We start from the raw sequence: 461,373 nt of genomic DNA, 5'->3' as shown, positions 1-461,373 counted from the left end.
CCTTCGAGATGGCCCTTGGACAGGACGAGCTGCCCGAGCTGGCGATGTCTGTCCCGCTCGGCGCCAGCCGGCTGACCCGCGACTGGCTCCCGGAGGACCCGCCCTCGGCCAAGAGCATCAAGGAACTGCGCCGCTACATCCGCTCCACGCTGAAGCCTGCGGTGCGCAAGTTCGAGAAGCTGGGCCGGCCCAACCTCGTCGCGGGCACCTCCAAGACCTTCCGGTCCCTCGCCAGGATCGCCGGGGCCGCCCCGAGCGCCGCCGGACCCTACGTCAAGCGCGAGCTTCTGGCCCTCGACCTGGGGCTCTGGGCACAGCGCATCTCGGCCATGGAGGTCGAAGACAGGCTTCACCTCCCCGGCGTCTCGGAGGCCCGCGCACAGCAGGTCCTGGCCGGCGCCCTGGTCGCGGAGGCGGCCCTGGAAATGTTCGAGTTCGCCAGCATGGAAATCTGCCCGTGGGCGCTTCGCGAGGGACTCATCCTGCGCCGCCTGGACCAGCTCGTGTTCGAGGGACCCCTGGATCCCGCACCGCATGTGACGCAGCGTCCGCCGGCCGAGCTCCAGGCGCCGGAAAAAGCCTCCTGAGCCCTTGCCCGGAGCGAACCCGCCCCCGTGTCGATCTGCAGGGCCACCGTTCGTGTAGTTGCTGAGAAGCCGGCACGCCGCCGGCTGAATCGAGAAACTGAATCGACAAACTGATCCGACAAACTGATCCGACAAGGAGGCACGAAATGTCGCAGTACCTGCTCAGCATTTACCAGCCGGACGGCCCCGCCCCGGGACCGGAGGTCCTCGAACCGATCATGCGCGACCTCGCGGCCCTCAACAGTGAGATGCAGGCGGCCGGGGCGTGGGTGTTCGCCGCCGGACTTCACCCGGCAGAGTCCGCCACGGTCCTCCGGCCACGCGGCGGCGAAATCCTCATCACCGACGGGCCGTTCACCGAAGGCAAAGAGCACCTTGGCGGCTTCACCGTCATCGAGGCCGATGACCTGGACGCTGCCCTCGGCTGGGCGCGGAAGCTGGCCGGCGCCACCACGCTCCCCGTCGAAGTGCGTCCCTTCCAGCACTAGCCGGCGGGCGGAGGGGGAGCGGCCATGGGAGACAACGCGAGCTCTGGTGCCGGCGCCAGTTCCCGTGCCCGTGACGCTGCCCGTGCCCGTGCCCGTGCCCGTGCCGGTGACAGTGCCGCTGCCGCCGGCGCCACCGAGGCGGACATCGCTCGGGTGTACCGGCACGAGTACGGCCGCGCGGTAGCCGTCCTGGCGCGCATCTTCGGGAATATCGATATAGCCGAGGACGCCGTCCAGGACGCGTTTGCGGCGGCGGTCCAGCACTGGCCCTCGGCAGGCGTCCCGCCCAGCCCGGCCGGCTGGATCATCACCACCGCACGCCGCCGGGCCATCGACCGGCTGAGGAGGGAGGCCTCCCGCGAGGACAAACATGCGCAGGCGGCCCTGCTGGCGGCGGCGCGGTCCGGAAGCGGACCCGCGCCCGCCGTGGAGGAGCAGTTCATGGCAGAACAGTCAGGAGTCTACGACGTGGACGATGACACTCTGCGGCTGATCTTCACGTGCTGCCATCCCGCCCTCGCCAGATCCGCCCAGGTGGCGCTCACGCTGCGGCTACTGGGCGGATTGACGACGGCGGAGATCGCCCGGGCCTTCCTGGTGCCGGAGGCGACCATGGCACAGCGGCTGGTGCGGGCCAAGGCGAAAATCCGGGATGCGAAGATCCCGTACCGCGTCCCGCAGGGGGCCGAACTGCCCGAACGGCTGGATTCGGTGCTGTCGGTCCTCTATCTCATCTTCAATGAAGGCTACAATCAGGGCCCCGCGGACGGTCCGGCGCGTGCGGGGCTTTGCGCGGAAGCCATCCGGCTTGGCAGGCTGCTGGCATCTCTGATGCCGGATGAGCCGGAGGCAACGGGACTGCTGGCACTGATGCTGCTCATCGAGTCCCGGCGCGCCGCGCGCTTCACCCCCGACGGCGGCCTGGTGCTGCTGGCGGGACAGGACCGCGAGCGCTGGGACACCGCCCAGGCCGCCGAAGGCCAGGAACTGGTCCGGCGGTGCCTGCGCCGGAACCGTCCCGGGCCGTATCAGCTTCAGGCGGCGATCAACGCCGTCCACAGTGATGCCGCGACGGCGGGGGACACCGACTGGGCGCAGATCCTGCAGCTGTACGACCAGCTCGTGGCCGTCGCGCCCGGACCGGTGGTGGCGCTGAACCGCGCCGTCGCCCTTGCCGAACTGGACGGGCCCGCTGCCGCGTTGGCGGCGGTTGAAGAACTGGGACTGGGGAACTACTACCTCTTCCACGCCGTCCGTGCCGACTTCCTGGTGCGCCTGAGCCGCTTTCCGGAGGCCGCCGAAGCTTACCGCCGGGCCTTGGAGCTTGCCGGCAGCACTACGGAACGCCGGTTCCTGGAAGGGAGGCTCCGGAATCTAGGCGCCGGGGAGGCGGCGGACGGTGGGCGGCCGGACCCGCTGGGATCCTAGGACAGGGCGGTTAAACGAGTAACGCCGGGCGGTTGGAGCAGGACTTGGGGGAACTCTGCTGCAAACGCCCGGCGTACCGCCGGCTCCGGCGGAACCGGCTATCATCACTCGCACCTGTTGAGGCACTTTCCAAAGTAGTGGCCGTTTATGGGCGTCCGGCGGGATTTTCCTGTGCGTTGGCTGGCAATCAGGCGGCGTGCTGCGCCGGGTGGTGAAGGCGCCCGGCTCCGCCAGCTCACGGTCCGTGGCCCAGAGTCCGCCAGCTCAGGGTCTCCGCCGGACAGCCCCCGGCACGTCCGGCATCTGCACACGTTTTGACTCATAACCCTTGTCTAAACCTTGTCCGGGATCATGGGAAGTGAACTTAAACGGCAAAGGCACCGATGGTCTGTCGCGCGAAAAATGGGAAAACCCGCTACAGACCACCGGTGCCGCGCAGGCATCCGCATGCCTGCTGCATCACTCGCACCCTCAATGAGGTAGTTACTACGTTAGGGGTCAAAGTTGTGCACTGACTGCGGTAAAGATGTGAACTGGCTGGGAATCGCACCGGACTGCCATGATGGGGAGATGAGCAACCGAATCGCATTCCTGGGCTGTGGGTCAATGAACGAGGCCATTCTGGGCGGCCTGATCGACGGCGGGGTCGACCCGGCCGATATCGTCGCCACAGTCCGCCGGGCTGAACGCGCTGCCGAGCTGGCCGAGCGGCATCACGGGATCACGGCCATCGCCGGTGAAGAAGAGCCGGAGAACAACAAGCAGGCCGTCACCGGCTCCGGCGTCGTGATCCTCGGCGTCAAGCCCGTGGGCATCGCGGACCTGGCACGGGAAATCAGCGACTCCCTCTCGCCGGACACGATCGTTATCAGCGTTGCGGCCGCAGTATCCCTGCAGCAGCTGGAGGCGGCCCTCCCCGCCGGACAGCCGGTCATCCGCACGATGCCGAACACCCCGGCGAAGCTGGGCCGCGGCGTCGTCTCCGTCTCCGCCGGCACCAGCTGCTCGGCCGAGCAGCTCCAGCACGCGAAGGATATCCTCGCCGCGGCCGGCACGGTGGTGGAGATTCCGGAAGACCAAGTGGATGCCCTCTCGGCGGTCAGCGGGTCGGGTCCGGCCTACGCTTTCTATCTGGCCGAGGCCATGGCGGCGGCAGGGGTGGAGCTGGGCCTGGATCCGGAGCTGTCGCTGCTGCTGGCCCGCGAGACCGTCGCCGGCGCGGGCTTCATGCTGGCCGAGCCCGGCGCGGATCCCACGGCGCTGCGCAAGGCTGTCACGAGCCCGAACGGTACCACGGAACGGGCCATCGCCACCTTTGACGAGCGGGGCCTGCCGGCGATCATCGCCGACGGCGTCCGGGCGGCCGCCGTCCGCGCCGCGGAAATCACCCGGCAGCTCGCCTGAGCCTGCCCGGAGGCGGCGCCGGACGTCCCGTTGGTGACAGCGTCGCCGTCGGCGGCCCCTGCGGTGACTTAGGGGCGTGCGGCGAACCGCTCCAGCAGGTCCACGTGGCCTGAAACAATGAGCATGTCCCGTGAGGAAACCTTGGTTTCCGGCCGCGCGTAGGTGAAGTCCTCGCCCGGGGATTTCACGCCAACAATCGTGACGCCGTACTTCGAGCGGACCTTGGATTCGTCGAGGGTGAATCCCACGGTCTCGCGCGGCGGGTACATCTTGACGATCGCGAAGTCGTCGTCGAACTCGATGAAGTCCAGCATGCGGCCGGAGACCAGGTGCGCGGCGCGGACACCGGCGTCGGCCTCAGGGTAGATGACGTGGTTGGCGCCGATCCGGGTCAGGATCTTGCCGTGCGAGGGTGTGATGGCCTTGACCCAGAGGTGCTCGATCCCGAGGTCCACGAGGTTCACGGTGATCAGCACCGAGGATTCGATCGAGGTGCCCACCCCAACCACCGCGGAACTGAATTCCTGGGCGCCGAGCTGGCGGAGCGCGTCGATGTTGGTCGCGTCAGCTTCCACGACGTGTGTCAGGACGCTCGCCCACTTCTGCACGAGGTTGCGGTCGCGCTCAATGGCCAGAACCTCCCTGCCCTGCTTGACCAGCTGCTCTGCGGTGGATGCGCCAAAACGGCCCAGCCCGATCACCAGCACGGGGGCGTTGTGGGCGGGGCGGTTGACGGCGCCTGAGGAACTAGCCAATGATCGGTCTCTCTTCCGGATAGTGGTACAGCTGGCTGCGCTGGCGCAGGGCCAGGCCGGCGGCAAGGGTGACCGTCCCGACGCGCCCGGCAAACATGAGCACGGCGAGGACGTACACCCCCGACGGCGGTAATTCGGCACTGAGGTTGGTGCTCAGGCCCACCGTGGCGAAGGCGGAAATGGTCTCAAACAGGACCCGGTCCAGGGAAGCCCCGCTGATGTGCAGGAGCAGCAGGGCCGAGACCGAGACGAGGGTGGCACCGGCGACGATCACCGAAATGGCCACCCGCATGGTGCCCTCCGGGATGGTGCGGCCGTAGATCTTCACGTCGGCGTCGCCGCGGGCCTCGGCGGCGATGGCCAGGAACATCACGGCGATGGTGGTCACCTTGATGCCGCCGGCCGTGGATGCCGAGCCGCCGCCGGCGAACATGAGGGCGTCGGAGAGCAGCATGGTGGTGGATTCCATGTGGTTCTGTTCGACAAGGTTGAAGCCGCCGGACCGCAGCATGACGGAGGCAAACAGCGAATGCGTGATCTTGTCGCCGAGGTCCATGCCCCCGATGGTGCGCACATTGTCCCACTCCAGGAACCCCCAGAGGAGCGTCCCGGCGGCGAGGAGGATCAACGACACCTGGATGGTCAGCTTGGTGTGCAGGTTCCATTTCTTCCAGCGCAGGCCGTTCTGGTGCAGCACCATGACGACGGGGAAGCCAAGGCTGCCCAGGAAGACGCCGAGCATGAGCGGGACGAGGATCCAGAGGTCGGTTTCGTACGGGACGATCCCGTCGGAATGGGGTGTGAAACCGGCATTGTTGAAGGAGGAAATGGCGTAGAACACGCCGTGCCAGACGGCCTGCGGGAAACTCTCTCCGAGGACCAGGAAACGGGGGATCAGGGCCAGGGCCAGGGCGCCCTCGATCACGACGGACGTCACGATCACGATCCGGAGCAGCGTACCGACCTCGCCCAGCCGGCCGGCGTTGTTCATGGCTTCCTGGGCGATCAGCTTGCCGCGGACTCCGAGCTTCTTGCTGACCATGAGCGCCAGCAGCGATGCGAGGGTCAGGGTGCCCAGGCCGCCCACGAAAATGCCGACCAGGATCACGAGCTGGCCGAAGAAGGACCAGTGCACGGCTGTGGAGACCACGGTCAGGCCCGTGACGCAGACGGCGGAGACCGCGGTGAAGAGGGCCTCATGAAGAGGGGTGACTTGCCCTGTCGCGGAGGACACAGGCAGGGAGAGCAACGTGGTGAAGACCAGGATGACGACGCCGAACGCCGAGAGCGCCAGGCGGGCCGGCGAGCTGTTCGCGATGCTGTCAATGAAGTCGCGCAGGCGTGTGAAGATCCACAGGCCGTCCCGCTCCGGCATACCTGGTTGCCAGCTGGCCGGGCTCGTGGACCTCGACTGGCTTTGCGTCATGTTTTTCCTCGGTTGAAACTGCTTCCCCCAGTAGTAAACCACTAAACACCGCGTAATGGCCGGGGGAGCACCGGTGCACGCGCGGGAAGCCGGGACCTGCTCAGGTAGCCTGTGATTGATGACATTCCTGCCCGGACTCGCTCAGACCGCGCTGCCAACGACGGTGGTGTGGGATCCCGCCATGACCGCCTACAACTTTGGCCACAGCCACCCCATGGCGCCCGAGCGTATGGAGCTCACGGCGAGGCTCGCCGGCAGCCTGGGCCTCCTGGATCTGGATCACGTCACGGTAGCCGCCCCTGACGTCGCCGCCGACGAGGAACTGTGCGCGGTCCACAGCCCGGACTTTGTGGCCGCCGTGCGGCGCGTCTCCGAAAACCCGGGCACGCCCGATGAAGCCAGGGGTCTGGGAACCGAGGATGACCCCGCCTTCGCCGGCATGCACGAGGCCAGCGCCCGGCTGGCCGGCGGCTCACTGCTGGCGGCCGCCGCCGTCCTGGACGGCAGCGCGGTGCGGGCCGTGAACTTCGGCGGCGGGATGCACCATGCCTCGAGGGACCGGGCCAGCGGTTTTTGCATCTACAACGACGCCGCCCTGGCCATCCAGCGCCTGCTCGACGGCGGTGTCCGGCGCGTGGCGTACGTCGACGTCGACGCGCACCACGGTGACGGGACGCAGAGCATCTTCTGGGACGACCCGCGCGTCCTGACGATTTCGCTGCACGAGTCCGGGCTGACCCTCTTCCCGGGCACTGGATTTGCCAATGAAATCGGCGGCCCGAACGCGCAGGGCAGCGCCGTGAACGTCGCCCTGCCGGCCGGCACCGCCGACGCCGGCTGGCTGCGGGCCTTCCACGCCGTCGTGCCGCAGCTCGTTGGCGCGTTCGAACCGGAAGTCATCGTGAGCCAGCACGGATGCGACTCGCACCGGCTTGACCCGCTGACCCATCTGAACATCAGTGTGGACGGCCAGCGCGAGGCCGCCACGGCCATCGGCAACCTCGCCGTGCGCTACTGCGACAACCGGTGGATTTCCACGGGGGGCGGCGGATACAACGTGGTCAGCGTGGTGCCCCGCGCCTGGAGCCACCTCATAGCCATTGCCGCCGGCCGCCCGGTTCCTCTGCGCACCCCGGTTCCCGAGGACTGGCGCAGCTACGTCAAAGACAAATACGGGGCCAAGTTCGGTGTGGAACCGCCCGAGGTGATGGGCGACGACGTCGACCTCTGGTGGCGGTCGTGGGAAGTGGGTTTCGACCCCAATGACGCGGTGGACCGCACCATCATGGCCACCCGCAAAGAGGTGTTCCCCCTTCACGGGCTGGACCCCTGGTTCGACTAGCTCCCGGCCGGGAATGAGGCCACGTAGCAGGGCCGTAATTTGTGGATGCCATCTGGCGTATATGTCGCTAGTGTGGAGGGCATGGTGACAGACGACGTATTTGCCGTCATTGCTGAGGCAACCAGGCGCGACATCCTGGTGGCCCTCCGCAAGGGGGATAAGGCAGTGGGGGAACTGGTCCAGGAACTTGAGGCAAGCCAGCCCACCATTTCCAAACACCTCAAAGTCCTTCGCGAAGCGGACCTGGTGAGCATGCGCGCCCAGGGCCAGAAGCGCTACTACGCGCTCAACCCGAAGCCCCTCGCCGGGATCGCCAACTGGCTGCAGGCGTTCGACGTCCTCCCTGCCGCGGCAGCGGACGCGGCGCCCGCCCGCGTCGCCGCACCCAGCCTCGCCGCACCCAGCCTCGCCGAACCCAGCCTCGCCGAACCCAGCCTCGCCGAACCCAGCCTCGTCGAATCCAGCCCAGCCGCCGCCCGGGACAGCCTGGCGGCCACGCAGCCCGTGGCAGGGCAGTCCGGCACGGGCCTGGCCGCGGCGCAACCCGCCCCGCTGTCCGCGGCCGCATTGGCGGGCCGTCCTGCCGGCAGTCCGCTGAGTCCCGCCGTCGTCATCCCGGTCGGAACGGCGGGCGAGGACAAGATGCCCCAGCAGATCGGGCGGACCGTGGGCCGCGCCGCCACCAGGGCCGCGGATCTGCTCGCCAACCTGCCGAAATTCGGCCGCAAAAAATAACCCAACTGACTCGCAGCAGGGGCCGTTCTGAGCGCTCAGAACGGCCCCTGCTGCGAGTCAGTTGGGCGGGCGGGCCGCCGGGCGGGCGGCTACTGCCGGAGGATCCGCACGTGGTCGGGGGTGAGATCCGCGAGCTTGCTGACGCCCAGCAGAGCCATGGTGCGCTGCATGTCTTTTTCCAGGATTTGGAGGGCGCGGTCGACGCCGGGCTGGCCGCCGGCCATGAGCCCGTATAGGTAGGCGCGGCCGATCAGCGTGAAGTCGGCGCCGAGGGCGAGGGCGGCGATGATATCCGCGCCGCTCATGATGCCGGTGTCCAGGATGATCGCCGCGTCGCTGCGGTCCGCCTTCAACGCGGCGGAGACCTCGGGGAGCAAGTGGAACGGAATCGGTGCCCGGTCCAGTTGGCGGCCGCCATGGTTGGAGAGCACGATTCCGTCGGCGCCGTGGTCCACCACCTTGCGGGCATCCTCGACCGTCTGGATGCCCTTGACCACGAGCTTGCCCTGCCAGACTTCACGGAGCCAGTCGAGGTCCTCGAAGGTCAGAGTGGGGTCGAACATGGAGTTGATGAGATCCGCGACCGTGCCCGTGTAGCGGGAGAGCGAGGCGAAGGTCAGGGGTTCGTGGGTGAGGAAGTTGAACCACCAGGCGGGCCGGTAGGACGCGTCCAGGACGGTCTTGAGTGTCAGGGCCGGCGGGATGGTCATGCCGTTGCGGACATCGCGGAGCCGGGCGCCGGCGACGGCGGTGTCCACGGTGACCATGAGGGTTTCGTTGCCGGCCGCGGCGGCGCGTTGGATCAGTTCCAGGGACCGGTCCCGGTCCGTCCACAAGTAGAGCTGGAACCAGTTGCGGCCCCCGGGGGCGGCGGCGGCCACGTCTTCGATGGACGCCGTGCCCATGGTGGAGAGGGTGTACGGAATGCCGGCGGCTTCGGCGGCCCGGGAGCCGGCGTATTCGCCCTCGGACTGCATCATCCGGGTGAATCCCGTGGGCGCGATGCCCACCGGCAGCCGTGACGGGCCGCCCAGAATGTCGGTGCTCAGGTCGATGCTGGAGACGTCCCGCAGGATCCCGGGCCGGAACTCAATGTCCAGGAAGGCCTGGCGGGCGCGGCTGAGAGTGATTTCGGCCTCCGCCGCGCCGTCGGTGTAGTCGAACGGCGCCCGGGGCGTACGGCGCTTGGCCATGTCGCGCAGATCCCAGATGGTGCTGGCACGGCGAAGCCTGGCGGCCCGGCTGAACTCAGGCTTCTTGAACTGCATCAGGGGCGCGAGGTCCGCGTACCTGGGCACCCGGCGCTTCAGCGCGGCCGGAAGCCCTCCGGCCGCGGGTGTATTTGGCCCCGATGCCAATGCGGATGCCGGCGCCGATGCCGTGGTGCCTGGCGCCCGGACGTCCGGCGCAGTCGAGCGGGGCGTTGTGGGAGCCTCTGGGTTGTCGGGCGGGAAAGTCTGCGTCATGGCTTCCTCCAAAGCGGTCGGATGCTCGTGCTGTGGTCCCTCACACTCTAGGGGGTGCCGGCACGCACCGAGAGCGCACTTCGCGGCAGTGCCAGCGCGGAACACTGCCGCGAAGTGCAGTCTCGACGGTGCAGGTCAGCGGCGTGGGAAGGCGGCGGGGTTGCGCAATGTTACGCACGGCGTTTGCCCCGCCCCGGCTCCGGGGCTATGGTCTTGGCTATGACTAACCGTTGGTATGCGTATTTTTCGTTGGCTCTGGAGGGGCCCGCGTCTAACTGACACGCATCCAACTTTCCTTCAGAGCCAACAGGGCAGAGATCATTCTCTGCCCTTCGCCATTTCTCCGGCGGGTTCTGATCAGGGCCCGCTCCGCATCCGGAACAGGACCCGAACATGAGCATCGAAGCAGTCGCCGACAACCAGCAGTCCACCTCGAACCTGCGCGTCAGCGAGTTCACCCCGCTGCCTACTCCGCAGGATCTTATGGCGGAGCTGCCGCTGGAGTCCCGCATGGCCGAGGTGGTGGCACGCAGCCGCGACGAGGTCCGCGCCATCATGGACGGCGTGGACGACCGGCTCCTCGTGATCGTCGGCCCCTGTTCCATTCACGATCCCAAGGCCGGACTCGAATACGCCCGCCGGCTGGTGAGCCAGGCCGAGAAGCACCGCGAAGACCTGCTGATCGTCATGCGCACCTACTTCGAGAAGCCGCGCACCACGGTGGGCTGGAAGGGCCTGATCAACGACCCCCGGCTGGATGGCAGCCACGACATCGCCGCGGGGCTCCGCGCGGCCCGGGCTTTCCTTCGGCAGGTCACTGCGCTCGGCCTGCCCACCGCCACCGAGTTCCTCGAACCCATCAGCCCCCAGTACGTCGCGGACCTCGTCGCTTGGGGCGCGATCGGCGCCCGCACCACGGAGAGCCAGATCCACCGCCAGCTGGCCTCCGGGCTGTCGATGCCGATCGGCTTCAAGAACGGCACCGACGGCGACCTCCAAGTGGCGCTCGACGCCTGCAGCGCCGCCGCGGCCGCCCAAGCGTTCCTGGGGATCGACGACGACGGCAGGGCCGCGCTCGTGGCCACCGCCGGCAACCCGGACACCCACGTCATCCTCCGCGGCGGACGCAAGGGACCCAACTACTCCGCTGCCGACGTTGAAGCAGCCTCCGCCAAGCTCGCCGCGAAGCAGCTGAATCCCCGCCTGATCGTCGACGCCAGCCACGCCAACAGCGGCAAGAGCCACCACCGGCAGGCCGAGGTCGCCCTCGAAATCGGCGCCCAGCTGGAAAACGCCGGAGCCGCTGCCGGGGCGATCGCCGGCGTCATGCTGGAGAGCTTCCTCGTGGGTGGGGCCCAGAACCTTGATGTCAACACCGACGTCAGCGCCGCAGGCACAGGCAAGACTCCCGACGCCGGAAGGGACGAATTGGTCTACGGCCAGAGCGTCACGGATGCCTGCATGGACTGGGATGTCACGGCGTCGGTACTCGGCCAGCTGGCCGCCTCCGCCCGCACCCGCCGGACCCGCGCCTGAGGCCAGAGCCCGGTGCGCCGTCACGGAGCATCGACACAGGGCATCGACGCAGTGCATCGACACAGTGCCCAACAGGCTGCATCGACACAGTGCGTCGACAACTGCATCGGCGCCGTGGGCCGGCTTCGGAGGGTTTCGGGATTCCCGCGAAACGTGCGGGGGGATTCCCGCGAAGTCTTTCACATTGGCACCATGAGCAACTAGAGTTGCTATCACATGGTTGTTTGATGGCTCAGCATCGGCACACCGCCATGTCATCAGGTGGGGCTGCCGTTCGCTTGAGCAAAGGAATAGGGAAATGTCTACGGAGGCCAACTTCTCCAAGGCCCGTTTTTTGACCGTGGCCGAAGTCGCGGAACTCATGCGGGTATCAAAAATGACTGTGTATCGTCTTGTACATTCGGGGGAGATGCCGGCCGTCCGCTTCGGCCGCTCCTACCGGGTGCCGGAAAACGCCGTCGAACAGTACCTCAAGGGTGCCGTCGTCGACCGAAGTGACGGCCAAGCCGGGACTGGCTGACCAGTCCGCACCGACTTTCACAGAGTCAACCGACTGCTTTGGGTCCCGCATGTGGCCCGCGGTCATGGGGTGCCCCGCAGAAGCGGTACCCTGTTAAGGAACGTTTTACGTCATTGTAAGAACCTGTCCGTTGTTTCAGTCTGCTGCTTAGCCCGCGGACCCTTCCCAACAGGCAGGTACTGCATCTAGCCGGTAAGGAACTTTCGTGGGTTCAGTTATTAAGAAGCGTCGCAAGCGTATGGCCAAGAAGAAGCACCGCAAGCTGCTTCGCAAGACGCGCCACCAGCGTCGCAATAAGAAGTAGCAATACTTCGCACTGCATGAAATGCCCGTTGCCTTCCAGGCGGCGGGCATTTTTCTTGCCCTCAAACGGCGGGTAGGTTTCGCACCGAAGGCGGCAGCGTCGGACTTCGCGACGGGTTCGGGCGCGGGCTACGGGTGCGGGCGCGGGCTACGGGTGCGGATGCGGGCGCCCCGGATCCGCGCCGTGCGCGTCCGCATCCGCCGCGGAAAGGTTGCGGGGCTTAGCGGCTGGGGCCGCGGAAGCGGGAGAACCCCCGCCAGAGGCCGTAGATGACCCCTCCGACCGTGGCGGCCTTGAATCCCAACGTGGCGGCGCGCCGGCCCGAGCGGAAGTCGTAGACGGGCCAGTTGTGCTCGCGGGCGTAGCGGCGCAGCTTGCCGTCGGGGTTTATGGCGACCGGGTGGCCGACCATGCTCAGCAGCGGGATGTCGTTGTGGGAATCGCTGTAAGCCCAGCAGCGCTTGAGGTCCAGCCCCTGCTCCTCCGCGATTCCCCGGACCGCGACTGCCTTGGCCGGTCCATGGAGGATATCTCCCACGAGCTGTCCCGTGTATGAGCCGTCAAGAATCTCGCCCACCGTGCCCAGCGCTCCGGTCAGGCGCAGCCGGGTGGCAATGACGGTGGCCACCTCGATCGGAGTCGCCGTGACGAGCCATACTTTGCGCCCGACCCGGAGGTGCTGTTCGGCCAGGGCCTTGGTCCCCGGCCAGATCCGCGACTCAATCATCTCGTCGTAGACTTCTTCGCCCAGGGCTTCGATATCCTTCCGCGTGATGCCGGCGGCCAGCCGCAGGGCCGAATCGCGGACGGCATGGACATCGTCCATGTTTTCGCCGCGCAGTATGAACATGAGCTGCTTCCAGGCGAAACCGGCGGCCTGCGGCAGGGTGAACGCGCCGCGCTGGTGCAGCTTGCGCGCCACATGGAAGAGGCTTGCGCCCTTCATGAGGGTGTTGTCGACGTCGAAAAATGCGGCCTCGCCGTGCTGCGTCGATGCAGCAGGCTCGCTGGCGACAGCGACGTATTTCTCCTCGGGCATGCCACGAGTCTAGTCAATGGCCGGCTCCTGACCGCCCGTCGGGCGCGCGACGCGGCGGCAAGACTGCGCTGTGGCCGCGCTGTGGCCGCTTGCGGACCGTGCAGCGCGTCGACGCCGCAGCGGCCGCCGGGCTACGGTGGATGCATGGCCAAGCCCCCGTCGTTCCCCGATGTAGTACTCATCACCAAAGCTGACTGTCACCTGTGCGCGGAGGCGCGCGCCGCCGTCGGTCGCGTCACTGCCGCGCTCGGAATCGGATGGAGCGAGCACTCGGTGGATGACGACGCCGATCTGCGCGAACGCTTCGCCGAGGAGATTCCGGTAGTGCTGGTGGACGGTGTCCAGCGGGATTTCTGGAAGATCGACGAGGCACGCCTGACCCGGACCCTGCAGCGGATACTCGGCCAGCCGTCCTGACGGCCGGCTGCTTTGTTGCGTGATGCGCGGGGGCTCTAGAGTGGGAAGCACAACGCGACGCAATGGAGCAGATAGTGACTTCGCTGGATTCATCTCCCGGGGCTGTTCCCGGAGACGCAGGGACTGCCGCCAAGCAGATTCCGCCCGCGGCCGTGGCCCGGCTGACCATCTATCTGCGCGCCCTGACCACACTGCTGGCTGACGGGGTGGACAGGGTCTCGTCCGAGTCGCTGGCCGAGGCCTCCGGGGTCAGTTCCTCGACGCTGCGCAAGGACCTTTCCTACGTCGGCTCCTACGGAACCCGCGGGGTGGGCTACGAGGTCCAGTACCTGAACCGGCACATTGCCGCCGCGCTCGGGCTCACGCATGACTGGAAGGTCGCGATTGTCGGTGCGGGCAACCTGGGCAAGGCGTTGGCCCGGTACGGCGGCTTTGAATCGCGGGGCTTTGACATTGTGGCGATATTCGACGCCGACCAGATGGTGGTGGGCAGCGAAGTAGGCTGGCTGCGCGTCAGCGATTCCGCCGACCTTGAACCAGTGCTGCAGCGGACGGGCGCCAACATGGTAGTTCTGGCCTTGCCCGCCGCGGTCGCCCAGGATGTTTGCGACCGGGTGATTGCCGCCGGTGTGCGGAGCATCCTCAGCTTCGCGCCGGTGATGCTGCAGGTCCCCCCGGGGGTCAACCTCCGCAAAGTCGACATGGCAACTGAACTTCAGATCCTGGCTTACCACGCACAGCGGGCGCAGGATCCGGAGGACGCCGACTAGGATCGGCAAGGCCTCCGGCTCCCGCGCCCGCTGCACGGTTCCTTGCTGGGTGGTTCTGTGTGCCGCTACTTCCCGTAGGGGCCCCCGGGCTGTCCGTAGGGGTTGGCAAAGGGCTGCCGCTTCTGGAAATAGGGCGATGCTGCGGGCAAGTACAGCAACACGATGGCCGCAATGCCGAGCAGGGCCGCCAGGGTGGCGAGGCTGAGCGGGAAGAGGTTGAAGATCGACAGGGCGGCGAACACGGTGCCCAGAATGCGAGCCCAGTTCTTACCCTTGCGGACATTCAACGCGACAAGGGCGTAGAGTCCTGCGCTGATCACGGCGAACACCACGATCGTTCCGATCAGGAAACCCTTGATGGACTCGAAATCGACCTTCGTTCCGCTCGTGGCCATCTGCTGCTCGAACAGATCCCGGACGGCGGGGGAGTCCAGGGTTCCCAGCGACACCAGCATGGAGATGACCCACACGGCACCGGCCGCCACGATCAGCCAGAACGAGGTATTAACAAGCTGGGGCGCCGCGGTGGGAGGCAGCGGCTGCGGCTGTTCGGACGGGTACGCGCCATAGGGGGACTGGCCGTACTGCGGGGCGTTCTGGCCGTAGGCCGGGGGCATCTGCTGGCCGTACTGCGGGGTTTGCGGGGCGTTCTGGCCGTAGGCCGGGGGTGTCTGCTGGCCGTACTGCGGGGTTTGCGGGGCGTTCTGGCCGTAGGCCGGGGGTGTCTGCTGGCCGTACTGCGGGGTTTGCGGGGCGTTCTGGCCGTAGGCCGGGGGTGTCTGCTGGCCGTACTGCGGGGTTTGCGGGGCGTTCTGGCCGTAGGCCGGGGGTGTCTGCTGGCCAAACTGCGGGGTCTGGGGAGTTTGCGGGGTCTGCGGGGCGTTCTGGCCGTAGGCCGGAGTGGATTCGCCCGGCTCGGAGCCGTTGGAAGGTGAAGGCTGGACTGGAGGGTTGCTCATGAAGCGGTCCTTTGCATGTCAATCACTGAATCGGCCACCGGGACCAGCGATCCTGCCCTGCCCCCAGCATGGTTTAGCTCCACCGTACCGCGGGGCGGCCGCCGCGCGGATCATTCCGGAGAGGTATTCTCGGCCCTCTTTCGAACTGCTGTTTTGATCCACATTTCTGGTCCACCTGCCTAGCGGCTGCTCACCTGACCGAACAGCTTCGCGATTGGTGCGAGCACGAGCGGACGGGCGGCGTACCACCCGGCCGCGGTGACGGCGATTGCGGCCGCGAAGAGCCAGAACCCGACCCAGTTCACCGCATCGGTGCCGCCGAACATATGGTTCAAGTTGCGCAGCGCACCGGTCGAGAACACCAGGAACACGTGAATGAGAATGAACAGCACGAAAAACAGCATCGTCGGGAAGTGAATCGCGCGCGCGGCCTCCACCGGGTAGATCCTGTTCAGCGTCTTCGCGTTCTTCGGCCAGAACTCGCTCATGCGCACACCGGTGATCGCCGCGAGCGGGGCCGCGATGAACACCACGAGGAAGTACATGAGCTGCTGCAGGCTGTTGTAGTTCACCCAGCCGGTCTCCACGGGCCAGTCGAGGGTCATGTACTGCAGGAGCGCGGAGAGCGCGTTCGGGAACACGTCCCAGCTGGACGGTACGATCCGCATCCAGCGGCCGGAGGCAAACAGCAGCACCACAAAGATGACTCCGTTGGCCAGCCACAAGATGTCGAGCGACTGGTGCAGCCACAGGTTGATGCTGATTTTCTTGCCACCGCGCTTGGGCGTCCAGAATGCCGGCGGCTTCTGCTGAGTGCGCACCTGATAGCCGGAGCGAATGATGAGCACCATCAGGAAGAAGTTCAGGAAGTGCGCCCATTGCGCCCACCACGGGAAGCCGGGCTCGGCGGTCTCAGGCAGGCCATATTCGCCGGGGTACCTCTTGAGGAACTCCGGCACTCCCGGCAGCGTCGTCACACCGCGCGCGGCCAGCACAAGAATCGCTGCGGCGGCCACGGCGCCGACGGCAAGGAGCACGGCGAGCTTGATCCACTGACCCACGGTGCGCGAACCGTAGAGCCTTGCTTCGGCCTTTAGCCTCACGGGCTTTTCGGCGGCTACGGGCCGGGCCGCCGGTGCCGGGGCGGCCACGACGGCGGGTGCACTTGCGGCCGCCGTCGGCTCCGCCTCGGTCTCCGCCACGCTGGCAGCCGGGGCATGGGACTCGGCGATGGGTTCGGGAGCCGCCGGCCCCGCAGGGACGGCAGTAACCGCCGGAGCAGCAGCGATCGCAGGGGCGGCAGCGACCGGGGCGGCAGCGACTGGGGCGGCAGCGACTGGGGCGGCAGCGACTGGGGCGGCCGCGACCGCCGGCGCAGGCCCGGCTGGCGGCCACGGTTCACCGCCGGGGACGCGGGGAAGCCCGCGACGAAGCGAGGTGGTTCGTGTGGCCGGGATTCCGGGGGCCGTTGAAGGAGCAGCTGCAGGCAACGCCGCTGTCGGCACCTCACGCGCAGCGGGTACTGCTTTCTCGGCAGCAGAAGCCGCGGCAGCATCTGAGGCCGGTGGGGGCGTGGCGCCTGCGGCGGGAGCCCGGGACGGAACCGCCGCTGATACCGAAACCTCGCCCGCCGGCGGCCAAGGCTCGCCGCCCGGCACGCGCGGCAGCCCGCGACGAAGCTGCCGCGCCACCGCGCCGCCTGCGTTCACTGCGCTCACTGCGGGTACTGCGTTCACTACGGGTACCGGAGCGGACAACGCCGAACCCGGCGCCGTTTCTCTGGCAACACCCGCGGAAGAGGGCATGGCGGCCGCCGGCCTGGCGGTGACCAACCCCGCCCCGGGAACAGCCGGTGACTGCGCTGCCGTTCCTGCCGGGACAACGCGTGCGGGCGCCTGGCCCGCTGCAGGCCAGGGGTCACCGCCTTCGACGCGCGGCAGGCCCCGCCGAATTGACCGAGACAGAGGTGCCATCACTTCTGCTTCCGAGCCTCAAGTGCGCTAATCAGCTGGGGTACAACCTTGAAGAGATCGCCGACCACGCCATAGTCGGCGATCTCGAAGATCGGCGCGTCGCCGTCCTTGTTGATGGCGACGATCGTCTTCGCGGTCTGCATCCCGGCCCTGTGCTGGATCGCGCCGGAAATGCCCAGCGCGATGTACAACTGTGACGACACGGAAACGCCGGTCTGGCCGACCTGATGCGCCTGCGGGACGTAGCCTGCATCCACCGCGGCACGCGAAGCACCAACGGCAGCCCCGAGAGTGTCGGCGAGCTGTCCCACGAGGGCGAACTGTTCTTCCGACCCGAGGCCGCGACCACCCGCGACGACCTTCGCGGCGCCACGCAGCTCCGGCCGCGAGGTAGCGGCAACTTCCTCGTCGAACGAGTCGATCCGCGCGGCCGGCTTCCCGGAGCGCGGCACGGCCAAGGTCTCCGACGCCGGCGGCTGGGGCGTAGCACGCGCGTCGATGGAGCCCTGGCGAACCGTGATCACGGGAGCCCCGAACGTGGACGTTGACGTCACATTGTAGGCGCCGCCGTAGACGGAGTGGTGTGCCACGACGCCCTCGTCATCACGCGACACGCCGATCGCATCGGCAGAAACCGCCGCACGCGTACGGGCGGCGTAACGGCCGGCAAGGTCGCGCCCATTCAGGGAATGCGAAATCAGGATCGCGTCTGGCTGTACCTGTTCGACGGCGGCGGCAAGCGCGTCGACGCCCGGCACTCCAAGCGCGGAAGGATCCGGAGTCTCTGCGATCAGTACGTGTGCGGCACCAAGAATCGCGGCCTCCGCGGCGGCGGTGCTTCCGGCGCCGGGCGAGGCGAGGACCAATGCAATGGGCGTGCCAACCGCGGCGGCAGCGCCGAACAGTCCGGGTGCAGCCTTTTCGAGTTCGCCGGAAGCCCGGGTTTCCACGACGACGAGGATCGCGTCACGAGGGAATTCAGTCATGTCGTTACGCCTTACGCCAGTCGGTTTTCGATGAGGAAGTCAGCGAGTTTCTCGCCGGCGTCACCCTCGTCAATGATCTTTACGCCCGCCGCGCGCGGGGGCTTCTCTGCAACGGTCAGCATGATCGAACGCGCCGCGTCCGGGTTGTCGGCCGTGATCCCGAGGTCTGCGAGGGTAAGCGTCTCAAGGGGCTTCTTCTTCGCGGCCATGATTCCTTTGAAGTTCGGGAAGCGCGGCCCGGGAAGCGCCTCGGTGATGGATATCACCGCGGGCAGGTTCGCTGATACCTTCTGCACGCCGGAGTCGACGGGCCTGGAGCCGGATACCGCGCCGTCGCTGATCTCTACGGAGCTGAGGCCGGTGGCATGCGGCACGTCAAGCAATTCTGCAAGCATCGCGGGAATCATTCCGCCGGATCCGTCGGTGGAGACGTTGCCGGTGATCACAAGGTCAAACCCGACGCGACCGATCGCCGCTGCGAGGGTTTCGGCGGTAAGTCCCAGATCCGCACCCCGGAGCGCCTCGTCAGAGATGTGAGTGGCGCTCCCCGCGCCCATCGCCAGCCCCTTGCGTATCGTTGCCGTCGCACTCTCGGGAGCGAGGGAGAGAACGGCGACCTCAGTGCCCTCGTGTGCGTCGGCGTACGTCAGGGCCAGCTCCAAGGCCCGCTCACCGATCTCATCAATGACTGTCTCGCTGGCTTCTCGATCGGCGAGGCCTGTCTCCAGGTTCAGTTTTCGGTCCCCGTAGGTGTCGGGGACCTCCTTTACTAGGACGATAATCTTCATCGATGGCTCTTCCTGTGGCGGGCTTGTCTCCATAGTGAAGACATGTCGGATCTCCATCGAGTCTACGAAAGTGGGGACCTTCCCGGCGGACAGTGCCCGTGTCGTGCAGTGAAGTACCCGATCACACTCCCTCGAACGCGTCGAAAGAGAGCTCGTCCGGTTCAGCGCTGCCAGACGGGATCCTCGCCCGGAACCCGGATCCGGGCCCGGAACCCGGATCCGGGCCCGGAACCCGGAGTTGGGGCAGGCTTTGGACATTCCGTGCGGACGGTTGGGAGAACTGACAGCGGGACTGGCGGCCGGGAGGCCCATGCGCTGCAGCTATCAGGCGGGCTTCCCGCGGACCGGCAGCCCTAGATCCGCCCCCGTTGAGCGGCAAACCAGGCCTGGGAGTTCGGCAACCACATGAGCACAGTTGCCACCAGGCTGATGATGAAGCCCGGCACGCTGCCGCCACCCCGGCCCTCGACAACGCCGGCACTGATGAGTGCCAGCAGCAAGGAGAGACCGGCAAGAATCGTGAGGGCCAAGCGGGCCCATTCCCGGCCTTCCTTCATCTTCATGGCCAGGATGATCTGGGCGGTGGCCAGGGCGAACGCCACAAGTACCAGAAGAAGCACCAGGAGCCCGATCGCCGGCGCGAAAGCGATGAGGACGAAGGATCCGAACAGACCGATGATTCCGCCGAGAAGGCCCAGGAATCCGCCGATGACCCAGATCCAATAAGAGATCTTCAGCTCGGTCGGCATTGCTGTGACCTTGAACATGCCGGAGAGGCCGCCCGCGGGCAGTGCGTCGCTGAAGTTCCTGGGCCGATCCGTAGGCATTGCGAAGCGGCTTCCGCCGGCGGGTGCGGACTGCCCCGGGTATCCGGGCGTCTGGTACCCGGGGGGAGGGGCCTGATAGCCCGGCTGCCCCTGGTACTCCGGCGGCGGCTGGTAGCCGGGCGGGGGTGCCTGATACCCCGGAGGGGACGCCGGGGTGGCCGGGGGCTGGTCCGGGCCGGCGGGCGGGACGTTGTCCGAGGGCGGGGGCTGGGCGCCCGGCTGCTGCGGCGGTACCTCATTTGGGTTGCTCATGGCTCTCACTGTAGACCGCCGTTTCCCCGTTATCTAGGGAACTTTGGGCCCTTCGCGGGGCGCGTCCAAGGGCCCGCCCCGGGGCCCTCCCGGGGGCCCGCCCGGCGACGCTTCGGCGTGCCGCGGCGCGTGAAGTCTCGGTGAAAACACCGGCCACGAAACAACAGCGCCCCGCTTCATCACGAGGACGAAGCGGGGCGCTGGAACCGGCTGTCCGGCGTCGTGCGGCCCGGCACGGTTGGTGCGGCCCGGCACAGTCCGGGCCCGGACGATACCGACCGGACCCGGACCGTACTAACTACTGGCTACGCTGCGGGAGCGATGAATGCCAGTTCCAGGTTGATGGCAACCTTGTCGCTGACCAGCACGCCGCCGGCCTCGAGGACTGCGTTCCAGGTCAGGCCGAAGTCCTTGCGGCTGATGGTGGTTTCGGCGGTGAGGCCGGCGCGGGTGTTGCCGAAGGGATCAACGGCCACGCCGTTGAATTCGGTCTCGAGGGCCACCGGGCGGGTGATGCCCTTGATGGTGAGGTCGCCCTGGAGTTCGTAGGCGTCGCCCTTGGGGACGATGGCGTTGGAGACGAAGGAGATCTCGGGGAACTTTTCGACGTCGAAGAAGTCTTCGCCGCGGACGTGGCCGTCGCGGTTGGCATCGCCGGAGTCGAAGCTTGCGGTCTTGATCGAGGCGCTGACCTTGGAGTCGGCGACGTTCTCGGCGAGATCCAGGGTGGCAGCGGCATCGGTGAACTGGCCGCGGACCTTGCTGATGCCCGCGTGGCGGACGGTGAAGCCGATCTCGCTGTGCGACGGGTCGAGGGTCCAGATGCCGGTGGTGACGGTTGCGGGAAGTGCCATGGTGATTCTCCTTGAGTCGGGTGGGTACTGCGGCGGTTCGTCTGATCGTTAGTTGAAGCCTCATTGGTTGAAATCTCAACTAACTCTTCACCCAGTATAAACATGCATTTGCATCTTTTATTCCAACTCCCGGGAACATTTTTCAAAACTCTTGAGTTCTACTTCCTGTAGAAGATTTCAGATCGACCGGCATCTTTGAGAAACTGGTAGACATGCCCCAAGCCACTGTTCATTTGCTCCGCCACGGCGAGGTCCACAATCCCGATGGTGTCCTGTACGGCAGGCTGCCGGAATTCCACCTCTCCGAACTCGGCCGGGAGATGGCCCGCACGCTGGCAGCCCACTTCAGCGAGCGTTCCGAACAAGGGGCCCGGATCGTCCACCTCGCCGCGTCCCCGCTGACGCGCGCGCAGGAGACGGCACAGCCGATCGCCGATGCCCTGGGCCTCGAGATCGCCACGGACGCCCGCATCATTGAGGCCGCCAACTACTTCGAGGGCCTCCACGTCTCCAAGGCGGAGCTGCTCCGGCCCAAGCACTGGACCCGGCTGTACAACCCGTTCCGGCCCTCCTGGGGCGAGCCGTACAAGGACCAGGCCGCGCGGGTCATCGCGGCGGTCCAGGACGCGCGCGTCCGGGCCCTGGAGCTCGGCGGCGACGGGGCCGAGGCCATCCTGGTCAGCCACCAGCTGCCTATCTGGGCCACACGGCTCAGCGCCGAAGGCCGGCCGCTGTGGCATGACCCGCGCAAACGCGAGTGCACGCTGACGTCCCTGACGTCCCTGGTGTTCGACGACGCCGGCGGCCTCGTGCGGGTCGACTACACCGAGCCGGCCGCCGCCCTACTGCCCGGTGCCGCCAGCACCCCGGGAGCCTGACCATGGGACAGAACCGCCGCGCGGAGACTCCGCTGTCCCGCCGCCGCGTCCTGACGGCCGGCGGCGCCGCCCTGGCCGCCGTGTTCGGGCTGTCCGGCTGCGCCCAGGACGATGCCCTTGCCAAGCAGGCCAAGGCCGGGGACAACAAGAACTACGTGGCCGGCGACGGATCCGTCACCGAGTTCGCCGTCGCGGACCGCAAGAGTCCCGTGGAGCTCAAGGGGACGCTGTTCGACGGCACCGCGGTCACCTCGGCGGACTTCCCCGGCAAGGTCACCGTGCTGAACTTCTGGTTCGCCGCCTGCGCGCCCTGCCGGGTCGAGGCGCCCTCCCTCGAGGCGCTCAACCAGGAGTTCAAGAGCCAGGGCGTGCAGTTTTTCGGCGTGAACCTGCGCGACGAGAAGGCCACGGCCGACGCGTTCGACAAGACCTTCAAGTTGACCTATCCGAGCTTCAACGACAAAGACGGCGCCGTGCTGCTGGCAGTCTCCGGCCTCGTGCCGCCCGGTGCCGTGCCCACCACCCTCGTGCTCGACAAGCAGGGCCGCGTCGCGTCGCGGGTGCTCGGCGAGATCCAGCAGGGCACCCTGAAGTCCCTCATCGCCGCCGCCGTGGCCGAGTAGCGCGGTCCGCCCCGTGAACAGCCCCTTTGCCGAAGCCATCCTGAACGGGTCGCTCCTGCTGGCCATTCCCGTCGCGCTCCTGGCCGGCTTCGTCTCCTTCCTCTCGCCCTGCGTCCTTCCGCTCGTGCCCGGATACCTCGGCTACGTCACCGGCCTGACCGGCGTGGACCTGCAGAAGCAGCGGCGCGGCCGGATGCTGGCCGGGATAGGGCTCTTCGTCCTCGGGTTCTCGGTGATCTTCGTGCTCCTCGGCGGGGCGTTCGGGCAGCTGGGCAGCCTCATCACCGGCTCGCAGAACAAGTGGATCACCCAGCTGCTGGGCGTCCTGGTGATCATCATGGGCGTCGTGTTCATGGGCGGCTTCGGCTGGCTCCAGCGCGACGCCAAGATCCACGCCAAACCTCCGGCAGGACTGTGGGGGGCGCCCTTGCTGGGCATCACTTTCGGGCTGGGCTGGGCCCCGTGCATCGGCCCCACCTACTCCGCGGTCCAGCTGCTCAGCCTCTCGGGCGGATCGTCGGCGGCCAAGGGCGCGTTTTTGGCGTTCGTGTATAGCCTTGGGCTGGGGATCCCGTTCCTGGTGATCGCCCTGGCCGTGCGCCGCGGCATCGGCGTGATGTCCTTCTTCCGCCAGCACCGGCTCGCCATCCAGCGCACCGGCGGCGGCATCCTGATCCTGCTCGGCATCCTGATGGCCAGCGGCGTGTGGGGAACCTGGGTCTCCGGGTTGCAGTACTGGTTCCAAACCGATGTGAAATTGCCGATCTGATGAGCGAGCGCGTGAACGTAAAGAAGAAATCCCCGAAGCCTGACGTCGTCCTGCCGTCGCTGGGTCCGCTGGGCATGCTCCGCTGGGCGTGGACGCAGCTGACCAGCATGCGCACGGCCCTGTTCCTGCTCCTGCTGCTGGCCGTCGCCGCCGTGCCCGGTTCGCTGTTCCCGCAGCGCCCCGCCAACCCGGCCATTGTCACGCAGTACATCAAGGACCATCCGGACTACGGGAAGATCCTGGACTCGCTGCAGCTCTACGATGTCTACTCCTCGGCGTGGTTTTCCGCGATCTACATCCTGCTGTTCGTCTCGCTGATCGGCTGCGTGATCCCGCGCGCCATCGCGCACTACAAGGCGATGCGCTCCCAGCCCCCGCGCACGCCCGCCCGCCTGTCCCGGCTCCCGGAATACGGCACCCTGGTGATTCCGGCCGACGCCGGGATCCCGGCGTCGGAGGCCATCACCAACGCCGCGGAGCTGCTGAAGAAGCGCGGCTACCGCGTCGATGTCCGGGACCGCGACGGCGCGCGGCCCTCCCTGGGGGCCGAGCGCGGCTTCCTGAAGGAAGTCGGCAACCTGGTCTTCCACACCGCGCTGATCGGGGTGCTGGTCTCGGTGGCGGCCGGCGGCCTCTACGGCTACAGCGGGCAGCGGATCCTGGTGGAGGGCGACACCTTCGTCAACACCCTCGTCGGCTACGACCAGTTCACGCCCGGCACCAACTTCCAGAGCAGCCAGCTCCAGCCGTATTCGGTCCAGCTGGACAAGTTCAACATCACCTTCGACCGTGAATCGAAGGGCAAGTTCGGACAGCCCATCGACTTCAAGGCCGAAGTGACCACGAAGGAGAACCCGGACGCACCCGCCAAGAAGGAAGTGCTCAAGGTCAACGACCCCCTCAGCCTAGGCGGCACCAGCGTGTACCTCACGGGCAACGGCTACGCTCCTGTGGTCACCGTCCGCGACGGCGCCGGCAACATCGCCATGCAGGGTCCCGTGGTCGCCAAACTCCAGGGCGAGAACTACTACTCCTCCGTGGTCATCAAGGTCCCGGACGCCAAGCCGGAACAGCTCGCCTTCGCCGGGTTCTTCCTGCCGACGGCCTTCATCACCGACAAGGGCGTGTCCTTCAGCGGCGACCCCGAGCTCATCAACCCGCAGCTGACCCTGAACTCCTACTTCGGTGATCTCGGTCTGGACGCCGGCTCCCCGCAGAACGTCTTCGAACTCGACGTCAAGAAACTGACGCCGCTCAACGCCAGGAACCTGGACACCAAGGGCATCGTCCTGGCGCCCGGCGGAAGCTACACCCTGCCGAACGGTAAGGGCTCCATCAGCTTCGACGGCGTGAAGCGCTACATCGGCGTGGACATCCACCACAACCCCGGCCAGCTTTACGCCCTGATCTTCGCGCTCCTGGCCGTCGCCGGGCTGGTCACCTCGCTCTACGTGAACCGCCGCCGCGTCTGGGTCCGCACGGGCACCCATGAGGACGGCCGCACCATGGTGGAGTACGGTCTCCTGGCCCGCGGCGAGGACCATCGCCTGGCCGGGGAGGCCGCGGCCATCCGCCAACTCCTGTCCGGCGAATGGCTGTTGGACGAGGACGCCGCATCCGGTTCCCAGCCCGCTCCCAGCAGGACAGCGGATAATGACCGGGCGGATAGCGCCGGCACTGCAACAGGCAGCACGGCAGACGGCGCGCACGCCACCCCTGAACAACCCGAAGAAGACTTCATCCAGTCAACAGCCGGCTCCTCCAAGTCGAAGAAGGATCAGTAATGTTGTTCTCGATCAACGAAACCATGGGCCAGTACAGCGAGCTCTTCATGCTGCTGGCGGCCGGCACGTACACGGTGGCCTTCATCGCCTTCGCCTGGGACCTGGCCAAGAGCAGCAAGGTGCTGCGCGCGGTGGACCTCAAAGCCGCGGAACTCTCCGGACAGACGGCCGAGGCCGCCCGCGTGCCCGTCGGCGTCGGTGCCGGGACCGCCGGAGACGACGTTGACCGCACCGATTCGGACGTAAGCGGACCCGCGGGACGCGCCGAGCGTCCGACGTCGGCCACCGGCCGGGGTGCCGCGGCCGGCGCGGGCCAGACCGCCGACGGCAGCATGCGCTACGGCGGCGAGCGGCGTGCCCCGGCCCGGGTCGCCGTCGCGCTGACCGTCCTGGGCGCGGCCATCCATGCGGCTGGCGTGATCACGCGCGCGCTCGGCGCGGGCCGGGTTCCGTGGGGCAACATGTACGAGTTCCTCACCACCGGCGCGTTCGTTGCCGTGGCTGTCTTCCTGCTCGTGCTGATCCGCCGCGACCTGCGCTTCCTGGGCACGTTCGTGATCGGCCTGGCCATCATCATGCTGGTTGCGGCCTCCATCGCCTTCTGGACGCCCGTGGGCCACCTTGTGCCTGCGCTGCAGAGCTATTGGCTGATCATCCACGTTTCCATCGCCGTGATGTCCTCAGCCCTGTTCACCCTGACGTTCGCCATGTCCGCGCTGCAGCTCGTGCAGTCGCACCGGCAGAAGACCATCGCCGCCGGCGGTGCCGACAAGCTCGGGTTCATGCGTCTGGTCCCGAACGCCTTGAGCCTGGAGAACCTGTCCTACCGCATCAACGCCATCGCGTTCGTTGGCTGGACCTTCACGCTCATGTTCGGCGCCATCTGGGCGGAGAAGGCCTGGGGCCGGTTCTGGGGCTGGGACACCAAGGAAGTCTGGACCTTCGTGATCTGGGTGGTCTACGCCGGATACCTGCACGCCCGGGCCACCCGCGGCTGGACCGGAACCCGCGCTGCCTGGCTGTCGATCGTCGGCTACCTGTGTGTGGTCTTCAACTTCACGATCGTGAACCAGTTCTTCAACGGGCTGCACTCGTACTCGGGGCTGTAAACCGCACCCCCAGTCCACGTCTTGCCACGAATGGCCGCCAAGCTACCCCGTTTGGCGGCCATTCGTGTCAGATGAGAGCTCTGTGGTGCGGTGTGTGCGGCTGGGGTACCAAGTTCTGGCGTGGCGGCCATTCGTGGCACGTGGGCGCTCTGTGGTGGGCTGAGGCGCTGTGGCGCGGCCGGGTCACCACGTTCTGGCGTGGCGGCACCGGGTTGCCCCGGCCTCGGCCGCCCTCCTGGGCGGGTTCTTTTCGGGACTTCGCGGGCCCGCACTTCATCGGTTCGCCACAGATGGCCGCTACGCCGCCGCCCTTAGCGGCCATTCGTGTCAGATGAGTCCGGTGTGGCGCGAGCACGGTGACGTCGTCCCGGCTCCGGAACCGAGCCGGGGGACCAGCCGCGCTCCGTCAGTGCCGCACGTACGCGGGTAACCGCAGGCGGCTCCATCCCCGGGGCGACGGGGGTCAGGTGCCATTGGGTCAATACGACGACGCGCCACCCGGCATCCCTGGCATTTTCATCCCGGAAGATGTCGCTGCGACGCTGGGCAGGACTGGCGTGATGGCCGCCGTCGTACTGAATCGCGATCTTTTCTTGCTCGTAGGAGAGGTCCGGGTCCTGGATCCAACAGCCGGCCTCGTCGAACATGGGGACGTTGATTCCGGGTTCGGGCAGCCCATGTCGAATCAGAAGCAGCCGGAGTTCGGTCTCTTTGGGGGAGTCCGTGTCGGCGCGTATCAGGGAACGGGCACGCATAGCGTGGCGGTAGCCCGCCCGGCCATGCTTCCCGTCGAGGAATGCGTCCAGCCTGTCGAGCGTGGTCAGGGGATTTCTCCGCCGCAACAGGAAGTCGCCGGCAATCACCAATTCATCGAGGCTCAGTATGCCGGCGAGATCGAACCACGTCCGCAGCGGCGAAGTACAGCTCACCCGGGCACCGGACACGATCTCCTCCGGTTCGAGTGACTGCTGATGGCCCACCACATGCTTATGCCGCACGGCCCGCCGGCCCGGCCGACTCGTCAGATGGATGACAGTCAGGTTCTCCAAGGCCCGAGGCAGGGGGAGGCCCCACAGCACTGCCGCGGACAGATGGCTCACGACTGCGCCCGTCACCGCAGTCAGGGCATGCGCGCGTTCCAGCAAACTATCCGGGGTGAGGGCGGTGACGCGCACTCCGTGACAGGGGCTGAGAAGATCCCGGGCCCGGGTCCGTCGTCGGCTCAGTCCGGCGGTGCGGGCTTCGGCCACGGTGAAGGGCTGGTTTCGAAGGTGCGGGGGTAGCTGACTGGGCTCGTGCACATGAGCATTCTGCGCCCGCACCGAGCCGGCTCGGAGGTTATCCACAGAGCGGGCGGGGTGTGGGGGAGGAGCGGGCGGTGTGAGCGGCAGGCGCGGAGCGGATGAGTGGCGGCGATCTGCCGGAGATGGCCGCTGTGAGGCGGGGATTCCGGCCATCTGCGGCGAATGGCCGCAGTTAGGATGGCCCGGGCAGCAATGCTGCTATTTAACTTCGTCGGTCCCCTGTGTTCCCGCGTCGCCGGGCTCATGGGCATCGCCGGCGCTTCCGGTGCCGCTGGCTTCCGCGGTGCCGGCGTCGAGCTTGTTCTGCTTGGCGTCGTACTCGGCCTTAAGCTTCTTGAGCCTGTCCTCCTCGGCCTGGTTGCGGCGGCGAATTTCAAGGTTGCGCAGGAATTCGGGGTCGTCGTCGGGCGCTATCGGGTGGCTGTAGACGACCGGAGCGACGTCCGTGGCGCGGGGGCGCCCAATGAGGAACCACAGGATGGCGCCGACCACGGGGAGGAGGACCTGCACGAAGATCCAGGCGGTCTTGGAGATGCCCCTGGTCAGCCGTGCGTCAGTGCGGATGAGGTCGACCAGCCCGTAGACAAATACGGCCAGTATGACGATCGGAACCACTACTCGGAGCATATCTTCAGTCTAGCCGTCAGGCGGCCCGACGGCGCCGGTCACCGGGGCCCGGTACGGGCCGGCGGCACTGCAGCCCCGCCCCGGCCGCGGGGAGTATTGCTGCCGAAGCCTGGCAGCCGTTCTGGCGGCTAAACTTGAGGGGTGGCTTTCCTCAAATACACCCTAATTCGGCTGGCGCTGTTTGCGCCCCTGTTCGTGCTTTTCCTCTACCTGCAGCTGGGGGTGCTCCTGGCCGCGCTGTGCGCCGGGATGATGGCGTTCGCCATCAGTTTCCTGTTCTTCCAGAAGCAGCGCGACGAGGCCACGGCAACGCTCCACCACCGGTTCTCGGGCAAGGCCAAGCCGCTGCGCAGCGCAGGCGAGGTGGCTGATGCCGAGGCCGAGGACCGTCTCGTGGACGCGAACCCGGAGATTGCCGTCCGCGCCGACAACCGCCCCAAAGACTCCTAACCCCCGCGCACTCCCGGCAGCCCCGGGCCGGAACCCTCGGGCCGGCAGCCTCGGGCCGGAACCCGGGCGTGCCACGGGACCGCAGGCTTTGATGCGGGGCAAGCCTGGCCGGCCTGTGCCACGGCACCCCGCGGCCCCGTTTTGGAAGGCGTGCTCCGGCGCCCCGGCACCGCCCGAAGCCCCGGCACCGCCCGAAGCCCCCGCGCCCCGGGCCTAGAAGCCGTGGCTCAGGACGAGTCCGAGTGAAAACAGCGCGGCGAAGCCGAGGTTGATGAGCCCGGTCTGCTTCAGGACCGGGATGAGGCTCTTGCGGCGACGCCCGGAAATCATGAGCCAGGACGGCATGAGGCTGGCGGGGATCAGCAGCAGCACGATCAGCATCCAGGGCCGGGCGGGGGCCAGGACGATGACCAGCAGGATCGCGACGGCCAGCATCAGCACGTAGCTTTCGCGGGCGTGCTTGTCCCCGAGCCGCACGGCCAGGGTCTTCTTCCCGGACTTCCTGTCGGTCGGGATGTCACGCACATTGTTGGCCATGAGCAGGGCGCACGCGATCAGCCCCGTGCCGATCGCCCCGATGATGGCGGCAAGGCTGAGCTGGCCCGCCTGGGTGTAGGTGGTGCCGAGCGTAGCCACGAGACCGAAGAACACGAACACGAAGACGTCGCCCAAGCCGAGGTAGCCGTACGGGTTCTTGCCTCCCGTGTAGCCCCAGGCGGCGAGCACGCAGCCGACGCCGACCAGGATCAGCCACCATGCCTGGGTGATGATCACCAGGATCAGGCCGAACAGCATCGCCAGCCCGAACGCCGCGAACGCGGCCCGTTTGACGTGCTCCGGGCTGGCCGCGCCCGAGCCCACCAGCCGGAGGGGGCCCACCCGGTCCTCATCCGTTCCGCGGATGCCGTCCGAGTAGTCGTTGGCGTAGTTGACCCCGATCTGCAGGAGCAGGGCGACCAGGGCGGCCAGCACGGCGTTCAGCAGGATGAACGAATCCATCTCGTACGCGGCTGCGCTGCCGATCAGCACCGGCGCAATCGCGGCGGGCAGGGTGCGCGGTCGGGCGCCTTGGATCCATTGTGCGGCTGTAGCCACGGTCAGTACCTCGTTGATTGGTTGAATACTCGTTGGTTTGTTGAATAGCCAGTCGGCCGGAAGCCAGGGGCAGCTTGTCTATTTTCCCTGATGCAGCGCGTCCAGCAGGACCGTCATGCCCACGCGGTCCGGTTTGCCGTTGGGCAGCATGAGCAGTTCCGCGGCGGCCAGGACCGTTTTCGGGGCCAGCGCACCCAGCGCCGGTCCCCAGGTCTCGTTCCGGCGGCCGGTGAACGCCGCCATCCCGTCGGGCGTGCTGTCGGCCACCGCCACATACGCGGCGAGGGCCTGGCCCCACTCGGCGGAGGGCACTCCGGCCACAAAAGCCGCCCGCACGCCGTCGAGCTTCTCCAACTCAGCCTGCACATGCGCGGCCGAAACCTTGACGCCGCCGGTGATGACGACGTCGTCGGCCCGGCCGAGCACGGTGAGCCGGCCGTCGGCGTCCAGTTCGCCGAGGTCGTTGGTCCGGTACCAGCGGACGCCGTCCTCGTCGGTGAAGGTCTCCGCCGAGAGCTCGGGGGCCCCCAGATACCCGGCGGCGATGGTTGGGCCGCCCAGCAGGATGCGGCCGTCGTCCGTGACGCGGACCAGGACATCTTCAAGCGGGAACCCGTCATACACGCAGCCGCCGCAGGTCTCGGCCGAGCCGTAGGTGGTCACCACGTTCACCCCGGCGTCCCGGGCGGCCGCGAGCAGCGCCGCGGGCACGGGGCCGCCGCCGAGCAGGATGGCGTTGAAACGCCGCAGCACAGCGAGCGTCTCGGCCGAGGGCGTGTCCAGCAGCCGCTGCAGCTGGGTGGGCACCAGCGAGGTGAAGCGGATCTTGTCCGTGAGCTCCAACGCCGCGGCCGTGAAGGCCTCCGGAGTGAAGCCGCCGGTCATGTCCATGACCCACGGGCGGGTGCCCGCGAAGAGCGAGCGGACCAGCACCTGCACGCCGGCAACGTACTGCACGGGCAGGGCCAGCAGCCACTGGCCCTCGCCCTTGAGCGCAAACGCGGTGGCCACTGACGAGGCCGCCAGGGCATCAACGGTGAGGACGGTGGCCTTCGGCGCGCCGGTGGACCCGGAGGTCCGCACCACGACCGCCGCGTCCTCAATGCCGGGCGTTGCGGGGAACGACAGCACCGGCGAGCCGTCCGGCCCGGCGGAAAGTTCGACGGCGGGTCCCTCGCCGTGGAGGGCAGCAGCCAGCGCCTTGAGCGCGGGTTCGATGTTCATGGCTCCGGAAGTCACAGCGCGCCTTAGAAGTAGTGCGGAAATTTGGACCAGTCGGGGTCGCGCTTTTCGAGGAAGGCTTCCTTGCCCTCCACGGCCTCGTCGGTCATGTACGCCAGGCGGGTCGCTTCGCCAGCGAAGACCTGCTGGCCGGCCAGGCCGTCGTCGGCCAGGTTGAACGCGAATTTGAGCATGCGGATGGCCTGCGGCGACTGCCGGGCGATGTCGGCGGCGTATTCCAGGGCGACGTCCTCGAGCCGCTCGTGGTCCACGGCCTCGTTCACCGCGCCCATCCGGACCATGTCCTCGGCGGAATATTCGCGGGCCAGGAAGAAGATTTCCCGGGCGGACTTCTGGCCGATCTGGCGGGCCAGCAGCGCGGAACCGTACCCGGCGTCGAAGCTTCCCACGGTGGCGTCGGTCTGCTTGAACTTTCCGTGCTGCCGGGAGGCGATGGTGAGGTCCGAGACCACGTGGAGGGAGTGCCCGCCGCCGGCGGCCCAGCCGTTGACGACGGCGATCACCACCTTGGGCATGGTGCGCATGAGCCGCTGGACTTCCAGGATGTGCAGCCGGCCGGCCCGGGCGGGGTCGATGGTCTCCTGCGTCTCGCCGTCGGCGTACCGGTACCCGTCCCTGCCGCGGATCCGCTGGTCCCCGCCCGAGCAGAACGAGTGGCCGCCGTCCTTGGGGGAGGGGCCGTTGCCGGTGAGCAGGACCGTGGCCACATCCGGGGTCATCCTCGCGTGGTCCATGGCTCGGTAGAGCTCGTCCACGGTGCCGGGCCGGAAGGCGTTGCGGACCTCGGGCCGGTTGAAGGCGATGCGCACCGTGGGCAGGTCCCGGACCACTTCTCCGTCGGCGGAGCGCTCCACCTGCCGGTGGTAGGTCATGTCCTGGAAGTCGTCGAAACCGGACACGGTGCGCCACCGGGTGGGGTCAAAGACGTCGGATACCTTGGCGGGGATTTCGTTGCTCACAGTCCGAGTCTAGTAATCGGCTCAGCTGATGCAGAACTCGTTGCCTTCCGGGTCCGCCATGGTGTGCCATTCGTGCGGTCCCTGGTTGGCGGTCCAGAGGAACGTTGCGCCGCGCGCTTCGAGGGCCTGGCGCATCTCGTCCTTGTCCGCGCCGGCGAGCCTCACGTCCCAATGGATCCGGTTCTTGACGGTCTTTTGTTCCGGGACCGTCTGGAAGAGAATGCGGCGGGCCGGCGATGCGGCGTCGAGTTCCTCGGGCGGGCGGATGGCGGCCCCGGCGCCCCACACGAGCCTGCCGTGATGGACCAGGGTGTCCGCCTCGGTGGCGAAGCCCTGCTCGATCATGGAACGGATGAATCCCTCATCCTGCGGCTCCACGGCCCAGTCCAGCGTCTCGGCCCACCAGTCGGCGAGCTCATGGGGGTTCCTGCAGTCCACGGCGATTTGGATGTTCAGTGTCATGGAAAGAACCTACGACGCCGGGGCCCGCGCCGGAAGGTGCCCGGGCCGCGAAAGTTCCCACCGTCTCCAAGCAACGCGGGGTCAGATACGGCCCATGTTGGCCCCCGGAATGGGCCGGATGTGACCCCGCGTTGCTTTGGCTAGCCTTGGACCTGCTGCAGCTGTTCGAGGACCTCCGGCGGAATCGCGTAGATGAAGACGACTGCCAGCAGGTTCTTGGAAGCGTGGACGAAGTAGGAGAACATCACGTTGTTCCCGGTCCAGACATATACGAACACCAGGACGGCGCCCATGGCGAGGTAGGGCATCAGCACCTGCAGGGTCATTTGCTCCTGGCCCACGATGTGCAGGGCCGCGAACAGGACCACCGACAGGGCGCAGCAGATCCAGATGTTGATCCGGCGGCTCAGTTTGCCGATCAGCAGGTGGCGGAAAATGTATTCCTCGACGAACGGGCCCACGATCACCAGCAGGGGAACCATGAGCCAGACCGGGACCTGCTGCATAAGCGCCTGGAGGCCGGCCTGGTTGGCGGAGGTCTGCACCGGTCCGCTGACGGCCACGAGGGCCGCAGTGAGGATGAGCATCGCCACGACGGCCAGCGGCACCATAAGTGCGGTGAACCAGGGCCTCGTGGCAAGGACGCGGAGATCCCGGCCGGCAACGCGCCGCGCGGCGGCCAGGGCCAGGACGCCGATGGTCGCATAGAAGATCAGGTTGACGGCGTAGGACGCCACGGCAGGGTTCGGCGAGATCTGCAGCATCAGGGGCACCAGCAGATCGCCGGCCACGGCAAAGAATGCGGCCACCGCCACGTAAAGCCCGGCGGTGATGAAATCGAGCCGGGAGAACCGGTAAAGCTCCGGTTGCGGCGCGGGTGGAGTGCGGAGAGCTGTGCCCATGTCCCCAGCCTAGCGCCGAGGAGGAGTGGGGCATTCAAGTACAAGAGGCGGCAGTCGCCCCAGTGCCTCGGCAAGAGTCGACGGTGCCATACTTGAGGACGCAGGCTGCCGCGGGCTGGCCGGGCACTTTATTGCGAGGACTCCTTGAGCGAACATCTGCGCCTGACGGGCGTATCCCATGGTTACGGGGACCGCCAGCTCTTTGCCGGCGTCGAAATGGCCATCACGGCCGGTGAACATGTGGCGATCGTCGGCGAAAACGGCGCGGGCAAATCCACGCTGCTCCGGATCCTGGCCGGCCTCGAGACCCCGGACGAGGGCACCGCCGTCAGCCAGGGCCGCGTGGGCTACCTTGCCCAGACCCACGGCCTGCCCGATCAGTTCACCGTCAGCAACGCGATCGACGCGGCGCTGGAGTCGCTCCGCGCCCTGGAGGCCGAGCTGGACCGGCTGGAGGACGGGCTTGCCGACGCGGAAGCGGACGAACTGGAGCGCTACGGAAACCTGCAGACGCAGTATCAGCTCAGGGAGGGCTACGCCGCGGAATCCCGGGTGGAGGCCGCGCTGGACAGGCTTGGCCTGGGCGGGCTGGACCGGATGCGGAGCCTGGGTTCACTCTCCGGCGGGGAACAGGAACGCGTGGCACTGGCCTGCGTGCTGGCCGATCCCGCGGACATCCTTCTCTTGGATGAACCCACCAACCACCTGGACGCCAGCGGCACGGCCTGGCTGGAGGCGCGGCTGGCGGCTCATCGCGGAACCGTGGTGGTGGTCTCCCACGACCGCGTGCTCTTGCGCAAAGTAGCCTCAACCGTGATTGAGGTGGATGCCGAACGCCGGACGGTCAACCGGTATGGCAACGGCTATGAAGGCTACCTGCGGGAGAAGGCTGCCGAACGCCAGCGCTGGGCGCAGCAGTACCACGGGTGGCTGGATGCGATGGCTGCCGAACGGCTCCAGGCGGACACGGTCGCGGGGAGGATGGGATATGCCCGCCAACGCGACGCCGACAAGATGGGGTTCGACTTCAAGGCCGGCACGTGGCAAAAGGCGGCTTCCAGCAAGGTCCGCAATGCCCAGGAGCGTCTCCGCAGGCTGGAGGCAAACCCCGTCGACCGCCCTCCCGTGCCCCTGAAGCTGGCGACGGATCTGCGGGCGGACGAGGCGGCGGGCCCCGCTCTTGAAGCGAAGGGGGTGGCCGTACCCGGCCGCCTGGAGTCCACGGATTTCCGGGTGGAAGCGGGTCAGAAAATCCTCATTACGGGCCCCAACGGAGCCGGCAAGTCCACGCTGCTCTCCGTCCTCGCGGGGACCCTCGAACCGGCCAAAGGCACGGTGGCCAGGCACGGCCGGATCGGCTACCTGCAGCAGGAACTGGAACTCCCGCGGCGCCCGGCATTGCGGCTCCTGCCCGCTTTCGCCGCGGGCCTGGGCGGCAACATCGATGAGCACGCCGAGGCACTGCTGCGCCTGGGGCTCTTCCGGACCAGCGAGTTCCACGTCCCGGTGGGCAGCCTTTCCGCAGGGCAACAGCGCAGGCTGGCGCTGGCCCGGCTCCTGCTGGGCGGGTTCGGGACGATGATCGTGGATGAGCCCACCAACCATCTCGCGCCCGTCCTGGTGGAACAGCTGGAGGCGGCCCTTTCCGGCTTCGTGGGCACGCTGGTCATGGTCAGCCACGACCGTGCCCTTGGGGCGTGGTTCAACACGTGCGCCGGGCACGGTGCCGGGGCCGGGAACTGGCGCCGGTACGCCATGCGGGACGGTGCCGTGGCCCAGCAGAACGACGTACCGGGATTTCCGGACTCCAAATAGAACATTATTCGGCCATTTCCCGAATCATGCGCCATTAATTAGGAATACTGCCCCTTCGGTGTTGCCCGCGTCACGGTCCGGCCCGGAATTCTAGTACGATGGATGAGCCGCGCGAAGCTTTGACTTTGTGAGGTTCGGTACACGCTGCCGCCCCGCCGGGGCAAAAACGCATGTTGTGTAGCCGAATCCCGGTCCCGTCCCGGCCCTAATCCGACCTGCAAGGAACTGTTGTGCCACCAAGTACTTCCACCGAACTTCAGAGCGCGCCGGCGCAACCCGCCGTCGACTCGACTCTCAGCGCCGAGGGCTACAAGAAGACCCTGAGCGGCCGCCACGTGACCATGATCTCGATGGGCGGCGCGATCGGCGTCGGCCTGTTCATGGGTGCCGGCGGGCGCCTGGCCTCCACCGGCCCGGCGCTGATCTTCTCCTACGCGATTGCCGGCGTGATCGCCTACCTGCTGATGCGGGCACTGGGCGAGCTCATCATGTACCGCCAGACCTCGGGCTCCTTCGTCAGCTACGCCGGCGAAATGTTCGGCCGGAAGGGCGCCTTCATCTCCGGCTGGATGTACTTCATCAACTGGGGCATGACCGGAATCGCGGAACTGATCGCGATCGGCCTGTACTTCCAGTTCTTCTTCCCCAACGTGCCGGTGGAAGCCTCTGCGATTGCCGCCCTCGCGCTGCTGGTGGCCGTAAACCTGTTCAGCGTCAAGGCGTTCGGCGAGTTTGAATTCTGGGCTTCCTGCCTCAAGGTCGGCGCCATCCTGATCTTCCTGGCCGTCGGCACCTTCATGGTGGTCACCAACGCCAAGGTGGGCGGGGGCCACGCCTCCGTGGCCAACCTCTTTGCCGACGACGGCGGGATGTTCCCCAAGGGCGCCCTCGTCATGGTTCTCGTCCTCAACGCCGTGATCTTCGCGTACAACGGCATCGAACTCGTCGGCATCACCGCCGGCGAAATGGAAAACGCCAAGCGCGAAGTGCCCAAGGCGATCCGCGCCGTCGTGCTGCGCATAGTGGTGTTCTACGTCGGCTCCGTGCTCCTGCTCGCCATGCTGCTGCCCTCGGACCAGTACAAGGCCGGCGTCTCCCCGTTCGTCACCGTCTTCGGCCAGATGGGCCTCGGCTGGGTGGGCGACGTCATGAACATGATCGTCATCACCGCCGCGCTGTCCTCCTGCAACTCGGGCCTGTACTCGATCGGCCGGGTGTTCCGCACCATGGCCAACAACGGACATGCCCCGCAGTGGCTCACCAAAATGTCCAAGCGCCACGTGCCCTACGCGGCCATCCTCGCCATCGCCGCGTTCTACCTCGTGGGCATCCTCCTGAACATCTGGCTCGGCGGCTCGCACGCCTTCGACCTCGCGCTGAACACCGCCTCGATCGGCGTGATCTTCACGTGGGGTGCCATCTTCGCCAGCCAGATCGCCCTGCGCCACCAAAAGGGCCGCGTCTCCAGCCTCCCGATGCCGGGCTCGCCCTGGACCAGCTGGGCCGGTCTCGCCGCGCTGCTGGCGATCACCGTGCTGATCGGCTTCGACACCATGACCAGCAAGACCGGCGAGGTCTTCCACCTGGGCCTGTGGACCCTGGCCACCGTTCCGTTCTTCGCCCTGCTGCTGTGGCTGGGCTGGCAGAAGGTCAAGAACAACGGCCCCAAGAGCGAGCTCTTCAGCTAGGACCGCCGGACCGGACGCGCACCGCATCCAACTGCACCGCGTTCAACTGCACCGCATCCAACTGCACCGCGTTCAACTGCACCGCATGACGACGGCGGCAGTCACCTCCAGGAGGTGGCTGCCGCCGTCGACGTTTAACGCTGCGTCTCGCCTTGCGTCAGTAGCTGGCGGGGCTGCCGCCAGACTCAACCGCCGGGTCAGCCGCCGGGGCCGGCGGGATGTATGCGGCGGCGAGTGCCTCGGAGCCGCGGGCAAGCAGCGCCACGTCGGCGCCCACCAGCACGAAGGCGGCGCCCGCGGCCAGGTAGGCGCGGGCCGTCGCCGGGTTGAAGGCGTTCACGCCGGCGGGTTTGCCGGCCGCTGTGGCGGCGGCGAGGCAGTGTTCGACGGCGGCGCGGACCCGGGGGTGTTCCTGCTGGCCCAGCAGCCCCAGGGAGGCGGCGAGGTCGGAGGGGCCCAGGAAGATCGCGTCCACGCCGTCCACGGCGAGGATCTCCTCCACCGCGGCCACCGCGGCTTCGGATTCGATCTGCACGGTGACACTCACGGTTTCGGTGGCGCGGGCGAGGTAGTCGGGAATCCGGTTCCAGCGCGCGGCCCGCGCCAGGGCGGACCCGACCCCGCGGACGCCCTGCGGCGGGTAGCGGGTGGCGGCCACGGCGGCCTGGGCCTCGGCGGCGGAGTTCACCATGGGGATCAGCAGGTTCTGCACGCCCAGGTCCAGGTACTGCTTGATGAGCACGGTGTCGTTGACCGGCGGCCGGACCACCGGGTGGACCGGGTAGCCGCGGACGGCCTGCAGCTGGGCCAGGATGGATTCCAGGCCGTTGGGGCTGTGTTCGGCGTCGATCAGGAGCCAGTCCAGGCCGGAGCCGGCGCAGAGTTCGGCCACGAGGGGGCTTCCGGAGCAGACCCACATCCCGGCCAAAGGGCGGCCGGCAGCGCCCGTCTGGTTGCGCAGGGCATCCCGGAACGTGGCGTCGGGTTCTACTCGAAGCGGCATGTCACGACTCCCAAGGGTCCGTAATCGGCGTGGACGGTGTCGCCCTGGTACACCCAGAGGGGCCGGGTGAAGGAGCCGGCGAGGATGATGTCGCCGGCCTTCATCCCGTCCCCATGGGCGGCGATCTTGTTGGCCAGCCAGTGCACCCCGTTGGCCGGGTGGTCCAGGACCCCCGCCGCGACGCCGGTCTCCTCCACGGTCTGGTTCTTGTAGAGGATCGCGGAGACCCAGCGGAGGTCGACGGCGTCGGGCTTGACCGGGTTGCCGCCGATCACCATGGCGCCCATCGCGGCGTTGTCGGCGATGGTGTCCACGATGGTCCGGCCCTCCATTTCGATCCTGGAGTCCAGGATCTCCAAGGCCGGGACCACGTAGTCGGTGGCGTTCAGGACATCGAAGATGGTGCAGCCGGGCCCGGCGAGGTCCTTCTTCAGCACGAACGCCAGTTCCACCTCCACCCGCGGGTGGGTGTAGCGGTCCCACTGCACCGAGCAGCCGGTCTCCAGCACCATGTCATCGAAGATCGCGCCGTAGTCCGGCTCGGTGATGCCGGTGGCGGCCTGCATGGCCTTGGACGTGAGGCCGATCTTGCGGCCCACCAGCTTCCGGCCGGCGGCCTCGTTGCGGCGCCGCCACAGCTGCTGGACCGCGTAGGAGTCCTCGACCGTCATCTCCGGGTAGCGGGCCGTCAGCCGGGGGACCGGTGTCCTGGACCGCCCGGCTTCCAGCAGTTCGTCGGCGATGGCCTCAATGGTCTTGGCATCCAGCACGCTAGACCTGCGCCCCGAGCTTGAAGCCGCGTTCTTCGCCGGGTTCGCGGGTGTAGGCGAAGCCGTCCGCTCCGATGGTGACGGCCATTTCTGAGACGTCGGTGCGTTCGATGACAGGCTGCGGGTTGCCGTCGAGGTCCAGGACGAGGGAGGCCTCGGTGTACCAGGACGGGACCACGGGGTTGCCCCACCAGTCGCGGCGCTGGTTGTCATGCACGTCCCAGGTGATGGTGGGGTTGTCCGGATCGCCGGTGTAGTAGTCCTGGGTGTAGATCTCCACGCGGTGGCCGTCCGGGTCCAGGATGTAGAGGTAGAACGCGTTGGAGACACCGTGCCGTCCGGGGCCGCGTTCGATCCGGTCGCTGATGCGCAGGGCACCCATCTTGTCGCAGATCTGGATGATGTTGTGCTTCTCGTGAGTGGCGAACGCGACGTGGTGCATGCGCGGCCCGTCGCCGCCGGTCAGTGCGGTGTCGTGCACGGTCTGCTTGCGGTGCATCCACGCCGCGTAGGTGACGCCGTCGGAGTCCTTGATGTCCTCCGAGACGCGGAAGCCCAGGTCCTCGAGGTATTTGCGGCCGCGCGGGACGTCGGGGGTGACCTGGTTGAAGTGGTCCAGGCGGACGAGCTCCCCGGCGGAGTAGAGGTCGTAGCGCTGGGTGAGGCGCTCGACGTGTTCGGTCTCGTAGAAGAACTCGTAGGGGAAGCCCAACGGGTCCTCGACGCGGACGGAGTCGCCGATGCCCTTGGTGAAGCCGTCCTTGCGGCGTTCGGTGCGGCAGCCCAGTTCCTTGTAGTACGCCTCGGCGGCGTCCACTTCGGCGGGGGACTTCACCCGGTAGGCAAAGACTGCGACGGCGGCGATGGGTCCCTTGCGGAGCACCAGGTTGTGGTGGATGAACTCCTCCAGGGAGCGGAGGTAGATGACATTCTCGTCCTCCTCGGTGACGTGCAGGCCCAGGAGGTCAACGTAGAACTCCCTGGACTTGGCGAGGTCGGTGACGACGATTTCCATGTAGGCGCAGCGGACGATGTCCGGAGCCGGGACGGAAGGGGTGGGGACGAAGTTGGTCATGGTCTTCTCTCTTCTTTGAAAGGGGGTCTGGTTAATGTTCGACGGCGGTGGCTGGCTCGGGTGCCGGACGCCACCCAACTGACTCGCAGTAAGTGCCGTTTTGGAGCCTCATAACGGCCGCAAGTGCGAGTCAGTTGGGCTACGCGCCGAACTTGGGCGTGTGGACGGTGCCGAGGGTGATGTGGACGGCCTGCTGGTCGGTGTAGAAGTCGATGGAGCGGTAGCCGCCCTCGTGGCCCAGGCCGGAGGCTTTGACGCCGCCGAACGGGGTGCGCAGGTCGCGGACGTTGTGGCTGTTGAGCCAGACCATGCCGGCCTCGACGTTCTGGGAGAAGTTGTGTGCCCGGGTGAGGTTCTGGGTCCAGATGTACGCCGCGAGGCCGTATTTGGTGTTGTTCGCCAGGGCGAGGGCTTCGTCGTCGGTGTCGAAGGGGGTGATGGCAACGACGGGGCCGAAGATCTCCTCCTGGAAGATCCGCGCGTCGGGGGCCACGTCGGCGAACACGGTCGGGGCGATGTAGTTGCCCTCGGGCAGGTGATCCGGGCGGCCGCCGCCGGCGAGCAGCCGGCCTTCGGACTTGCCGATCTCGACGTAGGAGGCCACCTTGGCGTAGTGCTCCGGGTGGACCAGGGCGCCGACCTCGGTCTTCGGATCGTGCGGGTCACCGACCACGATGTTCTTCGCCCGGGCGGCGTACTTGTCGCAGAACTCTTCATACACGGCGCGCTCCACGAGGATGCGGGAGCCAGCCGTGCAGCGTTCGCCGTTGAGGGAGAAGACGCCGAACAGGGCGGAGTCGATTGCGGCGTCGAGGTCGGCGTCGGCGAACACGACGCACGGGGACTTGCCGCCGAGCTCCATGGACAGGCCCTTGAGGTTGGCCGCGGCGTTGCGGAAGATCGTCTGGCCCGTGGTGGTTTCGCCGGTGAAGGAGATCAGCGGTACGTCCGGGTGCTTGACGAGGGCGTCGCCGGCTTCCTCGCCGAGGCCGTTGACGAGGTTGAACACGCCGTCCGGGAGCCCGGCGTCCTTGAAGATCTGCGCCCACAGCGAGGCCGAGAGCGGGGTGAACTCGGCCGGCTTGAGGACCACGGTGTTGCCGGTGGCCAGGGCCGGGGCGAGCTTCCAGGACTCGAGCATGAACGGGGTGTTCCACGGCGTGATGAGGCCGGCGACGCCGATCGGCTTGCGGTTGACGTAGTTGATCTGGGCGCCGGGGACCTTCATGGCGTCGTCGAACTGGGCGACGATCAGGTCCGCGAAGAAGCGGAAGTTCTCGGCCGCGCGCAGCGCCTGGCCCTTGGCCTGGGTGATCGGCAGGCCGGTGTCGAAGGTCTCGAGCTCGGCGAGCCGTGCCTCCTGGGCCTCGACGGCGTCGGCGATCCGGTTCAGGACGCGGGCCCGCTCGCGGGGCTTCATCCTCGGCCACGGGCCGTTGACAAACGCTTCACGGGCGGCGGCGACGGCGAGGTCGATGTCCTCCTTCTGCCCGGCGGCGGCGGTGGCGTAGTTGGTGTTGGACACCGGGTCCAGGACGTCGAAGGTCTTCCCGCCCACGGAGTCGACGAATTCGCCGTTGATGTAGTGCTGGATGTGGGTGGGAAGGTCCTGCGGAACGTAGTGCGTGGTGGTAACAGGAGCAGTGAACGTCATTGTTGTCTTCCTAACTAACTGATAATGCAACGCGGGGTCACTTACGGCCCATGAATGGGGCCTTAATGGGCGCTAAGTGACCCCGCGTTGGTTTGGGCGAGGTACGCGTCCAGGGTGGCGGAGCGATGGAGTCGGGCGGCTTTTTCGATCTCGTCCGGGCTGGAGCCGGTTTCGATGAGCCGCAGCAGCGCCTCGTGCTCGTCGACGGAGTCGTGGGCGCGTCCCGGGACGAAGCGGAACGTCGAGGACCGCAGGGATGCGAGCCGGTTCCAGCCGCGGTGGACGAGGTCCAGAATGTGCGGGTTGGGGCAGTGCTCGAACAGGACGCTGTGGAAGTCCTGGTTCAGCCGGGTGAACCGGACGGGATCGAAGTGTTCCAGACACTCCCGCATTTCGGCGTTCACCGCCCGGGCGCGGGCCACATCCGCCTCCCCGATCAGCGGAGCCGAGAGGGCCGTGGCGGCGCCCTCGACGATGCTGAGGGTCTGCATCGTGTAGAGGTATTCGGTGGGGTCGATCCCGGCGACGGTGGCGCCGACGTTCCGCTCGAACGTGACCAGGCCTTCGGCTTCGAGCCGGCGGATGGCTTCGCGGACCGGGACCACGCTGACGCCCAGGTCCTCGGCGATCTTGGCCAGCACCAGCCGGTAGCCGGGGGAGTAGGTCCCGTCGACGATCCGGGATTTGACGGCCGCGTAGGCCTGCTCGGACTTGCTCGCTGTCTGAGTGCCTGCGGCCGCGGCCGTCTCAGTCATTGGCTTTGCCTGCTTCCCATTCCTCGTAGCGGGTCCGCCATGCGGCGTTGAGCGGGTAGAGCCCGTCCACGCTGTGGCCCTGCTGCACCATTTCGGCGATGAAGGTTTCCTCGCGTTCCTGGGCGATGGAGTCGTCGGCGAGCTCGTCGGCGAGGGCCGGCGGAATCACCAGGATGCCGTCGGCGTCGGCCACGATAATGTCCCCGGGCTGGACGGTGGTGCCGCCGCAGGCGATGGTGATGTCGGTGTCCCACGGGATGTGCCGGCGGCCCAGGACGGCGGGGTGCGGGTTGGCGTAGTAGGTGGGCATGTCCATCGCGGCGACGGCGGAGAAGTCGCGCACGCCGCCGTCGGTGATGATGGCCGCGGCGCCGCGGACCTGGGCTCGGAGTGCCAGGATGTCGCCGATGGTGCCGGTGCCCTTTTCGCCGCGGGCTTCCATGACCAGGATCTCGCCCTCGTTCACGGAATCGATGGCCTTCTTCTGGGCGTTGAAGCCGCCGCCGTGGGTCTTGAAGAGGTCCTCGCGGTTGGGCACGTAGCGCAGGGTCCGGGCCAGTCCCACGATCCGCTTGTCCGGCCGGGTGGAGGTCAGGCCGTCGATGCTGACGTTGTTCAGGCCGCGCTTGCGCAGCTGGGAGGACAGGGTGGCGGTGCAGACGCTTTCGAGCTTCGCCTTCAGTTCCGGGGACAGGACCGGAGCCGGCGCCTCCGGTGCGAGAGCAGCAAGGCCGGCGGCTTCGCGGGAGCCGTACGCTTCCTCCCGCTGGAGATCATCGGTCTTGGGCCGGGCGCCGAAGTCCGCGAACGGCGTCGTGCCTTCCTCGATCCGGGTGGCCAGACGGCCGGTGGTGAGGCCGGAGGCGGCGGCGCCCGCCGTCGTCGTGCTGACTTCAACCTCGACGACGTCGCCCGGCCTGGCGACCGAGGCCCCGGCGGGGGTGCCGGTGAGAATGATGTCGCCCTCTTCGAGGGTGAGCAGCTGGGAGAGGTCGGCGACGAGCCGGGCGAAGGGGAAGAGGAGGTCTTCGGTGGTGTCGTCCTGGACGAGCTCGCCGTTGTGCCACGTGCGGATCCGCAGGCTGGCCGGGTCCACGGTGTCCGCGGCGATCAGGCCCGGGCCCACGGGCGTGAAGCCATCGCCGCCCTTGGAACGGAGGTTGGAGCCCTTGTCCGCGTAGCGGAGGTCGTACACGCCGAGGTCGTTGCTGGCCGTAACCCACTCGACATGGCTCCAGGCGTCCTCGATGCCTACGCGGCGGGCGGGCTTGCCGATGATCAACGCGATTTCGCCCTCGTAGCCGAGGAGTTCGCAGCCGGCCGGGCGTTCCACCACGGAAGGGGCTTGTGCCGAACCGACTGCCAGGGAGGAAGAGGGCTTCAGGAAGTAGGAGGGCTGTTCCGGCGTCCGGCCGCGCTGGGCGGCCCGGCTGGGGTAGTTGATGTGCACCGCGATGACCTTGCGGGCCGCGGCCAGGATGCGGTCGGTGACCAGTTCCAAGAGTTACTCCTCATCGAGTACGAAATCGTATACGAAAACTATCACCCCGGAGAGGCGTGCCGTCAACCCCTCTGCTCCAGTGTTTTAGGGGGCCCTTGTAACCCACGCCATATCTGCCGTACAGTGTTGGATCAACGTTCGAGTTCGATTATAGAACTATGAATTCTAATATCGAACACCTTAGCGACGGCGACAGTCCGCCACACAACGAAGTGAGGAAAGCCCGTGCAGTTCCACCATCACGGTTACGTATCCGGTGACCCGCGAGTCCAGCCGGCCGCCGGCACCGGCATCGACCGCCCCGCCCAGCTTCCCGACGAGGTCGATGTGCTCATTGTGGGCACCGGGCCCGCGGGCGTAGTCACCGCCGCGCAGCTGTCCCAGTTCCCGGGCGTCACGACCCGGATCGTGGAGCGCCGTGGCGGGCGGCTTGCCATCGGCCAGGCTGACGGCATCCAGGCCCGGAGCGTCGAGACCTTCCAGGCCTTCGGCTTCGCGGAGCGGATCATCGCCGAGGCCTACCGCATCACCGAGATGGCCTTCTGGAAGCCGGACCCCGCCGACCCCGGCCGGATTGTCCGCGCCGCCCGTGCCGTGGACGACACGACGGGAATCAGTGAGTTCCCGCACCTGATCGTCAACCAGGCCCGCGTGCTGGATTACTTCGGCGAGTTCATGGCGAACTCACCCGCCCGCATGACCCCGGACTATGGCTACGAGTTCCGCAGCCTCGAGGTCACCGGTGAAGGGGAGTACCCGGTCACCGTGACGCTCGTCCGCACCGCAGGACCCGACGAGGGCCAGGAGCGCATTGTCCGGGCGAAGTACGTCGTCGGTGCGGACGGCGCACGGAGCAAGGTGCGGGACTCGATCGGCTGCACGCTCGCCGGTGACCAGGCCAACCACGCGTGGGGCGTCATGGACGTGCTCGCCTCCACGGACTTCCCCGACATCCGGCTCAAGTGCGCCATCCAGTCCCATGACGGCGGCAGCATCCTGCTGATCCCGCGTGAAGGCGGGCATCTCTTCCGCATGTACGTGGACCTCGGCGAGGTCGCGGCGGATGACAACGGGGCCGTCCGCAAGACCACCATCGAGCAGATCATCGCCAAGGCCAACGCGATCATCCACCCCTACACGCTCGAGGTGCGCAACGTGGCCTGGCACAGCGTGTACGAGGTCGGCCACCGCCTCACCGACCGGTTCGACGACGTCCTGCCGGAGGAGCTCGGCACCCGCACGCCGCGCGTGTTCATCACCGGCGACGCCTGCCACACGCACAGCGCCAAGGCCGGCCAGGGCATGAACGTCTCCATGCAGGACGGCTTCAACATCGGCTGGAAGCTCGGGCACGTGCTGGAGGGCCGCAGCCCCGAGAGCCTGCTGGCCACCTATTCGGCCGAGCGGCAGGTTGTCGCGAAGAACCTGATCGACTTCGACAAGGTGTGGTCCACGCTCATGGCGAAGAAGCCCGAGGAGTTCGAGAACCCCTCGGAGCTCGAGGACTTCTACGTGCGCACCGCCGAATTCCCCGCCGGCTTCATGACCGAGTACTCGCCGTCGATGATCGTCGCCGAGGCCACACATCAGAACCTGGCCACCGGCTTCCCCGTGGGCAAGCGCTTCAAGTCCGCCCCGGCTGTGCGGGTCTGCGACACCAACCCGCTCCAGCTCGGCCACCAGGCCACGGCGGACGGCCGCTGGCGCATCTACGTCTTCGCCGACCCAGCCGTTGCTGGAGCCCCGTCGCCGACCACGGACTTGGCCGCGTGGCTTGCCAACGCGCCGGACTCGCCGCTCGCCGCCACACCGGAGGGCGCTGACGGCGACGCCTGGTTCGACGTGAAGGTCATCTACCAGCAGGACCACACGGGCATCGATATCGGCGCGGTGCCGGCGGTGTTCAAACCGGAGGTCGGCCCGTTCAAACTCACGTACCTGGAGAAGGTCTACGGCACCGATCCCGAGGCGGACATCTTCGAGCTCCGCGGCCTGGACCGCGGCGGCGTCGTCGTGGTGGTGCGCCCGGACCAGTACGTGGCCAACGTCCTGCCGCTGACGGCGACGGCGGAACTCGCCGCGTTCTTCGCACCTCTCCTGCAGGCAGGACAGCCCCAGTCGGTGTGACCGCGCTGTCTGAGACGTCCCCTGCGTTCACCGCGCCGGGGAGTTCCAGAACCACACGGGCTAACCGCCGGCATACGGGTACCCGTCCGATGACGCACTGACGCACTGACGCTCCCGCCCAGTTGCTGCTGGCCTCACCTCTACGCACCCGCGAAAGTCCGGGGGTGCCTAGAGGTGAGGCGGAGTCCGGCATCGAGTCGCCGGGATGGAGCGTCCGCACACACGCGGGGAGCGGGGGCGAACCCGGACATCCCGTTCACACTCCGGCCTGGTTCCGCTACGGAAAACCTTCCGCGACAAGGCAACGGCCTGGCGCTACGCGTAAACCGGCGCGTCGGGTAGATTGCGCGTCGTCGATCCGGGTCCGTAGCGAAATTGCGCTCCGGCCTGGTTCCGCTGCGGAAAACCTTCCGCGACAAGGCAACGGCCTGGCGCTGCGCGTATACCGGCGCGTCGGGTAAATTGCGCGTCGCCGATCCGGATCCGTAGCGAATTGCTGCGGACGCTCAGCCGGGGACTGCTTGCCCGGTCCGGTATTCGGCGGCGGCATAGACCCCCAGGATGCGCACTTCGATGGTGAAGAAGTTCAGCTCCTCAAGGGCCAGCCTGACGGGCAGGTCCTCGGGGTGGCCTTCGACGTCGGCCATGAACATGGTGGCAGCAAACTCGTTGCCCACCATGTAGCTCTCCAGCCTTGTCATGTTCACGCCATTCGTGGCAAACCCGCCCAGCGCCTTGAAGAGTGCGGAGGGGACATTCCGGACTCGGAACAGGAAGCTGGTCATGACCGCTCCCGGCAACGCCTCCCGGGACGGCAGGTCCTTTTCCGGCGCCAGGACCACGAACCGGGTGGTGTTGGACGGGTCATCCTCCACTCGCGACGCCAGAACCTCCAAGCCGTAGATCCGGGCCGCGAGCGGGGGAGCGAGGGAGAGCTTGGCTGGATCGTTCCACTCCCGCACCTCACGGGCGGAACCCGCGGTATCCCCGGCAATAACAGGCTTCAGGCCTGCACTGCGGATCAACTTGCGGCACTGACCCAGGGCGTGGATGTGGCTGTGGACCTCGGTGGCCCCCTCGATGGTGCTGCCGGGGATGCCCATCAGGTCGAAATGGATCGGAAGGAAGTACTCGCCCACTATCTGCAGACGGGATTGGGGCAGCAGGACGTGGATGTCAGCCACCCGGCCGGCGATCGAGTTCTCGATAGGAATCATCGCCAGGGCGGCCTCGCCGCTGGAGACCAGCTCCAAAGCGTCCTCGAAGCTGGCGCAGGGGACACTTTCCAGCTCGGGAAACATCTGCGAGCAGGCAATATTGGAATTGGCGCCGGGCTCACCCTGATATGCAATCTTCTGGACCATGGTTGGCATGGTGTCATGCCGGGAGCCCACGTACCCAACCGGCTCGCTTTTGGCGTCCCATTCGGGGATTCCGCGAAGGCACGCGCCCGCCGCGCCCGTCAGATGGGGGTGAGCGCCCGGCGCGCCCGCCGGGCTGGCGCTCAGGCCTTCAGGTGTTTGGCGAAGTGGTCCTCGATCCGCTGCCATGCCTCCGGCGCGGACTGCGGATCCGGCTTGATGCCCATGACGCGGAACAGCGGGCGCAGGGGCCTCGGGCCGGTTTCCACATCGTTGAGGAAGGCATGCCCGGCGTTCGGGAACTCCTTGATGTCGTTTTCCACGCCCATCCGGTCCAGCACGGCCGATAGCTTTGCCGCCTCATCAGGCAGGCTGCGGTCCTTGCCGCCGAAGTTGGCCACGATGGGGCAGGCGCCGGCCAGTGCCTCCTCGGGGTTTTTCGGGCGCCGGCCGTAATTGACGGCCGCCGCATCAAAGTCGTCGTTGGCCAGGAGCAGGGCGAAGCCGCCGCCCATGCAGAAGCCGATCACACCGATCTTGCCCGTGGTCCGGCCGGATTCCTGCAGCCAGTCCCGTGCTGTCGCGAGATCGGTGAAGGCCCGGCCCTCGCCGGCCGCCAATGCACGCATGGTGGCCACGAGGCACCGGCGGGCGCCGCCGTCGCTGAACAGGTCAACGGCCAGCGTCAGGTAGCCGGCCGCCGCCAGACGGTCGGCGTGGCGGACGGTGATGTCGTTCAGGCCGAACACTTCGTGGATCATCAGGACGGCCGGAAAGGGCCCTTCACCTTCCGGTGTTGCCAGGTAGCCGCGCAAAACGGGCGAACCGCCGGCCGCCGCGCTGGCCTCGCTCAGGTCGACGTTGCTGAGGTCCCGGCTGGCGGGCTTGCCCTGGTGTGCCGCTGTCCGTGCCATGCTGTCTCCTCCGTCGGCTGGTGGGAGCCATTCTTGCAGGGAAATCCCGGCGCCACGGAGAAAAATTCCCGGCGCCGCGGGCCGGGCACAAAAAAGCGGCGCCGGACATCCCCCAAAGGAAAGTCCGGCGCCGCCTTTCAAGAAGGACTAGTCCTTCTTGAAAGCGTCCTTGACGTTTTCGCCGACCTTCTTCGCGTCGGCCACAACCTGGTCGCGCTGGCCCTCGGCCCGCAGCTGGTCGTTGTCAGTGGCATTTCCGGCAGCTTCCTTGGCCTTGCCGCCAAGGTGCTCCGCTTCGTTCTGAATCTTGTCTCCGATACCCATGGTGCAGGCCACCTTTCGTTTCCGGTAGAAAATCAACGTTCACTCAGAATAACACAAAGCATGCTTACTATTTCAAGGGGCCGAGCAGATTGGCCGGGGACCAGCAGGTTGGCCGGCCCGCGACGGGATGAACTTTTCCCGGCAGACGGGCCCGCGGGCTAGGCTCGAGGGCATGGACCACAAGACCACTCTCACGCAGCACATCAATGCTCCGGCGGACTCGGTCTGGGCGGTGGTGTCGGACATTCCCGGATCCGCCGCGACCTTGTCCGGTGTTGATTCGATCCAGATGCTCACCGACGGACCTTACGACGTGGGCACCCGCTGGAAGGAAACCCGCACCCTGATGGGGCGCTCGGAAACGGTGGAAATGTGGGTTTCCCAGTGCACGGCACCGTCACCGGGCCGGACCGGCAGCACCACTGTGAAAGCCCTCCAGGGCGGCGCCGACTACACCTCACGGTTCGCCCTGGCAGAGCGCGACGGCGGCACCGACCTCACGCTGACCTTCGCCGCCGAGCTCACCAGCCCCACCCGGCTCAGCAGGGTCATGCTCGCTGTCCTCGGCCCGCTCGGGATGCGCATCACCCGGAAGGCCCTGTCGAAAGACCTGGCGGAAATCGCGGCCAAAGCCGAGTCCCTCTGATGGTCCGGCACGCCGCGGCGGCCAAAGCCTCCAAGGTCACCGCCCCGCGCCTCGTGCCGGTTCGGCCGGGAGAGCTGCGGGACGACCCCGCCCCGGACCTCCATAGCGGCGAACGGTACGACGGCGTCCGGTACAGCCGCGCGGCGGCTGACGGTCTGGAGCTCAACGGCACGGTCTTCGCCGAATGCGAATTTACGGGCGTGTCCTTCAACGAGACCCAACTGCGCGGCGCCACCTTCCGCGACTGCATCCTCACCGACGTCTACGCCCCGGTGTTCACTGCCGCCCGGGCCAGCCTGCGCGATGTGGAGATCGGCAACCCGCGCTGGGGATCGGCTGAGCTCTACGAGAGCGGCTGGCAGTCGGTGCGGATCGACGGTGGCAAGCTCGATTATGTGAACCTGCGCGGAGCCAAGCTCACCGACGTCCAGATCAGCGACTGCATCATCAGCGAGCTGGATCTGGGCTCCTGCACGGCCACGCGGGTCGCCTTGAAGAACTGCACGATCGGGACCCTGGACTTCACCGGCGCCAAGCTCAAGGACTTCGACCTCCGAGGCGCGGACTTCCGCACGATCAGCGGCCTGGGCAGCCTGACCGGCCTTGTGGTTGACGACTACCAGCTCACCTTGCTGGCACCGTTGCTCGCGGCCCATCTGGGCATCGTCGTCGCGTAATCCGGCGGCATCCGGTTGACCCGCCTGCCCCGCCGTGTAATCTTTATAGAACGAACGGTCGGTAAATTACTCTTCTGCCGGCCCCGCTTTCTTGGTGAAGGATGTTCTCATGGTCGAGGCTTTTCTTGTTGGCGGTGCCCGCACCCCGGTCGGCCGCTACGGCGGCGCCCTCTCCGCAGTCCGCCCCGATGATCTGGCCGCACTGGTGGTCCGCGAGGCCGTGGTCCGCGCCGGCGTCGACCCGGACAGCATCGACGAGGTGATCCTCGGCAACGCCAACGGCGCCGGCGAGGAGAACCGCAACGTGGCCCGGATGGCCACGCTCCTGGCCGGGCTTCCCCTCCACATTCCCGGCATCACCGTGAACCGGCTCTGCGCCTCGGGCCTGAGCGCCATCATCATGGCCAGTCAGATGATCAAGTCCGGCGCCGCCGACATCGTGATCGCCGGCGGCGTCGAATCCATGAGCCGGGCACCGTGGGTCCAGGAGAAGCCGCGGACGGCCTTCGCCAAGCCGGGTGAAATCTTCGACACCTCCATCGGCTGGCGCTTCGTCAACCCGCAGTTCACCAAGGGCGAGCTCGCCCGCGACGGCAAGATGACCTACTCCATGCCGGAGACGGCGGAGGAAGTGGGGCGCGTTGACGGGATCTCGCGGGAGGACGCCGACGCCTTCGCCGTCCGCTCCCACGAACGCGCCCTCGCCGCCATCGCCGCCGGACGCTTCGCCGAGGAAATCGTCCCCGTGACCGTCGCAACCCGCAAGGGCGAGACCGTCGTGGACACGGATGAAGGCCCCCGCGCCGGTACCACCATGGATGTCCTCGCCGGGCTGCGGCCGGTGATCAAGGGCGGTTCGATCGTCACCGCCGGCAACTCCTCCACCCTCAACGACGGCGCCTCCGCCATCATCGTGGCCTCTGAGGCCGCGATCCAGAAGCTTGGCCTCACCCCGCGCGCACGGATCATCGACGGCGCCTCGGCCGGCTGTGAGCCCGAAATCATGGGCATCGGCCCGGTTCCGGCCACCCAGAAGGTCCTCAAACGCAGTGGCCTCAGCGTCGGTGACCTCGGCGCCGTCGAACTCAACGAAGCATTCGCCACCCAGTCCCTGGCCAGCATGCGCCGGCTCGGCCTGGACCCGGAGATCGTCAACCGCGACGGCGGTGCGATCTCCCTGGGCCACCCGCTGGGCTCGTCCGGTTCGCGGATCGCCATCACGCTGCTGGGCCGGATGGAACGCGAGGACGCCAGGATCGGCCTCGCCACCATGTGCATCGGCGTCGGCCAGGGCACGGCCATGCTGCTGGAGCGCGTCTAGTGGCGGCCCCGGCATTCGACCCGGCCGGCTTCGGCACGCTCCTGGTCGACGAGCGCGAGGACCGTGTGGTGGTGGTGCTCAACCGCCCCGAGGTCCGCAACGCGATCGACCAGCAGATGGTCGACGAACTCCACGCCGTGTGCGCGCATCTTGAGCAGCACCCCAAGGTCCTGATCATCGCCGGCGCGGACGGGGTGTTCGCCTCCGGCGCGGACATCGGGCAGCTGCGCGAACGCCGCCGCGATGACGCCCTGCAGGGGATCAATTCCACGATCTTCGTCCGGATCGCCAAGCTGCCGATGCCCGTTATCGCGGCACTGGACGGCTTCTGCCTCGGCGGCGGCGCCGAACTGGCCTACGCCGCCGACTTCCGGATCGGCACCCCGTCGGTCCGGATCGGCAACCCCGAAGCCGGGCTCGGCATCCTGGCCGCGGCCGGTGCCAGCTGGCGCCTCAAAGAGCTCGTCGGGGAGCCCGTCGCCAAGGAAATGCTGCTCGCCGGCGCCGTGCTGCGCGCCGAACGCGCCCTCGCCGTCAACCTCATCACCGAAATCCACGAACCGTCCGAGCTGATGACCGCGGCCCACAAGCTCGCCGACCGGATCGCCACCCAGGACCCGCTCGCCGTCCGGATCACCAAATCCGTGTTCCACGCCCCGGCCGAGGCGCACCCCCTCATCGACCAGCTGGCACAGGGGATCCTCTTCGAATCCCAGGCCAAATTCGACCGCATGCAGGCGTTCCTGGATAAGAAGGCCGAAAAGAAGGCCGAAAAGAACGCCGCCAAGAAATCTGACCAGAACCCCGCCAAAGAGTCCGAAGAGAAGAAATAGACATGGGCAACTCCGCACTCCCCGCCAACCCTCCCGCAGATAACCTCCCCGGCAGCAACCTTCCCGAGTTCGTCGGGGTTCTCGGCGGCGGCCGCATGGGCGCCGGCATCGCCCATGCCTTCCTGATCAAGGGCGCCAACGTCCTGGTCGTGGAGCGCGACGACGCCTCGGCCGAGGCCGCCCGCGAGCGGGTCGAGTCCGCCGCCGCCAAGAGCATCGAACGCGGCGCCCTGGACGGCAACCTGGACGAGATGGTCTCCCGGCTCACCGTCACGGTGGACTACGACGACTTCGCCGGCCGCCAGCTGGTGGTGGAGGCCGTTCCGGAGGACTGGGACCTGAAGGTCACCGCGCTGCGCGGCATCGAGGAACGGCTCGACGACGACGCCTACCTCGCCTCCAACACGTCATCGCTGTCCGTCAACGGGCTGGCCCGCGAGCTGAAGCGGCCGCAGAACTTCCTGGGCCTGCACTTCTTCAACCCCGTGCCCGCGTCGACGCTGATCGAAGTGGTCCTCGGCGAGCAGACCTCCGATGCCCTGGCCCGGGCCGCCCGCGGGTGGGTCCAGGCCCTGGGCAAGACCGCCGTCGTGGTCAACGACGCCCCCGGCTTCGCCTCCTCCAGGCTGGGCGTCGCGATCGCCCTCGAAGCGATGCGCATGGTCGAAGAGGGTGTGGCCACCGCCGAGGACATCGACAACGCCATGGTCCTGGGCTACAAACACCCCACCGGCCCGCTGCGGACCACGGACATCGTGGGCCTCGACGTGCGCCTCGGCATCGCCGAATACCTGCAGTCCACGCTGGGCGAGCGCTTCGCCCCGCCGCAGATCCTCCGCGACAAGGTGGCCCGCGGCGAACTGGGCCGCAAGACCGGCAAAGGATTCTTCGACTGGAACGGCTAACCCCGGACCTGACCGGACCTGACCGGCCAGGCAGGCGGCGGGGGCTAACCCCGGACCGGACCGGTCAGGCAGTCGGCGGGGCTAAACCCCGGGCCGGCTGACCCCGGGGCGATGGCTACTTCGAAGCCATCGAGTCGAGAGTCCTCTTCATGCCGTCCATGGCCGGAGCCGCCAGTGACTGGAATGCGGGCTTCACGAACGGTTCGGCGAACTTGAGCCATCCTTTGAGCTGGAATTCGGCCGTATACCGGACTTCGGATCCAGATCCCGAGGGCTTCACATCGATGGTGTCCACGGAGATGACCGTCTTGTTCTCGCCGCGCAGCTTGATAATGGTTCCTGCCAGCTCCACGACCTCGTAGACCAGCGTCTGCCGCTTGCCGCGGAAGTCCGCTTCGGCGTGATAGCGGTGCCCCACCGCCACGGGGCCTTCGGTGAGCTTCTTGACCACCGGCGTCCCGGGGTCCCACTCCGGCGTGTGCTCGAAAGCTGAGAGGTACCCGAAGGCCTTGCCGGCCTCCAGGCTGGAACGGACCGTGCCGGTGACTGTGATCATGGGCCCAGCCTACCCAGAAGGCCCGACGTCGGGACCGGCCCAGGCCCGGCCCCGGCCCGGACGGTCCGGCACGGCCCGGCCGGGCACGCCGCCGGATCCCCCTAGGATGGTCCCGTGAACCCCATTCATCCCACCACGCTTACCGGCAAATACGTCGTCCTGGAACCGCTCAGCCAGGCCCACCATGACGGCCTCGTTGATGCTGTGCGCGACGGCGAACTGTGGAAGCTCTGGTACACCGGGGTCCCCGCCCCAGAGGCGATGGCCGCGGAGATTGACCGCAGGCTCGCCCTCCAGGAGCAGGGTTCCATGCTGCCGTTCGCCACGCGGCTGATCGATCCGGCCACCGGCGCCCCGGGCGCGGTCATCGGCATGACCACCTACATGAACATCGACGCCGATACGCCGCGCGTCGAGATCGGATCCACCTGGAACGCCGCCTCCACCCACGGCAGCGGGACCAACCCGGACTCCAAGCTCCTGCTGCTGCGGCACGCGTTCGAGGTGCTCGGGTGCCCGGCGGTCGAATTCCGGACGCACTGGCTCAACCACCAGTCCCGCGACGCCATCGCCAGGCTGGGCGCCAAGCAGGACGGCGTCCTGCGCAGCCACTCCCGCAGCAGTGACGGTGCCCTGCGGGACACGGTGGTCTTCTCGATCCTCGAACACGAGTGGCCCATGGTCCGCAACGGCCTCGAGGCCCGGCTGGCGAAGCGGCGCTACGGCGCCGAATAGACGTCGGCGTCCCTCAGCGCCGTGTAGTACGCCCAGTAGCCCTTGGCATTCGGGTGGAAGCTATCGGGGCTGCCGGTGGCGCCGTTAATCCACGGGCTTTCCGAATTGATGCCGTGGCCGGCGAATGCGGTCCGGACGTCGACGTACTGCGCCCCAGCCGCCCCCGCGGCGATGCTCTCGTTCAGTCGGTCAGCCAGGGCCGTGGCCTGGTAGATGAAGGGGGTCATCGGATCGGTCGGATCGAGGTTGAACGGGTCGAAGAGGTACGGGTAGCCGGTCACCACAATCTTGGCGTTCGGCGCGGCCGCATGCACGCTCTGGATCATCGCGGCCACATCACGGGCCAACTGTCCGCTGACGAGCAGGGCAGTCGCGGTAGCGCTGGCTCGGGCGCACGCCGCAGCACGGGCGGGATCGGCGGAGCCGCAATTGGTGACGATATCCCCAAACCCGAGGTTGTTGCCGCCGGCAGTAATGGTCACGAGCTGTGTGGTTTTGTTCAACTGGAGCAACTGGGCGGCAACGACATCCTGCGTCGTGTTGCCGCTGCAGGCCGCGTTGGTGACCAGCTTGATGGCCTTGGTATCAGCCGCGAGTTCGGAGTAGCTGTTTTCGCTGCGGTAACAAGTGTCGTTCTTGTAGGGCCCGGCGCCCTGTCCGGCGGCGTAGGAGTCGCCGAGCGCGATGTACTTGGTCTTGTCCACGGCCTGCGCCGGGGCCGCCGCCAAACCGACCGCCATGGCCAGGGTGGCGAGACCGGCCGCCAGGACCGTTCGCCGGCGTCGAAGTTTCAGAGTTCCCATAGCGTTCCCCTCAGTAGCACGCAGGTTTCAGGGCCCCGTGCCTCGGAAGGGTGTGAGTCCTGGCGGCAGGTGAGCTGAAAAGCCCGGCAACTGCCGGGTTCACAGCCACCCTATGCGGCAGCCCTAGTCAGCCACCATGCCAATAGTCCCGTTGTGGATATCTTTCGTGAATCCTGCCGTGGATCGGCGCCGGTGCGTGTGCTTAGCTTTCAGGATGAGGATTCCTGCCGCGCCCGGAAGCTACGCCAGGGGGATGGCCGCGCCGGGCGCCATGGCGTGGGATGGGGCGGTCAACGCCTGGCACGTCGCCGGCAGCGTGTTCCGGATGGGACGCCGTGAGTGGCTCACCGAGGCCGGCTGGCGGCAGGTGTACGACGGCGGGATCCGGACCGTCGTCGATCTCCGCAACGAAGCGGAAATCCGGCGCCGGGAGACCGATCCGCCGGTGACAGAAGCAGCGCTGGCGGGATTCGACGTCGTGCTGGCCCCCACCGAAGACCCCGCCAACAGCGAATTCCGCGAACTCTGTGTGCCATACCTGAACGACCCCGCCTCCTATGCCGACAACGCCAGATTGTTCCCGCACCTGCTGGCGGGCGTCTTCAAAGCAGTGGCGGCCGCGGACGGCGGGGTGATCATTCACTGTTCCGCCGGGCGGGACCGGAGCGGCATGATCGCCGCCATGCTGCAGGACCTCGCCGGGGACAGCGACGAGGCCATTGTGCGCGCCTACCAGTGCTCCATGCGGGGCATCAACGAGCATCTCCGGGTATCGGGGGTCCCGCATCCACATGAGCGGTATCTGCCCGAGGAAGTTCTGGCTCCGCTGCTCGAAACGCGGTCGGAAAGCCTCCTGCGGTTCGTGCGCCACGTGAAGACCGGCGATTTCTTACGCCACAATGGCATAACGGACCGGGAGTTGACTGCCATTCTGGCCAAATTGGGGCGCTAGAGTAACCGGGTGAAGACTCCGAGGTATCAGCTGACAGTGCGGGCGGTGGCGGCTGCCGCCCTCGCGCTTGCGGGATCGTTCTACGCCGTTCCTGCCCTCGCCGAAGCCGGGGGAACGGAACCCGCGCCGGCAGTGTCGCCGTCGGCTACGCCACCAGCTTCGCCAATCGCAACAGCTTCGCCAACGGCAACCGGCAGCCCGGCAGCACCTCCGGCAGCGGCCGGCCCGGTGGCGCCGGTTGACACGACCACGACGGCGCCGGCGGCAGGCGCGACGGCAGCGGCCCCGCTCATCAGCGATGCCGGCCTCGCCGAGGCCGTGCAGCGGGACCTTGGGATGACCCTGGCGGAATTCAACGCCGCGGGAGCGCTGGCACGGCGGGCCGCCGACGCCGTCCCCTCCCTGCGCACCCTCCCCGGCTACGTGGGGATCAGCCTCGGCGGCGGCAAGATTTCGGTCGAGGGCAACGGCCCGGAGCTCCGGGCCCGGGTGGACCAACTGAACCAGGCCGGCCCGGCCGACTTCGTGCTGGCCGCCCCTGCGGCCGTTCCCGCAGCCGCCGGCCCCGCCGCGGTGCCCTCGGCCGCGGAGCTCCTGGCCTCCAGCACCCAGCAGCTGTTCGAGGCTTACGTCCGAGAGGTCGGCGCGGCCGGGCTGCAGGCCGTTACTTACACCGGCGGCCACTTCGTCATCCGCACCGGCGGCACCACCACCGCGCAATCTCTCCCAGCCTCTGTCCCGGCGTCCGTCCCGGCCTCCGCCGGCGCCCCCGTCTCCGGCCCGTCGCCCGCCACCGCGCCGGGCGCCAAGCCGAAGATGTCCGCGGCGGAGTTCGTCGCCCGCTACGCCAACGTCGCGCTGGAAGAGGGGGCGCGGATTTCCACGGAGGAGGACGTCTTTGGCGGCCAGGGGTACATCATTGACGGCCGCACCGTGTGTTCGGCCGGATTCGGCGCCTTCGGCCCCGCCGGCGAGCCCCTCGTCCTGACGGCCGGACACTGTGCCGACGACGGCGCCGCCAAGCAGGCGGAGCTCGAAGATCCGACCCGGGCGCCGGCAGCCGGCGGGGCCGGTTCGGGCCCGGCCGCCGGAATCCTGGGCACCTTCGGGTTCAGCCAGTTCGGCGGCCCGGGCAACTCCAAAGTGGCGGCGGACGGTACCAACGTCGGCACGGACATCGCCGTCCTGCAGGGCATCAGGAGCGGCCTGGACCTCCAGCCCGCCGTCACCCGGTGGGACAACCCCGCCGATCCGGGTCCCACGTCCGTGAAGATCGTCGGCACGGTGGCACCGTTCCAGGGCCAGCCCGTGTGCCGCTCCGGCCGGAGCCTCGGGTGGTCCTGCGGCACCGTGGACTCCGTGGGAACGTGGGTCATCGCCGGGCCGAACTCCCTGCCCCCGGACTACGACAACGATCTCCGGGCGCTGACCGGCTTCGACTCCACCACGGTGAAGTCCCGGCCGGGGGACTCCGGCGGGCCGTGGATCAGCGGAAACTTCGCGGTCGGCATGCACACCGGGGCGGAAAGCGAGGGCGGCGTACAGACGCGAGCCATCGCGACCACGCTCGAGGACGCCACAGGCCGGGTCCCCGGCGGTGTCCAGCTGCAGCTGTTCCTGACCAAGCCGACGCTCACGGCGGACGCCGGCGGAACTGTTACCGCCGGGGCGCCGATTAAGGGGCATGTGGGTGCCGGTTCGGCGTCCGTCGTGGCACCGAATTCCAAGGTCCGCATTACTGTTGTGGACGCGGCATCAGGCCGGAAATCCGGCGAGCCGCTGGAAGTGCCCGTGGACTCGTCGGGAAATTGGCAGTTCCCCGCACCGGCGTCGGCCGGGCAGTTCAAGTTCTCGGCGGAGACCGTGAACGGCTTCAGCCGTTCCGGGGCCGTCTCCCTGTCCGTGGACGTGTCACGTCTCGCGGCTCCGGCCATCACCTCACCGGCGGACAGCCAGGCGGGCGGCACAGCGCTGACCGCCATTGACGCGATCGAGGGCACCGGGGAGGCCGGCCGCACGGTGCGGCTTTCCGGCGACTTCACCGGGACCGGGCTGGTCGACGCCGACGGCCGTTGGAGCATCAAGGTGGCCGATCAGCCGGTCTTCGGAAAGGTGTCGGTCACGGCGGTGCTCACGGCCCCCGGCGAGGCGGACAGCCCCCCGGCCACCGGCAGTTACACCGTGATTCCACCAGCCCCGGCCGTATCGAGCATCCGGGACGGCAAACACCTGCCCCAGGACGCCCTGCCCTCGGCCATCTCCGGCACCGGTGTGGACGGAGCCAAGGTGAGCGTGTCCGTGGACGGCGTGGCCGTGGGATCCGCGCAGGCCGGCTCCGCCGACGCAGGGTCCGGGACGGCAGGGTCCAGAGCCGCAGGGGCCAGGGCGGCTGGAGCCAGTGCGGCTCTTGACGCGCGGTGGAGTGTTCCCTTCCCCGCGGGCCTGGCCGCCGGAGCCCACACGCTGACGGTCACACAGGCCGTTGATGCTGTCGCTTCGGGTCCGGCCGACGTGGCGTTCACGGTCGACCCCGCGTCCGTTTCGGCCGGTACCCCCGACGAGACGCCGGCCGCCCAGCAGCCGGCTGCCCAGAAACCGGGTACGCCCGCTCAGCCGGCTGTCCAGCAGCCCGCCGCCCCGCCGGCGGACCCGGCGCAGGTTACCGTCGCGCCGTCGGGAAGTGCAGACCAGCTGGCCAGCACCGGTGCCGGCGGGCTGCTGCCCGCCGCCGGTCTTGGTGCCGGGGCCCTGCTGCTCGGTGCGGCGTTCGTGGCGTTCGGCCGGCGTCGGGCGGTTCGTTAGCCGGCGGACTCCAGACCCGGTCTCGCCGGAAAGCTCCGGTCTCGCCGGAAAGCTCCGGGCTTGCCTGGAAGCTGCGGGGCCGCCGGAAGCTGCGGGGGTCGCCGTACGGCTACGGCGACCCCCGCATGGTTGGGGCGATCCCGCGGGTGCGGGTCAGGATAGCGGGCCGCGGCTACTGGAAGTCGGCCAGCCAGAGATCCGGGCCGAACACCTCGTATTGAATGTCCTTGGCCGGCACGCCACCGGCAATCAGGGCGCTCCGGACCGATTTCAGGAACGGCAGGGGACCGCAGAGGTAGTACTCGGCGTCGTCCGGGAGATCCACCTGGCTGACATCCATGAAACCGGTGAACACGGATCCGGCTGCATCTCCGGCCCCGGCCGGGGTCAGGAACCACGTCTTCAAGGTCCCGTCGGCCAGTTTCGCGAGATCCTCGGTGACCTGCGCGCGGAGCGGGAATGATGCCTCGCTGTCATCGGCGTGCAGGAGCACCACCTGGCGCTGGGAACCGGACTGCACCAGGTGGGAGAGCATCCCGGCCATCGGAGTGATGCCGATTCCGGCGCTGGCCATGACCAGGGGTCGGTCCGTGTACTCGAGCACGACGTCGCCGAACGGTGCCGAGAGCACCACCTCATCGCCCACCTGGACATTGTTGTGGAGCAGGGTGGACATCTCGCCGTCGGGAGTCTCGAGTCCATGGACGCGTTTGACCGCGAACTGCCGGTGGTGGCCGTCGTCGGCCTTGGTCAGGCTGTACTGGCGGGGCTGCTGCACGCCGTCGGGCATGGTCATCTTGATGGTCACGTACTGCCCCGGCAGGGACGGCTTGACGTCGCGCTCGTCGGTACGTTCGACGACGAAGGAGACGACGTCGTCCGTCTCCTGGATCCGCCGCACCACCCTCCACGTCCGCCAGATGGTCTCGGGGGAGAGGTGCACGGCGTTGTACAGCCCGCGCTCCTTGTTGATGAGCAGGTTCGCCATCAGCCAGTAGACCTCGTCCCAGGCGGCGGCGACCTCCGGAGTGACGGCATCCCCGAGCACGTCCACGATCGCCCACATGAGGTGGTCGTGGACAATCTGGTACTGGTCCGGGCTGAGCCCCAGCGAGACGTGTTTGTGGGCCACCCGGGAGAGCAGATGGTCCGGCACCTGATCCGGATGCTCCACGAGCATGCCGGCGAATGCCGCGATGGATCCGGCGAGCGCCTGCTGTTGGCGGCCGTCCGCCTGGTTCCCCCGGTTGAAGAGGCCGTCCAGGAGATCCGGCCGTGCCTCGAACATGTGCATGTAGAAGCGCTTGGCGATCTCCTCGATGTGCTCGCCGACCACGGGCAGCGTTGCCTGGATAACGGGAAGTGAAGTGTCTGAGAGCATGGTGGACCCCTTCCGGTGCGACCGGTATTACCCGGCGGTGCCGGGCGACTCAGCATTTCCACGCTAACAGCCGGGGCGGCAGGCCTTCCGGGCCGATCGGCCCTACATCGGCGGGGGAGACCGGTGCAGGGAGCCCGGGGCCACGGACCCGGCGGTCAGGCCTTGCGGTCCAGCAGCAGGTTGGTGATCCGCAGCGTGCAGAGCCGCTGGCCGGTCTCGTTGGTGATCAGCACCTCGTGGGTGGTCAGCGTGCCGCCCAGGTGGATGGGGGTTGCCGTGATGGTGATGGTCCCCTCCCGGGCCGACTTGTGATGCGTGGCCGAGACGTCCACGCCCACCGCCGTCTTGCCCAGGGTGCTGGCGTGGATGACGGCGGCCCAGGAGCCCACGGCCTCGCCCACGGCCAGCGAGGCGCCGCCATGCAGCAGCCCGAACGACTGCCGGTTGCCCTCCACCGGCATGGTCGCGACCACCCGGTCCACGGACTCCTCGACGATCTTCACGCCCATCTTCTCGTCGAGTTCCCCGAGGGTGATCTTCCACAACTCGGTGCTGCCGGTCTCGGGCGTCATAGTGTCTCCTTTGTTGCCGGCCGGCGGCGGGTCCGGACGGTCGGTGCCGCCGCGGCTAGTGTGCGGCAGGCCTCATTCATGTACTCTAGATCATATTACCGAACGGACGGTCAGTAATGTTCCGGCCGTGTTGATCTTGCTCCCCGTTGGAAGGACCCGTCAACGATGACCGCCACAGCCGCACCCGCAGTAGACACTGTAGAGATCGTTCCCAGCTTTATCCGGGGTTCCTGGTGGACTCCTGACGCCGCCTCCGCCGCGGGCGCCGCGCCCGTCCTGGACGCCAGCACCGGCGAGCTCCTGGCCAAGGTGAGCACCGAGGGGCTCGACCTCGCCGCCGTCGTGGACTACGGCCGCACCACCGGCCAGGCGGAACTGGGCAAGCTGACCTTCCACCAGCGCGCCCTCAAACTCAAGGAACTCGCGCAGTACCTCAACGGCCGCCGCGAGGAGTTCTACGAACTCTCGGCGCAGACCGGCGCCACCAAGATCGACTCCATGATCGACATCGACGGCGGAATCGGCGTGCTGTTCACGTTCGGGTCCAAGGGCCGGCGGGAACTCCCCAACGCCCAGGTGGTGGTGGACGGTCCCATGGAGGTCCTGTCCCGGGACGGCTCGTTCGCCGGCGAGCACATCTACACCCGCATCCCCGGCGTCGCCGTGCAGATCAACGCCTTCAACTTCCCCGTGTGGGGCATGCTGGAAAAGCTCGCCCCGGCCTTCATCGCCGGCGTCCCCACCATCGTCAAACCGGCCACGCCCACGGGCTACGTGGCGGCTGCCGTGGTCAAGGCGATCGACGAATCCGGCATCCTGCCCAAGGGCTCCCTGCAGCTCATTTCCGGCTCCGTCCGCACCCTGCTGGACCACCTGGACTACCGCGACCTCGTGGCCTTCACGGGTTCGGCCTCGACCGCCAACACGCTGAAGTCCCACGTCAACGTGGTCAAGGGCGGCGTCCGCTTCACCTCCGAGACCGACTCCCTCAACGCCGCAATCCTCGGCCCGGATGCGGTCAAGGGCACCCCGGAATTCGACGCCTTCATCAAGTCCCTCGTCACCGAGATGACCGCCAAGGCGGGCCAGAAGTGCACCTCGATCCGCCGCGCAATCGTCCCGCAGGACCTGGTGTCCGACGTCGTCGCCGCCGTGGGGGACCGCATCAAGGAGCGCGTCGTGCTGGGTGACCCCCGCGCGGAGGGTGTCACGATGGGCGCCCTGGCCTCCCTCGAGCAGCTCGCCGACGTGCGCGCCGCCGTCCAGTCCATGCTCGACGCCGGCGGCGAGCTTGCCTACGGCACGCTCGATGCGCCGAAGGTCACCAGTGCAGACGGAAGCGTCGGCGTCGTCGACGGCGGCGCCTTCATGTCCCCGGTCCTGCTGAGCTGGGCCGACCCGGAGGCCGAGGAGGTCCATTCGCTTGAGGCTTTCGGCCCGGTGTCGTCGGTGATCGGCTACACGGACCTGGCCGACGCCGTCCGCCTCGCCGCCCGCGGCGGCGGTTCGCTGGTCGCATCGGTCTGCACCAACGATCCCGCCGTGGCGCAGCAGCTGGTCACCGGGATCGCGGCCCACCACGGCCGCGTGCTCATGCTCAACCGCGAGGACGCCCGCAGCTCCACCGGTCACGGTTCCCCCGTCCCGCACCTGGTCCACGGCGGACCGGGCCGCGCCGGCGGCGGCGAAGAGCTGGGCGGCATCCGCTCGGTGATGCACCACATGCAGCGCACCGCCATCCAGGGTTCGCCCAACATGCTGACCGCCGTCACCGGGGTCTGGCACACCGGGGCGGACCGCAACTTCACGCTGGAGACCGAGGGCCAGCACCCGTTCCGGAAATCCCTGGCCACGCTGCACATTGGCGATGCCATCCGCTCGGAGCTGCGTGAGGTTTCGCTGGAGGAAATCACCAAGTTCGCGAACTCCACCGGTGACACCTTCTACGCCCACACCAACCAGGAGGCCGCCGCGGCCAACCCGTTCTTCCCGGGCATCGTGGCGCACGGCTACCTGCTCCTGGCCTGGGGCGCCGGCCTGTTCGTGGAGCCCGCGCCGGGCCCTGTCCTGGCCAACTACGGCCTGGAGAACCTGCGCTTCATCACCCCCGTGGCCGCCGGCGACTCCATCCGGGTCACGCTGACGGCCAAGAAGATCACCCCGCGCGAAACCGACGAATACGGCGAGGTGGCCTGGGACGCCGTCCTGACCAACCAGAACGACGAAATCGTGGCCACCTACGACGTCCTGACCCTCGTCGAGAAGTAGCCCGGCGCTTCCTCAGGCCGTGCGGCTCCGCTGCCGGCGCTCCTCATCCCGCGGGGAGCGCCGGCAGCCGGCTGCTGGCAGCCAGCTGCCGGAAGCCAAGGCGCGTCCGGCGTCCGCGGCGGAACTTGCAGGTTCTTTCCGGCCCGCTCCGGCGTAAAATCTTGCTCGTAGGAGGTGGCGAAATGTCCCTAGTACTCAGTAAAGCCACAACAGTCCTGCCAGTCGATGATGCAGAGCGTGCCCGGCATTTCTACGAGGACACTCTTGGACTCCCGCACCGTGGCGTGGCAGACGACGGAAGTGAATTGTTCGGCTCAGAAGGCGGCCCGATGCTGCAGCTGATGCCTGTCAAGGACGGAAAGCATTCAGAGCACACCGCCTTGAGTTTTGAAGTCAACGAGATCGAACGCACGGTTCACGAGATGGAAGCCAAGGGCATCACGTTCCAGGACTACGATCTCCCGGATCTCAAGACCGAGAACCATATTTGTACGACGGATTCCGAGAAGTGCGCCTGGTTCATGGACTCCGAGCACAATATTCTCTGCGTGCACGAGAACATCACCACGGTAGCCGACTACCAGCTCTGAGGTTCGATCATGCCCTGAAATGGGACCGACGGAATCGAGGCGGGTAGATGGACGGCGCTCCGGCTCAGCGGGGCGCCTTTTCTGTGCCCGGTTAGCGATCTCGCGGCGCCGCAGGCTGCCGCGTGATCCCTGTCCTGTGTTCCCCTGTCCTGTGTTCCCCTTCCGGTGTCCCCTAACCTGCGCCAATCAGGTGTAGCTTGAGTTCTGAGTTCTGAGTTCTGAGTTCTGAGTTCAGAGTTCAGAGTTCAGAGTTCAGAGTTCAGAGTTCAGGCCGGCCGATGCGAGGTGCCCGACATGACGGATTCCCGGCCTTGGCCCGGGCCGGCGCCCAAAGCCCGGATCCGCCGCGTCGCCTGGTTCCCCACCACCCGAAGCGGCAAGGCGGCGCTGACGCTGGCGTATGTCACCGTCTTGTCTCCCGCCTGGGTCTTCCTGCTCCTGGGGCAGGGCATCTACATGGCAGGCGCGTCCGATGACGTGGTGATAGCCCTGCTGGTGGGCACGGTCGTGGCGCTCTGGAGTTCCCTGCTCTGGGCGAAGGAACACTCCATCCTCGTCGCGGCGTTCACCGTGGTCCTGTCGGCCGCGCTGATGTACTTCCTTTGGTGGGTCACGACCGCCCCGGGGTCGGCGGCCTGATGACGGAGTCGTCGAAGCCGCGCGGCCGCAGCATCGCCTGGCTGCCGCGTACCAAAATCGGCAAGGTGGCCCTGGGCCTGGACCTGGCCATGGTGTGCTTCCCGGCCTGGGTCCTTCCGACCTGGTTTCTCGTCACGTTCCTGGCGGGTGCCGGCGGCATGTTCGAGTCGCCCCGGGCGGTGGCCGCGAACAGCATCTTCCAAGCACTCGTGGTCGCCGGCACCCTGGTAGTCAACCTGACCGCGCTGCTCCGGGCCAAGGATTATTCGATGCTGCTCGGTCTGGCCGTGCTCGCCCTGTCGGCAGTGCTGCTGTACATGGGCTGGTTCGTGGCCGAGAAGGGTATTCCCGGCAGTGCCGGGGCACTTTGAGGCTGACGGGTCGCGTCAGGCCTGGCTAGGGACGTGGAGGCCGTGGAAGGCCATGGTGATGACGTCGTCCGCCAGCTTCTCCGGGGACAGCGAGCCGCCGGGCTTGTACCACTCGACGATCGAGTTGATGGTGCCGAACAGCAGCCGGGTGACGGTGCGCGGGTCGATGTCCTGGCGCAGCGAGCCTTCGTCGCGGGCGGCCGAGATGAGCGCCGCCACCTTGTGGTCGAACGTGCGCCGGCGTTCCAGCGCGTCCCGCTCGATTTCAGTGTTGCCGCGCAGGCGCAGCAGCAGCGTGACGAACGGCAGCCGTTCCACCAGCACCGAGATGGTTTCACGGACCACGAATTCCAGCCGGGCCTCGGCGGACCCGGACTGCGCCCCGGGCCGGTCCAGGATGGCCTCGAGGCCGCCGAGGGCGTGGTCCAGCGCGAGTTTGAGGAGATCGCCTTTGGACGGCACGTGGTGGTAAATCGCGGACTTGGAGATGCCCAGGTTCTCGGCGAGGATGCCCATGGACGTGGCGTCGTAGCCGTGGCGGTTGAAGACGTCGACGGCGATCAGCAGCACCGACTGCTGGTCATAGCCGGGCCGGCCGCGCTTGGTGTTTGTCTCTGAGGTGGGCATACTCGCTAGTTTCTCATGAACGGTCGGTCAGCCCGGCCAGCGTGGCCTCGAAGGACACGCCGGCCGGGCTGACCGGGTGGCTGATCAAGCGGGGCGGGTCAGCCCTTGGGGCGCATGTCGTAGATCCGCCGCAGCTTGCCGTTGGACCGCTCCAGCGAGCCGGGCTCGACGACGTCGACAGTGCAGGAGGAGCCGACGTGGATCTTGATCTGCTGCTGCAGGACCTTGGCCGCCGCAGCACCGCTCTCGATCGTGACGGTGTCGCGGCGTTCAATTTTGACGGTCATCTGGTCCATCCGGTGGCCCTCCGGCCGCGTGAGTTCCAGCTGGAAGTGCGGGCTCAGCTCCGGGATGCGCAGGGCGATTTCCTCGATCTGCGACGGGAACAGGTTCACGCCGCGCAGGATGATCATGTCGTCGCTGCGGCCGGTGATGCGGCCCATGCGGCGGTGCGCCGGGCGCGCGGTGCCCGGCAGCAGCCGGGTGAGGTCCTTGGTGCGGTACCGGATGATCGGCAGGGCTTCCTTGGTGAGCGAGGTGAAGACCAGCTCGCCCGGTTCGCCGTCGGCCAGGACCACGGAGGGGTCGAAGGCGTCGATGATCTCGGGCCGGAAGTGGTCCTCCCAGATGTGGCTGCCGTCCTGCGTCTCCACGGCTTCGCCGGCGACGCCCGGGCCCATGACCTCGGAGAGGCCGTAGATGTCGCAGGCCTTGAGGTTCATGGTCACCTCGAGCTCGTGCCGCATTTCCTCGGTCCACGGCTCGGCGCCCAGGACCGCGTACTTCAGCGAGGTGGAGGCCGGGTCGATGCCCTGCTTGATCATGGCGTCGGCAATGGTCAGCAGGTAGGTGGGGGTGGCCAGGATGGCATCGGGCTTGAAGTCCTGGATGAGCGTGATCTGGCGTTCGGTCTGGCCGCCGGAGATCGGGATGACGGTGCAGCCGAGGGCCTCGGCGCCGGCGTGGGCGCCCATGCCGCCGGTGAACAGGCCGTAGCCGTAGGCGTTGTGCACTTTCATGCCCGGCCGGACACCGGAGGCGCGCAGCGAGCGGGCCACGAGCTTGGCCCAGTCGGCGAGGTCCTTCTTGGTGTAGCCCACCACGGTGGCCCGGCCCGTGGTGCCGGAGCTGGCGTGGATGCGGGCCACCTCGTGCTGCGGCACGGCGAACATGCCGAAGGGGTACTCCAGGCGGAGGTCTTCCTTGGTGGTGAAGGGGAACTTGCCGAGGTCCGAGAGTTCGCGGAGGTCCGTGGGGTGGACGCCGGCCTCGTCGAACTTGCGCTTGTACAGGGGAACGCGGTCGTAGGCGTACGCCACGGTGTGCTGCAGGCGGCTCAGCTGCAGTGCCTCGAGCTCGTCGCGGGAGATGGTTTCTTCGCGGTCCAGGACAGCATCACTGGTGGCGGCGACGGTTTCTTGGGTCATCTGGGGTTCCCTGTTTCTATTTCTTGGAGATGGTGCGGCTGCGGCCGCGGAACTCGGCGACGAGTTCCCATGTAGGGGCATCGGTGGCGATATCGGAGGGGAGTTCGCCCGGGATCGTGGCGGCGGGCGCCGAGCCGGCGCGGGCCGGCTGCGGGCCTGTGCCGGGATCAGCGGCGTAGATCTGGACGTCGTAGAGGCCGCTGCGCCCGGTGCTGGCGCGGCGGTTGGCGACGGCGGTCAGCACCTGGCCGCGGAAGGCCGGCTTGAGGAAGTTGATGTCGACGCCGGAGGCCACGGTGATGGTGCCTGTGTCGAGCCCGGCTTCGCCCGGTTTCGGGTGGGCCGGGTTGCATGCCAGCGCGAAGGCTGTGTCGCCGAAGGCGAAGATCATTCCGCCGTGGGCCATGCCGAATCCATTGAGCATTTCCTGCCGGAGCGTCATGCGGATCGTGGCATGTCCGTCGTCCAGTGCCACCACTTCGATGCCCATCCACTCCGAGGCATAGTCGTCTTTGAGGATGGGGTGGGTGTCACCGGAAATCGTCACTTCAGCCATGCGTCGTTGCCTCCAGCTTTATTTACCGAATGTTCATTAGGTAATCCCATTTGGGTGCCTTCTGTCAAGAGCCGGCGACCGCGTGAGGCGCCTGCTGCGCCGGCACCGCGGACACATTGCAGGACCAGTCCTGTGCGCAGCCCCGGGTGCCGCATGGAGAAACCGCGGCAACAAGTGAAAGTATGGAGGGACGGAGCACCACCACGACACGACCTAAGGGCGGATCATGGCCAAGGGGATATACGTCAGCGCGACCACACCGGGATCCGGAAAGTCGCTCATCGCACTGGGGCTGGCTGACACGCTGCACCGGCATGCGGACCGCATCGGCTTCTTCAAGCCGGTGGTTCACGGCAACGACGTCGCGGCGGACCCGATGGTGGCACTGATGAAGGCCCGGTTCGATCTTGATGACCAGCGCTGCCGCGGCGGCCTGACGTTTGCCGAGGTCCGCGGGCTGCTGGCCGAGGGGAAGAGGGCCGAGATCGACGCCCGCTGCGTGGAGATCTTCGCCGAGATGTCGCGCCACTGCGATGTGGTGATTGTGGAGGGGACGGACCTCACCGGCCAGGATGCCGCCGTCGAGTTCGACCTCAACGCACGCCTGGCAAACAACCTCGCCGCCTCGATCGTGGCCGTGGTGGGCGCGAAGGGGCGCTCTGTCGCGGAGGCCGCCGACGCCGTCGAGGTCGCCCGGAAGGAACTCCTCGCCGAACGCTGCACGCTCCTGGCCATCATGGTGAACCGGGCCGACCCGGAGGACCTGGACGGCATTGCCGCGGCCGTGCGCCCCGGCGCCTCGGGCCGGCCCGTGTACGTCCTGCCGGAGCTGGACTCGATCGCCCGGCCCACCACCGGCGAGGTCGCCTCCGCCCTTGGCCTGGGCCAGGTGGCCGGGCTGCCGGACCTGGAACGCGACGTGCATTCGGTCAAGGTGGCCGCCATGAACGTCGCCAACTTCCTGCATGTGCTCGACGACGGCGCCCTGGTGATCGTTCCCGGTGACCGGGCGGATGTGCTGGTCGCCTGCCTGGCGTCGTCGTTCTCGCCCGAGTTCCCGGTCCCGTCCGCGCTGATCCTGACCGGCGGCCTGGCGCCCGATCCCACCATCTACTCGCTGCTGGCGCAGGCCCCGTTCCCCATCTTCGCCGCCCCGGATGACACCTACGTGACCGCCAAACGGGTCTCCGAGGTGCGCAGCGAGATCTGGTCCGGGCACCGCCGCAAGGTGGCCTCCGCCCTGGGCCTGTGGGCCAAGCGGGTGGACGAGGCCGAGCTGCTGGAGCGGCTGCACCTGCCGCGGCCGGAACGGATGACGCCGCTGCGGTTCCTGCACGACCTCATTGAGCGGGCCCGGCAGCAGCGCCGGCACATTGTCCTGCCGGAGGGGAACGACGTGCGGATCCTGCGTGCCGCCGAGATCCTGCACCGCCGGGACGTCTGCGACCTCACCATCCTGGGCAACGAGTCCGATGTCCGGGAGCTGGCCTCCACCCAGGGCATCGACCTCTCGGGCATGAGCATCGTGGACCCCGCGACGTCGGAGCTGCGCCAGCGGTTTGCGGAGAAGTATGCCGAGCTGCGGGCGCACAAGGGCGTGGACCTCGCCCGCGCCCTGGAAGTCATGCTGGACGGCAGCTACTTCGGCACCATGATGGTGCAGCTGGGCGTGGTGGACGGCATGGTTTCCGGTGCCGCGCACACCACCGCCCACACCATCCGTCCCGCGCTGGAGTTCGTCAAGACGCGCGACGGCGTGAAGATCGTCTCCTCGGTGTTCCTGATGCTGATGCCGGACCGGGTGCTGGTCTACGGCGATTGCGCGGTCAATCCGGACCCGAACGCGGAGCAGCTGGCGGACATCGCGCTGGCCTCGGCCGAGACCGCGGCCCAGTTCGGCGTGGAGCCGCGCGTGGCTATGCTGTCCTACTCCACCGGCGGATCCGGCACCGGCGAGGCCGTGGACAAAGTCCGGCAGGCCACCGAAGTCGTGAAGGCCCGCCGCCCGGACCTCGCCGTCGAAGGCCCAATCCAGTACGACGCCGCCGTGGATGCCGCGATCGCGCAGTCCAAGATGCCCGGCTCGTCCGTCGCCGGGCAGGCCACCGTGTTCATCTTCCCGGACCTCAACACCGGCAACAACACCTACAAGGCGGTGCAGCAGTCCTCGGGGGCGGTCGCCGTCGGGCCCGTCCTGCAGGGGCTCCGCAAGCCGGTCAACGACCTCTCCCGCGGCTGCACCGTGGAGGACATCGTGAACACCGTAGCCATCACCGCCGTGCAGGCGCAGTCCGCGCCGGCACCCGAAAAGGCACCCGAACAGCCCGTCGAAGCCAAGGCCTAGGAGGCCCTCCATGCTCGTGCTCGTCATCAACTCCGGCTCGTCCTCACTCAAGTACCAGGTGCGGGACGTGGCTTCCCACAGCGTGCTCACCGAAGGCCTGGTCGAGAAGATCGGGATGGGGACCGGGGGTGAGGGGGACGGCCAGATCGAGGGCCCGCGCGACCACGCCGAGGCCCTGGAACTGGTGGACGCGGCCATCCACGCGGCCCTGGGGGACCGGGCGCTCGACGCCGTCGGCCACCGCGTGGTGCACGGCGGGGAGCGCTTCGCCGAGCCGGTGCTGGTCAACAACGAGATCACCCGGGCCATCGAACGGCTGAACCCGCTCGCGCCGCTGCACAACCCCGCCAACGTCCTTGGCATCCGCGCGATCTCGAAGAAGTGGCCGGAGCTGCCGCAGGTGGCCGTGTTCGACACCGCCTTCCACCGCACCATGCCCGAGCACGCCTGGCGCTACGCGGTGCCGGACGAGCTCTACACCAACCACGGGATCCGCCGCTACGGGTTCCACGGCACCTCGCACGAATACGTGGCGCACCGCGCGGCGGCGCTGCTGGATGTTCCGGTGGAGGAGTTCGACGCCGTGATCGCCCACCTGGGGAACGGCGCCTCCGTCACGGCGATCCGCGGCGGCCAGTCCATCGACACGTCCATGGGGTTCACGCCCCTCGAGGGCCTGGTCATGGGCACCCGCTCCGGCGACCTCGATCCGTCCATCCTCGTCTTCCTGGGCCGGGCCGGCTGGTCGCCCGAGGACCTGGATGCGATGCTGAACCGGCAGTCCGGGCTCAAGGGCCTGACCGGGAACAATGACATGCGCTCGGTGGTGGAGGCCGCGGAAGCCGGGGACGCCAGGGCGGCCATGGCCCTGGCGGTCGCGTCCTACCGGCTCGCGAAGTACATCGGCGGGTACCACGTGGCCGTCGGCGGCGCGAAGGCCCTCGTGTTCACGGCCGGGATCGGCGAGAACTCGCACCAGTTCCGGAACCTCGTGGCGCAGCGGCTCGGCGCCCTGGGCGTGGAGCTCGACGCCGGGCTGAACCGGGAGCGGTCCAAGGAACCCCGCGTCATTTCCGTCCCGACGTCGGCCCTGCCCGTCCTGGTGGTCCCCACCGACGAGGAGCGGGCGATCGCGGAGGCGACGGCCGCCGTCGTCGCCCGGGCATCGGTCGCCCCCTAACCGACCCAACTAGCTAGCAGCAGGGGCCGTTTTGAGCCCTCAAAACGGCCCCTGCTGCGAGTCAGTTGGGTGAGGGGTAGCGTTGGGGGAATGACTGACCCCAAACCCCTGCCTCCGCTGCCCATCCGCACCGAACGGCTGGTGCTGCGGCGCTTCGAGGCCTCCGACCTCGAAGCCTTCCACGCCTACCACTCGCTGCCCGAAACCGCCCGGTTCCTGCCGCGCGAGGCCAAGAGCTACACCCAGTCGATGGAGACCGTGGGACGGTACGCCAACTTCGAGTTCGAGAAGGAGGGCGACTGGGTGGCCCTGGCCATCGAGGGCCAGGACTCGCCCGGACTGCTCGGCGAGGTGGTGCTGAAATGGCTGGAGGGGTGCGGGCAGGCCGAGGTCGGCTGGAGCCTCGCGCCGGAGGCCCGGGGCAAGGGGTTCGCGGCGGAGGCTGCCGCCGCGATGCTGAAGCTTGGCTTCGAGGACCTGGGCTTCCACCGGATCGACGCCAAGCTTGATGCCCTGAACACTGCCTCGGCGGCGCTCTGCGAACGGCTCGGCATGCGCCTGGAATCACGGCAGGTGGACAAATGGCACTACAAGGGCGAATGGGCCACGGAGGTGGTGTACGCCATCCTCGCGGACGAATGGAAGGCCCGCTAGCCGGAGTGCCGCGGCTGAGGGCGCCGGGAAGCACCGATCTGACGGAAGCACCGATCTGACTGAATTTGGATCTGACCGAAGCGCCGATCTGACGCAAATGGCCGGAATGAAGCCCTCATTCCGGCCATTTGCGTCAGACCGGGCGCCGTTCGGGTCCGCGCCTACGGCGCCGGCGGGGTGGTCTCCGCCGGAACTGGCGTGGCCGTGCCTGCGGCGGGAGCTGTGGAACCGGCCGTCGCCGATGCCGCGGGCTGCGTCGGTTCCTGCGCTGCCGGCGCCGTGGAACCTGAACCCGAGCCCGGAGCGGTCGACGCCGTACCACCGGTCGGCGCGGGGCCGCCGGCCGGCGCCGTGGTTCCGGCAGTGGCTTCCGGGGACGGGGTGGCCCCTGAACTAGCGCCAGATGTGGCCCCAGGCGTTGCCCCCGGCGAACTCCCCGGCGTGGCGGCCGTGCCGGAGGACCCGGCCGGGGTGGCGCTGGGATCGGCCTTGATGAGGTTCATGATCTGTTCCTTGTACGCGCTGAGCCGGCCCTGGATCTCCGAGAGCGGCTGGTCCCGCAGGTCCTTGCCGTAGGCGGCGATCTCCTGCCACAGCGCGTTGAGCCTGGCGGTGCCGTCGCGGCTCAGGGGCCCGTCGAGCGTGAGCACCAGTTGGCTCGCCAGGGCGTAGGTCAGGCAGCGGACGCAGTTGTAGTTGGCGGATGCCGAGAGGTTTTCCGGGACGATCACGTCGGTCTGGCCCACGATCAGGACCACCTGGAAGCCCACGGCCACGGCGGCGCAGTCCGCGCAGCTGGCGAAGGCGTAGGCCTCGTTCTTGGTGTCCACGGAGTCGCCGTCGTCGGCCCAGACCAGGGCGAAGGCGACGTCGTAGACCACCGAACCGTCCGTGGTGGTGACCGCGAGGGACTGGTTGCCGTCGTCCTCCGGCGCAGCCGGCTTGTCGAACGGGAAAACCCAGGAAGGAGCAGTCGGCGCCGCCGCGGCAGAACCTGCGCCGGCCTGCCGGGGCACCAGGACCATGCTCAGCTGCGGATCGTCGCGGGTGGGCTTCCGGGCGCCTTCCGGCCACAGGGCCACGGTCCGTCCCGACTGGCCCTCGGCCATCCGGCCCGTGCTCGAGGCCGGGAAGACGGCCGTGGTGGTGTCGGCCAGCGTGCCGCGCTCGTAGGGCTGGACAGGGCGGTAGGTGTCGGCGCGTGGCCACCAGGCCCAGGCGAGACCGGCGGCCACGGCCGTGATGGCAACGATGGCCGTGGCGCGCTGTACGGCCTTGCCGCGGGTCTTCCGCCACAGCCCGGTGACCAGCTGACGGGCCAGGCGCTGCAGAATGTAGCCGATGCCCAGCACCGGCAGTGCCAGGCAGGCGAGTGCGATCACCCGCACGGCGGCGTCGGCAAAGTCTCCGGTGGAGAGGCTGTGCGAGAGCATCGCCTGCTGCTTCAGGCCGTTGTCCCAGGCGGTGCCCAGGACGCGGGGCAGGGTGAACACCATGGTGGCCATGCTGAAGACCAGCAGGGGAACCGTGACCAGCACCCAGACGGTGACCACGGCCCGCGCCCACGGCTTCAGGAGCCGGGCTTCGGGGTCGGCCGGACGCCACGGCACCAGGGCCATCAGGGTGGGCTTGATGCGCTGGAACAGGTCCGGGACGCCGGTGGCGTCGGCCAGGATGTGATAGCCGTCAAAACGGACCATCGGCATCAGCTGCCGGACCATCTGCAGGATCTGGGTGACCACCACCAGCAGCAGGGCATCGAAGCCCGTGGCCCACCAGATGCCCATGATGGCGACGGCCACGATGGCGTTGAAGTACAGTCCGCCCAGATCGGTGCGGAGGCGCCCGCCCCGGCCGAGCCGGTAGGAATCGGTGACGTCCGTGTAGAAGGCGGGCCACATCAGGTACAGGCCCGTGCCCATGGCGCCCGGCGTCGCCCCGCCGCGGCGCGCGCCGGCGGCGTGGCCGAACTCATGGAAACCGGCCGACAGCACTGTCACCACCAGGATCAGGAGCACCAGGCCGGGGTTGGCGAATGCCTCGTGCGTGGCCGATGCCAGTCCCTTGACCATCAGCACCCACCAGCACGTGCCGAGGAACGCAACGGTCACGGCCGCCACGATCAGGGGATTGAACAGCCTGGCGAACGGCGCCGTGAGCTTCCGGGTGCGGTCCGGATCGGTCACCGAGTACCGGAAGCGCATGCCCAGCAGCGGATCCGCCTTCTTCACCTCGGGCTCGGAGCCGTCCGCCAGCCGGAGCAGCCCGAGGGGAAGGAGCTGCGAGGTGATCAGCGTGCGGACGTTGTCGGCACTGACCAGCCGCCCGAAACCGGTGCTGGCGTGCCGCGCGATTTCCTCCGGGCCCCGGCGGCCGTCGATCGCCTCGAGCACGAGGTAGAGCAGGCGGGTGAGCTGGATGGTCTGGCCGTCGGCGCGGCGCACCAGGGACGGGGCTTCCTTGTAGCCGGAGCCCTTGGCCTCGCCGATCAGCTGGACGCCCGCGGCCCGCACCGGAACCGGCTGCTCGCTGACCGCCACGGACGACGCCGGACCACCAGTAACGCCGGCAGGGCCGGCGGCCGCGGCGGTACCGGAAGCGCCGCGGGCCGAAGCGGCGGCAGAATCCCCGCCGCCGGCGGGCAGGACCGAAGGACCGTCCTGTCCGGACGGCCCTCCGTGCACAGTGCTCATCTAGGTGCTACTGCTTCAGGTCGGACTGCTGGTCGGCCGAAGCCGTGGCGTCGCCATGGATGTCCTGGTTGATGATGGCGTCCTGCTGTGCGACGGCGAACGCGTTGCTGTCGATGGAGCCGATATTGGCGCCGACTGCCGCATCGATCGGTGCGGCCACGTTGGCGTTGGCGGCCACCGCACCGTTGATCGGGGCCGCGATCCCCGCATTGGCGTCCAGGTTCACGTCGACGTTGAGCAGGTTCCCGCTGAGGGCGCCCGCGCCGCCGGCAGCTCCGGCGATATCGGTCGGCAGCGCGCCGCCCAGGTCGGGGGCCGTGCCGTCCGGCAGGCTGCCGGTGGCATCCGCAGGAACAGCACCCGCATCCACGGCGCCGCCAAGGTCGGTCGCGGCCGGATCCGTTGCGGCCGGATCCGTTGCGGCCGGATCCGCGGCGGCGGGTTCGGAGGCCGCGGTCCCGGCGTCGGCGCCCTGGTCGATGACGCTGTCCTGGGTGGAGTCTGCCGTGGCGTCGCCCGTGACGCCCTGGTTGATGATCGTTCCCTGGTCAGCGAGGGCCTGCGACTCGGACCCGACTGAGAGCACGTTGGCCGACGCACCGGCGTCGATCGGGGCGGCCACGTTGGCATTGGCAGCGACGCCAAGATCGATCGGCGCCGCGGCGCTGATGCCGAGGTTCAGGTCCGCGTTCAGGTCCAGGACGGAGGCCACTTCCTTGTCCGGAAGGGCCGTGCCGCCCTGCGCCATCAGCTCATCATCAGTCAACGGGGTCATTCCCTGCTCAACGCTCATAACAAACTCCATCTCCGGCACCCTGTGCCCGGTCAAGCCCTGCGACGCCCCGCCCCCAGCGGCCGGGTTCCACGTCGAAGTGCCCATCATGCCAGTAAATAGTAAGCATGATGACCAATTTCTGAAGATCTTGAAAAGAATCCGCATGCGAAAATGACGGCATGACCCACGATCTGCAACAAATCGACCCTCCGGAACCACAAGCAGCCCTGGACCCCGCCTTCGAAGCCGCCTATCAGGCCGCCCAAAAGAGCCTCAGCGAAGGCGGCATCCCCATCGGCGCGGCGCTCGCCCGTGACGGCGTGGTCATCGCGAGCGGACACAACGTCAGAGTCCAAAATGGCGATCCCATCGCGCACGGCGAAATGTCCGCACTCCGCGCGGCCGGCCGGCAGAGGAGCTACCGTGACACCACGCTGTACACCACCCTCGCCCCGCGTGCGATGTGCACCGGAACCATCATCCAGTTCAAAATCCCCCGTGTGGTGGTGGGTGAAGCGCGCACGTTCGACGGCGAATTCGAGCTTCTGCGCTCACGTGGCGTTGAGGTTTTGGTGCTGGATGATCAGCGTTGCGTGGACATGATGCGTGCCTTCCAGAACGACAACCCGGACCTCTGGGCGGAGGACATTGCCGAGTAGGCCGGGACGAGCAGTCGACGTCACCACGGACGTCGCGGGTTTGCCGCCCACAGCAACATGGCGCTGGGAGTCATCGCCGCAGCCCATCGCGCGGGGGTCACCGTGGCCCGGGAACCCGCTTCTCCCGGGACAGCCCGATCCCCAAGACGATGAGGACCGTCACCGCCAGCAGGGGCGCTATGTACGTGCCAGGGTAGATCCCAAAGCCCATGGCCACGATGAAAGACGCCATGAGCGCGTACAGGGTCCAGCCGAGCAGCAAGAAGGGCGCCGCGCGGAGCCGTTGGCCCTGCTTGACCAGGAGCAAGATAGCCGAGGCGAGCGTGCCGATCGCCGGAAGTAGGAATAGCAACGGAGCGAAGCCACCCACCTTTGAGACGCCGACGAGGAACTGTAAGAAGAGCCAGACTCCCAACACAATCGCCACAATGCCCGAGGCAAGCCGGTAAGCGGAGGACCCGGGCTCCGTGGGTGCAACAGGAACCCACTGACCAGCGGGCGGGAACTGCTGCGCAGGCGGATAGGGAATGTACTGCCTTTGCTGGTGGTTCGGCTGCTGAACGTACGCCGGCGGAGCATAGGGCGCCGGCTGCTGAGCGTACCCTGACGGAGCGTAGGGCGGCTGCTGAGCGTACCCTGGCGGAGCATAGGGCGCCGGCTGCCCATAGTCCGCCGGAGGCTGCTCCGGGCTCTGCAGGGCCGGCTGGACCGGCGGTATGTTCTCAGTCAATGGTGCCCCCCATAGTTGTGGTTCAAGTCGCCCACAGAGTACACCCGGCTCTCGTCGGGATCAGGCCACGGGATCAGGCCACTTACGGCGCGCCCCGACGCGCCCGACGCGCCGTGGGGCTCGCCTTACTTCAGCCCGGCTCCCGGCAGCAGTTCGGTGGCGCCGAGGGAATCGGCCACGAACGCGTAGTCCCAGGCCCGTTCGCGCCACTGCACGTACCGGCCCGAGGCGCCGCCGTGGCCGCCCTCCATCTCGATCTTCATGACGATCGGCTCGCTGCCGGTGTTCACCTCGCGCAGCCGCTGCACCCATTTGGCGGGCTCCACGTACAGTACCCGCGTGTCATTGAACGAGGTAACCGCGGCGATCTTCGGGTACGCCACGGCGCGGACGTTCTCGTACGGCGTGTAGGACTTCATGTAGGCGTAGACGTCCGGGTCCGTGATCGGGTTGCCCCATTCCTCCCACTCCAGGGCCGAGAGCGGCAGTTCGGGGTCCAGGATGGTGGTCAGCGCGTCCACGAACGGGACGGCCGCAACAATCGCCGCGTACTTTTCCGGGGCGAGGTTGGCGACGGCGCCCATGAGCAGCCCGCCCGCGGAGCCCCCCATCGCCGCGATCCGGGCCGGGTCCACCCAGCCGGATCCGGCAAGCCAGTCCGTGGCCGCGATGAAATCGGTGAAGGTGTTCTTCTTGTGCAGCTTCTTGCCGTCGTCGTACCAGTGCCGGCCCAGCTCGCCGCCGCCGCGGATGTGCGCGATCACGAACACGACGCCCCGGTCCAGCAGGGACAGCCGGGGGATCCCGAAGCCCGGGTCCATGCTCATCTCGTAGGAGCCGTAGCCGTACACCAGGCCGGCCGCCGTCGAATCCTGCCGGACCGAGGCGTGGCGGAGGACGGAGAGCGGAATCCTGGTCCCGTCGGAGGCCACCGCCCACTCGCGGGTGGCTACATAGTCCGACGCCGTGTAGCCGCCCAGCACCGGGCTTTCCTTGCGCAGCAGGAGTTCACCGGCCGGAAGCTCCGGGGTGGGGAGGACGAAGTCGTAGACCCGGGACGGGGTGAAGTAGGAGGTGTAGCCCATCCGGATCACGGGGGCCTCGTAGTCCGAGCCCGCGACGCCGGCCGTGTACAGCTCCTCGTCGAAGGCCGGTTCCACCGCGGCGCCCTGCTCGGGGGTGCCCAGGCCGGCCAGGGGCAGGACCTGGACGCGTTCAATAGTGTCCTTGCGGACGGAGACCACCGCGTGGGTGGACGTCACCCCGGCGCCGTTGACGCGCACCTCGTCGGAGTGTTCGACGACGGTGCTCCAGTGCTGCTCGGCGAGCGGCTTGCCGAGCTCGGCCGGGTCCACGAGGGAGACCATGGAGTTGATGGCGTCCTTGTTGTGGGTCAGCAGGATCCGTTCCACGCCCTGGCCGGAGGCGTCCGGCAGCAGGAACGGTTCGGCCTCGTACAAGATGCGCTCGTCGCGCGAGATCACGGTGCGGAGACCGGCGTCGGGGTCATCAAAGCGCAGCAGGCGCGTTTCACTGAACTCGGAGCAGCCGATGCTCAGCACCAGGTGGCGCCGGTCCGCGGAGAGCTCGAAGCCGAGCCACATGGCGACGTCGTCCTCCTGGTAGATGACCCGGTCCTCGCCGACAGGCGTGCCGAGCACGTGGGACTTCACCTGGTAGGGCCGCCAGGAATCGTCCACCACGGTGTAGAAGATCCGGCTGCCGTCGGGGGAGAAGGAGATGCCGTAGAAGACGTTCTCGATCACGTCCGGCAGCAGCGCGCCGGTGCGGAGGTCCTTGATGCGCAGCGTGAAGCGCTCGTCGCCGGCGTTGTCCACGGCGTAAGCGTAGAGGGTGCCGTCGATGGTCGTGGCCGCGCCGCCCACGGCGAAGAACGGCTTGCCCTCCGCCTCGAGGTTGCCGTCGAGGAGGACTTCCTCGCCGGGGATGCTGACGCCGGCCTCGACGGCGGGGGGAGTCCAGTCCGCGACGCGGTCCCCGGTGTCCTGGCCCCGGACGCGGCAGTGGATCCCGTATTCCTTGCCCTCGACCGAGCGGGTGTAGTACCACCAGCCGTCCTTGCGGTTGGGGACCGAGAGGTCTGTTTCCTGGGTGCGGCCCTTGATTTCCTGGAAGATGGCCTCGCGCAGCGGCTCCTGGTGCGCGGTCACGGCCTCCTGGTAGGCGTTTTCGGCCTTGAGCAGGTCCACCACCTCCGCGGATTCCTTGTTCCGCAGCCATTCGTAGTTGTCCTCGAACGTGTCGCCGTGGTGTGTGCGGAGGGCAGGGATCTTCTTGGCGACGGGAGGCTGCGGGGACGGCTGCACGGGAGTCTGGGTCATGGAACCCAATCTACCGAAGAGCGGCGCCTCAATTGCCGTTCTGCAGCTTGTTGGCCGCCACGTATGCGGCGAGCGTTCCCGAGCCCAGCGCGGCGGAGACAGCGGCGGTCGCGGCAGGGTCCTGCCGGACAATGGACTGGCCGTCCCGGCTGAACCCGGTGCCGGCGGTCGGCAGCGTGAAGAAAACAGCCTGTCCGGGGGCCGTGTGGCGGAGGCTGAAGGCGAGGTCCTCGAGCGACTTCTGGCTGGAGCTTGCGTCCACGGTCACGTGCGGCAGCACCGTCGTGATGAGTTTCCGCACGGTCTCGAGGTCCGCCAGCCGTCCCTCGGCGGCCAGCTTGGCCATCAGGGCCTTCAAGAACGTCTGCTGGTTCCGGACCCGCTGGTAGTCGCCGTCGGCGAAGGCATGGCGCTCGCGGACAAAGGCCAGGGCCTGCAGCCCGTTGAGCCGGTTGACGCCCGCCGGAAAATACACCTTGTCATCGGCGGTGCTCGTGAAGGACTGCTTGACGTTGACGTCGACACCGCCCAGCGCGTCCGTCATGGCCGCGAACCCCTGGAAATCAACCATCACGGTGTGGTCGATGTGCGTACCGAGCAGCGCCTCCACCGTCTGCGTCATCAGGGGCAGTCCGCCCAGCTCAAGTCCGGCGTTCACTTTCGCGGCCCCGTGGCCGGGGATGTCCACCCACAGGTCGCGCATGATCGAGATGCCGTAGACGCTCTGCCGGTCCGCCGGGATGTGGATCAGCACGAGGGTGTCCCCGCGCTGGTCGGAGGCGCTGCCGGCGGCCGCTGCGGCCCGTTCGTTGACCCGGCTGTCGCTCCCGATCAGCAGGATGTTAAGCGCGACGGCGGGTGGTTCCGGCGTCGGGGTCGGGCTGGGTGTGGGGGCGGGCGGCGTCGAGGGCGCGGCGGCCGGGGCGGCAGCCGGTGAGGCGCTTCCCGCCGGCGCGGGGGCCGCGGCCCGGGGCCGGGTGAGGACGAACGCGACGGCCGAGACGGCGATCGTGAGGACGAGCAAGGCGCCCACAAGCAGGAAGATCCGACGGCGGCGGCCCGCCTCGGGCGGCGGGGCAGGGGGACCGGACGCCGCGGAAGCCGCGGCTGCTGGCTCCGGAGCGTTCCCCATGACCGGACGCTACCACCGCCGGCCGCCGCGGACTATGGGTCCAAGGACCTCCCCGGCCGCCTCATGCGCCGCGGGTCAGTTCCCGTTCTCCAGCTTGTTCGCCGCGACGTACTCGCCCATGGTGCCCTTGGCCATCGCCCCCGAGATGTCCTGGATGGCGTTCGGGTCGGCGAGCACGATCGACTGGCCGTCCGCGGACGTGCCGGTGCCGCCGGTCGGCAGCGTGAACATGACCGTGTTCTGTGCCCGGATGTCCCTGAGTTCGAGCGCCAGCCCGGCCACGGCTCCCGAATCCAGGGACTTGTCCACGGTGACGAACGGCGAGACGGCGCCCACCATGCTGTTGACTGTGAACGGGTTGCTCAGCGTCTGGCCGGCGGTGGATTTCTTGATGATGGCCCGCAGGAACTCCTGCTGGTTGCGCACCCGCTGGTAGTCGCCGTCCGCGTAGGCGTGGCGTTCGCGCACGAAGGCCAGGGCTTGGGTGCCGTTGAAGGTGTGCTGGCCCGGGGCGAAGGACTGGCCCGGCAGTGCGGTGGACGTGAACGGCAGCTTGATGTTCACGGTCACCCCGCCCAGCGCGTCCGTGAGGCCCTTGAAGCCCTCGAAGTCGATCATTGCCACGTGATCGATGCGCTGCTGGAAAACTGACTCGACGGTCTGCACCATCAGGGGTGTGCCGCCAAGGGCCAGTGCCGAGTTGATCTTCGCCTCGCCGTGCCCGGGGATGTCCACCCAGAGGTCGCGCATGATTGACATGGTGTAGATGTTCTTGCGGTCCGCCGGGATGTGCATGAGCATCAGCGTGTCCGCGCGCTGGTCCGCGGGCGTGCCGGCGGTGTCAGACTCGGCGGCGCCACGGCTGTCGCTGCCCATCACCAGGATGTTGATCGAGTTGTCCGTCTTCTTCGGGCGCGTGGACTCGTCCGGGAAGGCCTGGTCAAGCTTGCTGCTGCCGGAGTCGAAGGTGTGGGCGAGGTTGAAAAGGTAACCGCCGGCCACGACGGCGACGAGCGCCAGCACGGCGGCGACGGCGATCAGCACCTTGCGGCCGCGGCGTTTCTTCACGGGCCGCCGTCGCTCGCTGAAGTCTTCCCTGCCGGCGTCGTTTGAGCTGTCGAAGGGGTGTGTCATGTGTTCCTCTGCGTCGGCCGGGCACCGTGCCCGGAGTCGATCTGGGCCAATGCCAGGTGCCGGGCGGGCGCCGTGGCGGCCTCCAATACAGTACACCGGGCCCGGCAATCAACACTTGCCGGCCAATAAAGCGGCAGATAACGCGAGGTTTCCCGGATATGAAGCGAAGTGTTGCCTACGTCACACTCCCTGCCTAGGCTGAGGTCGGTCGCAGCGTCGCGGCCAACCCGGTCGCAGCGTCGCGGCCAAGCGGTACATGCACGAACAGGGGAATCGTTTTGAACCACAAACTCCGGGTTCTTGTCAGGCTTGACCTCGATTGCGGTCAGGCGGAAGTAGCGGCCCAGGGCCATGTGACGGCCCAGAGCCTCCAGGCCCTGTATGTGGTGGTCAAACGGGCGAACCACCTGAAAGAAGGACTCCGCCTGGTGCTGGACGTCAGCCACGCCCGCGTCGAGCCGGCGGCCCTTGAGCAGCTGCGGGAGTGCTCAGCCTCCCACCACCTGCCGGCAGCCATTGATCCGCAGCAGGCCGAATGCCAGCTCAGCATCGTCGCGCCGGCGGAAGATGCACCCGCTCCCCGTCTCCGGAGGCTGGTGGCGGCCTAGATTCAGGTACCGGCCTGACTCAGCCGTGCTGGCGGGCGAACCGCAGGATGGCGAGGATGGCCGGGGCCAGCTCGTCCTCCATCTGCTCGTAGAACTCCGGCCCGCGCCGGTAGGGATCCACAACGTCGTTGTCGGAGGCGTCCGGGGCCAGCGCCAGGTGGCGCACTGACGCCGCACGGCCGGGGAGTTCCCGCCAGAAGGCCGGAATGTCGCTGGCGGGGGACGGAGTGGGCGACTTCACAGGGGACGTGACAGCCGGCGGCGCGGTGGCGTCCGCTTCGCGCTGCTCAAGGATCTTCAGCATCCGGGCAAACTCCCGGATAGTAAAGGTCCGCTTCAGCAACGAGGCATCCATCTGCATCACTTCGCCGCGGTGTTTGGCGGTCATCGCCAACACCAGATCGGACTCCCTGAGGATCTTTGGCGTCAGTTGACGGGCCGCAAAGCCGTCCGGCGTTCCGCCGTAGGTCTTGATGATGTCGGCCGAGAGTGGCTGGATCGGATCGCCCACCATGGCCCGCGTGCCGGCGCTCCGCACCTCAAAGGCGCCAGATTGCACCTGGTCCAGGCCTGCCTGCAGCAGGCGCTCAGCCACCGGCGACCGGCAGATGTTGCCGGTGCAGACCGTGAGGATCCGGACGGGGCGGGGCGTATCCAAGGTTTTCCCAACTTCCATTAGCGAGACTCGTGCCAGCGGCGTGGCTTCCGAGTCTATCCGCGCAGGGCCCCGTCAAATCTCCGGGCGGAGATAGGGCCGGATTCTGTCGTTCTTGAAAATAAAGCATCTTGATATTGAAGATTCATGCTTTTCTGCGTACAGTCGTCCAAAGATGCCGAAACGCTCGGCAGGAGCTGGCCCGACTGGGTTCTCCGCCGCACAAGAACTTGGGGTAAAAGATGTCGGAGACAAAGAGCCTGGCCGCACCTAAAGCGAGTTTCGACCGCCGTTCCGTCGTGAAGGGCGCTGCGTGGAGCGTGCCTGTTATTGCGGCAGCTATCGCAGCGCCGGCCGCGTCGGCGTCGGAGAAGGGCGCGACGGTAGTTTTTGCATCGGTCCCTGCGGCAGGGTCCACTTCGTTCGTGCGCGTCGGCCAAGAACAGAGCCCCGGGCAGACCAGGCACGGAGCAGCCGCACCAAAGTTCACGATTGCGAACCCCACCCCGGGCGGCATTTCGGGCGACATAACTGGTCTTATAACCATCACGCCCGATACTCCGGCTGCAACAAAAGCCCCGGGAGTGGGATTCACGTCGCTTACGGAGTCGACAACGTTGTATTCCGGTAGTTTTTCGGGAACGACTTACTCGGGCTCTTTCACCCAAACCGGTGGTCTCAAGAGCGGCGGTTCTATCGAATTTTCCCTTGGCGGTTTTCGCTACAGCTACACCGGAAACGGAACCGCCGCCGGCGGCAAATACACCATTGCCGTCGCGGTTACCTTCCCAGGCGGGCGCAAGGTGATAGCGACATCACCGATTACCTTCACCTAATAGCACTCGCACTCGCCTCCAAAACGATGGCTCGGGTGGCACTCCAGCAGTGATCTAATGGCCAGAAGTAAGAGGCCGCGGAGTTCGTAGGGAGTGCCATTTTGGAACAAGTTTGGTGGCGTGTGCGTGTGCGGTTGATGGCGGAGAGCAAGAACGTCCGAAAGCTTTCCGGGATTGGTGAAACTAGTTGAAGGTCTCGAGCGAGTTGGCCATCGATGTTTTGGGCACAACCTTCGCCGTCCACTGGGGTGGGGCCGTCACCCCCGATCAGCAACAAGCTATGTCAAAGGCCTGGAGCCGATGTCTCAGCGATGTGACGGGCCCAATCACACCGAGGAGTCAGCCCCGCACATCAGGGTTGCCTTTCTTAGCCTCCATCTACTTCGATTCGAAGCTCCCAGGCGATGGCGTGCGGCACCTTGGCTCGGACACCTTTGAGGACCTGGCGGAAGCCGTGACCTCGGAGGTGACTATCGCGGCCATTTTGGAACGCGCCGGCGAGCTGACAATGCTCCACGCTTGTGGCGTCGCGGATCCCGAAGGCGCCGTCATTGCATTGGTGGCGAAATCCGGCACGGGCAAAACAACCGCCTCATCGCAGCTCGCCCGGACCTTCGGCTATATAACGGACGAGACCGTCGCTATCCGGGCTGATGGAAGCGTTGTCCCGTACCCCAAGCCCTTGTCCGTTAAGCAGGCCTTGGCCGCTGCCGCCAAACTGCAGGTGGGCCCGGATGAGTTGGGCCTGCAGGTCGCGCCGGACCAGCTCCGCATTGCGGCCATCGCTTTGCTCGACAGGGTTGCCGGCGGGGACTATCGGGTGCCCGTCATCGATCCGGTCCCTCTGGCGGATGCAGTGCTTGCGCTGATACCGGACACGTCCTCCCAAGCGGCCGTGTTCCAGCCGCTTCAGTCCCTCTGCAAGCTAATTGACAGCGTGGGCGGAGTGTTCCGCGTCAGCTACTCCGAAGCGGCCGACCTGGCGGACGGCTTGGCGCCGCTTTTCTTGACGAAACCCGGTAACCCGCAGGAAGTCACTAGAGAATGGTCACCGGCGCTGATCCAACCGGAAGCAGAGCTAGCGGCGGATCAGGCCGATGAGCAACCACCAGAGCCAATCCCCGCAGGTTGGCTGCGACGGGCCGAACCCGTCGACGCGGTAGAGATCGGCGAGGACTTGCTTGTGCTGACGGATTCCGAAGTCATTAGGCTCAGCGGCATCGGACCCGTCATCTGGAAGTCCGCCCGCAGGCCGGTCTCAATGCAAACTTTGGCGGGCCACCTCGAGGCCGAACATGGGCTGCCTGGGGGCTATGAGGCCCTGCTAAATGCGGCTGTTGACGGGCTCGTGGACCGCGGAATATTCCTGCGCGGTTAACGCAGTTAATATGCACACCAACGCGGTCACCGTACCGTAAAGTAACTTTTCGTGTGGGTCGTTGGGACCAGGCACGGGGGAGAGGACCAACGCGTGACTGGTTTTGATACGGCCGAGAACAACGGGCAGACACCGGCAGGCCTTGCCCTGGAGGACTACCTGCGCATTGCCCGGGCCCGCTGGAAGGGCATACTGGCCTTCACACTGGCCCTGACCGTACTCGCCTTCTGCTGGACCCTCTTGCAGCCGAAGATTTACGCCGCACAGTCCACTGGGATTGTGGTGGCAGGCGGTTCAGGCGACCTTAGCCTTTCGCTCATGAGCGAGAACCTGGCCCAGACCAAGGCCGCCAAGTATGAGTCCGTGGCCAAGTCCCGGCTCGTGGCCGAGCGCGTCGTCACCTCGCTTGGCCTCGCAACCTCGCCGGACGCCCTGCTGGGGTCCGTCTCCGTGACCGTGCCGAAGGAAAGCGCCCAGCTTGCCGTCACTGCCACGTCCACTGACCCCGCAATGGCCCAGCGGGTAGCAGATGCCTGGGTCAAGGGCCTGGCCGAGCAAGTTAAGGAACTGGAAAGCATCCAAGCGGTGGAAGGCTCCACCGTCGTCCCCGTACCGGTCATCCGGGTGGTTCCGCTGGGCGAGGCCGTCCTGCCGACAGCCCCGACATCCCCTAACGTAAAGCTGGCTCTCGGCATCGGAGCCCTGGCCGGTCTGGCTCTCGGACTTCTCTACGCGATGCTTCGCCACCGTCTGGACCGCAGGCTCCGCAGCGCCACGGCGATCGAACGCCGGTTCGGCGTGCCGGTGCTGGGCACGCTCCCGGTGGATCACCGCTTGGACGGGAAAAGCACAGTGCTGGACGACGGGTTTAGCCCGGTCGCATCGGGCGAAGGCTCGCATGCCATCACTGAAGCGCTGCGGGAACTCCGGACGAATCTGCAGTATGTCGACGTCGACAATCCCCCGCGGATTATTGTCGTGACGAGTTCAGTTCCGGCCGAGGGCAAATCAACGGTGACGGCCAACCTGGCGGTCACCATGGCCGCCGCCGGCGAGAACGTTGTGGTCGTCGACGGCGACCTGCGCCGCCCCACGCTGGTCGATGTCTTCAACCTGATCCCCGGAGTCGGTGTCACCGACGTCCTGAGCGGCCATGCCGAGCTGGAGGACGTGCTGCAGGAATGGAGCGCGATGCCAAACCTGCGTGTACTCGGATCCGGCCGGATCCCGCCGAACCCCAGTGAGCTGTTGGGCTCGCAGGCCATGAAGACGTTGCTCAAGACGCTCGCCCAGGACGCCATTGTGCTCGTTGACGCCCCGCCGTTGCTCCCCGTGACGGACGCCGCCGTCCTCAGCCGCATCGCCGACGGAGCAATCGTTGTTGTCAGGTCCGGCAAAACCACCGATGAGGAGCTTGGCAAGTCGCTCGGCAACCTCGGGCGCGTGAACGCCAACGTCTTCGGCACCATTCTCAACCGCGTGCCCGTGACCGGCGCGGACTCGTACAGGTACTACACCTCGTATCAGTCCGCCGAGCCGGTGGCGGCGCGATAGACGCCAACTGGCACTAAAGAGATCCCCTTGGAGCACCCGCTCCGAGGGGATTTCTTCTTCCTGGGAGGGTCAGCCCACGCCGCCGGCGCGCTCCAGCGGCCAGAATCTCGCCGCCACTTGCCCGACAACGGCTGAGGACTTGATCGTCCTCATGCAGTCGCCCGCCACAACAGTCAGGGTCCGGCAGTTGATGGCGGAATCATTCGAGACCGAACGGTGGTCCCCCAGCACCACGAGCTCTCCCTTGGGGACGGAAAACGCGGGAAAACACCGGAGCGACCGGGGGCTGGTCTGGCAGTCAATGCTGCCTGGCTCAAACGGCAGATCTTCAAAGATGTAGGGCTCATCGAGGGGTTGGCCGTCGATGAGCAGTTTGCCATCCTGTCCGCAGCAGCTGATGGTTTGGCCGCCGGTGGCAACTACCCGCTTCACCAGGAATTGCTCGTTGGAGGGCCCGATCCCTGTCACGTCTCCGAAGGACCGGGCCAGCCCGGCGATGCCGCCGCCGCGTGCCACCGCCGATTCGGCCTGCCAGCTGTCCGGCCGGGTGAACACCACGATGTCGCCGGTGTGCGGTTCTGAGCCGGCGTAGGCAATCCGGTTGACCAGGATTCTGTCTCCGTCGCCCGCAGACCCCTGGAGCGTCGGCTCCATTGATCCGGACGGTATCCGGTAGGCCTTCATCAGGAACCCTTGCACCAGGGCGACGGCCACCAGGGCAATCAGCATGTTCAGGGCCATGGAGGCCCAGAGGGGGAGCTTCTTGCCGGCAGCGATCTTCACGAGTTCAAGCTATCACCGGCGATCTTTCGGTGTAGACGACGGGGATACAGGTTCTACGAGCAATCCGACGGTTGGCTGTCTCGTCTCGGCAGGGATCTCAGCACCACGTCCAAGTTGCTGCCTTTCGTGGACTGGGCGACGGTCTGCTCCACCGGCTGCGCTTCGTCGGAAGTCACATCCAGCCCGGCCTTGGTTGCCCTTTTCCCGTTAGTGGCCCGGTGGGCCGGCTCACGGTTCTGGTGTGTTGAACGTGCGTCGTGCTCTTCGGCGATCGTTGAGATCAGGATGGCACTGTTGTCCGCGACTTGCTGCCCTGCCTGTACCGGGGCGATCGCCGCTGCGTAGCTGGCCGCCCCCAAGAGGATGGAGCTGATGGCCAGGAGTGACGCACCACGCTTATGAGCATTCATTGTGACCTATCCCGAATCCGGAGGCCGGCCCCTCCAGGATGTGGCCCCGTGGAGAGAGACGCTTTCACTTCGAAAGCTACGCCTACTCTTCGGCAACAAATAGCCCTCATTACACACTGTCAGGGAACTCACAGCTTTTGCAGGTGGAAGGCCGTAAAAACCCAGCACCGATACGCAGTCCTCCGGAACCCTACGCGGGTCAATTTCCGGAGTTAAGCGTCGGCCGCTAGGTATTTAAACGGAGGCGTATAGGTATTTCTTTTCCGGTGTGCGTAGATGAAGTAAGTAGATGAATTCGCGTCACTGCGTTACGCATGTGAAGTCCTGTTGCGCGAGTCCCCTCCTGATGTGAAATCAGAAACAAAGGCGAATTTTCAAGCCAAAATCACCTATTCCGGACGAAGTCAGCATGTTACCGTTCGCGCATGATATTGGGTGGCCTGGCCGCGGCCCTCGCGGCGGTACTCGTAGTGACGAGTAATGCACTTGGCCCCGTCGAAGTTCGGAGCCAACTTCCAGTTGCGCTGGCACCCACCGTGTTGGCCGCCAACACTCTTGTCTGCAACAAGGACCGCGGGGTTCCCGGTGACTCTAGCGGGTCGCCCACGTACCGTTATTTCTCCACCACCCAGGTCGGCACCACATGGGCGGGCCAGCCGGTGGGGCAGGACATCCTGGTCGACGGAAGCAGGCAGTACGTGGGCTACTACGACGGCCACCGCAGGCTCATTATCAAGAGTCGGGTGGGCACCGGCGGCTGGACCACCAAGGTTCTAGATACCAGCGTTGACTGGGACAGCCACAAATACATCACCATGGAGCTGGACATCAATGGAAATCTGCATGTGGCCGGCAATATGCACGACTCAAGCCTGAACTACTACATGACCTCCACACCCGGGAATATCGCCACCCTCGCCCGGGTTCCCACGCTGGCTAATTCAACGCTCGAATCCAGGGTCACCTATCCCCAATTCCTGAAAAGTGCCTCGGGGGAGTTATATTTCAAATTCAGGTACGGCCGCAGTGGTAATGGCAGTGAATACATCTACCGCTTCATCGCGCCGAGCAGAAAGTGGCAGGTTGTCGCCTCCAGGGGCATATTGGATGGGCAGGGAAATAGCAGCGCCTATTCCACTTCTCCGATCCCCGGGCCTGACGGCTATTTCCACATGGCATGGATGTGGCGAGATACAACGGACGTATCCACCAACCATTCGCTTTCATATGCGAAGACCAAGGATTTCATCCACTGGCAGAATGTCCAGGGAGCAAACTTGACCATGCCCATGACAAAACAGAGCCCCGCCACGGTCGACCCCGCAACCGTGGGTTCGGGTTTGGTCAACGGAATCGTGGGCATTGGCTTTGACAGCGCCAACCGGCCCATCATCAGCTACACGCGCTACGACGCCGCGAGAGGGAACCAACTCTTCCTCGCCCGGGGCGACGCCTCAGGGACCTGGTATCGAACGCGGATCACCCGCTGGAACGGCGTATTTCCTGTCCAGGGCACGGGCAGCCTGCGCTTCCCCTTCTCCGTCGGGGCCGTCAAGAGAGCAGCAAACGGCACTCTCCAGCTCAACTACACCTGCAACAGCAATACGCGCACTATAGTCCTGGATGAAAAGTCACTCGGCGTAAAGTCGGACGCCCCGACTCCGTCACCGCTCGTTGGCTCACCGGTCCTCCCTGTGCTGAGAGACGATCCCCAGCTGGTGACCAACAAAACCACGACAAAGTCCGGCAAGAGCGTCTACATCCTGCAGTGGCGCTCGATGCCCGTGAACGGTGACAAGCCCCGGGCAGTGATCCCGCCATCTGAGCCGCTCCTCATCCTGGAGTACAGGGCTCCATAGCTGCCCCCTTCACGCCTGGGCTCCACCCTGGCCACCTTTGCGGTCAGAACCGCTTGACGCGTCTGCGCCCTTCCCCATATCCTGAACGAACGGTCGGTAATTATTTATCGGAAATTCATAGGAGCAACCATGGCATCGCAGACCCTGCAGTCAGTGCCCGCCGAGCCATCGCCGGCACGGCATGAACAGAGCCTCGAGGACGCGGCCCGGCGCGACGCCGAGGGCCAGGCCTATTTCGACAAGGTCATGGCGGAAGATTCCCGGATCGAGCCGCGCGACTGGATGCCCCCGGCGTACCGCAAGACCCTCCTGCGCCAGATCTCGCAGCATGCGCACTCGGAAATCATCGGCATGCAGCCCGAAGCCAACTGGATCTCCCGCGCCCCGAGCCTGAAGCGCAAGGCCATCCTCATGGCCAAGGTCCAGGACGAGGCCGGCCACGGACTCTACCTCTACTCTGCCGCCGAGACTCTCGGCCAGCCGCGTGACCAGATGATGCAGGACCTGATGGACGGCAAGGCCAAATATTCCTCCATCTTCAACTACCCCGCCCGGACCTGGGCGGACATGGGGGCCATCGGCTGGATGGTCGACGGCGCCGCTATCGCCAACCAGGTGCCGCTGTGCCGCGCGTCCTTCGGCCCCTACGGCCGCGCGATGGTCCGCGTCTGCAAGGAAGAATCCTTCCACCAGCGCCAGGGCTTCGAGATCCTGCTGGAACTCTCGCACGGCACCCCCGAGCAGAAGCAGATGGCCCAGGACGCGGTGAACCGCTGGTACGCCCCGGCCCTGATGATGTTCGGGCCGCCGGATGACGATTCGCCCAACTCCAAGCAGTCCATGGCCTGGAACATCAAGCGCTTCAGCAATGACGAGCTCCGCAACCGGTTCGTCGGCATGATGATGGAGCAGGTCAAGGTCCTGGGACTGACGCTGCCGGACAAGGACATCCGTTTCAACGAGGAAACCAAGAAATGGGAGCACGGGCCGCTGGACTGGGATGAATTCCACGAAGTCCTGGCCGGCCGCGGCCCCTGCAACGCCCAGCGCCTGGAACGGCGCCGCGAGGCACACCAGAACGGCGCCTGGGTGCGCGAAGCCGCCGCAGCCTATGCCGACAAGCAGCGCCGCAAGCAAGCAGAGAAGGAATCCGCAGCATGACAACCCCCGAACCCCACGCAGGCAACGTCTGGCCGATCTGGGAAGTATTCGTCCGCTCCAGCCGCGGCCTGTCCCACGTCCACGCAGGATCCCTGCACGCCCCGGACGCGGCCATGGCCCTGCGGAACGCCCGCGACCTCTACACCCGCCGGAACGAGGGCGTGTCCATCTGGGTGGTCCCGGCGGACGCCATCGCGTCCAGCGACCCCGATTCCAAAGGGTCCTTCTTTGAATCCCCGCAGGGCAAGGACTACCGGCACGCCACGTACTACACCAAGAGTGAGGGCGTGAAGCACCTGTGAGCACAACACCTGAAACAGATCTGCACGAAGGCGGCCACGGCGATATCTCCGTTGGCGTGTCCGGTGCCGGAGCCAGCGGCGACGGTACCGCCAGCGCCACTCGCATCACACCAGGCAACGCCCTCCGCCCCGAAGACATCGCGCTGGCCGTCAGCCGCGGCACCGCCAAGCCGAGCGAGGACGTCGCCGAGTTCGCCCTGCGGCTGGGCGACGACGCCCTGATCCTGGCCCAGCGCCTTGGCCACTGGATCTCCCGCGCACCCGAACTCGAAGAGGACATCGCCCTGGGCAACATCGCCCTGGACGAGCTCGGCCACGCCCGGTCCTTCCTCAGCTACGCCGGCGGCGCTCTCGGAGAGGACGGCACAGCCCGCAGCGAGGACGATCTCGCCTACTTCCGCCGCGAACACGAGTTCCGCTCGGTGGAGCTCTTCGAACAGCCCAACGGGGACTTCGCCGTCACCATCGCCCGGCAGTTCGTGGTCAGCCACTACCAGTTCGAGCTCTACCGCCGGCTGACGTCCTCCACCGACGCCACCCTCGCCGGCATCGCCGCCAAGGCAGCCAAGGAAGTGGACTACCACCGGGACCACAGCACCCAGTGGGTCCTGCGCCTGGCCCAGGGCACGGACGAGTCCCGCCAGCGCATGATCCACGCGTTCAAGGTCATCTGGCCCTACGTGGACGAGCTGTTCCGCGACGACGAACTCACCGGGCGCCTCAACGACGCCGGCGTGGCGCCGCAGCCCTCGAGCCTGCGCGCGGACTTCGACCGGCTCACCGGCGAGGTCCTGGCCGAGGCGGAGCTCGACGTCCCCGATGTGCAGCCCGCACCCGGCGGAGGCCGGCGGGGCCTGCACTCCGAACACCTCGGCTACATCCTCGCCGAAATGCAGGTGCTCGCCCGCGAGTACCCCGGGGCCAGCTGGTAAGCATCATGGAAATGTTTGTGTCCGATCCGGAAACCGCGGAGCGCCGCAAGGTCGCCCAGGGCAACACCGCCCAGGAGAAAGCCTGGGCGGTGGCCGCCACGGTCTGCGACCCCGAAATCCCGGTCCTCACCATTGCCGATCTCGGCATCTTGCGCGACGTCCAGCTCTACGACGACGGCGGGATGGTTCCGGCCGTCCAGGTCACCATCACCCCGACCTACTCCGGCTGCCCCGCCATGGACGCCATCCGGGACGACATCACTGCGGCCTTCCACCGCGCGGGGTACCCGAGCGTCCGGGTGGAACTCGTCCTCTCCCCGGCCTGGACCACGGACTGGATGAGCGAGGACGGCAAGGCCAAGCTGGAGAAGTACGGGATCGCCCCGCCGTCCGGCCACTCGGCGGCCCTCCGCCACGCCGGCCCGGTCCGGCTCTCGCTCGCCGTCAAATGTCCCCAGTGCTCATCGCTGAACACCAAAGAACTCACCCGCTTCGGTTCCACGTCCTGCAAGGCCCTCTATGTGTGCCAGGACTGCAAGGAACCGTTCGACTACTTCAAAGTTTTGTAAGGAACAGGTGCCTCCATGACTGTTGTCCGCCAGACCGCCGCGGAGTCGGCCGCAGCCACCGGCCGCCGTCGGGCGTCCTTCCACCCACTGACGGTGGACGAGGTCCGCCGGCTCACCGACGACGCCATCGAGGTGACCTTCGCTGTCCCGGCCGAGCTCGCCGGCCAGTTCGACTACCTGCCGGGCCAGTACGTCGCCCTGCGCACCACCCTGCCCGATGCCGACGGCCAGCCGCACGAGATCCGGCGCAGCTACTCGATCTGCGCCGAACCGCGCAGCTTCGAGGATGGCAGCAGCGAAATCCGCGTGGCCATCAAGAAGGACCTCGGCGGCATCTTCTCCACGTGGGCCAACGCCGAACTCAAGGCCGGCGACGTCCTGGACGTCATGAGCCCCATGGGCGCCTTCGTCTCCAAGCACGGCCGCGACGGCAAGCCCGTGGAACAGAACGTCATGAACTCGATGAACCATCCGGAAGAGCTGGCGGGGGAGCCCGGCTCGTTCGTGGCCATCGCCGCCGGATCCGGCATCACTCCCGTGATCGCCATCGCCCGCACCCTGCTGGCGGCCCACCCCGAAACCCGCTTCGACCTCATCTACGCCAACAAGGCCGCCATGGACGTGATGTTCCTCGAAGAACTCGCGGACCTGAAGGACAAGTACCCGGCCCGGCTGGCACTGCACCACGTGCTCTCCCGTGAGCAGCGGATCGCGCCGCTGCTCAGCGGCAGGATCGACGCCGAGAAGCTCCAGGCGCTGCTGGGTACCGCCATCCACGCGGACGACGTCGACGAATGGTTCCTCTGCGGCCCGTTCGAACTCGTCCAGCTCTGCCGGGACACCCTCGCCGCGCGCGGCGTCGCCCCCGAGCACGTCCGCTTTGAACTGTTCACCTCCGGCAAGCCCGACCGGCCCGAGGGCAACATCGGCCGGCCCGTCATTGCCGACGAGTCGCAGGACACGTACAAGATCACGTTCAAGCTGGACGGCCTGCAGGGCGAAGTGGCGAGCCCCACCCACGCCCGGGAATCCATTCTCAACGCCGCCCTCCGGGTCCGGCCCGATGTGCCGTTCGCCTGCGCCGGCGGCGTCTGCGGCACCTGCCGGGCCAAGGTGGTCACCGGCAGTGTCACCATGGACGAGAACTACGCCCTGGAGCAGGACGAGCTGGACAAAGGCTACGTTCTGACCTGCCAGTCCCACCCCACCACCCCGGAAGTCACGGTCGACTTCGACGTCTAGGTTTTTCGACGTCTAGGCCGTTTCCGATCCAAGGAGCCCCATGATTTCCCTTTCCATCGCGGACGGCGTTGCCGAAGTAGTGCTCGACGCCCCGCATAAGTTGAACTCGCTCGACGAACAGGCGCTGGCGGATCTGTCCAAGGCGTACGATCGTGCCGCTGACGCCGCCGCACGCGGCGAGGTGCGGGCACTGCTGCTCCGCGGCGAAGGACGCGCCTTCTGCGCCGGCCGCGACATTGCCGGCGTGACCCCGGAGAGCGACGACGCGCAGGCCTACCTGGGCGGCCTAGTGCAGCCGCTGCTGAAGAAGATGAGCGCCTTCCCGGCGCCCACGTTCGCCGCGGCCCAAGGCGCCTGCCTCGGCGTGGGGCTCGGCCTGCTGCTGGCCACTGATGTGGTCTACGTGGCGGAGAATGCCAAGTTCGGCTCACCGTTCGCCAAGCTCGGTGCCACCCTCGATTCCGGCGGCCACTGGTATTTCACCGAGCGCCTTGGCATGCACCGGACTCTGGACCTGATCTATACCGCCGAGCTCATGAGCGGCGCCGATGCCGTGGCCCAGGGCCTGTTTAGCCGGGCCATGCCTGCCGCGGAACTGCTGGAGAACACCCGGTCCATCGTCGCCGCCGTAGCCACCGGCGCCACGGGTGCCTTCAACGCCAGCAAGGAGCTCGTGGCGCACATCCGGGACCAGCGCCTAGGGCTGTGGGAGGCCATGGAAGAGGAGAACGCCGAGCAGGCGCGGCTGTGCAAGAGCGAGGACTACGCCGAGGGGTTCCGTGCTTTTCAGGAAAAGCGCGCCCCGGTGTTCAAAGGTCAATAAGCTTTACACGCCGGTCACGATTGCCACTTTGCTCCATTGATTTGTATGGTTCAGCTATGACTTTGGGGAAACCAATAAGAAAAGCCGTCATTCCTGCTGCCGGACTGGGGACACGATTCCTGCCCGCCACCAAGGCAATGCCGAAAGAAATGCTGCCGGTGGTTGACCAGCCGGCCATCCAGTATGTAGTGGAAGAGGCCGTCAACGCAGGTCTTACGGACTTGCTGATGATCACAGGGCGCAACAAGCGGGCGCTGGAGGACCACTTTGACCGCGCTCCGGCCCTGGAGCGGACGCTGGAGCTCAAGGGCGATCTGAGCCGCTTGGAGGCAATACAGCACGCGTCCAACCTGGGCCCCTTGCACTATGTCCGCCAAGGCGACCCCAAGGGCCTGGGCCATGCCGTCCTGTGCGCCCGCCAGCACGTGGGAGACGAGCCCTTCGCCGTCCTGCTGGGTGATGACCTGATCGACGACCGCGACGAGCTTCTCAGCACCATGATCGAGGTCCAGGCCAGAACCGGCGGCTCGGTAGTCGCCCTGATCGAGGTGGATCCGTCCCAGATCAGCGCCTACGGCTGTGCCGATATTTCCGCCGTGGAAGGCGAGGACTACTTCCGCGTGAACCGCCTCGTGGAAAAGCCTGCGGTGGCAGACGCCCCCTCCAACCTCGCCGTGATCGGGCGGTACGTTCTTCACCCCGAAATCTTCGACGTCCTGGAGGAAACGGAACCGGGCCGCGGCGGGGAGATCCAGCTGACGGATGCCCTCCAGACCCTGGCCGTCTCCGACTGCGAGGGCGGCGGCGTCTACGGCGTGGTTTTCCGCGGGCGCCGGTATGACACCGGGGACAAGCTCAGCTACCTGAAGGCGGTCATTTCCATCGCCTCAGAGCGGGTGGAATTCGGCGAGGAGCTCAAGTCCTGGCTGAAGGAATTCGTGAACTAAACCGCAATCTAAGCTCGAGACTCCGGCAGGCCCGGCGCTGACAGGCGCCGGGCCTGTTGGTCATTTACGGATCTGATTGTGGCGGCTGCCATCAGGGTGCCTGCCACGCAGCCTGCGGTGTTGGTAATAATATCCAGCGGGCTGGCGAATCGGCTGCTGAGGAACAATAGCTGACCGAGTTCCATGCAGGCGGACGCCAGCATCCCCAGGGCCGCGTTTTGCCACCATTTCCTATTCGGGAAAGCCAAGGTGGCCGCGATGCCCACGGGAATAAAGAGCACGACGTTTGCGGTGGCTTCTACAAACGCGTAGTTGATCCAGCGAGGAATTCCGTGCGAATGGAGCCAAAGCAGGGTCCGGGCAATTTCGCCTTGGACGGGCCGGTCCACGGGACTGGGCCAAAAACCGATAAGCGCCAGCAGGATAAATGCTCCGCCCAGGACACCTTGCCAGACCCGGGGCCGTTCCAGCGTCCTCAAACCAGCCCTAGGAGGTCTTCAGGACGGCCAAGGCCGCTGTTCCGAAGGCGGCAGCCGCCAGGAGCACTAAAAGGATGTAGGGGAGTGCCCGCGGCGTTGGCAACGGCACGGAAAAGTGCGGCTGCCGTCGCCGTGTTCTTGTGCGCCAATGTCTCCCCATAGCCGAAGTCTCTACCACAGCACATCCTAACCACAGTTCATCAGGAAACAGGGTCCGCGCCGCTCCGTGCAACAATGCAAAGGGTGGGGGTCTCCGGAATACCGGAGACCCCCACCCTTCGTGCTTGTCATTTACTGCTTAGACTGCGACGTCGGCCTTGGCGCGGCGGCGAACCACCACAACAGAGGTGATGCCGGCTGCCAGTGCGCCTCCGCCAACCAATGACCAGATCATGAGGTTGGAGTCAGCGCCGGTGTTGGCCAGTCCGCTCGTGGAAGCGGAGGTGGAGGTCGAGGTGGTCGTGGAGGCGGGCGCTACTGCGGCGCCTGCCACGGTGACGCTCGAGGTGGCGGTAATGCCAGACTCCAAACCGGTCGCGGTGATCGTGTAGACGCCCGGCTCGCTGATGCTGAGCGGGAGGGCGAAGGCGCCACTGGCGTCTGCACGGGCGGAGAGCTGCTGCGGTGCCAGCGGCAGGATGATCTTGCCGGTAACGCTCATGCCGCGGCCGTTGACGCTTGCGCCCGTCGATGCAGGCTTGGTCCCGGGTGTGACCTTGATGATGAGCCCCTCGCCGGCTTTAAAGCCCTTGCCGCGGAAAACGAAATCCGCGCCCGGGCCAACAACGCCGTCAGAAACGGCGGCGTTTGCGGGCGGTGCCGGGTAGTGATCGGCTGCCACGGCCGGAAATGCGCCGATGAGCGCGATGGAGCCCGCGAGTGTGATTGTTGCAAGTGTTTTTTTCATGTGTCCCCCTGAGACCGTAAATTCCTGTGTCACGCGATTGTGGAGACTTCCGGCCCCCCGAGCGGCCGCGGATTGAAATCTCATTTGATAAGCCCATGCAGAGACTAGCATCTAAAACGAGTGCCACCAAAGTGAATCAAGTCGCTTTACATACTGTTAACGCGGTGTCTACTTGCCGGGAACGCATTCAGCCGGCTTCGTGGGTATGACAACATCTTTGACGGCTTGAACGCTGGGTGTGACAACTACGTTAGGTTCCGTGTGCTGGACGATTTTGCCGAAGGCCAGCTCTACCGTGCTGCTCTGGCCCGGGGCCAGGGCGACGGTGACGGTTCCCACGGGCCTATCGGCGTGGCGGTGGGCGGCGAAGTCGGTCTTTGTGCCGTCCACTGTGGCTGTTTCCACGTTGGCCTGGACAGGACCATAGGCAATCACATTGGTCTGGACTGTCCCGGCCGGCACGCCGAAGATACCTCCGGCGGTGACGTAGGCCGGCAGCGACGTCGCAGCGTCTAAGGGTGCCGTGTTGGTGCTCGTGATGCGGACCTTGACCTGCCCGTAGCCGTCACTGGTGCATTCCTTCACGAGCTGTACGGTCCGCTTGACGTAGTAGTCCATTTTGGCCCCGGTGCCATCGTTGAAGTAGACACCGAACTGCGCGGGTGTGACGCTCTTGCCTGTGATTGATCCGCTGAGTGGATAGTTCGCGATGATGTTCTGTTCCGTAGCCGCGGCGGACCAAACGAGGACTCGGCTCTCCGCCGCTCCTCGCGTGATGCCTCTGATCAGGCCTTTGGCTTCACCCTTGCCGCTGGACATCGCTCCGAAGATTTCCTTGGCAACGCCCGCAAAGTAGGCATCCTGATCTGTTGGCGACGCAATTTTGGCATAGACATCGGACAGCAGAGTTGGGACCACGTTCTTGCCATTCAGCTCTGTAGGCAATCTATCTTTTGCGCGGGACAGGAGCTCCGGGCTGGTGATCTTGACCGGCCCGGTCGCGTCGAGGATATAGCCCAGCGCTACCGGGTCCAGGGAGAGTACGCCGTCCACGTGCTGTCCGGTCTTCCTTTCCCACATGGCCTGCGCGGTGGCTGCGGCGGTGGGGAAGTCAGGGGTCAGGTTGACGTCTTGCATGTACTTGCCGAGTCGTTCGGAATAGATCTGTTGTTGTTCCTCATCCACGGGCAACACTGGTGACATGATGCCGACATCTCCAGCACTGCTTTGTCTACCAAGTGTCAGCTTGCCTTTGTCCAGCGTCAGTATTGCTAGTGCCCCGGGAATGCCGCCTGAGGCGCGAGCCTCTGAATTGTTCTGGATCATGAGCAAGTAGTCCCGCTTCCCATCAGCCCCCAACATTCCAGGGACGATTTGGGCTGCATTCGCGGATGCATCCAGCGCACCCGTCACTGTTTGGAGTTGCTCCCTGGCGCGCGCCAAAGGCTCAGCCACCTGAGGCCACAGATTTCTGGCGTCGATTCCGTCCAGCCGCTCGGCCGATGCCCGCACGGCGTGCGCAGCGGACGAAACGCTAGGGGAAGCCGCTCGCAGGGGTTCCAGGTTCGTCCCCGTGGGGCTGGGGAGGAGGCTGTCCCAGTCGAGGGAATCGAAAACCTGCACTAAAGGGGCAACGCCCAAAGCGGCAACGTCGTCTGCTGATCGAGCCACTTCTGCGACGGCGCTGAAATTTGTACCGATCCAGGGAAGCGACGCCGCTAAGGTCCACAGCGGATCTTCCGCAGCATTGCGGGCGGCGGCCGCATGGGACCGTAGGCTATCCGACGTTTCTTGGGCCTCCTGTGGTCTGCCTCCCGCGATATCGTCTTTAAGTGCGGGGATGAGTTGTGCGGCGGCCTCAAGTTGATCCTTGATGATAGTGGCTCGTGTACCCAACCAAGTCACGACACCAACCAACAGTGCCGCAGTGATGACTAGGCAGGCGCCAGAAATGACGTAACGGCGACGGCGACGGCGGCGCGCTGGATGCGCAGGTGAATCAACCCGATGGCGCTGCTCACCTTCCTCCGGTTCCTTGAAGTTGGGTTCAGTCATGAAGCAGGGTGTCCTTCCCCGACGGGGCATAGGGATAAGACCCGCGAGGGGCCAGTGGTCAAAATGCCGATTTTCTAGTACGCGCCCGTGCTGCGGAAAACAGCCCTAGCGGTTTTCAGGATGATGAGTAGGTCGCCTGCCAGGGACCAGTTTTCGACGTAATAGAGATCAAGGCGCACTGAGTCTTGCCACGACAGATTCGACCGGCCGCTGACCTGCCAGAGGCCGGTCAGGCCGGGCTTCACCAATAGCCTTCGACGGACGTCCTTCTCATAGGCTGCAACTTCGCTCGGGAGAGGCGGACGCGGGCCCACGAGGCTCATAGAACCCGCAAGGATATTGAAGAGTTGAGGCAGCTCGTCGAGGCTGAATTTTCTAAGGAATCTTCCGACCGGGGTGATCCGAGGGTCGCTCTTCATTTTGAAAAGAACGCCGTTGCCCTCGTTTTTATGTTGAAGTTCTACAAGGCGCTGCTCAGCGTCAATAACCATGGACCGGAACTTCAGCATGCCGAAGTGCGCTCCTTGAATCCCGACCCGTTGCTGCTTGAACAGTACCGGTCCAGGATCGGTGAGCTTGAGCAATAGTGCAACGACAATCATGACGGGCGATGAGAGGACTATTAGGATCGCCGAGACAACGATGTCGAAAAGCCTCTTGGCCACACGCTGCCCGCCGTCAAGGGCTGGTGTTGTGACGTGAATGAGAGGAAGGCCGGCCACTTGCTGGGTGTGAATACGCGGACCTGCGATGTCAGTCAGCGCAGGGGCCATAATGAGTCCAACGTTTCGTGCAGCCAGTTCCCACCCTAGGTGCCGGAGAGTCTTTGGGCTCAACTGAACGCCTGCCGAAACTGCGACCGCATCAGCCTTGCACCGGTCTATGGCGTTCAAAATCGCTTTGGCATCTACTTCGTGACCAAGGACAGGTAGCCCGGATTCGGGTTCAATCGATAGCTTCTCATGCGCTCCGGGTGTGTACGCGGCAATCGGAAGATATCCTGCGTGCTTAGCGGCTACGAGGCTCGACGCTAAGTGAGCTACGGCGCTCGGACCGCCCAGGAGCATCAGCCGCGACATGCTCGAACCGCCTTGCCGGTTCACGCTTAGATGTTGTCTGAGCAGCCACCGTCCCAAGATAAGTCCCAGCAGACCGACCGGCAGTGCAACCCCTACATAGCCACGTGCAGTTTCGACCTGGAAGACGTATGAGAATATCGCCACCAAGCCAAAGAGCCAGAGCGAAGCCGCGGCCACTCGCTTGTACTCATCGGGCCCCGAACCCAAAATCCTGCTGTTCCTGCTGTTCCATGCTTCCAACATGAGCCACCAAGCAACGCACAATCCTACTGAAAACCAGAAGTAATTTGGCTCGGCACCTGAGACAACGAAGCTGGGTTCTACTCCGAATCTGATCACGTATGCGCCAGCTACGGACCATATGACCACGAATCCATCCACAAAGCGCAGTGTTCGTGCCGTCTTTACCCGCCAATCCACCAACGCCCCCCCAAAAAAATCCATATCGCCAGCCGCGAGATGCCAGACGACAGGTTACAGCCGGACAAGCCTGTCGCTGTAATTTGCTGCTCCACAGTCTCGCAACGTGCAAGTGTCGGCTAGCTTCCAATTGATACGGCAAGGAGCGGCGCTCCAGAGAAAGTTCCGGAACAGGGAGTGTGTCCCCGGGCAATCCTTACCTCGACCGGAACAAGGTGCCTATACGGGGATACTCCGCTCTTGTTAATGGTCACGACTAGTGCGTCGCGCATGATATCGTCAGGTGCGGCACTGTACATGGGCCTTCGAATAGTGTCAAAAATGGGGGGTTGCGTGCGTCGATCAGTTGCGATTATTGGGACACGGGGATATCCCAGCTATTACGGCGGGTTCGAAACTGCCGTGAGGAAGTTGGCTCCCTATCTTGCAGATTCCGGATGGGACGTCACTGTCTATGGGCGTCCCGGAGCCACGAAAGTGGACGACGCCTCGAAGGATCCCCGGATTCAGACGCCTACAACCATCGGCATTGACTCAAAATCCCTTAGTACGCTCACTTTCGGTCTCTCCGCGGTCATTAACGTTGTCCGAACAAAGCCAGACGTTGTTCTCGTAATGAACGTCGCTAATGGGTTCTGGCTTCCTCTGCTCAAGCTGCGGGGCATCCCCTCTCTTGTTAATGTTGACGGTATCGAGTGGGAACGAGCGAAGTGGGGCCGGCTTGCCAAGGCTCTTTTCAGGAATGGGGCACGTGCCACTGCGCGCTGGGGGTCACGAATGATCTACGATGCGCATGCCATTGCTGCAAGGTGGAAGAGCGAGTTTGACCTGGACGGATACGTGATCCCCTACGGCGGCGACAACCCGGGATCCTTGGAGCCCGTTGAGGGCCTCAAATCCCGCTCTTACGTGCTCCTAGTCGCGAGATTCGTACCTGAAAATTCGATTAGGGAGTTTATCAACGCGGTGGGACTCCTGCGCAAGACCATTCCTGTTGTCATTGTAGGGTCGTCTGGCCACGGTGGCGAGCTCGACGAGGCTGTCCAAGAACTGTCGCAAAACCACTCGAACGTCCGGTGGCTGGGCCATGTGGACAACCACCAGCACCTCCTAGCTTTGTGGCAGCATGCCGGAGCCTACTTCCACGGTCACAGCGTCGGCGGAACGAACCCGGCTCTAGTGCAAGCCATGGCTTGTGGCGCTCCAACTGTTGCCAGAGACACGGTTTATAACCGTGAAGTTCTTCAAGCGGCCGGCATTTTTGTGCAGACCTCACCGCAGCACATCGCAGATACTTTGCACGGTCTGCTCGACGACCCTGTTAGGCAGTCCTGGCTCTCTATCGCGGCAGTGAACCGAGCAGAGGAAGAATACACTTGGGATGCCATTTGCTCGGCCTACGAGAGCGCTCTGCAAGACGTATGCGATGGGGATACCAGCAAAACGGTACTTCCTCGGAAACCCCAACCTTCGATGGCAGCAAAGTGAGAATTTTCCGTGAATCAAACCATCCTTCTCGACCAGTACTCTCTTTCGGAACCAGGTTCTGACCGAGGACTTGGCAGATATGCTGCCATGATGGCGGTCGGAATTACGGAGTTATCAGATGTGGCCGTCGAGAGGCTCATCCGAACCCCCTATGCGCTTAAGGCCCCAGACGCATTCCTTATCCAACGAGATATTTGGAGGTTGCGGCTGGACAGGGGCGTTCCATATCACTCAACTTCGGTCTATCACCTGCCGATAGTCAAAGACCGTCCTTGGATTTGCTCGATTCAGGATGTGATCCCTCTTGATTTAGATGATTATAAGAAACTTGGCATAAAATCCAGAATGTTATTCGCTAACGCAAGGCGTTCCGACATGATTTTGGCTAATTCAAAATATACAAAAAGCCGCATCGCTTCTAGGCTTGGCATTTCCCCAAATCGCATTAAGATCTGCTCACTTCCTATTTCAAAGTCGTTCACTGCTGATGCCTCTGGTGAATCACTGTCCTTCGTAACCCGCCTGTTGAGTGAAGCCGGAATTGACTCTGCACGTCCGTTCGTCGTTGCCCTGGCTGATCTGCGAACTCCGGATCCGCGGAAGCGCTACCACTGGATCGACGAAATCGCAGAGAGCCTAGCCGCGCGCAACGTACCCATGCTTGTGACTGGAAGAGGCATTTCCCAGGAGGACTTTCCAAATAGTGTTGTGGTGCCTCCGCTAACAGATATAGAGCTCTCGGCCTTATATTCGTTGGCCGTCGCAATGTACTACCCAACCGCATACGAGGGTCAGGGGCTGCCGCCCCAAGAGGCCATGGCCTCTGGATGCCCGGTGATCGCGTATAGGAATACCTCTGTCGAGGAGGTTGTAGAGTCCTCCGAGTTCCTTCTGGATGACCCTTTGCCCTGGGAGCTTCAAGTGCTTGCGGATCCCCTGCCGTCAGCCGCTCGGAATGAGGTCGTGTCGAAGATATTGATGTGGACTGACTCACCGGAAGACCTCCTGCTGGCGCGCAGACTTGCTGTGAAGTTGGCGGGAAAATATTCCTGGGAGTCTTTCTCCAGTAGTCTGGAAAATTTTTATGAAAGCTATTTCAAGGGTCGTGCGTTATGAGGATTGTACTCAACGACTTTATAGGTGTTAGGGGCCGGAGCGGCTCCAGCAGAGGTGCAGCATTGATCGCTGCCGCCATTTCTGCAGAAGGCGCATTAGTCGACACTATACGCCCACGAGGTGAACCTAGAACGAAAGTCCTTCGGCTGCTGAACATGATTTTATGGGACTTTGTTCGTATTCCATTTAGATCTAGTCGCTTAAATGCTGATATCGTAATTCATGCAACGAATACAGGTATCTCGTTTGGTAAGGCGAAGTCCGTCGTAGTGTTGCACGATACAATGGTTTTGGACCATCCGCGGATGTTCAATCGCTATTTTGTGATGTATGCCACGGTCTGCATGTGGGCTTCAGTCCGAAAATCTTGGCTGGTTGTTACCCCGTCAGAGCACAGCGAACGACGCATAAAGAGCCGATGGCCAAAAGCGCAAGTGCGTGTAGTTCCCTGGCCCTCCTATTCGGAGGAGGGAATAGCACAGTCAGTGGAGGGACTTCCTTCGAGTCCACTGAGTCAGACGGTACTCGTGGTTTCTTCTGTAGATCAACATAAGCGACTTCCGCTGGCTGTCGAGGCTGTACGTGCTGCCAGAGTTCAATCGGGCAAGGACCTGAAGCTCGTGTTTGTTACTCGGCCAGGCAATGATGATGCCCAGTTTAGGGCGAGTGTCGCTTCCTCGGACCCCGAACGACAGTGGATAAGTCTTCACTCCGGAGTCGAAGATGAGGCGTTGACCCTCCTATACAGACAGGCCCTTTGCGTTCTGGTTTCTTCAGTTGATGAAGGATTTTGCTTGCCCGCGCTGGAGGCGAGCGCGAACGGTGTGCCAGTCGTGCATACAAATAGAGGCGCCCTTCCTGAGGTTATACCCCGGAGTCACCTACCCAGCTCGGACTTAGCTGATGATGGCGACCTGCTCAGCAAACAAATCATCGAACTACTCGATGATGAGACTTGGCGAAAGTATCGTGATGCAGATCGCTTGCATTCAGCCAAATTTAGTAAAAGCAATTTTACCGAGAAGTGGGCATCTGTTTTGCGCGAGTCGGAGAAGAATTGAATATCACAATAGTCCATGGAAGCAATGACACTTATGGTGCGAGTCGTGTGCTGATCCATGAGATCAAGTGCCTGATTTCACTTGGACATTCGGTCCACCTTCTTGTTCCATCCTCAGGTCCGTTGAATGATGAAGTTGCCGGTCTAGGTTCTGAGGTACAAATAAGCGTGCATCCCAAGTTGCTCGTCTTGCGGCGCTCGAACTTGACTCATATACTGCGATCACCAAGGCTCCCGCATGCTATGCGGACTGCAGATGTCGTAGTCCTGTGGACCCTAGCCGTTTCTGCCTATGTTCCCTTGCTTCGTTTGACCCGCCGGAAATTTTACGTGGCTGTTCACGAGTTACTCGAAGATCGTCGAGCCAGACTGTTCTTTGCGATGTTGTTGGTTGGGTCGTTCCCTTTGACTACATGCAGTAAGGCCACATCAGCGTGGCTACGTTCGTTGGGAGTGAGGGAGTCTCGAATCTCTGTCACGTATCCGGTGATTAACATTCCGGCTCAACGTAATCATAGAGATACGGTTCTGGCAGTCAGCGAAAACGCCAGACAAACATTTACTGTTGCAGTTTTTGGAAGGGTCAATGGCCATAAAGGCCACCTCGAAGTTGTAGAGGCCTTCGGCCAACCGTCAATGTCCGACCCGGACTGGCGCCTAGTACTTGCCGGCGCACCGTTCCCGGGCCAGGAGTCGGCATTAGATGATGTCCTTCAACTCGCATCAATGGATTCACGAATCTCATATTTGGGAGAGCTTCGTTCAATGGAGGAACTCGGTGACGCTGTAGATTTAACGGCAGTATTTCCGACGAAGCCGGAGCCGTTTGGTTTGGTACCTATAGAGGCGTGGTCGTTCGGTATTCGCAGCGTAGGATATGGCGACGGCGGCGCCGCAGAAGTGCTTCCGATGGTGGGTGGGACCGCGATTGAACGCGGAGCTGCCCCGGCCGCGGCGATCGCTTCTGCGTTGGTGGTGGAAAGGCGGACTTGGGAGCTAAAGCCAGACCTTCCTCCGGTGGATGAAGTTGCATCCAAATTGTCTTTCGAGAATCGAGTTAACAGCCTTAGCGGTGTCTTAGCCGCCTTGCGTTCAGGGGCTGCTAGTGACTAAAGGTAGCTGTCATAGGGACTCGAGTTCGGGAGCAAATTGTTTTTGCTGTCACGATCGCCTGGGTGAGATATTAGTTGATTTGTCATGACTGATATAACTAACATTTTTGTACTTCTTCTCGTGGCCATGGCAGCCGTCTATTTCATATCTTCGAATCGCCGCATGGCATTGTTGATAATTATTGCCGCGTTCGTCACACGACCTACATTCGAAATTTCCGGTTTGACCGTCAGGCTTGAAATGATTGTGGGTGCCATGACGCTACTGCGACTCATCCACGACGGGCTTGGGAGGAAATCCCAGAGATTTTCGAGTGGTGTTCGATGGTCGTTGAGCTTCACGCTGGCTTGGATCGCCTTCGCTGTGGTGACATCTCTCAACGTGCCGCCATATCCTCAGCGGTCTATGACAGTGCTTATCTGGTGCTTTCTCAACATAACAACTGCAGTTTGGATAGCTCGGACGCCAAGTTCCTGGTATTGGATTCTGCGTTGGGGAAGTTCAGCGGCGTTATGTTGTTCTGTTCTCGCCATTGTGTTCTGGCTTGGGTCAACCTCACAGATTTTCAATTTCGGTGTTCAGGTCGATCCAACTTATGGGGGATATGCGGCCTATGTATTCTCTCTGGAGGCTAACATTCTTGCGGGATTGCTCAGCCTGTGGGCTCTGGTCGCGGTTTCGAACCCCATGGGTGCAGTCCCGCAGTGGATCAGATTGACATTAGCCTTTTCCGCACCAATGGCCATCCTAACTACTCATACGCGAGCGGCGCTCGTTGCATACCTGGTGGGCCTAGTGGCTTGCTTGATACTGAAACCTGCGGCACGAAGGGTGGCGGTGGCGTCAATTGGGGTTGGTGGTCTGGGGGCGTTGCTGTTGCTTCTTGGCGGGGGTGACTCGGGCTTCAGCAAGTTCATGGGAGTCTTCGACATCGACGAAGGAACGGGGGGACTACGCAACCGGGTCGGCAACGTGGCCATTGCAGAATGGTGGTCGTCGCCAGAACGAATGATTGGTCTGGGATGGAACAGCTTCGGTCAGAGACATATTGATGAGACGCAAGCTGCACTCTCACTTCCCGGATACATCGGGAATCTTCCGATTCAGATTCTGTATGATTCCGGTATTGTTGGTGGATGTCTTGTCGTTTTGTCTGTGTTAGCGATTGCGGTGGCGTTGTGGCGAGTGCGGAGATTCGATGGATTGGCGGTCTTTCTGCTGCCGTATATTCTCTTCTCTATTGCGACCATGGTTTTGTGGCTTCTTGAAACATGGATATTTGTAGGCTTGGCGTGGGGGTTGTGCGCAAAGTACGGAGCTATTCAGGGATCTAGGTTGAGCCAGGGTGGCTTTGGAACCGCTCCGGAACCAGAGACGAAAATCGAATATGCGACGTAAGTTCGTCCGTGACGGGGCCCTTCTTTTCTCCGGTGAAATCGTTTCAAAACTGCTGGCTTTTTCGGTTTCTTTTGTTCTGGCGCGACAGATTGGCCTAGAAGCCTTGGCTCTCCTCGCGCTTGCCCAGTCAATAGTTGCGTATGCAACTGTGGTAGGCGACGCAGGACTTGGGACCGACGCAGTTCGAAGAATCTCTAACGGGGAATCGGCCGAAGCTGTAGTGACTCAGACGGCGCGCGTTCAAGTAATGTTTGCGCTGCTGGCCAGTTTGGTGGTTGTGCCCATCGCCGTTTCTCAGACCGACTCAAGCGTGGCGATCGGGGTTTCGTTAGTGCCGATTTTTTTTGCGGCATCGGCGACTTACGTTCTCTCTGGCCGGCTCGATGCAAAGAATCTCGCAGTGTCACGTGTGCTCGGCAATGTCGTTGTTTGCGTGGCTGGCATGACATCTGTCTTTTTGGGTTATCCCATAGGTGTGATTGCATTTTCTTACAGTGCGGGTGCCATGGCCTCGATGCTGTACGTAAACTACATTGCCGGGGTACGAATCAAAGACTTTATAGGCCCCTTGCCGTGGCGAGCACTCAAGGCCACGAAGTCTAAGTACCTGGCCCTCGCGTCGTACACGCTGATTGTCCACGCTTATTCGTCTGCCTTGATTATTATGGCCCAGAACTTTGGTGGCGGCTCGCATCTTGTTGAGGTCGCTTTGTCGACGCGTGTGCTATTGCTCCTGTTCATCCCAGCCCAACTTCTGGGCTCTCTTCTTCTGCCTCGTTTTTCCCGCGGGACCGTTTCAATGAAGATTATGGCGGCATGCATTGCTGCGGCCCTGATTTTCGGTGCATTGATGTCAACTGCCGTACATCTCACTGCGCGTTGGTTCGTACCTCTCATGTTTGGCCCTGACTCGCAAGGTAGCGTCGCGTCCATTGAGCAAATTTCACTCCAACTTCCTCTATTTCTCGCAAGTACTGTTCTAATCGCATATTTCCTTGCGGCGGCCCGCTACGGGCTGCTGGCTCGCCTTTACTTTCTCGCTCTCCTGGTTCAGATTGCGATTGGCTATCTTTTGCGCGATTCTGAGGCCGCAGTCTTCGTTCTGAGTGTTGTATTTAGTGAGTGGATATTCGTTATGTCGTTGTTAGTGGCGCTTCTCATGTCCGGGTCAAGTCCCCGGCCAATTAAGGAAACGGTGAAGATCAGGCGCGCCTCGATTCTTGCGGGAGACCCAAGCCGGACCTAAACGGCGTGCTTGCCGAGGCGCAGACCGATGGAGACATTCGCGGTCTCGTGGTTTGCGATCACCTTTGCTGGCTCTTCGTGGTTGATGGGGAATTGAGTTCGTGTCGTTGAAGACAAGGGGGCCCGTGGCCCTGTTGGGATGAGTGTGTCTAAGCATTCAACCTGGAACAGGACCACGAGCCTTGATCGAGCCTACCGGGGTCGCAGCCGACGCTGCCACCATCCTTTTCAACCTGCCCGACTACCACGTCATTTCCACCACCATCACTGCCGGCCGCCGGCAGGTCATCGTTGAAACCGACCAGCCGCCGGGCTGCCCAAGCTGCGGTGTGATCGCGTCCCGGCGGAAAGAGCGCCGGCTTCAACGGCTCCGCGATGTTCCCGTTGCCGGGCCGGTGGAGGTGCTCTGGTCCAAGTACCGCTGGTACTGCGAAGAAGTGGCGTGTGACCGGCTGTCGTTCTTTGAATCCACGCCGCAGGTGCCGCGCCGTGCCCGTTCGACGGGCCGGCTGCGGGACCAGCTCGTGGACGCGGTCATTCGCTCTGGCAGGGCTGTGTCCGAGACGGCTGCCGGTTTCGCCGTGTCCTGGTGGTTGGTTCGTGCGGCGGTGACCGAGGCCTGCTTGCTCAGGCTGCCCGATGTGGACAAGCTCAGTCCGCGGATGCTGGGCATTGATGAGCACCGGTTCCGGTCCGTGCGCTACTTCCAGGACCCGGGAACGAAGGCGTGGACACGGTTCGAGCCGTGGATGACAACCATCGTGGACCTGGACACCGGTCAGGTCCTGGGCGTGGTCGACGGCCGCGATCACAAGGGTGTCGGGGACTGGCTGTTCGCCCGCCCGCTGGAATGGCGGCTGGCCGTGCAGGTCGTCGCGATCGACCCCTCGGCGGCGTTCCGTAAAGCGTTGCGGATGTGGCTGCCGCGCACGGCAGTCGCGGTTGATCATTTCCACCTGATCTCGTTGGCCAACCAGGCCATGACCGAGACTCGGCAGAACCTCTCCCAACAGGTCAAGGGCCGCCGCGGCCGGGCCATCGACAAGGCCTGGGCGCACCGCATGCTCCTGCTGCGAGGCGGCGACAACCTCAGTTGCAGGGCCGCCCTCCGACTCGAGGAAGTGTTCACCCTGGACGATCCCACCGGCACCTTGGAGGCCGTCTGGAAAGTCAAGGAACAGCTCAGGGCACTGGTCCGCACCGGTTCCCTGGAAGACGCCGCGGTGGCCAAGAAGGTGCTCGAGGAGCTGGTCAAGGCAGCCGGACGGCCGGAAACCAACAGGCTCTACCGCACCGTCTGGCGGTGGTGGAAGGAGATCGAAGTCCTCATCGTCACCGGCGCCACCACCGGCAAGGTCGAAGCCAACAACACCGGAATCAAGCACATCAAACGCACCGCCCGCGGCTACCGCAACGCAGGGAACTACAAATCGATTATTCTCATGAGAAGTGCCGTCCGGACGGCGGCATGACACTCATCCGGGAATCAATTTCCCCATGAACCTTGAAGAGCCCCTTTGCTCCGCCCAATCGCGGTCAACTGGTGGCGGATTCAACTGCGAACGCGGGATCTTCCGGCTGCGGGGACCGGGGCGAAGGGGCTCTTCAAGATGGGGAATTGATCCGTGTCGTAGACAAAGACGGGGCCCGTGGCCCTGCTGGGATGAGTGTGTCTAAGCATTCAACCTGGAACAGGACCACGAGCCTTGACTGAGCCTACCGGGGCGGCGTCCGACGCTGCCACCAGCATCTTCAATCTGCCCGAGTACCGTGTCATTTCCGCGACTGTTCTGGACGACGGCCGGCGCCGGGTCATTGTCGAAACGGATCAGCCGCCGGGCTGCCCCAGTTGCGGTGTCGTGGCGACGCGGCGGAAGGAACGACGCTTCCAGCTGAGTATTTGAAGGTTTGGAAGCCACTCGATATTGCCTTTCGGGGCCAGTGATATTGCCGGTGGGGGCCAGCGGCCGGGGTTGTGGGGGGCCACCGGCCCCCACCGACGTTTTCTTAGTGCTTCATGGTGGCGTGTTGGCGCATGTTGTGGTTGCCAGTATCGACCCAGATGGTGTTGTGCACGATGCGGTCCATGATCGCATCGGCGTGGACCCCGGAGCCGAGCCGCTGGTGCCAGTCTTTCTTGGCGTACTGGGTGCAGAACACGGTTGATGCTGTGTCGTACCGGCGTTCCAGCAGTTCCAGCAGCATGCTGCGCATGCCCTCGTCGGGGTGGTCGAGAAGCCATTCGTCGATCACGAGCAGGGTGAAGGCCGCGTACTTGTTCAGGAATTTGGTTTGTCCCTGTGGCTTGTCCTTCGCCAGCGCCCAGGCTTCCTCAAGGTCGGGCATGCGGACGTAGTGGGCCCGGATCCGGTGCTGGCAAGCCTGCTTGGCCAGGGCGCACCCCAGGTAGGACTTCCCGGATCCGGTGAATCCCTGAAACACGACGTTCTGCTGCCGTTCTATGAACGAACAGGTGCCGAGTTGGGCGATCACGTTCCGGTCCAGGCCACGCTCGTCCACGAGGTCGAGCCGGCGCAGGTCCGCGCCCGGGTAGCGTAGCCCGGCGCGCCGGATCAGTCCCTCGATCTTGGCGTGGTTGAACCCGGAGTGGGCCTCGTCCACGACCAGCCGGAGCCGTTCCTCGAAGGCCATGCCGAGTACGAGCGTCTCGTCCTGGGCCTCGAGCGCCTCCAGCATCGGGGCGGCACCCATCTCGCGGAGCTTGCGTTTGGTTTCGATATCGATCCCGCTCACTTGGCACCACCTGCGTAGTATTCGGCGCCGCGCACGTATCCGCCGTGTTCGACCGGTTCATCCCGTGGTGGCCTGAGCCCGGCGGCCTTGTCCTGCTCGGTGGCCAGGATCGGCTGCAGATGCGCATACCGCGGGGACCGCACCCGGCCTGCCAACGCAAGCCGGCAGGCTGCCTCGACCCGTTCGGCCGAGTAGCGCCGGGAGAGCCGCAAGACGGAAAGTGCCGCGTCCAGGCCCTGCTCGTCTACCGGGACGGACTCGAAGATCCGGTTGACCACGGTCACCGCTGCCGGGCCGATCCGTCCGGCCCACTCCCGCACCCGAGGTGCATCCCACTGCCGGTATCTCTCGCCGGCGGGCAGGTCGGCATCGTTGGTGCGGTACTCGTTGGCCGCGCCCTCGGGCAGCAGCAGGTGGCTGGTCAGCCGTTCGGTGCCCCGGTAGGCCTGAATCACCCGATCGGTGATTCGCAGGTCCACCGTGGTGCCGATATTGGCAAAGGGCACCGAGTAGTAGTTTCTCTCCCAGACCACGTGCCCGTTCCGGCCCACCCGGCGCCCGTAGACCCACCTGCTGATCTCGTAAGCCGCCGCCGGCAACCCCGTCAGCAGCGGCTGCTCCTCGGCTGCGAACACGCTGGCCCTGGACCCGGGCCGCTTCTGGAACGGCTCCGCATTGTAGGCCGCCACCCGCACGATGATGGCGGCCCTGAGTTCCGGCAACGAGGTGAACTGCCGCTGGCGCAGCCCGGCGATGATCCAGGTAGCGACGTGCGCGACCGTGTTTTCCACGCTCGCCTTATCCTTCGGTGCTCTGACACGTCCGGGCAGCACCGCCGCCGAATAGTACGCCGCCATCTCGCGGTAAGCGTCATTGAGCACGACCTCGCCCTCGCGGGGATGCTTGATGACACCGGTCTTCAGATTGTCCGGCACGATCCGCGGCACCTAGCCCGTGAAGGCCTCGAACATCGCCACGTGGGCCCGCAACCAGGTGTCCTGCTTCATGTCCAAGGCAGGTTCAACGAACGCGTACCGGCTGAAAGGCAGGCATGCCACGAACAGATACACGGTCCTGGCCTTGCCCGTGACCGGATCGGCCAACTGCATCGTCGGCCCTGACCAGTCGACTTCCACCGTCTGCCCGGCTTTGTGCCCGACGCGGGATGCCGCCCCCGTTACCAACACATGCCGCTGGTAGGTCCTGCAGAACCGGTCATAACCCATCACCGGCTCACCGGCGGCGGCGCATGAATCGGCGTACTCGCCATGGAGCAGCTTCAGCGTCACCCCGACCCGGGCCATCTCCCGGTGGACCTGGTCCCAGTCCGGCTGCGCGAACACGCTTTGATGCTCACCGCGGCCCGGGAACAACCGGGCATACACCTCGCGGTCCGAGCTGTCGGCGATATCGTCCCAAACCACACCGGCCGCATCGGCAGCCTCCAGCACCGCCGTGATGCTCTTCCGCGACATTCCCTGCGATGCCGCGATCGCCCGCCCGGACAGGCCCTCGGCGCGCAACTGCAACACGAGCTTCGCTCTGATCTTCCGTACCATTGATGATTACTCCTTCCGCCGTGCGCCCTATACACACGACGGAAGGAGCCTAAACTTGGTGGCCCCCAAGCACGCCACTACCGGCACCCAAGACCGCCAATGCGCGCTCTGCCCACCGGCCCCCAAACACACGACAGATGGACCCCAAAAGCGCAAATATTCATCCAGCGGATCCGGGACATCCCCGTGGCCGGCCCGTTGGGGGTCCTCTGGTCCAAGTACCGCTGGTACTGCGAGGAACCCAAGTGTGCCCGGCTCTCGTTCTTTGGATTCACTGCCCAGGTCCCGCGCCGTGCCCGATCCACCTCCCGGCTTCGGGGCCAGGTTGTTGATGCGGTCATCCGGTCCGGGCGGGCCGTGTCCGAGACGGCGGCGGCGTTCGCGGTGTCGTGGTGGATGGTTCGCGCCGCGCTGACCGAGGCATGCCTTCTGACTCTGCCGGACGTGGACGAGCTCAGGCCGCGGATGCTGGGGATCGACGAGCACAGGTTCCGGTCCGTGCGTTATTTCCGGGACCCTGACTCGGCATCGTGGATCCGGCATGAGCCGTGGATGACCACCACCGTGGATCTGGACACCGGGCAGGTCCTGGGCGTAGTCGATGGCCAGGACCACAGGGGCGTCGGTGACTGGCTCTTCGCCGGCCCGCTGGCCTGGCGGCTGGGAGTGCAGGTCGTGGCGATCGACCCCTCGGCGGCGTTCCGGAAAGCGTTGAGGATGTGGCTTCCAAGCACCGCTGTCTCGGTCGATCATTTCCATCTGGTCTCCCTGGGGAACCAGGCCATGACTGAGGCCCGCCAGAACCTGTCCCAGCAGGTCAAGGGCCGTCGCGGCCGCGGCGTGGACAAGGCTTGGGCCCACCGCATGCTGCTCCTGCGGGCCGGCGACACGCTCTCGGACGAGGCAGCGCACCGGCTGGATGAGGTCTTCGCCGCCGACTGACGCGACCGGCAAGCTGCAGGCTGTATGGAAGGTCAAAGAGCAACTCAGGCTTCTGCTGCGCATCAATTCCTTGGCCGACGCGCCAGCGGCGAAAGAGGACCTCAAGGTGCTCGTGGACGCCGCAGGTCGGCCGGAGACCAACAAGCTTTACCGGCCCTGCGGCATCGCCGCCGACCCCGCCGGAGCCCGCAGAAAACGAACCAGCTATCCACCCAGACCCCCAACCACGACAAACACCGACACCTCAGGTGTCAACGAAGCCCTGAGACATCAACCGTCCACGAAGTCATGAGACATGACAGCGTTTGATTGCGGTAGGAACTGCCGTGCACTTGAAAGTGATGACGTCGTTCGGTGATCCGTCCACCTGCGCCTACACCGAACGGAGCACGATAGGAGGAATAGCGGCCCTTCGAAATCCGCCGCTGACTCATGCGCGGCATCGCCAGATATTCCTTCCGCCCCGACACTCACGGTTTGGTCCGCCACCTGAGGGAGGAAAAGGAATGGGAATGCTTCAGGCTGCTACCGCCGATGAGTGCCGGGAAAGACGCTCGGGGCCCGTGTCGAGCTAGGCTCTTCAAGGGCATCACTTTGCCACACGCCGACGTCTAGAGATGCATCCCCTTCACGAAGGTGCGACGAACCGCTCGGTTTGAATGGTTTGTCGGAGCTGTGATAGGCATATTCGTACGCGTCGGAGGCCTTGGCCGGTAGCCGGTTCAATACGGCGCCGAGAACAGTAGCCTTGACTAAATCCAGCGCACTCAATGCCTTCTCAATGTCGTTTTTCTTGACCTTCTGCGCTCCAACCACAAGCACAACTCCTCCGACGTGTTGGGCCAAAACGGCGGCGTCCGTAACAGGTAGGAGTGGCGGTGCATCAATAATAATTGTATCGAATGAGGTTTCCAGACGCTGCAGGAGTCGATCCATCTGATCTGACCCCAGTAGCTCGCTCGGGTTGGCAGGTATTTGACCAGAGGCAAGAACGTACAGTTGGTCAGTGCCCCAAGGCTGGAGAACATCCATTACATCGGTCTGTCCGACCAGGGCAGTTGTGAGTCCCGCATTTCGTTCCAAGCCAAGGTATTCACTAACCATTGGTCTGCGCAGATCAGCGTCAATCAAGCAGACCGTCTCGCCGGCCTGAGCTAAGGAAAGAGCAAGATTGGTTGCAGTCGTGCTTTTGCCCTCGCCAGGCAATGACGACGTTACCAAAACAGTTTTTGCCTTACCGGAAATATTAGCGAACTGAAGGTTTGTACGAAGTTGCCGAAATGACTCCGCTCGAGGACTTTGGGCGAGAGTTTGCGTCAGGAGCGGTTTCTTCATTGCGTCCTGATCGAATGCTATTGTGCCCAAAATGGGAGCATCTGAAGTCTTACGGAAGTCTTCCTCCCCGCGAATACGGTGATCGAGGGCAGTTCTCAGCACGGCGATGCTCAAGCCAACGACCAGGCCGGCAAAGAGCCCCAAGATGAGATTCAAGCGCGTGTTGGGCGCCGAAGGTACGGACGGAGCAGTGGCGGGGGTAATAACCGAGAGGCTTACCGGAGTGGTTCCACCTGCCCTGGGCCGTTCCAGCGAGTCAAGACCACGGATAAGGCTATTGGCCACTGCCTGTGCGATAGCCGCAGCCTGCACGGGCGATGCATCGTCAACTTCGATATCGATCAAAACCGTGTTCGGGTCGGATTTTGCCCTGATGCGAGGTGCCAGTTCCCCAGGGGTTTCAGTTAGGCCCAGGGCATCGATAGCGGGCTGCAAAATCACGGGGGTGGTCACGGTCTTGACATAAGACTGAACGCGCGCCTGGCTAAATGTGTTGCCTTGTTGGAGTTCGGTTACGGTGCCTGAACTCTGGATCGCAACGAAAAGCTGAGTGGCAGAGGTGTAGGTTGGCTTCACCAAGATGGAGGCCGCTCCTGCAGCCATGAGACCGGCTAGGACTGATGCAATCAGGAGAACCCAGTTGCGACGCAGAATGCGTAGATAGTCGTGCAAATCCAAACCGGGGTCCCCCTGTGTGATAGCTGGCGTATGCCGATTGGCACGCAACCCGAACTGCAATATTCGTGCGCTAGTGGCAATTATAACGTGACATCTAAGCCTGCTGCAGACGGTCCGTCTGTCGGGGCAGTTGGAGCGATGCTCATCGGAGTCGCCCTGAGTCGACGACTATGTTCTCGTCCCTTCGGAAACGGCATGTGACATCTTAGTCGCAGGCATTTGCCCTGGAAATTCTTCGTGCACGCCCGCGCGTAACTAAATCCTCAAACCCCAAGCACGCCAGCGGTTTCTGAATCCTCAAGCACCAGACACGCTAGAGCGTATCCACGTCTTCAAACACCAGGAATGTCTGGGTGTCCAGGACCCCGGGCATGGACTGCAGTTGGTCAAAGATCACCCGGCGCAGGTCAATGTTGTCCACCGCGCGCACCAGCAGGATGACGTCGAAGTCCCCGCCCACCAGCGCAATATGGTGCACCTCGGGGATGGCGCGCAGGAGTTCGCGGAGTTCGCGCCAGGAATGCTGGCGCACTTTTAGCGTCACATAGGCCGAGGACTTGAGGCCGGCCTTGATCGGATCCACCAGCGCGGTGAACTTGGTCAGGACGCCTTCTCCGGTCAGCCGGGCAATCCGCGTGTACGCGTGCGCGCGCGAAATGTGGACGTTCTCCGCTACCTGCGTCACGGACATCCGGCCGTCCCGGGTCAGCTCCGCAATGATGTTCCGGTCCACATCGTCCAGCGGCATCGCCGCCTGGTCCGGCTCAAGCTCTGCCATTCGTCTACAACTCCCGCCGGTAATCCAGCTCACACTTACGATTCGTCTTCCAGATTAGGCCAAATTCGTTGACTTCTCCATGATTTCCGACGGGGCTGGATACGAAACATCGGCTGACCGCATACTGGGAAAGATAAGTGGCTACAGAAGGACGGACCAATGACGATCTCCGCAGACCACGCTGCGCACCAGCCCGCTCCAGCGGAGCCGGGACCGGCGGATGCCGGACCGAAGGACGCAGCCAGCGAGGCCGTGCGCAAGTTCGGCATCACGGTGGAGGACTACATGCTCCCCGCCCGCCACCAGATCCAGATGGTCGGGCCCGACGGCACGCTGAACCCCCACACAGAGCAGGGCACTCAGCCCGGGCACGAATACAGCCTGCCCAGCGACGCCGAACTCCTGGCCGCCTACGAGCAGCTCGTCATCGGCCGCCGCGTCAACGACCAGAACTCAGCACTCGTCCGGCAGGGCCGCATGGCCGTCTACCCCTCCAGCCACGGCCAGGAGGCCTGTCAGGTCGCCGCGGCCCTGTGCCTCGCCGGGGGCGACTGGATGTTCCCCACCTACCGCGACTCCGTGGCCGTGATGGCCCGCGGCGTCGACCCCGTCCAGACCATGACCCTGTTCCGCGGCGACTGGCACGGCGGCTACGACCCCGCCAAACACAAGGTCGGCATCCAGTGCACCCCGCTGACCACCCAGCTGCTGCACGGCGTCGGCGTGGCCCACGCCGCCAAGCTACGCGGCGAGGACACCGTGGTCCTGGCCATGTGCGGCGACGGCGCCACCAGCGAAGGCGACTTCCACGAGGCCCTGAACTTCGCCGCCGTCTTCCACCTGCCCGTGGTCTTCTTCGTCCAGAACAACCAGTACGCCATCTCCGTGCCGCTCGCGCACCAGTCCGTCGCGCCGTCGCTCGCCCACAAAGCCGTCGGCTACGGCATGGCCGGCGAACGCGTGGACGGCAACGACGTCGTCGCCCTGCTCGCCGTCCTGGGCCGTGCCGTCAAGCTCGCCCGGGAAGGCTCGGGCCCGCTGCTCGTGGAGGCCCACACCTACCGGATGCAGGCGCACACCAACGCCGATGACGCCACCCGCTACCGGCAGGACAGCGAAGTCGTCGAATGGGTGGCCAAGGACCCGCTGAGCCGGATGAAGACCTACCTGACGGACCGCGGCATCCTCGACGACGATCGTGCATCCAGGATCGCCGACAAGGCGGAAGCGGTTGCCACGCAGCTGCGCGAAGGCCTCAGCGAAGAGGTCCCGGTGGAGCCGCAGGACCTCTTCAAGTACGTGTTCTCCACGCCCACCCCGCAGCTGAAGGAACAGTCCGCCATGCTCGCCGACGAACTCGCCCGTGACGCCGCATCCACTTCAGCCGCATCCACCGCAAGGGAGGCCGGGAAATGAGCCCCACCGTCACCACGTCCTCCGAGGCCAACGGCAACGTCAGCGCCGCCACCGCCCGCGCGGCCGCCGGGGCTGCAGTTGAGGCCGAAAGGACCGGCCCGCAGAGCATCACGCTGGCCAAGGCCCTGAACACGGCCATGGCCGATGCCATGCACGCGGACGAGTCCGTCCTGGTCTTTGGCGAGGACGTCGGCATGCTCGGCGGCGTCTTCCGCATCACGGACGGCCTGACCAAGACCTTCGGGCAGAGCCGCTGCTTCGACACCCCGCTGGCCGAATCCGGCATTGTGGGCATGGCCGTGGGCATGGCGATGAACGGCATGCGCCCTGTCATCGAGATGCAGTTCGACGCCTTCGCCTACCCGGCCTTCGAACAGATCGTCAGCCACGTCGCCAAGATGCACAACCGCACCAAGGGTGCCGTGAAGCTGCCCATGGTCATCAGGGTCCCGTACGCCGGCGGCATCGGGGGAGTGGAGCACCACTGCGACTCCTCCGAGGCCTACTACGCCCACACCGCCGGACTGAAGGTCTTCACCCCGGCCACCGTGGCCGACGGCTACCGGATGCTCCGCGAAGCCATCGACTCCGACGACCCCGTCATGTTCATGGAGCCCAAGAAGCTGTACTGGTCCAAGGACCAGGTGGACCTGGACGCGCTGCGCGCCGAGCACGCCGCGAACACCGAACGGGGCACTTCCTCCGAGGGCCGCGCCGCCGTCGCCCGCCCCGGCACCGACGCCACCCTGATCGCCTACGGGCCGTCCGTCCCGACGGCACTCGCCGCCGCTGCTGCCGCCGCCGAGGAAGGCCGCTCGCTGGAGGTGATCGACGTCCGATCGATCGTGCCGTTTGACGACGAAACCGTCTGCGCCTCGGTCCGGAAAACCGGCCGCGCCGTGGTCATCGCCGAGGCCCACGGCTTCGCCTCGGTGGCTTCGGAAATCGTGGCCCGGGTCCAGGAACGCTGCTTCCACCACCTGGCCGCGCCGATCCGCCGCGTCACCGGCTTCGACGTGCCGTACCCGGCACCGAAACTCGAGCACTACTACCTGCCCGGCGTGGACCGCATCCTCGACGCCGTTGACGACCTCCAGTGGGAAGACTGACCATGAGCGAACCGCAAGTATTCCTCCTCCCGGACCTCGGCGAAGGCCTCACCGAGGCGGAACTCGTCAACTGGCTCGTCGCCGTGGGTGACGAGATCCGCGTGGACCAGCCGATCGCCGAGGTCGAGACCGCCAAGTCCATGGTGGAGGTGCCCTCTCCGTACGCCGGCACCGTGGCCGTGCTGCACGGCGAGCCCGGCCAGACCCTCGACGTCGGCAAGCCGCTGATCTCGGTGACTCCTATCGGTGCCTCCGGGGCCGCGCTCACCGCCGCCCCGGAGGCCGCACCTGCCGACACTCCGGCGGCTGAGCCGGCCGGGACGGAGGACGCCGCGGCCGAGGTGTACCGCGAGGAGGAGAAAGCCGGGTCCGGGAATGTCCTCATTGGGTACGGAACCCCCGGCGGGCACGGGGTTGCCCGGCGGACCCGGGCACCTAGGGGGACTGCCTCGGTAGCTGCTCCGGTGGCCCGGGTGTCGGAGGCCGAGAAGGCATCCGATGACCTGTTGCTCCTGCGCACCCGGGTTCCCGGGAAGCTGGGGGCCGTTATTTCTCCGCTGGTCCGCCGGATGGCGCGCGATCATGGGGTCGATTTGGGGGGACTCCAGGGGTCGGGGGCCAGCGGGCTCATCATGCGGCGGGACGTCGAGGCCGCCATCAACCCGGCCCCTGCGGTGGCGTCCCCGGTAGCAGAGCCTGCCGACCTGCCGGTTCCGGCGGTGCCGGCGGTCCCCGCCATGGCATCCGGGGCTGCCGATGCCCGCACCGGGCTCGGCATTACCGGCCGCACCGCCGTGCGGGGCGTGCGGAAGGCCGTCGCGGCGAACATGACGCGCAGCCGCTCCGAGATCCCCGAAGCCACGGTGTGGGTGGATGTGGACGCCACGGCGCTCGTGGAGATGCGTGCGGCGTTGAAGAAGTCGGACCCGCACAACACGCCGGGCCTGCTGGCGTTCATCGCCCGGTTCGTCACTGCCGGGCTGAAGAAGTACCCCGAGCTCAACACCAGGATCGTCACCACCGAGGACACCACCGGTGGAGCCAGCCAGGAGATCGTGGCGTTCGACGGCGTCAACCTCGGTTTCGCGGCACAGACCGACCGCGGACTGATGGTGCCCTCGGTGCGCAACGCGGACAAGCTCAGCGCCCGCGAACTGGACAGCGAGATCCGCCGGCTCACCGCGGTCGTCCGCGAGGGCAAGGCGACCCCGGCGGACCTGGGCAGCGGCACGTTCACGCTGAACAACTACGGCGTGTTCGGGGTGGACGGCTCCGCCGCGATTATCAACCACCCCGAGGTCGGCATCCTGGGCGTCGGGCGGATCATCGACAAGCCCTGGGTGGTCAACGGGGAGCTCGCGGTCCGCAAGGTCACCGAACTCACGCTCACCTTCGACCACCGGGTCTGCGACGGCGGCACGGCCGGCGGCTTCCTCCGCTACGTCGCCGATGCGATCGAGAATCCGGGGTCGGTGCTGGCGGATTTGTAGCCGCTTTCGGTTAGTGGTGCGACTCCGGCACTTGTCTGATCCGCTGGATTGCTCCCGGAGCCGCCGGACGAGAGGTTGGCGCTGGGCCTGCGTATCGGCGTGCCACGTGCCTGGTCTTTAGTCCCCGAGGCTGGACCACGGGGCCGCAGGCGCCGGGTAGTTTGTTCTGGACGGGCTTCTTGATTTGAATGCGGCCGCAATTTTTTGCGCCCCGCTTTTTTCAAAATCAGCATCCAGGGATATGGTCGCGAATCCGAGTAATTCTCCCTGTTGTGCCACTTTGGGGTCATAAGCCAGGCCTATTACCTGACGGGAGTTGCGAACGCCTAGCAGGCATGCGTGTAGTCGCATAGCAAGCACGGACTTGGACTCGCTGATAACCGCCTCCACCTGACTGGGTGAGCAATCATAGAAAGTGCTCACTGTCGCGGCCAGTCGCGAGTTGAGCTGGTCAAGCAATGTTGAGTCGTCATCGCCAGGGTTTGAGCTCATGGACACGAGCGCTATCTTGGCTTCCGGACCATAGCAGCCATTGATCATCTGCGCGACAGACTCCACAACGGTGGCGTCAATGGGACCTTCGTACCCCTCCACGGGTCGGCGTGGAGAGTGCCAGTTCCGTAGGTTCACGGTCAGGTCATACTCCTGGGCGGCTCTTGGCTGAAGGTCAACACCCCATAGAACAGGGTCATTCACGATATCTATCTGCCGGCTCACTCCGCAGTCTAGGAGCCGGTCCTTTGATGCTTGATCGCGAACGTATACTCTGTGTGCCCCTTGAGCGGCCGCAAGGTATGAGGCCTTCGATGACTCTAGTTGTATCGGCCCTACACCGATGCCTGCGAACGCGTAGGGGGTTCGAAACAGCCGGCAGGCAAGGGCTGCACGCGTGAATGGCCGGTAGAACAGTTTAGCCCTATCGTCCAGAAGGCCACCACCGCCGATTAGGACATAACCTGCCCGGGCAATGTTCCAAAGGAGCCTTAGTTTTGATGGCAGACTCCCGTCCATCGTGAGATGCCGGCTCCCCTCGAGGTTCGGCCGCGGACCCCCGACGATCTGCGTCCGGCAACCTTCCGTTTGCATCCACTTTTTGAGTGAAGAGGCAATCAGGTCGTCCCCTACGTTGCTCCAGCCTGCGCCGCCGATAATTAGTACAGTTTTCGGTTGACCTAAATTACCCATATCGGCACTATAAATGCCGGCTTGTTGTTTGTCTTGTCAAGCAACTGCATGCTATAGCCAAAATTCGGCCGCGCGACGTTGACATGTTACCTCGACGTTACGATGGGACTTTCTTCGATAGTGAAGTTCAATCGAAGGGACCTGAATGCAGTCCGGCGGCCCCGAAGTGCTGGGTTTGGCCCGGACACGGACAGCCTGTCAGACAACGACGAATGCACGTTCGAAGACAGGTCCACCACTCCCCAAGCAGACCCGCTTTAGTGATCCCACTGGTGATAACCCCAAGGATTATGGGATTGCCGGGAACGAAGTCGGTGCCGGGCCTCATACGACTATGGGTACGCCGGCTGCTGCCAGTTGCGCTTCGGTTACGACGGCGGCCTGAACTGTAAAGCTAGTTTCGGTGCGGACGCACCCTGAACCCGTGCAGGCGCCGAGCGAAATGACAAACCCACAGCGCAGTGCCGGCTTCCAGCTTCCGGCCAGCTCCGCGGGTAGAATCGAGGCTTGTACAGCGCACCAACAACGCCGGAAAAGCGTCGGAAATACGGAGAGATTCAATGTCACGATGGCTCGAAGTCGGTCCGGACAACTACGTACTGACAACTCAAGATTCTCTGCTCAACACGGGCCTGGTGGTCGGCAGTGAGCGCGCCATGGTGATCGACACCGGTGGCGGCCCCCGGCAGGGACGTGAGATCCTGGCCGCAGTTCGTGAAAAGACCCAGCTGCCCCTCGTAGTGGTCAACACGCACGCCCACTACGACCATTTCTTCGGCAATGCGGTCTTCGCCGGCGCCGGCGTCACGGAGTTCTGGGCGCACGAGAACTGCGCCGCGGAAATAGAGGAGAATGGCGACGAGCAGCGCCGGTTCGTGGCTCCGGCGGAGCCGGAGATGGCCGCCGGAGAGGGCGCTGACGTCGAGCTGGTGGTTCCCAACGCGATCGTGAAAGACCAGCCGGTCCTCGTGGACCTTGGCGGACAGACCGCCACCTTGTTCTATCTGGGCCGGGGACACACCGACGGCGACCTCCTGGTCGGCACGGCCAGCACGCTCTTCGCTGGCGACCTCGTGGAACAGGGCTCCCACCCGTCCTTCGAGGATTCCTTCCCGGAGGACTGGGCCGACGCACTCCGCCACCTGTCCGCGCTGCGGCACCGCTACGAGTTCCTGATTCCCGGCCACGGCGAGCCGTGCAGCGACCAGTTCGTCAAGACCATGGCCAACACCATGACCACCGCGGTCCGCCAGGCCATTCAGGCCACCCGTGAAACCCCGGACGATGCAACGAAAGCCATCCCGATCCTGCCGTACGGGCCTGAGCAGTCGCGCTGGTTCATCAAGCGCCTCCAGGACACGCGCGCCCACCGCTGAGGCTGGCGGCCTCCGGGCGCGCCGGGTGGACAACGCTTGTAACTCGTGAGTAACCTCGTGGGGACCCGCAACCCGGGTCTAAGCCCGCTAGCGCTCAGCTCGCCCGGAGGATGGGGATCCTAAGGCTCGCGTCAATGATGCCGCTGCTTCCAGGAGGTCTCACCAATGACTCTGCCCGGCTATTTCTTTGCCCTATGCATTCTGTTGGGAAGCCTCGGGTTTCTTTCGGCCGTGTTCTACGTGCTGCTTCGCCTCAGGCGCCCCAGGCGCGGGCCCATCCTAGTCCCTATCCCTCAGCGCCGGGAGTCATGACAGTGCCGTACGTGGACATCAACCCCCATCGCAGGCGGCCCCGGTGGTGGTCCTACGTGGGCTTGGCGCTCCTAACGGTCGCCACCGGCTGTGTGGTTCTGTTGGCCCTAACCGACTTGTAGCGTCGGACGCGGTCGGTTGCCGTCAGCAAACCCGGCCTTGCCCTCCCCGCTGGTCCGGCGCAGACCACCTCTGCGCCTAGACTTGCTATTTGGACCAATTCAAACAAGCAACGCAGCGGCCTGCGCTGTGATCCCTGGGGGGAACAAACATGTCCGAACCGGTGGACACCAAAACTGCCAACGATACGGTGGACGTAGAGCAGCCGGATCTCCGGCGCCGGCGTGACCGCCGTGCCGACGGCTCCGATGCCTGGACGGGAACCATGCCCATCATCACGCCCAACGAAGCAGACGGCCAATCTGTACGTACCGCTCCGAGCAGCTCATGGGCAGAAGCGGCCGCCGCGGCGGATGCGCCCGCTGCACCCACGCGCGCACCCTCCGGCGGAGCGCCGGGTGCATTGCCCGACGCTCCCGGCGCAGCGCCTTCGGTGCCCGCGCAGCCGCCCCGCTCCACACGTTCGGCCGGCCGGGCGGCCGCCTTGGCCGACGCCCCGGTGCCGGACTTCATCAGTTCCCCGGGCCTCTTTGTCCGCGAGCAGAAGCCCCGGCCGGTGGGCGGTTTCCGCGGCGCCCTCTACAAGCTGACCGGCGGCGGGCTGAACCTTGGCCCGAGCGCCCGGCAGCGCGAAGAGGACGAGCTGGCCCGGCGCATCTCCCGCCAGCTCCAGGGCAGCTACAACACCGCCGTGCTGAGCCTCAAGGGCGGCATCGGCAAGACCTCCACCACGGTGGGCGTCGGGCTCACCCTGGCCGAGTTCCGCGGCGATCCGCCGTGCGCGATTGACGCCAACCCCGATTCGGGCGACCTCGTGGAGCGCGCTCTCGGTGAGGGGATCTACCAGCAGCAGAGCCCTCGGACCATTACAGACTTGCTCAAGAACATCGAGTCCGTCGACTCCCTCACCGCACTGGCCCGCTACATGCATCATGCCGGCAGGCTCCACCTCATTGCCGGCGAACAGGACCCCGAGGTGTCGGATTCGCTGACGGCCGAGGAATACCTGCGGATCCGCAGGCTTATCTCCGCCTACTATTCGGTGGCGCTGATCGACTGCGGCACGGGCGTGACGCACAACGCCATGAGCGGCATCCTGCAGTCGGCGGACAACCTGATCATCGCGGCCGGCTACGCCGTCAGCGGCGCCAAACGGGCCCGCAGCACCCTGCACTGGCTGGCCAGCCATGGCTACGAGGACCTGGCCCGGAACGCGATCGTGGTCATCACGGACAAGGACGAAGTGTCCTCCCGGGTGGACAAGGACGCAATCGAGGAACACCTGTCCGGCATCTGCCGCCAGCTGATCGCGGTCCCGCACGACCGCGGCGTGGCCGACGGCGACCTCGTCACCTTGGACGTGCTCCGCCCCGAAACGCGACGCGCCTACCGCGAGATAGCGGCTGCAATTGTGGACGGGTACCAGTAGAGGCTTCACGCCATCCTCTAGAGCTGTGGAAAAGCACTGCGATTCCCCGTGTGGGGGTCTCCCGTGAGTGCAGTAGGGCATGGGCGCAAAACAGGAAGCTGGCAAGTGCTGCGTGATCCTAGAGATAGGTATCTACTACTCTGGTGTTCAGGTATAGCTGCTTCGTAGGCTCAAGCATGACGAATCTGATGTACATCAGCCCCTGGCGTCGCCCGCGGCCCGAACGTCGGACTGCAGATATTGTGCAGGATGCGGCTTGGACCAGCTTGTCCATCGCCGCCGGAATCATCTTGCTTCCTGCAATCGGCCTTAGTGCTCTGGGCCGCACCATATCTCCAAGACGTTCGAAGGAAGACGCTGGCGAGTGTCCAGGATGTCTTGGATGCTGCCCATAGTGATTCCACTCGCAGCGATGTAGTTGGCCATTCGATCGCTGGAAGTAGCTAGGCTTCCTCGGATCCGCACGCTCGTGGATGGCCACGCGCAGAACGCCGTCGTGCGGGGCGACCTGCAATTCGCCCACGGCCTCGTCGTCGCGGCAGGATCTGCGGTCAGCTGAATTTCTAGCGCACGAGCTCGGCTTAGCCGGCGGCGAGCTGCTCGCATTGCCCCCGTTCTGTGCGGAGAGTCGCCAAGCCAACCGGGAGATGCTGGTCGCAAAGCTCTGAATGGCTGTGCACAGGGGATCCCTACCGCAGGCGTGAAGCTCTGATCTTCCGTGCTGCCGTCGGCAGGCCAACGAGTCCGCGGCGCCATCGCGAAAGGTGGGCTCTGAGGAGGCCGGCGACGGATTCATCCAGGTAGAGGTTATCGTGGCGTAAGCTCTGCCGCGATGGGAAAATCGCGCGGGCCAGCACACGCGGCTTGGCTCGCCAGGGACCTTCCATGAGCTCGACCAGATAGGCAGTCCCCGTGCCTTGTACGGAAGTACGGTAGCGCCACTCCTCGCTGACAGCCCCCGGCAGCATCGGGAGATTTGCCATGCCCAGATCATCGAGGAGCGGCTTCAGCGCTGCTGTCGCTCGGAGCTCCGCGCTGAGATCCACGAGGTCACGGTGAACAGTGGCGCCGATGCGCTGGAGCAGCCCTAAGTACTCATCTACATGGCGTGGATCACCCATGTTCCGGAGGCTGTGCAAAGCCTGAATGATTACGGCTGCAGGAATGGAAGGAACGGGCACGCTCCTGGTTGCCATGAGCAGGTATTGCCGGTCGCGCCAGAGTGCGTCGAAGGCGCTGCGGGGCGGGGCCTCCATCCCGGGAAACCGATCGTGTATGTCGATGTCGCAGTTCCACTGCGGATGGTAGAGGGTTTTGGAGTGCTGGTACTCGCGAACGACTGACACGCCGGACGGCCTTTCGAGCCAGCCTCTTCCGCCCAGGAGTTGAACCACTCTGTCCAGGTCCTCCGGGGGGACCAGGACGTCCACGTCCGCGGAGACGTGAGGCCCGCGGAGTCCCATCATGGTGGCCGCCGGACCCTTGATGAACAGCGCCTGGAGACCGGCTGACGCCGCGACGTGGTCCACCAGGGCGGTGGCCAGGAGGACGGCTTCGTCTTGGTGCAGGGTCTCTGCGCCGACCATCAGCTAACACCGTCCTCGCGCGGAGACGCAGTGATCATGCCGCTGCTGCTCAGGGAACGGATCAGTCGGATCACGTCCTCCTCGATCGCCCCGGCCTCGGTGTCGTATTCGCCGGCAAGGCGCTGGATGAGCTCTGTTTCGGTCCGGACCCCGTCCAGGCCGTTCCACACGGCGGCAGCTGGACCGACCAGGATGACCGGGACCTGTTGTTCCAGGTGCAGGACGGCGACGCGGCCGCCGTCGCCGCTGTGGACGCAGGCGACGTCGGCACTGACGCGCCACACCTGTTCCGTCATGAGACCTCCACCGACACTAGTCAGGGCTTCAAGCATCACGCGGGGCCCTCGCCAGGCTTCATGGTACCGCGGCTGCCAGGTTGTTTCGCGCCGGTGACCGCCTTAGATTTAGGCATGACCAACAGCGCGGGGAACGAAGCCGCCCTGCACCTGCAGGACCTCCTGATGGGAACCGAAAACGTTGAGGACTTCCTTGGCCGCCTCGCTGAATTCTCCGCAGCTACGCTCAGCCACGCCGCCGGCGCGGAGATCGAATGCGGCGTGACGCTGCAGCGCCGCAAGAAGACCATGACGGTGGCGGGGAGCAGCCCCCGGGCCGTCATTCTGGACCGCATCGAGCAAAGCCTCGGCGACGGGCCGTGCATCGCGGCGCTGCGGACCAAGTCCGTTGTCCTGCTGGCCGACGTTGACGCCGATCCGCGCTGGCCGGCCTACCAGCTGCAACTCGCGGCGCAGGGCTGCCGCAGCACCCTCGGCGTGCCCCTGGAAATCGGCGAGGACGCGATTGCCGCACTGAACTTCTTCGGCTCGGACACCGGGATCTTCACCGAGGACATCATCACCGAGGCCTCCGGCTTCGCCGACCTCGCCGGCCGCTCGCTGCGCCTGGCCGTCCGGATCGGCACCGCGCAGTCCCGGGCCGAAGACCTGCAGGCCGCCATGGAGCACCGCACCTCCATCGACCTTGCCTGCGGAGTCATCATGGCGCAGAACCGCTGCTCCCAGGACGAGGCCATGGCCATTCTCACCCGGGTCTCCAGCAACCGGAACCAGAAGCTCCGCGACGTCGCGGCCGGTGTCCTGAAGAGCCTCACCGGCGGGGAAGTCCGCACGCACTTCGATGCCTGAGCTCCCGGCCGCCGGATCGGTTTCTTCATCAAACAAGTAGTCCGGTGGGGCGAAGACAAGTACTCTCCACCCTGTCCCGGCGCCTTCCCAATCTCGCAGGCTTAGTCCGTGGGTGAGATGCCCGCGCAGCCGGGAACGGCTTGACGCTGAGTTTGGGGAGATCAGATGAGCACCAGCAACGACCTTTATGCACTTGAGGACCTGCGGTACCACTCAAAGCGGCGTGCTTGGCGATTGGCGCAGCTTTCCGGGCTGGCTGTCCTCGCTGCCGTAACGTTCACGGTTGTCTACCTCGCTTTAGCCCGTCAATTCTAGGGCCGACAACTTGGGTTATCCGGCTCCAGGGAGCTGTAGGACCCGAGCGTTGCGTTGACCACGCACTTCGGCGCCTGAACGGCCCTGCCCGGGGGCCGTCCTAGGATGAAGGGGATGACCACCACACAGACCGCACCCTTCAGCCTGAGCAGCATCGCCGTCCCCGCCTTCGGCCCGGCCCTGCTGTTTAGCATCGGCGAGGGCGCCATCCTGCCCGTGGTGGCACTGTCCGCCCGCGACCTCGGCGCCTCCGTGGCCGTCGCCGCGCTGGTGGTCACCCTGATCGGACTTGGCTCCTGGTTCTTTAACCTGCCCGCCTCGCTCATCACACTGAAGTTCGGCGAACGCTGGGCCATCGTCGGGGCAGCGGCGGCCAGCGCCGCCGCCCTCGCCGCCGCGGCACTGGCACCGCTGGTGCCCGAGGGCCTCTGGCTGCTCGCGGCGGCCATGGTCGTCGTCGGGATGGCCGCGAGTGTCTTCAGCCTGGCCCGGCAGAAGTACCTGACCGAGGCCGTGCCGGTGATCCTCCGGGCACGGGCCCTGTCCACGCTCGGCGGCGTCAACCGGATCGGCATCTTCATCGGCCCCTTCATCGGCGCCGCCGTCATGCAGTTCGCCGGCATCACTGGCGCTTACTGGGTGGGCGTCGTGGCCATGGCAGCTGCCGCCGTGCTGTCGGTGACCATCCCGGACCTCGTGGCCGCGCCGGCGGCGGACGACGGCGGCCCCGTCCGGCAGGCGACGCTGCGCAGCGTGGCCGTGTCCCACGCGGGCGTCTTCCTGACGGTCGGCATGGGTGTGCTGCTGCTCAGCGCGCTGCGCGCGTCCCGGCAGGTGGTGATCCCGCTCTGGGCCGAGCACCTCGGGATGGACGCGACGCAGGCGTCCCTGATCTACGGGCTGTCCGGCGCCATCGACATGCTCGTGTTTTATCCGGCCGGCAAGCTCATGGACCGCAAGGGCCGGCAATGGGTGGCCATTCCCTCGACCCTCATCATGGGCACGGCCATGCTGCTGATCCCGCTCAGCAGCGGCTTCGCGGGCCTGCTGCTCGCCGCGCTCCTGATCGGGTTCGGCAACGGCATCAGCTCGGGCCTGAACATGACGCTGGGGGCCGATTTCTCACCCAACAACGGCCGCGGCCAGTTCCTGGGCATCTGGCGGTTCATGGCCGACGCCGGGGCCACCGGCGGCCCGGTGCTGCTCTCCGGCGTCACCGCCGTCGCCTCGCTCGGGGCAGGCGTGGCTGCCACCGGCGTGATTGGCTTCGCCGCCGCCGCGGTCTTCGCCGTCACCATTCCCCGGCTCAAGCACCGCCGGAACTACTGAGCGCTGGCGGACCCGGCGGCGATACGCAGGTAGCCACAAAACAAGTAGCGGCTACTCGGGCGAAGACTAAGTGTGCTTAGTAGGGTCGGGCCAGTGCGCCGGTGCATTCAGGCCGGCCCTACGTGGGGCGGCAGGAATGCCGCCGTCAGGGTCCGCCCGTGATTATTGCAGCGCATGGTCTCCGCCGGATGGGTGATGCGTTCAGACGCAAAGGTTTGAGGAGATGCTCATGTTTGGAAAACCGTCCCGCTGGTTCGTGCCCCTGGCTGCAACGGCAGCCGTACTTCTAGCGGCTTCGCCCGCGGGTGCAGCCGACCCCGACCCGAATAAGATTGTCATACCTGCCGCGGACTCGTGCGTCACCTTTGACCTTGGTCTCACGTCCAATGGAGGCACGATCAGGGAAATCAACTTCGACAACGGCAACCTCTACAAGGTTGGCACCGGGGTCGTGCTCACCTGGTCCAATGAAACCACCGGGAAGTCGTACACCGTGAAGACTTCCGGCTCCGTGAGCAGGTACGTCAAGAACCCGGACGGAACCTACACGTTCACCGCCACCGGCCACAACGGATTTATCTACTTCCACACGGATGCCGGAGGGCCCGGGGCCTACCAGTACACCGGACGGCTGGTTCTCCAGGTTGACTCACCCACGGGCAATAACGTGATCTCCGTGGACGCCAGCGCAGGAAAAGCCGTGGATCTCTGCGCCCTGCTCAAGTAGCCACCACCGACCCCGACAGCCCGGGCGCCCTGGGTGGCTCCCGGGCTGTCGGGTGCCCGGCTGCCTTTCCGCTGCCCCGGCCTCGTCCGCAGCCAGCGGCACCAGTCAGCGGCATCATTCAGCGGAGGGGTGCGCGCCGCCGTCGGGCTGCATGCCCGAACAGCCAGATGCCGGCCACGGTGGCGAGGTAGCCGGCGACCACGATCAGTGCGGTCCCGGCCCAGAAGTACGTGGTGGTGCTGCCGTCCTGTCCGGCGCCGGAAGCGGTCTGCAGCAGCGAGTACCCGGCCAGCGCGGCGGAGGCGAGCCCCGCCAGGACCGGCAGCGCGAGCCACAGCCGTGCCGCCGCCCAGTGCTCCCCGAAACCGTCCCAGACGTTCCAGCGCGGGCCGGTGCGGATAATCAGCCAGCCGGCAGGGAGCATGAACGCCCCCACCACGAGGAACGCCGCGACGACGTCGGCCGGACGGTGCCACTGGTTGATGAGGGTGGACACCCCGGTGGCGACGGCGAAGCTGCCGCCCAGGAATCCGGCCAGCGGCCGCCAGCGCGGCGAGACCATAAGGAACACGGCGGCCGCGGCCGAGGCGGCCATGGTGGTGTGGCCGGACGGCAGCGAGTTCAGCTCCAGCGTCTCCACCCCGCGGTACGGCCGGACGGGCACGAGGTCCTTGAGGATCTGGGTGGCCACGTTGGCGCCCACGCAGGCCGCCAGGGCAATCCCGGCCGCGGCCCAGCGCCGCCGCAGGATGGTGACAAAGAGCACCACCACGGTGGAGATCACCACGGACAGGGCGGGCAGCCAGTCGAGGAGCTTCGTCGCGGCCTTGCCGGCCGTGCCGCTCATTGCCACGGCCTCGACGAGCGCCGATTCGTCGATGAACTGTCCCGTGGTGGTGCGGACAAAGACGAAATACGTGGCGGCGAGTGCGGCCAGGCAGGCCAGCGTGGCTAACAGGAAGACCGGGCCCGTCCCCTTGCCGGGGGTCCCGTCCGGGCCTGCCGGGGCAGGGCTGCCCCCCGCCTCCGTGTACCCCAAAGACGGGCTGTTGCTGGTGCGTTCCTGGCGAAAACTCATCGCTAACAGGCTCCCACAGAACTCTGCGAGCCGCCTGAAGGCCGGCTGCACGGCGGGCTAAACGGGTGCGGCCGGGTGCGGCCGGCGTGCGCGGCGGTGCCGGTGCGCCGGACCCGGTATGGGAGGATATTCCGGTGACTTCCCGCGACCCCGCCCAGCTCCGCCGCCCGCGCGGCCGCTGGTCCGTGGCACTGGCCGCGGCGGTCCTGCCGCTGGTGATCGGCATGTCCGCGTGTTCCGCCCCTTCCCCGACCGTGTCCTCCGGGCCGGCGAGCGAGGCCCCGGCTGCGGCTGCGGGTTCCCCCTCCGCGGCGCCGGCCGGGACATCGCCGTCCGCGACTGCGGCTCCTTCCGGCGTTCCCCATGCCGTGGAAGCGGCCCTGCAGACCCTGCTGGCGTCCTCGCCGAAGCCGAGCCGCGAGCAAGTCCGCGCGAGCCTTTCCGCGGCGGGGTTCGCCCCGGCCGCAGTGGAGGTCTCCGCCTCCCGCACACCCACCGGACTGGACGCCGACGCCGTGGAAGTCGGCGTGCTGAGCGGCACCGACTGCGTCATGGCGCAGATCCGGTCCGGGACCGTGGAATCGTCAGTCCTGCCGGTTCTTCCGAACGGGCGATGCTTCATCGGCAGCGTCCAGCGGTAGTCACCAGGAGTGCCATGACGAACGTACTGAACCGCCGCGCCACGGTTGCGCGGGAAACTCACCGCACCCGCCGGCGTCGAACCCTGCTGGCTGTCCAAGTGGCGGGCGAACTGCTGATCACTCTCGGCGTGATTGCCGTGCTCTTCGTCGCCTGGCAATTGTGGTGGACCAACGTCGAAGCCGACGCGGCCCAGGGGGCTGCCGTGAAGCAGTTCGTGCAGCAGCACCAGGCACCCGCAGCGACTGCCCCGGCCGCGCCGGCACCCGGGTCCGGCGGCGGATCCGCCGCGGGAGCCGCCGGGGGAGCCGGCGCCGTGCCGGTGGGCAAGGCGCCGGGCCACGGACAGGCGATCGGGGTCATCTACGTTCCCCGGTTCGGCGCCGACTACAGCCGGCCGATCATCGAGGGCACCAGCCAGGACGTCCTGGACACGCTCGGCCTGGGCCGCTACTCGGGGACGGCCATGCCCGGGGCCGTGGGGAACTTCGCGGTCGCCGGCCACCGCCAGACGCACGGCGCGGTGCTCGACAACATCCACACCCTGGTGCCGGGGGACAAGATCTATGTCCAGACCGCCGACGGGTTCTACATCTACGTCTTCCGGAACCAGGAGATCGTCCTGCCGGACCGGTTGGATGTCCTGGCGCGGGTGCCGACCCAACCCGGCGCAGAGCCGCAGCAACGGATCCTGACCATGACAAGCTGCAACCCGCGTTTCGGCGCCCAGGAGCGCATCATCGCGTACTCCGTTTTCGATTCATGGCAGCCGCTCAGCGCCGGGCCGCCGGCGCCGATCGCGAAGCAGATCGCCGCACTGCAGGGGAAGGGCTAGACCATGTACCTTTGGCTTTTCCGGCAACTGCCCGGGCCCCTGTGGCTGAAGATCCTCCTGTCCCTGGCGATCCTCGCGGGGGTCCTGGTTGTCTTGGACCAGTTTCTGTTTCCCTGGCTGGCCGACGTGACGCACCTGACCGACGCCACAGTCGGGCAGAACTGAGCGAGGCATGAACACGCTTCCACCGCCGCCGGCCGGGTCTTCACCGCAGCCGGCAGGGTCTCGTCCGGAGGAACCCCAGCTCCGCGCGGAACCCCGGTTCCCCGCGCTGGAGGAACTCCTCGCCGGCGCCCGCGTGGTGAGCCTGCCGATGCGGGTGAAGTTCCGCGGAATCCTCCAGCGCGAGGCCCTGCTGCTGGACGGCCCGCTGGGCTGGGGCGAGTTCTGCCCCTTCCCGGAGTACGGCGACCAGGAAGCATCCCGCTGGCTCGCCGCCGCGATCGAGGCCGGCTGGCAGGGCTTTCCCGAGCCGCTGCGGACCAGCATCCCGGTCAACGCCACGGTCCCCGCCGTCGCCGCGGACCGGGTCCCGGAGATCCTGGCCCGCTTCGGCCGGGTGGACGCCGTCAAAATCAAGGTGGCCGAGCCCGGACAGAGCCTCGACGACGACGCCGCCCGGGTGGCCGCGGTCCGCGAGGCACTCCCGGACGCCGCAATCCGGGTGGACGCGAACGGCGGCTGGGACGTCCCGGCCGCCGTCGGGGCACTGACCCGGCTCGCCGCCGTCGGGCTGGAATACGCCGAACAGCCCGTGCCGGACATTGCCGGGCTCGCCGAGGTCCGCCGCCGGCTGCGGGCCGCCGGGGTTCCGGTGCTGATCGCCGCGGACGAAAGCGTGCGCAAGGAGGACGATCCCCTCAAGGTGGCCCGCGCCGGCGCGGCGGACCTGATCGTCGTGAAGGTGGCACCGCTCGGGGGAGTGCGGCGGGCCCTGGACATCGTGGCGCAAGCCGGGCTTCCCGCCGTCGTCAGCTCGGCCCTGGACACCTCCGTGGGAATCCGGGCAGGACTGGCGCTCGCCGCCGCCCTGCCCGAACTGCCGTATGCCTGCGGGCTGGGGACCGTGTCCCTGCTCGCCGCCGACGTCACCCGGGACCCGCTGGTGCCCGACGACGGCACCATCCGGGTCCGCGAGGTCGCCGCCGATCCGGGGCTGCTGGCCGAATACGCGGCCGCCCCGGAGCGCCGCGACTGGTGGCTGGACCGCCTGCGCCGGGTCCACGCGGTGCTGTCGGCCAGCCGGTGACGGACATGGATGAGAGTAAAGTGAATGCGGACGCGGCGAAGTAGCCGCCGAACATAGCTTTGGAGCGGAAGATTCGTGATGACCACCTCGGTACCCCGGCAAGTTGACGCGCCGGCCACGGCACGGCCTGCGGAGGGCCAGACGGTGGCCCAGAAGGACGGGCTGCTCCGGATCGTGCAGGGCCTGCGCCGGGTGGACACGGGCACCTATGCTCTCCGCATCCGGCTGGCCGAGAAGCTGGGGATCGGGACGATCGACATCAACGCGATGGCCTTCGTGGGCGAGGTGGACGGCCTCACGCCCAAGGACCTCGGCAAGGCACTGAACATCACCACCGGCTCGGTCACCGCCATGGTGGACCGGCTGGAATCCAAGGGCTTCATGGTGCGCAAGCCCAACCCCACGGACCGGCGCAGCGTGCTCCTGCACCTGAGCCCGGAGGGGACCGACGCGATGCAGTGGGCCAACGACCACTTCGCCGCAGCCGCCGCGGCCCTCCTCCAGAAGTCCTCCGAGGACAGCATTGCCCAGATCGCCGAATTCCTGGAAGGCATCGGCCAGCGGCTGATGGCTGCCGCCAGCGACCCGGACGAGGCGGAGAGCTAGGCTCGGCTGCCCGGGGAGTCCGGCCGGGGGATTACGGCCGGGGGGTTACGGCGGGGAGTCTGGTTGCGGGAGTTCGGCCGCGGGAGTTCACCGGAACTTCATGTGAGAGTCGGCTCCGCGTAGCCGGAGGGTGGAACGGTGGGCAGGCCCGCATTCCACCCCATGGAAGGTCTCTCCATGTCTGTTTCTTCCGGACGCAAATTTTCCCTGCTCCCCATGCTCGGCCACACCAAAGGCAAGAGAAGCCCCGTCACCTGCGCGCTGAAGTGCGACAACGCCTGCTCGGGCGAGGTCTGCAACACCAGCACCAACAGCTACTTCCGTGACATCGCCTCCGCCACGATGTCCCGCCGCGCCGCCCTGGGCTTCGGCGCCGCCGGCGCGCTCGCCGTCGTTCTTGGCAACGCGGTGACCTCTGCCGGCACGGCAGTGGCCGACGGCGGCCCGGGCCTCGCCGCCGCCGCGAAGGACGGCTTCGGGGCCTCGAAGCTGAAGTTCAGCGCCATCGCTCCAGTGGGCGCCGCCGTCGACGCCCTGACGGTCCCCGCCGGGTTCACCTGGCAGCCGGTCATCCGCTGGGGCGACCCGCTCTTCAACGACTCCCCGGCGTTCGACGTCGACCGGCAGAGCGCCACGGCCCAGGCCCGCCAGTTCGGCTACAACAACGACTACACGGACATCTTGCCGATCGAGGGGTCCAAGGACCGCCGCGCCGTGCTCTTCACCAACCACGAATACACCAACGAGAGCATCATGCTGCCGGCCGGGTTCGACGCCGCCGAGACCCGCGCGATCGGCCGGGCCGCCCACGGGCTCAGCGTGGTCGAGCTGGAGCGGGCGAACAAGAACAAGCCCTGGAGCTACGTCCGGGGCGCCGGGCTGAACCGCCGCTTCCTGACCGACACCACCTACGAGCTCGACGGCCCCGCCGCCGGGTCCGCCCTCCTGAAGACCGCCGCCGATCCCTCCGGCCGGGCCGTCAAGGGCACCCTGGGCAACTGCTCCGGCGGCACCACCCCGTGGGGCACCATCCTCTCCGGCGAGGAGAATTTCAACGGCTACTTCGCCGCGCCCGGGACCTCCGACGCTGACAAACGCTACGGCCTGACAAGCAAGCCCACCGCGCGGCAGTGGGAACTGGACGACCCGCGCTTCGACACCCGCAACCCCGGCTACGAGAACGAGGCCAACCGCTTCGGCTGGATCGTGGAGGTCGACCCGTTCGATCCCACCTCCACGCCCCGCAAGCACTCCGCGATGGGCCGCTTCAAGCACGAGGGCGCCAACGTGATCGTCGCGAAGTCCGGCCACGTGGTGGCCTACATGGGCGACGACGAGCGCTTCGACTACCTGTACAAGTTCGTCTCGGCCGGCAAATACGTGGAGGGCGACCGCAAGCACAACCTGGGGCTGCTCTCCGAGGGCGACCTCTACGTCGCCAGGTTCACCGGCAACTCCCCGGCGGCCGGGTTCGACGGCTCGGGCGCTGTCCCGGCCGACGGTGCCTTCGATGGTTCCGGCGAATGGCTGCCGCTCGTGGTGGGCGGCGCGTCCAAGGTGCCCGGGATGTCCGTGGAAGAGGTGCTGGTCCACACCCGCCTGGCCGCCGACAAGGTGGGCCCCACCAAGATGGACCGCTGCGAGGACGTCCAGCCCAGCCTGCACACCGGCAAGGTCTATGTTGTCTGCACCAACAACGCGGACCGCGGCAAGCCCGGCAAGGAAGGGGCCACCGAGGTCAACCCCCGCACCCTCAACCGCGACGGCCACATCGTCGAAATCACCGAGACCGGGGATCAGACGTCCACCACGTTCGGCTGGAACCTCCTGATGGTCTGCGGTGATCCGGCCAAGAACTCCGCCGCCTACTTCGCCGGGTTCCCGGCCAGCCAGGTCTCGCCCATCTCCTGCCCGGACAACGTGGCGTTCGACTCGGTGGGCAACCTGTGGATCTCCACCGACGGCGCGCCCTCGAGCATCGGCTACGCCGACGGGCTCTTCAAGGTGACCCTGGACGGCGCCGAGCGCGGCAGGGTGGAGCAGTTCCTCGCCGTCCCGCGCGACGCCGAGACCTGCGGCCCGGTCATCCACGACGACGAACGGACCGTCTTCGTGGCCGTGCAGCACCCGGGGGAGGAAGGCACGTTCGCCGAGCAGCACTCCTACTTCCCGGACTACGTCGCCGCCGGAGCGACGCCGAAGCCCGGCCAGGCGCGCGCCCCGCGCCCGTCCGTGGTCCAGGTGTTCCGCACCGACGCCTAGCCCCTCCCGCCTAGCCCCTCCCGCCTCCGCCAAAGCAACGCGGGGTCACTTCGCGCCCATGTTGGGCCCCGACATGGGCGCGATCTGACCCCGCGTTGCTTTGGAAGGCGTTGCTCCGGGCGGCGGGCGGGCATCGGGGCAGGGCCCGAACTGATAATTTGGGACTGTGAATAATCCGGCCGAATTGGTTGTCCCCAAAGTCCAGGCTGCAATTGCCACCGCGTTCGGCGAAGAGTTCCGGCAGGCGGACCCGGTGGTCAGGCCCTCCCAGTTCGCCGACATCCAGATCAACGCCGCCATGGCCCTGGCCAAGAAGGCCGGGCTGCCGCCGCGGGAGGCCGCCGCGAAGATCGTCGAGGCCCTGGACCTGGACGGCATCTGCACCGGCGTGGAAATCTCCGGGCCCGGCTTCATCAACCTGAGCTTCGACGGCACGTGGATCGAGGAACTGCTCAACGCGGAGTCGGCCCAGGCGGCGTCCCCGGCCACGGCGGTCACGCCAGCCGCAAAGCCGCAGCGCGTCGTCGTCGACTATTCCTCCCCGAACGTCGCCAAGGAAATGCACGTCGGCCACCTGCGCACCACGGTGGTGGGGGACAGCCTCGTCAAGGTGCTCGAGGCCCTCGGCGACACCGTGATCCGGCAGAACCACATCGGCGACTGGGGCACTCCCTTCGGCATGCTGATCGAACACTGGCTGGAGATCGGCGAGGACTCCCCGGAAGCCGCGCTGCTGGTCGATGACCCCAGCGCCTTCTACCAGGCCGCCCGGGCCAAGTTCGATTCCTCCGCCACCGACGCGGACGGCTTCGCCACCCGGGCCCGGCTCCGCGTCGTGGCCCTGCAGGGCGGCGACGAGGAGACGTTCGCCGTCTGGCAGCGGCTGGTTGCCCAGTCCAAGCGCTACTTCAATGCCATCTACTCCATGCTGGGCATCAGCCTCACCGACGACCACATCGCTGGCGAAAGCTCCTACGACGCGCATCTGGCACAGCTGTGCCAGGAACTGGAAGAACGCGGCCTCGCCCGGATCAGCGACGGCGCCCTGTGCACCTTCCCCGAGGGCTTTTCGGGCCGCGACGGGCAGCCGCTGCCGCTGATCATCCGCAAGTCCGACGGCGGCTACGGCTACGGCACCACGGACCTCGCCACCATCCGCTACCGGGTCCGCGAGCTCGAGGCCAACCGGGTCCTCTACGTTGTGGGCGCCCCGCAGAACGTCCACCTGCGGATGGTCATGGCCACCGCCCGGGACGCCGGCTGGCTTCCTGACACGGTGGAGGCCGTGCACGTGCAGATCGGCAACGTGCTCGGTGAGGACGGGAAGATCCTCAAATCCCGGTCGGGCGCCCCGGTGAAGCTCATGGCCCTGCTCGAGGAGGCCGTGGACCGCGCCCGCGCCGTCATCGACGCGAGCCGGCCCGAGCTCAGCGACGAGGAACGCGCCGTGACCGCCCGCCAGGTGGGCATCGGCGCCGTCAAGTACGCTGACCTCTCCACCGGCCACGACACCGAGTACGTCTTCGACTTCGACCGCATGCTCGCCCTCAGCGGCAACACAGGGCCCTACGTGCAGTACGCCGCCGCCAGGATCCGCTCCATCCTGCGCAAGGCCGGAGTGCTGGAACTGTTCACCGACGGCGGTTCGCTCGACGGCGGTTCGCCGGATGGCGGTTCGGCCGCCTCCGCCGGTACAACGGCCGCCGGAACTGCCGGAACCCCGACGGCTGCCGGGCCCGCGACGGCGATTGCCGTCGTCGAACCGGCGGAACGCGCGCTGGCCCTGCACCTGCTGGAGTTCGACACCACACTGAACAAGGTGCGGGATTCGCTCGAACCGCACCGGCTCTGCGGCTACCTCTTCGAGCTCGCCCAGCTGTTCACGACCTTCTACGACCAGTGCCCGGTGCTCAAGGCCGAGGAATCCGTCCGGGATTCGCGGCTGGCCCTGTGCGCGCTGGTCCTGCGCCGACTGTCCGGCGGCCTGGAGCTCCTGGGCATCGAGACGCCGGAGAACATGTGAGCCCGGCGGATTCCGCTAACGGGTCGTCGACTGGCGGCAGCCTGTTGGCGGTGGAGGCGGCGCGCATCGCCGTCGACACGTTGCTCGACGCCGGGGTGCGCCACGTGGTGGTGTCCCCGGGGTCGCGCTCCGCGCCCATGGCCTACGCCCTGGCCGAGGCCGAAGCGGCCGGCCGGGTGGAGCTGCTGGTCCGGATCGACGAGCGCTCGGCGGGCTTCACGGCCCTCGGCCTGGCCCTGTCCACCGGTGCCCCGGCCGCCGTCCTCACCACGTCCGGGACCGCCGTCGGAAACCTTTTGCCGGCCGTGATGGAGGCCAACCACGCCGCGGTGCCGCTCGTGGTCCTCTCCGCCGACCGGCCGGAGGAACTCCGCGGAACCGGCGCCAACCAGACCACCGTGCAGCTGGACCTGTTCGGCGAGCACGTCCGCTTCGCCGTCGACGTGCCGGCCGGCAGCGATCCGCGGCGCGCGGTGGAAACCGCCCTCAGCGCCGCCACCGGAGCCTTCGAGGACTCGCCTCCGGGGCCTGTCCAGCTCAACCTGGCCTTCCGCGACCCGCTGGTCCCGGCCGCGGGCGACAGCCTGCCCGCCGCCGGACGCGGCATTTACCGGGCCGCGCGGAACCCCCTCGCGCTGGACTTCCCGGCCGCATCGGCGGCACTGCCGGAGCGGCGCACCGTGGTCCTGGCGGGGCACGACGCCGGGCCGGTCGCCGAGGCATTCGCCCGCGCTCACGGCCTGCCGCTGCTGGCCGAACCGTCGTCGAACGCCCGGTTCGGGCCCAACGCCGTGGGACCTTACCGGCTGCTCATTGAGCACTTCGGCGCGGACTCGGCCCAGCCGATCGAGCGGGCGGTCCTGTTCGGCCGGGCCACACTGTCCCGCCCCGTGAGCGAGCTGCTGGCCCGGGCCGACGTCCCCTCCGCCCTGTACCAGCCCGTCCCGGTGGCCTGGTACGAACCCGGCCGCCGCACCGAACTGCCGCTGGAGACGCTGACAGACCTGGCGGAGTTCGCCGGCCGCGGATCCGCCGCGTGGCTCGATGCCTGGTTGCTGGCCGGCGCCGCCGCGCAGCACGCCGTGGACCTGGTCCTCGCCGCGTCGCCTGCCGCAACCGGCCCGTCCGTCGGCGCCGCGGTCTGGAAGCACGCCCGCGGACAGCTGGTGCTCGGCTCCTCGAACGGGATCCGCGACGTCGATCTCGCCGGGGCGCCGCCGTCAGAACCGCACGCGACCATGTTCGCCAACCGGGGCCTCGCCGGGATCGACGGCACCACGTCCACCGCCACGGGCATCGCGCTCGGCGGACGGCAGGAAACCACGGTCCTGATGGGCGACGTCACGTTCCTGCACGACGCCGGCGGCCTCCTGCTCGGCGCCGGGGAGGCCGAGCCCGAGCTGCGGATCGTGGTGCTCAACGACGCCGGCGGTGCCATCTTCGGGCTCCTGGAGCACGGCGCGGTGGCCACGGCGGGACGCTACGGCAACGCCGTCGAACGCCTCTTCGCCACCCCGCAGCGGGTGGACCTCGCCGCGCTGGCCGCGGCCTACGGCGTGGCGCACCACCGGGTGGGCACGACGGCGGAACTCGCCGAGGCGCTGGCCCGCCCCTTGGAGGGCCGCAGCATCATCGAAGTCAGCACGGACCGGCACCGGCTCGGGGAACTGCACCGCGCCATCCGGGCCGCGGTGGCCACGGCCGTGCAAGGCCTCCCGCAGACGTACTGGCCACGGCCCTCGAAGACGTAGCCCCGGTTTCCATCGGGCACGACGCGCTCCCCACCCGGCGCCGCGCAAATTACCCACCGACGCCCGAATACCCGCGCCTCAGGTAATTCGCGCGTCGCCGAGCGGATCCCGCGTCGCCGGACGGATCCCGTGTCGCCGAACCGATCCCGCGTCGCGGTGGCCACGGCTCTCGCAGACGTAGCCCCGGATTCCGCCGGGCACGACGCGCTCCGTGCCCGGCGCTGCGCAAATTACCCACCGACGCCCGAATACCCGCACGTCAGGTAATTCGCGCGTCGCCGAACGGATCCCGCGTCGCCGGACGGACCCCGCGTCGCCGGACGGACCCCGCGTCGCCGGAGGGGCTGAGCGTCGCCGTGGCCACGTCTCTCGAATAAGTAGCTCTGGTTTCCGCCGGGCACGACGCGCTCCCTGCTCGGCGCTGCGCAAATTGCCCACCGACGCCCGAATACCCGCACGTCAGGTAATCCGCGCGTCGCCAAACGGATCCCGCATCGCCGAACGGAATGCGCGTCGCGGTGGCCACGGCTCTCGCAGACGTAGCCCGGCTTCCGCCGGGCACGACGCGCTCCGTGCCCCGCGATGCGCAAATTGCCCACCGACGCCCGAATACCGGCACGTCAGGTAATTCGCGCGTCGCCGGAAGAGCTGCGCGTCGAGGAAGGGAGTGTGCGTCGCCAACGGATCCCGCGCCGCAGGAGGGGCTGCGCGTCGGGTTTTCCACATCCGGGCGGCCTGGCATGGTGCCGCTGCTCCCTTGCTGGGATCTTCGTTCCATGAGCGACTTACCGAGACTGATCCTGGCCCGCGAGCACGTCCAGCAGGGGCTCACACCGAACGAGCTCGCCAAACGCTGCCGGTCAGGGGCGCTCGTGCGCGTGCGTCAAGGCGTCTACGTCGACGGGTCGGCGTGGCGGGCGCTGCAGCCTTGGGAACAATACCGGCTCCGGGTTAGCGCCGCGGCGGAGTCGTTCACGGCACCGACAGTCTTTGCCAGGCACTCCGCCGCGTCCGTGTGGGGCGTGCCAACGATTGGGCTGCGTCATCCGGTCCATGCGTTGACGCTTCAGAACGGTGGCGGACGCTCGCGTGCGGGAGTGCGGCGGCACTACGCAGCCCCGGACGGTCTGAAGGTGTTCCGGCGCGATGGCCTGCTGGTCACGGGGAGAGTCCGCACGGTGCTGGATCTTGCTGCTTTCACACCGTTTGCCGAAGCTATTGTTCCGTTGGATCATGTGCTCAGGCCGGACGCAGCGCTTGGGTTGCCCCCGCTCTCGAAGGAAAAGCTGCTGGCGGGGGTGGACGGCAATTACACGGCTGCGGCCGCGCGGCGGATCAGGACTGCCGTGGAGTTCGCGGATCCGCGGTCGGGGTCCCCGGGGGAGTCTTACGGCCGCGGGCTCATGTGCGTGGCCGGATTCCAGCCGCCGGAACTTCAGCACGAAGTCCGGGACGACGCCGGTCTCGCGGGCTACACCGACTACTACTGGGACACCGTGCGGCTGGTGGGCGAGTTCGACGGCGAAGAGAAGTATGTGAAGTCCGAATATCTCCGGGGCAGGACCGCGTCGCAGGTGGTCGTGGACGAGAAGGAGCGGGAAAACCGGATCCGGGCCACGGGGCTCCGGGTACTGCGGTGGGTCTGGGCGGACCTCATGGAGCCCGGCCGGCTGGAACGGAAGCTGGCAGCGTTCGGTGTGCCCCGCCGTCGGGCCCGTTCCGCAGCGTGGCCCTGACAGGAAATCTGTCCCACGACGCGCAAATGCCCTGCCGCTACCCGAATACGGGAGCGACAGTGCATTTGCGCATCGGCAGGAAACCTGAGCGTCGGCAGGATACTCCCGCGTCGACCTACAGCACGCGGCTCAGGAACTCCTTGGTGCGCGGGTGCTGCGGGTTGGCGAGGACTTCGCGCGGGTCGCCCGATTCCACCACGACGCCGCCGTCCATGAACGTCAGGCGGTCACCGACTTCGCGGGCGAAGCCGATCTCGTGGGTCACCACGATCATGGTCATGCCGGACTTGGCGAGGTCCTTCATCACGTTCAGGACGTCGCCCACGAGCTCAGGGTCCAGCGCGGAGGTGGGCTCATCGAAAAGCATGAGCTCAGGGTCCATGGCCAGGGCCCGGGCAATAGCAACACGCTGCTGCTGCCCGCCGGAGAGCTGGGAGGGGTAGTGGCCGGCACGGTCACCGAGCCCCACCCGGTCCAGCAGCTCCAGGGCACGCTTCCGGGCCACTGCCTTGGACTGGCCCTTGACCTGGACCGGGGCTTCCATGATGTTCTGCAGCGCCGTCTTGTGCGGGAACAGGTTGAAGCGCTGGAACACCATGCCGATCTCGCGGCGCTGGGCGGCGATTTCCTTGGCCTTCAGGTCATGGAGCCGGCCCTTGACCTCGCGGTAGCCGATCAGCTGGCCGCCCACGGAAATGCGTCCGGCGCTGATGGTCTCGAGCAGGTTCACGCAGCGGAGCATGGTGGACTTGCCGGAACCGGACGGGCCGATCACCACCGACACCTCGCCCTGGTTGACGTTCAGGTCGATGCCGCGCAGCACGTGGTGCTGGCCGTAGTACTTGTGAAGGCCCTCGATCTTTACCAACGGGTTCTCAGTGATGACCGTCATTTCGCCTCCTCCTCGGGGAAGTCCATCTTGAGGGCCGGCTCGGCGTCGGCACTGGGCGCCACCGCCGCGGCAGCCTTGGCGGCAGCGGGGTTGATCGTTGCGGGAGCGCGGTTGTCCACGCCCTTGCCGTAGTAGGCCTCGATGAAGTGCTGGCCCACCATCAGCAGGCTCGTGATGATGAGGTACCAGATGGCCGCCACGATCAGCAGGGGAACCGGCAGGTATGTCCGGTTCGCCAGGGCGTTGGTGGCAAAGGTCAGGTCCAGGGTGAACGGCACGGCCAGGACCAGCGAGGTCGTCTTGAGCATGCCGATGGTTTCGTTCCCGGTGGGCGGCACGATCACTCGCATCGCCTGCGGCAGGATGATCCGCCACATGATCTTGGTCTTGCCCATGCCCAGGGCCTCGGCGGCTTCCATCTGGCCACGGTCCACGGACTTGAGCCCGGCCCGGAAGATTTCCGCCAGGTAGGCGGACTCGTTGAGGCCAAGGCCCAGGATCGCGGCCACAGTGGCCGTGACGACCGTGCTGGTGTCCACGGAAAACATCTCCGGGCCGAACGGTACGCCGGCGCTGATTTTGGGGTAGAGGACCGCGATCAGGCCCCAGAAGATCAACTGGGTGTAGACCGGGGTGCCGCGGAAGAACCAGACCCAGGTCCAGCTGGACCACCGGAATACAGGGTTCTCCGACTGCCGCATGAAGGCCAGGAGGATGGCCAGAATGATGGCCAGGACCATGGAGGCAACCGTCAGGACCAAGGTCCAGGCGACACCCTGGACCACCTTGACGTCCAGGATGTAGGCGCCCACGACGTCCCAGCGGAAGTTGGGGTTCGTGAACAGGCTCTGCAGGAAGATGGCCAAGGCGCCGACAATGATCACGGCGCTGATCCAGCGGCCGGGGTGCCGTACCGGTACTGCTTTATTCAGTACCGGAGCGGCGTGGTTGTCCTGATGGCTGTCCATCTGTGCACCTGATTTTTGATTGGTTGCTGGGATACTCATTAGCCGACAGCCGGGTTGACCTCGGACTTGGTGATGGCGCCGTCGCCGTTACCCCAGCCCTCAAGGATCTTCTTGTACGAACCGTCTTCCATCAGCTTGGTGACGGTCTTCTGGATGACATCTGCCAGGGCGGTGTCGGACTTGGCAACGGCGATGCCCTGCGGTGCGGAGTCATAGACGTCGCCGAGCTTCTCAAGCTGGCCGTTGGTCTGGGTCAGCGCGTAGCCGATGATGGGGGAGTCGGCCGCCATCGCATCGATGCTGCCGTTGACCAGGCGGGTGGTGATGTCCGTCTGGGTCTTGAGCGTCACGATGTTGATGGGCTGCTTGCCCGCGTCGACGCACTTCTTGTTGCGGCCCGAGAGGTCCGGATCTTCCTGGACGGTGCCGGTCTGGACGCCAATGGACTTGCCGCAGAGGTCATCCAGGGAGACCTTCTTCGGGTTGCCCTTCTGCACGGCCCAAGCGGTGCCTGCGTTGAAGTAGCTGACCATGTTCACCGCGGAGAGCCGCTCCGGGTTGATGGTGAAGGAGGAGATCCCGAGGTCGTACTTCGGGCCGAGGGCCGGGAGGATGCCGGTGAATTCGGACGTCTGGACCTGGACCTTCAGGCCGAGTGCGGCGCCGATCGCCTTGGCGATGTCAACGTCGTAGCCCACGGGGGTCTGGCCGTCGGTGCCGAGGAATTCCGCGGGGGCGTAGGAGGTGTCCGAGCCCACGGTCAGGGTGCCCTTTGACTTGATCGCCTCAGGCACCATGGCCGCCAGGGCGTCGTCCTTCTTGACCGTGCTGGGGTCAAAGCTGGCGTTGGCGCTGCCGGACGGCGACGCTGCCCCCTGACCGCCGGTTTCGGATGCGTTGGTGCAGGCCGAAAGGGCCAGGGCGCCGACGGCCAGGACGGCTGCCGTCTTAAGCATGGAATTGCTCAGGAGCGAACGGGGAATCTGCATTTTCTTACCTTTTGTTGCCGGAGGGATGGTAACGAGGCCGGTTATAGTGTAGCGCCGAACATGAGATGTGCGTCACAGAAAACTTTGTTTCACTATTGGATAACTAAACCAGACCCAAAAGCAATATCTCCAGCGCGCGACTTGTCTGTAATCCCGGAATCCACCCGATTTGCCGGCTCCGCCAGCACCGCGGAACCCCCGCCAGCACCACACGCACCGCCTGCCACGGCACAGCGGCATCCCCCGGCACCCACGCCACGGCGGCATCCCACGGCACCCGGCACCCCACGGCACCCGTCGCCGGCGCCGCACGCTAGCTGCTGATGCCCAGGGACTCCAGCATCGGGCGGAACTTGGCCCAGGTCTCGGCGAGCTCGGTCTCGGGCACGGAACCGTCCACTACGCCGCAGCCCGCGTACAGCCGGACCGTATTCGGGGACTCGATGACGGCGCCGCGCAGCGCGATGCCCCACTCGCCGTTGCCGGCCGCGTCGAGCCAGCCGACCGGGCCGGCATAGGGCCCGCGGTCCAGGTGCTCGAGCTTGCGGATGAGTGCGCCGGCCACGGTGGTGGGCGTGCCGCAGACCGCGGCGGTCGGATGCAGCGCGTTGATCAGGGCCAGGCACGTGGGGACGTGGCCTTCCACTTCGGCCAGTTCGGCTTTGACGTCCGAGGCCAGGTGCCAGACATTGGGCAGTTCGAGGATGAACGGTTCGCTGTGCGCGTTCATGGCCTCGGAAAACGGGGCCAGCTGCGTGGTGAGGGACTGGATCGCGATGTCGTGTTCGTGCCGCTGCTTCTCGGAGCCGGCCAGCACGCGCTCGGCGAACTCCATCGGGGAGCCGTCCATGCCGTCGGCGTCGCGGCGGTCCAGGGTGCCGGCCAGGACGCGGGCCTGCGCGGTGCGGCCCTCCACTTGGATCAGCATCTCCGGCGTGGCGCCCACCAGCCCGTCCACGCCGTACGTCCAGCATTCGCGGTACCGTGCGGACAATTCGCGCAGCACCTGAGCGGCATTGACGCCGGTCGGGACGGTGGCCACGACGTCGCGCGCCAGCACCAGCTTCTCCAGGGCCCCGGTCCGGATCTCCCGGACCCCGGCGGCGACGGCGGCCATCCAGTCTTCCTCGCTCAGCGAGCCGGTGTGCAGCGTAGCCCCCACGGCCAGCGGCGAAGGGCGTACGACGGCGCCTCCCGCCCGGGCGGCGCCCGGCACCGGGTCGTCCCCCACAAAGCCGGCCCCCACAAAGCCGGCCCCCGACGTCGGACCGCCCGCCATAGCGCGGCCGGCACCGGCACTGTCACCGGCGCGGCCGGCACCGGCACTGTCACCGGCGCGGCCGGCACCCAGCCAGCGGTCCAGAGCGGCGCGGGCGCCCGCCTCGGTGAGGTCGCCGTCGTCGAGCGTGAGCTGGGTCAGCCAGGCCTGGCCGTCACGGAGGCCCACGACGATTTCGGGGACCAGCAGGCGGGACTCGTGGGCGGACGCTTTGGAGAAGGCGAAGGAGCCGAAGGCCACCGGGCCGGTGCCGGGGCAGTCCACCGCGTCCTCGATGTCCGCCTCCAAGACCAGGTGGCGCCACCAGATGTCCGCTTCCAGGAACCGTTCGGGGCCGGTGGCGGTGAACCGGGCGATCTCACCGAAGCCCACAAGACCGGCCTCGCGGCGGGTCCAGCAGAGGACATCGTCCCGGACCAGAAACGACGGCAGGCCCCCGGGGAAAGTTTCGGCATCGAGGGGGACTGTCAAGGTGCGGAACGTGCTCGTCATGATGGCATAACACTAGCCCGTGATCGCCTCCGCCGTGGATATAGGCGGATATACAAGGGCCGGCAGGGGCTCCACGCCGCGGGACCGGCCGTTGCCGCAGGTGAAAGCGGCGCCCGTTCGTGGGGGAGCCGATCATTTGAGACAATGTCATGGTGAACCGAGCATCCTTGGATAAGCGTCCGGACGAAGTAGCCACGATGTTTGACGACGTCGCCCCCAAATACGACGTCGTCAACGATGTCCTGTCGATGGGGCAGACGCGCCGTTGGCGCAAGGTAGTGGTGGAGGCCGTGGGTGTCTCGGCGGGCCAGCGCGTGCTGGACCTCGCCGCCGGCACGGGCACGTCCAGCGAGCCGTACGCAGACGCCGGCATCAACGTCATCGCCTGCGACTTCTCCCTTGGCATGCTCAAAGTCGGCAAGCGCCGCCGCCCGGACATCGACTTCATCGCCGGGGACGCCACCCGCCTGCCGTTCGCGGACAACACCTTTGACGCGAGCACCATCTCCTTCGGCCTGCGCAACGTCAACGAGCCCAAGAAGGCCCTGGCCGAGATGCTGCGGGTCACCAAGCCCGGCGGCAAGTTGGTCATCGCGGAGTTCTCCCAGCCCGTGGTGCCGCTCTGGCGCACCATGTACACCGAATACCTCATGCGCGCCCTGCCGGCCATCGCCGTGAAGGTCTCGTCCAACCCGGACGCCTACGTCTACCTCGCCGAGTCCATCCGCGCCTGGCCGGACCAGGACCACCTGGCCGCATGGCTGCAGGAGGCCGGCTGGGAATCCGTAACCTACCGCAACCTCAGCGGCGGCATCGTCGCCGTGCACCGCGCCCAGAAGCCGGCTGACCCCGCAACGGGAGCCGCGGGAGCTGCGGCTCTGGCGAACCACACCGGACCCGTGGCCAAGCTGCGCCGCAACATCACCCGGCCCGGGCGTTAGCCGATCGCGTCGTGAATGTACTGATCGTCGGAGCAGGCCCGGCCGGATCCACCGCCGCCTACTACCTCGCCAAGGCCGGCATTGACGTCACGGTCCTGGAGAAAACCAGCTTTCCCCGCGAAAAGGTCTGCGGCGACGGGCTCACGCCCCGCGCCGTCCGGGAGATCCAGAAGCTGGGACTTCCGCATCCCGAAACCGAGGGCTGGCGGCGGAACAAGGGCCTGCGCCTGATCGCCGGCGGCCGCACGATCGAACTGCCCTGGCCCGAGGTCGCCGACTTCCCGCAGTACGGGCTGATCCGGACCCGCCTCGGCTTCGACGAGCAGCTGGCCCGGCACGCCCAGTCCGCGGGCGCCGTCGTGCTGGAACGCCACAGCGTCACCGAAGCCCTGCGCGCCGGGGACGGCCGCGTCACGGGCGTCCGCGCCGCACTGCTCGATGACGCCGGGCGGAAGACGGGCGAAACGCGCGACTTCACCGCCGACGTCGTGCTCGCCGCGGACGGCAACTCGACGCGCACCGCCGTCTCGCTGGGCATCGGCAAGCGTGACGACCGCCCGCTCGGCGTGGCCGTGCGGACCTACTTCACCTCGCCCCGGCACGAGGACGACTGGATGGAAGGCTGGCTCGAGCTTCCCGGCCGTGACGGCAAGCTCCTGCCCGGCTACGGCTGGGTGTTCGGCGTCGGCGACGGCACCTCCAACGTGGGCCTGGGCATCCTGAACTCCTCCAAGGATTTCGGCAAGCTGGACTACAAACAGGTGCTGCGCGAATGGACCGCCGGCATGCCCGCCGAGTGGGGTTTCACCCCGGAGAACCAGGTGGGGGAGATCCGCGGCGCCGCGCTGCCCATGGGCTTCAACCGCACGCCGCACTACTCCCCGGGCCTGCTCCTGCTCGGCGACGCCGGCGGCATGGTGTCCCCGTTCAACGGCGAAGGCATCTCCTACGCCATGGAGTCCGCCCGCTTCGCGGCCGAATTCATTGCCGACGCCGCCGCCAGGTCCGCCTCGGCCGGCTGGACCGCGGACGACGCCGATGCGCACCTTGCGCGGTACGCCGGCTACGTGCAGGAGCAGTGGGGGTCACACTTCACGCTGGGCCGGGCGTTCGCCGCCCTGATCGGCAAGCCGGCCGTGATGAAACTGGCCCTCCGGACGGGCATGCCCATCCCCGTGCTCATGCGGTTTGTGGTGCGGATGCTGGCCAATCTCACCGATCCTGCCGCCAAGGGCTTCGAGGACCGGGTCATCCGGGTCCTGGAATCCCTGGTCCCCGCCACCTCCAACCAGGCCACGCCCACCACGGACAGTGTTCCGCACTCCGGCGCCAACTCCGCGGTTTCCGCAACAAAAAGTTAGGGTTAACCCGTGACCAACTCTGCAGACCAAAGCTGGACGCACGCCGGGCACGGCCTGCCGAGCTCTGAACCCAGCCTCAACACCACTGCCATCGCCACCGGCCTCCAACTGCCGGCAGGCTTCGCGGCCATTGCCGGCGACCCCGAACTGGGCCCCGCGATCACCACCAACCTCGCGCGGGTCGAGAAGAAGCTGCGCGAAGCCATTGCCAACTCCGATCCGCTGGCTGACGCAACGTCGCGTCACCTCGTGGAAGCCGGCGGCAAGCGCATCCGCCCTCTCCTGACCCTCCTGTGCGCCCACCTCGGCGACGCGTCCCTGCCCGCGGTGGTGCAGGCCGCCGTCGTCGTCGAACTGACGCACCTTGCCACCCTGTACCACGACGACGTCATGGACTCCGCGCCGTTCCGCCGCGGTGCGCCCACGGCCCACGAGGTCTGGGGCAACTCCGTCGCCGTGCTGACCGGCGACCTCATCTTTGCGCGCGCCTCCATCCTGGTCTCCGAACTCGGGTCCCGCGCGCTGGGCATCCAGGCGCGGACCTTTGAGCGGCTCTGCCTGGGCCAGCTGCACGAGACCGTGGGCCCCCGGCCGGACGAAGACCCCCTGGCGCACTACCTGTCCGTCATCGCGGACAAGACGGGCTCGCTCGTGGCGGCCTCCGGCCAGCTCGGTGCCATCTTCTCCGGCGCCGACGAGGCCTACGAGTCCCTTCTGGTCGAATACGGCGAGAAGGTGGGCGTCGCCTTCCAGCTCGCCGACGACGTCATCGACGTCACCGGGATCAAGATCAAGTCCGGCAAGTCCCCGGGAACCGACCTGCGAGAAGGCGTCCCCACCCTGCCCGTGCTGCTGCTGCGCAACGCCGCCCGCGACGGCGACCAGTCCGCCGTCGAACTGCTGAAGCTGATCGACGGCGACCTCAGCTCGGACGAGGCCCTGGCCGCCGCCGTGGCCGGCCTCCGGGAACACCCCGTCACCGCGGAGTCCTGGGTGGTGGCGCGCGCGTGGGCCGACGAGGCCATCGCCGCCCTTGCCCCGCTGCCCGAAGGCGTCGTCAAGGCCTCGCTGACCAGCTTCGCCCACGCCGTAGTGGACCGCAGCAGCTAACACTGGTCCCCGCCGTCGCAGGTCCCCGGCCTGCGCTGCTGGGTGCTGCCGCCAGGGTGCTTCCGGATTGCTGATTCTTAAACGGAATGGCCCCGGTTCCTCACAACGTCCGAGTCTTCCGTTGTGCCGAACCGGGGCCATTTCTCCGTTCGCATCAGATCCACCGGAGGCATTTGGTGAACCCAAGAAAGAGACTATGACAGTTTTGTCATGCTGTCTAGCGTTTTTGTAAATTGACTGTCACGGGTTTTCGCTGATGCCGTTTTTTACTCGGACCCTTGGAGGAGTCTCCCCAACTTTTGACCCGGCGGCCACGGAAACGGGCGGGCCACGCCGTGCGGATGCTCCAAAGCCGGGGAGAACCGGCGCCGGAAGTTTCCACATAGGCGCAAACGTAGCTGTCGGAGGGTCCGCTTCGGGACTGTGCTGGGTTCATGGACGTCAACAGTTACCTGCAGTACGCAGGCTCCGTGGCCCGGACCGGAACTCTGCTGCAGGCGGGCTTCTCTGAGCGGAGTATCAGGAACGCGGTCACGGCAGGTGACGTAGTGCGGCTGCGCCACGGAATCGTGGCACTGCCGGGCGCCGGGCCTGATCTGGTTGCCGCGGTGTTGGCCAACGGCCTGTTGTGCTGCGCCTCGGCGGCCCCGCACCACGGGCTGTGGCGGCTCCACCCGCCCGAGCGGCTGCATCTGCTGTGCCGGCACGGCGCGGCCGCCGGTGCAGTAATCCACCGCGGCAGCGTGGTGCCGCCGGAGTTCCCCCGTCCCGTAGCAGGACTCACCGATACCCTGCTTCATGCCCTGCGATGCTTGCCGCCGGTGGAGGCCGCCGTCATGGTGGAGAGTGCCCTGTTGCAGGGACGCACCACACTGGACTACCTCAGGCAGAGGTTGCCCGGTAACCGGAACGGGGCCGCCCGCGCAGTCCTGGAGCTTGTGGACGGCACGGCGGACTCGGCGATTGAAGTCGTTGCCAGGCTCCTCTTCAGGAGCCAGGGAATCTACACCCGGACCCAGGTGGCACTGCCGGGGATCGGCATCGTGGACTTCCTCCTCGAGGGATTCCTGATCGTGGAGATCGACGGGAGCAGCCATCTTGAGCGCGCGCAGGTCAAGAAGGACCGGGGGCGGAACAACGCGAGCACCCTGACGGGCTACGCCGTCCTCCGGTACGGGTATGCCGACGTCGTCTACAACCCGCAGAAGGTCCTTGACGAGGTGTGGCAGGTGCTGCGCGGCCGCGTCATCCGCTGAGTTTCCCCAGGTATGAACGCCCGACGCCGCAGCACGACGGCGTTTCGGCCCGACACTCCGGTGAAGGCCGCCAAACCCGGGGAGAATCGGCGGGCGGGAGGATCGGCGGGCGGGGCGGGCGGCGAGTGGCAGGAGGTGGCGGCAGGGGAGCCGCCGGCGGCCTAGTCGTCGTCCTCGTCGTTGAAGGCCCACTCGAACATGTCGAAGACGAATTCCGAGAAGGTCCCCTCTTCGCTCTTCCACTGGCCGCGGGCGTTGTTGCGGCGGTACACGATCGGATCCGGGACGCTGAGGTCGCCCACGCGGAAGCCCCAGGTGAACTGCTCTTCCTCGTCCTCGAGGAACATCAGGAAGCCCTCATCATCGACTTCGAGCTCTTCGGGGTCCCAGAAGTAGTGGTAGGCCTCCATGAGGTCCTCGCAGCCGCCGATGGCCAGGTAGAACTCGCGCAGCACCAGCGGGATCTCGAACTGGTGTTCGGCGAGGGCGGCGTCGAGCTCCTCGGCCGGGAGGCCATCTTCTTCCTGCCATTCGTCTTCGAGATACTTCGGGACAAGCGCGCGGAATTTCTCGAGGAACATGTCAGTCATGGTCTTATCCTAGCCAATCCCTAGCTGTCGTTTTCCGCTGTGCCCACGCCAAGCCGGTGCCAGCCGCGGACCGCCAGCGGAACGTACCAGTGCCGCCGCCAGGCCGTGACCCGGAAAGCGAAGACAAGGGCCGCGACGGCGCAGGCAGTCACCGCGGTGAAGGTCCCCGTGAGGGACAGGATCACGGTGGACGCCGCCCCGGCGAATGCCGGAAGCGCGTACAGATCCCCGGGGTCGAAGAGCTGCGGCACCTCATTGGCGGTGATGTCCCGCAGCAGGCCGCCGCCCACCGCCGTCGTGACACCCAGCAGGACGGCGGCCACGGGATTCATCCCGGCGGCCAGGGCCTTGAGCGTGCCGGTGATGCAGAACAGGGCCAGCCCGCCGGCGTCGAACAGGATCAGCAGCGAGGTGAAGCGCTGGACACTGGAGAACAGGAAATACACCAGCACCGTGGCAAGCAGCGGCGGCGCCAGGTAGGCCGGGTTGGTGAAGGCCGCGGGCGGGCCCGCGTTGATGATGATGTCGCGAATGACGCCGCCGCCCAGGCTCACCACCGAGGCCAGGAGCAGCGAGCCGATGATGTCGAACTGCTTCCGCGCCGCGAGCAGCGAGCCGGAGACCGCAAAGAAGAACACGCCGGCGAGGTCGAGCCAGACCAGGACAATGCTGAAGGAGAAGGTCACGAAGCGTCCCGGTCGATAACAAGGGGGCGGATAGGGCGGCTCCAAGGTTACGCTAACGGCTATGAATAGCCCCATCCTGATCGCCTGCGCCCACGGCACGTCCAGCCCGCTCGGAGCCGCGGAGGTCCACGCGCTCCGGGACGGCATCGCCGCGCTCCGTCCCGGACTGGACGTCCGCGAGGCCTACGTCGACGTGCAGGATCCGGACCTGCCGGCCGTCGTGGCGGGCCTCCCGGCGGGGGAGACCGCCGTCGTGGTTCCGCTGCTGCTCAGCGTCGGCTACCACGTCAAGGTGGACATCGCCCGGGCCGTCAAGAGCAGGCCGGACACCCTGGCCGCCGAGCCGCTGGGGCCGGATCCGCGGCTCGCTGCGCTGCTGGACCAGCGCCTGCGCGAGGCCGGCGTGACGGACAACGACGCCGTAATCCTCGCCGCCGCCGGGTCCTCGGACCCCAGCGCCTCGGGCAACGTCGAGGAACTTGCCGGACAGCTCCGTGCCCTGCGGTCCAACCGGATCGTGGCCGCCTACGGCGCCTCCGCCAAGCCCTCGGTTCCCGACGCCGTCGCGATGCTCCGCGAGGAGGCCGCCGGCGGTGCCGGCGCGGGGGAGTCGGCCGGCGCGGTGTACCTCGGCGGACGCGTGGTCATCGCCTCCTACCTCCTGGCGCCCGGCTTCTTCCACGACCAGCTGGCCAAAGCCGGCGCGGACCTCGTGACGGCTCCGCTGCTGCCCTCGCCGGTCCTCGCCGAGATCGCCCTGGAACGCTACGACGCCGCGCTCGCCGCAGCCCCAAAGACCAGGGGCTGACGGTCCGGCCGATGCACAGGCGCGCCGCTTCTTCAAGACCTTGCGGCGGTTCGTGACGAAATGTTGCCCTAGGTGACTCAACGTTTCTGACCCTTTGTGACGGCATTACGGCCACCCCTACAGTCGATGCATGACTGATACAGCTCTAGCCGGAGCGTCCACGGACGAGGCTGCCGCCGGCCGCACCAAGCGCCCCTCCCGCCCCGCCGCGAAGCCGCACGGGCAGTGGAAGGTGGACGGCACCGCGCCACTGAACGCCAACGAAACGTGGAAGCAGGAAGACAACGGCCTCAACGTGCGCGAGCGTATCGAGTCCGTTTACGCCAAGCACGGCTTCGATTCGATCGACGGCACGGACCTGCACGGCCGCTTCCGCTGGTGGGGCCTCTACACCCAGCGCAAACCCGGGATCGACGGCGGCAAGACGGCCACGCTTGAGCCGCACGAACTCGAAGACAAATACTTCATGCTCCGTGTCAGGATCGACGGCGGTGCGCTCACCACCGAGCAGCTGCGCGTCATCGGCCAGATCTCCGTGGACTTCGCCCGCGACTCGGCCGACCTCACGGACCGGCAGAACATCCAGCTGCACTGGATCCGGGTGGAAGACATGCCCGAGATCTGGCGCCGGCTCGAGGGCGTGGGGCTGTCCACCACGGAAGCCTGCGGCGACGTCCCCCGCGTGATCCTGGGCTCCCCGGTGGCGGGCATCGCCAAGGACGAGATCATCGATCCCACGCCCCTGATCCAGGAGCTCGCCGAACGCTTCATCGGCGACCCCGAGCTCGCGAACCTGCCGCGCAAATTCAAGACCGCCATCACCGGCCACCCCAGCCAGGACGTGGTGCACGAGATCAACGACGTCGCCCTGGTGGGCCTGGTCCACCCCGAACTCGGCATCGGCTACGACCTCTGGGTGGGCGGCGCGCTCTCCACCAACCCGATGCTGGGCAAGCGCCTCGGCGCCTTCGTCCGGCCGGACCAGGCCGCCGACGTGTGGCTCGGCGTCACCAGCATCTTCCGCGACTACGGCTACCGGCGCATGCGGACCAAGGCGCGCCTGAAGTTCCTGCTGGCCGACTGGGGTCCCGAAAAGTTCCGCCAGGTCCTCGAGGACGAATACCTCGGCTACAAGCTCAGCGACGGCCCCGCCGCGCCCAAGCCCTCCACGCCCGGCGACCACATCGGCGTGCACGAACAGAAGGACGGCAAGTTCTTCATCGGCGCCACCCCGCTGGCCGGACGCCTCTCCGGCGGCCAGCTCGTCAAGCTCGCGGACACCCTCGAAGCCCGCGGCTCACACCGCCTGCGCACCACCCCGCACCAGAAGCTCGTGGTCCTCGACGTGCCCAAGGACCAGGTGGAGGCGCTCGTGGCCGAGCTCGACGCCCTGGGCCTGTCCGCCCGGCCGTCCGTGTTCCGCCGCGGCACCATCGCCTGCACCGGCATCGAGTTCTGCAAGCTCGCCATCGTGGAAACGAAGGTCACGGCGGCGACGGCGGTTGCCGAGCTGGAGCGCCGCCTGGCCGACCTCGCCGAGAGCAAGCAGCTGCCCCAGGCGCTGTCCCTGCACATCAACGGCTGCCCCAACTCCTGCGCCCGGATCCAGACGGCGGACATCGGCCTCAAGGGCATGATGCTCCCCACGCCCGACGGCGACCCCACCCCGGGTTTCCAGGTCCACCTCGGCGGCGGGCTGGCGTCCAACAACCGCGAGGAGGCCGGCCTCGGCCGCACCGTCCGCGGCCTGAAGGTCACGGCCGGCGAGCTGCCCGACTACGTCGAGCGCGTGGTCCGGAAGTTCGTCGCGGACCGCTCCGAAGGCCAGAGCTTTGCCGAGTGGGCATTCGCCGCGGACGAAGGTGATCTCCAGTGACCGCAGCACTCCGCACCCACGAGGAGCTCAAGGCCCTCGCCGAGGCCGGCGCCGCCGAACTCGGCTGGGACGCCCCGGCCCGCGATGTCATCGCCTGGGTGGTCCGCAATTTCGAGCTTCCCGCGGTCGCCGTCGCCTGCTCCATGGCCGACGCCGTCCTGCCGGCCCTCGTCGCGGACCAGCTCCCCGGCGTCGACGTCCTGTTCCTGGAAACCGGGTACCACTTCCCGGAGACGTACGCGACGCGCGACGAGGTCGCGGCCAACCTCCGCGTCAACGTCGTCGACGTCCTGCCGGAGAACACCGTGGAGCAGCAGGACCGGCTCCTGGGCAAGGACCTCTTCGCCCGCGACGCCGCCCAGTGCTGTGCCCTGCGCAAGGTGGCGCCCCTGCGCCGCACCCTCGCCGGCTACGAGCTCTGGTTCACCGGGGTCCGCCGCGACGAGGCTCCCACCCGCACCAACACGCCGCTGATCACCTGGGACGAGGCCAACGGCCTGGTCAAGGTCAACCCGGTGGCCGCCTGGACCTTCGACCAGCTGGTGCAGTACTCCGACGACAACCTCCTGCCCGTCAACCCGCTGCTTTCACAGGGCTACCCGTCCATTGGCTGCCAGCCCTGCACCCGCAAGGTGGCGCCCGGCGATGATCCCCGCGCCGGCCGCTGGGCAGGTACCGACAAGACAGAATGCGGACTACACGTATGAGCACTTTCCTGACTGAGGAGCCCACACAGGTGACCGACGCTCCCGTTTCCACACGCCTTTCCAGCCTGGACACCCTTGAGTCCGAGGCCATCCACATCATCCGCGAGGTGGTTGCCGAGTTCGAGAAGCCCGCGCTGCTGTTCTCCGGCGGCAAGGACTCCGTGGTGATGCTGCACCTGGCCACGAAGGCGTTCTGGCCCGGCAAGGTTCCCTTCCCGGTGCTGCACGTGGACACCGGCCACAACTTTCCCGAGGTCATCGACTTCCGTGACCGCACCGTGGAACGGCTGGGCCTCAAGCTCGTCGTCGGCTCCGTCCAGGAGTTCATCGACTCCGGCGAGCTGGCCGAGCGCGCGGACGGCACCCGCAACCCGCTGCAGACCGTCCCGCTGCTGGATGCGATCCAGCGCAACAAGTTCGACGCCGTGTTCGGCGGCGGCCGCCGGGACGAGGACAAGGCCCGGGCCAAGGAACGGATCCTGAGCCTGCGCGACGAGTTCGGCCAGTGGGACCCCCGCAACCAGCGCCCGGAGCTGTGGAACCTGTACAACGGCCGGCACACCGTGGGCCAGCACGTCCGGGCCTTTCCGATCAGCAACTGGACCGAACTGGACGTCTGGCGCTACATCGAGCGCGAGAACATCGAGCTGCCGGGCCTGTACTACGCCCACGAGCGCGAGGTCTTCGCCCGTGACGGCATGTGGCGCGCCGTGGGCGAGGTTTCCCAGCCGCGCGACACCGAGGAAGTCATCACCAAGACGGTCCGGTACCGGACCGTCGGCGACATGTCCTGCACCGGCGCCGTGGAATCGGCCGCCGCCACCGTGCGCGACGTCGTCATTGAGGTTGCCGCCTCCACCATCACCGAACGTGGCGCCACCCGGGCCGATGACCGCATCTCCGAGGCCGCCATGGAAGACCGCAAGAAGGACGGCTATTTCTAATGAGCACCGACATCGACACCGCCCGCGCGGCGGCCCTTCTTGACGAGGCCCCCCTCGCGCACGCTTCGCTGTTCCGCTTCGCCACCGCCGGCTCCGTCGACGACGGCAAGTCCACCCTGGTGGGCCGGCTCCTGCACGACTCGAAGGCGATCCTCGCCGACCAGCTCGATGCCGTCGCCCGCACCTCCGCGGACCGCGGCTTCGGCGGCTCCGGGGCCACAGGCACGCAAGCGATCGACCTCGCCCTGCTGACCGACGGCCTGCGTGCCGAGCGCGAGCAGGGCATCACCATCGACGTCGCCTACCGCTACTTCGCCACGGACCGCCGCAGCTTCATCCTCGCGGACTGCCCCGGGCACGTGCAGTACACCAAGAACACGGTGACCGGCGCGTCCACCGCGGACGCCGTCGTCGTGCTCATCGACGCCCGCAAGGGTGTCCTGGAGCAGACCCGCCGGCACCTGTCCGTGCTGCAGCTGCTGCGCGTGGCGCACGTGATCGTCGCCGTGAACAAGATCGACCTCGTGGACTTCAGCGAGGACGTGTTCCGCGAGATCGAGGCGGACGTGCAGCAGGTCGGCCGCGAGCTGGGCCTCGGCCGTGACGACTCAAATACAGGCGTGATCACGGATCTTTTCGTCATCCCGGTGTCCGCGCTCGACGGCGACAACGTCGTGGACCGCTCGGACCGCACCCCCTGGTACGACGGTCCGGCGCTGCTGGAGGTCCTGGAGACCCTGCCGGCCGCCGACGAACTCGAAAGCCACCTGGAAAGCTTCCGCTTCCCGGTCCAGCTGGTCGTCCGGCCGCAGGGCGCACTGGCTCCCGACGCCGTCGCCGGCGGCCTGGACCCCGAGGCGTACCGCGACTACCGCGCCTATGCAGGCCAGATCACCGAGGGCTCCGTGAAGGTGGGGGACCAGGTCAGCGTCCTGACGCCGGGCCAGGCCCCGCGCACCACCACCGTCACCGGAATCGACTTCGCCGGCCTCGAGCTCGCCGAGGCGGCCGCCCCGCAGTCCGTGGCGCTGCGCCTGGCCGACGAGTTCGACGTCGCCCGCGGTGACACGATCGCGGCCGCCGGAACCGTGCGCGAATCCTCGGCCGACGTCTACGCCGCGCTGTGCTGGCTCTCGCCCAAGCCGCTCCGCGAGGGCGCCAAGGTGCTGGTCAAGCACGGCACCCGCACGGTCCAGGCCCTGGTCCGGAACGTGACGGGCAAGCTGGACCTCGCCAGCTTCCGGCTGGAGCCCACTACGACGCTGGAACTGAACGACATCGGGCATGCGCAGCTCCGGCTTGCCGCCCCGCTTCCGCTGGAGAACTACCTGCACCACCGCCGCACCGGCGCGTTCCTGGTGATCGACCCGCTCGACGGCAACACCCTCGCGGCCGGACTGGTCAACGACCACCCGGGCGACCACGAGGACGAGCGCTACTCGATCTAGGCGCTTCCAGTACTACGTCTCCACGGGCGCAGCCTGTTTCCCGGCCCGCAGCCATATGCCGCGGGTCCGGAAACAGGCTGCCGTCTTTTGGGTCCGAATATGACGCTGCATGAACTCGCGTGACCCCCGGTTTCCGGGCCGTTGAACCGCGTTTATGACACTCCCTATGGTGAATGAATGAAGACAACGGAACGGATCCACGGCTCCCCCCGCAGGAACCGCCAGGGGCGATGTCGCCGGCGCTGACCATCTCGCCCGGCAATTCCGCACGCACCCCAGAACAGGACTTCACCCCATGTCACGCACCCCCGAGAACCCCACACCCGGCTCGCAGCCGGGAAGCCAGCCCGGCAGCCAGCCCGGCACCACCCGGATCGTTGCCGGCGAGACCGGCAAGCCCAAGCGCAAGCGCACCCTGGAGATCGCCCTGGCCGCCGGGCTGGTGCTCCTGATCGGGGCCGGTGCCGCGGTGGCGTCCTCGCTGTCCCGCAGCCCGGAGGCGGCGCCGGTGGTGGCCGCCGCGGACACCGGTCCGGCCGCCGAGCTGCGGCTGGGTTACTTCGGGAACATCACGCACGGCGCGGCCCTGGTCGGTGTCAGCCGGGGGCTGATCGCGAAGGAGCTGGGCCAGACGAAGCTGAGCACGCAGGTCTTCAACGCCGGCCCGGCCGCGATCGAGGCCCTCAACGCCGGCGCGATCGACGCGACCTACATCGGCCCGAACCCGGCGATCAACTCCTACGTCAAGAGCAACGGCCAGTCCGTCAGCATCATCGCCGGCGCCGCGGCCGGCGGGGCGCAGCTGGTGGTCCGGCCGGGCATCAACACGGCCGCGGATCTGAAGGGCACGACGCTGGCCTCCCCGCAGCTGGGCGGGACCCAGGACGTGGCCCTGCGGGCCTGGCTCGGCAATCAGGGGTTCAAGACCTCCACCGACGGCGGCGGCGACGTCGCGATCAACCCCACCGAGAACGCCCAGACCCTGAAACTGTTCCAGGACGGCAAGCTCGACGGGGCGTGGCTGCCGGAGCCCTGGGCCTCGCGGCTGGTCCTGCAGGCCGGGGCGAAGGTCCTGGTCGATGAGAAGGACCTGTGGGACGGTTCACTGTCTGGCAAGCCCGGCGAGTTCCCCACGACGGTCCTGATCGTGAACAAGAAGTTCGCGGCCGAGCACCCGGCCACCGTGCAGGCGCTGCTGAAGGGCCACGCCGAATCCGTGGACTGGCTCAACACGGCCCCGGCCGGGGAGAAGGCCACGGTCCTCAACGGCGCGCTGAAGGCAGCGTCCGGCTCGGCGCTGCCGGCGGACGTGATCGACCGGTCCCTGAAGAACATTGTCTTCACGATCGACCCGCTCGCCGGGACGTACAAGAAGCTGCTGCAGGACGGCGTCGACGCCGGCACCACCAAGCAGGCCGACATCAACGGCATCTTCGACCTCACGGCCCTCAACAGCGTTCTCGGCGAGACCGCGGCCGGGCAGAAGATCTCCGCCCAGGGCCTCGGCAAGGACTAGCTCCTTGGCCTCCAGCCATTAGCCACAACAGTTCCGCCACAGCAGTTCCGCCACAACAGTAAGGACCTGACCATGCCAGTCGTACTGGAAAACCTGGGCAAGCGCTTCGGCAGCGGCGCCCCGGTGCTGGACGACGTCAACGCCACCATCGAGCAGGGTGAGTTCGTTGCCCTGCTCGGTGCGTCCGGCTGCGGCAAGTCCACTCTGCTGAACATCATGGCGGGACTGGAGGCCCCGACGTCGGGCGCCCTGGAGGTGCCCAGCGACGGCGCCGCCTTCATGTTCCAGGACGCGGCATTGTTCCCCTGGCTGACGGCCCGGGAGAATATCGAGCTGGCCCTGAAGCTGCGCGGCGTCGGGAAAGCGGACCGCCGCATCAGGGCGGGGGAGCTGCTGGACCTGGTGCACCTGGGCGGAGCGGGGGACAAACGGCCCCACGAACTCTCCGGCGGGATGCGCCAGCGCGTGTCCCTGGCCCGTTCCCTGGCCCAGGACCGGCAGCTGCTGCTGATGGATGAGCCGTTCGCTGCCCTGGATGCGATCACGCGCGACCTCCTCCATGACGAGCTTGAGCGCATCTGGAAAGAAACCGGCCGCACCATCGTGTTTGTCACCCACAACGTCCGCGAGGCCGTCCGGCTGGGCCAGCGCGTGCTGCTGCTCTCCTCCCGGCCCGGCCGCGTGGTTCAGGAATGGAACGTCACCGAAGAACACCGCACCGACGCCGGCCTGGCCGGCCAGCTCACCGGCGTCATCACCGCCCGGCTACGCGAGGAGATCCGCCGCCATGCCAAGTAACCAACTCCCCGTAGCCGTAGCCGAAGCCGTAGCGGAAGCCCCGGCCGAGGCCCGCGCCGAGACCCCGGCCGAGACCCCGGCCGAGACCCGCAAAGTGCACGCCGCCCTGACCCGGTCCTCCAGCGGCAAGGAAGACCTGCGCGAACTCGAAGCGGGCCTCGATTCCCTCCAGTCCGACGCCGTCCGCAAGGCCCGCATCGACTGGAGCCGGATCCTGCTGCCGGTGGCCGCGCTGGCCGTGCTGGTCATCCTCTGGCAGTTGTATGTGTCCCTGGGCTTCAAGCGGCGCGACATCGTGCCCGGCCCGCTGGATGTCCTCGGTCAGATCGGAACCCTGTGGGGCGAGGGCAAGCTGCAGGAGGCCGTCTGGACCTCGCTGCAGCGCGGCGTCGTCGGCTTCCTGATCAGCGTGGTCATCGCGACTCCGGTGGGGCTCCTGCTGGCACAGGTGGCACCGCTGCGGCGCGCCTTCGGACCGCTGATCTCCGGGCTGCAGGTGCTGCCGTCCGTGGCCTGGGTGCCCGCGGCCATCCTCTGGTTCGGCCTCACCGACGCCACGGTGTATTTCGTGGTGTTCATGGGCGCCATCCCCTCGATCATCAACGGCCTGATCTCCGGCGTGGACCAGATTCCGCCGCAGTACCGCAGCGTCGGCAAGGTCCTGGGCGCGTCCCGGCTCCAGCTTGCCCTGCAGATCATCCTGCCGGCGGCCCTGCCCGGATACCTCGGCGGCCTCAAGCAGGGATGGGCGTTCTCCTGGCGCTCACTGATGGCCGCGGAAATCATCGCCGTCGGCGGCACGATCGGCTTCGGCCTGGGCTCCATGCTGGACCAGGGCCGCGTCCTGTCCGACATGACCATCGTGATGTCCGCGATCCTGCTGATCCTCGCCGTCGGCATCCTGATCGAACTGCTCGTCTTCGCCCCGATCGAAAAGCGGCTCCTTCGCCGCCGGGGCCTCCTCGCCGGCAGCACCCGCTAACCGCCGCCCCCCCAAGCAACGCCCCTCCAAGCAACGCGGGGTCACTTACGGCCCATAATCCTCGGGCAAAGTCAATCAGTGGTAGCAACGCGGGGGGTTAGGCTGCGTGCAGCAGCTGGTTCAGCCGGTTGGCTGGGGTTTCCAGGTTCAGGGTGGGCCGGGGCCGGCGGTTGAGTTTCGCGGCGACCTGCCGGAGGTCCTCCGGGGTGTGAACGGAGAGGTCCGTGCCTTTCTCGAACCAGAACCGCAGGAGCCGGTTGGTGTTCTCGTTGGTCCCGCGCTGCCAGGGCGAGTGCGGGTCGCAGAAGTAGAGCGTGGTGTCCAGGGCGGTTTGGATCCGGGCGTACTCGGCCAGTTCCGTGCCGCGGTCCCAGGTGATTGAGCGGCGCAGGTGTTCCGGGAGGCTGGCCATCTCCCGGATCATCGCGGCAGCGACGGTGTCGGCGGTATGGTCCCCGGGAAGGTGGAGGAGGATCGTGAACCGGGTCGAGCGTTCCACCAGGGTGCCGATCGCGGTCCCGTCGGAGCCGATGATGAGATCACCTTCCCAGTGGCCCGGGACGGCCCGGTCCTGGACCTCGGCCGGGCGCTCACTGATCTTGAACGCTTCCTTGTAGGGGCTGTTCTTGGTCCGGTCCGCGGCGTGGGGAACCCGTTGCTTCCGCTTCAAGCTGAGCTTCTCGGCCAGATCTGCCCGCAGACTTCCGCGGGATTGGACGTATAACGCCTGGTAGATCGTTTCGTGGCTCACCTGCATAGTCTGATCGTCGGGGAAGTAGAAGGCCAACATCGCCGAGATCAGTTTCGGGCTCCACCCGTCATCCATCCACACCCCGATCAGCCGGCAGAGCGTCTCGTCCCCGGCCAGCTTCAGCGGTTTGGGCCGGCGCCGGCCCTGATGGGCCTTCGTGTGGGCGACCGAGGCGTAATACACCCCGTCCGCGCTGGTGTTCCGGTTCACTTCCCGCCAGACCACCGACTTGTCCCGGCCAATGGCCTCGCCAATTGCGGCGTAGCTGAGCCCGCTGCGCCGGCCCATCTGGATCATCCCCCGCTCAGCCAGATTCAACGCCCGGCCCCCCGGACCTTCCACCGTCGGTGCCGGATCCGCAAGACCGCCGACCGCCCCCATGTTCACAGCCATCATCTGGCCAGACTGCGCCCACCACCGCCTTCCGGTCCCATGCATGACCCCGACACGCCGGGCCGCGGCGACTATCGACATCCCACCGCACACCATGTCAACGAAGTCGGTGCGGGTATTCGGAGGAAACAACTTGACCATAAAACGCTCCATCGATCAGAGCGTTGCTACGACCATATGACTTTGCCTCGGGTCTATGGGCCGTAAGTGACCCCGCGTTGCTTTTGCTGCGGCTTCTTGTCCGGGCACGGGCACAGGCCTACACTCGCGGCTATAGGCCGGTCTGCGGCCCGTTCCAAGACTGATTCCAAGACTGAATCAGGAATGAATCCAAGGAGATAGCTGTGGCAGCAAAATTTGGCGTGCTGGCCCTGGTCGAGGCCAAGCCGGGGAAGGAGCAGGACGTCTGGGACTTCCTCAACGGCGGCCGCGAGATCGTGCTCAACGAGCCCGGTACGCGGACCTGGTACGCCTTCCGGGTCAGTGAGAACACGTTCGGCATCTTCGACACTTTCGATACCGAGGGGGACCGGCAGGCCCACCTCAACGGCGCCATCCCCGCCGCCCTCGGCGAACACGGTCCGGCCATGCTCGCCAAGGACCCGGACATCAAGCTGATCGAACTCATCGCAGTGAAATAGCCGCGAAATCGCGGTGAAATAACGGTCACATAGCTGTGAGATAAGGCCGCCAGCGGGCGTCGCGGCCCCGCGGCGGCAATTGCCACTATGTGACGCGGCGTTACCTTGCGTGAACTGGTGTTTCCGCACCGTTGTTCCGCCATGTGACGCCGCCCTATCGTCGATGCATGGCAATACAGGACATTTACCCCACGGCGCTGCGCCTCCTCGGCCGCCCCGTGCTGGTGGTCGGCGGCGGGCCCGTGGCCGCGCGGCGCGCCAAGGGACTGCTCGACGCCGGAGCCCGCGTCACCGTTGTGGCCCCCGTAGCCTGCCAGGCGCTGGCCGACCTCGCCGACGGCGGCCTCCTGACCTGGGAGTCCCGCCCGTACCGGGCGTCCGACGTCGGCGCCGTCTGGTTCGTCCAGACCGCCACCGGCGATGCTGCCGTGGACGCTCAGGTTGCCGCCGACGCCGAGGCGCAGCGCATCTGGTGCGTCAACGCCTCCGACCACGAATCCTCCGCCGCCTGGACCCCCGCCGTCGCGGTCGTCGACGACATCAAGATTGCCGTCAACGCCGGGGGAGACCCGCGCCGCGCCATGGCCCTGCGCGACGCCGTCGCCACCGCACTGGAAACCGGCGACCTGCCGCTGCGCCGGCACCGTGTCTCCGGCGCAGGTCAGGCCGCCGGCTCCGTGGCCCTCGTGGGCGGCGGACCCGGCGATACCGGACTCATCACCGTCCGCGGCCGCCGGCTCCTGGGCCAGGCCGACGTCGTGGTCGCGGACCGGCTCGGCCCGCGCGAGCTCCTGGCCGAACTCGCCCCCGACGTCCGCGTGATCGAGGTCGGCAAGACCCCCGGCCACCACCCGGTCCCGCAGTCCGAGATCAACCGGGTCCTGGTCGATGAGGCATTGCAGGGCCACCGCGTGGTCCGGCTCAAGGGCGGGGACCCGTACGTCCTGGGCCGGGGCGGCGAGGAAGCCGAGTTCTGCCGGCAGCACGGCGTGGACGTTGAAGTCGTCCCCGGCGTCACGTCCGCGATTTCCGTGCCCGCCGCTGCCGGCATCCCCGTGACACACCGCGGGCTCGCCAAGGGCTTCAGCGTGGTCACCGGCCACGAGGAGCTCTCCGAGGTCCCGGCCCGCGCTGACCACACCGTGATCCTGCTCATGGGCGTGGGCCAGCTCCGCGAATCCGCGGCCTCCCTGGCCCGCGCCGGTTTGCCAGCAGGCACGCCGGTTGGCATCGTAGAGAACGGATACCTGCCCGACCAGCGGGTGACCATCGGGACGCTCGGGACCATCGCGGACCAGGCCGAGGCCGCCGGCGTCGCGAACCCGGCCGTGATCGTGATTGGCGACGTCGTCCGCGTCAGCCCGTTCGCGCCGTCGCACTTCAAGACCGCGGACTTCAGCACCACCACACCGAACGCTCCCCGCTCCAGCAAGACCCGCGTACTGACCCCGTAGCCCCACCCAACTAGCTCGCAGCAGGGGCCGTTATGAGCCCTCATAACGACCTTTGCTGCGAGTCAGTTGGGCCGTGACAGAAAAAGGAACACAGCCGTGTCAACTAGCACCACCGTAGGAACCGCCGCCCGCCCGCTGCGCGTCGCCGTCGTCGGCTCCGGCCCCGCCGGCGTCTACGCCGCGGACATCCTGACCAAGAGCGAGGCCGTCAAGAGCGGCGAACTCACCGTCAGCATCGACCTCTTCGACCGCTACCCGGCACCCTACGGCCTGATCCGCTACGGCGTGGCCCCCGACCACCCCCGCATCAAGGGCATTGTCAACGCCCTGCACAAGGTCCTGGACCGCGGCGACATCCGCTTCTTCGGCAACGTGGACTACGGCACGGACCTGTCCATCGAGGACCTCCGCACCCACTACGACGCCGTCATCTTCGCCACCGGCGCCATCAAGGACGCGGACCTGAACATCCCCGGCATCGAGCTCGAGGGCTCCTACGGCGGCGCCGACTTCGTCTCCTGGTACGACGGCCATCCGGATGTGTCCCGCGACTGGCCGCTGGAGGCCAAGGAGATCGCCGTGATCGGCAACGGCAACGTGGCCTTGGACGTGGCCCGCATGCTCTCCAAGCACGCCGACGACCTCCTGGTTTCCGAGATCCCGGACAACGTCTACGCCGGGCTCAAGTCCTCGCCCGTCACCGACGTCCACGTGTTCGGCCGCCGCGGCCCCGCCCAGGTCAAGTTCACGCCGCTGGAGCTGCGCGAACTCTCCCATTCCAAGGACGTCGACATCATCCTCTACGCCGAGGACTTCGAGTTCGACGCCGAATCCGACCGGCAGATCCAGAGCAACAACCAGACCAAGACCATGGTGGGCACGCTCACCAACTGGATCGCCGAACAGCCCGAGGACCTCTCCGAGCTCAAGGCCTCCCGCCGGCTGCACCTGCACTTCCTGCACAGCCCGGTGGAGGTGTACGACGGCGCCGAGACCCCGGGCCGCGTCGCCGGGATCAAGTTCGAGCGCACCGAACTGGACGGCACCGGCAACGCCCGCGGCACCGGCGAGTTTGTCGACTACCCGGTCCAGGCCGTCTACCGCGCCATCGGCTACTTCGGCTCCGCCCTCCCCGAGGTCGAGTTCGATCACAGCAAGGGCGTTGTACCGAACGACGGCGGACGCGTCCTGGATGCCTCCGGCACCCACGTGCCGGGGATCTACGCGACCGGCTGGATCAAGCGCGGACCCGTGGGACTGATCGGCCACACCAAGGGCGACGCCCTCGAAACCGTGACCTACCTGCTCGAGGACCGCGGCAACCTGCCGCTGGCCGCGGCGCCCGCCCCGGAAAAAATCGTCGAACTCCTGGAGAACCGCGGCATCCAGTACACGAGCTGGGAAGGCTGGCTGGCACTCGACGCCCACGAGCGCGGCCTCGGCGAGACGGCCACGGCGGCCGGCGCATCGCACGGCGTCGAGGTCACCCGAGAGCGCATCAAGGTGGTCCCGCGCGAGGAGATGGTCGAGATCTCCCGCGGCGGAGTGGCCGCGGAGGTCTAACGCACCCACAGAGCAACGCGGGGTCACTCCGCGCCCATCCCCGGCGGGATTATGGGCGCGAAGTGACCCCGCGTTGCTTGGAAGCGTGGAAACCCTGGCGGTAGTCAGTAGGCTTACCGTCATGGAAGAGCACGTTTCGCCCGGGGCCGGCCAATGAGGCTCCGGCACAGCAACGCGTCCGGCCGCGGGTACCGCAGGGTCCCCGCCGGAACCGGTTTCAGCTACAAGGACCTGGACGGGTCCACGCTGCCGCCCGGTCCCGTGCGCGACCGGCTGGAGCACATCGGCATTCCGCCGGCCTGGACGGACGTCTGGATCGCCCCGTACGACAACGGGCACATCCAGGCCACCGGGTTGGACGCCGTGGGCCGCCGGCAGTACATCTACCACCCCAGCTGGCGCGAGAAGAAGGACCGGCTCAAGTTCGACCGGGCCCTCCAGCTTGCCGAAACGCTCCCCGCCGCACGCCGGCTGGTGACCCTGGACCTGCGCTCCGACGGATTCAGCCGGGAGCGCGTGCTGGCGGCCGCGTTCCGGATGCTGGACAGCGGCTCGCTCCGGGTCGGCTCGGAGCGGTACACCAACGAGAACGGCAGCCACGGCCTGGCCACCTTGCTGTGCGCCCACGTCCGCGTACGCCGGGACGAGCTCAGGCTCAGCTTCCCGGCCAAGAGCGGCAAGACCTGGGAATCACGGATCGACGACGGCGACCTCGCCGCCGTGGTGCGCCAGCTCAAGCGGCGCGGCGGCAACGCCCGGCTGCTGGCGTACAAGGAAGGCGGCCGCTGGCATCCGGTGTCCAGCCCGGACATCAACGCATACGTCAAGGAGCGCACGGGGGAGGACTTCACCGCCAAGGACTTCCGCACCCTGCGGGGAACCGTGGCGGCGGCCGTCAGCCTGGCCCGGAGCGGGCCGCAGTCCAAGGTGGCCGCCCGCAAACGGGCGGTGAGCCGGGCCATGGTCGACGCGGCCGCGGTGCTCGGCAATACGCCGTCGATTGCCCGCAAGAGCTACGTGGACCCCCGGCTGCTGGACCATTTCGCCGCCGGCGAGACGATCGATCCCAAACGACTGGATTCCGCCGAATCCGAGGTCCGGGCCCTGCTGTACCAGGAAGGTGCCGTGGTCCCCCTGCCGGCCAAGGCCCTGCCCGCCAAGGCCAAGGACCTGCCCGCTTAGGCCGCTGCGCAGCTGCCTGTCAGAACTGCCCGTTGATGAACCCGATGATGATCGCCGTCCACCAGCACACCTGCGAGATCCCCAGGCAGGACATCATGTGTACCCGCTGGCCGAGGGTCAGGTCCGTGAACGAGGAATCGGACGGCAGCCGGGCCAGCCGCCGCATGAGCGGGATAAGCAGGATGCCGTTCAGGCTGAGCACCAGCACGGCGGCGAGCTTGACGTCTGTCATCGGGTTGGTCAGGTGCGGGTTCAGGAACACGCCGGTGGCCAGCATGCCGGCCAGACCGCCCCAGATCAGCGGGGTGGCCGCCCCGTCGAGCCGGATGATTTCACTCAGTTCGCGTCTGCCGATAAGCCACAGGAAGCCGTGCCAGTCCACCAGGATGATGGCGCCGAAGGCCACCACGAGGAACAGCACGTGCAGCACGACGGCGATGCTGTGGGCAAACGTGTCGACATGCACCGCGGTGGACAACGTAACCGACAACAGCCACGCTACGGCGGCCGCTGCGCACAGGGCTACCACGAGGCGCCGGGTGGACCGCTCGGATTCACGGTGCCGTCTGATCGTGCGCCTGCTGACGGGGATGTAACTCATGACATACCTCTGCGAGACCTGCCACCGGTGGCCGTCCCAGCACGGCCCGAGGACTAGCTCCACGATAGCCCCGGGGGTGGCCTCCAACAAGGAAACCGCACCCGCGACGTTCGGCTACATCCGTCCAAAACGGGCGCGCACCAGGGCGAATCCGCCGTAGGCGATGAAGCCCGCCCCGATCGCCAGGAGCAGGTACGGGCCGAACGGGTGCTCCCGGAGCGCCTTGAGGCTGCCGTCCAGGCCGGTGGAAGAATTGGGGTCGTTAGTCGCCGCGGCGGTCACGAACAGCAGTCCCGTAAGAATCAGCGCCAGCCCTTTCGCGACGTGGCCGGCGACCCCGAGCGCGCTGAGCAGCTTGCCCCGGCGGGTCCCTTCGAAGCGGGGCAGTTCCTCCTTGAACTTCTTCCCGAGGCCCTTGACGATGAAGTACACGCCGATCCCGATGATTGTCAGGCCGAGCCCGATCAGGGCCGGTATGCCGAAGGGGCCGTGCACGACCGCGGCGCTGAAGTCCCGCGTTGAGTCTCCTGAGTCACCGGGTTGGCCGAGTGCGAAGCCGGCGAAACTCAGCCCTACGCTTCCGTAGGCAATAGCGAGGAAACCGGATGAGACGAGTTTGCCCATCCGGTCGCCGCGCGGAAGGTGCCGGGCCCGCAGGGTCGCTTCGCTCAGCTGCCAGAGCGAGAGCCCCGCGCAGGCGAGACAGCCCGCCCACATCACGGCCGGGCCCCAGGGGTTGGCGGCAAGCTGTCCGATGGCGCCGGTGGGTTCGGCCTGGCCGGGGGCGCCCAGGACCAGGGCGACGGCGATGGCCCCGATGACCACGTGCAGCAGCGCCATCACGGCGAAACCCGAACGTGCGACGACGTCGAGCACGCTGCTGTCTGACGCCGCCTCGGCGGCGTCGGCGGCGCCGCCGATGGCGGCTTCCAATCCGGACTCTTGTTCTGCCATGACGGTGCTTCTGAACCTCATTTGCTCCGGCGGGTCGGTGTCGTGCCCGGTGTTGAGCCCAGGGTTGCGCCCACGGGCCCGATTCTACGCGGCACGAAGCGGGAACCGCGGGGGCTATCACGTTGGTGCTAAGTATGCTTACCATAGCCGAGGCGTTGCAGCCCGTGGACGTCCCGTTGCTGGCAGCCTCGGGGCCTCCGCGGTTTCGGCTTCGAAGACAGACGAGAAGACAGACGATAGGAAGCTCACCATGGCAGGAAATCTTGTTGCCCGATCCATTCATGACCTGACGGCGGCCGCCTGGTTCGGCGGTTCGCTGATGGGTGCCATCGGGCTCAACGGAGCTGCGGCGGAAGCCAAGGACCCAGCGGAACGTACCCGGCTGTCAAGCCTGGGCTGGAAGAAGTGGGCGCCCTACCAGGCGGCCGCGTTCGGCGGGCATCTCCTCTCCGGACTGGCCATCATGTGGGAGAACAAGGGCCGGATGGCCAAGCAGGACGGCGTCACGCGCCTTAGCGCCTACAAGTCCGTCGTCACCCTCGCCGGCGTGGCCGTGACCCTGTACGCCGGCTTGCAGGGTGCAAAGGTGGAAAGGCTGGCCGCAGAGGGAGCCAAGGGCGCCACCGAGCCTAAGCCGGAAGCCTCAGAGGAGCTGAGGGCCGCGCAGCAGCAGTTGAAGATCCTGCAGTGGGCCATTCCCGTGTTTGCCGGCTGGGTGATTGTCCTCGGCGCCAAGCACGGCGAAATGCAGCGCCCGATGAACGTCCTGAAGGGCCTCGTCCGCTAGATCTTGGACGCGGGCACCGCCACGAAAAGCCCCAACCCCTGAGGGCCGGAACGTGGCGTTCCGGCCCTCAGCAGTTGCGGATGCGCTGACGCAGCCCCTCACTGACGCGGCAACGGCTCACGCGGCGGCTGGCACCGCGGCCTTGGCCTGTTCCTTCGGGTGCCGGGCCCGCAGGATCAGCTTGAACAGCTCGCCAAGGAGCAGCAGCACCACGGCCGGCACGAGGCAGTTCACCCACTGCGCACCGGTGAGCGGAACGGTCCCGAACAGGTCCTGGAGGACCCGGATCTGGGTGATCAGCATCGAGCCCACGAAGGCCCACGCGAACGCCCAGAGCAGCTTCGGGTTGGACACCGTGGAGGGCCCGAACGCGCTCTCCTCGGGGAACCGCAGGTTGAGCGCGACGGCGATGTTCATGAGCCCCAGGCCAACAATGGCCATGCTCTGGCCGATTTCCAGTGAGCCGTAGGTGGTCTTGCCGATCTGCACGAGAACCAGCGTCGCGGCCGCCATGAAGAGCCCGACGACGAGCAGTCGCACCATCATCGACCGGACGATGATCGGCTGATTGAAGGGCCGCGGCTTGCGGTCCATGATGCCCGGCGTCGCGAGGTCCAGGCCCATCACGGCGCCGATGGGGGCGACGATCGCCATGTGGATCCACAGCACCTGCGCCGGGCTGAGCAGCGCCGTCCCGGCGATCGCGAACGCCGATGACCCGATGAAGGCCAGGATGAACATGAACAGGTTGGCGACCTGGATCCGGATGAACTTCTGCAGGTTGTCATAGACCAGCCGGCCCTGCTCGACGGCGGTGACGATTGTGGCGAAGTTGTCGTCGGCCAGGATCATCTTGGCCGCTCCCTTGGCGACATCGGTGCCCGTGATGCCCATGGCGATCCCGATGTCCGCCGCGGCGATGGCGGGCGCGTCATTGACGCCGTCGCCGGTCATCGCGACGACGTGGCCCTTTCGCTTGAGGACCTGGACCAGCCTGACCTTGTGCTCGGGGGCCACCCGGGCAATCACGCCGATCCCGTCCACCTGGCTGTCGGCCTCGGAGTCGCTCATGGCGGCGAACTCTGCACCGGTGACCGCGCGGCCCCTGATGCCCAGTTCCTCGGCGATCGCCGCCGCGGTGACGGCATGGTCGCCGGTGATCATCCGGACCCGGATGCCGGCGTGCTTGGCCTTGGCGATGGCGGCCACCGCCTCAGCGCGCGGCGGGTCCACCTCGCCGATCAGCGCAGAAATCTCCAGGTCCTGCATCAGCGCCATCAGGTCGCCCGACGGCTGGAACGTTGCCGGGTCGAACTCGCGCTGTGCCAGGGCCAGCACCCGCCTGCCCTGGCTGGCGATGCGATCGTTCGCGGCCAGCACTTTCGCCCGCGATTCGTCGGTGAGGGGCTCGGCGCGGCCGCCCGGCATCCGCCCGGTCGAGGACCGGTTGAGGACGACGTCGGGCGCCCCCTTCACGTAGGCCCGGATGACAGGCCTGCCGTCGGCGCCAGGCATCCGGTGGAAGGTGGCCATGAACTTGTAGTCGGAGTCAAAGGGGACGGACGCCACCCGCGGGTGGTTCCTGCGGAATTCCGTGACGTCCACGCCGCCCTTCTGCGCGAGCACGTACAACGCGGCCTCGGTGGGGTCGCCGATGACTTCGCCGTCCTGGATGTCCGAGTCGTTGCACAGCGCGCACGGGAACATCACGTAGTCCAGGTCGTGTTCGGCGTCGCCGGTGGTCCGTTGGACCTGGCCATCGAAGCTGTAGCCCTCACCGCTGACGGTGTAGTGGTGCTGCACGGTCACGATTTCCCGCACCGTCATCTGGTTCAGGGTCAGGGTCCCGGTTTTGTCCGAGTTGATGGCCGACGTGGAGCCCAGCGTCTCAACCGCAGGCAGGACCTTCATGATGGCGTTCTTCTTGGCCATGTTCACCGAGCCGACGGACAGGATCGTGGTGACGACGGCGGGCAGCGCATCCGGGATGGAGCCCACGGCCAGTGCCACGCCGATTCCGAAGAGCACCGCGAAGGACTCGCCTTGGGCCAGGCCCATCACCACGATCGCGACGAACGCGAAGAGGGCCGCAATGATGATGAAGATGGTGAGCCGGTCCACCTGCTTCGTGAGGGGGGTCTTCTCCTCCTTTTGTCCGGACAGCATGTTGGCGATGTGGCCGACCTCTGACCCCATGCCGGTGGTGGTCACAAGGATCTCGCCGTGGCCCCGGGTTACGTTGGTGTTCATGAACGCCATGTTCACGCGGTCGCCGATGCCGACGTCGTGCCGGTGGATGGCAGCGGTGTCTTTCTCGACGGCAACGCTCTCGCCGGTCAGGGCCCCCTCCTCGATCTGGAGGGTTGCCGCCTGGATCACCCGGCCGTCGGCGGGGACGCGGTCACCGGCGTCGACCACCACGATATCGCCTGGCACAATCTGCTCGGCGGGGACTTCCGCCATGACGCCGTCGCGGCGCACCTTGGCCATCGCTTTCATCATCTTGCCCAGGGACGCGGCGGCCTCTTCGGCCTTGCCCTCCTGGTGGTATCCCAGCCACGCGTTGAACAGTGTCAGCAGGGCGAGCCCGATTGCGGTCCCGTATTCCTCGATCAGCAGGCTGACCAAGGCGGCGACCACGAGCACGATTTGCATGTAGTCCCGGTAGTGCTTGAAGAACCGTTTCCAGACCGGCTCCTGCTTCGCCGCGGCCAGGGCGTTCGGCCCGTACTCCTGCAGCCGCTGCTGCGCCTCGGCCGCGCTCAAGCCGCTGGCCGGGTCCACCCTGAGTTCGGCTGCAACCTCCGCCGGTGCCAGGGCGTACCACGTCGCGTCCGCTTCGGTCGCGGCCAGCCCTGCCGCCGCTCCGGGATTGTCGTTCATGACTTCCTCCTCATCGCCGTGGCGCCGCTCAGAACGGGGTCGGGATGCGCCGGACCGCCAGGGTCGGCTCGCGGTAGTCGCCGGCCTTCTGGCGCTTCGGGAGCTCGACGTCGAGCCCCGGGAACGGCTCGTAGGGCACCTGGCTGAGCAGGTGGCTGATGATGTTGAGCCGGCCGCGCTTCTTGACGTCGTTGTTCACGACATACCAGGGCGCCCAGGCGGTGTCGGTGGCCTCGAACATGGCGTCCCGGGCCCGGGAATAGTCGTACCAGCGGCTGTAGGACTTGAGGTCCATCGGCGACAACTTCCACGTCTTGCGGGGATCTTCCCGCCGGCTCTCCAGACGCCGGGTCTGCTCGTCCGGGCTGACCTCCAGCCAGTACTTGAGCAGGATCATTCCGGAGTCGACCATGGCCTTCTCAACCAGCGGAGTCATATTGAGGAATCTCTCGGTCTGCTCCGGGGTGCAGAAGCCCATCACGCGTTCCACGCCCGCACGGTTGTACCAGCTGCGGTCGAAGATGACGACCTCACCGGCCGCCGGGAAGTGCGACATGTAGCGCTGGAGGTACATCTGGGACTTCTCCCGCTCCGTCGGCGTGGGGAGCGCCACCACCCGGAACACCCGGGGGCTCACCCGCTCGACAATGCGCTTGATGGTGCCGCCCTTGCCGGCCGTGTCGCGGCCCTCGAACACGATGCAGATCTTCGCTCCGGTGGACTTCACCCATTCCTGCAGCGCGACGAGTTCGCCTTGCAGGACGGCCATCTCCGCCTCGTATTCCTTGCGGGGCATCTTTGTCTTGGATTGCTCACCCTGACCGTCGGCGCTCTTGTTCTTTTTCTTCTTCTTGCCCACCATCGACCTCCTCGCGGCGTACTTGCCGGGGCAATCACAGCACTGAGACACCCGACGAGACTGACATTCGATGAGACCGGCACTTCCGTCCCGGGACTGGGGCTGAAGTGCAGGTGCCCCCATCGCGGGCACCCTCGTACAGCGTCTACCACTCATAGTCTTGACCGGGGCCGGAACCCGGTCTACGGCACTAAGACCCTAATGGGGCGCAGTGCCGGCCCGGGGCGAGCGCCGGGCACGCCAAAGAGCCGGCCCCTGCTGCTGGGCGCAGGGGCCGGCCGTCTGAACCGGCCGGGGTGCGGCCGACGATGGCAATCCGCACGGCTGCCGCGGGCCTGGCCGCGAGGCCGGAGCGCGAAGGGCGGATGCCACTGAGACAGAGCATCATCCGGCCACCTTGGAAAAACCCTAGGAGGTTACTCCCGGAGCCACTCCGCGCAGGAGTTCAGGTTCCGGGTGACGCTTTCGACGGCGGCCGCCTCGTCGCGCGCGGCGATCGCCGCCACCAGTTCGTCGTGGCCCTCCAGCGGCAGTCCGTTGAAACCTCCACGCCGCTGCTGCCGGAGCAGGTCGTTGTGGAAGACGACGCCGAAACTGACATACAGCTCGTGCAGCAGCGGGTTGGCGGACGCCTGCGCCACCCGCACATGGAAGTCCCAGTCCGCGCGGGCCCACGCGGGGTAGTCCTCGGCCAGCCACGCGACGCGGCGTGCGGTGAGCAGTTCGCGGAGGGCGGCGACGTCGTCGGCCGTTGCGTGACGGGCGGCGAGCCGGGCAGCCTGGGTGTCCAGCCCGACGCGGACCTCGAGGATGTGCTCCTGGGAATGGTCCTCGTACATCCGCTGCGTGGCCCCGGCGATCTCGCTGATGGCCCGCACGTACGTGCCGTCCCCGCGGCGGACCTCGAGCATGCCGCTGTGGGCGAGTGCCTTGACCGCCTCGCGCAGGGTGCCGCGGGACACGCCGAACGCGGCCATGAGCTCCGGCTCGGCCGGAATGCGCTGCTGCAGCGGCCACTCGCCCGAGTGGATCAGCGCCCGCAGCTTGGCCGTGATTTCCTCCGCCAGCGGCGGGCGGTGCGAAGCGGTGAGTGTCATCGCCGGGCTCCTTCTGAGGGCCGCGCAGTGGCGCGGGGTGCGGCGGGGCGCTGTTCTGTGTGGCGGGGTTCGGCGGGGCGCGGTTCCGTGGGCTTGGCCGTCAGGAGATGGCCTACGACGATCTGGCCCAGGGCCACGGCCAGCAGGAGCGCCAAGGGCAGCGTCCAGGAGTTGGTGGCGCTGTGCAGCAGGCCCATCCCGAACGGCCCGAGGGTTGCCAGCAGGTACCCGGCGGACTGGGCCACGGTGGACAGCGCGGTGGTCTCGGCCGTGGTGCGGCCGCTGCGGCTGATCATCACCATGACCAGCGGGAAGATCCCGAGCCCGAAGCCCAGCAGCACGGCGGTCAGTGGAGCCCAGGACGTCGGCACGACCAGCATCGCGAGGACGCCGAGGGCCATGGTCACGGTGGCCAGATAGAACGCGGTCCGCAGCATCCGGGGGCGTGAGCCGATGGCGACCAGCACCATGCCGGCCGGGACGGAGACGAGCTGCATGAGCCCGAACATCAGCCCGCTGTCGGACGCGGAGAGCCCTGTCGTGGCCAGCATGTAGGGGAACCAGCTGAGGACGGCGTAGGCCAGGAGCGCCTGCACCGTGAAGCCCAAGGTGATCATCGCGCCGGTGCGGGTCCGCAGCAGGGGCCACGGGGAAACCCGGGCGGCCTTGCCGGCGGCCGCGTTGCGGTGGGCGTGCACCGCGATCGGGAGGAAGCCGAGGCAGGCGGACAGGGCCAGGATGCCGATGGAGCCGACGCCCGCGGACGGCGAGCCAAGCGCCTGTGCCACGGGAACGATCAGCACGGCGGTGACCGTGGCGCCGGTGGTCATGGTCAACGTGTAGATGGCGGTCATGAGGGACGTGCGGTCCGCGAAGTGGACCCTGATGAAAGAGGGCATGGCCACATTGCAGATGGCCAGCCCGGACATCCCGGCCACGGTTCCCGCGAGCAGCATTCCGGTGGAGGGAATGCCCCGGAGCAGCAGCCCCGCGGCGAGCATCACGAGGGAGAGCAGGATGGCTTTTTCCAGTCCCAGCTGCCGGGTCAGCCACGACGTGGCCGCTCCGGCCACGGCGAAACACAGCGTGGGGATCGAGGGGAGCAGGGCCGCGATCAGCGGCCCGTACCCCAGGACAGCCTGCAGGTCGTGGAAGAGCGCGGCGGATCCGGTGATGCCGGCGCGCAGGTTCAGCCCGATCAGCACAAGCGCCACGACGCCGGCCACCACTACGCCGCGCGGGCGGCCGGTGCCGGGTGGAGCTGTCTGGGGAAGGGCGGAAACCGCCGTGCTGCTAGCCATACGTACCATGTCTAAAGGTTAGACGTTTGATGTTTGAGTCTCAGCCTTTAGTGGCGAATATCTCCGAAAGAGACAACCTCCGGAATGCAACCTCCGTAAGCAACCCCCTGAAAGCAACGCGGGGTCACTTCGCGCCCATGCCGGGGCCTCGGATGGGCGCGAAGTGACCCCGCGTTGCTTGGGGGTGTGGTGTCAGTGCGGGTGCCGGGCGTTGAGCCGCTGCACCGCCAGTGCGAGCCAAAGCTGCACCCGGTCCGGTGTCTGGGCCGGGTCGTACCCGGTGAGTTCGGTGATCTGAGCCAGCCGGTAGCGGACGGTGTTGCGGTGCAGGGTGAGTTCCTCGGCAACGGCGGCCACCGAGCCGTTGTTGCTGAGGTAGCTCTCCAGGGTGGTCATGAGTTCGGCGCCGTGCGCGGCGTCGAAGGTCCGCAGGGGGTTGAGCGATTCGTTGGCCATGTCCGCCAGCGGGACGTCCTCGCTGGCCAGCAGCAGCGAGGTCAGGCTCAGCCGCTCGGGCTCGTTGACCGGCAGGCCGTGGCTGGCCGCGTCTCGGGCCTCGAAGTAGCTCCAGCGCAGGCCGTTCGGCTTGGTGTAGGCCCCGCCGATGCCGATGGTGGCGTGGATCCCGGCCTCGGCCAGGTGGTCGCTGAGGCTGCGGGCACGGGCGCTGGCGCCGCTGCCGTCGTCGGGCATCACCACCACCAGGTCCTTCCCGACGACGGCGCTGACCGCCGCCTCCAGCGGCTGCGGCAGGGAGGAACTGACGAGCTGTTTGTGGTGGGCCGCCGATTCGGCGAGCAGGACCACATTCTTGCGGGTGCTGTTGATGCCGACGCCGGCGAGGCGCCGGGTGGCTTCGGACGTCTCGAGCGTCCCGTGGATGACGTCCTCGAGGACCTGGCCGGCCAGCGCCCGCTGGGCCTGGCGCTGCTTGACCATGTTGTTGAGTTCGACGCTGATGAGGTTCTGGGCGTAGCCCACGATGCCCGAGTCTTCGAACGGCTGCTTGACCCACAGCGTGCAGGCATCGCGGCGGCCGGTGGGGATGGGGTAGGAGGCCCAGCCCTCGGCCCTGGGGGCAGGATGGCTGGGCGCGCTGTTGTACAGCTGTGCCGTGAACTGGGTGAGGACGATCTCGGTGCGCAGCATCGACCCCAGGTGTTTGAGGAGTTCGGCGAGGCCGCCGCCGGTCAGGAGCGCCCTGGCCAGGATCTGGTGCCCGGCGATGAGCCGCTCGAGCTTGACCAGGTGGTCTGCAGACTGGGCATCGGCCACCAGCTTGCCGATCGCGATGAACGGGGTCTCATAGGGAACCTCCACCACCGGCAGTCCCCAGCGGTTGGCCTCGGCGATCAGGGCCGGCGGCACGGCGTCGTGCGTCAGGCCGACGCCGAAGCCGATGCCCACTGCGCCCGCCCGCTGGACCTGGCGCACGAAGCGGCGCTGCTCGGCCGCGCTCTTGAGCCGCATGCCCGTGGTGAGGATCAGTTCGCCGCCGTTGAGGAACCGCTGCGGATCCTCCTGTTCGGTGACGGCCACCCAGACAATGTCCTGATGCCAGGTGGTTTCGGCGAGACCGGCCTTGGCGAGACGGAGGGAGGGAACCCCCAGCAGGGCGGCGAGTGAAATGGCCATGGATAAAGGATAGCCGCGCGCTGGTCAAGCGCACTAAAGCATTGCGGGCATGGTGTGCAGGTGCCTATTCCCTGGCTTGCCCCGCTGGCATAGGCTCGTGACCAGTCACACATCCGTCCTTGGCAGTAAGAAAGAGGTTGTACACCGTGGTTCAAACCTTGCAGAACTTCATCAACGGCGAGTTTGTCACCCCCGCCGGCACCGGGTTGCTGCCCATTGTGAACCCCACCAATGGTGATGTGGTGGCACAGGCGCCGATCTCTGTGCAGGCCGACGTCGACGCTGCCATGACGGCTGCCAAGAACGCCTTCAAGACCTGGAAGCACACCACGCCCGGGCAGCGCCAGCTCATGCTGCTCAAGCTCGCGGACGCCGTCGAGGCCAACAGCGACGAGCTCGTGGAGGCCCAGCACCGCAACACCGGCCAGGTCCGCTCTCTGATCGCCTCCGAGGAAGTCGCCGCAGGCGCCGACCAGCTGCGCTTCTTCGCCGGGGCCGCCCGCATCATGGAAGGCAAGTCCGCCGGCGAGTACTTCGAGGGCCACACCTCCTACGTGCGGCGGGAACCGATCGGCGTCGTCGCGCAGGTCGCCCCCTGGAACTACCCGTTCCTCATGGCCATCTGGAAGATCGGGCCCGCCCTGGCCGCCGGCAACACCGTGGTCCTCAAGCCCTCGGACACCACGCCGGAATCCACCCTGGTGCTGGCCCGCCTTGCCGGCGAGATCTTCCCGGCCGGCGTGCTGAACGTCGTCCTCGGCACCGGCGAGACCGGCGCCATGATGGTGGAGCACAAGGTCCCCGGCCTGGTCTCCATCACCGGGTCCGTCCGCGCCGGCATCGCCGTTGCCTCGGGCGCCGCCAAGGGACTCAAGCGCGCCCACCTGGAACTCGGCGGCAAGGCCCCCGCGGTGGTGTTCGCCGACGCCGACATCAAGAAGAGCGCCGCGGCCATCGCCGAGTTCGCCTTCTTCAACGCCGGCCAGGACTGCACCGCGATCGCCCGCGTGCTGGTGCAGGACTCCGCCTACGACGACCTCGTGGCGGCCCTCGTGGAGCACACCAAGACGCTCCGCACGGGCTCCCAGAACGACGAAGACAACTACTTCGGCCCGCTGAACAACGTCAACCACTTCAACACGGTCAAGTCCCTGGTGGAGTCCCTGCCGGAGAACTGCCGGATCGAAACCGGCGGACACCAGGCCGGGGACAAGGGGTTCTTCTTCGAGCCCACCATCGTCACCGGAGCCAAGCAGAGCGATGACATCGTGCAGAAGGAAGCCTTCGGCCCGGTCATCACGGTGCAGAAGTTCAGCAGTGAGGAAGAGGCCGTGGACATGGCGAACGACGTCGACTACGCGCTCGCCTCCAGCGTCTGGACCTCCAACCACGGGACCGCGATGCGCCTGAGCCGCGACCTGGACTTCGGCGCGGTCTGGATCAACACCCACATTCTTCTGACCGCCGAAATGCCGCACGGAGGCTTCAAGCAGTCCGGCTACGGCAAGGACCTGTCCATGTACGGCGTGGAGGACTACACCCGCATCAAGCACGTCATGAGTGCGCTCGATGCATAACGCAGTTGCATAACGCAGTTGCATAACGCAGTTGCATAACGCACATCGCAGCCGCACCACTGAACCTGACGCATAACTCGCGCGCTTCACCCGCACGCTTAGAAAGGCTTTCCCATGACCACCACCGCGCATGACATCACCTACCGGCTCGAGCAGAAACGCCGCGTCCAGGCCGACTTCCCGGGCCCCAAGTCCGTCGCCCTGACCGAGCGCCGCAAGGCGGTCGTCGCCGCCGGCGTCGCGTCCAGCGTTCCGGTGTTCGTGGCCGACGCCGACGGCGGCATCATCCACGACGTCGACGGCAACTCCTTCATCGACCTCGGCTCCGGCATCGCCGTGACGAGCGTCGGCGCCTCAGACCCCGCCGTCGTCGGCGCCGTGAAGGAAGCCGTGGAGCACTTCACCCACACATGCTTCATGGTCACACCCTACGAGGGCTATGTGGCCGTCGCCGAGCAGCTGAACCGCCTCACCCCGGGTGACCACGAGAAGCGCACCGTGCTCTTCAACTCCGGCGCCGAGGCGGTCGAAAACGCCATCAAGGTGGCCCGTCTCGCGACCGGCCGGGACGCCGTCGTCGCGTTCGACCACGCCTACCACGGCCGCACCAACCTGACCATGGCGCTGACCGCCAAGGCCATGCCGTACAAGACCAACTTCGGCCCGTTCGCGCCCGAGGTCTACCGCATGCCGATGAGCTACCCGTTCCGCGAGGAAAACCCGGACATCACCGGTGCCGAGGCCGCCAAGCGCGCCATCACCATGATCGAGAAGCAGATCGGCGGCGAGCAGGTTGCCGCGATCATCATCGAACCCATCCAGGGCGAGGGCGGCTTCATCGTCCCGGCCGAGGGCTTCCTGCCGGCACTGGCCGCGTGGGCCAAGGACAAGGGCATCGTCTTCATCGCCGATGAGGTCCAGTCCGGCTTCTGCCGCACCGGAGAATGGTTCGCCGTGAACCACGAAGGCGTCGTCCCGGACATCATCACGATGGCCAAGGGCATCGCCGGCGGCATGCCGCTCTCCGCAATCACCGGCCGCGCCGACCTCCTCGACGCCGTCCACCCGGGCGGCCTCGGCGGCACCTACGGCGGCAACCCGGTGGCCTGCGCCGCCGCGCTCGCCTCGATCGGCTCGATGGAGCAGTACGGCCTCAACGCCCGTGCCCGCCACATCGAGGAGGTCGCGCTGGGCAAGCTGCGCGAACTCGCCGCTGAAGAGTCCGTGATCGGTGACGTCCGCGGCCGCGGCGCCATGCTGGCGATCGAACTCGTCCAGGCCGGCTCCAAAGAGCCGAACCCGGAGCTGACCAAGGCCGTCGCCGCAGCCTGCCTCAAGGAGGGTGTCATCATCCTCACCTGCGGCACCTACGGCAACGTCATCCGGCTGCTGCCACCGCTGGTGATCAGCGATGAGCTGCTGCTGGACGGCCTCGCGGTCCTGGCCGCGGCCATCAAGGCCAACGCCTAGCCTCGAACCCCACGAGCTGCCGGGAAGGCGATCCCTTCCCGGAGACCGGCCTTGCCCGCACAGCGGGAGAGCCAACGGAAGAGCCGCGGACACATCGTCCGCGGCTCTTCCGCCGTTTCCGGTCCGAAATGCAACGGCCTCAGCCCGCCCGGCGGGCTGCCGGGCGGGCTCCAAGGCCCGCCTGCAAGCCCGCCCGCCTGCAAGCCCGCGCGGCTCGAAGCCCGCGCGGCTCGAAGCCCGCCCGGCTCCAAGGCCGCCGGCTGCGGCGCGCCTGCTGGTCTAATGCTGCGGCCGTCTACTTCCAGGCCGTCGCGTCCAGCTGGATCGCCACCACATACAGGTGCTGGCCCTGCTCGATCTTCTCCACCTCGTAGACGCGCACCTTCGTCTCCGGGACCGGGCTCATCGGGCGGCCCACACCAATCCCATAACTCAGCACGCCCTCGAAGTCCCCGGCCGGCGCGTAGCTCGTGAGCGCCTTGTAGCCGACCGCCGGCGCGGGGGCGCTCGTCACGGTGCTGGCCTTGCCGTCCGCGGTGTGCGCCTGGGCGCCGCGGAACGTCACCTCAAGAATGGTTCCCGTGCCCGGCATCTCAATGGGCAGGCCACTGCCGTCCGCGACGAGTTCGGGGACCACCTCGACGTCGTAGCTGGGGAATCCGCCGTTGAACCGGAAACTCAGCTGGTCATAGGGAGGCGTGTCGGCGGGGTGCTGCCCGGCGCCGATGGCGTACAGCGTCGGCAGGGGAGCCGCCGGCGGCGGTGCGATCGGCACCGGGTTCTGGTGGTCCGTGTGGAGGGGTGTTGTCGGCCCGGGCACCGACCAGTCGTGGGTGATCGTGGAGGAGATCACCTTGTCGCCGGGTTGCGGCGGTGCCGTCTCGTCAGCATCGCCGGTCGCTGACGGCGACGGGCTCGCCGTCGCGGTGGCGCTGGCGGACGGGGACTGCGACGGCGGCTGGCTGCTGGCGGAGGGCTGCGGGGCGGGCGGCGTGCAGGCGGTCAGGGCCAGCAGGAGCGCCAGCGCCCCCACCCCGGCATTGCGCACCCTGGCATTTTGCGGTCCTGTCCAGCGGTGGCAGCCGGCATTCATGATGGTCTCCCCTCGACTATCCCAGCCTAGGCCCGGAAGATTGTGCTGCTCAGGGCCATAAGTCACCACCGTTTCTTGGTCCTGCTGGACTAGAGTCGTTCCTACCACTGCAGGAACGCAGCCCGGCCGACGTCGCCCGGAACCCCCGGGGCGCAGCTGGCGTCTGCCACAGACCCACGAGGGGTTCATACATGCGATACGTAGTCGGCTACACACCCACCGAACGCGGCGCGGACGCCGTTGCCCTTGCGTCGGCCATGGCCCGTGCACAGGGAGCGCATCTCGACCTTGTCTATGTGGTGGACCGGCGCACGCCCTATGTGGCGAACCCGGAAGGAACCCGGGCCAGCGCCGAGGAACAGCACATCCTCACAGCGGAACGCCAGGGCATGGCCTTAGTCCCGGAGGGCCTGGAAGCCCACTTTCACGTTCGCCAGGCGGACTCGTTCGCGGCCGGCCTCATCGACGCGGCACTCGAATACCGGGCCGGCCTGATCGTGGTCGGCGCCGCCAGCACCGGCCTCTTCAAGCGGCACACCGTGGGCAGCGTCGCCAACGCGCTCCTGCACGCAGCCCCGGTTCCGGTAGCACTGGCACCGCGCGGCTACCGCCGGACCGAAGCCATCACGCGCCTGACCCTGGCCGTGGGGCAGCGGCCGGGCGCCGAGGCGGCGATCGACGTCGCGATCGAATCCGCCGAACGCCGCGGCGTGCCGCTTCGGCTGGTCTCGCTCGTGGAACTGGACGCCGAGGGCGACGGCGGGGAGAACGTCAATGCCGCCCACATCCATGCGAACACGGTCCTCGCCGCCGCCGCGCACCGCCTGCCGGAGGGCCACCACGTCAGCGTGGAGGTCGCCCACGGACGCACGATCGAGGAAGCGATCGATGACCTGGAATGGGACGACGGCGAAGTCATGATCGTGGGGTCATCCCGCCTGGCGGAGAAGTACAAGCTGTTCATCGGCAGCACCGCCAACAAGGTGCTGCGGGCACTGCCGGTTCCCATGGTGGTGGTCCCTCGCGATTACCAGAGGGTGGATAGCTTCCCGGAGGTCTGACCCCCTGCGGCCGGACTTCCGGAGGCCCGCTCCCCGGAGGCCTGCTCCCCGGAAGTCCGAGTCCCGGAAGTCCGGGGCCGCGGGGCCAGGACCGCCCAGTACGCCGGAATGGTGCCGGGCGGTCCGTCAGGTTCCATCGGCACGGTCTTCAGGACGGTGGGGCCCTCCGCGAGGAGGGTCCACCGCGGCGCTGGGAACGCTCGGACGCGTTGCCCGGGGCCGAAATGGCCGGGTTTGGGCAGGGCGGAAATCGCCTGGCGGAGCGGCCCCGGGATCTTTTCGCCCGTGGCTCCCAGGCCCCGAAGATAGCTCAGCGCGCTGCCCGGGACGTTCGTCTCCACAAGGTAGACCCGGCCCCTGGCGCCGACGAGCGCTTCGATCGAGCGTGCCAGGCGCGCTTGACGCCGCCGGCTCAGGACGTGAAAAACGCCGCGGACATAGACGTTGACGTCGCCGAGTTCGCGCGCGAGCCCTGCCGCGGCGGACGGCTGAGTGGCGTCCAGGCTCCGGAAGCTGAGGCCCGGAATGTCCGGGCGGGCGGACTGCGCCGCGGCCACGGCCTCGGGTGAGACATCAACGCCCAGCACCGTGGGGAAGATTTCGGTGAGCCTGTGTGAGATGGCGCCGTTCCCGCAGCCGAGATCAACCACCGGGAGACTGGTGTCCATCAGACCCGCCATTCGCTGCTGGTGGTGCCGGATCTCCTCGTCCCCGGCGCCCTCGGCGGCATCCCAGATGATCGGTTCCCTGAGCGATCCTTGCGATACTCCGCGCCAAAAGGCATCCCAGCGCCGGTCCGGGCGCCGGGGCCGGTGCAGGGACAGTGCCGCGACCCGCGCTGTCAGCCGGATCGTGTCCACCGCCCGGTCGGCCCGGCCGGCGGCAGTGTTGCGCGTGTCTGCCTTGGTCGTGTCTGTGTTGGTCGTGTCTGCCTTGATCGTGCCTGCCTTGTTCATGTCTGTGTTGTGCGTGCCCGCGGGATCGGGTCCGGTCATGCCACCGCGCCGTCCTTGTGCGCCAGGAGGTCCGTCATGTCCGCGACAGGCAGCGGCCTGCTGAAGAAGTACCCCTGGCCGAATTCGCAGTTCAGCTGCCGCAGCCTCTCCGCTTGTTCCCGGTCCTCGATGCCCTCGGCGACGGCGCCCAGTCCGGCCGAATGGATCAGCTGCAGGATGGCCGCGACGAAGGTTTCCTGCTGCCGGTCCGTGGTCAGTCCGTCCAGCAGGGACTTGTCGATCTTTGCCTGCGCGGCCGGAAGGGTGCGCAGGTAGCTGATGGACGAATAGCCCGTGCCGAAGTCGTCGATCTCGATCCGGACGCCAAGGTCATTGAGCGACTGCATGGTGGCTGCCACCTCCGGGCCGCCGCGCATGATCGCGGTTTCGGTGATTTCTATTGAGACATGGCAGGGTTCGACGCCGTGCCGGGCCAGCAGTCCTTCGACATAGGGCGCCAGATCGACGTGGTGCAGGTCTGCCGGTGAGAGATTGATGTGGGTGCTGAAGTCCGACGGAAGTCCGGGGTCGGACTTCCAGAGGCCGGTCTGCGCGATGGCCTTCCCAAGCACCCAGTGGCCGATCTGGACCGTGAGTCCGGCCTCGTCTGCGGCGTCGAGGAACGTATCGGGTGCCAGCAGGCCCAGGCTGGGGTGGCGCCAGCGGATCAGGGCCTCGGCGCCGGCAATCGTGCCGTTGCGCAGATCCATGATGGGCTGGTATTCCAGTTCGAGCTCATCCGTGGCCAGGGCGGTCCTGAGCTCCGCCACCAGGTGGACGCGCTGCTTGGCGGCCTGGTGCATGGCGGCGGAAAACACCAGGAGAGTGTCCCGGCCGCGTTTCTTGGCCTCGTGCATGGCGATGTCGGCGTCGCGGATGAGTTCCTCGCTGCGCAGTCCGGGTTCCCCCAGCCGGACACCAGTTCCGGCCGTGAGTCCGACGGCGACGCCGCCGGCAACGATTCTGTCCTTCAACGATTCGCCGAGCCGGGACGCGATCTGCAGCACCGCGTCCGGTTCCTGGTCCACGACGAGCACAGCGAACTCATCGCCGCTCAGGCGGGCGATCAGGTGGCCGGGCCCGGCCGCCGCGACCAGCCGCAGGGCCGCCTCCCGCAGGACGGCGTCCCCCGCTGCATGGCCGAGGCTGTCATTGATGAGCCGGAAGGAATCGAGGTCCAGCAGGATGAGCGCGGGCTGGCGGCCCGAAGCCCCGGCCACGGCTTCGGCCACTTTTTCCTGCAGCAGCGAGCGGCTGGCCAGCCCGGTCAGTTCGTCGGTGTTGATGACGCGCCGGAGCTCGGCTTTGGCCGCTTCCAGGAGGGCGGTCCGCTCGGCGACCCGGACCTCCAGGTCCTCGTACATGCTTTGGAGCTCTTCGGCGAGCAGGTTGATGCCGGTCGTGACGGCGTCGATGCCGTCCCGTGCCGGTGAAACCTGCAGGCGGTTCGAGAGATCGCCCGAGGACAATACGACGATGCCGTCTACGAGTTCCTCGAGGCGGCGGTTGTCGTCAGGCCCTGTCATGGCCCTGTGAGGCCAGCCAGCGGAGCGCCTCGGCGTTGTTCGTGAAAAAGCGCGTCGGAACCGGCGCCGCGTTGACGCCCAGGAAGAAGTTGGCCAGAACACGGTCCACGGCGGACGAGCCGAGGAGGGCGATTGCCGAGGCGTCGCAGCGCTTGGCAAAGACGGCCCGCGCGGCCCGGCTGACGGACTCCGTGGTGGCCATGTCAATCAGGAGCGGGGTGGGCCGGCCCCCGCACACTTCATTGACGCGGTCCATGGCGTGCTGGGCGTTGGGGGCATCAATCACGACGCCCCGGGCCCATTCGAGGCGCAGGATGCCGTTGCTGTCGAAGCCCAGGGATGAGATATCCCGCCCGCCCGAAGTTTCAAGATCCTTTTCTGGCACCAGCAATCCTCAATTCCGCGCCAACGTGTCCATTCATAATGACACTAACGCACGGCGGCCCTGGTGAGGAGACGATGAGGCCGACGGGGCAACAGGGGTTAGGCGGCCGCGCGGGCCCGTTTCCGGGTCACGGAGTTCTTTCGGGCAGTAAGCAGCATGTCCATGGTCAACACCAGCAGCGCCAGCCAGACGACGCCGAAACCGATCCAGCGGTCCGGGGTCATCGCTTCCTTGAATACGACGAGGGCCACAATGAACTGCAGGACGGGCGCGAAGTATTGCAGCAGTCCGATCGTTGTCATCGGCAGCCGGCGGGCGGAGGCCCCGAAGAACAGCAACGGCACGGCGGTGATGACACCCGAGGCCGCCAGCAGCCAGAAGTGACCGGGACCGTTGGAGGCCAGGCTTGCCGTCCCGCTGACCGCGAGGACCACCATGGTGGCCGCAGCCAGCGGCGCCAGCACGATCGTTTCCACAGTCAGGCTGGTGATCGCGTCCGCCCGCGGGCCGACACGCTTCTTGACGAAGCCGTACAGGCCGAAGCTCAGCGCCAGCGTCAGCGCGATCCAGGGCAGTTTGCCGTAGGAGACCGTGAGCACGCCTACAGCAATGAAACCGATGCCGACGGCGGCCCACTGCAGCGGCCGCAGCTTCTCCTTGAGGACGAAGACCCCCAGGAGCACGGAGACCAGCGGGTTGATGAAGTAGCCCAGGGAGGCCTCGACGGCCTGGCCGGTGGTCACACCGTAGGTGTAGGTCAGCCAGTTCACCGCGATCAGGGCCGCTGCGATGGACAGCGGGCCGATCACCGTGCGGTTCCGGAACGCGGCGGCCAGCACCCGCCAGGACCGCGTGATGCTGATCAGCAGGACGCAAAACAGGAGGGACCAGACCACCCGGTTCGCCACGATTTCGACCGCTCCGGCCGGATGCAGAACGAAGAAGTACAGGGGCAGCAGCCCCCACAGACCGTAGGCGCCGATCCCGAACAGGATCCCCGCCGTCGTCTCCTTATCTACCGGTGCCGGGCCTGCTGCACGTGCCGGGGCAGGCGGGGCGCTCGGCGGGGCGGGGGAGAAGGATCCTTCGGGTATAGGCACAAGACCAATAACACCACCTGCGCGCCGCCTATTCCTACCCACCGGACCGCGAGCGTGCCGGCGACATTTAGAATAGGGGCCTGTGCGCTGCATTGCTGGCGCTGTCCCGAAGACTCAGAAGGGCTCCCGGTGTCCAACTCGGCCGAATCCACATCCACTCGTCCCCTCCGTGTCGCGATTGTCGGCGCCGGTCCGGCCGGCGTCTACGCCGCGGACATCCTGACGAAGTCCAATGAGGTCAAAGACGGCGACTTCGAGGTCAGCATCGATCTCTTCGAGGCATACCCGGCCCCCTACGGCCTGATCCGCTACGGTGTGGCCCCCGACCATCCGCGGATCAAGGGCATCGTCAACGCCCTGCACAAGGTCCTGGACCGCGGCGACATCCGGTTCCTGGGCAACGTCACCTATGGCCGGGACCTGACGCTGCACGACTTCCGGGCCTTCTACGACGCCGTCATCTTCTCCACCGGAGCCATCAAGGACGCGGACCTGGACATTCCCGGGATCGGCCTCGAGGGTTCCTTCGGCGGGGCGGACTTCGTCTCCTGGTACGACGGCCACCCGGACGTGCCGCGGGACTGGCCCCTGGAGGCCAAGGAGATCGCGGTGATCGGCAACGGCAACGTGGCCCTCGACGTCGCCCGCATGCTGGTCAAGCACGCCGATGAACTCCTGGTCACCGAAATCCCGGACAACGTCTACCGGGCACTGAAGGACTCGCCCGTCACCGACGTCCACGTGTTCGGCCGCCGCGGCCCGGCCCAAGTGAAGTTCACGCCGCTGGAGCTGCGCGAACTCAGCCACGCAAAGGACGTGGACATCGTCCTGTACCCCGAAGACTTCGAGTTCGACGAGGCCTCGGACGAGGCCATCCGGAGCAACAACCAGATCCGGACCATGGTCAACACCCTGACGAACTGGCTCGTCGAGGAGCACGCCGAGGCCGAGGAGCCGTCCTCGCGCCGTCTGCACCTGCACTTCCTGCACAGTCCCGTCGAGATTTACGACGACGCCGCCAATCCCGGCAAGGTCGCTGGCATCAAGTTCGAACGCATGCAGCTGGACGGCACCGGAAACGTCAAGGGCACCGGGGAGTTCCTCGACTACCCGGTCCAGGCCGTCTACCGGGCGATCGGCTACCACGGCTCGCCGCTGGACGAGCTGGAATACGACGCCCGCCGCGGCGTTGTCCCCAACGAAGGCGGCCGGGTCCTCGACGCCGAGGGGAACCCGGTCCCGGGCATCTACGCCACGGGCTGGATCAAGCGCGGGCCCGTCGGGCTGATCGGCCACACCAAGGGCGACGCGCTGGAGACCATCGGCTTTCTGCTGGAGGACCGGCTGACCCTGCCGCCGGCGCAGAACCCGGACCCGCAGGCCATCATCGACCTGCTTCAGGAGCGGGGCATCCAGTACACCACCTGGGAAGGGTGGATCAAGCTTGATGCCCACGAGCTCGCCCTCGGCGCCGAGTGGTCCGCGGCCGAGTCCGCCAACGGGATCGAGCGGGAGCGCATCAAGGTTGTGCCGCGCGAGGACATGATCGAGATTTCCCGCGGCTAGGCGTGCGCGCTGCACAGATTTTTCCGCGCTGCTTTTTCTGCGCTGCGCAAAAAGCCTGACGCGCAGGGTATTCCGGTCGCGGCAGGGCATTTGCGCGTCGGGGAGGTGTATGCGTGCCCTGTCCTGGTGCGCCGCCCGGACGTAGAATTTTCACGCACAAGGACTGTCGCGGCGGGCTCCAGCGCGCTTGAATCCCGTGCTCTGCCTCCCGCCCCGGGATTCCTGTGCTGTACCTCCCGTCAGTGTTCCCCGCTCTCCACTTCGCCTAGTAGTTCCCGTCAGTGATTCCCGCTCTTCAGTTCCCGTCAGTGATTCCCCTCCGGGGAGGTAGCCGTGGACGAACAACTCCGCTGGATGGATGCCACCGGGCAGGCCGATCTGGTCCGCTCCGGCCAGGTCAGCGCCGCCGAACTCCTTGCTGAGGCGCGGGACCGCATCAGGGAACTCAACCCCGCTGTGAATGCCGTGATCGCCGAGCTGGACGGTTCCTCCGGGGAAAATGGCTCCGAGAACGGTTCCTCCGGGGAAAGTGGCTCCTCGGAAGGCGGCTCCCAGGGCGCCCGTTCCCCGGCGGGCGTCCCCGGGAAAGAAACCGAACCCGGCGGGCGTCCATTTCCCGGCGTGCCGTTCCTCGTCAAGGACCTCGCCCTGGAGATCGCCGGGACGCCGTTCTCCGAAGGCTCGCGCTGGCTGACCGGGAACGTCTCGCGCCACGACCAGGAACTCGCACGGCGCTTCCGCCGGGCCGGGCTGGCCATGATCGGCAAGACCAACACCTGTGAGTTCGGCCTGAGCCCGCACTGCGAACCGCTGCTGCACGGGGCCACGCGCAACCCGTGGGACCTGTCCCTGTCCACGAGCGGGTCGAGCGGCGGGTCGGCGGCCGCCGTGGCAGCCGGGATCGTCCCCATGGCCCACGGCAATGATCTCGGCGGATCGCTGCGCTATCCGGCCGCGTGGTGCGGACTGTTCGGCCTCAAGCCGACCCGGGGGAGGGTGCCGCTGGGCCCGGAATACGGCGACGTCGTCGGCGGCCTCGCAGCCGAATTTGCCCTGACCCGCACGGTCCGCGACGCCGCGGCGCTGCTGGACGCCGTCGCCGGTCCGGCCTCCGGGGACCCGTACTGGGCTCCGCCGCGGCTGCGGCCGTACGTGGCCGAAACCGGGACGCCACCGGGACGGCTGCGGATCGCGGCCACGGCCACCCCCAATAGCGGCCAGACGGTCCATCCCGATTACCTGCAGGCCTTCGACGCCGCCGTGGAGCTGCTGGGCAGCCTGGGCCACGACGTCGAAGAGGGCCGCCCGGAGCCGCTGGACCGGGCAGGACACCGAGCCATCCGGGCCGTGTACGCCGCCGCGGCCGCCTGGATCGAGGGGTACTGGACGCGGCGGCTGGGCCGTGGGCCGGAGCCGGGCGAGCTGGAGCCGTACACCGAGGTCCTGTTCGGGCGCGGGCGGAAGATCAGCGCCGGAGACTACCTGCAGGGCATCGAGGAGCTGCAACGGTTCAGCCGCCGGGTCGCCGGCTTCTTCCAGACGTACGATCTCTGGCTGACGCCGACCGTCGGATGGCCGCCGCTGCCGCTAGGCACGCTGACCGCGACGCCGGAGGACCCCCTCCGCGGGGAGCGGGAGGCCGGGCGCTTCCTCATGTTCGACGGCGAGTACGCCAACATCACGGGCAACCCGGTCATGTCCGTGCCACTGGGCACCGATTCCGCCGGTCTTCCCGTCGGGATGTCCTTCCTCGCCGGGTTCGGCGCCGAAGGGACCCTCTTCCGGCTCGCTGCCCAGCTGGAGCAGGCCAGGCCCTGGGCCGGACGGCGTCCTGCGCTCGCCGTGACATGAACCCGTGACATGAACCCCAGACATGAGCCCGCGACACGAACCCGTGCCGTGAATCTGTGCCCTAAAGACCAGCCGTGAGCCGGCGCCGTGAGCCCGCTCCGCAGCAACCAAACACCGCAATCCACGTGAAGGAGACAGACGATGTATCTGGGAATGTACAGCTTCCGCGGGGACCCGGCAGAGCTTCTCGCCGGCCACGACCGCATGCTGGCCCTCTTGCCCGCGGGCCAGCTGGAACTGCATCTGTGCGTGCAGACCGAGGACGGCATCGCCGTCCTGGACACGTGCCCGAGCCGGGAGGTCTTTGACCGGTTCAGCGGCGGCCGGGAATTCCAGGGCCTGCTTGCGGCGGCCGGCCTGCCCCGCCCCGAGATCCGGCATCTGGGCGAGATCAAGAGCTACGTCGTGCCGCCGGGAGTCACCGCCTGAGGCGGCCGAGGCTGTACGGGCCGGCGCGTTTCCAAACGCCCCGGACGGAACTAGACTGGGCCGGACGAGGCGGCCTCCGGCACGCCGTCGAGCCCGTCCGGTGGGAGTTCAATGAGGAATCTGGTCCATCCGGCAGCACTGCTACCGCCGGCCGGCGGGGTCACCGCAGCGCTGCGCCAGCAGCATGCCAGCGCCGGTCACGAGGAACTGGACTCGCGGGGGCTCGTTTTCCCCGAGAACCTGCAATTGCCCGGACTCAGCAGCCTGATCCGGGAGTCGTGGCGTCGGTCGGCGGAACTGCACGCCAACCCGGACAATCCCGAGGCGCCGCTTGCCCTGGACCGCGACGAGCTCGAAGAGTATCGCCGCCAGCATCCGCTGGCCGCCATTATGCCCGTGATCCACAAGCTCCTAGTCCTGCCGAGCCATGACAGCGGGATGCTCGTGGCCGTGGGTGACGAGGTCGGCAGGCTGCTCTGGGTGGAGGGCGACGCCGTCCTGCAGCGCCGGGCCGAAGGCATGATGTTCGTCCCGGGCGCCGACTGGTCCGAGGCGACTGTGGGCACCAGCGCCCCGGGCACCGCGCTGGCCCTCGGCCGGGGCATCCAGATCTCCGGTGCGGAACATTACAAGCGCTCGGTGCATCCGTGGAGCTGCACGGCCGTGCCATTCCACGATCCGGACTCCGGCGCCCTGCTGGGGGTCGTGGACATCACCGGCACCGAGTCGGCCGTCGCCCCGCACACGCTGTCGCTCGTTGAAGCGACCGTTGCCGCGGCCCAGGCGCATCTGCGGGTGGAGCGGCTGCAACTGGCCGCCGCCCGCCAGTCCCCGCCGTCCCGGCGCCGGAGCTCGGCCTCAGCCGGAACGGCCGGGGCACCGGCCGCCAACAGCCTGTACCGCAACAGCCTCCAGCTCCTCGGCCGCGACCAGGCCCTGCTCAGCATCGACGGCCGCACCGTGGCCCTGTCCGCCCGGCACAGCGAGATCCTGGCCCTGCTCAGCACCCACCCGGAAGGGCTGAATGCCGAGGAGCTCTGCGCCCTCCTGTACCCCGGGGAGGCATCCACCATGACGCTGCGCGCGGAGATGGTCCGCCTGCGCAAGGTCCTTCAGCAGCTCAATCCCGGTGCCGTTCCGGAGTCCCGCCCGTACCGCCTGCCGCTGGACCTGGTTCCGGACTCCGGACAGGTGCTCAAATGCCTGCAGCGCGGCGCACACCGGATAGCGCTGGAAATCTACCGCGGCGCCGTGCTGCCGCGCTCCGAGGCGCCCGGCATCGTCGAGCTGCGGGCCAGGGTCTCCGCCCTGATGCGCGAGGCCCTGCTGACCGACGGCAGCGCCGAATCGCTGCTGAAGTACGCGGAGCTGCCCGAGGCAAAGGACGACGTCGACGTCCGCACCGCGGCGCTGAAGCTGCTGGCGCCCCGCTCGCCCAGGCGGGCCGCCGTCGTCGCCGATCTGGAACGGCTGGACAGGGAACTGAGCGCCTGAGCCGTTGCAACGCGCCGGGACATCCGCATGGTGACCCGGCTCACACGGTTGCAACCTGACTGCAACCTTTGCGCCCCTAGGCTGAGTGCAACGGGGGCCGGAAGCGCCTTGCTGCCCCCATCTTGCACAGCAAAGGAGCTAGCAATGACTGTTTACGCCCAGCCCGGTACCGAGGGCTCGAAGGTCACCTTCAAGGACCGCTACGAAAACTGGATCGGCGGCGAGTGGGTTGCCCCGGTCAAGGGCCAGTACTTCGAGAACATCACCCCGGTGACCGGCAAGGCCTTCTGCGAGGTGGCCCGCGGCACCGCCGAGGACATTGAGCTGGCGCTGGACGCCGCGCACAAGATCGCACCGTCCTGGGGCAAGACCTCCGTGGCCGAGCGCGCCGCGATCCTGAACAAGATTGCCGACCGGATCGACGCGAACACCGAGATGCTCGCCGTCGCCGAATCCTGGGACAACGGCAAGCCGATCCGCGAAACGCTCAATGCCGACATTCCGCTCGCCGCCGACCACTTCCGCTACTTCGCCTCCGCCGTCCGCGCTCAGGAGGGCCGGCTGTCCCAGCTCGACGACGACACCACCGCCTACCACTACCACGAGCCCCTCGGCGTCGTCGGCCAGATCATTCCCTGGAACTTCCCGATCCTCATGGCCGTCTGGAAGCTCGCCCCGGCCCTCGCCGCCGGCAACGCCGTCGTGCTCAAGCCCGCCGAGCAGACGCCGTCCTCGATCCTGGTGCTGATGGAACTGATCAGCGACCTCCTGCCGGCCGGCGTCATCAACGTGGTCAACGGCTTCGGCGTCGAGGCCGGCAAGCCGCTGGCCTCCAGCCCGCGGATCCGCAAGATCGCCTTCACCGGCGAGACCACCACGGGCCGGCTGATCAGCCAGTACGCCTCCCAGAACCTGATCCCGGTCACCCTGGAACTCGGCGGCAAGAGCCCCAACATCTTCTTCAACGACGTCGCCGAGACCAACGACGCCTTCTACGACAAGGCCCTCGAAGGCTTCACGCTCTTCGCCTTCAACCAGGGCGAGGTCTGCACCTGCCCGTCCCGCGCCCTGGTCCAGGAAGGCATCTACGACTCCTTCATGGCCGACGCGCTGGCCCGCACGCAGAAGATCATCCAGGGCAACCCGCTGGATACCGAGACGCAGCTCGGCGCCCAGGCCTCCAACGACCAGCTCGAAAAGATCCTGTCCTACATCGACATCGGAAAGCAGGAAGGCGCCAAGGCCCTCACCGGCGGCGCCCGGGCCGAGCTCTCCGGGGACCTGGCCGGCGGCTACTACGTCCAGCCCACCATCTTCGAGGGCCACAACAAGATGCGGATCTTCCAGGAGGAGATCTTCGGCCCCGTGGTGTCCGTGACGCGCTTCAGCGACTACAACGACGCCATGGGGATCGCCAACGACACCCTCTACGGCCTGGGCGCCGGCGTCTGGTCCCGCAACGGCAACGTCGCCTACCGCGCCGGCCGCGAGATCCAGGCCGGCCGCGTGTGGGTCAACAACTACCACGCCTACCCGGCAGGGGCCGCGTTCGGCGGGTACAAGTCCTCCGGCATCGGACGTGAGAACCACTCGATGATGCTCGACCACTACCAGCAGACCAAGAACCTCCTGGTCAGCTACAACGAGAACAAGCTCGGCTTCTTCTAGGCCGCATTGACCCGGGCGGGGCGGATCGGCAGTGATCCGCCCCGCCCGCACCACGACTGGCCACACCCCAGCCATGCAGCACCTCCAGCCACCCCACGGAGCACACCAAACCCTCACTACGTCCAACCACCACGCCCAAAAACAACGCAAGGATTTCGCCAATGACGACGAGAATGCAAGCAGCTGTAGTAACTGAATTCGGCAAGGACCTCCAGATCCAAGACCTGCCCATTCCCGCCCCAGGCCGCGGCGAGGCGCTGGTCAAGGTCATCACCACAGGCGTCTGCCACACCGATCTCCACGCGGCGGAAGGCGACTGGCCGGTCAAGCCGTCGCCGCCGTTCGTGCCCGGACACGAAGGAGTGGGTGAAGTGGTTGCCCTCGGCGAGGGCGTCACAGACCTGGCGGTCGGCGACCTGGTGGGCAACGCCTGGCTCTGGTCCGCGTGCGGCGACTGCCAGTTCTGCCGGACCGGATGGGAAACCCTCTGTGAAGCCCAGAAAAACGCCGGCTACAGTGTGGACGGTTCCTTCGGCGAGTACATGCTCGTGGACAGCCGCTTTGCTGCCCGCATCCCCGCCGGCTCAGACCCGGTGGAAGTCGCGCCCATTCTCTGCGCCGGCGTCACCGTCTATAAGGGCCTGAAGATGACCGAGGCCAAGCCGGGCCAGTGGGTCACCATCTCCGGAATCGGCGGACTCGGCCATATCGCAGTCCAGTACGCCGTGGCGATGGGGCTGCGGGTCGCGGCGGTGGACATCGCCGACGACAAGCTTGCCCTGGCCAAGAAGCACGGCGCGGAGCTGACGGTCAATGCCTTGCACGAGGATCCCGCCGAAGTCATCCAGCGCGAAACCGGAGGATGCCATGGAGTCCTGGTCACGGCAGTGCACCCGTCAGCGTTCGGCCAGGCCATCGGGATGGCGCGGCGCGGCGGAACGATCGTGTTCAACGGGCTGCCGCCGGGCGATTTTCCGGCGCCGATTTTCGAGATTGTGCTCAAGGGGCTGACCGTCCGGGGCTCGATTGTTGGCACCCGGCAGGACCTGGAGGAAGCCCTGGACTTCTACGCCCAAGGCAAGATCCACCCCACGGTTTCCACCCGGGAACTCTCCGAGGTCAATGCCGTTCTTGACGAGATGAAGCACGCCAAGATCGACGGCAGAGTGGTGCTGACCTTCTGATGCCACACACCAGGCTCGACGCCGCCGTCACCCTCGACGGCGAAGACTTCTCCCGGGTGGCGCTCACCCCCGAGGCCGCCGACCTGCTCCGCAAGCTGTGGACACAGCACGGCCCCCTGATGTTTCACCAGTCGGGCGGCTGCTGTGACGGGTCTTCGCCGATGTGCTACCCGGCGGGGGAGTTCCTGACCGGCGACTCGGATGTCCTGTTGGGCCTGTTCGACATCTCCGACGGGCTGCAGCCGCAGCCGCTGGAATTCTGGATGTCCCGGGAGCAGTTCAACTACTGGAGCCACACCCACCTGACGGTCGACGTCGTTCCCGGCCGGGGCAGCGGTTTCTCGGTGGAAGCGCCGGAAGGCAAGCGGTTCCTGATCCGCTCGACCCTCATGGAAAACTGGCCCGTTTGAGCCGGACCAGGGGAGCGGTGACCTAACGGGGATACATGTGGGCCGTGCCGGCAACACCGGCACGGCCCACATTTCCGTCTCACGATGCGAGACAAATCTGGCCGTCCAGTGGATGGACACTACGATAGATAGGTCTGTTTCCAACTAGCTATCGAGATTGCGGACTTTCCTATGAACCTTTTCCGGACCAAATCCATCGAGCAGTCCATGTCCGACGCCGATGAACCCGGACGCAAGTTGAAGCGCTCGCTCAGCACGTGGGACCTCATGATCATGGGCGTCGCCGTTGCAGTCGGCGCCGGGATCTTCTCGGTCGGCGCGAAGGCCGCGGCGAATTTCGCCGGTCCGGCCGTGACGATCTCCTTCGCGATCGCCGCCGTCACGTGCGCGCTCGCCATCATGTGCTACGCCGAATTTGCCACGGCCATCCCGGTGGCAGGTTCCGCCTACGTTTTCACGTACGCGACCATGGGGGAGGTCCTCGCGTGGATCATCGGCTGGAACCTGATCCTCGAACTCTTCACGGCCGGCGCCGTGATCGCCAAGTACTGGGGCATCTACCTCAGCAAGGTCTTTGCGCTCATGGGCGTGGACATTCCGCCGTCGATCTCCCTGGGCGGCATTGACCTCTACTGGGGCGCGTTCCTGATTGTCGCCGTCTTCACCGTGCTGCTGGTCCTCGGGACCAAGCTCTCCGCCCGCGTCGGCAACATCTTCACGCTCATCAAGATCGCCGTGGTGCTCTTCGTGATCGTGGTCGGCTTCACCTATGTGAAGTTCGAAAACTACGCCCCGTTCGTCCCGGCGTCCGAGCCCACCGGAGGCACCGGAACCGCGGACGTCCTCAAGCAGTCCTTCTTCGGCTTCCTGACCGGTGCGGCCCCGGCCCAGTACGGCACCCTCGGCATCTTCGCCGGCGCCGCCCTGGTCTTCTTCGCCTTCATCGGCTTCGACGTCGTTGCGACCTCGGCCGAAGAGGTCAAGAACCCGCAGAGGACGCTGCCCCGCGGCATCTTCGGCGGCCTCGCAATCGTCACCGTGCTCTACATCCTGGTATCCCTGGCCCTGACCGGCATGGTGTCCTACACGCAGCTGGCCGAGGCCAAGAACCCGACGCTCACCACCGCGTTCGAAGCCGTGGGCAACACCGACGCGGCCAAGATCATCGCCTTCGGCTCCCTCGTGGGCCTCACCACCGTCATCATGGTGCTCCTCATGGGCCTGTCCCGCGTGGTCCTTGCCATGAGCCGCGACGGCCTGCTGCCGCGGTCCCTGTCCAAGACCAGCACCATCCGTGCGACGCCGGTCCGCCTCCAGATCATCTGCGGCGCCGCAGTGGCCCTCGTCGCCGGGCTGACCAACGTGGACCTGCTGGAGGAAATGATCAACATCGGGACCCTGTCCGCCTTCGTCATGGTGAGCCTCGGCATCCTGGTGCTGCGCAAGAAGCGCCCCGACCTGAAGCCGGCCTTCCGCGTCCCGTTCGGCAAGGTCCTCCCCATTGTTTCGGCAGTGCTGTGCCTTTACCTCATGACGAATCTGGCCGTGGAAACCTGGATCTTCTTCGCCATCTGGCTTGTCATCGGTCTCGCGATCTACTTTGCCTACGGCCAGCGCCACTCCCGCCTGAACGAAAAGTTCGCGGCCGCCCGCGCCTCGGTAAACGGACCCGCCGAGGAGAACACCGTGATCAGCGGGGAACCGGTTGCGGCTGCCGCGGCCCGCTCCGCCCCCGCGCAAGACTAGGACCCCAGCACCCCCGCCTCACGCCAACGACCCGCGCCTACCTCCAACGCGGGGTCACTTACAGCCCATTACGCCCCCGGCGACGGGCCGTACGTGACCCCGCGTTGTCTTAGGCCGGACGATCAGGGTCATAGCGGATCAGGGTCATAGCGGATCAGAGTAAGGGGCCGGCGGTCACGCGGGCTGGCTGGGCTCCCTAAGATGGAGACATGGCCCGCCCAGCAAGACCGGAACGCAAATCAGAGCTGTTGTCGGCGATTCTCGACTACCTGATGGACAAGACCCTGGCGGAGCTGACGTTTCGGGGCCTCGCCGACGGGCTGGGCGTCAGCAGCTACGTTCTGGTGTACCACTTCGGCCACCGCGAGCAGCTGATCAACGAGATCATCCGCGGCATCGAGTCCCGGCTGGACAGCATCCGCGCCACCGACGTCAGGGACATTGACCGGGAGGCGTGGCGGGCCTTCCTCCTGGAGTCCTGGCAGTGGACCATGGCGCAGCGCAACCGGCACCTGGCCCGGCTGGAATTTGAGGCCACGGCGCAGGACGTGGTCGCGGCGGCACCGCGCGGCACCGCCCAGGAGCACTTCCGGATGCTGCACGAGAAGTCCCGGGACTGGCTCATCATCCAGGGGATCCTGCCGGAGTTCGCCGACACCGACGCCCGGCTGTTCACCGCCGCGTTCTACGGGCTGCAGTTCGACTTCGTCGTCAACAACCAGCCCGAGGACGCCACCAAGGCCTTCGAACTGATGATGCTGGTCTTCTTCAACAACCTCGACAGGCGCCTCGCCACCGACGGCCAGCACATCTGAGCTGAATGTCAGGGAGCCGCGTAGCGCCCGACCCACTCCACGAGGGGACGCAGCTCCTCCCAGCGCCGTGCGACTTCCTCGACCGCCCCGGGTCCGGCGAGCCAGCCGGGCTGGCCGACGTTGACCCCGGCGGTGAGGGATTTGTGCTTGAGCAGGTCTGCCCGCGGATGATCCTTGTCGAAGCCCCGCGGCACGGTCTTCAGGCTTTCGCCATTCACCGCGAACCCAGACGCCTCGACCTTGCGCACGATCTCCTGCAAGGCCTCCCCGCTGGCGGGATCGTCCACGGCGCCGCGGAAACGCGCCAGCTGGGCCGGGGTGTAGATGTGGCAGCCGCCGCCGATGAGCAGGCCGTCGGCGCTGAGCTGGACATAGAAACCCACCCCTTCAGCCGGCGCCGCGAAGGCGCCCTGTGCTGTCTTGTAGGGGGACTTGTCGGGGGAGAAGCGGACATCCCTGTTGGGGCGGAAGAGTTTCGCCGGGCCGAAGCGCGGCTCCAGCTCGGCCAGCAGCTGGGTCAATGGCCCCCTCACGGCGGCGTCGTAGACCTGCTTGTGCTCCAGCCACCAGTCCCGGTTGTTGTTCTGTTCAAGATCGGAGTAGAACCGGAAGGCGTCATCCGGAATGCCTGCGAATGCGGTCATTCCTTGATCCTAGGGACCTGCGGCCCGTCATGGCGAGGGCCAAGCGCGCCCATGTGGATAACGGCAAAACGCCCCGCCGCGGAGATCCGTGGCGGGGCGTTGCACCGGGACGATTAGACCTTGTTGGCGGCCTCGGCGTCGGACTCGACCTGGCCTGCACCCAGGTTGGCGCGCAGCTTGGCGCCGAACTCGGCGTCGACGTTGGTCCAGTACGCGATGGCGCGTTCCTTGATGTCGGCGCTCTTGACACCGCTGACGGCGCCGGTGACGGTCTCGAGCAGGCGGGCCTTCTCGCCGTCGTTGAACACCTCGCGGTACAGCGTGCCGGCCTGGCCGAAGTCGCCGTCTTCGGCGTGCAGGGAGTGCGCGGAGAGCGTGAGCTCGCCGTCGTTCTCCCAGCCGCCGCCTGCAACGGACGGCTCCACGGCAGCGGGGCCGCCGACGGAGTTCGGTGCGTAGACCGGAACGGACGGGGCGTTGAAGTGGAAACGTCCCGCGCCGTCCTGGCTGTAGTTGTTGACCTGGTTCTTGGGGGCGTTCACCGGGATCTGGGCGTGGTTGGTGCCGACGCGGTAGCGGTGTGCGTCCGCGTAGGAGAAGATGCGGGCCTGCAGCATCTTGTCCGGGGACGCGGCGATGCCCGGCACGAAGTTCGACGGCGCGAAGGTGGCCTGCTCGATCTGCGCGAAGTAGTTCTCCGGGTTCTTGTTCAGCTCCATGGTGCCGACCTTGATCAGCGGGTAGTCCGCGTGCGGCCAGACCTTGGTGAGGTCGAACGGGTTGAAGCGGTACGTCTTGGCGTCCTCGTACGGCATGACCTGGACGTGCAGGTCCCAGGACGGGAAGTTGCCGGCGGCAATGTTTTCCTGCAGGTCGCGGATGTAGAAGTCGCCGTCGGCGCCGGCCAGGGCCTCGGCCTCGTCGCCGGTCATGGACTTCACGCCCTGGTTGGACTTGAAGTGGTACTTGACCCAGAAGCGCTCGCCCTCGGCGTTGATCCACTGGTAGGTGTGCGAGCCGTAGCCCTGCATTTCACGCCAGGAGGCCGGCAGGCCGCGGTCGCCCATGAGCCACGTGACCTGGTGGGCCGACTCGGGGGAGAGGGTCCAGAAGTCCCACTGCATGTCGGCGTCGCGCAGGTGGGTGCCCGGGAGGCGCTTCTGCGAGTGGATGAAGTCCGGGAACTTAATGCCGTCGCGGATGAAGAACACCGGCGTGTTGTTGCCGACGAGGTCGTAGTTGCCCTCGGTGGTGTAGAACTTCACGGCGAAGCCGCGGGGATCGCGCCAGGTGTCGGGGGAGCCCGCCTCACCGGCAACGGAGGAGAAACGGATGAGCATGTCCGTCTCCACACCCGGCTGCAGGAAAGCTGCCTTGGTGTACTTCGAGACGTCCTCGGAGGTCTTGAAGGTACCGAACGCGCCGCCGCCCTTGGCGTGGACAACGCGCTCCGGGACACGCTCGCGGTTGAACTGCGCGAGCTTTTCGATCAGGTAGTGATCGGTCAGGATGATCGCGCCGTCGGCACCGACGGACTTGGAGTGCGCGTCGGACGTGACGGGAGCGCCGGACTGCGTCGTGGACACGGCGGGCACAGAGATGTTCTCGGTCATTATTCTCCTTTGGTTGGGTTGGTTAGTTTCGTTCGGAGGGAAGTTGTTGGGTGCGCTGGCAGTCCTGGCAGATGCCCTGGTACAGCACGTCCGCGATCTGGATGGTCATCGGTTTCGCGTTCGCGTCCCAGTGCGGGGTCAGGCAGGGCGCGTGGCCCACGGCGCATTCGACATCCTCCACCCGCCCGCAGCTGATGCAGACGGCGTGGTGGTGGTTGTCACCCACCCGGGTCTCGTACAGCGCGGGGGAGTGCGGGGGCTCGAATCGGCGCAGCATGTGCAGATCAGTGAGGTCGCCCAGGACCACATAGACCGACTGTGCGGTCAGGTCCGGCAGTTCCTGCCGGGCCGCGGCAAGGATCGCCTCTGCCGGCGAATGCGGGTGATGTTCGACGGCGGCCAGCACGGCGAGGCGCTGTTTGGTCACCCGGCGGCCGTGGGCACGCAGGGCGGCCGCCCATGCGTCGTGGGTGCCCGCGGAATCCGTCATGGCCTCATTCAACCACTTATTATGACTGCCTCACAATAAGGCAGGGCTAACAATGTCAGTCCGCGTCACAGGGCACCTCCTGGCCGCCGCTAGAGTTGCCCGGTGGGGAAATTTCTGGCGGACATCACGCCGTTGCGTGAAAGTCCGGCCTTCCGCCGTCTGTGGCTCGGGTCTGCCGTCTCCGCACTGGGCAGCCAGCTGACCCTTGTGGCCGTCAGCCTGGAGATCTACCGGCTGACCCAGGACAGCCTCTACGTGGGCCTGCTGAGCATCTTCGCCCTTGTGCCGCTGGTGTTCGGCGGCCTCCTGGGCGGCTCGATCGCCGATGCCCACGACCGCCGCACAGTCGCCCTCCTGGCCTCGACCGTCCTCTGGCTGACCACCGCCGCGCTGGCCCTGCAGGCGTGGCTGGAGCTGGGCAACGTGTGGCTGCTTTACGCGCTCGTGGCGGTGCAGAGCGGCGCCCAGGCCATCAACCAGCCGGCCCGTAGCGCGATCATCCCCGTCCTGGTGCGCAAGGAGCTGCTGCCGGCCGCCAATGCCCTGAGCATGATGGTTTTCGGCCTGACCATGACCGCCGGCCCGCTGCTGGCCGGCGTGCTCGTTGCGTTGATCGGTTTCGGCTGGACCTACACGATCGACGTCGTCACCTTTGCGTTTGCGTTCTGGGCGCTCCTGAAGCTGCCGCCCATGCCGCCCGCGAAGCACGCCAGGCCGGCCGGGCTGCGCTCCGTCGCCGAAGGTTTCCGCTTCCTTGGCACCCGGCCCAACCTCCGCATGACGTTCGTGATCGACCTCGTGGCCATGATCTTTGCCCAGCCCCGGGCGCTCCTGCCTGCCATCGGCGCACTCATGATCGGCGGCGGCGAGGCGACGGTCGGCATCCTGCTGGCCTCCATGGCCGTGGGGGCTTTCCTGGCCGGCCTGTTCTCCGGACCGCTCGGCGGCGTCCGCCGGCAAGGCGCCGCCGTCGTGTGGTCCGTGATGGGCTGGGGTGCCTCGGTCGCGGCGTTCGGCCTGGTGGTTGTCCTGGCCGGTCATACCGGAAGCGGCGGCGTGACGGTGTGGCTGCTGCCCGCCGCCCTGTGCTGCGCCCTGGCCGGCATCGCCGATTCCGTCAGCGCCGTCTTCCGGACCACCATCCTGCAGGCCTCCACGCCGGACCACCTGCGCGGGCGGCTGCAGGGCGTGTTCGTGGTGGTCGTGGCAGGCGGACCCCGGATCGGGGACATGTTGGCAGGCGGCGCGACTAAACTCTTGAACGAGGGGTGGGTCCTGCTGCTCGGCGGCGTGCTGTGCATCGCCGTGGCCTGGACGGTGGCCCGCCTGCAGTCGGGAACCCCTCCGTCGGCAGGTCGGGTGCGCAGCGGCTTCCTGCGGTACGACGCGCGGAACCCGGTACCGTAGCGGTTCGTTTTCCTTGGTAGGTCATCGAAGTACAGGATCGAAATACAGGGCACCAGGAGGACCAGTGCACCAGCATCACAACGGACTAAAGACCGCGGCGCTGTTCGGAGTCCTGTGGGCGGTGCTGCTCGGCTTAGGGGCGTTCATCGCCGCCGGGACCCGCAGCGCCGCGCCGATCTGGATCATGGCCCTGATCGGCGTCGGCACCACGGCTTACGGGTACTGGAACAGCGACAAGCTCGCGATCCGTGCCATGCAGGCGTACCCCGTCACGGAGGCCGAGGCGCCCCAGCTCTACCAGATCGTCCGGGAACTCTCCGGCCGGGCCAACCAGCCGATGCCGCGCATCTACGTCTCGCCCACCATGGCGCCAAACGCCTTCGCCACCGGCCGGAACCCCCGGACGGCGGCCGTGTGCTGCACGGAGGGCATCCTGCGGATGCTGGACGCCCGGGAACTGCGCGGCGTCCTGGGCCATGAACTGATGCACGTCTACAACCGGGACATCCTGACGGCGTCGGTGGCAGCCGCCGTCGCCGGCGTCATCACCTCGGTGGCACAGATGATGCTGCTGTTTGGCGGCGGGGACCGCCGCAACGCCAACCCGTTCGCCGCGATCGCGATGGCGCTGCTGGCCCCGTTCGCCGCGTCCCTGATCCAGATGGCCATCTCCCGCACCCGGGAGTACGACGCCGACGAGGACGGATCCGCGCTCACCGGCGATCCGCTGGCGCTCGCCTCCGCCCTGCGCAAGATCGAGCAGGGCGTGCAGCTCGCGCCGCTGCCGCAGGACCAGCGGCTGGTCAACGCGTCCCACATGATGATCGCCAACCCGTTCAAGGGCGGAGGCGTGGCCAAGATGTTCTCCACCCACCCGCCGATGGCCGAGCGGATCGGCCGGCTGGAGCGGATGGCCGGCCGCCCGCTCGGCTAGTCCGCCCACGGCAGGTCTGGCGGCAGGGCTGGCGACTCACTGCAGGTCCGGCTGCAGGTCCGGCGACGCGCGAAGTGTCCCGTGACGCGCGAACAATCCCGCGACGCGCGAAGTGTCCCGTGACGCGCGAACAATCCCGCGACGCGCGAAGTGCCCCGCGACGCGCGAAAGGGCCGGCGACACCCGAATACAGGTGTCGCCGGCCCTTGCGCGCGTCATGAGGCGCCGTGCGCGTCGTGAGGCGGCCGCTAGCTAGCTGCGGAAGTTCACAAACTGCAGGTCGGCCTCGTCGAAGTTCTTCAGCAGGGCCATGGTCTCCTGGAGGTCGTCGCGGGACTTGGACGTCACCCGGAGCTCGTCGCCCTGGATCTGCGACTTGACCGACTTGGGGGCCTCGTCCCGGATCAGCTTGTTGATCTTCTTGGCGAGGTCCTGGGCGATGCCCTCCTTGATGGAGGCCTCGAGCCGGAATTCCTTGCCGGAGGCGTAGGGCTCGCCCGTGTCGAGGGACTTCAGCGAGATGCCGCGGCGGATCAGCTTTGACTGCAGCACGTCGAGCACTGCGAGGACCCGCTCCTCGGAGTTGGCCTTCATGAGGATCTTCTCGCCGCTGAAATCAACCTCGGCGCCGACGCCCTTGAAGTCGTAGCGCTGGGCAATTTCCTTCTGCGCCTGGTTCAGCGCGTTGGCGACCTCCTGCTTGTCTACCTTGCTGACGACGTCGAACGTGGATTCGCCTGCCATGACTGTCCTCCTGATGGTTGCCGGGTGCCTGGTGTGAGGCCGGGATGTCTGCATTCCAGCCTAATACGGATGCCCCCGATCTGGAGGCCGCCCGGGCAGAGGACGTTTCACAGTCAGCTCATAGCTCAATCACGGCGGGAACGAAGCCGGGCTCGAAAGAGTTGCAAGGGTTGGAACCGCTGCTGAAAGGCAAGAACATGCACCACAAAGCCGTCCGCTACGTCACCCGCACCACCGCCGCCGCTGCCAGCACCCTGGCCGCGACGGCGACTTCCGTTGCCGCCGCCGCGCTGGCGGCCTCCATCATCCTCAGTCCGGCTGCAGAGGCGTCGGCCCGCTTGGACGGCGTCCACGCCGATCTGGCCCGCGCGGTGCAGCTCAACCAGGTCACGCCGGAGCAGGCGGCACGTTTCGAGGCCCGACTGGCCGGCCGCATTCTTGGCGACGCCTGAATTTCCGCGGATTTTGGCCCTTTCCTGGTCCTTTTTTGATCTGCTGAAGCGCCGATTCGATTCTTCGGCAGAAGTTCTGTAAAGTTGTCTTGCCCGCGGGTGCTGGAAGCGAAACGAACTGGAAACAGGCGTTCCGGGACTTGAAACCGCGAGTGATCTTCTTTTGAAGTTCGGCAGATTACCCGAGCGGCCAAAGGGGGCTGACTGTAAATCAGCTGGCAACGCCTACGGGGGTTCGAATCCCTCATCTGCCACCCTTGGAAAAGCCTCCGGAACCGATAGGTTCCGGAGGCTTTTCCTTTGTCTGGGATCTTTCGCTGAGGTTTTTCGGGTTACAGGACAGTTTTTCGCTCCAGTTTCTGGCCCGTGGTCTATCACCGGGGTCCATCGCCGGGGCTTTGGCTGTGCCGCTGCTCAGTCGTTCGGCGGATTCGGAATGGTCACTATGGTGCCGGCGGGCGGAATCCATTCGCTGCCGGTCAAAAGGTTGAGGTTGGCGATCCGCAGTGCATGGAGCGGTACGCCGTAGCGGCTCGCGATGCCAGCCGGGGTGTCTCCGGCGCTTGCCCTGTACAGGAACTGTCCGTGCCCGTCCTGCCCGGTCACGCTGCCACCGGCTCCGAGTTGTGGCACGTCCACCCCCCTGAGATCGATAACCTGCCCCGCGGCAACGGACGCCGATTCGTTAAAGCTCTTGAGGATCTCGGGAGTCATCTGGAAGTGGGCGGCGATGCCCTCCCAGGTGTCGCCGTCGACAGCCGTGTACCGCATCGGCCGGAGGAACCCGTTCGTTGCCGTCGTCCCCAGCAGGCCCTCCGCGGCAACGTGAGATTGTTCGGGGGCTAGCGCCGGGGATGGCGGCGAGGGTGCTGCAGGAGTTGCGGCTGCCGGGCGCCCCGCCGTCGTCCCGGCGGAGGGGTCCGCGCCGGAAGCGCATGCCCACAAAAGGAAACCGAGTGCCGCGGCAAGAAGTGCGGCACGAACAGCGGTGGCGGCCAGAAGGCGCTTTGCGCCGGAACCGTGACTCACGTTGGGTGTCCTGTCATCCGGGACCTCCCCCCGAGGCCCGCTGGCGCCGATTATTCCATACGTTTGAGTTAATCCTTTTTCCGCCGGACCCGCCTCGCCGGGTTCGGTATAGTGCCGGTCATGGACGACAAGGCGATTTTGCACAATTACCTGAGAACCCGGCGGACCAGCCTCCTGGCGAAACTCGAAGGCCTCAGCGAGTACGACGCGCGCCGGCCCCTCACGCCGACCGGAACCAACCTGCTGGGCCTCGTCAAGCATGTGGCCAGCGTCGAACTCGGCTACTTCGGCGAGGTTTTTGGCCGGCCGAGCGAGCTGGCGCTGCCGTGGTTTGCCGAAGACGCCGAGCCGGATGCCGACCTCTGGGCAGCGCCCGGAGAGACGCGGGAGCAGATCGTGGAACTGCACCGGCTCTCCGCCCTGCACAGCGACGCCACGATCGATGAACTCAGCCTCGACGCGCCCGGCGTCGTGCCGTGGTGGCCGGACGAGCGGAGGAACGTGACCCTGCATCAGATCCTCGTGCACATGTGCGTGGAAACAGCCCATCACCTGGGACACGCGGACATCCTGCGCGAACTCATCGACGGCAGGGCGGGCCAGCGCCCGGAGGATCCGAACCTCTCGCTGCGCACACAAGAAGGATGGGCCGTTCACCGGGCCCGCATCGAGGCCGCCGCCGTCGCCGCCGGAGCACCGGCTGACGGCCGCTAGGAGCCCGACGACGACCCGGAAAGGCGGAATGATCCTTCCGTCCGGGAGATCCCGCCGACTAACATGGCGGCATGAGTCGGTTGCGTCAGAGCGGTCTGCTGGTTGTTGGCATCCTGGTTGCCGGCATGGCGCTAGCGGCACTCACGGGGTGCTCCGGTCCGGCCCTGAAATCGTTCGCCGGAAGTTGGGGGCAGACCGCTAAAGGCCAGCCCAACCTCACGATCACCGACGACGGCTCCTTCCAGGGAACGGACGGCTGCAATCGTTTGACAGGCAAGGGATCGATTTCGGGCGACTCCTTCGACTTCGGCCCGATCGCATCCACCCTGATGGCCTGCAGTGACGTCGACACGTGGCTATCGCAGGCGCAAACCGCCAAAGTGGACGGGACTGTGCTTGTCGTCTACGGCAACAGCGGTCACAAGATCGGAACCCTGGCCAAGCAGTGACCTGGCCGGCTTCGCGCTCTGTTGGCGTTCGTGTTCCGGCAACATTGCATTGTTCTGCGAGATTGTTCTGTGAGATTTTTCTGCGAGCAAAAATCTCAGTTTTAGGGCCGGAGTCACCGTAGGGTTGTCGGGTTCGCCGTTGACGCACCGGAGCATCATTGGGGACATCGTGGGCCCGGCGGCGGCCACCAGCCGCCGTTTTGACCCCCTGCAGGTGACGGACAGCGCCGGCTGCCCTGCCGGCGTCGCCCGCATGGAACGGATGATCACGGCACTGGCGGCACTGGCGGCACTGGCGGCACTGGACGGCTAACCGGCCGCGGGGTCCGAATTTTCTGCCGGGTCCGGACCGGCCGACAACCCCGCCAGCAGCCGGTCCGTGGCGGAATCCGGCAGGCCAGCGAAATACCGGTCCAGGATGTTGCGGAACACGGGCTCGTCCGGGGCGGCGCGCAGGAACAGCGTCATGGACGAGTGCAGTTTCCGTGCGTCGATGCCGCCAAAGATGTGCTCCGCGGACCGCCCTTCCACGGACGCCACCGCCGCAGCGGCCTCCGCCAGACGGGGGCCAAGGACGTCGTGCCGGTAGTAGGCGCGCGCCTCGTCCAGCGAGGAGATGGCATACCTGCGGGCGGTTTCGCTGCGGCCCAACCCCGCGAGCTGGGGGAACACGAACCACATCCAGTGACTTCGCTTCATGCCCGACCGCAGCTCCGCCAGGGCGTGCCCGTAAGTTCCGCCGGCGTTCTGGGCGGTCACGAACCGTTCAAGGTCGTAAGCGTCTTCCATGCTCGCTAGGCTACGTCGCCGCGGTGCGCCGCGACAGGCCGCGCCGCGACAGGCCGCGCCGCGACAGGCCGCGCCGCGACAGGCCGCGCCGCGACAGGCCGCGCCGCGACAGGCCGCGCCGCGACAGGCCGCGCCGCGACAGGCCGCGCCGCGACAGGCCGCGCCGCGACAGACCGCCCGCAGGCCGCCAGAAACCGCCTCGTGCGGCGGCCCGACAGGCCGCAAGGCCGCCTGCAGGCGAACGGGTCCTTCGGCCTGAGCTGGATTGTCGGTCCCCGGCGTATCGTGTCCTCCATGGCGAGCGTCTTGGAGATGGCCGGGGTTGTGAAGCGTTTCGGGCCGGTGGTTGCCCTGAACGGGTTGGACTTTTCCGTTGAAGCGGGCGAGGTCCATGGCTTCCTGGGCCCGAACGGTTCAGGAAAATCGACAACCATCCGCCTGCTGCTGGGGATGCTGCGCGCCAACGCTGGCTCCATCCGGGTCCTGGGCCTTGACCCGTGGCAGGACGTCGCGAGCCTCCACCGGCGCCTGGCCTACGTCCCCGGGGATGTGGCGTTGTGGCCCAACCTGACGGGAGGTGAGGTCATCGATCTCCTCGGCCGGCTTCAGGGCGGCCAGGACCCGGCCCGCCGGGACCGGCTCCTGGAGCTGTTCGACCTCGACCCGACGAAGAAATCCCGGGCCTACTCCAAGGGCAACCGGCAGAAGGTGGCCCTGATCGCCGCGCTGGCCACCGACGCCGAACTGTTCCTGCTGGACGAACCCACGTCCGGCCTGGACCCTCTCATGGAGGACGCCTTCCGCGGCTGTGTCCGGGACCTGCGGAACCAGGGCCGCACGGTACTGCTCAGCAGCCATATCCTCAGCGAGGCCGAGGCACTCTCGGACCGCGTCAGCATCATCCGGGAGGGCCGGGTGGTCGAGACCGGGCGGCTTGAGGAACTCAGGCACCTGACCCGGACCTCCGTCACTGCCGACGTCGCCGCGGTACCGGCGGGTTTGGAGACCCTGCCGGGCGTCCACGACGTCGTCGTCACGGACCACCGCATCAGCGCCCAGGTGGAACCGTCCGGTCTGGCCCCGCTCATGCGGGTCCTGACGGATGCGGGACTCCTCGCGCTGACCAGCCAGCCCCCCACCCTCGAGGACCTCTTCCTGCGCCACTACGGCGCGGCGGTGCCGGTGGCAGCGGCCGGGGCGGGCAGCAGGAGCCCCGGCGATGCGTGAGGCATTGGCGGGGACCGGAGACCTGGTCCGGCTGGGACTGCGGCGCGACCGCTGGCTGCTCCCGGCGTGGATCGCCGGCTTCGCCGCAACAACCTATTCAACCGCCGCGGCCGGCGCCGAGCTCTACCCCGATGTCGCGAGCAGGGTCGAGGCCGCGACGGCCCTGAACGCCACCGCCTCGCTCGTGGCCCTGTTCGGCCGGGTCTATGACCCCACGTCCCTCGGCGCGCTGTCCCTGATCAAGTACACGGCGTTCATGGCGGCCATCCTGGCCGTGCTCATGGTGTTCATCACCGTCCGGCACACCCGCAGCGACGAAGAGTCCGGGCGGCTCGAGCTCCTCGGCGGCGGCCGGCTGGGGCGTGACGCTCCGCTCGCCGCCGCCCTCACCATCAGCTTCGGATCGAGTCTTGTCCTCGGGCTGGTCACGGCGGTGTCCTTGGCCGCGGGCGGACTTCCGGCCGCGGGCTCGCTCGCGTTCGGACTCGGCTGGGCCGCCACCGGCATGGCGTTCAGCGCCGTGGCAGGGGTCACCGCCCAGCTGACAGCCAGCGCGCGGGCCGCCACGGGAACGAGCGTCGGCGTGGTCGCCGTGACCTACGCGCTGCGGGCGGTGGGGGACCTCGCCGAACCGGGTCCGTCCGCCCTGTCCTGGCTTTCCCCGATCGGCTGGAACCAGCAGATCCGGGCTTTTGCCGGCGACCAGTGGTGGGTGCTCGCCCTGCCGCTGGCGCTTTGCGCCGCGCTGGTGCCCGTCGCGCTCGCCCTCCGTGCGCGCAGAGACCTCGGCTCCGGCCTGCGCGAGGAGCGGCCCGGCCCGGCCCGCGGCTCGCTCCGGGGCGTCTGGGACCTCGCGGTGCGGCTGCAGCTCCGGCTCCTCGCGGCGTGGGCAGTGGCCTTCGTGGTGTTCGGTGTGGTGATCGGATCGCTGGCCGGCAACGTCACGGACTTGTTGAGTTCGCCCAACGCCCAGGACCTGATCAGGATGCTGGGCGGAACCCAGGCCATGACAGACGCCTTCATTGCCGCGGAGATCAGCATCATGGGACTGCTGGCCTCGGCCTACGGCCTGTCCGCGGCCAGCCGGCTCCGCGACGAGGAGACGGACGGGCATGTGGAGGCGCTGCTGGGCACGGCCACCACCCGGCCGCGGTGGGCGAGCAGCCACTTCATGCTGGCGCTGTCCGGCGTCGCCGTGCTCATGCTGCTGGCCGGATTGTCGGTCGGAGCCGGCGCGGCCGCGGTGCTGGCTGACGGAAACCAGTTCTGGCGCGTCACCGTGGCCGCCGCGGCCCAGATCCCCGCGGCCTGGGTCATGACAGCGGCGGTACTGGCCGTGTTCGGCTGGGCGCCGCGGCTCACCGGGGCTGTCTGGGCCCTGCTGCTGCTGTTCGTCGCCCTGGGCGAGTTCGGCGTGCTGTGGAACGCCCCGGAGTGGCTGATGGAGCTCTCCCCGTTCCGGCATAGCCCGCTGCTTCCCCTGGATGCCGACGCCGGCGGGCCCCTGCTGGGCCTCACGGTGGCTGCCGCGGCACTCGCTGCATTGGGCTACACCGGCTGGCGCCGCCGGGATCTGGCCACATGAGCGCAGCGGACGCGCCCCTGCTCCCACCCCTATTCCCCGCACGGGGGCGGCGGTAATATCAATTTCGAGAGTCCTCGGCGCTCCTCCGCTATGGCGGGACGCCACTCTCGGGCCGAGTCGGAGGGCGGATGGGCGACGCATACGGGCTGTTCACCAAGACGACACTGGTGGAAATCGGGCTCCTGCTGGCGACATTTGTCCTCTGCTCGCTGATTGGCGCCGAGCGGCAGGTCCGGCAGAAGGTTGCGGGGTACCGCACCCACGTCCTGGTCGGCCTCGGGTCGTGCACCTTCACCCTGATCTCCGCCTACGGCTTCGCCGCCGTCCAGACCGGGGGAACCATGGACCCGGCCCGCATCGCGGCCCAAATCGTCAGCGGCATCGGCTTCCTCGGTGCCGGTGTGATTTTCAAGGGGCGGAACGTTGTCCGGGGCCTCACCACAGCCGCGAGCATCTGGGTCTCGGCCGCCGTCGGCATGGCGTGCGGGGCCGGAATGCTTTCCCTGGCGCTCTCGCTGACCGCCTTCCACCTCGTCACCTTGTATGTGGTCTCTCCCGCGGTCCGGAAAATACCCACGCCGGACAGCAACCGGGTCCTGCATCTGGGCTACGCCGACAACCAGGGCGTGCTGAGGCAGGTACTGGAGATTGCCACCAACATGGGGTTCAGCTCCTCGATCCTGAGCACCAACAAGTCCGGCGATGAACAAAAGCCGATCGTCCTCATGGACATCCGCTTCCACGGGCACCTTCCGCTGCGGGAACTCGTCCCGTACCTGCTGGAAGTGCCCGGCGTGAAGAGTGTCACCGTCCACGGCGCCGACCCGAACGAAGACGACGACGACGCCGGCGCCTGAGAACCCGTGCGCTGATTGAACCCGTCCAGAATGACCGTTAGAGTCGCCGGATGACCGGGAACAGCATCGCTTTGACGGGTACCGCGCGCGTGCGGGTGCTGCACAGGTCCGACGCCGGCCCCCTCGCCGAGGCCTATCTGCGGAACCGCGAGCACCTAGCGCCCTGGGAGCCGCTGCGGTCCGAGGACTTCTTCACCGCCGAAGCGCAGGCCGCCAGCATCGAATCCAAGCTTGGACTGTTCATCGCGGGATCGGACGTGCCGTGGGTTCTCGTCGACGGCTCCCGCATCATCGGTGTGCTGAACCTCAGCGGCATTGTCCGGGGGCCGTTCCTCAGCGCCCACCTCGGCTACTGGGTGGACAAGGACATGACCGGGCGCGGGATCGGCTCGGCCGCGCTGGAGTTCGCCGTGGACGCCGCCCGGTCCGAACTCGGGCTCCACCGGCTGCAGGCCGCCACCCTCCCGCACAACGCCGCGTCACAGCGGATCCTGAAACGGGCAGGCTTCGAGGAGATCGGGTTGGCCGCCCAGTACCTCCGGATCGCCGGTTCCTGGCAGGACCATATCCTGTTCCAGCGGATCCTGTGCTGATGGCTGATCCTCTGATGGCGGCCGATCCGGCCAATCCGGCCGCGCCGGCGTCATTCGGTGCCCTGCACCATGTTGAACTCTGGGTGCCGGACCTGCAACGGGCCAGGGACCAGTGGGGCTGGCTCCTGGGCCGGCTGGGTTACGAGCCGTACCAAGACTGGGCCCACGGGTGCAGCTGGCGTCGCGGGCCCACCTATATCGTCGTCGAGAAGTCCCCGGCCCTGAGCGGAACCGTGCACCGCCGCACCGCTCCGGGGCTGAACCATCTCGCCTTCAGTGCCGGGACCCGGGAGCAGGTGGACGCCATGGCGGCCGAGAGCCTCCACCACGGCTGGGCGGAACTGTTTCCGGAGACCTACCCGCACGCTGGCGGTCCCGGCCATTTCGCCGCCTACCTCGTGAACTCGGACGGCTACGAGGTGGAGCTGATCGCCAGGGACTGACGGCCGCGGCCCGGCGGATCCGTTCCGCCGCCCGCGGCCTCCGGCGCCCGGGATGTGGAGGCCTACGAGGTGGTTGCCGGGGGCGCCTTTTCAGCCTTGAGTTCCTCGCCGTGGGCGATGATCGCGTAGATGATGAGGACGTCGACGGCGATGACGATCACGGACCACCATGGCTGCGACGGAATGAGCATCAGTTGAACCACCGCACTGAGGCCCGCAAGGATGACCGCAACGATCCGAGCCCAGGCTGCACCGGAGAAGAGCGCGACGGCGGTGAGGATCAGGCCCGCACCGATTGCGACATTCCACCAGCCCCACCCCTTCGCATCGAAGAGGTACAGCGCGCCCGGCGTCGCCAAATAGTAACTGTCGGGCCCGGTCAGCGCGACGAGGCCCTGGAGGCCGCTGAAGACGCCGTTGATAATCAGAATGACCCCCGCAAAGCGAGCCCAGCCGGTCCAGCCGGTCGCAGCGACAGGGTGATGGGCAGTACTCATAATTCCGACCGCTTTCCGTTGAATGCTCTGCCGTCGGCCTAGTGGTCGGCGCAGTCGTGGATGAAGGTAGTACCGATTCCGATTATGTTCCTCGCGGTTCGGGCCGGTCAATCGCTACATGAACTTTTGAGCCGCCGCCACGGCCGGCACCGACGCGCCGGGCCCATTGCGATTGCCCCGGATCCGGGTACGTTGAAGCCATGACCATCATCCTTGTCGGCGGCGGCCCGGACACGGTGACCACTCCCGTCGTCGTCGACCGGTTTGTCCGGGAGCTCCGGAGCCGGGCTCCCGACAGGACTCCCCGCGTCGCCGTGGTGCTCTTTGACCACCAGGGCAGCTCGGAATACTTCCTGCCCGCCTATCTGGAACCGCTGGAATCCCGCATCGTCTGCGAGGTGGTCCCGGTCCTGCTCCGTTTCAACGAGGACGCGGATCCTGCCGAGTTCGACGACGTTGACGGGATCGTCGTCGGCGGCGGCCCGACGCCGGGCTACCTGGACGGCCTGCTGGCGTCCGCGGAGGTCATCCGCCGCGCGGTCTCTGACGGTGTGCCGTACATGGGGTTCTCGGCCGGGGCGATGGTGGCCCCGGCGCGGGCGATCGTGGGCGGCTACCGTATCCGGGGAGCCGAGGTCTGCCCCGCGGACTGTTCGGAGGGCCTTGAGGAAGTGGAGATCCGCGACGGGCTGGGCCTGGTGCCCTTCGCCGTCGACGTCCATTCCGCGCAGGCCGGAACGCTCGGCCGGGCTGTTGGGGCGGTGGCGAAAGGCCTCGTGGACCACGCGGCCGCCGTGGATGAGGGCACCGCCCTGGTCCTGCGCCACGCTGACCTGCAGGAACTCGAGGTGATCGGCTCCGGGAACTGCTGGACCATTCGCGGCGCCGGCCCCAAGGCAACCGTCTCTGTTCTGTCCGCGCGCCGGTAGCCGGCGGCCCTCCGGGCGCACGGCAACCGGCCCCGTTCGGGTTGGCCTGCTTACCCTGGGCGTCTGATCCTTGGCAGCAGTGTTACTGGCGGGTAACATAGCGGCATGCACCTCCTGCTCCGCACCCTGTTGCTGCTGATCACCTCCTCGCGCCGGCCGCCCCTGAGCATCTGGGACAGCTCCTCGCTGCCGCTGCGGGTCCTGCCCACCGACATCGACATCGCCATGCACGTCAACAACGGCATGTACTTCTCGCTCATGGACCTTGGACGCTTCGACCTCATGGCCCGCAGCGGAACCTGGCAAAAGATGCGCCGCCGGGGCTGGACCCCGGTGGCGGCAGGGGAAACCATCGCCTTCCGCCGTTCGCTGCAGCTCTGGCAGCAGTACACCATCGAATCCAGGATCATCGGCCTCGACGCGAAGGCCATCTACTTCGAGCAGCGGATGGTGGTGGACGGCGAGGTCTACGCGCGCGCCTACATCGCCACCCGGCTGGTCAGCAAGGGCAGGCCCGTCAGCCAGGAGGAGATCATCGGCGAATTCGGTGCCCCGCCGGCGGATCTGGAACTGCCCGAGTGGATCCACGAATGGCGCGAAACCAACTCCCTGCCCGGTGCCAGGCGTCCGGCCCCGCACGCCTGGAGCTGAGCGGTACCCCGCCTGCCCGGATGTGCCAACAGCGAAATGCCGGGGACAATCCCCGCCTGCTCCCGTACCGTTGACTCATGGCTACCGTAGACATCACAGGTGAACAGTTCGCATCGACCGTCGAGGACAACGACATCGTCCTTGTCGATTTCTGGGCAGAATGGTGCGGCCCGTGCAAGCAGTTTGGCCCCACGTACTCGGCAATCTCCGAGAAGCACCCGGACGTTGTCTTCTCCAAGGTGGACACCGAGGCCGAGCAGCAGCTCGCGGCCGAGGCCGGCATCACCTCGATCCCCACGCTGATGGCCTTCCGCGAAAAGGTCCTGGTGTTCTCGCAGCCCGGCGCCCTGAACGCCCAGCAGCTGGAGCAGGTGGTCGACGCCGTCAAGGCCCTGGACATGGAAGAAGTCCACGCCCATGTGGCCCGCTCCCAGGCCGAGGCTGCCGCCGCGGCGGCCAAGCAGGACGGGACCCAGATCCCGGAAGCCTAATCCTCCACAGCCTTAAACCAGCGCGGGGTCACTTCGCGCCCATCCCTGAGGGGAATATGGGCGCGAAGTGACCCCGCGTTGCTGTTGGAGGGGAGGTGTCAGAGCTTTTCGATCCTGACCGGTTCGGCCAGCAGCGCGCTGAGGGATTCGTTCAGGTCCTGGACCGCCGTGCCCTTGGAGTGCTTGTCCAGATCCTCCTGGCTGGCCCACCGCTCCGTCAGCACGAGCTTGTCCTCGCTGGCCTCGGTGAGCTCATAGCGGATACAGCCGGGCTCGTTGACCACCTCGTCAATCGCGATGTCCAGGGCGAGCTTCACGCGGAAGAATTCGCCGTCGTTGGGGATGAAGGTGGCCAGCAGGTCAATGGGTGCGCTCATGCCAATTACCCTACCGGGCGTCTGCGCCGGCGTCGGAAGATGACCTGAAATTTCCTAGGACTTCCAAGCTTTGCTCTTCTTTTGCCTCCGCTCAGTTGGTAGCGTCACATCATGCTTGCTTACACAGGCGGGGACACTGACGTCCCGCTGCTCGAGGAAACCATTGGTGCGAACTTCGAACGGATCGCGGCGCGGTTCCCGTACCACGATGCCCTGATCGAGGCAGCAGCGGTGCCCGGCGAGGAGGCCCGGCGGTGGAGCTATACCAAGCTGAACGACGACGTCGACCGCCTGGCGCGTGCGCTCCTCGCCTTGGGCGTCGCAAAGGGCGAACGGATCGGCATCTGGAGCCCCAACTGCGCCGAGTGGACCATCCTGCAGTACGCCACCGCGAAGGCCGGGGCGATCCTGGTCAATGTCAACCCCGCCTACCGCAGCCACGAGCTCGAATTCGTGGTGAAGCAGAACGGCATGCGCATGCTGGTCACCGCGCCCTCGGACAGGAACAGCGACTACACCGGCATGGCGCGGCAGGCGCTGGCGGCATGCCCGGAGCTGCGCGAACTTGTCTTCCTCCCGGCTGCCGGCGCGGACGGGCTCATTGCCGGCGACCCCGAGAGCGACGCGGAGCGCACGTACGCCGAACTGCTCAAGCGGGCCGACGACGTCGGGCACTCGGCGCTGCAGGCGCGCATGGCGGCGCTGGATCCGCATGATCCCGTCAACCTGCAGTACACCTCGGGCACCACGGGGTTCCCGAAGGGCGCCACGCTGACGCACCACAACATCCTCAACAACGGCTACTCGATCGGCGAGCAGCTGGGCTACACCGAGCACGACCGCGTGGTCATTCCGGTGCCGTTCTATCACTGCTTCGGCATGGTGATCGGCAACCTGGCGGCCCTCAGCCACGGCGCGGCCACCATCATCCCCGGCCGGTCGTTCTCGCCGGCCGCGGCCCTGGAAGCCGTGCAGGACTTCGCCGGAACCTCCCTCTACGGGGTGCCGACGATGTTCATCGCCGAGCTCGCCCTGCCGGAGTTCGCCTCTTATGACCTCTCGACGCTGCGCACCGGGGTCATGGCCGGATCGCTGTGCCCGATCGAGGTGATGAACCGGGTCATCACCGAAATGAACATGAAAGACGTCGCCATTTGCTACGGCATGACGGAGACCTCGCCGGTGTCCACGATGACCCGCAGCGTGGACACCATGGCCCAGCGGACCGAGACCGTCGGCCGGACGATGCCCAACCTGGAGAGCAGGATCGTGGACCCGGCCACGGGGGAGGTGCTGGAGCGCGGCGGAATCGGCGAACTTTGCACGCGCGGCTACGCCGTGATGCACGGGTACTGGAACCAGCCGGACAAGACCGCCGAGGCGATCGACGCCGACGGGTGGATGCACACCGGAGACCTCGCCCGGATGGACGGGGACGGCTACATCGTGATCGAGGGCCGGATCAAGGACATGGTGATCCGCGGCGGCGAGAACGTCTATCCGCGGGAAATCGAGGAATTCCTTTACACTCACCCGGACATCCAGGACGTGCAGGTGATCGGCGTCCCCGACGCCAAGTACGGCGAGGAGCTGATGGCCTGCGTCATCCTGAAACCCGGAGCCCCGCCGCTGGATGCCCCCGGCCTCGCCGAATTCTGCCGCGGCAAGCTGGCGCACTACAAGATTCCGCGCTACGTGGACGTCCGGGAGAGCTTCCCGATGACTGTCTCCGGCAAGATCCGCAAGGTCGACATGCGCCGCGAGGCAGCGGCCCGCCTGGGCCTCCAGGCCGACGCCTAACAGCAACGCGGGGTCACTTCCGGCCCATCCCGCCGCCCCGGACGGGCCGAAAGTGACCCCGCGTTGCCCCGATGCCGGTGGGCCTGTGGATAACTTCAGCGCCGGGGACGATCCGCGGCCACAATGGTGCCCATGGTCCGCATCGTGCCGCTGCCCGGAAGCCTCGTCCAGACACCGTTCACCGTCTATGAGTCACGCGCGCTGGGTGTCCCGCCCAAACGTCTGCGCGCGCATGATTTGTCCGACGGCGGCCGACTCATCTACCTGCCCGCCGGGCGGCACCTTGAGATCGCCGAACGGGCACGGGTCCTCGCCGCTGCCACCCCGGGCGCCTGGGTGTCGCACGAAACCGCGGCCGTGCTGACCGGTCTCGGCCTGCCGCCGTGGCTGGGCGACTGCACCAGCATCCACCTCAGCAAGCCGCATCAACTGCCCAGGGTCCGCCGGGCCGGGGTCACGGGCCACCGTGTGCGGAGCAACCCCGGCGAGCTGACCGACGTCGACGGTATCCCTGTGACGGCACCGCCGCGGACCTGGCTGGATCTGGCTGCGGCGCTGCCGCTGGACTACGTCATTGCCCTGGGCGACCAGCTCATCCGGCAGCCCCGGCCCGGCCTCGAACTGCGGTCGGATCCCTACGCCTACAGGGATGGCCTGCGGCTGCTGATCCGCCAGCATCCCAACATGAAGGGTGTCGAGAAGGCCAGGCTCGCCCTGGAGGAGATGCGGGTGGGGGCGGACTCCTTCCCGGAAACCTTCCTGCGGCTGGCGCTGCGGGAGGCGCGCCTGCCCGAGCCGGAGCTGCAAATGCGGCTCGATCCCGGTGACCGGCGCTCGCCGGCCGCCGACCTGGGGTACCGGAGATTCCGGATCGCCGTGCAGTACGACGGCGCCCCTCACCTCACCCGGGAACAGCAGTCCCGGGACAACCGGCGGGACGAAGCGTTCCGCGGCGCCGGGTGGGCCTATTTCAAAGTCAACGCCGACGACCTCGCCGAGGGCTTCGAGGGCGTCATCGCGCGGGTCAAGAGGGCCCGGCTCCGCCCCTGAGCAAACTCCGTCCCGCCCACACCAACACGGGGTCAGATCGCGCCCATCAAGGGGCCCGGGATGGGCCGAAAGTGACCCCGCGTTGCATTAGGGGTCAGTGGGCTCGGTGGTCTTGGATGGTCATCCGCGGGCCAAAGGTGGGCTTGCGGAACCCGCTGAGGCCGATCATCCGGACCACGCGCTGCCGGTGCCCCGCCCAGGGGGCCAGCAGCCGGAGCATGCCGGCGTCGTCCGTGCGGCGGCCGGTCAGGGCCGCGCCCACGTAGGCCGCAAGATGATAGTCGCCCACCGCGATCGAGTCCGGACAGCCGTGCGTGCGCTGCACCACCTCGGCCGCCGTCCACACTCCGATGCCCGGTATGGACTGCAGCTTCACCGCCGCCTCCGCGGCGGGCAGGGCGGCGAGCCGTTCGAGCGCCGCGGCTGAGCGCAGCGCCCGCATGACGGTTGCCGAGCGCTGCGGACCCACCCCGGCCTTGTGCCATTCCCAGGACGGAATGTGCAGCCACTGTTCGGCCGTGGGCTGGAGCATGAGGTTGGCCGGAGCCACCGTCCCCGCGCCCGGCGCGGTCGTCCCGAAACGGTACATCAGGTAGCGGTAGCCGCGGCGGGCCTCGATCACGGTGACCTTCTGCTCCAGGATGGTCGGCACGAGCGAGTCGATGATCCGGCCGGTGGCAGGCAGCCGCACCGTGAGGTTCCGCCGCCGCGCCTCGATCACCATCCGGGGCAGCGTGGCATGGAACGCGGGCTCATCGAATGCCGTCCAGTCGTCATCGCGGCCCAGGAGGCGGGGGACCGAGCCCGCAGCGGCCTCGGCCCCGGGACCCCAGGCCTGCGCGTCGACGGCCGGATCCGCCCGGGGACCCGCGGTTGCCAGGCGCAAAGTGGCCGGTCCGTCCGGCGTCGTGAACGCGAGCCAGACGGCGTCCGGGGCGGTGCGGAAGGACGGGTCGCCGTGGCCGCGCAGGAGCGTGCCGAGGGTTTGCATCAGGTCGAACGGGCCGCCCGGGTGCCACCGCAGTGAGGCGTCCGCCGCGGCGGCAAGGCCTGCGGGGACGTCTGCAAGGGTCATTCGAACATGTTCCCATGCCGGGCTGACAGCAGCCTTACCGCCGGGTCCGCCGGGACCGCCGGGACCGCCGGGCTGAGCCCTACGGCCCTAAACCTGCGCGGCCCCCGGGGCTAGAATCCGGCTGTGGCGCCGGTCCCCCTGCGCCTGCCGTTGGCCCGGGCCCCGGGGCCGCCAGGAGCACATCATGGCCGGTGGAGTGGTGCATTTCGAGATTCCCGCGGACGACGAGGACCGGGCACGGGAGTTCTACAGTTCCGTCTTCGGCTGGGGGTTCCAGGTCATGCCGGAGATGGAATACAGCCTGGCCATGACGACGCCGATGGACGAGCACGGGCGGCCCGCCGTCACCGGATCCATCAACGGCGGACTGTTCCGGCGCGGGGAGCTCACGGCCCCGGTGGTCACGATCGACGTCGACGACATCGACGCCGCCCTTGAGCAGATCGCCGCCGGGGGCGGTTCCGTGGTCCGCGCGAAAATGGAGGTCCCCGGCATGGGCTGGAACGCCTACTTCAAGGACAGCGAGGGCAACGTGGTGGGACTGTGGCAGAACGCGGTGCCGGAGGGCGGCGCCGCCGCCGCGAACCCGGGAAACGACATCGGCGCCTGAGGCCCCGCAGCCCGGCAGCCCGCCCGGCGCAGCCCGTCAGCCCCGCAGCCCGGCGCAGCCGCCGGCCCACCGCGGATGCCCTAGCGGATCAGTGCATCCCCGTGGTGAGCCACAGCGCCACGACCGCCAGCGGGACGGTCAGGACGACGGCGACGGCGCCGGCCAGGGCGAAGCCGCCCCAGCGGATGTCCACGTTGAGCGTGCGGAGCCGCTCGTGCCACAGCAGCGTGGCGAGTGAAGCCCACGGGGTCACCAGCGGGCCAAGATTCACGCCGATCAGCAGGGCGGCCAGCCGGGCGGGCGAGCCGCCGACCGGTTCCAGGGCCAGGTAGGCGGGCAGGTTGTTGACGGCGTTGGCGGCCACGGTGCCGAGCCCGGCGAGCTGCAGGAGCGCCGGCAGGGTGTCGCCCGTGCCGGCGATCCCGGACAGGAACCGGGTCAGCCCGTTGGCGTGCAGGGCCTCCACCACCATGAACAGGCCGGACGTGAGCATGAGCGGCCGCCACGGAATCATGGACCAGCGCAGGACGGACCGGCGCCGCCAGAGGAACAGCACGAGCAGGACGGCGGCTGCCGCGATCGCCGGGATCTGCACCGGAACCCCGGACACCAGCGCCGGCAGCAGGACCGCCATGACGCCGGACGCCGTGTACAGCAGCACCCGGTCCCGGACCTTGTGGACCGGCTGCGGCCCGTACTTGCCGCGCAGGTCCTTCCGGAACGCCAGCCACAGCAGCACCAGCGGCACCAGGATGCCGACCAGGGCCGGTGCCCACACCAGCGAGGCGAAGCCGGCAGGACTGAGTTTGAGCCGGTCCTGCGCCAGCAGGTTGGTCAGGTTGGAGACCGGCAGGAGCAGCGAGGCTGTGTTCGCCAGCCACACGGTGGTCAGCGCGAACGGCAGCGGCGGAATGCGGGCGTGAATGGCCAGCAGCACGACGACGGGAGTCACCAGCACCGCCGTCGTATCCAGCGACAGGAACACCGTAGAAACGGTGGCGAGGGCGATGACGAGGAACCACAGCAGGAGGACCCGGCCGCGGCCCAGGGCGGCCAGCCGCTCGGTGACCACCCGGAACAGCCCGGCCTCATCCACTAACTCGGTGACCAGGGACATCGCGACGACGAACGCCAGCACCGGCACTGTCCGGGCCGCGAGCTCCTGGAAGGCGGGGACCGGCAGCAGCCCGGTCGCCAGCGCCGCGCACCCGGCCAGGAGCATGCCCGCGGGCAGCGCATAGCTCTTGAACTTCTTCAGCCGGGCGATCCTCTTCACGGGCTAATCGTCGCACCTCAGAGCGCCGGAGCCGTGCCGACGTGCCTGCCGGGCCGACGTGCCTGCCGCGCCGACGTGCCTGCCGCGCCGGAGACGGTAACTTGGTACCTATGAAGTACGCCCAGTCCGTTCTGGACCTCATCGGCCACACGCCGCTCGTCAAACTCAACCACGTGACCGACGGCATCGCAGCCACCGTCCTGGTGAAACTCGAATACCTGAACCCCGGCGGTTCGATCAAAGACCGCATCGCGGCCAAGATGATCGAGGAGGCCGAACGAACGGGCAAGCTCCTGCCCGGCGGCACGATCGTGGAGCCGACCTCGGGCAACACCGGCGTTGGCCTGGCGCTGGTGGCGCAGCAGAAGGGCTACCGGTGCATCTTCGTCGTGCCGGACAAGGTCGGCGAAGACAAGCGGGCCGTGCTCCAGGCGTACGGCGCGGAAGTGGTGGTCACGCCCACCGCCGTCCCGCCGGACAGCCCGCAAAGCTACTACGGCGTCTCGGACCGGCTCGTCACCGAAATCCCGGGTGCCTACAAGCCGGACCAGTTCTCCAACCCGGCCGCACCGGCGAGCCATTATGAATCCACCGGCCCGGAGATCTGGAACGACACCGACGGCCGGATCACGCACTGCGTGATCGGCGCCGGCACGGGCGGCACGATCACCGGCACCGGCCGGTACCTCAAGGAGGTTTCCGCCGGACGGTCTGAGGCCGACGGCGGCGTCGTCAAGATCATCGGCGCCGATCCGGCCGGCTCGGTGTACTCCGGCGGGACCGGCCGCCCGTACTTCGTCGAGGGCGTCGGCGAGGACATGTGGCCGGCCAACTACGACAAATCAGTCCCGGACGATGTCATTGCCGTCAGCGACGCCGATTCCTTCGCCATGACCCGCCGGCTGGCCCGCGAGGAAGGCCTGCTGGTGGGCGGATCCTCGGGCATGGCTGTCGTCGCCGCGCTGCAGGTCGCGAAGGACCTGCCGGCCGACGCCGTCGTCGTCGTCATCCTGCCGGACTCCGGCCGCGGCTACCTGGCGAAGATCTTCAACGACCAGTGGATGCGCTCCTACGGCTTCCTGGCCAGCGGGGACGAAGCGTCCGTGGGCGAGGTCCTCAAGGCCAAGACCGGTGAACTCCCGGACCTCGTCCACATCCACCCGAACGAGAGCGTCCGCGATGTCATCAACATCATGAACGAGTTCGGCGTCTCGCACATCCCCGTCCTGTCCCAGGAACCGCCAGTGGTGATGGGCGAGGTGCTCGGCGCCGTGGACGAGCGCACCCTCACGGCCAAGCTCTTCCGGGGCGAGGCCAAGCTCTCGGACAAGATCTCCGAACACATGGAGGCCCGGCTGCCCGTGATCGGCTCGCTCGAATCGATCCAGACGGCCCGCGAACTCCTCTCCGACGCCGACACCCTCATGGTGACGTTTGTCGGCGCTCCGGTGGGGATCCTGACCCGCCACGACCTCCTCGCGTACCTCAGCAACTGACCAGTTCAAGGAGTCCCATGTCTCTGCCAGAAAGCTCTTCCTCGAAAACCCCGGGCTTCAACACCCGCGCCGTCCACGCCGGCCAGGCCTTTGAGCCCCGCACCGGCGCGGTGGTGCCGCCCGTGCACTTCTCGTCGACGTATGCCCAGGACGGCATCGGCGGGCTGCGCGCCGGCTACGAGTACGGCCGGGGCACCAACCCCACCCGCGACGCGCTGCAGGAGCAGTTGGCCGCGCTGGAGGGCGGGACCGCCGCATTCTCCTTCGGCTCGGGCCTGGCCGCCGAGGACTCCATGATCCGCGCCCTCACCCGCCCCGGCGACCACATTGTGCTCGGCAACGACGCGTACGGCGGAACGTACCGGCTCATCAGCCGGGTCCTGGGGGAGTGGGGCATCGGCAACACCCCGGTGGACATGTCCGATCTCGACGCCGTCGCCGCCGCCGTGGCTGCCGGCGGCACAGCCGGCAGTACCGTCGCCGGCGGCGGCAAGACCCGCCTGGTGTGGGTGGAGACGCCGTCGAACCCGATGATGAAGATCACCGACATCGAGGCCCTCGCCAAGGTGGCGCACGACGCCGGCGCCCTCCTTGTCGTCGACAACACCTTCGCCTCGCCGTACCTGCAGAACCCGCTCGCCCTCGGCGCCGACGTGGTGGTGCACTCCACCACCAAGTACATCGGCGGCCACTCCGACGTCGTCGGCGGCGCGATCGTGGTCAACGACCCGGAGCTGGCCGAGAAGATCGGCTTCGTCCAGTTCGCCGTCGGCGCCGTGTCCGGGCCGATGGACGCCTTCCTCACCACCCGCGGCCTGAAAACCCTCGGCGTGCGCATGGACCGGCACAGCGACAACGCCCAGGCCGTGGCCGAATGGCTGCTGGAGCGCCCCGAGGTGGAGGCCGTGCTCTACCCGGGCCTGCCGTCCCACCCGGGCCACGAGCTGGCCAAAAAGCAGATGAAGAAGTTCGGCGGCATGATCTCCGTGCAGTTCAAGGGCGGCGAGGCCGCGGCACGCAAGGTGGCCGAATCGACCTCGGTGTTTACCCTGGCCGAGTCGCTGGGCGGGATCGAATCGCTCATGAACTACCCCTCCGAAATGACCCATGCCTCGGTCAAGGGCACCGAACTGGCCGTGCCGGTCAACCTGATCCGGCTCTCGTGCGGCATCGAGGACGTCGAGGACCTCATCGCCGACCTCGACGCCGCGCTCTCCGCCCTGGACAGCTAAAGTCCGCCAACCCTAGCTTTCTCTAAGAGAGTCAGCTAGGGTTGGCGGCATGGCACTCCGATCCGACTGGTCCCAGCGGACCTGCAGCATGGCCCGCGGCCTCGATATCCTCGGCGACCCGTGGAGCATGCTCGTCCTGCGCGAAGTCTTCTTCGGCAACGGCCGCTTCGATGCCATGAAACAGCGGCTCGGGGCGGCCGATTCCGTGCTCACCAAGCGGCTGGCCGGGCTCGTGGAGGCCGGGCTTCTCGCCCGGCGGCCCTACGACGACGGCGGCCGCACCCGCCAGGAGTACGTTCTCACCGCCAAGGGCGAGGACGCCCTGCCGGTGCTCAACGCCGTCGTGATCTGGGCCGAAAAGCACCTCCCGGCGCCTTCCGAACAGGCGCACATGTTCGTCATCCACAAGGGCTGCGGGGCGAGGACCTCCTCCGCGGACACCTGCACGGCCTGCGGGGAACGGCTGACGGCCGCGAACACGAGCTGGCACAGCCTGACCCGCACCGCGGAGCCCGTGCCCCTGGCCTCGGCCGGCACGCAGGCCCCTGTCCCGACCCGCTCCCAGAACGGAACCGCCGCATGAGCGCCCCCGAAACCACCATGACCCCCGCACCGGTCCGCCGCCGGATCCACCCGGCGTGGACCGTGGCCGCCGTGGCATTCCTTGCGCTGGTCGGCGCCGCCGGGTTCCGGGCCGCGCCGGGCGTGCTGATGGTCCCGCTGCAGAATGAGTTCGGCTGGTCCACCACCGTCCTCTCGGCCGCGGTCAGCATCAACCTCGTGCTCTTCGGACTCACGGCACCGTTCGCGGCGGCCCTGATGGAACGCTTCGGCATCCGCGCCGTCACGGCCGTGGCCCTGGTGCTGATCGGCGCCGGCAGCGCCCTGACGGTGTTCGTGACCCAGTCCTGGCAGATCCTGCTGACCTGGGGGCTGCTGATCGGGCTCGGCACCGGGGCCATGGCGCTGGTCTTCGCCGCCACCATCGCCAACACCTGGTTCGCCAAGAGCCGCGGCCTGGTGATCGGCATCCTCACCGCCGGCAGTGCGGCCGGGCAGCTCGTGTTCCTGCCCTTCATCGCGCTCCTGGCCCAGGACCCGGGCTGGCGGCAGGCCTCGCTCCTCATTGGTGCCGGCGCGCTGGCCGTGGTGCCGCTTGTGCTGAAGTTCCTGAAGAACTCACCGGCCGAGATCGGCGTGCTGCCTTACGGGGCGACTCCGGCCGACGACGGCGGGACGGCCGGGTCCGTTGCTGCGTCCGATGCTGCCGCGCCCGCAGCCGACAGGACAGGTCCTGGCGGTCCGCCTGCCCCTGGCGCCCTTGCCGCCGGGGCTCCCGCCGCTGGGCCCGCGGCCGCCGAGCCGAGCCGCAACGCCGCCGTCCGCGCCCTGCAGGTCCTCAAACGGGCCAGCAAGGTGCGCACCTTCTGGGCCCTCGTGGCCGGCTTCGCGATCTGCGGCGCCACCACCAACGGGCTGATCGGCACCCACTTCATCCCCTCCGCCCACGACCACGGCATGCCGGAGACCACAGCGGCGGGCCTGCTCGCCGTCGTCGGCCTCTTCGACATCGTCGGCACCATCGCTTCCGGCTGGCTCACGGACCGGTTCAACCCGCGGATCCTGCTCGCCGTGTACTACCAGTTCCGCGGGATCGGGCTGCTGGTCCTGCCGCTGCTGCTCAGCGCCACGGTCCAGCCCAGCATGATCGTGTTCGTGGTGATCTACGGCCTGGACTGGGTGGCCACGGTGCCGCCGACCGCCGCGATCTGCCGCCAGGTGTTCGGCGCCGACGGGAGCGTCGTGTTCGGCTGGGTGTTCGCGGCCCACCAGCTCGGCGCGGCCGCCGCGGCCCTGGCGGCCGGAGCGGTCCGTGACGCCACCGGCCAGTACACCTACGCCTGGTTTGCTGCCGCCGCCATGTGCACAATCGCAGCCGTCATCAGCGCCACCATCCGCAAGGACGCCCGGAAGGCGGACACGGTCCCGGTTCCGGCGTAGCTGTTCTGTAGACTGACCCGACAGCGAGGGCGCGATTCCGCCGCCCGGACGGAACCGACCAAACGGCCAGCGTCTACACCAGCAGCCCGATTGGGGTATTCATGTCAGTGCTCGATTCCGACGACAGCCCGGCCCAGCCGAGCCCCAAGCAGGCCGCCCCGAAACTGGCCGCCCCGAAATCAGCCGCGCGATCCCAAACCGCGCAACCGCCGGTCCTGCAGTTGCTCCGTTTCTCCGTCATCCTGGCCGTTGCCGCCGTGGGCTACGTCATCTGGGTGTCGCTCGGCGTCTGGGCCAAGCATGGCCTGGACTTCAGCGTCTACTGGTACGGCGGCAAGATCCTCAACGACGCCGGCGCCGCGCCGTCGGCCCTGTACGCGGGCAACGTGGACTGGGCCGGCGGGCCGAAGCTGATGTTCACGTACCCGCCGTTCGCCGCCCTCATCTTCGGCCTTCTCGCCCGGCTGCCCCAGACGGCGGCGTTGACCCTGTTCAACGCCGCCGGGGCCGTCGTGGCGGTCCTGACCGCGGTCCGCGCGGTCCGGTACTGGAACGCCAAGACCTCATGGCGGGCCGCTTTCCGGTCTCCGGGCAACTGCTGGGCCGCCGCAGCCCTGGTCCTGGCGGTGCTCAACCTCGGTCCGTGGCGCGAGACCCTGGCGTTCGGCCAGATCAACATCCTTCTGATGGGGCTGATCGCCGCGGACCTGCTGGCCCGCAACCCGCGCTGGACCCGCGGCGTCCCCGGCACCGGCTTCCTGGTGGGCGTCGCCGCCGGCATCAAGCTGACGCCCCTCGTATTCGGGCTCTACTTCCTGGTCCGCAAGGACTGGCGCGGACTGCTCAATATGGCGGCCGGGTTCACGGCCACCGTGGTGCTCGGCTGGCTGCTGCGTCCCGTGGAATCCCTGCAGTTCTGGCTCCAGATGCTGCCGGACACATCCCGGATGGGCGGAGCGGGCTACGTGGACAACCTCTCGCTCAAGGGCGCGCTGCTGCACTTCGGCGTCCCGGAGGCGCACGTCACCGTCCCGTGGCTGGTGCTGAGCCTGGCGGTGGTGGCCCTGGGCGCCGCAGTCATCAAGACCGCCAGCGACCAGGGCGCCCGGGTGGTCGCCGTGTCGGCGACGGCGCTGACCATGCTCTTGATCAGCCCGGTCTCCTGGTCCCACCACTGGGTGTGGGTCGCTGCCGTCTTCCCGGCGTTCGCCTGGACCCTGCGGGAAACCCCGCACCGCTACGCCGGGCTGCGCTGGACCATGGGCGGCGTACTGGGCATCTCGATCCTGGTGTTCCTGTTCTCCCCGAAAACCATTGGCACGGCCCTGGGCGCGGAAAACCTCGACATCCAGACGCCCGGGCTGTGGATCATGGCCTCCAGCGCCGGGGTCTTCTGCGCGGTGGCCCTCCTGGTGTGCTGGCTCGTGGCCCTGCGGCGGGAGTCGCTCGCGCCGGGGCTTGACCTTGCTGCCGTGCCAGCCGCCGACCGGGACGTCAGGGCCTCCTCGGTCTCCTCGTAGCCGGGCGCTGACCAGCGGTCACACCGCCTTCAACCTGTCCTACGGAGCGTCAAAGGATGGCCGGATCCGGCTAGTCGGCGGTCAGCAGCTTGAGGGCGGTTGCCAGTTCCGTGGCGGCGCCTTGGAGGAGGCCGGCCGTGTCGCGTGCCCGGGCGTTGCGTCCGGACTGGAGGTCGGCATCAATGAGGTCGGCCATGAGCTGGAGCTGGCAGGCACCGGCCTTGGACGCGGACCAGGAGAGGCTTTGAGCGGCAAGGCGCGCGTCTTCCCAGTCCCCGGCCGTCAAGGCCCGGTGAATCTTTTCGACCCGGTGGGGAAGCATGAGCTGGAATGAAGTGACGAAGTCGTGGAACCTCCAGGACTGGGGGGTTCCTGCGCTCTCTTGCAGTCGGCTGCGGTCCAGAACGCGTGCCGTCGCGATGCGGGCACGGTACCTGCGGGGTCCCTGGCCAGCCCCGGACATATCCTGATCGATCACGCCCGCGCTGGCCGTGTCCTGACGTGCCGGAAAGAACCGGAGCGTCCACGCGGCCGACTTGGCATTGAGACCCATGATGTCCCCCCCTAATCCGGCATCCTGTTCCGATCCGTCGGACAGACAGAGCGCCCTCGTCCGGTCCGCTGGCACCACTCTACGAATGCGCCCCCGGGAGAACACGAGTGCCGGCTACCCGAAAACGTGGCAGTCACCACTCGTATCACTGGCCTAATACGTATCGCGCGATCGGGAGCGCCTTCGCTGGCCCGCGGGCTTAGCCTCGATCCACCGGTCGGGTTTGTTGGGCGGGGTCGCCCTGATCTTGGTCCGGGTTTCGGCCGGGGGCGTGACTGAGTTGCCGGCCTTGCTGCCGGTGGTGTTCCGTGGTCCTGGTTGCGCCGGATTGGCTGGGTGGTCAGATGGCGGCGGCCCGTGGCGGCCCGCAGGCCGCTTCGAAGAGCTGTGACCATCCGGTTTCCCAGGGCCAGTGCGCGGGCAGGTGCAGGACGATTTTCCGTGCCGAGGTCGAGATCCGGGCCGGGATGGTGATGAGTTTTCGGCGGATTGTGCCGCTGCGTGCTTTGCCCAGGTCGGTGCCGGCGAGGGTGCCGATGGCGCGCGAGAGGTTGAAAGCGATGCTCGCCAGGACTAGCCAGGCTGCGTTGGCGGTGAACTTTCCCGAGGGCAGGTGCGCGAGGGCGCTGTCTTTGAGGTCCGCGTTGACCTGCTCGATGACGGCGTGTTGGCGGTGGGTTTTATCTGCCGTGACCGTGTCCAGTTCGCTGGTGGTGAAGAAGGCGTGGAAGCGGTGGGTGTCGAACAGGGTCTGTTGCCCCGTGCCTGCTTCGGCATTCAGTTCAGGGATCCGCCGCACGACCAGGCGCCCGTGGACGCGTTCGGCTTTCTTCCGGCCCACGAAGGCGGTGAAGGCAGTCTCGGCGACTTCTGCCGAGGAAATCCAGGCCCCGGTGGTTTCATCGCGGACCGCGTCGGTGTACTGGATGGTGGTCCAGGCATCCTCATCAATGGTGGCGATGGCGCGTTTGACGGCCGGGTCCATCCGGGCGGTAATGGACACTTTCGCGCCGGCGCGGTGCGCGGCCGTGACGACCGGGTGGCCATAGAACGCGCTGTCGGCGCGCAGCAGCACCAGCCCGGTGGCCCCCCTGCCGCGCAGCCGTTTCACGGTAGCCAGGACGTCACCGATGAACTTCCCTGCCCCGCGCGGGGACCCGGCGCTTCCCTTGCGCAGCCGGGCGCCGATGATGACCGGCGCCGCGGTCGCGGTCGAGAGGATCCCGATCAGCGCGTTCAATCCCCGGACCCCGGAGTAGCCGTATCCGGAGCCCTGTTTCCGGTAGCCGTGGACTTCCTTGATGGTGTCGTCGATATCGACCAAGGCGTAATCATCGATACCGGAGGCGATCGGGGCCACCGCGGCGACATTGACCAGCCACCGGGCCGCGAGGGCATCGAGCTGGCGGACATGGCCGAAGGTGAACGCCCGCAGGAACGATCCCAAGGTCGACGGGGCATACGCGCCGGCGAAGAGTTTCTTCATCCCACCGTGACGCAGCAAGGCCATGTCATCGATGGAATCGGCGCCGGCGACCATGCCCGCGACCAGCGCGGTGACTTTCAGGCCCGCGTTGGCGCCGAAGTACCCGGGCAGCGTCAGCCACTGATCAGCGAGTTCGCCGAGGCAGGTTTTCACCGCCAGTGCCATCGCCGGGACCAGCCCCGAGGCCGACACGAGATTGGAATCATCGAACGTGGCTGACACGTGCGTGGATCTATGGAAAAGTTGCATCTACGAGATGCCTCTCGGACTGGCCAAACGGAGTTCTAGACAAACCCCATTTTTCCCGATCCGGCAGGCATTCTCCGTTTAAAACGCCGCAACAACATCAACCCGACCGGTGGATCGAGGCTTAGCGGAAGGCGGGGAGACCCGTGATGTGCTGGCCCAATATCAGGGTGTGGACCTCGTCGGTGCCCTCGTAGGTGCGGACGGATTCCAGGTTGGCGGCGTGCCGCAGCGGGGAATGGTCCAGCGTGATGCCGTTGCCGCCCAGGATGGTGCGGGCCTCCCGGGCTATGCTGAGCGCCTCCCGGACGTTGTTCAACTTGCCGAGTGAGATCTGCTCCGGCCGCAGTGTGCCGGCGTCCTTGAGCCGGCCCAGGTGCAGGGCCAGCAAGGTGCCCTTTTGGATTTCCAGGAGCATGTTCACCAGCTTCTCCTGCGTCAGCTGGTATCCGGCCAGCGGCTTGCCGAACTGCAGGCGCTCCTGGGCGTAGGCCAGGGCCGCCTCGTAGGAATCCCGGGCGGCCCCCATCGCACCCCACGCGATCCCGTACCGGGCCTCATTGAGGCAGGAGAACGGTCCCCGCAGCCCCCGAGCCCCCGGCAGCAGCGCCTCCGGGCCCAGCCGGACGGCTTCGAACGTGATGTCGCACTGGATCGAGGCGCGCATCGAGAGCTTCTGCCCGATCGGCGTCGCGGTGACCCCCGGCGTGCCGGCGGGGACCAGGAAACCGCGCACGCCGTCGTCGGTCATGGCCCACACCACCAGCACGCCCGCCACGGACGCGAGCCCGATCCAGCGCTTGGCGCCGTCCAGGACCCAGCCGGCATCCCCGCCCGTACCGTCGCGGCGGGCAAAGGTCGTCATCGACGCAGGGTCGGAACCGGCCGTGGGCTCGGTCAGGGCAAAGGCGCCGATCACCTCTCCGGCGGCCATCCGGGGGAGCCACTCCTGCTTCTGGTCCTCGGAGCCCCACTTGTGGATGGCCGTCATGGCGAGGGAACCCTGCACGGAGACGAACGTGCGGATGCCGGAATCGCCGGCCTCGAGCTCCATCGCCGCGAGGCCGTATTCGACGGCGGAGCGGCCCGGGCAGCCGTAGCCCTGAAGATGCATGCCCAGCACGCCGAGTTCGCCCAGCTCCGGGGCGAGGTCCAGGGGGAACACGGCCTCGTCGTACCAGCCGGCGATGCCCGGCCGGATGCGCTGGTCCGTGAAATCGCGGACGCGCTCGCGCACGGCCAGCTCCTCCGGGCTCAGCAGCGAATCGATCGCCAGGACATCGGAAACATCGGAAAAGTTGGCCTCATTGCTCATGCCAGCATCCTACGGCGGCCCCCGGCGTCGGTGCCCGCGCCCGGCCGGGCGCCCGCGCTGAGTCCGGTGCCCGGCCCGGGCCTACACTGGTGCCATGGAAACCGCATCTGTGCTTGCCGTCTGCCGGGTCCACCAGCTGCTCGAGGACCCGGGCAGCGTCGGCGTCACGGCGATCGACAAGCGTCCCGTGGCCGGCCCGGTGCGGGTCCACCGGCTGGGCCTGCACGGTGACATCCAGGCCAGCAGGATCCACCACGGCGGCGAGGACCAGGCCCTCTATGCGTATTCGCAGGACGACGCCGACTACTGGGCCGAGGAACTCGGGCGGGAGATGCCGCCGGGCATCTTCGGCGAAAACCTGCGGATCGCCGGCCTCAACGCGTCCAGCGCCGTGATCGGCGAACGCTGGAAGATCGGGTTGGACGTCGAAGTGGAAGTCACTTCCCCCCGCGTCCCCTGCGCCACGTTCCAGCGGCGGATGGGGGAACCGCACTGGGTGAAGAGGTTCACCGATGAGGGAAGGGTGGGCACCTACCTCCGGGTGGTCCGGACCGGCAGCATCGAAGCCGGGAACCACCTCCACCGGATCTTTGTCCCCGCCCACGGGGTGACCATCGCCAAGTGGTTCACCGATCCCACCCTCGAGGACATGGAGGCCCTGCGCGACGCTGACGCCGACGGCGAGATCAGGCTCCAGCCCGAGTACCACGAGGGATTCGAGAAGCTGCAGCGCCGGCTCGGGGTCTAGACACACTGCGCCGGTGTGCGCAAGCTCACCGGCCGCCGTCGGCCCCTCAACTACCACTGTTCTGATTCATGCCTTACACTTGAAATATCCCCCACTCCGGAAATCCCTTATTCCTGCCCAATTCTTGAGGCAGGACTGGCAAGTGTTGGGGCCCGCAACTGTGATGCGGGCATTTTCATAGGGAGAGCCGGCAAAAGAAAACGCTGTACAGACTGCTGGGATAGCAGCCAAGAGATGCAGCGGGAAGTCCTGCCACGGGATTGCGAAAGCGCCGGACTTCTGTGACCCGCCGGTCAACCGTACGCCCGGCAATTCGTGTCACGCGTACTGCGGCTCCGCTCACCTCGGGTTGTGCCGCTTGGCCCCTATGGATGAGGAAATTTCACCTATGCCCGAAAATCAGAACAACTCCGTCGACACCGAACTCGCCACCGAGAACAGCCAGAGCGACGTCGAGATTTCTGAAACGGCTGCCCCCGCAGCCGGCTCCGCCCCGGAATTCACCGAGGCTCCTGCGAACTTCCAGGCTCCGGCCGCCGAAGCCGCCCCGCAGGCTGACACCCAGACTGTGACCGACACCCAGACCGCTTCCGCCCCGTCCAAGGACGAGGACACCGAGGAAGAGGGCGTCAAGTTCGTCGACCTGGGCATCGACGGCCGTGTCCTGGCGGCCCTGCAGGACGTCGGCTACGAGAAGCCGTCCCCGATCCAGGCAGCAACCATCCCGTTGCTGCTCGAAGGCCGCGACGTCGTGGGCCTGGCCCAGACCGGTACCGGTAAGACTGCAGCATTCGCAGTACCGGCGCTGTCCCGCCTGGCCGAGCTCCACGACCTCAACGGTCCGTCCCGCAAGACCCAGGCCCTGGTGCTGGCTCCTACCCGTGAGCTCGCCCTCCAGGTCGCCGAGGCTTTCACCTCCTACGCAAAGCACATCGATGACTTCACCGTCCTCCCGGTGTACGGCGGCTCCGCCTACGGCCCCCAGCTCGCCGGTCTTCGCCGCGGCGCCCAGGTTGTTGTCGGTACCCCCGGCCGTGTCATCGACCACATCGCCAAGGGCTCCCTCGACCTGTCCGAACTCCAGTACCTCGTGCTGGATGAGGCCGACGAGATGCTCCGCATGGGCTTCGCCGAAGACGTGGAGCAGATCTTCCAGCAGACCCCCGCGGGCCGCCAGGTTGCGCTGTTCTCCGCCACGATGCCGAGCCAGATCCGCCGGCTGTCCAAGCAGTACCTGAACAACCCGGCCGAGGTCCAGGTCAAGTCCAAGACCACCACCGGCGCCAACACCCGCCAGCGGTACCTGCAGGTCATGGGCCCGCACAAGCTCGACGCGCTGACCCGCATCCTCGAGGTCGAACCGTTCGAAGGCGTCATCGCGTTCGTGCGGACCAAGATGGCCACCGAGGACCTCGCCGACAAGCTGCGCTCCCGCGGCTTCCAGGCTGCCGCCATCAACGGCGACATCCCGCAGCAGCAGCGTGAGCGCACCGTCGAGGCCCTGCGCGACGGCAAGATCGACATCCTTGTCGCCACCGACGTCGCCGCCCGCGGCCTCGACGTCGAGCGTGTCAGCCACGTGGTCAACTACGACATCCCGCACGACACCGAGTCCTACGTCCACCGCATCGGCCGCACCGGCCGCGCAGGCCGTTCCGGCGACGCGATCCTGTTCATGACCCCGCGTGAGAAGTACCTGCTGCGTTCCATCGAGAAGGCCACGCGCCAGCCGGTGGAGCAGATGCACCTGCCCACCGCCGAGACCGTCAACACGCTGCGCCTGGGCAAGTTCGCCGAGCGCATCACCGAGACGCTCGAGTCCGAGGACGTCGCCGCATTCCGCGACCTCATCGCCTCCTACGAGGAAGAGCACAACGTTCCGGCCGCCGAGATCGCTGCCGCACTGGCCGTCATGGCCCAGGGCGGACAGCCGCTCCTGGTCAAGGAGCTGCCGGCAGCGCCCGAGTTCCAGAAGCGCGAGCGCTCCAAGGACGGCTTCGGCTCCCGCGGCCCGACCCGCACCCTGACCGAGGGCAACGCCACCTACCGGATCGCCGTCGGACGCCGCCAGCGCGTCATGCCGGGTTCCATCGTCGGCGCCATTGCCAACGAAGGCGGCATCTCCTCGGCCCAGATCGGCGGCATCGACATCCGTTCGGACCACTCCCTCGTAGAGCTCCCTGCGGACCTGAGCCCGGATCAGCTGAAGGCTCTGTCTCGCACCCGGATCGGCGGCGAGCTGATCCACCTCGAGCTCGACAACGGCCGCAAGCCGGCCAGCGAGCGCGGCGCCTACCAGGGCAACCGTGGCGGCGACCGAGGCGGGGACCGCGGCGGCTACTCCGGTGGCAGCGGCAACTTCAAGGGCAACGGCGGCTTCAAGCGCGAATTCCGTAAGGGCGACGGCGAGCGGTCCTCCGCTGACCGTGGCGGCCGCTCCTTCAGCGAGCGTTCCGAACAGCGCAGCTTCGGCGCCGACACCCGCAAGCCCCGCACCGAAGGCGGCTTCAAACCCCGCAGCAAGTGGTAACCACTAGCACCATCTGAGAGAACGGGCCGGCTCCCTGAGCCGGCCCGTTCTGCTTTAAGCATTCCGCTCCCGTGTTCGCTTCGTCACACCCTCCGCGGGCGGCCGGCCGCGGGAGCCATTTTGGTTCCCTGGACCGTGCTGGAAGCCCGGATTTGCACGGTTTTCGGCCGGTCCGACGCCGTTCGGCCGCCGATTTGTTGGTGGGCGAATCTTCCGGTAGAGTATTTACTCGTTGCCCCCCTAGCTCAGTGGTAGAGCGCGTTCTTGGTAAGAACGAGGTCACCGGATCGATTCCGGTGGGGGGCTCTGAATGAGGGCCTGTGTCAAGGCGGTTTTTGACCGGCTTAGCGCAGGTTTTCCTCATTTATGGCGGTGTAGCTCAGTTGGTTAGAGCGCACGACTCATAATCGTGAGGTCGGGAGATCGAGCCTCCCCACCGCTACAGGCAAGACCCCCGGAATCCGCGAGAGTCCGGGGGTCTTTCTGTGTTGTCCTATGGGTGGGTTCCGAGAGTCATCGCTTAGATTCCCCGGTACGGCCTCGCTTTCCTTGAAACGTGGCTACCAAATGGCTACTCGTGGTGTCAGTTCCGTTCCCCACGGTGATTGAGTGGGCCCTGAAAAGCGCTGCGTGGCCTCCTCCGTCTGCCGCGGCTACCAGGGCATACCGACTCAAGCGCACTCGGGCTATGGCCTCAGACGGGCCACAGCGCCGCCAGGGAGAGGCTCCCGGCGCGCCGGTATCAGGGCCTTCCGGGCTTCGGGGCCCAAGCCGCGCGTGGGAGCGCAGGCCGTCCCAGCATTGAGCCTCCGCTGGGTGGGGGCAAGGATTTCTACTGCCTTGTTCTTGCCTGGGTGTCCTTCTTGCGGAAAGTGCCGGCGATGGAGGAGAGTTTGCCCGAGTATTGGATGGATCCGTAGCGGAAGAGGTAGACGGCGAGTCGGAGGATGAGGAATCCGATGATGAAGAGTTCGGCGATGACGATGGTTGCCTCCACGGGGGGAGAGGGTGCCGAAGCCGTTACTGCGACGTTGCGGGGTCCACTCACCAGGTTCTTGACAACGCAACGTGAAACTCAGCATCAGCGGATCCATCCTCGACTCAACCGCCCCGATCGGCCGGCTCCTGTTCATCGTCCTGGCCATGGTCGCTGACTTCGAATCTGACCCCAACCGCGCCCGCGAAGGCGTGCAGATCGCCAGGGCCAAAGGCAGGCTCCGAGGCAAGCCACCCAAGCTCAACAGAAGCCAGAATGCCCCTCGGCGCATGACGTGAACTAGATGCAGGAGCTATCCGCATGAGCAACAGACGTCTCGATGCGCAAGCGAAAACAGCCGTCTACTGACGGCCATTCACTTGTGTTCGGTCAAGGCCTCTGGTCACCCGATTGGTCCAATGCTACGGTGATCCCGGTCTTGGCCCCTGGTTCTTGGATTCCCAACGAATGGAGTGTCAGGTTATGACTATTAACGAGACGTCCGGGAGCGCTTCCGCGCCTGCAGTAAACGTCACTAACACCGGAGGAGGACCCGCACTTTGGGCTTCGAGCGCCCAAGGGAGAGCTGTCGTTGGGATCTCCCAGGAAGGTGTACCGATATGGGGCCAGACAGCTAAGGGGCGCGCCGTGGTCGGAGTGGTTAAAGGCGGCGGTGGAACCGGTGTCTGGGGGGAGGCCGAGAACGGCGCTGGGATAGTCGGTAAGGACAATGCTGGCGGTGATGGCGTGGTGGGAGAAGGCCGGCGTGGTGTGGTCGGCAAGAGTCCGACCTTCCAAGGTGTGTACGGCTGGAGCGAGCAGAACGCCGGAGTGGTGGGTGAGAGCCAGACCTTCCACGCGCTCTACGGAGTCAGCCACGGGCCGAACAATGCTGGGGTATTTGCCTACAACGACGGCGGAGGATTCGCGGCAATGTTTGACGGGCTGGTTGCCGTCGACGGCAACCTCAGGGTCTCGGGGGATGTCTACCTCAAGAATGGGGATTGCGCGGAGGACTTCGAAGTGGTTCAACCTGACTTGGCCGAGCCCGGCACTGTTCTGGTGGTCGTCACCGACACCACGCTGACGGCCAGCGCGATTCCCTACGATCGCCGAGTAGCCGGAGTTGTCTCTGGTGCGGGCACATACCGGCCAGGGATCATCTTGGACCGGTCTCAACCATCGGAATCTCGTCGACCGATCGCACTTATGGGAAAAGTATTCTGCAAGGTCGACGCCACGGAGCACCCCATTGAAGTGGGTGACTTGTTGACAACGTCATCAACAGCAGGGCACGCGATGAAGGCCACCGACCCGGCCCGGGCATTTGGCGCGGTCATCGGCAAGGCCCTGGGCGCGTTCCCGTCGGGTCGAGGGTTGATCCCGATCCTCGTTGCACTTCAGTAGGAGGCGTAGGCAATGGTGCTTACAACAACCGGCCTCACAGGCGGCGGGGTGACCCCCCACTACAGGTTCCAATACGAGGATTCCTTGCGGAGTACCGCCACTAATCCGACGGGTCTTGAACCGGCCCGCATGAACGCGGTGATCGCCGTAGCAGAAGCCGACTATGACCAACTAAGCGGCTGGTTCGGCAATATCGCGCTGGACGTCGACGTGCCTATCACTGTCAGTGTCACGCCAAATGACGGAGGCGCGGGGTGGGGATTTTCCGGGAAAAGCAGCATTGCGGTCACGGTGAACCCGGCGACCGGAGACTCCACACTGGTCCGCTACTTACTAATCAGCGAGATGAGCGAACAGTTAATGCGGGCACAAGGTTTTGGCTGGTTCGGGGACAATACCGAGGGAAGCCAGGGTGAGGGCTTGTCGCGTTTCCTCGCCGCGGAGTTCCTCGCGCGGAACAGTCTCGGCGGCACGCCGGCAGGTTTCCCGATCAGCGACTTATGGCTTGCCAGCGACCGAGCCGATAATGTCAACATCATAGTCAAGGGCGATAGCAAACCGACCGCGGCCAGCGGCTGTTCGATATTGTTCATCTACTACCTCTATAGTCAGCTGGGCTTCACGATCGAGGAAATCATCCGCGCCGGGGGCGACAATCTCCAAAAGGTCTACAGCAAGCTGACCAACGACGACGTCAATCCGTTCCCGGATTTCAAGCAGGTCCTCGACGATGCTTTTCCGCCAGCCAAATTCACCGCTATAGGCGGCAGCAACCCCGATAACCCATTTCCGCTGCCATCACCCAGACTGTTGAGCATGAGCCGTAACATCGCCACGTTTCCCAACCCAGACGCATACACCGCAAAACAGGTGCTATCGATGAACGGCAAGCACTCCCTGCGACCTGCCTTGAACACCCGGCGACGATCTTCCCTAGCCTGAGCATGACTGGCCAGTGTAAATGGCCCAGTCGCCGCAGATCCGACGCTACCCGTTGATGTTCCGGCAGTTCGCCCAGGTCGTCCTGCCTCTGACACCGCACCGTCGGTAACGCTGCAGTAACGGGGACCGCGGAGACTGGTCGCGACCGCTCATAGGAAGGGTCGTCCACGCCGCGTGGGGAAGTAAGAGGTTGGAAGTTGAATGCCAATCCGAAGGGTTCCGCCGGCCTGATCGTTCTGCTAGGGCATTGCAGGCCTCACAGCAGTCCTTGTCGCACAGATGTGCCCGGACTCTAGCTATTCGTCCTTTGATCGGAAACAGCTATGGAAATCGACAATCCTTTCGCCGGGTCTTGGAGCTACAGAAGTTTTCGAAATGATCCGGACCTGTCCAAGGAGTTCGGTGCCCTCCGGTTCGGTGCCGGGACCCTGGACCTGACGGCGCCGGAATTCGGCCGCCTGTCGGGCACCCTCGGCGGCGAGGGGTGGAGACTGAACCTCACGGGAGGTTACAGCTACGGCAACCCTTTCGCCCTGCGATTCCAAGGCTCCGGGGAGATCGGCAGCGAGCTGTGGGTCTATGACTACGTGGGATATCTGGCACCCATCTGGCCTCACGGTGTCGACCAGCGTCCTGCCATTGCGGGATCGGTCATCCGGACCGTTCCCCATTCCGGCGGTCAGGCTGCGGCCGGATATGTTGCATCGTTCATTGCCGTCAAACAATCCTGAGCCACAAGGAAAACCGCCATGTTTGTCCGAAAGAACGTCCGCTCCCTCACCGCGCCGGAGCAGCTTGCCTTCGTCACGGCCCTGCTGGAACTGAAGGCCAAGGGTAAGTACGACAAGTTTGTGCACTGGCACCACCAAGTCATGCAGCCTGCGGTCCTGCCCTTCGAACCACGCGACGGCAACTACCGCAATGGTGCGCACCGGGGTCCAGCCTTCCTGCCCTGGCACCGCGAATTCCTGTACCAGCTGGAAACCGAATTGCGCGCCATCGATTCCTCCGTGTCTATCCCGTACTGGAACTGGACGGAAGACACCTCCGACCCGGCAGCTTCCCCTGTGTGGTCGGAAGACTTCATGGGGGGCAACGGTGTTGAAGCCGACGAATGGCGCGTGGCCAGCGGACCCTTTGCCCACGGGAACGGCCGCTGGCCGGTCCCCGATTACGGCGCGGAGGGCCTCCCCGGCCCGGGGCTGAAACGCAGCTTCGGACAGTTCATTGACAGCATCCCGACACCAGCGGACCTGCAGTTGGCACTCGGAGAAGTCTTCTACGACACCCCGCCTTACAGCGCCAGTCCGTTCACCATCGGGTTCCGCAACCGGCTGGAGGGCTTCGTCACCCGACGCGGCGACAGCAGGGTGAGCACTACCGGCTCACAGTTGCACAACCGGGTCCATGTCTGGGTGGGTGGAAACATGCTGCTGATGACCTCCCCTGAGGACCCGGTGTTTTTCCTCCACCACTGTTTCATTGACAAGGTCTGGGCCGACTGGCAGGAACTGCAGCAGACGGCCAATCCCGATGGCGCCCCCCACTATGCGCCGCTGCGGGATGGGCCCCCGGGCCATAACATCGACGACGGCGTTCGGCCCGGTGCTCACACCATCCGCGAAGTTCTGGACATCTCCGCATTGGGGTACAGCTACGAGCAGCCGCCGGACGCCCCGGATGCATCAGCAATGGCGAGGACCCTCAGGCCGGTCATCAGCCCGTTCTGGGTGGACTGATCCCGTACACGCAGTCACGGATATCGGCGGCACGGCGGCGTGATTCATGTCCTTCAAGGTCACGAATATCGCGAGCCAAAAGAGCGAGAGCGGCTCGTATCATGTTCGATGCTGCCGCTTGCCGGGGTTCCGGCCCGCTCCACCGGACAAGATCGATTGACAACTTGCCAAGCGCAGTCGTGCTAGCAAACGTGGGATGAACTTAGGCGCTACCGCGGCCCGGACGGGCGTGCAGGCCGCCGCTGCCAGGGCTGCCAAGGCCTAGGACACCACGGCGATACGGTCTCCCGCATTCTCGGGCGGAAGTGCCGGCGGCCTGGGCGTGGAGACCGCAACATCGTTTAGCCCTGACTGACAATCGCAGCGACAAGGCCTGCAACAGAACGCCCCTTCCTGCCGACCGCGGACGCAGGCGGGTAGCACAGGGGCCGTACCGGCATGACACCCACCCAGTAACGCTGTGGTAACGGTGCCGGTGCTTACTGAAGATGGCAACTTTATCTCGTCATACGGCAATGTCACGTGAAAGGCAACACTCCCATGCGGGTCACCCTCAATCCATGGCACTTCGACGGCAGCCTCCATGGCTGCGACTACGCCTGTCCGGTGCCGTTGTCGCCCCAGGCCATGGCGGAACTGTACGCCCGCTATCAAGAGCTTCTGCAATCGCGCCGCCTCCCTCGAAGCATGACGTTCGAGCAGTACTACTGGGTCTGGCGTTCTGGACGGCGGGGAGAGAATTTCGTTGGCCTTGATGACGGTTCCCTGACCGAAGGACCCAGCGGCGACAAGCAACTGATCGCGAGGCCGGACAAACAATTGAAGGGAACGATACGTACCCTCGTGCTCCTGGTCGATTTCCCCGACCTGGAACATGATCCGAATCACGGCGGGGGATACTACGACACGATGCTCTTCAGCAACGAACTCTTCCCCACCGGCAGTATGCGCGATTTCTACCGAATGGTGAGCGGCTTCGACGCCGATTCCGGCTCCGGGATCGATGTAGAGGGGGAGGTTCATGGCTGGTTCCGCCTGCCGCGTCCGCTGAGCTTCTACGCGAGTGGTAACTCTGGCATGAGCGAGAGTTTTCCGCGCAATGCCCAAGGCATGGCCCGAGATGCCGTGCAGGCGGCAATTGCTGGGGGCGTCGAGTTTGATCCCGCTCTTGATGCTCTCGACGAGGATACGGTCACCGCCCTTTTCATTGTCCATGCCGGCCGCGGAGCCGAGCAGACCCGGTCCCGGGACGATCTGTGGAGCTTGAAATGGATCGTGCCCGGAGGCATCAAGGTTAATGAGGGCTTGTCTGTCCGGACCTTCCTCACCGTACCGGAGGACTGTATGGTTGGGGTCTGCGCCCATGAGTGGGGCCATCTCGCTGCGCGCTGGGCGGACTACTACGACACGGGGCGGCTACAGGCCACCCAGTCCAACGGCCTTGGCGACTACTGCCTGATGGCGTCCGGTTCGTGGGGAAACGGCGGACTGACGCCGGCTTTCCCCAATGGCATGCTCCGCATGTTTCACGGATGGATTACGCCCCAGATGGTCACCAAGACCACAAAGAACATCGTGATGGAGCCGGCTGCCGAGGGCGGCGGAATGCTGTTCATACAGAACAAAAAGCGGATGACTGAAACACAGTACATCGCCGTCGAATACCGGCGTCGGCACGGCCAGGACTCATTCCTGCCAGACGAAGGAATCGCCGTCTATGTCGTTGATGAGGCGATCGACAATGTCAATGACGAACAAGCCCTCGCCATCGAACTCATCCAGGCTGACAACCGGCGCGATCTCGCGAAGATCTTCGGCCAAGGAAACAGGGGGGACGCCAACGATCTCTATCCCCTCGCAGACAACAAGACGATCGGCAGGACGACGACCCCTGCACTCAACCTGCCGGACGGTACCTGGTCCGGCGTCACCATCAATATTTCCGGCACGCCCGGTGCCCCCGAGATGAAGGTGGACGTCACGGTCGCTTAGGTGAATCCCCTTGCTTGCTCCATCTGGTGCGTACACCAGCAGAAGTGATCAGCAACGGTCGTGCTGGTGCATGGCCCCCAATCCGTATCCTGTGCGGCTCGAGGAAGGCGGCGGTGATGAACATGGCGGAGTTTCGGGTTTCGACGTTCAACTTGGAGAATTTTGACGAGACAGGCCCGGGGGGGCGGCCGTCGCTGGCCGAGCGGATCGCGCTGATGCGGCCGCAGATCGTCCGGCTTCGCACGGATCTTGCCTTTTTTCAGGAGGTGAACGGCCAGGAGCGTCCAGGCCAGCCCAGGGCCGTGCTGGCACTGGAAGAGCTGCTGGCCGGTACGAACTTGGACGGGGCCAACCTCGTGAGCACGCGGGGACCGGACGGTGCCGTGTTCGACGAGCGGAATCTGGTGGTCGCCACCCATGTGCCGGTGCTGGCCGTCGAGCAGCTGAGTAACGATCTCGTTGCAAGGCTCCAATACCGGCGTCTGACGGCGCTCCCTCCGGATGCCGCCGCGGTGGAGATTGGAGTGGAACGGCCCATCCTGTATGTGCAGCTGGATCTGGGTAATGGGCGGCTGCTGCACGCGGTCAACGTGCACCTGAAGTCCAAGATTCCCACCGATATCCCTGGGCAGAAGATCGACAGCTTCACCTGGCGAACGGCGGATGCCTGGGCCGAGGGAAGCTTCATCTCGTCCATGAAGCGCATGTCCCAGGCACTGGAAGTGCGCAGGCTGGTCGAGAGGATCCTCGGGGCCGACCCGGACGCGCGCATCATCGTGGCCGGAGACTTCAACGCCGCGCCCGAGGAGGTGCCGGTCAAGACCATCCGCGGCGATGTCGAGGATACCGGCAACCCGGACCTGGTCGGAAGGATCTTGGTGCCGATCGAGCACACGGTCCCCGAGCCGGGCCGGTACACCCTCTTCCACCAAGGCCGCGGCCAGATGCTTGACCACATGCTCGTGACCCGCAACCTGCTGGCAGACTACCGCGGCTCGGAGATCCACAACGAGGTCCTCCACGACGAGTCCGCGGCATTCGCTGTCGACCGCAAATACCCCGAATCCGACCACGCCCCCGTCGTCGCAACTTTCGGTCTTCAATAGTTGGCAATTCCGAGGAGCACGCTGTGGCACCTTCTGTACCCATCTCCGGCCCATACCGCCAAATCGTCTTGCACGATGGTACGACGGCTCCGTTCTACGTCGTTCCCTTTGACCAGGATGGACGGTGCACCGGACCAGTTACCCTTGGCGAACTGCTGAAGAATCTCAGGAAAGCTGAGTTAGAGCCCGACACCCACTACAGCGACATCTTTCTCTTCTCGCACGGCTGGAACACACCCTGGCCACGCGCAGTGGAAGCGTACGAAACCTTCATCAAGGGTTTCGCCAGCCTCCACGCAGACCTTCCGGACCCTCCCGGCAGGACATACCGTCCCCTGCTAGTAGGCGTTTTCTGGCCGAGCGCCGTGCTCGTTGATCCAGATGAATCCCCGCCCAAGATCGCAGGCGACGGTGCCGGGGTAGCACCTGAATCGGATGAGTTAGTAGGAGTAGAGGAAGCCACCAAAACAGAAATCGCTCGTCAGTTACGGCCTGAGGCGCGGGCCAGGTTCTACGAAATGGCGCAAAAACCTGGCCTCAGTGGAACGGAAGCCCAGGAATTTTCCTCGTTTCTGGCACCTTTATGGTTCGAGGACGGGACCAAGGACGATTTGAACCTTGATGCCGGCCGGATAACGGAGACTGAGCTGATGTCGATATGGAAGAACCTGCCCAACTCCGATCGGGATGAGGGGGACCAATTCGGCTTCGCCCGGGGAGGGTTTGGCTTCGGCTCAACAGGCGGTGCCTCCAGCGGCGGCAATGGGGAACCCTCGGGTATGCTGCCTCCCATCCCGGATCCCCAGGCTGCTGGGCTGATTGAATTCCTGAACCCCCGCGAGCTGATCCGCACGACGTCGGTGTGGATGATGAAAGACCGCGCGGGTCGCGTCGGTGCCGACGGTGTTCACGGGCTGCTGTCCGATATCCTTGCCAAGACATCCGCGCGGGTACACCTGATCGGCCACTCCTTTGGTGGCAAGCTGGTGCTCTCCGCGCTATGTGCCGGAGAGCTTCCCCGGGCCGTCGAGTCGGTCCTGCTTCTGCAGCCAGCCATAAGCTATCTGTGCTTTTCACCGGAAGTACCTGGGACAGGCCGTCCGGGCGGGTATTTCCGGGCACTCTCCGTTGACCGCTGCAGGCAACCCATTCTGTCGACCTTTAGCGCCCGGGATTTTCCGTTGACGAAGATTTTCCATCTCGCGGTTCGCCGTGCCTCGGATCTAGGGGACATTGAGATCGCGGCGGGCCCCCCCGGTCGGTATGCCGCCCTTGGAGGCTACGGACCCGCTCCCGGAGCAGGAGTCGTGGTAGTTCCGGCCAAGGACACAGGGGAACTGTATGACCTCAACGGGAATTCCCGCGTCATCGGAGTGGAAAGTTCCCGTGTCATCGGAGGCCATTCGGACGTCAGCAACAAATGGACTTGGTGGATGTTGCTGAATCAGGTCAGGGCGGAAGTCTAAAATGGCTGCTTTACTTCGAGTGGAAAACAATCTCGTGGTTTTACGGATTCGGTTGGATCGCTCGGCAACCGATTTCTACGGCAGCACACGGGGGGCAACGCCGTCGGCCGTCTTCGAACTACAAGATGGAGGGGGAGATGCGGTCCCACTGGCCGAGATACCGGTTTCAGAACTGGGGCTCGAAGGCAGACTCAGGGGGGATGAACATCCGTCCCGTTTTCATATTCCGGAGTCTGTTGGTGCACGGATAAGGGAACTGGTTCCCCCGGGCAGGGTGCTCTGGCTGGAACTCCCCGCACCTGCCGGCCTGCTGCGGTTGCTCCCATGGGAAGCAATGCTGGGACGTATTTTTGGGGGACCCGTCCTTAGATTGCCCTACTGCCTGCTTCGGCCGGAGGGATCGGGATCCTCTCTTGAGGTTGCCGTTGTTGCCAGCTCCCCGCGGGCAAAGTTTCGAGTCGATACTGCGGACACGCTCCAGCGGTATCTGGACGCTGTCCGGGCGGCCGTCCCGGCTCCTTTGCGGGTCCATGTCTTTGCGGACGCGGAAAAATACGAAGAGCTGCTGGAGGTTTTCAGTGGCATGGCCGGCATCGTCGTTCACAATCCGCAGGAAGCTGAACAGTTTGAGCCTGCTGCCAGGAGCCCCAGGCTATCCGGGGAATCAAATCTCCGCAGTCCTTGGTTACGCTGGGTCCAAGCCGCGCTGGGCGGCCAGGCGCTGGATGCCGTTCAATTCATCTGCCACGGATACTACTCGGGCGATAGGGGCGCGCTGGCCTTAGCGTCCTCACCCCTGCTCAACGCAGATCGGGAATGGAGCCGGTTTGTAGCGGCCCCCGAGCTGAACACTTTTCTCACGGTCACGGGTGCCTGGACTGCTTGTTTTACCGGTCCTTTCCATGACTACGCGCCGATGGGACGCCGTGAACTAGCCGACAGCCTGGCGCAGACCAAGCCGCTGGCCGTACTGTCCCACGATCTGGAGTCCGACCCGGGGTTCCACGAACTCGCCTCAGCCTACGGGCTGATACTCGGCGGTGCGCCACGCCCGGTTCGCCGCATGGAATCAGTGAGCCTATGGCTCCATCCACAATTCATTCCTGACGATTTCTACCAGAGCATGGAAGGTTCCCTCCTGGACCCCTCGGGACGCACGACTGTTGTTGGACCCGCCACGAAGATGTCTCTGAATTCGGCCGCCACCCCGGCGTGGGTTGCCGCCGGCGCCAGAGCGCTTGAACAGATTCAAGGCGAGCTTCTGGCTACCTTGAAAGGAGCTGGCGGCCGGGACGCTGATGCCGAATCCTCGCGGCAGATCGAGCACGCGCTTGAGGCTGCAGCGGACATCCTCGAACGCCATGTGGTCGCCTCACAAACCGGTGGAACACCCGGGACTCCGCCGGAGGTGCAGTAATGAATTCCGTGACAATCCGGGCAGCCATTCACCAGCTGCCTGGCGGTGGTACCCAAACGGTTATTTCGTTGGAGGACCCGCCGATTGGCAACGGGCAGTCCTGCACTTTCATCAGCAGCACTGCCGATGACCTCGTTACGGGGTTACTCAACGATGGCCAGGACGTCATCCTTCAGATCGGAACCAAGGTCTACGCTGACTTGTCGTTGTCGCATCCGGACGTCGCTGCCGCACTCCAGAATGCCGCCGCAGCGGTCAACGGATATTGTCCACTCCTGGTGGAGCTACCTTCCGTCGGCGGAGAACCGGAGAAGATCCCGTGGGAAACGGTGTGCGGTCCAAACGGCACCTTTCTTGCCCTCGATTCCAGGTGGTCGGTGGCGCGAGTCGTCAGAGCCAGTTCCCCGTCAAAGGGTGATCGTGTTTTTCACCCCCCGTTGCGCTTAGTGCTCTTGCTGTCCTGCTTCGGAATACCCGCGGCTGACGAGTGGAACCGCTTCGCCGCTACCTTGGACGCCTCGACGGTGGAGACCAAGGTTCTGGTCTTTGCCGGCGAACCCGGGCTTGAGCAGAAAATTGCCGATGAGCATAGGCCCAACGTCGAGGTCAGGGGACTGCCCGGGAATGCTGGATTTGACGAGCTGCGACAAAAAATACGCGAATTCCGGCCTGACATCCTGCACTTCTACTGCCACGGGCTCTCTCCCGACGCTGACACGCCGCATCTGGAGCTGGCCACACCCACGGACTGGCTCGCCGGCCGGCTGTTCTCCCCGCTACTGCTGGAGGCTGAGCAGATTTCCATGCTCGGGGACGCTGCCAGCCCGCCGTGGCTCGTTGTGCTCAACTGCTGCGAGGCCGCAGCGACCAGAGGGAATCTGCAATCTCTGGCCCGCGACCTGGTTGCCCGCGGCGGGTACCCAGCCGTCGTCGGCATGCGCGAACCGATAGTTCCGGAGGACGCCATCTGCTTCAGCGGCCAGTTCTATAAGGAACTGCTGACCGCGCTTGTGGGTCTGCCGCCGCAGACAACGGCAGTCATTGACTGGCCGCGACTGCTGGTGGAACCCCGACGACAGCTGATCGATGTCAACCGCCACAACGAGACGTTCCGGTCTGCGGCCAACAATCTGCATCAGTGGACGGTACCTGTTCTGTATGTGCAGAGTGAGGTATTCAAGCTCATCGTCCCCGGCCCCGCGCCCGCAGCGCCACTGCAGAACATTGGATGGGACCTCACAGTGCTCAGGTACTTGCTCGCAAATCCGGGATTCGAGGCCCCGCCAAGCTTCCTCAATGAACTGGACGAAGCGATTAAGATACTTGAGCCAGGAGGGGACAACTAATGAGCGTTTCCTTCGCAGAATTCACCGGCACCGATTTTCCCCTCGTACTGGCTGCCAATGCTTGGGACGGCACCAATGCCGGCCACGGCGGCATTGGCGCGTCGGGCCGGGGTTGGGCACTCGGCGGGGAAATCACCGGTGGGAAGCGCTACATGCGCCCGGAGCAGGCCGATCCCCGGGATTACCGCCATCCCGACGTCGGGTGGGGCCTGATTCTGCCCGATGACCCGCACATCGCGGTGGAAGCGCGGGGTCGGGCCGATGACGCACCCGAACCGATCCGTGCGCTCGTGGCTGCCCGCCCCCATGCCAAAGTCCTGCGGTGGGAGCCATCGTTGGGTCCCATGGCACTCGCCGACTATGCCAACGGCGGACATATTCCGATTTCCGGAGCACCAGCTGGAACCGCTGCGGGGGCCCTGCCACGTTATCTGTTGCTCTACGGCGGGCCGGATACACTTCCCTGGAACCTCCAGTTCGCCCTAAATGTCGGAAATTTTGTTGGGCGGCTGCACCTGACCGGGCAGGCACTGGAAAACTATGTTTCCGCCCTGCTCAACGACTGGGGCGATTCAACCGTGCGGTATGACCAGCCCGTTGTGTGGGCCCCGGACTTCGGCGGCGACGATATGACTGCCCTGATGCGGTCGTCCATCGCTTCACCCATAGTCGAAAAACTCAAAGCAGATGGGGAGATCACCCGGGTCTCCTTTCTCTCCGGAACAGCGGGCGCCGACGAATTGGCAACAGCAGCGGCACTTTCTAAGACGCTTGCGGCCAATGTTCCCGCTCTGGTGGTCACCACCAGTCACGGGATGACAGGCCCGGCCGGTGACCTTTATGCCGTACGCCGAAATCTAGGCCTGCTCGTGGATCAGTCGCGAGACCTGGTATGTCCGGAGGACCTCTTGGCCAAATGGAATCCCGATGGCGCTATTTGGTATGCCCATGCGTGCTGTTCGGCCGGAAGCAACAGTCCAAGTGCCTACGCTGAACTTTTCGACGCCGGCTCCCACCTGGCAGGACTGCTCCAAACCGTGGCTGGCGTGGGTCCGACAGTGGCCCCGTTACCGACAGCCCTCTTGAGCGCGGGGCGTCCGCTGCGGGCGTTTATCGGGCACGTCGAACCGACCTTTGACTGGACTCTCCGGTTTCCCTGGACCCGACAGTACTTGACCTCATCCATTCATACGGCGCTCTACAACGGGCTCTGCGCCGGCGAGCCCGTTGGCTATGCCTTGAGGAGCATCTGGTCGCAGGTCGGCGAACTGGCCGCCGCACTGCCCGAGGCTCTCAAACTATTCAACCGCAGCCGGGAGACCAGATCTCAAGGTCTGTCCGCTGCTCTCTACTGCCAACTCGCTTCACGGGACCGCGGAGACACGGTAGTGCTTGGAGACCCCACCGTGTCGCTGAGGCTACCGGCTTGAGCGCAAACAGCGTCACAGCCACCGGCCGATTCCTTGGGGCCAAAGTTTGCCTTTGCGGATTCTTAGCACCGTAAACGATTTCACTATCATCGGGTCTACTCATGCAAGGGCTAGTGTCACTGATCGAGTGGAGCGGGCACCAAGTCCGTCCCGTAGAGAGTTTTCGGCCTGGAAGCTGCAAATTCACCTGGTCGATTCCCTAGCGCCGTCTTTTTCGTGGACGTATACACAAATCCACTGTGGGTCTTATGGAACGCAGTTCGGATCCGAAGAGTAATCGCCAGACCATTGACTTCTATAAGGCCGAGCGAAGCTGACGGATGACAGGCAAGGCCAAGTCACTGCTGCGACTGCCCTTGAGGTCGCAGGGCCCTACATCTTCGTGCCGTTACTGATCCCCGTCGCTCCGATTGGATTGCCCCTGCTAATAGGGGACTCAGAACTACGCATCCGTCGCGACCACAGTTGCTCTGGACATCTTCACCCTCATCGCTTCCGCAACCATTGGCTGCTTCAAAGTGCCGGCTCTGGTGCTGCGCGGGGCAGTCCCGAAGGCCGCACTTGGTCGGCGCCCGATCTCAGTGAACGGTCCACTAATGAGCGACCATGGGAGACATTGTTCATTCAGGATTCAGTCCTCCTGTAGACATAACGCGACCACCCGCTGCGGTGTCCGCATGGAGGAACGCGACCTGATAGCTCTGGCCGGGTGCATCGGCGACCAATTGTGGCGGCGTGACGGAAAGGTGCTTATCCTGCGCCGTGCTGCGTGCGCCGAGCAGTCAATTCCGAGGCCCGGGCGCCGGAGCATGATGGAGTTCGGGTGGAGGCGCCGGACTCCTCGGACTCCTCAGATTCCGTGGACATATCAGGGGCTTCGCACTTGATCCAGTTCGAAGGTTCCAACGTTGGGGCGCTTCCGGGCCGGAGGTGAGCGCGCTGCCCAACGACCCAGCATTTTCTTCCTCGTGCCTTGGTCCGTTGACCATCCCTGCCGCCGAAGCGCGGGATCAAAGCCTGCCCTAGGTATTCCATACCATTGCTTCGGCACGGGCCCGTCACCTCCGGCCTTCACCTCCTTGGCTCGGGGCTACCGCGGATACACGCAAACCAATCGGTCATTGTGGATGTCGATCAGCTCGGGAGAGATGTCCCGGCCGTGAGTACGCTCGAATGCCGTGGCATATACGCAGTTGCCTGCCAGGAAGCTCCCTTACCCACTCAGCATTGCTCATTTGCGGCTCGGGTTGACACGAGCCTTTTTGGGCCGAACATGTCCCTGCTTTTCTGCATCATTTCGAGAAAGCACGATACGTGCAACCAAGGCGCTCATGAGCGAATCACGTGCAAGGAGGGCCACGAACTTTCCTCCTGCCGTGAGGGCAAAGAAACGGCGTGAGCTTGAGGCCAACACTCGCGCCCAGTCGCCGTCATCGGCGTGAAGGTCAACGAAGTCAGTGACAAGTACCGGCTCATAAAGCTCACGCAACCGCTGGATATTCACATAGACGGGCTCGGCCGGATTCGCCAACGCTTGCTTGTTGAGCTCTTCTTGTAAGAACAGTTCCATGGCAAAGGCTGGATCTGGCACGTCGTCAGCAAGATACGGCAGGGAGAAGACGGTCTTGTCCCAAGGCAGAACCACCTGCGGGACTTGCCCCTGCAACCGACCTATGGGTTCACCGATCTGCCATTGCATGGTACTGGCAAGTGCTCGTGCATATGCTTCCTTCAATCCAGGGCTTGCAGCTAGGTGCATGTCAAGCAATTGGGAGGGTGCTGCCCAGCCAAGGAATACATGGTCTCGACCGTTCGACTCGCCAATGAAGGCGAGGGCAAGGGGGCGGTCCCGCCGGGCCGCACCGGCGATCAAGATGAAGAGTCGGGTCTCCCACCACGTGCTGCCTCGACGGAGATCTACCACTGTCACCTCGCTCTCGTGCGCTGTCCGGAGAGCACGTAATACGCTGCGCAGCGACGTCTGCGCCATCGCGTCACCTTCTGCCACTCCCAGGTTCTCGGTTAACGTCGTCGTGCGCATTGAGGTCGCGGCGTCTTGCGATGCGCTGGCGAAGGAAAGTCTGAGGCTTGCCAACTCGACGCTTCCGCCTTCTGCTGCGAGTCTCTGGGTGATCAAAAGGATAAGAGGCAAAATGCTGAACACTGCAAGGGCGAGCAGTACGGAGCCCTCATTCTGTGCACTGGGCATTCCGGTCAACGCACGCATAATGGCCAGCCCACTGAAGAGTGCAAGGAGGAGAATCGGAACGAGAAGGATGGCGATTTTATCGTTCCAGGGCCAAAACCTGTCCGAAGATTGTTGACTCGGGGCGCCCTCTCGATTTCCTGTTCTCGCCGGGTCGCTCGTTCCCTGATCACTCACGTTCTTACTCCAATCGTGGACACCAGGGACTCAGATGGGCTGAATCTTCTTGCTCTTGAATACGACGATGAAGGACGACCATTATTCTTACGGCATCGAGATGCATCGTAATCAGTGATCGTTACTGCGGTGTTACCGGGATCAAGCCATGTTGGTGCGGTCCTCACACCGGAAAACTCGACGCAAGGGCGGCAGCAGAGAAGGCAAAGCTCCTGGCACGCATCTGAATTGGACCTTCGGCCCCGTGTAGATGGTTGAGTAGCCGCCGAAGACGCGAATGGCGGACACATTCTTCGTCCCAAAATGCGCAGGCGATGAGATTGAAGGGAATCTCGCAATAGGTTTGGGGTCGCTCTGCCGGGAGACCTCCATCGCCGCAAACAGCCCTCGCCGACAAGACAACGCCGTGATGATGCCATCGGCTGAAGCCGCAGTGGCCATTCCTTAGGCTTCAGAGGAGGAAAGGCCTAACGGCAGAGGAAGTGAACTGCTCGCCGAAGCAGGCACCGACGGCGGCCGACTACGGGCAGCGTCTGCCAGCAAGTTGGCAGGTGCGCCCGAGCTGGTGTTCGGCTTGGCCGAGGAGTTCCTGCACGAACAGTAGCCCCCGTGGCGCCGCTATGGACAACCGACCATCAACCGGTGGCGCCCGACCAGCCGAACACCTCCTCCTGCGGGAATCAACCCGCGCATATCTCTAATGGTTAGTAGCCGACCCGAGGCTGGCTGGCAGACTGGCTGCCATTCCTGCCGGGTGTGACTCAGCGCATATCTGACCTGTTCGCTTTGCAGTGTCTTGAGACTGACCCGTCCGCCCGGCTGGAGCGGCACCAGTCTGGCCCACTGCGATGGCTTGATAGAAGGTTGTCCGTCCCCGCCGTGACCGGCCGGCCGTGACTCGTTAGAGATTTGCCTCGAAGTGACTCTTCCCCGGACCGGCGCCGTGATGGCCCCTACCGAAAGGAGACGCCACAGTGACCATCGTGGCAGAGAAGTACACGCACGTCATCGGGGTGGACACCCACTCGAGAACCCACACCTACGCCATTTTGGCCTCGGCAACCGGTCAGGTCATCGACACCTCGACCTTCCCGGCCAGTCAGGCCGGCATTTCCCGCGCCATCAGCTGGATGCAGCGCCGAACAACCGGGGAAGTACTGGTTTCGGTTGAAGGCACCGGCTCCTACGGGGCAGGCCTGACCCGCGCCCTCCGCGCCGCCGGCCTTCCCGTGTGTGAGGCCAGACCGCCGAAGCGGCAAGACCGTGGCGCCATCGGCAAGTCCGATGCGATCGACGCCCGCGCGGCGGCCCGGGCCGTGCTCGGAACCGACACCGCAGCCCTGATCCAGCCGCGGGCAGAAGGGGCACGGGACGCCCTGCGGGTCCTGTTGGCCGCCCGGCGGTCCATGGACGGTCAGCGCACCGCCGACCGTCATGCCCTGACCGCACTGGCCCGCACCACGGACCTGGGCATCGATGCCCGCAAGCCCATCACGGACCGACAACTCCACACGATCGCGGCCTGGCGTGACCGCCCAACAGACGGCATCAGCACAAAGGTTGCCCGATCCGAGGCCAGACGCCTCGCTACCGCGGTACTCCGGCACACCAGCGCGCTGGAGACCAACCGGGCTGACCTGGCGCAGCTCGTGGATCGGATGGCCCCCGGCCTCCAGGATCTCCGGGGTCTTGGACCGGTCACCGGCGCGATCATCCTGACCGCATACTCCCACCCTGGCCGCATCCGTTCCGAGGCCGCCTTTGCCGCCCTCGCCGGTGTGAGCCCAATACCGGCATCCTCCGGCAACACCACCAGACATCGTCTCAACCGGCACGGCGACAGGCAACTGAACCAGGCCCTGGACATCATCGCCCGCACCCGCATGGCCTCCGATGCCGCCACCCGCGCTTATCTTGACCGACGCACCCAGGAAGGCAAAACACGCCGGGAAATCCGCCGCTGCCTCAAGCGGATCATCGCACGGCAGATCTACCGCAAACTCACCACACTCATGGCTTGACACCACCCATAGAAGGGTCAGCATGACAGCGCTCCCTCGTCGAACACGACGCGACAGCCACCTGGGACGACGCCGAAGAACGGATATGAAAAGAGCGGTCCAGGACTAACCAGCCCTGGACCGATCACCGTTGCCCTCTTGACAAGATACGCCTACATGTCAGCGGCTCCGGCCGTTCGGCAGCCTCAACGAGGATCTAGAGTTCCTCTTCCCCGCGGATGCGACGGCGAGGGAATTGGTGCGCAGCAGCCCCCTCGGTTATGCCTTACCCGTCCCCGCCGTCTACAGCGTATCGGTCACGTTCTCGGGCATCGAGGGCCATCCAACCGCAGAGGCCCTTGTCCTGCTGCGACAGGTTCTGGCGGCCTCAGTCACCGCCTGATTGGCCGGGGGGACCAGACGAAGGCGATCGACCGCGACGTCTGTGCCCTGAACGCGTCCGTGGGGGTCGACTGCCGCGACCACCATCATTGCCACCAGTCGGGGAAGGTTTGAGAGCAAGCAACGGCCCGGCCGCGGCGTCGTGGACGAGGCCACATCCGGCTCGCTAACGACTATCCAAGCCTTTAGTAACGTCGTGGTAACGCGCTCGGGGGTTCACTACTTACACAAAACCAGGAGCCCAAACCTACACCGCACGGCCAAGAGGCAGAATGAAAATCTCCGGCAGGTCGAAGTTCGGTTTCTGGACTTGGCTAGTCGGGTCCCAGGGTGCGGTCAGTGCGCCCGGCGGCGCCTATTTCGGCGTGCAAGTCGGTTGAATGGAGGCCAGTGCCCAAAAGGACGCCGATGTTGCCCGGCAGCCTGTCGATCAGGAACGAAAGCTGTCGATCAGGAACGAAAGCGCCCGGGTTAGACCGAGCGGCACAAAACAGCAGCGCTGCAAAACTGTTGCCGCGCTTATTTATCCGCAGTCCAGGGACCAGGGGCGACGGGCAGTCTCAACGCGGCGCTTGCGCAGCCCGGATACCCCAGGAGTCGATCAAGCGTTCATGGGGAAAGGTGAGCGAGACGTCCGATTGAAGTACCGGCGACCTCACGGTAGGGCGCCGACGTAGACGAGAACTGGAGCGTTCAGAGCTGTGTCTTTCACCAGGAAGCCCTATACGATGAGTGCAATCCCTCCGACAGTGATATCAGCAGTCTCCGAGGCGAGGTCATGAGTTGCTGGCCACCCTGCTCCTCAGTGTGGTGCGAGTGTGTTGACGACCAATGCCAGCCTTCCCCCACCTCATTCAACGCCGTCCGGATCACAACGGCAGATGGCCGTTACCTACAGGCATACAACGGAGGGGGCACCTATCTGGCCCCCGTGGCTACAAACACTCCAGGCCCCTGGGAGACGTTTCTCTTCGAGCCACCCACGGTTTGGCCGCTGTCGAGTGGTTCACCAATCGCATTGAGGCACGTGACTGACAACTGGGGGCCCAGCCCAGACTTGGTTCGGGTCGAACACGGCGTGTATCGCCTCCCGCGCAAGGGCAAAAAGGACCCGCACCTGGTCAGGTACCAGATTGGCGGTGAAGGCGAGCATGTCCTTGTGCACCCGGGCTTTAGCGCCGGATACCCCGCTTATCCGGGAGATGACCCGAATGAGCGCGTCTTCACTCTCACCAAGATCGAAGGCGGAATCGCGGCGCCAGACGGATCTCCGATTACAAATGGGGACGAGGTCACCTTCAGTTTTTTCTCGGAGAACCCAAATGAGCCTGTACGTGCATGGCGTCTGCTCGACGACGTAAGTCCCGCACACGTCGATGGGGACGGCGTCCCGGGTGGGCCGCTGGCACCTTCCGTGTTCTTGGTGGAGTTCAACGAGGTTCGCGAAGGAGCAGGCTGGAGACCTTCCCAGAGGCCCTGTCGCAGCTGCGCGGGTGTCGTCGCCCACGTATCCCGCCGCACTGACGGCCGGGGCATAGCAGGTGCTCAGGTGAAGGCGCTGCCTCCCGCGGAGCCATTCGCCGGGACGACACCGCCGGCGCCACTGGGCGGTGCACCTGACGGGCACGTAAAGCTGAGCGCATTTATCGACGGCGCACAACGAACATGCGTTCCATCGGGGGAAATCCGCCTCCAGGCAACAGCCGACCGATACCAGACTTCCACCGTGCCCGCCCAGGTCCCCGATCACGGCGAGATCACTGTGGCCATCCCGATGGACTGCACGCTTGTCGCCGGCAAGGTTATCGACGAGGCGGGCAGTGCGGTGCCTGGTGTCTGGGTGTTCCTCTCCGGCCAAGACGGGATGCTGCTCCGTGACGAGAACGGCAACCCATATCAGACCAAGACAGACCTAAACGGGAAGTTCACCTTCGCTTGCGTCACCCATGGATTTGTGAAGGTGACCACAGCCGCCGACGCCACTGCATTCCAGACGAGGACTATCGGCCCTCAAGGCTGGACTGATGTTGTGCTTGTGACACAGTCGACCGCGGGAAATGTCACAGTTGTGGTGACTGACCGGGCAACAAGTGCACCGGTCGGAGGCGCACAAGTGATCCTTACCACGCCAGGTGGTGCCAACCAAGTCGGCACGACCGACGTGAACGGCCGGGTTACCTTCACGGGTGTACGGCCCGCCGGACTCGGCCAGATCCTTGTCACCGCACCCGGCTACCTGCCGGCATCGGTGCCGGTGAACGTGCCCGCCACCGGGTCACGCACTGTGTCGGTTCCACTGGATCCGGATGTAGCAGTCCAGTTTCCCGCTGCCTTCGTCTTTCAGCTGGATTGGGGCATCACACCGAAGGATCTGGACTTGCATTGCTCCGGGCCTGACCAGACGGGTGGTCCGCGGTTCCACTGTTTCTTCGGATCGCGGACGCCAGTTCCCTACGTGGCGCTGGACACCGACGATACCAACGGGACCGGTCCTGAGCGGATCACTATCAGCAAGGTGGCGGGTTCATACGTGCCCGGGGAGTACCACGTGTGGGTGCACTGCTTCTCGACGCCGCCACCAGGATTCCTTGACTCCGGAGCGTCCGTGACCCTAGTTAGCCTTGACGGCATGAATCTCCCAACGCAACGGGGGCGCTGGGCGGTGGTCAATGCTCAGGGACCGGAAAACCGACTGTGGATCGTCGTCCAGATCACAATCGATGCCCAAGGTGCTCTCACGGCCACGAATGTGCTCATGACGTACCTCGCAGGCACTTCCAACGACGTGTTGTAAGGAGCGCATTCGCATGGACTCACCGCAAACCCCCGAGGCCCAGCTGGAGTCGCTTGCGCCTCACGTCGCCCAGCATGAGTCAGAACTCGAACAGCTGAAGGCCCAACTCGACGCACTTGCTAGAAGCCTGAATCCGGACAGGGCTGTCCATTCGGACGAACCCGTTCAGAAGGAACCGCCGGATGAGGCGTCGTTACGTGCTGAGCAAGAGCGCCTCGAGCGGAGTCTAAGCATCCATCAGAGGCTGATCGAGTTAGGTCGCGACCATCGGGTCGGAGTGGTTCTGTCAGAGGTTGCCGCTGACCGGGAGCTAGCGCGCTCTGCGGCCACAGACCCGTTCCGCTTTGCCGCTGCGCGCGGCATTGATCTGCCGGAGAAAATGCGTCTGGACTTGCTGGTTAACGAACAGAGCATGTTCCTTCAAATCACGCACTTTGACGAAGACGCCCCGTTCATTCTCATCTGGACGCCCGATGGATTCCAACCGCCAGAGGAGTCGCCGAACCCTACTGCAGTCCCTGCCCACGATCAGCAGACACGAGGCCGCCGACAGGCTTGAACAGAAACAGCGACCGGCTGGCCTTTCAAGGGAAAGGAACACACCAATGGACGTACCGACGCACCTGCTTCCCCCGAACCGTAAGTTTGACGGCTCGGACGCCAATTCTGATCGTCCTCGTAGGGGAAGCATCGGTGAACAGTTCATAAGGCTGTCTTCAGACGTGTACGCTGACCGCGTTTCACGGCATTCAGGCGCCGACAGACCGAATGCCCGAGTCATCAGTAGTAGTTTTTGCAGGCAGACAAGATTCGTTCCCGATCGGAGTGGTCTCAGTGACTGGGTCGGCGTAGGGGCGATGTTTCTCAGCCATGGCATTCAGATCTTCGAACGGCAGAACAACCTAGCCATGTCTGCTGATGACATCAGTGACCTTCAACGAACTACGCTGGCCGCTCTGATCCGCCGCAACACCAGGGTGCAGGACATACAGGACGACGTGATGTTCGCGGTTGAATCAGAATTTCTCATGCGTTCCGACTTGATACCTTCCAGGCCGAGCGAGCTAGAGTTGCCGGCCGTTCCATTCAGTTAAGAAGTGAGTACGGCCGCCGGAGTTGGATCGATTTCCTTCCGTGGAACCGGGCCGGCGGCCCAGGTAAAGGAATGAGGGCTCGCCAATGGCAACGACCCAGGCTGCGACACCGTGGGCAGTCCTCCTCTGCAAGTTCGCCGACAACAATGATGAGCCATTTCCACTCATCTACTATCGGAACCTGTTCACGAGTGCAGGCGTAGGGCTCTCCAACGTCGTTGACTTCTTTCGGGTCTACTCTCACGGAAACATCGACATCGGTGGCTCGCAGATATTCGGCTGGTTCACGCTTCCCGAAACCAAAGCGGAAGCCTATGCGAAAGGTCGAGGTCAAATCGTTGACGACGCCAGGCTTGCTGCCGCAGCCAACGGGGTGGACTTGTCTGCGTTCTGGGGCGTGCTGGTTTGCACGAATGTACCTTTCGAAACGTTCGGTGTGCAGAACGGGCGTGCGGCTGTTGCCGACAGCCTCGGGACAGCTCCGCGGATTCTTGCTCAGGAGGTCGGTCATGGGTATGGGCTCGATCACTCCATGGCCGACGGTGTAGCGGCTGAATACCAGGATCGATGGGACGTGATGAGTGCGTTGAATGCCGCTTGGGCCGGCAACCCGACATTCGCGCAAGTCGGACCCGGTCTCAATGCGGCGAATATGGCTGCACGCGGCTGGCTTGATCCGGAGCGAGTTTGGGTCCGAACTGGCTGGTTCGACGAGCAAGTGACGTTGCGCCCGCACCACCGCCGCGACCTACCAGGCTTCTTGGTCGCCCGCGTGGGCCCGTACTACGTTGAACTTCGTATAAACGAGGATTGGGATGCCGGAATCGGCTCACCCGTCGTCCTCGTGCATCGCCTCGACGCTAACAGATCGTGGCTCATGGCCAGCGCCAGCGGGCAGCGATTCTTTCCTCCAGGAGCCGTGTTCGAGCGCACCGATGAACTGGCCAACGGAATGCCCAAGGCTCACGCAGAGGTTGTCAACATCGACCGGGCGTCGCGACAGGCTACTCTTCGCCTCTCCTACCAGCCGACCATCCGTCCGCTGCACGCGTTCGTCCTGCCCTACCCCGTGAAGCTGGGGCAACCCACAAAGGTCGTTGTTAAGGCCACTGACGGCCTCACCAGTGCTCCAGTACAGGGCGAAGTACGGCTGCATAGCTACGACGTCAACGGGCAGGCCGTGGACGTCACACCTTTCCCCACGGACACGCCAACGATAGTGACCCTTCGGGCAAAGCGGATATTCGATCCAGAAACGAAGAAATGGACCGATTTTGAGGACCCAACCGGTGAAGTCACCGCCGTCGGCTACTCTGACACGGTACTCGATCTTGGATATTAGATGGCAAGTGGGTATCCGGTCAGCTCAGGTGCAGGGGTCCTATCCCGGATCGTGGGCAGTGATTTGGCGGGTTGCACCGGCCATGTCCGGGGTCAGCGTGTCGGGACGGAAGCTCACATATAGACCGACTTACTCCATGAGACCGGCGTTGTCGTCCGCTACATTGCCGGTTCACGATCCGTTCCCCGGCGTCGCTGATGCTGGCGCCCTCCATGGAGTCACCGGAGACCCGCACGACGTAGGTGCTGGTGACGTCCTTGATCACGTGCTCGTTCAAGTCGATGCGGCCATCAAAGTAGTCGACGGACAACCGCTTAACGAATCGGCATTCGGTTCTGGCCTCTTCGAGCGGGTGAGGTTGCCTGGTGTGGAGCCAAGCCGCTTCCTCGCCCTCTTGCCAGCATCTGCCAAGGTGGGCAACATTGGACTCGTCACTCGTTTTGGTCCGGCTGCTATCGCGAAGAATGGCGCCAGGCACTTTCGTCGGCTGACTTTTAGAGCCCGGACCGGCGCCGTATCCCGCGATGGCAGTTTAGGACGATGACATGGGGCCCCTTCTCGCTCAAACGACAGCTTTTAGTCTTGACAATATGGGGCGTTACCTCTGCAATACGCTCCAGGAGGCTCTGGACAGCACCGTCCCGACGGTGGCCGGTAAGCGCCGGGATTTCGACGTTGTGGTGATAGGAGGCGGCTCGTTTGGATCGGTCGTTGCAAACGGCTTATTCATGCGCGACCCTATGCGCAGCCGACGCATCCTGGTGTTGGAGCAGGGGCCGTTCGTCTTGCCTGAGCACGTGCAAAACCTGCCTTTCATGGGCGGCGAGCCTGGTATGCGGGTGCCATGGGTTGTGAGGCCGAACTCTGACCTGGGGTATGCAGGCCTGCTTTATGCACTAGGGGGCCGCTCTCTGGCGTGGGGCGGGTGGTCGCCTGAATTTCTCCAGGATGAGCCGCCCGGTGCGGATGAGCAGGTGGTACCGGGTGGAAACGAGGAGATGAGCGGCTGGCCGCCTGGCGTGATCTCGGAGCTTCAAGACCCCTACTTCTACGACGCCGGGGACCAGATTGGGGTCAACTCAACGAATGACTTCGTCTATGGTCCGTTGCACCAGGCACTTCGACAGATGTTGTTTGACGGGATTGTCGCCGGTTCGGGCGCTGGCCTCCCATTTGCATCGCTCCCGCTGTCGGCTCTGCGGAACCATCCTGTGGTACGCGCATTTCGTCGCAGGAATGGTCGGGCCCCGACCGCGGCCGAACTGGGGGAATTCCTTTCCCTCGAGCTGAACGGTGGAGTGCCTGCACCCTCGAGAGCGGATCTTCTCAACATGCTCAAGCTGGAAGCACCGTTGGCCGTCCAATCGGTGGCGGACCCCGGTCTATTTCCGGTCAACAAATTCAGCGCCATGCCGCTCCTTGTACAGGCTTCACGTTCGGCCGCTGCGGAGTCCGATGGCGTCGGAACTGACGCTGACGCCCGCAAACGCTTGATGGTGGTACCCAAATGTCAGGTGCTGGAACTGGTCACGGAAACCCAGCAGGACAACTGGGTGCGCGTCACCGGCGTTCGGGTCATGGACGATGCTGGCAACGAGCGAGTCGTACCGCTGGCACCGCCGATGCCGGACGGCCGGCAGAGCGCCGTCGTGCTTGCTCTGGGCACCATCGAAACCACCCGGGTAGCCCTGACGACATTCAAGTCGTCGCTGGCCGGACGGGCGGCCGGACGCATGGGCAAGAACCTGATTGCCCACCTCCGATCAAACCTCAATATCCGAATTCCGCGCGCCTCCATCGCTGCCGCGCTTCCTGCCCTGGGTCCGGCTGCGTTACGAGCACTGCAGGTCTCGGCGTTGTTCATTAAGGGCAGAGTGGCCAGCGGCAGTGTAGACCGATACTTCCACCTGCAGATCACGGCCTCGGGACTCGGACGATTTGGCAACAATTCCGAGGCTGAGCTGTTCAAGAAAGTTCCCAGCCTGGAGCAGCTAAGAGCCTTACAGCAGGCTGACGACAGTACGGTGGTGATTACCCTTCGCGGGATCGGCGAAATGACGCCGCAGAACCCGGACAGCTTTGTTGCACTTGCAACGTCGCCGGCGGATGCAGAATACGGACGGCCCAAAGCATTTGTTGACATTGGGGACTCGCGCCAGCCCGCGGGTGGCAGCCCAGCGACACAATTGGACCGCGACATTTGGGAGGCGATGGATTCGTTCACAGACGACGTGGCACTGATCTTCGCCAACGGTCAGCCGTTTGAAATCATTGTGGCCGCTGGCGCCCAGACCATCCCCGTCCCCGCTGGCGCCACCGCCGCGGACCTCGCCACACTCCACCCGTATGGAAACCGCCGCGACCGGCTCGGCACGACCCACCACGAAGCGGGCACCCTCTGGATGAATGACGACCCCGGACAAGGTGTAACCAACGGCTTCGGCCGAGTCCATGACACGACGAACTGCTATGTGGCGGGCCCTGCCCTCTTCCCGCGAAGCGGTTCCCCAAACCCCATGTTGACCGGCACGGCGCTGTCCCGCCGGACGGTAACGCTTTTGGCGGACCAGGTACTTCCCCGCCCGCAAGCGTTCACCCTTGCCGCACCTTGGCGGGTGCTATTCGACGGAACGGCACGCTCCTTCAACACGGACTGGACCAGAACTAGTCCCGATGCGAGCAACGGATTCGCACTCATCGATGGAGAAATCGTGACCTACGGAGACAGGGACTTTGGACTTCTCTACTACTCGCGCGAGGCTTTCGATGACTTCACCCTGCGAGTCCAGTTCCGCATAGCAGATCCGTCCAGCCACAACAGCGGCATCTTCGTGCGGTTTCAGGACCCGACGGTGAAGCCAACTCAGACCATCGCTCAACGCATCCAAGACGCCGGCGACGGGAAGCAGTTCGCCCAGAATCGCGCGTGGGGCGCCGTGCACTCGGGCTTCGAAATCCAGATTGATGATCTCGCCAAAGGCGATCCCCGCCGGGACTTCTACGGCCTCGTGCCTGAACCCAACGGACTGCGCAAAAACCGGACGGGCGCGATTTACAAGATCCCGGCCGGCGACTCTATTCCAAGCGGCGGATTCGACGCAGCTCTGCAGGCCTACCAGCCTGGGCCAAACCTGGTTCCGGGACGGTGGTACGAGTACGAGATTGATGTCCGCGGCGACAACTACACGGTTGATCTCACGGATCTTGAGTCAGGAGCTAAAACACGGACAACCACCTTCAAGAACACGGATCCGGCCCGAGGCATCTCGTCGATGGGCGGCCGACCAGCGGGCTATATCGGGCTGCAGTCCTACAGCGGGGCAGCTGTTGCATTCCGCCACATCGCCGTCAAACCTTGAATCGTCTTCAGGGCGGGCGAAAGCCCGATCTGTGCCTTTGCAGATAGTTCAATACCTCACCAAAAATTAGGAGGGGATTACGATTCCTGATCCAAACGGGCTGCGGCTTGCGTACGCCACTTCTCAGCAGTTCTCCCCTGGCGGAGGAATTCACGTGTCCTACACCTACGCGATAGCCAAAGTGGCCAATCTTGGATACGACAAAAAAGTTCTCCTGCATTACCGCGAGGGCTTTGGTCCATGGAAGCAACATCAGCTGTCGTGGATTGAATGGCACGGGGACCACGACATCTTCACAACAGGGACGCCGAACACATCACCCCCCAGTGCCGATGAATTCGCACTCTCGTACACGGTGAACGGCACCACCTACTGGGACAGCCAGTACGGGCAAAATTACAAAACCGGTGCCCTCAACACGATTACGGGGGGTCACATCGCCCTCTTCGGTGCCACGACAAGGTTTGCGGGTCTAGCAGCCAACCAGCGAGACGTAACGGGTGACATCTACGTCGACAACCTATCCCCCTACAAAGACGTAGGCATCCGAATGTCGACCGACGGCGGAACCGCGTGGCAGGACGTGCCCGCCCACTACGTAGGCACCTCCATTGAGCAGGCCTACAACAACCTGGGGATAGTCGAAAAATGGCAGTTCATAACGCCCGACTTCACAGGACTTCAGCCTGTGAGATTCGCTGCTTACTATCGGGACCACAGCTCGGGGAACACCTACTGGGACAACAACTTCGGCAACGACTATGTGCTGAGCCCCCAACCGAACTCGAGAATTCGATGACGACGCGAGTCCTCCTGCGCTGAGCCGTATGCGTTGTTCCGTCAGCCGGCACATGCATTCAGCCAGATTATGGACGATTTCATCAACCACGCTGCAACCGTCAAAAACAGCCACATTGCGGCCTTGGCTGGAAACCACCCAGCCTCTAACTGCGTCAGGGCTCGCCTGCCTACAGCGGGCACAACCTTCCCAATCACCGCCGGGAGGGCGGTGCCAGGGTACTCCCGACCTGCCATCCGGGAACGCCGTCGTCCAAGAACTTGGTCTTCACGGGATCGAGTTTCGTCGCGAGCTGTGGCGAGGCGGTGGTACCAGCGGGCTTCGTCCTCGGCGCCCCTGCGGAGTTCGCCGTCGTTACTCGGCGTTCGGCGCGAAGTCCAAAGGGCGTAGTGCCTGCGATTCGCGGTCGTCCATGAAGCGCCCCCCGTATCGCGGCCAGCCCCGATGGGATCTTCACCGACGGTCAACTACCGAACCGCCGCAACCTACTGGTTGGGGCAGTCATTCGACAGGTCGGGCTCGATCTTGAGCTTCAGTCGCAGGTCGGCGTTCCTCCACTCCTCCTCAATACTCAAATTAGGGCCAGCGAACGATTTGGTCATTCCTCCCAAGACCGGCTCCCACGGGTCATAGCTGTTGTCGCCGCCGCCCAACAAGGACGAGTAGCCTTGGTCTAACCACCCCCACAACGTTGCCACGAGCGTATCGTCACGATTGATGCAGACATCTAATGAGCGGGTCGTTTTCCGACCCGTTACGACGTGTGTCCGTACAGACTGGCGAAAGTCCCCCGTGTAGGCCACGAACACTAGGTTGGTGGGATCAAAAATGGGACTATTAGGGCTTCCCCGCGCCGACTCGACTTCAATAGTCAGGCTTAGGTCAATGTCCCGTTTGTGTTCGGGAGCACATGGTGTGCCGGCGGGGTGGGGGGTCGTATTCGGGGCCACCCAGAGGGCCATAGGGATGCTTACAGCGTTGTATGCTCTTCGATCGCGAGTCATGTGGAGTAGGCGGCACCACTCATGTTCCGTTTGCGCGACGGCGGAATCGAACGCCGGTTTCCAACCGAATCTTGTATCGACGTCATGTTGCAGACAGTTATCGAAGATCGGGGTGCGAAGAATAAGGGAATGACATTCTCTACCGCCGTGTCGTATGCAGACGCTCTCCTTATCAATGCACGTGGTACCAAGAACATCGGAACCGAAGGATCCTCGGCCGGCAGGGGGACACTGGCCGTCACCATTAGTAAAAGGCGCCGCGCTGGAGGTCATTAGTCCTCTTTGCCGATCAGCATAGAACGGCCACACGTTCGGCACGGCAGATTTCGGATTCCCGGATGGGCCTCTGGGCAATTCGATAACACCCCAGGGGTTGCCCTGGACCGTCACGATATCGCTGTTGACGGGGTCGGCCGGAATCAGCTTTTCGTATGCGCCGAGCAGGCGCCAGTTTCCGAGGCCCGAGTCAAGCAAGCGCTGCGGGTACGTGGTGCCGAAGCCCAATCCGACAGGCCTGGGATCCACCCAAGGAGAGTGGGGGTAGAAGTCCTGAACTGGATGTAGCAGCTGTCCCCAACGCCCTGCCGCAGCGAGACCGTCGGTCAGAGCGATTGAGGTTGGAGGCGAGATAGCGCCTACGACCTGATCATATTGGCTCCGAATATAATTCGTGCTTCTCGTGAATAGGCAGTTCGTGAAGTGAAGTTCGGGGCGGCCGCCGGCATCGATGTCCTGAGCCCTATTCGCATTTTTGATGTGGGAACGCACTCCTGGCGACAGGAAATGCAACGCTCTATCGGTAATTGTGTTATGTCCTTGGCCACCGCAATGGACACTGATAGCGACGGTGATTTCTAGGCAGAACGCGCGGGCAGGAGAAGCGGAGCCGACTGCCAACCACGGTGCCAATAGCAGAGCCGCAACAAACGAAGCCAAGTAGCGTCGTGGCATGTATCGCGCTCCTAACCGCAATGGCAGCAAGTGCCTGCACAGGGGCCCAGAGTATTGGTCTAGCCCCGGGCATCGGGGGATGTCAATGGCCAATAGTTAGTAGAGATGGGCCGCCAGCAGGAACGCCTGCTAGTGGTCACGAAGTTATGAACTTGTATGTGCAAAAGGCTGCTCACTGGTATCCGCGGCGTGTAGCTGCAGATGATCTACGGCGCGTCCCAGCTGACCAAGTGTTCCGATCACCGCAGGCGAGGGCGGCCGCGTGTTCTCCCCACCTCCCATCCGGAAACCGCATCGTCAAGAAGCTTGACCTTCACAGGATCGCGTTCGCCGCGGCGACGTGTATACCGCTGCGTGTGGATCCACACGCCAAGGGTGTGTTCATGCTCTGAGTCGCAGTCCTTGTGGCGGGGCCAGTCGTTGCCTTCTTTCCGGTAGGCCGCGAGCTGGGGCGAGGCAGGGGCGCCAGCGGGCTTCGTCCTCGGATTCCCTGCGGTTTTGGGTCCACCCGGGCAAGACATTCGCTGTAGGTCGGGTCCAGGATCCCCTCGGCCGCTTCGCGCCGCCGCCGGGAGAGCCACCGCGCCCTCGACACCGGGATCATTCCTGCTGCAGTTCCGGTTCGGCCACGTCTGCCAACTCGCCGGTGTCGCGTCCCGCGTCCTGGCGAATCTTGCCTCCCGGACGCCGCTGCTGTCGGCTCGGGACAGGGAGTGTATGTTCCTGGATGGACGACACCATCATCGAGGTCCACGGATATCGCAGGGACGCAGACGGCCATGCGTCAGCGCACCGCCTCGACCAGCACGCCGCTCGTCACGGTCACCTCTCGGAACCCGTTGCGCCTGAGCGCGGCCCCCAGCGTCTCTGCGGCGTCCGAGGCGCCCTGAAAGCTGATCGTCAGGCGAGCACCCGGACGCAGCACCCGCGCAGCACCCGGGGCGACACGGTTCCAGTCGATGACGTCGTGCGGAGGAAGGCGGTAGCCGACGATCCCGTCCGCGCTACTCGCCGGGAACAGCTCGCCGATCCGCTCCCCCTGTGCCTGCACCAGGTTCGGGATGCCCACCCGTTCCGTCCCGGGCACCTGGGGGTTCAGGTTGATCGCACCGGCAGGCTCGTGCGGCGCGCCTGCGCCACCGATGTTGATCACTGCCGGCCGCCCCGCAGCCTGCGCCTCCCGGACGAACGCCCGCGCCCGGGCGCTCAGCGCCCGGGCCTCCGCACCCGCCCGCCAGACCTGGAACCCGGCCGCACCGAGCGTCAAGAGCGCGAGGCCGAACGCGATGGTGTCGTTCTCCGTCGTCATACGCGCGAACTCGGCGCTCCCGGGCCGGACCAGGGCGGTGCCCGGCTCGACGGCGGACCCCTCGGCCGCGGCCACCACTCCGGCCTCACGGTGGCTCAGGTATGCCTGCAGACCCGCGGCCGCCGTCGCGCCGCCGAGCAGGAGCAGGAGCGACGCGCCGCTCGTGAACGGCGCGAACAGCAACGCCAGGTGCTGGACCTCCCGCAGGGCGAGCCGTGCGGCGGCGCGCTCGATGTTGTGGCCGACGACCATGCTGCGCACCACGTCGCGACGGAACCCGGTGCTCCACGCGACGCCACCCCCGGCGGTGCCCTCAAACAGCTGGTCGTGCAGCGGCGTCAAGTCGAGCGCGTTGAGCCGCCCTCCGAGGTTCGCACGTGTGCTCCCGATGTCAGTGAGGACCCCGCGGAGCGGGGCGAGTAAGCGGTCACGGGCCGACGCCGGGTCGGCGTCGGTCACAAAGGCCTCCGTCGCCGCGCTCGACCCCGCCCGGATGAGCCCGACGAGTCCCGGGCTCGCCGAGGTCGAGTAAGCAATGGCCTGTGCAGCCGCGTCGTACCGCGCCTGCACGTCGGCGAACGGCACGACTGGCTGCACGAAGATGTCACCGTTCGGAACATCCTCGGGCTCCTGTGTGAGCGGCGGCGGCTCACCCGGACGAAACGGCATCTGGAACTTGACCTCGCGCCCGACGAAGTCGGCGTCAACCTCGCCGCCGTCCCCGAGTCGCCACCCGACGCGTGCCTGACGCGCCGCCTCCTGGGCCCGCTGAAGGTTGCTCAACGATGCCGCAGCCGCCTGCAGCGCGGCGACGCGGTCTGCCGCCGCCATTCCGGGTGCTTCCTCGGGCGGTCCCAGAGCGGCGAGCTCGCCGCGGATGAGCCGTTCGTTGTTGTCAAGGTGCTGGCGGGCGAGCGCGAGCACGTCAGCGCGGAACCGGTCCTGGATCGCCCGGTACCGGGGGAGGTCCAGCAGGTCGGCCCCGCGCGATATGCACTGGTGCCACAGCTCCGGGTGCGCGTCGGCGAACCGGACAAGCCCGTCCTCGTCGAGTGAGCCCCAGAGGCGCACGAGCGCCGCCTCGTCGCGCGGGCCGACCCAGACCTGGTCCAGTACGATGCCGAAGAGCCGGACGCGCTCAGCGTCGGGGACACCGGCGAAGCTCGCCACCTGCTGGACCTCGTCGGAGGTCCGGATGTGCTCCGTCTGCCGCTGTAGCGCGAGACCGTGCCTCCGCTCGACGCCGTTCCTTCCGAGCAGGTGAGTAACTGCCCGGTTGCCCGCGGAACGCTGGAGCTCGACGACGGATCGCCCAGCGCCATCTGGAACGCCGTCCCGGACCACGCGCGAGCGATCCTGCTGGATACGCGAGCCGGCTGGGTCGATACGTGAGTGGTCCGGCGAGGCGGCAGCGCTACACACTGAGCCGTCCGGGCCGTGCCCGTGGCCGTCGAGGAATCGTTCGCTCACCCTGCCAGTTTGCACGCGGCTGCCCGCCGACCGCGTGCACGTTCGGGCAAGAGCCGGTGCACCGCGGTGGCGGCTCGCGCACTGGACCGCCGTCTCCGGATGCGGCTACGGCGCCCGCTTCGGGTAGGTCGAGGAGGGTCGGGTCGCGGTTGGCTGTCGGAGACGACAGGGGTGAGAATCTGTCTGTATCGGCGTCGCGCTTAGCGAGGCCGTCGATCTAAGTACGGAGGACGGCTACGACGATCAGCGCGATCCGTGCTCCTGCCCTGGCCTCCGCTGGGATGGGTTGCACCCCAGCGGTGACAGCGCAGCCTGAACTGTGCGGAGCGCTCCACCTGCCCCCAAACGGCACAACTCGAATAGGTCACGTGCGGGGCGGGCGGCCCCGGGTTCTCCCGGTCTGCCATCCGGAAACCGCATCGTCAATAAGCTTGACCTTCGGGGGATCGAGTTCGCCACGGCGGTGTGTATACCGCTGGGTGTGGAGCCATACCCCGAGCGTGTGTTCATGCTCCGAATCGCAATCCTTATGGCGGGGCCAGTCGTTGCCCTCTTCTCGGTAGACCGCGAGCTGGGCGAGGCGGTCGTGCCAGCGGGCTTTATCCTCAACTTCCCTGCGGTTGTCCAGCCACCCCGGCACCCGGGAGAGACCGTCACGGTAGGCCGGGTCCAGGGTGCCTTCGGCTCCTTCGCGCCGGCGCTCGGACAGCCACCGCGCCATCGACCGCTCGCCCCGGTCGCGGGATCGACCGTCTGGGAGCCGGCCTTCGGCTGAGACCCCCGCAACGATCTCGTCCATGCGGTCAAGATCCTTGGGCGAAGGGTAGGGAACGGGTACGGCGCCGGCGGCGGCCTGGTGTTCGGCCTCCAGCCCCGGCTCCTGGCGGCGGGCGATCACCAGGTGGTAGCCCACAGCGGCGGGCGGAACGCGCACGAGCTCAGCGATGCGTTTCCGGCTCAGCCAGAGCCGGTACATCAGCACCCATTCCGCGTCAGGAGCGCGCCTCAACCGCCTGTCCATGATGGACCCCATCCTGCCACGGCCGATGGCAGGAGTGCGGCCGACACCGGTCCACTGGCTGTGCTCTAGGGCGTCCGCTGTTGCGCGGAGTCCGTCTCCAGCGCCTAGCGGTTGGGGCCACGCGCCACGGTCACCGCATTTCTGGATAGACAACAGCAAGCACCATGCCCCGGATGGAACGGCTCACCCCCTCGCTGAGCTTCGGAGTCCCGGCTGTCCGCGACCATCGTCACCAGATTGATCCCTGTGGTGGCTCCGTTCGCGGAGCATCAGTCGAGATTCCGACGGGCCCGTAGGTACATGTGCTGATCGCTGTCGTTAGATCCTCGGCTGGGCGGGGCCGTGCCGGGTCTGCTTCGGCTAGGGGACAGGAATCGGGGCAAACGGATTCCCCAGCGCACAGCACATAAATGTTCAGGGGCAGCGTCGGTATTCTTGAAGGTCCCATTCGGAATCGGTGACGCGCTCAACATTGCCGGCGGGGATCCCTGCCCAGCGAGCGTGCCGACTGTCGTCTGCCCAGTTCACAAGAATGTGTGAGTGGTTTCAGAGATCCGCGACGGCGTAGACAGGGACTCTGCCGCCGTCAGCGGGGGGCGGGGCACGGCGGCTAGCACACTTTAGGATAGTTTCCGCAGGTCCACGTGCGAGCAAATTCTGACTGATACCCCGGATCCGGTTTCAAGTCCTCGTGCGTTTCGCCGTCGAGGGCGAATGCAAACCATGCTGTAAACATATCTGCCACGGGTCAGCTTCCTGCCTATAGCTTCCGGGTCGATTTTCACCACGGGACGCATACTAGGCCGGGGGCCTGACAACCCGAATCGCTGCAAGGACAGGCGGAGCAAGCTACCGACTGTCAGTAATCTAGGGTTCAAGAACTATCAATTGGGGGAAGATATGACCGCAACACCCAACTGCAAACCGTGGTGCACGGACCACAAGACCGTAGGCGAGAATTCCTGCTACACACGTTTCGTGATTTTCGATGACGGCAGGGAAGAGCGAGCGGCGCCCGCTCTTGGATCCTTGGCTGCTCAGTTTCAGACCCTCGGCGGGTGGCCCGCAGACATCTCCTGGATCGCTTTTGTCGCGTGTCAGGATGAAGAAGACGAACACCCCACAATGGACCTCCAGTTCTTCGAGGCCGGGGATGATGTGGACCAAAACTCCAACTTGAATGTGGAACTCGACGGGCTGAGGGCTCTCCACTCAAACCTCGGCGCCATACTCAAGGATTTTTCGTAGCCGTCATGAACTCCGCCGAAGATAAGGCGACCAACCGGTCCCGGTTCCTGATAATTGAACAGGTTGCCGACGAGTTGAATGTCGGGCTGCCTACCGTTCGGATGCTGCTGAAGTCCGGGGAGCTTCGGGGGGATCCAGATTGGCGGCCGGAGTTATCTTGGGCAAGCTCTCGGTTGAAGATGGTCTTGCCACGGATTTCCGCGGCGTAATGTCCTGATGGTCGTGGAATGTTTCTGTTCGGTTTGTGAGTAGCGTTTGGCGCAGGGGCGCAACTTTTCATGAGCTGAACAAGTCCGGAGTCTGGGACCAGTTCCGGAACTGCCCGGCAATGGCACCACATCTGCAAAGAGAACAACGACCTAAATTTCTTGTGTGGGGCTGGATGAGACGGCGCCCAAGAAGACGTGAGAGCGCTGGGAAGCTTTAGTCCATCTGGCCCATTGACCGATTTGCAGTTATTCGGGAAGATTCATCGATAGATGCCGCGCGATCTCCGGTGGTGATTCAGGCGCCAGCGCGACTTAGTGCCTGTGGCTGACAGGGAGGCGCAATGGGACTCGTGATCGCTGGAAGCGAATGGCGATGGCCGGACGGCATCATTCCTTACACCATTAATGAGGACGATTTTCCGCCTGGAGACGCGGGGCGAGTGGTCATCGGGAATGCTGTCAAACATTGGAACGTCAGCACTAACGGACACGTCACCCTTCGACCACGACAGCCAGGTGATGTCCGAAGCTCGTATGTCGAGTTTGTTGCTGGAGACGACTCCACGAGTTGTAACAGTCCAGTAGGGATGCAACACAGCGTGTTCGGGTTGCCCAAACGTCAGGAAGTACGCTGCGACAGCGGAAAACCATTTGGAACGCTGGTTCACGAGATCGGGCACGCCGTCGGCCTCTACCACGAACAGCAGCGCGATGACCGAGACTGGCACGTCATTGTCCTTGCTGAGAATGCCGTCGCAGACCATCGTTACAATTTTGACAAACAGGGTGACGCCGCTGACGACATTGGTGCCTATGATTTCGCGTCGATTATGCATTACTCTGAACGGCATTTTGCCGTCCAATGGCAGAACGGGGCAACAATTCCTTTGCAACGCAGCAGCACGAGACCAGTTCTCGCCGCCTTCGACGACGCGTTGCACATGATCCATTTGGGAGTTTCACCGTCCAACGACCTCTGGCACGCAAAGTGGACCGCCGACGGCGGCTGGACCGACGACGTACGCATTGAGGGCCAGAAGAGTTGGGCCCCGCCCGCCCTGGCTGTTTTTGACGGTGAGTTGCACATGGTTCACTTGGGGTCGGCGGGATCGGATGAGTTGTGGCATGCGAGCTTCCCTACTGGTGGGCGGCTTGGTCAGGACTGGAGTGCCGACGTCAAGATAAACGACCAGAAGAGTCGGGCGGCGCCCGCCCTTGCGGTCTTTGACGGTGAGTTGCACATGGTTCACTTGGGGTCGTCGGGATCGGACGAGTTGTGGCATGCGAGCTTCCCTACTGGTGGGCGGCTTGGTCAGGACTGGAGTGCCGACGTCAAGATTAAGGATCAGAAGAGCTGGGCAACGCCCGCCCTTGCGGTCTTTGACGGTGAGTTGCACATGGTTCATTTGGGGTCATCGGGATCGGAGTTGTGGCATACGACCTTCCCTCCCGTTGGGCGGCTTGGGCAGGATTGGGATCCCGACATCAAAATTGAGGATCAGAAGAGTCAGGCCGCGCCAGCGCTTTGCCAGTTCGGCGGAATGCTGCACATGGCGTATGTCGGTGGAAACTCGGCGAAAATGTGGCACTCAACATTCGATGGAACAAGATGGTCCAAAAGGGCTAACAACGACAACAACCGGCCTCCGTTGGGCCCCGTCTTGTGCGAATTCGCCGGGTCATTGCATGCCGCGTTTGTCGGCGACACCGGCCGCATGTGGCACTCGATAAGAAATGTTGACCTGAAAACCATCATGCCGCCAGCAGGGGTCACCATCGGCCAACGGGATGGGCTAAGTGCTGGGGATATTGCAGCCGTAGTCTCTATTTATCCATAGCAATTTGACTTTGTAGTTCTGCCGTCAAAGTCGGTGTCCAAACGTCGCCGCGCCGTGCACGTCTTCGCCTTGTCATAGCCATCCTGACACCAATGACACGAGTTGTGAGCAACGGAGGCGGAGGTTAACAAAACGCACGTTCCTCACAACGTGATCCAGAACCAAAGGCAGCAGTACGTGCCGCACAGGTTGGACTGTCTCAGTTGTTCAACCAGCCGGTGCCGGACTGGCTCGGTCACCTGGAAGTGGGGACCATCTACTGTTTCGACGAGTTCGCGGAAACGCTCAACCAGCGGGGGCGGCAGCGTCTGCACTGCCGTAACGTCCGGCACGCGAAGAGTTGCGGCATCAAGGAAACCGACCGGGAAAGTTGTCGCGAGGTTTGATTCGGAGTGCGCAGTCGTCGTGTTCCTGAATGCCCCCACCAGCCGGTGTATGTCACAGAGTTCGTCGGGTATGGCGCTGTGGTCGGTCAGTGGCTTGCGCACGTTCGAGTGGAAATGGGTGCGGCAGTGTGCGACGACGGCGAAGGCGATCAACTACAACTCCGCGTCCTCGGCCTGCGGGCCCTCGCCGCGGGAGGTGATCGCGAGATCGCGGGCACGGCGAGCCTCAGCAGGATCGGCCCCGTAGCTCGATAACTCGACGAACATCCGGGCATCGTCGGAGTCCGGTAGCGTCACGACTTTGAAAATTGACTCCTCAGCTGTTCATCAGGCCACCGTCGCCGAGACTGATCATCTTCGCATCTAGTCACACTGCACGATGTCTACGGGCCGTCACGCCGTGTTACTGCCGGGAGGGCAGCGCCGAGCGACACAATTAGGAGGCCTGCGAGCAGGGGGAAAATGAATGACGAGAGTGTGTCTGTTGGCGGTTGTTCTGCAGCGGCTTTCGCTCTGATGTTAAGGACTTCGTCAACTTGCGCTTTGTATAAAATGACGGAATGAGCGTCGGACATATTGGTCATCGGCGTCGGCCACGGAACAGCACTGGCGGTTTGAGGCTCAGCCTGTGGGCCAGTGGTCGTCGCATGAAGAAACGGCAAGGAAATGCCAACGACTCCGACGCCAAGCGCCATAACGCTAGCCCTCATCATCCAGGCGCGACGTTGGGCCATGTTGGACGTGTAGATGATGAAGGTGTTTAGACGCGCGTAGGATTTCGGGACGGGCGCCATGCTCTCGTCAGGAACGGTTACTGGCGGTTCATTAGGCGGGGCGACGTACGCGAGGTAGGCGGTTGAAAGGACGAGGGCTATGCCGAGAAATATCGGCGCGATAACTCCGCGCATTGGAAGCGGAACCCCCGAAGTCGAATAAACTAGGGCGAGAATTCCCGTGTAAACGGTGCCAATCGCCGCAGATGACTTTTGAACAAGTTCAGCCGCGAATTTGGTTCGCTCTAGAGAACCGGCTGCGAGTTGATAGAAACTCGACTGCATCGTCTGTAAATTGTCGGTATCGGCCTTGCGATCGGCAGCCTGTCTTGCGGAGTCTTCCTCACGCTGGGCCGTGACCAGAGGGTCCTCGCTCATTTTCGGCTCCGACGGATACGGTTTGAGAGGCGGCGTGCTCTGCTCTTGAACATGCGGGCGAACGTCGGGCGATCGATTGTGACTTCCTTGTTGCCCTCGAGCTGCCAGGCGCCGTCCACGAAATGGGCTTTGAAGTGGGCTGCAAAGCCTTGTAGATTATGCCCAGATTGAGCTGATTTCTTATCATGTGGAGAAGGCACGACGTGAACGAATGAATTGTTGTAATGGAGGAATTCCTCAGCAGGAAAACGACCCGCCTCAAGTTGGCAGTATATTGTTCCTCGATCTACCATCATATCTCCCTGGGATGATGCACAAATGCGCAACGTCGATGATGACCTAGTGTCGGCTTCAATTCGGCCTATTGCTCGGACGCCGCCCCCTTTTGGTGTTGCCGTTGGCGGCTAGTCGCCATTATTTGCCTTGAACTCCGATTTGTAAATACGACGAGGCGGTTACCGCAACGTTCCTCTAGCCTGAGAGGCATATCTACCCACGATTTTTCCCCTGAAGTCGGGTTAAACTTCTCTCTGAAGCCCGCTTTGCCGCGTCACGCCACGTGCCCGGCACGTTCGCGACGCCGGCGCGGCTTCTTCCTCGTCGCCGATCTCTTGGATCATGATGGTCTCAGGGAATCTCGATTGTCACGGATCCATTCGGCATGATCATGCCCGCCCAGAGTCCTACGTCCTCGCGTCCATCATTGATGATGGTTCGACGACATGGGATAGGTGGAGGTGTCGCGGGCGACTCCCACTGTGGTAGAGGGCCACCTAACTTTTTATTGAAGACTGCTAATGGTGATGGTTCACAGCTTCGATCCGGGCTACCGGCCCATAGGTCGGCGACCGCCACGGAAGGGCGTGTTCTTTGCAGTCGAATCCGGCTGGAGCAGAAGCTCGGTAATGGGAACTGCAAGCACGTCGGCGATGTCCCAAAGGCGCTCGTAAGCCACGCTCTTCCGACCCCACTCGATCCCTATGATCATGTTCCGGCTCAACCCGGACTCCAAGGCCAGTGCCTCCTGGGAGAGACCCTGTCCGAGTCGGAGTTCGCGTATCCGCGCACCGACCATCGACCTGCGGTCAGCCCACCGGAGTGTCTGCTCCTCGGAGGACTGGTGCGGGCGGGTGGGCATTTGTCCATGTCAGCCGACATTGACAGTCTTTTCTGCTCTACTAGTGATACATGCATCTTTATGATTCGATTCACCCCTGGAGAGGAAGTCAGGTGCGGAGCATGGGAGCCCGCCACTGGATGCCATGATCCGGTGTTACAAGTTTCGGATGTACCCGACATCGGAGCAGGGGGACCTGCTCCGGCAGATGCTAGACGATCACCGCTTCCTCTATAACGCCGCGCTGGAGGACCGCAGGTACATGTGGAAGCGGTACCGTGTGCGGATTAACTTCGCCGCCCAGTCCGCCCAGCTGAAGGAGATCCGGGCCGCCGATCCGAACTACGCCCGCTGGTCCCATGCCTCCGAGGACCAGACCCTCCGTCGGCTGGACCGGGCCTACCAGAACTTTTTACGCCGGATCAAGGCAGGCGAGAAGAAGCCGGGCTATCCGCGGTTCAAGGGTGCCGGCTATTTCGATACGGTGGACCACCGCAACGGCTACGGGGCCAAGTGGGACTCCGTAGCCCATTCGCCGCAGACCCGGGTCAAAATCCAGGGCATCGGACACATCAAGGTGAAGAAGCACCGCCCGGTCGAGGGCAGGCGGGTGACCAGGATTGCCGTCAAGCGGGAGGGCCGGCACTGGTACGTGATCCTTGCCGCCGAGCAGGACCTTCCGGCACCCCTGCCCAAAACCGGCGCCATCGTCGGGATCGACCTGGCCACCGGAGACAACGGGCTGGCCTACACGTCACTGGGGGAGCGGATCGACAACCCCGCCTACGGCAAGGCCTCGCTGGAGAAGCTCGCTGACGCCCAGCGGGCACTGTCCCGCACCCGGAAGGGATCCAACCGCCGACGCAAGGCCCGGGAGAGGGTTGCCGCCGTGCACCGGAAGGTGAACAACCAGAGATACGACCACCTCCACAAGGTGGCACGCCGGCTCGTGGACGCCTACGACGTCATCGTGGCCGAAGATCAGAACACCGCCGGCATGACCCGGCGGGCAGCTCCCCGCCCCGATGGGGCCGGAGGCTATGAACCGAACGGAGGGAGCGCAAAGACCGGACTCAACCGGTCAATCCTCGATGCGGGATGGGGAATGCTGCTTGGAATAATACGTGTCAAGGCTGAGAGCGCCGGGCGTGAATTCATCCAGGTCAACCCCGCCTACACCTCCCAGACCTGCAGTGAGTGCGGGCACCGGGAGGCGGCCAACCGGAATGGCAAGGTATTCCACTGCCTTTCGTGCGGGCATGAGGACGACGCCGACCATAACGCGGCGGTCAATATTTACAGGGCCGGGCTGGTCCTGCGGGGCACTGCGGAAACCGTGCCCCGAGAAGCCTTCGCGCAGCTTGCGGTCACATCTACCTCGTAGAGTGGCGGCGGGTGGCCACATGCACTTGACCCAGAGGGGCATAGGCATATAGATCACAGCCGTCGGAGTGGCGCACCTTCACGGTCACCACCGCAAAGGTGTGCCACCGGCACAAGGGCAAGCCACGGCATCTGTTCATATGCCATGCCATTACATACCTCCTTCTCCCGTCAACAAATGGTCGGCCCGCTCCCCGTCCGGTGCTGATTGTCGGGCCCTCCATGGCGGGCAAATCGCGACTGGCCGCCGAGGCCGTACACCGGACCCATCCCCGGCGGTCGACGCTGATCCCGATTACAGGCAAGGACCTCATCGAACTCCAGGACCAGGCCAGCATCGAGGGCTGCCTGGTCTGGCTTGAAGATCTGGAGCAGTTCCTGACTGCGGGGCTCACCCGGGAGCGGGCACGCAGGCTGGTCAGTGCCGGCAACATCCTGGTGGCGACCATTCGCACCACTGAACGCGCAAAATTCGATGTCACGGATCAAATCAAGCCCCCTGGCTGGGACGTGCTCGATGTTTTCCACGAACTCAGGCTCGATGCCCGGCTCAGCAGAACGGAAACGGCGCTGATGGACCGCAGCAGTTACGCCGCACTCCGGGAGCGGATAAGTGTTTGCGGCTTGGCCGCCTATCTGGGCGGCGCTCCCAAAGCCTGGGAGCACTTTGAGAACTGGGAAGAAACTAACCCGCTGGGATGGGCGCGTATCAGGGCCGCTGCGGACTGGTACCGGGTCACGCTAGACCCTGTCCCGGACGCGGTCCTCGAGACGGTGGCCCCGGCCTACCTGCCCGACGAACACCGGTACGACACCTTTAATCGCGACAAGGAAATCCAGTGGGCGTCGGGATTGCTGAACGATACTGTGTGGCTGCTTATTCCCGCACCCGGCAAGTCCTGGCGCGTATTCGATTACATCCAGGACCGGATCACTAATGCCGGAGAGCCCATCCGGACGGAAATCTGGGCGGCCCTCACACCCGGAGCCCTCACACCCCGGGCCGCCCTCCAGGCGGGCACTGCCGCCCATATGAATGGAAGAAACGAAACGGCCACAGACCTCTTACGGCAGGCCTTGGGCAGTGGTGACGGCCAAACAGCCGCCCTGGCCGCGAACAACCTGGGTGTGCTCCGGGAGGAGATCGGGGACATGAAAGGGGCCGAGGGCTTCTACCGGCAGGCCCTGGACAGCGGGGACCGCCAGGCAGCCGCCTGGGCCGCATACGGCCTGGGTGCGCTCCAAATTGAGGCCGGAGACTGAATGAGGCGAGTTTTTACACCCGAATAGCAAAAATGTTGAGGCTGAAACTGTGACGGCTAAGGCCCCATTTTGCGGCAGGTGAACCGCAATCTCGAAATTGCATCGGCATAGTCAGCGGTGGCCATTCCCGCCTGCGCAGATGGTGACCTCCTTCGCCTGTGCGTCTGACGGGGACAACTGCGCTGGTGCAGGGATAGATTTCACACACCTCAGCAACGCTATCCTCCCCTGGGTCCTTGCGACTTGCAACGGGATTGTCCTGATTTATTGACCGTTGCTTGCCTTCCATGGAATAGCGGCATGATCGCCGGCTGGTCCGACTCTCATGGCTTGGCTGTGGCGCTGTAAGCCCCGAGGTCCACCATGTGGAGAACGTGCTCTACGTGACGCGCCAGAGAGGAGAACTGCCTAACCATCTTCGGGCTGCGACCGGCATCAGGCCGGGAGCGGCCCAGGAGCACGGGCACGACGCCGAGGCACACAAATGCCGGCAGGGGGCCGGCGCGGGGCGCCAGACCTCGGGCGGCCGAGGCAAACGGGTCAGCCGGGGCTGGAAATCGGCGCCGGCCGACATCGATCAGCGCCACACCCGCGGCCAACGCCGCGAGGCCATCAGGGCCATCTGCCGGGCCGCATCGGCGCCGTCCTCCGCCTCAAGTTGGTCGGCAGAGCGCGAGTACATCGGACATCGGCAAGCGGGCAGCCGCTGGCTTCGGCTGCGTCGAAGCATGCGGCGAGCTCGCCCCCACACGAGCACGTCCCGGCGCCCGGACGCTCGCGTGTCAACGTCGTCCCGTTGTGGAAGCGCCTCCCGTTGGCCCGGTGGAGGAAGTGGCGTGGCCTCTCCGCCATGAACCTGTCCTGAGTCCAGGCCAGCATCCCTCCCAGGGTGGCTGCAGGACTCGGCCGCACAGACACCGCCGAGTCCTGCAATCCTGCTTTGGAAGTTGGCGCACCAGCGTCTCTTGCGACGAGGCGCTGGCGATCGCGGCTCACCTACGTCTCTCCAACGTCGCTACTACGCCTCATGACTCACCTGCGTCTCTTGGCACGGGGGCGTCGTGCCGGCCAACGTCATCTTGGCAGGCGTCCCCGTGAGACTTTCCAGCATCGCGTACGGCCAGCGCCTCTGCTGCGCCCCTCTATACGGCGGCAGTCGGTCCGAGCCGTTTCGGCTGGGACGTCGTGGTGGTGGCTGCCCGGGTTACGAGGGAGCCCGGCATCCTGGGACTTCTATGCGTGAAGTGCAATAGTGGCCCTTGACTGCCGCAGTTGCATGGAGTTGGCCAAATGCGGGCGGCGTCGTGCCTCATGGTGGACGCAGGCATAATGATCGCTACAGAAAAGCGTCCAACCCGTCGCTGGACCATGCGCTCACGGACGCTACAGGCCATTCCGGTAGCATTCGCATATGCAGACGGAACGGAAGCTCTGCCCTTGGCGATCAGCAGCCAAAGCACACGAGAAGGCCAACGATCTCGGTCCTTTGGACGCGGTCGAGCCGGAATTCCGCCGCGCACATGACAATTCGCCGAAGGTCGGTCCCGGCCAAGTTTACGTCACCCGGACGGGCGAAGCCCCCACCGGGCCTGGTGCTTGACCGTCGGAACTGTCTGGGAGCGCAACCCGGACGGAATCCTCGTCATAGCAGACACCGGCATCGGTGCCCGCCGGCGCTGCGAATCCTGCAATGTGCCGTTGCAGGCCTAACTCGGTCAACGACTCCACGCCAGCCAGTCGCGCGCTCATCGAGCGCCTGAACAGCAGTTCCGCAACGCAACCCTTGTGGCTGCTTGCGTGCATGATGGGCGGCTCGGGACTGGGGCGCTACGGGTATCTTGGGACAAATATCCGCGACGTCGACGCCGATTTCGATGCCCACATCATCGTCGAGATGAGGGACACAGGCGGGGCATGAGATGACCGGCGGCCCTAAGGTGCGCCCGGACGCGGACCTTTTCCGGGGACCATCAGGCCATGCCTGCCGCCGGATGGAGTGGCGAGGCGTCGAACGGGTGGGGGGTGGCCCCACCCGGCCTGCTTTCCCCGCCCGCGCGTGATAGCGGCCGGAATTGCGAACGGGTTCAGAAGTTCGCATATCGAACAAATGTGGACCGGCCGGACGAGAAGACCCGCCCCTTGCTCGAGAGGAGCAGAGGGGACGGGTGTCCATCCGTATTAGCGGGAGTTGCTCCGGAGGAACTTGATTAGGATCACGACGAGCCAGAGGCCACCGGTGAGCAGTGTCAGGATGACGTCGAGCAGCAAGCTGCCGAATCCGTAGGACTTTTTGCGTGCCAAGGTTCCCCCTCTTAGTGCGCCGGACTCCCCGGCGCCAGAAGGCTACTGGATTTCCCAGGGCTTGGCGACTCGGTGCCGCTTCCGGACCGCGGAGAGCCCCAATATGTCCCGGCGCTTGTAAACGGACGCCAAAGACCGGCCGCCCATCGCCTCGGCAATGGCCACACAGCTCTCGCCAGCGATACTCTCCCGCAGGTTCTTGTCACCCTCGACGAACCACTAGCGCTTGCTGTTGTGTTGCAGTTCGAGGGGTGGCCGGGGCGCAGGGACTCCTATGCCGCGCTGGATTCGGTCGAGTCATCCGGCGCCCCAGGGGCATCATGTGGTCCGGACAGATGAGCCGGAGAGCGGCAAGGACAGCATGATTCTGGCCCCTGAGGCTGAACGCCTCCGCCGCCGGTCGACCGGCGCGGCCGCGCTCCTTTGTGGACCCCCGAGCCGGCGGGGCAAGCCTAACCGAGCTGGTCCAGCTTGGACCTCAGGCGGCCATACACATCGCCTTCCGCTGAGGCCGGCCGCGGCGCCGACGCGCTGTCGGTCTCCGCACCGAGCTGCTCCGGCCTGGCTCTCAATTGGGCAGAGACGTCATCCATTGAGACCGGCTGCGGCTTCGGCTGACGCTCCGCACGCGCCTCGGCGCTCTTGAAGATTTCGTCGAAGGCATGGTCCCACTCGTCCTTGTCCTGTCCGACGGCCCACTTGTGGGTCCCGTCCCACTTCCTCCAGTACACCGGCGGGGCTGGTTCCTTGGGCTTCTCCGCCGCCGGCTTCGGCGCCTTTGGCGGCTGCACCACTGGCACCGGCTTCGGCTCCACCTTGGCGCTGGCGCGGCGGACCGCGATGTAGCAGGCCGTGAGCGCCACGAGGCCGATGATGATCAAGAAGAACCACCAGAAATAGTAGACAACGGCAGCCGCAACGAGAAACGCCCAGGGCCCCACCCCGACGAGCCCTGCGGCGGAACTACCTTTCTTCCTGGCCATTTCCCCACCTTCAGCGAAGTTGACGAATGGCGTCATCTTCTCACCCTGGGCCAAAGAAAAACAGATCCGCTGGACATTAATCCGGCTCCGCAATCATGCTCATGCCACTGCCGGAAGGTAGCCCTTGACGACCGTCCGCTACCTGTTGCTTTTATGGGGGTAGGCGGGTGAATTAGCCCTTCAGGGCTGCAGTTGTGGGAGCGGCGATCGGCTCAGTGCCGCACATGGGCCGTACTCGGGGAGGAAGTGGCATACGCCATCGGGGCGCGGAGTACTCGGTGGTGGCAAAACCGCCACCGGATGGCGGCAGAGTCATCGGCGCTCGGGGCCTCGGCCTCGGGGCCCAGGGGGCTTGCGAATGGGCCCGGTTATGGAAACTGCACGCCGTGATCCAGCGGCCTCATCTCAGCATGGGCATGAACAATGCCTCCCACGTCATGCGTCCGACCGGCTTCACGCGCTCCTTCACTGCCGGCCAACAACCCGTCGGTGGCCCTTTTGATGGCGCTGTCAGCCGACAAGGGACATCGGGTGCCCTGCGCCAGCACCGTTGTCAGAAATTCCTCGCACAGGGCCTGTTGTGTATCTTTGGCCCGTATCTCGGCGGAGAAGTGCTCGCCGTGATCGGGATGAAACGGGTCGCAGCCCGGTCGGCGGTACTGACATCACCTCGGCTGGGGCCCTCCGAGCATCATTATCTTGGAAGCGCGATCGTGTACGTGACCGAGCCATGGCGTGCCCGGAATCGTGCTGGCAACATCCATGTGGGAAGCGGCAACGGCTTGCCCGAAGGGCCGGAAGAGTCCCGCCCGACTCTTCGGTCCGCAGTAGTTCAACAGCGCGCCCCCACGGGCGCAATTATTGACGCTGTCAGGCGGGAACGGAATTCCGGGCGCTCCCACCAGTACCGTTGCCAGAAATTCCTCACCAGGGGCCGCTACTTGCCCATCCCGGGGCGCACCGAGGAAGAGAACCCGGCTCCACGCCGCGGAGAGTAGGAGCGCCACAACCCCGGCTTGTCGGTCGGGAAGTCGTCGACTTTCGGCTGGCACTCGTGACACGGCGGATTGATCTGGGAGAACCCCCGCTGGTGGCCAAAGGACGCTTGGGCCGCGCAGACGCGGCACAGGCCAAGGCGTTCATAGTGACGCTTAGTGCTATCGAAGATCCTCGCCTGGCGAAGCGTTTCAGGAGGGTCTTGGGCGCGCCGGGACATGGAATCTTTCATGGCGACCTCGGTTTCTTGTCGTCGGGTTGGTTGAAATCGGCACAGGGCAAGGCAATAAATCGTTGAGTTACGCGGAGCTTGCTCCGCCCTTCGGGCTGCGCTGCGCTCCGCTTCCCTGGACCAGCCGAATCTTTAATCCGGTTTCGGGGCGGTCCCACTCCCGCCGATGGCCTTGCCCCACGGCAAGGTCATCGCTCTCCTTGACCAGGCAGCAGTTGGCCCGGGACGGTGGGGTCTGGTCCCGGCCTATCTTCGGGAAGGAGAGGCCTTGCCCTAAGGCAAGGTCACCGGTCTCCGCCACTGTGGGGCGTCGAACGTAGTCCCGGGAGAGGTGCAGGTCTACTGAGGTAGACCACCGCAACGAGGTCTGCAGACCCCGCCTTTGCCGGTAATGGACTTCGCCGCCCGTCAGGGGCGTCGAAGCCGTGAGGTAGATCAATTGAGGTAGTTCCAATTGGGTAGAACTTTTTAGGTAGTTCTACCCAAGGTAGAAAGGTGAGGTAGTTAGGCAGCGGAATTTCCGGGGTCCGGGGAACGAAATCCCGGGGCAGGAGTAGAGCGACTGTCCCGGGGTACCCCGGGAGCTTTTGGCAGCCACCGGGGTGGATGTCTCGGGCTACTTGATGCGGTCCTACGGGGTGATGTCAGGGCCGTTTGTGAGGGTCGCCCGCTTCGCCCGTTCCTGCTCAACCCAGTCCCATATCGGCATTTCCGTCACCGTGCCGGCGATCTGCGAGTTCGCCGGTTCTTCGACGATGGGAACCGTGATGGTGTAGATGATTGACCTGTTGTATTGTCGGTCTTTGCGCAGGTAGCCCTCTGCCTCGGCGACCCCTGTGTGCGTTGAAACGGTGGCCTCGGAGAACCCCGTGGCCTTTGCGAGCGTTGCAACCGTCAGATAGGCAATACCGGTGTTGTTGTTGGCGTAGGTGGCCAACGCCCAGCAGACAGCCCTGACCCCGGTCGGCAGATCGGACTCCCGAATCGCCTTCGAGTACTGCAACGGGCGCGACGACATGCTCGGAACCGTCGTCACAGTTCCTGCTCCGGCAGAAACAGTGACCACCCGCGGGACTTGTTGTAGCGGGTGCCCTGGAAACGGCCCAGGTAGCCAGCCGTCTGGAGTTCACGGATGCTTTCGAACACCCCGAAGTCAGTCCTCTGGCGGCCGAGCGAGACATTCACCCGCTGCCAGTTGGTGAAGGCCACGCGGCCGAGGGTGACGGACCGGGCCAGGACGGTTGCCACCATGAAGGCCTCAGGCGACAGTTGGCTGTCGCCGCCGACAACTTCGAGCCAGCGGTCCAGGAAGGGGTTCACCGCCGCGAACGCGGAGTTGTTGCCGCCGAGATCATCGGCAGTCGGTGACTCGGTTGTCTGCGCAGGGCCTGCCGCAAACGGCGGTTCGGTCAGAGGGGACATAGGTACCTCCAGTAGATAGTGGCTCGAAAGGTTTGACGCAGGCGGGCAGGGCCCGGTCGAGGAAGACGTGTGGTGATTTCGAGAGGATGGACGGACCATCCGCCGTTGGTGCAAGAGAGAGAGTTCCGGCCTTGGGCGGGCAGCTGGAAGCCGGTTGCACTCTCGGGTAAGCGGCGCGAGGGGGCGGTATCGGCCTTCTCGGTGCGTTCCGGGGGACCGCCGCCGGCCCTGCCCGGAGGCGTGCCACGGCCTCCGGGCAGGCCGCCCCGTCCGCTTGCTTACCGCGTGATTTCCTGCTGGCGCATCCAGTGCTCCACGTCTGACAAGCGGTAGACAATCTTCGACCCCACCCGCAGACGCTTGGGGCCGTCGGTCAGGTGGGTGGCAAGAAACTTCTCGCTCACGCCCATGAATTTCGCAGTGGTGCGACGGGTCATGTACAGGGACTGGCTAAGCTGCTGTGCCTTTTCGACACTGGCGTTGTCATGAACGGGGGTGACGGACAAGGAATCTCCAGACGGTTTGGCTGTCGGCTGAAGGCCGACCGGCGACGTGCACGTTGAATGCGAATAGGGCAGGCGTCATTGCGGTACATGACGGAATCAGGGAAGGGGGAGCGGCTCCCCGCGGCGGGAATTGAACAGATACTCGGTGGCTCCGGGACCTGCGGAGGGCCTTGGAGAAGGCCCGATATGAATATTGTGTTGAGAAAAAGTCATTTTTGGAGCTCGAGAATGCGCGACTTTCTGGCCACTCTTGCGGCATGGCAATCAACAAGCTTGCGAACGGGAAGTACCAGCACGACTACCGTGTCGACGGCAAGCGGAGATACAAGCGCTTTAGGACGAAGGGGGAAGCGCAGGCGCACGAGCTGCAGATCAACACCGCGAAGGCTGGCGGCACCCTCGTGGACACCCGAAAGGGCGGCAGGATGCGCTTTCACGACCTCCACGAAGAATGGATAGCCCGTATTGAAAAGGTCGGGGCGAGGGGCATGCGACCCGCATCGCCAGTCACAGTGGCAGGGTATAAGCGGATTTATGAAACACACATGAAGCCCCACCTGGAGCACGGGCCCTTGCCACCATCACGCTTACGGTCATCAATGAGTGGCTGAAAACGTTCGCCACGGACGATGCCCGCCAGCGTTCATACCGCCAGCTCGGGCGGATGCTCGAATACGCCGTGGGCAGTGGATACCTGCCTGCCAATCCCGCCCGCAACGCAACAATCAATAACGTGCCAAAGCCGGAACCGATCCGGGAGCCTGCCGCGCTGACGGTTTCGCAGCTGAAAGCCCTGGCCGCTCAGGCAGCAACCGGAGGGCGGTACTGGAGGACCCCCCACGACGCATACGGGCTGCTGATCTTGTTCGCCGGCACGACCGGCCTGCGGTGGTCCGAGATTGCCGGTCTCAAAGTTGACGCGCTGACGTTCGGTGCCGCGCCCCAGGTTATTGCTCGGACAGCCTTGGTTTCCGTGGACGGGCACCTGCAACTCAGGGGAACCACAAAGGGCCGCAAGCCCCGGGGGATTCCCATCCCGGCATCGGTGGCCGAGTTGCTGAAGATCCACGTCGACGGAATGCGGCCGGAAAACCTCGTGTTCACATCGCCGCCCGGCGGCGCGTTAAGGTCATCCAACTTCGCGCGCCGAACACTGCACCCCGCCATCGCGCGGTGCCAGGAAACGGACCCCGCCTTTCCTTCGATCGTGTTCCACGACCTGCGGAGAACGGCAGTCACACTGTGGGTTAGCGAGCGCTCCAACATCAAGACCGTCCAGCAGATCGCCGGTCACAGCTCCGCTGTGACCACACTGGACGTGTATGCCCAGCTACTGGCGGACGACGCGCAGGCGTCCGCCAGGGCCGTGGACGGCCTGCTGAATCGAGCCTTGCCCTAGTTGAACGGGTGGTCGGTAGTCAGTCGCCGTAAACCACATGGCTGCCAAATGGCTGCATGCCATGCCATAAAGCCTTCAGGGATAACGTTTTACAGCACGACTCATAATCGTGAGGTCGGGAGATCGAGCCTCCCCACCGCTACCAGATAAGACCCCCGGAATCCTTGAGATTCCGGGGGTCTTTCTGGTTAATCCGTGTCTTGGGGCAGGGGGATATGCCCCGGCTGTTCCCAGGAAATTCTGTGCTGGGCAGCATCGGGCATCTGGAGGCTCTCGCAAGCCATATTTGTGCTTCCGTGGCGGCATGTTGATACTTCCAAGCCCCCAGGACTCCCAAGACTCCCAGGACTCCCAGGGAGCCATGGGAATGCCCTGATACGCCGGTCGTGTGGTTTCGTGCTGCGTTGCGTTCGGGCAGAGCCGCGCGCGTTGCATACTGTTCGGATCATGGGACGAACTTGGGCGGGGTTTGGGAAGAAGCGGACACCTCACGATGTGTGGTCAGACTGGAAGGCTGCGGATGAGGCCGGGGACGCCGGCCTCGCGGCAGTGCTGGCCTCCGAGCTGCTGGAGCTGACTCCGGAGTCCTATTACAGCTGGTTTCAAGCCGGTCTGCTGTCCAAAGCCCTTGGCAACTGGCCGGAAAGCCTGAACCGCAACACGCGGGCGCTGAAACTCTTCACTCCGAAGGATGCTGAAGAGTTCAACGGAGCCAATCCTGCCGCCTGGAACCTGGGCATCGCATCCACAGCACTCGGTGACTGGGCCACCGCCAGGCACGCGTGGGTCGCGTACGGACTGGACCAATTTCGGGCCGACTCCGGGCCCATCGACGTCGACTGCGGCATGGCTCCCGTTCGGCTGAATCCCGACCGGCCCAGCCTTCCTCACCAAGTGCTATTTGGGGCCGGGAACACTGAAGTGGTCTGGTGCTGGCGCCGGAGCCCGGCCCATGCAGTCATTGCAAGCGTTCCCATGCCGGAGTCCGGCCATCGGTTCCGGGATACTGTCCTGCACGACGGCGAACCCAAAGGGACCCGACGACTCGACGGACAGGAGGTGTCGGTCTTCGACGAGCTGGGACGTCTCAAAGAATCCGGCCTGCCGACATGGCAGGCACAGATAGTCGGTGCGACCGGCGACGATGTCCAGGCACTGGCGGCCCTCCTTGGACAGCGGGGGCTCGGACTCGACGATTGGTCCGGGATCCGGTTGATGTGCTCGAAATGCTCGCACGGTGCACCCCAGGATGGACACGACCACATGCCCACAACGTCGGATGATGCGCAACGACTTGGACTCGCCGGCCACGAATCCGACCTCGTCGACGTGATAAAGACATGGCTGGCCGGCAGGCGTGGAATCGACGTGCACAACCTCGACCTGCTCTGGTAATCCCGAGATGCCTGCGCCCTGACCTGCGCAAACATTGCCTACGGCGGTGTCTGGCACTATGCTCGGCGACGGGGGAGCCGGGGAACCGGCTCAAAGACTTGGGGGAACAATTGAAGAACAGGGCCATCCGCCTCGGCATCGCCGGGGCACTTACCGCGCTCTCGCTTGCCGCGCTGTCGCTTGCCGGCCCCGCCGGTCCGGCCCAGGCCGATGAACTCATGCATGCCATTCCGCCGGCACCGGCCGATCCCTGCGGCCCGGTGGCCGACTTCGTCAGATTCTGCACGGCGCCGGACGGGCATCGCTACCCGGTTACGGTCAGCGGCGCCGTGGTGCCCGGCAAAGACGGAACCCCCGGCATCGGCGGTGCCCTCCAGATCGGCAGTACCCTGACCGTGGTTGACGGGAGCTGGGACCCCACGGACGCGATGCTCACGCACCAGTGGCTGCGCGACGATGTGCCCGTCCCGGGCGCCACCGGCCCCACCTACCTGCTCACCACGGCGGACCTCGACAAGGGCATCCGGGTCGACACCACGGCAACAGCCCCGGGCTATGCAAGGACGACCCTGCAGTCCGCTAAAACCACCCCTGTCACGAATGCCGGCGCCGCCGTCCCGTCTCTCGTTGCGGAGAACGTTTATTTCGGTACACCGAGCGACAACCCGGATATGCCCGGCGTGCTCGTGTACGGCGGGGGAATTTTTAAGGGCGCTCCGGACGTCCACCGCCAGTACCAGTGGCTCCGCGACGGGAAGCCGATCCCGGGTGCCACCGCGCGCATGTTCGACGCGACGGGATGGGGTCCGACGGGGCTGCTCAGCGTCCGTGTCACCGGCCACGCTCCAGGGTTCAATCCGGCCACCGGGACCTCCAAAGCGGAAAACGTCTCTAACTACAACCCCACTCCCGCCACCGTCGTCACCGGCGGCACCGGCCTGGGGGACGTCCTCACCGGCACCGATGATGTTCCCTGGTCTTTCAAACCGTTCGAACATCACTTCAGATGGCTGCGCGACGGCGTCGCGATTGCCGGAGCCACCGCGCTGACCTACAAGATCACGGCCCAGGACCAGGGTCACACCCTGGTCCTGAGAACCGACGAACTTGGATTCGACGGCACCCATCCCTACTCCAACCGGGTAGTTGTGCCGGCGGCCGCGGGGGTGGAGCTGAAGCAACTGACGAACGTCACCAAGCCGGTCGTGACCGGGACCGCCGTGACCGGCTCTGTGATGAAAGTGTCGGCCGGCACCTGGTCCGTACCGGCCGATACACTGAACGTCACCTTTGACTGGTTGATCCCAGGCCGGGAGAAACCGGTCAGCGGAGCGGCTTTCACCCCGGACCAGCCCCAAATTGGCAGGACCCTCTCCGTTCTCGTGACCGCCTCAGCCCCTGGTTACACCACAGCCTGGGTAGAAGTCACCGCACCCAAGCCCGTGACTGCGCGTGTGTCGACGCGGGCCATTAGCGGGACCCTGACCGTCGGGTCGAAGGTGACCTTGACTCCCGACCCCTGGTACGACCGGATCGAATCGGACCTACTGTGGCGGCGCGACGGCGTCCCGATCGCCGGAGCCTACGGCTGGAGCTACGTCCTGGCGAGGGCCGACGCCGGCAGGAAGCTCTCGGTCAGCGTGTCCCCGATTATGTCGGGCGGCATGTACCAGACGCTCAATGCTTCGGCGAGAGTGGCGGGCCTGCCCCTGGTTTCGGCCACGCCGACGATTGCCGGCACCGTCAAGGCCGGGAATGTCCTGACCGTGAAGCGGGGCACCTGGACCTGGGGCACTGCCTTCAAGTACCGCTGGCTGCGCAACGGCGTCCCGATCTCCGGAGCCTGGTATTCGACCTACAAGGTCCGGTCGGCCGACAAGGGCGCCAAGATCACCGTCCGCGTCACGGGCTCCAGGTTCGGCTACACGACCGTCTCCCGGACCAGCGGGGCGCGCATCGCGGGGTGACTCTGGCCGCTGACGCTGCGGATACCTCCTACCGATGAACCGAGACCCCCGGAATCCTTGAGATTCCGGGGGTCTCTGTGTCCCCAGGGGATTGAGGTCTGCCGAACGCCGACTCGTGGTTTCCCCGTCAGTTTTTCAGCGGATTACCCGATAGCGCACATGCGTGACGAGGCGGGTGCCGCTGACTTCCGTCGGTTCAAGCTTGAGGTTCGTGACACCGTCCAGCAGCCGCTCGCCCGCTCCCAATAGGATGGGCGCGATGTGGAGCCGCAGCTCGTCGATCAGCCCCGCCGAAAGGTATTGGCGGACGGTCTGCGCTCCTCCGGCAATGGCCACGTCCTTGTTGCCACCACTGGGCGGTCCGGGTCTTTCGGTTCCCGGTCGGCTGTGTGCCCTCCTGCAACGCGGGCCGTGACAACCCGCCTGTTTCGCCGTAGCTTTGCCTCACCTGACGGTTGGGGATAGCAGTGGACTTCTTGGGATCGATCATGGCCCCGTTCAGATGGCTGGTCTCGGCCGTGCTGGCGGGCTTCCATGACGGACTCAGCGCCCTCGGCATGCCGGCCGCCAGCGGCTGGACCTGGACCCTGTCCATCATCGGGCTCGTGCTGGTGATCCGTGCCGCCCTGATCCCGGTGTTTGTGAAGCAGGTCAAGGCCCAGCACCGGATGCGCCTCCTGCAGCCTGACCTGAAGAATCTGCAGGAGAAGTACAAAGGCAAAACCGATCCGCTGTCCCGCCAGGCCATGGCGCAGGAGCAGATGGCGCTGTACAAGAAGCACGGCACCAACCCGTTCTCGGCCTGCCTGCCCCTGCTGATCCAGATGCCGTTCTTCTTCGCCCTGTTCCAGGTGCTCTCGGGCATCAGCACCGCAGCAGGCCAGAATGAGGGCATCGGTGCCATGAACGCCGAGCAGGTCAGGCAGTTCGATGAATCCACCATTTTCGGTGCCCCGCTCTCGGCATCGCTGCTGCACGGGAGCACCGCCGGCGGCGATGGCAATGTGGCGGCGGTGTGGATCCTCTCCATCGTCATGATCCTGGTCATGACGGCCGCGCAGTTCATCACGCAGAAGCAGATCATGGCCAGGACCTTGTCCGAAGAGGCCCTGGCGAGTCCGCTCATGGCCCAGCAGAGGGTCATTCTTTACAGCCTGCCGGTCGTCTTCGGCGTGGGCGGCATCGTCTTCCCCCTCGGGGTCCTGATCTACTGGACCACCACCAACCTCTGGACCATGGGGCAGCAGTTCTTCATCAGGTGGGACAGAATGGGTCCATGACGCGCATCGCAATCATCGGCGGCCACGGCAAGGTGGCTTTGGAACTGTCCAGGATCCTCGCGGCGGACGGGCAGGAGGTCACGTCCTTCATCCGCAACCCGGACCACGCGGCCGACGTCGCCGCCACCGGCGCCACGCCTTCGCTCCTGGACGTGGAGAACTCGACGACGGCGGAGATCGCCGATGCCCTGCGGAACCACGACGCCGTGGTGTGGTCCGCCGGGGCAGGCGGCGGCAGCCCAGAGCGGACCTACGCCGTGGACCGGGACGCCGCGATCCGCTCCATGGACGCGGCGGCGGAGGCCGGCGTCGGACGCTATGTCATGGTGTCCTACTTCGGCGCGGGACCCGACCACGGTGTCCCCGCGGACCATGGCTTCTACGCCTATGCCGAGGCGAAGGCCGCCGCGGACGCCTACCTGCGCCGCTCGGGCCTTGACTGGACCATCCTGGGCCCGGGGAGCCTCACGGACGGGCCCGGCAACGGGCTGATCGACGTCGACCCCGCCGACGCGTCGGACGGCACGGACACCGCCCGCCCCAACGTCGCCCTCGTGGCGGCCGCGGTCCTTGGCCTGCCGGACACGATCGGGCGCACCATCGAGTTCCGGGACGGCACCCTGCCGCTCGCCGCGGCCCTGCAGCGGTAGGCCCAGTCCGTGGACCTGGGGCCTTTGTTCCAGGACCGGCAGCCAGCCGCTGACCTCGATAGGGTAGTGGGGGCGGTCCGTGCATCCATCCGGGATGCCCGCGGCGCCCCCGGGGAAAGCAGGCGCATGGACCAGTTGGCACTCATCGTTGGATTGCTGCTGGCCACCGTGGTGGCCGTGGGCCTGGGGGACCGGCTCAGACTGCCCTACCCCGTACTGATGCTGCTCCTCGCTGTCGCCCTGACGTTCATCCCGGGCTTCCCGGAAGTGCAGATCGCGCCCGAGCTGATTCTGCCCATCTTCCTTCCGCCGCTGCTCTTCGCGACGGCCCAGCGCAGCTCCTGGGCCGTCTTCCGCGTCCGCTGGCGCACCTTGCTCATGCTCGCCGTCGCGCTCGTGGTGGTCTCGACTGCGGTGGTCGCCGGCGCGGCCTGGCTCATGATCCCGGGTATCGGCATCCCGGCCGCGATCGCCCTGGGGGCCATGGTGGCCCCGCCGGACCCCGTGGCCGTGGACTCAATCGCCAGCCGTGTCCACATGCCCCGGCGCCTCATCAACGTGCTCCAAAGCGAGGGCCTCTTCAACGACGCCGCCGCCATCGTCATCTTCCAGGCGGCCGTGGCCGCCGCGGTGGCCGGCACCAAGATCGCCTCCGACGTCGTCCTCCAGTTCGTCCTGGGCGCAGCGATCGCCGTGCTGGTCGGGATCGGCATGGGCTGGCTCACGAGCCTGATCACCCGCCTCGTGGCCTCCATGGTGGCCCGCAGCGCGGTGACCCTCGTGGTGCCGTTCGCCGCCTACATCCTGGCCGAGGAAGTGCATGCCTCCGGGGTGATCGCCGTCGTCGTCACCGCCCTGGAAATTCAGCGCCACTCCCGGCCGCAGGATGCCGCGGAGAGGGTCACCCGCACCGCGTTCTGGGACGTTGTGGAGCTGCTGATCACCGGCCTGGCGTTCGGGCTGGTGGGGCTCGAGGTGCGGCAGGTCATCCATGAGGAAGGCAGCGCCGTGTTCGGCATGATCGGCAGCGCCGCGGTGGTGTGCGTGCTGGTGTTCGCCGCGCGGTTCGCCTGGCTGGCCATGATGTCCGGCCTGTCGCGGGCCAGGAAGGACGTCCTGCGCCCCACCTCGGCGAAGGACGTGCTGATCCTGACCTGGTGCGGCATGCGGGGCCTGGCCACCCTGGCGCTGGCGCTGGCCCTGCCGCTGACAATTGCCGACGGCACGCCGTTCCCGGCCCGCAGCCAGCTGCTGGTGATCGCCTGCGCGGTCCTGCTCGCCACGCTCGTGCTGCCCGGGCTGACGCTGCCGTGGCTCATGCGGGTCCTGCAGGCCTCCGAGGACGGTTCGGAAGAGCGCGACGCGGCACGCGTGCTCGCCCGCCGCGCGCAGCAGGCAGCGATCGCCGCGCTCAAGGACAACGAGCTCATGAAGGAGCTGCCGGCGGAGAAGGTGGCGCTGGTGAAGGAGAAGATGACCCGGCTGCACGCCGAGCTGCTCGACGGGAGCCTGAAGAACGAGAGCGCGGGGGAGAAGCGCAAACGCGGCCGGGAACTGGCCATTGCCGTGCAGACGATCGCCCTGGACGCTGCCCGCCAGGAAGTCGTGGCGGCCCGGAACGAGCCGGGCATGGACCCGGAAGTCGCGGACCGGGTCCTGCGGCAGCTGGACCTGCGCACCATGATCATGCCGGAGTAGGCCAGGCCGGGAATCATGCCCAACCGGGATCATCCCGGGATGGCGTCACCCAGAACGTAGCGTCACCCAGAACTTGGCGCTCACGCGGAACGAGAGCTCACTCAGGCGCGGGCAGCGCCAGTTCCAGCGCATTGGCCTCGACGTAGTCCAGGGCGTGCCGGACCGCGCCGACCGTGACGATCGCGTCGCCCAACGGCGAGACCGTCACCCGCGGGGGAGTGGCGGTGAAACGGGGGAGCAGCGCCGTGATGCCCGGCAGCAGGGCTCCGGCGGACTCGGCGACGGCGCCGCCGATCACCACCTGCTCGGGATTGATCAGGCTCGCGATCGAGGCGATGACGCGCGTCATGCGCTCCGAAATCCGGTCCAGGATGGCCAGCGCGGCCGGGTCTCCCGCCGCCGCGTCCTCGAAGACCCGCGGCGCGCTGGCAGGGCCGCCGGCGGACGGTCCGCCGGCCGCCGCGGACCACTGCCTGGCCAAGGCCGCGATGCCGTCGCTGGAGCCAACTCCTTCCACCATGTCCAGATAGCCCATCTCGCCGGCGGCCCCGCCGCGGCCGTGGAGCAGGCGTCCGGATTCCATCACCCCGGCGCCCAGGCGTTCGCCCGCCAGGAGCACCACCAGATCGTCCACGCCCGCACCGGAACCCCGCCAGCGTTCACCGAGCGCGGCCAGGTTGGCGTCGTTCTCCAGAAGCACCGTCCAGCCGTGCAGCTCCTTCAGCGCCGAGCGGAGCCCGACGTCGAACAGGCTCCAGAACCGCTGGGTCACCAGCACGTTCCCGTCCCGGTCCACCGGCGCGGCGATCCCGGCGCCGACCGCCAGGACCCGGCCCGGGTCTGTTCCCGCGGCCTCCAACGCCTGGCGGCAGGCGAGATCGACGACGCCGATCCGCTCCCGGGCGGGGATGTCCGCCGCACGGAAGCCCTCGCTGGAACGGCCGATCACGGTGCCGCGGAGGTCGGCCACAGCGGCGGTGGTGGTGGCGGCGCCGATGTCGAGGCCCAGCACCACGCCCGCCTCCCGGTTGAAGGCAAACCGCCGTGCAGGGCGGCCCTTCCGCGGAACCGGGGGCACGCCCAGCCCTGTGCCCTGCCCTGTTTGGGATTCGGTGCGGGGCTCCGTTCGGGGCTGGTCCAGCTCCACGATCCAGCCCCGGCCGATCAGGTCCTCGCACACGGCGATCACGGAGGCCCGGGTCAGTCCGGTCAGGGCCATCAGCTCGGTCCCGGTGGCAACATCGGCGCCCCGGATGTGGCCCAGCACCGCCTGGGCGTTGACCCGGCGCAGCAGCTGCGGCGTGGCGGCGGCTGCGTGCGGCATCACTTCTTGACCTCTTCTGTTCCCGGACCCATAATTGTTCAGGCAATATATTTAGCTTGTATCTAAAATACCAGAAGCTCTCTCCCGGCCCCGAAGGATCATCCCTTGTCCAACACCGCCACGCTGGCAACCCTGTCCGGTTCCGACCTCGCCGCCGACCCCAACTGGTGGCGCCAGGCCTCGGTGTACCAGATCTACCCCAGGAGCTTCTCCGACTCCAACGGTGACGGCCTGGGCGACATCAAGGGCCTCACCGCCAAGGTCCCGTACCTGAAGGAACTCGGGATCGACGCCGTCTGGCTCTCCCCGTTCTACCCCTCGGCGCTGGCCGACGGCGGTTACGACGTCGACCACTACCGCGACGTGGATCCCAAGCTCGGCACCCTGGCCGACTTCGACGAGATGTCCGCCGCGCTGCACGCCGCCGGCATCAAGCTCATCGCTGACATCGTCCCCAACCACTCCTCGAACCGGCACGAATGGTTCCGGGAGGCCCTCGCCTCCCCGCGCGGCTCCGCGGCCCGCGAGCGGTACATCTTCCGCGACGGCCAGGGCGAAAACGGCGAGATCCCGCCCTCGGACTGGGAGTCCGTGTTCGGCGGGCCTGCCTGGGAGCGCATCACCGAGCCCGACGGCACGCCCGGCCAGTGGTACATGCACATTTTCGCCAAGGAGCAGCCGGACCTGAACTGGTCCAACCGCGAAATCCGCGACGACTTCCTCAAGACCCTCCGCTTCTGGTCCGACCGCGGCGTGGACGGGTTCCGCGTCGACGTCGCCCACGCCCTGACGAAGGACCTCACCGAGCCGCTGATCTCCAAGGTGGAGCTGAGCGCCGCCAACACGGGGACGGACGGGTTCCCGGACGGCTCGCACCCGTTCTGGGACCGCGACGAAGTCCATGAAATCTACGCCGAATGGCGTGAGGTGTTCAACGAGTACAACCCGCCACGCACCGCCGTCGCCGAGGCCTGGGTGCACGCCACCCGCCGCGCCCGCTACGCCAGCCCGCAGGGCCTGGGCCAGGCGTTCAACTTCGACCTCCTGCAGGCCGACTTCGACGCCGGCGAGTTCCGCGAAATCATCACCCGGAACCTCGCCGAGGCCACGGAGTCCGGCGCCTCCTCCACCTGGGTCTTCTCCAACCACGACGTGGTCCGCCACGCCACCCGCTACGGCCTGCCCCAGGGCGGCGGCAAGCACGCCCAGGGCCAGGACGGCAAGGGCTGGCTGCTGGCCGGCGCCCCGCCCGAGGAGCTCGACGTCGAACTCGGCCTGCGCCGGGCCCGCGCCGCCACCCTCCTGATGCTGGCCCTGCCGGGTTCCGCCTACCTGTACCAGGGCGAGGAGCTCGGCCTGCAGGAAGTCGCGGAGATCCCCGACACCGAGCGCCAGGACCCCACCTTCTTCCGCAACAAGGGCGTGGAGATCGGCCGCGACGGCTGCCGCGTGCCGCTGCCCTGGTCCCCGGAGGGCACCTCGTTCGGCTTCGGCGACGGCGGCGCGCACCTGCCGCAGCCGGCCTGGTTCAGCCGCTATGCCGTTTCCGCGGAAGACGGAGTGGAGGGGTCCACGCTGGAGCTCTACCGCCGGGCCCTGAAGCTGCGCCGCGAACTGCAGACCTCCGAGGAGCTTCAGTGGCTCGAATCCGGCAGCGCCGACGTCCTGCATTTCAGCCGCCCCGGCGGCTGGCAGTCGGTGACCAACTTCGGTGACGCGCCCGTTGAGCTGCCCGCCGGCGAGGTGCTGGTCAGCAGCGGCCCGCTCGAAGGCGGACTGCTGCCGGCCAACACCACCGTCTGGCTGCGGTGAGCCCCGCACCGGCTGCTGTGTCCGGGCCGCCGGCCCCGGAGGTGACCCTGGGCCAGGAACTCATCTATGGCTGCATGGGGCTGGGCGGCGGCTGGTCGGCGGAGCCGTACTCGTCCGCGGATGTGGACGAGGCGGCCGCCGCCGTCGAAGCGGCCCTTGATGCGGGGATCACGCTCTTTGACCACGCGGACATCTACCGCAACGGCAAGGCCGAGGCCGTCTTTGGCGAGGTCCTGGCCCGGACTCCGGGGCTGCGGGAGAAGATCCGGCTGCAGACCAAGTGCGGCATCCGGCTCAACGAACAGGGCCTGGAGGCGTACTACGACCTCAGCCGGGACGGCATCCTGGAACGGGTCAACGAAAGCCTCGGCCGCCTCCGGACGGACTACGTGGACGTGCTCATGCTGCACCGGCCGGATCCCCTGATGGATCCGGCGGAGGTGGCGTCCGCCGTCGGGCAGCTCATGGCCGAAGGCAAGGTGCGGGCCGTGGGCGTGTCCAACATGTCCGGGCCGCAGATCGAGATGCTGCAGGACCGGCTCGAGGCGCCCGTGGTGGCCAACCAGCTCGAAATGAGCCTGCTGAAGCGGGCCTGGCTCGAGAGCACAGTGCTGGTCAACCATGCCGAGGGCACGGACTACAGCTTCCCGCACGGCACCGTGGAGCATTGCGTGCGACACGGCATCGGGATCCAGGCCTACGGCTCGCTGGCCCGCGGCCTGTATACCGGGGCGCCGGCCGCCGAGCCGACGCCGGCCGAAGAGGCTGCCACCGCCCTCGTGGCCGCCCTGGCCGCCGCGAAGGGGACCACCGGGGAGGCGATCGTGCTGGGCTGGCTCATGAAGCACCCGGCCGGGATCGCACCGGTGATCGGCACCGCCAAGCCGGACCGGATCCTCGCCTGCGCCGGCGCCGCCGAGGCCGCCGCGGCCATGACCCGCGCCGAGTGGTACGGCCTTTGGATCGCGGCGCGGGGAAGCAACATCCCCTAGACCCTCCGTCGGCCTCCCCACCCAACTGGCTGGCAGCTAAGGCCGTTTTGAGCGCTGAAAACGGCTTCTACTGCCAGCTAGTTGGGCCGGGATGTGATTTTGGTCGTAATGGTCGCCCCGGAGGACCAGATCGCTTAGCCGCAAGTGCCCCCGGGCGGCTAGCGTAGATGCATGACCTCTACCACCACCGCCGAATCACTTCGGCCCCAGCGCAACATCCCAGCCGACATCGCCCGCTCCTGGCTGCTGGTCAACGCGATGAAGCCGGAACTCTTTGACCAGTCCGCCGTCTCCCGGGCCGATGCGATCATCCTCGACATCGAAGACGCGGTGGACCCCTCGCAGAAGGACGCCGCGCGCGCCAATGTCGTGAACTGGCTGACCGCCGGCGGCAGCGCCTGGGTCCGGATCAATGACGCCACCAGCCCGTTCTGGGCCGATGACCTCGCCGGGCTGCGCGGCACCCCCGGCCTGCTCGGCATCATGCTGGCCAAGACCGAATCGGCCGACCAGGTCACCGAGAGCTTCCACCGGATGGACGGCAAGACCCCGGTCATCCCGCTGGTCGAGTCAGCCGTCGGCATCGAGGAAGCCAACAATATCGCCAAGGCCCAGGGTGCCTTCCGGCTGGCCTTCGGCTCGGGCGACTTCCGCCGCGACACCGGCATGGCGGCCACCGCCGAAGCCATGGCCTACCCGCGAGCCAAACTGGTGGTCGCCAGCCGCGTCGGCAACCTGCCCGGCCCCATCGACGGCCCCACGGTCGGCACGAACCACCCGATCCTGCGCGAACAGACCGGCATCACCGTGATGATGGGCATGACCGGCAAGCTCTGCCTCGCGATCGACCAGACCCCGGTCATCAACGAGGTCATCAGCCCCACGCCGTCCGACGTCGCCTGGGCCACCGACTTCATGGCCGACTTCGAAGCCAGCGGCCGCGTCATCCGCGACGGCTCCGACCTGCCGCGTCTGGGCCGCGCCGAGAAGATCATGAAGCTCGCGGTAGCCTTTGGGGTGCAGCCGGCCCTGTAGCGGCCCCACCACTTGAGGAGACCCCGTGACCGATACCCGTTATCTGGTCCACGGGGTCTTTTGGGGTGGCTCGGTGCCAGCGACCGGGGCACCAGCGTCCGGGGCGCCGGCGCTCATAGAGTCCGACGCCGGATCCGCCGTCCTGCGCCTGCAGCGGGTCGACGGCGACGGCGGGAAGGGAGCCCGGGGCGCGTTCACGGACCTGGCGCTCGACGCCGGCACTCGGCTGGGCTTCCGGATCGCCGCCGAGGGCAAATCCTGCCTTGGCCACAGTAAAGTCCACGGCCCGGCGTCCCGGGACCACGTGACCTGCCCGGCCCAGGCTCCCGCGGCCCGGGGCGGCCAGTGCGAGCGGTGCATCGTGCTGGACGACTCCCGGCTCATCCACGACTTCCACCGAGGCGGCCGGGTCCCGCCGGGCCTGCGCGCCTACCTCATGCAGCCGCACTGGCTCTACGTCGCCACCTTCGCCGGCGGTGCCAGCAAGGTCGGAACAGCGTCCCACCTGCGCAAATGGCACCGGCTCGCCGAGCAGGGCGCCGTGGTGGCCCGCTACGTCGCCCGCGCCGACGACGGCCGCGTGGTGCGGATACTGGAGGACATGGTCACGCGCGACGCCGGGCTGCCGCAGCAGGTCCGCTCCGCCGCCAAGGCCGCTGCGCTGGTCGAACCGGCGCCAGCCGCCGGGCTCGACGCCCTCAACCGGCGGCTGGCCGGGGAGGTCCGGGCCTTGCTCGCCGGGGCCGGCGGGGAGGGCTTCGAAGCGGTGAACGAGCGGTGGGCCCGCCCGGAGCTCTCGGCCGGCGCCTGCGCCCAGGCCGCCCGGCATGCCTACCCCCACGACCTGGGGACCGGAACGCACGGGTTCCGGGTCGACTCGCTCAGCGGCAGCATTGCGGTCGCGGCGCTGGATGGCAGCGAACTGGAGTTCGTGGTGAACCTGGGGCAGCTCAAGGCACGGATGATCGAACTCGGCGACCACGCCTCGGACGTCCCGGCCGTGCAGGAAGCATTGTTCTGACACCGGATTCACCTCGCGACGCGCAGATTTCCGGACGCGCCCGTATTCCGGCGTCGCCAGGCATTTTGAGTGTCGCCAGGTGAATGGCGCCTCCCGGGGCCGCCCCGCCGCCTGCGTCGCGCCCCGGTAGACTGGCACGGTGCTGAATGAATTCTGGGCCACCGCCTCAACCGCCTACAAGGTGCTCGTCTTCAGCGCCATGGGACTGATCGCCGTCGGCATCATCCTTAACGTGGTGGGCAACAGCACCGGCAACCAGGCCCTGGCCCTCGCCTCGCTGCCGGTGATCGGGCTGGGCCTGATCCTGCACCTTGCCGGGCTTGTGGTCCGCGGCCAGTCGATCCGGAAGAACCTCAAGCGGTAGCGGCCGCGTTCCGTAGCACGTGGCTCCGGGCATGCTCCACGGCGTCCGCAAGGGACGTGAACAGGTGCTTGTGGTGCCGCAGTGAGCGGATGACGCCCACGTTGGTCACGAGCTCCAGATGCTGCGGCTGGACCCCTTTGAGCAGGACGGTCACGCCGCGCAGTTCGAGCGCGGAGATCACTTCGACGAGCATGTGGGCGCCCGTGGCGTCCAGCATCCGCAGCTGGGACAGCCGGATGATGGCCACCTGGACGTCCTTGACCTGGCTCATCTCCTGCAGGACCCGCTCCGCGGCGCCGAAGAACATGGCCCCGTCCAGCCGGAAGATGGCGATGTGCTCGTCGCCCGGAGCCGGCGGGCCGGGGATGTCCTCCCGCCGGACGCCGCTCAGGGACGCGAATGTCCGCAGTGTGAACACGGCCGCCGCGGCAAGCCCGATCTGGATGGCCACAATGAGGTCGAAGGCGACCGTGATGAGGGCCGTGATCACGAACACGGCGGCGTCGGCCCGGGTGGACCGGAGGATCGCCGTGACCGTGTGCCGCGAGACCATGCGGGTGGCCGTGACCATGAGGATGCCGGCCAGCGCCGCCAGGGGGATCCGGCCGACGAGTCCGGCCGCAAGGTAGATGATGGCCAGCAGCACCAGGGCGTGCACCACGGCGGCGAGCCGGGTTTTGGCCCCGGAGCGGACGTTCACGGCGGTCCGGGCGATCGCGCCGGTGGCGGGCATGCCGCCGAAGAAGCCGGCAGCGATCGAGGCCAGCCCCTGCCCGGTGAGTTCCCGGTCCGGGCTGTACGCGCCGGACGGACGGCCGTCCGGACCCACCATGCCGGCGGCCACGCGGGCCGAGAGCAGGGATTCGATCGCGGCGAGCGTCGCGATGGAGACGGCGGGCATGAGCAGGCCGCCCAGCGCGGCCGGGTCCACGGAAGGCATGGCGGGCGCCGGCAGGGAGTGCGGAAGTGCGCCGATCCGGGGGATGTCCAGCGCCAGCACCTCCGCCGCCACGGTGGCGAACAGCACCGCGATCAGGCTCGCGGGAAGCGACTTGTTGAGCCGGGGCAGCAGGTACATCACGGCCGCGACGCCGGCCACCACCGCGAGGGTCTGCAGCACGGTCGGCATGGTGGCCCGTGAGGCGCTTTCGACGGCGGCCAGGAGGGTGTTGTGACCCGGCGTTCCCTCGGTGCCCGTGGCCAGGGGAACCTGCTGGAGGAAGATGATGGCGGCGATGCCAAGGGTGAATCCCTCCACGACCGGCCAGGGGATGAAGGCGACGGCCCGGCCCAGCCCGCTGGCTCCCAGGATCATGACGAGCAGCCCGGCCAGTACCGAGACCAAAGCAATGCTGCCGACGCCGTGGGCTGCGACCACCGGGGCCAGGACCACCACCATGGCGCCGGTCGGACCGGAGACCTGGACGTTGGATCCGCCCATGACGGCGGCGACCAGTCCGGCCACGACGGCGGTGATGAGCCCGGCCTCCGCCCCCACCCCGGAACTCACCCCAAAAGCCAGCGCCAGGGGGAGCGCCACGATGCCCACCGTGATGCCTGCGAACAGGTCAGTCTTCCAGGCGGACCGCAGAAGCTCGTAGTCGCGCCGGGACGGCACAAACCGGGCGAAGCGACCCCGGGGCGTGTGGGAATCCCGGGCCGGGCTTGGTGTGTGGACGGCGCTCACGGCGCTGTGCCGTCGAGTTCAACTGCGCTCTCGAGGTCAACGGCGTTGCTGCGCCCGTCGGCGCTCTCGAGGCTAACGGCGCTCTCGGGTTCAACGGCGCTGCCGGGCCCGCCCGTTCCGCCGAGGTGGCCGGCCGGCAGCTGCTGGGCTATCCGGAGCTGTTCACTCGAACCGGCCAGTCTGTCCAGCAGGAAGACCCGGGCGATCGCGAGCAGCTCCGAGATCTTGGGATGGGCCAGCCGGTACGTCACCGCGTTCGCCGTCCGGACCGACGTCACCACCCCGTGCCGGCGCAGCGTTGCCAGATGCTGGGACAGGTGCGAGGCCTCCAGCCCGGTCTCGGCGAGCAGGTAGCTGACCGGGGCGGCCGTGTCCGGTGCGGCGGCCAGGAGCTCGAGGATCCGGATCCGGGCCGGGTGGGCGAGGGCCTTGAACAGGTTGGCCTTGATCTCGTAGAGCGGAGTCTGCGCGGCGGAGATCATGGGCGGCGGACGGTGGTGGGCGGGACGGTCATGACTGGAGGACGCTTTCTCGCATCGCGGCCCGGCAGGACCGCATCGCACGGCGGAATGATGGATTGATGTTTTCATCATATCGTGCGGGTCAAGGCCCACCTCTACGCGCGGGTCAAGGCCCACCTCTAAGCGCGGGTCAAGGGCCGCCGACGCCCCGCCCGCTCCGGCGCGCACCTTGTCACGAAGCCGGACCGCCGCAGGGGTGGCGATAGGCTGGAACCATGACTATCAATCCGGATCTGCAGGGGCGCAGCTACCCTGCCGCAGAGGTGTATGACGTCGGCCGCGAGAAGATCCGCGAGTTCGCGCGCGCGGTCAAGGCCACCCACCCCGCCCACTTCGACGTCGATGCTGCCAAGGCCCTGGGGCACAGCGACCTCGTGGCGCCGCCGACGTTCGCCATCATCGTCGCCCAGCGCGCCGACGCGCAGCTGATCGAGGATCCGGAATCCGGAATCGACTTCTCCCGCGTGGTCCACGCCGACCAGCGGTTCACCCACCACCGCCCCATCGTCGCGGGCGACCGGCTGGTCGCGGAACTGCACGTCGACGGCGTGCGCGCGATGGGCGGGGGAGCCATGATCACCACCCGCTCCGAGATCTTCGCGCTTGGCAGCGATGTCACCGGCGCTGCCGGCGATTCCGCCGGCGTCCGCGAACCGGTCGCTACCACCACCTCGTCCATCCTGGTCCGCGGAGAGGGACAGTAGCCATGAGCATCACCATCGCAGAACTTACGGTCGGCCAGGACATCGGCAGCCGCAGCATCGCCGTCACCCGCACCGACCTCGTCAAGTACGCCGGCGCATCCGGTGACTTTAACCCGATCCACTGGAACGAGGCCTTCGCCACGGGCGTGGGCCTGCCCGGCGTGATCGCCCACGGCATGTTCACCATGGGCGCCGCCGTCCAGCTCGTGACCGACTGGGCCGGCGACCCGGCCGCCGTCGTCGACTTCCAGACCCGCTTCACCAAGCCGGTCCCCGTGGCTGACACCACGGGAACGCCGGAGGCCGGTGCCGTGATCGAGGTCAGCGGCGCCATCGGAGCGCTCGACGCCGACGCCGGCACCGCCCGTGTCGACCTCACGGTCGTCTCGGCCAGCCAGAAAGTCCTCGTCAAGGCCCAGGCCGTCGTCAGGCTGGCCTAGCCCGTGATGCTGCTGTGACCAAGGATGTCTTCGTCCCGGCCGCGGAGATCACGCACTGGCGGAACGCCGTGGTGGTGGCGTATGGGGCCAGCGGCATCGCGTTTTCCACCTGGGTGTCCCGGCTGCCGGCCATCCGCGACGGCCTGGACCTGACGCCCGGCACCGTCGGGCTGCTCCTGCTCTGCATGACGGCGGGATCGTTCCTGTCAGTGTCGGCCTCGGGCCTGATTGTCCTTCGGCTCGGTTCCAAGCTGACCATCCGGATCGGCAGCATCATGGTCGGGTTCGGGCTCATGCTGGCGGGCTTCGGAACCTCCGTGCTCGCCAACCCGGTGGCGGTCGCCGCGGGACTGGCAATCATCGGGCTGGGCACCGCCAGCTGGAACACGGCGTCCAATGTCGAAGGCGCCGCCGTGGAGCGCGCCGTCCGGCGGCACATCATGCCCCGGCTGCACGGCTCCTTCAGCCTGGGAACAGTGGCAGGAGCCGGGCTGGGCGCCTGGGCGGCCGCCGCCGGGATCCCCGTCTTCTGGCACCTCGCCGCGGCAGGCCTGCTGGTGGCCGGCTCGGTGACCACCGCCGCGGCGTGGTTCCGCGCCGACATCACGCCGGTGCAGGGCGAACGCCCCTTCACCGTGTCCGGGACGGACACCTTCGAGGATCCCTCCACCGGGCCCATCCCCGTCGTCCGGCAAACGGATGCGGTCCCCGAGCAGCCGCTGGACAACAAACGCCAGATCGCCCAGGCCTGGCGAGACCGGCGCACCCTGCTCCTCGGGGTGCTGGTCCTCGGGCTTGCCCTCGCAGAAGGCGCCGCGGGCGACTGGGTGGCGTTGGCGCTCGCGGACGGCCACGGCCAGACCGACGCAGCCGGGGCCGCCGGGTACGGCCTGTTCGTCACCTTCATGACCATCGGCCGTTTCGCCGGCACCGTGGTCCTGGACCGCTTCGGCCGTGTCCCGGTGATGCGCTGGTGCGCCGCGCTGGCGGTGCTTGGCCTCGGCTTGTTCGTCTTCGCCCCCGTGCCGTGGCTCGCGTACGTTGCCCTGGCCATCTGGGGCCTCGGCGCCTCGCTCGGCTTCCCGGTGGGCATGTCCGCCGCCGCCGACGATCCCCGCAAGGCGGCCGCGCGCGTCTCGGTCGTCTCCACGATCGGCTACGGCGCCTTCCTGTGCGGGCCGCCGCTCCTGGGCCTGCTGGCCGAGCACGTCGGCATTCTCCACTCGCTGCTGGCCGTCATGGTGATGCTGATCGTCAGCTTCCTGCTCTCCCCGGTGGCACGCAAACTCCCCGCGTCCGTTGCCGCCGCCTAGCTAAGGCCGCCGCCTCGGCAGGGACAACCTGCGCCGGCTTAGGCGGGGGGATGATCCCGGCTAGGCTGGTCAGGTGACCCAGATTCAGCTCTCCGCCCTGACCACCGCCGCTGTCGGCGGGCCCGCCGGCAGCTACCGCGAGGCCCGCAGCGAGGCCGAGATCATCGACGCCGTGCGGGCGGCGGACGCCGCCGGCCAGCCCCTGCTGATCATCGGCGGCGGCTCCAACCTGCTGGTTTCCGACGCAGGGTTCCCCGGCACGGTCCTGAAGATCGCTTCCCAAGGCTTCACCGTCAACGCCGAGGACTCCTGCGGCGGCGTGTCGGTGGTGGTGCAGGCCGGCCATAACTGGGATGCCTTCGTCGAACACGCCGTGAAGCATGCCTGGTCCGGCGTCGAGGCGCTCTCCGGGATTCCCGGCGCCACCGGGGCCACCCCCGTGCAGAACGTCGGCGCCTACGGGGCCGACGTCTCGCAGACGATCGCCGCGGTCCGCACCTGGGACCGGGAACGCAACGCGGTAAAGACCTTCACCAATTCCGAACTCAAGTTCGGCTACCGTGACTCCGTCCTGAAGCAGACCACCGTCGACGGCTCGCCCCGGTACGTGGTGCTCACCGTGGAATTCCAGCTCCCGCTCGGCCGGATGAGCGCCCCGATCCGCTACGCCGAGCTTGCCCGGGCGCTCGGCGTCGAGCAGGGACAGCGGGCCTACGCCAACGACGTCCGGCGCGAGGTGCTGCGGCTCCGGGCGTCCAAGGGCATGGTCTGGGATGCGGACGACCGTGACACCTACTCCACGGGGTCCTTCTTCACGAACCCGATCGTGCCCGGAGAGGTCGCGGCAGGGCTGCCTCAGGAGGCGCCGCGGTACCCGGGCGGCGCCGACGGGCTGACCAAGCTCTCGGCGGCCTGGCTGATCGACCAGGCCGGCTTCACCAAGGGCTTCGGGCTGGACCCGGAGAGTGTCTCGGGCGGCCGGGCATCGCTTTCCACCAAGCACACGCTCGCCATCACCAACCGGGGCGGGGCGAGCACGGCGGACATGCTGGCGGTGGCGCGCGAGGTGCGCCGCGGCGTCGTCGAACGCTTCGGGATCGAACTGCACCCGGAACCGCTGCTGATCGGCGTCGAGCTCTAGTTCCTGCCCCGGCCCGGGCCCGCCCGCCACCACGCCCAGGCAAGGACCGCATCGAGGTACGGCCGATTTTCCTATTGCAGCTCCTGAACGTGCAGGCTGAGCCACAAAACCACTGTGTCTTCGGGGTGGTCCACATCAATTCCAAAGAGTTCCCGGAGGCGCCGCAAACGGTAGCGGAGCGTGTTCTGGTGCACCGAAAGTGCCGCCGAGGTTTTGGCGGAATCGCGGGAGAAATCGAGGTAGGTGCGCAAAGTTCTCGCGTAGTCGGTTCCTGATTCGGCGTCGTACGTCCTCATGCTGGCCGCGGCCGGAGACACAAGATGCGGCGTGTTCCGGAACATCGCACTGAGTTCCAGCAGAGTCAGACGGCTGCGCACTTCCTGGGCGTTCGCATAGTCGCCGGCGCTCCGGCCGGAGGCGAGCATGAGCAAGACGAGGTCCGCGTCGTGCCGGGAACGGCTGATGTCCGCGGCGGTGGTGACGATCGAGCCCGTTGACACCCGCAGCTTGACCCGCAGCGACGCGGCTGAACGCTCGATCAGGCGGCGGGCCAGGGTCTCAATGGATCCGGGGCCCGAGGCGGGGCCCGAGGCGGGGGCCTCGGTGAACAACGCATAAATCGTGGTGCCGATGAGTACGCACTGCGCACCTTGCCGGTGCGCTTCGCACTGGGTCGTTACAAGGTCGACGAGCCGGATCAGGGACAGCTCGTCGGACTGCCCGAGGTCCAGTTGGAAAGCCGCGACGACGAAGGGGCCCGAGTGCTTCAGTCCGAGCTGTTCTGCTACAAGCTGGACGTCGTCTCCGCCTTCGAGGAGCCGGCGGAGGAGCTCGGCCCGTTGTTGCCGCGCAAGGTCAATGGTGCTTCGCGCCCTCAGGATGTGGAGGACTGCGATATCCGCGGCGCGCTCGAGTGCCTGCTCCGCGTCGGAATCCAGGTCCCCGTTGGCGTCCACTACCCAGATAGACCCCAGCGGTTGGTTACCGGCCCGGACAGCGATGGCCAGACGGTCCATCGCCGGACGAACACCTTCAATGCGCACGGCGCCGCGGGACCGGAACACGCTGGCATATTGACCGGCATTCTCCGGCAGGTAGGGAACCTGGCGCCCCAGGATTCCGTTCCGTCGGTCGTCGTCGATCGGTTGGTGGGGGAGGGTGGAGTATGCGAGAACCTGTTCCTGGAGGTTTTCGATGGCCGTGGCCCCACCTACCAGCGCGGCAATGGCGTTGGCTAGGGCAAACAGGTCGCCCACTCCCAGCGGCGAGGCCGACCGGTTGGCTTCCGCGGAGGCGCTGAGGGCAGACTCCAGGAGCGCATCGAGTTGCCGCCACCCCACGGCGTCGTCGACGACCAAGAGTGCTATGCCGGCCTGGTCAGCTGTGTTCGCGAGGTCTTCGATGTCCTGAGACAGCTGCTTGAGCACGATCGCGCCGAAGCCTGCTTGCGCTGCTTCCCGGACAACGAGGGCTGTCTCCGGTTCTGCAGGGTGGAGTCCGATCCCCAGCAAGATTCCTCCCCGGAGCCCTTCCAAAGGTGCGAGGGGATCGTAGAGGGACGGGCTCGTCAGGGAGAGCCCGGGCGTAGTTCCGTGTGAGCGGAGGGCCAGTCCGGAGTTCGCAAGCACTTGCAGGAGGTCAGGCAAATCGATGCTGCCCGGGGTTTTCGGGATGGTTTCCACAAGGCGTAAATCTACGGCTCCTAGTGCTGGCCCACAAGTTGGAGGACTGATGTTGGTGCCAGGCACCGAAGCCAACCGGAACCGGCAAAGCCAATAGTTGATGCATGTCACTTATTGTTGAAGCCAGTCCAACAGCACTCCAGGCCGGGGAAGCGGCAGCAGCCGCAGCATCCAGGGCCGGCGTCCGGGTCATCGACGAACATGACCGCGACAAGCTCAGGGACGTGGAAGGGCTGCTCATAGCCATCTGGGGTATGTCTCCCCACGGAGCGCCTGTTCCTTTCGATTTGCTGCGGAGCATTTCGCACGCGGGCTGCAATGTTTCCGCTGCATACAACGCGGACGGGGCCCTGTGCGGAGCCGCCGTCGGCATCGTGTCCCCCGGCGGAGCGGCTACCTATTCCCTGATCGCCGGTGTCCTGCCCGGCGCGGCGGACAAAGGCGTCGGTTTCGCCCTCAAACAGCATCAGCGGGCGTGGTCGCTTGCCCGCGGAATCGAAACGATGACGTGGACCTTTGACCCGCTGGTCAGCCGGAACGCCCGTTTCAACCTCACGAAACTCGGAGCCCATGCCTTCGAGTACGCACGCGATTTTTACGGCGAAATGCACGACGACATCAACGCCAACGATGAAAGCGACCGGCTCGTCGCCGTTTGGCCTTTGTCCTCCGAGCGGAGCATCAGGTGCAGCGAAGGGTCCGTCGAAGAACTGGAACTGCCCGAAACGGCCCTGAACAACATTCTCGAGTACGGCCCGGACTCCAGGCCGGTCCTCCTCGAAACGCCGGACACCCTCTGGTGCCGGGCACCGCAAGACATCGTGGCGCTAAGGACCGCGAACTCCGATGAAGCGGGACTGTGGCGGTTACGGATCCGCGGAATCCTCGAATCGGCTTTCGCCTCCGGCTACAACGCATCCGGCGTCACCCGAACCGGCTGGTACCGGCTGACGAAAACCAACCAGGCATAACCCTTACCCAACACCAGGAGTACAGAATGCGACCCAGAAATCGTAAGGTTTCCGCGCGTATCGCGCGCCAGGCCCTTGGCGCTGCCGGCCTGACCCTCACCTTCGGACTAGCTGCCTGTTCGGCAGGAACAGTGCCGGCCGCGGATTCGAAGACCATGTCCGCGGCCGACGTCGACCCCGCTGCGGCAGCGGCCCTGCCAGAGCGCTACAAGGCAGCCGGAGTCATCAAGGTGGCATCGGACATTCCGTACCCGCCGATGGAGATGTTTGACGAGAACCAAAAACTCACGGGTCTGGACTACGACCTTGCCCAGGCCTTGGGCGCGAAGCTCGGGGTGCGGCTGGAACTGCAGACCCAGGCTTTCGACAGCATCATTCCGTCGCTGCAGTCCGGCAAGAACGACATCATCATGTCAGGGATGAACGACACCGCTGAGCGCCAGGCGACGCTGAACTTCGTCGACTACTTCCATGCCGGATTCTCCATCCTCGTACCCAAGGGCAACCCGGACCGCATCACAACCGTGATGGACCTGTGCGGCAGGAACGTTGCCGTGCAGAAGGCGACCGTGCAGGCGGAGATTCTTCGCAGCTATGACCAGCAATGCAAGGACAAGGGCTCAGAACCGGTGGGCGTCTCCGAACTGCCGCTGGAAACGGATGTCCAGACGGCCGTCCGTTCAGGAAAAGCAGCAGCCGACGTCGTCGATTCCGCCGCTGCTGCGTACGCCGCCAAGACCGCCGGGAACGGCAAGGTCTTCGACGTCGTCAAAGACCCGGCAAACCCTTCCGGCTACAAGCCCGTCTACACCGGGATCGGCGTCCTTAAGAAGGATGCGGAGCTCAGCAAGGCCTTGCTGGCAGCCCTTGAGGCGATCGTCGCCGACGGCAGTTACGGCACGATCCTTGAGAAGTACGACCTCTCCGATTACCGGGTCAAGGAAACCGGCCTCAACTTGGGTGCGGCCAAACCATGAAACAGGCAAACACGCTCCCATCCCGGAAAGTAGCAGCTGAGACCGCGGCTGGGACCGCAATCGGCGGCACTGCCGAGGACGATGTTGTGGCTGTTCCGTTGCGCCACCCGTGGCGCTGGGTAGTCGCGGCAGCGTTGGCTCTCGGATTTGTGGCCCTTTTTTCATCTATGTGGTCCAACCCGAACATTGACCACTCGACCATCAAGAACTACGCGTTCCACCCCCGGATCCTCAGCGGAATCGGCCTCACCCTGGCGCTGACGGCCATTTCCATGCTCGTCTCCACGCTGCTTGGCGTGCTGCTCGCGGTGATGCGCCTTTCCAGAAATCCGGTGATGAACGCGTTCGCCTGGCTCTATGTGTGGGTCTTCCGCGGCACCCCGCTGCTGATCCAAGTTGTTTTCTGGGGCTATCTGGGGCTGCTCTATTCACAGATTTCGCTGGGCCTGCCGTTCACTGACTTCACATTCTTCTCAATCGAAACCAACGCCCTGGTTCCGGCGTTCACGGCCGGACTACTGGCCATGACGTTGAACCAGGCCGCCTATTCAGCCGAAATAATCCGGGGAGGGATGCTCTCAGTGGATACCGGCCAGCACGAAGCCGCGTATTCGCTCGGGATGTCACCTGCCTTCGCCCTTTTCCGGGTGGTGCTGCCACAAGCGATGCGCGTGATCATCCCGCCGATGGGCAACGAGACGATCTCGATGTTGAAAAACACCTCACTGTTGTCAGTCATCGCTGTACTTGAGCTCTACACGGTGGCAACGCAAATCTCTTCGCAGAACCTCCGACAAGTGGAACTGCTCGTAGTGGTCAGCTGCTGGTATCTCTTCCTGACCACGGTGCTATCCGTTCCGCAGTACTACCTGGAACGGCACTACGGCCGTGGAAATGCGCGCCAGCAAACCCCCACACCCCTGGGCAGGATGCTCTCCACACTCCGCAAAGACGGCAAGCACCACGCAGAATCGAAAGGACTCCAGCCATGACCGACGCCCTCGCCACCCATGAGCAAGCGGTCGGCGCCGCCGTGTCGCCGCTCCTCGTTGCCAGCAACGTCCGCAAACACTACGGCAGCGTGGAGGTATTGAAGGGCATCTCGCTGACCGTCAACGCCGGGGAGGTGATGTGCCTTCTGGGCCCATCCGGTTCGGGCAAGTCCACTTTCCTGCGCTGCATCAATCATTTGGAGCGGATCGACGGAGGACGGATATCCGTCGGCGGGGACCTGATTGGCTACACCCAGCGTCAGGACCGGATTTTTGAAATGAATCCCCGTCAAGTGGCCAGGCAGCGGCGGGGCATCGGCATGGTGTTCCAGCGCTTCAATCTCTTCCCTCATATGACTGCCTTGCAGAACATCTCGGTTGCGCCGGTGGGAGTGAAAAAAGTGCCTAAGCAGCTAGCGCTCAAGCGGGGAATGGACCTGCTGGAGCGGGTGGGCCTGGCACACCTGGCGGGGGCCTACCCGGCGCAGCTATCCGGAGGCCAGCAGCAACGGGTCGCAATTGCCAGGGCGCTGGCCATGGATCCCCAGCTCCTGCTCTTCGATGAGCCGACGAGCGCCCTGGACCCGGAACTGGTAGGCGACGTCCTCGACGTTATGCGCACACTGGCCGCCGATGGCATGACCATGATCGTCGTCACTCACGAAATTGGCTTCGCCCGGAGCGCTGCAGACAACGTCGTCTTCATGGACGGCGGCGTCGTGGTGGAATCAGGGGCACCGGCTGCCGTGCTGGACAACCCGCGAAACCCCCGGACCATCGCCTTCCTCAACAGCGTTATGTAAGAAGCCCGGATGCACGGCCATACCGGTTGTCATGTTTGGCGGCTGGGCCCGGAACGCCCTGGCCGCTCCTTCCGTCCTATGAACAGTGAGCCCTAAATGAAGATCTCCCGCGCCACCATCACCCTCATCGATGTTCCGTTGCTGGAACCCTTTGTGGTCGCCTATGCCTCTTACGCCTCAATGCCCAGCGTCATCCTTACCCTTGAGACCGACGACGGCGTAACCGGGTACGGCGAGAGCGTTCCGGACGGCCACATCACCGGAGAAACCCCCACCGGGACCGTCGAAGCCCTCAAAACCGAGTTGCTTCCCGCCGTGATGGGCTTGGATCCCCGGGACATCACTGCCGTCCATCAGCGGCTCAACCAGGCACTCAAGGGCTGCGGAGCAGCGAAAGCAGCCGTCGACATTGCCTGCTGGGACCTGGCGGGAAAGGCGGCCGGACGCCCGATCTACGCGCTGCTCGGCGGCCGGCGGCCTGAACAGCCAACCATCGCCAAGGTATTGAGCATCCTGGAACCGGAAGTCCTCGTGGCACAGGCAATCCAGGCGCGCGGGGAAGGCTACCGCCACCTCAAAATGAAGCTCGGCAGCGATGACGGGCAGGACATCGAGCGCGTGCGAGCGGTCCGGGCAGCGGTCGGCAACGACATGGCCATTCGTGTTGACGCCAACCAGGGCTGGGGCGATACCGCTACCGCACGCACCATGATCCGAGCCCTTGAACCATTCCAGATTGACTGGGTGGAGCAGCCGATCCCCGCGGACGATATCGATGGCTTCCGGCTGCTCCGCCAGGACACGAGCGCCCGCCTCATGGCCGACGAATCCGTGGTTGACGCCAGCGACATCGTGCGGTTCGTCCGCGACCGCTCGGTGGACATGGTCAACCTCAAATTGATGAAGAGCGGCGGCATCACGCCTTGTCATCGTCTGGCGACTCAGGCTGAACTCGGCGGACTCAAAGTGCAGATCGGTTCCATGCTGGAAACAAGCGTTGCCTCCGCTGCCGGCTTCCACCTGGCCCTCAGTCACCCGAATATCGTGTCCACCGAACTCTCCGGGCCCATCAAGTTCACTAAGGAACCTGGCGACCTTCAGTACATTCTCCCCACCGTCCGGATCACTGAGCGGCCCGGGCTCGGAGTCGATGTGGACACGGACATTCTCGCCGAACTCACGGTGAGCGAATGCGAAGTCAGCGCGTGAGCGGCGGCGCCATGAGGCGTCGGCGGTTGGCGGAGATTTGGACCCACCTGCACAACCATCCTGAACCCAGCATGCAGGAATTCGCCACTGCAGATTACCTCGCGGGACTTCTGGGGCAGGCGGGTCTTGAGGTTCGCAGGTTCGAGTCCCTGCCGGGTTTCACGGCCGACGTCGGGACGGGCGCTCCGGTGATTGGACTGCGGGCAGAAATGGACGCCCTCGTACAAAACACGGCCGGGGGGCCGACGGCGGTCCACTCCTGCGGTCACGACGCCAACATGGCGATAATCGCCACCGTGATGCTTGAGCTGGGAGAACTCGGGGACCTGCTGGAGGGTTCTGTGCGGGCGATCTTCCAGCCGGCCGAAGAGCTAGGCAACGGTGCCGAACTCGTGGCTGCCCTGGGCGTGGGTGATGGGCTCAGTCATCTCTTCGGTGTGCACTTGCGTCCGCAAGAGGAACTGCCGGCTCCATATTTCGCGCCCTCCATTTCGCACGGATCATGCCTGTTTGCGGCGGGAACCGTCACGGGGGCCGACCACCACGGGGCGCGTCCACACCTCGGGGTGAATGCCGTTGAGGTTGCGCTCGAAATCTCCGAGGGGTTGGGCCGCATAAAGGTCGACCCGCAAGTTCCCAGTTCGGCCAAGATGACCATGCTCCACGCCGGTGGGGAGAACCTCAACGTCATACCGGGCAGCGGGCGCTTCGGAGTGGACCTGCGGGCCCAAACCAACGAAGTCATGTCCGCCCTTCGCGCAGGTCTCGAGTCACTCTGTGCACGGGTGGCTGCGTCAACGGGGGCGGCGATCGACCTCGACTTCCGGGACGGGGTGCCTGCGGCCGTGATCGGGCCCAGCGCCGAAGCCGCCCTTGCCTCTGCAGTGGCCACGGAACTGGGCGACAACCACGTGCGGCCACGGATTGTCACATCGGGATCGGACGACTTCCATTTCTACACGCTGCGAAACCCTGAAGTTCAGGCAGCCATGCTTGCCGTCGGGGCGAACGTCCAGCCAGGACTTCATGACCCGTCCATGACATTCGAAGCCGAAGCTATGGAACGGGCGGTTGGCGTGCTGCTTGAAGCCTGCCGGCAGACGCTGCGGGGGCGTCAATCGTAGCGGTGTTCGGCTGGTCCTTATCGGCGGACCGACATTCATCCGCCCTACCGGTCCGTGTGGCGGGGGGCCACCTTGCTGAAAAGCATGAACGTGAAACCGGACGCCGCGGCCCCGAGCAGGAAGACCTGGCAGAATGCCACGGACTGAACGCTGGGCCCGCTCTGCAGGACCAGCCCGGCGCACGCAAACGCCACGGCGCCGGCCAGCAACGCCAGTGAGCCGAGCAGGAAGGCCTGTACGGTGGCCGGAAACTCTCCGGCGTAGTCGAGCTGGAGCTCCTGGCCCCGCGAGGCGGCAGGTCCGGGCTTCACGCCCTCCGGCGTCCGTGCCTGAGACCGTGCCCGAGACCGTGCCTGAGCCCGTGCCTGAGACCGTGCCCGCGGCTGCAGGGCCGCGGCCGTGACGAAGCTTCCCACCGATACTGCCATGCTCAATCCCGCCACCAGTTGCAGCGTACTCATCATGGGCGACAGCCGGGTGCCGCTGGCAATGGCGACGGCGAGCCCGGCAGCCATGCCGGCCGCACTGGCGGCCCAGCCCAACAGGGCCAGCTTCCGGCACAGGGGCCGCAGCTGCGGCCACACCTCACTCATGGTCATGCATCAAGGGTAAGGAGGCGTGCTGGGCGGCGGCTGGGAACAGCCCGGCAACAGCCCGGAAGGGAGCGCCGGAAGAGAGCGCCGGAAGAGAGCGCCGGAAGAGAGCGCCTGAAGGGAGCGCCGGAAGAGAGCGCCTGAAGAGAACACAGGCGTCCTACGATGGGTCCATGGCAGGAGCGACGGCAGCGACAGGCACCCGGCTCAGTCCCGGGATCATGGGCAGGCTGCGGCTGTCCGCCCAGGGCTTGCTCGGACCGGGGTTTCAGAGTGCCCCGGACGCAGTCCGCCGGATGACGGCGATGCAGGCGCAGGACCTGCAGGCCGTTCTCTGGGCGGTCGGCCAGCGTGTGCCGGGGTCCCGCCTTGACGATGTCCGGGGCGCCGTCGACCGGGGCGAAATCGTCCGCTCCTGGCCGATGCGCGGCACCTTGCACCTGCTGGCTCCCGAGGACTTGAAATGGATGCTGGACATCACCTCGGGCCGGCTGATTCAGGGCCTGGCCAGGCGCCACCGGGAGCTCGAGATCACTGCCGCGGACGTCGACGCCGCCGCGTCTGCCGCACTGCGGCTGGTCTCCGGGGGGCCCGCCAGCCGGGCGGATCTGTTCCAGGCCTTCGAACGGGCGGGCCAGTCCGCGGCCGGCCAGCGCGGGATTCATCTGCTGGGGATCCTGTGCCAGCGGGGCTGGCTGGTGCAGGGCCCGCTGGCCGGCAACCAGCAGCTGGTGGTGGCCTTCGGCGACTGGATCACCGAGTCGCGGAACCTGGACCGTGCCGAAGGCATCGCCGAGTGGCTGCTGCGCTACTTCCGCAGCCACGGCCCCGCCACGGAACGCGACTTTGCCTGGTGGGCCGGCATTCCGCTGACGGAAACCCGGACGGCCCTGGCCCGGGTGGCGGACCAGCTGGCGGAGCTGAAGTTCGAGGGGACCAGCTACTGGCTCTCGCCCGAAACAGCCGCGCTGCTCGAGGACGGCGTCCCCGGACAGCGCACGGTGCTGGCGCTGCCGGGGTTCGATGAATTCCTGCTCGGGTACGCTGACCGGTCCCTCGTGCTGCCGCCGGAGCACGCCGACAGGATCGTCCCCGGCGGCAACGGCGTGTTCAAGAAGACCATTGTGGCCGGCGGCGGGGTGATCGGCACCTGGACCGGGCCGGCCGGCGGCCGGGACGCCGGCGTCGTGGCCGAACCCTTCGATGCCGTTAACGGGCTGCGGCCTGCCGCCCAAAAGTCCTTTGAGCTGCAGGCCGCGAAGTACCGCAGATACCTCGGTTCCTGAAAAGGGTTCCTGAAAGGGGTTCCTGAAAGGGGCCCCTAGAGGTTTCCGGTGGCGATGCGGAGCATGCGCCGCAGGGGCTCGGCGGCGCCCCACAGCAGCTGGTCGCCGACCGTGAACGCGCTGATGTACTGCGGGCCCATTTCCATCTTGCGGATGCGGCCCACCGGAATGTTCAAGGTGCCCGATGCCGCCACGGGGGTGAGTTCGGCCATCGAGGCTTCCTTGGTGTTCGGCACCACATGGGCCCACTCGTTGTCCGCGTCCAGGAGCTTCTCGATCTCGGCCACCGAGAGGTCTTCGCGCAGCTTCAGCGTCAGGGCCTGGGAGTGCGAGCGCATCGCGCCGATCCGGATGCACAGGCCGTCCATGATGACGCGGTTCCCGGCCGAGGTGCCAAGGATCTTGTTGGTCTCCACACCGGCCTTCCATTCCTCCTTGGACTGGCCATTGCCGAGGTCCGCGTCGATCCAGGGAATCAGGGAACCGGCCAGCGGGACGCCGAACTGGGTGGCGTCGATGTCCGTGCGCTGGTGCGCCAGGACCTTCCGGTCGATCTCCAGGATGGCCGACGCCGGGTCGTTCAGTTCGCTGCTGACCTCGGCGTTGAGGGTCCCGAACTGGTTCAGCAGTTCACGCATGTGGCGTGCCCCGCCGCCGGAAGCGGCCTGGTACGTCATGGAGGTGCCCCACTCGACGAGGTCGTTCTTGAACAAGCCGCCGAGGCCCATGAGCATGCAGGACACGGTGCAGTTGCCGCCGATGTAGTCCTTGACCCCGCCCGAGAGGCCGGCGTCAATGACGTCGCGGTTGATCGGGTCCAGCACGATGATGGAGTCATCGTTCATGCGCAGGGTGGAGGCGGCGTCGATCCAGAGGCCGTCCCAGCCGCGGCTGCGCAGCTCGCCATGGACCTGCTTGGTGTAGTCCCCGCCCTGGGCGGTGACAATAATGGGCAGCTTCGCCAGCGTCTCGAGGTCGAACGCGTCCTCGAGCTTGCCGGCCGCGCCCGCGGCAGCGCCGGCAACGGCCGGGGCGGCGCCGCCGGCGTTCGAGGTGGAGAAGAATACCGGGTTGATGTTGGCGAAGTCGCCCTCGTCCTGCATGCGCTGCATCAGGACGGAACCGACCATGCCGCGCCAGCCGACCAGGCCGACGGACGGGGTAGCTGCTGTAGTCATGGGCCCAGTTTAGACTTCACCGGCCCCAGGACGCAGTCGGTTACGTCACCCGTTAGTCGGTTCGCGGCTCTTCCAGCAGTGCCGCCTTGCGCCGGCGCAGGGCAAAGACCGCCCCGAACGTGAAGACCTGGGTCACCACCACAAGCACGATCGCCCCGAGGATCTTGTTGCCGCCCAGGATCATGGTCAGTCCCACGATGGCCGAGAGCAGCGCCAGCAGGGGCAGGAGCATGTACCCCAGGACAAAGAGTGTCTCGGGCTTCCTGAGCACTACTTGGCCTCCGTCCGGCGCCACAGCGTCATCCGGTACCGCGTGCCGTTGGCGGAGGTCAGCCACCCGTTGGCCGGGAGGCTGGCGGAGGCGGTCCAGTCGTAACCGAGCTCGGGGGCGAACGTATCACCTTCCGCGGTCGCGTCGATCGTGGTCACGACCGCGACGTCGGCCAGGTCCAGTGCCTGCGCAAAGAGCTCGCCGCCGCCGATGATCCAGACGGTCTCGTGCCCCGGCATGAACTGGGATTCGAGCAGGGCGTCGTCCAGGGACGAGACCGCGACGGCGCCTTCCGCGCCCGGGGTGTCACGCCAGTCTTTCTGCCGTGTGATGACGATGTTCGTCCGGCCGGGCAGCGGGCGGTACTTGTCCGGGAACGACTCCCAGGTCTTGCGCCCCATGATGACCGGGTGGCCGGACGTGAGGCTGCTGAAGTGCTTCAGGTCCTCGGGCAGGTGCCACGGCATGGTGCCGGCCTTGCCGATGACTCCGGTGCTGGTCTGGGCCCACACCAGCCCCAGGCCGGTGGTGGACGCTCGGAGTTGCTCGGTGAAATCGCCGGGCTGCACGCCCGCGGTGTTTTCTTTGCTCATACGGCTATCGGGGCCTTAATCGTCGGGTGGTGCTGGTATCCGACCACTTCGAAGTCCTCGAGGGTGTAGTCGAAAATGGAGTCCGGCTTGCGGGTAATTTTCAGCCGGGGGTAGTCGTAGGGCTCGCGGGCGAGCTGCTTGAGGACCTGGTCCATGTGGTTGTCGTAGATATGGACGTCCCCGCCGGTCCAGACGAATTCGCCCGGCTCCAGCCCGGTCTGCTGCGCGATCATGCAGGTCAGCAGGGCGTAGGACGCGATGTTGAACGGCACGCCCAGGAACGTGTCCGCCGAGCGCTGGTACAGCTGGCAGGAGAGCTTGCCGTCGGCCACGTAGAACTGGAAGAACGCATGGCACGGGGGCAGGGCCATGTCCTGGAGCTCGGCGACGTTCCAGGCCGAGACGATGTGCCGGCGCGAGTCCGGGTTGGACTTCAGGCTCTCGATGAGTTCGGCGATCTGGTCGATGTGGCCGCCGTCGGGCGTGGGCCAGGAGCGCCACTGGACCCCGTAAACGGGACCGAGCTCGCCGTCGGCGTCGGCCCACTCGTCCCAGATCGTCACGCCCTGGTCCTGCATCCATTTGACGTTGGTGTCGCCGCGCAGGAACCAGAGCAGCTCCACGGCCACGGACTTGAAGTGCACCCGTTTGGTGGTAATGAGCGGGAAGCTCTTGCTCAGGTCAAACCGGAGCTGACGACCAAATACGCTGAGGGTGCCGGTTCCGGTGCGGTCCGATTTGTGCGTGCCGTGCTCGAGGACGTCACGCAGCAGGTCTTCATAGGGCGTAGGAATGCTCACTGCTCCAGTCTACTGAGAAGTCGCTGCCGCTCCTTATTTGTCTTGCTGGCTGAGCTTTGTCCGCAGGATTGCCAGCAGCGTGGCGTCGTCGAAACCGGCGCGCCGGCCCTCGGCAATGTAATGCTCGACTGCGGTGGTCACCTCCGCGGCGACGAACGCCGACGCCGGGGTGCCGGCCCGGGTCTGCACCCCGTGGGACGGCGTCCCGGCAACCACGGTCCCGTTGCGCCGCCGCGTCTCGACCAGCCCGGCCTGTTCGAGTTCCCTGTAGGCCCGCGCGACGGTGCCGGCGGCGAGGCCGAGATCCCCCGCGGGGTCCGCACGGCCGGGAGCCGGGATCCCGGTGCCAGTGCCCCGATGGCGATCAGCGAGGCGATCTGCGCCCTGATCTGCTCGAAGGGGGGAACCGGCGAACGCAGGTTGATGGAGATTCCCGCCGTCACGCGGCGGCTTCCTGGCCCGGCAGGGGAGCGGGGGACCTCGGGGCCGCGGCGCCCACCGGGATGACGGCGATGACCGTCGCCGCGACGCCGAGGACCGTGCCGGCCGCGAGGGCGGGCCCCCAGGATGTCGCGGCCGGATCGGTCTCCCAGAAAGCATCCCGGCCCAGCACAGCCGCCCAGGCGTTGCTCTGGGTGAGCAGCAGCACAGCGGCCTGGGCTGTGAGCGTGGCCGCCAAGGTGCGCGCGACCCGGTGGATGGTGATGGCGCGCAGGGCAGCGTCCAGGCCGCGCGGGGCATCGCGGACACCCTGGCGGAACCTGGCCGTGAGGATCGCCGGCAGAGCGGCCGCGCAGGCTCCGGCCGTGAGCAGCCCGGCAGGGACCCAGCCCGGGGCCTCTGCCAGGCGCGCCTGCCCCACCGCCGTGACACTGAGGACGGCAACGAAGACGAGCAGCGCCAGGCTAGCCGTGGTCAGCATGGCGGGGCTCACCGGCGGCCGGGGCCAGCCCGGCTTCCGGGCGGTTCCGGCGGCCCAGCTCGGCGGCCGCGAGCCGAGGGGGCCGCCACCGGCCGCGAATCCGGGCAGCGTGGCGTGGCCGATGGCCGCTACGGCCGAGACGAAGATGGCCGCCGTGGTCAGTGCCAGCCTGCGGGGCAGGAAGTCGCTGACATGCCGGACCGAGAGCACGGCCTGCCGCCGCATTCGCCGCGGTCCCGGGTAACTGATCTGGCCGAGGGCATGTGCCGCCACGCAGCCTAAGGCTGCGGCCTTCCGGGGTCAAGGATTTCAGTCGTCGAACGGCCTGAACCGCTCCACGGCCACCACCTTGTTCTTGCTGCCATGTGCCACGTGGCACACGATGATCTCGCCCGGCGCCAGGAAAGGGTCCGAGGACGGCAGCAGGTCCCGGAGGCGGGAGTTCATGTGCTTGGCCAGTTGCTTCAGTACGGTCGGCAGTGCCGGGCGGTGCGTGCAGAGGGCCACGGCCCGCTGCTTGTCGAAGAGTGCCTCGACGACGGCGGCCGTCTTGTGCGGGCTGCGGCCGTGCCGGTGCTCGGTGAGGGCCTCGTTGAGCTTCACTTTGGCATCGGCCGCCTTGGCGTACGGCGCGATGGTGGCCACGCACCGCAGCCACGGGCTTGAGACGATCCGTGCGGGCTTCCACGCGTGCAGGAGCCGCCCGACCGACTGGGCCTGCCGCATGCCGGTGGCGGCCAGCGGCCGGTCGCCCTCGGCCTTGGTCCACGAGGAGCGGGGCTTGGCCTTCGCATGGCGCACGATCACCAGCGGCCAGGTCTCCAGTTCCCCGCGGTCGTGGGCGTTCACCAAGTGCTGCAGCGGTTCAATGTCGCCCGGGTTGCTCAGGAGGCGGGCAGCCTTCTCGGGCGGGCACCACATGACGCTGTCGACTTCCTTGCCGTCCGGCAGCAGTGCGGCGCCGTCGACGTCGACCGCCCAGTAGTGGACCACTTTCAGCCCGACGGGCACATGATAGTGGATGGACGGCAGAGGGATCCCGAGCGGAGCGATGAGCCCGATCTCCTCCTCCACCTCGCGCACGGCGCACTCCGGGATGGTCTCGCCGGGGTCGATTTTGCCCTTCGGCCAGGACCAGTCGTCGTACCGCGGGCGGTGAATCAGCAAGACCTCGAGCTGGTCCTTGTTTGCCGAATTGAGGCGCCAGGGAATGGCACCGGCTGCCGTGACGGCAACCTCTTCACCGGGATGGTCCGCCTGGTCCGCAACCAGGGCATCGCTGCTCACACTCACTGTCCCTACCGCAGGCTGGTCGAGCGCTGACGCGAGCGGGAAGCAAGCAGCCAGGACTGAACGTCGTCGAGGTTCCGGCCGTCCTCCGCGAGGTGGTGCCGGGTCCATTCGCCCTGCCGGTCCAGGTGCCAGCTGGCGGTTTCCGGGTCCATGTAGCGCTTGAGCAGGTCCAGGACATAGCTCGTGTCATCGCCGCTCGTGAGCTGCACAAGGGCCTCCACCCGGCGGTCCAGGTTGCGGTGCATCATGTCGGCCGAGCCGATGAAGACCACCGGGTCCCCGCCATTGGCGAAGGCGAAGACGCGCGAGTGCTCCAGGAAGCGGCCCAGCACGGAACGGACCGTGATGTTCTCGCTCAGTCCGGGAACGCCGGGACGCAGGGAGCAGATGCCGCGGACAATGACGTCCACGGGCACCCCGGCCTGGGAGGCACGGTACAGGGAATCGATGATGGCCTCGTCCACCATCGAATTGACCTTGATCTGCACCCGGGCGGAGATGCCGGCCCTGGCGTTCTTGATCTCGGTTTCGATCCTGTCGATCAGCCCGGACCGGACCGAGCGCGGCGCCACGAGCAGCCTCTTGAAGGTGGATTTCGGCGCGTAGCCGGACAGCTGGTTGAACAGCTTCGAGAGGTCTTCGCCCACCTGCTCGTTGGCCGTGAGCAGGCCCAAGTCCTCGTAGTAGCGGGCCGTGCGCGGGTGGTAGTTGCCGGTGCCGATGTGGCAGTAGCGGCGCAGGCCGTCCACTTCCTGGCGGACCACGAGGGAGAGCTTGCAGTGGGTCTTGAGGCCTACGATGCCGTACACCACGTGGACGCCGGCCTGTTCCAGTTTCCGGGCCCACGAGATGTTGGCCTGCTCGTCGAAGCGGGCCTTGATCTCCACGAGGGCCAGGACCTGCTTGCCGGCCTCCGCGGCGTCGATCAGCGCATCGACAATCGGGGAGTCCCCGGACGTGCGGTACAGGGTCTGCTTGATGGCCTGGACCTTCGGGTCCGCGGCCGCCTGTTCCAGGAATGCCTGGACCGAGGTGGAGAAGGAGTCATAGGGGTGGTGCAGGAGGATGTCCCGGCGCCGCATGGCGGCGAAGACGTTGGCCGCCTTGGAGGTCTCCGATTCGTTGAGGTACCGGGAGGTGTGCGGGACGTGCTTGGGGTAGTGCAGGTCCGCCCGGTCGATCCCGGCGATCACCGAGAGCCCGCGCAGGTCCAGCGGTGCCGGCACGGAGTAGACCTCGGATTCCTCGACGCCGAGCTCGCGGATCAGCAGCGCCCGGATGTTCGGGTTGATGTCATTGGTGACTTCGAGCCGGACGGGAGGGCCGAACCGGCGGCGCAGGAGTTCCTTCTCCAGCGCCTGCAGCAGGTTCTCGGCGTCGTCCTCTTCGACCTCGACGTCCTCGTTGCGGGTCACGCGGAAGGTGTGGTGCTCCAGGACCTCCATGCCGGCGAACAGCTGGTCCAGGTGCACGGCGATGACTTCTTCGAGGGCGATGAACCGCGCCACGCGCCCGGGGACGGAGCCGGCGCGGGCGCCGTCGATGGAGATCAGGCGGGGGAGCTGGTCAGGAACCTTGACGCGGGCGAAGAGCTCCTTGTCGCTGACCGGGTTGCGGACCACCACGGCCAGGTTCAGGGACAGCCCGGAAATGTAGGGGAACGGGTGGGCCGGATCCACCGCGAGCGGAGTCAGGATCGGGAAGACCTTCTCCGCGAACATGGCGCTGAGCTGGTCCTTGGCCTGGGAGTCGAGCTCCTCCCAGTGCATGAGGTGGATGTGCTCGTAGGCCAGGGCCGGGCGGATCTGTTCGGCGTAGACGCGGGCATGGCGCTGCTGCAGCCGGTGGGCCTCCTCGCCGATCTGCTCCAGCACCTGCATAGGGCTCAGCCCGGCGGGGGAGGGGACCGCGAGACCCGTGGCGATCCGCCGCTTCAGCCCGGCCACCCGGACCATGAAGAACTCGTCCAGGTTGGAGGCGAAGATGGACAGGAAGCTGACCCGCTCCAGCAGGTACAGGTTGGGGTCTTCGGCCAGTTCCAGGACCCGGGCGTTGAAGGCAAGCCAGCTCAGCTCCCGGTCCAGGAACCGGTCCGGGCTGATTTCGCCTTCAGGTTCCAGATTCGGCGCGAACTCCGGAATGTCGATCCGGTCCTGGGTGGCACGTGAGGCCGGCACTTCGGAGGAGCCAAAGCGGGCACGTACCGGACGCGCCCCCTTTTCCGGCGTAGCGGGTTCAGACGTGGATGTCCGGGCAATATCCCGTGGCATGGTGTCTCCTCAATGCTGGCGCGATGTAGCTTCAACCTTACAAGCAATCACGGCCCGATGACCCAGATTTCGGCCTCGAAGGGGCCGGTTGTCCGCCGACTTGACTAAAGCCCGCCCGCCGGGAACCTGGGACCCGTGATTACGGCTGCGGGAGCGGCGCATACATGACGTCGACATCCCAGCGGGTGAAACCCAGCCGGCGGTAGAGCGAGACGGCCGGGGTGTTGTCAGCGTCGACGTAGAGCATGACGGCGCGAAGTCCGAGGTCCCGCAAGTGCTGGATGCCGGCGATGGTCAGGGCCTTGCCCAGTCCGGAGCCCTGGGCCTCCGGGGTCACGCCCACCACATAGACCTCGCCGATCGCGGGGTGGTCGCCGTGCCGCGGGTGCACCTTGGTCCAGTGGAATCCCAGGATCCGGTCCGCCGGATCCACGGCCAGGAGGAAGCCCGCCGGATCAAACCACGGTTCGGCCATCCGGGCCTCGAGATCGGCGCGGGACATGTTGCCCTGCTCCGGGTGGTGGGCGAAGGCGGCCTTGTTCGCGGCCAGCCAGGCGTCCTCGTCCCGGCCGGGCACGAAGGCGCGGAGCCGCACGTCCGCCGGGAGTGTGATCTCCGGCAGTTCCGCCGCTGCCGTCATGAGCCGCATTTTCCATAGTTCCCGGACGGCGCCGAAGCCGTAGCGGGCCGCGAGGTCCGCCGCGGCCTCGTGGTTTCCGTGGGACCAGGCGTTCAGGCCCGCGAAGCCGCGCACGTTCTTCAGTTCGCTCACCAGGCGGTCGCCGACGCCCTGGTTGCGGTAGCTGGGGTGGACGGCGACCTCGAGGACCCCCGTGCCGTCGGGCTCCTCGATCACGACGGCGACGCCGGCCAGGTCCTGCCCCGTTGCCGGATCTGATTCTTCGTCCGGGGCGTACAAGGCAAGGGCCAGCACCGAGTGGTCGCCGGCGTCGGCAGCGCGCAGCGTGACCAGGGTCTGTTCGGACAGGGGCGGATTGCCGTCGGACTCCTGCGACGCGGCGACCAGGGCCGTGACGTCGTGCAGCAGCGCTCCGTCCACGGTTCCTTTGACGGCAAGTACGGGCCAGTTTTCCGGGTGCGCAGGGCTCATGGTGCAAGGCTATCCGGTGCCGGGCTACCGGCGGCCGATTTGGCTGAACTCCGGACGGGACGTATAGTCGTTATCTCGTCCGGCGTTGAGCCAGATGCGAGGGGGATCCACCACTGGGGTGGCCTCGATACGTTCGACCCGTATGTCCTCCACTAAATGACCGATCGCTGCGTACGTGATCGCTGAATGAGTGATCACTGCAAGCTGAAGGCCCCGGACTCTGGAATCAGAGTCCGGGGCCTTCTGCGTTCGCTTTCGTGTTCGCTCCGCCTTCATTTCCGCCGTCAGGCAACCGGCGCCATGCCCTCGGGGTACTTGCGCTCAGGCCTCGGTCAGCTCGTCCTCGGGCTGGCGGACCAGGGTCAGGCGGTAGCCGACGTTGCGGACCGTGCTGATCAGGTTCTCGTGGTCGGCGCCCAGCTTGGCCCGGAGCCGCCGGACGTGGACGTCCACGGTGCGGGTGCCGCCGTAGTAGTCGTAGCCCCAGACCTCGGTCAGCAGCTGCTGGCGGGTGAACACCCGGCCGGGGTGCTGGGCCAGGTACTTCAGAAGTTCAAATTCCTTGAAGGTCAGGTTGAGCGCCGCCCCGTTGACCCGTGCGGTGTAGCTGGCCTCGTCAATCACGACGCCGGCGGCCCGGATTTCGGTCGGGGCATCATCCTGCTCCGGAACGGCGCGCGCGACCCCGAGGCGGATCCGGGCCTCGACCTCGGCCGGGCCGGCGGATTCCAGGAGGATGTCGTCCACGGCCCACGCCGAGGAGACGGCAGCCATGCCGCCTTCGGTGAGGATGAGCATCAGGGGGGCGCTGAGGCCGGTGGCCTTGAGCAGCTGGGTGAGGGAACGTGCGCCGACCAGGTCCTTGCGGGCGTCGAGCAGGACGATGTCGCAGGGGTCGGTCTCGAGCAGCGCGGTGGGCTCGGCCGGAAGAATATGGACCCGGTGGTTCAACAATTCGAGAGCAGGCAGGACGTCCACGGATGTTCCGGTGCTGTTCGTCAATAGCAGGATGTGCGACATTGTTCCTCCAAGGGGTGTCCGCGCATCATTGGGCGTCTGTGTTGCTGATCTCGAGTATACCTAATGGCCCCTTTCCGGCTATGGTCCCGTCACCTTCGGCCAGTCCTTTTGCGACACATACGGTTCACATAGGGCAGGATTGAACCGTCAGGGCCCGCGGCCCGTCGAAAATGAGCCGAGTCGAATTGGGGTCCGCAGTGAGCGAAGGTACGACCATGGCGGGTCTGCCGAGGTCGGGCAGGCCGGTGAAGCTATGGAGCGTCGGGATCATCGGCCTGGCCGGTCTCGCGGCCATTGTTGCCGGCGCCTATTCCTCGCCCGGGGTCCTCCTCGCCGTCGCGGTACTCAGCGCCGCCGGCGTCGGCATCGGCTGGCCCTATTTTCTCGGCATCCCCGCGAAGAAGACCCTGGCAGTCCTGATTGGCCTGCCCGGCGTGGGGTCGGCGGTGGCCGCGACCTATCTTCCGGCTCCAGGCTTCCTCAACTGGACGCCGTCGTTCATGGCGGTCGGGGTCATGGCCATTTTTGTCATGCAGCTCATCCGGGGTACCGGCCAGGCACAGCGGCTCGAATCCACACTGGGCTCGTGCGCGGGTGTCCTGCTCTCTTGCCTGGGCGCCGGCTGGATTGCGAGTTCGCGCTTCAACGGGGTCCGCGAGATGCTCCTCGTGGCGGCCGTCAGTGCTGCGATCGCCCTGATGGCCGGCCTGATCCGCTGGCCCGACAGGATTGTGGCGCCGTTGGGGATCGTTGCTGCCGGACTCGCCGGGCCGCTGGCCGGCCTGGTCTTCTCCGACATCGCCGTGATTCCTGCCGCCCTGGCCGGCGTTGTGGTGGGGGCGGTGCTGATGAGCTTCCGCCGCCTCGTCATCCTCAGCGGTGAGGGCCTGAGCATATTGGCGGCCGTGGCCATGGGGCTGGGCCCCGTGTCGGCGGTCGGTTCCCTCGCGTACTTCATAGACAAACTACTCATCTACTAGGCGTTAGGATGGCATCATGTCCGTACTTGCATATGAGATCTTCTTCCTTGTCCTGCTCGGCGTGGCCAGCCTGTCCATGGCGTGGTTTGCCGGCTTTGTCGTCTACCGCCTCTTCAAAGGCCAGAAGTAACCCCCTACTTTCCAGACCCCGTAGTTTCCAGAGGTAGCTGCTGTGCCGATTGAAATTCCTACTGATCTGACCCCCGAACTCGTTCCGCTGTCCTGGCTCATTGGTGAGTGGGAGGGCCGCGGCCGGCTGGGAGCCGGGGACGAGGACTCCGAGCACTTTTTGCAGCATGTCTCGTTCACGCACAACGGCCTGCCGTACCTGCAGTACCGCGCCGAGAGCTGGCTGACCGACGACGAGGGCACCAAGCTGCGCCCCCTGACGGTCGAGACCGGCTTCTGGGCGCTGGAACGCAAGCAGCGCGAGGAAGACGGCGGCCCCGGGCTGATCCCGGCGGACATCGTTCCCGTGCTCAAGAGCGCCGATGAGGTCGAGGCCCTGCGCAACAGCGACGGCGGCTTCGACATCTCGGTCTCCATCGCGCACCCCGGCGGCATCTCGGAGCTCTACTACGGCCAGATCAAGGGGCCCCAGATCCAGCTCAGCACCGACATGGTGATGCGCGGCAGCCACTCCAAGGAGTACACGGCGGCCACCCGGATCTTCGGGCTCGTGGACGGGAACCTGCTGTGGCGCTGGGACGTGGCCACCGGCAAGGATTCGGCATCCGGCGGCGGGCTGGAAGCCCATGCATCGGCCATCCTCGCCAAAGTAAGCTAAGCGCACGGTCTCACCGATTTTTCCGTTGTCAGTACCGACCAGGGAGAAAAACCGTGAACGACGCAGTCAGCAGCAGCGACACTGGCACAGCCGCCGGCAACACCAGCTACGCAGACCTCAAAGCCGTGTACTTTAACGGCACCCTCAAGAAATCCCCGGATGTGTCCAACACCCAGGGCCTGATCGAGGTCAGCCGCAGAATCATGGAAAAGCAGGGCGTCACCACCCGCGTGATCCGCACCGTGGACCATGACATCGCCAGCGGCGTCTACCCCGACATGCGCGAACACGGCTGGGCCACCGACGAATGGCCGGAGATCTATCCGGCCGTCCAGGAAGCGGACATCGTCGTCGTCGCCGGACCCATCTGGCTGGGGGACAACTCCTCGCAGACCAAGAAGCTGATCGAGCGCCTCTACGCCCACTCCGGGCAGCTGAACGCGAAGGGCCAGTGGGCCTACTATCCGAAGGTGGGCGGCTGCCTCATCACCGGCAACGAGGACGGCATCAAGCACTGCGCCATGAACGTCCTGTACAGCCTCCAGCACATCGGCTTCACCATCCCGCCGCAGGCCGACGCCGGCTGGATCGGCCCCGTCGGGCCGGGACCGAGCTATCTGGACGAGGGATCCGGGGGCCCGGAGAGCGATTTCACCAACCGCAACACGACCTTCATGACCTGGAACATGCTGCACCTGGCCCGCATGCTCAAGGACGCCGGCGGCATCCCCGCCTATGGCAACCTCCCCGACGCCTGGAAAGCCGGCACCCGTTTCGACTTTGAAAATCCGGAATACCGCTAGGGCGATCCGACCTGCCGGGGCCGGAATACGAGCACAGTTAAGGACGTTCCTTTCAATATGACTATCAAGAGCCCCCTGTTGTCGCGCCCGGCCGCTGTTGAGGCCGGCGGTGCCGACGCCGGCGTCGCCGCCCACTACGGTGAGCCGCTACGGGAGCAGCGGGCGCTGGCCGCAGGCACCGCCGTCGTCGATCTCTCCAACCGCGGCGTTGTCACTGTCAGCGGGCCGGACCGCCTCTCCTGGCTCAACACCTTGTCCTCCCAGCAGCTCACCACCCTGGCCGCGGGCCAGTCCACCGAACTGCTGCTGCTCAGCGTCCAGGGCCGGATCGAATTCGACGCCCGGGTGGTGGACGACGGCGAAACCACCTGGCTGATCGTTGAAGGAGCCGAGGCCGCCCCGCTCGCCGAATGGCTGACCAGGATGAAGTTCATGCTCCGGGTCGAAGTCGCCGACGTCGCGGCGGACTGGGCCGTGCTGGGTACCACCAAGCGCATCCCGGAGTGGTCGCAGTTCCTCGTATGGGAGGACCCGTGGCCGCACGTGGGTGCGGGCGGCTATTCCTACGCTGTGGTGGGCGAGGACGCCCACCCCGGCCTGGAACGGCCGTGGTTCGAGTACCTCGTCCCCGCGGCTGAACTCGCCGCCACGGTGGGGGACCGCGCCCTCGCCGGCAGCATGGCCGCCGAGGCGCTGCGGATTGCCGCATGGCGCCCGCGGTGGGGCGCCGAAACGGACGACAAGACCATCCCGCACGAGCTCGACCTCCTCCGCACCGCCGTGCATCTGGCCAAGGGCTGCTACAAGGGCCAGGAGACGATCGCCCGCGTCCACAATCTGGGCCACCCGCCACGGCGGCTCGTGTTCCTCCAGCTCGACGGCTCCCAGCACACCCTGCCCGCGACCGGCAGCGAAGTGCGCGCCGGCGACCGCAAGGTGGGCACCGTGACCTCCGTTGCCCAGCACTACGAGATGGGCCCGGTGGCCCTGGCGGTCATCAAGCGCTCCGTGGCCCCGGATGAAACACTGACGGTTGTGGACGGCGGGGAGGCCTATGCTGCGGCCCAGGAACTCATCGTGGCCCCCGACGCCGGTCAGGTAGTGGGCCGCCAGACCGGATTCCTGCGGGGTGCCCGATGAGCGGCGAATCCCCCGTGAGCAAGCCGGGAGCGAGCCGGCCGGCGGTCAACGATTCAGCGGTCAGCGGGTCAGTCAGCGAGGCAGGCCCCGCGCCCGACGAGGAGACGCTGGCCCTGGCGCACGCGCTCTTCGATGCGGCCCGCGAGGGCAACTCGGCGGTGCTGGGCAGCTATCTCGCTGCCGGGGCTCCGGCCACGCTGACCACTTCCTCCGGCGACTCGCTCGTCATGCTGGCGGCCTACCACGGCCACGCCGGCACGGTACGGCTGATCCTGGACCACGGAGGCGACGCCAACGCGGCCAATGACCGCGGCCAGACGCCGCTGGCCGGCGCCGTCTTCAAGGGCTACACGGACGTCGCCCGCGAGCTGCTGGACGCCGGGGCCGACCCCGACGCCGGCACCCCCTCCGCCCGGGCCGCCGCACAGATGTTTGCCCGGACGGACATCCTGGACCTCCTCGGCTGACCAGACCCTAATACCGCGGACGCCCGGGCGGCGCCCACGCCCCGGCGCCAGCGGAGATTGCACCCAAATATTCCACGTGGAATAATCGTGACGGAATAATCACAGGCTCCCACGGAAGAGGACACCGCACCATGGCCCGGGCATCCGCATTGACCCCTCTGGGTGTCGCCGCGCTCTCCCTGCTTGTGGAGGAACCGATGCACCCCTACGAGATGTACCAGCTCCTGATTGCCCGGCACGAGGACCGGCTGGTCAAGGTCCGGCCGGGAACGCTGTATCACGCCGTCGGGCGGCTGGAGGAGCAGGGCCTCGTGGCCGCGACGGGAACGGACCGGGAAGGCAACCGCCCGGAGCGCACCACGTACACGATCTCGGCGGCAGGCCGGGAAGCGCTCACCACCCGGATACAGGACATGCTCGCCACCCCGGTCAACGAATACCCGTCCTTCCCCCTGGCCATCTCCGAGGCTTACAACCTGCCCGCCGGCGTCGTGGTCGAACTCCTCGACCGGCGGCTCAAGGCGCTGCAGGAACAGCTCGGTTTCCTGGACACGGGCGAGGACCTGCTGAAGAAGAAGGGCGTGGAGCGCAAGTACTGGATCGACGTCCAGTACCAGCAGAGCATCCTGCGGACCGAAATCGGGTGGATCCGCGGCCTTCAGGACCAGCTCAGCACCGGCGAACTGCCGTGGTGAGGCCCTCGCAGCATCCCGGGACCCGCCCCGGGCGAACCGCACCATTGCCCATCAAGCATCCGCACCAGACCCAAAGGAATCCCATGGAAAACGTTGCCCGGCCATGGCCGGCACTCTGGTCCCTGGTGATCGGCTTCTTCATGATCCTGATCGACACCACCATCGTCTCGGTGGCCAACCCGAGCATCATGAAGGGCCTGAACACCGACATCAACGCGGTCATCTGGGTCACCAGCGCCTACCTGCTCGCCTACGCGGTGCCGCTGCTCATCACTGGCCGGCTTGGCGACCGCTTCGGTCCGAAAAGGCTCTACCTCTCCGGGCTCGTCGTCTTCACCCTGGCGTCGCTGTGGTGCGGCCTCTCCGGGGATGTCCAGACACTTATCGCAGCGCGCGTGGTGCAGGGCCTCGGCGCGGCCATGATGACGCCGCAGACCATGGCCGTCATTACCCGGATCTTCGCGCCGGACCGCCGCGGAGCGGCCATGGGCATCTGGGGCGCCACGGCCGGCGTCGCCACCCTGGTCGGACCGATCCTCGGCGGTGTCCTGGTGGACGGCCTCGGCTGGGAGTGGATCTTCTTCATCAACGTCCCGGTCGGCATTGCTGGCTTCGTCCTGGCGATGCGGTTCGTCCCCTCGCTGAGCACCCACCCGCACAAGTTCGATATCCCCGGCGTGCTGCTCAGCGCCCTTGGACTTTTCCTCCTGGTCTTCGGCATCCAGGAGGGCGAGACCTACGACTGGGGCACCATCACCGGCCCCATCACCGTCTGGGGCCTGATCATCAGCGGCATCGCGGTGCTGGTCGTCTTTGTCCTGTGGCAGAAATTCAACAAGGGTGAGCCGCTGCTGCCCCTGTCCCTCTTCTCAGACCGGAACTTCTCGCTCGCCAACATTGCGATCACCACAGTGGGCTTCACCGTCACGGCGTTCGGCCTGCCGCTGATCTTCTACTACCAGATCGTCCGGGGCCTGACCCCCACCGAATCGGCGCTCATGATGGTGCCGATGGCGCTAATCTCCGGCGGCCTCGCCCCCGTCGTCGGCCGGATCATCGATCGGGTCAACCCCAAATTCATTACCGTGACGGGCCTGGTCCTGATGTCCGTGGCCCTGTTCTGGAACTCCCTGCTCATGCACCCGGACACCCCGATCTGGCTTTTCCTGCTCCCGAGCGCCGTGCTGGGCTTCGCCAACGCGGGCATTTGGGCGCCGCTGAGCTCCACCGTCACGCGCAACCTGCCGCCCCGGCAGGCCGGAGCCGGCTCGGGCGTCTACAACACCACCCGCCAGATCGGCGCCGTGCTCGGCAGCGCCGCCATCGCCGTCCTCATCCAGGCCCGGCTGGCCGCGGAGCTTCCCGCCCGTCCCGGACCAGGCGGAGACGCCAGCCCGATGGGCTTCGGCGGGGCCCTGCCCGAGGCGCTCCATGAAGGGTTCTCGACGGCGATGGGCCAGTCCATTCTGCTCCCGGCGGCGGTCATCCTGCTCGGCGCCGCCGTGGCGCTCTTCTTCGCCAAGCCCAAGGCGGTCCAGGGCTGGGACGCGCCGGGTCCGGACGCGAGCAAGGACGCGGACAGGGCCGCCGCAGAGCGGCGCTAGCCTTCGCGCCGGCGCCAACCCTCCCGGGCGGGTATCCGGATCAGCCCAGCAGCACGCTGGTCTGGATGCCGCCCGCGGAGAATCCAAGGCTCCGGGCCAGCGCCAGGGAGCCCTTGTTGCTGACCTCGGAGCGCCACTGCAGCGTCAGCCCGGCGGCGAGGGCCTCGTGCGCAGCTATTGATGCGGCCAGCTTGCCCAGCCCCCGGCGCCGCCACTCGGGCGCAACCAGCACCCCCAGATGGGCGAGGAGCCCCTCCCACTCGGTGTACGCGCCGCAGGCGACAGGGGTCCGGCGCCCGTCTTCCTGATGCATGATCGTGAAGCGGTGTTCGAGGTCCGCGAGGCCCACCTCATTGACGTCATCGGGCGGGCAGAACGTTTCCAGTTCGACCGCCTCCGGGTTCCCGTGCGAGACGGTCAGCTCCTCGGACGGCTGCTGCAGGGGGAGGTCGTCGGCGAAAAAGAGCGCGGCGGCGCCCAGCCCGTGGCCGCCGTGCCCGCGGGTGATGGTCAACAGCGTCACGTGCTGGGCAAGTTCCCCGTCTGAGAAGCCGGCGGCCGCGTCCAGCGCCCATTGCGGGCCCACCAAAGCGGAATTGCCGAAGAGGCGGACAAACTGCACCGACCGGGCCGACTCATCGGCCCGGGTGAGCCTCTCACCGGCAGCAGCTGCGAAGGCGCCGTCGTCGAACCCCAAGCGGCGCGCCCATGCGAGCTGGACAATTTCAGCGGAACCGGGCTCAAGAGTCATGAATCAACCCTACCCACCGCGGGCGGGCGCTTAGCCGAAGAGGACAGCAGCCTCGTCATAGCGGGTCTGCGGCACGGACTTAAGGTTGCCGAGCGCGGCGTCGAAACCGACGTGAACGATGTCCGTGCCGTGGAGCGAAACCATGGTGCCCCAGCGCTTCTCCACCACCGAATCAATGGCGGCCATGCCCAACCGGGTGGCCAGGACACGGTCGAAGGCCGTCGGAACGCCGCCGCGCTGGATGTGGCCAAGGACCGTGGCGCGGGTCTCGATGCCGGTGCGTGCCTCGAGCTCGGGCGCCAGCATTTCGGCGATGCCGCCGAGACGGGGCCGGCCAAAGGTGTCCAGTCCGCGCTCCGAGTGCGGGGATTCCTGGCCTTCGGGCACGAATCCCTCGGCGACGACCACCAGCGGGGCGCGGCCACGGTCGCGGGCGGAGACAACCCACTCGGCGATCTGTTCCATGGAGGCCTTCTGCTCCGGGATCAGGATGGCGTGGGCGCCCGAGGCCATCCCGGCGTGCAGGGCGATCCAGCCCACGTGCCGGCCCATGACCTCGGCGATCATGCAGCGGTGGTGGGACTCCCCGGTGGTGCGGAGCCGGTCGATCGCCTCGGTGGCGATTTCCACGGCGGTGTCGAAACCGAAGGTGTAGTCCGTGGCGTCGAGGTCATTGTCCACGGTCTTGGGGACACCCACGATCTTCAGGCCGGCGTCAGTGAGCCGCTTGGCCGCGGCCAGCGTGCCCTCGCCGCCGATCGCGATGATGGCATCGATCCCCAGCCGGTCCATGTTGGCCTTGATGACCTCGGGACCGCCACCGTTCTCGAACGGGTTGGTGCGGGACGTGCCGAGGATGGTGCCGCCCTGCTTGGCGATGCCGCGGACCGTGGTGCGGGGAATCTCGACGATGTCGCCCTCGACAACGCCGCGCCAGCCGTCCCGGAATCCCACGAACTGCTGGCCGTGGACGGCGATGCCCTTGAGGACGGCGCCACGGATGACAGCGTTCAGTCCGGGGCAGTCTCCGCCGCTGGTGAGGATTCCAATTTTCATGTCTTGGCTCAAATCCTGGTTTGAAGGGGTACAGGCAGAGCGCCACGCTGAGCTCACCTAGAGTCTAATGGCGTGTGTGGGGCAGGACACAAACGGTTACACAAGAGGTGCCCCCGCCGAGGCGGGGGCACCCTTGCTGCGCTGCGGAGCGTGCCCGACCCACCGGCTGCGGTCCGGCGTGTCCGGCCCGCGACCGGTGTAGGCCCGGGCCGGGGTTAGGGCCGGGAGGAACGCTTCGCGAGGAAGGTTTCCAGTGCAATTGCATTGCGCTGGTCCGGGAGGAGCAGCCACGCCGCGAGGTAGAGCACAAAGGCCGGGCCCGGGAGCAGGCTCAGGAGCAGGTAGGCGATCCGGACATAGGCCACGTCAACATTCAGTTTGGCGGCGATTCCGCCGCAGACGCCGCCCAGCCAGCGCTGCGGGCCACGTTTCAGGCCGAAGCCCCGGATGGTGTCGAAGAATTTATCCATGGTTCAAGACTTCCCTGAAGTTGATTCATTGTCACGCCTGCGTGCCGAGAGAAGCCCGCCGACGATCAGGGCGGCGCCCGCCCCGATCATCAGGCCGATCAGGACGTAGGTGCCGTTAAGGGCCACGATGCCGAGCTGGGAAACGATGATCAGCGCGGCCAGGGCCAGCACTATCAGCCCCCACACCACGGTTCCCACCCGGGCGGGGGAGCCGGCCGCTTCCGGGTCGTGCCCGGCGGCACTGGAGTCGTCATAGCTGCTCATGTCAGTTGCCTTCCTTGATGGTCACGTTGCTGACGGTCCCGGAGATTTTCAGGACCATCCGGGCCCCGGGCTTGGAGGTGTTGTAGTCGCTCTGCTGGTTCATGATGCCGCCGTGGTCCTGGTTGCCTTCGTGGAGGTTGGCCATGGTCATGTCCGCCTGGACTTGCACGGGGACCGTGCCCGGGATGACGACGGTCAGGTTGCTGGCGGTCGCGTCGATGGGAACAACGACGTCGGAGCCCAGCGGCGGATTCAGCGCCATCTTGGTCAGGTCCACTGTTCCTTTGCCGCCGGTGATCTCGAAGCCGCCGCGGGCCTGTTCAATGCTCGACGGCGTCCAGTCGGCGTTCTGGAAACGGAACCGGTCGCCGTGCGGGACCACGCTGAAGATGCCGCCGATCAGCAGGGCCACGACCGCGAAGAAGCCAAGTATCCCCGAGGTCCGGCCCCGCAACCCGGCGAACAGGATTCCAAGACCCAGGATGGCCGCGGCGATCGCCCAGACCAGTGCGTTGCCGGAATCGCCGAGGTCGATTAGGTTGGCGGCGTCGAGGGCCTTGATCCCCCCGCCCACCAGGAGGGCGGAGCCGACAGTAATGGCGACAGCCGGAGTGCCCGGGCCAGGGCTGCGCGGCGCGGCCGGCGGCGGAGTGGCCCCCGGCCCCGGGCCGTAGCCGCCGGGGGGAACGGGGCCGGGCGGCGTGGTTCCCGACGGCGGCGGCGGGCCCCAGACCGGGCCAGCGCCGGAGCTGCCGGCGTCGTTGACGGGCTGGCCGTAGGCCGGGATGCCGGCCGGCGGGAAGCCTGCGGCGGAGTGCTGATCAGCGCCGGCGGTGCCTGCATAGGTCGCCGTGCCGGCCGGGCTGCTGGAGTCGTAACGCGATGACATGGGAGTGGCTCCGTTCCGGGTCTTGTTGCGTTGGGTCAGGTAGTAAACGAGGTAGATCGCACCGCCCACCCAGAAGACGGTCCAGACGAAGGCGCCAAAGCCGAAGCGGTCCCAGCCCCAGACGCCGGTGCCCAGGCTGGGGAACCCGATGACAGTGGTGATCAGGGCGCCAGTCATGCCGGCGGTCCACCGGCCCGCGGCAGCCTCCTGGACGTGAATGCGGCCGTCGGGTTCGGGCAGCAGGGCCCAGGCCAGGCCGTAGGCGAGCACGCCAACTCCGGCGAAAATGGTCAGGACGATCAGGACGCCGCGAATGATCAGGGGGTCGACGCCGAGGCGGTGGGCTATGCCGCTGGCCACGCCGCCGATCCAGCGGTCGCGTCCGCGGTAGATGCCCTGGCTGCGGATCCAGTCGAAGAAGTTCTGCCCCTGGCGCCCGGGCATCTGTCCGGCCGGATACGGTCCGCCCATACCCGGTCCGCCCGTACCCGGTCCGCCCATACCCGGTCCGCCCGGGTACGGTCCGCCCTGGGACGGATCCGTGCCGTAGAGCGGCGGCCCATACGGCCCTTCAGGGTCGCCGGCCTGGTACAGCCGCGGAGGCTCCGGCGACGGCCCGACGTCGGGTCCGGAACCGGCAGCAGCGCCGGCGGCCCGGCCGGCGTCGGAAGAGTCCGCGGGGGGCAGGCCGGCGTCGGGAAGGTCCCGGGCGGTCTGGCCTGCGTCGGGAAGGTCCGGGGCGGTCTGGCCTGCGTCGGGAAGGTCCGGATCTGATCGATCCGTCTGGGGCCGGTCTGCGGAGGCCGGGCCTTCATCAGGGTGTGGAGTGTGCGGGTTCATACTTCGATCCTTCCCGTTCCCGGGGCAGGGCTCTACTGGGGAACACCCTGAACGGTCCCTGAGTGGCCCCCGGTTAGGCCCGCAAACGCGTCCGGGGAACCCCGATCCGTGCTTGGATTGAGGCATGACGACCCCGCCCGCCCGCCCGCCGCTGGTCCGCAGCAGCGATCGCGTGATCGCCGGCGTGTGCGCGGGCCTCGCCAACCATCTGGGCTGGCCGGTGCATATGGTCAGGATCGGCATGGTGGTGGCTGCGCTCGCGGGCGGCGCCGGCGTGGCCTTTTACGCCTGGCTCTGGATCATGGTTCCCACGGCGGATGAGAGCGCCAGGCGAAACGCCCGCCGCCCGGCGTCGCCCATCGCCCCGGCCGTCAGCGACCCCGGTATCTCCGGTCTTCACGGTGCCGGCCTCCCCGATATCCCCGATATCCCCGGTATCTCCGGCGCCCCAGGCAGTGCGGGCGCCGTCGGCGCCGCGGGGACTCCCGGGTCCCCCGGGACTCCCAGTGCAGCGGAGCAAGGGTCCTGGCGGTCGCGGGTTCCGGGCATGCCGTTCGGCAAGGAGATCCTGCTGGGCGCAGGGCTGCTGCTGGCGGCCGGGATCCTGATCGCCCGGCTCGTCGGCGTTGACGTGCCGCTGGGCACCCTGATCCCGGTCGCGGCGATCCTTGGCGGCGCCGCGATCGCCTGGATGCAGCTGGATGAGACCCGCCGCGCGGGGCTCGTGGACAAGACCAAGGCGGACCAGGCCGGCGGCTGGGCGCGCCTCGCGGCCGGGCTCGCCCTCGTGGTGGCCGGCGTGCTGGTGATGGTGTCCGGCTCAGGGTCCTGGGAACAGACCTGGCTGGCCCTCCTGGCTTCCGTGGCGGTGCTCGGCGGGGTGGCTCTGGTGTTGCTGCCCTGGGGGCTGAAGTTCTGGCGGGACCTGGAAACCGAGCGCGCGGGCCGTGTCCGCGCCACCGAGCGGGCGGAGATCGCCGCCCACCTCCACGATTCCGTGCTCCAGACCCTCGCTCTGATCCAGCGCCGCGCCGGCAATGAGCACGACGTCATCCGGCTGGCCCGCGCGCAGGAGCGCGAACTGCGGGGCTGGCTGTACCGGGACGCTGGCAACGAATCCGGACAGCTGTCCGAAGGCATCAAAGCCGCGGCCGCGGAGGTTGAAGACGCCTTGGGGCACCCGGTCGAAGTGGTCACCGTGGGGGACTGCGTCATGACCCAGCGCCACGAGGCCCTCGTCCAGGCGTCGCGCGAGGCCATGCTCAACGCGGCCCGGCACGGAGGCGGCGCCGTGTCCGTCTACCTGGAAGTCACTGACGTCGCAGCGGAGGTTTTCGTCAAGGACCGGGGGCCAGGCTTTGACCCGGATTCGGTTCCCGCGGACCGGCTCGGCGTGCGCGAATCGATCATCGGGCGGATGAACCGCCATGGCGGCACCGCCGCCATCATCAGCAGCCCGGACGGCACCGAAGTGCGGCTCCGGCTGCCCGTCAGCGCCGCGGCAACTACCGGAACTGCCGGCGCTGCCGCCACCAACATCAACGGAGAGGTCAAACCGTGACCAGCCCACCACCAGGAAATCCTGCACCAGGAAACCCGGCATCTGGAAACCCTGCGCCAGGACACCCTGTATCTGAAAGTCGGGCACCAGGACACCCTGCACCTGGAAACCCACCCGGGATCCGGGTGGTCATCGTGGACGATCACGCCATCTTCCGTTCCGGGCTGAAGGCGGACCTGGACCCGGACATCGTCGTCGAGGGTGAAGCCGGCACCGTGGAAGAGGCAATCGCCGTCATCGCAGCCCGGCGTCCCGACGTCGTTTTGCTGGACGTCCACCTCCCCGGCGGCCGCGGTGGCGGCGGACGCGAGGTGCTGGCCGGCTCGGCGCCGCTGCTGGGTACCACGCGCTTCCTGGCGCTGAGCGTGTCCGACGCGGCCGAGGACGTGGTCTCCGTAATCCGGGCAGGCGCGCGCGGCTATGTCACCAAGACGATTTCCGGGGCGGAGATCAGCGGCGCCGTCCGCCGCGTCGCCGGCGGTGATGCGGTCTTCTCGCCCCGGCTGGCGGGCTTTGTCCTGGACGCGTTCGGCACCGCCCCCGCGGACATCGCCGACGACCAGCTGGACAAGCTCTCGGCGCGGGAGCTCGAGGTGATGCGCCTGATTGCCCGGGGCTACAGCTACAAGGAAGTGGCCAAGGAATTGTTCATCTCGATCAAGACGGTCGAAACCCACGTCTCGGCCGTGCTGCGCAAGCTCCAGCTCTCCAGCCGCCACGAACTGACCCGCTGGGCCGCCGAGCGCCGCCTCCTCTGACGCGCTGGCTCCTCTGACGCGCTGGCTCCCCTTCAGCTGGGACATGCCCATTCTTAAACGCGAACTGTGGGCAGAATGCCATTCTGCCCACAGTTCGTGGCTGCAGCTGGACATGTCCAGTCCTGCGGGGTGCGTTGTGCGGGCGGAACGCCCTACTTCGCCTTGCCGAGGAAGTCCTGCAGGCGGGCGACGCCCGTGGCCAGGTCCTCGTCTCCCAGCGCGTAGGACAGGCGCAGGTAGCCGGACGGGCCGAACGCCTCGCCGGGCACCACAGCGACCTCAACTTCGTCCAGGATCAGCGCGGCGAGCTCGGCCGAGGTGGCGGGCCGCACCGGACCGTTCGCGGACGGGAACTCCTTGCCCAGCAGCGCGCGGACGTCCGCGTACACATAGAAGGCGCCCTTCGGCGTCGGGCAGTCAACGCCGTCAATGGCGTTCAGGCCCGCGACTATCGCCTTACGGCGGCGGTCAAACGCCACCTTCATCTCATCGACGGCGGTCAGCGGCCCGGACACGGCGGCAAGAGCTGCGACCTGGGGGATGTTGGAGACGTTCGACGTCGCGTGCGACTGCAGGTTGGTGGCGGCCTTGATGACGTCGGCCGGGCCGATCATCCACCCCACGCGCCAGCCGGTCATGGCATAGGTCTTGGCGACACCGTTGAGGATGACCACCTTGTCGCCCAGTTCGGGAACCGCGGTGGCGATCGAGGTGAACGGCACGCCGTCGTAGGTCAGGTGTTCGTAGATTTCGTCGGTGACAACCCACAGGCCCTTGGCTGCGGCCCACTGGCCGATCGCCTTGACCTGCTCCGGCGAGTACACGGCGCCGGTCGGGTTGGAAGGGGAGACGAAGAGGAGGATCTTGGTGCGGTCCGTCAGGGCGGCTTCCAGCTGCTCCACGGTGACCAGGTATCCCTGTTCCGGGCCCGCGAAGACCTCCACCGGAACGCCGCCGGCCAGCCGGATGGCCTCGGGGTAGGTGGTCCAGAACGGGGTGGGAACAATGACCTCGTCGCCCGGATCCAGGAGCGTGGCGAAGGTGTTGTAGACGGCCTGCTTGCCGCCGTTGGTCACCAGCACCTGGGACGCCTCGGCCTTGTAGCCGGAATCCCGGAAGGTCTTTTCCGCGATGGCCTGCTTGAGCTCCGGCAGGCCGCCGGCGGGGGAGTAGCGGTGGTACTTCGGCTGGCTGGCGGCCTCGATGGCGGCCTGCACGATGTAGCCGGGGGTCGGGAAATCGGGTTCCCCGGCGCCGAAGCCAATGACCGGCCGGCCGGCTGCCTTCAGCGCCTTCGCCTTGGCATCGACGGCCAGAGTGGCGGATTCGGCTATGGCGGAAATGCGCTGGGAAATGCGGGCAGCAGACATGGGCGGGTCCGTTCTTCGCTTGCAGCTGGAAGGCTGGATGTGGGATTCGACGAAATCTACTCTATGCTGTTCACCGGATCCCCCGGGGTGCCGGATCGGAAATGTGACTGACCGCTGTCAGTTGGTTTTCGCAGGCACGCAGGGCTCCGAAAGAGGGCCGGTTCGACGTAGGCGCAGTTGTTGCGTAGACTGGTTCTCCGGTGTTGAAAACACGATGATGGCCTGCGCCTCAGGGAAGCCTGCGGAACGCATCGGCCGGAACGGATTTTCGCCCCGAAGGGTAGTGGCGCAATTGGTAGCGCAGCGGTCTCCAAAACCGCAGGTTGCAGGTTCGAGTCCTGTCTGCCCTGCGCATGCTGTTCCGGATCATCCGGAGCAAGCGCAGCAACCATGGTTCAGTTCAGAGCCGGGTATCCGATCATTGCGAGGATGAGTGAGGACCAGGTGACCGAAACGGCTGCCAGCAGCTCCAAAGGCCGCCCCGCCAAGAACGCCGCCAAGCCCGGCTTCTTCGCTCGCATCGCGATCTTCATCCGCCAGGTCATTGGCGAGCTGAAGAAGGTCGTCGCACCGACCCGCAAAGAACTGATCAACTACACGATCGTGGTGCTGGTGTTCGTGACCATCATGATGGTGATCGTCACCCTGCTGGATCTGGCCTTTGGGACCGCGGTCAGCTGGGTCTTCGGCGGCAGCGGCCCCACGGACCGCTAAGGCGACCGGTCCGCAGACTGCGTGGAGGCCCCGGGAAACCGGAGAATCTGCGGGGTGTGCGGAATTGAGTCATTTAAATAGGCATGTTAGGCAATGAGGAAGCAGGAGACCAAGTGTCTGAGCAGGAGCTCGAGGTAACTGAGACTGAGCTGGATAAGAGCCAGGACGCCGCGGTGGAAGCCACGGAAGAGTCCGAGGCTGTGTCTGCTGCGCCCGAATCCGACGTCACTGACGAGGCCGTAGCAGAAGAAGACGCCGAGGCTGCAGAAGCCGACGTCGTTGATGCTGAAGCCGGCGAAGCTGAAGAAGACACAGACACTGACGCGCTGGCAGCGGCGGCCGCCAAAGCCGACGTCGACCCTGCCGAGGAATTCAAGGCCAAGCTGCGCCGCCAGGAGGGTGACTGGTACGTCATCCACTCCTACGCAGGCTACGAGAACCGCGTCAAGGCCAACCTTGAGACCCGCATCCAGACCCTGGACATGGAAGATTACATCTTCGAAATCCAGGTTCCGATGGAGGAAGTCGTCGAGATCAAGAACGCTCAGCGCAAGGTCATCAACCGCGTCCGCATCCCCGGTTACGTCCTGGTCCGCATGGACCTGACGGACGCTTCCTGGGGCGCCGTCCGCCACACCCCCGGCGTCACCGGCTTCGTGGGCAACGCCCACAACCCGGTCCCGCTGCGCCTCGATGAGGTCTTCTCCATGCTCGCCCCGGTCTTCGAAGAAGAGCAGGCCGAGAAGGGCAAGCCCGTCAAGCACGCCGCCGCCCAGGTGGACGTCGACTTCGAGGTTGGCGAGTCCGTCATCGTCAAGGAGGGCCCGTTCGAGACCCTCCCCGCCACGATCTCCGAAATCAAGATCGATTCCCAGACCCTCGTGGTGCTGGTCTCCATCTTCGAACGTGAGACTCCGGTCACCCTGGCGTTCAACCAGGTCAGCAAGATCTAGCTGTTCCCTAAGAATTCGCCCCGGGCTGCCCGCTTAGCAGCCACGGAGCGGCCGGCCGCCTTGCCATGGCGGCCACCAACCTGAGGCACGCTCCTGTGTCCCAGGACGTATTTGAGAGAAGGACCTACATTGGCTCCCAAGAAGAAGGTCACCGGCCTCATCAAGCTGCAGATCCAGGCAGGTGCCGCTAACCCGGCCCCGCCGATCGGTCCTGCGCTTGGCCAGCACGGTGTCAACATCATGGAATTCTGCAAGGCGTACAACGCTGCGACGGAAGCCCAGCGCGGCAACGTTATCCCCGTGGAAATCACGGTCTACGAAGACCGTTCCTTCACGTTCATCACCAAGACCCCGCCGGCTGCAGAGCTCATCAAGAAGGCTGCAGGCGTCGCCAAGGGTTCGGCTACCCCGCACACCGTCAAGGTTGCCAAGCTGACCCAGGCCCAGGTCAACGAGATCGCCACCACCAAGATGGAAGACCTCAACGCCACGAGCCTCGAAGGCGCAGCGAAGATCATCGCCGGCACCGCCCGCTCCATGGGTATCACCGTCGAGGGTTAATTCCCCACCGCTGAAGCGCCGGGGTCGGGAAACCGATCACGACGCCGGTCAGCACCGCCGGTCAGCCGGCACCACCTAAACAAATAAGAGCGGATTTCCCGGCACGGTACACCAGCCGGAATTCCGCCTGTGGCAGGGCCCAGCGCGGTCCGCAGACCACAACTGCACAAGGAGAAATAAGCAGCATGGCAAAGCGCAGCAAAGCATATGAGGCAGCCGCGGCCAAGATCGACGCGGAGAAGTTCTACGCGCCGTTCGAGGCAGTGACGCTCGCCAAGGACACCAACCCGTCCAAGTTCGACGCCACCGTTGAGGTCGCTTTCCGCCTCGGCGTCGACCCCCGCAAGGCCGACCAGATGGTCCGCGGCACCGTTATCCTGCCCCACGGCACCGGTAAGACCGCCCGCGTCCTCGTCTTCGCCACGGGCGAGAAGGCTGAAGCAGCAATCGCTGCCGGCGCCGACTTCGTTGGTTCCGATGACCTGATCGAAAAGATCGCCGGCGGCTGGACCGACTTCGACGCCGCCGTCGCCACCCCTGACCTCATGGGCAAGGTTGGCCGCCTCGGTAAGGTCCTGGGTCCGCGTAACCTGATGCCGAACCCGAAGACCGGCACCGTGACCGCTGACACCGCCAAGGCTGTCAACGACATCAAGGGCGGCAAGATCGACTTCCGCGTCGACAAGCACTCGAACCTGCACTTCATCATCGGCAAGGTGTCCTTCGACGCCCTGAAGCTGGCCGAGAACTACGCGGCAGCACTGGAAGAGGTCCTGCGCCTCAAGCCGTCCGCTGCCAAGGGCCGCTACATCCAGAAGGCCACCGTGGCCACCACGTTCGGCCCGGGCATCTCGGTTGACCCCAACGTCACCAAGGTCCTGACCGAGGTCTAATCCTCACCGGATCCACTGACGACGTCCGCTTCGCGGCGTCGCCACGTTCAAGCGAAAGGCCGTCCCGCAACCGCGGGGCGGCCTTTCGCCGTATCCGGCGTCGGGACACGGCGTTTCTCGCCAACGGCGGTGTCAGCCGACGTCTGCCGCCGGTGCGGGGACGGGTTGCTCCGCGTGGTCCCGGCTCTGGCGACTGCCCATGGCCCAGAATGTCAGGGTGATCGCTGTCAGGGCAGCCCCGCCGGTCATGACTGCGCTCCATCCTCCGAGCTGCCAGAGGGCGCCCGCGAGTGCGGATCCGGCGGCCCCGCCGATGAAGTTGCTCACCACATACGCGGTATTGAGGCGGCTGCGGGCGTCGTGGTCCACTGCGAGGACGCGGACCTGGCTCAGGGTCGCTATGGCCCGCGCGGCAATGTCGAGAAGAACGATTGCCACGAGCAGGACGATGATCGAGCCGGCCCCGATGCCCGCGATGAGGAAGCACAGCAGGGTGAGCGCCAGAGCGGCGCTGATGGCAGGGGTGGACCAGCCGCGATCGTGTAAACGTCCGGCCCGTTGGGCCGCGATGGCTCCCGCGATTCCGGCCAGGCCGAAGAGCCCGATCGTGGTGACCGAGTATGAGTACGGCGGGGATGCGAGCAGGAACGTCAACGCGGTCCAGAAGAGCGTGAGGACGCCAAATCCAGTTCCCGCAACCAACAATGCCATGCGGACCGGGGAGTGCCGTTTGATCACGACGAAGATCGAGCCGAGCAGGGCTGCATAACCCAGTGTCGCCCTCGGAGGCAGCGTCGGGATGGTCCGGTGCAGGAGTCCGGCCGTTGCGAGGGCCAGTACCGCCGCAACGCCGTAAGTCATCCGCCATCCGAATGCCTCGGCGAGGAAACCGCTGATCGTGCGGGAGGCGAGGACTCCAATCATCAGCCCCGAGGCGACGGTGCCGATCACGTGGCCGCGTTTCGACGGTTCTGCGAGGTCTCCCGCCAGCGGGGTCAGCAAGGGCCCGGACACGGTGGTCAGCCCCACGAGGACCAGCGCTACGAGCAATACTTCGAAAGTCGGGGCGATCGCCGCAACGGTAAGCGCGGCCGCGCAGAGAAGCATCATGAGGGGCAGAAGACGGCGACGGTCCAGCACATCGCCCAGCGGAACGATGAAGAACGCGCCGACGGCGTATCCGACCTGCGCTGTTGTGACTAGCAAACCCGCGGTCCCGCTCGAAATCCCGAACGACGAGCCAATGTCCTCCAGCAGCGGCTGGGCCCAGTAGAGGTTGGCCACGGCAGCACCGCCGGCCACCGCGAAGAGCAGAACCATGGCCCGGCTGATACCAGCAGGTGCCGGTTTGGTGATTGACATCAAAGTTGTCCTTCTGTTCTTCGGAAAATAAGGTCTCGACGTGACAGGCAAGGCAGGTTTCCCCGGGGAACACGACATGGAAGGAACTGTTACCGGCTGGAGCCGGCCTCTGGCTGGTGGCGTGCTCGTCGGAGGGCCATCGCGAGGAGGGTCACTGTCCCGAGGACCGCCATGATGATCGCGACGGTCAGCGGGCCAAGGACCCCCAGCGCCGTTTCGAGCGCCGATGCACCGAACCAGGTGCCGATCGCGGTCCCTCCGTTGAAAGCGGCCACCGCAATTGCTGCTGCGAGCGTGGGTGCCGTGTGGGCGAAGCGGACGGCGAGTCCGGTGCCGACGGGCGGGATGCCCATGCCTGCGATGCCGAGGAGGAACATGAGAATGAAGGTGGCGACCGGATTGGTGGACAGGGGCACGAGCAGCGCCATCAGCACGACAGTTCCCGCGGCGGCGGCGATGAACGTCGTGATCGGTCGCTCGTCGGCGAATCGTCCGGCAAGGTTGGTGCCCAGGGTTGCGCCCAGGCCGAACACCACGAACAGCAGGGGTACGGCCCAGAGCGGTATCCCCGCACGGTCTGTGGCCAGCGGGGATACGTAGCTGAAAGCTGTCATGTAGCCGCCGGTGGCGAGAACGGTGGCCACCACTAGGACGGCCATGCGAGGGTTCGTGACCGCGCGAAGCTCGGCGCGGATGGACGCAGTGCCGCGGCCGCCCTCTGGTGGTGTGAACCATGCGATCACCGGCGATGCCAGGACGGCGAGAGCCGCCAGTGCCCAGAAGGTTCCGCGCCAGCCAAGGAGCTGGCCGACGAATGAGCCGAGCGGGACGCCGGCGACGGTGGCGAGGCCAACGCCGCTCATCATCACCCCGAGGGCACGTGAGCTATTGGCCGGTCCGGCGGCATGGGTGGCCACGACCGAGGCGACGGACCAGAACGCACCGGATGCCAGGGCAGTAATTATGCGCGCGATGAGAACAGTCTCGAAGTCGCCGCTCAGCGCAGCGACGCTATGCCCGGCCGCGAAGACGAGCAGCGCGAGGACGAGCGTGGCGCGCCATGGCAGGCGCAGAGTCGCGAGGGCCATGACAGGTGATCCGACGATCATGCCGATCGCGAACGCCGTGATCAGGAGACCGACGCGGGCCTGGCCCACGTGCAGGTCCCCGGCAAGCGCCTGGAGGAGCCCGGCGACGATGTACTCGGTGGTGATCATGAGGAACGTGCCAAGCCCGAGCAGCGGCACGACGAAGGGCAGCCGGGGGCGTGTTGGCGCTGTCGCAGTGCTGATGGTTGTCATGCGTTGATCGGTTTCCTTCGTGCGGTCGTGGGTGGGAGCTAGGACCGCTCCGCCTACTCGACGATGCCGTACCTGCTTACCCCGCGGAAGGACCCGGTGAGACATGGTCTGACAGGTCCTGTTTCGCCACTTCCGAAACCCCTAACGTCGAGGAGGCGGGTTCTCCGCACGCCGTCCTCTTCCCAAGGAGCGTTCTGTGAATGCCACGACCACTGTCTTGTCCGTGCCGGAACTCCGCCATTCGCGGGCAGCGCTGTTCGCCGCCGTCACCGGTTTCTTCGTCATCACGCTCGACGCCGTTGTAGTTAACGTCGCGCTCCGCGAAATCAGTCTGGACCTCGGCGCGACGATCACCGGGTTGCAATGGATCGTTGACGGTTACACCTTGCTGTTTGCGTCATGTCTCCTGTCGGCCGGAGCGCTCTCTGACCGGATTGGTGCGCGGCGCTCCTACGCCATTGGCATGGCCGCCTTCGTCGTCACTTCGCTGGGCTGCGGGCTCGCGCCGACCGTCACCGTGCTCATCCTGGCCCGGATCCTGCAGGGAACGGCGGCCGCGATGATGCTGCCCGCCTCGATGGCGTTGATCGGCGAGGCCTTCCCTGACCCGGCGAAGCGGGCACGCGCCGTCGGCATGTGGGCGATGGGCGGCGCCCTGGCGTCGATCTCCGGCCCCGTGCTCGGCGGGGTCCTCTCCCTTGTCGACTGGCGGCTGATCTTCCTGATCAACCTCCCGGTCGGCGCCGCGGCACTGATCCTGCTCAGGCGGGTTCCGCGCTCGGCGCAACGAAGCATTCCCGTCGACTGGGCCGGGCAGCTTACCGCCGTCACCGCCATGGGTGCCCTCACGTTCGGTGCCATCGAGGCCGGCGCGGCCGGGATTACAGCCCCGCTAACGCTCATCTCCTTTGCTGTTGCCGTCGTCGCCGGCGCAGGCTTCGTCATGGCGGAGCGCCGCGGAGCGCACCCCATGGTTCCCCTCCCGCTGCTGCGCGACCGCACGATGGCCGCCTCGATCGGCATCGGATTCTCGTACATGGTCGGATACTTTGGCCTGCCCTTCGTGATGAGCCTTTACGCACAACAGGAGCGCGGCCTCTCGCCCGTCGAGACGGGCGCGATCTTCGTTCCGATGATGCTCGGCGGCGCGATCCTGACACCGTTTATCGCCAGGCTCTCCGAACGACTCGGCGCACGCACACTCATCGCCGGCGGAATGACGCTCATGGCCGCAGGACTCACCGTCATCGCGGTCCTGCCCGCCGCGACACCGGTCTGGATCCTCGCAGGCGTGATGATCCTGGTCGGCCTCGCCGGCCCGCTCGTCATCCCGACCATCACCGCCGTTCTGCTCAACAGCTTTGAGAGTCAGCGCGCCGGCACCGTGAGCGGGATCTTCAACACCAGCCGCCAGATCGGCGGTGCCCTGGCCGTCGCCGTGTTCGGATCCTTGCTCGCCCGCTCAACGACCTTCCTCCAAGGCTTCTCCACCAGCCTGCTGATCGCCGCCGGCCTCGCCCTCGCCATGGCCATCCTCGCGACCCGCCTGCCGCGGCGATGAATGACCACCGGTGCTGGCAGGGCCTGACAGGTCCCGCCACGCATCAAGGATCCGGGCCTACCCTTGAACGTATGGATTCCCGCGCCGAGATCAGCAGCTTCCTCACCTCCCGCCGAGCCAAGCTCACCCCGGAGCAGGCCGGTGTCCCGCTCTACAGCGGAGCCCGCCGCGTCCCCGGCTTACGGCGGGAAGAAGTCGCCCATCTCGCCGGCGTCAGTGTGGACTACTATGCACGGCTTGAACGCGGCAAGATCACCGGCGCATCCCGCGAAGTCATCGAAGCAATCGCCCGCGCGCTGCAACTGGACGAGGACGAACGCGACCACCTCCTGGACCTTGCCCGGCTCACCCAGGGCCGTGCCCCGCGCCGGAAACCCTCCAACCGCACCACCGTCAGGCCCGGCATCCAGAGCGTCCTCGACTCCATCGATGCCCCCGCCTTCATACAGAACGCACGACTCGACCGCCTCGCGTCCAACAGAATCGGCCGAGCGCTGTACTCCCTGCCCGAGGACGGGTCACGGGACCGCTTCAACTACGCGCACTACCTGTTCCTGGACTCACGGGCACCGCGATTCCACCGCGATTTCGGCACGGCCAAACACAACGTCGTCGCGCTCCTTCACGCCGCAACAGCCCGCGACCCCTTCGACAAAGAGCTGATCCAGATCATCGGCACCCTCTCGACCCAAAGCGAGGAGTTCCGCTCGCTCTGGGCCTCCCACGACGTCTTCCGCTACCGGTCCGGAGCGAAGATGCTCACGCACTCCGCCGTCGGTGACCTGGAGTTCGGCTACGAATCATTCGAGCTCTCCACCGACCCGGGCCTGGTCATGCTCGTCTACACCGTCCAGCCCGGATCCGCGACGGCCGACGCCATGCGAATCCTCGCCAGCTGGACCGCCCCGGCCATCCACATCCACTGAGCCGACCAGTCCCAGGGCCGACCACCATCAGAGCCGACCACCATCAGAGCCGACCTGCCAGCAGCCGTCCCGAATGTAGTTTGCGGGGCATCTTGGAGGCGCCCGGCTTGCCGGTTAGGCTGTCCCGGTGACTACGCCGTCGTACCTCATTGAGCCGCTTTCCCTGCCGGCCGGCCTTGATGCCGCTGACCCTGATGCCGCTGACCCTGATGCCGCCGAGGCGGGGGAGTTCGTGGAATTCATGGAACTCTGCGACGAACTCGTCCTGCAGACGTGGGGGAACCTTGACCGTTCGATGCCCGTGGCAGCACGCCTGCAGTACTGGCAGGACACTCCCTATAGCCGGCTGCGGCAGTTCTTCGTCCGGGTCGACGGGCGGATGGCGGGCCGCTCCTGGGTCCGCTTCGATGTGCAGGACAACCTCAGCAGTGCGCTGCTGCACGTCGACGTCCTGGATTCCTTCACCGGCCGGGGGATCGGCCGGGCGCTGCTGGATCACGCCGAAGCGCTGGCCGCCGCCGATGGCCGGACAATACTGCAGACCTTCACGGAGCACCCGGCCGATTTCGACGTCGCCGGTCCGGACGTCATCCAACCGGCCACCGGGACCGGAGCGCTTCCTGCCGGCGCGCGGGGCGTCCGTTTCGCCGGGCGGGCAGGCTACCGCCTGGAGCAGGTTGAACGCTTCAGCTCGCTCGAGTTCCCGCCTGCCGCCGACCTCGACGCGCTGGAACACGACGCCGTGGCCCGGGCGGGGGACTATGAACTCCTGCACTGGACCGATGCCTGCCCGGAGGAATATGCCGCCGGGCTCGCGGTACTGATGTCCCGCATGAGCACCGACGCCCCCAGCGGCGCGCTGAGCTACGAGCCGGAAACCTGGGACGTTGCGCGCGTCCGCCACGTCGAGGACACCTGGCGGCGGGCGGGCCAGTCCTCCCTCGTGGCGGCGGCACGGCACCGGGCCACCGGTGAGCTGGCCGCCTACACCGTCCTCCAGGTCGCAGCCGACAAGCCTTGGCTGGCCAGCCAGGACGACACCCTGGTCGCGGCGAGCCACCGCGGGCACCGGCTCGGCATGCTGGTCAAGATCCTCAACCTGCGCCAGCTGGGGGAGGGGTACCCCGCGGTGCGGCGCGTCCTGACCTTCAACGCCGCCGAGAACCGCCACATGCTCGGCATCAACCTCGCGCTGGGATTCACACCGGCGGGCTACGACGGCGAGTGGCAGCGGACCGCCGCCGCGGGCGCCGCCGGCAACTGGCACGCTGACTGACACCGCGACTGGCGCCCCTGACCGACGCCGCGGCTGACACCGCTGACTGACACTCGGCAGGGGGCCGCGCGCCGGGCGGCACGAAACTGGCCGGCGTCACCAATGGAACAGCGGCCCAAACCAGCATATGCTGGCGGTTGAAAGCCCGGTTTGAGCCGGGCTGTACCGATGGTGGGTGGCAGAACGGCTGGGATGATGCCCTCTATGGCAAACGATGTACGGATTGAGCAGCTGTGGATCCCCGATTCCCTTGACACGCCCGATGCCGCCGACTTTCTCGCCGCCGTCGAAGTGGGGCGAAGAGTCCGGATGCAGACGTGGGGCACCGACGACCTTGCCTACGCGCCGCAAGAGAAGCTTCTTGAGATGGCGGATCCCTACGAACGCCAGGTGATCCTCGTGGCCAAGATCGACGGCGTGATTGTCGGGACGGCGGACATCGCCCTGCCCCTCGTGGACAACCTCGATCTCGCCGAATTCACCCTCGACATCCTTCCGGAATACCGGCGCCAGGGTGTGGGACGGCAGCTGCTGGAGGCCGCTGAGCACTTGGCGCGGGACGAGGGCCGCCACACCATCCTGATCGACACCAACCACCCGGGATCCACCCTGCGGGACCCGGAGGCCGAACAGCTCGTGCCCGGCAGCGGCGTCGGGTTCGTCCCACTGGGAAGCCGCGACGTGGAATTCGCCCGCCACACCGGCTACACCCTGCAGCACATCGAACAGTTCAGTTCCTGCGCGCTTCCCCTGGACAGCAAGCTCGTCGCCGAACTCGAGGCCGAGGCCGAGGAAGCCAACGCCGGCCGCTACCGCCTGCACCACTGGACCGACCGGTGCCCGGACCAGTGGCTCGAGGCCGTTGCTGCCCTGGAGAACCGGGCCGGCGAGGACGAGGTGCCGGGAGCCGAGGCCGAGGACATGGTGTTCGACGGCCGCATCCTCCGCGAAGCCGAGGACGTGACAATTGCCCAGGGCCGCCGGACGGTGGTCACCGCCGTCGAGCACATCGCCAGCGGCACGCTCGTGGGGCTGACCACCATCAGCGTCCTGGCGCTGCGCCCGGACGTGGTCTTCCAGGACGACACCGTGGTGCTCCAGGAGCACCGCGGCAACAAACTGGGCCTGCTCATCAAGGTCGCCAACATGGAGCGGCTCAGCGAACAGTTCCCGGACGCGCGGGTCCTGTACACCTGGAACGCCCCGGAGAACCGCTACCTCCTGAAGGTCAACCAGCAGCTCGGATTCACGACGGCGGGCGTGACGGGTCTGTGGCAGAAGGAATTGCCGGACTTTGGTCCGTCCGTCAGCTGACGGCCGGCCGCCGGCCCCCTGAACCTGTCTGCTGAACCCCGGCGGCCGGCCCGATTTGGAACACGCCCGCCGCGTCCCGTAAGCTGGGAGGACCAAAGACCGTCGGTTGTTGGAAATCCACTCTCCCAAGCAAGACTCACTTCTGCAGTCGCGCCGGGAGAACGCAGTGGATTTCCGGACGAAGGACCCTGAACATAGGGCGGCCGGCGCAGGTGAACGAAGCAAAGCTCCGCGGTCATGCACCGCGTCGAGACAAGCCCCGTGCATCTGCGCGGGGCGTTTTTAGTTTTAGCTCTTTTTGAGCGGGGACCCGGACACACCGGCACTATCCCCGGAAGGAGGGTTATGGCAACGCCTAGCAAGGTTTCAGCAGTAGCTGAGATCACTAACGATTTCAAGGAATCGAACGCCGCTGTCCTGACCGAATACCGCGGGCTCACCGTTGCACAGCTCAAGCAGCTGCGTGTCTCTCTCGGCCAGGACACCAAGTTCTCGGTCGTCAAGAACACCCTGACCGCCATTGCAGCCAAGGAAGCTGGTGTCGAAGCATTCAACGACCAGCTCTCCGGCCCCACTGCAATCGCGTTCATCAAGGGTGACGCAGTTGCCGCTGCCAAGAGCCTGACGGATTTTGCCAAGACCAACAAGCAGCTGGTCATCAAGACCGGTTACTTCGAGGGCAAGGCACTGAACGCCAGCGAAGTCGCTGCCCTGGCAGCACTCGAGTCCCGTGAGCTGCAGCTCGCCAAGGTTGCAGGCATCCTCAAGGCTCCTGCTGCCGCTGCTGCACGCATCATCGACGCACTGCGCCTCAAGCTTGAAGAAGAGAACGGTGCACCGGCAGCAGCCGAGGCACCCGCCGCTGAAGAAGCTCCCGCAGCAGATGCAGCAGCCGAGGCCGAAGCACCGGCCGAAGCCGCAGCCCCCGAAGAGAACTAAACCTCTTCTCCATAAGACTCCGGTGCGACAGCGAGCCTCAGGGCCGCCGGGCACCACTATAGGAAGGACGCCACACCATGGCGAAGCTCACCAACGAAGAGCTCATTGAAGCTTTCAAGGAACTGACCATCATCGAGCTCTCCGAGTTCGTCAAGCTCTTCGAAGAGACCTTCGAAGTTACCGCTGCTGCTGTTGCCGTAGCCGGCCCCGCCGGTGGCGCTGCTGCTGAGGAAGCCGAAGAGAAGACTGACTGACTTCGACGTCATCCTCGAAGCTGCTGGCGACAAGAAGATCGCAGTGATCAAGGAAGTTCGCGCCATCACCTCCCTGGGCCTCAAGGAAGCCAAGGACCTGGTTGACAGCGCACCCAAGGCTGTTCTCGAAGGCGCCACCAAGGAAGCTGCCGAGAAGGCAAAGGCTCAGCTCGAAGAAGCTGGCGCCCGCGTTACCCTCAAGTAAGTATTGCCGTTCGGATCCATCGCGATCCGCACTGTTTGCGGGAAGCCCCGTCCACTCCGGTGGGCGGGGTTTCCTGCGTTTCCGGCCCGCAAGGCCTCCGGCGGCGGACTCCCAGGCGCCGCGGTGAACGGTGCCCAAGGATTTGGCAAAGTTTTTCTGATACCCCTGTCGCACTTGCCGGTGCGCCCCTAGACTGTGGATTTGTGCCCACCGGCCCCTACGTCCAGGAGTTCACCCACCATGACGAACCCGCATGATTCTCCGTCCCGCCGCGCCATGCTGACAGCCGCCCTCGTCGGCGGCAGTGCCGCCGCCGCCGCCTTGGCCGGAACCCCGGCAGCCCAGGCCGCCGGCGCACAAGCAGAAGGGGCCCGCGCCGGCAGCAACAAGCAGTTCACGCTGACCGTGCTCGGCACCACCGACCTGCACAATAACGTCTTCAACTGGGACTACTTCAAGAACGTGCCCTATGCCGACGCCGCCGGCAACAAAATCGGGATTGCCCAGGCCGCCACCCTGATCAACGCCCTGCGGGCCGAACGCGGCGCGGCGAACACCCTGACCATCGACGCCGGGGACACCATCCAGGGCACGCCCCTGGCCTACTACTTCGCCAAGATCAAGCCCATCTCGGCAACCGTGAAACACCCCATGGCGCTGGCCATGAACGCGATCGGCTACGACGCCGTGGGGCTGGGCAACCACGAGTTCAACTACGGCATCGACCTGCTGCGCACCTGGGAGAAGCAGCTGGACTTCCCGCTCCTGGGCGCCAACGTCCACGACGCCGTGGCGGGCGGGCGCGCCTTCACCCCCTACGTCCTGAAGCGCGTCAAGACGGACAACGGCTGGGTGACAGTGGGCCTGGTCGGCTTCGTGACGCCGGGCTGCGCACTCTGGGACCGCGACAACGTCCAGGGCAAGCTCGACTTCAACGGCATCGTCGAGGAGGCCAAGACTGTCATCCCGCAGGTGAAGGCCGCCGGCGCGGACATCGTGATCGCCACGAGTCATTCAGGCGCCACGCCCGGCTCCTCCTACGGCGACGCCCTGCCGTTCCCCGAGAACGCCTCCACCCAGCTGGCCGAGGAAGTCCCCGGCATCGACGCCATCCTGGTCGGCCACGCCCACCTGGAAATCCCCGAACGCTTCGTCACCAACAAGGCCACCGGCAAGCAGGTGCTCCTGACCGAGCCGCTCAAGTGGGGCATGCGGGTCTCCGTCATGGACCTCGACCTCGCCAGGGTGAACGGGCAGTGGACCGTCACATCGGCGCATTCCCACTTGCTGGACGCCAAGACCGTGGACCCCGATCCCGCCGTCGTCCGGGCCGTGCAGGCCGGGCACCAGGCCACGGTGACATACGTCAACGAGGTCATCGGGACCTCGACGGCCCCGCTCAGCACGGCCACCGCGTGCTGGGAGGACTCCGCCGCGATCGACGCCATCAACTACGTCCAGGCCAGCACCATCAAGGCCGAACTCGCCAACGGTCCCGCGGCCGGCCTGCCTGTGCTGTCCATCGCGGCGGCGTTCTCCCGCGCCGTCGATGTCAAGGCCGGACCGCTGACCATCCGCGACGTCGCCGGGCTGTACATCTTCGACAACACGCTGCTCTCCATCAAGGTCACCGGAGCCCAGGTGAAGGCCTACCTGGAGTGGTCCGCCCAGTACTTCAAGCCGGTGACCACCGCCACGGCAAGGGCCGCGGACGTCACCAACGCCGTGACCGCGGCGGCGCCGAACGGCACGCCGGACTACAACTACGACGTCGTTTACGGACTGGACGCGCCGCTGGACTACGAGATCGACCTTGCCCGGCCGGCGGGGGACCGGATCGCCAAGCTGAGCTACGGCGGCCAGCCGCTGCGGCCCGAGCAGGAATTCGCCCTCGCCATCAACAACTACCGGCAGAGCGGCGGCGGCAATTTCCCGGCCGTGAAGAGCGCCCCCTTGCTCTCCAACAGCCAGCAGGAGATCCGGCAGCGGATCATCGACTACGTCGTGGCCCGCGGCACTCTGGACATCGCCGTATTCAGCCAGACCAACTGGCGCCTCACCGTCAACGGGGCGCCCCTCACAGTCACGGCCTGAAAGCAACGCGGGGTCACTTCGCGCCTATCCTGACCGTCCGGATGGGCGCGAAGTGACCCCGCGTTGCTTTTAACCCGAGCGGGCTAGTTCGGTTCGGTGATGTCGGCGACGACGGCGCCCAGCGCCGCCGTCAGGGCGTCGGCATCCACAAACGCACTGTAGCCGTGTTCCCCCGCACCCATGGAGATCCGCCGGCCCGTGATGGTCTGGTCGGCGTAGACGGGCCAGGGCCGGGTGCTGCCGAGCGGAGTGATGGTTCCCCGCTCGTAGCCGGTGGCCTCGAAGGCCGTTTCGGCCGCCGGGAGCGAGAGCTTATTGACGCCCAGCAGCGCCCGCAGCTTGGGCCAGGAGATCTGCCGGTCGCCCGGGACCAGGGCGAACAGGAAGCTGCCGTCCTTGTGCTTGACCACGAGCGATTTCACAATGTCCGCGGGCCGGATCCCGAGGATCCCGGCCGCTTCCTCGAGGCTGCGGGCGGCAAGGCGCTCGACGATCTCGACGTCCAGGCCCCGGGCCGCGGCGTCGGCCAGGAAGCGTTCGCGGCCACCGCCGGTCGTTTGCTGTTCTGCCATCCCGGTCTAAACCCTCTCCGGCTCGTGTGGCTCTACTTGATTGCGCCGTCTGATTGCGCGGTCAGGTTGCTCGGTCAGGTTGCGCGTGGTCTGGTTCCGCGGTCCCGGCGGCTGCCGGTTCAGTCGCGGTAGAGCAGCAGGGCCTCGCCCTGGCCGCCGCCGCCGCAGAGCGAGACGGCCGCCTTGCCGGTGCCCCGGCGCTTGAGTTCGTGGGCCGCGTGCAGGGCCAGCCGGGCGCCGGAGGCTCCGATCGGGTGGCCCAGGGCGATGGCTCCGCCGTGGATGTTGCACCGCTCCAGCGGATAGTCGAGGTCCTTGAGGGACTGCACCGCCACGGAGCCGAAAGCCTCGTTGATTTCGATGAAGTCCAGATCGGCGGCGGACCACCCGGCCTTGTCCAGTGCGCTCTTGATGGCGTTGGACGGCTGGGAGTGCAGGGAATTGTCCGGACCGGCCACCTGGCCCGGCTTGCCGACCACTGCGAGGTAGTCAAGGCCGTGGTCCTCGGCGAACGTCCGGCTGCACAGCACCAGGGCCGCGGCGCCGTCGGACAGGGGAGAGGAGTTCCCCGCGGTGATGGTTCCGTCCGTGACGAACGCCGCGCGCAGGCCCGCCAGCGACTCGACGGTGGTGTCCGGCCGGACGCCCTCGTCGGAGGTAACGGCGATCGGGTCGCCCTTGCGCTGCTTCACGCTCATCGCGGCGATCTCGCCGTCGAAGACGCCGTCCTTGGCGGCCCGCGCGGCACGCTGGTGCGACTGGGCCGCCACCTCGTCCTGGGACTTCCGGTCGATGCCAAGGGTCAGATTCTTGCTCTCGGTGGACAGCCCCATGGACTGCCCGTCGAAGGCATCGGTCAGGCCATCGTGCGCGGCGACGTCGAGGGCCTGGACCGTGCCGTATGCCCAGCCCTGCCGGGAACCGGGCAGCACGTGGGGAGCCCGGGTCATGGACTCCTGGCCGCCGGCCACTACTACGGTGGCGTCGCCGCTGCGGATCATCCGGGCGGCGTCGATCACCGCGGTGAGGCCCGAAAGGCAGACCTTGTTGATGGTCACCGTGGGAACGTTCCAGCCGATGCCGGCGCCGATGGCGCTCTGGCGCGCCGGGTTCTGGCCGGCTCCGGCCTGCAGGACCTGGCCCATGATGACGCTGTCCACCTGGTCGGCCTTGACGCCGCTGGCGGCAAGGGCCGCGCGGATGGCATGAGTGCCGAGCTCGACGGCGGTGAAGCTCGCCAGCTGCCCGTTCAGGCGCCCCTGGGGCGTGCGGGCGGCGGCGAGGATGACAACATCGTTGTTGTCGGCAGGATTGCTCATGGTCTTCTCTTCCGGTCTGGGACGTCTTATGTCTACGTTATCGTGAGCCCCGTCACCTATCCATTCGGCTCCGGTCTCGACAGCTGTCTCGACGGCGGGTTCGGCAACAGTCCCGGTGGAAGTGCCGCGCACGGAGCGCGGCTAGCGCCACCCGGCGGGCGCCGTCGGGCGAGCCTCTGCCAGGCCGCCCCCGGAGCCCCGGCAAAAGTTGGTGCTTGCAATCCCGCCGGAAGTGGGGTAGACAAGTAGGTTGCTTTGCCGTATCGTAGATATTTGCGTCTTCCCTGTTTACCTTCAGCCTTCATATAGCGGTGGGCTTAGCCTGGCAGCTGCTCCATCAATGTGCCGTCTACAACGTGCACCAGCATGGGCGGCGCGGGTCCCGGGTCATATAGCGGAACCGGACTGGTAGCGCTGCGGAGTCATTCTGCAGGGTACATAACGGGGGAGATCTGACAACGCCTGAAGGTCTGTGGAAGGATCCCTCTTGGTCGCCTCGAGCACCTCTAATGTAAACAACGCTACCGCTATCAATGCCGACAGCACCGACGGTGCAACCCGCCGGCTCTCATTCGCAAAGATTCACGAACCTCTTGATGTTCCGAATCTGCTCGCCCTGCAAACGGACAGCTTTGACTGGCTGGTCGGAAACGAACGCTGGCAGGCGCGCGTGGCGAAGGCCGTCGAAGAAGGCGACCTGAGCGTCGCCACCACCTCGGGTCTGTCCGACATCTTCGAAGAGATCTCCCCGATCGAGGACTTCCAGGGCACCATGTCCCTGAGCTTCTCCGAGCCGGAGTTCGCTGACCCCAAATACACCATGGCCGAGTGCAAGGACCGGGACGCAACGTACTCGGCTCCGCTGTACGTCAAGGCCGAATTCATGAACAACAACACGGGCGAAATCAAGCAGCAGACCGTGTTCATGGGTGACTTCCCGCTGATGACCGAGAAGGGCACCTTCGTCGTCAACGGCACCGAGCGTGTCGTCGTCTCCCAGCTGGTCCGTTCCCCGGGCGCCTACTTCGAGCGCACCGCCGACAAGACCAGCGACAAGGACATCTTCACCGCGAAGATCATCCCGTCCCGCGGCGCCTGGTTCGAACTCGAAATCGACAAGCGCGACCAGGTCGGCGTCCGTCTTGACCGCAAGCGCAAGCAGTCCGTCACCGTGCTGCTGAAGGCCCTCGGCTGGACCGAAGGCCAGATCCTCGAGGAATTCGGCCAGTACGACTCCATGCGCGCCACGCTGGAGAAGGACGCCACCGAGACCCGCGAAGACGCGTTGCTGGACATCTACCGGAAGCTGCGACCGGGCGAGCCGCCCACGGTTGAGGCTGCCCAGTCCCTGCTGGACAACCTGTACTTCAACTCCAAGCGTTACGATCTGGCCAAGGTCGGCCGTTACAAGATCAACCGCAAGCTTGGCATCGACCGCTCCCTTGGCGACAAGGAAGCTTCGGTCCTGCACGTTGAAGACATCGTGGCCATGATCAAGTTCCTGGTTGCCCTGCACGCCGGTGAGAAGACCCTCATGGGCAAGCGCGACGGCCAGGACCACGAGCTCCGCGTCGAGATCGATGACATCGACCACTTCGGCAACCGCCGCATCCGCGCCGTCGGCGAGCTCATCGAGAACCAGGTCCGCACCGGCCTGTCCCGCATGGAGCGCGTCGTCCGCGAACGCATGACGACCCAGGACGTCGAGGCCATCACGCCGCAGACCCTGATCAACATCCGTCCCGTTGTGGCAGCCATCAAGGAGTTCTTCGGAACGTCCCAGCTGTCCCAGTTCATGGACCAGAACAACCCGCTCTCGGGTCTGACCCACAAGCGCCGCCTGTCCGCGCTTGGCCCGGGTGGTCTGTCCCGTGACCGCGCCGGCATGGAAGTTCGTGACGTGCACCCGTCCCACTACGGACGTATGTGCCCCATCGAAACTCCTGAAGGCCCGAACATTGGTCTGATCGGTTCGCTGGCTTCCTACGGACGCATCAACCCGTTCGGGTTCATCGAGACCCCGTACCGCCTTGTCTCCGAGGGCGTCGTTTCCGATGAGGTCAAGTACCTCACCGCCGACGACGAGGCCGAGGTCCTGATCGCACAGGCCAACGCCCCGCTCGATGCGAACAAGAAGTTCGCGGAAGAGACCGTCCTGGTCCGTGCCCGCGGTGGTGGAGGCGAGCCCGTGCTGGTTCCCGCCGCCGACGTCGAGTTCATGGACGTCTCCCCGCGCCAGATGGTGTCCGTGGCTACCGCCCTGATCCCGTTCCTCGAGCATGACGATGCTAACCGTGCACTCATGGGTGCCAACATGCAGCGCCAGGCCGTGCCGCTGGTCCGTTCCGAGGCGCCGTTCGTCGGTACCGGCATGGAACGCGCCGCAGCCGTCGACGCCGGTGACGTCACCATCGCGAAGAAGGCAGGTGTGGTTACCGAGGTCTCCGCTGAGCTGGTCATTATGCTCAACGACGACGGTACGGAAACCAACTACCGGATCAACAAGTTTGCCCGCTCCAACCAGGGCAACTGCTACAACAACCGTGTCCTGGTGAACGAAGGCCAGCGCCTGGAGGTCGGCGGCATCATCGCTGACGGCCCGGCAACGGACCAGGGCGAGCTCGCCCTCGGAAAGAACCTGCTCGTGGCATTCATGTCATGGGAAGGCCACAACTTCGAGGATGCCATCATCCTGTCCCAGCGCATCGTGGCAGAGGACGTCCTGTCCTCCATCCACATCGAGGAGCACGAGATCGATGCCCGCGACACCAAGCTTGGTGCCGAGGAAATCACCCGTGACATCCCCAACGTGTCTGAGGAAGTCCTGGCAGGCCTGGACGAGCGCGGCATCATCCACATCGGTGCCGAGGTTGAGGCCGGCGACATCCTGGTCGGTAAGGTCACCCCCAAGGGCGAGACCGAACTGACCCCGGAAGAGCGCCTGCTGCGCGCCATCTTCGGTGAGAAGTCCCGCGAAGTGCGCGACACCTCCCTGAAGGTTCCGCACGGCGAGTCCGGCACCGTGATCGGTGTCCGCGTCTTCGACCGCGACAACGACGACGAGCTGCCCCCGGGCGTCAACCAGCTGGTGCGCGTGTACGTGGCCGCCAAGCGCAAGATCACCGACGGCGACAAGCTCGCCGGCCGCCACGGCAACAAGGGCGTCATCTCCAAGATCCTTCCGATCGAGGACATGCCCTTCCTTGCCGACGGCACGCCCGTTGATATCGTCCTGAACCCGCTGGGTGTTCCGGGCCGTATGAACGTCGGGCAGGTGCTCGAAACGCACCTCGGCTGGGTTGCCAAGACCGGCTGGAAGATCGAGGGCGAGCCCGAGTGGGTCAAGCAGCTGCCGAACCTGCCGCGCGAGAGTGGCCAGACCACTGTTGCAACGCCGGTCTTCGACGGCGCGCGTGAAGAGGAAATCACGGGCCTGCTCGATTCCACCAACGTCACCCGCGACGGCGACCGCCTGATCAACTCTTCCGGCAAGACCCGTCTGTTCGACGGCCGCTCCGGCGAGCCGTTCCCGGATCCGATCTCGGTCGGCTACATGTACATCCTGAAGCTCCACCACCTGGTGGACGACAAGATCCACGCACGCTCCACCGGCCCGTACTCCATGATCACGCAGCAGCCGCTGGGTGGTAAGGCACAGTTCGGTGGCCAGCGCTTCGGTGAAATGGAAGTGTGGGCGCTCGAAGCTTACGGCGCCGCCTACACGCTCCAGGAACTGCTCACGATCAAGTCGGATGATATCCACGGTCGTGTGAAGGTCTACGAAGCCATCGTCAAGGGCGAGAACATCCCCGAGCCGGGCGTTCCTGAGTCCTTCAAGGTCTTGATCAAGGAAATGCAGTCGCTGTGCCTGAACGTGGAAGTGCTTTCCACGGACGGAACCACAATTGAAATGCGTGACTCTGATGACGCAGTCTTCACGGCTGCGGAAGAACTGGGCATCGATCTGTCTCGTGCAGAGCCCAGTTCCGTAGAAGAGGTTTAGCAGGCTTCCGACGGCGGGCGGTTCCCGTCCGTCGTCGGAGTCCTCCCTCTTCCCGTAACCCAAGACTTCAGAATTTAGAGAACAAGAGAGAACAGGGACCATATGTCCAGCGAATCCTCCTTCGGCCTCATGCAGATCGGCCTCGCCACCGCGGAAGACATCCGTGGCTGGTCGTACGGCGAGGTTAAGAAGCCGGAAACCATCAACTACCGCACGCTCAAGCCCGAGAAGGACGGCCTCTTCTGCGAGAAGATCTTCGGCCCGTCCCGCGACTGGGAATGCTACTGCGGCAAGTACAAGCGCGTGCGCTTCAAGGGCATCATCTGCGAGCGGTGTGGCGTTGAGGTCACCCGCGCCAAGGTCCGCCGTGAGCGCATGGGCCACATCGAGCTGGCCGCCCCGGTCACGCACATCTGGTACTTCAAGGGCGTTCCCTCCCGCCTGGGCTACCTCCTTGACCTGGCACCGAAGGACCTCGAAAAGGTCATCTACTTCGCCGCCTATATGATCACGAGCGTCGACGCCGACAGCCGCCACGAAGAACTGCCCAACCTCCAGGTTGAGCACGACATCGAGAAGAAGCAGCTGATCGACAACCGCGACTCCGACATCGCCACGATCGCCCGCGACCTCGAAAACGAGCTCGCCCGCCTCGAAGGCGAAGGCGCCAAGGCTGCCGACAAGAAGAAGGCCCGCGACTCCGCTGACCGCCAGATGGCGAACGTCCGCAAGCGTGCCGACGCCGAGATCGAGCGCCTCGAGCAGGTCTGGGACCGCTTCAAGAACCTCAAGGTCGCTGACCTCGAAGGTGACGAAGGCCTGTACCGCGAACTGCGCGACCGCTACGGCATGTACTTCGAAGGCTCCATGGGTGCCGAGGCCATCAAGAAGCGTCTTGAGAACTTCGACATGCAGGCCGAGTCGGACATGCTGCGCGACATCATCGCCAACGGCAAGGGCCAGCGCAAGACCCGCGCCCTGAAGCGGCTCAAGGTGGTTAACGCGTTCCTGACGACCAACAACAGCCCGCTCGGCATGGTGCTGGACGCCGTCCCGGTGATCCCGCCGGAACTGCGCCCGATGGTCCAGCTGGACGGTGGCCGCTTCGCGACCTCCGACCTCAACGACCTCTACCGCCGCGTGATCAACCGCAACAACCGCCTCAAGCGCCTGCTTGACCTCGGTGCCCCGGAGATCATCGTCAACAACGAGAAGCGCATGCTTCAGGAAGCTGTTGACAGCCTCTTCGACAACGGCCGCCGCGGCCGTCCGGTCACCGGACCGGGCAACCGTCCGCTGAAGTCCCTGAGCGACATGCTCAAGGGCAAGCAGGGCCGATTCCGCCAGAACCTCCTTGGCAAGCGCGTCGACTACTCCGGCCGTTCGGTCATCGTCGTCGGCCCGCAGCTGAAGCTGCACCAGTGTGGTCTGCCCAAGCAGATGGCCCTGGAGCTCTTCAAGCCGTTCGTGATGAAGCGCCTGGTTGACCTCAACCACGCCCAGAACATCAAGTCGGCCAAGCGCATGGTGGAGCGTTACCGTCCGCAGGTCTGGGACGTCCTCGAAGAGATCATCACCGAGCACCCCGTGCTGCTGAACCGTGCACCTACCCTGCACCGTCTCGGCATCCAGGCGTTCGAGCCGCAGCTCGTTGAAGGCAAGGCAATCCAGCTGCACCCGCTGGTTTGTGGCGCCTTCAACGCCGACTTCGACGGCGACCAGATGGCAGTCCACCTGCCGCTGAGCCCCGAAGCCCAGGCCGAGGCCCGCATCCTGATGCTGTCCTCGAACAACATCCTGAAGCCGTCCGACGGCCGCCCGGTGACCCTGCCTTCGCAGGATATGATCATCGGTCTCTACCACCTGACCACCAAGCGTGTCGGTTCAGCTGGCGAAGGCCGGATCTTCTCCTCGGTCGCGGAAGCCATCATGGCCTACGACCTTCACGAGCTGCACCTGAACTCCAAGGTCAAGATCCGCCTCGAGGGCTTCGTGCCCTACGCCGGCTGGGAAGCCCCGGAGGGCTGGGAGCCCGGTCAGACCACATTGGTCGAGACCTCCCTCGGCCAGGTCATCTTCAACCAGACGCTGCCCGCGGACTACCCGTGGGTTGAGAACGTTGCCGACAAGGGCGAGCTGTCCACGATCGTCAACGACCTCGCCGAGCGCTACCCGAAGGTCATCACCGCGGCAACGCTGGACAACCTGAAGGATGCCGGTTTCTACTGGGCCACCCGCTCAGGCGTCACGGTTGCCATCTCCGACATCGAGGTGCCCACGGACAAGCCGCGGATCCTCGCCGGTTACGAGACCATGGCCGCCAAGATCCAGGGACAGTACGACAAGGGCCTGATCGACGACGACGAGCGTCGCCAGGAACTGATCGAGATCTGGAACAAGGCAACGAACGAGATCGCCCAGGCGATGCGTGACAGCCTGTCCCCGATGAACACGATCAACCGCATGGTGTCCTCGGGCGCACGTGGTAACTGGATGCAGGTCCGTCAGATCGCGGGTATCCGTGGCCTGGTGGCCAACCCGAAGGGTGAAATCATCCCGCGTCCGATCAAGTCCTCCTACCGCGAGGGCCTGTCGGTGCTGGAATACTTCATCGCCACGCACGGTGCCCGTAAGGGTCTGGCTGACACCGCCCTGCGTACCGCCAACTCGGGTTACCTGACCCGTCGTCTGGTGGACGTTTCGCAGGACGTCATTGTCCGCGAAGAGGACTGCGGTACCGAGCGCGGCCTGATGACCGCCATCGCGGTGGCCGACGCCAACGGCGTGCTCGTCCTGGACGAGAACGTCGAGAACAGCGCCTACGCCCGCACCCTGGCTGTGGACGTCGTTGACTCCTCGGGCAAGGTCCTGGCGGCGGCCGGCACTGACTGCGGCGACGTCGTCATTGCCGAACTGTTCGCGGCAGGCATCACCGAGGTCAAGGTCCGCTCCGTACTCACCTGTGAGTCCAGCGTCGGCACCTGCGCCCTCTGCTACGGCCGTTCGCTGGCCACGGGCAAGACCGTCGACATCGGTGAGGCAGTCGGCATCATCGCCGCACAGTCCATCGGTGAGCCGGGCACCCAGCTGACCATGCGTACGTTCCACACCGGTGGTGCTGTTTCCGCCAGCGGTGGCGACGACATCACCCAGGGTCTGCCCCGTATCCAGGAGCTCTTCGAAGCCCGTACTCCGAAGGGTGTTGCGCCGATTGCTGAAGCAGCCGGCCGCATCACCATCGAAGAGTCCGAGCGCCAGATGCGCCTGGTCATCACCCCGGATGACGGGTCTGAAGAGATCGCCTACCCGGTGCTGCGGCGTTCACGCCTGCTCATCGAAGACGGCGACCACGTCAGCGTCGGCCAGAAGCTCATCAACGGCCCGGTCGACCCCAAGCAGGTGCTGCGCATCATGGGCCCCCGTGCCGCGCAGAAGTTCCTGGTGGACGAAGTCCAGGGCGTTTACCGCAGCCAGGGCATCGGTATCCACGACAAGCACGTCGAGGTTATCGTCCGCCAGATGCTGCGCCGCGTCACGGTCATCGAGTCCGGCGAATCGGACCTGCTGCCCGGCGAGCTCGCCGAACGCAGCCGTTTCGAAGAGGCCAACCGCCGCGTTGTGTCCGAGGGCAAGACGCCGGCTTCCGGCCGTCCCGAGCTCATGGGCATCACCAAGGCGTCCCTGGCGACCGAGTCCTGGCTGTCCGCAGCTTCCTTCCAGGAAACCACCCGCGTCCTGACGCAGGCGGCCATGGAAGGCAAGAGCGATCCGCTGCTCGGCCTCAAGGAAAACGTCATCATCGGTAAGCTCATCCCGGCAGGCACGGGTCTCCCGCGCTACACCGAGGTCACCGTGGAACCCACTGAGGAAGCAAAGGCCAACCTGTTCACCGGCCCCAGCGCATTCAGTGACTTCTCCTACGACACCCTGGGCGGCGACGGGGCTCCCGAGTTCCACGCCATCCCGCTGGATGACTACGATCTCGGCAGCGACTTCCGCTAACCGCTAACGGCTAAAGCAACGCGGGGTCACCTACGGCCCAATCCGCATCATGGATTGGGCCCGAAGTGACCCCGCGTTGCTGTTTAAGGGCGGTGCCGTGTCGGCTTGGGGGACGAGTCGTATCGGCCGGAAACCCCGCCGATTAAGGGCTGGGAGCGGTCCGTGTTAGACTTGAGACTAATTGTTATTGTGGCAGTGGATGAGTGCGCCGGTCTTAGTTCGACAGCTTGTAGCTGGAAGGCTTGACCAGGACGACGTTTCCGGTTTGCAGGGTTCTTGTGCAACGTATGCCACATTTTCGCATGCCTAGGGGCAGTTCAGGTTGAAAGACCTCGGACCCCGGCGTGCGGTCCGACTATTAAGGCTTCGCCTCAGCTGCTCTGGAGAGAACTTCACGGCTCGGGCGGCGAGGCGCAGCGACAAGAGAGCGGCCGCCAACGGCCGTTCCGGATAAAACGGAGAACACGAGAGTGCCTACGATTAACCAGCTGGTCCGCAAGGGCCGCACGCCTAAGGTCAAAAAGACCAAGGCCCCCGCGCTTAACGGCAGCCCCATGCGCCGCGGTGTTTGCACCCGCGTTTACACGACGACCCCGAAGAAGCCGAACTCGGCTCTGCGTAAGGTTGCTCGTGTGCGCCTCAACGGTGGCATTGAAGTCACCGCTTACATCCCCGGTGTAGGCCACAACCTGCAGGAGCACTCCATTGTGCTCGTCCGCGGCGGCCGCGTGAAGGACCTTCCGGGTGTCCGCTACAAGATCGTCCGTGGCGCCCTCGATACCCAGGGTGTCAAGAACCGTAAGCAGGCTCGCAGCCGCTACGGCGCAAAGATGGAGAAGAAGTAATATGCCTCGCAAGGGTCCGGCCCCCAAGCGGCCGCTAGTTCTAGATCCCGTTTACGGCTCCCCGCTGGTCACCCAGCTGATCAACAAGGTGCTGGTTGACGGCAAGAAGTCCACCGCAGAGCGCATCGTTTACGGTGCCCTCGAAGGTGCTCGCGCCAAGTCCGGCGGCGACCCCGTTGCAGCCCTCAAGAAGGCCATGGAGAACGTCAAGCCGTCGCTTGAGGTCCGCTCCCGCCGCGTTGGTGGCGCCACCTACCAGGTTCCGGTTGAGGTCAAGCCGGGTCGTTCCACGGCCCTCGCCCTCCGCTGGCTGGTCGGCTACTCCAAGGCCCGCCGCGAAAAGACCATGACCGAGCGCCTCCAGAACGAAATCCTGGATGCCTCGAACGGTCTCGGTGCCGCTGTGAAGCGTCGCGAAGACACCCACAAGATGGCCGAGTCCAACAAGGCCTTCGCACACTACCGCTGGTAATACTTCCCGGACGCCGCCGGCTCGAGAGAGCCGGCGGCGAACGTGCAGTCCATCCGAAAGGGAGACACCGTGGCACAGGACGTGCTTACCGACCTTAGCAAGGTCCGCAACATCGGCATCATGGCCCACATCGATGCCGGCAAGACCACTACTACCGAGCGCATCCTGTTCTACACGGGTGTGAACCACAAGATCGGCGAAACGCACGACGGCGCTTCGACGACTGACTGGATGGAACAGGAAAAGGAACGCGGCATCACCATCACGTCTGCCGCCGTGACCTGCTTCTGGGAAAACAACCAGATCAACATCATCGACACCCCCGGCCACGTTGACTTCACGGTCGAGGTTGAGCGGTCCCTGCGCGTCCTCGACGGCGCAGTTGCCGTGTTCGACGGCAAGGAAGGCGTGGAGCCGCAGTCTGAGACTGTCTGGCGCCAGGCTGACAAGTACAACGTTCCGCGTATCTGCTTCGTCAACAAGATGGACAAGCTCGGCGCTGACTTCTACTTCACCGTCGACACCATCATCAGCCGCCTCGGTGCCAAGCCGCTCGTCATGCAGCTGCCGATCGGCGCCGAGAACGACTTCATCGGCGTCGTCGACCTCCTTTACATGCGCGCGCTGGTCTGGCCCGGCGACGCCAAGGGTGACGTCACCATGGGTGCCAAGTACGAGATCCGAGAGATCCCGGCTGACCTCCAGGCGAAGGCCGACGAATACCGTGCAACGCTCGTCGAGACCGTTGCCGAGGCTTCCGAGGAACTCATGGAGAAGTACCTCGAAGGCGAAGAGATCAGCATCGATGAGCTCAAGGCCGGCATCCGCAAGATGACGATCAACTCCGAGCTCTACCCGGTCTTCTGTGGTTCCGCATTCAAGAACCGCGGCGTCCAGCCGATGCTTGACGCAGTGGTTGACTACCTGCCGAACCCGCTCGACGTCCCGCCGATGATCGGTCACGATCCCCGCGACGAAGAGAAGGAACTGACCCGCAAGCCTTCCTCTGAAGAGCCGTTCTCCGCACTGGCCTTCAAGATCGCCGCGCACCCGTTCTTCGGCCAGCTCACCTTCATCCGCGTGTACTCCGGTCACGTGGAAGCAGGCTCCCAGGTGGTCAACTCCACCAAGGGCAAGAAGGAGCGCATCGGTAAGCTGTTCCAGATGCACGCCAACAAGGAAATGCCCGTCGAGGGCGCTACCGCCGGCCACATCTATGCAGCGATCGGCCTGAAGGACACCACCACGGGCGACACCTTGTGCGATCCGGCCAACCAGATCGTCCTCGAGTCCATGAGCTTCCCGGAGCCCGTGATCTCGGTTGCGATCGAGCCGAACACCAAGGGTGACCAGGAGAAGCTCTCCACGGCTATCCAGAAGCTCTCCGCTGAGGACCCGACCTTCCAGGTCTCCCTCAACGAAGACACCGGCCAGACCATCATCGCCGGCATGGGCGAGCTCCACCTGGACATCCTCGTGGACCGCATGCGCCGCGAATTCAAAGTCGAGGCGAACGTTGGCAAGCCGCAGGTTGCTTACCGCGAAACCATCAAGCGTGCTGTAGAGCGTCACGACTACACGCACAAGAAGCAGACCGGTGGTTCCGGCCAGTTCGCAAAGATCCAGATCGCGATCGAGCCGCTGGACACCTCAGGTGGCGAGCTGTACGAGTTCGAGAACAAGGTCACCGGTGGCCGCGTTCCCCGCGAGTACATCCCGTCGGTCGACGCCGGCATCCAGGATGCGCTCAACGACGGCGTCCTGGCCGGTTACCCGGTTGTCGGCATCAAGGCGACGCTGATTGACGGCGCTTACCACGATGTTGACTCCTCGGAAATGGCGTTCAAGATCGCCGGCCGTATGGCTTTCAAGGAAGCCGCACGCAAGGCGAACCCTGTTCTGCTCGAACCGCTGATGGATGTCGAGGTCCGCACCCCTGAGGAATACATGGGTGAAGTTATCGGTGACCTCAACTCCCGCCGTGGCCAGATGCAGTCCATGGAAGATGCCCAGGGCGTCAAGGTCATTCGCGCGCACGTCCCGCTGTCCGGCATGTTCGGCTACATCGGTGACCTGCGTTCGAAGACCCAGGGCCGCGCTGTGTACTCCATGACGTTCAACAGCTACGCCGAGGTCCCGAAGGCAGTTGCCGACGAGATCATCCAGAAGAACCGCGGCGAGTAGTCCTTAGGACGCATCGCAGCAACAAAAACTCGGGTGCGTCTCCGCCAGCGGAGATTCATCTGGTGCAGGCGGCCGGACTCCGGTCAGCTGTAGTCCGGCTAAGCCGGGCCCGGCCGCCTGCACGAACAGGCTCTAGGCACTAGCATTAGTACCTGAATCTGCAATTTCACCAATCCAAAGCCCCCCAAGTAGACTTACTGGAGTTTCTGCCGCGACAAGCGCGGCCGAAGGGTAAGTCATTTGAAAACGTTCTAGGAGGAACCTGTGGCAAAGGCAAAGTTCGAGCGGACTAAGCCGCACGTTAACATCGGTACCATTGGTCACGTTGACCACGGTAAGACGACGCTGACGGCCGCCATTTCCAAGGTGCTGTACGACAAGTACCCGACTCTCAACGAGAAGCGTGACTTCGCGTCGATTGACTCTGCTCCCGAAGAGCGTCAGCGCGGCATTACCATCAACATCTCCCACGTTGAGTACCAGACCGAGAAGCGCCACTACGCACACGTAGACGCTCCGGGTCACGCTGACTACATCAAGAACATGATCACCGGCGCTGCTCAGATGGACGGTGCAATCCTCGTGGTTGCCGCCACTGATGGCCCGATGGCTCAGACCCGCGAGCACGTTCTGCTTGCCCGCCAGGTTGGTGTTCCCTACCTGCTGGTCGCGCTGAACAAGGCAGACATGGTTGACGACGAGGAACTCCTCGACCTCGTCGAAATGGAAGTTCGTGAGCTGCTCAGCTCGCAGGGCTTCGATGGCGACGAAGCTCCGGTCATCCGCGTTTCTGGCCTGAAGGCCCTGGAAGGCGACCCGGAGTGGGTCAAGTCCATCGAGGACCTCATGGAAGCTGTCGACAACTCCGTGCCGGATCCGGTTCGTGACCGCGACAAGCCCTTCCTGATGCCGATCGAGGACGTCTTCACGATCACCGGCCGTGGCACCGTTGTTACGGGCCGCGCCGAGCGTGGAACCCTCGCGATCAACTCCGAGGTCGAGATCGTCGGCATCCGCCCGGTCCAGAAGACCACGGTTACCGGTATCGAGATGTTCCACAAGCAGCTCGACGAAGCATGGGCCGGCGAGAACTGTGGCCTCCTGCTCCGCGGTCTGAAGCGCGACGATGTCGAGCGTGGCCAGGTTGTCGTCAAGCCGGGTTCCATCACCCCGCACACCGACTTCGAGGCTAACGTCTACATCCTCTCCAAGGACGAAGGCGGGCGTCACAACCCGTTCTACTCCAACTACCGCCCGCAGTTCTACTTCCGCACCACGGACGTAACCGGCGTTATCACCCTGCCGGAAGGCACGGAAATGGTTATGCCCGGCGACAACACTGAGATGACCGTTGCGCTCATCCAGCCCATCGCCATGGAAGAGGGCCTCGGCTTTGCTATCCGCGAAGGCGGCCGCACCGTTGGTTCGGGACGTGTCACCAAGATCCTCAAGTAATACTTGCTGATCACGGTTATCCTGGCCGGCTGACGGCCACGGACAACTAGGGAACGGCCCCGCTGCGTTTGCAGCGGGGCCGTTTCCTTTTAAGTTCCTGATACCTTTGCAGGAGGGAAAGGAGCTCACCATGGGCTGGTTCATTTTTCTGCTACTCGTCGTCGCGGTAGCGGTCGCGTTCTTCTGGGCGAAGAAGCACTTCCGCCAGGAGATCGAGCGCGCCAAGCGCATCAACCGCGCAAACCGTAACCAGTAGGGGTGGCCCGGCCGCGAGTCGGGACTCAGCCGCGAAACCGTCTGCCACTATCTCATCAGGACCAGGGTGGCGGGTTGGCCGCGATGATCTCAGGGGTGAGGAGCATGCCTCCGAAGTCGGCGCGCGCTTTCGCGAGTGTTGCCGGGTCCGGGTCGATGCTGGCGTACCAGGGCTCCAGGTCTTTGGCCTGCACGAGGTGTTTTCCTGCGCCGAGGGGTTCGATGATCCAGTCGGAGAGGTGGTTCGCTCGGGCCAGATGGGCATCGGTGAGGAGCAGCAGCCCGTGCGCGTCGGGGATGTACTGCCCGTTCAGATGCCTGTTGTAACGGACCTGGTATTCCTTCACATAGGGCAGCAGGGGCCTGCCGGCGTCGAGCTCGCTCCAGTCGACGTCAAGAGCGTTGCCGTGCTGTACAAAGGCCAGATCGGTGTCCCCGGGGAACGCGACCATGGCCTGGACAACCTGGGCCAGCCAGTCCTGCCAGGAAGTCGTGTTATCCATGACTCCATAGCAGGCCCGGCCCAGGGTGCCCGGCGATGCCCAGACCACCCGGCGGGGCTGTGACCGCAGGTAGGTCACACGAGCTAGGGAGAATTTCGCGGCAGCGTCCGCCAGTGCAGGTCCGACGTCGGGGTTCTTCGTGCGGGTCTGGTGGATGTTGCGCAGCAGGTAGACGTCGGCGCTGTTGAAGCGACCCCACACCGTGGCGGCATCGGCGATCTTCGCCGTCAGGGCGGCCGGGACATGCCAGGCACGCCGCTGTTCGTTTGCGTCCAGCAGCGCCAGATCGTTGGTCTGGTAGGACACAAATCCCGTGAGCTGCCGCGGCAGCTCGACTGAGCCGCTCAGCCACTCCGGGAAAAATACGTGCGGTGCGGCGGTGACCCTCCCGGACATCCCCTGGGTCTGCAAGTGCCGGGCGAAGGCCTCCGGCCAGGCGCGGACCCCCTCCTCGGGGCCGGCCCTGCTCTTCAGCGCCACCGGTCCGGCGTCGGAGTCCGAGACGCTCGCGGTGAACACGTGGTCGCCCCACCCGGCGTCCTCGACTTCCTGGTTCGATCACGCGGGCTACCGCTCTTCGGCGAACATACCCCATTCCATTGCCAATATTCGAGGAAACCTCTCGAACCGGCCCGCCGGAGCGCCTACGCGCTCCGGGGCCGCCTGGCCCGGGCGAGGGCCTGGTACCAGTAGTACGACTCCTTCGGCGTGCGCTGAAGGGTCTCGAAATCCACATGTACCAGGCCGAAGCGCTGGGAGTACCCGGCCGCCCATTCGAAGTTGTCCATGAGCGTCCAGACGTAGTAGCCGAGCAGATCGACGTCGTGGGCGATGCCTCCGGCGGACGTGGCCTCCACGGCCTGACTGAGATGCGCGGCGAGGTAGTTGATCCGCCCGGAGTCGGGCACGGGGCCGGTGACATGGTCCGGTTCGGGGAAGCTTGCCCCGCTCTCGGTGATGTAGAGCGGCGGCAGCGCTGCGCCGTACCTGTCCTTCAGCTCGCGCAGCAGGACGCCCAGATGGTCTGGCGCCACGGGCCAGCCGAATCCCGTGAGCTCGTACTCCGGAAACCCGGCAAGGTGGAACGGCACCTTCAGCATCGCCTCCGCTGGTCCGGAGGGGCTGTCGCCGCCGCGCCCGGTGGCAACTTTCACGGGGTAGTAGTAGTTCAGGCCGTAGAAATCCAGCGGCTGGTGGATGGTGGCCAGGTCGGCATCCGGGATGCTCCTCAGCGAACGAAACCACGGCCGGGCAATCAGCGGCGGCCTGGGAAAGCGGCCCAGGAGGATCGGATCCGCGTAGAGCCGGTTCAGCATGAGGTCGAACACCCTTGAGAGCAGCCGGTCGGTGACCGAGCCGGACGCGGGGCGGACCGGAGAGTGCAGGTTGGTGACGCCGACGGCGCCCGTGACGCCTTCCGCCCGCAGCGCCTGCACGGCCAGGCCATGGCCCAGGAGCTGATGATGCACCGATGGCAGGGCATCGAATAGCAGGCCGTGGCCGGGCGCATGGGTGCCCAGCGCGTAGCCATTGAGGGTGACCGAGGCGGGCTCGTTCAGCGTCACCCACTGTGCCACACGATCGCCGAACCGTTTGGCCGCGGCCGCGCTGTACTCGGCGAACCGCTCCGCCGTCGTGCGGTTCATCCAGCCGCCCCGGTGCTCGAGGGGGAGCGGCGTGTCCCAGTGATACAGGGTGGCCATGGGGGAGATGCCGGCGGCGAGAAGCTGGTCGATCAGCCGGTCGTAGAAGTCCAGGCCCGCGGCGTTGAAGCGGCCGGTGCCCCCGGGCTGGACCCGCGGCCAGGAGATCGAAAACCGGTAGGAGTCGATCCCGAGACCGCGCATGAGCCCGATGTCTTCCTCGGCGCGGTTATAGTGGTCGCAGGCGACGGCGGGGGAGTGTCCGTGCAGGATGTTCCCGGGCTTTTCGGCGAAGGCGTCCCAACCGGAGGGCCCGCGGCCGCCGGCCGTGAGGTTGCCCTCAATCTGGAAGGCGGCAGAGGCTACTCCCAGGGTGAATCCGGGGCTCAGGCGTGCAGCGAGGGCCTGAACTGCTACAGAATCCTGCACAGTCATGCCCCTATCATCCATTCGACGGTGATGCAGGACAATGTCTGCACGGCAGTGATCGCACTACTGTGCAGAGACCTGATTCGCTTCTGCCCGCAAATTCCGGCATACTAGATGAGTTGTTCAAGCGCTCTTTCGCGTCCCGATCCGGATAATGCCGGGTGTCAGGGTCCAGGTGAGAGACCAAACATAACCCACTCCCCATGGAATTGCGGACTCGTTTGTGTGAAAACATGCGACACGCCCGACCGCGGGGGTCGGTTACGCCGGCAGGTTGAGGAACCCGGATTATTCCGGATTCAGCTTGTGCGGCGGGTGGTAGTCACGACTTCAAATGCTTCGGCAGCCACATACAACAGGCAAGTAAACAGAGCAGCATTTACTGAAAGAGAGTCAGGCGACATGGCGGGACAAAAAATCCGCATCCGGCTGAAGTCATACGACCACGAGGTCATTGACGTATCAGCACGGAAGATCGTTGAGACGGTCACGCGCGCAGGCGCTACGGTAGTTGGCCCCGTGCCGCTGCCGACGGAGAAGAACGTTTACTGCGTTATTCGCTCTCCCCACAAGTACAAGGACAGCCGCGAGCACTTCGAAATGCGCACGCACAAGCGTCTGATCGACATCATCGACCCCACGCCCAAGGCTGTTGACTCGCTTATGCGTCTCGACCTGCCGGCCGACGTGAACATCGAAATCAAGCTGTAGGGAGGTGCTGAGAGACTATGACCGCAACCCGTAACGTAAAGGGCCTGCTGGGCACGAAGCTCGGCATGACCCAGGTCTGGGACGAGAACAACAAGCTCATCCCCGTCACTGTGGTCCAGGCTGACTCGAACGTCATCACGCAGCTGCGCAATGCAGACACTGATGGCTATGTCGCCGTTCAGATCGGCTACGGCCAGATCGATCCCCGCAAGGTCACCAAGCCGCTGGCTGGTCACTTTGAAAAGGCAGGCGTCACGCCTCGCCGCCACGTCGTAGAACTGCGCACCGCAGATGCTGACTCTTACGAGCTGGGCCAGGAGCTCTCCGTAGAGCTCTTCGAAGCCGGCCAGAAGATCGACGTCGTTGGCACCACCAAGGGTAAGGGCTTCGCCGGTGTTATGAAGCGTCACGGCTTCCACGGCGTTGGAGCTTCCCACGGTGCCCACAAGAACCACCGTAAGCCCGGTTCAATCGGTGGCGCATCCACCCCGAGCCGCGTCTTCAAGGGCATGAAAATGGCCGGCCGCATGGGCGCCGTTCGTCACACCACGCTGAACCTCACGGTCCACGCGGTTGACGTCGAGAAGTCGCTGCTCCTGATCAAGGGCGCCGTTCCCGGTGCCCGCGGCCAGGTCGTACTCGTACGCACCGCCGTGAAGGGAGCCTAGTTAAATGACTAGCACTGTCAAGGTTGACCTGCCTGCAGAGATCTTCGACGTACAGACCAACGTGCCGCTGCTGCACCAGGTCGTCGTTGCCCAGCTCGCTGCTGCTCGCCAGGGTACCCACAAGACCAAGACCCGCGCCGAGGTTTCAGGTGCAGGTCGCAAGCCGTTCAAGCAGAAGGGCACCGGCCGCGCCCGTCAGGGTTCCATCCGTGCTCCTCACATGACCGGTGGTGGCGTTGTCCACGGCCCCACGCCGCGTGACTACAGCCAGCGCACCCCCAAGAAGATGATTGCTGCTGCACTGCGTGGCGCACTCTCGGACCGCGCCCGCAACGGCCGCGTCCACGTCATTGCAGACCTGGTTGCCGGCTCCAAGCCGTCCTCCAAGGAAGCACTGGCAACCCTGCGCGGAGTCTCCGAGCGCAAGAACCTGCTCGTTGTCATTGAGCGCGCCAACGATGTTGCTGCACTGTCCGTGCGCAACCTCGAGGAAGTTCACGTTCTGTACGCAGACCAGCTGAACACCTACGACGTTCTCGTTTCCGACGACGTAGTCTTCACCAAGGCTGCCTACGAAGCATTCGTTGCTGACAAGGTTGCAAAGAACGAGGAGGATGCCAAGTGAGCGCAGCCACCATCAAAGACCCGCGCGACGTCGTGCTTGCACCCGTCGTTTCGGAAAAGAGCTACGGCCTGATCGATGAGGGCAAGTACACCTTCCTGGTGGACCCCCGCTCGAACAAGACCGAGATCAAGCTGGCCGTGGAGAAGATTTTCTCCGTCAAGGTCGAATCGATCAACACCATCAACCGTGCCGGTAAGCGCAAGCGCACCAAATTCGGCTGGGGAACCCGCAAGAACACCAAGCGTGCCATTGTGAGCCTCAAAGAAGGCACTATCGACATCTTCGGCGGTCCGCTTTCATAGCGGAGACCACTTTAACGAGGAAATAAATTATGGGAATCCGTAAATACAAGCCGACTACCCCGGGCCGTCGTGGCTCGAGCGTAGCGGACTTCACTGAAATCACGCGGTCGACGCCGGAAAAGTCGTTGGTACGTCCCCTCCCGAAAAAGGGTGGCCGTAACAACTCCGGTAAGATCACGACCCGTCACAAGGGTGGTGGACACAAGCGCCAGTACCGTCTGATCGACTTCCGTCGCCACGACAAGGACGGCGTCAACGCCCGCGTTGCCGAAATCGAGTACGACCCGAACCGCACGGCTCGGATCGCCCTCCTGCACTACGTTGATGGCACCAAGCGTTACATCATCGCCCCGAACAAGCTGTCCCAGGGCGACTTCGTAGAGGCCGGCGCCGACGCTGACATCAAGCCCGGCAACAACCTTCCGCTGCGCAACATCCCGGTTGGTACCGTAATCCACGCAGTCGAACTGCGTCCGGGTGGCGGCGCCAAGATGGGCCGCTCCGCCGGCGCATCGATCCAGCTCGTTGCAAAGGAAGGCCGTTTCGCCCAGCTGCGTCTGCCTTCCGGCGAAATCCGCAACGTTGACGTGCGCTGCCGCGCAACCGTCGGCGAGGTCGGCAACGCCGAGCAGTCGAACATCAACTGGGGCAAGGCCGGCCGTATGCGCTGGAAGGGCGTTCGCCCGACCGTCCGTGGTGTCGCCATGAACCCGGTTGACCACCCCCACGGTGGTGGCGAGGGTAAGACGTCCGGTGGACGTCACCCCGTCAACCCGAACGGTAAGCGCGAAGGCCGCACCCGCCGTCCCAACAAAGAGAGCGACAAGCTTATTGTTCGTCGCCGTCGTACTGGCAAGAACAAGCGATAGGAGCCTGGACACATGCCACGCAGCCTGAAAAAAGGTCCTTTCGTTGACCAGCACCTCTTTGTAAAGGTAGCCAGGGAAAACGAAAAGGGCACCAAGAACGTCATCAAGACCTGGTCCCGCCGTTCGATGATCGTCCCCGACATGCTCGGCCACACGATCGCCGTACACGACGGACGCAAGCACATCCCCGTGTTTGTCACTGAGTCGATGGTCGGGCACAAGCTCGGCGAATTCGCTCCCACGCGGACATTCCGCGGCCATGTCAAGGACGACCGTAAGGGCAAGCGCCGCTAGGCGCCTGCACTTACGTCAAAGACGAGAGAAGGAAAGCAATGGAAGCCAAGGCAATTGCGCGTCACATCCGCGTAACGCCTATGAAGGCCCGGCGCGTCGTCAACCTTGTTCGTGGTAAGCAAGCGAATGAGGCTCTGGCAATTCTGAAGTTTGCCCCCCAGGCAGCTTCGGAGCCGGTATTCAAGGTAGTTCAGTCGGCAATCTCCAACGCCCGGGTCCTCGCGGACCGCGACGGCGTGGCGTTTGACGAAGGTGACCTCATCATCAGCGAAGCGTTTGTTGATGAAGGCCCGACCATGAAGCGGTTCCAGCCGCGAGCCCAGGGTCGTGCATTTCAGATCAAGAAGCGCACGAGCCACATCACCGTGGTAGTCGCTACCCCGGAGAAAGAGGAGGCTCGCTAAGTGGGACAGAAAGTTAACCCGCACGGGTTCCGACTCGGCATCACCACCGATCACGTATCGCACTGGTTTGCTGACAGCACCAAGGCCGGCCAGCGGTACAAGGACTTCGTTCGCGAAGACATCCGCATCCGCCAGCTCATGTCCACGGGCATGGAGCGCGCCGGTATCGCCAAGGTCGAAATCGAGCGCACCCGCGACCGTGTCCGCGTGGATATCCACACGGCACGTCCGGGCATCGTCATCGGCCGCCGCGGCGCTGAAGCAGACCGCATCCGCGGCGAGCTTGAGAAGCTCACGGGCAAGCAGGTTCAGCTGAACATCCTCGAGGTCAAGAACCCCGAGATGGAAGCGCAGCTTGTTGCCCAGGGCGTTGCTGAGCAGCTGACTTCCCGCGTGGCCTTCCGCCGTGCGATGAAGAAGGCCATGCAGTCCGCGCAGCGTGCTGGTGCCAAGGGCATCCGTATCGCTTGCTCGGGTCGACTGGGCGGCGCTGAAATGTCCCGCTCGGAGTTCTACCGCGAAGGCCGTGTGCCCCTGCACACCCTGCGTGCGAACATCGACTACGGCTTCTACGAGGCCAAGACCACCTTCGGCCGCATCGGCGTGAAGGTCTGGATCTACAAGGGCGACGTCACCGCCAAGGAACTGGCTCAGCAGGCAGCTGCTGCTCCGTCCCGCGGCCGTGGTGCCGGCGACCGCCCGGGCCGCCCGGGTGGCGCTGACCGTGGTGACCGCCGCCGTCGTACTGACCGTCCGGCCGCCGAAGCAGCTCCTGCTGCAGAGGCTCCGGCCGCTGAAGCTGCTGCTCCGGCAGTAGAAGGAGGACAGGCTTAAATGCTTATCCCACGTCGAGTCAAGCACCGTAAGCAGCACCACCCGGGTCGTTCCGGCGCTGCCACGGGCGGCACCCAGGTCTCCTTCGGTGAGTGGGGCATCCAGGCTCTGAGCCCGGCCTACGTCACGAACCGTCAGATCGAATCTGCCCGTATCGCGATGACCCGCCACATCAAGCGTGGCGGTAAGGTCTGGATCAACATTTACCCGGACCGTCCGCTGACGAAGAAGCCGGCCGAAACCCGCATGGGTTCCGGTAAGGGTTCTCCGGAATGGTGGGTCTCAAACGTCAAGCCGGGCCGGGTTCTCTTCGAACTCTCCGGTGTCAGTGAAGAGGTAGCTCGCGAGGCCCTGCGCCTGGCAATCCACAAGCTGCCGTTGAAGGCACGCATTGTGCGTCGCGAAGGTGGTGAGTAGAAATGGCAGTAGGATCCAAGGAACTTGCATCCGCACAGCTGGACGGTTTCGACAACGAGCGTCTCGTTGAAGAACTCCGCAAGGCCAAGGAAGAGCTGTTCAACCTGCGTTTCCAGTCCGCCACCGGTCAGCTGGAGAACCACGGTCGTCTGCGCGCGGTAAAGAAGGACATCGCCCGCATCTACACCGTTCTCCGTGAGCGCGAGCTGGGCATTCGTGCCGAGGTTGCCGCACCGGTTGTGGAAGCCAAGGAAGAAAAGAAGTCCAAGAAGGCTGCAACCAAGAAGGCCGAAAAGGCCGAGACGGTTGACACCGAGGAGGACGCCAAGTGAGTGAAAAGGACGAGAACGTGACGGAAACTGTTTCCGGCGCAGCCAAGGCTGACGAGCGCGGTTACCGTAAGACGAAGCGCGGCTACGTCGTCTCGGACAAGATGGAAAAGACCATCGTTGTCCAGGTCGAAGACCGCGTGAAGCACGCCCTCTACGGCAAGGTCATCCGCCGCAACGCCCGCATCAAGGCTCACGACGAAGAGAACAGCGCCGGCATCGGCGACCTCGTGCTCCTCGCCGAGACCCGCCCGCTGTCCGCTACCAAGCGGTGGCGTCTGGTCGAGATCCTCGAAAAGGCCAAGTAGCACCTGCACTTCCGCCTCGGCGGCTGCAGTCGAGAAACCCCCGTTCCCTTTGGGAGCGGGGGTTTCTCCGTTTCCGGGTTGGCCGGGGCCGGGGGAGTTGGGAGTAGCCGGGCGGGGGCGGCCGAGCGTCACGCCGTGCCGGGCTTCAGCACGCCTACGACGCCGGCGGGCCGGGTTTCCGGGGAGGGCGGCGGCAGGCGGGCCGAAAGATTGTCCTGCGTGACGCCGTCGGGCGCTGCCGGCCTGTGAGGTGCCTGCCCTGTGCCTGCCTGTAAGGTGCCGGGCTGTGAGGTGCCTGGACCGCGGTGGCCTGTGTTCACCTGGACCGCGGTGGCCTGTGTTCACCTGGACCGGGCGCCCTGTGTTACCCAGGTCTGCCCGGTGCCGTCCGGACGGTGCCACGCGGGCACGTGCTGTGCCGGGACACCTTAGCTGTGATATGGGGATACGCCCAAAGCGTGCTAAGATTTTGAGTTTGTATGGCGCCTTTTGCGCGCCGTCATCAACCTCGTAAACAATCGTGCCACGGCATAGTGCCCCCTTGCGCCCCGATTCGTCGGAATCCGCTTGGGAAGCAAATGTTTTTGGCACGGGAGTTTAGGCCTGGTCTGGCAAAATCCAGGCAGGTCAAGAGACACCCCGATCAACCGTTCCGCAAGGCTCATTCCGTAGGAAGATTTTCGGTCTGAGAACCAGCGCGACGCAAGGAGTAAATAGTGATTCAGCAGGAGTCGCGACTCAAGGTCGCCGACAACACGGGTGCTAAGGAAATCCTTACCATTCGCGTTCTCGGTGGATCTGGCCGTCGCTACGCAGGCATTGGCGACGTAATCGTCGCTACCGTCAAGGACGCAATTCCGGGCGGCAACGTAAAGAAGGGCGACGTCGTCAAGGCTGTCATCGTCCGTACCAAGAAGGAACGCCGCCGTGCGGATGGTTCCTACATCAAGTTTGACGAGAACGCAGCCGTCATCCTGAAGAACGACGGTGACCCCCGCGGTACCCGTATCTTCGGACCGGTTGGTCGTGAACTTCGCGACAAGAAGTTCATGAAGATCGTTTCTCTGGCTCCGGAGGTGCTCTAGTCCATGGCTAAGATCAAAAAGGGTGACCTCGTTCAGGTCATCACTGGCGCCAAGGCTGAGCGCGGCGGCGACAAGGGCAAGCAGGGCAAGGTTCTGCGCGTATTCCCGGAGACCAACCGCGTGTTGGTTGAAGGCATTAACCGCGTAACCAAGCACACCAAGGTCGGTCAGTCGCAGCGCGGCACCAAGACCGGTGGCATCGAGGTCGTCGAGGCTTCGATCCACATCTCCAACGTGGCTCTGGTTGACCCGTCCACCAAGAAGCCCACCCGCGTCGGTTTCCGCACCGAGACCGTTGAGCGCGATGGCGTGAAGCGTGAAGTGCGCGTCCGCGTGGCCAAGAGCTCAGGGAAGGACATCTAATGACTGAGACTCTCGAGACTCCGGCAAGCAAGATCGTTCCTCGTCTGAAGACCAAGTACGCCGATTCCATCAAGAACACGCTGACTGAGGAATTCAAGTACCAGAACGTCAACCAGGTTCCCCGCCTGGTCAAGGTCGTTGTGAACATGGGTGTTGGAGATGCCGCCAAGGACTCCAAGCTGATCGACGGCGCTGTCCGCGATCTGACCCTGATCACCGGCCAGAAGCCGCAGGTAACCAAGGCCCGCAAGTCGATCGCACAGTTCAAGCTGCGCGAAGGCATGCCGATCGGTGCACACGCGACTCTGCGTGGGGACCGCATGTGGGAATTCCTGGACCGTCTGGTCACGCTGGCTCTGCCGCGTATCCGTGACTTCCGTGGCCTCAGCGGCAAGCAGTTCGATGGCAACGGCAACTACACCTTCGGTCTGACCGAGCAGGTTATGTTCCACGAGATCGACCAGGATTCCATCGACCGCGTTCGCGGCATGGACATCACCGTCGTGACCACTGCCAAGACCGACGACGAAGGCCGCGCGCTGCTCAAGGCGCTTGGCTTCCCGTTCAAGACCGAAGACTAATCTAGCTACGTAAAAGGTCCGTCCGCGCTGATTCCGAAGTATTTTTCGGCGAGTCCAGCACGGCGGAAACCGTTATGAGGAAGGGCAAGAGCCCACATGACAATGACAGATCCCGTCGCAGACATGCTTACGCGTCTGCGCAACGCTAACTCGGCATACCACGACTCCGTGACCATGCCGTACAGCAAGCTCAAGGCACGCGTTGCCGACATCCTGAAGGCCGAAGGTTACATCGCCTCCTGGAAAGAAGAAGACGCTGAGGTTGGCAAGAAGCTGACCCTCGAGCTCAAGTTCGGTCCGAACCGCGAGCGTTCAATCGCTGGCGTTCGTCGTATTTCCAAGCCGGGACTGCGCGTTTACGCAAAGTCCACCAACCTGCCGCACGTGCTCGGTGGCCTGGGTGTCGCAATCCTGTCCACCTCTTCCGGCCTCTTGACTGACAAGCAGGCCGGCAAGAAGGGCGTGGGCGGCGAAGTCCTCGCTTACGTCTGGTAACGGGAAAGGAAGAGAATAATGTCACGTATTGGACGTCTCCCCATCACCGTTCCTGCCGGCGTTGAGGTCAAGGTTGACGGCTCTGTCGTCAGCGTCAAGGGTTCCAAAGGCGAGCTGAGCCACACTGTGCCCAGCCCGATCGAGGTTTCCCTGGAAGAAGGCACCCTGACTGTCGCCCGCCCGAACGACGAGCGCGCCTCACGTTCGCTGCACGGCCTGACCCGCACCCTGATCGCCAACATGATCCAGGGTGTCACCGCAGGCTACGAGAAGAAGCTTGAGATTGTCGGTACTGGTTACCGCGTCCAGGCCAAGGGTTCTGACCTGGAGTTCGCTCTGGGCTACAGCCACCCGGTCAACGTCTCGGCACCGAACGGCATCACCTTTGCAGTTGAGACCCCGACCAAGCTCTCTGTTTCAGGTATCTCCAAGCAGCAGGTCGGCGAGGTTGCTGCCAACATTCGCAAGCTGCGGAAGCCGGACCCCTACAAGGGCAAGGGCATCCGTTACGCAGGCGAAGTCATCCGCCGCAAGGTCGGAAAGGCTGGTAAGTAACCATGGCGATCGCAATTAACAAGAAGCGTACGAACAAGAGCAAGTCTGCCCAGCGCAGCCGCCGCCAGCTTCGTATCCGCAAGCGCATCTCCGGTACGGCTGTACGCCCGCGTCTGGTCGTCAACCGCTCCGCACGTCACATCTTCGTCCAGGTTGTCGATGACACCAAGGGCCTGACCGTGGCAAGTGCCTCCACGTTGGAAGCTGACCTTCGTGCGTTCGACGGTGACAAGACCGCCAAGGCCAAGCGCGTTGGCGAACTGGTCGCCGAGCGTGCCAAGGCTGCCGGTATCGAAGCTGTTGTCTTCGACCGCGGTGGTAACAAGTACCACGGCCGGATCGCCGCCGTCGCTGACGGCGCACGTGAAGGTGGGCTGGCACTGTGACCGAAAATAACGAAAAGGACATTCAGGTGACTGAAGCTGTAGCTGCTCCGGCAACTGAGACCGCTGCGCCTGCTACCACTGACGACCGCCGTGGTGGCGCCCGTCGTGGCGAGCGTGGCGACCGCGGCCAGGGCCGTGGCGACCGTGGCGGCCGTGGTGGCCGTGACGGCGGCCGCGAAGCCGAGAAGAGCCAGTTCGTAGAGCGCGTCGTAACCATCAACCGCGTTTCCAAGGTCGTCAAGGGTGGTCGTCGCTTCAGCTTCACCGCCCTCGTCGTCGTCGGTGACGGCAACGGTATGGTCGGCGTCGGCTACGGCAAGGCCAAGGAAGTTCCCGCCGCCATCGCGAAGGGCGTTGAAGAGGCCAAGAAGTCCTTCTTCCGCGTTCCCCGCATCGGCAGCACCATCCCGCACCGCGTTCAGGGTGAAGCCGCCGCAGGCGTCGTCATGCTGCGTCCGGCTTCCGCCGGTACCGGTGTTATCGCCGGCGGTCCGGTCCGTGCAGTACTGGAGTGCGTGGGCATCCACGACATCCTCTCCAAGTCGCTCGGATCTTCCAACGCCATCAACATCGTTCACGCGACCGTTGATGCGCTGAAGCGCCTCGAAGAGCCGGCAGCAGTGGCAGCACGCCGCGGCCTCCCGCTCGACGAGATCGCTCCGCCGGCAATGGTGAAGGCGCTCCTGAACCAGAAGGCAGGTGTCTGAGTTATGGCTAAGAACGTGCTTGTTTCCGACGCTCAGTTGGAGATCACTCAGATCAAGTCCGCCATTGGCGGCAAGCAGAACCAGCGCGACACCCTTCGGTCCCTCGGCCTGAAGCGGATTGGACACACCGTTGTCCGCACCGCCGACGCCGTGACCGTTGGAATGCTCAACACGGTTCCGCACCTGGTAAAGGTAGAGGAGGCGAAGTAAATGGCCGAGAAGAACACCGCCGAAAAGGCACAGGGCGCCGCTGAGAAGCAGAACGCACTGAAGGTTCACCACCTGCGTCCCGCCCCGGGTGCCAAGACCGCCAAGACCCGTGTTGGTCGTGGTGAAGGCTCCAAGGGTAAGACCGCCGGTCGCGGTACCAAGGGTACGAAGGCCCGCTACCAGATCAAGGCTGGCTTTGCCGGCGGCCAGCTGCCGCTGCACATGCGCCTGCCGAAGCTGCGCGGCTTCAAGAACCCGTTCCGGGTTGAGTACCAGGTTGTAAACCTGGACAAGCTCAACGAGCTGTTCCCGGAAGGTGGCGCAGTCACCGTCGAGAACCTGGTCGAAAAGGGTGCCGTTCGCAAGAACCAGCCCGTTAAGGTGCTGGGCACCGGCGACATCACCGTCAAGGTTGACGTCACCGTCCACGCATTCTCGGCCAGCGCCGCAGAAAAGATTGCCGCAGCAGGCGGAAGCACCACCGCCCTCTAACCGAGGCGGCGGGGCATCTGCCCGTTGTTCAAACTCCCGGCACCAGGGGCTCCGGCCCCCGGTGCCGGGAGTTTTTTCATTTTCCGGGCCCCGCCGATTGTTCGCCGGACGCATCCACCCGTTAGACTCGGTTGTTGGGTTTATTTGACCTGTCTCACACAACTTTACTTATTACTCAGGAGGACGCTTGCTTAGCGCATTTGGCCGGGCCTTTCGCACGCCTGATCTGCGACGCAAGTTGTTGTTCACGCTGGGAATCATCACAATCTTCCGCTTGGGTGCCTTCATCCCCTCGCCTGGTGTGAGCTACCAGAATGTCCAGCAATGCTTGCAGAACGGTCAGACCTCGGGCGGGATCTACCAGCTCGTCAACCTGTTCAGCGGCGGTGCATTGCTGCAGGTCTCCATCTTCGCCCTCGGCATCATGCCCTACATCACGGCGAGCATCATCGTCCAGCTGCTCCGGGTGGTCATTCCCCGCTTCCAGCAGCTGTACGAGGAGGGCGCATCGGGCCAGTCGAAACTGACCCAGTACACCCGTTACCTCACAATCGCCCTCGGCCTGCTCAACGCCACAACGCTGGTGTCGCTGGCGCGGTCCGGCCAGCTGCTGCCGAACTGCCAGCTGCCCATCATCCCGGACAGCTCCATCGTCACCACGGTCCTGATCATCATCACGCTGACGGCCGGTACCGGCCTGATCATGTGGATGGGCGAGCTCGTCACGGAGAAGGGCGTCGGCAACGGCATGTCCCTGCTCATCTTCACGTCCATCGCAGCAGGCTTCCCCGGCTCGCTCGGCGCGATCTGGAAGGCCCAGGGCCCGGGTACGTTCTTCCTGGTCCTGGTCATCGGCCTGCTCACCGTGGCCCTCGTGGTGTTCGTGGAGCAGTCCCAGCGCCGGATCCCGGTGCAGTACGCCAAGCGCATGATCGGCCGCCGCACCGTCGGCGGCACCAGCACTTACATCCCCATCAAGGTGAACATGGCCGGCGTCGTGCCCGTCATCTTTGCCTCGTCCATGCTGTACCTGCCGGGGCTGATCGCTCAGTTCAACCAGCCCAAGGCCGGCGAGCCGATGCAGCCCTGGGTTGAGTGGATCAACAACAACCTGACCAAGGGCGACCACCCGATCTATATGTTGCTGTATTTCGCCATGATTGTGTTTTTCACCTACTTCTATGTTGCGATTACATTCAACCCTGAAGAGGTCTCGGACAACATGAAGAAGTACGGTGGCTTCATTCCGGGTATCCGCGCCGGCAAGCCGACGGCGGATTATCTTCAGTACGTCCTATCCCGGATCACCCTGCCCGGAGCCTTCTACCTCGGCTTCGTGGCACTGATCCCGCTGGTTGCACTGGTCCTGATCAACGCGAACCAGAACTTCCCGTTCGGCGGCACCTCGATCCTGATCATGGTGGGCGTCGGTCTGGAGACCGTGAAGCAGATTGATGCGCAACTACAGCAACGTCACTACGAAGGGCTTTTGCGATGACGAGAATGTTGATTATCGGACCTCCCGGCTCCGGCAAGGGAACGCAGGCGGAACGCATTTCCGAACGCCTCGGCGTCGTTGCGATCTCCACGGGAGACATCTTCCGCGCCAACGTCAAGGGTGAGACGCCGCTGGGTGTCGAGGCCAAGAAGTACATGGACGCCGGCGATTTCGTTCCGGACAGCGTCACCAACAAGATGGTGCGCGACCGCCTCAGCGAGGACGACGTCGAACCCGGCTTCCTGCTGGACGGTTACCCGCGCACCACCGCGCAGGTGGACTACCTTGACGCGATCCTGGCCGACGCCGACCAGAAGCTCGACGTCGTCCTGCAGCTCACCGCGGACGATGAAGAACTGGTCAAGCGGCTCCTGGGCCGCGCCAAGGAGACAGGCCGCAGCGACGACAACGAAGGCGTTATCCGTCACCGGCTGGACCTCTACCACGAGCAGACCGAACCGGTCGTGGCGAAGTATGCCGAGCGCGGCATCCTGACCCAGGTGGACGGCATCGGCGGCATCGATGAAGTCACCGAGCGCGTCATGGAAGCGATCAAGTCGGCCCAGACCGCCTGATCCATCCTGAGGCACTTCAGCTGAAGCGGCAGAGCTGCCGCATTGCGGCTGACGCAGTATAGAGGGGCGCGTTCCGTACCATCGGGTACGGAACGCGCCCTTCGCTGTTTGGCATCGGCCGGTCCGGGCCCAGAGGAACTGGCAGGCGCAGTGCCCGTCCCGGGCTGCCCGCACCACTGCCCGTCCCGGGCAGTGGTGCGGGTACGGGAGAATAGAGCGTGAAGACTTGGGTTGATGACCCGACGTGGAGGCCCGGGGCGACGCGCCCGGACCGCGAGATGAAGCACTGAGGTAGAGATGGCATTCGGCCAGCCCCGCATTGAATACAAGACCAACGCCCAGATGCGCACCATGCACGAGGCCGGGCTTGTCCTGAGCCGGGCGCTGGATGCCGCCGTTGCCGCGGCCGCCCCGGGCGTCACCACGGCCCGGCTGGACGAGGTGTTCGCCGCCGTGCTACAGGACGCCGGCGCCAAGTCCAACTTCCTCGGATACCACGGCTTCCCGGCCACCATCTGCACGTCCGTGAACGAGGAAGTGGTCCACGGGATCCCCGGCAGCCGGGTCCTGCAGGACGGCGACATCATCTCAATCGACGGCGGCGCGATCGTGGACGGCTGGCACTCCGATTCTGCGCGGACCGTGATTGTCGGCACCCCCGATCCCGAGGACGTGCGCCTGTCCGAGGTCACTGAGGAAGCCATGTGGCGGGGCATCGCGGCCCTGGCCACCGGCAAGTTCGTGGGCGATATCGGCAACGCCGTGGACGACTACGTCTCCTCCGTGCCGGGCAAGCCGCTGGGCATCCTGGAAGACTATGTGGGCCACGGGATCGGATCCGAGATGCACATGGCCCCGGACGTGCTGAACTACCGCACCAGCCACCGCGGGCCCAAGATCCGCCCCGGGCTGTGCCTGGCCATCGAGCCCATGCTGGTCCGCGGCAGCATCGACACCGCCATACTTGAGGACGATTGGACCGTGGTCACCACGGACGGCAAGCGCTCCTGCCAGTGGGAACACTCCGTCGCCGTGCATGAGAAGGGGATCTGGGTCCTCTCGGCGCCCGACGGCGGCGCGGCGAAACTGGCGCCGCTCGGCGTCGTGCCCGTCCCGATTCCCTAACCCCCTTAACCCAACTAGCTCGCAGCAGGGGCCGTTTTGAGCGCTCAAAACGGCCCCTGCTGCGAGCTAGTTGGGGAGGTGGGCGTGTCGCCGGCGAGGTTAGCTCTTCAGCTTGGGTTTCACGTCCTTGGTGTAGATCCCCTCGAGGGTCGTCTTCAGCCCGGCCATGGTGGCTTTGACGTCGCCCTGCTGGGTCAGGATTGCCGCGGCGGCCTTGGCCATCTCCTGGTCCGCGCCGGGCAGGAACACGCGCGCGTTGTCCTGGACGCGGGTCACGGCGAGCTGGTCCATGGCGGTCTTGATCTGCGGGGTCTTGGCCAGCACGGCGCCCATGTCGGCGGACATGCGGGTGGGCATGTAACCGGTGGCCGCCGAGAACGCCGCAGTGTTTTCCGGCTCCGTCATGAACTTCAGGAACGTGGCGGCCGCGAGCTGGATTTCCTTGCTGACACCGCTGGGAATGCCGAGCCCGGCCCCGCCCGTGGGGCAGACGCCGCTCTCCGTCTTCGGTCCGCCCGGAAGGTAGCCGACGCCCACGTTGAACTTGGCGGACTTCAGGACACCCAGCAGCGATCCGGTGGAGGAAATGGTGGTCGAGGTGATGCCCGCGGCGAAGTCGTCCGCGGCTTCCTTGGAGGACACCCCGGCCCACTTGTCCTTGTAGATTGAGTCCTGGGCCCACTGCAGGGCCGCGACAGACTCGGCGGAATCGCAGGTGACGGTCCACTCGTTCGACCAGCTGCCGCCCCAGCCCCACAGGTTGTTCTGCAGGGTCCAGCCCGCGTAGCCGGCCAGCGCCGGGTAGATGTAGGCGTACTGCGCCCCGGAACTGGCCTTGAGCTTCGGGGCCCATTCGCCGAATTCCTGCCAGGTCTTGGGGGCTCGGTCCGGCAGCCCCGCCGCCTTGAAGTGGTCCTTGTTGTAGTAGAACAGCGGGGTGGAGCGGCCATAGGGGAGGGCCCACTGCTTGCCGGCGTACTGGTAGTCCGCGACGAGCGACTTCTGGAAATCGTCCACCTTGATATCCAGCTGCTTGACCAGGCTGTCGAGGGGAATGATGTTGCCGTTGGTGAAGTAGCGGAACCACCAGACGTCGGAGAGGACCACCAGCCCGGGAAGGGCCGACTTCGCCGCCTGGGAGGTCTGGAACTTCTGCGCGATTTCCTCGTAGTTTGCCCCGGCGGTGATCAGGTTGACCTTGATTTCCGGGAACTTGGCATGGAACTTCTCGATGATGGCCTTCTCCACATCCTGGGACTTGCCCGGGTGGTTGGACCAAAAATCGATCGACGCAGCGGGCTTGACCCCGCTGAAATCGATGTCGGCAGCGCCGGTGGCGGCCGTGGTCCCTGTGGTGGATGGGCCTCCGCAGGCACTCAGTGCGGCGGCGCCGGCGCCGGCGCCCGCCAGTCCCAGGAAGTGCCTGCGGTCAAGATTCAATGCCATGGTGGATCCTCTCGATGATGCTGACTGGTTGATTGGTGATAACTGTGTTCGGCAGGAAGCGTTGGCAGGCGGCGTCACCCGGTGACGCTGCCTTGGGTGAGACCGGCCACGATGTAGCGCTGCAGGGCTGCGAAGACGAGCAGGATGGGCACGATCACCAGGACGGCGCCGGCCATCAGGATGCCCCAGCCGGAACCGTTGCCCTCGGAGTTCTGGAGCAGCGTCAGGCCCACCGGCAGCGTCATGGTCTCGGGGCGGTCGGTGATGATGAGCGGCCAGATGTAGTCGTTCCATTCGCTCACGACGACGACGAGCGCGACCGTCGCGATCGAGGGGCCGGAGACCGGGACCACGATCCGCCAGAGCCGGCGCCAGTGGCCGGCGCCGTCGATCTCTGCCGATTCCAGGATGGAGGCGGGAAGCGTCATGAAGTGCTGACGCAGCAGGAAGGTGCCGAAGGCGGTGCCGAGCCCCGGCAGGATGATGCCCCACAGGGTGTTCTTGCCGCCCATCCCCGCGATCAGGATGTAGTTGGGCAGGATGGACACCTGCGGCGGAACCATCAGGGCCACGAGGATCAGCACGAAGATGGCGTTCTTGAACGGGAAGCGGACGAACACGAGCGCGTAGGCCGTCAGGATCGCCAGGAGGACCTTGATGGTGGCCCCCACTCCGGTGACGATCAGGCTGTTGGCGAAGAACTGGGCGAACGGGACGGTCGTCATGGCGGTGTTGTAGTTTTCGAAGTCCAGGCTCTCCGGCAGGATCTTCAAATCCATGGTGATGATTTCGCCGGGCTGCTTGAAGGAACTGAGCACCATCCACAGCAGCGGCAGGAACACCACCAGCGTCGCGGCGATGAGCGGAAGATAGCCGCCGGCGATCGTCCGTGCCAGGTTGGCCCGGGAGAACGGCTTGTCGCGCTGCTGCGGAGCCCCGGGACCGGCGTCCGCAGCGGAGACGGAGGCGGCGTCAGCGGCAGAATCGGGGCTAACAGGCGAGAGTGTGCTCACGAGTAGTGCACCTTCCGTTCGACGAACCGCAACTGCAGCACGGTGATGATGAGCAGGATGGCGAAGAGAATCACCGAGACCGCGGCCGAGTAGCCCGCGCGGTTGAACGCCCCGAAGGCCTGAAGGTACGCCTCATAAATCAACGTGCTGGTGCCGTTGCCCAGCGGGGTCATGATCCGGATCAGGTCAAAGGCCTGCAGGGAGCTCAGCATGGTGGTGATGAGCAGGAAGAACGTGGTGGGGGAGAGCAGCGGCAGGGACATGCTCAGAAAGCGCCGGAAGCTGTTGGCCCCGTCCAGGGCGGCCGCCTCCATGACATCCTGCGGCAGCGACTGGAGGCCGGCCAGGTACACCACGGCGCAGTACCCGAGGTTTTTCCAGACGTAGACGATGATGACCATGACCAGGGACAACTGCGGATCGTTGATCCACTGCGGACTCTGCTGGCCGATGCCGCGCAACAGCCAGGCGAGCACTCCATAGCCGGGATCGAAAATGAACAGCCAGACGAGGCCGACGCCGACGCCGCTGAGCACATAAGGGGCGAAGACGGCCGAGCGTGCGAAGGTGGTGCCGCGGATCCGGGAGTTGAGGGCGATGGCCACCAGCAAGCCCAGGATCATGGAACCGCCGACCGTGATCAGGGTGAACACCGCGGTGGTGCCCAGAACTTCGGTGGCGTCCGGACTCGTGAAGAAGGTGACGTAGTTATCGAAGCCCACCACCGTGGCCGAAGCTGAGCCCAGCGTCCAGTCAAGGGTGGAGTAGTAGATGTTGTTGAAGAGCGGGAGGTAGGTGAACACTCCAATCAGGAGAAGGTTGGGGAGGGCCAGGGCCAGGAAGACAAAGAAGTCCCGGCGGGTTCGGGCGGACCAGCGGGCACGCGGCGCCGGGGCCGGTTTGGCCTCGACGGCGGCACGGGGCCGGTCGGTCAATTGTCGCGTCATTCAGGTCTCTAACGGTTCCAGGCCTGCCAGTGGCAGGCGGGTGGGCGGGGATACCTTGCTATCACTTCACCACATGGCTGGTGGGCAGATCCCCGCACAAGACCCCAGTAGAGCTTTGTTGTCCAAGGCTTCGTCGCCCGTTAACGCTGTGTTGCATGCAGTATTACATAACGCTTGTTTGGGCTAAAGACATTCGGGCGCGATTCGTCAAGTCGATGGAGGGAACGGTGCGGGCCGCGGCGCTGCCCGGGGAGCACAATAGAGCCATGGGAGCAACAGGAGCGATCACCGACGTCGCCGGAATCCGGGTAGGCCATGTCCAGAAGACCGACGACGGCTGGCTGACCGGGGTGACGGTGGTCCTCCCGCCGCCGGGCACCGTGGGCTCAGTGGACGTCCGCGGCGGCGGCCCCGGAACGCACGAGACGGACGCGCTGGATCCCACGACGCTGTCCTCGACCGTGGACGCCGTGGTCCTGACCGGGGGGAGCGCCTTTGGCCTCGCGGCCGCTCACGGTGCCCAGCGCTGGTGCGAGGAAAACGGCCGGGGCTTTGCGGTTCCCGGCGGCCTCGTTCCGATCGTGCCTGCTGCGGCGATCTTTGACCTGGGCCGCGGCGGGGACTTCTTGGCACGCCCCGGCGAGGCCATGGGCTACGCGGCCACGGCCGCCGCCGCGGCCCAGCCGGACGGGCACGACGTCGACCGCGGCAATGTAGGAGCCGGCACGGGAGCCGCAATCGGCCGCGGAACCTACAAAGGGGGAGTAGGCACCGCCTCCATCACCCTAGACAATGGGGTCGTTGTAGCGGCCCTGGCGGTAGTCAATGCGCTGGGGTTACCGTTTGGCACATCGCCGCAGAAGGCTTCGGCCGCTGCGGCGAAAGCCGGCAACGGCGGCACGGATCCGAAGCTGACGGAGGCGCCGCCCCTCAACACAACGCTCGTCGTCGTCGCCACCGACGCCGTCCTGGACAAGGCCGAGTGCAAAAGGACGGCGTCGGCGGCCCACGCCGGACTGGCCCGGGCCTTGAATCCGAGCCACACGCTTGCCGACGGCGACACGGTGTTCGCCCTGGCGACGGGCGCCGTCGCGCTGGACCGCAGTACCCCGGCGGCGCGCCAGCTGGGGCTCATCACGCTGCAAAGCGCGGCAGCCGACGTCGTCCGGCTGGCCATCCTTGACGGGATCGCGCGGGCCGAGGCGGTGACGACGGCGGCGGGGACGCTAGGTGCGTACGGACGCTGAGTGCGCTACGATGGCTGGATTTAACTCCGGATTTAACAATCGGGCCGCAATGGCGTAGTGTTGACTGTTGGTTGTCTGCCCCGTTGTGCCCTTTTAGGGTCTGGTGGCACCAGCCAATCAATCAAAAACGTCCGCGGTCATGACCGGTGCAATCCGGGAGGCTGCGGCAACAACAGTTAGCGGAGGGTATGGCCAAGAAGGACGGGGTCATTGAGATCGAGGGCGTTGTGACCGAGGCGCTGCCTAACGCGATGTTTCGCGTTGAGCTCACCAACAAGCACATCGTTCTGGCACACATCTCTGGAAAGATGCGCCAGCACTACATCAGGATCCTCCCCGAGGACCGCGTAGTGGTGGAGCTGAGCCCTTACGACCTGACACGTGGTCGTATCGTCTACCGCTACAAGTAAACACTGGGCGGCCAGGGCAATAGCCGAGGGCCGTTTCAGCTGACCAACTGCAACACGCAAAGGAACGCCATGAAGGTCAAGCCGAGCGTCAAGCAGATCTGCGAAAAGTGCAAAGTGATCCGCCGTAATGGCCGGGTCATGGTGATCTGCGAGAACCCGCGCCACAAGCAGCGCCAGGGCTAATTTCCCTTTCGGGAAACCCTGGGTTGCTAACCCACGCAAGTAAATAGAAAAGGCAGCACAAGCTGAACTGGGACGTAATGGGCCCGGACAGCTAACCCCCGGTCGGAGGCTGGGGCCGCACTTGACGTGCGGGTGTACTGCCTACGACCTCCGGTTTATACAAGGAGCACTGCCACTATGGCTCGTCTCGCTGGCGTAGACATTCCCCGCGAAAAGCGGTTGGAAATTGCGCTTACTTACATCTATGGCGTGGGCAAGACCCGTGCACACGAAACCCTGGCTGCCACCGGCATCAGCGCTGACGTTCGGGTCAAGGACCTGACCGACGCGCAGCTGGTCGAGCTTCGTGACTACATTGAAGGCAACTACAAGGTTGAGGGTGACCTTCGCCGCGAGGTAGCCGCCGACATCCGCCGCAAGGTTGAGATCGGCAGCTACGAAGGCCTGCGTCACCGCAAGGGCCTGCCCGTACGCGGACAGCGTACGAAGACCAACGCCCGTACCCGCAAGGGCCCGAAGCGTACCGTCGCCGGCAAGAAGAAGGCCCGCTAAACCCCATTTGCCCCCTGAGAATCGTTGAGGCGATTTCAAGGAACCAGGCAAGTGGGCCAAGCGTAGGCTTTCCCCCAATAACTTTCTGTAGGAGAAAAAATGCCCCCGAAGACTCGTGGCGCGGTTCGCAAGCCGCGTAAGAAGGACAAGAAGAATATCGCGCTGGGCCAGGCGCACATCAAGAGCACCTTTAACAACACCATCGTGTCCATCACGGACCCGAACGGTGCAGTCATCTCCTGGGCCTCGTCCGGTGAAGTTGGCTTCAAGGGCTCGCGTAAGTCCACCCCGTTCGCTGCCCAGATGGCCGCCGAAGCCGCCGCAAAGCGTGCACAGGAGCACGGCATGCGCAAGGTTGACGTGTTCGTCAAGGGACCGGGTTCCGGACGCGAGACCGCCATCCGCTCGCTGCAGGCCGCTGGCCTCGAGGTTGGCTCCATCCAGGACGTCACCCCCAGCGCCCACAACGGCTGCCGTCCGCCGAAGCGCCGCCGCGTCTAAGGCTTTCCAGCGCCCAGGAGCTTGCCCGGACCCTCACCGGTCCGGGCAGGCCCGGCCGCGTTAAGTCTTCAGACCGATCTTTCCACCACCTGTGTTGCGTCATATAGCGGATGCTCGCCGAAAGGAAACCTAAGTGCTCATTGCACAGCGCCCCACCCTCTCCGAAGAGGTCGTCTCCGAAAACCGCTCCCGGTTCATCATCGAACCGCTGGAGCCGGGCTTCGGTTACACCCTCGGAAACTCCCTCCGCCGTACCCTGCTCTCCTCGATCCCCGGTGCCTCTGTCACGAGCATCCGGATCGATGGCGTGCTGCACGAGTTCACCACGGTTCCGGGTGTCAAGGAAGATGTCACTGAGATCATCCTGAACATCAAGAACCTGTCGGTTTCCTCCGAGCACGACGAGCCGGTTGTTGCTTACCTGCGCAAGCAGGGCCCGGGAGTCGTCACCGCCGCGGACATCGCTCCGCCGGCCGGAGTCGAATTCCACAACCCGGATCTGCACATTGCCACGCTGAACTCGAAGGGCAAGTTCGAACTCGAACTGACCATCGAGCGCGGTCGCGGCTACGTTTCGGCAGCTCAGAACAAGTCCGGCGACTCCGAGATCGGCCGCATCCCGGTCGACTCGATCTACTCGCCGGTCCTGAAGGTTACTTTCCGCGTGGAAGCTACCCGTGTTGAGCAGCGCACTGACTTCGACAAGCTCATTGTCGACGTCGAGACCAAGCAGGCCATCGCCCCGCGCGATGCCGTTGCTTCGGCAGGTACCACCCTGGTGGAACTGTTCGGTCTGGCCCGCGAGCTGAACACCGCAGCTGAAGGTATCGAGATCGGCCCGTCGCCGACGGACGCTGCCCTGGCAGCCGACATGGCTCTGCCGATCGAGGATCTGGACCTGACGGTCCGTTCCTACAACTGCCTCAAGCGTGAGGGCATCCACACCGTGGGTGAACTCGTTGCCCGCTCCGAGGCTGACCTCATGGACATCCGCAACTTCGGCGCGAAGTCCATCGATGAGGTCAAGGCCAAGCTGGTCGAACTGGGACTGTCCCTCAAGGACTCCCCTCCCGGTTTCGATCTCGCAGCACGTGCCGCAGCCATCGAAGAGGACGACGCCGCGTTCAGCGACGACGAGCTCTAACCAACAGATCTTGGCCGGCCGGCTGGATGCACCCTGGCGTGCGCAGCCCAACGGCTTCCATATGAGGAGAAACTATTATGCCTACCCCCGCTAAGGGTCCGCGCCTCGGAGGCGGAGCGGCTCACGAGCGTCTTATGCTCGCGAACCTGTCCGCCGCACTGTTCGAGCACAAGCGGATCACCACCACGGTGACCAAGGCCAAGCGCCTGAAGCCGTACGCCGAGCGCCTGGTGACCTTCGCCAAGCGTGGCGACCTGGCTTCCCGCCGCCGTGTACTCGGCCTGATCAGCAACAAGGGCGTCGTCCACGAGCTGTTCACCGACATCGCACAGGCAGTGGAGAACCGCGACGGCGGCTACACCCGCATCACCAAGATCGGCAACCGCAAGGGCGACAACGCTCCCATGGCTGTCATCGAACTGGTCCTCGAGCCGGTTTCCGCCAAGCAGGCCGTCGTAGCCGAGGCTACCTCCGCTGCCAAGCGCGACGCTGACAAGAAGGATGCCGAGAAGGCCGAAGCGGCTCCGGTTGCTGAGACCGAATCTGCTGAGACCGAAGTTGCTGAGACCGAAGAGGCTCCGGCCGCCGAGGCCGCAGAGACTGAAGCCGCCGCGACCGAAGAGGCTCCGGCCGCTGAGGAAGCAGACGCTAAGTCCGAGAAGGACGCGAAGTAATTCGCTAAAACCTTCTTATAGACTTAAGTCTATGAACGAGCTCAAACCCGCTGCCCCCGTCTTGGGGGGCGGCGGGTTTTTGCGTGTCCGGTTGGATGTGGCGTACGACGGCGGCCCCTTTAGCGGGTGGGCGGTCCAGCCGGGACTGCGCACCGTCCAGGGCGTCCTGGAGCAGGCTCTTGAGCTGCTGATCCGCCGTCCGGTGCGGGTCACCGTGGCCGGCCGGACCGACGCCGGCGTGCACGCCCGGGGGCAGGTGGTCCACCTGGACCTGACCGAAGTCGAGTGGCAGGGGCTGAACCGCGGCACCGAACTCGATCCCGCCGTCGCCCTGCTTCGCCGTATCCGCGGTGCCCTCAGCCGCGGGCTGGGGGACCTGAGCGGGGCGATCGAGGTCCACCGCGTGGCCGTGGCGCCCGCAGGGTTCGATGCCCGGTTTTCTGCCCTCTGGCGCCGCTATTCGTACCGGATCGCGGACGGCCCCGCCCTGTGGGACCCGCTGGGGCGCTCGTCGACCCTTTGGCACAAGACCCCGCTCGACGTCGGGCTCCTGAACGAGGGCGCCGCGCAGCTGCTTGGACTGCAGGATTTCCGCTCCTACTGCAAGCCCCGCGAGGGTGCCACGACCATCCGGGAACTGCAGCGCTTCGAGTTCGCGCGGGGCACCGACGGGGTCATCGTCGCAACCGTGCAGGCCGACGCGTTCTGCCACAACATGGTCCGGTCCCTCGTGGGCTCGGCGCTGTACGTGGGGGAGGGCGTAGAGGCCCCGGGCTGGCTCTACGAGCGGCTGCTCGCCCGGCAGCGTGACGCCCGCTCCGTGCTGGCTGCCCCGCATCCGCTGGTGCTTGAGGAAGTGGCCTACCCGTCCGAGAGCGGCATGCTGGCCCGGGCCGAACTGACCCGGGCACTGCGCGCCTAGGGAGCCGGAACGCGGCTACCCGAACGCCGGATGCGAGTAAGTCGTTGCTGCGCCGTCCGCGGGGAGCGCCAGCGTGAAGGTGCTTCCGGAGCCGAGGCGCGTGCTGCAGGATATGGAGCCGCCGTGGCGTTCGGCGATCGCCTTCGTGATCGACAACCCGAGCCCGGCCCCGGGGATGGAACCGTCCCGCACAGTCGGGCTTCGGAAGAACCGGGTGAAGACTTGTTCGGCGTCGGCCGCTGTCATCCCCAATCCGTCATCTTCCACATGCAGCAGCACACGGTCTCCCTCGGTGCCGGCGGAAACGCGGACGCTGCCGCCGTCGGGGGAGTACTTGATGGCGTTGGAAATGAGGTTATCCAAGGCCTGGCTGATCCGCAGCGGGTCCACGTGCGCCCACAGGGGCGCCGGTACGTTCATCGAGAGCACCACCCGGGAGGCCGCGGCGTGGGCCTGCGCCGAGCCCAGGCTCGCCTCCACGAGGGCCGCCAGATCGGTCCGCCGGGGATGGACATGGACAGCCGAGTTGGCAGACATCAGCAGATCCGAGACAAGGGCGAGGAGCCGTTCGGCGTTTCGTTGTGCAACCTCGATACGTCTTACGGCCGGGGCAGTCAGCTGTTCCGAGTCGCTGAGGGCAAGATCCAGATTTCCGATGATCGATGTCAAGGGGGTCCGGAACTCGTGGGAGACGGTGGAGACAACGTCGTCCTTGGCAGCAAGGGCATCGTTCAGATCGGAAACCTCGTCATTGAGCAGGCGTTCGCGTTCGCGGCCGACGTGGAGCTGGGCTGTCAGGTACGCAGTCAACCGTTGCCGCTCAAAGAGCAACGCAATGGACACCGCCAAGGTGATGAACGGCAGGAGGATGGCGGCCGCGTATCCGTCTACGCTGGGGCCGTCGTGGAGCAACCACGGCAGGCCGGTCAGCAACGGACCGAAGAAACTGATCGAGAGCATTGCCGGACCGGGCAGACGCGAGGCTGCGATCCAGAGGACCGGAAAGACGGCCAGGATGCCGGGGTCCGGCAGGTCTTCGACGCCGCCGCTGCGGATGAGGCCGATCGCGGCCAGGTCGAGCACGGGGATTGAGAGCGGAGCGTACGGCCCGAACCGCTGCCAGGGCAGCATAAGGCAGGCCATGAGGAGTGCCAGAAGGAGCGCCAGGGCGGCCCGGCACAGGGCGCTCTCGAAGAAGCCGGGCCAGCCTACAGGCGCGGCAAGCACCGCAGCCGTCATCGCCAGCGAGAGCGGCAGCTGGCAAAGGGTCAGCTGCACACACCGCGGGAATCCCGCAAAGTAACCTGCCGGGTTCCGGACCAGTTGCTGTCTACTCAATGAAGCCGCACCCCTTCCGCGCTGCTCCAATTCAACAGCATTCGTCACGCCAACTTGACAAGTTACGAAAATATGTTCTCGCGGCTGTGCCTAAACAGTTATTAGCGCGATAGCGTGGGTATTCTAGCAATGCTGGGGCATTATGATTGCACAGCTGAACCGACGCGGTCGCTATGGGGGTAGGTGTCGCATCAGATGTGAGGGGGGCCATGACTGACTTGGGAGTCGCCGTCGTTGTGGAAGACGACGAAGATGTACGCAACCTCGTCGAAGCTGTGTTGAGCCAGGCGGGATTTGACGTCCACGGCGCAGCGAGCGGTCGCGAGGGGGTCGAGGTCGTACGCAATCAGAAGGCCAGCGTTGTTACCTTGGACGTTGGCCTTAGCGATATTGACGGCTTTGAAGTCCTGCGCCGGATTCGGCAGTTCAGCGATGCCTATGTGGTCATGCTGACGGCGAGGACGGACGAGTTGGACACCCTGACCGCCTTGCACACCGGTGCCGATGATTTCATGACCAAACCGTTCCGGCCGCGCGAGCTGCGGGCCCGGGTGGCTGCAATGATGCGCCGTCCCCGGCAGGACGCCCCCGATTCCGGGTCTGCGGACCCCGGGACGCCTCCTTCGAAGTCTCTTGTCCTGCCCTCCGATTCGGATTTCCGGCACAACGGCTTGGCATTGAACCCCCACACCCGTTCGGTGACCGTTGACGGCATTCCTGCCAGCCTGACGCGCAGCGAGTTCGATCTCCTGCATGCCCTCTTGAAAGGGGCAGGTGCCGTCCGGTCCAAGACCGATCTGGTGCGCGTAGTGCGGGGTGAGCACTACAGCCCGGATGCCTACATCAGTGAATCCGACGAGCGTGCCGTCGAAGTGCATATCGGCAACCTGCGCCGCAAGCTGCGGGAGGATCCGCTGCAGCCTCGCTGGCTTCAGACAGTCCGTGGCGTTGGGTACCGGCTCACACAGGCCTTGGACTAGCTTTCCCCGAGGTTGTGCCTGAGCTGCAGCTCGTCCACGGTCTCATTTCCGCTCTCGGCGACTTCACGCAGGAGCAACCGGGCAAGGTCGGCGTCGCGGACGCGGATGGCGTCTTCAAGCTCCCTGGCGAGTTCGGCCAGACGGACGCCGCCGACCATCTCCGAGGACGTCTTCAGGCTCAGGACGGCGTCCAGAGCCGCGGCCTCGTTACCGCTGTCCAGGGACGAAGCGAGGGATTGATAGCGCTGGTCCCACATCCTCGTGTAGTCCCTCGCGAATCCCGTGGCCACGGCGGGGCTGTTCAGCTGTGACCCGAGTTCCTGGAGGGCGGAGGGGTCCACGACCGGGCTCGCAACGTCTTCGGCAGCTGCGGGCGCCACGCCCGCGCCGGACGCGGAGCTGTCGGCTGACGAGCCAGTGTTTGTATCGCCGTCATCTGGCGCACCTTGGAAGGACATGTGCCCACGCTACTTGCTGCGCCTGCGCCGTGTTTCCAACTCCGGCCTTTCCTGTGGCAAAATTGTGGGTTTTCGGGTGCATTCCTGGGTACTTCGGTGCTGTTCGGCAGTGCGGTCCGGCGCTGCGGTCCGGCGCCGGCGGCGCTTATGTTACTGGCCGCTGAAGGTCGCCACGGCATTGATGATCGCGGGGCCAAGAATAGCGATGAAGAGCACAGGGAAGATGAAGAACAGTAGCGGAAACAAGATGGCCACGGGCAGCTTCATGGCTTTCTCCTCGGCTCGCTGCCGACGCTTGACCCGCATGACTTTCGCCTGGATCCGAAGCACCGTGCTGACGGCGATGCCGTACGTGTCCGCCTGGACCACGGCCTGGACGAAGCTGCGCAGTTCCGGGATGCTCGTCCGTTCCGCGAGTGCCAGGTAGGACTCCCGGCGGCTCCTGCCCACCTGCATGTCCTGCAGGGTCCTGACGAGCTCTTCGGCGAGCGGTCCTTTCCCGTTTTCCCCGGCGCGGGCCATGGCGCCCTCGAACCCCAGACCGGCCTCCACCGAAATGAGCATCTGGTCCAGGGTGTTGGCCAGTTCCAGCTGCATGACCTTCTGGCGTTCCTGGCCCTTGCTGTAGAGCAGGAGATCGGGGATGAAGTAGCCCAGCAATGCTACGAAGATCCCCACCAGCTTGAGGACCGGCGTCGGGCCTGCGCCGCTCAAGTAGAGTCCGAGGAGAGCACCCAGCAGGCCCAGCAGAGGCTTGGCCGCGAGCACGCGTCCGAGCGGCAGCGACGCGGGACGTCCCGCCAGGGACACAAGCCTGTCGAGCCTCCGGATGTAGCCGGCTGGCGTCAGGCGGTAGCCGATCCGCTCCACTAGCTTGCTTTGCTCCTGCCCGGCGGGACCGGCCGTGTCCCTGCCGAGGGCCAGCAGTTCCCGGGCCGCACGCTCGGACTTCCGGTCCACAGAGAGCCATGACCATGCCAGATACCCGAGCGGGAGCGACACCAGCAGCAGCGCGAGCAGGACTAGGGGATCCATGGGCGTCTCAGAACTTCAGGTCGATGATCTTGCGCATCCACAGACCACCGATCGTCATCATCACGGCGGAGGCCGCGATCATGGCCCAACCCAGCGGGTGCGAAAACATGACGTTCATGTAGCCGGGGTTGACCAGCATGAGCATCGTTACGATGCCAAACGGCATGGCCATCAGGATGTAGGCGGAGAACTTACCTTCGGCCGCGAGCGACTTGATGTGGCCCTTGATTTCGCTGCGCTCGCGAATCGTCTCGCTGACCTGGTCCAGGACCTCTGCCAGATTTCCGCCCACCTCCCGGTTGATCTGTATTGCCTGCGCGATCCAGACGAAATCTTCATTCTGCATCCGCTGGGCCGTGTCGTTGAGGGATGCCAGCAGATCGCGTCCCAGACTCGTCTCCGTGACCACGCGGCGCATCTCTTCCGACGTTGGGCTCAGGGATTCCGTAGCTGCCGCGTCAATGGCGCGCAGAATGCTGTGACCGGCCCGAAGGCCGCCGGAGAGCAATTGGAGGGTGTCTCCGAGCTGTTGGTCGAACAAGCTCCTGCGCCTGCCTGAGAGGAAGCCAAGGACAAGGTGACCCGCCAGGGGCGCCAGCAGGATGAGAAGGATTGCCAGCAGCGGTCCGGAGATGACGAAGCCTGTCAGCGCACCCACGAAGGCTCCCGCAAGGACCAGTACAAGGAAATCGGACTGGCTCAGCCTAAGCCCTGCATGTTCGATCGCTTCCCGGTTGAAGAGCCGGAGTTGTCGCTGAGCGGAGAATCGGTCCACGAGGTGGACAGCCGAACCCGCGAAACGGGTCAGCGCGGAGTCTGGCTGGTTCTGGACGGGCCTCCGCCGGTCCAGTGGCACCGTTGCCTTCCGCGGGGCAAGGAAAGCACCGCCAAGGAGCAGAAGCGCGGCGAAGACCAAGGCAACTCCAAGGGACAGCAATGTCATGTCCTCCTCACGGTCTCAGGGCCGAAGCCGGGGGAGCGGCGAACACGCTAGGGGAGACATGGATGCCCAGGTCCTCGAACCGGTCAATGAACCGGGGACGGATCCCGGTGGGCACTGGCTTGCCGAGAAAACGACCGTGTGCGTCCACACCGGCGGAGTAGTCGAAGACGAAGGCATCCTGGAGCGTGACGATGTCCCCTTCCATGCCCTGGACCTCAGTGACGTGAGTGATCCGGCGGGTGCCGTCACGCAGACGGGAAATCTGCACAATGAGGTTGACTGCCGAGGCGATCTGCTCCCGAATGGCGCGCAACGGTAGATCCATGCCGGCCATCAGCACCAAAGTCTCCAGACGGGCGACGGCGTCGCGGGGCGAATTCGAGTGGACAGTCGACAAGGAACCGTCGTGACCCGTGTTCATGGCTTGGAGCATATCGAGGGATTCGCCACCACGGACCTCACCCACCACGATGCGGTCTGGACGCATGCGCAGGGAGTTCCGCAGCAGTTCCCGGATGGTGACCTCGCCCTTGCCTTCCGTGTTCGGTGGCCGGCTCTCCAGTCGCACCACGTGCCGCTGCTGGATCTGGAGTTCGACGGCGTCCTCGATCGTCACGATGCGCTCGTCTGATGGCAGGAATGATGAGAGGACATTCAGAAGCGTGGTCTTGCCCGTGCCAGTACCGCCAGAAACGATGATGTTGAGCTTGGCCTTCACGCATGCATCCAGCAGTTCTGCCATCTCGGGCGTCAGCGTGCCGAACTCGATGAGGTTCCGGACAGTTAGCGGCACCTTGCTGAATTTTCGGATGGTCAGGGATGAACCCCCCACTGCGAGCGGGGGAATGACGGCATTGACGCGGGACCCGTCCTCAAGCCGCGCATCGACGAGGGGCGACGACTCGTCGATGCGACGGCCCACCTTGGAAACAATGCGCTCGATGACCTTGCGAAGGTGGTCCTCGGAACTGAACCTTGACTCGGTAAACGTGAGCTTGCCGTGCCGCTCGACATAAATCTGGTCCATCCGATTGACCATGATTTCCGTGACGGCCGGGTCGTCGAGGAGCCGCTGCAGGGGGCCGTAGCCGAGCACATCGTCTGCCACGTCCCGGACCAGCCGTGAGCGCTCCTCTGCAGAGAGCGGGACCTGCTCGGCATCGACGATCCGGATGAGCTCTTCCCGTGCGGCCGAACGGAGGTCTTCCTCTTTAACGGCGGAATCGTTGAAGCGGGCGCCCATCCGTTCAAACAGCGCCGTGGCGGCGCGTTCCTTCAGGGCAGCAAAGGCGTCCACCGGCTGTTGGTCAGTGGAACGAAGGGCGTCTGGCTGTTCCTCGAAAGCAGGGGCGGCCTGCATGGGTCGCGGTTGCTCAAACGTTGAGGGAACCACAGCCGAGTGTGAATCGACGTGAGCGGCGCGGCGGCCGGCGGGTGCGGCCTTAATTTCGGGGATGGCCCCACCCTCAGCGGCCAAAAGCCGTTCGGAAAGCTTCACTGGACCACCACCCTTCGGTGCAATTTCTTTTTCGCCCGTGCCCGCCATGCCGGATCGAACCGTTCCACAAGCTGACGCAGGCCCTTGACTGCAGGGTCTTTTCGGCCGTCCTGGAGCACCGGTATTCCCCGGTTTGTGGAGAAGGCCACGGCCTTGGAACGGGGAATGCTGATGTCAACGGGCGCGCCAATGGTCGCCTCAACGTCCTGGACGCTGAGGCCGGCCTTGGAGTCTGCCATGTTGAGGACCACGTGGCGCGTCTCCGGCAGGACGTCCAGCCGGCCAAGGATTTCGAGGCCGGACCGGAGTCCCCGGATGCTGGGAACATCCATGGCCGTCACCCACACAATGTCCGTGCATTGCTCCATTGCAGCCAGACCTATTTCGGGCAGCCCCGGGGCAGTGTCCACGATGACGTACTGGAACTGTTCCGCCAATTGCTGCAACATTCGCGTGACCTGCTCCGGCGTGACGAAGTCCGCTTCCACTGGACTTTGCGGGGCGCACAGCGCATAGATGTTGCCGGAGTGGACGGTGAGGAAGGCCTTGAGCACCAGGGAATCCTGGCTCGCTGCGGAAGAGACGGCGTCCGTGACAGTGTGCTCCGGGTGGAGGTACAAACCCGAGGCCACATCTCCGAACTGCAGGTCCAGGTCAACGATCACCACGCTCATGGGCGCGATTTGCCCGAGCCCTATGGCGATGTTGGTGGCAATCGTCGTTTTCCCCACTCCGCCCTTGGGCGAGAAGACGCCGATCACCTGGCCTCTCGAACCCTCAGGCTGTTGACCGCCTGCGGTCCTGTATTTGCTGGCAAAAGATTGGCAGGCGCGTTCCAGCAGGACCCGGATCTGGGCAGCATCGGCAGTCGGGCTGAGGAAATCCCGGATGCCGGCACGCATGGCCAGCAAGAGAAAGTCGGGATCAGGTTCGCTGACCAAAATAATGCTTAGCTCGGGCAGCTGGACGTCGAAGACCATGGCCAGCCGCAATGCGTCGTCGAACGGCAGGTCCGGACCGAGTATCAGCACCTCGGGGCGCTCCTGGTCGAGGTTCATGAACAATGCACCGGGATCGGACGGATCAACAAAGGCGAAAGTCTGCAGGCCGCCGGGGAGCCCGCCGGCCAGTGCCCGGCGAACCCGCGCGTCGAAGTCGGTATTGGGCGTGATCAGCACGAAGCGGCTCATTTGTAGACCTCCGGTTTCGTCATGATTCCAGGGCGGCCGCTGTCAACGGCGTCGAGCGGTTCCTTGCTCAGCCAGAGTGTGCCGAACTCGCTGCCATAGACGATTTTGCTGGCGTCCACATCGTTCACGGCCACGGTGAGGATCAGCGGCCCGGCGGGAACCAAGGGGGCCGCTGCCGGGGCCGTCGCAGAGCCTCCATCCGAGGGCTGGGGGGTTGCAGTGGGAACCGGGGCGCCCTGCACTGCGGTCAGCAGGACTTTGTGGAGCGTCAGTTGCGTCGTCTCCGTGTCGGGTCTGGCCGCGATGCCGCCGCTCTTCAGCGAGATGAAGATGCCGATGTGATCGCCGGGCGTCAGCTGGCCGCCGACGACGCGTTGGGGCTCGAGCTGGAAGGAGATTTCCTGCAGGCCCGCCGGTACGTCTATAACGCCGCTGGGCTTGATGGTTTCCGGGGCGACCAGACGCTCCGCAACGAGCTGCTCGCCCGGTACCAGGCCGACGGCGGTGACCTTGCCGGCCTGGCCGTCCAGACTGCTCAGCGCGGTCTTGGGCACAGCCGTGCCCGGGAGCTTCTGGCTGGTCAGGAAGGGCAACAGACTCTCTGCGGAGGTGCCTGCCGGCACGGGTTTTGCCACGACGAGGACGTCTACGGGATCAAGATTTTTCACAGCCCGCGCGTCCGCGCCGCTGGCGTAGGACACCACGAGGATGGCGCCGATGATGGCCAGGACGACCGCTGCCACTCCGGCAAGTAGTCGGGACTTCATGCTTAGGGCGCTCCAATGCTGAGACGGACGACGGACGTACCGTAGTCCGCGGTGCCGCCGAGTTCGAGGGCTTGAGACAGGGAAACAAATTTGACGAAGTATCCGCGGATGGACTTGTTCGCAATATTCCCGCCGGAACTCCAGCTGTCGCTGGCAAAGTGGTAGCCGGTGACGTGGAAGGCGGCAAACCCCTTGACGTAATACTTGCCTCCGGAGCCCGTTCCCGTGGCGACGGCGTAGAGCGGGAGCAGCACGGTTTGATCCTTTAGGACACTGATGTCCGCGGATGAGCATACGGAGGGCCGGGGGGCGCCGGTGTCGCTGCTGAACCAGATCCCCGGGTCACTTGAGGCGCCGGCGCTGATCGTGACACTGCAAAGGCTGTCCTTCCCGTCGGTGATCCAGCCAAAGCCCCCGGGAATCCCGCCGCATCCGTTAACATCCATAGTGAGCACTTGCACAAAAGTGGGGTCCGGAGAAAATTTGCATTCGGCGATCGCCAACGGCACGATCACCGTTCCCTTGGACGGGGCCCCCCATTGGGCCCGTGAGGTGGCACCCACCTCGGCGCTGGTAATGCCGAGGGCCCTTGCGAAGAACAGCGAAATGCTGTTGGCGGGGCTTCCGGTCTCCTTTGCCCCGGAGCCTACCGAGACAGTCCCCTTGGTCTTGTCGAGGGCGATGGATTTGATGTTGGTCATGCCGTCCGCGGCATTGCCGTTGGCCAATTTGGCGGCGAGATCTGTGGGGCGCGGCCATGTGGCGGAGCATTCCGGATCACTGACACTCTTGGCGCACTTCTGGGCCACCATCAGTGCCACCGCGTCCGAGCTGTTCTGCAGTTGGGCCCGCTCGGCGTAAAGTACCCCGACATCAACGGCCAGGGCGGCGAAGCCCAGCAGGCACACCATCACAATGGCGACGATCACGCTGATCGCGCCACGCTCACGGGTGCCCCGGCGGCCTAGCCCCCGCACAGCATGGCTCCTTGGCCCTGCATGGCAAAGGGGCCCGCAATGCCGGTCATCGAGCTGAGCGTATAGCCGACCGTTACGGACATCTGAGCTCCAGCCGAGCAGGTCTTGGCGCCGGCGGGGGCGGACGCCGTGAATACAATTTTTTCATCGGGCAGAACCGGCACCAGCGTTCCGAGCGCACCCCGGACGGCACTTCGGGCAGCAGTAGGGTCATTGCTGATTGCCATGACGCGCGCGCCTTCGCGCGCCGCATTGGACAGTGAAATCTGCACGTTATAGGCCCGGCCGAATTCCGTGATGCCAAATAGCAGCAGAATCAGGACCGGCGCCAGGAGAGCGAACTCAACGGCCACGGCCCCGCGCTCCGAGCGCTCACGCATGGGTTGGGACCCTTCTTCTTGTGGAATCTTTAGCCAGTCCTGGACCATGCGCCAGGTCTGGAAAGTCACGGGCGGTGCGGTGAAAGGCTCCCGCCTTTCACCGCACCGCCCGTGGTCCTTGCGCTGGTGTGATTGGCTACGGCGCCACTTTGGGCTTCAGTCCGTCAACGATGGACGTAAAGGCTGTGTTGATCTGGCCGCCCAAGGTAGTGACGGCGACGATGATGACGACGGCGATGAGGGCGACCATGATGCCGTACTCGACAGCGGTTGCGCCTTTCTCGCTGCGAAGGCGGTCCTTAGCGGCGAAGCCGAGGGTCTGAAGGGTTGCAATAAGTGAAAGCATGTGAGACTCCTGAGCGAGCGACGGTAAGCTGGCCAGTCGCCAGCTCTGCCAGAAAGCTAGCAACGCGATTCGTCAAAAGTTACGCTGCTTGCCACATCCTGTGCTAAGGCTTCCCAAACTGCACATATTCTGCACATTTTCTGCGCGGATTCTGCGCCTGAACTGCGGATACGGAAGCCCGGACGCATGACGGACCCCCTCGGCTCTGGGTGCCAAGGGGGTCCTGTCTATGGGAATGCGCCCTGTGTAGCGGGCGGGGTGTCGGGGGTTAGAACGCCCCGATGTAGTTGTTCATCACATTGATGGCTGCGGGACCTATGACAACGATGAACAGCACTGGCAGGATGCAGAACATGAGGGGGAAAAGAACCTTGACGGGCAGTTTCATCGCCTTTTCCTCGGCACGCTGCCGCCGCTTGACCCGCATCTGCTTCGCCTGGGTGCGGAGGACGCCTGCCAGCGCAATTCCGTATGTGTCTGCTTGCACCACGGACCGAACAAAGCTCCGCAAGTCCGGAACATCGGACCTTTCGGCCATGGCCAGATAGGAATCTTTGCGGCTTCGGCCGACCTGCATATCCTGGAGCGTGCGAACGAGTTCTTGCGCCAGCGGGCCCGTTCCGTTTTGGCCCGCGCGTGCCATCGCCGCTTCGAATCCCAAGCCTGCCTCGACCGAAATCAGCATCTGGTCGAGAGTGTTGGGCAGTTCCATCTCGATGGCCTTCTGGCGCTCGGCTCCGCGGCCATGGATCAGAATGTCCGGAACGAAATAGGCGAGCACCGGCAGGAGAAGCACTAACAAGAGAAGGATGCCGGTCGGAGACTTTGCCAGGAACAGCATGCTGATGAATGCCGCCACCAAGGCGAGGGCCGGCTTCGCAATGAGCAGACGTTCGAGGGGCATACCGGCAGGCCGTCCTGCCTTGGCAAGCAGTTTATCCAGCCACCCTGCGTAGCCCCTGGGAGTCATCCGGACGCCGAGTGCCGCCGGTCCGCGCGACTCTGCGGACGGGGCGCTTTCCTGCGCCAAACGAAGCCCGCGGCCCAGGTTCCCTCGAACCGCAGCCAGGCCGCCGCGGTCGACTGCGATCAGTGAAAAGATCATTGCCGAAATCGGAACGATGATGAGTCCGACCAATAACCACGCCATTACACTCACAACGAGCCTCCTAGAACTTGATCTTTACGACGCGGCTGAGCCACCAGGAGCCGAGGGCCAGCAGCACCACGGACATGCCCACCATTACCCAGCCGATGAAATTCGAGTACAGAACGGCCATGTAGGTTGGGCTCGCTGCACTGAGATACAAGAACATGCCAACGGGCAGGGCGATCAGGATGTAGGCAGAGAGTTTCCCCTCGGCGCTCAGAGCCTTGACCTGTCCCTTGATCTCAGAGCGTTCCCGGATGGTTTCTCCCACGTGGTCCAGGACTTCCGCCAGGTCTCCGCCCACCTCACGGTGGATTTCTATGGCCTGCCCGGTCCAGTCGAAGTCGTCGCTCTTGAGGCGTTTGGCGGCATCGAGCATCGAGTCCTTCAAATCCCGCCCGAGGCGTGTTTCGTTGACCAGCCGGGCGAATTCCTCGGACGTTGGGGATTCTGCCTCCTGGGCAACCGCGTCCACCGACCGCAGAAGGCTGTGCCCGGCCCGCAATCCGCCGGCAAGCATCTGCAACGTATCCCCCAGCTGATCCTCAAATTTCGCGCGTCTGCGGCTGGCGAGAATCCTCAGGACAACCATCGCAAGCAACGGAGTGACGATGAGGAACAGCAGACCCATGAGGACACCGCCCAGAATGAACCCGACAAGGCTCGCCGTGACACCGATGCAGCAAACCAAGAGGATGAAGTCAGCCTGGCGGAGCTTCAGTCCTGCCTGCTCGAGCGATTCCCTCGTACCGAAGCGGGCATTCTTGCTGACGTTCCGGTCCACGAAGGTCACTGCGTGGTCCGTCACCCGGGTCAGAAGGGAGGTTTCTTCCTTGACTCCGGGCCTCCGTCTGGACAACGCAATTCCGGCTTTGCCCATGCCCAGGGTGGAAAACAGGAGGATGCCGAGTGCCACGAGGCAAAGGCCGATGCCCAAGGCGAAAAAAATGGGGCTTGTGGCGGTCACCGGTGTCCACCGCCCATGTGCAGGCCGCCGAATACGGCGGGGGAGAGCTGGATGCCCAGCTCGGCAAAATGGTCGGCAAAGCGAGGCCGGACGCCGGTGGCAGTGGGGCGGCCGAGGAACCGTCCGTTGGCATCAAGGCCGGCGCTGTAGTCGAACGTGAACGCGTCCTGCAGGGTGACGATATCGCCCTCCATTCCCTGAACCTCGGTGACGTGGGTGATGCGGCGCGTCCCGTCCCTGAGTCGCGAAATATGCACAATGAGGTTTATGGCCGATGCAATCTGTTCGCGAATTGCCCGCAGCGGCAAGTCCATTCCCGCCATAAGCACCAAAGTCTCGAGCCGCGCGATAGCATCGCGGGGAGAGTTGGCGTGCACGGTGGAAATTGAGCCATCGTGTCCGGTGTTCATCGCCTGCAGCATATCGAGGGATTCGCCGCCGCGGACTTCACCAATGACAATCCGGTCGGGCCGCATACGAAGCGAATTCCGGACCAGGTCGCGGATGGAGATCTCGCCTTTGCCTTCAATGTTGCGCGGCCGACTCTCCAGCCGCACAACGTGCTCCTGCTGCAGCTGGAGTTCCACGGCATCCTCGATGGTGACAATCCGCTCGTCGGCCGGCAGGAAGGACGAGAGAACATTGAGCAGAGTCGTCTTTCCGGTGCCGGTACCGCCGGAGACCAGAATGTTCAGCCGGGCCTGCACACAAGCGTGCAGGAGCTCGGCCATCTCCGGTGTCAGGGTTCCGAACGTGATCAGATTGTCGACCGTCAACGGTGTCTGCCCGAACTTGCGAATTGTCAGCGATGCCCCGTTCACTGCAAGCGGGGGAATGATCGCGTTGACGCGCGAACCGTCGGTCAGACGGGCATCAACCATGGGGGACGACTCATCGATACGCCGCCCGACCTTGGTGACGATACGTTCAATGATCCGGCGCAGGTGGTCTTCCGAACTGAAGCGGGAGTTCGTGAGGTACAGCCTCCCGCCACGTTCCACGTAGACCTTGTCCGGCCCATTGACCATGATTTCCGTAACGGCCGTCTCATTCAGGAACTTCTGGAGCGGTCCGAGCCCCAGGACATCGTCCATAATCTCCTGTACGAGACGGTGCCGTTCAGGGGCAGTCAGCGGAATTTCATCTTCGTCCACGATGGCCCGGAGCTCGTCCTTGACATAGCTTTGCAGCTCGGCCTCGTCCAGGGACGCATCCGTGATCCGGCTACCCATGCGTTCGTACAGCGCGGTGCCCGCCCGATCTTTGACGGCGGTCAAGGCTTCGTTGGCATCTGTGCCGAGGACCTTCGGCTCGGGTGCCATAGACGGTGACTCTGCCGCCAACGCCGGTGCAGCCGACCAGGGTCCGCTTGCAACAACCGGATTCGTCGCAGCCTCGGTGTCGCCACCGCCGCCGCCCCGAAGAGATTCAAAACGCTTCGTGAGGTTCATTAGACTACTGCCCTTCTGTGAAGTTTCTTGTGGGGGCGAGACTCCCAGTTGGCGCTGAACCGTTCCACAAGCTGGCGGAGGCCCTTGGTCACCGAATCCCTAGTGCCGTCTTGGAGTAGCGGAGCGCCTTTGTTGGTCGAAAATGGCACGGCGCGGGATCGCGGCAGCACCACATCCACGGGACAACCGATCGTGGCCTCAACGTCTTGCAGCGTCAGCCCGGTACGTCGATCCGCGAAATTGAGCACGACGTGGCGGTTTTCGGGTACGAGGTCGAGTTCCGCGAGGATGCCGAATCCAGTTCGAAGCCCGCGGATGCTGGGAATGTCCATGCCGCACACCCAGACAGCATCGGTAGCCATTTCCAGCGTGGCCAGGACATGCTCGCCCAGACCAGGTGCTGTATCGACCACTACGTACTTGAATTCGTTGGCCAGCTGGCTCAGGAGGCGTCCGACCTGCTCGCCCGATATCTGGTCCGCATCAGTGGGGCGCAGCGGGGCGCAGAGGGCGTAGATGCCTGAGGGATGCAGCGTCAAATAGGACTTCAGCACAACGCTGTCCAGCACGGCCGCACCGACGACGGCATCGGCCAGCGTCCGCTCCGGTTCCAGCATGAGCCCCGAAGCAACGTCGCCGAATTGGAGGTCGAGGTCGACCACCACGACGCCCATGGGGGCCTCCTTGCCCAGACCTACGGCGAGGTTGGTGGTGACCGTTGTCTTGCCGACCCCGCCCTTGGGCGACATGACCGCGATGATCCGGCCGCTTCTGGCCTGTCCTTCCACGGAGTTTCCCAGTCCACGGCGCCTGCCGGCTGCTGCAAGACTTGCCCGTTCCAGCAACGAGCGGATGGTGTCAACGTCCGAATCCGGCTGGAGCAAATCCCTGATGCCGGCCCGCATTGCGGGGAGGGCGACGCCCTCCTCACTTTCGGTAACCAGGACAACGCTTATTTCCGGATATTGGAGATCGAAGAGACTGGCCAGCCGGATGGAGTCCTCTGTCTGCAAACCGGGGCCGAGCAGAATGACTTCCGCCGGGTCGCCGCTCAGGACCCGCAGCAGGTCATCGGGACCTTGGGGGAGGTTGTCAGCCACGATCGCGTGGAACGTGCCATGCAATCCTGAGGCTGCCTGCCTCACGCGCCGTTCAAACCCTGGATCTGAAGTGATCAGTACGAAGCGGCTCATCGGTATAGTTCCGGCTTCTTGACCACGACGGGTGCGCCCTCGGTGGCGGTGGAGGGCTCCTTGGTGAGCCACAGGCTCCCAAAGTGTGCGCCGAAGGCGATTTTCGCGGAATCAGCGTCGTTGCGGGCAAACGTGACGATCAGCTGTCCCGTAGGCAGCTCCGTGTTCGCCTGCGTAGCCGGGTCGCTGGCGGTTGATGCCTTTGCCGTCGACCGCTGAACACTGGTCACCAGGACCTTGTGGAAGACTTCCTGACCGGTTTCGACGTCGGGAGAGTCCTTCAGTGCGCCCTTGTCGAAGAGGACGACGATGCCCACGGTGTCGCCGGCAGCGATGCGTCCGCCGACCACCCGCTGAGCCTCCAGCTGCACTGAGATTTCCTGCATCCCGTTGGGAACAGGGACGGAGCCTGGCGCTGAGAGGCTCTCAGGGTCGGCCAGCCGGGCACCCAGCAGGGGCTCTCCGGGCAGCAGCTCAACACCGGCGACCTTGCCATTGAGTCCGTCGAGGCTCTTGAGGGCTCCGTTGGGAACGGAAGCTGCCGGAAGCGATGTCAGTTTGACGGCGGATTTGATCTTGTCAACGTCGGATCCCCTCGGGATCTGCTCCTGAACCACCAGTACCTCGACGGGCTGCAGGTCCTGTTGGGCCCTGGCTTCTGATGCTTGAACATATGAGACCAATAGCAGAGTGCCAACAATTGCCAGCACAAGTGCGACGATGCCTCCCAGTAGGCGAGTTTTCACTGTGACTTTCTCCTTTTGCCGAATAGAACTCGTTTTTCGTGGTCGTTGCTACTTGGAGAGTTGGACCCCCAGCGCTCCGTAGGTAGTGGGGCCGCCCATGGTTGCTGCTTCGGCCAGGGTGACCTTCTTGATAAAGCGTCCAAAAATTCCGTTGTCGCTGTTCTTGAGCTTCAGTGACTTGGACAGCGTGGTTGCCTCCGCAGTCATGAAGTCCCCGGGCAGCGAACTGCCACCTTTCAAATTCCATCCCCGCAGGGATATTTGGGCGAAGGCCTCAATGTGGAATTCCGCGCCGGCTCCAGTGCCGCGGACGTCGTCAAAAATCGGTACGAGTATGTCCACGGTTTTCGAAGGATCGGCCAGGATGGCCCCCCATTTGTTCAGGGTGCTGGCGCAGTCGCTGTCATAGTTTTGGCCGGTATTGGTTCCCACCCACGGATTGAGGATGTCCACGGTCACATTGCAGACCCCCGGGTCATGATCCAGCCAGCCGAATCCGCCGGGAACTTCGAGCCCCGATGAGGAAGTCGTGATGCATTCATAATCAGGATCGTCTGCTAGCGCATTACCGTGTTCCGGGAAAAACTGCAGACCCTTTGTAAAGCCGGGATCCGACTCGCAGTGGGAGAACGAAAGCGGAAGCACATTGCCTCGGGAGTAACCACCAAACGTCGCCTCAGCCGAGGCTTGGATGTCGGTGACCTGGATGCCCAGTACACGTGCAAAAACGAGCGAGAAATGATTGTTTCCCGAGGAATCCTGGGCCTGGGTTGTGACGTTCACCGTGCCGGCACTAACCGCGGCACTGAGTACGTTGGTATGCCCGTCCAGGGCGTTGCCATTTGCAAATCCCGTTGCGTAGGACATAGGCGCGGTACAAGATGCGGCGGTCGGCGTTTTGGCGCAGGATTCTGCAATGGCCAAGGCAGCGGAGTCCGCACCGTTCTGCAGCTGGGAGTGTTCGGAGTACATTGTTGCGACATCAACTGCGAATGCCGCCATTCCAAGCATCGCCACCATAAGGATCGCGGTCAGGGGTGCGATGACACCGCGTTCGGGATCATCGTGCTTTAGCCGCCGCATCGCATTACACCTTTACTGGAGACGTTGAGGCTGGCTGGCATGCCCGGGATGAGCGCAGGAAATCCCGTCATGTAGGGCGTGGTCAGATTCACGGTGACTATGACGCTGTCGCCCGCGGCGCAAGCGCCGCCGCCGGAGTAGGAGATGCTGATGTTCCCGGGCGCCAGGCCGGCAGTCGGTGCAGCACTGACGCCCACACCCTGGGCGGTAGCCGTGCTGAAGCCGGAGTCGGCGTAGTGAATCGCCGTATACCGTGCGGTCTCCCGGGCAGCCTCTGAGAGAGACACCTGGATGTTGTACGCCCTGCTGAATTCGACGATTCCCAGGACGAGAACGAGGAAGATCGGCAGAACCAACGCGAACTCAACTGCGACCGCGCCCCTTTCCCTTTCGGGTCCGGGGCGTCCGGCCGCCCGACGCCGGGCCGTCATCAGAGACCGTCGATCACAGTTTGAAAGCCAGGAACCAGCTGACCTCCAAGAGTCGCGACAATGCCTATGATCACTGCGGCGATGAGTGCCACCAAGAGGCCATATTCGACCGCCGTCGCTCCCGCCTCGTTTGAAAGTTTCCCCCACCGGCCGGCTCCCGCCGTCCGCCGCAGGGCCAAGTTACATCTACTGAGACCTTTCACAACCCCTCCAACACTTGAGACCTTGCACTACCTTGAAAAGCGAAAAACCCAGGGCCGGAGCGGTGGCAGCGGAGCTTATGCCCGAACTACCGCCGCCCCCGCCCTGGGCTTTTCTGTAAGTGTCGTTAGAGCTTGCCCGAGATAGTGGTGAACGCGGTGTTGATCTGGGTACCGAGCGTTACGACGACGCCGATGATTACGGCTGCGATGAGCGCCACGAGCAGTCCGTATTCAACGGCCGTTGCGCCCTTCTCGGAAGAGAGACGATCCTTGGCGCCGGCGATGAAGGCGAGCATTGAGACCATGAGACCAGTCATTTTATTTTTTCCTTTTCCAGAGTTTTGAATATGAAACGAATTCCAGTAAATCCCCGATTACCTATTTGCTGGAGGTTCGTTGGGACAACATTTGCACGGGCGCAAACGGCACGGCAATGAGGTTCGATACTCGACTTTTGGAAGGGAAATCCGCGCACCACCTACCAAGGAATGGGAGGTGTACTCAGTTTCCAAGTAGCGGTTGTGGCTGACTACTTGGTTTGGTCAGCCGTCTTGCTTAATCCCCGCACGTGGACGGGTAGCTGCTACCTAAGGAAATAGCGCGATGACGGCCAGGGCCGCCGCCAGCATCGAGGGCCCGTAGGCGACTTCCTTTGGCTTGTTTCCGCGGTTTTTCAGCACAACGATCAGCGAGGCAACCCCGCCTGCGACGAACCCCAGGGCTCCGCCGTAGAACAAGTGGGACCAGCCTAGGTAGCCCAAGTACAGGCCCAGTGGTGCCGCAAGCTTCACATCCCCCATTCCGAGACCATTTCGGCTGGTCAAAGCCAAAATCAGGTAGGAAATGAAGAGTATTAAACCGCCGGCGACCCCCCGCAACAGATTTCCCGCTTCGCCCGACACTCCCGCGGCGGCAGCCAACAGCACTAGCCCGGCACCGAGCAGGGGCAAGACCATCCGATTTGGCAGCAAGTGGTGCAGCAGGTCGATCCGCGCCAGCTGCACGCCGGCCACCGCCAGCAGGACATAAGCGGGAAGTTCGGGTGACGGCCCGAAGCGCCAGGCCAGCAGGGCGGACAGCGCGAAGGTGGCCGCCGCCGTCGTAATTCGAGCCCGTCCTGTGGGGGAATCGCCGAGGCGGGGGAGCGCTCGCCGGATGAGGACTTCGGCCAGCACAGACAGGCATGCCCCGGCGAGGCCGACGCCGGCAATCAGGAGGGCCTCGGATGACGAGCCGGCCGGCTGCGCGAACAGCAGTGAGACGGTGCCGGAAGCGGCGGGAGCGGACACGGTTCCTCCAAGGATGCGACGGGCCGGCACGGGACAGCATGCACAAGAGAAGGCACGCAGGAGCATCGGACACCCCATTTTGACCCAAGAGGCCGTGGTCGGCTATTCTTGGTAGTCGTTGTGCGTGTCCTATCTCGATGGTGCGTGCCCGCTTGAGAATCCGGTTGCAGGATAACTACTCAACGTGCACATTCGAGACCTCAGGATGACTGGTTACATAGAGCCCTCACCTCTGTTCCGGTAGCGCATAGATAGTAGGTGCACCGTAAGAGTGACGCCTAAAACAAGAACGCCAGAACAAGAACGAGGCAAACACCGTGCGTACGTACACCCCGAAGCCCGGCGATATCAACCGCCAGTGGCACGTCATTGACGCCACCGACGTTGTCCTTGGTCGTCTCGCCAGCCAGACCGCAATCCTGCTGCGCGGCAAGCACAAGGCCACCTTTGCGTCCCACATGGACATGGGCGACTTCGTCATCATCATCAACGCTGAAAAGGTTGCCCTCACCGGCGCCAAGCTGGAGCAGAAGCGCGCATACCGCCACTCCGGTTACCCGGGCGGCCTGACCTCCGTCAACTACGCTGAGCTGCTTGAGTCCAACCCGGTTCGCGCCGTGGAAAAGGCCATCAAGGGCATGCTCCCGAAGAACTCCCTTGCTGCACAGCAGCTGGGCAAGCTGAAGGTGTACCGCGGTGCAGAGCACCCCCACGCCGCCCAGCAGCCCAAGACTTTCGAAATCACCCAGGTCGCCCAGTAGTCCTGGCCACCAACCAACTTTTTATCAAGGAGAATCGTGGCTCAGAACGAAGAACTGACCACCGAAGCCGTTGAGGCTGAGGAAAACCTGACCAGCTACACCTCGGAGAGCGGTGCTGCGGAAGCAGTAGCGCCGAAGAAGGAACGCCCGGCACTGACCGTTGCCGGCGCTGCAGTTGGCCGTCGCAAGGAAGCCGTTGCACGCGTTCGCGTTGTGCCGGGCTCCGGCAAGTGGACCATCAACGGCCGCGAGCTGGCGAACTACTTCCCGAACAAGCTGCACCAGCAGGACGTCAACGAGCCCTTCAAGATCCTCGATCTTGACGGTGCCTATGACGTCATTGCCCGTATTCACGGTGGCGGCATCTCCGGCCAGGCCGGTGCCCTGCGCCTCGGCATCGCCCGTTCGCTGAACGAGATCGACACCGAGAACAACCGCGCCACCCTGAAGAAGGCCGGTTACCTGCGCCGCGACGCTCGTGTCATCGAGCGCAAGAAGGCCGGTCTCAAGAAGGCCCGTAAGGCTCAGCAGTACTCCAAGCGCTAAAAATGCGCCTACCCAACCGTCGGCCGCTGGCGCGACCGGCGGTTGGGGCCCTCGGCGCTTTTTAGCGCTCGGGTCCACAAGCGCTAATCCCGCTTCCAAGCGCTTTGTCGCTTGCACGAAAGCCCGTTCCGCCACTCGGCGGGGCGGGCTTTCGCTGTTTTGGGTCCTCCTATTTGGCGAGTTGAAAGTATTGAGCACCGTCGACATCTTCGGCAACGAATCGCTGCCGCACCCACTCGACGATTCTGGCCGACTCGCCGCGGCCCTCCAGAGTCTGCGGCGGCAGATTCTGGATCACCACTGAGCGCACCCGTCCCTCCGTGACCAGGACCTCGAACTCTTCCAGAGTAGGGAACGGATCCGTCCCGTCGAACCCGCCCAGCGGCAGCACCGCACGGCCGGACTCGAGCTGATAGTTGGCTGCTGTCTCAGCGCCCACGACGGCAGCGGCCCAGGTCGCGGCAGGCGGCTGGCCGCGCAATCGCTCCAGCACGCCTGCCGATGGTAGATCACCGTACATGACGGCCAAGTAGCTCGGATGAGTGTCGGAAGAGGCCCGATTGCGCTCGTCGGTGCGCATGCCCAGGATGCTGGGCCCAGCAACCACTCCGGCCCCAATATGGGGAGTCAGAACGGTGTTCAGCGACCACAGCGCCGGCCCGAGGAACAACGCGGCGAGCAGAACCATCGCGGTTGCCCGAGCGGCTGCGGGCCTTGGCGCCGGGATTAGGATCCCAGCGATCGCGAGGCCCCAAATTATCAGCATGACATAGGGCAAACCCGGGAAATCCGCCGTCGAGCGGGCTGCGGTGACGTAGGCAAAGACCATGCTCGCCGTCAGCGTGATAACAGCTGCCCAGCGCGTGCGGGGGGCCGCGAGACCATGCAGAAAATACACCAGGGCAACAGCCGCCAGACAACACATGGGCGGGACGGCGGTCAGGACGTAATAGGGGTGCACGATTCCAGACATGAACGCGAGCACGGTAGCGGAGCAGGCGAACCACACGCAGCACAGCAGGAGGAGCGCACTTGCGGCGCGGGGTACTCGGCGCCGGAAAATGCACCAGAGGCCGATGCAGAGACCCGCCGCAGCCAACGGGAGGAACCACCCGCTCTGTCCGGAGAACTGTGGCTGGAGGAAACGCTGGAAGCCGGCATCGAGATGATCTGCCGCGCCCGTGATGCCCGCCGCTGTGGTCCTGCTGGCGTCTTCCCCGGTCAGGCGGTCGAGCCCGTTATAGCCCAAGGTGAGTTCCACGACGCTGTTCTGCCGGGAGCCGCCGATGAACGGCCGCCGGGCCGGGTCCGTGATTTGAACCAACAAGAACCACCAGCCGCCTGCCACCGCGGCCGTGCCGAGAGCGGCGAGAAGATGCAGACACCGCTTGGGCCCGGGGACGCGTGCGTACAAGAGGTACGCGGCTGCGACGGACGGCAGCAGCAGCAGGACCTGAAGCTGTTTCGTGAGAAGTGCAAGGCCTGTGAGCAGACCGGCCAGAAGCAGCCATCTAAGTTGGCCCCGATCGATGGACTCCAGGGCAAGAAAGGCAACGCCAATCATGAGCAGTGTCAGGAGCGCGTCAGGATTGTTGTACCGGAACATGACTGTGGAGACGGGCATGACGGCCATGAATGCAGCGGCCAGGAGGCCAACGGTCGAATTGAAGCGTTTTTGGACCATTCGGTAGAGAAGATAGACGCCTGTTACGCCCATGAGCGCCTGCGGAAGCAAAAGGCTCCAGGAGCTGAGACCGAACGCGCGGACGGATAGCGACATGACCCAGATACTGAGAGGGGGCTTGTCCACGGTGATCGCATTGCCGGGATCGGAGGCGCCAAAGAGAAATGCCGTCCAGTCGAGGGAGCCAGACATGGCAGCCGCGGAGTAGTAGGAGTTCGCCCACCCGTTGCGATCCAAGCCCCACATGTAGAGCACCGCTGTGAGCACGAGCAGGACCAGCAGGGCGGGCCGCTGCCACCGGCTGCTGTGGAACAGTGTGCGTGGCCACTCTGCTAGGAGGCCTGGGTCCACGGCCGGCGTCCGCTCGCTGAGGGCGGGCCCGGACGTCAGCGAACGGTCCTGCGCGGGGGTCAAAGGGCAGGCTCCTCGGCCGGCCTGTTGGATATGCGGGCACCGCCCTGGTTGCCGCGACGCGCCCCGAACACCCAGGCCCGAAGCAGGACAAACCTGAGGAGGGTGGCGAGAACGTTGGCACCGGTCAGGACCAGGAGTTCGTGGCTTGGAGCGGCGTCGACATTGACGGCATGAAGAAGCGTCAGAGAAGAGGACGTAATGGTCCAAGCCAACAGGAACACCACCAGTCCTTGAAATTGTTGGGTGAAGAGTCTCGCCGGACCACGAATGCCAAACGTGAACCGGCGGTTGGCTGCGGTATTTCCGACGGCAGTCAGCAGCAGGGCCAGGAAGTTCGCCTGCTGAGCGCCAAAGGGTGCCTGAAGGACCAAATAGAGCAAAGCAAAAGCGATGGTTGAAGCCGCGCCCACCAAACCGAACCGCAGTACCTGGCCGAAGAAGCTCGGCCGTCCCGGCGGGACGATGGGCCGACGTCCCAGCTCTGCGTAGATTGCCTGAACCGGAATGCTTCCCTTCAAAAGCGAGCCTGCAACACGGACCAGCCCACGGAGATCATCCACGGCCGTCTGCCTGATATCCACTCTGCTGTCCGGGTCGTCAACCCAGTCCACGGGAATTTCGTGGATCCGCAAGCCGGACCGCTCGGCAATGATCAACAACTCCGTGTCGAAGAACCACCCGTTGTCCTCAATGTGGGGAAGGATCCTTTTGGCGACTTCGGCCCGGATGGCCTTGAAACCACATTGGGCATCTGAGAATCGCACCTGCATGGTCCGTCTGAGCAGAAAATTGTAGGACCGCGAAATGAACTCGCGCTTCGGCCCGCGGCTGACCCGGGAACTCTGCCCCAGTCTGGTTCCGATGGAAACATCCGAATGGCCCGACAACAGGGGCGCCACGAGTGGCGGGAGGGCGGCGAGGTCCGTTGACAGATCAACGTCGAGATACGCCAACACCTTGGCAGAGGATGCATTCCAAGCGTCCCTCAGCGCGAACCCGCGTCCCTTGACCTCGAGCCGGCGGTAAACCACGTTCGGCAGCTGCTCCGCCAAACGCCGGGCAATCGTCGGAGTGTTGTCCGTGCTGGCATTGTCCGCGATAGTGATTTGCCACGTCGAAGTCATTTCTTGCAACAGGTAATTTGCGAGCTTCGTGATGCTTTTTTCGAGTATGGCCTGTTCATTAAAGACCGGTACTACAATTTCAAGCGCCAAGCCCCCAGAGCTAGGTTTCATGCCACGAAGCATAAACGGATAACGGAAGGCCTAGCGAGCGATTTGGAAAATTAGAGTACACGAATCGCGTGAACCAAGTAGTCGACGATCGCCTCCCGTCCGACGCCGCCCTCCGTCCGGCCTACACCCCGGCCGTGAGGCGGTGCCGAAGGGTGATCGACGCTGGCGCACCACCGCTTGCGGCCGGCCATCGACTAAGCTGGAGCCAATGTCTAGATTATTTGGAACCGATGGAGTCCGCGGCCTGGCGAACGGTTTGCTGACCGCAGAGCTCGCCTTGCAGCTCGCCCAGGCTGCCGCCGTCGTACTCGGCCATGACCGAAACACGACCCCAAACCGGCCGCGCGCAGTGGTTGCCCGCGACCCGCGGGCGAGCGGCGAGTTCCTCGCGGCGGCCGTGGAGGCCGGCCTGTCGAGCTCGGGGATCGACGTCTACGACGCCGGCGTGCTCCCCACCCCGGCCGCCGCCTACCTCGTGGCGGACCTCGACGCCGACTTCGGCGTCATGATCTCCGCCTCCCACAACCCCGCGCCGGACAACGGCATCAAGTTCTTCGCCCGGGGCGGCCAGAAGCTGCCCGACGACGTCGAGGACGCCATCGAGGACCAGCTCGGCAAGGAGCCCGTCCGTCCTGTCGGCGGCGAGGTGGGAAGGATCCAGCGCTTCTCCGACGCCGAGGACCGCTATATCGTGCACCTGCTCGGCACGCTTCCGCACCGCCTGGACGGCCTGACCGTCGTCCTGGACTGCGCCCACGGCGCAGCCAGCGGCTGCTCTCCTCAGGTGTTCAAGGATGCCGGCGCCAACGTGATCGTCATTGGCGCCGAACCGGACGGCCACAATATCAACGAAGGAGTCGGGTCCACGCATCTTGGCCAGCTCCAGCGCGCTGTCCTGGACCACGGGGCGGACCTCGGCATCGCCCACGACGGCGACGCCGACCGCTGCCTGGCCGTGGACCATGAAGGCAACGAGGTGGACGGCGACCAGATCATGGCCATCCTGGCCGTAGCCCTCAAGGCCTCCGGAAAGCTCAAGGACGATGTCCTTGTGGCCACCGTCATGAGCAATCTCGGCCTGAAGCTCGCCCTCCGCGACGCCGGGATCAGCCTCCGCGAAACCGGAGTGGGGGACCGGTACGTCCTCGAGGAAATGCGCAGCGGCGGCTTCAGCCTGGGCGGCGAACAGTCCGGGCACGTGATTTTCGCCGACTACGCCACCACCGGCGACGGGGTGCTGACCGGCCTGCAGCTGGCAGCCCAGGTGGCCCGCACCGGGCGCCCGCTCAAGGACCTGGCCACCGTCATGACCAAGCTGCCCCAGGTCCTCATCAACGTCAAGGGCGTGGACCGCACGCGTGTGAAGGGCGATGAGGTGGTGGCCGCGGCCGTTGCCGTGGCCGAAGCCGAACTTGGCGACACCGGACGCGTCCTGTTGCGCCCTTCCGGCACCGAGCCGGTGGTGCGCGTCATGGTGGAAGCCGGAGACCATCAGACTGCCCAGGACGTCGCGGAGCGCCTTGCCCAGGTTGTCCGGACCGAGCTCGCGCTGGCACTCGTCTCGGACTGACCCCACGGCCGGCCGGCCGCCGCCGGGAGCTGTGGCCGTCGCCGCCGGGTCTCCCCACCTGTTCCCGCGTCCGACGGCGTGTCACCCGATTGCGGCGGCGGGTCCCGGCGTCGTGGTGGCAAAGGTGGGGAAAGCCCGCGCGGAGGAAGGCCCTAGAGGTAGTCCGGGGCGGCTTCCAAGCCGAAGTATTCCTCAAGCGTGCCGATTCCGCGGGCGGCCATGTCCGCGGCCGCCGCAGTGCCGATGAACCGCAGGTGCCAGGGCTCGTAGTAATACCCCGTGATTCCATGCAACATCCACGGGTAGCGGACCACGAAGCCGAAACGGTGGGCATTGGCGTTGGCCCAGACGGCTGCCGGCCGGTCCTTGAACTGCGGTGTGAACGCGTCCGCGCCGCTGCCGTCGCCGATATCGAAAGACCACCCCGTCTGATGCTCGGAATATCCGGGACGGGCTGAAGCCGTGTCAGCCTTGGCCTGCCCTTGCGTGTGCACCCAGTTGCCGTAGGTCGCCGTTTGCGTCGCGAACGAACGGTATCCGCTGGCCAGGGTGATGACGACGCCGTCGGCCGCCGCGGCAGCGAACATCTTTTCCGCCGCGGCCGCCGTCGTGCTGTTCAGCAGCGCCGCCTCGCCGGAAGTGGCCAGGCGGACGGCCGGCCGGGCCAGGTCCGGCGGCACGAAGGTGGCTGGGGAGAGCGGCCTGTGCTTGTTCACGATCACCCACGGGCTGGTGGGGTCCGTGAGTGAATGCTGCGGCCCTGGGGCCGCGGCTGACGGCGGGGCGGCCGACGGCGGGGCAGCCGCCGGCGCGGGCGCCCCGGGAACAGCTGCCGCCGCGCTTGCCGGCAGAGGGGAGCCCGACGCCGATGCGGCGGCGGACGGCGTCGCAGTGGCCAGGCCCGGCGCCGGCCCGGGCGTCGGACCCGGTGTGCCGGACGGGGTGTTGGGCGGGGCCGGAGTGCAGGCGGTCAGGGCAGCGAGGCCGGTGCCTGCCAGCAGGAGGCGGGTGAACGCCCGGCGGCTCGGCGAGTCCGGCGCGGCTTCCTGCCGGCCAGTTGTTTCGCCTCCGCCGTTGTAGCACATGCGTGCTAGACCTTCCTCAGCAGCATCCGCCGGATGGAGTGGTCCGCGTCCTTGGTCAGGACCAGTTGCGCCCGGCCGCGGGTCGGAAGGACGTTTTCCTCGAGGTTCGGCTCGTTGATGCGCTTCCAGATCTCACGGGCTGTCTGTTCGGCCTCGGCGTCGGAGAGGGTGGCGTAGCGGTGGAAATAGGACTCCGGCTGGGCGAAGGCCGTGCTCCGCAGTTTGCGGAAGCGGTCCACATACCACTCCTCGATGTACGAGGTCTTGGCGTCGACATAGATGGAGAAGTCGAAGAAATCACTGAGGGCGAGGCCCTGCCGGCCGTCCTGCCGTGCCCGGGCCGGCGCCAGGACGTTCAGTCCCTCGACAATCAGCACGTCCGGCCGGCGCACCACCACTTCCTTGCCCGGCACGATGTCGTAGGTCACGTGGGAGTACCAGGGGGCGCGGACTTCCTCGGCGCCGCCCTTGATCTCGCTCACAAACCGCAGCAGGGCCCGGCGGTCGTACGACTCCGGAAAACCCTTGCGCTCCAGCAGCTGGCGGCGCTTGAGCTCGGCGAGGGGATAGAGGAACCCGTCCGTGGTGATGAGTTCCACGTTGGGGGTGCCCGGCCAGCGCCGGAGCATTTCCCGCAGGACGCGCGCAATGGTGGACTTGCCCACGGCCACGGAGCCGGCCACACCGATCACGAACGGCGTGCGCTGGGTGGTCTCGCCGAGGAACGTGGTGGTGGCTGCGTGCAGCTGGCCCGCGGCTTCCACATAGAGGTGCAGGAGCCGGGAGAGGGGAAGGTAGACCTCGCGCACTTCGTTCATGTCGAGGGGGTCGCCAAGGCCGCGAAGCCGGACCACGTCCTCTTCATTAAGGGGCTGCTCCATCTGGGCAGCGAGCCGGGACCAGGTCTGCCGGTCCAGCTCCACGAACGGGGAGACACCTTCCCCGTTCGCTTCATTGCGTTGCAAAGTCACCCTAGAGATTCTGCCCTTCACGGCGCCGAGAGCGAAATGGACTGGCCGGTCGGAGCCGGGACCGGCCTGCCGCAGCCCGGCATCCGGCCGTTTGCCGGCCCCGCCGCCGCCCGGTATCCGGCCGTAAGAACGGTCCCGTCCCACGTCCTCCCTCCCGGAAACCCGCTAGGCTTATGACCATGTGTGGAATCGTTGGATATGTGGGCCACTCAGATGGCCGGGTAAATGCTGGACACAATGCCTTGGACGTAGTCCTTGAAGGGCTGCGGCGCCTGGAGTACCGGGGCTACGACTCTGCGGGCATTGCAGTGGTTGCCGACGGCGCCATTTCTTCCCGGAAGAAGTCGGGCAAACTGAGTAACCTCATCGCCGAACTCGACTCCCGCCCGCTGCCGGAATCCGTCACCGGAATCGGCCACACACGCTGGGCGACGCACGGCGGTCCGACGGACCAGAACGCGCACCCGCACCTGTCCGACGAGGGCAAGCTGGCGCTGATCCACAACGGCATCATCGAGAACTTCGCCGAGCTCAAGCAGGAGCTCCTGCGCAAGGGCGTCGTCTTCCAGTCCGAGACCGACACGGAAGTGGCGGCCGCCCTGCTCGGCGACATCTACCGCAACCAGGTGGGCGGCGACGCCGCCAAGGGCGGGCTCACCCGGGCCATGCAGCTTGCCTGCCAGCGGCTCGAGGGTGCCTTCACCCTGCTGGCCATCCACGCCGACCAGCCCGACGTGGTGGTTGCGGCACGCCGGAACTCCCCGCTCGTCGTCGGCCTCGGCGAGGGCGAGAACTTCCTCGGCTCCGACGTCTCCGGCTTCATTGACTACACCCGCCGCGCCGTGGAACTGGGCCAGGACCAGATCGTCACGATCACCGCCGACTCCGTGGAGATCACGGACTTCTACGGCGCCGCCGCCGAGGGCAAGGAGTACCACGTCAACTGGGACCCGGCCTCCGCGGAAAAGGGCGGCTTCCCGTCCTTCATGGAAAAGGAAATCCACGACCAGCCGGACGCCGTGCTGCAGACCCTGCTGGGCCGCTCCGACATCCACGGCAGGCTGACGCTCGATGAGCTCCGGGTCGATCCGCAGCTGCTCAAGAACGTCGACAAGATTATCGTCCTGGCCTGCGGCACCTCCGCCTACGCCGGACAGGTGGCGAAGTACGCGATCGAGCACTGGTGCCGGATTCCCACCGAGGTCGAACTCTCGCACGAATTCCGCTACCGGGACCCGATCGTGGACGAGAACACCCTGATCGTCTCCATCTCCCAGTCCGGCGAGACCATGGACACCCTGATGGCCGTCCGCTACGCCAAGGAACAGGGCGCCAAGACGGTCTCGATCTGCAACACCAACGGGTCCACCATCCCGCGGGAATCCGATGCCGTGCTCTACACGCACGCCGGACCCGAGATCGCCGTGGCCTCGACCAAGGCGTTCCTCGCCCAGATCACCGCCGCCTACCTGCTGGGCCTTTATTTGGCACAGCTGCGCGGCAACAAGTTCCAGGGCGAGATCAAGGACATCCTGGCCGATCTCGGCAAGATCCCGGCCAAGATCCAGCACATCCTCGACAACGAGGCCCAGATCAAGGAACTCGGCGAGTCCATGGCCGACGCCAAGTCCGTCCTGTTCCTGGGCCGCCACGTCGGTTTCCCGGTCGCGATGGAAGGTGCGCTCAAGCTCAAGGAGCTGGCCTACATCCACGCCGAAGGCTTTGCCGCCGGTGAGCTCAAGCACGGCCCGATCGCCCTGATCGAGGAAGGCCAGCCCGTCTTTGTGGTGGTCCCGTCCCCGCGCGGCCGCGACTCGCTGCACTCCAAGGTGGTCTCCAACATCCAGGAGGTCCGCGCCCGCGGCGCCCGCACGATCGTGATCGCGGAGGAAGGGGACGAGGCCGTCAAGGCCTACGCCGAGCACGTCTTCTACATCCCGGAGACCCCCACGCTCCTGGCGCCGCTGCTCGCGACGGTTCCGCTGCAGATCTTTGCCCTCGCACTCGCCTCGGCCAAGGGCTACGACGTGGACCAGCCACGCAACCTGGCCAAGAGCGTGACCGTAGAATAACGCCATGATCGTAGGCATAGGCGTAGACGTCGTAGACATTGAGCGGTTCGGGCGGCAGCTCGAGCGAACCCCCGGGCTGCGCGACAGGTTGTTCGTACCTGCCGAGCGGGAACTGAACACCCGGTCCCTGGCCGCGCGGTTCGCGGCCAAGGAGGCCGTGGCCAAGGTGCTGGGCGCTCCGGCCGGCATGAACTGGCAGGACTGCTGGATCGGGCTGGACCAGAACGGCCCCACCGTTCAGGTCAAGGGAACGGTGCTGGCCGTGGCGGAGTCGAAGGGCGTCAAGCGCTGGCACCTGTCGATGAGCCACGACGGCGGGATCGCCACCGCGACCGTTATCGCCGAAGGCTGAGACGGCCGTCCAGGCAGGACCGGCCTGAGCGCCAGGCATTCCCCAGCGACAGCACCGCGAACGGACTGAAATCATGATCAGCGCCTACACCGGAACCCAGGTACGAGAGGCCGAGAAGCCGTTCCTCGACGACGTCCTAGGCCCCGGTGCGGGCGCTGTTCTCATGCAGCGGGCCGCCTACGGCCTCGCCAACGCCGTCGTCAGTGCGCTGCGCGGCCGCGGTCAGCGGCTGTACGGCTCGAGCGTGGCCGTGCTTGCCGGCAAGGGCAACAACGGCGGGGACGGGCTTTTCGCCGCTGCGCTGCTGGCCCGCCGCGGCATGCGGACGACGGCGGTGCTCACCGCCGGCGCCGCCCACGACGCCGGGCTGGCGGCGTTCCGGAAGGCCGGCGGACACGTTCTGGTCCTGACCGCGGACAATGTCGCCGAGCTCGCCGCGACGGCCGGCGGCGCCGACGTCGTGATTGATGCGGTCCTCGGGACCGGAGCGCAGGGTGGCCTGCGGGGGCCGGCAGCCGGCCTCGTCGAGGCACTGGGACGCTCCCGGCCGGGCTCCCATTCCCCCTTGGTGGTGGCCTGCGACATCCCCAGCGGCGTCGCCGCGGACACCGGAGAGGCGCACGCGCCGGTCCTGGCCGCCGACCTGACGGTGACGTTCGGCGCCGCCAAGGCCGGCCTGCTGGCGGATCCCGGGGCCGACTTCGCCGGCCGCGTGCAGGTCATTCCGATCGGAATCGAAGGAGCGCTGCCCTGGCCGGCCCTGCGACGGCTTGAAGCCGGAGACCTCTCCGCCCTCCTGCCGCGCCCTGAGCGGCGGGCGCACAAGTACTCCAGGGGAGTGCTTGGGGTGGTCGCAGGCTCGAGCGCCTATCCCGGCGCCGCGGTGCTGGCCTGCACGGGCGCCCTGGCCGCCGGCGTCGGAATGGTCCGCTACCTTGGACCGCCGGACGTTGCCGATCTGGTCCGCCAATCCTGTCCCGAGGTCGTGTGCAGCACCGGCACCGTGGCCGGCACCCACGTCCAGGCCTGGCTCGTCGGCTCCGGACTGGACGACTCCGATGAACAGCAGTTGCAGCGCGCCCGCGACGCCGCGGACTCGGGCCTGCCGACGATCGCCGACGCCGGCGCGTTGCCCGCACTGCCTGATGTGCTGGCCCCCCAAGTGATCCTGACACCCCACGCCGGCGAACTCTCAGCACTGCTCCAGCGCCTCGGGGCCCCCTTGGACCGCTCCGGCATAGAAGCGTCCACGCTCGGCGCGGTGCGGCGGGCCGCGGGTCTGACCGAAGCCACCGTGCTGCTCAAGGGCGCCACGACCCTTGTGGCGTCCCCCTTCCAGGACTTCTTCAGCCAGGCCGAGGGCACGCCCTGGATCGCCACGGCGGGCAGCGGTGACGTCCTGGCCGGGGTTGCCGGTGCCCTGCTGGCCCAGGTGGGTGCCGACGTCGGGCGCTTCGGTGAGCACGACATCGACCCCGACGCCAGATGGGCGGCGATCGCGGCGATGGCGGCCAGCATCCACGGTCTCGCCGGAGTCCGGGCTTCCCGCGGGGGGCCAGTAACGGCAACGGCCATCGCCCGGGCCGTTCCGGAGGTGATGCGGGAACTGTAATAATCGGGCGCCTTCAGTGCGCCTGGACAAATACTAACCCTACTTACAAGTAGTCTGTCTAGAGAATAATCGTCACGCACGAGGAGTACACATGGAAGTCTGGCCCGGAACGGCTTACCCGCTGGGAGCCACTTTTGACGGCACTGGTACCAACTTTGCCCTGTTCAGCGAACGCGCCGAGCGGGTGGAACTGTGCCTCCTGGCTGACGACCTGACCGAGACCCGGATCGAACTGACCGAGGTGGACGGCTACGTATGGCACTGCTACCTGCCGCAGATCCAGCCCGGGCAGAAGTACGGCTACCGCGTCCACGGACCCTACGAGCCGGAGAACGGCAACCGGTTCAACGCCAACAAGCTGCTGATGGACCCGTATGCCAAGGCCATCCAGGGCCAGATCGACTGGGACCCGGCGCTCTTTTCCTACAACTTCGGGGACCCTGCATCCCGCAACGACGCCGACTCGGCGCCGCACACCATGCACGGCGTGGTCATCAACCCGTTCTTCGACTGGGACGGCGACCGCCAGCCGCGCATCCCGTACCACGAGTCGGTCATCTACGAAGCCCACGTCAAGGGCCTGACCGAGCTGCACCCGGAAATCCCGGAGGAGCAGCGCGGCACCTACGCGGGCGTGTCCCACCCCGCCGTGATCGAGCACCTCAAGAAGCTCGGGATCACCGCAATCGAGCTCATGCCCGTGCACCAGTTCGTCAACGACGGCACCCTCGTCGAGAAGGGCCTCAACAATTACTGGGGCTACAACACGATCGGCTTCTTCGCGCCGCAAAACACCTACAGCTCCTCCGGCGACGTCGGGCACCAGGTCCAGGAATTCAAGGCCATGGTCCGCGAACTGCACAAGGCCGGCATCGAAGTGATCCTGGACGTGGTCTACAACCACACCGCCGAGGGAAACCACCTGGGCCCCACCCTGTCCTTCAAGGGCATCGACAACGCCGCCTACTACCGGCTGGTCGACGATGACCTGAAGCACTACATGGACTACACCGGCACCGGCAACTCGCTCAACGTCCGGCACCCGCATTCGCTGCAACTGCTTATGGACTCGCTGCGCTACTGGGTCACCGAAATGCACGTGGACGGGTTCCGCTTCGACCTCGCCTCCACCCTGGCCCGCGAGTTTTACGACGTCGATAAGCTCTCCACCTTCTTCGAACTGATCCAGCAGGATCCGATCGTCTCCCAGGTCAAGCTGATCGCCGAGCCGTGGGACGTGGGCCCCGGCGGCTACCAGGTGGGCAACTTCCCGCCGCAGTGGACGGAATGGAACGGCAAGTACCGCGACACCGTCCGTGATTTCTGGCGCGGCGAGCCGTCCACGCTTGGCGAATTCGCCTCGCGGCTGACCGGCTCGGCCGACCTCTACGAGAGCTCGGCCAGGCGCCCGGTGGCTTCCATCAACTTCGTCACCGCCCACGACGGCTTCACGATGCGGGACCTGGTGTCCTACAACGAGAAGCACAACGACGCCAACGGTGAAGGCAACAACGACGGCGAATCGCACAACCGCTCCTGGAACTGCGGCGCGGAAGGCGACACCGACGACGACGCCGTACTGACCCTGCGCGCCCGCCAGCAGCGCAACTTCATCGCGACCCTCCTGCTCTCGCAGGGCGTTCCGATGATCCTGCACGGCGACGAACTGGGCCGCACCCAGCAGGGCAACAACAACACCTACTGCCAGGACTCCGAGCTCAGCTGGGTGCACTGGGAGGACATGGACCAGCCCCTCGTGGAGTTCACGGCCGTGGTCAACAAGGTCCGCCGCGACCACCCCATCTTCCGGCGCAGCCGCTTCTTTGACGGCCGCCCGGTCCGCCGCGGCGAAGGCGAAAAGCTCCCGGACATCGTGTGGCTCAACACCGACGGCAAGGAAATGCTGCCGGAGGACTGGGACAGCGGATTCGGCCGGACCATCGGCGTGTTCTACAACGGCCACGGCATCCAGGAACAGGACTCGCGCGGACGCCGGATCACCGACGACAGCTTCCTGCTGGCCTTCAACGCCCATGACGGCAACGTCGACTTCCTGCTGCCCGCCGGGGAATACTCGCCGTTCTGGGAAGTCGTTGTCGACACCGCCGACATGGCAGACACGGACCAGCCGCTCAAGGCCGGGACCGTCCTGCCGCTCGCGGCGAAATCCCTCGTGGTGCTCCGCGCCTACTCGGGCCCCGAAGTGGAGGTGGATTACTCCGCCGCTGCATCCCTGGCCGCCAGGGCCGAGACTCCCGCGGCTCCCGCTCCGGAAGCTCCGGCGCCGGTGGAGGAGGCACCGGCAGCTCCGGCGGAGACTCCTGACGCTCCCGCCGAACCCGAGGCCGCCCCCGAGCCGGAGACGGCACCCGAGCCGGAGACGGCACCCGAGCCGGAGACGGCACCTGAACCCGAGCCCGCCCCCGAGCCGGAGACGGCACCCGAGCCGGAGACGGCACCTGAGCCGGAGCCCGCCCCCGAGCCGGAGACGGCACCCGAGCCGGAGACGGCACCTGAGCCGGAGCCCGCCCCCGAGCCGGAGCCCGCCCCCAAGAAGCCGGCCCCGGCCAAGCGCGGCTCGTCCAAGGCCGCCAAGAAGCCGCGGGCCAGGAAGGGCCCGGCCTCATGAGGACGCCGCTCTCGACGTACCGGCTGCAGATCCGTCCCGGCTTCACGCTGCAGGACGCGGCGCAGACCGTGCCGTACCTGAAGTCCCTGGGCGTGGACTGGATCTATCTTTCGCCGATCCTGACGGCGGAACAGGGTTCGGACCACGGCTACGACGTCACCGATCCCTCCGCCATTGATCCTGACCGGGGCGGCCCGGACGGGCTGCTGGCGGCGTCGGCGGCGGCGCGGCAGGCGGGAATGGGGGTGCTCGTCGATATCGTGCCGAACCATGTCGGCGTGGCGACGCCGGCCCAGAACCCGTGGTGGTGGTCCCTCCTGAAGGAAGGGCGGCAGTCCCGCTACGCGCAGGCGTTCGACGTCGACTGGGACTTCGGCGGGGGCCGCGTCCGGATCCCCGTACTGGGCGAGGACTCGGACGTGGATGCGCTTCAGATCCGTGACGGGGAACTGCGCTACTACGACCACCGCTTCCCGCTCGCCGAGGGCACCTACACCGCAGGTGACTCCACTGCCGATGACCCCCGCGAGGTCCACGACCGCCAGCACTACGAGCTGATCGGCTGGCGCCGGGCGGACACAGACCTGAACTACCGCCGGTTCTTTGCCGTCAACAGCCTGGCCGGGATCCGGGTGGAGCTTCCCGAGGTCTTCGACGAAGCCCACGCGGAGGTTGTCCGGTGGTTCCGGGACGGGCTCGTTGACGGGCTGCGGATCGACCACCCGGACGGCCTCGCCGATCCGGAGGGCTACCTGCACCGGCTCCGCGAGGTCACGAACGGGAGCTACCTGCTGATCGAGAAAATCCTCGAACCGGGCGAAACCCTGCCGGCCAGCTTCGAGTGCGAGGGCACCACGGGCTATGACGCCCTCGCGGACGTGGACCGGGTGTTCGTCGACGCCGCCGGCCAGGGGCCGCTCGACGCACTCGACGCCGACCTCCGCGGCGGCGAGGCCGCCGACTACGAGGAAATGATCCGCGGCACCAAGCGCAGGATCACGGACGGGATTCTGCACTCGGAAATGCTCCGGCTGGCACGGCTGGTCCCTGCCGGCGCAGGGCTGGCCCCGGACACCGCGGCGGACGCGCTGTCCGAGATCATCGCGGCGTTCCCGGTCTACCGCAGCTACCTCCCCGAAGGCGCGGAGGTTCTTCGCGAGGCCTGCGCGCTGGCCGTCCGCCGCCGTCCCGACCTCGGCCACGCCGTCGAAACGCTCCTGCCCCTGCTGCTCGAGGCCGGCCCCGAGCCCGACGCGGAACTCGGCCGGCGCTTCCAGCAGACCTCCGGCATGGTCATGGCCAAGGGCGTGGAAGACACCGCCTTCTTCCGCTACACCCGTCTTGGCACGCTGACCGAAGTCGGCGCCGACCCCACTGAATTCGCCGTCACCCCGGAGGAGTTCCACGCCCGCATGGCCCGCCGCCAGGCCGAGCTCCCGTTGTCCATGACGACCCTCAGCACCCACGACACGAAGCGCAGCGAAGACACCCGCGCCAGGATCTCGGTCCTCGCGGAACTGGCGCCGGAATGGCAGGCATCCCTGCAACGGCTGCAGAAGCTCGCGCCCCTGCCGGACGGGCCGCTGGCCAACCTGCTGTGGCAGGCCGTGGCCGGGGTCTGGCCCGCGGACCGCGACCGCCTGCAGTCCTACGCGCAAAAGGCCGCCCGGGAGGCCGGGAACTCGACCAACTGGATCGATCCGGACGAGGCCTTCGAAGCGAAGCTCTCCGCAGCCGTCGACGCCGCGTTCGACACTCCGGCCGTGACGGCGGAGCTGGAGTCCCTCGTGGCGCTGCTGGCGCCGTACGGGGCCGTCAACGCCCTGGGCGCCAAGCTCGTGCAGCTGACCATGCCTGGTGTGCCGGACGTGTACCAGGGCACCGAGTTCTGGGACCGTTCGCTGACGGATCCGGACAACCGAAGGCCGTTCGACTTCGGCGCGCGCCGGCGCGCCCTGGCCGCTCTCGACGCCGGCGAGCGTCCGGCGTCGTACCTTGACGACGCCGCGAAACTCCTGGTCACCTCGCGGGCCCTGCGCCTGCGGCGGGACCGGCCGGAGCTGTTCACCGGGTACACGCCGGTCACGGCCACGGGCGGCGCCGCGGCGCACCTGCTCGCCTTTGACCGCGGCACCGTCCCGGCCCCCGGCGCGCTCACGCTCGCCACCCGGCTGCCCCGCGGCCTTGAGCAGCGCGGCGGATGGCAGGACACCGCCATCGGGCTTGCCGCGGCCATGACCGATGAACTGACCGGTTTCACGCACGGCCCCGGTCCTGTGGCCGTGGGGGAGATCCTCCGGGACTACCCGGTTGCCCTCCTGGTGCCCACGGCCTAAGCAGTTTTCTAAGCACCGATAAGCGCCGACATTTGGGGAACGGAAGAATGCCATGACCTTGCCTGCACACGGAAGCCAACGCTTCGATCTTTGGGCGCCCGCTGCGCAGGCGGTCACGCTCCTCGCTGACGGCCGGAAGTATGGCATGACCCGCCGCGGCGGGGCGGCGCCCGGAGAGCAGCCCGGCACCGACGGCGGCGGGTGGTGGACCGCTCCGGATGCGCCCGCCGCCGGGGACGTGGACTACGGCTACCTCGTGGACGGGGACTCCACCCCGCTGCCGGACCCGCGGTCCCGGCGCCAGCCCGCGGGCGTCCACGCGCTCTCCCGCACGTTCGACGCCGGACGGCACCAGTGGGCGGACGGCCAGTGGACCGGACGGGAGCTCAAGGGCGCCGTCATCTACGAGCTCCACGTGGGCACCTTCACCCCGGAGGGAACACTGGACGCCGCGGCCAGGAAGCTGAGGTACCTGGCGGAGCTCGGCATCGACTTCGTCGAGCTGCTGCCGGTCAACGGGTTCAACGGCACGCACAACTGGGGTTACGACGGCGTGCTCTGGTACGCCGTCCACGAAGGCTACGGCGGACCCGCCGCATATCAGCGCTTCGTGGACGCCGCCCACGCCGCAGGCCTGGGCGTCATCCAGGATGTGGTCTACAACCACCTCGGCCCCAGCGGCAACTACCTCCCGCGGTTCGGGCCCTACCTGAAATCCGGCGAGGGGAACACGTGGGGCGACTCCGTCAACCTGGACGGCCCTGACTCCGACGAGGTCCGCCGCTACATCCTGGAGAACGCCGCAATGTGGCTCCGGGACTACCACGTGGACGGCCTGCGGCTGGACGCTGTGCACGCCTTCAAGGACGAGCGCGCCGTGCACCTGCTGGAGGACTTCGGCGCCCTCGCCGACGCCGTCTCGGCGGAAACGGGCCGCCCCGCGACCATGATCGCCGAGTCCGACCTGAACAACCCGCGACTGCTCTACCCGCGCGGCGTCAACGGCTACGGCCTGGCCGGGCAGTGGAGCGACGACTTCCACCACGCCGTCCATGTCAACGTCAGCGGCGAGACCACCGGCTACTACGCCGACTTCGATTCGCTCGGGGCGCTGGCCAAGGTCCTGGAACGCGGATTCTTCCACGACGGCAGCTACTCGAGCTTCCGCGGCCGCCACCACGGCCGGCCCATCGACGCGTCCCTCGTCCACCCCGCCGCCCTGGTCGTGTGCAGCCAGAACCACGACCAGATCGGCAACCGGGCCACCGGGGACCGGCTGTCCCAGACGCTGGGCTACGGGCAGCTCGCGCTCGCCGCCGTCGCCACCCTGACCTCGCCGTTCACGCCCATGCTCTTCATGGGCGAGGAATACGGGGCCACCACCCCATGGCAGTTCTTCACCTCGCACCCGGAGCCGGAACTGGGCAAGGCGACGGCCGAGGGCCGGATCCGGGAGTTCGAGCGCATGGGCTGGGACCCCGCCGTCGTGCCCGATCCGCAGGACCCGGACACCTTCACCCGGTCGAAGCTCGACTGGGCCGAGGCCGCCGAGGGGGACCACGCCCGGCTCCTGGACCTGTACCGGGCGCTGATCGCGCTGCGCCGCACGACGCCGGACCTGACGGAGCCCGGCTTCGAGGGCACGGTCACGGACGTCAGCGAAGAGGAGGGCTGGCTGCTGCTGCGCCGCGGCCGCACCGAGGTGGCGATGAACTTCTCCGCCGAAGCGCGCCGGCTGCCGGTCCGCGGTCTCGCCCTCGCCTTGGCCACCGACGACGGCGCCCGGCTGGACCCGGCCCCCGGCACGGACCCTGCCCCAGGCACGGACCCTGCCCCAGGCGCGGAGATGTCCGCCCGACGGCTCGGCCTCCCGGGCCACAGCGCCGCGATTCTCACTTACTAAGGCAGGATATGACGTATGACTTATTTGGCAGCTGACACCCGCTACGACTCCATGCCCTACCGCCGCGTGGGGCGCAGCGGCCTGAAACTCCCGGCCATCTCGTTGGGCCTGTGGCACAACTTCGGTGACGACAAGCCGTTCGAGATCCAGCGCGCCATCCTGCGCCGCGCCTTCGACCTCGGCGTCACCCACTTTGACCTGGCCAACAACTACGGCCCGCCCTACGGCAGCGCCGAGACCAACTTCGGCCGCCACTTCAAGGACGACTTCGCCCCCTACCGCGACGAACTCATCATCTCCAGCAAAGCCGGCTACGACATGTGGCCCGGCCCCTACGGCAACTTCGGCTCCCGCAAGTACCTGCTGGCCAGCCTCGACCAGTCCCTGGGCCGGATGGGCCTGGACTATGTGGACATCTTCTACAGCCACCGCCCGGACCCGGAGACGCCGATGGAAGAGACCATGGGCGCCCTGGACCAGGCCGTGCGCTCCGGCAAGGCGCTCTACGCCGGCATCTCGTCCTACACCCCTGAACAGACCCTCGAGGCGGCCCGGATTCTGAAGGAACTCGGCACCCCGCTGCTGATCCACCAGCCCAGCTACTCCATGCTCAACCGGTGGACCGAGAACGGCAGCCCCAACCTCTTCGAGGCCTTGGAACAGGTGGGCGCAGGCTCCATCGCCTTCTCGCCGCTGGCGCAGGGCATGCTCACCGACCGCTACCTGGCGGGCATTCCGGCCGATTCCCGCGCCGCCCAGCACAAGTCCCTGGGCGAATCCATGATCACTGAGGACAAGCTGGACCGTGTTCGCGGGCTCAGCCGGATCGCCGAGGGCCGCGGGCAGACCCTCGCACAAATGGCCATCGCCTGGATCCTGCGCGAGCAGGGCAAGGGCTCGCCCGTCACGTCCGCACTGGTCGGCGCGTCCAGCGTCGGGCAGCTCGAGGACACCCTGACCGCCATCAACAACCTGGATTTCACGGCCGACGAGATCGACGCAATCGACGAGTTCGCCGTCGAATCCGACATCAACCTGTGGGCCCAGCGGTAGCCGGCGCCGCCACCTGACACCGCCGCAGGGGCCGCCGGGAACAACGGCGGCCCCTGCGGAGTTGATTAGACTACTAAGGGCGCCTAACGGCGCCGTGTCCGCCTGCCGCCCGCACAACTGACGCAATACATACAGTTTGCGGCCGCGCCGGTCACCCTTTCCTCAAAGGAGTTCCGTGTCTTCACATCCGATTCGTGTTGCAATCGTCGGCGTAGGTAACTGCGCCGCTTCGCTGGTCCAGGGCGTCCAGTACTACAGGGACGCCGACCCCCGGGCCACGGTGCCGGGCCTGATGCACGTGGAGTTCGGCCAGTACCACGTGGGCGACGTCGAGTTCGTGGCGGCGTTCGACGTCGACGGCAAGAAGGTCGGCCAGGACCTGTCCGCCGCCATCCTGGCCAGCGAGAACAACACCATCAAGATCGCCGACGTCCCGCCGACCGGTGTCACCGTCCAGCGCGGCCCCACCCTGGACGGCCTCGGCAAGTACTACCTCGAGACCATCGAGCAGTCCCCGCAGGAGCCGGTCGACGTCGTCCAGGCCCTCAGGGACGCCAAGGTTGACGTCATGGTCTGCTACCTGCCGGTTGGCTCGCAGGAAGCCGCCGAGTTCTACGCCCAGTGCGCGATCGATGCCGGCGTGGCGTTCGTCAACGCCCTGCCGGTGTTCATTGCCGGCACCAAGGAGTGGGCGGACAAGTTCACCGCCGCGGGCGTGCCGATCGTGGGCGATGACATCAAGAGCCAGATCGGCGCCACCATCACGCACCGCGTCATGGCCAGGCTGTTCGAGGACCGCGGCGTCACCCTGGACCGGACGTACCAGCTGAACGTCGGCGGCAACATGGACTTCAAGAACATGCTCGAGCGCGACCGCCTCGAGTCCAAGAAGATCTCCAAGACCCAGGCCGTGACCTCCAACGTCGAGGCCGAGCTCGCCGCGAAGGATGTCCACATCGGCCCGTCGGACTACGTCCAGTGGCTCGATGACCGCAAGTGGGCCTTCGTCCGGCTCGAGGGCCGCAACTTCGGCGACGCCCCGGTGTCCCTGGAATACAAGCTCGAGGTCTGGGACTCGCCCAACTCCGCCGGCGTGATCATCGACGCGATCCGGGCGGCCAAGATCGGCCTGGACCGGGGCATCGGCGGCCCGCTGGTCTCGGCGTCGAGCTACTTCATGAAGTCCCCGCCGGAGCAGTTCAACGACGACCTCGCCCGGGAAAAGGTCGAGGCCTTCATCCGCGGCGACCTGGAGCGCTGACCCCAACCCGCCCGCTCCCGCACCCTGCCTACAGCAACGCGGGGTCACCTACGGCCCATAATCCCCCTCGGGACGGGCCGTAAGTGACCCCGCGTTGCTGTTTAGAAGAGGCCGACGGGGTTGCCGGCGTCGTCGACGTCCATCCGCATCGCCGCCGGGACCTTGGGCAGGCCCGGCATGGTCATGACCGCACCGGTGAGGGCCACGATGAAGCCGGCCCCGGTCTTGGGGATGAGGTCCCGGACATGGACGGTGAAGCCCTTGGGGGCGCCGAGCCGGGTGGCGTCGTCGCTGAAGGAGTACTGGGTCTTCGCCATGCACACGGGCATCCCGGACCAGCCGTTCTTCTCGATTTCCGCCAGCCGTTTGAGCGCGGGCACCGAGAAGTCCACGCCGTCGGCGCCGTAGACTTCCTGCACGATGGTCCGGATCTTGTCCTCGACAGACATGTCCAGCGGGTAGAGATGCCGGAAGCCGTGCGGGGTCACGATCGCCGCGGCCACCTTCGCCGCGAGCTCGTCCCCGCCGTCGCCGCCCCCGCCGCGGCCCCAGACGTCGGCCACCGCGGCCTGGACGCCCTCCGCGGCGCACCACTCAAGGAGCCAGTCCAGCTCCTCGGCGGTGTCCGTGGCGAATTTGTTGACCGCCACGACCGGCACGATGCCGAACTTCTCCACGTTGCGGATGTGGCGCTGGAGATTGGCGACGCCGGCGGCCAGCGCCTCCACGTTAGGCTCCTTGAGCCGGTCCTTCGCCACTCCGCCGTGCATCTTGAGCGCCCGGACAGTCGCCACGAGGACGACGGCGGACGGGGCGACGTCGGCCATCCGCGCCTTGATGTCCATGTACTTCTCGGCACCGAGGTCCGCGCCGAAACCCGCCTCGGTGACCACGATGTCCGCGAGGCTGCGGGCCGTCTGGGTGGCGATCAGGGAGTTGCAGCCGTGGGCGATGTTGGCGAAGGGCCCGCCGTGCACGAGTGCCGGCGTGCCGGCGATGGTCTGCACGAGGTTGGGCTTGATCGCGTCCTTGAGCAGCAGGGTCAGGGCGCCCTGGACACCGAGATCGGCCACGGTGACGGGCTGCCGGTCGTAGGTGTACCCGAAAGTGATCCGGCCCAGCCGCTCGCGCAGATCGTTGAGGTCCGTGGCAAGGCAGAACACGGCCATGATCTCCGAGGCCACGGTGATGTCAAAGCCGTCCTGCCGCGGGATGCCCTGGGCCGGGCCGCCGAGGCCGATCACGACCTCGCGCAGGGACCGGTCGTTCATGTCCAGGACCCGTTTGAACGTCATCCGCCGCGGGTCGATGTTGAGCTCGTTGCCCTGGAAGATGTGGTTGTCCACGAGGGCCATGAGGGCATTGTTCGCCGAGGTGATGGCGTGGAAGTCGCCGGTGAAGTGCAGGTTGATCTGCTCCATCGGCAGCACCTGGGAGTAGCCGCCGCCGGTGGCGCCGCCTTTCATGCCCAGGATGGGGCCGAGGGAGGGTTCGCGCAGCGCGATCATCACTTTGTGCCCGGCGCGGGCCAGGGAATCGGCGAGGCCGACCGTGGTGGTGGACTTGCCCTCGCCCGCCGGGGTGGGGGACATCGCCGAGACAAGCACGACTTTGCCCGGAACAGGCGCGGGGGCGCCCTTCGCCCGGCTCAGCTTCGCCGGGTCGATCTTGGCCTTGTAGGGTCCGTAGAGCTCCAGCGCCTCCGGGTTGATGCCGGCGGCCGCCGCAATCTCCTCGATCGGCTTCATGACTGCCCGCTGGGCAATTTCCAGGTCGGTGGGCACGCTGTTCCCGGCAGTGGTGGTCTCAGACATCGTTGTCCTTCGGCTCGTGGCGTCGGCGGGTGGCGTCGGCTGGTGTCCCGGTCCGGTGTTGCCGGCCCGGGGTCTGGGCGGGTCCGGTTCAGGGCGTGTGGCCCACCGGAATGGTCAGGCTTCCAAAATACTGGCTCACGGCGGTGTGGTAGCTCTCCAGCGTAATCGCGGCGGTGCGTTGCCAGCCGAAATCCTGGGCATGGATCGCGGCGGCGCGGCCCATGTCGGTGCGCGTTTGGGGGTCGTCATAGAGCGCTTCGAGGGCGTCGGCCCAGTCGCCGGCCTTGTGGCCCTCGACCAGGATCCCCGTGCGCCCGTCCTGGACAGCGCGGGACAGGCCGCCCACTTTCGTGGCGAGGACGGGCGTCCCGCAGGCCTGCGCCTCCAGGGCCACCAGGCCGAAGGACTCGCTGTAGGAGGGCATCACGACGACGTCGGCCGACCGGTACCAGCCGGACAGCTCGGGGGCGTTGACCGGCGGGTGGTGAGTGGCGACGTCGTCCATTCCGGCGTCACTGATCAGGGTCTTGAGGTTGAAGTCCTTGGCACCGCTCACGGCCCCCAGGATGGTCAGCTGCAAATCGATGTCCGGGCGGCGGGCGCGCAGGAGCGCGGCCGCCTTGATCAGGATCTGAGGACCCTTGAGCCGCTGGATCCGGCCCGCGAACAGCAGGTGGAACTTGCCCGGGGCGATACTGTGCCCGGCCCTGGCACGGTTCCTGAAGGACGGGGTGAAGACCGCGAGGTCCACGCCCGGCGGCGCAACGTCGATGCGGTCGATATCGGCGTTGTAGTGCGAGACGAGTTCGGCCGCCTCGGTGCCGGTGTTGGCGATGAGCCGGGCGGCGCCGTCGACAATCCGTTGCTCGCCGTCCTCACGCCGCCGCGGCTCGGGCTGTTCGCCGGACTCGAGGAGCTGGTTCTTGACTTTGGCCATCGTGTGCATGGTGTGGACGAGGGGCAGCTGCCACAGTTCCGCGAGCTCCAGCCCGGCCACCCCGGACACCCAGTAGTGCGAATGGATGACGTCATACCGGCCGTGCGGCTGGAGGTGCCGGATTCGGTCGATCTCGGCGACCATGCTGTGCAGCAGTTCCGGGAGTTCCTCCTTGGGCAGCTTCCGCGGCGGCCCGGCCAGGACGTTGTGCACGCACACGCCGGGGGACGGGTGTTCGACGGCGGGCTGCGAGGCTGAGGTGGACCGTGTGAAGATCTCGACTTCCACGCCGGTCTCGGCGAGGGCCGCGGCCAGCGCCCGGACGTACACGTTCATTCCGCCGGCATCGCCCGAGCCGGGCTGCTCCATGGGCGAGGTGTGCAGGGAAAGGAAAGCGACGCGGCGGATCAGCGACACGGTTCCCCTTTCCCCTGCACGGTTTTCCTCTGCCAAATGCGTTTCGATAAAACATTACTCCTGATGTGCCGGCCTGTTCACGGGCCGGTTCACAGGCTGATTCACGGGGCAGTTGGCGGGCCGGTCCGCGGGTCGCTTCCCGGTGGGGCTTCCAGGGCAACCCGTCCTGCTACCGTGGCCGCTGTGAGCGCATCGCCAGAACAGACCCCCGAAACCCGACAGAACCCTGATGCCGGGCAGAACCCTGAAGCCGGCTGGACCATCCGGGAGGCCCGCCCGGAGGACTGGCCGGGCATCTGGGTGATCCTGGAGCCCGTCATCCGTGCCGGGGAGACCTTCACCTGGGACCGGGAAACGGCCGAGGACGAGGCCCGCGGGCGCTGGTTCAAGCAGGCGCCGGGGCTGACGTTCGTCGCGGTCGCCTCCGACACGGGTTCCATCCTCGGCACCGGCGAACTGCACCCCAATCAGGGCGGGGGCGGCAGCCATGTCGCCAACGCGGGCTACATGGTTCACCCGGCCCAGGCCGGCCGGGGACTGGCCCGTGCCCTCTGCGCCTATTCCCTCGACGCCGCCCGCGACGCCGGCTTCCGGGCCATGCAGTTCAATGCGGTTGTGGAAAGCAATGTCCGGGCGGTCGCCGCATGGAAATCCATGGGCTTCGAACTGCTTACGACCATCCCCGAGGCCTTTAACCACCCGAAGCTGGGCTATGTGGGCCTGCACGTGATGTACCGCAGGCTGTAGCTGTACCTGTAGCCGTACCCCCGTCCGCTGCCCGCGGGAACTTCTTTGCCGCCAGTGTCCTCACTGCTGGGGGTTTCCTCACAGGCTGCCGTGCCAGAGGCGGCCCAGTTCCGGGAACGCCGCCTCATAACCGGCCAGCAGCCTGGCGGCGAGGACCTCCGAGTTGACGAGCGGATGCCTGGCGAACGCGGCGAGGGCTGCCTCCCGCCGGCCGGTTGTCGCGGCCTCCACCACGAGCCGTTCAACGTCCTTGACCCGCCGCAGCAGCGCCAGCTGTTCCGGTCCAGGTCGATCCTGCGGGACCGGAACAGCGCCGTCGGGGGTCACCTTGCAGGGAACCTCGACGACGGCGTCCCCCGGCAGCCCCGGTACGGCCGGCACCTCGGACCCGGTGGCGTCGGCAGCCGGTGCCGGTCCGGGGGCGGTGTTGATGGTGTTGAGTATCAGGTCGGCCGCCCCGCCGCCAGACAGGGCGCGCATGGCCGCCAGAGCCACGCGCTCGTATCCGCCGCCGGCGAGGTCAGTCTCGTCCCGCTGCTCGCCCTCGGCGCGGGCCTCGGCGAGATAGCCCTCTTCGCGCGACCGGCGGGCGGCTTCCCAAAGCGCAAAGGCGTCCGGGCCGGCGGCTGCCAGTCGGGGATAGAGCTCGGCCTGTTGCCGGGCGATGGATTCTCCCCGGGTCAGGTCCCCGCCGCGCATGCCGGCCACCGCACGGGCGGTGTCGTAGTAGTAAAAAAGGTACTCATTGGGCAGGCAGCCCAGGCTTGCCGGCAATCCGGGCGGAAACAACCGGCCTTCCTCGAACCCCGCCAGCGCCGCAGGATTCGCCAGCAGCCCAGGCAGGACATCCCGGCCCCCGGACTCCAGCCGGTACAGCCAGCCGAGGTGGTTCAGGCCGTAGTAGCCCACGCCGTCGAGCCGGCCTTCCGGCAGCGCGACGCCGGCCGCCCGCGCCGCGCGGTGCACCAGGCCGCTGGCGGAATCGCAGATCCCGACCACCCGGTGCCCGAGCACGGGGACCAGGGCCTCGGTGACCATGCCGGCCGGGTTGGTGAAGTTGAGCAGCCAGGCGCCGGGGCAGCGGTTCCGCATTTCCTCCGCCAGCCGCAGCATCGGCGGAATGGACCGCAGGGCGTAGGAGATGCCGCCCGCGCCGGTGGTTTCCTGGCCCAGGAGACCCAGGGCCAGGGCGATCCGCTCGTCGGCGGTCCGCCCGGCGGTGCCGCCGGGCCGGATCGCGGCGAAGACCATGTCGGCGCCGTCCAGGGCCTCGGGGAGGGAAGACGCTGCACGGACCTGCGGGCCGGCCCCCGGCGGACCCTGCTGGGCGAGGGCGGCCAGGACCGCCTCGATGGCCGCCAGCCGGCCGGCGTCGACGTCGTAGAGCACCAGCTCCCGCACCAGACCCGCGAAGGGGCCGGCAGAGAGCGCCCGGTAGACCAGGGGGACACGGAACCCGCCCCCGCCGGCGATCGTGAGCCGCATTCCGACAGTCTATTCCCCGCCCGTTCAGGCCCTGCCACCGAGGGCCGGCATGCCCGCGGCGGCTCCGTGCCCGGCGCCGATTGGGGTTTCGCCTCGGGCGCCGCTTGGGGTTCGGGCGTGCCGCGCCGGGCGGCCGCTTCCTGCAGTTTCGCTCGGCGGCGGTACAGCGTAGTCTGCCGTATATGGACGCGATCCCGACGCGGCGTTTTGACCCGCTGTCTGCCGTCCGCAGCCCGGCCGCGGACGGGTTCGACCTGCTCCTGACCGGCACCGTGTTTCAGGACATCATCTTCACCGGGCTGCCGCACGCACCGCAGCCCGGAACGGAAATCTGGAGCGACGGCATGGGCAGCTGCCCCGGCGGTGTCGCCAACCAGGCGATTGCCGCGTCACGGCTGGGGCTGCGGACCGTGCTCGCCGCCGCGTTCGGCGACGACGGTTACGGGGACTACAACTGGAAGATCCTGGACGCCCAGGAGCATGTGGACCTGTCCCTGTCCCGGCGGGTGCCCGGCTGGCATTCGCCCGTTACGGTGTCCCTGAGCGTGGAGAAGGACCGGTCCATGGTGACGCACGGCCACCCGGCGCCGGTGTCCTCCACCGAGCTCATTGGATGTCCGCCGCCGGCGCTCTCAGCCGTTGCGGAGCTGGGGGAAGAGCTTGAACCGTGGGTCCTCGACGCCCATAAGAACGGCGTCCGGCTGTTCGGCGACGTCGGCTGGGATCCCACCGGCGCGTGGTCCTCGACCCGGTTGGATAACTTGCAGTACTTCCATGCCTTCATGCCGAACCAGCACGAGGCGATGAACTTCACCGGCCGCGACGATCCCTGGTCGGCGTTGTATTCCCTCGCGGACCGCGTACCGGTGGCGGTGGTCACCCTCGGTGCCCAGGGGTCCATGGCCGTGGATTCGGAAACCGGGGAAGAGGAGTGGGTCCCGTCCCTGCCTGTCCGGGCTTACGATCCCACCGGCGCGGGTGACTGCTTCGGCGCGGCGTTCATCGTAGGCTGCCTGGCCGGCTGGCCGCTCGGCGACCGGCTGCGGTTCGCGAATCTCTGCGCGGCGCTGGCCGTGCAGGAAGTCGGCGGCTCGCTTGCCGCACCCGGTTGGGGGGACATTGCCGACTGGTGGCAGCGGGCCAACGCCCGGAAGGAACGGCAGGGCAGTCAATGGCTGCGGCGCTACCACTTCCTGGAAGAGATCGTGCGCGATGTTCCGCCCGAGGCGCAGCGGCGGGCGACGGCGACCATCGCGCACCTGTCCGACGCGTAGCTGGGGCTTGGGGTTCTGGTCCGTCTCGGTGCTGTGACGGTTGAACCCGTCGTGCCTGGCCCCTCCACCACTGGACATGTCCCGTGCCGTGGCCATGGCCTGGACATGGACCCTTTGTGCCCGGTCCTTGGCGTGAAGACTGGGCATGTCCCGCGCTCGCTGTGAACTGCCTGTCAGCGCCTGGGTTCTCCGCTGGACATGTCCCGTGCTGTGGCCCAGGGGCGGACATGGACCCTTTGTGCCCGGTCCTTGGCGTGAAGACTGGGCGTGTCCCGCGCTCGCTGTGAACTGCCTGCCAGCGCCTGGGTTTTCCGCTGGACATGTCCCGTGCTGTGGCCCAGGGGCGGACATGGACCCCTTGTGCCCGGTCGTGGGCCCGAAGAATGGGCATGTCCCGCGCTCGTTGCCTGCCAGCGCCTGGGTTTTCCGCTGGACATGTCCGGTGCTGTGGCCCAGGGACGGACATGGACCCCTTGTGCCCGGTCCTTGGCGTGAAGGCTGGGCATGTCCCGCGGGACGGGAGGGCATGCCCAGCGGCGCCCCGGCGGGCGGATTATTCGGCCCGCGGCGCCGCCCCTAGAATCGTTAAGTGACTTATCAAGGAGCAACAGGCGGCCTCCTGCCCGATTCGGCGGCAGCGCCGGTCCGTGCGGAGGAACGCTCGGCAGTAATCGACCTCGACGCGATCAGGCACAACGTCCGCCACCTCGCGGCGGTCGCCTCACCCGCCCAGATCATGGCCGTGGTCAAGGCCGACGCGTACGGGCATGGCGCCGTCCAGGTGGCCCGCGCGGCCCTCGGCGCTGGAGCCAGCTGGCTGGGCGTCGCCCATATCTCCGAGGCGCTCGCACTGCGCGCCGCCGGGATCGAGGCGCCGCTGCTGGCCTGGCTGCACACCCCGGACAGTAATTTCGCTGCCGCCGTGGCCGCCGGAATCGACATCGGCTGCTCAGGCTGGGAACTGGACCGGATCGTGGCCGCCGCCCGCGAGCAGGAACGGCCCGCCCGCATCCACCTGAAGGTCGACACCGGCCTCGGCCGCAACGGCGCCACCCTCGACGCCTGGGACAGCCTGGTCGGTGAAGCCATGGAGCACCAGGACCAGGGCCTGCTCCGGGTGGTGGGCATTTTCTCCCACCTCGCCGTCGCCGACGAACCCGAAAGGCCCGAAACCGACGAGCAGCTCGCCGCGTTCCGGCAGATCCTCGCCGTCGCCCAGGACGCCGGCGTGGACCCCGAGGTCCGGCACCTGGCCAACACGCCGGCCACCCTCTCCCGGCCGGACACCCACTTCGACCTGGTGCGCGTCGGGCTCGGACTCTACGGACTGTCTCCCTTCGAGGGACAAAGCCCGGCCGAGCTTGGCCTGCGCCCGGCCATGACGGTCCGCACGGTGGTGTCGCACTGCAAGGACGTGCCCGCCGGGCAGGGCGTTTCCTACGGGCTGAACTACCGCACGGACGGCGTCAGCACCCTCGGGCTCATCCCGCTGGGTTACGCCGACGGCGTGCCGCGCATCGCCACCGGCGGCCCGGTCCGGGTCGAAGGCGTGAACTATCCCGTGGTGGGGCGCATCGCGATGGACCAGATGGTGATCGACCTCGGACCCCGCAACGTCAAGGCCGGAGGCCCGAGCATCCTCGGGGCCGAGGCAGTGCTGTTCGGCGACGGCGCCGACGGCGGACCCACGGCCGATGACTGGGCCAGAGCCGCGGGCACCAACAACTACGAGATCGTCACCCGCATCAGCCCCCGCGTACCGCGCCGCTACCTGAATGAAGAGCCCTCCACCGGCAACGAGCTGCCGTGAGCGCGCCCGTGTGGGAACGAAGCCTGGAGGTCCGGACGGCCGCGGAGACGCACGCGCTCGCCGCGGCACTGGGGGCCGTGCTGGAAACCGGTGACCTGCTGGTCCTGACCGGCGAATTGGGCGCTGGCAAGACCACGTTCACGCAGGGACTGGGGGAGGGGCTGGGCGTCCGGCCCGGCATCATTTCGCCGACGTTCGTCTTGGTGCGCATCCACCCCAATCTGCCCGAGGGACCCCGGCCGGGCGGTCCGGACCTCGTCCACGTGGACGCCTACCGGCTGGAGTCGGCCGCCGAAATCGATGACATCGACCTTGAAAACACCATGGACAGCGCCGTGACGGTGGTCGAGTGGGGCCGCGACCGGGTCGAGCACCTGAGCGACAGCCGGCTTGAGGTGGAACTCCACCGCGCCCGGGGCGGCGCTGTCAGCGGTGCCGCCGGCGTCCCAGCTGATCCCGCCGCCACTCCCGACGGCGATTCCGGCGTGCTGGATTTCGACACGGACGACGACGACGAACCGCGGACGGTCGTGATCCGCGGCTTCGGCCCGCGCTGGGCCGAAGCGCCGGCGCTGCCCGGCATCGAGCCGCAGCGAGAGCCGGAGACCGCCCTCGAGCACGGCACCCAGCCCCTGGCTGAGACCCGGCCCCTGCCCCAGACCCCGGAACGGAACTCCTGATGCTGATCCTCGCCATCGACACCTCGGCCGTCGCCAGCGCCGCGCTGGTCTCCGATGACGCGCCGGAATCCGTGCTGGCCAGCTTCGCCACCGAGGATACGCGGACGCACGCGGAGGTTCTGGCCCCGGGAATCGACGCGCTCCTGGCCGAGGCCGGCATCGTCGGCCACGACGTCGACGCAATCGTCACCGGCGTCGGTCCCGGACCGTTCACGGGACTGCGCTCCGGGATCGTCACCGCCCGCACCCTCGCGTTCGTCTGGAACAAGCCGCTCTACGGCGTCATGAGCCTGGACGCGATCGCCCTGGAAGTGGCCGAATCCACCGACTCGGCCGCGGAGTTCATTGTGGCCACCGACGCGCGCCGCAAGGAGGTGTACTGGGCCCGGTACACGCTCTCCGACGCCCAGCTGCCCCAGCTGGCCGACGGCCCGCACGTGGGATTCGCCGCGGATCTGCCGGACCTGCCCGTCTACGGCGCCGGGGCCGGCATCTACTCCGACGCCGTCAAGGCGGTCGCCGAATTCAGCACCCGGCAGCCCGAGGCCCTCTCGCTGGGCCAGTTCGCGCTCGCGCGGCTCGCGGCGGGGGAGCAGCTCCTGGACTCCACCCCCTTATACCTCCGCGAGTCCGACGCCCAGGTGCCCGGGCCCCGGAAGCGTGCCCTGTGAGCGCCGGGCAGGCTCCGCTCAGGCTGCCCGGCGGCATCACCCTGCGGGACATGGAAGCCGCGGACATCCCCGCCGTCCACGAGCTGGAATGCCGGCTGTTCCCGGTGGACGCGTGGCCGCTGCAGATGTTCCACGACGAGCTGGCGCAGGCGGATACCCGCCGCTACCTCGTGGCGGAATTCCACGGCCGAATCGTGGGCTATGCGGGGCTGATGTGCATCGAACCGATCTCTGACGTGCAGACCATCGCCGTCGTGCCCGAGCAGGAAGGCAAGGGCATCGGCTCGGCCCTGCTCAGCGAACTGATCGTGGAAAGCCGCCGCCGCGGCGCCCAGGACGTACTGCTGGAAGTCAGGGCGGACAACCCCCGGGCCCAGCAGCTCTACCGGCGCTTCGGCTTCGAACAGATCCATGTCCGGCCCCGCTACTATCGCGACGGCGTCGACGCCCTGATCATGCGGCTCCAGCTGCCCCGCGAACCGCTCAGCCCCCAGACCAAGGAAGCAGGCCGACCATGAACCGCACCCAGCCGCTCGTGCTTGGCATCGAGTCCTCCTGCGACGAAACCGGCGTCGGCATAGTCCGGGGGACCACACTTCTGACGAACACCGTGTCCTCCTCCATGGAGGAACACGTCCGCTTCGGCGGCGTCATTCCCGAGATCGCCTCCCGGGCCCACCTCGACGCCTTCGTGCCGACCCTCCAGGAAGCCCTGGCGGAGGCGGACGTCTCGCTCGCGGACATTGATGCGATCGCAGTCACCTCGGGGCCCGGCCTGGCCGGCGCACTGATGGTGGGGGTGTGCGCGGCCAAGGCGCTCGCCGTCGCCACCGGAAAACCGCTCTACGCCATCAACCACCTCGTGGCGCACGTCGGTGTCGGGCTCCTTGAGCAGGGCGCCGGCAGCCGCGGAGCGCCGGAGGCGACAGCGGATTCGCCGCTGGAAACCCCACAGCCAGCCCTGCCGGAGAACATGGGGGCGCTCCTGGTGTCCGGGGGCCACACCGAGATCCTGCGGATCCGGAGCATCACGGACGACGTCGAGCTGCTGGGCTCCACGATCGACGACGCCGCCGGCGAAGCGTATGACAAGGTGGCGCGGCTCCTGGGGCTGGGCTACCCCGGCGGCCCGGCCATCGACAAGCTCGCGCGGACCGGCAACGCAAAAGCCATCCGCTTCCCGCGCGGCCTCACCCAGCCCAAATACATGGGGACGGCCGAGGAACCCGGCCCGCACCGCTACGACTGGTCCTTCAGCGGACTCAAGACCGCCGTCGCCCGCTGCGTGGAGCAGTTCGAAGCCCGCGGCGAGACGGTTCCCGTCGCGGACATCGCCGCGGCCTTCCAGGAGGCGGTGGTGGACGTGATTACCGCCAAAGCGGTGCTTGCCTGCCGTGAAAACGGCATCACGGAGGTCCTTCTGGGCGGGGGTGTCGCGGCCAACTCCCGGCTCCGCCAGCTCACCGAACAGCGCTGCAGTGCTGCCGGGATCCGGCTGACGGTCCCGCCGCTGGCGCTGTGCACGGACAACGGTGCCATGGTGGCTGCACTCGGGGCGCAACTGGTGATGGCCGGGATCGAACCGAGCGGGATCGGGTTTGCCCCGGACTCCTCGATGCCGGTCACGACGGTCTCCGCCTGACGTCCACAGCCGCCGCGGTTCGGCCGGCGAGCGTCCGCAGGAGGCCGCAGGAGGCTCCGTCCGCTCCCGCGGGGGATGCTGCCGGGGCTGCCCTAAGTGCTAGGCTTCCGGCCCCTGCCGCATCTGCTTGACCAGATCCAGCACGACGGCGCGCAGGTCGCCGCCGTGCTCGGCGGCCACCCGGCGCTGCCGCTGGTAGCCGGCGCCGCGCTTGATGATCTTCTCGACGTCGGCCAGTTCGGCGCTGCAGCCCAGCTTCTCCGCGACCGGCTCGAGCCGCTTCAGCGTCTCGCGCAGGTGCTCGGTGACGAGCTGCTCGTTGCCCTCAGCGTCGAGGATGATGATCGCATCCAGGCCGTACCGGGCCGCGCGCCATTTGTTTTCCTGGATGTGCCATGGCGGCATGGTCGGAATGGTGCCGCCGTTCTCCAGCGTCGTGGAGAACTCGTCGACAAGGCACTGGGTCAGGGCGGCGATGGCCCCGACTTCCTCGAGGGTCGCCAGGCCGTCGCAGATGCGCATCTCTATGGTGCCCAGGGCCGGAACGGGCCGGATGTCCCAGCGGATCTCGGAGAGGGTGTCGATCACGCCGGTGGTGAACATGTCCTGGACGTAAGCCTCGTAGTCCTCCCAGCGGGAAAACTGGAACGGCAGGCCGGCGGTGGGCAGCTGCTGGAACATGAGGGCGCGGTGCGAGGCGTAGCCGGTGTCTTCGCCGCCCCAAAACGGGCTGGACGCGGAGAGCGCCTGGAAATGCGGGAAGTAGTTGACCAGGCCATCCAGGACGGGGAGGACCTTGTCCCGGCTGTCGAGCCCGACGTGGACGTGGACGCCGTAGATGACCATCTGCCGGCCCCACCACTGGGTCCGGTCGATGAGCTTGGCGTAGCGTTCCTTGTCCGTGACGGGCTGCAGCTGGGGCGGGCTGAAGGGGTGGCTCCCGGCGCAAAATACCTCGACGCCCATGGGATCGGTGACTTCCCGGACCGCGGCGAGCGAGCTGCTCAGGTCCGCCTTGGCTTCAGCCACGGTGGTGCAGATGCCGGTGACGAGCTCCACGGTGTTCAGCAGGAGCTCCTGCTTGATGTGCGGGTGTTCGTCATCTTCGTTGAGCTCGGGGTGCCGGGCAGCGACTCCGCGGAGCACCTGGTTCGCCACGGAGGCCAGTTCACCGGTCTCGGCGTCGACGAGCGCCAGCTCCCATTCCACGCCAAGAGTCGACTGCCTGGATGAAGCGAACTCGATCTTCATGTGGTCCCTTCACTGTTTTGCTGACCCTGCCCGTCGTCCCGGCGGGAACTGCCCTGGCACATACCCTCGGACGTGCCCCTGGACGTGCCCCTGGACGTGCCACCGGCGGTGTCACGTGCCATCTTCCACACGAATTTCCACACGAAGGAACAGCCCGGGCGGCTGGCAGGGCTACGGGTGGTCCAAGTCTAGTGCAGGGGCAGCGCCGGGACGGTGCCAAAGTGTGCGCTGACGCGTGAGGGTCTTCACATACGGGCTGGTCAGCGACGCCTCGGCCCGGCAGCGGCGGACCGGAGTGATCCTGGCGTTTAATGGACCTGTGCCCATTCTGAACAAAGACATGACCCTGTGTATCTCGCTCTCGGCCCGGCCGAGCAACAACGGGACGCGCTTCCACAACCACCTGTACGAACAGCTGGGCCTGAACTGGATCTACAAGGCCTTTGCCCCCACCGACCTCGCCCAGGCAATCGCCGGCGTGCGCGGCCTAGGCATCCGCGGCTGCGCGGTGTCCATGCCCTACAAGGAGGACGTGATCGCCCTCGTGGACGTCATGGACCCGTCGGCGAAGGCCATCGATTCGGTCAACACGATTGTCAACGACGCCGGCCGGCTCACCGCCTACAACACCGACTACACGGCCATCGAGCAGCTCCTGCAGCGCAACGCCGTCCCCACCGACTACTCGGTGCTGGTCCTGGGCTCGGGCGGCATGGCCAAGGCCACCGTGGCCGCGCTTCGGGATGCCGGATTCAAGGACGTGACCGTCGTGGCCCGCAACGAGGACACCGGGCGCGCCCTGGCCGAACAGTACGGGTTCGCCTGGAGCGCCGACCTGGGCTCCGCGAGGTCCGGCACGGGCACAGCTGACATGATCATTAACGTGACGCCTATCGGTATGGCAGGGGGTATGGCAGGTGGACCGGACGCCGAGGCACTGTCCTACCCGCAGGAGGCCATCGACGCGGCAAAGGTGGTGTTCGACGTCGTCGCCCTCCCGGCCGAGACGCCGCTCATCAAGGCCGCCCGCGCGGCCGGCAAGACCGTGATCACCGGAGCCGAGGTAGCCACGATCCAGGCCCTGGAGCAGTTCGTGCTGTACACCGGGATCCGGCCCACCGACGAGCAGATCCGGGCCGCCGAGGATTTCATGCGGGCCCAGTAGCCCGACCCCGCGCCGGGGAGAACTAGGGCGGCGGAGCTAGACCGGCTCCACCGAGACGGCCACCCGGTCCTCGCCGATCCTGGTGAGGACCAGGGTGGCTGATTTCTTGCCCCTGGCCTTGGAGCCTGCCGGTTTTCCTCCTGGAAGGAGTTGCTTGCGGAGCTCCTCCGGGGTGACGGCTGTGCCGCGCTTCTTGATGTCCAGGACGCCTATTCCTTTGTCCTTGACCCAGGACTTGAGCACCTTGACGTTGAAGGGCATCACCTCCAGGACCTTGTAGGCCCTGGCGAACGGGGTATCGCGCAACTCCGGGGCGCAGATGTAGGCGATGTGCTCGTCCACGAGGTGCCCGCCCAGCTGGAGGGCGACGTCGGCGACCAGTCCCGCGCGGATGACCGCGCCGTCGGGCTCGTACAGGTACCCCTCCACCGGGCCCACAGGCGCCGACGGGCCGGCGCCGAAATCCTCGCCGCTGGTGAGTTCGGCGGCGCCAAGAGGTCCGAGCACGAGGGCCGCGCGCCGCACTTCGGGGCGCCGCACCGCGTTGAACCACAAGGCCACCTCGGTCACGTCCCCGCCCACGGAGACCCACTGGGCCTCGCAGTCCGCCGGCACGGAATCGTGCGGCATGCCAGGACCCATCTTCACGCCGACAGCGCGCCCGGAGCCGGCCAGAGACTCCACAAAGGACAGCGGCGGGGAGAAATCTTCCGGGTCCCAGATCCTTTTGGTTCCCGAGGTGGACGTGGTGCGCCGGGCGGGGTCGAGCCAGACGCCGTCGATCCCCTCGAGCGAAACCGACGTGGCATCCGAGTGGACCACGGTGGCGTTGCGGAACGGGATCAGGTTCATCGTGGCGCAGGCGGCCGTGGCCTCGTCCAGTTCCACGGCGGTGACTTTGATGTCCAGGGACGCCAGCGCCATCGCATCGGCCCCCAGCCCGCAGCCGAGATCGGCCACGTGGCCGATTCCTGCCTCCGCGAACCGCTGCGCGTGCCGGGCCGCCACTGTGAGCCGGGTGGCCTGCTCCAGGCCGGCCCTGGTGAAGATCATCTGCCGGGCGAACTCGCCGAATTTCGCCTCGGCCTTGGTGCGCAGCCGGGACTGGGTGAGCACCGCCGAGACCATTTCGGGGGAGTGGCCGGCCTTGCGCAGCGCCGCGGTGAGCCGGAAGGCCTCGTCCTCGCGGTAGGGGCCCAGCGACGCCAGCAGCTCCCAGCCCTCGGGCGTGAGGATCGGGGCGATGTGTTCCTGCGGTGCGTCAGTCATGCCATCCAGCGTAGTTCAGCGCCGCGGGCGCGCTGTGACAGGACGGCTGGGGATAGGCTTGACGGCATGGAAGACAGCGGTACAGGCGACAGCACGTCAGCGGACACAGCGGGACACGACGCCGGGCAGGACGACGGGCGGGACGCGGCCCTGTACGACAACGGGCAGGACGAAGGGGGGGACGACGGGCGGGACGCGGCCCTGTACGACAACGGGCCGGACGACGTCGGGCAGGAGCGCCGGAGACCGCAGGGGCTGGCGCGCTACGCCCGGCCGGCGCTGATCGCCGGCGCGGTGATCGCCGTCGTGTGCATCGCCCTGCTGGTGATCATTTTCTTCCTCGATTCCTTTAACGCCACCGTGTATTCGGTCGGCGGCAAGAATGTCCAGGACGCCACCGACGAGGCGCGGGCCATCCGCGACACGTACGCCGCGGCCCGGCTCGGCGGCATCATCTTCCTGATCGCAGGTGTCCTCCTGGCCGCCGCCGGGGCCCTGCTGCTGTATCGGCACCGGAACGACGCCGGCCGTAACCGGGACGAGGACAATGGCGAAGACGTGGACTTCGAACACCTCGCCGGCGAGTAGTTACCTGCGCGCAACGCCTGCAGGACATGCCCCACCCCTGGCATCAGGAGTGGGCATGTCCCTCAGTCCAGGCCGGACCCGCTGAGCATGCCCCTGATCCAGCGCCAGGAATGAGCATGTTCCTTTGGGCAGTCTGAAACCATTGGGCATGTCCATCGCTGGGCGCGGGGAGTGGGCATGATGCCCATGTGTCCACCGGCAGCCACGAAGAATGGGCATGTGCCTCGGTCCATCGCGGAACCACTGGGCATGTCCCTTTAGTCGGGCTCGCGGGAGGCTGGGCATGTCCCTGGTCCAGCGCCAGGAATGAGCATGTTCCTTTGGGCAGTCTGAAACCATTGGGCATGTCCATCGCTGGGCGCGGGGAGTGGGCATGATGCCCATGTGTCCACCGGCAGCCACGAAGACTGGGCATGTGCCTCGGGCCGGCCCGGAACCAATGAGCATGTGCCCTGGCGAGCCCGGAAGAGTGAGCATGTGCCTCTGGCCGGCCCGGAACCAATGAGCATGTCCTTGACGAAAATGTTCACCGGGGACGAATTTCTGGCACTCGCCTTGACCGAGTGCTAACCAGTTACATAGAGTCGTCATTAGCACTCTCCCTAGGAGGGTGCTAACACATGAAGTGGGTTCCGCCAGGCTACTGCCGGCACCGCGACGACGGTCTGTACGCCATGGCATCACCGCTTCATAGTCCACGAATTTGCTGACGAAAAGGAGAGGTCCGAGTGTCGGTCTCTATTAAGCCTCTTGAGGATCGTATTGTTGTCCGCCCGCTCGAAGCCGAGCAGACCACGGCTTCCGGCCTGGTTATCCCGGACTCCGCACAGGAGAAGCCGCAGGAAGGCGAAGTTGTTGCAGTAGGCCCCGGCCGCTTTGACGACAACGGCAACCGCGTTCCCGTTGACGTTGCCGTTGGTGACGTTGTCATCTACTCCAAGTACGGCGGAACCGAAGTTAAGACCGGCGGCACCGAGTACCTCGTGCTCTCCGCCCGCGACGTTCTGGCGATCGTCGTAAAGTAACTCTCTTGGACCCCCGCGCAGCAGATCCTTCGTCATGAACGGATCAGTTGCGCGGGGTTCTGTCTTGAAAGGACAAAACCATGGCAAAGCAGCTTGCGTTTAACGACGCTGCCCGCCGGTCGCTTGAAGCCGGCATCGATAAGCTCGCCAACACGGTCAAGGTCACGCTCGGCCCGCGCGGCCGCAACGTCGTACTGGACAAGAAGTGGGGCGCCCCCACGATCACCAACGATGGTGTGACCATCGCCCGTGAAATCGAGCTGGACGACCCCTACGAAAACCTTGGCGCGCAGCTTGCCAAGGAGGTCGCCACCAAGACCAACGATGTCGCCGGTGACGGCACCACCACCGCCACCGTTCTGGCCCAGGCCCTGGTCAAGGAAGGCCTGCGCAACGTTGCGGCAGGCGCCGCACCGGGCGAGATCAAGCGCGGCATCGAGGTTTCGGTCGAGGCCGTCGCCGCCCGCCTGCTGGAAAACGCCCGCCCGGTCGAAGGCACGCAGGTTGCCAACGTCGCCGCGATCTCCGCCCAGAGCGACGAGGTCGGCGAGCTCCTGGCCGAGGCATTCGGCAAGGTCGGCAAGGATGGTGTGATCACCATCGAGGAATCCTCCACCACGCAGACCGAGCTGGTCCTCACCGAGGGCATGCAGTTCGACAAGGGCTACCTGTCCCCGTACTTCGTCACTGACGCGGAACGCCAGGAAGCAGTCCTCGAGGACGCCCTCATCCTGATCAACCAGGGCAAGATCTCCTCCGTGCAGGACTTCCTGCCGCTGCTGGAAAAGGCGCTGCAGAGCTCCAAGCCGCTCTTCATCATCGCCGAAGACGTCGAGGGCGAGGCCCTCTCCACGCTCATCGTCAACCGCATCCGCGGCACGCTGAACGTCGTCGCCGTCAAGGCACCGGGCTTCGGTGACCGCCGCAAGGCCATGCTGCAGGACATCGCGACCCTCACGGGTGCACAGGTCGTCTCCCCGGAGCTGGGCCTCAGCCTGGACACCGTCGGCCTTGAGGTGCTCGGCACCGCACGCCGCATCACTGTCACCAAGGACAACACCACGATCGTCGACGGCGCCGGTTCGGCCGAAGACGTCGCCGCCCGTGTTGCCCAGCTGCGCGCCGAGCTGACCCGCACCGATTCGGACTGGGACAAGGAAAAGCTGCAGGAACGCCTGGCCAAGCTGGCCGGCGGCATCGGCGTGATCAAGGTTGGCGCTGCCACCGAGGTCGAGCTGAAGGAAAAGAAGCACCGCATCGAGGACGCCGTGTCCTCGACCCGCGCTGCCCTCGAAGAGGGCATCGTGGCCGGCGGCGGCTCCGCCCTCATCCACGCGCTCAAGGCGCTCGACGAGGATGCTGCCGTCCAGGCCCTCGAAGGTGACGCCGCTGCTGCCGTCGGCATCGTCCGCCGTGCTCTGACCCAGCCGCTGCGCTGGATCGCCCAGAACGCCGGCTTCGACGGCTACGTCGTGGTTGCCAAGGTGGCCGAATCCGCCGTCAACCAGGGCTTCAATGCCAAGTCCGGCGAGTACGAGGACCTGATCGCCGCTGGCGTGATCGACCCCGTCAAGGTGACGCGTGCGGCTCTGCGCAACGCCGCCTCCATCGCCGCGCTGGTCCTCACCACGGAAACCCTCGTGGTGGAGAAGCCGGCCGACGAAGACGAGCACGCAGGCCACAAGCACTAATCTCGGCCCGCAGAGGGGACGGTCCGGCAATTGCTTGCCGGGCCGTCCTTTTTTCTGTCCGGATCCGGGCATGCCTCCGCCCACTTATCGCCAACATTCCAACCGCGCAGGAGTCCGCAACTGCCGCGGAATCTGCCGCCTCGCCGCCGTCGGACACAGCCCATCCACTCACGCTTCCCGGGAAACTCACACCTTGGCATGCCTCAATAGAGGTCTGTGGCCGTCGCCGCGATTGGCCATGAACATCACAGTTTAGTAACATAGACGCTTTGGTTATCTGGTTGAGGGGTTGTTCTATGACACAGCAAAGAACCCTGCCCCCGCCTGCCCAATCCGGTGCGGCACCGCGGGCGGGCAGGAAATCGACATTCAGGCCCGAAATCCAAGGACTCCGGTCCCTGGCCGTGCTCATGGTCATGACCTACCACATCTGGTTGGGCCGCGTGTCCGGCGGCGTCGATGTGTTCCTGCTGATTTCGGCATTCCTCATGACGCTGCAGTTCGTCGGCCGCTACGAGCAGGGCCGGCCGATGGCGCTCTTCAAGCATTGGCTGCACCTCTTCCGGCGCCTCCTGCCGGCGGCCGTGACCGTCCTGGTGGCCGTACTCGCCGCAAGCATGTTCTTCCTGCCACGGACCCGCTGGCTCGAGGTGATCTCCCAGGGCTGGACGTCCCTGTTCTATGTCGAAAACTGGTTCCTCCAGTCCCAGGCCACGAATTACTACGCCTCGGACCACAGCCACGCCAGCCCCTTCCAGCACTTCTGGTCCCTTTCGATCCAGGGGCAGATCTTCATCCTGTGGCCGCTCATCTTCGCGGGCGCAGCAATCGTCGCCAAGCGCTTCAGGCTCCGCTACCGCGTGCTGCTTTGCTACATCTTCGCCCTGATCTTCCTTGTTTCACTGGTCTACTCAATCGTCTTCACCTACGCCGACCAGACCGAGGCATACTTCGATACCGGAGCCCGGCTGTGGGAGTTCGCGCTGGGCACGCTCGTGGCTTTGGCCCTGCCGGCCCTGCGGCTGCCCCGGAGCTGGCGCCTGGTGCTCGGCTGGCTGGGCATCGTTGCCATGCTCAGCTGCGGGATCCTGCTCAATGTCCAGGCTTCCTTCCCCGGGTACGTGGCACTCTGGCCCACCCTGGCCGCGGCCTGCGTCATCGCCGCCGGCCAGTCGGGCAGCAGGCTGGGCGTCGACCGGATTCTCAGCTCGAAGCCCTTGATCCGGCTGGGCGACAATTCCTACGCCCTCTACCTGTGGCACTGGCCGGTCCTGGTCATTGCGCTTGCCGCGACGGGCAAGGACCGCGCGGGCCCCATCACGGGCGCCGTCATCATCGCCGTTTCACTGGTGCTCGCCTACCTCACCACCCGCTTTATCGAGAAGCCCTGGCGCGAATGGCAATGGCCGGAAGTGCGGCGACGCCGTGCGGTCATTGCCATCGCCGCTGCTGCCGCCACCGCCGTCGTGCCGCTGGCCGGCTGGCAACTCCAGATCAACTTCGCCACGGCCGCGGCGGCGAGCCAGGCCTGGGCCAATAACCCGGGCGCCCGTTCGCTGGACCCGGCTTACGTCGACGGGGCCGACAAATCCGCCCCGCTCCTTCCCACCCTTGCCACCGCGGCTGACGAATGGCCCCGCTACGACGGCGGCTGCACCTCGGATGAGAAGGCACTCACCAACGTGTGCAATAACGGCAAGCAGAATGCCGCCAAGACCGTGGTGATCATAGGCAACTCGCATGCCCACGTCTGGGCCACCCCCATCCTCACACTGGCCGAGAAGTACGGCTGGCGGGTGGAAGCCATCACCAAGGGCTACTGCCCCGTGACGGACAAGCCGGCGCCGGGGCAATCGGAAGGCTGCCTGGACTTCGACAAGGAAACCCTCAAGAAGGTCCTGGCCATGAAGCCGGACGTCGTGGTCACGACGAGCACCCGGACGGACCCCGACCCGAACGCCGTCGAGTTCCTGGATCCGGGTTGGGTTGCGCCGATCAAAACCATCAACGACGCCGGCATACCCGTCGTCGCGCTGCGGGACACCCCCCGCATGCACGAGGCCGTTCCCGCCTGCCTCGAAGAGCACCCGGACAACTACGCCGCGTGCGGATCGGCGACCGCGGCGAACTATGCGCCCACGTCGCCCGATGCCGCCGTGGCAGGGCAGCTGCCGGACACCAAGTTCCTCGACTTCAGCAGGTTCTTCTGCCAGGGCCAGGTCTGCCCGGCCGTGATCGGCAACGTGATGGTTTACAAGGATGACAACCACGTCACCAGAACCTACATGGAAAGCCTCACCCCCTACTTCGAGGCGGAGTTTCTGGCAGCCACCGGCTGGGACGCCGAGTAGGGATCGTTCCCTTGCCGCCGGGCGGCCACGTGGCCGCGCCTGCCACGCCGACCACGTGGCAGATCCGCTGATCGGCTGCCGGGCTGCCGGATCAGCGGCCGCCCGACAGCACGGGCGTCAGCGCTGCGTGCCGGCTGCCCGGCGCCGCAGCTGCAGGGCAGCCTCCGGCGACAGCCGTTTGGTCACGAGCCGGTAGAACAGCAGCACCGCGACGCCGGCCACCACGATGCCCAGCAGGTTCAGGAACAGCTGGAGGGCGGAACCGGCCGCCTTCTGATACTCGCCCAGAACCAGCGCCACGGCCACATACCCCGCCGCCGGCACCGTGGTGACGGAGATGAACACGCCGATCAGCGCCGCCGAGCGCCGGCTGATCACCGAGAGCATCCCGGCGATTCCGGCCAGCACGGCGACGATCAGCGAATAGGGTCCCGGATGGTAGATGAACTCAACCGCCGAACCGCGGTCCAACGCATCCCGGGGAAACAGCCCCAGCGGCACGGACAGCCACGCGGTCAGGGCGGCGGCCAGCATCGCGATGGGAAAGCCGACGCCGAGGGCCAGCGCCGCGTCGCGTCCGAGCCGCCGCTCGCGCCGGACCAAGGCCACGGCCAGCGCGGCCAGCGGGCCGAACTCCGGCCCGACGGCCATGGCGCCGACGATCGCGATGGTGGAGTCAGTGACGATGCCGATGGCCGCCAGTTGGGTGGCCAGGATCAGGAACGTCAGGTAGGTCCAGGTCAGGCGCGAATCTTCGCCGCTCTGCCGCGACACCTCGTCCCAGATCACGGCGTCCGCGCCCTCGCCTGGCGCCTCGGCCTCGACCCGGTCTGCCCGGTCCGAGAGCACCAGGTCCGGCATGATGACCGAAATTGATCCCCGTTGCTGGACATCGAGGGCGTGAAGCTTCTCCACAAGACCCTCCACGGATTCGCGTGCGAGGAGGACCTGGACAACGTCGCCGGGCGGCATGACGGACGCGCCCTTCTCCAGGGCGACCTCCGCGACGCCGACCTGAGCGGTACAACTTTCGACGACGACTCCGGACAACTCACCCGGGACGCAAATGCGCACCTGCACGATCACTAAGCGGCCTCCTCAGACTCGTTCCAGCCTAGCTGGCACGGGTCACATTGGACCCCGTCCGTGCTGCGTCCGTGCCTCCGCGCCCGTGCCTCCGCGACTACCCTGGCGGGCCCCGAAGACGGCCCCGAGGACGGCCCCGAAGACGGTGCCGGAGATGATCCCGCGGCCAGCCGGTGATTCGCAATGAAAGTTACGTTTCGGTAACATTGATACTTTGGAAGCCGGCCTGAAAGGTTTTTTAGTGTCGAACGAGCGAACCACAGCCACCCCGCCAGCAGCGGACGCGGGCTCGCCGGCGAGCCGAAAAACCAGCTACCGCCCCGAAGTCCAGGGCCTGCGCGCCCTCGCAGTCCTCATGGTGGTCACTTACCATGTGTGGCTGGGCCGGGTCTCCGGCGGCGTGGACATCTTCCTTCTCGTTTCGGCATTCCTGATGACGCTCAGCTTCACCCGGAAGGTCGAAAGCGGCGCGCCGCTCCGGCTGCTGAGCCACTGGCTGCACCTGCTCAAGCGACTGCTGCCCGCCGTCGTCGTGGTGATTCTCGGCGTCCTCGCCGGCACCTGGGCCATCCTGCCGCAAAGCCGCTGGCCCGACGTCCTCGACCAGGCCTGGGCGTCCCTGCTGTACCGGCAGAACTGGCTCCTGGCCGACACCGCCGTCGACTACTACGCCCAGGATCACTCAGGGGCTAGCCCGCTCCAGCACTTCTGGTCCCTTTCGATCCAGGGCCAGGTGTTCGTGCTATGGCCGCTCGTCTTTGCCGGCACGGCACTTCTTTCCCGGCTGCTCCGCCGCGCGCTTCGCCGCCGGACCGGCAAGGAGCACGCCCTGCTGGGGTACCGGTCCCTGCTGGCTGCGGCCTTCGGCGCCATCTTCGCCGTGTCCCTCGCGTATTCGGTCGTTCAGACCGCCACCAACCAGGCCCACGCCTACTTCGACACGGGCGCACGGCTCTGGGAGTTCGCCCTCGGCTCGCTCCTGGCCCTTGCCCTGCCGTACCTGAAGCCGGGCAGGATCCTGCGCGTGGTGCTGGGCTGGGCCGGCCTGACAGCCATGCTCTCCTGCGGGCTGCTGCTGACCGTGGACCGTTCGTTCCCCGGCTTCATCGCGCTGTGGCCCACGCTGGCCGCCGCAGCGATCATCACCGCCGGACAAAGCGGCAGCCGCTTCGGCGTCGACCGCCTCCTGACCTGGAAGCCCCTCGTGGCGCTGGGCGACAACTCCTATGCGCTGTACCTCTGGCACTGGCCGCTGCTGGTCCTGGCCCTCGCCGGGGCGGGCATCACCGCGCCGAACCTGGTCCAGGGGCTGTGCATCGTGGCCGTGTCCATCGTTCTGGCCGTGCTCACCACGCGCTTCGTCGAAAAGCCGCTGCGCGAATGGCACTGGCCGAAGCGCCGCGCCTGGCGCACCGCCGTCGTGATTGCCGCCTGCGGCGCGTTGCTGGCCGGCCCCGTCGCCGTCTGGCAGAGCCGGCTCGTGGCCGACGAGGCCGCGGCGGCATCCCAGCCCAAGGAACTGACCCCGGGCGCGGCGGCCCTGGCGCCGGAAAACGCCGGCAAACCGACCCCGGAAGCGAAGATCATTCCCGCGCCGGCGGCGATGAAGAACGAATGGGCCGACATCGACGGGCTGTGCACGGACCAGAACGTCGCCAGCGACCCCCTGCTGCAGGGCTGCCTGCAGAACAACAAGCCCGAGAAGGTCACCAAGCGGATCGTGGTGCTCGGCGACTCGCACGCCCAGCAGTACATGGCGGCGCTGGGCCCGATCGCGAAGAGCCACGGCTGGGAAGTTGTCACACTCCTGAAGGGCAACTGCCGCTTCGGTGCGGAGTCCCCGGAGCGGGACGCGGACTGCAACGCCTTCAACAAGGCCAGCGCGCAATACGTTCTGGACCACCGCCCCGACGCCGTCTTCACCGTCGCGTCCCTGACCCACAAGGAAGCGCCGTTCGAGACGGAGGTGCCGCAATACCTTGAGGGCATCAAGCCCTTCACCGACGCCGGCATGGACGTGGTGGGCATCCGCGACAACCCGCGCTTCACCATCAACATGCCCGAGTGCGTGCAGAAGAACGGTGCGGACGCCGCCGAGTGCAACGTGCCGGAGCAGGAATCGCTCGCGGGGTCCTCGCCGCTGGACGCCTACCGTGGCAAGGTGCCCGGGCTGCACCTGATGGACATGAGCGACTTCATCTGCGCCGGCGGGACATGTCCCGCCGTGGTGGGCAACGTGTACGTCTACAAGGACGACAACCACCTGACCAAGACCTACGTGCAGACCATGATCCCGATGTTCGAACAACGGCTGCTGGCCGCCACCGGCTGGAAATAGGCCTGTCGGTATGGGCCGGCTCACATTGACGCCGCACATTACTGCCCCGGAATATGGCTATCGCCGCCAAGGTTCTACTATTTATTAACCCTTCTGCACAGACCAGACCCGTAATGACTGGCTGGTCATCTGTTGCAACCCCTACCCGTGAACCCCGTAACCCAAGGTAAGAGGCGCACTCATGACCCAGCCCGAACACGACCCCTTTGGCTTCATCGGCCTGACGTACGACGACGTCCTGCTCCTGCCCGGCCACACTGACGTCATCCCCTCCGAAGCGGACACGTCCTCCCGGATCTCCAAGCGCATCACGGTCCAGACCCCGCTGCTGTCCGCGGCGATGGACACCGTCACCGAGTCCCGAATGGCCATCGCCATGGCCCGGCAGGGCGGCCTCGGCGTCGTGCACCGCAACCTGTCCATCGCCGACCAGGCCGACCAGGTGGACCGGGTCAAGCGCAGCGAATCCGGCATGATCACCAACCCCCTGACCATCGGCCCCGAGGCCACCCTGGCCGAGCTGGACGAGATCTGCGCACGCTACCGCGTCTCCGGCCTCCCCGTCGTGGACGAGGGCAACAGGCTGCTGGGCATCGTCACCAACCGCGACACCCGGTTTGTGCCCGAAGCGGACTTCCCGCTCCGGCTGGTCAGCGACGTCATGACCAAGATGCCGCTCGTCACCGGGCACGTCGGCATCAGCCGCGAGGAAGCCTCGCACAAGCTGGCCACCAACAAGATCGAGAAGCTCCCGCTCGTTGACGAGCAGGGCCGGCTCAAGGGCCTCATCACCACCAAGGACTTCACCAAGGCCGAGCAGTACCCGCTCGCCACCAAGGATGACGAGGGCCGCCTGCGCGTCGGCGCGGCCATCGGCTTCTTCGGCGACGGCTGGGAGCGGGCCATGGCGCTCGTCGACGCCGGCGTGGATGCCCTCTTCGTGGACACCGCGAACGGCCACTCCCAGGGCGTGCTGGAGATGATCCGCCGGCTCAAGGCCGATCCCGCCGTGGCGCACGTGGACATCATCGGCGGCCAGGCAGCCACCCGCGAAGGTGCCCAGGCGCTGATCGACGCCGGCGCCGACGGCATCAAGGTCGGCGTGGGTCCCGGCTCGATCTGCACCACCCGCGTGGTTGCCGGCGTCGGCGTCCCGCAGATCACCGCGATCTACGAGTCGGCGAAGGCGGCCATCCCGGCCGGTGTCCCGCTGATCGCCGACGGCGGCCTGCAGTACTCGGGCGACATCGGCAAGGCGCTGGTCGCCGGCGCCGACACCGTCATGCTCGGCTCGCTCCTGGCCGGCTGCGACGAATCCCCGGGCGAGTTGATCTTCGTCAACGGCAAGCAGTTCAAGAGCTACCGCGGCATGGGCTCTCTCGGCGCCATGCAGACCCGCGGCAAGAACACGTCCTACTCGAAGGACCGCTACTTCCAGGCCGACGTCTCCGGCGATGACAAACTCATCCCCGAAGGCATCGAAGGCCGGGTCGCCTACCGCGGTCCGCTGTCCTCCGTGGCGTACCAGCTGGTCGGCGGCCTCCGCCAGACCATGTTCTACACCGGTGCGCCGACCGTCGCCGAGCTGAAGGCCCGCGGCAAATTCGTGCGCATCACCGCGGCCGGGCTCAAGGAATCGCACCCGCACGACATCCAGATGACGGTCGAAGCCCCGAACTACGGTTCGCGCTAAGTCCGCCACACCCAACTAGCTAGCAGCAGGGGCCGTTTTGAGCGCTCACAACGGCCCCTGCTGCGAGTCAGTTGCGCCGGGGGCGTGTCCTAGGCTGGAGACATGTCCGAACTCCTGCCCGCACGCGAGCCAAGGCGCAAGCTCGCGCTGAAGCCCTACGCCCGCGCCGTGGCACAGGTGCTGCGGGTAAGCTTCCGGGCCTCGCCCGCCGCCGTCGTGATGAAAGTCCTCGGCTCCCTGATCTCGGCGCTCCTGCCGCTGGTCACGACGTATTTTGCCGCCCTGACCACCACGGCGCTTGCCGCCGCCTATGCCGGCGACGCGGCCGCCGGAAGCCAGGCCGTCGTCTACGTCGTCATCACCGCGGCACTCGGACTGTTCTGGGGATCGTTCAGCAGCGTGGACCGCTACATCCAGCAGCTCATGAGCTTCCGGGTCGGCGCGATCGTCGGGGACCTCATGTACGAGCGCTTCCTGACCCTGGACTTCTGGCGCTACGACGACAAAGAGACGGTGGACCTGTACGACCGCGCCAAGCGCTTCTCCGATTCCTATGCACGGGTTCTGGACAGGATCGCGGCGATCTTCACCCAGCTCGTCTCCGTGATCCTGGCCATCGGCGCGCTGCTGCTGGTCAGCTGGTGGATCGCCGTGATCGTGCTGATCGCAATCGTCCCCAGCGTCTACCTGCAGTTCAAGCTCTCCCGGGAACAGATCGCGCACTGGAACACCCAGGTGGATTCGCGCCGGCAGCGCAGGATGATCGAAACCAACCTCCTGCGCCCGCAGCACATCGCCGAGATGCGGCTCTACGGGATCGTCGGCTACCTGATGGAGCTGCGCTCCCGGCTCCGGGATGCCGACGAAAAGCGGCGGCTGGACTTCCAGAAACGCTACATCCCCAAACAACTTGCGGCCGATGCCTTGCAGTACGGCGCCGAGGTGGTCTCGCTGATCTGGGTGGTCGGCCAGATCATTGCCCGGGCCCAGCCCGTGGGGCAGTTCCTCTACGTCCAGCAGATCGTGAGCCGTGCGTTGTCCACGGCCAACAACCTGGTCTCCTCGCTCAGCTCGATCGACGAGGACCTGGCAAACCTCAAGGACTACGAACTGTTCATGGCGCTGCCCGTCCATTCCGTCCACGCCCCGCCCCTGCCGCAGGCGCCGAAGACCGTGGAACTGCGGGACATCCGCTTCACCTACACCGGCAGCGAACTGGAAGTGATCCGCGGCATTTCGCTGACCATCCGGCAAGGCCAGCACATCGCCATCGTGGGGGAGAACGGCGCCGGCAAGTCCACCCTGATCCGCATCCTGGCCGGGCTGTACCGGCCCGATTCGGGACAGGTACTGCTCGACGGCGTCGACCTCGCCGCCGTCGACGTGAAATCCTGGCACCGGCACCTGGCGGTGCTCAGCCAGGAGTTCCTCAAATACGAGTTCGCCACCGCGGCGGAGAACATCTTCTTCGGCGACGTCGACTCGCCCCGCGATGACGGCCGGATCCGCCGCTCCGCCGAGGCTGCCGAGGCCCTCGAATTCATTAACAAACTGCCGAACGGCCTGGATAACCACGTCAGCAACTGGATGGAGGATCCGCGCGGGCGAAAGGGTTCCGGCCTGTCCGGCGGTCAGTGGCAGCGCCTGGCGATGGCGCGGAACTTCTACCGCAACGCCTCGTTCATGGTGATGGACGAGCCGACGTCGGCCATTGACGCGCTGGCCGAGCACCGGATCTTCACGAGGCTCTTCGCCGACCGCAGCAGCACCATCATCGCCATCAGCCACAGGCTTGCCACGATCGAGAAGGCGGACATCGTGTACATGCTCGAGGACGGCAGGATCGTTGAACAGGGCACGCACCGGGAGCTCGTGGCGCTGCGGGGCCGGTATTTCCGGATGTTCGAATCCCAGCTGAGCGTCCCGGATGCGGAAATCAGCGGCGAGTGACGGGATCGCCCTCCACGGTGGTGCGCACGCGGACGATCCCGGGTCGGGGCGGGACGCTGCTGAAGCCGAAGCCGACGGCGGGCCGGACGTCCGCCAGCGGCCCGGCGTCGACCCCGTCCCAGCTGACCGTGGCAGCATCGATGCGGTGGAGATCGGTGACGCCGTAGTATTCGCGCCGTCCGCCACCGGCGGTGCCGGCGGTGCGGACCCCCGGGCTGAGAAGGGCAGCGAACGGGTTCACGGCGCGCAGCCACCTCGGGTGCACGGCCAGCGGCCGGGGGATGAGCCGCGCTGCCGTGCCGAGTGCCGTCCGCGCGCCGAGCGCGGCCCGGAGCCGCAGGTGCCCGGCGTCGAGAGTCAGCGCTCCGCCGGTATGCCGGGCGGCGACGTTGCCGACGCGCGACTCATCGAAGGTATAAACCGCGGCAATGAAGTCCGCCACCTCCGCGGTCGGGGCCAGCAGGATGCGCCGGCCCGAGGGCAGTTCCACCATGGCATCGGCGAACGGGCCGAACGGGGACTCCTGCCACAGGCCCACCACGGCACGCAGGCCCGACGCCGTGCCGATGCCGGCGATGTGCCCGTCGAAGATCCACCGCATACCCATGCGGCCACTTTACGTCGGGGCTGCCTGCCGGGACACGGTCGCCGGGAAAACCGCGCCCTGGGATAACCTAGTGCAGTGACTTACGAGATTGAGATTGGCCAAGGCAAGCGTGGGCGTCGTGCCTACTCCCTGGATGACATTGCGATCGTCCCCAACCGACGCACACGTGACCCCAAGGACGTATCCGTCTCCTGGCAGATCGATGCCTACAAGTTCGACATGCCGGTCATCGCCGCGCCGATGGATTCGGCCATGTCGCCGGAAACCGTCATCGCCCTGGGCCGCCTCGGCGGACTCGGCGTCCTCGACCTCGAAGGCCTGTGGACCAGGTATGAGAACCCGCAGTCCGTTCTGGACGAAATTGCGGTCCTCGCGGATGAGACCAACAGCCCGGCCGTCACCCGGCGCATGCAGGAGCTCTACCAGGCGCCGATCCAGCCCGATCTGATCACCTCGCGACTGGCCGAAATCCGCGCCGCCGGCGTCACCGTGGCCGGCTCGCTGACCCCGCAGCGCACGCAGGAACACTACAAGACCGTGCTGGCTGCCGGCGTCGACATCTTTGTCATCCGCGGAACCACCGTCTCGGCCGAACATGTCTCCAAGGACCACGAGCCGCTGAACCTCAAGCAGTTCATCTACGAACTCGACGTCCCCGTGATCGTCGGCGGAGCGGCCGGCTACACCCCGGCCCTGCACCTCATGCGCACCGGTGCCGCCGGCGTCCTGGTCGGCTTCGGCGGGGGAGCGACCACCACCACCCGCCGTGCGCTCGGCATCCACTCGCCGATGGCCTCGTCCATCTCCGACGTCGCGGCCGCCCGCCGGGACTACATGGACGAATCCGGCGGACGCTACGTGCACGTGATCGCCGACGGCGGCATGGGAACCTCGGGCGACATCGTCAAGGCCATCGCCATGGGCGCCGACGCCGTAATGCTGGGCAGCGCCCTGGCCAGGGCCGAGGAAGCCCCCGGCAAGGGCTGGCACTGGGGCCAGGAGGCCCACCACCTCGAACTGCCCCGCGGCGACAGGGTCAACGTTGGAACGGTGGGTCCGCTCGAAGAGGTTCTCTTCGGCCCGGGCCACCACACCAACGGCACCTCGAACCTGATCGGTGCGCTGCGCCGTTCGATGGCAACCACCGGGTACTCGGACCTGAAGGAATTCCAGCGCGTCGACGTCGTCGTCTCGCCTTACGCCGGCAACTGAACCCCACGCCGGCAGGGGATTGGCCCTGCCCATCCGGAAGACTTGGACGTAGTCTGGTGCCCTAACGAGGTTTGACCCGGATGGAGGCGTGACATGAACAGTTTTCCCGGCGGTTCTGCCGTGGCCGGAGGTGCCCTTGGCCCTGCAGAGCGCGATGCTTCCATCGCGCTGCTCAAGGGCACGGCTGACCCGGGCAAGGAACTCGACATCCTGATCGTGGGCGGCGGCATCGTCGGAGCCGGCGCGGCCCTGGACGCCGTCACACGCGGGCTAAGCGTCGGCATCGTCGAGGCCAACGACTGGGCAGCCGGCACGTCGTCCCGTTCCTCCAAGCTCATCCACGGCGGCCTGCGCTACCTGGAGATGCTTGACTTCGCCTTGGTCAAGGAGGCACTGCACGAGCGCGGGCTCATCCTGTCGGTGCTGGCCCCGCACCTGGCCCGTCCGGTGCCGTTCCTCTACCCGCTGACCAAACACGTTCTAGAGCGTCCGTATGTCGGCGCCGGGATCGCGCTGTACGACGTCATGTCCATCACCGGCGGACACAGCCGCGGCGTGCCGTTCCACAAGCACCTGTCCCGCCGCGGGACCCTGCGGGCCGCGCCGAGCCTGAAGGACGACGCCTTCGTGGGGTCCATCCGGTACTACGACGGCCAGGTGGACGACGCCAAGTACGTGGCCAACCTCGTACGGACCGCCGCGCACTACGGCGCCCACGCGGTGAACCAGATGTCGGTGGTGGACTTCCTGCGCGAAGGGGAGCGGGTGGTCGGCGCCAAGGTGGTCAACCACGAGGACGGCTCCAGCTTCAACATCAGGGCCAAGCAGGTCATCAACGCCACGGGCGTCTGGACCGACGAAACCCAGGCCATGGTGACGGACCGGGGACAGCTCAAGGTGCGCGCCTCAAAAGGCATCCACCTCGTGGTGCCCCGGGACCGGATCCAGTCCACCGTGGGCCTGATCCTGCGGACCGAGAAATCCGTGCTTTTCGTCATCCCCTGGGGCAGGCACTGGATCATCGGGACGACGGACACCGACTGGCACCTCGACAAGGCCCACCCGGCCGCCTCCAGCAAGGACATCGATTATTTGCTGGAGCACGTCAACAAGGTCCTCAAGCGGCCCCTGACACGGGAAGACGTCGAGGGCGTCTACGCTGGACTGCGCCCCCTCCTGGCCGGCGAAAGCGATTCCACCGCCAAGCTCTCCCGGGAACACGTCGTGGCCCACCCGGTACCGGGCCTCGTGGTGGTGGCCGGCGGGAAATGGACCACCTACCGGGTCATGGCCAAG

Annotated in this window: 413 protein-coding genes, 5 tRNA genes and 9 pseudogenes (2 of these 427 cut by a window edge); 267 read left to right on the top strand and 160 right to left on the bottom strand. The window is 66.1% G+C overall.

The window, feature by feature from the left end; translation table 11 throughout:
* The 4 genes from LDO15_RS18355 to proC form a co-directional block, all read left to right on the top strand.
* Positions 1–587: the 3' portion of a Ppx/GppA phosphatase family protein gene (locus tag LDO15_RS18355; RefSeq protein ID WP_223980895.1), read on the top strand. 418 nt of this gene lie to the left of the window's left edge; the window shows 587 of its 1,005 coding nt (coding positions 419–1,005); its start codon lies beyond the left edge, outside the window; it ends in the stop codon at positions 585–587.
* Positions 588–733: 146 nt separating this feature from the next.
* On the top strand, positions 734–1,075 hold the full coding sequence (locus LDO15_RS18350; protein WP_223980892.1) for a YciI family protein: 342 nt from the start codon (positions 734–736) through the stop codon (positions 1,073–1,075).
* 24 nt (positions 1,076–1,099) lie between these two features.
* Positions 1,100–2,503 carry an RNA polymerase sigma factor gene (locus LDO15_RS18345; RefSeq protein WP_223980889.1) on the top strand — a complete coding sequence of 468 codons (1,404 nt, stop codon included), beginning with the start codon at positions 1,100–1,102 and terminating at the stop codon, positions 2,501–2,503.
* A 570-nt stretch (positions 2,504–3,073) separates the two neighbouring features.
* Entirely contained in the window at positions 3,074–3,907 is an 834-nt protein-coding gene (gene proC / locus LDO15_RS18340; RefSeq protein ID WP_223980886.1) for a pyrroline-5-carboxylate reductase, read from the top strand.
* 68 nt (positions 3,908–3,975) lie between these two features.
* Here proC and LDO15_RS18335 read toward each other — a convergent pair whose 3' ends face one another.
* Complete coding sequence (locus LDO15_RS18335) at positions 3,976–4,662, bottom strand: TrkA family potassium uptake protein (RefSeq protein ID WP_043423362.1); 687 nt, start codon at positions 4,660–4,662, stop codon at positions 3,976–3,978.
* On the bottom strand, positions 4,655–6,088 hold the full coding sequence (locus LDO15_RS18330) for a potassium transporter TrkG (protein ID WP_223980883.1): 1,434 nt from the start codon (positions 6,086–6,088) through the stop codon (positions 4,655–4,657). Before LDO15_RS18330 ends, LDO15_RS18335 begins: the two co-directional genes overlap by 8 nt.
* A gap of 118 nt (positions 6,089–6,206) precedes the next feature.
* On the opposite strand from LDO15_RS18330, the gene LDO15_RS18325 reads away from it, so the two are divergent.
* A complete protein-coding gene (locus tag LDO15_RS18325; RefSeq protein ID WP_223980880.1) occupies positions 6,207–7,430 on the top strand; it encodes an acetoin utilization protein AcuC in 1,224 nt (407 codons plus the stop codon).
* 81 nt (positions 7,431–7,511) lie between these two features.
* Positions 7,512–8,165 (top strand): metalloregulator ArsR/SmtB family transcription factor, encoded by a 654-nt coding sequence (locus LDO15_RS18320; protein WP_223980877.1) that lies wholly within the window; start codon positions 7,512–7,514, stop codon positions 8,163–8,165.
* An 89-nt stretch (positions 8,166–8,254) separates the two neighbouring features.
* On the opposite strand, the gene LDO15_RS18315 is transcribed toward LDO15_RS18320, so the two are convergent.
* Complete coding sequence (locus LDO15_RS18315) at positions 8,255–9,631, bottom strand: alpha-hydroxy acid oxidase (RefSeq protein WP_276572931.1); 1,377 nt, start codon at positions 9,629–9,631, stop codon at positions 8,255–8,257.
* A gap of 393 nt (positions 9,632–10,024) precedes the next feature.
* Here LDO15_RS18315 and LDO15_RS18310 point away from each other — a divergent pair, with 393 nt between their 5' ends.
* From LDO15_RS18310 to LDO15_RS18300, 3 genes are all read left to right on the top strand, one after another.
* A complete protein-coding gene (locus tag LDO15_RS18310; protein ID WP_223980875.1) occupies positions 10,025–11,167 on the top strand; it encodes a 3-deoxy-7-phosphoheptulonate synthase in 1,143 nt (380 codons plus the stop codon).
* 298 nt (positions 11,168–11,465) lie between these two features.
* Positions 11,466–11,687, top strand: a complete 222-nt coding sequence (locus tag LDO15_RS18305; protein ID WP_223980874.1) for a helix-turn-helix domain-containing protein — start codon at positions 11,466–11,468, stop codon at positions 11,685–11,687.
* A gap of 205 nt (positions 11,688–11,892) precedes the next feature.
* Entirely contained in the window at positions 11,893–11,991 is a 99-nt protein-coding gene (locus LDO15_RS18300; protein WP_003792170.1) for an AURKAIP1/COX24 domain-containing protein, read from the top strand.
* A 220-nt stretch (positions 11,992–12,211) separates the two neighbouring features.
* On the opposite strand, the gene LDO15_RS18295 is transcribed toward LDO15_RS18300, so the two are convergent.
* Positions 12,212–13,030 carry an HAD-IB family hydrolase gene (locus LDO15_RS18295; protein ID WP_223980872.1) on the bottom strand — a complete coding sequence of 273 codons (819 nt, stop codon included), beginning with the start codon at positions 13,028–13,030 and terminating at the stop codon, positions 12,212–12,214.
* Positions 13,031–13,174: 144 nt separating this feature from the next.
* Between LDO15_RS18295 and LDO15_RS18290 the strand changes: the two genes are divergently transcribed.
* Both LDO15_RS18290 and LDO15_RS18285 read left to right on the top strand, forming a co-directional pair.
* Complete coding sequence (locus tag LDO15_RS18290) at positions 13,175–13,447, top strand: glutaredoxin family protein (protein ID WP_223980870.1); 273 nt, start codon at positions 13,175–13,177, stop codon at positions 13,445–13,447.
* A 74-nt stretch (positions 13,448–13,521) separates the two neighbouring features.
* A complete protein-coding gene (locus tag LDO15_RS18285; RefSeq protein WP_223980868.1) occupies positions 13,522–14,217 on the top strand; it encodes a redox-sensing transcriptional repressor Rex in 696 nt (231 codons plus the stop codon).
* Positions 14,218–14,282: 65 nt separating this feature from the next.
* Here LDO15_RS18285 and LDO15_RS18280 read toward each other — a convergent pair whose 3' ends face one another.
* The 6 genes from LDO15_RS18280 to LDO15_RS18255 all read right to left on the bottom strand — a co-directional run bounded on the left by LDO15_RS18280 (position 14,283) and on the right by LDO15_RS18255 (position 20,856).
* Positions 14,283–15,176 (bottom strand): hypothetical protein, encoded by an 894-nt coding sequence (locus tag LDO15_RS18280; protein WP_223980866.1) that lies wholly within the window; start codon positions 15,174–15,176, stop codon positions 14,283–14,285.
* A gap of 179 nt (positions 15,177–15,355) precedes the next feature.
* Positions 15,356–16,327, bottom strand: coding sequence for a cytochrome b/b6 domain-containing protein (locus LDO15_RS18275; RefSeq protein WP_223980864.1), 972 nt, complete (start codon positions 16,325–16,327; stop codon positions 15,356–15,358).
* 821 nt (positions 16,328–17,148) lie between these two features.
* Complete coding sequence (locus tag LDO15_RS18270) at positions 17,149–18,135, bottom strand: electron transfer flavoprotein subunit alpha/FixB family protein (RefSeq protein ID WP_223980862.1); 987 nt, start codon at positions 18,133–18,135, stop codon at positions 17,149–17,151.
* 11 nt (positions 18,136–18,146) lie between these two features.
* Positions 18,147–18,923 carry an electron transfer flavoprotein subunit beta/FixA family protein gene (locus LDO15_RS18265; RefSeq protein ID WP_223980860.1) on the bottom strand — a complete coding sequence of 259 codons (777 nt, stop codon included), beginning with the start codon at positions 18,921–18,923 and terminating at the stop codon, positions 18,147–18,149.
* Positions 18,924–19,276: 353 nt separating this feature from the next.
* On the bottom strand, positions 19,277–20,002 hold the full coding sequence (locus LDO15_RS18260) for a hypothetical protein (protein WP_223980858.1): 726 nt from the start codon (positions 20,000–20,002) through the stop codon (positions 19,277–19,279).
* 305 nt (positions 20,003–20,307) lie between these two features.
* Positions 20,308–20,856 (bottom strand): YceI family protein, encoded by a 549-nt coding sequence (locus LDO15_RS18255; RefSeq protein ID WP_223980856.1) that lies wholly within the window; start codon positions 20,854–20,856, stop codon positions 20,308–20,310.
* Positions 20,857–21,068: 212 nt separating this feature from the next.
* Between LDO15_RS18255 and LDO15_RS18250 the strand changes: the two genes are divergently transcribed.
* Genes LDO15_RS18250 through ccsB form a run of 5 tightly spaced genes read left to right on the top strand, consistent with a single transcriptional unit; the run spans position 21,069 to position 26,019 of the window.
* Entirely contained in the window at positions 21,069–21,734 is a 666-nt protein-coding gene (locus LDO15_RS18250) for a histidine phosphatase family protein (RefSeq protein ID WP_223980853.1), read from the top strand.
* 2 nt (positions 21,735–21,736) lie between these two features.
* Positions 21,737–22,357, top strand: coding sequence for a TlpA disulfide reductase family protein (locus tag LDO15_RS18245; RefSeq protein ID WP_223980850.1), 621 nt, complete (start codon positions 21,737–21,739; stop codon positions 22,355–22,357).
* A 13-nt stretch (positions 22,358–22,370) separates the two neighbouring features.
* Positions 22,371–23,126 (top strand): cytochrome c biogenesis protein CcdA, encoded by a 756-nt coding sequence (locus tag LDO15_RS18240; protein ID WP_223980847.1) that lies wholly within the window; start codon positions 22,371–22,373, stop codon positions 23,124–23,126.
* Positions 23,126–24,910 (top strand): cytochrome c biogenesis protein ResB, encoded by a 1,785-nt coding sequence (locus tag LDO15_RS18235; protein ID WP_223980845.1) that lies wholly within the window; start codon positions 23,126–23,128, stop codon positions 24,908–24,910. The genes LDO15_RS18240 and LDO15_RS18235 overlap by 1 nt, the downstream gene beginning before the upstream one ends.
* The gene (gene ccsB / locus LDO15_RS18230) at positions 24,910–26,019 is read left to right on the top strand and encodes a c-type cytochrome biogenesis protein CcsB (protein WP_223980842.1); all 1,110 of its coding nucleotides are present in this window, start codon (positions 24,910–24,912) and stop codon (positions 26,017–26,019) included. Before LDO15_RS18235 ends, ccsB begins: the two co-directional genes overlap by 1 nt.
* A gap of 311 nt (positions 26,020–26,330) precedes the next feature.
* On the opposite strand, the gene LDO15_RS18225 is transcribed toward ccsB, so the two are convergent.
* Together LDO15_RS18225 and LDO15_RS18220 are read right to left on the bottom strand one after the other, a co-directional pair.
* Positions 26,331–27,269 (bottom strand): hypothetical protein, encoded by a 939-nt coding sequence (locus LDO15_RS18225; protein WP_223980839.1) that lies wholly within the window; start codon positions 27,267–27,269, stop codon positions 26,331–26,333.
* Between the two features lie 252 nt (positions 27,270–27,521).
* Positions 27,522–27,950 carry a PLD nuclease N-terminal domain-containing protein gene (locus LDO15_RS18220; protein ID WP_223980837.1) on the bottom strand — a complete coding sequence of 143 codons (429 nt, stop codon included), beginning with the start codon at positions 27,948–27,950 and terminating at the stop codon, positions 27,522–27,524.
* Between the two features lie 141 nt (positions 27,951–28,091).
* On the opposite strand from LDO15_RS18220, the gene LDO15_RS18215 reads away from it, so the two are divergent.
* A complete protein-coding gene (locus LDO15_RS18215) occupies positions 28,092–28,400 on the top strand; it encodes a DUF4229 domain-containing protein (RefSeq protein ID WP_223980835.1) in 309 nt (102 codons plus the stop codon).
* Positions 28,401–28,613: 213 nt separating this feature from the next.
* On the opposite strand, the gene LDO15_RS18210 is transcribed toward LDO15_RS18215, so the two are convergent.
* The 5 genes from LDO15_RS18210 to LDO15_RS18190 all read right to left on the bottom strand — a co-directional run bounded on the left by LDO15_RS18210 (position 28,614) and on the right by LDO15_RS18190 (position 33,060).
* Positions 28,614–29,495, bottom strand: a complete 882-nt coding sequence (locus tag LDO15_RS18210) for a 1,4-dihydroxy-2-naphthoate polyprenyltransferase (RefSeq protein ID WP_223980833.1) — start codon at positions 29,493–29,495, stop codon at positions 28,614–28,616.
* 78 nt (positions 29,496–29,573) lie between these two features.
* Positions 29,574–30,719, bottom strand: a complete 1,146-nt coding sequence (locus LDO15_RS18205) for an AMP-binding protein (RefSeq protein WP_223987533.1) — start codon at positions 30,717–30,719, stop codon at positions 29,574–29,576.
* Positions 30,720–30,742: 23 nt separating this feature from the next.
* The gene (locus LDO15_RS18200) at positions 30,743–31,696 is read right to left on the bottom strand and encodes a 1,4-dihydroxy-2-naphthoyl-CoA synthase (protein WP_223980831.1); all 954 of its coding nucleotides are present in this window, start codon (positions 31,694–31,696) and stop codon (positions 30,743–30,745) included.
* A 21-nt stretch (positions 31,697–31,717) separates the two neighbouring features.
* Positions 31,718–32,158: a VOC family protein gene (locus LDO15_RS18195; protein ID WP_223980828.1), complete on the bottom strand. Its 441-nt coding sequence runs from the start codon at positions 32,156–32,158 to the stop codon at positions 31,718–31,720.
* Between the two features lie 140 nt (positions 32,159–32,298).
* Positions 32,299–33,060, bottom strand: coding sequence for a CPBP family intramembrane glutamic endopeptidase (locus LDO15_RS18190; protein WP_223980827.1), 762 nt, complete (start codon positions 33,058–33,060; stop codon positions 32,299–32,301).
* A gap of 144 nt (positions 33,061–33,204) precedes the next feature.
* On the opposite strand from LDO15_RS18190, the gene LDO15_RS18185 reads away from it, so the two are divergent.
* Both LDO15_RS18185 and LDO15_RS18180 read left to right on the top strand, forming a co-directional pair.
* The gene (locus tag LDO15_RS18185) at positions 33,205–34,875 is read left to right on the top strand and encodes an ABC-F family ATP-binding cassette domain-containing protein (RefSeq protein WP_223980825.1); all 1,671 of its coding nucleotides are present in this window, start codon (positions 33,205–33,207) and stop codon (positions 34,873–34,875) included.
* 230 nt (positions 34,876–35,105) lie between these two features.
* Positions 35,106–36,563: an amino acid permease gene (locus LDO15_RS18180; protein ID WP_223980822.1), complete on the top strand. Its 1,458-nt coding sequence runs from the start codon at positions 35,106–35,108 to the stop codon at positions 36,561–36,563.
* A 157-nt stretch (positions 36,564–36,720) separates the two neighbouring features.
* On the opposite strand, the gene LDO15_RS18175 is transcribed toward LDO15_RS18180, so the two are convergent.
* From LDO15_RS18175 to LDO15_RS18150, 6 genes are all read right to left on the bottom strand, one after another.
* Positions 36,721–37,566 (bottom strand): aldolase/citrate lyase family protein, encoded by an 846-nt coding sequence (locus LDO15_RS18175; protein WP_223980819.1) that lies wholly within the window; start codon positions 37,564–37,566, stop codon positions 36,721–36,723.
* Positions 37,551–38,336 carry a 2-oxo-hept-4-ene-1,7-dioate hydratase gene (hpaH, locus tag LDO15_RS18170; RefSeq protein ID WP_223980817.1) on the bottom strand — a complete coding sequence of 262 codons (786 nt, stop codon included), beginning with the start codon at positions 38,334–38,336 and terminating at the stop codon, positions 37,551–37,553. The genes LDO15_RS18175 and hpaH overlap by 16 nt, the downstream gene beginning before the upstream one ends.
* A 1-nt stretch (position 38,337) precedes the next feature.
* Positions 38,338–39,411 carry a 3,4-dihydroxyphenylacetate 2,3-dioxygenase gene (gene hpaD, locus LDO15_RS18165; protein WP_223980816.1) on the bottom strand — a complete coding sequence of 358 codons (1,074 nt, stop codon included), beginning with the start codon at positions 39,409–39,411 and terminating at the stop codon, positions 38,338–38,340.
* A gap of 139 nt (positions 39,412–39,550) precedes the next feature.
* Positions 39,551–41,065, bottom strand: coding sequence for a 5-carboxymethyl-2-hydroxymuconate semialdehyde dehydrogenase (gene hpaE / locus LDO15_RS18160; protein WP_223980815.1), 1,515 nt, complete (start codon positions 41,063–41,065; stop codon positions 39,551–39,553).
* A gap of 62 nt (positions 41,066–41,127) precedes the next feature.
* Positions 41,128–41,820: a GntR family transcriptional regulator gene (locus tag LDO15_RS18155; protein WP_223980814.1), complete on the bottom strand. Its 693-nt coding sequence runs from the start codon at positions 41,818–41,820 to the stop codon at positions 41,128–41,130.
* Positions 41,813–43,321 (bottom strand): fumarylacetoacetate hydrolase family protein, encoded by a 1,509-nt coding sequence (locus tag LDO15_RS18150; protein WP_223980813.1) that lies wholly within the window; start codon positions 43,319–43,321, stop codon positions 41,813–41,815. Before LDO15_RS18150 ends, LDO15_RS18155 begins: the two co-directional genes overlap by 8 nt.
* Positions 43,322–43,546: 225 nt before the next feature.
* Between LDO15_RS18150 and LDO15_RS18145 the strand changes: the two genes are divergently transcribed.
* Positions 43,547–45,448, top strand: coding sequence for an FAD-binding monooxygenase (locus LDO15_RS18145; RefSeq protein ID WP_223980812.1), 1,902 nt, complete (start codon positions 43,547–43,549; stop codon positions 45,446–45,448).
* A 506-nt stretch (positions 45,449–45,954) separates the two neighbouring features.
* Here the strand turns inward: LDO15_RS18145 and LDO15_RS18140 are convergent.
* From LDO15_RS18140 to LDO15_RS18130, 3 genes are all read right to left on the bottom strand, one after another.
* Positions 45,955–46,812, bottom strand: a complete 858-nt coding sequence (locus LDO15_RS18140; RefSeq protein WP_223980810.1) for a prephenate dehydratase — start codon at positions 46,810–46,812, stop codon at positions 45,955–45,957.
* Positions 46,813–46,952: 140 nt separating this feature from the next.
* On the bottom strand, positions 46,953–47,723 hold the full coding sequence (locus tag LDO15_RS18135; protein WP_223980808.1) for a dienelactone hydrolase family protein: 771 nt from the start codon (positions 47,721–47,723) through the stop codon (positions 46,953–46,955).
* A 147-nt stretch (positions 47,724–47,870) separates the two neighbouring features.
* Complete coding sequence (locus tag LDO15_RS18130) at positions 47,871–48,047, bottom strand: CsbD family protein (protein ID WP_116765351.1); 177 nt, start codon at positions 48,045–48,047, stop codon at positions 47,871–47,873.
* A gap of 172 nt (positions 48,048–48,219) precedes the next feature.
* Here LDO15_RS18130 and LDO15_RS18125 point away from each other — a divergent pair, with 172 nt between their 5' ends.
* From LDO15_RS18125 to LDO15_RS18105, 5 genes are all read left to right on the top strand, one after another.
* Positions 48,220–48,693 (top strand): SRPBCC family protein, encoded by a 474-nt coding sequence (locus LDO15_RS18125; RefSeq protein ID WP_223980806.1) that lies wholly within the window; start codon positions 48,220–48,222, stop codon positions 48,691–48,693.
* Positions 48,693–49,370: a pentapeptide repeat-containing protein gene (locus tag LDO15_RS18120; RefSeq protein WP_223980805.1), complete on the top strand. Its 678-nt coding sequence runs from the start codon at positions 48,693–48,695 to the stop codon at positions 49,368–49,370. Before LDO15_RS18125 ends, LDO15_RS18120 begins: the two co-directional genes overlap by 1 nt.
* A gap of 109 nt (positions 49,371–49,479) precedes the next feature.
* A complete protein-coding gene (locus LDO15_RS18115) occupies positions 49,480–50,691 on the top strand; it encodes an acetyl-CoA C-acyltransferase (RefSeq protein WP_223980776.1) in 1,212 nt (403 codons plus the stop codon).
* Positions 50,691–51,524, top strand: a complete 834-nt coding sequence (locus tag LDO15_RS18110) for an enoyl-CoA hydratase/isomerase family protein (protein WP_223980774.1) — start codon at positions 50,691–50,693, stop codon at positions 51,522–51,524. The genes LDO15_RS18115 and LDO15_RS18110 overlap by 1 nt, the downstream gene beginning before the upstream one ends.
* 2 nt (positions 51,525–51,526) lie before the next feature.
* A complete protein-coding gene (locus LDO15_RS18105; RefSeq protein ID WP_223980771.1) occupies positions 51,527–52,429 on the top strand; it encodes a 3-hydroxyacyl-CoA dehydrogenase family protein in 903 nt (300 codons plus the stop codon).
* 115 nt (positions 52,430–52,544) lie between these two features.
* On the opposite strand, the gene LDO15_RS18100 is transcribed toward LDO15_RS18105, so the two are convergent.
* On the bottom strand, positions 52,545–52,985 hold the full coding sequence (locus LDO15_RS18100; RefSeq protein WP_223980768.1) for an SRPBCC family protein: 441 nt from the start codon (positions 52,983–52,985) through the stop codon (positions 52,545–52,547).
* A gap of 114 nt (positions 52,986–53,099) precedes the next feature.
* Between LDO15_RS18100 and LDO15_RS18095 the strand changes: the two genes are divergently transcribed.
* The gene (locus LDO15_RS18095; protein ID WP_223980765.1) at positions 53,100–53,720 is read left to right on the top strand and encodes a GNAT family protein; all 621 of its coding nucleotides are present in this window, start codon (positions 53,100–53,102) and stop codon (positions 53,718–53,720) included.
* Here LDO15_RS18095 and LDO15_RS18090 read toward each other — a convergent pair.
* Positions 53,705–54,523 carry an SGNH/GDSL hydrolase family protein gene (locus tag LDO15_RS18090; RefSeq protein WP_223980763.1) on the bottom strand — a complete coding sequence of 273 codons (819 nt, stop codon included), beginning with the start codon at positions 54,521–54,523 and terminating at the stop codon, positions 53,705–53,707. The two genes, LDO15_RS18095 and LDO15_RS18090, sit on opposite strands and share 16 nt — an antisense overlap.
* Before the next feature lie 271 nt (positions 54,524–54,794).
* Between LDO15_RS18090 and LDO15_RS18085 the strand changes: the two genes are divergently transcribed.
* Positions 54,795–55,475: a tyrosine-protein phosphatase gene (locus LDO15_RS18085; protein WP_223987530.1), complete on the top strand. Its 681-nt coding sequence runs from the start codon at positions 54,795–54,797 to the stop codon at positions 55,473–55,475.
* Positions 55,476–55,484: 9 nt separating this feature from the next.
* Positions 55,485–58,277, top strand: coding sequence for a S1 family peptidase (locus LDO15_RS18080; protein ID WP_263428261.1), 2,793 nt, complete (start codon positions 55,485–55,487; stop codon positions 58,275–58,277).
* A gap of 172 nt (positions 58,278–58,449) precedes the next feature.
* Here the strand turns inward: LDO15_RS18080 and LDO15_RS18075 are convergent, their stop codons facing one another.
* Positions 58,450–59,658 carry a globin domain-containing protein gene (locus LDO15_RS18075; RefSeq protein ID WP_223980761.1) on the bottom strand — a complete coding sequence of 403 codons (1,209 nt, stop codon included), beginning with the start codon at positions 59,656–59,658 and terminating at the stop codon, positions 58,450–58,452.
* Positions 59,659–59,813: 155 nt separating this feature from the next.
* Complete coding sequence (locus LDO15_RS18070) at positions 59,814–60,230, bottom strand: hotdog fold thioesterase (protein WP_223980759.1); 417 nt, start codon at positions 60,228–60,230, stop codon at positions 59,814–59,816.
* Positions 60,231–60,395: 165 nt separating this feature from the next.
* Here LDO15_RS18070 and paaZ point away from each other — a divergent pair, with 165 nt between their 5' ends.
* The 4 genes from paaZ (at position 60,396) to LDO15_RS18050 (ending at position 64,098) form a co-directional block, all read left to right on the top strand.
* Positions 60,396–62,498, top strand: a complete 2,103-nt coding sequence (paaZ, locus tag LDO15_RS18065) for a phenylacetic acid degradation bifunctional protein PaaZ (protein ID WP_223980757.1) — start codon at positions 60,396–60,398, stop codon at positions 62,496–62,498.
* Positions 62,499–62,680: 182 nt separating this feature from the next.
* Complete coding sequence (locus tag LDO15_RS18060) at positions 62,681–63,088, top strand: VOC family protein (protein ID WP_223980755.1); 408 nt, start codon at positions 62,681–62,683, stop codon at positions 63,086–63,088.
* Positions 63,089–63,382: 294 nt separating this feature from the next.
* Positions 63,383–63,727 carry a hypothetical protein gene (locus tag LDO15_RS18055; RefSeq protein WP_223980753.1) on the top strand — a complete coding sequence of 115 codons (345 nt, stop codon included), beginning with the start codon at positions 63,383–63,385 and terminating at the stop codon, positions 63,725–63,727.
* A complete protein-coding gene (locus LDO15_RS18050) occupies positions 63,727–64,098 on the top strand; it encodes a hypothetical protein (RefSeq protein WP_223980750.1) in 372 nt (123 codons plus the stop codon). The genes LDO15_RS18055 and LDO15_RS18050 overlap by 1 nt, the downstream gene beginning before the upstream one ends.
* A 15-nt stretch (positions 64,099–64,113) precedes the next feature.
* Here the strand turns inward: LDO15_RS18050 and LDO15_RS18045 are convergent, their stop codons facing one another.
* From LDO15_RS18045 to LDO15_RS18035, 3 genes are all read right to left on the bottom strand, one after another.
* Positions 64,114–64,725 (bottom strand): TetR/AcrR family transcriptional regulator, encoded by a 612-nt coding sequence (locus LDO15_RS18045; protein ID WP_223980747.1) that lies wholly within the window; start codon positions 64,723–64,725, stop codon positions 64,114–64,116.
* A 98-nt stretch (positions 64,726–64,823) separates the two neighbouring features.
* On the bottom strand, positions 64,824–66,152 hold the full coding sequence (gene paaK / locus LDO15_RS18040; protein ID WP_223980746.1) for a phenylacetate--CoA ligase PaaK: 1,329 nt from the start codon (positions 66,150–66,152) through the stop codon (positions 64,824–64,826).
* Between the two features lie 16 nt (positions 66,153–66,168).
* A complete protein-coding gene (locus tag LDO15_RS18035; protein ID WP_223980744.1) occupies positions 66,169–66,708 on the bottom strand; it encodes a hotdog fold thioesterase in 540 nt (179 codons plus the stop codon).
* A 226-nt stretch (positions 66,709–66,934) separates the two neighbouring features.
* On the opposite strand from LDO15_RS18035, the gene pta reads away from it, so the two are divergent.
* From pta to LDO15_RS18020, 3 genes are all read left to right on the top strand, one after another.
* Entirely contained in the window at positions 66,935–69,052 is a 2,118-nt protein-coding gene (pta, locus tag LDO15_RS18030; RefSeq protein WP_223980742.1) for a phosphate acetyltransferase, read from the top strand.
* Positions 69,053–69,062: 10 nt separating this feature from the next.
* Entirely contained in the window at positions 69,063–70,232 is a 1,170-nt protein-coding gene (locus LDO15_RS18025) for an acetate kinase (RefSeq protein ID WP_223980740.1), read from the top strand.
* A gap of 90 nt (positions 70,233–70,322) precedes the next feature.
* Complete coding sequence (locus LDO15_RS18020) at positions 70,323–70,886, top strand: GNAT family protein (protein WP_223980738.1); 564 nt, start codon at positions 70,323–70,325, stop codon at positions 70,884–70,886.
* A 161-nt stretch (positions 70,887–71,047) separates the two neighbouring features.
* Here LDO15_RS18020 and LDO15_RS18015 read toward each other — a convergent pair whose 3' ends face one another.
* Together LDO15_RS18015 and LDO15_RS18010 are read right to left on the bottom strand one after the other, a co-directional pair.
* Positions 71,048–73,579 (bottom strand): hypothetical protein, encoded by a 2,532-nt coding sequence (locus LDO15_RS18015; protein WP_223980736.1) that lies wholly within the window; start codon positions 73,577–73,579, stop codon positions 71,048–71,050.
* A 7-nt stretch (positions 73,580–73,586) separates the two neighbouring features.
* Complete coding sequence (locus LDO15_RS18010) at positions 73,587–74,372, bottom strand: peptidoglycan-binding protein (RefSeq protein ID WP_223980734.1); 786 nt, start codon at positions 74,370–74,372, stop codon at positions 73,587–73,589.
* Between the two features lie 161 nt (positions 74,373–74,533).
* Between LDO15_RS18010 and LDO15_RS18005 the strand changes: the two genes are divergently transcribed.
* Entirely contained in the window at positions 74,534–75,013 is a 480-nt protein-coding gene (locus LDO15_RS18005; RefSeq protein ID WP_223980732.1) for a nucleoside deaminase, read from the top strand.
* Between the two features lie 97 nt (positions 75,014–75,110).
* Here the strand turns inward: LDO15_RS18005 and LDO15_RS18000 are convergent, their stop codons facing one another.
* From LDO15_RS18000 to LDO15_RS17985, 4 genes are all read right to left on the bottom strand, one after another.
* A complete protein-coding gene (locus tag LDO15_RS18000; protein WP_223980730.1) occupies positions 75,111–75,431 on the bottom strand; it encodes a hypothetical protein in 321 nt (106 codons plus the stop codon).
* A gap of 437 nt (positions 75,432–75,868) precedes the next feature.
* Positions 75,869–78,085, bottom strand: coding sequence for a S9 family peptidase (locus tag LDO15_RS17995; protein WP_223980728.1), 2,217 nt, complete (start codon positions 78,083–78,085; stop codon positions 75,869–75,871).
* 28 nt (positions 78,086–78,113) lie between these two features.
* Complete coding sequence (locus LDO15_RS17990) at positions 78,114–79,217, bottom strand: LCP family protein (protein WP_223980726.1); 1,104 nt, start codon at positions 79,215–79,217, stop codon at positions 78,114–78,116.
* A gap of 75 nt (positions 79,218–79,292) precedes the next feature.
* Positions 79,293–80,351, bottom strand: a complete 1,059-nt coding sequence (locus tag LDO15_RS17985) for an LCP family protein (protein WP_223980724.1) — start codon at positions 80,349–80,351, stop codon at positions 79,293–79,295.
* 278 nt (positions 80,352–80,629) lie between these two features.
* Here LDO15_RS17985 and LDO15_RS17980 point away from each other — a divergent pair, with 278 nt between their 5' ends.
* Positions 80,630–80,959 carry a hypothetical protein gene (locus LDO15_RS17980; protein WP_223980722.1) on the top strand — a complete coding sequence of 110 codons (330 nt, stop codon included), beginning with the start codon at positions 80,630–80,632 and terminating at the stop codon, positions 80,957–80,959.
* A gap of 19 nt (positions 80,960–80,978) precedes the next feature.
* Here the strand turns inward: LDO15_RS17980 and LDO15_RS17975 are convergent, their stop codons facing one another.
* Positions 80,979–81,617 (bottom strand): low molecular weight phosphatase family protein, encoded by a 639-nt coding sequence (locus LDO15_RS17975; RefSeq protein ID WP_223987526.1) that lies wholly within the window; start codon positions 81,615–81,617, stop codon positions 80,979–80,981.
* A gap of 239 nt (positions 81,618–81,856) precedes the next feature.
* Between LDO15_RS17975 and LDO15_RS17970 the strand changes: the two genes are divergently transcribed.
* The 3 genes from LDO15_RS17970 (at position 81,857) to LDO15_RS17960 (ending at position 85,382) form a co-directional block, all read left to right on the top strand.
* The gene (locus tag LDO15_RS17970) at positions 81,857–82,450 is read left to right on the top strand and encodes a hypothetical protein (RefSeq protein ID WP_223980719.1); all 594 of its coding nucleotides are present in this window, start codon (positions 81,857–81,859) and stop codon (positions 82,448–82,450) included.
* A gap of 205 nt (positions 82,451–82,655) precedes the next feature.
* Positions 82,656–83,828, top strand: a complete 1,173-nt coding sequence (locus LDO15_RS17965) for a hypothetical protein (protein ID WP_223980717.1) — start codon at positions 82,656–82,658, stop codon at positions 83,826–83,828.
* A gap of 93 nt (positions 83,829–83,921) precedes the next feature.
* Positions 83,922–85,382 carry a polysaccharide biosynthesis tyrosine autokinase gene (locus LDO15_RS17960; RefSeq protein WP_223980715.1) on the top strand — a complete coding sequence of 487 codons (1,461 nt, stop codon included), beginning with the start codon at positions 83,922–83,924 and terminating at the stop codon, positions 85,380–85,382.
* Between the two features lie 69 nt (positions 85,383–85,451).
* On the opposite strand, the gene lepB is transcribed toward LDO15_RS17960, so the two are convergent.
* Together lepB and LDO15_RS17950 are read right to left on the bottom strand one after the other, a co-directional pair.
* Positions 85,452–86,165 carry a signal peptidase I gene (gene lepB / locus LDO15_RS17955; protein WP_223980713.1) on the bottom strand — a complete coding sequence of 238 codons (714 nt, stop codon included), beginning with the start codon at positions 86,163–86,165 and terminating at the stop codon, positions 85,452–85,454.
* Between the two features lie 53 nt (positions 86,166–86,218).
* Positions 86,219–86,575, bottom strand: a complete 357-nt coding sequence (locus LDO15_RS17950; RefSeq protein ID WP_223980711.1) for a hypothetical protein — start codon at positions 86,573–86,575, stop codon at positions 86,219–86,221.
* A gap of 536 nt (positions 86,576–87,111) precedes the next feature.
* Between LDO15_RS17950 and LDO15_RS17945 the strand changes: the two genes are divergently transcribed.
* The 8 genes from LDO15_RS17945 (at position 87,112) to galU (ending at position 94,410) form a co-directional block, all read left to right on the top strand.
* The gene (locus tag LDO15_RS17945) at positions 87,112–88,434 is read left to right on the top strand and encodes a BNR repeat-containing protein (RefSeq protein WP_223980709.1); all 1,323 of its coding nucleotides are present in this window, start codon (positions 87,112–87,114) and stop codon (positions 88,432–88,434) included.
* Between the two features lie 129 nt (positions 88,435–88,563).
* A complete protein-coding gene (gene paaA / locus LDO15_RS17940) occupies positions 88,564–89,595 on the top strand; it encodes a 1,2-phenylacetyl-CoA epoxidase subunit PaaA (RefSeq protein ID WP_223980707.1) in 1,032 nt (343 codons plus the stop codon).
* Positions 89,592–89,897 (top strand): 1,2-phenylacetyl-CoA epoxidase subunit PaaB, encoded by a 306-nt coding sequence (gene paaB, locus LDO15_RS17935; RefSeq protein ID WP_028265291.1) that lies wholly within the window; start codon positions 89,592–89,594, stop codon positions 89,895–89,897. The genes paaA and paaB overlap by 4 nt, the downstream gene beginning before the upstream one ends.
* Positions 89,894–90,829: a 1,2-phenylacetyl-CoA epoxidase subunit PaaC gene (gene paaC, locus LDO15_RS17930; RefSeq protein ID WP_223980705.1), complete on the top strand. Its 936-nt coding sequence runs from the start codon at positions 89,894–89,896 to the stop codon at positions 90,827–90,829. Before paaB ends, paaC begins: the two co-directional genes overlap by 4 nt.
* Before the next feature lie 11 nt (positions 90,830–90,840).
* A complete protein-coding gene (paaD, locus tag LDO15_RS17925) occupies positions 90,841–91,398 on the top strand; it encodes a 1,2-phenylacetyl-CoA epoxidase subunit PaaD (RefSeq protein ID WP_223987523.1) in 558 nt (185 codons plus the stop codon).
* A 15-nt stretch (positions 91,399–91,413) separates the two neighbouring features.
* On the top strand, positions 91,414–92,640 hold the full coding sequence (gene paaE, locus LDO15_RS17920; RefSeq protein ID WP_223980703.1) for a 1,2-phenylacetyl-CoA epoxidase subunit PaaE: 1,227 nt from the start codon (positions 91,414–91,416) through the stop codon (positions 92,638–92,640).
* Between the two features lie 40 nt (positions 92,641–92,680).
* Complete coding sequence (locus LDO15_RS17915; RefSeq protein ID WP_223980700.1) at positions 92,681–93,463, top strand: enoyl-CoA hydratase/isomerase family protein; 783 nt, start codon at positions 92,681–92,683, stop codon at positions 93,461–93,463.
* A gap of 56 nt (positions 93,464–93,519) precedes the next feature.
* Complete coding sequence (gene galU / locus LDO15_RS17910; protein WP_223980697.1) at positions 93,520–94,410, top strand: UTP--glucose-1-phosphate uridylyltransferase GalU; 891 nt, start codon at positions 93,520–93,522, stop codon at positions 94,408–94,410.
* Between the two features lie 8 nt (positions 94,411–94,418).
* On the opposite strand, the gene LDO15_RS17905 is transcribed toward galU, so the two are convergent.
* From LDO15_RS17905 to LDO15_RS17890, 4 genes are all read right to left on the bottom strand, one after another.
* The gene (locus LDO15_RS17905) at positions 94,419–94,889 is read right to left on the bottom strand and encodes a VanZ family protein (protein ID WP_223980694.1); all 471 of its coding nucleotides are present in this window, start codon (positions 94,887–94,889) and stop codon (positions 94,419–94,421) included.
* Positions 94,890–95,187: 298 nt separating this feature from the next.
* A complete protein-coding gene (locus LDO15_RS17900) occupies positions 95,188–95,796 on the bottom strand; it encodes an LPXTG cell wall anchor domain-containing protein (RefSeq protein WP_223980691.1) in 609 nt (202 codons plus the stop codon).
* A 168-nt stretch (positions 95,797–95,964) separates the two neighbouring features.
* Positions 95,965–97,851 (bottom strand): DUF4012 domain-containing protein, encoded by a 1,887-nt coding sequence (locus LDO15_RS17895; RefSeq protein ID WP_223980689.1) that lies wholly within the window; start codon positions 97,849–97,851, stop codon positions 95,965–95,967.
* Between the two features lie 74 nt (positions 97,852–97,925).
* Positions 97,926–99,374, bottom strand: a complete 1,449-nt coding sequence (locus LDO15_RS17890) for a sugar transferase (RefSeq protein WP_223980686.1) — start codon at positions 99,372–99,374, stop codon at positions 97,926–97,928.
* Between the two features lie 222 nt (positions 99,375–99,596).
* On the opposite strand from LDO15_RS17890, the gene LDO15_RS17885 reads away from it, so the two are divergent.
* From LDO15_RS17885 to LDO15_RS17850, 8 genes are all read left to right on the top strand, one after another.
* Positions 99,597–100,838: a glycosyltransferase gene (locus tag LDO15_RS17885; protein ID WP_346655969.1), complete on the top strand. Its 1,242-nt coding sequence runs from the start codon at positions 99,597–99,599 to the stop codon at positions 100,836–100,838.
* A 9-nt stretch (positions 100,839–100,847) separates the two neighbouring features.
* A complete protein-coding gene (locus tag LDO15_RS17880) occupies positions 100,848–101,954 on the top strand; it encodes a glycosyltransferase (RefSeq protein ID WP_223980682.1) in 1,107 nt (368 codons plus the stop codon).
* Positions 101,951–103,015: a glycosyltransferase gene (locus LDO15_RS17875; protein ID WP_223980679.1), complete on the top strand. Its 1,065-nt coding sequence runs from the start codon at positions 101,951–101,953 to the stop codon at positions 103,013–103,015. The genes LDO15_RS17880 and LDO15_RS17875 overlap by 4 nt, the downstream gene beginning before the upstream one ends.
* Positions 102,979–104,127: a glycosyltransferase family 4 protein gene (locus LDO15_RS17870; protein WP_223980675.1), complete on the top strand. Its 1,149-nt coding sequence runs from the start codon at positions 102,979–102,981 to the stop codon at positions 104,125–104,127. Before LDO15_RS17875 ends, LDO15_RS17870 begins: the two co-directional genes overlap by 37 nt.
* Positions 104,128–104,211: 84 nt before the next feature.
* Positions 104,212–105,525 carry an O-antigen ligase family protein gene (locus tag LDO15_RS17865; RefSeq protein WP_223980672.1) on the top strand — a complete coding sequence of 438 codons (1,314 nt, stop codon included), beginning with the start codon at positions 104,212–104,214 and terminating at the stop codon, positions 105,523–105,525.
* Positions 105,515–106,771, top strand: coding sequence for an oligosaccharide flippase family protein (locus LDO15_RS17860; protein WP_223980669.1), 1,257 nt, complete (start codon positions 105,515–105,517; stop codon positions 106,769–106,771). Before LDO15_RS17865 ends, LDO15_RS17860 begins: the two co-directional genes overlap by 11 nt.
* A gap of 181 nt (positions 106,772–106,952) precedes the next feature.
* Positions 106,953–108,242 carry an ISL3 family transposase gene (locus tag LDO15_RS17855; RefSeq protein WP_223980665.1) on the top strand — a complete coding sequence of 430 codons (1,290 nt, stop codon included), beginning with the start codon at positions 106,953–106,955 and terminating at the stop codon, positions 108,240–108,242.
* A 234-nt stretch (positions 108,243–108,476) separates the two neighbouring features.
* Entirely contained in the window at positions 108,477–108,674 is a 198-nt protein-coding gene (locus LDO15_RS17850) for a hypothetical protein (RefSeq protein ID WP_223980662.1), read from the top strand.
* A gap of 103 nt (positions 108,675–108,777) precedes the next feature.
* On the opposite strand, the gene LDO15_RS17845 is transcribed toward LDO15_RS17850, so the two are convergent.
* Both LDO15_RS17845 and istA read right to left on the bottom strand, forming a co-directional pair.
* Positions 108,778–109,524, bottom strand: coding sequence for an ATP-binding protein (locus LDO15_RS17845; RefSeq protein WP_276572930.1), 747 nt, complete (start codon positions 109,522–109,524; stop codon positions 108,778–108,780).
* Positions 109,521–111,083: pseudogene (gene istA / locus LDO15_RS17840) on the bottom strand (IS21 family transposase). The gene LDO15_RS17845 and the pseudogene istA overlap by 4 nt, the downstream one beginning before the upstream one ends.
* A gap of 99 nt (positions 111,084–111,182) precedes the next feature.
* On the opposite strand from istA, the gene LDO15_RS17835 reads away from it, so the two are divergent.
* The gene (locus tag LDO15_RS17835) at positions 111,183–112,025 is read left to right on the top strand and encodes a transposase (RefSeq protein WP_223980659.1); all 843 of its coding nucleotides are present in this window, start codon (positions 111,183–111,185) and stop codon (positions 112,023–112,025) included.
* 525 nt (positions 112,026–112,550) lie between these two features.
* Here the strand turns inward: LDO15_RS17835 and LDO15_RS17830 are convergent.
* Together LDO15_RS17830 and LDO15_RS17825 are read right to left on the bottom strand one after the other, a co-directional pair.
* Positions 112,551–114,038: a polysaccharide biosynthesis tyrosine autokinase gene (locus LDO15_RS17830; protein WP_223980656.1), complete on the bottom strand. Its 1,488-nt coding sequence runs from the start codon at positions 114,036–114,038 to the stop codon at positions 112,551–112,553.
* 313 nt (positions 114,039–114,351) lie between these two features.
* Positions 114,352–114,816 carry an Lrp/AsnC family transcriptional regulator gene (locus tag LDO15_RS17825; protein ID WP_223980653.1) on the bottom strand — a complete coding sequence of 155 codons (465 nt, stop codon included), beginning with the start codon at positions 114,814–114,816 and terminating at the stop codon, positions 114,352–114,354.
* Between the two features lie 159 nt (positions 114,817–114,975).
* Here LDO15_RS17825 and pdhA point away from each other — a divergent pair, with 159 nt between their 5' ends.
* The 6 genes from pdhA (at position 114,976) to LDO15_RS17790 (ending at position 123,812) form a co-directional block, all read left to right on the top strand.
* Complete coding sequence (pdhA, locus tag LDO15_RS17820) at positions 114,976–116,232, top strand: pyruvate dehydrogenase (acetyl-transferring) E1 component subunit alpha (protein ID WP_223980650.1); 1,257 nt, start codon at positions 114,976–114,978, stop codon at positions 116,230–116,232.
* A complete protein-coding gene (locus tag LDO15_RS17815; RefSeq protein WP_223980647.1) occupies positions 116,229–117,341 on the top strand; it encodes an alpha-ketoacid dehydrogenase subunit beta in 1,113 nt (370 codons plus the stop codon). Before pdhA ends, LDO15_RS17815 begins: the two co-directional genes overlap by 4 nt.
* 2 nt (positions 117,342–117,343) lie before the next feature.
* Positions 117,344–118,831 carry a dihydrolipoamide acetyltransferase family protein gene (locus LDO15_RS17810; RefSeq protein ID WP_223980645.1) on the top strand — a complete coding sequence of 496 codons (1,488 nt, stop codon included), beginning with the start codon at positions 117,344–117,346 and terminating at the stop codon, positions 118,829–118,831.
* Positions 118,832–120,576: 1,745 nt separating this feature from the next.
* The gene (locus LDO15_RS17800; RefSeq protein ID WP_223980641.1) at positions 120,577–121,392 is read left to right on the top strand and encodes an MBL fold metallo-hydrolase; all 816 of its coding nucleotides are present in this window, start codon (positions 120,577–120,579) and stop codon (positions 121,390–121,392) included.
* A gap of 697 nt (positions 121,393–122,089) precedes the next feature.
* On the top strand, positions 122,090–123,253 hold the full coding sequence (locus tag LDO15_RS17795) for a MinD/ParA family protein (RefSeq protein WP_346655999.1): 1,164 nt from the start codon (positions 122,090–122,092) through the stop codon (positions 123,251–123,253).
* Positions 123,254–123,671: 418 nt separating this feature from the next.
* Positions 123,672–123,812, top strand: a complete 141-nt coding sequence (locus LDO15_RS17790; RefSeq protein ID WP_223980637.1) for a hypothetical protein — start codon at positions 123,672–123,674, stop codon at positions 123,810–123,812.
* A 130-nt stretch (positions 123,813–123,942) separates the two neighbouring features.
* Here the strand turns inward: LDO15_RS17790 and LDO15_RS17785 are convergent, their stop codons facing one another.
* Both LDO15_RS17785 and LDO15_RS17780 read right to left on the bottom strand, forming a co-directional pair.
* Positions 123,943–124,839 (bottom strand): nucleotidyltransferase family protein, encoded by an 897-nt coding sequence (locus tag LDO15_RS17785; protein WP_223980635.1) that lies wholly within the window; start codon positions 124,837–124,839, stop codon positions 123,943–123,945.
* On the bottom strand, positions 124,839–125,135 hold the full coding sequence (locus LDO15_RS17780; protein ID WP_223980632.1) for a PqqD family protein: 297 nt from the start codon (positions 125,133–125,135) through the stop codon (positions 124,839–124,841). Before LDO15_RS17780 ends, LDO15_RS17785 begins: the two co-directional genes overlap by 1 nt.
* A gap of 114 nt (positions 125,136–125,249) precedes the next feature.
* On the opposite strand from LDO15_RS17780, the gene LDO15_RS17775 reads away from it, so the two are divergent.
* From LDO15_RS17775 to LDO15_RS17765, 3 genes are all read left to right on the top strand, one after another.
* The gene (locus LDO15_RS17775; RefSeq protein WP_223980630.1) at positions 125,250–125,984 is read left to right on the top strand and encodes a GAF and ANTAR domain-containing protein; all 735 of its coding nucleotides are present in this window, start codon (positions 125,250–125,252) and stop codon (positions 125,982–125,984) included.
* A gap of 429 nt (positions 125,985–126,413) precedes the next feature.
* Positions 126,414–127,628, top strand: a complete 1,215-nt coding sequence (locus LDO15_RS17770; protein WP_223980627.1) for an MFS transporter — start codon at positions 126,414–126,416, stop codon at positions 127,626–127,628.
* Between the two features lie 229 nt (positions 127,629–127,857).
* Positions 127,858–128,355, top strand: a complete 498-nt coding sequence (locus tag LDO15_RS17765; RefSeq protein ID WP_223980624.1) for a hypothetical protein — start codon at positions 127,858–127,860, stop codon at positions 128,353–128,355.
* A gap of 118 nt (positions 128,356–128,473) precedes the next feature.
* Here the strand turns inward: LDO15_RS17765 and LDO15_RS17760 are convergent, their stop codons facing one another.
* On the bottom strand, positions 128,474–129,433 hold the full coding sequence (locus LDO15_RS17760) for a phosphatase PAP2 family protein (protein ID WP_223980621.1): 960 nt from the start codon (positions 129,431–129,433) through the stop codon (positions 128,474–128,476).
* A gap of 134 nt (positions 129,434–129,567) precedes the next feature.
* On the opposite strand from LDO15_RS17760, the gene LDO15_RS17755 reads away from it, so the two are divergent.
* The 9 genes from LDO15_RS17755 to LDO15_RS17715 all read left to right on the top strand — a co-directional run bounded on the left by LDO15_RS17755 (position 129,568) and on the right by LDO15_RS17715 (position 140,534).
* Complete coding sequence (locus tag LDO15_RS17755) at positions 129,568–130,074, top strand: hypothetical protein (protein ID WP_223980617.1); 507 nt, start codon at positions 129,568–129,570, stop codon at positions 130,072–130,074.
* Between the two features lie 14 nt (positions 130,075–130,088).
* Positions 130,089–130,907 carry a class E sortase gene (locus LDO15_RS17750; RefSeq protein ID WP_223980614.1) on the top strand — a complete coding sequence of 273 codons (819 nt, stop codon included), beginning with the start codon at positions 130,089–130,091 and terminating at the stop codon, positions 130,905–130,907.
* Positions 130,908–130,910: 3 nt separating this feature from the next.
* Positions 130,911–131,072, top strand: a complete 162-nt coding sequence (locus tag LDO15_RS17745) for a hypothetical protein (RefSeq protein WP_223980611.1) — start codon at positions 130,911–130,913, stop codon at positions 131,070–131,072.
* A 148-nt stretch (positions 131,073–131,220) separates the two neighbouring features.
* Complete coding sequence (locus tag LDO15_RS17740) at positions 131,221–132,156, top strand: o-succinylbenzoate synthase (RefSeq protein ID WP_263428403.1); 936 nt, start codon at positions 131,221–131,223, stop codon at positions 132,154–132,156.
* Positions 132,157–132,234: 78 nt separating this feature from the next.
* Complete coding sequence (locus LDO15_RS17735) at positions 132,235–132,762, top strand: MarR family transcriptional regulator (RefSeq protein ID WP_263428254.1); 528 nt, start codon at positions 132,235–132,237, stop codon at positions 132,760–132,762.
* A 177-nt stretch (positions 132,763–132,939) separates the two neighbouring features.
* On the top strand, positions 132,940–135,024 hold the full coding sequence (locus LDO15_RS17730) for a PhoX family phosphatase (RefSeq protein ID WP_223980605.1): 2,085 nt from the start codon (positions 132,940–132,942) through the stop codon (positions 135,022–135,024).
* 166 nt (positions 135,025–135,190) lie between these two features.
* Positions 135,191–137,047 carry an arginine--tRNA ligase gene (gene argS / locus LDO15_RS17725; RefSeq protein WP_223980603.1) on the top strand — a complete coding sequence of 619 codons (1,857 nt, stop codon included), beginning with the start codon at positions 135,191–135,193 and terminating at the stop codon, positions 137,045–137,047.
* Positions 137,044–138,798, top strand: a complete 1,755-nt coding sequence (gene menD / locus LDO15_RS17720) for a 2-succinyl-5-enolpyruvyl-6-hydroxy-3-cyclohexene-1-carboxylic-acid synthase (protein WP_223980601.1) — start codon at positions 137,044–137,046, stop codon at positions 138,796–138,798. The genes argS and menD overlap by 4 nt, the downstream gene beginning before the upstream one ends.
* A 776-nt stretch (positions 138,799–139,574) precedes the next feature.
* Positions 139,575–140,534, top strand: a complete 960-nt coding sequence (locus tag LDO15_RS17715; RefSeq protein WP_223980600.1) for a hypothetical protein — start codon at positions 139,575–139,577, stop codon at positions 140,532–140,534.
* Between the two features lie 115 nt (positions 140,535–140,649).
* On the opposite strand, the gene LDO15_RS17710 is transcribed toward LDO15_RS17715, so the two are convergent.
* From LDO15_RS17710 to LDO15_RS17695, 4 genes are all read right to left on the bottom strand, one after another.
* On the bottom strand, positions 140,650–141,426 hold the full coding sequence (locus LDO15_RS17710) for an amino acid ABC transporter ATP-binding protein (RefSeq protein WP_276572929.1): 777 nt from the start codon (positions 141,424–141,426) through the stop codon (positions 140,650–140,652).
* Complete coding sequence (locus LDO15_RS17705; RefSeq protein ID WP_223980598.1) at positions 141,423–142,394, bottom strand: amino acid ABC transporter permease; 972 nt, start codon at positions 142,392–142,394, stop codon at positions 141,423–141,425. The genes LDO15_RS17710 and LDO15_RS17705 overlap by 4 nt, the downstream gene beginning before the upstream one ends.
* A 38-nt stretch (positions 142,395–142,432) precedes the next feature.
* Positions 142,433–143,383 carry an ABC transporter substrate-binding protein gene (locus LDO15_RS17700; RefSeq protein WP_223980596.1) on the bottom strand — a complete coding sequence of 317 codons (951 nt, stop codon included), beginning with the start codon at positions 143,381–143,383 and terminating at the stop codon, positions 142,433–142,435.
* A 313-nt stretch (positions 143,384–143,696) separates the two neighbouring features.
* A complete protein-coding gene (locus LDO15_RS17695) occupies positions 143,697–145,154 on the bottom strand; it encodes an isochorismate synthase (protein ID WP_223980594.1) in 1,458 nt (485 codons plus the stop codon).
* 152 nt (positions 145,155–145,306) lie between these two features.
* Between LDO15_RS17695 and LDO15_RS17690 the strand changes: the two genes are divergently transcribed.
* The 4 genes from LDO15_RS17690 to LDO15_RS17675 all read left to right on the top strand — a co-directional run bounded on the left by LDO15_RS17690 (position 145,307) and on the right by LDO15_RS17675 (position 149,822).
* Entirely contained in the window at positions 145,307–146,095 is a 789-nt protein-coding gene (locus tag LDO15_RS17690; protein WP_223980591.1) for a demethylmenaquinone methyltransferase, read from the top strand.
* An 11-nt stretch (positions 146,096–146,106) separates the two neighbouring features.
* On the top strand, positions 146,107–147,456 hold the full coding sequence (locus LDO15_RS17685; RefSeq protein ID WP_223980588.1) for a geranylgeranyl reductase family protein: 1,350 nt from the start codon (positions 146,107–146,109) through the stop codon (positions 147,454–147,456).
* A 9-nt stretch (positions 147,457–147,465) separates the two neighbouring features.
* Positions 147,466–148,566, top strand: coding sequence for a polyprenyl synthetase family protein (locus LDO15_RS17680; protein ID WP_223980584.1), 1,101 nt, complete (start codon positions 147,466–147,468; stop codon positions 148,564–148,566).
* 434 nt (positions 148,567–149,000) lie between these two features.
* Positions 149,001–149,822: a type IV toxin-antitoxin system AbiEi family antitoxin domain-containing protein gene (locus LDO15_RS17675; protein ID WP_223980581.1), complete on the top strand. Its 822-nt coding sequence runs from the start codon at positions 149,001–149,003 to the stop codon at positions 149,820–149,822.
* A gap of 161 nt (positions 149,823–149,983) precedes the next feature.
* Here the strand turns inward: LDO15_RS17675 and LDO15_RS17670 are convergent, their stop codons facing one another.
* The gene (locus LDO15_RS17670) at positions 149,984–150,412 is read right to left on the bottom strand and encodes a hypothetical protein (protein WP_223980578.1); all 429 of its coding nucleotides are present in this window, start codon (positions 150,410–150,412) and stop codon (positions 149,984–149,986) included.
* Positions 150,413–150,432: 20 nt separating this feature from the next.
* Complete coding sequence (locus LDO15_RS17665) at positions 150,433–151,098, bottom strand: trimeric intracellular cation channel family protein (protein ID WP_223980576.1); 666 nt, start codon at positions 151,096–151,098, stop codon at positions 150,433–150,435.
* A 61-nt stretch (positions 151,099–151,159) separates the two neighbouring features.
* Between LDO15_RS17665 and LDO15_RS17660 the strand changes: the two genes are divergently transcribed.
* The 8 genes from LDO15_RS17660 (at position 151,160) to LDO15_RS17625 (ending at position 160,177) form a co-directional block, all read left to right on the top strand.
* The gene (locus LDO15_RS17660) at positions 151,160–151,906 is read left to right on the top strand and encodes a CbiX/SirB N-terminal domain-containing protein (RefSeq protein WP_223980574.1); all 747 of its coding nucleotides are present in this window, start codon (positions 151,160–151,162) and stop codon (positions 151,904–151,906) included.
* Positions 151,907–152,036: 130 nt separating this feature from the next.
* On the top strand, positions 152,037–153,782 hold the full coding sequence (locus LDO15_RS17655; protein ID WP_223980571.1) for a nitrite/sulfite reductase: 1,746 nt from the start codon (positions 152,037–152,039) through the stop codon (positions 153,780–153,782).
* Positions 153,779–154,489: a phosphoadenylyl-sulfate reductase gene (locus tag LDO15_RS17650; RefSeq protein ID WP_223980568.1), complete on the top strand. Its 711-nt coding sequence runs from the start codon at positions 153,779–153,781 to the stop codon at positions 154,487–154,489. The genes LDO15_RS17655 and LDO15_RS17650 overlap by 4 nt, the downstream gene beginning before the upstream one ends.
* Positions 154,486–155,433, top strand: coding sequence for a sulfate adenylyltransferase subunit CysD (gene cysD / locus LDO15_RS17645; protein WP_223980565.1), 948 nt, complete (start codon positions 154,486–154,488; stop codon positions 155,431–155,433). Before LDO15_RS17650 ends, cysD begins: the two co-directional genes overlap by 4 nt.
* Entirely contained in the window at positions 155,433–156,881 is a 1,449-nt protein-coding gene (locus LDO15_RS17640; protein ID WP_223980562.1) for a GTP-binding protein, read from the top strand. Before cysD ends, LDO15_RS17640 begins: the two co-directional genes overlap by 1 nt.
* A 295-nt stretch (positions 156,882–157,176) precedes the next feature.
* Positions 157,177–158,397 (top strand): ABC transporter substrate-binding protein, encoded by a 1,221-nt coding sequence (locus LDO15_RS17635; RefSeq protein WP_223980559.1) that lies wholly within the window; start codon positions 157,177–157,179, stop codon positions 158,395–158,397.
* A gap of 72 nt (positions 158,398–158,469) precedes the next feature.
* On the top strand, positions 158,470–159,195 hold the full coding sequence (locus LDO15_RS17630) for an ABC transporter ATP-binding protein (RefSeq protein WP_223980556.1): 726 nt from the start codon (positions 158,470–158,472) through the stop codon (positions 159,193–159,195).
* Positions 159,185–160,177, top strand: a complete 993-nt coding sequence (locus LDO15_RS17625; protein WP_223980553.1) for an ABC transporter permease — start codon at positions 159,185–159,187, stop codon at positions 160,175–160,177. Before LDO15_RS17630 ends, LDO15_RS17625 begins: the two co-directional genes overlap by 11 nt.
* Before the next feature lie 97 nt (positions 160,178–160,274).
* Here the strand turns inward: LDO15_RS17625 and LDO15_RS17620 are convergent.
* Positions 160,275–161,246, bottom strand: a pseudogene (locus LDO15_RS17620) (IS30 family transposase); the annotation flags it as partial.
* Positions 161,247–161,665: 419 nt separating this feature from the next.
* Between LDO15_RS17620 and LDO15_RS17615 the strand changes: the two are divergent.
* The 4 genes from LDO15_RS17615 to LDO15_RS17600 all read left to right on the top strand — a co-directional run bounded on the left by LDO15_RS17615 (position 161,666) and on the right by LDO15_RS17600 (position 166,161).
* On the top strand, positions 161,666–161,962 hold the full coding sequence (locus tag LDO15_RS17615; protein WP_223980550.1) for an antibiotic biosynthesis monooxygenase: 297 nt from the start codon (positions 161,666–161,668) through the stop codon (positions 161,960–161,962).
* Positions 161,963–162,129: 167 nt separating this feature from the next.
* Entirely contained in the window at positions 162,130–163,416 is a 1,287-nt protein-coding gene (cobA, locus tag LDO15_RS17610; protein ID WP_223980547.1) for a uroporphyrinogen-III C-methyltransferase, read from the top strand.
* A gap of 96 nt (positions 163,417–163,512) precedes the next feature.
* Positions 163,513–164,979 (top strand): FAD-dependent oxidoreductase, encoded by a 1,467-nt coding sequence (locus LDO15_RS17605; RefSeq protein ID WP_223980544.1) that lies wholly within the window; start codon positions 163,513–163,515, stop codon positions 164,977–164,979.
* A 153-nt stretch (positions 164,980–165,132) separates the two neighbouring features.
* The gene (locus tag LDO15_RS17600) at positions 165,133–166,161 is read left to right on the top strand and encodes a DNA topoisomerase IB (RefSeq protein WP_223980541.1); all 1,029 of its coding nucleotides are present in this window, start codon (positions 165,133–165,135) and stop codon (positions 166,159–166,161) included.
* A 19-nt stretch (positions 166,162–166,180) separates the two neighbouring features.
* Here LDO15_RS17600 and LDO15_RS17595 read toward each other — a convergent pair whose 3' ends face one another.
* Positions 166,181–166,762 (bottom strand): hypothetical protein, encoded by a 582-nt coding sequence (locus LDO15_RS17595; protein ID WP_223980538.1) that lies wholly within the window; start codon positions 166,760–166,762, stop codon positions 166,181–166,183.
* Positions 166,763–166,876: 114 nt separating this feature from the next.
* Entirely contained in the window at positions 166,877–167,716 is an 840-nt protein-coding gene (locus LDO15_RS17590) for a DUF1206 domain-containing protein (RefSeq protein WP_223980535.1), read from the bottom strand.
* 250 nt (positions 167,717–167,966) lie between these two features.
* Here LDO15_RS17590 and LDO15_RS17585 point away from each other — a divergent pair, with 250 nt between their 5' ends.
* Positions 167,967–168,503, top strand: a complete 537-nt coding sequence (locus tag LDO15_RS17585; RefSeq protein ID WP_223980532.1) for a hypothetical protein — start codon at positions 167,967–167,969, stop codon at positions 168,501–168,503.
* A 117-nt stretch (positions 168,504–168,620) separates the two neighbouring features.
* Here LDO15_RS17585 and LDO15_RS17580 read toward each other — a convergent pair whose 3' ends face one another.
* The 5 genes from LDO15_RS17580 to LDO15_RS17560 form a co-directional block, all read right to left on the bottom strand.
* A complete protein-coding gene (locus LDO15_RS17580; RefSeq protein WP_223980529.1) occupies positions 168,621–171,386 on the bottom strand; it encodes an HAD-IC family P-type ATPase in 2,766 nt (921 codons plus the stop codon).
* A gap of 28 nt (positions 171,387–171,414) precedes the next feature.
* A complete protein-coding gene (gene ppk2, locus LDO15_RS17575) occupies positions 171,415–172,248 on the bottom strand; it encodes a polyphosphate kinase 2 (RefSeq protein ID WP_223980526.1) in 834 nt (277 codons plus the stop codon).
* 413 nt (positions 172,249–172,661) lie between these two features.
* Positions 172,662–173,342 carry a FadR/GntR family transcriptional regulator gene (locus LDO15_RS17570; RefSeq protein WP_223980524.1) on the bottom strand — a complete coding sequence of 227 codons (681 nt, stop codon included), beginning with the start codon at positions 173,340–173,342 and terminating at the stop codon, positions 172,662–172,664.
* Positions 173,339–174,643: an MFS transporter gene (locus LDO15_RS17565; RefSeq protein ID WP_223980523.1), complete on the bottom strand. Its 1,305-nt coding sequence runs from the start codon at positions 174,641–174,643 to the stop codon at positions 173,339–173,341. Before LDO15_RS17565 ends, LDO15_RS17570 begins: the two co-directional genes overlap by 4 nt.
* A 192-nt stretch (positions 174,644–174,835) precedes the next feature.
* Positions 174,836–176,278: a PucR family transcriptional regulator gene (locus LDO15_RS17560; RefSeq protein WP_223980522.1), complete on the bottom strand. Its 1,443-nt coding sequence runs from the start codon at positions 176,276–176,278 to the stop codon at positions 174,836–174,838.
* A gap of 146 nt (positions 176,279–176,424) precedes the next feature.
* On the opposite strand from LDO15_RS17560, the gene LDO15_RS17555 reads away from it, so the two are divergent.
* The gene (locus LDO15_RS17555) at positions 176,425–177,855 is read left to right on the top strand and encodes a gamma-aminobutyraldehyde dehydrogenase (protein ID WP_223980521.1); all 1,431 of its coding nucleotides are present in this window, start codon (positions 176,425–176,427) and stop codon (positions 177,853–177,855) included.
* A 114-nt stretch (positions 177,856–177,969) separates the two neighbouring features.
* Positions 177,970–179,325, top strand: coding sequence for a 4-aminobutyrate--2-oxoglutarate transaminase (gabT, locus tag LDO15_RS17550; RefSeq protein ID WP_223980520.1), 1,356 nt, complete (start codon positions 177,970–177,972; stop codon positions 179,323–179,325).
* 295 nt (positions 179,326–179,620) lie between these two features.
* Here gabT and LDO15_RS17545 read toward each other — a convergent pair whose 3' ends face one another.
* Entirely contained in the window at positions 179,621–180,373 is a 753-nt protein-coding gene (locus LDO15_RS17545; RefSeq protein ID WP_223980519.1) for a hypothetical protein, read from the bottom strand.
* A 236-nt stretch (positions 180,374–180,609) separates the two neighbouring features.
* Between LDO15_RS17545 and LDO15_RS17540 the strand changes: the two genes are divergently transcribed.
* Positions 180,610–181,479, top strand: coding sequence for a universal stress protein (locus LDO15_RS17540; protein WP_223980517.1), 870 nt, complete (start codon positions 180,610–180,612; stop codon positions 181,477–181,479).
* Here the strand turns inward: LDO15_RS17540 and LDO15_RS23420 are convergent.
* From LDO15_RS23420 to rarD, 4 genes are all read right to left on the bottom strand, one after another.
* On the bottom strand, positions 181,446–182,474 hold the full coding sequence (locus LDO15_RS23420) for a class I SAM-dependent methyltransferase (RefSeq protein ID WP_263428246.1): 1,029 nt from the start codon (positions 182,472–182,474) through the stop codon (positions 181,446–181,448). The genes LDO15_RS17540 and LDO15_RS23420 overlap by 34 nt on opposite strands.
* The gene (locus tag LDO15_RS17530; protein ID WP_223980515.1) at positions 182,471–184,000 is read right to left on the bottom strand and encodes a bifunctional diguanylate cyclase/phosphodiesterase; all 1,530 of its coding nucleotides are present in this window, start codon (positions 183,998–184,000) and stop codon (positions 182,471–182,473) included. The genes LDO15_RS23420 and LDO15_RS17530 overlap by 4 nt, the downstream gene beginning before the upstream one ends.
* A complete protein-coding gene (locus LDO15_RS17525; protein ID WP_223980513.1) occupies positions 183,987–184,385 on the bottom strand; it encodes an STAS/SEC14 domain-containing protein in 399 nt (132 codons plus the stop codon). The genes LDO15_RS17530 and LDO15_RS17525 overlap by 14 nt, the downstream gene beginning before the upstream one ends.
* A 98-nt stretch (positions 184,386–184,483) precedes the next feature.
* Positions 184,484–185,485: an EamA family transporter RarD gene (gene rarD, locus LDO15_RS17520; protein ID WP_223980511.1), complete on the bottom strand. Its 1,002-nt coding sequence runs from the start codon at positions 185,483–185,485 to the stop codon at positions 184,484–184,486.
* Positions 185,486–185,614: 129 nt separating this feature from the next.
* Between rarD and LDO15_RS17515 the strand changes: the two genes are divergently transcribed.
* From LDO15_RS17515 to LDO15_RS17475, 9 genes are all read left to right on the top strand, one after another.
* Positions 185,615–187,051, top strand: coding sequence for an FAD-dependent oxidoreductase (locus tag LDO15_RS17515; RefSeq protein WP_223980508.1), 1,437 nt, complete (start codon positions 185,615–185,617; stop codon positions 187,049–187,051).
* A gap of 333 nt (positions 187,052–187,384) precedes the next feature.
* The gene (locus LDO15_RS17510; protein ID WP_223980505.1) at positions 187,385–188,902 is read left to right on the top strand and encodes an amidase; all 1,518 of its coding nucleotides are present in this window, start codon (positions 187,385–187,387) and stop codon (positions 188,900–188,902) included.
* A gap of 141 nt (positions 188,903–189,043) precedes the next feature.
* Entirely contained in the window at positions 189,044–189,331 is a 288-nt protein-coding gene (locus LDO15_RS17505) for a hypothetical protein (protein WP_223980503.1), read from the top strand.
* Between the two features lie 111 nt (positions 189,332–189,442).
* Entirely contained in the window at positions 189,443–190,825 is a 1,383-nt protein-coding gene (locus LDO15_RS17500) for a GAF domain-containing protein (RefSeq protein ID WP_223980501.1), read from the top strand.
* Between the two features lie 144 nt (positions 190,826–190,969).
* A complete protein-coding gene (locus LDO15_RS17495; protein ID WP_223980499.1) occupies positions 190,970–192,493 on the top strand; it encodes an aldehyde dehydrogenase family protein in 1,524 nt (507 codons plus the stop codon).
* A 161-nt stretch (positions 192,494–192,654) separates the two neighbouring features.
* Complete coding sequence (adhP, locus tag LDO15_RS17490) at positions 192,655–193,677, top strand: alcohol dehydrogenase AdhP (RefSeq protein ID WP_223980498.1); 1,023 nt, start codon at positions 192,655–192,657, stop codon at positions 193,675–193,677.
* A complete protein-coding gene (locus LDO15_RS17485; protein WP_223980496.1) occupies positions 193,677–194,087 on the top strand; it encodes a DUF779 domain-containing protein in 411 nt (136 codons plus the stop codon). Before adhP ends, LDO15_RS17485 begins: the two co-directional genes overlap by 1 nt.
* Positions 194,088–194,258: 171 nt before the next feature.
* A complete protein-coding gene (locus LDO15_RS17480; protein ID WP_223980494.1) occupies positions 194,259–195,833 on the top strand; it encodes an amino acid permease in 1,575 nt (524 codons plus the stop codon).
* Between the two features lie 209 nt (positions 195,834–196,042).
* Entirely contained in the window at positions 196,043–196,648 is a 606-nt protein-coding gene (locus tag LDO15_RS17475) for a TetR/AcrR family transcriptional regulator (RefSeq protein WP_223980490.1), read from the top strand.
* A gap of 8 nt (positions 196,649–196,656) precedes the next feature.
* Here the strand turns inward: LDO15_RS17475 and LDO15_RS17470 are convergent, their stop codons facing one another.
* The 3 genes from LDO15_RS17470 to LDO15_RS17460 all read right to left on the bottom strand — a co-directional run bounded on the left by LDO15_RS17470 (position 196,657) and on the right by LDO15_RS17460 (position 199,395).
* Positions 196,657–197,292 carry a DUF2461 domain-containing protein gene (locus LDO15_RS17470; protein ID WP_223980487.1) on the bottom strand — a complete coding sequence of 212 codons (636 nt, stop codon included), beginning with the start codon at positions 197,290–197,292 and terminating at the stop codon, positions 196,657–196,659.
* A gap of 113 nt (positions 197,293–197,405) precedes the next feature.
* Entirely contained in the window at positions 197,406–198,887 is a 1,482-nt protein-coding gene (locus tag LDO15_RS17465) for a catalase (protein WP_276572953.1), read from the bottom strand.
* A 40-nt stretch (positions 198,888–198,927) separates the two neighbouring features.
* Positions 198,928–199,395 (bottom strand): Fur family transcriptional regulator, encoded by a 468-nt coding sequence (locus tag LDO15_RS17460; RefSeq protein WP_223980483.1) that lies wholly within the window; start codon positions 199,393–199,395, stop codon positions 198,928–198,930.
* A gap of 102 nt (positions 199,396–199,497) precedes the next feature.
* On the opposite strand from LDO15_RS17460, the gene LDO15_RS17455 reads away from it, so the two are divergent.
* Together LDO15_RS17455 and htpX are read left to right on the top strand one after the other, a co-directional pair.
* A complete protein-coding gene (locus LDO15_RS17455) occupies positions 199,498–200,802 on the top strand; it encodes an MFS transporter (RefSeq protein ID WP_223980481.1) in 1,305 nt (434 codons plus the stop codon).
* Positions 200,803–200,866: 64 nt separating this feature from the next.
* Positions 200,867–201,736 (top strand): zinc metalloprotease HtpX, encoded by an 870-nt coding sequence (gene htpX, locus LDO15_RS17450; RefSeq protein WP_223980479.1) that lies wholly within the window; start codon positions 200,867–200,869, stop codon positions 201,734–201,736.
* Positions 201,737–201,988: 252 nt separating this feature from the next.
* On the opposite strand, the gene LDO15_RS17445 is transcribed toward htpX, so the two are convergent.
* Positions 201,989–202,480 (bottom strand): YajQ family cyclic di-GMP-binding protein, encoded by a 492-nt coding sequence (locus LDO15_RS17445; RefSeq protein WP_223980477.1) that lies wholly within the window; start codon positions 202,478–202,480, stop codon positions 201,989–201,991.
* 197 nt (positions 202,481–202,677) lie between these two features.
* On the opposite strand from LDO15_RS17445, the gene LDO15_RS17440 reads away from it, so the two are divergent.
* Positions 202,678–202,932 carry a hypothetical protein gene (locus LDO15_RS17440; protein ID WP_223980476.1) on the top strand — a complete coding sequence of 85 codons (255 nt, stop codon included), beginning with the start codon at positions 202,678–202,680 and terminating at the stop codon, positions 202,930–202,932.
* Positions 202,933–203,104: 172 nt separating this feature from the next.
* Positions 203,105–203,186 (top strand) — tRNA-Tyr (locus tag LDO15_RS17435).
* A gap of 160 nt (positions 203,187–203,346) precedes the next feature.
* On the opposite strand, the gene LDO15_RS17430 is transcribed toward LDO15_RS17435, so the two are convergent.
* Positions 203,347–203,703: a LysM domain-containing protein gene (locus LDO15_RS17430; protein WP_223980473.1), complete on the bottom strand. Its 357-nt coding sequence runs from the start codon at positions 203,701–203,703 to the stop codon at positions 203,347–203,349.
* Positions 203,704–204,081: 378 nt separating this feature from the next.
* On the opposite strand from LDO15_RS17430, the gene LDO15_RS17425 reads away from it, so the two are divergent.
* The 3 genes from LDO15_RS17425 (at position 204,082) to LDO15_RS17415 (ending at position 205,437) form a co-directional block, all read left to right on the top strand.
* Positions 204,082–204,675 carry a DinB family protein gene (locus LDO15_RS17425; RefSeq protein ID WP_223980470.1) on the top strand — a complete coding sequence of 198 codons (594 nt, stop codon included), beginning with the start codon at positions 204,082–204,084 and terminating at the stop codon, positions 204,673–204,675.
* A 71-nt stretch (positions 204,676–204,746) separates the two neighbouring features.
* The gene (locus tag LDO15_RS17420) at positions 204,747–205,124 is read left to right on the top strand and encodes an META domain-containing protein (protein WP_223980468.1); all 378 of its coding nucleotides are present in this window, start codon (positions 204,747–204,749) and stop codon (positions 205,122–205,124) included.
* Between the two features lie 139 nt (positions 205,125–205,263).
* Positions 205,264–205,437, top strand: coding sequence for a hypothetical protein (locus LDO15_RS17415; RefSeq protein ID WP_223980466.1), 174 nt, complete (start codon positions 205,264–205,266; stop codon positions 205,435–205,437).
* Here the strand turns inward: LDO15_RS17415 and LDO15_RS17410 are convergent.
* Positions 205,434–205,913, bottom strand: coding sequence for a DUF1810 domain-containing protein (locus tag LDO15_RS17410; protein ID WP_223980464.1), 480 nt, complete (start codon positions 205,911–205,913; stop codon positions 205,434–205,436). The genes LDO15_RS17415 and LDO15_RS17410 overlap by 4 nt on opposite strands.
* 294 nt (positions 205,914–206,207) lie before the next feature.
* Between LDO15_RS17410 and LDO15_RS17405 the strand changes: the two genes are divergently transcribed.
* From LDO15_RS17405 to LDO15_RS17385, 5 genes are all read left to right on the top strand, one after another.
* The gene (locus LDO15_RS17405; RefSeq protein WP_223980462.1) at positions 206,208–207,140 is read left to right on the top strand and encodes an ABC transporter ATP-binding protein; all 933 of its coding nucleotides are present in this window, start codon (positions 206,208–206,210) and stop codon (positions 207,138–207,140) included.
* Positions 207,133–208,725 carry an ABC transporter permease gene (locus LDO15_RS17400; protein ID WP_223980460.1) on the top strand — a complete coding sequence of 531 codons (1,593 nt, stop codon included), beginning with the start codon at positions 207,133–207,135 and terminating at the stop codon, positions 208,723–208,725. Before LDO15_RS17405 ends, LDO15_RS17400 begins: the two co-directional genes overlap by 8 nt.
* Before the next feature lie 128 nt (positions 208,726–208,853).
* Positions 208,854–209,582, top strand: coding sequence for an MgtC/SapB family protein (locus tag LDO15_RS17395; RefSeq protein ID WP_223980458.1), 729 nt, complete (start codon positions 208,854–208,856; stop codon positions 209,580–209,582).
* Positions 209,583–209,632: 50 nt separating this feature from the next.
* Positions 209,633–210,175, top strand: coding sequence for a GNAT family N-acetyltransferase (locus tag LDO15_RS17390; RefSeq protein WP_223980455.1), 543 nt, complete (start codon positions 209,633–209,635; stop codon positions 210,173–210,175).
* Positions 210,175–210,618, top strand: coding sequence for a VOC family protein (locus tag LDO15_RS17385; protein WP_223980453.1), 444 nt, complete (start codon positions 210,175–210,177; stop codon positions 210,616–210,618). Before LDO15_RS17390 ends, LDO15_RS17385 begins: the two co-directional genes overlap by 1 nt.
* A gap of 62 nt (positions 210,619–210,680) precedes the next feature.
* On the opposite strand, the gene LDO15_RS17380 is transcribed toward LDO15_RS17385, so the two are convergent.
* On the bottom strand, positions 210,681–211,115 hold the full coding sequence (locus tag LDO15_RS17380) for a hypothetical protein (RefSeq protein WP_223980450.1): 435 nt from the start codon (positions 211,113–211,115) through the stop codon (positions 210,681–210,683).
* 200 nt (positions 211,116–211,315) lie between these two features.
* Between LDO15_RS17380 and LDO15_RS17375 the strand changes: the two genes are divergently transcribed.
* The 3 genes from LDO15_RS17375 (at position 211,316) to trxA (ending at position 213,186) form a co-directional block, all read left to right on the top strand.
* Complete coding sequence (locus LDO15_RS17375) at positions 211,316–212,044, top strand: Type 1 glutamine amidotransferase-like domain-containing protein (protein WP_223980447.1); 729 nt, start codon at positions 211,316–211,318, stop codon at positions 212,042–212,044.
* Positions 212,045–212,149: 105 nt separating this feature from the next.
* On the top strand, positions 212,150–212,695 hold the full coding sequence (locus tag LDO15_RS17370; protein WP_223980443.1) for an acyl-CoA thioesterase: 546 nt from the start codon (positions 212,150–212,152) through the stop codon (positions 212,693–212,695).
* Between the two features lie 77 nt (positions 212,696–212,772).
* Entirely contained in the window at positions 212,773–213,186 is a 414-nt protein-coding gene (gene trxA / locus LDO15_RS17365; protein ID WP_018773584.1) for a thioredoxin, read from the top strand.
* 98 nt (positions 213,187–213,284) lie between these two features.
* On the opposite strand, the gene LDO15_RS17360 is transcribed toward trxA, so the two are convergent.
* Positions 213,285–213,563, bottom strand: a complete 279-nt coding sequence (locus tag LDO15_RS17360) for a putative quinol monooxygenase (RefSeq protein ID WP_223980439.1) — start codon at positions 213,561–213,563, stop codon at positions 213,285–213,287.
* A 111-nt stretch (positions 213,564–213,674) separates the two neighbouring features.
* Between LDO15_RS17360 and LDO15_RS17355 the strand changes: the two genes are divergently transcribed.
* Positions 213,675–215,363: an AMP-binding protein gene (locus LDO15_RS17355; protein ID WP_223980437.1), complete on the top strand. Its 1,689-nt coding sequence runs from the start codon at positions 213,675–213,677 to the stop codon at positions 215,361–215,363.
* Positions 215,364–215,495: 132 nt separating this feature from the next.
* Positions 215,496–216,413, top strand: a complete 918-nt coding sequence (locus LDO15_RS17350; protein ID WP_223980435.1) for a hypothetical protein — start codon at positions 215,496–215,498, stop codon at positions 216,411–216,413.
* 94 nt (positions 216,414–216,507) lie between these two features.
* Here LDO15_RS17350 and LDO15_RS17345 read toward each other — a convergent pair whose 3' ends face one another.
* Complete coding sequence (locus tag LDO15_RS17345) at positions 216,508–217,488, bottom strand: 3-methyladenine DNA glycosylase (protein WP_223980433.1); 981 nt, start codon at positions 217,486–217,488, stop codon at positions 216,508–216,510.
* Positions 217,489–217,672: 184 nt separating this feature from the next.
* On the opposite strand from LDO15_RS17345, the gene LDO15_RS17340 reads away from it, so the two are divergent.
* On the top strand, positions 217,673–218,098 hold the full coding sequence (locus tag LDO15_RS17340) for a VOC family protein (RefSeq protein WP_223980431.1): 426 nt from the start codon (positions 217,673–217,675) through the stop codon (positions 218,096–218,098).
* Between the two features lie 88 nt (positions 218,099–218,186).
* Here the strand turns inward: LDO15_RS17340 and LDO15_RS17335 are convergent, their stop codons facing one another.
* On the bottom strand, positions 218,187–219,320 hold the full coding sequence (locus LDO15_RS17335) for an SLC13 family permease (protein WP_223987513.1): 1,134 nt from the start codon (positions 219,318–219,320) through the stop codon (positions 218,187–218,189).
* 164 nt (positions 219,321–219,484) lie between these two features.
* Here LDO15_RS17335 and LDO15_RS17330 point away from each other — a divergent pair, with 164 nt between their 5' ends.
* From LDO15_RS17330 to LDO15_RS17310, 5 genes are all read left to right on the top strand, one after another.
* Entirely contained in the window at positions 219,485–220,870 is a 1,386-nt protein-coding gene (locus LDO15_RS17330) for a cystathionine beta-synthase (RefSeq protein WP_223980429.1), read from the top strand.
* Between the two features lie 17 nt (positions 220,871–220,887).
* On the top strand, positions 220,888–222,102 hold the full coding sequence (locus LDO15_RS17325; protein WP_223980427.1) for a cystathionine gamma-synthase: 1,215 nt from the start codon (positions 220,888–220,890) through the stop codon (positions 222,100–222,102).
* Positions 222,103–222,151: 49 nt separating this feature from the next.
* On the top strand, positions 222,152–222,685 hold the full coding sequence (locus tag LDO15_RS17320) for a helix-turn-helix domain-containing protein (RefSeq protein WP_223980425.1): 534 nt from the start codon (positions 222,152–222,154) through the stop codon (positions 222,683–222,685).
* On the top strand, positions 222,682–224,103 hold the full coding sequence (locus LDO15_RS17315) for an MFS transporter (protein WP_223980422.1): 1,422 nt from the start codon (positions 222,682–222,684) through the stop codon (positions 224,101–224,103). The genes LDO15_RS17320 and LDO15_RS17315 overlap by 4 nt, the downstream gene beginning before the upstream one ends.
* Before the next feature lie 101 nt (positions 224,104–224,204).
* Complete coding sequence (locus LDO15_RS17310; protein ID WP_223980419.1) at positions 224,205–225,623, top strand: glycosyltransferase 87 family protein; 1,419 nt, start codon at positions 224,205–224,207, stop codon at positions 225,621–225,623.
* Between the two features lie 70 nt (positions 225,624–225,693).
* Here LDO15_RS17310 and LDO15_RS17305 read toward each other — a convergent pair whose 3' ends face one another.
* The 3 genes from LDO15_RS17305 to LDO15_RS17295 all read right to left on the bottom strand — a co-directional run bounded on the left by LDO15_RS17305 (position 225,694) and on the right by LDO15_RS17295 (position 229,223).
* Positions 225,694–226,176, bottom strand: coding sequence for a hypothetical protein (locus LDO15_RS17305; RefSeq protein WP_223980418.1), 483 nt, complete (start codon positions 226,174–226,176; stop codon positions 225,694–225,696).
* 340 nt (positions 226,177–226,516) lie between these two features.
* A complete protein-coding gene (locus LDO15_RS17300) occupies positions 226,517–227,911 on the bottom strand; it encodes an IS1380 family transposase (protein ID WP_223980416.1) in 1,395 nt (464 codons plus the stop codon).
* Positions 227,912–228,032: 121 nt separating this feature from the next.
* A complete protein-coding gene (locus LDO15_RS17295; protein WP_223980414.1) occupies positions 228,033–229,223 on the bottom strand; it encodes an acyl-CoA dehydrogenase family protein in 1,191 nt (396 codons plus the stop codon).
* Between the two features lie 94 nt (positions 229,224–229,317).
* On the opposite strand from LDO15_RS17295, the gene LDO15_RS17290 reads away from it, so the two are divergent.
* From LDO15_RS17290 to LDO15_RS17275, 4 genes are all read left to right on the top strand, one after another.
* Positions 229,318–229,971 (top strand): MOSC domain-containing protein, encoded by a 654-nt coding sequence (locus LDO15_RS17290; protein WP_223980413.1) that lies wholly within the window; start codon positions 229,318–229,320, stop codon positions 229,969–229,971.
* A gap of 388 nt (positions 229,972–230,359) precedes the next feature.
* On the top strand, positions 230,360–232,501 hold the full coding sequence (locus LDO15_RS17285) for a DEAD/DEAH box helicase (RefSeq protein ID WP_223980411.1): 2,142 nt from the start codon (positions 230,360–230,362) through the stop codon (positions 232,499–232,501).
* A 234-nt stretch (positions 232,502–232,735) separates the two neighbouring features.
* Positions 232,736–232,807: transfer RNA gene (locus LDO15_RS17280), tRNA-Thr, on the top strand.
* 62 nt (positions 232,808–232,869) lie between these two features.
* A tRNA-Met gene (locus LDO15_RS17275) sits at positions 232,870–232,943 on the top strand.
* 390 nt (positions 232,944–233,333) lie between these two features.
* On the opposite strand, the gene LDO15_RS17270 is transcribed toward LDO15_RS17275, so the two are convergent.
* Complete coding sequence (locus tag LDO15_RS17270) at positions 233,334–233,498, bottom strand: hypothetical protein (RefSeq protein WP_223980409.1); 165 nt, start codon at positions 233,496–233,498, stop codon at positions 233,334–233,336.
* Between the two features lie 65 nt (positions 233,499–233,563).
* Here LDO15_RS17270 and LDO15_RS17265 point away from each other — a divergent pair.
* From LDO15_RS17265 to LDO15_RS17215, 11 genes and pseudogenes are all read left to right on the top strand, one after another.
* Positions 233,564–233,752, top strand: a pseudogene (locus tag LDO15_RS17265) (recombinase family protein); the annotation flags it as partial.
* A 373-nt stretch (positions 233,753–234,125) separates the two neighbouring features.
* Positions 234,126–234,884, top strand: a complete 759-nt coding sequence (locus LDO15_RS17260; RefSeq protein ID WP_223980407.1) for a hypothetical protein — start codon at positions 234,126–234,128, stop codon at positions 234,882–234,884.
* A gap of 12 nt (positions 234,885–234,896) precedes the next feature.
* The gene (locus LDO15_RS17255; protein ID WP_223980404.1) at positions 234,897–235,826 is read left to right on the top strand and encodes a hypothetical protein; all 930 of its coding nucleotides are present in this window, start codon (positions 234,897–234,899) and stop codon (positions 235,824–235,826) included.
* Positions 235,827–236,149: 323 nt separating this feature from the next.
* Positions 236,150–236,557 (top strand): hypothetical protein, encoded by a 408-nt coding sequence (locus tag LDO15_RS17250; protein WP_223980402.1) that lies wholly within the window; start codon positions 236,150–236,152, stop codon positions 236,555–236,557.
* Positions 236,558–236,575: 18 nt separating this feature from the next.
* Positions 236,576–237,565 carry a tyrosinase family protein gene (locus tag LDO15_RS17245; protein WP_223980400.1) on the top strand — a complete coding sequence of 330 codons (990 nt, stop codon included), beginning with the start codon at positions 236,576–236,578 and terminating at the stop codon, positions 237,563–237,565.
* Positions 237,566–238,105: 540 nt separating this feature from the next.
* Entirely contained in the window at positions 238,106–239,557 is a 1,452-nt protein-coding gene (locus tag LDO15_RS17240; RefSeq protein ID WP_223980398.1) for a M6 family metalloprotease domain-containing protein, read from the top strand.
* A gap of 14 nt (positions 239,558–239,571) precedes the next feature.
* On the top strand, positions 239,572–240,663 hold the full coding sequence (locus LDO15_RS17235; protein WP_223980396.1) for an endonuclease/exonuclease/phosphatase family protein: 1,092 nt from the start codon (positions 239,572–239,574) through the stop codon (positions 240,661–240,663).
* A 23-nt stretch (positions 240,664–240,686) separates the two neighbouring features.
* Positions 240,687–242,129 (top strand): hypothetical protein, encoded by a 1,443-nt coding sequence (locus LDO15_RS17230; protein ID WP_223980394.1) that lies wholly within the window; start codon positions 240,687–240,689, stop codon positions 242,127–242,129.
* A gap of 19 nt (positions 242,130–242,148) precedes the next feature.
* Entirely contained in the window at positions 242,149–243,546 is a 1,398-nt protein-coding gene (locus tag LDO15_RS17225) for a hypothetical protein (RefSeq protein WP_223980392.1), read from the top strand.
* Positions 243,546–244,892, top strand: a complete 1,347-nt coding sequence (locus LDO15_RS17220; protein ID WP_223980390.1) for a CHAT domain-containing protein — start codon at positions 243,546–243,548, stop codon at positions 244,890–244,892. The genes LDO15_RS17225 and LDO15_RS17220 overlap by 1 nt, the downstream gene beginning before the upstream one ends.
* Positions 244,892–246,322 (top strand): hypothetical protein, encoded by a 1,431-nt coding sequence (locus LDO15_RS17215; protein WP_223980388.1) that lies wholly within the window; start codon positions 244,892–244,894, stop codon positions 246,320–246,322. Before LDO15_RS17220 ends, LDO15_RS17215 begins: the two co-directional genes overlap by 1 nt.
* 1,231 nt (positions 246,323–247,553) lie before the next feature.
* On the opposite strand, the gene LDO15_RS17210 is transcribed toward LDO15_RS17215, so the two are convergent.
* Positions 247,554–248,705 (bottom strand): hypothetical protein, encoded by a 1,152-nt coding sequence (locus LDO15_RS17210; RefSeq protein ID WP_223980386.1) that lies wholly within the window; start codon positions 248,703–248,705, stop codon positions 247,554–247,556.
* 974 nt (positions 248,706–249,679) lie between these two features.
* Here LDO15_RS17210 and LDO15_RS17205 point away from each other — a divergent pair.
* From LDO15_RS17205 to LDO15_RS17185, 5 genes are all read left to right on the top strand, one after another.
* On the top strand, positions 249,680–250,726 hold the full coding sequence (locus tag LDO15_RS17205) for an IS110 family transposase (RefSeq protein WP_223980383.1): 1,047 nt from the start codon (positions 249,680–249,682) through the stop codon (positions 250,724–250,726).
* Positions 250,727–252,833: 2,107 nt separating this feature from the next.
* Complete coding sequence (locus LDO15_RS17200) at positions 252,834–253,901, top strand: carboxypeptidase regulatory-like domain-containing protein (protein WP_223980379.1); 1,068 nt, start codon at positions 252,834–252,836, stop codon at positions 253,899–253,901.
* Between the two features lie 13 nt (positions 253,902–253,914).
* Positions 253,915–254,460 carry a hypothetical protein gene (locus tag LDO15_RS17195; RefSeq protein WP_223980376.1) on the top strand — a complete coding sequence of 182 codons (546 nt, stop codon included), beginning with the start codon at positions 253,915–253,917 and terminating at the stop codon, positions 254,458–254,460.
* 46 nt (positions 254,461–254,506) lie between these two features.
* Positions 254,507–254,995 (top strand): peroxidase family protein, encoded by a 489-nt coding sequence (locus LDO15_RS17190; protein ID WP_223980373.1) that lies wholly within the window; start codon positions 254,507–254,509, stop codon positions 254,993–254,995.
* An 85-nt stretch (positions 254,996–255,080) separates the two neighbouring features.
* Positions 255,081–256,337, top strand: coding sequence for a hypothetical protein (locus LDO15_RS17185; protein WP_223980371.1), 1,257 nt, complete (start codon positions 255,081–255,083; stop codon positions 256,335–256,337).
* 166 nt (positions 256,338–256,503) lie between these two features.
* On the opposite strand, the pseudogene LDO15_RS17180 reads toward LDO15_RS17185, so the two are convergent.
* Positions 256,504–256,647: pseudogene (locus LDO15_RS17180) on the bottom strand (LexA family transcriptional regulator); the annotation flags it as partial.
* Between the two features lie 280 nt (positions 256,648–256,927).
* Between LDO15_RS17180 and LDO15_RS17175 the strand changes: the two are divergent.
* From LDO15_RS17175 to LDO15_RS17165, 3 genes and pseudogenes are all read left to right on the top strand, one after another.
* The gene (locus LDO15_RS17175) at positions 256,928–259,696 is read left to right on the top strand and encodes a family 16 glycoside hydrolase (RefSeq protein ID WP_223980369.1); all 2,769 of its coding nucleotides are present in this window, start codon (positions 256,928–256,930) and stop codon (positions 259,694–259,696) included.
* Between the two features lie 154 nt (positions 259,697–259,850).
* Positions 259,851–260,495, top strand: coding sequence for a CBM21 domain-containing protein (locus LDO15_RS17170; RefSeq protein ID WP_223980367.1), 645 nt, complete (start codon positions 259,851–259,853; stop codon positions 260,493–260,495).
* A gap of 2,537 nt (positions 260,496–263,032) precedes the next feature.
* Positions 263,033–263,207, top strand: a pseudogene (locus tag LDO15_RS17165) (IS1380 family transposase); the annotation flags it as partial.
* Positions 263,208–263,234: 27 nt separating this feature from the next.
* On the opposite strand, the gene LDO15_RS17160 reads toward LDO15_RS17165, so the two are convergent.
* Both LDO15_RS17160 and LDO15_RS17155 read right to left on the bottom strand, forming a co-directional pair.
* Positions 263,235–265,229 carry a hypothetical protein gene (locus LDO15_RS17160; RefSeq protein WP_223980365.1) on the bottom strand — a complete coding sequence of 665 codons (1,995 nt, stop codon included), beginning with the start codon at positions 265,227–265,229 and terminating at the stop codon, positions 263,235–263,237.
* A 364-nt stretch (positions 265,230–265,593) separates the two neighbouring features.
* Positions 265,594–266,250 carry a helicase associated domain-containing protein gene (locus tag LDO15_RS17155; RefSeq protein WP_223980363.1) on the bottom strand — a complete coding sequence of 219 codons (657 nt, stop codon included), beginning with the start codon at positions 266,248–266,250 and terminating at the stop codon, positions 265,594–265,596.
* A gap of 978 nt (positions 266,251–267,228) precedes the next feature.
* Between LDO15_RS17155 and LDO15_RS17150 the strand changes: the two genes are divergently transcribed.
* Complete coding sequence (locus LDO15_RS17150) at positions 267,229–267,498, top strand: hypothetical protein (protein ID WP_223980361.1); 270 nt, start codon at positions 267,229–267,231, stop codon at positions 267,496–267,498.
* A 550-nt stretch (positions 267,499–268,048) separates the two neighbouring features.
* Complete coding sequence (locus LDO15_RS17145; RefSeq protein ID WP_223980359.1) at positions 268,049–269,545, top strand: M12 family metallopeptidase; 1,497 nt, start codon at positions 268,049–268,051, stop codon at positions 269,543–269,545.
* Positions 269,546–269,688: 143 nt separating this feature from the next.
* On the opposite strand, the gene LDO15_RS17140 is transcribed toward LDO15_RS17145, so the two are convergent.
* The 3 genes from LDO15_RS17140 to LDO15_RS17130 all read right to left on the bottom strand — a co-directional run bounded on the left by LDO15_RS17140 (position 269,689) and on the right by LDO15_RS17130 (position 271,082).
* Positions 269,689–270,084 carry a hypothetical protein gene (locus LDO15_RS17140; RefSeq protein WP_223980357.1) on the bottom strand — a complete coding sequence of 132 codons (396 nt, stop codon included), beginning with the start codon at positions 270,082–270,084 and terminating at the stop codon, positions 269,689–269,691.
* Positions 270,085–270,228: a hypothetical protein gene (locus LDO15_RS17135; RefSeq protein ID WP_223980354.1), complete on the bottom strand. Its 144-nt coding sequence runs from the start codon at positions 270,226–270,228 to the stop codon at positions 270,085–270,087.
* A gap of 86 nt (positions 270,229–270,314) precedes the next feature.
* Positions 270,315–271,082, bottom strand: a complete 768-nt coding sequence (locus LDO15_RS17130; protein WP_223980351.1) for a hypothetical protein — start codon at positions 271,080–271,082, stop codon at positions 270,315–270,317.
* A 1,286-nt stretch (positions 271,083–272,368) separates the two neighbouring features.
* Here LDO15_RS17130 and LDO15_RS17120 point away from each other — a divergent pair.
* Positions 272,369–273,583, top strand: a complete 1,215-nt coding sequence (locus tag LDO15_RS17120) for a transposase (RefSeq protein ID WP_263428242.1) — start codon at positions 272,369–272,371, stop codon at positions 273,581–273,583.
* 221 nt (positions 273,584–273,804) lie between these two features.
* The gene (locus LDO15_RS17115; protein WP_223980345.1) at positions 273,805–274,845 is read left to right on the top strand and encodes a hypothetical protein; all 1,041 of its coding nucleotides are present in this window, start codon (positions 273,805–273,807) and stop codon (positions 274,843–274,845) included.
* 2,178 nt (positions 274,846–277,023) lie between these two features.
* Here the strand turns inward: LDO15_RS17115 and LDO15_RS23415 are convergent.
* The 5 genes from LDO15_RS23415 to LDO15_RS17095 form a co-directional block, all read right to left on the bottom strand.
* Positions 277,024–277,146: a hypothetical protein gene (locus tag LDO15_RS23415; RefSeq protein ID WP_263428241.1), complete on the bottom strand. Its 123-nt coding sequence runs from the start codon at positions 277,144–277,146 to the stop codon at positions 277,024–277,026.
* A gap of 452 nt (positions 277,147–277,598) precedes the next feature.
* Positions 277,599–278,129: a hypothetical protein gene (locus tag LDO15_RS17110; protein WP_223980342.1), complete on the bottom strand. Its 531-nt coding sequence runs from the start codon at positions 278,127–278,129 to the stop codon at positions 277,599–277,601.
* A gap of 1,859 nt (positions 278,130–279,988) precedes the next feature.
* Positions 279,989–280,375 carry a helix-turn-helix domain-containing protein gene (locus tag LDO15_RS17105; protein WP_223980340.1) on the bottom strand — a complete coding sequence of 129 codons (387 nt, stop codon included), beginning with the start codon at positions 280,373–280,375 and terminating at the stop codon, positions 279,989–279,991.
* A 14-nt stretch (positions 280,376–280,389) separates the two neighbouring features.
* A complete protein-coding gene (locus LDO15_RS17100; RefSeq protein WP_223980337.1) occupies positions 280,390–280,779 on the bottom strand; it encodes a hypothetical protein in 390 nt (129 codons plus the stop codon).
* Positions 280,780–281,057: 278 nt separating this feature from the next.
* Positions 281,058–281,285: a helix-turn-helix domain-containing protein gene (locus tag LDO15_RS17095; RefSeq protein WP_223980333.1), complete on the bottom strand. Its 228-nt coding sequence runs from the start codon at positions 281,283–281,285 to the stop codon at positions 281,058–281,060.
* A gap of 257 nt (positions 281,286–281,542) precedes the next feature.
* Here LDO15_RS17095 and LDO15_RS17090 point away from each other — a divergent pair, with 257 nt between their 5' ends.
* The 5 genes from LDO15_RS17090 to LDO15_RS17070 all read left to right on the top strand — a co-directional run bounded on the left by LDO15_RS17090 (position 281,543) and on the right by LDO15_RS17070 (position 286,046).
* Positions 281,543–281,896: a hypothetical protein gene (locus LDO15_RS17090; protein ID WP_223980331.1), complete on the top strand. Its 354-nt coding sequence runs from the start codon at positions 281,543–281,545 to the stop codon at positions 281,894–281,896.
* 53 nt (positions 281,897–281,949) lie between these two features.
* A complete protein-coding gene (locus LDO15_RS17085) occupies positions 281,950–282,684 on the top strand; it encodes a site-specific integrase (RefSeq protein WP_223980328.1) in 735 nt (244 codons plus the stop codon).
* 7 nt (positions 282,685–282,691) lie between these two features.
* A tRNA-Met gene (locus LDO15_RS17080) sits at positions 282,692–282,829 on the top strand.
* A gap of 302 nt (positions 282,830–283,131) precedes the next feature.
* Positions 283,132–284,079: a tetratricopeptide repeat protein gene (locus LDO15_RS17075; RefSeq protein WP_223980324.1), complete on the top strand. Its 948-nt coding sequence runs from the start codon at positions 283,132–283,134 to the stop codon at positions 284,077–284,079.
* A 110-nt stretch (positions 284,080–284,189) separates the two neighbouring features.
* Entirely contained in the window at positions 284,190–286,046 is a 1,857-nt protein-coding gene (locus LDO15_RS17070; RefSeq protein WP_223980322.1) for a hypothetical protein, read from the top strand.
* A gap of 135 nt (positions 286,047–286,181) precedes the next feature.
* Here the strand turns inward: LDO15_RS17070 and LDO15_RS17065 are convergent.
* A pseudogene (locus LDO15_RS17065) lies at positions 286,182–286,394 on the bottom strand (dihydrofolate reductase family protein); the annotation flags it as partial.
* A 119-nt stretch (positions 286,395–286,513) separates the two neighbouring features.
* On the opposite strand from LDO15_RS17065, the pseudogene yidC reads away from it, so the two are divergent.
* The 3 genes and pseudogenes from yidC to LDO15_RS17050 form a co-directional block, all read left to right on the top strand.
* Positions 286,514–287,302, top strand: a pseudogene (yidC, locus tag LDO15_RS17060) (membrane protein insertase YidC); the annotation flags it as partial.
* 20 nt (positions 287,303–287,322) lie between these two features.
* On the top strand, positions 287,323–287,976 hold the full coding sequence (locus tag LDO15_RS17055) for an SDR family oxidoreductase (protein ID WP_223980320.1): 654 nt from the start codon (positions 287,323–287,325) through the stop codon (positions 287,974–287,976).
* A 126-nt stretch (positions 287,977–288,102) separates the two neighbouring features.
* Positions 288,103–289,674 carry a Na+/H+ antiporter gene (locus tag LDO15_RS17050; protein WP_223980318.1) on the top strand — a complete coding sequence of 524 codons (1,572 nt, stop codon included), beginning with the start codon at positions 288,103–288,105 and terminating at the stop codon, positions 289,672–289,674.
* Positions 289,675–289,771: 97 nt separating this feature from the next.
* Here the strand turns inward: LDO15_RS17050 and LDO15_RS17045 are convergent, their stop codons facing one another.
* Entirely contained in the window at positions 289,772–290,998 is a 1,227-nt protein-coding gene (locus tag LDO15_RS17045) for an ROK family protein (RefSeq protein WP_223987509.1), read from the bottom strand.
* Between the two features lie 105 nt (positions 290,999–291,103).
* Between LDO15_RS17045 and LDO15_RS17040 the strand changes: the two genes are divergently transcribed.
* The 5 genes from LDO15_RS17040 to LDO15_RS17020 all read left to right on the top strand — a co-directional run bounded on the left by LDO15_RS17040 (position 291,104) and on the right by LDO15_RS17020 (position 296,222).
* Positions 291,104–292,810: a glycoside hydrolase family 13 protein gene (locus LDO15_RS17040; protein ID WP_223980316.1), complete on the top strand. Its 1,707-nt coding sequence runs from the start codon at positions 291,104–291,106 to the stop codon at positions 292,808–292,810.
* Between the two features lie 74 nt (positions 292,811–292,884).
* Complete coding sequence (locus LDO15_RS17035; RefSeq protein ID WP_263428402.1) at positions 292,885–293,802, top strand: aldo/keto reductase; 918 nt, start codon at positions 292,885–292,887, stop codon at positions 293,800–293,802.
* Between the two features lie 171 nt (positions 293,803–293,973).
* Positions 293,974–294,837 carry a CoA ester lyase gene (locus tag LDO15_RS17030; protein WP_223980312.1) on the top strand — a complete coding sequence of 288 codons (864 nt, stop codon included), beginning with the start codon at positions 293,974–293,976 and terminating at the stop codon, positions 294,835–294,837.
* 25 nt (positions 294,838–294,862) lie between these two features.
* Complete coding sequence (locus LDO15_RS17025) at positions 294,863–295,858, top strand: DUF2797 domain-containing protein (RefSeq protein WP_223980310.1); 996 nt, start codon at positions 294,863–294,865, stop codon at positions 295,856–295,858.
* A 139-nt stretch (positions 295,859–295,997) separates the two neighbouring features.
* Entirely contained in the window at positions 295,998–296,222 is a 225-nt protein-coding gene (locus LDO15_RS17020; RefSeq protein WP_223980307.1) for a DUF3188 domain-containing protein, read from the top strand.
* Here LDO15_RS17020 and LDO15_RS17015 read toward each other — a convergent pair.
* On the bottom strand, positions 296,212–297,840 hold the full coding sequence (locus tag LDO15_RS17015) for a SulP family inorganic anion transporter (protein ID WP_223987507.1): 1,629 nt from the start codon (positions 297,838–297,840) through the stop codon (positions 296,212–296,214). The genes LDO15_RS17020 and LDO15_RS17015 overlap by 11 nt on opposite strands.
* A 203-nt stretch (positions 297,841–298,043) precedes the next feature.
* Positions 298,044–298,391 (bottom strand): annotated as a pseudogene (locus LDO15_RS17010) (metalloregulator ArsR/SmtB family transcription factor); the annotation flags it as partial.
* A 254-nt stretch (positions 298,392–298,645) separates the two neighbouring features.
* Between LDO15_RS17010 and LDO15_RS17005 the strand changes: the two are divergent.
* From LDO15_RS17005 to LDO15_RS16990, 4 genes are all read left to right on the top strand, one after another.
* Complete coding sequence (locus LDO15_RS17005) at positions 298,646–299,134, top strand: MaoC family dehydratase N-terminal domain-containing protein (RefSeq protein ID WP_223980305.1); 489 nt, start codon at positions 298,646–298,648, stop codon at positions 299,132–299,134.
* 2 nt (positions 299,135–299,136) lie between these two features.
* Positions 299,137–299,574: a MaoC family dehydratase gene (locus LDO15_RS17000; protein WP_223980302.1), complete on the top strand. Its 438-nt coding sequence runs from the start codon at positions 299,137–299,139 to the stop codon at positions 299,572–299,574.
* A gap of 14 nt (positions 299,575–299,588) precedes the next feature.
* Positions 299,589–300,887: an MFS transporter gene (locus LDO15_RS16995; RefSeq protein ID WP_223980299.1), complete on the top strand. Its 1,299-nt coding sequence runs from the start codon at positions 299,589–299,591 to the stop codon at positions 300,885–300,887.
* A gap of 73 nt (positions 300,888–300,960) precedes the next feature.
* Entirely contained in the window at positions 300,961–302,028 is a 1,068-nt protein-coding gene (locus LDO15_RS16990) for a UDP-N-acetylmuramate dehydrogenase (protein WP_223980297.1), read from the top strand.
* 71 nt (positions 302,029–302,099) lie between these two features.
* Here LDO15_RS16990 and LDO15_RS16985 read toward each other — a convergent pair whose 3' ends face one another.
* Positions 302,100–303,710, bottom strand: coding sequence for a helix-turn-helix domain-containing protein (locus tag LDO15_RS16985; RefSeq protein WP_223980294.1), 1,611 nt, complete (start codon positions 303,708–303,710; stop codon positions 302,100–302,102).
* A gap of 104 nt (positions 303,711–303,814) precedes the next feature.
* Between LDO15_RS16985 and LDO15_RS16980 the strand changes: the two genes are divergently transcribed.
* The 6 genes from LDO15_RS16980 to LDO15_RS16955 all read left to right on the top strand — a co-directional run bounded on the left by LDO15_RS16980 (position 303,815) and on the right by LDO15_RS16955 (position 309,786).
* On the top strand, positions 303,815–304,681 hold the full coding sequence (locus LDO15_RS16980; protein ID WP_223980292.1) for a GNAT family N-acetyltransferase: 867 nt from the start codon (positions 303,815–303,817) through the stop codon (positions 304,679–304,681).
* Between the two features lie 26 nt (positions 304,682–304,707).
* Entirely contained in the window at positions 304,708–305,658 is a 951-nt protein-coding gene (locus LDO15_RS16975) for an ABC transporter substrate-binding protein (RefSeq protein ID WP_223980290.1), read from the top strand.
* Between the two features lie 86 nt (positions 305,659–305,744).
* Positions 305,745–306,650, top strand: a complete 906-nt coding sequence (locus LDO15_RS16970; RefSeq protein ID WP_223980288.1) for an amino acid ABC transporter permease — start codon at positions 305,745–305,747, stop codon at positions 306,648–306,650.
* Positions 306,647–307,453 carry an amino acid ABC transporter ATP-binding protein gene (locus LDO15_RS16965; protein WP_223980286.1) on the top strand — a complete coding sequence of 269 codons (807 nt, stop codon included), beginning with the start codon at positions 306,647–306,649 and terminating at the stop codon, positions 307,451–307,453. The genes LDO15_RS16970 and LDO15_RS16965 overlap by 4 nt, the downstream gene beginning before the upstream one ends.
* Positions 307,454–307,549: 96 nt before the next feature.
* On the top strand, positions 307,550–308,662 hold the full coding sequence (locus LDO15_RS16960) for a dipeptide epimerase (protein WP_223980284.1): 1,113 nt from the start codon (positions 307,550–307,552) through the stop codon (positions 308,660–308,662).
* Positions 308,663–308,733: 71 nt separating this feature from the next.
* Positions 308,734–309,786, top strand: a complete 1,053-nt coding sequence (locus LDO15_RS16955) for an amidohydrolase (RefSeq protein WP_263428240.1) — start codon at positions 308,734–308,736, stop codon at positions 309,784–309,786.
* 44 nt (positions 309,787–309,830) lie between these two features.
* Here LDO15_RS16955 and LDO15_RS16950 read toward each other — a convergent pair whose 3' ends face one another.
* Complete coding sequence (locus tag LDO15_RS16950; RefSeq protein ID WP_223980280.1) at positions 309,831–310,385, bottom strand: hypothetical protein; 555 nt, start codon at positions 310,383–310,385, stop codon at positions 309,831–309,833.
* Positions 310,386–310,552: 167 nt separating this feature from the next.
* Here LDO15_RS16950 and LDO15_RS16945 point away from each other — a divergent pair, with 167 nt between their 5' ends.
* Entirely contained in the window at positions 310,553–311,665 is a 1,113-nt protein-coding gene (locus LDO15_RS16945) for a winged helix DNA-binding domain-containing protein (RefSeq protein WP_223980278.1), read from the top strand.
* Positions 311,666–311,700: 35 nt separating this feature from the next.
* On the opposite strand, the gene asd is transcribed toward LDO15_RS16945, so the two are convergent.
* The 10 genes from asd to LDO15_RS16895 form a co-directional block, all read right to left on the bottom strand.
* Positions 311,701–312,843 carry an aspartate-semialdehyde dehydrogenase gene (asd, locus tag LDO15_RS16940; RefSeq protein WP_223980276.1) on the bottom strand — a complete coding sequence of 381 codons (1,143 nt, stop codon included), beginning with the start codon at positions 312,841–312,843 and terminating at the stop codon, positions 311,701–311,703.
* A gap of 52 nt (positions 312,844–312,895) precedes the next feature.
* Positions 312,896–313,114, bottom strand: coding sequence for an NF038396 family protein (locus LDO15_RS16935; RefSeq protein ID WP_223980274.1), 219 nt, complete (start codon positions 313,112–313,114; stop codon positions 312,896–312,898).
* Positions 313,114–313,707, bottom strand: a complete 594-nt coding sequence (locus tag LDO15_RS16930; RefSeq protein WP_223980272.1) for a dihydrofolate reductase — start codon at positions 313,705–313,707, stop codon at positions 313,114–313,116. Before LDO15_RS16930 ends, LDO15_RS16935 begins: the two co-directional genes overlap by 1 nt.
* Positions 313,704–314,507: a thymidylate synthase gene (locus LDO15_RS16925; protein ID WP_223980271.1), complete on the bottom strand. Its 804-nt coding sequence runs from the start codon at positions 314,505–314,507 to the stop codon at positions 313,704–313,706. The genes LDO15_RS16930 and LDO15_RS16925 overlap by 4 nt, the downstream gene beginning before the upstream one ends.
* A 33-nt stretch (positions 314,508–314,540) precedes the next feature.
* Positions 314,541–314,723, bottom strand: a complete 183-nt coding sequence (locus LDO15_RS23540; protein ID WP_346655968.1) for a hypothetical protein — start codon at positions 314,721–314,723, stop codon at positions 314,541–314,543.
* Positions 314,724–314,946: 223 nt separating this feature from the next.
* Entirely contained in the window at positions 314,947–315,702 is a 756-nt protein-coding gene (locus LDO15_RS16915) for a hypothetical protein (RefSeq protein WP_223980270.1), read from the bottom strand.
* A gap of 36 nt (positions 315,703–315,738) precedes the next feature.
* Positions 315,739–316,716: an NUDIX hydrolase gene (locus LDO15_RS16910; RefSeq protein WP_223980269.1), complete on the bottom strand. Its 978-nt coding sequence runs from the start codon at positions 316,714–316,716 to the stop codon at positions 315,739–315,741.
* An 11-nt stretch (positions 316,717–316,727) separates the two neighbouring features.
* Positions 316,728–318,992, bottom strand: a complete 2,265-nt coding sequence (locus LDO15_RS16905) for an RNA degradosome polyphosphate kinase (RefSeq protein WP_223980268.1) — start codon at positions 318,990–318,992, stop codon at positions 316,728–316,730.
* A gap of 139 nt (positions 318,993–319,131) precedes the next feature.
* A complete protein-coding gene (gene mshD / locus LDO15_RS16900) occupies positions 319,132–320,103 on the bottom strand; it encodes a mycothiol synthase (RefSeq protein ID WP_223980267.1) in 972 nt (323 codons plus the stop codon).
* A gap of 321 nt (positions 320,104–320,424) precedes the next feature.
* Positions 320,425–321,123 (bottom strand): response regulator transcription factor, encoded by a 699-nt coding sequence (locus tag LDO15_RS16895; protein WP_091251927.1) that lies wholly within the window; start codon positions 321,121–321,123, stop codon positions 320,425–320,427.
* 245 nt (positions 321,124–321,368) lie between these two features.
* Between LDO15_RS16895 and LDO15_RS16890 the strand changes: the two genes are divergently transcribed.
* The 7 genes from LDO15_RS16890 to LDO15_RS16860 all read left to right on the top strand — a co-directional run bounded on the left by LDO15_RS16890 (position 321,369) and on the right by LDO15_RS16860 (position 327,599).
* A complete protein-coding gene (locus LDO15_RS16890) occupies positions 321,369–322,103 on the top strand; it encodes a permease (RefSeq protein ID WP_223980266.1) in 735 nt (244 codons plus the stop codon).
* Positions 322,104–322,275: 172 nt separating this feature from the next.
* The gene (locus tag LDO15_RS16885) at positions 322,276–322,890 is read left to right on the top strand and encodes an FABP family protein (protein WP_223980264.1); all 615 of its coding nucleotides are present in this window, start codon (positions 322,276–322,278) and stop codon (positions 322,888–322,890) included.
* Positions 322,891–322,943: 53 nt separating this feature from the next.
* Positions 322,944–323,693, top strand: a complete 750-nt coding sequence (locus LDO15_RS16880) for a flavodoxin family protein (RefSeq protein WP_223980262.1) — start codon at positions 322,944–322,946, stop codon at positions 323,691–323,693.
* A gap of 57 nt (positions 323,694–323,750) precedes the next feature.
* Entirely contained in the window at positions 323,751–324,833 is a 1,083-nt protein-coding gene (locus LDO15_RS16875) for a glycine cleavage T C-terminal barrel domain-containing protein (RefSeq protein ID WP_223980260.1), read from the top strand.
* The gene (locus tag LDO15_RS16870; RefSeq protein WP_223980258.1) at positions 324,830–325,300 is read left to right on the top strand and encodes an ankyrin repeat domain-containing protein; all 471 of its coding nucleotides are present in this window, start codon (positions 324,830–324,832) and stop codon (positions 325,298–325,300) included. Before LDO15_RS16875 ends, LDO15_RS16870 begins: the two co-directional genes overlap by 4 nt.
* Positions 325,301–325,431: 131 nt before the next feature.
* Positions 325,432–325,995: a PadR family transcriptional regulator gene (locus LDO15_RS16865; RefSeq protein ID WP_223980256.1), complete on the top strand. Its 564-nt coding sequence runs from the start codon at positions 325,432–325,434 to the stop codon at positions 325,993–325,995.
* An 83-nt stretch (positions 325,996–326,078) separates the two neighbouring features.
* Positions 326,079–327,599: an MFS transporter gene (locus LDO15_RS16860; RefSeq protein ID WP_223980254.1), complete on the top strand. Its 1,521-nt coding sequence runs from the start codon at positions 326,079–326,081 to the stop codon at positions 327,597–327,599.
* A 40-nt stretch (positions 327,600–327,639) separates the two neighbouring features.
* Here LDO15_RS16860 and LDO15_RS16855 read toward each other — a convergent pair whose 3' ends face one another.
* From LDO15_RS16855 to LDO15_RS16835, 5 genes are all read right to left on the bottom strand, one after another.
* Positions 327,640–328,350 carry a GNAT family N-acetyltransferase gene (locus LDO15_RS16855; protein WP_223980252.1) on the bottom strand — a complete coding sequence of 237 codons (711 nt, stop codon included), beginning with the start codon at positions 328,348–328,350 and terminating at the stop codon, positions 327,640–327,642.
* A gap of 30 nt (positions 328,351–328,380) precedes the next feature.
* Positions 328,381–329,406: a 6-phosphofructokinase gene (locus LDO15_RS16850; RefSeq protein ID WP_223980250.1), complete on the bottom strand. Its 1,026-nt coding sequence runs from the start codon at positions 329,404–329,406 to the stop codon at positions 328,381–328,383.
* A gap of 215 nt (positions 329,407–329,621) precedes the next feature.
* On the bottom strand, positions 329,622–329,876 hold the full coding sequence (locus LDO15_RS16845) for a PspC domain-containing protein (RefSeq protein ID WP_223980248.1): 255 nt from the start codon (positions 329,874–329,876) through the stop codon (positions 329,622–329,624).
* 3 nt (positions 329,877–329,879) lie between these two features.
* Complete coding sequence (locus LDO15_RS16840) at positions 329,880–330,140, bottom strand: hypothetical protein (RefSeq protein ID WP_223980247.1); 261 nt, start codon at positions 330,138–330,140, stop codon at positions 329,880–329,882.
* A gap of 1 nt (position 330,141) precedes the next feature.
* Positions 330,142–331,869 (bottom strand): PspC domain-containing protein, encoded by a 1,728-nt coding sequence (locus tag LDO15_RS16835; protein ID WP_223980246.1) that lies wholly within the window; start codon positions 331,867–331,869, stop codon positions 330,142–330,144.
* Positions 331,870–331,993: 124 nt separating this feature from the next.
* On the opposite strand from LDO15_RS16835, the gene LDO15_RS16830 reads away from it, so the two are divergent.
* The gene (locus tag LDO15_RS16830) at positions 331,994–333,430 is read left to right on the top strand and encodes an ATP-binding protein (RefSeq protein WP_223980245.1); all 1,437 of its coding nucleotides are present in this window, start codon (positions 331,994–331,996) and stop codon (positions 333,428–333,430) included.
* Positions 333,431–333,555: 125 nt separating this feature from the next.
* The gene (locus tag LDO15_RS16825; protein WP_276572928.1) at positions 333,556–334,188 is read left to right on the top strand and encodes a response regulator transcription factor; all 633 of its coding nucleotides are present in this window, start codon (positions 333,556–333,558) and stop codon (positions 334,186–334,188) included.
* A 152-nt stretch (positions 334,189–334,340) separates the two neighbouring features.
* Here the strand turns inward: LDO15_RS16825 and LDO15_RS16820 are convergent, their stop codons facing one another.
* Positions 334,341–335,558 carry a pyridoxal phosphate-dependent aminotransferase gene (locus LDO15_RS16820; protein ID WP_223980244.1) on the bottom strand — a complete coding sequence of 406 codons (1,218 nt, stop codon included), beginning with the start codon at positions 335,556–335,558 and terminating at the stop codon, positions 334,341–334,343.
* 277 nt (positions 335,559–335,835) lie between these two features.
* On the opposite strand from LDO15_RS16820, the gene LDO15_RS16815 reads away from it, so the two are divergent.
* From LDO15_RS16815 to rplA, 5 genes are all read left to right on the top strand, one after another.
* Positions 335,836–335,908 (top strand) — tRNA-Trp (locus tag LDO15_RS16815).
* 79 nt (positions 335,909–335,987) lie between these two features.
* Entirely contained in the window at positions 335,988–336,272 is a 285-nt protein-coding gene (gene secE, locus LDO15_RS16810; RefSeq protein WP_223980243.1) for a preprotein translocase subunit SecE, read from the top strand.
* 113 nt (positions 336,273–336,385) lie between these two features.
* Positions 336,386–337,225, top strand: coding sequence for a transcription termination/antitermination protein NusG (gene nusG, locus LDO15_RS16805; RefSeq protein WP_223980242.1), 840 nt, complete (start codon positions 336,386–336,388; stop codon positions 337,223–337,225).
* Positions 337,226–337,354: 129 nt separating this feature from the next.
* Positions 337,355–337,786 (top strand): 50S ribosomal protein L11, encoded by a 432-nt coding sequence (rplK, locus tag LDO15_RS16800; protein WP_018773647.1) that lies wholly within the window; start codon positions 337,355–337,357, stop codon positions 337,784–337,786.
* A gap of 185 nt (positions 337,787–337,971) precedes the next feature.
* Positions 337,972–338,679 carry a 50S ribosomal protein L1 gene (gene rplA / locus LDO15_RS16795; protein ID WP_223980240.1) on the top strand — a complete coding sequence of 236 codons (708 nt, stop codon included), beginning with the start codon at positions 337,972–337,974 and terminating at the stop codon, positions 338,677–338,679.
* A 132-nt stretch (positions 338,680–338,811) separates the two neighbouring features.
* On the opposite strand, the gene LDO15_RS16790 is transcribed toward rplA, so the two are convergent.
* Together LDO15_RS16790 and LDO15_RS16785 are read right to left on the bottom strand one after the other, a co-directional pair.
* Positions 338,812–340,041, bottom strand: coding sequence for an MFS transporter (locus LDO15_RS16790; protein WP_223980239.1), 1,230 nt, complete (start codon positions 340,039–340,041; stop codon positions 338,812–338,814).
* A gap of 89 nt (positions 340,042–340,130) precedes the next feature.
* Positions 340,131–341,342, bottom strand: coding sequence for an MFS transporter (locus LDO15_RS16785; RefSeq protein ID WP_223980237.1), 1,212 nt, complete (start codon positions 341,340–341,342; stop codon positions 340,131–340,133).
* Positions 341,343–341,538: 196 nt separating this feature from the next.
* Between LDO15_RS16785 and LDO15_RS16780 the strand changes: the two genes are divergently transcribed.
* The 7 genes and pseudogenes from LDO15_RS16780 to LDO15_RS16750 all read left to right on the top strand — a co-directional run bounded on the left by LDO15_RS16780 (position 341,539) and on the right by LDO15_RS16750 (position 349,911).
* Positions 341,539–342,903, top strand: coding sequence for an MFS transporter (locus tag LDO15_RS16780; RefSeq protein WP_223980236.1), 1,365 nt, complete (start codon positions 341,539–341,541; stop codon positions 342,901–342,903).
* A 71-nt stretch (positions 342,904–342,974) separates the two neighbouring features.
* Positions 342,975–343,829, top strand: a complete 855-nt coding sequence (locus LDO15_RS16775; RefSeq protein WP_223980235.1) for a helix-turn-helix transcriptional regulator — start codon at positions 342,975–342,977, stop codon at positions 343,827–343,829.
* Between the two features lie 127 nt (positions 343,830–343,956).
* Positions 343,957–345,105 (top strand): GNAT family N-acetyltransferase, encoded by a 1,149-nt coding sequence (locus LDO15_RS16770; protein ID WP_223980234.1) that lies wholly within the window; start codon positions 343,957–343,959, stop codon positions 345,103–345,105.
* A gap of 204 nt (positions 345,106–345,309) precedes the next feature.
* Entirely contained in the window at positions 345,310–346,419 is a 1,110-nt protein-coding gene (locus LDO15_RS16765) for a GNAT family N-acetyltransferase (protein ID WP_223980233.1), read from the top strand.
* Positions 346,420–346,764: 345 nt separating this feature from the next.
* On the top strand, positions 346,765–347,358 hold the full coding sequence (gene rplJ / locus LDO15_RS16760; protein ID WP_223980232.1) for a 50S ribosomal protein L10: 594 nt from the start codon (positions 346,765–346,767) through the stop codon (positions 347,356–347,358).
* 77 nt (positions 347,359–347,435) lie between these two features.
* Positions 347,436–347,817: pseudogene (gene rplL / locus LDO15_RS16755) on the top strand (50S ribosomal protein L7/L12).
* Between the two features lie 240 nt (positions 347,818–348,057).
* Positions 348,058–349,911 carry a 5'-nucleotidase C-terminal domain-containing protein gene (locus tag LDO15_RS16750; protein ID WP_223980231.1) on the top strand — a complete coding sequence of 618 codons (1,854 nt, stop codon included), beginning with the start codon at positions 348,058–348,060 and terminating at the stop codon, positions 349,909–349,911.
* An 83-nt stretch (positions 349,912–349,994) separates the two neighbouring features.
* Here the strand turns inward: LDO15_RS16750 and LDO15_RS16745 are convergent, their stop codons facing one another.
* Complete coding sequence (locus LDO15_RS16745; RefSeq protein WP_223980230.1) at positions 349,995–350,483, bottom strand: YbaK/EbsC family protein; 489 nt, start codon at positions 350,481–350,483, stop codon at positions 349,995–349,997.
* A gap of 119 nt (positions 350,484–350,602) precedes the next feature.
* The gene (locus LDO15_RS16740; protein WP_223980228.1) at positions 350,603–351,802 is read right to left on the bottom strand and encodes an acetyl-CoA C-acetyltransferase; all 1,200 of its coding nucleotides are present in this window, start codon (positions 351,800–351,802) and stop codon (positions 350,603–350,605) included.
* Between the two features lie 487 nt (positions 351,803–352,289).
* On the opposite strand from LDO15_RS16740, the gene rpoB reads away from it, so the two are divergent.
* The 7 genes from rpoB (at position 352,290) to LDO15_RS23410 (ending at position 365,019) form a co-directional block, all read left to right on the top strand.
* The gene (gene rpoB, locus LDO15_RS16735; protein WP_223980226.1) at positions 352,290–355,805 is read left to right on the top strand and encodes a DNA-directed RNA polymerase subunit beta; all 3,516 of its coding nucleotides are present in this window, start codon (positions 352,290–352,292) and stop codon (positions 355,803–355,805) included.
* Positions 355,806–355,907: 102 nt separating this feature from the next.
* Positions 355,908–359,807, top strand: coding sequence for a DNA-directed RNA polymerase subunit beta' (locus LDO15_RS16730; protein ID WP_223980224.1), 3,900 nt, complete (start codon positions 355,908–355,910; stop codon positions 359,805–359,807).
* A 470-nt stretch (positions 359,808–360,277) separates the two neighbouring features.
* A complete protein-coding gene (rpsL, locus tag LDO15_RS16725) occupies positions 360,278–360,652 on the top strand; it encodes a 30S ribosomal protein S12 (protein WP_018773658.1) in 375 nt (124 codons plus the stop codon).
* Position 360,653: 1 nt separating this feature from the next.
* On the top strand, positions 360,654–361,124 hold the full coding sequence (gene rpsG, locus LDO15_RS16720; RefSeq protein ID WP_011692813.1) for a 30S ribosomal protein S7: 471 nt from the start codon (positions 360,654–360,656) through the stop codon (positions 361,122–361,124).
* A gap of 69 nt (positions 361,125–361,193) precedes the next feature.
* Entirely contained in the window at positions 361,194–363,308 is a 2,115-nt protein-coding gene (fusA, locus tag LDO15_RS16715; protein WP_223980222.1) for an elongation factor G, read from the top strand.
* A gap of 264 nt (positions 363,309–363,572) precedes the next feature.
* Positions 363,573–364,763 (top strand): elongation factor Tu, encoded by a 1,191-nt coding sequence (gene tuf, locus LDO15_RS16710; RefSeq protein WP_223980220.1) that lies wholly within the window; start codon positions 363,573–363,575, stop codon positions 364,761–364,763.
* A gap of 130 nt (positions 364,764–364,893) precedes the next feature.
* Positions 364,894–365,019: a hypothetical protein gene (locus tag LDO15_RS23410; protein WP_263428236.1), complete on the top strand. Its 126-nt coding sequence runs from the start codon at positions 364,894–364,896 to the stop codon at positions 365,017–365,019.
* 55 nt (positions 365,020–365,074) lie between these two features.
* Here the strand turns inward: LDO15_RS23410 and LDO15_RS16705 are convergent, their stop codons facing one another.
* Together LDO15_RS16705 and LDO15_RS16700 are read right to left on the bottom strand one after the other, a co-directional pair.
* Positions 365,075–366,040, bottom strand: a complete 966-nt coding sequence (locus LDO15_RS16705; RefSeq protein ID WP_223980218.1) for a hypothetical protein — start codon at positions 366,038–366,040, stop codon at positions 365,075–365,077.
* A gap of 125 nt (positions 366,041–366,165) precedes the next feature.
* A complete protein-coding gene (locus LDO15_RS16700; protein ID WP_223980217.1) occupies positions 366,166–367,599 on the bottom strand; it encodes a GH1 family beta-glucosidase in 1,434 nt (477 codons plus the stop codon).
* 396 nt (positions 367,600–367,995) lie between these two features.
* Between LDO15_RS16700 and rpsJ the strand changes: the two genes are divergently transcribed.
* The 23 genes from rpsJ to map all read left to right on the top strand — a co-directional run bounded on the left by rpsJ (position 367,996) and on the right by map (position 381,426).
* A complete protein-coding gene (gene rpsJ, locus LDO15_RS16695; RefSeq protein ID WP_003803825.1) occupies positions 367,996–368,304 on the top strand; it encodes a 30S ribosomal protein S10 in 309 nt (102 codons plus the stop codon).
* A gap of 17 nt (positions 368,305–368,321) precedes the next feature.
* Positions 368,322–368,972, top strand: coding sequence for a 50S ribosomal protein L3 (gene rplC / locus LDO15_RS16690; RefSeq protein ID WP_024366134.1), 651 nt, complete (start codon positions 368,322–368,324; stop codon positions 368,970–368,972).
* A 4-nt stretch (positions 368,973–368,976) separates the two neighbouring features.
* A complete protein-coding gene (gene rplD / locus LDO15_RS16685; protein ID WP_090575302.1) occupies positions 368,977–369,597 on the top strand; it encodes a 50S ribosomal protein L4 in 621 nt (206 codons plus the stop codon).
* The gene (gene rplW, locus LDO15_RS16680) at positions 369,594–369,899 is read left to right on the top strand and encodes a 50S ribosomal protein L23 (RefSeq protein WP_018773664.1); all 306 of its coding nucleotides are present in this window, start codon (positions 369,594–369,596) and stop codon (positions 369,897–369,899) included. The genes rplD and rplW overlap by 4 nt, the downstream gene beginning before the upstream one ends.
* Positions 369,900–369,928: 29 nt before the next feature.
* On the top strand, positions 369,929–370,768 hold the full coding sequence (rplB, locus tag LDO15_RS16675) for a 50S ribosomal protein L2 (protein ID WP_026266473.1): 840 nt from the start codon (positions 369,929–369,931) through the stop codon (positions 370,766–370,768).
* A gap of 12 nt (positions 370,769–370,780) precedes the next feature.
* Complete coding sequence (rpsS, locus tag LDO15_RS16670; protein WP_018773666.1) at positions 370,781–371,062, top strand: 30S ribosomal protein S19; 282 nt, start codon at positions 370,781–370,783, stop codon at positions 371,060–371,062.
* 38 nt (positions 371,063–371,100) lie between these two features.
* Complete coding sequence (gene rplV, locus LDO15_RS16665) at positions 371,101–371,466, top strand: 50S ribosomal protein L22 (RefSeq protein WP_003803798.1); 366 nt, start codon at positions 371,101–371,103, stop codon at positions 371,464–371,466.
* On the top strand, positions 371,467–372,300 hold the full coding sequence (gene rpsC / locus LDO15_RS16660) for a 30S ribosomal protein S3 (RefSeq protein WP_223980216.1): 834 nt from the start codon (positions 371,467–371,469) through the stop codon (positions 372,298–372,300).
* Complete coding sequence (gene rplP, locus LDO15_RS16655) at positions 372,301–372,717, top strand: 50S ribosomal protein L16 (protein ID WP_018773668.1); 417 nt, start codon at positions 372,301–372,303, stop codon at positions 372,715–372,717. It abuts the gene before it with no gap.
* Between the two features lie 2 nt (positions 372,718–372,719).
* Positions 372,720–373,049, top strand: coding sequence for a 50S ribosomal protein L29 (gene rpmC, locus LDO15_RS23480; RefSeq protein WP_056425235.1), 330 nt, complete (start codon positions 372,720–372,722; stop codon positions 373,047–373,049).
* Positions 373,046–373,354 carry a 30S ribosomal protein S17 gene (gene rpsQ, locus LDO15_RS16645; RefSeq protein ID WP_223980215.1) on the top strand — a complete coding sequence of 103 codons (309 nt, stop codon included), beginning with the start codon at positions 373,046–373,048 and terminating at the stop codon, positions 373,352–373,354. Before rpmC ends, rpsQ begins: the two co-directional genes overlap by 4 nt.
* 716 nt (positions 373,355–374,070) lie before the next feature.
* Entirely contained in the window at positions 374,071–374,439 is a 369-nt protein-coding gene (rplN, locus tag LDO15_RS16640; protein ID WP_003803789.1) for a 50S ribosomal protein L14, read from the top strand.
* A 3-nt stretch (positions 374,440–374,442) separates the two neighbouring features.
* Positions 374,443–374,802 (top strand): 50S ribosomal protein L24, encoded by a 360-nt coding sequence (gene rplX / locus LDO15_RS16635; RefSeq protein WP_024366125.1) that lies wholly within the window; start codon positions 374,443–374,445, stop codon positions 374,800–374,802.
* Positions 374,802–375,383: a 50S ribosomal protein L5 gene (gene rplE, locus LDO15_RS16630; protein WP_018773672.1), complete on the top strand. Its 582-nt coding sequence runs from the start codon at positions 374,802–374,804 to the stop codon at positions 375,381–375,383. Before rplX ends, rplE begins: the two co-directional genes overlap by 1 nt.
* A gap of 96 nt (positions 375,384–375,479) precedes the next feature.
* Positions 375,480–375,878, top strand: a complete 399-nt coding sequence (gene rpsH / locus LDO15_RS16625) for a 30S ribosomal protein S8 (RefSeq protein ID WP_018773673.1) — start codon at positions 375,480–375,482, stop codon at positions 375,876–375,878.
* A gap of 18 nt (positions 375,879–375,896) precedes the next feature.
* Entirely contained in the window at positions 375,897–376,433 is a 537-nt protein-coding gene (gene rplF / locus LDO15_RS16620; RefSeq protein ID WP_120951143.1) for a 50S ribosomal protein L6, read from the top strand.
* 2 nt (positions 376,434–376,435) lie between these two features.
* Entirely contained in the window at positions 376,436–376,819 is a 384-nt protein-coding gene (gene rplR, locus LDO15_RS16615) for a 50S ribosomal protein L18 (protein ID WP_223980214.1), read from the top strand.
* A gap of 26 nt (positions 376,820–376,845) precedes the next feature.
* Positions 376,846–377,526: a 30S ribosomal protein S5 gene (gene rpsE / locus LDO15_RS16610; protein ID WP_173403037.1), complete on the top strand. Its 681-nt coding sequence runs from the start codon at positions 376,846–376,848 to the stop codon at positions 377,524–377,526.
* Between the two features lie 3 nt (positions 377,527–377,529).
* Positions 377,530–377,736, top strand: a complete 207-nt coding sequence (gene rpmD / locus LDO15_RS16605; RefSeq protein ID WP_160664304.1) for a 50S ribosomal protein L30 — start codon at positions 377,530–377,532, stop codon at positions 377,734–377,736.
* Complete coding sequence (rplO, locus tag LDO15_RS16600) at positions 377,737–378,228, top strand: 50S ribosomal protein L15 (RefSeq protein ID WP_091563112.1); 492 nt, start codon at positions 377,737–377,739, stop codon at positions 378,226–378,228. It begins immediately after the preceding gene.
* Positions 378,229–378,415: 187 nt separating this feature from the next.
* A complete protein-coding gene (secY, locus tag LDO15_RS16595; RefSeq protein WP_223980213.1) occupies positions 378,416–379,726 on the top strand; it encodes a preprotein translocase subunit SecY in 1,311 nt (436 codons plus the stop codon).
* A gap of 5 nt (positions 379,727–379,731) precedes the next feature.
* Positions 379,732–380,301 carry an adenylate kinase gene (locus LDO15_RS16590; RefSeq protein WP_223980212.1) on the top strand — a complete coding sequence of 190 codons (570 nt, stop codon included), beginning with the start codon at positions 379,732–379,734 and terminating at the stop codon, positions 380,299–380,301.
* A 297-nt stretch (positions 380,302–380,598) separates the two neighbouring features.
* Positions 380,599–381,426 carry a type I methionyl aminopeptidase gene (gene map / locus LDO15_RS16585; protein WP_223980211.1) on the top strand — a complete coding sequence of 276 codons (828 nt, stop codon included), beginning with the start codon at positions 380,599–380,601 and terminating at the stop codon, positions 381,424–381,426.
* 99 nt (positions 381,427–381,525) lie between these two features.
* On the opposite strand, the gene LDO15_RS16580 is transcribed toward map, so the two are convergent.
* The 3 genes from LDO15_RS16580 to LDO15_RS16570 all read right to left on the bottom strand — a co-directional run bounded on the left by LDO15_RS16580 (position 381,526) and on the right by LDO15_RS16570 (position 384,832).
* A complete protein-coding gene (locus tag LDO15_RS16580) occupies positions 381,526–382,872 on the bottom strand; it encodes an ABC transporter substrate-binding protein (RefSeq protein WP_223980209.1) in 1,347 nt (448 codons plus the stop codon).
* A 74-nt stretch (positions 382,873–382,946) separates the two neighbouring features.
* Entirely contained in the window at positions 382,947–383,768 is an 822-nt protein-coding gene (locus LDO15_RS16575) for a carbohydrate ABC transporter permease (RefSeq protein ID WP_223987501.1), read from the bottom strand.
* Between the two features lie 113 nt (positions 383,769–383,881).
* The gene (locus LDO15_RS16570; protein WP_223980207.1) at positions 383,882–384,832 is read right to left on the bottom strand and encodes a sugar ABC transporter permease; all 951 of its coding nucleotides are present in this window, start codon (positions 384,830–384,832) and stop codon (positions 383,882–383,884) included.
* Between the two features lie 266 nt (positions 384,833–385,098).
* Between LDO15_RS16570 and LDO15_RS16565 the strand changes: the two genes are divergently transcribed.
* The 8 genes from LDO15_RS16565 (at position 385,099) to LDO15_RS16530 (ending at position 390,465) form a co-directional block, all read left to right on the top strand.
* The gene (locus tag LDO15_RS16565) at positions 385,099–386,079 is read left to right on the top strand and encodes a P1 family peptidase (RefSeq protein WP_223980205.1); all 981 of its coding nucleotides are present in this window, start codon (positions 385,099–385,101) and stop codon (positions 386,077–386,079) included.
* A gap of 188 nt (positions 386,080–386,267) precedes the next feature.
* A complete protein-coding gene (infA, locus tag LDO15_RS16560) occupies positions 386,268–386,489 on the top strand; it encodes a translation initiation factor IF-1 (protein ID WP_009358723.1) in 222 nt (73 codons plus the stop codon).
* Positions 386,490–386,558: 69 nt separating this feature from the next.
* Positions 386,559–386,672, top strand: coding sequence for a 50S ribosomal protein L36 (gene rpmJ / locus LDO15_RS16555; RefSeq protein WP_009358722.1), 114 nt, complete (start codon positions 386,559–386,561; stop codon positions 386,670–386,672).
* 177 nt (positions 386,673–386,849) lie between these two features.
* Positions 386,850–387,224, top strand: a complete 375-nt coding sequence (gene rpsM / locus LDO15_RS16550; RefSeq protein ID WP_003803743.1) for a 30S ribosomal protein S13 — start codon at positions 386,850–386,852, stop codon at positions 387,222–387,224.
* 99 nt (positions 387,225–387,323) lie between these two features.
* Positions 387,324–387,725, top strand: a complete 402-nt coding sequence (gene rpsK, locus LDO15_RS16545) for a 30S ribosomal protein S11 (RefSeq protein WP_018773682.1) — start codon at positions 387,324–387,326, stop codon at positions 387,723–387,725.
* Between the two features lie 133 nt (positions 387,726–387,858).
* The gene (locus LDO15_RS16540; RefSeq protein ID WP_018773683.1) at positions 387,859–388,869 is read left to right on the top strand and encodes a DNA-directed RNA polymerase subunit alpha; all 1,011 of its coding nucleotides are present in this window, start codon (positions 387,859–387,861) and stop codon (positions 388,867–388,869) included.
* 77 nt (positions 388,870–388,946) lie between these two features.
* Entirely contained in the window at positions 388,947–389,543 is a 597-nt protein-coding gene (gene rplQ / locus LDO15_RS16535) for a 50S ribosomal protein L17 (protein ID WP_223980204.1), read from the top strand.
* 31 nt (positions 389,544–389,574) lie between these two features.
* The gene (locus tag LDO15_RS16530; protein ID WP_223980198.1) at positions 389,575–390,465 is read left to right on the top strand and encodes a tRNA pseudouridine synthase A; all 891 of its coding nucleotides are present in this window, start codon (positions 389,575–389,577) and stop codon (positions 390,463–390,465) included.
* A 15-nt stretch (positions 390,466–390,480) separates the two neighbouring features.
* On the opposite strand, the gene LDO15_RS16525 is transcribed toward LDO15_RS16530, so the two are convergent.
* Positions 390,481–391,803, bottom strand: coding sequence for a HAMP domain-containing sensor histidine kinase (locus LDO15_RS16525; protein ID WP_223980196.1), 1,323 nt, complete (start codon positions 391,801–391,803; stop codon positions 390,481–390,483).
* A gap of 209 nt (positions 391,804–392,012) precedes the next feature.
* On the opposite strand from LDO15_RS16525, the gene LDO15_RS16520 reads away from it, so the two are divergent.
* Positions 392,013–392,783, top strand: coding sequence for a response regulator transcription factor (locus LDO15_RS16520; protein WP_223980194.1), 771 nt, complete (start codon positions 392,013–392,015; stop codon positions 392,781–392,783).
* On the opposite strand, the gene LDO15_RS16515 is transcribed toward LDO15_RS16520, so the two are convergent.
* The 19 genes from LDO15_RS16515 to LDO15_RS16425 all read right to left on the bottom strand — a co-directional run bounded on the left by LDO15_RS16515 (position 392,780) and on the right by LDO15_RS16425 (position 408,890).
* Entirely contained in the window at positions 392,780–393,241 is a 462-nt protein-coding gene (locus tag LDO15_RS16515) for an Hpt domain-containing protein (RefSeq protein ID WP_223980192.1), read from the bottom strand. The two genes, LDO15_RS16520 and LDO15_RS16515, sit on opposite strands and share 4 nt — an antisense overlap.
* Before the next feature lie 150 nt (positions 393,242–393,391).
* Positions 393,392–394,276, bottom strand: a complete 885-nt coding sequence (locus LDO15_RS16510) for a type II secretion system F family protein (protein WP_223980190.1) — start codon at positions 394,274–394,276, stop codon at positions 393,392–393,394.
* Between the two features lie 7 nt (positions 394,277–394,283).
* Positions 394,284–395,219 (bottom strand): type II secretion system F family protein, encoded by a 936-nt coding sequence (locus LDO15_RS16505; RefSeq protein ID WP_223980188.1) that lies wholly within the window; start codon positions 395,217–395,219, stop codon positions 394,284–394,286.
* 7 nt (positions 395,220–395,226) lie between these two features.
* On the bottom strand, positions 395,227–396,579 hold the full coding sequence (locus LDO15_RS16500) for a CpaF family protein (protein ID WP_223980186.1): 1,353 nt from the start codon (positions 396,577–396,579) through the stop codon (positions 395,227–395,229).
* Between the two features lie 134 nt (positions 396,580–396,713).
* Positions 396,714–397,907: an AAA family ATPase gene (locus tag LDO15_RS16495; protein ID WP_223980184.1), complete on the bottom strand. Its 1,194-nt coding sequence runs from the start codon at positions 397,905–397,907 to the stop codon at positions 396,714–396,716.
* Entirely contained in the window at positions 397,904–398,674 is a 771-nt protein-coding gene (locus tag LDO15_RS16490; protein ID WP_223980182.1) for an RcpC/CpaB family pilus assembly protein, read from the bottom strand. The genes LDO15_RS16495 and LDO15_RS16490 overlap by 4 nt, the downstream gene beginning before the upstream one ends.
* 2 nt (positions 398,675–398,676) lie before the next feature.
* Positions 398,677–399,651, bottom strand: coding sequence for a TadE/TadG family type IV pilus assembly protein (locus tag LDO15_RS16485; RefSeq protein WP_223980180.1), 975 nt, complete (start codon positions 399,649–399,651; stop codon positions 398,677–398,679).
* Positions 399,639–400,100, bottom strand: coding sequence for a TadE/TadG family type IV pilus assembly protein (locus LDO15_RS16480; RefSeq protein WP_346655967.1), 462 nt, complete (start codon positions 400,098–400,100; stop codon positions 399,639–399,641). Before LDO15_RS16480 ends, LDO15_RS16485 begins: the two co-directional genes overlap by 13 nt.
* Positions 400,101–400,167: 67 nt before the next feature.
* Entirely contained in the window at positions 400,168–400,377 is a 210-nt protein-coding gene (locus LDO15_RS16475; protein ID WP_223980178.1) for a Flp family type IVb pilin, read from the bottom strand.
* Positions 400,378–400,645: 268 nt separating this feature from the next.
* Entirely contained in the window at positions 400,646–401,536 is an 891-nt protein-coding gene (locus LDO15_RS16470) for a type II secretion system F family protein (protein WP_223980176.1), read from the bottom strand.
* Between the two features lie 10 nt (positions 401,537–401,546).
* Entirely contained in the window at positions 401,547–402,494 is a 948-nt protein-coding gene (locus tag LDO15_RS16465) for a type II secretion system F family protein (RefSeq protein WP_223980174.1), read from the bottom strand.
* A complete protein-coding gene (locus LDO15_RS16460; RefSeq protein WP_223980172.1) occupies positions 402,491–403,945 on the bottom strand; it encodes a CpaF family protein in 1,455 nt (484 codons plus the stop codon). Before LDO15_RS16460 ends, LDO15_RS16465 begins: the two co-directional genes overlap by 4 nt.
* A complete protein-coding gene (locus LDO15_RS16455; RefSeq protein ID WP_223980170.1) occupies positions 403,945–405,138 on the bottom strand; it encodes an AAA family ATPase in 1,194 nt (397 codons plus the stop codon). The genes LDO15_RS16460 and LDO15_RS16455 overlap by 1 nt, the downstream gene beginning before the upstream one ends.
* On the bottom strand, positions 405,135–405,884 hold the full coding sequence (gene cpaB, locus LDO15_RS16450) for a Flp pilus assembly protein CpaB (protein WP_223980169.1): 750 nt from the start codon (positions 405,882–405,884) through the stop codon (positions 405,135–405,137). The genes LDO15_RS16455 and cpaB overlap by 4 nt, the downstream gene beginning before the upstream one ends.
* Positions 405,885–405,932: 48 nt before the next feature.
* On the bottom strand, positions 405,933–406,967 hold the full coding sequence (locus LDO15_RS16445; RefSeq protein WP_223980168.1) for a TadE/TadG family type IV pilus assembly protein: 1,035 nt from the start codon (positions 406,965–406,967) through the stop codon (positions 405,933–405,935).
* Complete coding sequence (locus LDO15_RS16440) at positions 406,955–407,323, bottom strand: TadE family protein (protein WP_263428224.1); 369 nt, start codon at positions 407,321–407,323, stop codon at positions 406,955–406,957. The genes LDO15_RS16445 and LDO15_RS16440 overlap by 13 nt, the downstream gene beginning before the upstream one ends.
* Positions 407,324–407,397: 74 nt before the next feature.
* Positions 407,398–407,601, bottom strand: a complete 204-nt coding sequence (locus LDO15_RS16435; RefSeq protein ID WP_346655966.1) for a Flp family type IVb pilin — start codon at positions 407,599–407,601, stop codon at positions 407,398–407,400.
* Positions 407,602–407,726: 125 nt separating this feature from the next.
* Complete coding sequence (locus LDO15_RS16430) at positions 407,727–407,918, bottom strand: Flp family type IVb pilin (protein ID WP_223980166.1); 192 nt, start codon at positions 407,916–407,918, stop codon at positions 407,727–407,729.
* A 270-nt stretch (positions 407,919–408,188) separates the two neighbouring features.
* Positions 408,189–408,890, bottom strand: a complete 702-nt coding sequence (locus tag LDO15_RS16425) for an A24 family peptidase (protein ID WP_223980165.1) — start codon at positions 408,888–408,890, stop codon at positions 408,189–408,191.
* A 317-nt stretch (positions 408,891–409,207) separates the two neighbouring features.
* On the opposite strand from LDO15_RS16425, the gene rplM reads away from it, so the two are divergent.
* Together rplM and rpsI are read left to right on the top strand one after the other, a co-directional pair.
* Positions 409,208–409,651 (top strand): 50S ribosomal protein L13, encoded by a 444-nt coding sequence (gene rplM, locus LDO15_RS16420; RefSeq protein ID WP_015937805.1) that lies wholly within the window; start codon positions 409,208–409,210, stop codon positions 409,649–409,651.
* 36 nt (positions 409,652–409,687) lie between these two features.
* Entirely contained in the window at positions 409,688–410,197 is a 510-nt protein-coding gene (gene rpsI / locus LDO15_RS16415) for a 30S ribosomal protein S9 (protein WP_223980164.1), read from the top strand.
* A 169-nt stretch (positions 410,198–410,366) separates the two neighbouring features.
* Here the strand turns inward: rpsI and LDO15_RS16410 are convergent, their stop codons facing one another.
* Both LDO15_RS16410 and LDO15_RS16405 read right to left on the bottom strand, forming a co-directional pair.
* A complete protein-coding gene (locus tag LDO15_RS16410) occupies positions 410,367–412,295 on the bottom strand; it encodes a glycosyltransferase family 39 protein (RefSeq protein WP_223980163.1) in 1,929 nt (642 codons plus the stop codon).
* Positions 412,292–413,530, bottom strand: coding sequence for a bifunctional glycosyltransferase family 2/GtrA family protein (locus tag LDO15_RS16405; protein WP_223980161.1), 1,239 nt, complete (start codon positions 413,528–413,530; stop codon positions 412,292–412,294). The genes LDO15_RS16410 and LDO15_RS16405 overlap by 4 nt, the downstream gene beginning before the upstream one ends.
* Positions 413,531–413,738: 208 nt before the next feature.
* Here LDO15_RS16405 and glmM point away from each other — a divergent pair, with 208 nt between their 5' ends.
* Entirely contained in the window at positions 413,739–415,100 is a 1,362-nt protein-coding gene (gene glmM / locus LDO15_RS16400) for a phosphoglucosamine mutase (RefSeq protein WP_223980160.1), read from the top strand.
* A gap of 152 nt (positions 415,101–415,252) precedes the next feature.
* Here glmM and LDO15_RS16395 read toward each other — a convergent pair whose 3' ends face one another.
* Both LDO15_RS16395 and coaA read right to left on the bottom strand, forming a co-directional pair.
* Positions 415,253–416,185: a M15 family metallopeptidase gene (locus tag LDO15_RS16395; RefSeq protein WP_223980159.1), complete on the bottom strand. Its 933-nt coding sequence runs from the start codon at positions 416,183–416,185 to the stop codon at positions 415,253–415,255.
* Between the two features lie 5 nt (positions 416,186–416,190).
* A complete protein-coding gene (gene coaA / locus LDO15_RS16390; RefSeq protein WP_223980158.1) occupies positions 416,191–417,156 on the bottom strand; it encodes a type I pantothenate kinase in 966 nt (321 codons plus the stop codon).
* A gap of 179 nt (positions 417,157–417,335) precedes the next feature.
* Here coaA and glmS point away from each other — a divergent pair, with 179 nt between their 5' ends.
* The 8 genes from glmS (at position 417,336) to LDO15_RS16350 (ending at position 430,374) form a co-directional block, all read left to right on the top strand.
* On the top strand, positions 417,336–419,228 hold the full coding sequence (gene glmS / locus LDO15_RS16385; protein WP_223980157.1) for a glutamine--fructose-6-phosphate transaminase (isomerizing): 1,893 nt from the start codon (positions 417,336–417,338) through the stop codon (positions 419,226–419,228).
* Positions 419,229–419,232: 4 nt separating this feature from the next.
* Positions 419,233–419,580 (top strand): holo-ACP synthase, encoded by a 348-nt coding sequence (locus tag LDO15_RS16380; RefSeq protein WP_024366340.1) that lies wholly within the window; start codon positions 419,233–419,235, stop codon positions 419,578–419,580.
* A 73-nt stretch (positions 419,581–419,653) separates the two neighbouring features.
* Complete coding sequence (locus LDO15_RS16375) at positions 419,654–421,192, top strand: NAD(P)H-hydrate epimerase (RefSeq protein ID WP_223980156.1); 1,539 nt, start codon at positions 419,654–419,656, stop codon at positions 421,190–421,192.
* Positions 421,193–421,283: 91 nt separating this feature from the next.
* Complete coding sequence (gene glgX / locus LDO15_RS16370; protein WP_223980155.1) at positions 421,284–423,821, top strand: glycogen debranching protein GlgX; 2,538 nt, start codon at positions 421,284–421,286, stop codon at positions 423,819–423,821.
* Positions 423,818–426,157, top strand: a complete 2,340-nt coding sequence (gene treY, locus LDO15_RS16365) for a malto-oligosyltrehalose synthase (RefSeq protein ID WP_223980153.1) — start codon at positions 423,818–423,820, stop codon at positions 426,155–426,157. Before glgX ends, treY begins: the two co-directional genes overlap by 4 nt.
* Before the next feature lie 52 nt (positions 426,158–426,209).
* Complete coding sequence (gene treZ, locus LDO15_RS16360; RefSeq protein ID WP_223980151.1) at positions 426,210–428,060, top strand: malto-oligosyltrehalose trehalohydrolase; 1,851 nt, start codon at positions 426,210–426,212, stop codon at positions 428,058–428,060.
* A 15-nt stretch (positions 428,061–428,075) separates the two neighbouring features.
* Positions 428,076–429,113, top strand: a complete 1,038-nt coding sequence (gene mgrA, locus LDO15_RS16355) for an L-glyceraldehyde 3-phosphate reductase (protein ID WP_223980149.1) — start codon at positions 428,076–428,078, stop codon at positions 429,111–429,113.
* A 175-nt stretch (positions 429,114–429,288) separates the two neighbouring features.
* Positions 429,289–430,374, top strand: a complete 1,086-nt coding sequence (locus LDO15_RS16350; RefSeq protein ID WP_223980147.1) for an inositol-3-phosphate synthase — start codon at positions 429,289–429,291, stop codon at positions 430,372–430,374.
* Positions 430,375–430,475: 101 nt separating this feature from the next.
* Here LDO15_RS16350 and LDO15_RS16345 read toward each other — a convergent pair whose 3' ends face one another.
* Both LDO15_RS16345 and mshA read right to left on the bottom strand, forming a co-directional pair.
* Positions 430,476–432,188 (bottom strand): formate--tetrahydrofolate ligase, encoded by a 1,713-nt coding sequence (locus tag LDO15_RS16345; protein WP_223980145.1) that lies wholly within the window; start codon positions 432,186–432,188, stop codon positions 430,476–430,478.
* Between the two features lie 88 nt (positions 432,189–432,276).
* Positions 432,277–433,542, bottom strand: coding sequence for a D-inositol-3-phosphate glycosyltransferase (mshA, locus tag LDO15_RS16340; RefSeq protein ID WP_223980143.1), 1,266 nt, complete (start codon positions 433,540–433,542; stop codon positions 432,277–432,279).
* Positions 433,543–433,803: 261 nt separating this feature from the next.
* Between mshA and LDO15_RS16335 the strand changes: the two genes are divergently transcribed.
* On the top strand, positions 433,804–434,289 hold the full coding sequence (locus LDO15_RS16335) for a GNAT family N-acetyltransferase (protein ID WP_223987495.1): 486 nt from the start codon (positions 433,804–433,806) through the stop codon (positions 434,287–434,289).
* A 78-nt stretch (positions 434,290–434,367) separates the two neighbouring features.
* Here the strand turns inward: LDO15_RS16335 and LDO15_RS16330 are convergent, their stop codons facing one another.
* Complete coding sequence (locus LDO15_RS16330) at positions 434,368–435,774, bottom strand: 6-phospho-beta-glucosidase (RefSeq protein ID WP_223980142.1); 1,407 nt, start codon at positions 435,772–435,774, stop codon at positions 434,368–434,370.
* A 182-nt stretch (positions 435,775–435,956) separates the two neighbouring features.
* On the opposite strand from LDO15_RS16330, the gene LDO15_RS16325 reads away from it, so the two are divergent.
* The 6 genes from LDO15_RS16325 to tsaD all read left to right on the top strand — a co-directional run bounded on the left by LDO15_RS16325 (position 435,957) and on the right by tsaD (position 441,851).
* A complete protein-coding gene (locus LDO15_RS16325) occupies positions 435,957–437,048 on the top strand; it encodes a carbohydrate kinase family protein (RefSeq protein ID WP_223980141.1) in 1,092 nt (363 codons plus the stop codon).
* A gap of 619 nt (positions 437,049–437,667) precedes the next feature.
* Positions 437,668–438,858, top strand: coding sequence for an alanine racemase (gene alr / locus LDO15_RS16320; RefSeq protein WP_223987493.1), 1,191 nt, complete (start codon positions 437,668–437,670; stop codon positions 438,856–438,858).
* On the top strand, positions 438,855–439,538 hold the full coding sequence (gene tsaE, locus LDO15_RS16315; RefSeq protein ID WP_223980140.1) for a tRNA (adenosine(37)-N6)-threonylcarbamoyltransferase complex ATPase subunit type 1 TsaE: 684 nt from the start codon (positions 438,855–438,857) through the stop codon (positions 439,536–439,538). The genes alr and tsaE overlap by 4 nt, the downstream gene beginning before the upstream one ends.
* Positions 439,538–440,209, top strand: a complete 672-nt coding sequence (tsaB, locus tag LDO15_RS16310; protein ID WP_223980139.1) for a tRNA (adenosine(37)-N6)-threonylcarbamoyltransferase complex dimerization subunit type 1 TsaB — start codon at positions 439,538–439,540, stop codon at positions 440,207–440,209. Before tsaE ends, tsaB begins: the two co-directional genes overlap by 1 nt.
* A gap of 50 nt (positions 440,210–440,259) precedes the next feature.
* Positions 440,260–440,727, top strand: coding sequence for a ribosomal protein S18-alanine N-acetyltransferase (gene rimI, locus LDO15_RS16305; protein ID WP_223987491.1), 468 nt, complete (start codon positions 440,260–440,262; stop codon positions 440,725–440,727).
* Positions 440,724–441,851 (top strand): tRNA (adenosine(37)-N6)-threonylcarbamoyltransferase complex transferase subunit TsaD, encoded by a 1,128-nt coding sequence (gene tsaD, locus LDO15_RS16300; RefSeq protein ID WP_223980138.1) that lies wholly within the window; start codon positions 440,724–440,726, stop codon positions 441,849–441,851. The genes rimI and tsaD overlap by 4 nt, the downstream gene beginning before the upstream one ends.
* 99 nt (positions 441,852–441,950) lie before the next feature.
* Here tsaD and LDO15_RS16295 read toward each other — a convergent pair whose 3' ends face one another.
* On the bottom strand, positions 441,951–443,102 hold the full coding sequence (locus LDO15_RS16295) for a glutamate--cysteine ligase (RefSeq protein WP_223980137.1): 1,152 nt from the start codon (positions 443,100–443,102) through the stop codon (positions 441,951–441,953).
* 340 nt (positions 443,103–443,442) lie between these two features.
* Here LDO15_RS16295 and LDO15_RS16290 point away from each other — a divergent pair, with 340 nt between their 5' ends.
* The gene (locus tag LDO15_RS16290; protein ID WP_223987489.1) at positions 443,443–444,267 is read left to right on the top strand and encodes a shikimate 5-dehydrogenase; all 825 of its coding nucleotides are present in this window, start codon (positions 443,443–443,445) and stop codon (positions 444,265–444,267) included.
* A gap of 36 nt (positions 444,268–444,303) precedes the next feature.
* Here the strand turns inward: LDO15_RS16290 and LDO15_RS16285 are convergent, their stop codons facing one another.
* Positions 444,304–445,536: a class I SAM-dependent methyltransferase gene (locus LDO15_RS16285; protein WP_223980135.1), complete on the bottom strand. Its 1,233-nt coding sequence runs from the start codon at positions 445,534–445,536 to the stop codon at positions 444,304–444,306.
* Positions 445,537–445,602: 66 nt separating this feature from the next.
* Here LDO15_RS16285 and LDO15_RS16280 point away from each other — a divergent pair, with 66 nt between their 5' ends.
* From LDO15_RS16280 to LDO15_RS16265, 4 genes are all read left to right on the top strand, one after another.
* The gene (locus LDO15_RS16280) at positions 445,603–446,124 is read left to right on the top strand and encodes a hypothetical protein (RefSeq protein WP_346655965.1); all 522 of its coding nucleotides are present in this window, start codon (positions 445,603–445,605) and stop codon (positions 446,122–446,124) included.
* Positions 446,125–446,852: 728 nt separating this feature from the next.
* On the top strand, positions 446,853–447,149 hold the full coding sequence (groES, locus tag LDO15_RS16275) for a co-chaperone GroES (protein ID WP_028275747.1): 297 nt from the start codon (positions 446,853–446,855) through the stop codon (positions 447,147–447,149).
* Between the two features lie 80 nt (positions 447,150–447,229).
* The gene (gene groL / locus LDO15_RS16270; RefSeq protein WP_223980133.1) at positions 447,230–448,840 is read left to right on the top strand and encodes a chaperonin GroEL; all 1,611 of its coding nucleotides are present in this window, start codon (positions 447,230–447,232) and stop codon (positions 448,838–448,840) included.
* Positions 448,841–449,136: 296 nt separating this feature from the next.
* Positions 449,137–451,191, top strand: a complete 2,055-nt coding sequence (locus LDO15_RS16265; RefSeq protein ID WP_223980131.1) for an acyltransferase family protein — start codon at positions 449,137–449,139, stop codon at positions 451,189–451,191.
* Positions 451,192–451,308: 117 nt separating this feature from the next.
* Here the strand turns inward: LDO15_RS16265 and LDO15_RS16260 are convergent, their stop codons facing one another.
* Positions 451,309–452,106, bottom strand: a complete 798-nt coding sequence (locus tag LDO15_RS16260) for a DUF389 domain-containing protein (RefSeq protein ID WP_223980129.1) — start codon at positions 452,104–452,106, stop codon at positions 451,309–451,311.
* On the opposite strand from LDO15_RS16260, the gene LDO15_RS16255 reads away from it, so the two are divergent.
* The 4 genes from LDO15_RS16255 to LDO15_RS16240 all read left to right on the top strand — a co-directional run bounded on the left by LDO15_RS16255 (position 452,092) and on the right by LDO15_RS16240 (position 458,258).
* The gene (locus tag LDO15_RS16255; RefSeq protein WP_223980127.1) at positions 452,092–452,280 is read left to right on the top strand and encodes a hypothetical protein; all 189 of its coding nucleotides are present in this window, start codon (positions 452,092–452,094) and stop codon (positions 452,278–452,280) included. The two genes, LDO15_RS16260 and LDO15_RS16255, sit on opposite strands and share 15 nt — an antisense overlap.
* 331 nt (positions 452,281–452,611) lie before the next feature.
* Positions 452,612–454,615, top strand: a complete 2,004-nt coding sequence (locus LDO15_RS16250) for an acyltransferase family protein (RefSeq protein WP_223987483.1) — start codon at positions 452,612–452,614, stop codon at positions 454,613–454,615.
* Between the two features lie 181 nt (positions 454,616–454,796).
* Positions 454,797–456,308: an IMP dehydrogenase gene (guaB, locus tag LDO15_RS16245; RefSeq protein WP_223980125.1), complete on the top strand. Its 1,512-nt coding sequence runs from the start codon at positions 454,797–454,799 to the stop codon at positions 456,306–456,308.
* A gap of 102 nt (positions 456,309–456,410) precedes the next feature.
* Positions 456,411–458,258, top strand: a complete 1,848-nt coding sequence (locus tag LDO15_RS16240) for an ABC transporter ATP-binding protein (RefSeq protein WP_223980123.1) — start codon at positions 456,411–456,413, stop codon at positions 458,256–458,258.
* Here LDO15_RS16240 and LDO15_RS16235 read toward each other — a convergent pair.
* Positions 458,245–458,865 (bottom strand): hypothetical protein, encoded by a 621-nt coding sequence (locus tag LDO15_RS16235; protein WP_223980121.1) that lies wholly within the window; start codon positions 458,863–458,865, stop codon positions 458,245–458,247. The two genes, LDO15_RS16240 and LDO15_RS16235, sit on opposite strands and share 14 nt — an antisense overlap.
* A 75-nt stretch (positions 458,866–458,940) precedes the next feature.
* Here LDO15_RS16235 and LDO15_RS16230 point away from each other — a divergent pair, with 75 nt between their 5' ends.
* Entirely contained in the window at positions 458,941–460,077 is a 1,137-nt protein-coding gene (locus tag LDO15_RS16230) for a GuaB3 family IMP dehydrogenase-related protein (RefSeq protein WP_223980119.1), read from the top strand.
* Between the two features lie 93 nt (positions 460,078–460,170).
* Positions 460,171–461,373, top strand: partial view of a glycerol-3-phosphate dehydrogenase/oxidase gene (locus tag LDO15_RS16225; protein WP_223980118.1) — the 5' portion only. Its footprint extends 549 nt past the window's final position; 1,203 of the gene's 1,752 nt are visible here — the first part of the coding sequence; the start codon lies at positions 460,171–460,173; its stop codon lies off the right edge, out of view.

Source organism: Arthrobacter sp. NicSoilB8 (assembly GCF_019977355.1).
Taxonomy (GTDB): domain Bacteria; phylum Actinomycetota; class Actinomycetes; order Actinomycetales; family Micrococcaceae; genus Arthrobacter.
The sequence above is the reverse complement of the archived record's forward strand: the minus strand, read 5'-3'. Positions and strand labels throughout refer to the sequence as shown.

What these genes read in the sequence shown, in the direction of transcription:
- LDO15_RS18350 (WP_223980892.1), top strand. Translation starts at nt 734, where the DNA reads ATGTCGCAGTACCTGCTCAGCATTTACCAGCCGGACGGCCCCGCCCCG.
- LDO15_RS18345 (WP_223980889.1), top strand. Translation starts at nt 1,100, where the DNA reads ATGGGAGACAACGCGAGCTCTGGTGCCGGCGCCAGTTCCCGTGCCCGT.
- proC (WP_223980886.1), top strand. Translation starts at nt 3,074, where the DNA reads ATGAGCAACCGAATCGCATTCCTGGGCTGTGGGTCAATGAACGAGGCC.
- LDO15_RS18330 (WP_223980883.1), bottom strand. Translation starts at nt 6,088, where the DNA reads ATGACGCAAAGCCAGTCGAGGTCCACGAGCCCGGCCAGCTGGCAACCA.
- LDO15_RS18325 (WP_223980880.1), top strand. Translation starts at nt 6,207, where the DNA reads ATGACATTCCTGCCCGGACTCGCTCAGACCGCGCTGCCAACGACGGTG.
- LDO15_RS18320 (WP_223980877.1), top strand. Translation starts at nt 7,512, where the DNA reads ATGGTGACAGACGACGTATTTGCCGTCATTGCTGAGGCAACCAGGCGC.
- LDO15_RS18315 (WP_276572931.1), bottom strand. Translation starts at nt 9,631, where the DNA reads ATGACGCAGACTTTCCCGCCCGACAACCCAGAGGCTCCCACAACGCCC.
- LDO15_RS18310 (WP_223980875.1), top strand. Translation starts at nt 10,025, where the DNA reads ATGAGCATCGAAGCAGTCGCCGACAACCAGCAGTCCACCTCGAACCTG.
- LDO15_RS18305 (WP_223980874.1), top strand. Translation starts at nt 11,466, where the DNA reads ATGTCTACGGAGGCCAACTTCTCCAAGGCCCGTTTTTTGACCGTGGCC.
- LDO15_RS18295 (WP_223980872.1), bottom strand. Translation starts at nt 13,030, where the DNA reads ATGCCCGAGGAGAAATACGTCGCTGTCGCCAGCGAGCCTGCTGCATCG.
- LDO15_RS18290 (WP_223980870.1), top strand. Translation starts at nt 13,175, where the DNA reads ATGGCCAAGCCCCCGTCGTTCCCCGATGTAGTACTCATCACCAAAGCT.
- LDO15_RS18280 (WP_223980866.1), bottom strand. Translation starts at nt 15,176, where the DNA reads ATGAGCAACCCTCCAGTCCAGCCTTCACCTTCCAACGGCTCCGAGCCG.
- LDO15_RS18270 (WP_223980862.1), bottom strand. Translation starts at nt 18,135, where the DNA reads ATGACTGAATTCCCTCGTGACGCGATCCTCGTCGTCGTGGAAACCCGG.
- LDO15_RS18265 (WP_223980860.1), bottom strand. Translation starts at nt 18,923, where the DNA reads ATGAAGATTATCGTCCTAGTAAAGGAGGTCCCCGACACCTACGGGGAC.
- LDO15_RS18260 (WP_223980858.1), bottom strand. Translation starts at nt 20,002, where the DNA reads ATGAGCAACCCAAATGAGGTACCGCCGCAGCAGCCGGGCGCCCAGCCC.
- LDO15_RS18255 (WP_223980856.1), bottom strand. Translation starts at nt 20,856, where the DNA reads ATGGCACTTCCCGCAACCGTCACCACCGGCATCTGGACCCTCGACCCG.
- LDO15_RS18250 (WP_223980853.1), top strand. Translation starts at nt 21,069, where the DNA reads ATGCCCCAAGCCACTGTTCATTTGCTCCGCCACGGCGAGGTCCACAAT.
- LDO15_RS18245 (WP_223980850.1), top strand. Translation starts at nt 21,737, where the DNA reads ATGGGACAGAACCGCCGCGCGGAGACTCCGCTGTCCCGCCGCCGCGTC.
- LDO15_RS18235 (WP_223980845.1), top strand. Translation starts at nt 23,126, where the DNA reads ATGAGCGAGCGCGTGAACGTAAAGAAGAAATCCCCGAAGCCTGACGTC.
- ccsB (WP_223980842.1), top strand. Translation starts at nt 24,910, where the DNA reads ATGTTGTTCTCGATCAACGAAACCATGGGCCAGTACAGCGAGCTCTTC.
- LDO15_RS18220 (WP_223980837.1), bottom strand. Translation starts at nt 27,950, where the DNA reads ATGCTCCGAGTAGTGGTTCCGATCGTCATACTGGCCGTATTTGTCTAC.
- LDO15_RS18205 (WP_223987533.1), bottom strand. Translation starts at nt 30,719, where the DNA reads ATGAACATCGAACCCGCGCTCAAGGCGCTGGCTGCTGCCCTCCACGGC.
- LDO15_RS18195 (WP_223980828.1), bottom strand. Translation starts at nt 32,158, where the DNA reads ATGACACTGAACATCCAAATCGCCGTGGACTGCAGGAACCCCCATGAG.
- LDO15_RS18190 (WP_223980827.1), bottom strand. Translation starts at nt 33,060, where the DNA reads ATGGGCACAGCTCTCCGCACTCCACCCGCGCCGCAACCGGAGCTTTAC.
- LDO15_RS18175 (WP_223980819.1), bottom strand. Translation starts at nt 37,566, where the DNA reads ATGCCGCTTCGAGTAGAACCCGACGCCACGTTCCGGGATGCCCTGCGC.
- hpaD (WP_223980816.1), bottom strand. Translation starts at nt 39,411, where the DNA reads ATGACCAACTTCGTCCCCACCCCTTCCGTCCCGGCTCCGGACATCGTC.
- hpaE (WP_223980815.1), bottom strand. Translation starts at nt 41,065, where the DNA reads ATGACGTTCACTGCTCCTGTTACCACCACGCACTACGTTCCGCAGGAC.
- LDO15_RS18155 (WP_223980814.1), bottom strand. Translation starts at nt 41,820, where the DNA reads ATGACTGAGACGGCCGCGGCCGCAGGCACTCAGACAGCGAGCAAGTCC.
- LDO15_RS18140 (WP_223980810.1), bottom strand. Translation starts at nt 46,812, where the DNA reads ATGGTCCAGAAGATTGCATATCAGGGTGAGCCCGGCGCCAATTCCAAT.
- LDO15_RS18135 (WP_223980808.1), bottom strand. Translation starts at nt 47,723, where the DNA reads ATGGCACGGACAGCGGCACACCAGGGCAAGCCCGCCAGCCGGGACCTC.
- LDO15_RS18130 (WP_116765351.1), bottom strand. Translation starts at nt 48,047, where the DNA reads ATGGGTATCGGAGACAAGATTCAGAACGAAGCGGAGCACCTTGGCGGC.
- LDO15_RS18125 (WP_223980806.1), top strand. Translation starts at nt 48,220, where the DNA reads ATGGACCACAAGACCACTCTCACGCAGCACATCAATGCTCCGGCGGAC.
- LDO15_RS18120 (WP_223980805.1), top strand. Translation starts at nt 48,693, where the DNA reads ATGGTCCGGCACGCCGCGGCGGCCAAAGCCTCCAAGGTCACCGCCCCG.
- LDO15_RS18115 (WP_223980776.1), top strand. Translation starts at nt 49,480, where the DNA reads ATGGTCGAGGCTTTTCTTGTTGGCGGTGCCCGCACCCCGGTCGGCCGC.
- LDO15_RS18105 (WP_223980771.1), top strand. Translation starts at nt 51,527, where the DNA reads ATGGGCAACTCCGCACTCCCCGCCAACCCTCCCGCAGATAACCTCCCC.
- LDO15_RS18100 (WP_223980768.1), bottom strand. Translation starts at nt 52,985, where the DNA reads ATGATCACAGTCACCGGCACGGTCCGTTCCAGCCTGGAGGCCGGCAAG.
- LDO15_RS18090 (WP_223980763.1), bottom strand. Translation starts at nt 54,523, where the DNA reads ATGGGAACTCTGAAACTTCGACGCCGGCGAACGGTCCTGGCGGCCGGT.
- LDO15_RS18085 (WP_223987530.1), top strand. Translation starts at nt 54,795, where the DNA reads ATGGCGTGGGATGGGGCGGTCAACGCCTGGCACGTCGCCGGCAGCGTG.
- LDO15_RS18075 (WP_223980761.1), bottom strand. Translation starts at nt 59,658, where the DNA reads ATGCTCTCAGACACTTCACTTCCCGTTATCCAGGCAACGCTGCCCGTG.
- LDO15_RS18070 (WP_223980759.1), bottom strand. Translation starts at nt 60,230, where the DNA reads ATGACGCCCGAGACCGGCAGCACCGAGTTGTGGAAGATCACCCTCGGG.
- paaZ (WP_223980757.1), top strand. Translation starts at nt 60,396, where the DNA reads ATGACCGCCACAGCCGCACCCGCAGTAGACACTGTAGAGATCGTTCCC.
- LDO15_RS18060 (WP_223980755.1), top strand. Translation starts at nt 62,681, where the DNA reads ATGTCCCTAGTACTCAGTAAAGCCACAACAGTCCTGCCAGTCGATGAT.
- LDO15_RS18055 (WP_223980753.1), top strand. Translation starts at nt 63,383, where the DNA reads ATGACGGATTCCCGGCCTTGGCCCGGGCCGGCGCCCAAAGCCCGGATC.
- LDO15_RS18050 (WP_223980750.1), top strand. Translation starts at nt 63,727, where the DNA reads ATGACGGAGTCGTCGAAGCCGCGCGGCCGCAGCATCGCCTGGCTGCCG.
- LDO15_RS18045 (WP_223980747.1), bottom strand. Translation starts at nt 64,725, where the DNA reads ATGCCCACCTCAGAGACAAACACCAAGCGCGGCCGGCCCGGCTATGAC.
- paaK (WP_223980746.1), bottom strand. Translation starts at nt 66,152, where the DNA reads ATGACCCAAGAAACCGTCGCCGCCACCAGTGATGCTGTCCTGGACCGC.
- LDO15_RS18035 (WP_223980744.1), bottom strand. Translation starts at nt 66,708, where the DNA reads ATGGCTGAAGTGACGATTTCCGGTGACACCCACCCCATCCTCAAAGAC.
- pta (WP_223980742.1), top strand. Translation starts at nt 66,935, where the DNA reads ATGGCCAAGGGGATATACGTCAGCGCGACCACACCGGGATCCGGAAAG.
- LDO15_RS18025 (WP_223980740.1), top strand. Translation starts at nt 69,063, where the DNA reads ATGCTCGTGCTCGTCATCAACTCCGGCTCGTCCTCACTCAAGTACCAG.
- LDO15_RS18020 (WP_223980738.1), top strand. Translation starts at nt 70,323, where the DNA reads ATGACTGACCCCAAACCCCTGCCTCCGCTGCCCATCCGCACCGAACGG.
- LDO15_RS18015 (WP_223980736.1), bottom strand. Translation starts at nt 73,579, where the DNA reads ATGAGCACTGTGCACGGAGGGCCGTCCGGACAGGACGGTCCTTCGGTC.
- LDO15_RS18010 (WP_223980734.1), bottom strand. Translation starts at nt 74,372, where the DNA reads ATGAGCGTTGAGCAGGGAATGACCCCGTTGACTGATGATGAGCTGATG.
- LDO15_RS18005 (WP_223980732.1), top strand. Translation starts at nt 74,534, where the DNA reads ATGACCCACGATCTGCAACAAATCGACCCTCCGGAACCACAAGCAGCC.
- LDO15_RS17995 (WP_223980728.1), bottom strand. Translation starts at nt 78,085, where the DNA reads ATGACCCAGACTCCCGTGCAGCCGTCCCCGCAGCCTCCCGTCGCCAAG.
- LDO15_RS17990 (WP_223980726.1), bottom strand. Translation starts at nt 79,217, where the DNA reads ATGGGGAACGCTCCGGAGCCAGCAGCCGCGGCTTCCGCGGCGTCCGGT.
- LDO15_RS17985 (WP_223980724.1), bottom strand. Translation starts at nt 80,351, where the DNA reads ATGACACACCCCTTCGACAGCTCAAACGACGCCGGCAGGGAAGACTTC.
- LDO15_RS17970 (WP_223980719.1), top strand. Translation starts at nt 81,857, where the DNA reads ATGTCGGAGACAAAGAGCCTGGCCGCACCTAAAGCGAGTTTCGACCGC.
- LDO15_RS17950 (WP_223980711.1), bottom strand. Translation starts at nt 86,575, where the DNA reads ATGAATGCTCATAAGCGTGGTGCGTCACTCCTGGCCATCAGCTCCATC.
- paaA (WP_223980707.1), top strand. Translation starts at nt 88,564, where the DNA reads ATGGCATCGCAGACCCTGCAGTCAGTGCCCGCCGAGCCATCGCCGGCA.
- paaB (WP_028265291.1), top strand. Translation starts at nt 89,592, where the DNA reads ATGACAACCCCCGAACCCCACGCAGGCAACGTCTGGCCGATCTGGGAA.
- paaD (WP_223987523.1), top strand. Translation starts at nt 90,841, where the DNA reads ATGTTTGTGTCCGATCCGGAAACCGCGGAGCGCCGCAAGGTCGCCCAG.
- paaE (WP_223980703.1), top strand. Translation starts at nt 91,414, where the DNA reads ATGACTGTTGTCCGCCAGACCGCCGCGGAGTCGGCCGCAGCCACCGGC.
- LDO15_RS17915 (WP_223980700.1), top strand. Translation starts at nt 92,681, where the DNA reads ATGATTTCCCTTTCCATCGCGGACGGCGTTGCCGAAGTAGTGCTCGAC.
- galU (WP_223980697.1), top strand. Translation starts at nt 93,520, where the DNA reads ATGACTTTGGGGAAACCAATAAGAAAAGCCGTCATTCCTGCTGCCGGA.
- LDO15_RS17900 (WP_223980691.1), bottom strand. Translation starts at nt 95,796, where the DNA reads ATGAAAAAAACACTTGCAACAATCACACTCGCGGGCTCCATCGCGCTC.
- LDO15_RS17895 (WP_223980689.1), bottom strand. Translation starts at nt 97,851, where the DNA reads ATGACTGAACCCAACTTCAAGGAACCGGAGGAAGGTGAGCAGCGCCAT.
- LDO15_RS17890 (WP_223980686.1), bottom strand. Translation starts at nt 99,374, where the DNA reads ATGGATTTTTTTGGGGGGGCGTTGGTGGATTGGCGGGTAAAGACGGCA.
- LDO15_RS17885 (WP_346655969.1), top strand. Translation starts at nt 99,597, where the DNA reads ATGGTCACGACTAGTGCGTCGCGCATGATATCGTCAGGTGCGGCACTG.
- LDO15_RS17875 (WP_223980679.1), top strand. Translation starts at nt 101,951, where the DNA reads ATGAGGATTGTACTCAACGACTTTATAGGTGTTAGGGGCCGGAGCGGC.
- LDO15_RS17865 (WP_223980672.1), top strand. Translation starts at nt 104,212, where the DNA reads ATGACTGATATAACTAACATTTTTGTACTTCTTCTCGTGGCCATGGCA.
- LDO15_RS17860 (WP_223980669.1), top strand. Translation starts at nt 105,515, where the DNA reads ATGCGACGTAAGTTCGTCCGTGACGGGGCCCTTCTTTTCTCCGGTGAA.
- LDO15_RS17835 (WP_223980659.1), top strand. Translation starts at nt 111,183, where the DNA reads ATGCGCGCTCTGCCCACCGGCCCCCAAACACACGACAGATGGACCCCA.
- LDO15_RS17825 (WP_223980653.1), bottom strand. Translation starts at nt 114,816, where the DNA reads ATGGCAGAGCTTGAGCCGGACCAGGCGGCGATGCCGCTGGACGATGTG.
- pdhA (WP_223980650.1), top strand. Translation starts at nt 114,976, where the DNA reads ATGACGATCTCCGCAGACCACGCTGCGCACCAGCCCGCTCCAGCGGAG.
- LDO15_RS17815 (WP_223980647.1), top strand. Translation starts at nt 116,229, where the DNA reads ATGAGCCCCACCGTCACCACGTCCTCCGAGGCCAACGGCAACGTCAGC.
- LDO15_RS17810 (WP_223980645.1), top strand. Translation starts at nt 117,344, where the DNA reads ATGAGCGAACCGCAAGTATTCCTCCTCCCGGACCTCGGCGAAGGCCTC.
- LDO15_RS17800 (WP_223980641.1), top strand. Translation starts at nt 120,577, where the DNA reads ATGTCACGATGGCTCGAAGTCGGTCCGGACAACTACGTACTGACAACT.
- LDO15_RS17795 (WP_346655999.1), top strand. Translation starts at nt 122,090, where the DNA reads ATGCCCATCATCACGCCCAACGAAGCAGACGGCCAATCTGTACGTACC.
- LDO15_RS17785 (WP_223980635.1), bottom strand. Translation starts at nt 124,839, where the DNA reads ATGGTCGGCGCAGAGACCCTGCACCAAGACGAAGCCGTCCTCCTGGCC.
- LDO15_RS17780 (WP_223980632.1), bottom strand. Translation starts at nt 125,135, where the DNA reads ATGACGGAACAGGTGTGGCGCGTCAGTGCCGACGTCGCCTGCGTCCAC.
- LDO15_RS17775 (WP_223980630.1), top strand. Translation starts at nt 125,250, where the DNA reads ATGACCAACAGCGCGGGGAACGAAGCCGCCCTGCACCTGCAGGACCTC.
- LDO15_RS17770 (WP_223980627.1), top strand. Translation starts at nt 126,414, where the DNA reads ATGACCACCACACAGACCGCACCCTTCAGCCTGAGCAGCATCGCCGTC.
- LDO15_RS17765 (WP_223980624.1), top strand. Translation starts at nt 127,858, where the DNA reads ATGTTTGGAAAACCGTCCCGCTGGTTCGTGCCCCTGGCTGCAACGGCA.
- LDO15_RS17760 (WP_223980621.1), bottom strand. Translation starts at nt 129,433, where the DNA reads ATGAGTTTTCGCCAGGAACGCACCAGCAACAGCCCGTCTTTGGGGTAC.
- LDO15_RS17750 (WP_223980614.1), top strand. Translation starts at nt 130,089, where the DNA reads ATGACGAACGTACTGAACCGCCGCGCCACGGTTGCGCGGGAAACTCAC.
- LDO15_RS17745 (WP_223980611.1), top strand. Translation starts at nt 130,911, where the DNA reads ATGTACCTTTGGCTTTTCCGGCAACTGCCCGGGCCCCTGTGGCTGAAG.
- LDO15_RS17740 (WP_263428403.1), top strand. Translation starts at nt 131,221, where the DNA reads ATGCGGGTGAAGTTCCGCGGAATCCTCCAGCGCGAGGCCCTGCTGCTG.
- LDO15_RS17735 (WP_263428254.1), top strand. Translation starts at nt 132,235, where the DNA reads ATGACCACCTCGGTACCCCGGCAAGTTGACGCGCCGGCCACGGCACGG.
- LDO15_RS17730 (WP_223980605.1), top strand. Translation starts at nt 132,940, where the DNA reads ATGTCTGTTTCTTCCGGACGCAAATTTTCCCTGCTCCCCATGCTCGGC.
- LDO15_RS17715 (WP_223980600.1), top strand. Translation starts at nt 139,575, where the DNA reads ATGAGCGACTTACCGAGACTGATCCTGGCCCGCGAGCACGTCCAGCAG.
- LDO15_RS17710 (WP_276572929.1), bottom strand. Translation starts at nt 141,426, where the DNA reads ATGACGGTCATCACTGAGAACCCGTTGGTAAAGATCGAGGGCCTTCAC.
- LDO15_RS17705 (WP_223980598.1), bottom strand. Translation starts at nt 142,394, where the DNA reads ATGGACAGCCATCAGGACAACCACGCCGCTCCGGTACTGAATAAAGCA.
- LDO15_RS17700 (WP_223980596.1), bottom strand. Translation starts at nt 143,383, where the DNA reads ATGCAGATTCCCCGTTCGCTCCTGAGCAATTCCATGCTTAAGACGGCA.
- LDO15_RS17695 (WP_223980594.1), bottom strand. Translation starts at nt 145,154, where the DNA reads ATGACGAGCACGTTCCGCACCTTGACAGTCCCCCTCGATGCCGAAACT.
- LDO15_RS17675 (WP_223980581.1), top strand. Translation starts at nt 149,001, where the DNA reads ATGGACGTCAACAGTTACCTGCAGTACGCAGGCTCCGTGGCCCGGACC.
- LDO15_RS17670 (WP_223980578.1), bottom strand. Translation starts at nt 150,412, where the DNA reads ATGACTGACATGTTCCTCGAGAAATTCCGCGCGCTTGTCCCGAAGTAT.
- LDO15_RS17660 (WP_223980574.1), top strand. Translation starts at nt 151,160, where the DNA reads ATGAATAGCCCCATCCTGATCGCCTGCGCCCACGGCACGTCCAGCCCG.
- LDO15_RS17655 (WP_223980571.1), top strand. Translation starts at nt 152,037, where the DNA reads ATGACTGATACAGCTCTAGCCGGAGCGTCCACGGACGAGGCTGCCGCC.
- cysD (WP_223980565.1), top strand. Translation starts at nt 154,486, where the DNA reads ATGAGCACTTTCCTGACTGAGGAGCCCACACAGGTGACCGACGCTCCC.
- LDO15_RS17640 (WP_223980562.1), top strand. Translation starts at nt 155,433, where the DNA reads ATGAGCACCGACATCGACACCGCCCGCGCGGCGGCCCTTCTTGACGAG.
- LDO15_RS17635 (WP_223980559.1), top strand. Translation starts at nt 157,177, where the DNA reads ATGTCACGCACCCCCGAGAACCCCACACCCGGCTCGCAGCCGGGAAGC.
- LDO15_RS17630 (WP_223980556.1), top strand. Translation starts at nt 158,470, where the DNA reads ATGCCAGTCGTACTGGAAAACCTGGGCAAGCGCTTCGGCAGCGGCGCC.
- LDO15_RS17625 (WP_223980553.1), top strand. Translation starts at nt 159,185, where the DNA reads ATGCCAAGTAACCAACTCCCCGTAGCCGTAGCCGAAGCCGTAGCGGAA.
- cobA (WP_223980547.1), top strand. Translation starts at nt 162,130, where the DNA reads ATGGCAATACAGGACATTTACCCCACGGCGCTGCGCCTCCTCGGCCGC.
- LDO15_RS17600 (WP_223980541.1), top strand. Translation starts at nt 165,133, where the DNA reads ATGAGGCTCCGGCACAGCAACGCGTCCGGCCGCGGGTACCGCAGGGTC.
- LDO15_RS17595 (WP_223980538.1), bottom strand. Translation starts at nt 166,762, where the DNA reads ATGAGTTACATCCCCGTCAGCAGGCGCACGATCAGACGGCACCGTGAA.
- LDO15_RS17590 (WP_223980535.1), bottom strand. Translation starts at nt 167,716, where the DNA reads ATGGCAGAACAAGAGTCCGGATTGGAAGCCGCCATCGGCGGCGCCGCC.
- LDO15_RS17585 (WP_223980532.1), top strand. Translation starts at nt 167,967, where the DNA reads ATGGCAGGAAATCTTGTTGCCCGATCCATTCATGACCTGACGGCGGCC.
- LDO15_RS17580 (WP_223980529.1), bottom strand. Translation starts at nt 171,386, where the DNA reads ATGAACGACAATCCCGGAGCGGCGGCAGGGCTGGCCGCGACCGAAGCG.
- ppk2 (WP_223980526.1), bottom strand. Translation starts at nt 172,248, where the DNA reads ATGGTGGGCAAGAAGAAGAAAAAGAACAAGAGCGCCGACGGTCAGGGT.
- LDO15_RS17570 (WP_223980524.1), bottom strand. Translation starts at nt 173,342, where the DNA reads ATGACACTCACCGCTTCGCACCGCCCGCCGCTGGCGGAGGAAATCACG.
- LDO15_RS17565 (WP_223980523.1), bottom strand. Translation starts at nt 174,643, where the DNA reads ATGGCTAGCAGCACGGCGGTTTCCGCCCTTCCCCAGACAGCTCCACCC.
- LDO15_RS17560 (WP_223980522.1), bottom strand. Translation starts at nt 176,278, where the DNA reads ATGGCCATTTCACTCGCCGCCCTGCTGGGGGTTCCCTCCCTCCGTCTC.
- gabT (WP_223980520.1), top strand. Translation starts at nt 177,970, where the DNA reads ATGACCACCACCGCGCATGACATCACCTACCGGCTCGAGCAGAAACGC.
- LDO15_RS17540 (WP_223980517.1), top strand. Translation starts at nt 180,610, where the DNA reads ATGCGATACGTAGTCGGCTACACACCCACCGAACGCGGCGCGGACGCC.
- LDO15_RS23420 (WP_263428246.1), bottom strand. Translation starts at nt 182,474, where the DNA reads ATGACCGGACCCGATCCCGCGGGCACGCACAACACAGACATGAACAAG.
- LDO15_RS17530 (WP_223980515.1), bottom strand. Translation starts at nt 184,000, where the DNA reads ATGACAGGGCCTGACGACAACCGCCGCCTCGAGGAACTCGTAGACGGC.
- LDO15_RS17505 (WP_223980503.1), top strand. Translation starts at nt 189,044, where the DNA reads ATGTATCTGGGAATGTACAGCTTCCGCGGGGACCCGGCAGAGCTTCTC.
- LDO15_RS17500 (WP_223980501.1), top strand. Translation starts at nt 189,443, where the DNA reads ATGAGGAATCTGGTCCATCCGGCAGCACTGCTACCGCCGGCCGGCGGG.
- LDO15_RS17495 (WP_223980499.1), top strand. Translation starts at nt 190,970, where the DNA reads ATGACTGTTTACGCCCAGCCCGGTACCGAGGGCTCGAAGGTCACCTTC.
- adhP (WP_223980498.1), top strand. Translation starts at nt 192,655, where the DNA reads ATGACGACGAGAATGCAAGCAGCTGTAGTAACTGAATTCGGCAAGGAC.
- LDO15_RS17485 (WP_223980496.1), top strand. Translation starts at nt 193,677, where the DNA reads ATGCCACACACCAGGCTCGACGCCGCCGTCACCCTCGACGGCGAAGAC.
- LDO15_RS17480 (WP_223980494.1), top strand. Translation starts at nt 194,259, where the DNA reads ATGAACCTTTTCCGGACCAAATCCATCGAGCAGTCCATGTCCGACGCC.
- LDO15_RS17475 (WP_223980490.1), top strand. Translation starts at nt 196,043, where the DNA reads ATGGCCCGCCCAGCAAGACCGGAACGCAAATCAGAGCTGTTGTCGGCG.
- LDO15_RS17470 (WP_223980487.1), bottom strand. Translation starts at nt 197,292, where the DNA reads ATGACCGCATTCGCAGGCATTCCGGATGACGCCTTCCGGTTCTACTCC.
- LDO15_RS17460 (WP_223980483.1), bottom strand. Translation starts at nt 199,395, where the DNA reads ATGACGGATTCCGCGGGCACCCACGACGCATGGGCGGCCGCCCTGCGT.
- LDO15_RS17445 (WP_223980477.1), bottom strand. Translation starts at nt 202,480, where the DNA reads ATGGCAGGCGAATCCACGTTCGACGTCGTCAGCAAGGTAGACAAGCAG.
- LDO15_RS17440 (WP_223980476.1), top strand. Translation starts at nt 202,678, where the DNA reads ATGCACCACAAAGCCGTCCGCTACGTCACCCGCACCACCGCCGCCGCT.
- LDO15_RS17430 (WP_223980473.1), bottom strand. Translation starts at nt 203,703, where the DNA reads ATGCGGTACACGGCTGTCGACGGCGACACCTGGGAGGGCATCGCCGCC.
- LDO15_RS17425 (WP_223980470.1), top strand. Translation starts at nt 204,082, where the DNA reads ATGGACGACAAGGCGATTTTGCACAATTACCTGAGAACCCGGCGGACC.
- LDO15_RS17420 (WP_223980468.1), top strand. Translation starts at nt 204,747, where the DNA reads ATGAGTCGGTTGCGTCAGAGCGGTCTGCTGGTTGTTGGCATCCTGGTT.
- LDO15_RS17410 (WP_223980464.1), bottom strand. Translation starts at nt 205,913, where the DNA reads ATGGAAGACGCTTACGACCTTGAACGGTTCGTGACCGCCCAGAACGCC.
- LDO15_RS17405 (WP_223980462.1), top strand. Translation starts at nt 206,208, where the DNA reads ATGGCGAGCGTCTTGGAGATGGCCGGGGTTGTGAAGCGTTTCGGGCCG.
- LDO15_RS17400 (WP_223980460.1), top strand. Translation starts at nt 207,133, where the DNA reads ATGCGTGAGGCATTGGCGGGGACCGGAGACCTGGTCCGGCTGGGACTG.
- LDO15_RS17395 (WP_223980458.1), top strand. Translation starts at nt 208,854, where the DNA reads ATGGGCGACGCATACGGGCTGTTCACCAAGACGACACTGGTGGAAATC.
- LDO15_RS17390 (WP_223980455.1), top strand. Translation starts at nt 209,633, where the DNA reads ATGACCGGGAACAGCATCGCTTTGACGGGTACCGCGCGCGTGCGGGTG.
- LDO15_RS17385 (WP_223980453.1), top strand. Translation starts at nt 210,175, where the DNA reads ATGGCTGATCCTCTGATGGCGGCCGATCCGGCCAATCCGGCCGCGCCG.
- LDO15_RS17380 (WP_223980450.1), bottom strand. Translation starts at nt 211,115, where the DNA reads ATGAGTACTGCCCATCACCCTGTCGCTGCGACCGGCTGGACCGGCTGG.
- LDO15_RS17375 (WP_223980447.1), top strand. Translation starts at nt 211,316, where the DNA reads ATGACCATCATCCTTGTCGGCGGCGGCCCGGACACGGTGACCACTCCC.
- LDO15_RS17370 (WP_223980443.1), top strand. Translation starts at nt 212,150, where the DNA reads ATGCACCTCCTGCTCCGCACCCTGTTGCTGCTGATCACCTCCTCGCGC.
- trxA (WP_018773584.1), top strand. Translation starts at nt 212,773, where the DNA reads ATGGCTACCGTAGACATCACAGGTGAACAGTTCGCATCGACCGTCGAG.
- LDO15_RS17360 (WP_223980439.1), bottom strand. Translation starts at nt 213,563, where the DNA reads ATGAGCGCACCCATTGACCTGCTGGCCACCTTCATCCCCAACGACGGC.
- LDO15_RS17355 (WP_223980437.1), top strand. Translation starts at nt 213,675, where the DNA reads ATGCTTGCTTACACAGGCGGGGACACTGACGTCCCGCTGCTCGAGGAA.
- LDO15_RS17350 (WP_223980435.1), top strand. Translation starts at nt 215,496, where the DNA reads ATGGTCCGCATCGTGCCGCTGCCCGGAAGCCTCGTCCAGACACCGTTC.
- LDO15_RS17345 (WP_223980433.1), bottom strand. Translation starts at nt 217,488, where the DNA reads ATGACCCTTGCAGACGTCCCCGCAGGCCTTGCCGCCGCGGCGGACGCC.
- LDO15_RS17340 (WP_223980431.1), top strand. Translation starts at nt 217,673, where the DNA reads ATGGCCGGTGGAGTGGTGCATTTCGAGATTCCCGCGGACGACGAGGAC.
- LDO15_RS17335 (WP_223987513.1), bottom strand. Translation starts at nt 219,320, where the DNA reads ATGCTCCTGGCCGGGTGCGCGGCGCTGGCGACCGGGCTGCTGCCGGTC.
- LDO15_RS17330 (WP_223980429.1), top strand. Translation starts at nt 219,485, where the DNA reads ATGAAGTACGCCCAGTCCGTTCTGGACCTCATCGGCCACACGCCGCTC.
- LDO15_RS17325 (WP_223980427.1), top strand. Translation starts at nt 220,888, where the DNA reads ATGTCTCTGCCAGAAAGCTCTTCCTCGAAAACCCCGGGCTTCAACACC.
- LDO15_RS17320 (WP_223980425.1), top strand. Translation starts at nt 222,152, where the DNA reads ATGGCACTCCGATCCGACTGGTCCCAGCGGACCTGCAGCATGGCCCGC.
- LDO15_RS17315 (WP_223980422.1), top strand. Translation starts at nt 222,682, where the DNA reads ATGAGCGCCCCCGAAACCACCATGACCCCCGCACCGGTCCGCCGCCGG.
- LDO15_RS17310 (WP_223980419.1), top strand. Translation starts at nt 224,205, where the DNA reads ATGTCAGTGCTCGATTCCGACGACAGCCCGGCCCAGCCGAGCCCCAAG.
- LDO15_RS17305 (WP_223980418.1), bottom strand. Translation starts at nt 226,176, where the DNA reads ATGGGTCTCAATGCCAAGTCGGCCGCGTGGACGCTCCGGTTCTTTCCG.
- LDO15_RS17300 (WP_223980416.1), bottom strand. Translation starts at nt 227,911, where the DNA reads ATGCAACTTTTCCATAGATCCACGCACGTGTCAGCCACGTTCGATGAT.
- LDO15_RS17295 (WP_223980414.1), bottom strand. Translation starts at nt 229,223, where the DNA reads ATGAGCAATGAGGCCAACTTTTCCGATGTTTCCGATGTCCTGGCGATC.
- LDO15_RS17290 (WP_223980413.1), top strand. Translation starts at nt 229,318, where the DNA reads ATGGAAACCGCATCTGTGCTTGCCGTCTGCCGGGTCCACCAGCTGCTC.
- LDO15_RS17285 (WP_223980411.1), top strand. Translation starts at nt 230,360, where the DNA reads ATGCCCGAAAATCAGAACAACTCCGTCGACACCGAACTCGCCACCGAG.
- LDO15_RS17255 (WP_223980404.1), top strand. Translation starts at nt 234,897, where the DNA reads ATGGTGCTTACAACAACCGGCCTCACAGGCGGCGGGGTGACCCCCCAC.
- LDO15_RS17250 (WP_223980402.1), top strand. Translation starts at nt 236,150, where the DNA reads ATGGAAATCGACAATCCTTTCGCCGGGTCTTGGAGCTACAGAAGTTTT.
- LDO15_RS17245 (WP_223980400.1), top strand. Translation starts at nt 236,576, where the DNA reads ATGTTTGTCCGAAAGAACGTCCGCTCCCTCACCGCGCCGGAGCAGCTT.
- LDO15_RS17240 (WP_223980398.1), top strand. Translation starts at nt 238,106, where the DNA reads ATGCGGGTCACCCTCAATCCATGGCACTTCGACGGCAGCCTCCATGGC.
- LDO15_RS17220 (WP_223980390.1), top strand. Translation starts at nt 243,546, where the DNA reads ATGAATTCCGTGACAATCCGGGCAGCCATTCACCAGCTGCCTGGCGGT.
- LDO15_RS17215 (WP_223980388.1), top strand. Translation starts at nt 244,892, where the DNA reads ATGAGCGTTTCCTTCGCAGAATTCACCGGCACCGATTTTCCCCTCGTA.
- LDO15_RS17195 (WP_223980376.1), top strand. Translation starts at nt 253,915, where the DNA reads ATGGACTCACCGCAAACCCCCGAGGCCCAGCTGGAGTCGCTTGCGCCT.
- LDO15_RS17190 (WP_223980373.1), top strand. Translation starts at nt 254,507, where the DNA reads ATGGACGTACCGACGCACCTGCTTCCCCCGAACCGTAAGTTTGACGGC.
- LDO15_RS17185 (WP_223980371.1), top strand. Translation starts at nt 255,081, where the DNA reads ATGGCAACGACCCAGGCTGCGACACCGTGGGCAGTCCTCCTCTGCAAG.
- LDO15_RS17175 (WP_223980369.1), top strand. Translation starts at nt 256,928, where the DNA reads ATGGGGCGTTACCTCTGCAATACGCTCCAGGAGGCTCTGGACAGCACC.
- LDO15_RS17155 (WP_223980363.1), bottom strand. Translation starts at nt 266,250, where the DNA reads ATGGACAGGCGGTTGAGGCGCGCTCCTGACGCGGAATGGGTGCTGATG.
- LDO15_RS17145 (WP_223980359.1), top strand. Translation starts at nt 268,049, where the DNA reads ATGGGACTCGTGATCGCTGGAAGCGAATGGCGATGGCCGGACGGCATC.
- LDO15_RS17130 (WP_223980351.1), bottom strand. Translation starts at nt 271,082, where the DNA reads ATGAGCGAGGACCCTCTGGTCACGGCCCAGCGTGAGGAAGACTCCGCA.
- LDO15_RS17120 (WP_263428242.1), top strand. Translation starts at nt 272,369, where the DNA reads ATGTACCCGACATCGGAGCAGGGGGACCTGCTCCGGCAGATGCTAGAC.
- LDO15_RS17115 (WP_223980345.1), top strand. Translation starts at nt 273,805, where the DNA reads ATGGCGGGCAAATCGCGACTGGCCGCCGAGGCCGTACACCGGACCCAT.
- LDO15_RS17110 (WP_223980342.1), bottom strand. Translation starts at nt 278,129, where the DNA reads ATGGCCAGGAAGAAAGGTAGTTCCGCCGCAGGGCTCGTCGGGGTGGGG.
- LDO15_RS17105 (WP_223980340.1), bottom strand. Translation starts at nt 280,375, where the DNA reads ATGTCGTCGCGCCCGTTGCAGTACTCGAAGGCGATTCGGGAGTCCGAT.
- LDO15_RS17100 (WP_223980337.1), bottom strand. Translation starts at nt 280,779, where the DNA reads ATGTCCCCTCTGACCGAACCGCCGTTTGCGGCAGGCCCTGCGCAGACA.
- LDO15_RS17090 (WP_223980331.1), top strand. Translation starts at nt 281,543, where the DNA reads ATGGCAATCAACAAGCTTGCGAACGGGAAGTACCAGCACGACTACCGT.
- LDO15_RS17085 (WP_223980328.1), top strand. Translation starts at nt 281,950, where the DNA reads ATGCTCGAATACGCCGTGGGCAGTGGATACCTGCCTGCCAATCCCGCC.
- LDO15_RS17075 (WP_223980324.1), top strand. Translation starts at nt 283,132, where the DNA reads ATGGGACGAACTTGGGCGGGGTTTGGGAAGAAGCGGACACCTCACGAT.
- LDO15_RS17055 (WP_223980320.1), top strand. Translation starts at nt 287,323, where the DNA reads ATGACGCGCATCGCAATCATCGGCGGCCACGGCAAGGTGGCTTTGGAA.
- LDO15_RS17050 (WP_223980318.1), top strand. Translation starts at nt 288,103, where the DNA reads ATGGACCAGTTGGCACTCATCGTTGGATTGCTGCTGGCCACCGTGGTG.
- LDO15_RS17045 (WP_223987509.1), bottom strand. Translation starts at nt 290,998, where the DNA reads ATGCCGCACGCAGCCGCCGCCACGCCGCAGCTGCTGCGCCGGGTCAAC.
- LDO15_RS17035 (WP_263428402.1), top strand. Translation starts at nt 292,885, where the DNA reads ATGGGGCTGGGCGGCGGCTGGTCGGCGGAGCCGTACTCGTCCGCGGAT.
- LDO15_RS17030 (WP_223980312.1), top strand. Translation starts at nt 293,974, where the DNA reads ATGACCTCTACCACCACCGCCGAATCACTTCGGCCCCAGCGCAACATC.
- LDO15_RS17005 (WP_223980305.1), top strand. Translation starts at nt 298,646, where the DNA reads ATGACTATCAATCCGGATCTGCAGGGGCGCAGCTACCCTGCCGCAGAG.
- LDO15_RS17000 (WP_223980302.1), top strand. Translation starts at nt 299,137, where the DNA reads ATGAGCATCACCATCGCAGAACTTACGGTCGGCCAGGACATCGGCAGC.
- LDO15_RS16980 (WP_223980292.1), top strand. Translation starts at nt 303,815, where the DNA reads ATGTCACTTATTGTTGAAGCCAGTCCAACAGCACTCCAGGCCGGGGAA.
- LDO15_RS16975 (WP_223980290.1), top strand. Translation starts at nt 304,708, where the DNA reads ATGCGACCCAGAAATCGTAAGGTTTCCGCGCGTATCGCGCGCCAGGCC.
- LDO15_RS16965 (WP_223980286.1), top strand. Translation starts at nt 306,647, where the DNA reads ATGACCGACGCCCTCGCCACCCATGAGCAAGCGGTCGGCGCCGCCGTG.
- LDO15_RS16960 (WP_223980284.1), top strand. Translation starts at nt 307,550, where the DNA reads ATGAAGATCTCCCGCGCCACCATCACCCTCATCGATGTTCCGTTGCTG.
- LDO15_RS16955 (WP_263428240.1), top strand. Translation starts at nt 308,734, where the DNA reads ATGCAGGAATTCGCCACTGCAGATTACCTCGCGGGACTTCTGGGGCAG.
- LDO15_RS16950 (WP_223980280.1), bottom strand. Translation starts at nt 310,385, where the DNA reads ATGACCATGAGTGAGGTGTGGCCGCAGCTGCGGCCCCTGTGCCGGAAG.
- LDO15_RS16945 (WP_223980278.1), top strand. Translation starts at nt 310,553, where the DNA reads ATGGCAGGAGCGACGGCAGCGACAGGCACCCGGCTCAGTCCCGGGATC.
- asd (WP_223980276.1), bottom strand. Translation starts at nt 312,843, where the DNA reads ATGACTACAGCAGCTACCCCGTCCGTCGGCCTGGTCGGCTGGCGCGGC.
- LDO15_RS16930 (WP_223980272.1), bottom strand. Translation starts at nt 313,707, where the DNA reads ATGAGCAAAGAAAACACCGCGGGCGTGCAGCCCGGCGATTTCACCGAG.
- LDO15_RS16905 (WP_223980268.1), bottom strand. Translation starts at nt 318,992, where the DNA reads ATGCCACGGGATATTGCCCGGACATCCACGTCTGAACCCGCTACGCCG.
- mshD (WP_223980267.1), bottom strand. Translation starts at nt 320,103, where the DNA reads ATGAGCCCTGCGCACCCGGAAAACTGGCCCGTACTTGCCGTCAAAGGA.
- LDO15_RS16895 (WP_091251927.1), bottom strand. Translation starts at nt 321,123, where the DNA reads ATGTCGCACATCCTGCTATTGACGAACAGCACCGGAACATCCGTGGAC.
- LDO15_RS16875 (WP_223980260.1), top strand. Translation starts at nt 323,751, where the DNA reads ATGACTATCAAGAGCCCCCTGTTGTCGCGCCCGGCCGCTGTTGAGGCC.
- LDO15_RS16870 (WP_223980258.1), top strand. Translation starts at nt 324,830, where the DNA reads ATGAGCGGCGAATCCCCCGTGAGCAAGCCGGGAGCGAGCCGGCCGGCG.
- LDO15_RS16865 (WP_223980256.1), top strand. Translation starts at nt 325,432, where the DNA reads ATGGCCCGGGCATCCGCATTGACCCCTCTGGGTGTCGCCGCGCTCTCC.
- LDO15_RS16860 (WP_223980254.1), top strand. Translation starts at nt 326,079, where the DNA reads ATGGAAAACGTTGCCCGGCCATGGCCGGCACTCTGGTCCCTGGTGATC.
- LDO15_RS16855 (WP_223980252.1), bottom strand. Translation starts at nt 328,350, where the DNA reads ATGACTCTTGAGCCCGGTTCCGCTGAAATTGTCCAGCTCGCATGGGCG.
- LDO15_RS16850 (WP_223980250.1), bottom strand. Translation starts at nt 329,406, where the DNA reads ATGAAAATTGGAATCCTCACCAGCGGCGGAGACTGCCCCGGACTGAAC.
- LDO15_RS16845 (WP_223980248.1), bottom strand. Translation starts at nt 329,876, where the DNA reads ATGGATAAATTCTTCGACACCATCCGGGGCTTCGGCCTGAAACGTGGC.
- LDO15_RS16840 (WP_223980247.1), bottom strand. Translation starts at nt 330,140, where the DNA reads ATGAGCAGCTATGACGACTCCAGTGCCGCCGGGCACGACCCGGAAGCG.
- LDO15_RS16835 (WP_223980246.1), bottom strand. Translation starts at nt 331,869, where the DNA reads ATGAACCCGCACACTCCACACCCTGATGAAGGCCCGGCCTCCGCAGAC.
- LDO15_RS16830 (WP_223980245.1), top strand. Translation starts at nt 331,994, where the DNA reads ATGACGACCCCGCCCGCCCGCCCGCCGCTGGTCCGCAGCAGCGATCGC.
- LDO15_RS16820 (WP_223980244.1), bottom strand. Translation starts at nt 335,558, where the DNA reads ATGTCTGCTGCCCGCATTTCCCAGCGCATTTCCGCCATAGCCGAATCC.
- secE (WP_223980243.1), top strand. Translation starts at nt 335,988, where the DNA reads ATGAGTGAGGACCAGGTGACCGAAACGGCTGCCAGCAGCTCCAAAGGC.
- rplA (WP_223980240.1), top strand. Translation starts at nt 337,972, where the DNA reads ATGGCAAAGCGCAGCAAAGCATATGAGGCAGCCGCGGCCAAGATCGAC.
- LDO15_RS16790 (WP_223980239.1), bottom strand. Translation starts at nt 340,041, where the DNA reads ATGTCAATCACCAAACCGGCACCTGCTGGTATCAGCCGGGCCATGGTT.
- LDO15_RS16785 (WP_223980237.1), bottom strand. Translation starts at nt 341,342, where the DNA reads ATGACAACCATCAGCACTGCGACAGCGCCAACACGCCCCCGGCTGCCC.
- LDO15_RS16775 (WP_223980235.1), top strand. Translation starts at nt 342,975, where the DNA reads ATGGATTCCCGCGCCGAGATCAGCAGCTTCCTCACCTCCCGCCGAGCC.
- LDO15_RS16765 (WP_223980233.1), top strand. Translation starts at nt 345,310, where the DNA reads ATGGCAAACGATGTACGGATTGAGCAGCTGTGGATCCCCGATTCCCTT.
- rplJ (WP_223980232.1), top strand. Translation starts at nt 346,765, where the DNA reads ATGGCAACGCCTAGCAAGGTTTCAGCAGTAGCTGAGATCACTAACGAT.
- LDO15_RS16750 (WP_223980231.1), top strand. Translation starts at nt 348,058, where the DNA reads ATGACGAACCCGCATGATTCTCCGTCCCGCCGCGCCATGCTGACAGCC.
- LDO15_RS16745 (WP_223980230.1), bottom strand. Translation starts at nt 350,483, where the DNA reads ATGGCAGAACAGCAAACGACCGGCGGTGGCCGCGAACGCTTCCTGGCC.
- LDO15_RS16740 (WP_223980228.1), bottom strand. Translation starts at nt 351,802, where the DNA reads ATGAGCAATCCTGCCGACAACAACGATGTTGTCATCCTCGCCGCCGCC.
- LDO15_RS16730 (WP_223980224.1), top strand. Translation starts at nt 355,908, where the DNA reads ATGTCCAGCGAATCCTCCTTCGGCCTCATGCAGATCGGCCTCGCCACC.
- rpsG (WP_011692813.1), top strand. Translation starts at nt 360,654, where the DNA reads ATGCCTCGCAAGGGTCCGGCCCCCAAGCGGCCGCTAGTTCTAGATCCC.
- LDO15_RS23410 (WP_263428236.1), top strand. Translation starts at nt 364,894, where the DNA reads ATGGGCTGGTTCATTTTTCTGCTACTCGTCGTCGCGGTAGCGGTCGCG.
- LDO15_RS16700 (WP_223980217.1), bottom strand. Translation starts at nt 367,599, where the DNA reads ATGACTGTGCAGGATTCTGTAGCAGTTCAGGCCCTCGCTGCACGCCTG.
- rpsJ (WP_003803825.1), top strand. Translation starts at nt 367,996, where the DNA reads ATGGCGGGACAAAAAATCCGCATCCGGCTGAAGTCATACGACCACGAG.
- rplC (WP_024366134.1), top strand. Translation starts at nt 368,322, where the DNA reads ATGACCGCAACCCGTAACGTAAAGGGCCTGCTGGGCACGAAGCTCGGC.
- rplD (WP_090575302.1), top strand. Translation starts at nt 368,977, where the DNA reads ATGACTAGCACTGTCAAGGTTGACCTGCCTGCAGAGATCTTCGACGTA.
- rplB (WP_026266473.1), top strand. Translation starts at nt 369,929, where the DNA reads ATGGGAATCCGTAAATACAAGCCGACTACCCCGGGCCGTCGTGGCTCG.
- rpsS (WP_018773666.1), top strand. Translation starts at nt 370,781, where the DNA reads ATGCCACGCAGCCTGAAAAAAGGTCCTTTCGTTGACCAGCACCTCTTT.
- rplV (WP_003803798.1), top strand. Translation starts at nt 371,101, where the DNA reads ATGGAAGCCAAGGCAATTGCGCGTCACATCCGCGTAACGCCTATGAAG.
- rplP (WP_018773668.1), top strand. Translation starts at nt 372,301, where the DNA reads ATGCTTATCCCACGTCGAGTCAAGCACCGTAAGCAGCACCACCCGGGT.
- rpmC (WP_056425235.1), top strand. Translation starts at nt 372,720, where the DNA reads ATGGCAGTAGGATCCAAGGAACTTGCATCCGCACAGCTGGACGGTTTC.
- rplX (WP_024366125.1), top strand. Translation starts at nt 374,443, where the DNA reads ATGGCTAAGATCAAAAAGGGTGACCTCGTTCAGGTCATCACTGGCGCC.
- rplE (WP_018773672.1), top strand. Translation starts at nt 374,802, where the DNA reads ATGACTGAGACTCTCGAGACTCCGGCAAGCAAGATCGTTCCTCGTCTG.
- rpsH (WP_018773673.1), top strand. Translation starts at nt 375,480, where the DNA reads ATGACAATGACAGATCCCGTCGCAGACATGCTTACGCGTCTGCGCAAC.
- rplF (WP_120951143.1), top strand. Translation starts at nt 375,897, where the DNA reads ATGTCACGTATTGGACGTCTCCCCATCACCGTTCCTGCCGGCGTTGAG.
- rplR (WP_223980214.1), top strand. Translation starts at nt 376,436, where the DNA reads ATGGCGATCGCAATTAACAAGAAGCGTACGAACAAGAGCAAGTCTGCC.
- rpmD (WP_160664304.1), top strand. Translation starts at nt 377,530, where the DNA reads ATGGCTAAGAACGTGCTTGTTTCCGACGCTCAGTTGGAGATCACTCAG.
- rplO (WP_091563112.1), top strand. Translation starts at nt 377,737, where the DNA reads ATGGCCGAGAAGAACACCGCCGAAAAGGCACAGGGCGCCGCTGAGAAG.
- LDO15_RS16590 (WP_223980212.1), top strand. Translation starts at nt 379,732, where the DNA reads ATGTTGATTATCGGACCTCCCGGCTCCGGCAAGGGAACGCAGGCGGAA.
- map (WP_223980211.1), top strand. Translation starts at nt 380,599, where the DNA reads ATGGCATTCGGCCAGCCCCGCATTGAATACAAGACCAACGCCCAGATG.
- LDO15_RS16580 (WP_223980209.1), bottom strand. Translation starts at nt 382,872, where the DNA reads ATGGCATTGAATCTTGACCGCAGGCACTTCCTGGGACTGGCGGGCGCC.
- LDO15_RS16570 (WP_223980207.1), bottom strand. Translation starts at nt 384,832, where the DNA reads ATGACGCGACAATTGACCGACCGGCCCCGTGCCGCCGTCGAGGCCAAA.
- LDO15_RS16565 (WP_223980205.1), top strand. Translation starts at nt 385,099, where the DNA reads ATGGGAGCAACAGGAGCGATCACCGACGTCGCCGGAATCCGGGTAGGC.
- infA (WP_009358723.1), top strand. Translation starts at nt 386,268, where the DNA reads ATGGCCAAGAAGGACGGGGTCATTGAGATCGAGGGCGTTGTGACCGAG.
- rpmJ (WP_009358722.1), top strand. Translation starts at nt 386,559, where the DNA reads ATGAAGGTCAAGCCGAGCGTCAAGCAGATCTGCGAAAAGTGCAAAGTG.
- rpsM (WP_003803743.1), top strand. Translation starts at nt 386,850, where the DNA reads ATGGCTCGTCTCGCTGGCGTAGACATTCCCCGCGAAAAGCGGTTGGAA.
- rpsK (WP_018773682.1), top strand. Translation starts at nt 387,324, where the DNA reads ATGCCCCCGAAGACTCGTGGCGCGGTTCGCAAGCCGCGTAAGAAGGAC.
- rplQ (WP_223980204.1), top strand. Translation starts at nt 388,947, where the DNA reads ATGCCTACCCCCGCTAAGGGTCCGCGCCTCGGAGGCGGAGCGGCTCAC.
- LDO15_RS16530 (WP_223980198.1), top strand. Translation starts at nt 389,575, where the DNA reads ATGAACGAGCTCAAACCCGCTGCCCCCGTCTTGGGGGGCGGCGGGTTT.
- LDO15_RS16520 (WP_223980194.1), top strand. Translation starts at nt 392,013, where the DNA reads ATGACTGACTTGGGAGTCGCCGTCGTTGTGGAAGACGACGAAGATGTA.
- LDO15_RS16515 (WP_223980192.1), bottom strand. Translation starts at nt 393,241, where the DNA reads ATGTCCTTCCAAGGTGCGCCAGATGACGGCGATACAAACACTGGCTCG.
- LDO15_RS16510 (WP_223980190.1), bottom strand. Translation starts at nt 394,276, where the DNA reads ATGGATCCCCTAGTCCTGCTCGCGCTGCTGCTGGTGTCGCTCCCGCTC.
- LDO15_RS16505 (WP_223980188.1), bottom strand. Translation starts at nt 395,219, where the DNA reads ATGACATTGCTGTCCCTTGGAGTTGCCTTGGTCTTCGCCGCGCTTCTG.
- LDO15_RS16500 (WP_223980186.1), bottom strand. Translation starts at nt 396,579, where the DNA reads ATGCAGGCCGCCCCTGCTTTCGAGGAACAGCCAGACGCCCTTCGTTCC.
- LDO15_RS16495 (WP_223980184.1), bottom strand. Translation starts at nt 397,907, where the DNA reads ATGAGCCGCTTCGTGCTGATCACGCCCAATACCGACTTCGACGCGCGG.
- LDO15_RS16490 (WP_223980182.1), bottom strand. Translation starts at nt 398,674, where the DNA reads ATGAAGTCCCGACTACTTGCCGGAGTGGCAGCGGTCGTCCTGGCCATC.
- LDO15_RS16475 (WP_223980178.1), bottom strand. Translation starts at nt 400,377, where the DNA reads ATGCTTTCACTTATTGCAACCCTTCAGACCCTCGGCTTCGCCGCTAAG.
- LDO15_RS16460 (WP_223980172.1), bottom strand. Translation starts at nt 403,945, where the DNA reads ATGAACCTCACGAAGCGTTTTGAATCTCTTCGGGGCGGCGGCGGTGGC.
- LDO15_RS16455 (WP_223980170.1), bottom strand. Translation starts at nt 405,138, where the DNA reads ATGAGCCGCTTCGTACTGATCACTTCAGATCCAGGGTTTGAACGGCGC.
- LDO15_RS16445 (WP_223980168.1), bottom strand. Translation starts at nt 406,967, where the DNA reads ATGCGGCGGCTAAAGCACGATGATCCCGAACGCGGTGTCATCGCACCC.
- LDO15_RS16430 (WP_223980166.1), bottom strand. Translation starts at nt 407,918, where the DNA reads ATGACTGGTCTCATGGTCTCAATGCTCGCCTTCATCGCCGGCGCCAAG.
- LDO15_RS16405 (WP_223980161.1), bottom strand. Translation starts at nt 413,530, where the DNA reads ATGAAACCTAGCTCTGGGGGCTTGGCGCTTGAAATTGTAGTACCGGTC.
- glmM (WP_223980160.1), top strand. Translation starts at nt 413,739, where the DNA reads ATGTCTAGATTATTTGGAACCGATGGAGTCCGCGGCCTGGCGAACGGT.
- LDO15_RS16395 (WP_223980159.1), bottom strand. Translation starts at nt 416,185, where the DNA reads ATGTGCTACAACGGCGGAGGCGAAACAACTGGCCGGCAGGAAGCCGCG.
- glmS (WP_223980157.1), top strand. Translation starts at nt 417,336, where the DNA reads ATGTGTGGAATCGTTGGATATGTGGGCCACTCAGATGGCCGGGTAAAT.
- LDO15_RS16380 (WP_024366340.1), top strand. Translation starts at nt 419,233, where the DNA reads ATGATCGTAGGCATAGGCGTAGACGTCGTAGACATTGAGCGGTTCGGG.
- LDO15_RS16375 (WP_223980156.1), top strand. Translation starts at nt 419,654, where the DNA reads ATGATCAGCGCCTACACCGGAACCCAGGTACGAGAGGCCGAGAAGCCG.
- glgX (WP_223980155.1), top strand. Translation starts at nt 421,284, where the DNA reads ATGGAAGTCTGGCCCGGAACGGCTTACCCGCTGGGAGCCACTTTTGAC.
- treY (WP_223980153.1), top strand. Translation starts at nt 423,818, where the DNA reads ATGAGGACGCCGCTCTCGACGTACCGGCTGCAGATCCGTCCCGGCTTC.
- treZ (WP_223980151.1), top strand. Translation starts at nt 426,210, where the DNA reads ATGACCTTGCCTGCACACGGAAGCCAACGCTTCGATCTTTGGGCGCCC.
- mgrA (WP_223980149.1), top strand. Translation starts at nt 428,076, where the DNA reads ATGACTTATTTGGCAGCTGACACCCGCTACGACTCCATGCCCTACCGC.
- LDO15_RS16345 (WP_223980145.1), bottom strand. Translation starts at nt 432,188, where the DNA reads ATGTCTGAGACCACCACTGCCGGGAACAGCGTGCCCACCGACCTGGAA.
- LDO15_RS16330 (WP_223980142.1), bottom strand. Translation starts at nt 435,774, where the DNA reads ATGCGGCTCACGATCGCCGGCGGGGGCGGGTTCCGTGTCCCCCTGGTC.
- LDO15_RS16325 (WP_223980141.1), top strand. Translation starts at nt 435,957, where the DNA reads ATGGACGCGATCCCGACGCGGCGTTTTGACCCGCTGTCTGCCGTCCGC.
- tsaB (WP_223980139.1), top strand. Translation starts at nt 439,538, where the DNA reads ATGCTGATCCTCGCCATCGACACCTCGGCCGTCGCCAGCGCCGCGCTG.
- rimI (WP_223987491.1), top strand. Translation starts at nt 440,260, where the DNA reads ATGGAAGCCGCGGACATCCCCGCCGTCCACGAGCTGGAATGCCGGCTG.
- tsaD (WP_223980138.1), top strand. Translation starts at nt 440,724, where the DNA reads ATGAACCGCACCCAGCCGCTCGTGCTTGGCATCGAGTCCTCCTGCGAC.
- LDO15_RS16295 (WP_223980137.1), bottom strand. Translation starts at nt 443,102, where the DNA reads ATGAAGATCGAGTTCGCTTCATCCAGGCAGTCGACTCTTGGCGTGGAA.
- LDO15_RS16290 (WP_223987489.1), top strand. Translation starts at nt 443,443, where the DNA reads ATGACCCTGTGTATCTCGCTCTCGGCCCGGCCGAGCAACAACGGGACG.
- LDO15_RS16285 (WP_223980135.1), bottom strand. Translation starts at nt 445,536, where the DNA reads ATGACTGACGCACCGCAGGAACACATCGCCCCGATCCTCACGCCCGAG.
- LDO15_RS16280 (WP_346655965.1), top strand. Translation starts at nt 445,603, where the DNA reads ATGGAAGACAGCGGTACAGGCGACAGCACGTCAGCGGACACAGCGGGA.
- groL (WP_223980133.1), top strand. Translation starts at nt 447,230, where the DNA reads ATGGCAAAGCAGCTTGCGTTTAACGACGCTGCCCGCCGGTCGCTTGAA.
- LDO15_RS16265 (WP_223980131.1), top strand. Translation starts at nt 449,137, where the DNA reads ATGACACAGCAAAGAACCCTGCCCCCGCCTGCCCAATCCGGTGCGGCA.
- guaB (WP_223980125.1), top strand. Translation starts at nt 454,797, where the DNA reads ATGACCCAGCCCGAACACGACCCCTTTGGCTTCATCGGCCTGACGTAC.
- LDO15_RS16240 (WP_223980123.1), top strand. Translation starts at nt 456,411, where the DNA reads ATGTCCGAACTCCTGCCCGCACGCGAGCCAAGGCGCAAGCTCGCGCTG.
- LDO15_RS16235 (WP_223980121.1), bottom strand. Translation starts at nt 458,865, where the DNA reads ATGGGTATGCGGTGGATCTTCGACGGGCACATCGCCGGCATCGGCACG.